This is a genomic window from Kribbella sp. NPDC050470 (genome assembly GCF_044458365.1).
Taxonomy (GTDB): domain Bacteria; phylum Actinomycetota; class Actinomycetes; order Propionibacteriales; family Kribbellaceae; genus Kribbella.
The window spans coordinates 229147-679788 of record NZ_JBITHV010000001.1; the positions used below are offsets into that span (position 1 = coordinate 229147).

Sequence of the window (450642 nt, forward strand, 5' to 3'; positions counted from 1 at the left end):
GGGACCTTGCGCCGTACTGGCGGATCCGGTCCGGCGAGTTGCAGCGTGTGCGGCCGGCCGGCGACCGACCACCGGTGCCCGGAGTGCGGTGACACCCGAATGCGCGCTGCCGTTGTCGGCGCTCGTCGTACGGCGGAGGAGCTCGGCCGGGCGTTCCCCGGATTGGTCGTGCGTACGTCGGGTGGCGACAACATGCTCGACGTCGTGTCGGACAAGCCGGCGCTGATCGTGAGCACGCCGGGAGCCGAGCCGGTCGCGGAAGGCGGGTACAGCGCCGCATTGCTGCTGGATACGTGGCTGATGCTGGCTCGGCCGGATCTGCGGGCGCCGGAGGAGGCTGTGCGGCGATGGTTCAACGCGGCGGCGCTGGTGCGGCACAGCGGCACGGTCATCCTGGTGGGTGAGCCGTCCGCGTTGCCGTTGCAGGCGGTGGTGCGGTGGAGTCCGGAGGGGTTCGCGGCCCGGGAGGTGGAGGAGCGCCGGGCGGCCCGGCTGGCGCCGGCGGCGAAGTTGGCCGAGCTCACGGGGCCGTCCGAGGCGGTGAACGATCTCATCGGCCGGCTACGACAGTTGCTTCCGGCAACCGCTGGGCTCGAGGTGCTGGGGCCGGTGGACGTCGACGACGAGACGGTCCGAGCTGTTGTGCGAACGCCGCGAGCAGCCGGCTCCGCGCTGGCTCGTGCCTTGAAGGAAGCGCAAGCTGCGCGCACCACGAAGAAGAACCCGGGATCAGTGCGCGTTCAGGTCGATCCGCCGAGCTTCGGCTAGGCGGTAGAGGCCAGGGGAGTGGCTGCGGTGAGCAGCTGAGTGCCCAGCGCGGTGCGGTGATAGAGCACGGCGCGGCCGTCGCGGCGGGAGTCGACCAGGCCGGCACTGCGCAGGATGCTGAGGTGCACGCTCAGCGTGGGCGCCGAGACCCCGAGCTGGTGCGCCAGGTGCGTGGTCGACATCGGCAGGTCGAGGTGGCTGACGATCGCCGCGCGGGTCCGGCCGACCAGGTCCGCGAGCGGTGAGTCGGTGGTGTCCTGCCGGTCCTCCCAGAGTCGCCCGAGGCCGCGCGGCGGGTAGGTGATCGTCGGCACGTACGGCGCCGCGGTCACCGACAGGCCGGCCGGCCAGCTGAACACGCTCGGCACCAGCAGCACGCCCTGCCCGGCCATCGGCTCGCCGTCACAGGCGAACGGCCGGTCGATCTCGATCCGGCTGACGCTGAACCGGATCGACGGGTGCAGGTTGCGGAACAGCCGCTCGATCCCGCCGGCCGCCAGCTCGTCCAGCCGGAACGCCAGGTCCTCCTGCAGCAGCGCCCGCATCCGCCGCCAGTCCGGCTCGATCGCCCGCCGCCAGTAGCTCTCCAGCGCGGACGTGATCAGCTCGAGCGCCTTGGCCGGGTGCGCGATCAGGTCGGGCAGCAGCGGGTGCGGGGTCTCGTGGTGCAGCCTGCCGAGCTCGTCGGTGACCAGGTGGTGCGGGGTGGCGGCGATCGCGGCCAGGCCGGACTCCAGGCTGGTGCTCCGGCGCGGCGGCGCCGGCGTGATGAAGTCCGGGATGTAGCCGACCGGCGGAATGAGGGCCTTCAGCAACGTCAGGTCCGGTCCGTCGATGATCGGGCAGACCTTCTGCATCCACGGCGCGTGCACGCTGCGCGCCGGGTTGTTGCTCAGCGCCCGCACGCTGGTGACGGCCTCCCAGACCGGCGACAGCGCGAACCGGATCCGGCCCACGTCCTCGGCGTTCAACCTGATCGTGATCACCTCGCCAGCCTAGCCGATTAGTCCTGGGACTAATCGTCGACAGCTCTCCAGTCGGCCTTCAGAGTTGTCGTCATGAGTGCAACCGCCGCTGTCGACACGCCTGCTCCCGCGCTGCCGCGGGCGTTCTGGGCGCTCTGGGTCTGCCAGCTGGTCAACCGGCTGGGCAGCTTCGTCCAGCCGTTCCTCGTCCTCTACCTGACCCAGGACCGCCTCCTCTCGGCCGGTACGGCGGGCGCCGTGGCGGCCGCGGTCGGCGCCGGCTCGGTCGCGTCGCAGCTCGTCGGCGGCTGGCTGGCCGACCGCGTCGGCCGCCGGGTCACGATGTTGGCGTGCTTCTTCGGGACCGCCGCCGCGCTCATCCTGCTCGGGTCGGCCCGGTCGATGGTGATGATCTGGGCCGCCGCGTTCGTGGTCGGCCTGCTCGGTGACCTGTTCCGCCCGGCCGTCCAGGCGACGGTGGCCGACCTGCTCCAGCCGGGCGAGCGGGTCCGCGCGTACGGTCTGCTGTTCTGGGCGATCAACCTGGGCTTCTCCGTCTCGACCGTCAGCGCCGGCGTGCTGGCGTCGGTCGGCTACGGCCTGCTCTTCTGGCTGAACGCCGGTACGTCGGTGATCGCCGGCCTGGTGATCTGGACGATGGTCCCGGAGACCCGTCCGGCCCTGGACGAGGGCGTGTCGCGCCGCCCGCTGCTGCCGGTGGCGCTCCGGGACACCGTCTTCCTGCTGATGGTCCTGCTCCAGATCGGCTACGCGACCATCTACTTCCAGGGCTACTCGACGCTGCCGCTGGCGATGGCGGACGACGGCCTGCCGTCCTCGACGTACGGGTTGGTGATCGCGCTGAACGGCGTGGTGATCGTGCTGGTCCAGCCGTTCCTCGGCAAGCGGCTGGCGAAGTTCGACCGGCCGAAGCTGCTCGCGGCCTCGATGCTGGTCGTCGGTCTGGGCTTCGGCCTCGGCGCGGTCGTGCACAACTGGTGGGGCTATGGGCTGTCGGTCGTGGTGTGGACGATCGGCGAGATCGGGTTCGCCGCGGTGATCGGCGCGGTGTTCGCGGACCTCGCTCCGGTCGACCTGCGCGGCGGGTACATGGGCATGTCCGGGATGGCGTTCGGTGTCGGCGCGGTGGTCGGGCCGCTGGCCGGGGCCAACGCGCTGGATACCTTCGGCCCGACCGCCACCTGGCTCGGCTGTGCGTTGCTGGGGGTGCTGATCTTCATCGGGCAGTTCGCGCTGGCTCCGGCGCTGCACGCTCGAGCCGCCGCGAACGCGGCGACCGCATGACGTGAGCGGTCGCGACCGTCGCCGCGACGGCCGCGGTCGCGACCCAGAACGACCGATCGAGGGTCGCCGGGTGGTGCAGGAAGATCGTGCCCAGCCCGGCGACACCGAGCGTCCCGCCGAACTGCTGGACCGCGTTCAGCAGCCCTGCCGCCGATCCGGTCTCCTGTGGCTGCACTCGGTGCAGTGCCTCGGTGAAGAACGCGGTCGTGAACAGCCCGACCCCGGCGCCACACAGGGCGAGTGCCGGCAACAACCACAGGTGAGCGCTGAGTACGCCGACGAGCAGCACGCCGAGGCCGACGTACATGAGCCGCGAACCGAACCGCCCGATCAGCCACTGACCGGCTACCCACGCCGAAATCCCGGAGACGGCCGACCACGGCAGCAGCACCAGGCTGGATCGCATGACGCTCTCGTGCAGCGTCAGTTGCTGATGCAGTACGACGACCAGCGTCAGCCCACTCATCACCGCGAAGAACAGCGTCGACGTGATGAGCGCAGCGCCGAAACCACTGTTCCGGAACACGCTCAGTTCGACGAGTCGCGCCTTCGACCGTGACTGCTGGAGGACCGTGAGTCCTAGGACGGCGACGCCGACCGGCAGCAGGAGCCAGTCCCGCGACTGCAGGATCGGGTAGACGACCAGCGCCGTACCGATCGAGAGCAGGACGGTGCCGATCAGGTCGAGGCCGGGGCGCTGTGGTGCGCGCGACTCGGGGAGCAGGTGAGCCAGCGCCAGTACGGCGATGCCGAGCGGCACGTTGACGACGAACACGGCTCGCCATGAGCTGAGATCGGTGATGAAGCCGCCGAGCAACGGTCCGGAGATCCCGGCCAGACCCATCACCGGGCCGATAGTGCCGAGTGCTTTGGACAGTTCCGACTCGTCGAAGCTGCTCCGGATCAGCCCGATCGTCTGCGGGATCACCAGCGCGGCCGCGGCGCCCTGGACCGCTCGGGCGCCGATCAGTACGGCGGACTGGGTCGCCAGAGCGCACAGCGTGGAGGTGGCCACGAAGACGGCGATCCCGACCCGGAAGAGCCGGCGGCGGCCGAAGCGGTCGCCGAGCCGGCCGCCGGTGATCAGCAGCGCGGCGAAGGGGAGGGTGTACGCCGCGCTGAACCACTGGATGTCCGACGCACGACCGCCGAGGTCCGCGTGGATCACCGGTGCGGCGACCTGGACGATCGTGGCGTCCAGGAGATTCATGGCCTCTGCGACCAGGAGGGCGATCAGCCCGATCCAACGTGTCTTCATGACCGCACGATCGCCGGGGCGCGGCGTGATTCTCCATGCAGCGCGACCAGGTTGCGGATATCTTCCATCGACTGGCCGTCTGGGCGATGATCATCACATGCTGGACGAGATCGACCAGGGCCTGATCCATGCGCTGCAGCTGGACGGGCGGGCGCCGTACAGCCGGATCGGATCCGTGCTCGGGGTCTCCACGCAGACGGTGGCGCGGCGCTACAACCGGCTGCGGGCCGAGGCAGGCCTGCGGGTGGTCGGCCTGCCAGATCCGCAGCACGCGGGGCGCGCGCAGTGGCTCGTTCGGCTGACAGCGACGCCTCAGGCGGCGCAGGATCTGGCGGCGGCGCTCGCCCGGCGGCCGGACACGAGCTGGATCAAGCTGGCCTCGGGCGGGACCGAGATCATGGCGATCGTCCACACCACACCGAGCGACGGGAACATGCTCCTGCTGCACGACATCCCGCGGACGACGGGCATCACGTCGGTGTCGGCGCACTACCTCCTGCACGTCTACATCGGCGGCCCAGCCGCGTGGCGCGGCCGCGCCAAGAGCCTGACTCAGGACCAGGAGCTCGCCCTCCTGACGCCGGCGACGGTTCCCGACCCGGCCCGTTCCTCGGCGCGGTCCCTCGGCTTGGGCGACCACGAGCTGCTCGCCGCCCTCGGCCAGGACGGACGTGCGACGCTTGCCGATCTCGCCGTACGCACCGGCTGGACAGCCACGACTGTCGCCCGTCGGCTCGACGAGTTGCAGCACAGCGGTGCGCTCTTCTTCGACGTGGACGTCGACCCGGCGATGCTCGGCGTGACCACGAGCGCGATGCTGTGGCTCTCCGTAGCTCCAGCCCACATCGACGCGGTCGGACGCGCACTGAGCGAGCACGACGAGCTCGCCTTCGTCGCAGCCACCACCGGACGCACCAACCTGGTCGCGCACGCGTTGTGCGCCAGCCCCGATGCCCTGCACACCTACCTGACCGAGCGCCTCGGCGCACTGGAATCGGTCACCGCACTGGAGACCGTGCCGGTCCTGCGGACCGTGAAGGCGGCGGCGCCGTTCGCATAGGGTTGCGGGCATGACGGAGCGGACGATCGACGTGGTGGTGTTCGACATCGGTGGGGTGTTGCTGGACTGGAACCCGGACTATCTGTACGCCGACCTGATCCCGGACGAGCAGCAGCGGAGCTGGTTCTTGACCAAGGTGACGACCCGGGAGTGGAACCAGCAGCAGGACGCCGGCCGGCCGTGGGAGGAGGCGGTCGCCGAGCTGACCGCGCTGCACCCCGAGCACGCCGAGTGGATCGAGGCGTACGACACCGGCTGGCTGCAGATGGTCAAGGGCCTGTTCGAGGACACCGTCGAGCTCGTCACCGAGCTCCGGGAGCTGGGTATCCCGAACTACGCGCTGACCAACTTCTCCGCGGAGAAGTGGGAGATCGCCAAGGAGACGTTCCCGGTCCTGACCGGCTTCGACGGTGAGGTGGTGTCCGGCGTCGAGCAGACCGTGAAGCCGGACGAGAAGATCTACCGGATCCTGCTGGAGCGGTTCGGCCTGGACGCGGCGCGCACCTTCTACACCGACGACGTGCAGTACAACGTCGACGGCGCCCGCGCGGTCGGCCTCGACGCCGAGTTGTTCACCGGCGCCGCACAGCTTCGGGAGCAGTTGTCCGCGCGCGGGCTGCCGCTCAGGTAGCCGGCGCGGAGAAGGCTTCGGTGTACGACGGGGTCGTCGCGAGCTGGGCGGCCTCGACGTACACGACGTCGTCCTGGCAGGTCAGCGGAGTCAGCGCCGTGCCGGGCTCGCCGGTGTAGATGCGCTGCGGCTGGGCCAGGCCGGGTCGCCAGCGGTTGATCTGGTAGGCCTCGTTGCCGTCGGCGACGGTCCTGGTCTCCCAGAAGATCCAGTGGCCGCAGGCAATGATCGTGTCGGTGACGATCGCGCCGAGGGCCCGGGTGGGGGAGTCGGCGGACTCCCGGACGTACGCCTTGCTCTGGTACTGGTCCGGGTCGGAGGCGGCGACCTCGGACCAGACCGTCGCCCCGCCGAGTGAGGCGCCGCTCCACTGCAGGCAATTGGTTGCCGCCGGCACCGGGCGGGCTGCGCCGCCGGTCAGTGAGGCGACCAGGATGCGCTTGCAGCGGCGGCTGGTCTCCGGCGCGGCGATCTCGCTGTACGTGACGCTGTCGGCCGAGACCACTGGATCTGCGATGTAGCCGGGCGCCGCGACGCAGCCGACGGTGCGCGACGCCAGGGTCGCGAGGTCGGCGACGATCAGGCAGGACCGGTTCTTCGCGTCGGTGGAGCTGTAGGCGAAGGTCGCGTCGTTCGCGCCGATCTCCGGTTCGGAGACTCGGGGGAGGCGGCCGAGGCCGGCCGGGCGTCCGGTGGTCAGGTCGTAGCGGACGACCTTGATCTCGGGATTCGGGCCGTCCGAGCGGATGTCCTCGATCAGCGCCCAGCGGTCGTCGATCACGACCGGCGACTGGGCGACGAAACCGGCCGCCGGGACGTGCCGGACGACGACCTTCTTGCTGGCCCGGTCCGTCACGGTGGTGATGCCGGCCTCGTCGCTGCCGCGGGTGACGACGTACTTGCGTTGCTGGGTGACCAGGTGCAGCCCGTCGACCGGTTGCCGCAGCACCTTCGTCCACTTCGGCGGGCTGGTGTCCACCGACGGCGTCTTGCTGGGGCTGGTGGAGGTGCTCGGCGGGGTGCTCGACGGGCTGCTCGTGCTCTCCGGGTTGGACGAGCAGCCGGCGGCGAGCAGGACGACGGCGAGGGCCGCCAGGGGAGTACGGCGCATGGAGTCAGAGGCCGATGTTCTGGAAGGAGTTGGCCAGGGTCGCGTTGAACAGGGCGGTCGCCGGAATGTTCTTCGGGCCGTCGGTGACGTTGCCGCGGCTGGTGAACCGGCGCTCGTTGAACACCTCGAAGATCGCGATCGTGCCCTTCGCCTTGTCGTAGCCGCGGCCGACCTGGTAGTGGCCGCTGTGGTTGAACGCCAGGTACGGGAAGTAGCGCTTCAGCAGTTGGGTGTGCTCGATGATCGGCGCCGGCTGCCCGTCGCCGAGGTGGTTCTGGTGCACGGTGAAGAACTTCTGCGCGTTCCAGTGGCCGACGCTCTGCACGATGTAGGTGCCGGCCGCGAGATCCCAGTTCGTCTTCAGGTTGGTCTGCTTGACCATCGCGGTGATCGCGGTGCCGGACGACGTCGTACCGAGGTCCTTGGCCCAGGACGCCTGGGTGTCGCGCTGGTTGTCGTCGGCCCAGTCGATCGACTGGAACGTCGCCGGACCACACCAGAACCCCTTCTCCTGCGAGGTCTGGAACCCCTTCATGATGTACGACGACCCCGGCAACTTCACCGGCCTCGGACTCGGCACCAGCGTCGGCGTCCCCGTCGAAGGCGCCGTACGGGTCGGTGAAGGCGTCGGTGCCGGGGTTGGAGTCGTGGTCGGAGTCGTGGTCGGGGTCACCGCCTCCGTGCCGGTCCTCGTGTCCGCGTTCTCGTCGAGCAGCCGCAAGGCGCGAGCCTTGTCCCGGCCGTCCCAGGCGGCTTGCATCTCGTCGAGCTCGGTGCTCACCCGGACACTCTTCGTCATCGACGCCCGCTCGGCGACGAACGCCTGTGGGGTCAGATCACCCGTGGGGATGTCCTCCTCGACCCCGACCTCGCCGTCGGCGCGCACGCTCGGCGCCGCCATCAACTCCTGCACCTGAGCCCCGCTCGGCACCTGGTCGACGAAGCCCAGCCCGAGACAGTAGTTCTCCTCCTCGAGCTTGAAGCACCGCAGGATCGACGACGCCTGCGCCGAACTGTCGGCCGACCGCAGCTCCAGGTCGTCGGGCGACGTCTCGGTGACCTGCTTCACCACATCACTCCAGGAGCGCGCGGCGGCAGGCTCCGAGGCCGGCGTGGAGGGCTCCGGGGCGGGCGTGGAAGGCGCGGCGGCGGGCGCTGACGGTTCACGCGGTGCGTACGCGAAGGCTGTGAGGGGTGCCTGGGTCAGTAGTGCACCCAGGATGATCAGAGTTGCCCCCCGTGCTGCTGTGAGCATTGGGTCTCCCGTTGGGCGTGTGACGATTGTGACTGTAGGTACGCCTGAGACCACAGTACGTGCTTGTGGCAACAACGGGGAGAGGGACCTCCCGCCCGAACCACCCCGTGGCGCCAACTAGACTTGCCGGGTCCCGGTCCGTGGAACGCTGTGGAGAGTCTGTTGTCGGTCACACCCATCCGCCTGTTCGGCGACCCCGTCCTGACCACCAAGGCGGCGCCGGTGGTCGACTTCGACGCCGAGCTGCGGCGCCTGGTCCAGGACCTGACCGACACGATGGTGGCCGCGCCCGGCTCGGGTCTGGCGGCGCCCCAGATCGGCGTCGGCCTGCGCGTGTTCACCTGGAACATCGACGGTGAGCTCGGGCACCTGGTCAACCCGCAGCTGACGCTGTCCGACGACGAGCAGTTCGGCCCGGAGGGCTGCCTGTCCATCCCCGGCCTCACCTTCGACTGCCGCCGCGCCCTGTCGGTGATCGCCAAGGGCTTCAACATGTACGGCGACCCGGTGGTGATCGAGGGCTCCGACCTGCTGGCCCGGTGCATCCAGCACGAGACCGACCACCTGGACGGCGTGCTGTTCATCGACCGGCTCGACACCGACACCCGCAAGCAGGCGATGAAGGCGATCCGGGAGGCGGACTGGTCCGGCCTCGGCGGGACGCCGACCGTCAAGGTCTCGCCGCACGGACCGGACGGCTTCGGGGCGAACGGTCTCGGGACGAGCGCTTTCGGAGCGAACGGGTTCGGCCTGTGAGAGTCGTCTTCGCCGGAACCCCGGAACCCGCCGTCACCGCCCTCCAGGCGATCGTTGCCAGCCGCCACGAAGTGGTTGCCGTCGTCACCCGTCCGGACGCGCCGGCCGGCCGCGGCCGCAAACTGGTCGCCTCGCCGGTCGCCCAGCTCGCCGAGGAGCTCGGCATCGAGGTGCTGAAGCCGGTCAAGCCCAGCGACCCGGAGTTCCTGGCCCGGCTGACCGAGCTCGCGCCGGACTGCTGCCCGGTCGTCGCGTACGGCGGCCTGTTGCCGCAGGCGGCGCTGGACATCCCCGAGCACGGCTGGATCAACCTGCACTTCTCGGTGCTGCCGGCCTGGCGGGGCGCCGCGCCGGTGCAGCACTCGATCATCTCCGGCGACGACGTGACCGGGGCGAGCACGTTCCGGATCGTGAAGGCGCTCGATGCCGGTCCGGTGTACGGCGTGCTGACTGAGCCGATCGGGCCCGAGGACACGTCCGGCGACCTGCTCACCCGGCTGGCGGTGTCCGGAGCGAAGCTGCTGGTCGACACGCTGGACGGGGTCGAGGCGGGTGTGCTCGAGGCACGGGAGCAGCCGACCGACGGTGTCACGCTGGCGCCGAAGATCACGGTCGAGGACGCCGCGTTGGACCTGAGTGCGCCGGCGCAGCGGGTGGACCGGCTGGTGCGCGGCTGCAATCCGGCGCCGGGGGCGTGGACGACGTTCCGCGGCGAGCGGTTGAAGGTGCTCGCCGTACATCTCACCGATGAGGAGCTCAAGCCGGGCGAGCTGCAGGCGACCAAGTCGAGTGTGAAGGTCGGCACTGGGAGCAAGGCGGTCGAGCTGGTGACGGTTCAGCCGCAGGGCAAGAAGCCGATGGCCGCGGCCGACTGGGCCCGCGGCGTCCGCCTCACCGACGAGGACCGCTTGGGGTTTTCGGGTGGGTGATCGGTCGCCGCGTAATCGGGCGCCGCAGCGGCGTCCGGATCGGGTACGGCGGGTTGCGTACCAGGTGATCCGGCAGGTCACCGCCGAGGGCGGCTACGCGAACCTCGTCCTCAACAAGGCGCTCCGCGACCAACGCCTCGGCGGCCGGGACGCCGCGTTCTGCACCGAGCTCGTGCACGGCACGCTCCGCTGGCAAGGCACGTACGACGCCTTCCTCGCCCGCAGCGTGTCGCGCCCGCTCGCCGACCTCGACCCCGAGCTCCTCGACCTCCTCCGCCTGGGCACCCACCAACTCCTCCGCATGCGCGTCGACTCCTACGCCGCGGTCAGCGAGATGGTCACCCTCACCCGCGCAGAGATCGGCCAGAAACGCAGCGGCCTCGTCAACGCCGTCCTCCGCAAAATCAGCCAACGCACCCTCAACCAGTGGATCGCAGCCGTAGCCCCGCCCGCAGACGAGGACCCCTTCGGCCACCTCGCAATCGCCAAAGCCCACCCGCGGTGGGTGATCGAGGCGTTCGCCGAGGTGCTGGACCGTGATCTGGAAGCGCTTCTCGACGCCGACAACGAGCCGCCTCGGGTGACGTTGGTGGCTCGGCCGGGGGTTGCTGAGGTGGATGAGTTGGTTGAGGCGGGGGCGAGCCGGGGGCGGTGGTCGCCGTATGCGGCTGTGCTTCACGGTGGGGATCCGGGCCGGATCGAGGCTGTGGCTACCGGGCGAGCCGGTGTTCAGGATGAGGGGTCGCAGCTGGTGGCGACCGCGCTGGCGACGGCGGCGGTCGACGGCTCGGACGACAAGTGGCTCGACCTCTGTGCTGGGCCGGGTGGGAAGTCGGCTCTGCTGGCTGCGTTGGTCAACCAGCGGGATGGTCAGCTGACGGCGGTCGAGCCGCTCAAGCATCGGGCTGACCTGGTTCGGGCCAACCTCCGGGCGATCCCGGGCGATCACAAGGTCCTGGTCGGCGACGGCACCAAGCCGACCTGGCCGGCGGCATCCTACGACCGGGTGCTCGCCGACGTGCCCTGCAGCGGTCTCGGCGCGCTCCGGCGCCGCCCGGAGGCCCGCTGGCGCCGTACGCCGGAAGACGTCATCGCGCTCCGCCCCCTCCAGGAGGACCTCCTCGACTCCGCGATCACCTCGGTCCGACCGGGCGGCGTGGTGGCCTACGTCACCTGCTCCCCCCACCCCGACGAGACCCGCGCGGTCGTCGACGCCGTACTCGAGCGCCGCGCCGACGCCACCCTCGAGGACGCCCGGGACCTGTTCCCCGGCGTGCACGACCTCGGCGACGGGCCGGACGTACAGCTGTGGCCGCACCTGCACGGCACCGATGCGATGTATCTCGCACTGATTCGGCGGACCACCTGACGGACCCGATGTCAGGAGCAAGACGACGAACGGTCATGATAGAGGGGTGACAACGACCGCCACCCGCCCTGCCCGCTCGACCAAGCACCACCAGTTCGTCGGTCTGAGCGCGGCGTTCGGCATCGGGATGCTGGTCGCGGTCCAGTCCCGCCTCAACGGCGAGCTCGGGCACGTGCTCGCCGACGGCGTCGCGGCCGCGCTGGTCTCGTTCGGCTCCGGCCTGCTGATCCTATTGATCGGTACAGCAATCGTCCCGCCGATCCGCCGCGCCCTCGCCAACGTCTGGCGCCAGATCCGCACACCCATGCGCGGGTACGGCGGCCTGCGCTGGTGGCAATGCCTCGGCGGACTCGCAGGCGCCTACCTGGTCGCGACGCAGTCCATCACCGTCTCGGTCATCGGCGTCGCCGTCTTCACCGTCGCGGTCGTCGCCGGCCAAGCGGTCAGCAGCCTGGTCGTCGACCGCCTCGGCTTCGGCCCGGCCGGCCCGCAGCCCTACACCACCCTCCGCGTCGTCGGTGCGGTCCTCGCGCTCGGGGCCGTCGTACTCGCGGTGTCCTCCCAGCTGAGTCATCCCGACGGCCTGCTGCTCGCCGTACTACCCGCACTCGGCGGCGTCGGTACGGCGGTCCAGCAGGCGATCAACGGCCGAGTCGCCCGCACGGCCGCGCCGAACGCGTACGGCGCTCTCGCGGCCGGCGTGGTCAACTTCCTGGTCGGCTTCGTCGCACTGCTTGTCGTCTTCGTCGCCGACCTCGCTTTGCGCGGCGCGCCGCAGCATCTGCCGAGCGAGCCCTGGCTGTACCTCGGCGGCGCGTGCGGCGTGATCTTCATCAGCGCCGCCGCAGCCGTGGTGCGCGTGGTGGGCGTGTTCGTGCTCGGCCTGGGCACGATCGCGGGTCAGCTGATCGCCAGCCTGTTCATCGACCTGTTCGTCCCGGCCGCCGACAAGGCCGTCACGTTCCCGGTCGTCGCCGGGACCCTGCTCGCCCTCGTCGCCGTCATCGTCGCGGCGGTACCGAACCTACGCCGCTGACGCCTCCGCGGTGAGCGTCGGTCTCCGGCGCAGGTTGCGCAGCAAACCCTGCGACACCGCGACCCCGAGCAGCACGATCAGCGCGCCGACCGGCTGGTACCAGGTGATGTGCTCCTTCAGCACGATCACGCCGACCAGAATCGAGAACACCGGCATCAGGTAGGTCACCATCGACGAGCGGCTCGCGCCGATCAGTCGGATGTTGCGCAGGCTGAGCACGAACGCGAGCCCGCTACCGAGCGCGCCCAGCGCGACCACGCTGGCGACCACCTCGAGCGACAGTGACCACGGCACCGGCGGCGCCTCCCGGGTCACGATCGGCGCGACAATCGCGAGCTGGACCGCCGCGCAGATCAGCAGGCTGGCGGACAGCGCCGTACCGGACAGGGTGGTGCCGGCGATGAACCGCTTCTGGTACGGGACCGCGATCCCGTAGAAGACCGCCGCGAGCATGCACAGCGCCTGACCGGTCAGGTCCGCGCCACCCTGCACGTTCCACGCGCCCAGTACGACGAGCATTCCGCCGAACCCGATGATCAGCCCGAGCACCCGCTGCAGCGAGAACCTCTCGGTCCGGAAGACCAGTACGGCGATCGGCAGCACGACCAGCGGGGTGATGCCGTTCCAGATCCCCGCCAGGAGGGACGGAATCCGCTGCTCGCCGTACCCGAACAACGTCCACGGGATCGCCGACCCGATCGCACCGACGACGAACGAGTGCAGCCACAGCCGCGGCTCGCGCGGCAGCGACTCGCGCTTCACGGCCAGGATGGTCAGCAGCACCAGCGACCCGGCGACGACCCGCCCGAGCGCCAGGTACAGCGGATGCAGCTCGCGGACGCCGACGGAGATGAACAGGAAGCTGCAACCCCAGATGGCCGCCAGGGCCAGCATCGTCGGAAGCCAGGCCTGCAGGGGGACTCCGGACTCGGCCCGGTCAGTAGTCGAAACGGTGCTCACTCCTGACATCCTGCACTACCGGGGGGACAACTTGTACAGATTTGCCCGCCATCGGGCAGCCCCCGGCGGAAATGGACAACCGCTGGTCGTCGGGGTGGCGCGGGGGAGAGGATGACCGTCATGGGTGTCTTCGATGTCGTTGCTGTCCGGAAGCAGTTCCCCGCCCTCGACGAAGGGGCCGCGCACTTCGACGGTCCCGGCGGCTCGCAGACCCCGCAGGTGGTCGCAGACGCGGTCGCCACCACGATGACCTCCGCGGTCGCCAACCGCGGCACGCTGACCGCCGCCGAGCGCCGCGCCGACGAGATCGTCGTCGGTGCGCGGGAGGCGGTCGCCGACCTGCTCGGCACCGACCCACGCGGCATCGTGTTCGGCCGCAGCATGACTCAGCTGACCTACGACTTCTCCCGGACGCTCGCCAAGACCTGGCAGCCCGGTGACGAGGTCGTCGTCACGAAGCTCGACCACGACGCGAACGTCCGCCCCTGGGTCCAGGCCGCGGAGGCGGTCGGCGCGACGGTCCGCTGGCTCGGCTTCGACACCGTGACGTCCGAGCTCGACGACATCACGCCGCTGCTCAACGACCGCACGCGCTTGGTCGCGGTCACCGGCGCGTCCAACCTGCTCGGCACCCGCCCGGACACCGTCCGGATCGCCGACCTCGTCCATCAGGCCGGGGCGCTGCTGTACGTCGACGGCGTTCACCTGACCGCGCACGTGCCGGTCGACGCGTCGTACGCCGACTTCTACGTCTGCTCGCCGTACAAGTTCTTCGGGCCGCATCTCGGGGCGCTGACCGCGTCGACGGAGCTGCTCGAGACGCTGCATCCGGACAAGCTGGCGCCGTCGACGGACGTCGTACCGGAGCGCTTCGAGCTGGGCACGCTGCCGTACGAACTGCTCGCCGGGACCACCGCGGCCGTGGACTTCCTGGCCGGGCTCGGCGGTGCCGGCGCGACGCGGCGCGAGCGTCTGCAGAGCTCGCTGGCGCTCGTCGAGGAGTACGAAGACAACCTTCGGGACGAGCTGGAGGCCCGGCTGGCGGCGATCCCTGGCATCAAGCTCTACGGCCACGCGGCACGCCGTACGCCGACTCTGTTGTTCACTGTGGACGGCTGGACGCCCGCGGCCGTGGCCGAGCGGTTGGCGGCGGCGAAGGTGAACGCGCCGGCCGGTTCGTTTTACGCGTACGAGCCCGCTCGTCACCTCGGTCTGGGCGCCGCCGGAGCGGTCCGCGTCGGCCTCGCGCCGTACACGGACCACTCGGACGTGGACCGTCTCGTCGCCGCCCTGGAGAGGCTTGACGGTTCTTCTGACCACTAACTAAAGTCCGTGGGGAAATTCCGTCCGCGAGGGAGTCAGGTGAGCGAACCGAGTGCGGTCTTCGTCCAGGTCGGCCCCTCGGACACCCTGACCACAGCTGTCCGCAACGGCGCCACCTGGTCGGTCGCAGGCGTTGAGGTGACCTGGTCCGACGGCGCCGTCGAGGTCAGCGCGCAGACGATCTCGCGGATCGCGATCCGCTGGTCCGACGCGTTGCCCGCCGGGTCGCTGATCCTCGGCGACGCCTGGGAACGCTCGTACGGCGACCTGCAGTGGCGTCACCAGCAACCAGAGCGCCAGCTGCCGTGGTACTTCCTCAGCCACGACGCGACCACCGGCCGGACCACCGGCGCCGGCGTGGTCGTGCAGCCGAACGCGTTCTGCTCGTGGACCGTCGACGCCGCCGGCTTCACGCTCTGGCTCGACCTCCGCAACGGCAGCGGCCCGACCGACCTGAACGGCCGGACCCTCACTGCAGCCACCGTCCGTCGGTTCGAGGACGCCGGCACCCCCTGGCTGACCCTGCACGCAGCGGTCGCCGCCATGAGTTCCCGACTACCGGCGCGACCTGAGCCCGCGCCGGTGGTCGGGGCGAACAACTGGTACTACGCGTACGGCGAGAACTTCGACGAGAAGGCCGTCCTCCAGGACGCGGCCACTGTCGTCGAGCTCGCGGACGGTCACCCGGTCAAGCCCTTCAGCGTCATCGACGACGGCTGGTATCCGGGCGGCATCGGAACCGGTGGACCGTGGGACATGGGCACGCCCGGAGTGTTCGACGACATTGCCGGCACAGCAGCGGCCATCAAGGCGATCGGCGCCCGTCCCGGCGTGTGGTTTCGTCCGCTGCTCGCCCAATCGCGCGCATTGGATCCGTCCGACCCGGCGGTGCTCGACCTCGTCCGCACAGACCTGCAGCGGTTCAAGGACTGGGGTTTCGAGCTGGTGAAGCACGACTTCAGCACGTTCGACACCTTCGGCCGCTGGGGACCGACGATGGTCTCCGGGATGACCGACGCCCGACCGTTCCACGACACAACCCGGACGTCGGCCGAGATCGTGCTGGCGCTCTACCGCGAGATCCGGTCGGCCGCGGACGACGTCGTACTGATCGGGTGCAACACGATCGGCCACCTCGCGGCCGGGCTGGTCGACGTACAGCGGACCGGTGACGACACGTCGGGTCGCGACTGGGAACGGACGCGGAAGATGGGTGTGAACACGCTCGCGTTCCGGCTGCCGCAGCACAACCGGTTCTTCAGCGTCGACGCCGACTGTGTGCCGTGCACTCCGCAGACCCCGTGGGAGCTGAACCAGCGGTTCCTCGACCTGGTCGCCCGCTCGGGTACGGCGCTGTTCGTCTCGGTCGATCCGGCTGCGCGGACGGAGCAGTCGGACCGGGCGCTGAGCGAAGGTATACGGTTGGCGCTCAGTGGTGGTGACCCGTCCGGGATCGAGCCGGTGGACTGGCTGGTGAGCACGACGCCGGGCTCGTGGCGAAGCGGTGCGGAGACGATCCACTACGACTGGGTTCGTCCGTGGGGCGCGGATCCGGTTTCACCGTGACAGCTGGGGGTTTGGTGGCCGTACGCCGGGGGACCAATCTGGATCGGGTCGGCGGGTTCAACGACGCCGTGGTGCTGGACGCGATTCGCCGTACCGAGCAGCTGAGCCGGGTGGAGCTGGCCGAGGTGACCGGCCTGTCCGGGCAGGCGATCTCCAACATCATCCGCCGGTTGCTGGACGCCGGGCTGGTCCGTGAGGCGGGCCGGCAGAAGAGCGCGGGACTCGGCAAACCGCGGACGCTGCTCGAGCTCGAACCGTCCGGTCAGTACGCCGTCGGCGTGCACCTGGATCCGGCGGTCGTCACCGTCGTAGTGCTCGACCTGACCGGTGACGTGGTCGCGCGACGCAGCGTCGGTACGCCGTACGCCGACGATCCCGCCGTGCTGATCGACCGGATCGCGGCGACGATCGAGGACGTGATCGACTCCGCGGGTGCGCCGCGGGATCGGGTGGTCGGCGTCGGGATCGCGGCGCCTGGACCGATCGACGTCGAGCGTGGTGTGGTCGTCGAGCCGCCGAATCTGGCCGCGTGGCATCTCGTGCCGTTGCGGGACGAGCTGCGCGAGCGGACCGGGCTGCCGGTCCTGCTGGACAAGGATGTGACCGCCGCGGCGTCGGCGGAGAAGTGGGCCGGCGGCTCCGGCAGCTTCGTGTTCTTCTACCTCGGCACCGGGATCGGCGCCGGGCTGGTGATCCGCGACGAGGTGGTCCGCGGCTCGTCGAGTAACGTCGGCGAGATCGGCCACGTGATCGTCGACCCGGACGGCCCGCTCTGCTACTGCGGCCGGCGCGGCTGCGTCGGCGAGACCAGCCAGCCGCGGTACCTGGTGCAGCAGGCGGCCCAGGCCGGTGTACTTGCCCAAGGCATCGATCTTGACGACCGGCAGGCGGTCGACGCCGCGTTCGCCGAGCTCTGCGCGGTGGCCGCGGCAGGCCCCGGCGTGGGGCGTGAGATCGTTGCCGCACTCGCCGAGCGGGTCGCGAAAGTGGTCGAGGACATCGCGAACCTGCTCGACCTGGACCGGGTCGTCTTCGGCGGCCCGCACTGGGAACAACTCGCCCCGTTCTTCGGCGACGCCGTCCAGGAGGCCCTGAAGGAACGCTTCCTGGTCCGCTCGGTGCATCCCTTCGAGGTCGCCGGCACCGCCCTCGGCGCCGACGTCGGGGCCATCGGCGCCGCCAGTCTCGTCCTCGACCAGACCTTCTCCCCGAACCCCTCCGTGCTCCCCGGCGAGCTTGTTGCTGAAAGTTGACGTCCTCCCCGTCTTGGGTGGCGGGGATTCCAACCACTACGCGGAGGTAGCGAGTTGAGGTTCACGCTTCGGCGCGACCCGTACTGGCGTCTCTCGGCGTGCGCTCACGGCCCGTCCGGCCGCCATGTTGACTGCCGCGTTCACGTCCGCGTTCGCCTGATGCCCGCAGGCTACGCACCGGAACACCGATTGGCTCTCTCGGTTTCCCGGTGCGCAGTGCCGGCAGACGCTGCAGGTCTGCGACGTGTACGCAGGATTGACTCTCTCGACACGTCCCGGCGCCTTGTGCTCGAGGCGCTGAGCGAGCCGTCCCCAGCCGCTGGTGAGGATGCCCCGGTTGAGTCCGGCCTTGGCACGGCGATGGTTCGGCAGAAACCCACCGGGTCGTTCGGGGTCGGGTTTGGGCCTGGTTCGCCGGGTCATCTTGGCGATGCGCAGGTCCTCGAGGCGGATGAGGTCGAAGCGGCGGGCGAGGTCTGTGCTGGTCTTCTCGATCCAGTTCTTGCGCCGGTCGGCGGCACGAGTCAGGAGCTTGGCGATTGCCGCCTTTACCCGGCGGCGCCGGTTGGAGCCGCGACCCGCGCGGACCAGACGGCGTTGCAGGTGCTTCAGTCGTGCCTGCTCACGTTCGGTCAGTCCTGGGCACGACAGGAGTTCACCAGTGGACAGGGCGGCCGAGACGGTGACGCCACGGTCCACGCCGACGACCGCACCGGTTCCGGGGGCCGGGATGGGCGTCGGGATGACGGCGAACGCGAGGTGCCACCGGCCGGCTCGGTCTTGAGTGACCCGATAGGACTTGGCGTCGGGAGCGGCTCGGGACAGCCGGAACCGGACCCAGCCGACCTTGGGCACGTTGACCTTGGCCCATTTCCGGTTCAGCTTGATGACGCGGGAGGCTTGGCGGCCAACGATGCGGAACCCTTCGTGCCGCCCGGCTTTGCGCCAGGTCGGTCGCCGGTGGGTTCCAGTGAAGAAATTCTTGACGGCCTGGTCGAAGTCCCGCAGCGCTTGCTGTTGTACAGTCTGCGATCCGGTCCGAAGCCAGCCGAACGCGGCTCGTGCCTCGGTCAGTTGCCGACACTGGCCAGCGAAGCTCGGCGTCATGCCTTTGTCTCGAGTCCACATCGACCATTGCTCAAGCGCCAGGTTCCACACGTACCGGGCGTGGCTGCAATGCCGCAACAGCGCTGCTTGCTGCGCGACCGTCGGGTACATCCGGAACCGAGACATGCCACATACCCAATCAGCCGGGACCGACAGTCCCCGATCTCCGAAGGGAGGGAGTCGCGGTTCCTATCCGTCTTGCACGACGGGGATTACTCGCGACCAATCTGATGATCGATGCCGAGGTGCTGGAGCGCGCCACCGCCGAGGTTCGCCGGGCGACCGGGGACGGGGTGATCGCGGAGATGTTCCGGCGGTCGATGGCGGAGAACCTGGCGGCGGTGGCGGAGCGGCTGGCGGACGGGACGACGTTCGTGCTGACCGGTGACATCCCGGCGATGTGGTTGCGTGACTCGGCGGCCCAGCTCCGGCCGTACCTGCTGCTGTGCGCGGACGACCCGGGGCTGCAGGACGTGCTGATCGGTGTCCTGCACCGGCAACTCGAGTACGTCGTCCTGGACCCGTACGCGAACGCCTTCAACAAGGAGGCGAACGGGGCCGGGCACACGACCGACGAGACCGAGATGTCGCCGTGGGTCTGGGAGCGCAAGTACGAGATCGACTCGCTGTGCTTCCCGCTCGAGCTGGCCTACCGGCTCTGGCGGGCCACCGGCCGGGCCGACGTGATCGACCAGCGGTTCACCGCCGCGGCCAAGGCGATCATCGAGCTCTGGACGGTCGAGCAGGACCACGAGAACAGGTCGTCGTACCGGTTCCAGCGGCACGACGACCGGCCGTCCGACACGCTGGTCCGGGAGGGCCGCGGCCGGCTGACCCGGCCGACCGGGATGTCGTGGAGCGCGTTCCGGCCGAGTGACGACGCGACCGAGCTCGGGTTCAACGTGCCCGGCAACATGTTCGCGTCGGTGGTTCTCGGTTACCTGGAGGAGATCGCGACCGAGGTGCTCCGCGACGGGCCGCTGGCGGACCGGGCCAAGGCGCTGAAGGCGGACATCGACGACGGGATCGCGCAGCACGGCACGGTCGACCACCCCGAGCACGGCCGGGTCTACGCCTACGAGGTGGACGGGCTGGGCGAGTCGCTGCTGATGGACGACGCCAACATGCCGAGCCTGCTGTCGATCCCGCTGACCGGGTACGCCGCCGCCGACGACCCGACCTACCTCGCCACACGCAACCTCCTGCTCAGCCCGGAGAACCCGTACTACTACAGCGGCACACACGCGGCCGGCATCGGCAGCCCGCACACACCGCCGAACTACATCTGGCACATCGCCTTGGCCGTGCAGGGAATCTCCAGCACGTCGGCGGAGGAGCGCCAGCGGCTGCTGGAGCTCCTCCGGGACACGACCGGCGGCACCGGCCAGATGCACGAGGGGTTCGACGTCGACGACCCGTCGCAGTACACCCGCGAGTGGTTCTCCTGGGCGAACGCGATGTTCTGCGAGCTCGCGCTGGTGCACGCCGGGATCAGGTGACATCGCGGCGGCGGGTCGTCCAGGCGGCCAGTACGGCGAAGACCGTGCAGTAGGCCAGCAGGGTCACCAGGGCGCGTCCGCCGCCGACCGCATCGCGCACCCCAGGCGGTGCGTCGGCGGCCGCCATTCCCGTCACGCTGAACACGAGTGAGCCGGCGTTGCTGCCGGGCAGCGCGTTGGCGAGCCAGTCCAAGCTCGGAAGCAGGCTGCTCACGACGCCGGCCAGCAACGTCTCGATGCCGAGGATCCAGACCACGCCGAGCCCGATCGGCAGCGCAACGTTGCGGAAGGCAACGGCCAGGACGGCGCCGGCGAGGCACCACATCATCAGCACCAGCCAGCCACCGGCAAGTCCTTCGAGGATTGCCGTCGCAGCAGGCCAGTCCGTCGAGCCGTTCTCCGCGGCCGCGATCCCGATGCTGCACAGTGCGCAGCCGGCGAAGATGCCCAGCACCCAGATCGCGATCATGGTCGCGAGCGCGAGGAACTGCGAGACCAGTACGGCGCCGCGGCCCGGGCGCTGGGTGAGGATCGTCTTCAGCGTGCCCCAGGCGTACTCGCCGCCGACCACGATCGCGCCGAGCACCAGCGCGAGCGCGCCGGCGAAGATCGGGTAGCCGCCGATGGTGTTGTCCATGATCCGTTCCGGCAGCATCCCGCGCAGGATCTCGCTGCGCGGCACCCCGTCGGTCTGCGGATTCTCGTCTCCGGTCGCGTAGCCCAGGTAGGGCAGTAGGTAGCCGAAGATCAGGCTCAGTACGAGTCCGGCGCCGAACAGCACCCAGACCGCCGAACGCTTGCGGAGCTTCAGCAGTTCCGCGCGGTAGCTACCCAACATCGGCCTTCTCCTCCGTCGTGAGCTCGAAGAACACGTCCTCGAGAGCGCGTTCGGTGCTGCGCAGCTCGGACACCTCGATGCCGGCCTCCACGAGCACCCGGTTCACCTCGGCCGCGCGCTGCGGATCCACCTGCACCCGGAGCGTGTCGTCGTACTGGTGCACGGCGCCGAAGCCGGCCAGGACCGACTGCGCCTGGTCTCGTGGGCTGGCGCGGATGACGAGTTCCTGCTCGCCGCGCAGCTCCTCGACGTTGTGCTCGGCAACCATCCGGCCGGAGTTGATGATCCCGACCCGGTCGCAGATCTGCTGCACCTCGCCGAGCAGGTGGCTCGACAGCAGCACGGTCCGGCCGCCGGAGCCGAGCTCGCGGATCAGCCGGCGCATGTCCCGCATCCCGGCGGGGTCGAGCCCGTTGGTCGGCTCGTCCAGGATCACCAGCTCGGGATCCTTCAACAGCGCCGCGGCGACGCCGAGGCGTTGCTTCATCCCCAGGGAGTACGTCGAGAAGCGATCCCGGGCCCGGTCGGTCAGGTCGACGAGCTCCAGCACCTCGTCGATCTTCCGGCGTGGCACCGCGGCGTACTCGGCCAGCAGCCGCAGGTTGTCCAGTCCGGACAGGTACGGGTAGAACGCCGGCGACTCGATCATCGATCCGGTCCGTCCGAGGACGTCGGGCTGCCCCGGTGCACCGCCGAGCACCCGCACGTCACCACTCGTCGGCGCGATCAGCCCGGTGAGAATCCGTAACGTGGTCGTCTTCCCGGCGCCGTTCGGCCCGAGGAACCCGTAGACCTCGCCAGGAAGAACAGTCAGATCGACCCCATCGACAGCCAGGGTGTCGCCGTACCGTTTCGTCAGCCCACTGACCTCAACTAGTGCATCCATACCCTCGAGACTGCCGGTCCGAGGTGGTCCGCCGCGTCGGCTGACGGGAGTGACCGCAGCTACCCCCGGTGGAGTACTCAGCTGCTCGGATTGGTCTCCAGCCGACCTGTGCTCCCCGCGGCAAGCGCAGCCGCCACATGGTCCACACCACCGCGGATCACGTCGCCGTACGCATCATCACCCAACAGCCCCAGCCGGTCCCGAGCCGCACTCAAGTGCTCTCCAGCCCTGCTGGTGTCACCCAACCGGCGGTAGTCGTCCGCGAGGCTCAGATGCAGCGAAGGCAACCAGTGCTCGTCCTCCGCAAGCTCCAGCGCACGGAGGTCCCAGGCCAGTTCATCCGCCGTTTCGTCCTGCACATCGGCCAGGAAATGTGCGATCACGCAGCGGGACTGCGAATCGTCGGCCGCTTGCTCCCACAGCGCGCTGAGCTGCGTCCGGGTGGTCTCACGGTCGCCGGCCGCGACGGCTGCGGTGATCTGCTCCAGGAACTTCATGGGCTCAGGCTCGGGCTTCAGGTGGGTCGAAGGTCAAGCCTTGACGGTCAGCCGAGCCAGCCGGGGCGGACGAGGCCGGTTTGGTAGGCGACTACTACCAGTTGGGCGCGGTCGCGGACGCCGAGCTTGATCATGGCCCGGCTGACGTGGGTCTTGGCGGTGGCTGGGCTGAGGACCAGGCGTTCGGCGATCTCGTCGTTCGAGAGACCCTCGCCGACCAGCGCGACGATCTCCTTCTCGCGGTCGGTGAGGACGTCGAGCTCCTTGCTGGCGTGCGGCTGCCGGCTCCGGGTGGCGAACTCCGCGACCAGCCGCCGGGTGACCCCAGGGGACAGGAGCGCGTCACCACGCGCGACCACCCGCACAGCCTGGAGCAGCTCGACCGGCTCGGTGTCCTTCACCAGGAACCCACTGGCCCCGACCCGCAGCGCCTCGAACACGTACTCGTCCAGGTCGAACGTCGTCAGGATCACCACGTGGACGTCGGCCAGCGCCTCGTCGGCGCCGATCTGCCGGGTCGCCTCCAGGCCGTCGGTGCCGGGCATCCGGATGTCCATCAGCACGACGTCCGGCTTCTCCGCCCGCGCCACCGCGACCGCCTCGGCCCCGTCCGACACCTCGCCGATCACGGTGATGTCGTCCTCGGCGTTCAGCAGCGACCGGAACCCGGCCCGCACCAACGCCTGGTCATCCGCCAGCAACACCCGAATCATGCCGCCCAACCTAAGCCATTCTCAGGCCAAACCCGCATCGTGAGCGAGCAACGCGATCTGGGTCCGGTTCCCGAGCTCCAGCTTGGTGAGGATGTGGGAGATGTGCGCCTTCACCGTCGCCACGCTCATGTACAGCTCGGAGCTGATCTGCGCGTTCGACTTGCCCTGAGCGACCGCCAGCACCACGTCGTACTCGCGCGGTGACAGGCGCTCGAGCGCGTCCTGCGCGATCGTGTGCGCGTCCGCCTGGGTCGCGGCGCGGTCCATCAGCCGCCGGGTGATCCCCGGCGACAGGATCGGGTCCCCGGCGGCGACCCGCCGTACGGCGTCGACGATCTGAGCCGGCGGCGTGTCCTTCAGCAGGAACCCACTCGCCCCGGCACGCAGCGCGTGCAGCACGTTCTCATCGGTGTCGAAGGTGGTCAGTACGACGACCTCCGGCGGATTCGTGCGCGCCCGCACCCGCCGGGTCGCGACGATCCCGTCGACCCGCGGCATCCGCAGATCCATCAGCACGACGTCCGGAAAGTGGGCGTCCACCGCGGCCGGGACCTCGTCACCGTCCGCGGCCTGGGCGACGACCGCGATCCCGTGCGCCCCGTCGAGCATCATCTCCAGGCTCGCGCGGACCAGCGCATCGTCGTCCACCACCAAGACACGAATGCTCATAGCGGCCACGGTAGCGAGGCCTCGAGCCGGAAGCCGCCATCGGGGAGTCGGCTGTGGTCCAGCGTGCCGCCCGCGAGCTGGACGCGCTCGGTCAGCCCGACCAGGCCGGTGCCACTACCAGGCGTGAGTGCGACGCCGTTCGACCCGGGGTTGCTCAGCGCGATCTGCAACCCGTCACCCGGCTGACCGGTCACAGTGAGCGTCACCGGGTGCCCGGCCGCGTGCTTGCGGGCGTTCGTGAGTCCTTCCTGCACGATCCGGTAAGCAGTCCGTCCGGTTGCCGGGGGCAACGTCGTGGCGTCGGCGACGTGCTCGTCGTACGCGATCGTCGTACCCGCTTCCCGAGACTCCGCGACCAGTGCCGTGAGGTCCTGGAACGTCGGCTGCGGCCGCCCTTCGTACACCTCCTCGTCCCGCAGCACGTTGATCACCTCGCGCAACTCGTCGAGCGCCTGGTGCACCCCGGTCCGAATCACCCCGGCCGCCTTGGCCAGCTTCTCCGGTGACGAATCCGGCCGGTACTCGAGCGCACCGGCGTACGTCGCGAGCAGTGAGAGCCGATGCGCGAGTACGTCGTGCATCTCACGCGCCATCCTGGTCCGTTCGAGGGCCCGCGCCTCGGCGACCCGGCGACCCTGCTCGGCCTCGGCCTTGCGTGCCCGCTCCCGGAGCGACTGGAGCACCTGATGCCGGGCCTGGTTCCACTGTCCCCAGCCGAGCAGCGCGGCGTGGACGGCGACGTCGAGGACGGCGAACCAGCCGAAGGGGAGGTTGCCGATCGGCCGCCAGAGTCCTTGAATCAGGTGCCCCACGATGCCGGCGACGGCGACGAGGACGGCCGTGCGCAACGGACGGCGCTGCGCCACGGTCAACGTGCCGACGGTCGAAGGTGGCGTCGCCGCAGGGGAGAGGGCGGCCAGCGCGGCCAGCACGTACGCACCCCCGAGCGGGCGGCGTTTCAAGGCGAGGATCAGCCCGGTCGCGACGATCCCGACGACCAGGTCGAGCACGAGCCACTTGCGCTCGGCCGGGTCCGACATCCGCCCGACGATCGTCATCCCGACCAGGATCCCGATGACGCTCACCGCACTGACGTCTGCCCACACACTGCGCCGCGGCCGCGGACAGCTGTCCTCGATGGTTTCCTCCACGCCGCTGAGACTAGGCGGCGGCCGCGGCCGGCAACCACCGACCAAAGTCGATGCCTGGATCACTTCGGGTGGAGGTGGTCCAGCCTCGCGACCGATGCCGCCGGACGCGGCCCTCGACCACCTTGGTGCCCACAACAACCGCATCTGGGAGGTAACCACCATGTCGACCACCTCGACAATCGCCCCCGTCCGGGTCGAAGGCCGCAGCCGGCTGGCCGTCGTCGGCAGCACCGTCGTCGCCGCCCTCACCGTGTGGGCGCTGCTGGCGCCGGTCGCCGGGATCGAGCTCGAGGCTCAGCAGGGCTCTCGGATCCAGGTCGGCGCCGGCTCGGTCTTCTTCGCCTCGGCCGCGATGGCCTTCGCCGGCTGGGGTCTGCTGGCGATCCTGGAACGCCGTACGCTCAACGCCCGCAAGGTCTGGACCGTCGTTGCGGTGATCGCCTGCCTCACCTCGCTCGGCAGCCCGCTGTCCAGCGGCATCGGCGTCGGCGCGAAGCTCGGCCTCGCCTCACTGCACCTCGTCGTCGGCGCCACCGTCATCGCCGGCCTGCGCCGTACGGCTCTCTCCGCCGCCGAACGGTGCTAGGGCGGCGGCTTCGTAGAAGTTCTTGATGTGGGCCGTGACCAGGTCGGCGGCGGCGCCCTGCTCACCGGCCCGGATTGCCTTCAGGATCGCCCGGTGCTCGGCCCGCAGCCCGACCGCGGTCGCCTCCCAGTCCGGCAGATTGGGTACGGCGGCCAGCACGTACCCGTGGATCGCCGACCGCAACGAGGCCATCACGGCCGCGATCAGCACGTTCCCCGCCAGCCCTGACAACGCCACGTGGAACTCGGCGTCGAGCAGGTGAAACTCCTCCGGCGACAGGCCCTCGGTGTCCATCTGATCGAGCAAATCCTCGGCGAGCTTGAGCTCTCCGGCCGCGGCCTGCCGCCCAGCGGCCTCCCGGGCGGCCCACGACTCCAGCAGGATGCGGGTCTGGACCACGTCGGCCATCGGCAGGTGATTGGTTGCCAGGTGCAACCGCAGTACGGCGGTCAGCGGCGACACCGGCTCCGCCACGATCACCGCACCGGCCTCCGGCCCGGACCCGGTCGCCGTCCGGACCACCCCCATCGCCTCCAGCACCCGGACCGCCTCGCGCACCGACGGCCGGCTGATCCCCAGCTGCTCGGCCAGCACCCGCTCACCGGGCAGCCGCTCGCCGATCCGCAGCCGTCCCGCCGCCAGCTCGGCCTCGACCCGATGCAGCACCAACTCGTAGTTCTTCACCCGGCGTTCCCCATGTGGACGACTCTACCTGTGTGGTCGGACCACAGGCTATGCTGTGGTCCGACCACAGGATTCCCCCTCCGCCGGAGTAGTGATGACCGACCGACAGCTCCCCAAATGGTCCGAGCTCAAGCCGCTGCTGCGGCCGAAGCCGGTCACGGTGAACCCGACCGACCGCCGGCTGGAGAAGGCGCTCACGATCCACGACCTGCGGGCGATCGCCAAGCGCCGGACGCCGCGGTCGGTGTTCGACTACACCGACGGCGCGGCCGAGGCGGAGATCAGCCTGCAGCGCGCCCGACGGCTGTTCAGCGAGATGGAGCTGCAGCCGTCGATCCTGCGCGACGTGTCCGACCTCGACCTGGGCACGTCGATCCTCGGCGGCCGCTCGGAGCTGCCGTTCGCGTTCGCGCCGACCGGCTTCACCCGGATGATGAACCACGAGGGCGAGAGCGCGGTCGTCAAGGTCGCCGAGCAGATCGGCATCCCGTACGCGTTGTCCACGATGGGTACGACGTCGATCGAGGACGTCGCCGCAGCCGCTCCGGACGCGCGCAAATGGTTCCAGTTGTACGTGTGGAAGGACCGCGACGCCGGCGAGGACCTGCTGAAGCGGTCGGCCGCCGCCGGGTACGAGGCGCTGATGCTGACGGTCGATGTACCGGTGGCGGGCGCCCGGCTGCGCGACGTACGCAACGGCTTCACCATCCCGCCGTCGCTGACCGCGAAGACCGTGCTGGACGCTTCGCTGCACCCGGCCTGGTGGGCCAACCTGCTGACCACACGGCCGCTGACCTTCGCGTCACTGTCCACCTGGGACGGCACGGTCGCCGAGCTGCTGGACAAGCTGTTCGACCCGACGATGACCATCGACGACCTGAACTGGCTGCGTTCGATCTGGTCGGGTCCGCTGATCGTCAAGGGCATCCAGACCGTCGACGACGCCCGTCGGGTGGTCGACGCGGGCGCGGACGCGATCGTGCTGTCCAACCACGGGGGCCGCCAGCTCGACCGGGCGCCGACACCGTTGCGCATCCTCCCGGACGTCCGCAAGGCGGTCGGCAGCGACGCCGAGATCTACCTCGACACCGGCATCATGTCGGGCGCGGACATCGTCGCGTCGATCGCCTTGGGCGCGGACGCCTGCCTGGTCGGCCGCGCGTACCTGTACGGCCTGATGGCCGGCGGCCAGCGCGGCGTGGCCCGGGCCGCCGAGATCCTCACCAAGGAGGTCCGCCGCACGATGGCGCTGCTCGGCGTCTCCCGGGTCGCCGACCTCAACCCGTCGCACGTCCGCCTTCCAGCAACGGGAGTGTGAGCCGGAAGCGGGAGCCTTCGCCCACAGCGGTTCGCAGTACGACGTCGCCGTTGTGGACGACCTACAGCGGTAGGTGGGCGGTGATGCGCATGCCGCCGGTGGAGGTGCGGGCGGCGGTGAGGGTGCCGCCCAGGGCAGTGGCGCGTTCCCGCATTCCGATGATGCCGTTGCCCTCCTTGGGCGGGCCGACCAGGGACTGGCCATCGTCGTCGACCTGGAGTACGAGCGCTTCGTCGCCGTACTGGATGCGGACGGTCGCGGAGTTCGCCTTCGCGTGCCGCACGATGTTAGTGAGCGACTCCTGGATGATCCGGAACGCCGCGCGGTCCAGGCCGGTCGGCAACGGCTGTGGGTCGCCGTGGACGATGGTGTGGACCTCCAGGCCGGCGCGGGACGTGCGGCTGACCAGGTGATCGAGCCGCTCGAGCCCGGCAACCGGCTGCCTGGGCGCAGACTCGTCCGACTGCCGCAGGATGCCGACGATCGACCGCAGCTCCACCAGAGCTTCCTTGCTGGCGTCCTTGATCGCAGCGAGCGCGGGACCGGCCTGCTCGGGCTGCCGGTCGACCAGGTGCAGGGCCGTCGACGCCTGCACGTTGATCAGTGAGATGTGGTGCGCGACCACGTCGTGCAGCTCCTGCGCGATCCGCAGCCGCTCCTCACCGGCCTTCCGCAGCTCGGCCTCGCGGCGCGTGCGGTCTGCCGCGATCGCCCGGTCCCGCTGGGCCCGGGCCAGCTCGGCGACGATCCCGAGCACGACGAAACACGTGCCGACGAGGAGGACCTGGTAGATGCCGTCCTGGTTGATGCCGAGGATGAGCCGGCCGCCGACGTGGCCGACGTACAGGGCGGCGAGGCCGACCCAGCCGGCCAGGCGGTGACCGCGGCGGATCACCGAGAACACGGCAATCACGAACGCGAAGATCACCGGGCCCCACGGGTACTGCATCAGCATGTAGACCAGGGTCGAGACGACCGTTGCCCACAGCACCGGGATGGGACGGGGCCGGAGCCAGTACAGCGACACCGATCCGATCAGCAGCAGGACCGCCATGAACCAGTCGCCGGGCCGGCGGTCCGGCTGGCCGTTGGCCGCGCCGAACGAACCGACCACGGTGAACACGCTGAGCACGGCAGGCAGCGCGATCCGCCGTACCTGGGCTGCCCAGGTCGGCGCGGTCGTCGGCTCAGTCGTGGTCACACTACGAAACCGTAGAGGTCGGCCCGGTCGGTGTCATCGTCGCCACGGAGTATCCGGGCCTGCTCCGGCCGGAGTAGTTCAGTACTTGACCTTGTAGATCTTCTCTTCGTACGCCTTGCCGTAGTACTCCTCGAGCTCGGCCAGGTCGTCGTTCTGCCGCTCCAGGGCCTTCGCGATCCGCGGGCGGCTCGGCATGGCGTCGGGGTTCCAGGTCTCGGGCTTCCACAGCTGCGAGCGCAGGAACGACTTCGAGCAGTGGTGGAAGACCTCCTCGATCTCCACCAGCAGCGCCAGCTGCGGACGGTTGCCGCGGACGATCATCTCGTCGAAGAACGGCGCCTCCCGGACGATCCGGGCCCGCCCGTTGATCCGCAGCGTGTCACCGCGGCCGGGGATGAAGTAGATCAGGCCGACGTGCGGGTTGCTGAGGATGTTGGTGAAGCCGTCGACCCGGCGGTTGCCCGCGCGCTCCGGAACGGCGATCGTGCTGTCGTCGAAGATCTTGGTGAACCCGGCCGGGTCGCCCTTGGGGGAGACATCGCAGCTGCCGTCGGCCGCCGAGGTGGCGATCAGGCAGAACGGCGACGCGGCCAGCCACTGCCGGTCCAGCTCGTGCAGCGCCTTGCGGGTCTTGCCGGCCGCGGCTGCCAACGGGGTGGGGACGATCTCGCGCAGCTCGTCGTACGTCGTGATCTCTTCCAGTCCGGGGATCTCCATCAGGCGGCGGTCTCCTCTGCCAGCGACGGCGTGGCGTCCTCGTTGACGGCCCTCGTCCGTGCGGCCCATCGTACGGCGGGACCAGTTGCGCAACTGGTCCCCAGGAACAGTGCGCCCACAGCGATCCAGCCGATCGGGCCCCACCCCAGCACGACGGTCGTGAGCATCGCCGGACCGAGCATCCGGGCGACCGCGGGACCGGTGCCGAAGAAGCCCTGGTACTGGCCCTGCTTGTCGGCCGGGGCCAGTCCGAAGCTGATCTCCCACGCTCCGGAGGCCAGCTTCATCTCGCCGAGCGTCAGCAGCGCGGCACCGGCGATTAGTACGGCGGCCGCCGTCCAGGTGCTCATCTCCGCGGCAGAGATGGCGAACACCGCGCACGCGGCCAGCATGGCGACACCGGCGTACCGGACGGACTTCGTTGCTGTGCGGAGGTCCTTGACGCTCTTGGCGGCTTTCACCTGGAAGAGCGTGACCAGGAGCGTGTTGACGATCAGGAGGGAGGCGACGACCCAGTCCGGTGCGTCGGTGCGGGTGACGATCCACAGCGGGACGACCAGGCTGAGCAGCGGCATGAAGAGCAGCATGATCGCGTTCAGCAGCGCGAGGACGGCGTACGGGCGGTCGTGCAGGACGGCGAGGCGCGGCTCGCCTTTGACGCGTGTGCTGACGTTGACCTTGGGGACGCGGTGGACGAGGCGTGCGGCGATCAGGAAGCTGAGGGCGTCGAGGGCGAATACGGTCAGGTACGCCGCTGCAGTGTCGTAGTGGAGCGCGATGCCGCCGAGCAGGGCGCCTACTGCGAGGCCGGCGTTGACCGTGGACTGGAGGAAGGCGCGGATGCGGGTGCGCTCCTGTGGTTGGACCAGGCCCGCCAGTAGTGCCTGGCGCGCTGCGGTCAGTCCGGTTTGGCTGCTGGCGTAAGCGATCGCGGCGACCAGGAAGAGCGGGAAGCTTCGTACGACGAGGAACGCCGCGACCGAGGCTGCTGTGGTGAGCGCGAGCACGACGGCGACGCCGCGAGGGCCTTTGCGGTCGGCGAGGTTGCCGAGCGGCACACCCATCAGGAAGCCGACCAGCCAGGCCACCGTCAGCCCAAGCCCGACCTGCGCCGTCGACAGCCCGACCACCCGCGTGAAGAACAACGCGGACGTGACGATGAACGCCCCGTCGCCGACCGAGTTCGCCAACTGCGCCATCGCCAGGTCCCGTGCGACCCCCGCCGGCGGCAAGACCCGCCCGACGTGAGCCGGCGGGCGCACCCGCCCTACACCCTTGCCGCCGCTCCGCCTGCTGCGCTCCATCGTGATGCTCATCTCGGTCTCCCTCAGCTCGTTACACCCGAGCCTAGGAGCGCAGCGGCCCAGCAGGCAGATCCAATTTGATGGTCATCAGATGGGCCACTTTGGTCTGTGGATAACTCAGGTCAGCGCGTGAAACGACGGCATCTTGTAGGCATGAGCTTCCAAGACCTCCCCCAGACCTGGACGGACCATCCACTCTCCGACCCCGCCCGCGCCGCCGACGTCGTCGACCTCCTGGTCAGCCTCGGCGACCGCCACCGCGGCACCTTCACCGTCATCCTCTGCGACGAGAACACCCGCTACCGAGCCGCCATCGCCGTCGACCTCCCCTCGGAGTTCGGCCAACCTCCCGCGGCTCCCTCACCCCTGGCCGCCCGCACCACGTCCACCTCACCCCTGGCCGCCGGCGCCATGTGTACGTCAGCCCTGACCCCGATCATCCCCGCCGTCCGCACCGCCCCCGGCACGTCGTTGCTCCTGGCCCTGGGCCGCCCCGGCCCCGACACCTGGCCCGACCTCGACACCGAATGGGCCCACGCCGCCACCCACCTCTGCCGAACAACCGCCGTCCCCCTCCTCGGCTTCTACATAGCCACCCCCCACCACATCTACCAACCCCAACTCCCCATCCCCACAGCCGCCTGACCACCACGCGACCCCCTCCACCCACCCGCAGCGCCACGCACGCGCAGCTCCACGCACGCGCAGCTCTACGCACCCGCAGCACCACCCACCCGCAGTCCCACGGATTCAGGGGTTGGCGGGGTCAGCGGACGTTGTGGGGGCGGTACTGGATGCTGATGCGGGGGCCTTTGTGGCCGGTGGCTTTGGGGATGGCGTGTTCCCAGGTGCGTTGGCAGGAGCCGCCCATGACGATCAGGTCACCGTGGCCGAGCGGGTAGCGGACGGTCGAGCCGACCGGGCCGGCGGAGTTGCCCGGGCGGGGGCGGAGGGCGAGGACGCGGGGTTCGCCGACGGAGAGGATGGCGACCATGGTGTCCTCGTGGTTACCGCGGCCGATCCGGTCGCCGTGCCAGGCGACGCTGTCCCGGCCATCGCGGTAGAAGCACAACCCCGCCGTACGGAAGGACTCGCCGAGCTCCTCCGCGTAGTGCGCGCTGAGCCGATCGCGGGCTTCGTCGAGGATCGGCAACGGGAGCTCTTCGTTCTCGCCGTAGAAGCACAGCAGGCGCGGTACGTCGACCACCCGGTCGTACATCTGCCGTCGCTCCGCCTGCCACGGCACGTCGCGGGCCAACCGCTCGTACACCTGATCCGCCCCGGTCAGCCACCGCGGCAGCACGTCGATCCACGCGCCGCGCCCCAGCTCCGTCCGCTGGATCCCGTCGAGCGAACCCAGCGCAGGATCCTCGAACGCATCCAGCAACGAGCCCTGCAGATCAGCACCCATGACACCCACCATACCGGAAACTCGAACATCTGTTCCCCTAGCTTTCCCAGGCCCAGTCGGGCGCGCATCATGACGGTATGACCGGGGATCCACCTGGACCGGCGGTGCGGGCGCAGCTGCTCGCCACCGAGCACTGGAGCCTGCTCGCGACCAGGAGCCAGACCTGGTCGGAGGTGATGGGCCGGATCAGCGCCCAGTTCACGTTCGCCTCGGCCTCGCTGGTGGTGCTCGCCCTCACCCTGCAGGTCTCCGGGCTGAACTCATCGTTCAGGCTCCTCGCGGCCTGGCTCGGGGTGTCGGTGCTGGTGACCGGGAGCCTCACTGCACTGCGCGTGCGCAACGCCAGCCAGCAGGACCTCATGCTCGTCATCGGCATGAATCGGCTGCGGGCGGCGTACCTCGAGCTCGACCCCGGCATCCAGGAGCACCTGGTGACGGGCTGGACGGACGATCCGGCGGGCATCGACCGGACCTACGACATGGGGGTGCGGCGCAGCGGTGTGTCCCACTTCCTCGCCAGCGCCTTCGTGTTCGCCGGCGCCGTGAACATCATCGTCGCGGCCGGTCTCGGCGCGGTGCTGGCGGATACCGCTGGGACCAACGGTGCAGTCACGGCCGTCGTCGGTGCGCTGTCGGCGTTGGCGTATGCCGTCCTCGTCTTCGTGCCCGCACACCGCGCCTATCGCCGCGTGGTCGCCGAGCTCCCCGCTGCTGCTGAGTGAACTCCGGCGGTTGGCCCGGCGGATGCACGAGACTGCGGTACGACGAACCACCGGCTGGAGGATGGATGTCGTACCTGCTGATCCGCAACGTCTCGGTCCTGATCGTCCCCGAACACGGCGACTGCCGAGTCGACGAAGCACAAGACATCCACATCCACGACGACAAGATCACCGCCATCACCCCCACCGGCACTCCCCTACAGCTCCCTCCACTGAGAGTGGAGGAGACCGGGAGCCCGGAGGCCGACCGGGAGAGGACCGGGGCCCCGGAGGTCGACCGGGTGGGGACGGGCAGCCGGGAGACCGACCGGGACGGGGCGGGCAGCCGGCAGACCGACCGGGTGGGGGCGGGGAGCCGGGAGACCGAGCGGGACGGGGCGGGGAGCCGCCAGGCCGACCGGGACACGGCTGGAGGGCCGGGCGGTGTGCCGGGGCGGGGTGTGGAGCCGGAGGTGGTTGAGGGGCGGGGGCTGGTGGCGGTGCCGGGGTTGGTGAACTCGCACACGCACAGTCCGATGGTGATGATGCGGGGTGCAGCTGAGGATCTGGCGATCGAGGACTGGTTCAACCAGCGGATCTGGCCGATGGAGGTGAATCTGACGGCCGAGCGGGTCCGGGTCGGTGCGCGACTCGCGTGCGCCGAGATGTTGCTCGCCGGGGTGACCACGTTCGTGGACCACTACTTCCACGCCGACCAGATCGCCGAAGCCGCGATCGAGTCCGGCATCCGCGCCGACCTCGCGCCGACGTACTTCTCCTCGACCGGACCCGAAGCCATCGAAGCCGCCATCACCACCGCCCGCGACCTCCGCAACCGCAGCCCCCGGATCACGGCCAGCCTCGGCCCGCACGCGACGTACACGGTCTCCGACGACGACCTGCGCCGTACGGCGGACATCGCACGAGCAGAAGGCTTCCGCATCCACCTGCATGCCGCGGAAACCGACGACCAAACCCAATCGTCCATCGACCGCCTGGGCGTCACGCCGATCCAAGTCCTCGAGCGAACCGGCGTGCTCGACGCCGGCGCCCTCATCGCCCATGGCTGCGGCATCCGCGAGGCCGACCTCCCGATCCTCGAGCAGTACGGCGACCGCACCACAGTGGCCTGCTGTCCGAAGGTCTACCTCAAACTCGCCATGGGCACGGTCACCCCAATCAAAAGCCTGCAGTCCAAGGGCGTGAAGGTCGGCATCGGCACCGACGGAGCCGCCGTCCACAACACCCTCGACGTCTGGGAGTCGCTGCGGATGGTCGCGCTGACCCAGAAGCAACGCGAGCAGGACGCCGAGTGGATGAACGTCTCCGACACCCTCCGCCTGGCCACCAGGGGCGGAGCCGCGGCAGCCGGCCTCGCGGACCGGATCGGCGTACTCGAACCAGGCCGCCAAGCCGACCTCGCCTTGGTCGACCTCTCCGGCCCGCACTGCCAGCCGGTCCACGACCCCAGGGCAGCCCTCGTCTACTCTGTGCGCTCGTCGGACGTCGTCTCCGTCCTGGTCGCCGGCCGCATTGTCGTCCGCGACCGCCAACTCACCACCATGAACCTCGACGAGGTCCTTGCCGACGCCAAGGACCTCGCCCACACTCTGGTCGACCTGTCCAAGGGCGGCGCCGTCCAGCACTACGCACCCTGACAGCACGAACACCCTGACAACACGAACACCCTGACAGCACGAACACCCCGACCCAAGCGGGCCGGGGCGTTCGAGCGGGTTCAGCTGATGGTGACGATCTTGTTCACCGTGTGGGCCTGCGTGTGGTCCGGTCCCTCCAGTCAAGAGCTGCAACCGGCCGCGCACCCTAAGCTATGAGCCTCCACCTGCGAGGAGGCGTGCGATGACCGCACCGAGCTCGGATCTGACCGGCTGGCGACGGACGCCGTTCACCGGCGCGGGGTTGACCTACGACTGCTTCGAGAAGGGCGAAGGCCCGGGCGTCGTGCTGATCCCGGAGATACCGGGGTTGACGCCGGAGGTGCTGGGGCTGGGGGACCACCTGGTGGGTGCGGGGTTCACGGTGGTGATCCCGTCGCCGTTCGGTACGCCGGGGCGCCCGGAGACCACGGGGTACGCGCTGGGGGTGATCGCGCGGATGTGTGTGGCGAAGGAGTTCCGGGCGTTCGCGGCCGATGCGGAGCGGCCGATCACGAAGTACCTGCGGGCGGTCGCCGCCGACCTCGCGACGCGGACGCCGGGGCGCGGGGTCGGGGTCATCGGGATGTGCTTCACCGGAGGGCTCGCGTTGGCCACAGCGGTCGAGGAGGCGGTTCTGGCCCCGGTCCTCAGTCAGCCGTCCACGCCGTTCGCCGTCAGTGGCCGTCTGCGGCGTGATCCGGGGCTGTCCCGGCAGGAGCTCGAGGTCGTCAGGGAACGGACGCAGACGGACGGTCTGTGCGTCCTGGGCCTGCGCTTCAGCCATGACCGGATGTCACCGGCCGAGCGGTTCACGACCCTGCGCAAGCAGCTCGGCGACGCGTTCGAGGTGATCGAGCTCGACAGCCGGCCGGGGAACCCGGACGGCTACCGCCGGATGGCGCACTCGGTGCTCACCCGCGACCTGCGCGAGGACGCGCCGAACTCGGCGCTGCAGGCACGCACCCGGACCGTCGAGTTCCTCCGGCAGCACCTGACTGCTACCGCGCGGTGACCCACAGTGCCGAAATGTTAAAGCAACGTTGAGGAATGCTCTGCGTGTGACTATGCGGACGCAGAGTGGGGAACCTGGCGGAAGTCTGGGGTGGAATGTTGCAGTGCGCAAGGGAGGGGGAGCGGTGGGTGACGCTGGGTGATTTCCTCTGGTCGTGGGCACTGGAGACATGGCACGATCGGCCACCGGAGGCACATCAGGGGGCGCGCATGGCGATGGCCAGGCACTTGACGAGTGAGGCTGTATGAACGGGCGGACAGCGCAGGAGAGCCGGCTCCCGAGGAACGGGACCACGGCCGCGAACGGGACCAATGGTCACGGTCCGCAATCAGGCCCTCACGCAGGCCGGACCACGCCGGCCGGCCAGGGCGATCAAGAGGCTGAGCAAGAGCCGACCGGCCAGGCCTCCGAGGGCCCGGCACCGGAGGGCCAGGAGACGGTCGTCAAGACGCCTGCCTGGGTCGAGGAGTACGCCGCCCGCAGGGCCGGCCGGGTCGCCAACGGAACGGCGCGCGCCGAGTTCGAGACGCCCGTCCGGGTCGACGAGATCGCGCTGGCCGCCAAGACGCTGTCGGAGAACCTGCAGGCAGCCACCCGGGGGATGCCCGAGTCGCCCGAGCTGCGGGCGTTGCGCCGCGACCTCGACCACGCTGCCAGCACGCTGGGCTCGGTGGCCGGCGCGCTCGAGGCGACCGCCGGCAACCTGATCCGACTCGCCGCCAGCGAAGGCCAGGCGTGTGGCGTCGGCTGGGGTGTCTGCCCCGAGCACGGCCTCACGCTGATGAACGTCGGCGAGACGGTCACCTGTCACGTCCTCGGCTGCCACCGCGAGAACGAGGGCGCCGTCGAGCGCTGCGGGCACCCGGTCGCCTACCGCGTCGTCGACGCGGCCGGCCCGGCCCTGCACACCTGCGCAGGCCACGCGATCGCCTGCCGGCTCTACCTCGACGACGCCGTCATCACCCTCGCCTCGGACAGCCTGGAGCTGTTCTAGGAGATCCGGCAGGACGTCAACTGGTCGTTCGCGTTCGGAGCCCGGCCGCACCGCCGTAGTCGACGTGCTCGAGGAACCACGCCGCCCGGCCCTTGGACCGGCATCGGCACGGTTGGGCGCACGGACGTGAGTGGTGCCTGGCCCTTGAACATTCGGCCGCCGTCGTTGGTCAGGCGCAGGTAGTAGTCCGCGGAGCACGCCGTACCGTCCTCGTCGAGGGCGCGGATGCCTGAACCCGAGGGTACCCAGGCCGCGGACTCGGCGGTCTTCGCGATCTGGTTGCCCTCGTTGTACTCGTCGAACATCGAGATGTAGATGCCTTGTACATCCGCGCCCGCGATGTCGCTGATCCGGCCAACCATCCACGGCGACAGCATGTCGAACGCGTGGCACACGTCCAGGTAGCCGGCGCGCGAGTCCTCCACCCCGCGCCGCCAGTGCGTCGGCACTCCACCGATCACGTAGCACCCCTGGCCCTTGAACCAGTTCACGACGTCCAGGCACACCGACGCCGGCCAGGCCTTGTTGGCCTCGTCGAACCCGAACCCCCAGATGCACACCACCGGGCTTCCCGTTCTGCCGCGCGTACGCCGGTGAGGCCGTGTAGGCGCTCATCTTCGACGTCCAGTCCGCCTTCATCTCCGACTGCATCGAGGTCCAGCCGGTGGCGTCGTACATGATGTAGAACTTGCGCCCGTACTGCTCCGCCGCCTGCCGGACCTTGACGGCCATCGCGTCCCGCGTCGGTCCCTCGCCGCCGGTCGGGTTGAACCGCTGCAGTGCCGCGGTGTCGCAGCCGTTCTGCTGCACGGCGGCTGGCCCCAGTTGTGGCTCCAGTGCCACCAGCCGTTGATCGGGGCGCCGTCGCCGATGCAGGCGAACCGGCCCTGGTACCCGACGGTGACCTTGCCGACGACGTCACCGGGCGGGCTGGCGGCGAAAGCGGACGTGAGTTGGGTGCCGCCGACAGCGGTGGCGGCGGTGGCGGCAAGGAAGGCACGGCGCGACAGAGTCATGTGGGGCTCCTGGTGGGGGCGGACAGGAGAAGTGCCGCGAGAGTACAAACGCCGAAGAACGCCCGCAAGAGTTGAACGGACTTCACGCAAGTTCCGGAACCAACCCGACCTCTGGTCAAAGAGAGCGTTTGCCCGCTAGCGTCGGCGAAAACTTGTCGACAACGTCTTGACGCGGCTTCAGCGGCGTACTTAGTTTGTTGGTTCAACAGACAAAGTCTGTGACTGGGCTCACAACGACCAAGGGTGGGGTCGCATGACGTTGACGGGGGGCAGCCGTCCGGGCAGTCGCGTGGTCGCCGCCGACCACGTCTCGCTCCGGCGCAACAACCTCTCGGTCGTGCTGCGTCACGTCCGCGACAACGGTCCCCGGTCCCGGGCCCGGATCGCCGCCGACACCGGCCTCAACAAGGCGACCGTGAGCAGCCTGGTCGCCGAGCTGGTCGAGCGCGGCCTGCTTCGCGAAGGCCCGGCCGACTCGACTCGTGCCCTCGGCCGCCCCGGGCAGCTGGTCGAGCTCGACGGCACCGGAGTCTGCGGCGTCGGCGCCGAGATCAACGTCGACTACCTCGCCGTCACCGCGCTCGACCTGGCCGGTGACACGGTCAGCGAACGCCGCGTCCCGCTGGACGTCGCCCACATGGACCCCAGTACGACGCTCAGCCGCCTGGCCGACCTGATCCGCGAGGCAGTGGCAGCCGTGGACGCGCGCGACGGCCAGGTCGCCGGCGTGACCCTCGCCGTGCCGGGCCTGGTGCAGGGCGACACCGGTGAGCTCAAGCTGGCGCCGAACCTGGGGTGGGGCGAGGTCCCCGTCGTTCGCGAGATGCGCGAGCGGCTGGGTGGGCCGTCGTACCCGCTGCACGTGGACAACGAGGCGAACCTGGCGGCGCTGGCGGCGTACTCGGAGCTGCAGAAGACCGAGCCGGTGCAGGATCTCGTGCTGCTGACCGGCGCTGTCGGTGTCGGCGGTGGCGTGGTGTCGAACGGGCACCTGCTGCGCGGCGGCCACGGGTACAGCGGAGAGGTCGGGCACATGCCGGTCGCACCGGCCGGACGGATCTGCGGCTGCGGCCGGACCGGTTGCTGGGAGACCGTCGTCGGCCTGACCGCGCTGTTGCACAAGGCAACGGATGCGGACGACCCGGTCCGCGACCCGGCGCTGGACGTGGACCGGCGGCTGGCCGAGATCATCGCGCGGGCCGAGGCGGGGGAGCCGCGGACGCTGTCCGCGTTGAAGGACGTCGGAACCTGGCTGGGGATTGGGGGAGCGATCCTGGTGAACATCCTGAATCCGGACGTGCTCGTGCTCGGCGGCTACTTCGCCGTGCTCGGGCCATGGCTGAAACAACCACTGGAGACGGCGATCCGCGACCGCGTGATCGCCCCGGACGGCGGCGGCTGCCGGGTGGTCCGCTCGGAGCTCGGCTTTACCGCCGCGGTGCGCGGCGGCGCCCAGATCTCGCTCGACCAGGTCTTCGTCGACCCGACCGTGATCGGCCGATCCGAGACGGGAGTAGCGCAGTGACTCTGTTGAATGCCGCGCTGCCGCGCGGCGGGTCATGGGGCTGGAACTCCCGGCCTTCCCTCGTCACTCCAGTCGCTTCGCTCCCTCCGCTCCTCAGTCCAGGCCGGGAGGCCCCATGAGCGACCTTCTCACGATGACCGGCATCGTCAAGGAGTTCCCCGGGGTGCGGGCGCTCGACGGTGTCGACCTGGATGTCCGCGAGGGTGAGGTGCACTGCCTGCTCGGTCAGAACGGCGCAGGCAAGTCCACGCTGATCCGCGTGCTGACCGGCGCGCACCAGCCCGACGCCGGCACGATCCTCCTGCACGACGAACAGGTCCAGCTGAACACCCCGACCGCCGCGATCCAACGCGGGATCGCCGCGATCTACCAGGAGCTCGACCTGGTGCCCGAGCTGACCGTTGCCGAGAACATCTTCCTCGGCCACGAGCCGGCCCGCTTCGGCTTCAGCCGGCGGCACGAGGCGACCACCCGGGCGCGCGAGATCCTGCGCGGACTCGGCCACGGCGAGATCCCGACGCACCGCACGGTCGGCTCACTCCCGGCGGCCGGGCAGCAGGTGGTCAGCATGGCGCGCGCCTTGTCGCGGGACGCCCGGTTGATCGTGATGGACGAGCCGTCCGCCGTCCTCGACCCCGAAGAGGTCGCGAACCTGTTCCGGGTGATCCGCGGGCTCACCGCGCGCGGTGTCGCGGTCGTCTACATCTCGCACCGGCTCGAGGAGATCCGCCAGATCGGTGACCGGGTCACCGTGCTGAAGGACGGCGCCACCGTCGCGACCGGCCTGGACGCGCGCGCGACGCCGACCAAGGAACTGATCCGGCTGATGACCGGCCGCTCGATCGAGTACGTCTTCCCGCCCCGCCGCGAGATCCTCAGCACGGCGCCCGTCGTCCTGGAAGTGACAGACCTGACCCGGCCGGCCGAGTTCGCCGGGATCACCTTCGAGGTCAGGGCCGGCGAGATCTTCGGCCTGGCCGGACTCGTCGGCTCCGGGCGCTCCGAAGTACTGGAGACCGTGTACGGCGCTCGGCGCGCGGCCGCCGGGTCGGTCCGGGTCGACGGCATGCCGCTGCGGCCGGGCCGGGTGCAGTCCGCGGTGAAGGCAGGTGTCGGGCTGGCGCCGGAGGAGCGGAAGAGCCAGGCGTTGCTGCTGGACGAGGCCGTCTACAAGAACATCACGGTGTCGACCATGCAGCGGTTCGCCAGCGGGGGATTCCTGAACGGCCGCGCCGAGCGGGAGGCTGCCACCGAGCTGTCCAAGGCACTGGACGTCCGCCCGGCCGGCGTGGACCATCCGGTGCGCAACCTGTCCGGCGGCAACCAGCAGAAGGTCGTGCTGGCCCGCTGGCTGCTCCGGGACTGCCGCGTGCTGCTGCTGGACGAGCCGACGCGCGGTGTCGACGTGGGCGCGCGGTCCGAGATCTACGCGCTGATCCACAAGCTGGCCGCCAACGGGGTCGCGATCGTGCTGGTCTCCAGCGAGGTCGAGGAAGTGCTCGGTCTCGCCGACCGGGTCGTCGTACTGCGGGAGGGACGGGCCGTCTACAACGGGCCCGCGCAAGACATCGACGAGCACCAGGTTCTCGACCTGGTGATGGAAGGAAGTGCTGTCTCGTGAGTGATGACCTCGCACGGCCCTCTGACCAGACCGCGTCGACCCAGGCGACGGTCACGCCGCCCGCGGCGCCGCGGGCCGGCAGCAATGTGCTGATGACAGGCATGGGGCGCAACGTCGGCCTGGTGGTGGCGCTCGTCCTGCTCTGCCTGGTCGGCATCATCACCGCCGGCGACACGTTCGCGACCGGCGCCAACGTGCTGACCATCCTGCGGCTCGCGGCCGTCATCGGTGTGGTCAGCATCGGCATGACGTTCGTCATCACGGGTGGCGGCATCGACCTGTCCGTCGGGGCGATGGTCGCGCTGGCCTCGGTCTGGGCGACCACGCTGGCGACCCAGCAGCTGGCCGAGGACTTCCACTGGATCCTCATGGTCTCCACGGCGCTGCTGGTCGGCGCCGCGTGCGGCCTGGTCAACGGCCTGCTCGTTGCCTACGGCAAGATCGTGCCGTTCATCGCGACGCTGGCGATGCTGGCCGCCGCGCGCGGCCTGGCCGAGATCATCTCCGACCGGAAGACCCAGATCATCTCGGTGAACGGTTTCGTCGACTTCTTCGGCGGCTCGCTGATCGGGGTGCCGGTGCTGGTCTGGATCTTCCTGCTGGTCGCCGCGGCCGGCTGGGTGCTGCTGAACCGGACCACGTTCGGCCGCCGCACCTTCGCGGTCGGCGGCAACGCCGAGGCGGCCCGGCTGGCCGGCATCAAGGTGCAGCGGCACACCGTCGCCCTCTACGTGCTGGCCGGCCTGTGCTGCGGGATCGCCGCAGTCATGCTGATGGCCCGTACGACGACCGGCAGCTCGACCCATGGTCAGTTGTACGAGCTGGATGCGATCGCGGCCGTGGTCATCGGCGGCACGCTGCTGTCCGGTGGCCGCGGGACGATCGTCGGCACGGTGATCGGCGTACTGATCTTCACCACCCTGAACAACGTCTTCACCCTGAACAACCTCAGCATCTCCGCCCAGTCGGTGGCGAAGGGCCTGATCATCGTGATCGCGGTCCTTCTCCAGCAGCGCCTGGCGCGCACGACCCGCCAATAGAAGGAGGACAAAGATGTCCGCACGTTCCGTCCGCACTCTCATCGTCGCCGGCCTGAGCGTGATCGCGCTGGCCGCCTGTACCAGCAACACCCCGGAGGCCGAGGAGAACGACAACGCGCCGGCGAACTCGGGTGTCGCCGCCGGGAAGAACGACGAGCCGGGCCAGAAGGTCCGGATCGGTTTCTCCGCGCCGGCCGCCGACCACGGCTGGATGGGCGCGATCACCAAGGCCACGCAGGCGGAGGCGAAGAAGTACTCCGACGTCGAGCTGATCGTTGCCGAGGGCACCAACGATGTGAACCTGCAGATCAGCCAGGTGGAGACGTTCATCAACCAGAAGGTGGACGCGATCGTGCTGCTGCCGTTCGACGGCGCCGCGCTCACCCCGGTGGCGGTCAAGGCGATGGAGGCCGGGATCACCGTGGTGAACGTGGACCGCGAGTTCGACAGCCCGTTCGCGGCCCGGACCACCATCCTCGGCGACAACTACGGGATGGGCCGCTCGGCCGGCACCTACGTGTGCCAGCAGCTGAAGGACAAGAAGGACTCGGTGGTCGCCGAGATCGCCGGGATCGACTCGCTGCCGCTGACCCAGGACCGCAGCCGCGGCTTCAAGGAGGCGCTGACCGACTGCGGCCTGAAGGTGAGCAACCGGGTCGCCGCCGAGTTCACCGTCGAGTCCGGTGAGAAGGCCGCCGCCAACCTGCTGCAGGCGGCGCCGAAGATCGACGCGATCTGGAACCACGACGACGACCAGGGCGTCGGCGTGATGGCGGCGATCAAGAACTCCGGCCGCAAGGAGTTCTTCGTGGTCGGCGGGGCCGGCTCGGCGAACGTGATGCGCGACATCAAGTCCGGCAACAGCCTGCTGAAGGCGACCGTCATCTACCCGTCCACCCAGGGCGCGGACGGCGTCCGGCTGGCCCGGCTGCTGGTGCAGAAGAAGGCCCTCACCGACCTGGTGGAGGTCGAGGTGCCGCGCACCATCCAGCTGTACGCGCCGGTGGTGACCAAGGACAACGTGGACCAGTACCTGCCGACGGCATTCGAAAGCTGACAGAGGAGAGTCATGACGAACCTGGGCATCGGCCTGATCGGCTACGCGTTCATGGGCGCGGCCCACTCGCAGGCCTGGCGGAGCGCGCCGCGCTTCTTCGACCTGCCGCTGAACCCCGAGATGAACGTGCTCTGCGGGCGTAACCCGGACGCGGTCGCGGCCGCGGCGACGAAGCTCGGCTGGAAGGAGACCGAGACCGACTGGCGCAAGCTGCTCGGCCGCGACGACATCCAGCTGGTCGACGTCTGCACGCCGGGAGACAGCCACGCCGAGATCGCGATCGCCGCACTGGAGGCCGGCAAGCACGTGCTGTGCGAGAAGCCGCTGGCCAACACGGTCGAGGAGGCCGAGGCGATGACCGCCGCGGCCGAGGCGGCGGCGGCCAAGGGGATCAGGTCGATGGTCGGGTTCACCTACCGCCGGGTGCCGGCGATCGGGCTGGCCCGCCAGCTCGTCGCCGAGGGCAAGCTCGGGACGATCCGTCACGTCCGGGCGCAGTACCTGCAGGACTGGATCGCCGACCCGGAGGCGCCGTTGTCGTGGCGGCTGGACAAGGAGAAGGCGGGGTCCGGCGCGCTCGGTGACATCGGCGCGCACATCATCGACCTGACGCAGTACATCACCGGTGACAACATCGCCGAGGTGAGCGGTCAGCTCGAGACGTTCGTCAAGGAGCGCCCGGTCGCCGCCGAGCACGCCGGTCTCGCCGGTACGGCGGGCACCGAACGCGGACCGGTGACGGTCGACGACGCGGCCGTGTTCCTGGCCCGGTTCGGCTCCGGCGCGCTCGGCGTCTTCGAGGCGACCCGGTTCGCGACCGGCCGGAAGAACGCGATCCGGATCGAGGTCAACGGCAGCCTGGGCAGCCTCGCGTTCGACTTCGAGGACATGAACCTCCTGCACTTCTACGACGCGACCGAGGACGCGCGTACCGCCGGCTTCCGGCGGATCCTCGCCACCGAGTCCGCCCACCCGTACGTCGCAGCGTGGTGGCCGCCCGGCCACCTGCTCGGTTACGAGCACGGGTTCACCCATCAAGTCGTCGACCTGGTCACCGCGATCGCCGATGGAGCCGATCCGACACCGTCGTTCGCCGACGGGCTGCGGATCCAGCGTGTGCTGGCCGCGGTCGAGGCCAGCTCGACCTCCCGACAATGGCAGGAGATTTCGGAATGAACAGCTACACCCCGACGAAGGACGACAAGTTCTCGTTCGGTCTCTGGACGGTCGGCTGGCGGGGGGTCGACGTCTTCGGCACCGCGGTCCGCCCGGCGATGGATCCGATTCACGCGGTGGAGAAGCTGGCCGAGCTCGGCGCGGCCGCGATCTCGTTCCACGACGACGACCTGGTGCCCGACGACGGCACCCGGCAGCAGGTGCTCGACCGCTTCGGCAAGGCGCTGGCCGACACCGGCATCGTGGTCGAGATGGCCACCACCAACCTGTTCGCCCACCCGGTGTTCAAGGACGGCGGCCTGACCGCCAACGACCGCTCGGTCCGCCGGTACGCGTTGTCGAAGTTGCTGCGCAACCTCGACCTCGCGGCTGAGCTGGGCGCGTCGACGTACGTGCTCTGGGGCGGTCGCGAAGGTGCGGAGTCGGGCGGCTCGAAGGATGTCCGCGCGGCCCTGGACCGGTACAAGGAGTCGATGGACCTGCTCTGCGCGTACGTCCGGGAGCAGGGCTACGACATCAGGTTCGCCCTCGAGCCGAAGCCGAACGAGCCACGCGGTGACATCCTGCTGCCGTCGATCGGCCACGCCCTTGCCTTCATCAACGATCTCGAGGATCCCGAGCTGGTCGGGCTGAACCCGGAGGTCGGGCACGAGGAGATGGCCGGGCTGAACTACGCGCACGGCATCGCGCAGGCACTGTGGCACGGCAAGCTGTACCACATCGACCTCAACGGGCAGCACGGCCCGCGGTTCGACCAGGACCTGCGGTTCGGCGCCGGGAACCTGCGCGGCGCGTTCTGGACCGTCGACGTCCTGCAGGGCTCGGAGGGCCGGCCCGGGTACGACGGCTACGTCCACTTCGACTACAAGCCGCCGCGGACCGAGGACGAGGACGGCGTGTGGGAGACCGCGCGGGCGTCGATGCGGAACTACCTGATCCTGCGCGAGAAGGTGAAGGCGTTCCGGGCCGACCCCGAGGTGGCCGAGGCGCTGGCCGCGGCCAAGGTCGCGGAGTTGTCCGAGCCCACCCTGGCCGAGGGTGAGAGCCTGGCCGACCTCCGCGGCGAGAAGCACGACCCGGACGCGCTGGCCGAGCGCGGTCTCGGGTTCGAGAAGCTGGATCAGTTGGCGATGGAGCACCTGCTCGGCGTCCGCTGACCGGTAGCAGTACCTCCCGCGCAGGGCAGAGCACGGGACTTGTGGTAGCTGGGGTTCAACCGCCCCGGACCGATGGAGCGCGCGCCTTATCCGACCCATGAGGAGCTCCGCATGATCCAGCTACGCAGGCATGGCACGGTGATCCGTGCGCTCGTGCTCGCCCTGATCGCGGCAGTGTTGGTCCCCACCATGTCACTGCCGGCCAGGGCCCACCCGGGCCACGGTGACGAGACCTTCAACGCCCTGATCTTCAGCAAGACCGCCGGGTTCCGGCACGACTCGATCCCGGCCGGGATCCAGGCGATCAACGAGCTCGCGGCGGCGAACGGCTTCACCGTCACCGCGACCGAGGACGCGTCGATGTTCAACGACACCGAGCTGGCCAAGTACGAGGTGGTCGTCTGGCTGTCGACGACCGGTGACGTCCTGAATGCCGACCAGCAGGCCGCCTTCGAGCGGTACATCCGGGCCGGCGGCGGGTACGCCGGCATCCACGCCGCCTCGGACACCGAGTACGACTGGCCCTGGTACGGCGAGCTCGTCGGCAGCTACTTCGACAGCCACCCACCGGGTACGCCCGCCGGCACGGTGAAGGTCGAGGACCACGCGCACCCGTCGACCGCCGAGGCGCCGACGATCTGGCAGCGCACCGACGAGTGGTACAACTACCGCACCAACCCGCGCGACAAGGTCCACGTGCTCGCCTCGCTCGACGAGTCGTCGTACACGGGCGGGAACATGGGGCCGGAGCACCCGATCACCTGGTGCCAGGACTACGACGGCGGCCGGGCCTGGTACACGGGCATGGGGCACACGATCGCGTCGTACGCCGAACCTGCCTTCCGGCAGCTGCTGCTCGGCGGTCTCAAGACGGCGGCCGGTGTCGTGCCCGCGGACTGTGGCGCTTCGCTGAGCGACAGCTACCAGACGGTGACGCTGGACGACGACACGTCGAACCCGATGGAGCTCGCGGTCGCCGGCGACGGCCGGGTGTTCTACATCGACCGGAACGGCGCGGTGAAGATCGTCAAGCCGGACGGCTCGGTCGTCACCGCCGGGACGCTGAACGTCTACACCGGCCAGGAGTTCGGCCTGCTCGGGATCGCGCTGGATCCCGCCTTCGCGTCGAACGGCTATGTGTACTTGTACTACTCGCCCGCCGGGACCGAACCCTTCGACCGGGTCTCGCGGTTCACGATGACCGGCGACACCCTCGACCTGGCGAGTGAGAAGCAGGTGCTGCGGATCGACACCCAGCGGGACCAGTGCTGTCACGCGGGTGGCGCACTCGAGTTCGATGGTCAGGGCAACCTCTTCATCGCCACCGGCGACAACAGCAACCCGTTCGACTCCGACGGCTACACGCCGATCGACGAGCGGTCCGGGCGGTCCGCGTGGGACGCGCAGCGCAGTGCCGCCAACAGCAACAACCTGAACGGCAAGATCCTCCGCGTCCACCCGTCGCCGGACGGCACGTACACGATCCCCAGCGGCAACATGTTCCCGCCTGGTACGGCGAAGACGCGGCCGGAGATCTACGCGATGGGCTTCCGGAACCCGTTCCGGATCGGCATCGACCCGACCACCAACCACCTCTTCGTGGCCGACTACGGCCCGGACGCGGGCGCGGTGTCGCCCACACGCGGTCCGGACGGACGGGTCGAGTGGGACATTCTCGACAAGCCCGGGTTCTACGGATGGCCGTACTGCGTCGGCAACAACACGCCGTACAACGATCATGACTTCGCGACCGGCACGTCGGGTGCGGTGTTCAACTGCAACGCGCCGGTGAACGAGTCGCCGAACAACACCGGCATCACGCAACTCCCGGCGGCGATCCCCGCGACGTTGTGGATGGGGAAGTCGACGACCGGCGTACCGGAGATCGGTGGCAGTGGCGCGCCGATGACGAGTGGCGCCTACCAGTACGACGCCGACAGCACGTCGGACCGCAAGTGGCCGGCGTACTTCGACGGCAAGGCGGTCTGGGCGGACTGGAACGACAGCCGGCTGTTCTCGGTGCAGCTGAACGACGACCGCAACGGCGTGGTCGACGTGTCCCGGATGCTGCAGAAGCTGAGCTTCATCCGGCCGCACGCGTTGCAGTTCGGGCCGGACGGCGCGTTGTACGTGATCGAGTGGGGGAGCGGGTTCGGCGGCAACAACGCCGACTCCGGGATCTACCGGATCGACTACGTGCAAGGGAATCGGGCGCCGATCGCGCAGTTCAGCACGGACAAGACATCCGGGCCGGCGCCGTTGACGGTCGCCTTCGACTCGACCGGGTCGCGCGATCCGGACGGGCAGCCGATCACGCTGGCCTGGGACTTCGATGGCAACGGTACGACGGACAGCACCGAGGCCAAGCCGTCGTACACCTATGCCACGGCCGGCGTCTTCACAGCCCGGCTGACGGTGTCCGACCCGGACGGCCGTACAGCGGTCTCGAACCGGACGATCACGTCCGGCAACACGGCGCCGACGATCACCGTGCAGGCTCCGGTCGATGGTGGATTCTTCGACTTCGGGGACACGATCCGCTACCGGGTGACCGTCACCGATCCCGAGGACGGTTTGGTCGACTGCAACGACGTGATCACCCAGCCGGCGCTCGGGCACGACGAGCACGCGCACGGGTACGAGCAGTACCGCGGGTGCGAGGGCACGTTCCCGTTGCCGGGCGACCAGGGGCATGTCGGGGCGAACATCTTCGGCATCGTCACCGTGACGTACACGGACAAGGGCGCGCCGGGGACGGGCACGATCACCACGCAGAAGGTCGTGCAGTTGCAGCCGAAGACGCGTGAGGCGGAGTACTTCGACGAGACCGGGGGACCGGGGTCCGCGCCCGGTGTGCAGGTCGAGGACACCGGTGACGTGGCCGGTGGCGGGAAGAACATCGGCTGGATCGAGGACGGCGACTGGTGGGGCTGGAAGCCAACGAACCTCACGCAGATCGACCAGATCCAGTTGCGGGCGGCCTCGCCCGAAGCGGGCGCGACTGTGCAGGTTCGGCAGGGGTCGCCGACCGACGGGCCGGTGGTGGCGACGATCCAGGTCTCGCCGACCGGCGGTTGGCAGACGTACGGCGACTTCACCGGCTCCGTGTCCGGGGCGTCGTTGGACAGCGGGCCGCTGTACTTCGTGAAGACGACCGGTCAGCTCAACGTCAACTGGGTGCGCTTCATCGGGAAGGGCGTCACGGAGAACCAGCGGCCGGCGGTCACTGCGTCGGCGTCGGTGACCCAGGGCAAGGCTCCGCTAACGGTGGACTTCACCGCGGCGGCGACCGATCCCGAGGGTGATCTGCCGCTGTCCTACGCGTGGAGCTTCGGAGACGGTTCCACTGCGTCGGGCGCGTCGGTGAGCCACACCTTCACGACACCGGGGACGTTCTCGGCCACCGTGACGGTGACGGACTCTCGCGGCGCGGCCGGGGTGGCCAAGGTTCCGATCACCGTGGACTCCCCGTCGTTGCCGGCCTGCCTGACCGGCCGGTCCGACGGCTTCGACGGTACGGCGCTGGACACCGAGCGCTGGTCCGCGGTCGTCCGGGGCAACCAGGAGCTCGTGGTTGCCGATGGCAAGTTGTCGATCCCGTTGACGGCGACCGACATCTACGGGACCGGCAACTCGGGCACGCCGAACGTCGTACTGCAGCCGTTGCCGTCCGGCGCGTGGCAGGCGACCACGAAGGTCACGCTGCCGGCCCGGCTGGCGTACCAGCAGGCCGGGTTGATCGTGTACGGCGACGACGACAACTACGCCAAGATGGTGATCCAGGGCCGGTCGACCGGAGCGCCGTCCGCGGCCGACCGGATCTTCCAGTTCATTCGCGAGGAAGGCGGCGTGCCGAACGAGGTCGCCGCGTCGAACACGGCCAACCTGGGCGCGTCGTACCCGGACACCGTCTGGGTGCGGTTCACCTCGGACGGGTCGTCGTTGCGGGCGGCGTACAGCGCGGACGGGGCGACGTTCACCGAGATGCCGGAGACCAAGCAGCTGGCCGGGATCTCGAACCCGCGGATCGGGGTCTTCGGGCTGACGAACCGGACCGAGGCGTTGCCGATCACGGCCGCGTTCGACTACTTCACCATCACACCGGACGACACTGCCGAGCAGGCGGCGCCGGACGACGAGTTCGCGGGTACGACGCTGGACGCCTGCCGGTGGTCGGCCGTCGTACGGCCTGATCCTGCGGCCTACCGGGTCGCCGGTGACCTGCTGGAGATCGACACCGGGAAGGGCGACATCTACCAGGGTGGCAACACGAACCCGGCCAACCTGATGCTGCAGCCGGCGCCGGACAGCGACTGGACGATCGAGACGAAGGTGGACGCGTCGGCGTTCGACGAGCGTTACCAGCAGGCCGGGCTGCTGGTGTACGCCGACGACGCGAACTACGTGAAACTCGACTACCTCACGACCAATGCGCCTGGGTCGCCGGTGACACGTGGTTTGGAGTTGCGCTCGGAGATCAACGACGTCGTGCAGTCACCGCAACCCAACGCGCCGACACCGACTCACGGCATCTGGCACCTGCGGATAGCCAAAACGGGCACGACCTATACCGCCTCCTACAGCGGGGACGGCCTGACGTGGGCGGCTCTGCCGGCTGTCACCAACGCTGCGCTGACCAACGCGAAGTTCGGCGTCTACGCCTTCGGGGCGGATCAGGTCGCGTCAAAGACAGCCCGGTTCGAGTACTTCCGGCTGGTCCGGGACACGGTCGCTCCGGCCGTCACCTTGTCGTTGAACCCGTCCACGCCTTCGGGTCTCGCCGGCTGGTGGACCGCGCCGGTCGTCGCCACCGCGAAGGCGACGGACGACCAGGGCGGTCAGGTGTACGTGGAGCAGAAGGTCGGGGACAGCAACTGGTCCGAGTACACCGCGCCTGTCACGTTGTCGGCTGACGGCACCCACACGCTGACCGTGCGTGCCAGCGACACAGCCGGCAATGTGTCCGAACCGGCGTCCGCCACGGTCAAGATCGACAGCACGGCGCCGACCGTCGCGGTGACCGGTCTGTCACCTGGGGGCTCCCTTGGCGTCGCCTCCGTCCTCGCGGTCACGGCTGCGGCGACGGACGCGCTGTCTGGTCCAGGGCCCGTGACGCTCGCGGTCGACGGTCGTCCGCTGACCGGCTCACTCGACGGCGTGCTGCTCGGTCTCGGGACGCACACGCTGACGGCATCCGCGGCTGATGTCGCCGGCAACAAGTCGGTGACCACGGTGCCGTTCACGGTCGTCGCGTCGTACGCCGAGGCCGTGAAGCTGGTCGACCGACTCCGGGCGGCCGGGACGGTGCCGGCGGCCACAGCGACGGTGCTGAAAGTCCAACTGGGGTTGGCGTCCGAGGCCGATCGGCGAGGCCGTGACAACGTCGCCCGGGTCGCGCTCGACCTCTACCTGGCCAAGGCCAGTACGGTGTCCGACACCGCCGCCCGCACCCTGCTCATTGCGGTGGGCAACGACCTGAAGTCCGGGCTGGGCTGATGACGTCCGCCGTGGGAGATCGCGCACCCTGGTGCTCGTCCGGCTGGTTCGGCCCCAGCCGAACGGCGGCAGCGCCTTCTCCCACGGCAGGCGGGGGACCACGGTCCCCGGTCCCCGGCGTCGCCCCCGCGCTCCAGGCGCCGCCGGGGACACCCCAGCCCCACCCAACAGACCCAGCTCGCCCCGGCTGGACCGCAGCACCGAAGGAAGCTCGACTAAGGAGTAGTGATGGCTCGACCGATTACCTTGTTCACCGGGCAGTGGGCTGATCTGCCGTTCGAGGAGGTGGCGCGGCTGGCGTCCGAGTGGGGGTACGACGGGCTGGAGATCGCCTGCTGGGGCGACCACCTCGACGTACGGCGGGCCGCGGAGGACGACTCGTACGTGCGCGACCGGCTCGACATCCTGGACAAGCACAACCTCAAGCTCTGGACGATTTCCAACCACCTGCTCGGCCAGGCGGTCTGCGACGACCCGATCGACCAGCGCCACCAGGCGATCCTGCCGGCGCACATCTGGGGCGACGGCGACCCCGAGGGCGTCCGGCAGCGGGCCGCTGAGGAGATGAAGACGACCGCCCGCGCCGCCCGCGCGCTGGGCGTCGACGTGGTCGTCGGTTTCACCGGCTCGTCGATCTGGAAGACGGTCGCGATGTTCCCGCCGGTCCCGCCGGCGATGATCGAGGCCGGCTACCGCGACTTCGCGGACCGCTGGAACCCGATCCTGGACGTGTTCGACGAGGTCGGCGTGCGGTTCGCGCACGAGGTGCACCCGTCCGAGATCGCGTACGACTACTGGTCGACCACCGCGACCCTGGAGGCGATCGGCCACCGCGAGGCGTTCGGCCTGAACTGGGACCCGTCGCACTTCGTCTGGCAGGACCTCGACCCGGTCGGCTTCCTGTGGGACTTCAAGGACCGGATCTACCACGTCGACTGCAAGGACGCGAAGCGCCAGGTCGGCAACGGCCGCAACGGCCGGATGGGCTCGCACCTGGCCTGGGGCGACCCGCGCCGCGGCTGGGACTTCGTGTCCACCGGGCACGGCGACGTACCGTGGGAGGCCTGCTTCCGGATGCTGAACACGATCGGGTACGACGGCCCGATCTCGGTCGAGTGGGAAGACGCCGGCATGGACCGCCTGGTCGGCGCCGCCGAAGCCCTCCAGTTCGTCCGCTCGCTGGCCTTCGACCCGCCCACCGCGTCCTTCGACGCCGCCTTCTCCTCCTGATCGGCCGGACGGCTGGGTGGGCCGCCTCGCCCACCCAGCCGGCTTTCGGAGCTACCCTCGATGGCATGACTGCAGGCAGGTACGTCGCCCGGATCGTCGAGGTGCCGGATCAGGGGATCAAGCTCGCGCCGGAGGCCGGGACGGTGGTTCCCGACCAGCCGACGCAGGTGAATCTGCTCGGGATGGCGATCGCGCTCGCGCTCGGCTCCGCCGGGTACCGGCATCACGCGATGCAGCGCGATCCGGAGATGCAGACCCTGGACGCGCTGCTGAGTGGTGACGCGGTGATGCCGTGGCAGGCCACGTCCGGCAGCGGTACGGCGTACGTCGTCTGCGACCTGAACGACGGCCGCCCGACCTGCGAGGTCCGGCCGAGCGCCGACTGACCTGGTGGACGCGACCTGGCCCGAGGCGCCCGCGCTCCGGCGGCCACGGATCCTGCGCCAGTGGTGGCGAGACCTGACGTTCCTGCACTGGGCCGTGGAACCGGCGGCGGTCGCGCACTTCTTCCCGCCGGGTGTCCGGCCGGACGTCTTCGAGGGACGCACGTACGTCGGCCTCGTGCCGTTCCGGATGACTGACACCGGGTTGGCTCGAGGTCCCGCCGTACCGTATGTGGGGAGCTTCCTGGAGACGAACATCCGGCTGTACTCCGTCGACACCTCGGGCCGGCGCGGCGTGGTCTTCCTCAGCCTGGACGCCGACCGCCTGGCCGTCGTCGCGGCCGCCCGGGCCGCCTTCGGCCTCCCGTACCGCTGGGCCCGGATGACGCATGTTGCTGACGGCAACCACCATGTCTATACCTCGACACTGCGCCGGGCACGCGCCTCCGCCACAGTCGAAGTCCGGCTCGGCCGGCCGGTCGAACCAGGTCCCTTCGAACACTTCCTGACCGCCCGCTGGGGACTCCACATTCAGCGAGCCGGCCACACCTGGTACCTCCCCAACCACCACCCCGCCTGGTCCCTGCGCACAGCCGACCTCCTCCGCTTCGAGGACCGCGGTCTGTTCGCCTCAGTCGGTCTCACCGACCTGAACCGCGCACCGGACCACGTGCTCCACAGCCCCGGCGTCCCCGCCGAGTTCGGCCGACCCTTCCGCGCCTGACCGCTCAGGAGAGGCGACGCCGTACGCGGTAGACAGCCAGGACGATCAGGATCACGGTCAGGCCGAGGAAGATGCCGGTCTCGATCGTCTGGAACAACCAGAACCGGTCGGCGGGCTGGAAGACCTGCAGGTTGTAGAGACCTTCCTCGCAGCCCTCGGGCGTCGGTCCGGCCGGCGTCCCGGTCGGTGGTGGCGAATCGATCCGGCACGATCGTTGCTGGTTCGCCGCGACCTGGACGCCGCTCGCGTCGTAGATGCCGGTGCGGATGATCCAGTCGCCGCTGAGCGGGTTCGGCTCGACGGTGCTGGTGACCGGGAACGTGCGCTCCTCCTGGGCCTGGAAGTGCGGCCGGGCCAAGCCGGCCACCACGAGCCGTACGGCGAGGAAGCCGACCAGCGTGGTCGCCATCGCCGTCATCACCCGCGGCGTCACCGTGCCGGCGAAGACGCCGAGCGCGACCGCGAACAGCGTGTACCCGATCGGGACGGTTCCCTGCTGGTCGAAGATCAGCACCGTGAAGCGGCTGCCGTTCGCGCCGTTCAGCGGCCGGATCCACCAACTCAGCAGCAGGGTGTACCCGATGGCGAGGGCGAGGCAGCCGGTTCCGACCAGTCCGAACTTCACCAGCGCCCAGCGCAGCCTGCTGATGCCCTGCGTCCAGACCAGCCGGTGGGTGCCGTGCTCGACCTCGCGGGCGACGAGTGGCGCGCCGAGGAACAGCCCGACCAGCAGCGGCAGCACGGCGAACAGGACCGCGAGCGGCTGCAGGTAGCCGAAGCGCGCCAGGAACTGGTTCGCGATCTCACCGCAGTCCCGCTGCGAATCATCGTCGACAGCAACGAACTCGGCGCCGGCGGTACGGCGCAGGCAGTCGGCCAGCCCGCTGTCGGTGAAGACGTCGTGCATCTTCAGCCCGGTCGGCAGGATCAGCGCCGCGACCGCGGCCATGCCGAGCACGACGAACAGGACCTGCTGCCGGTGCTGTCGCCAGGTCATCCAGATCATGACGTCACGTCCATTCCGAGCGGCGACGGTCCGGGCAGGACGCCCGCGCTCGGCTCGGCGAGGTAGGCGAGCACCAGATCCTCGAGACTGAGGTCGCGGATCGTCCAGGCCGGGTCGAGGACCGGTCCGTTGATGCGCGCCAGCAGGGTGGACTGCTTGTCGGTGTGGCTGTCGCGGATGACGGTCGCGACGCCCACCGGTGGGGCCGAGCGACGCGGACCGATCAGCACCTTGTGGTCGGCCAGTAGGTCGTCGACGGCGCCGATCACCTGCACGCGCGACTCCTGCAGCACGATCAGGTAGTCGCAGACCCGCTCCAGGTCGGCCACCAGGTGCGACGACAGCAGGACGGTCGTGCCGTCGTCGGCGACGGCTCCCATCAGCGCTTGGAGGAACTCGCGCCGGGCCAGCGGGTCGAGGCTCGCCACCGGCTCGTCCAGGATCAGGATCTCCGGGCGCTTCGCCAGCGCGAGCGCGAGCGCCACCTGGGCCCGCTGACCGCCGGACAGCTTGCCGACCTTGCGGTCGAACGGGATCCGCAGCCGTTCGAGCCGGCCGGCGGCGAGCGCGGAGTCCCACTGCCGGTTGAGCTTCTGGCCCATCTTGAGCAGGTCCAGGACGGTGAAGTCCGGATACATCGGGGCGTCCTGGGCGACGAACCCGACCTGGGTGAGCAGGTCGGCGTCGGCAGCCGGCGTACGGCCCAGAACCCGCACCGATCCGGCATCCGGCCGGAGCAACCCGACCGCGAGATGCAGCAGCGTGGTCTTGCCCGCGCCGTTCGGGCCGACCAGGGCCGCGACCCGGCCGGCCGGAAGCCGCAGCGAGCAGTCCCGCAAGGCCCAGGTCCGGCCGTACCGCTTGCCCAGGCCAGTGGTCTCGAGCGCCGTACTCATGCCTGCGCTATCCCCTCCTGAAACGTGGCCCGCAGCGTGGTCTCGACCAGGGCGACGATGTCATCCTGGTCCAGCCCCGCCGCGGTGGCCCGGCTGAGCCAGCCGACCAGGTCGTGCCGGAGCGCAGCCTGGTTCGCCAGTGACGGACCGGCCAGCGACCGCGTCACGAACGTGCCGACGCCCGGGCGCGCGCTGACCAGCCCTTCGAGCTCCAGTTGCCGGTACGCCTTCAGCACCGTGTTCGGGTTGATCGCCAGCGACTCGGCGACCTCCCGAACCCGCGGCAGCTGGTCACCGGGGTCGATCAGGCCGAGCCGCAGCGACTGCCTGACCTGCTGCACCAGCTGCATGTAGGTCGCGACCTTCGAGTGCCCGTCGAGGTGGAACTCGATCACGCCAGCCTCCCTATTGTCTTACTCAAGTAAGACAATAAGACAACCGGGATGTCAAGAATCCGCGGCCGGTTCCGACGTACCTGTGAAGGCGCCCGGACGGCGGGTGCCCGGATCCGGAGGACGGACCGATGGAACCCCTGAACCTGATGGTCTCGCTGAGCCACTTCGGCAACGCCAAGTCGACTCTCCCGCCGAAGCAGAAGCGCCGCACGACCAGCAAGCCGCGCGGTACGACGACCCGTCGCGCCACTCGCCGCGCCATCCGCTGGTTCCGTACGGCGACTGCCCGCTAGCGCGGTGGCCGGTACATCGCGTAGTGGATCGGGCCGCGGTGCGGAAGCTCCAGCTCGGCGATGACGGTGAAACCGAGGGACTCGTAGAAGGCGAGGTTGCCGGGCTCCTGGGTTTCCAGGAAGGCGGCCGAGTGGTCGGCGTCGGCGGTGGCCAGCCCGGGCCCGATCACGGCCCGGCCGAGCCCCTGGCTGCGCCGTTCGGGATCGACACCGACCAGCGCGAGGAACCACACGGGTTCGCGCGGGCGGAAGACGCCCATCGCCTGCTCGTACTCCGCCGCCAGCTCCGCCCGGGAGCCGGCCAGTTCCCGGAACGCGTCCGCGTGCGGAGCGAAGGCGTTCGGGGGAGTGGCCGGCGTCGTCCAGACGGCGACCGCGCTCACGTCCGACGTCACCCAGACCCGCCCGTGCGGCAGGCCGATCCGGGTCAGGAAGAGCCGCTGGTACTGCGTGAGCCGGTCGAGGTAGTGGTCCGGATCGAGGCCCATCCGCGTCATCGGGTAGTCCTCGAACGCGCGGGCCAGGGTGCGGACCGCCGCGTCCACATCCGTCGCACTCGCCCGCCGTACCTCCATGGTCCGAGCCTACGTTTTCAGCGTCTGCAGGATCAGGTCGGCGACGGCTCGCATGCCGGCCGCGTTCGGGTGGTACGGCGCGCCGCCGAGCAGCTTGAACCCGGTCGTCCAGGGATCGGGCGATCCGATCGCGTGGTCCCGGCTCGCCGCCGAGGCCGTGACCAGGTCGGCGCCCGTGGTCGCGGCCGCCTTCGCGAACGCGGCAGCGAGCCCGTCGGCCATCATCGCGACACTCGGAAGCTGCTCTTCGTTCAGTGGTACGTCGAGCCGCGGCCGAGTGCTCGGGCCGACCAAGGTGAGGTAGTCGACCAGCAGGATGCGCGCCGAGGGAGCCCGGTCGCGGACGCTTCCGACGACGGTGACGAGTGAGTCGGTGACGGCCTGGTAGGCGGCGTCGTCCTTGAGGTAGCTGACCCGGGCGCGGATCCGGTTCGCGACCCGGCGGCCGAGCAGGGTCGCCGGCTTGGCCAGGGTGTTGAGCATGCTGCCCCGGATGAACGTCCCGACGTACTCGAGATCGTTGCCTCCGGCAGTGATCGTCACCAGCGCGGTGTCGGGCGTGACCGCTTCGAGCTGCGGGGGCGCCGCGTCCTGCGGGGTGTCGAGCAGGTTCGCGGTGGTCGCGCCGGAGTAGCTGACGTCGACCAGGTCGAGGCCGAGCTCGGCGGCGACCAGGTGCGCGTAGTTGTTGGCCGAGCGTCCCGCCGGCTTGTGCACGATCGGGTTGATTCCTGGCCCCGCGGCGAACGAGCTGCCAAGGGCGACGTACCGGCTGCCGGGTCGGATCACCGGACCACGATAGCTGCGACCTACCAGGACGGGAGACCTGGCTGCCCGCGCAGGGACGCTTGACATACTGCACGGCGTGACTGACGACGTGTTCGGGGTGGGCGGGATTCGGGAGCGGGTGCTGGCCGGGTGGCTGGCGGCGCCGGTGCGGTTTCGGGAGGATGCGAACGCCGAGGAGGAGCTCGCGCTCGGCGGGTACGTCGACCGGGTCGTCATCGAGCTCGCGCAGAACGCGGCGGACGCCGCGGCGCGGGCGGGGGTGCCGGGGCAGGTGCTGTTCGAGTTCCGGGACAACACGCTGGTCGTCGCCAACACGGGCGCGCCGTTGTCCGCGGCCGGGGTCGAGTCGCTGGCCACGCTGCGGGCATCGGCGAAGCGGGACGAGGCTGCGGTCGGGCGGTTCGGCGTCGGGTTCTCCGCGGTACTCGCGGTGACGGACGAGCCGGTGGTGCTGTCGCGGACCGGGGGAGTGCGGTTCTCGAAGGCGGACACGGCGGCGACGATCGCCGCGCTCGGGTCCGCTGGGCTGGACACCGAGGTACGGCGACGTGGCGGCCAAGTGCCCGTACTGCGTCTGCCGTTCGAAGCAGCCGGCGAGCCGCCGGACGGCTACGACACCGCGGTCATCCTGCCCCTTCGCGACGAGGCCGCCGCCGCCCTCGTCCGCCGCCTCCTCGACGAGGCCGGCGATGCGCTCCTGCTCGCCCTCCCCGGCCTGGAGCGCATCGAGATCGAAACCGCGCACGGCCGGCGCGTCCTGGAAGACGTCGAGTCCCGCTGGCATATCCACCGCGTAGCCGGCGTCTTCACCGAACCCCAACGCGAGCAGTTGCTCGCCGACCGCCCCACCGAAGAACGCACCCGCCCCCAGTGGTCAGTCCTCTGGGCACTCCCATCCGCCGGCGCACTGCCGGGGGTCGTGCATGCTCCTACGCCTACTGACGAGCCACTGAGCCTGCCTGTGTTGCTGTTGGCAACTTTCCCGCTCGACTCCACCCGGCGGCATGTGGCGCAGGGGCCATTGACCGACTGGCTGGTGCGGGAGTCGGCAACCGCCTATGCAGAGCTGTTGCGGCGACGGGTCGAGGACGGCGACGACGTGCTTCACCTGGTGCCCACCGGGCTTGCCGCGGGGGCGCTGGATCACGCGCTCCGGGATGCGATTGTCGCCGTGCTGCCAGACACCCCGGTGCTCCGGGTGGTGGAGGACGGGGCGACCATCCGGCCGCGGGATGCGGTGGTGGTCGAGGGGGCGGATGAGGCGTTCACCGGGCGACTCGGGGCGATCGTGCCGGGGTTGGTCCGGTCGAGCTTGCAGTTTCGGAGTGCGCTGGATGCGTTGGGCGTGCGCCGGCTCGAGCTGGCGGAGGTGGTTGACCAACTCGGGGCGCAGCACGAGCCGGAGTGGTGGCGGGACTTGTACGCGTCGCTCGCCGGCATGGTGACGGACGCGCTCCTGCGCGAGTCGCTCGGCACGCTCCCGGTCCCGCTCGCCGACGGTCGGCTCATGCGCGGCGTGCGCGGCCTGCTCCTGCCCGGTCCCGAGCTACCGGTCGACGCGCTCAAGGAGTTCGGCGAGTACGGCGTCCGCATCGTCCACCCCGACGCCGTCGCGCCAGCGCTCGAACGCCTCGGCGCGCTCCCGGCGACCCCGCGGACGTTGCTCGAGGACAGCGCCGTACGCACCGCCGTCGAGCACTCGCTGGAAGCCGACGACCCGGACGCGATCGCGCACGCCGTCCTGAGCCTGGTCGCCGCCGACCCGGCGCAGGCGGACGGCCTGTGGTGGCTCGCCGACCTCGCGCTCCGCGACGCCGACGGTGACCTCGTGCCCGCGAACGCGCTCGTCATCCCAGGATCCGAGGCCGAGTCGATCCTCGACGCCGACGAGGTCGCCCCGATCGACCGCGCGCTCCTCGACCGCCACGGACTGCCCGCGTTGGAGGCAGTCGGCGTGCTCGCGACGCTCGGTGTCGTCACCGCCTCGGACATCGCGCTCGACGAGCTGCCCGAGTCCTTCACCGACCTCGACGGTATCGAGGACTGGGCGTACGACGTGGCGCCCGACGGCTCCCGCTACGGCGCGACGATCGGCGAACTGAGCGCGATCCGGGACCTCGACTGGATCACCGACGACGCCTGGCCACGAGTCCTCGAACTGTTCGGCTCCTCACCCGATCTCCGCCGTGCCCTGGTGACCCAGGTGCGCGTGGTCGGACCCGACGACCGTACGCTCGGCGTCCCGTCGTACGCCGCCTGGTGGATCCGCGAACGCGTGCTGCTCGAGGACGGCGAACCGCTCGCCGGCCGGGCCGATCCGGACGCCGACCCCGTGCTCGCGAGCTTCCTCGACGAGGCCCCGGCGTGGACGGCCCAGCTCGACCCCGAGGTGCGTACGGCGGTCGGCCTCGTCCGCGACGTCGGTGATCTCGACGCGGACGGCATCAGCCTGCTGCTCGAACGGCTCGCGGATCCGGACCGCGATGTCGAGGAGAGCGAGCTGCTGCGGTTGTGGAGCCGGCTCGGCACGTTGGCCGTCTTCCCGGGCGACGCCCCCGAGCAGGTCCGGGTCCTCGCGGACGACGGCCTGACCCGCGTCACCATGGCCGGCAGCGCGGTGGTCGTCGACGGCCCGATGTGGTTGCAGCGCGAGGATCTGGGCGGTTTCGTCGTCGCCTCCGGTGCCGCGGCGGACGGTTTGAGCGACCTGCTCGACGTACCGATGGCGCAAGAAGTTGCCCAGGGCAAGATCGACGGCGCGGGTACGGCGGCCGACGTGCCGGAGATCGTCCGTGAGCTGGTCCCCGAGGTCCCGGCGACGTGGTGGGAGCACGAGGAGCTCACCGTCGACGGGGTCGAGGTGTCGTGGTGGGTGGACGAGGACGGTGCGCCGCATGCGGCGACGTTCGACGGTCTGGCCAAGGCGCTGGCCTGGGCGAGCGGACGGTGGGACCAGCGGCACGTGATCCGCGCCGTGCTCAACGAGCCGGACCGTAGCTCCGAGCTGCTGGTCGACGCCGCCTACGACTGAGCCAGCAGTTGCAGCGCCGGGTTGTCGATCTCGGCGCTGAGCGATCGCGCTGTGGCGACGGCCCGTTGGTCGCCGAGCCGACCGAGGTGGAGCTGCGCGTGAACGAGCATCTCCCGGAGGTCGCAACGTGCGGCCAGCGAGGACAGGCTGCCGGCCAGGTGCTGCGCACGTTCGCCGTCGGATCGCTCGATCGCCGTCCCGACCGCGGTGTCGAGAACGTGCGCGTGCACCCACTGGTACCGATCGGGTTCACGACTCGCCCGCGTCAGCGCGAGATCGAGCCACTCGGTCGCACCCGGGTAGTCGCCGCGGCTGGCGTGCAGCATCGCCAACCCGCGACCTGCCATGCCCTCCCAGCACGGGTCGTTCAGCTGGCAGCCCATCGCCCACGCCTGCTCGAATCCTTCGGCCGACGTGTCCAGGTTGCCGGCGTACAGCTCGATCTCAGCGGCCAGGGCCTGCGGCCAAGGCAGGAAGGCGATCCAGCGTTCCTGCCGGACGAGGTCGAGCGTCTCGGCGAGCGTCTTGGCGGCCTCGCCGTACTCCGAACGCAGCAGCTGCGCCCGCCCGACCAGGGCCAGGGACCATGCCTGCTGCCGGTGATCGCCACAGCGGGCAGCGAGCTCCACCGACTCGCCCAGCTGCTCGAACGCGGCCGGGTAGTCGGCCCGGTCGGACGAGTTCATCCCGCGGACGCCGAGGATCGCGGCGTTCTCCGCATCGGTCTCGGCGAGCGCATGGGCCTTGGACAGCCACTCGTCCCCGGTCTGCCGCCGCCCGGCCTGGACCTCGATGAACCCGAGCTCGCGCAGCGCCAGCACTGTGGTCGCCCGCTCACCGGCCGCGTCGGCGACCGTCAACGCCTCGTGCAGGACGATCGCACCCTCCTCGTCGTGCCCGCGAATCGCATGCACGAGCGCGCCGCCGAGCGCCGCGAGAGCCCTTGCCTCCAAGGTCTTGTCGTGGCACTCGACCGCGAGCGCCGCGGCCTGGCGCAGGCATTGCAACCCAGCGTCGACCGCACCGGCGACGATCGCCGCGCGGCCGGCCTGCAGCTGACTGACGGCGGCGGCCCGCCCGCGCAGCGGTGGGCCCGTCAGGGACTCGACCCGCGCTGCTTCCCGGAGCGACCCGGAGACCGAGATGCCGAGCTCACGCTGGAACAGGTCCTCGCAGATCGAGATCTGCCGCAGCGCGCGCACCCGATCGCCGGAGGTGGCCAGGCTCCGGATCAGCAGCTCGTGGTTGCCCTGCTCGTGCGGATTGATCTCAACCGCCTTGGCAGCAAAGGGAATCGCCTTGGCCGCCTGCCCGGCCGCGAGCAGGGCGATCGCGTTCTGCCGGAGCCGGGCCTCGATCGTCCCGGCGATCCGGCGCCGCTCCACCAGCAACCAGGACTCGAACTCCGGACAGGACTCCAGGTCGACGCCTTCGAGCAGCTCACCGCCGAGTGTCAGCAGCGACTCCGGATCGGTCGACGGCTCGGCCAGCTCCAGTACGTCGACAATCGTCGTACCGTCGAGTGTCGTCACCACCGGATCGCCGGACAGCAGGTCGGGAACGTCGAGGGCACGACGAAGCTCGGCCAGCGTCCAGCGCAGCGCGCCGAGCGGATCCTCGGCGTCACCGAAGAACAGCTCGGCGAGCCGGCGGCGGCTGGGCGGCCGCTCGGCCAGCAACAGGTAGCCGAGCAGCGCCCAGGCCTTCCGCCCGCGCGGCTGACGACCCGGCTCCCCGCCGTGCTCGACCACCGGCGGCCCGAGCAACCGAATCGTCGCCATACCGCTCCCCTCCACGCCTCGCGTGCTTGCCCATCCGGTTCGGGGGTTGCCCATTGGAAATTCCAGTGGGCAACCCCTCATCCGAGTGGGCAAGCTCCCCCGAGACCAGTGTGACCCCTCAGCGGCGGATTCCCACGGCTTCCAGGTATTCCGCGCGGGCGGCGACGGTGCCGTCGTCGGCGTAGTCGAACGGTCGCGGAACGTCGGCGAGCTCGCGGGCGAACTCGTGCAGGTCCTCGCCGTCCAGCGTCCCGGCCAGCCGCGTGATCGGGCCGTAGAAGTCCCGGAACCACTCCGAGAAGTGCTCCGGCGTGTGGTAGCGGAACACGAACTCGCGCCGGTTCAGCGCGACCCACTCGACCCGGTCGCCGAACAGCTCGAACAGGTGGTCCTCGGTGCCCCACAGCGTCGGCGGCCGCACCCCGGCGGGCGGCGGCGCCCACTTGGACACGGTCTTGAACATCTGCCCGATCATGCCGGACGGCGTCCAGTTGGCCAGCGCGATCTTCCCGCCCGGAGCGGTCACCCGGACCAGCTCGTCGGCCGTCTGCTGGTGGTTCGGCGCGAACATCACGCCGACCGTGCTGCAGACCAGGTCGAACGACGCGTCCGGAACCGGCAGGCTCTCGGCGTCGCCCTCGGTGAAGGTGATCGGCAGGTGCTCGGCGGCGGCCCGCTCCCGGCCCTGCTCGAGCAGGTTCGGCGCGTAGTCGACACCGGTCGCCTCGGCGAACCGCCGGGCGGCCGCCATCGCCGCGTTGCCCTGGCCGCAGGCAACGTCGAGGACCCGTTGCCCGGCCCGTACGTCGGCGGCCTCGACCAGGTTCTCGGCGATGATCTGCAGCGTGTTGCCGACCCGCGGGTAGTCGCCGGTCTGCCAGGACGCTCGCTGCTTGGACTTGATCGCCTCGAAGTCCACGGTCGTGTTGGTCGTCATGTCTCCCCCTGGAGTAACGGTTCTGATACGCGACCGCTTCGGTGCGGCCGCCGTACCGATGGAAGACGGCCGCCGTGTGACGCGGCGTGTGACGAAACCGGCGAGCTCCCGCCTGAGCGCCGTCACGCAGAGCGAACCAACGTTGTCAAAGGTTGGTATATCGACTGACCTGCACGTTCAGCGTCGTTGTTCCAACGTGGCAATGAACTCTTGCCAACGTTGTCAACGCTACTTATAGTCCGTCACACCTCTCGGTGGGTGATCGCCCTGTCCGCGCAACGAAAACGGAGGTGACTTTCGTCATGAACGAAGCACCGCGCCCCCAGTACGAAGACGTCGCAGATGTCGTCCGCTACCAGCTGAGCCGGCGGCACATGCTCGGAGGAGGTGCCGCGGCCGCGATGACGGCCTTCCTCGCGGCCTGCTCCGGCAGCGGCGGTTCATACTCCGACAAACCTGCCGACAACAAGCCGGCCGCCACCAAGTCGATCCAGATCGGCAAAGCGAACATCCCGGTCCCGCGGGACCAGTCGGTGATCGTCGGCCAGGTCGAGTACACGGTCTTCGACAGCTTCAACGGGATGATCCCGAACGGCTCTCCCGGCGGCGCCGGCGTCGAGCTCGCCACCGAGCCGCTGTTCTTCCTCAGCTTCGCCACCGGCAAGCTGACGCCCTGGCTGGCCACCGAGTACAAGTACAACGACGACCACACCGAGCTGACCATCAAGTTCGACCCGAAGGCGCACTGGAACGACGGCAAGCCGCTGGGCGCGAACGACTTCAAGTTCACCGTGATGATGCTGAAGGACCGTCCGGACCTGTTCGGCGGCGGTGGTGAGCTGAAGGAGTTCGTGAAGGACGTCGAGGTCACGGACCCGCACACCGCCGTGGTCAAGCTGCTCAAGCCGACCCCCCGGCTGCACTACAACTTCATCGCCGCGATCGCCGGGGCGCCGAACAACATCATGCCCGAGCACATCTGGAAATCGCAGGACCCGACGAAGTACAAGGACAACCCGCCGGTGCGGTCCGGCCCGTACAAGCTGAAGCAGGCGATCCGGAACCAGAAGATGTTCGTCTGGGAGAAGGACCCGAACTACTGGAACAAGGACAAGCTCGACGTCAAGGCGCAGTACGTCGTCTTCCAGAGCACGTCGAAGCAGGCCGACCAGGCCTCGCTGTCGTTCGAGAAGGCGGAGTTCGACGTCGGCTCGATCGACGAGCAGCACGCCAAGCAGCTGCGCAACACCGGCTACCCGGCGCTGCAGACCACGCAGTTCCACGACCCGAACCCGCGGGTGCTGTGGCTGAACTGTGACCCGGCCCGCGGCGTGATCTCGGAGCCCAAGATGCGCCAGGCGATCAACCACTGCCTGGACCGGGAGAAGATCGGCAAGTCCGTCTGGCAGGTCGAGGTGCCGCCGGCGATCTACCCGTGGGCGGACTACCCGACCAACGACAAGTGGAAGAACGACGAGCTGGCGAACAAGTACAAGTACGACTACAACCTGGACAAGGCGACCCAGCTGCTCGACGAGATCGCCCCGAAGAACGCCGCCGGCAAGCGGACGTACAAGGGCAAGGAGATCAACCTCGAGATCATCACGCCCGCGCCGGTCGACAAGGACGAGTACGCGATCGCCAACGTGCTGAAGGTCGACCTGGCCAAGGTCGGGGTGCCGGCCACGCTGCGCAGCCTGTCCGGCAGCGTGCACGACCAGAAGTTCCAGCGCGGCGAGTACGACATCGATTCCAGTTGGGCCGGGTTCGCCATCGACCCCGAGCAGCTCTACACCGACTGGGAGAGCAGCAAGGCCCAGCCGATCGGCAAGAACGCCGCCGGCCGGAACAAGATGCGGTTCCGGGACCCGCAGTTCGACGAGATCTCCCAGAAGCTGGCCGGGATGGACCCGAACAGCGAGGAGGCCAAACCGCTGCTCGACCAGGCGCTGGAGATCTACTTCCAGAAGCTGCCGCTGCTGCCGGTGATCCAGACCGGGTACCCGCAGTTCTTCAACACCGCGTTCTGGTCCGGCTGGCCGACCGACGACGACCTCTACGAGGTACCGCTGAACTGGTGGCCGCACTTCATCTTCGTGCTCGCCAAGATCAAGGCCACCGGGCAGAAGGGACCGGCGTGACGGCGGAAGCCGCGCCGGTGGTGACTGTCGACGAGAGCCAGGACTCCGCACCCGCCTCGGGGGTGCGGGCCTGGCTGTCGCGGCATCCGCTGGCGGCGTACGCGCTGCGCCGGTTCGGGCTCTACGTGGTGGAGCTGTGGGGCGCGCTCACCATCGCGTTCTTCTTCTTCCGGATGATGCCGGGCGACCCGATCCAGACGCTGATCCAGACCCTGCAGCAGAACTACATCTACAACCAGCAGGCCAGCGCCGAGCTGATCGCGCGGTACCAGCACGAGTTCGGGCTCGACGGCAACATCTTCTCCCAGTACCTCAAGTACATGGAGAAGCTGGTCCTGCACGGCGACATGGGCCCGTCGCTGATCAACTACCCGACGCCGGCGCAGACCGTCATCCTCAGGTCGTTGCCCTGGACCATCGGCCTGCTCGGCATCTCGGCCGTGCTGGCCTGGATCTTCGGCGTGGTGATCGGCGCGATCGCGGGCTGGCGGCGCGGCAAGCTCGGCTCGCGGGTCGCGACCAACCTGTCGATCGCGCTGTCGCACGTGCCGTACTTCTTCGTCGCGCTGATCCTGGTGTACGTCTTCGCGTACACCCTCGGCATGCTGCCGGCCAGATCGGCGTACGACTCGAGCATCAACCCCGGCATCACACCGGAGTTCATCGGCAGCGTACTCAAGTACGGCTTCCTGCCGGCGTTCTCGATCGTGCTGATCGGGACGTTCAGCTGGATTCTGTCCACCCGGATGCTGATGATCCCGATCCTCGGCGAGGACTACCTGGTGTACGCCGAGGCCAAGGGCCTGAAGGGTTCGCGGATCCTGACCCGGTACGCGCTGCGGAACTGCTACCTGCCGCAGATCACCGCGTTCGGCATCTCGCTCGGCTTCATCTTCAACGGCAACGTGCTGGTCGAGCAGCTGTTCAACTACCCGGGGCTCGGGACGACGCTGGTCACCGCGATCCAGCAGCTCGACTTCAACACGATCCTCGGAGTGACCAACATCGCGATCTTCTCGGTGCTCACCGCAGTCCTGATCCTCGACCTCCTGCTCCCGCTGCTGGATCCGCGGGTCAAGTACTGGAAGTGATGGCGATGAGACTTCTGACTGCGGTACTGCGGACGATCCGGGGCAGCCGGCGGCTGGCGACCGGACTGGCGATCCTCGGGGCGATGGTGCTGCTGGCGCTGTGCAGCCCGTTGATCACCAAGGCCATCGGCGGTGGCGAGGATCCGATGGAGGTGGCGGCGTACGAGAAGTGGCTGGTGCCGTCCGCGGACCACTGGCTCGGCACCGACCAGTTCGGCCGGGACGTGTTCGCGATGGTGATCAAGGCGCTCTCGGTGTCGCTGCAGATCGGGGCGATCGCCGGTGTCATCTCGACCGTCGTCGGCGTGATCGTCGCGTTCGTCGCCGGGTACAAGGGCGGCTGGATCGACGGGGTGCTGTCGACGTTCACCGGGATCCTGCTGGTGATCCCGACGTTCCCGCTGCTGATCGCGCTGTCGGCGTACGCGAAGAACGTCACCCTGTTCCAGGTCGGTGTGATGATCTCGATCTTCTCCTGGCCGTTCGCGGCCAAGACGATCCGGTCCCAGGTGCTGAGCCTGCGGACCCGGCCGTACGTCGACCTGGCCCGGGTGAGCAAGGCCCGGGACCTGGAGATCATCGTCACCGAGCTGCTGCCGAACCTGCTGCCGTTCATCGGCGTCGGGTTCGCGTCCTCGGCGCTCGGCGCGATCTTCGGCCTGGTCGGGCTGGAGGTCATCGGGCTCGGGCCCGGCGGGGTGGTCGACCTCGGGCAGATCATCTTCAACGCGATCACCACCGGCGCGCTGACGCTCGGCGCGTGGCCGATGTTCGCGGTGCCGATCATCTTGCTGACGTTGCTGTTCGCGGCGCTGAACATGGTCAACATCGGGTTGGAAGAGGTCTACAACCCGCGGCTAAGGGGAGTGACCGGTGAGTGACTCGGTCTTGGAGATCAGGGGTCTCGAGGTCACGTACCTGTCGACGCGGGGCAACGTGAAAGCGGTCAACGGCGTCGACCTGGACGTCCGTCGCGGTGAGATCCTCGGCATCGCGGGGGAGTCGGGCAGCGGGAAGAGCACCCTCGCGGTCGCGCTGCTCCGGCTGCTGAAACCGCCGGGCAAGGTGACGGGCGGGTCGGTGATGTTCCACCCGGCCAAGCGTTCGCCGGTCGACCTGCTGAAGGTGGACGGCGAGGAGCTGCGGGTGCTGCGCTGGTCGGCGCTGTCGTACCTGCCGCAGGGCTCGATGAGCTCGCTGAACCCGGTGATGCGGGTGCAGGACCAGTTCAAGGACGTGATCCTGGAGCACGCGCCCGGCCGGAAGGACTCGCTCGGGGAGCTGATTCCGCGGCTGCTCGGCCAGGTCGGGCTGGAGCCGCGAGTCGCGCGGATGTACCCGCACGAGCTGTCCGGCGGGATGAAGCAGCGGGTGCTCATGGCGATTGCGGTCGCGCTCGAACCGGACTTGGTGATCGCGGACGAGCCGACCACCGCGCTCGACGTGACCATCCAGCGGGTGATCCTGCAGTCGCTGGCCGACCTGCGCACCGACTTCGGCGTCACGGTGGTGGTGATCTCGCACGACATGGGTGTGCACGCCCAGCTGGCCGACCGGGTCGCGGTGATGTACGAAGGCCGGCTGGTCGAGGTCGGCGACGTACGCCAGGTGTTCAAGGATCCCAGGGATCCGTACACCCGGCAGCTGATCGAGTCGATCCCGCAGGTGGGACGGAGGGCATCGTGAAGTCCGAGCTCGAACTTCGTGGCGTACAGCAACGATTCCACGCGCGTGGGGTGGCCGGCGGTTACCTGACCGCGGTCGACGACGTGAGCTTCACGCTCGCGGCGCAGCCGCCGCAGGTGGTCAGCCTGGTCGGCCAGAGCGGCAGCGGGAAGAGCACGATCGCCCGCAACGTCCTCGGCCTGCAGAAGCCGACCGCCGGATCCGTGCTGTACGGCGGCAAGGACATCTTCAAGCTGAGTCGCGCCGAGTACGACGAGTACCGGCGCGACGTCCAGCCGGTGTTCCAGGACCCGTACGCGATCTTCAACCCCTTCTACCGCGTCGATCGGGCGCTGTGGAAGGCGGTGAAGAAGTTCGGGCTCACGACCAGCCGGTCGAAGGGGCTCGAGCTGATCGAGGAGTCGCTGCGCGCGGTCCGGCTCGAACCGGAGAACGTGCTCGGCCGGTATCCGCACCAGCTGTCCGGCGGCCAGCGCCAGCGCATCATGCTGGCCCGCGTGCACATGCTGCGGCCGTCGTTCATCATCGCGGACGAGCCGGTGTCGATGCTGGACGCCCAGGTGCGCAAGCACTTCCTGGACATCCTGCTCGACTTCCAGCGCGAGCACGGGATGACCACGCTGTTCATCACCCACGACCTGTCCACCGTCTACTACCTGGGCGGCGAGGTCATGGTGATCACCAAGGGCAAGATCGTCGAACGCGGCCCGGTCACCACGGTGATGCACGAGCCGTCCCACCCGTACACCAAGCTCCTGCTCGACTCCATCCCGCAGCCCGACCCCGACCTGCGCTGGACCTCCCGCATCAACGTCGACGAGCTCGACGAGGAGGAGAAGGCCGAAGCCGACGCCACCAGCGGCCCCGAGACCCCAGTGATCTAGGGCCGACGGCCGCTGGTGACGAGGAACTCGTAGAACCAGGCGCGGAAGGCCGGGTTCGTCATCAGCTCGCGGTAGCGGGTGAGCTCGTCGTCGGTGGCGCCGGCGGCGCGGAGCAGCGGTTCGGCCTGCTGGTTGAGGTTGAGGTGCAGCAGGCAGCCGTCGGTGCCGCCGGCCGTGGTCTGGGAGTACTCCATGACGTCGACGTCGACGAGGCCGGCGGCGGTCATCAGGCCGGCGGTCTCCCGGGCGAAGGTCCAGCTGATACCGCGAGCCGGGCTGACCACGTTGTGGGACAGATGCAGCATTTTGTCCCACAGCTCCTGGTCGCCCGGTTCCGGTACGGCGAGGGTCTCGAGCGGACGGTCGGTGATATCGCCGAGCACCAGCCAGCCACCAGGCGCCAGCGCCTCGACGATCCGTTCGAGGAGCTGCTCGCGTTCTGGCAGGTGCATGAGCAGCAGCCGCGCGTGGATGAGGTCGAACGGCCCCTCCACCGGCAGGCCGTCGCGCAGGTCGTGGCGGATCACCTGGACGCCGGGTGCGACGTCGTTCAGCTGGCTCGTGTCGATGTCGACGGCAACGACCTCGCGGGTGCGCGCTGCCAGCCAGTTGGCGATCGAGCCGTTGCCCGCGCCAAGTTCGAGGCAGCGCAGGTCCGGCCGGAGCCCGACCCGCTCCAGGGCCCAGGCGGTCGGCCGGTTCAGGAGCTTGCCGAGGTGATCGAGGTGGTGCGTGCCGAGTTCGCTGCCGGTGTCGAAGAGATAATCCATGCTCCGAGCGTGGGCGGCCCGGCCGACCGAAACATCCGGGTTCACCCGGATCGTGACAGCGCCCAGGCGACGATCTCGTACCGGCTGGCCAGGTCCAGCTTCTGCCGGATGTGCTCCAGGTGCGACTCCACGGTACGGCGGGAGATCACCAGAGCGACCGCGATCTGTTCGTTGCTCAGCCCCTGTCCGGCCAGCTCGGCGACCTCCAGCTCGCGGCCGGTCAGCGGCTTGTCGGTCGGGGTCGGCGGTGCGAGCGCCTCGGCCATCAGTTCGTCCTGAGTGAGCTGCCGGCCGACCGCCATCAGCCGATCCGCGACGCGGGCACCGACCCGCTGCCGGAGTCGCGCGACGGTGGCGTCACAGAACACGGTGGTCACGTCCGACATCCGCCCACCGCGACGGCTGAGCGCGATCGCGGCCCCGGCGAGCCGCAGTGATGCAAGCTCCCGGCCTTCGCTCGCCGCCAGGCTCATGCTGGCCCACAGCCACTCAGGATCCTCGATCAGACCGGACGCCTTGCGCAGCTCGGCGACCACCGCGGTCACCTGCTCGCGATGGGTCCGCACGTCACCGGCCACGGCTGCCGCGAAGGCCGTCCCGAGCCGGCCCGCGACGGTCAACGCGGCGGCGCCGGTCGACCTGCCGATCTCGAGTGCTTCGCGCGCGCAGGGAGCTGCGGCTGCGTAGTCGTCCGCCTCGAAGTGCGCCAGGCCGAGCACGGTCAGCGTCCATCCTCGGCTGTGCTCGTCACCGAGCCGCCGGAAGATCGCCATACTCTGCTCACACAGGTCGATGGCGACCGCAGTCTCGCCGGTGGCCGCAGCGACCAGGGCGAGATTGCGCAGCGCCCGTGCCGTACCGGGCTCGTCGCCGAGTTGCCGATGCAGGTCGAGGCTCTCCTGGTAGGCGAGCCTGGCGGCCGCGTAGTCGCGTTGCCGCCAAGCCAGCCGGCCGAGTCTTGCCAACGCGGTGGCACGCAGAGCCGCGTCGTCGCGGTCGAGGAACTCCTCCAGCCAGCCGCGTGCGTCGTTGACGAAGCCGCGGTTCTCCCAGAAGTAGGCGAGGCCCGTGGCCAGGCGCAGCCCGAGATCGCCGGGCTGCGATCGCGCCCAGCTCAGCGCGGCGAGGAAGTTGCCCTCGTCGCGCTGCAGGTCGATCACCGTGCGGCCTCGATCGCTCTTGTGCAGCTCGGAGTCGCCCCGCTGGGCGACGGTCAGGTAGTGCGCTGCGTGGCGCGACCGGACGGACGGCGCTTCGCCGAGGAGCGAAGCGGCGTACTGGCGAACCGGCTCCAGCAGGCGGAAGCGAATGCGGCCGTCGGGCAGCCGGTCGGTCAGCACCAGGGAGTGGTCGACGAGGCCGGTCAACGCACCGAGCAGGTCGTCGCCGAGATCGGCGACGTACTCCAGCGCGGTCAGGTCGAAGCCGCCGGAGAACACCGCGACCCGCTCGAACAGCAGCTGCTGTGGTTCGGAGAGCAGGTGGTAGCTCCAATCGAGCGCAGCCCGCATCGTTGCGTCGTTCTCCTGCAGCAGGGGAGTGAGGCGCTGCAGGATCTGACGCGGCGACAGCACTCGGCTCCAGGCCGCCGCGAGCTCGATGGCGAGCGGCAAGCCGTCCAGCTTCAGGCAGATCTCGGCGACGGCTTCCGCGTCGACAGGGGTGTCACCGGACACGAGTGCGGCCCGGTCGTCGAAGAGTTCCTTTGCGGACGTGGCGGCCAGCGGCGGTAGCCGGAAGACCTGCTCGCCGGGTGCGCCCAGCGGGACCCGGCTCGTGGTCAGGATGCGCACGTCCGGGTGGGTCTCCAGGATGCGCGTGGCGACCTCGATCGCCTCGTCGACCACGTGCTCGCAGTTGTCGAGGATGAGCAGGTCACCGTCGAGCGGATCCGGGATCGCTGACTCCACCGAGGCCGCCGATGCGAGCTCGGCCAGTACGACGTCGGTCGCTGACCGGGCGGCGAACTCGCGACTCAGCCGGGTCTTTCCGGCTCCCGGCGGTCCGGCGATCGTCACCAGGCGAGTGGTGTTCACGAGGTGGTCGAGGCGATTCAGCTCGGTGTCGCGGCCGAAGAACCTGGTGAGGTCCGGAGGTGGCTGTCGTCGCATCGGCGGTTGTGCGGCTGGTCGTCGTACTTCGAGCAGTTGCTGATGGATCGCCTGCAGGTCGGGCGACGGGTCGGCGCCGAGTTCGTCGGCGAGCTGGGTGCGGAGGGCCTCGTAGCGGTCGAGAGCTTCGGCGGATCGGCCGGCGTCGCGCAGGGCGGTGAGCAGCCGGAGCCAGAGGGTCTCGCGCAGTGGATAGCGGGCGGTGAGCTCGTGGAGCTCGGGGATGCGTTGCAGGTGCGCGCCGGTGGTTGCTTCCTGGTCGATGCGTCGTTCGCAGGCGGTCAGGTAGCGCTCGATCAGGGCCGGCGTCTCGTGATCCTCGAACCACGCCGACAACTGCTCGCCGAACGGGTCACCACGCCAGAGCTGCAGCGCGGCGTCGTACTCGGATCGGTCGAGCAGTTGACGGAAGCGCAGTACGTCGACGCACTCCGGCGGCACGTCGAGGCGGTAGCCGGTCGGCTCGGTGGTCACCGACTCGTCGCCGAGGACGCGGCGCAGCCGGCCGACGTACGTCTGCAGACTGCCGCGGAGCCGCTCCGGCGGATCGTCGGCCCAGAGCGCCCGTCCGAGCGCGTCGAAGGAAACCGTCCGCCCGCAGTCGAGCGCCAGAATCGCCAGCAGAGCACGAACCTTGCGCCCGGGCAGCGTCACCCGCCGCCCGTCACGACAGATCTCGAACGGACCAAGCAGCCGAATCTCGAGACGCGCCATCACACCCCCGGCCCCTCACCCTACCGAGCCGAAGGGTCGCCACTGGACTGACAGCAAACCGACAGCGCTACTCCCTACGTTGTCGAACGGGAGTGCAACTGATCGGGGGATCATGCCGAGTACGACAACTGTCCTGTCCTTTTGCCTTGCAGCGCTGGCGGTACCACTCGTACCGGGACCATCCGTGGCGTTCGTGGTGGCCTCGTCCCACGAGCTGTTCCAGGCAGTCACGTACGCCGGCGCCGCCTACCTGATCGTGATGGGGATCCGCGAGCTCCGGCACCGGCCGGCCGACAGTGGACCGAAGCACCGGGCGGTGTCGTCGGGCTACGGGCGGCTCGTCCGGGACGGGATCCTCGTCGACCTGCTGAATCCGAAGACCGCGCTGTTCTTTCTCGCGTTCCTGCCACATGAGCTCAGGTGGTGCGGATGGCGGGGTCGCTGAGGCCGGGGGTTCCGGTTTCGACGTGGCCGGCCAGGCGGCGGAGGTACGTAATGTCGTTGGTGGTGATGGAGACGTCGTACCAGCGGTTGGTGGTGGTGAAGGTGTGGGTGCGCGTGCCCGGGCGGAGGTCGAGGCGCTTGGGGGAGCCGCCGTACGCGTTGGTGATGGTGATGCGGCGGGCGACGTCGGTGGTGATGGTGAGGTCGAGGTCGCCGGTGCCGGCGTTCTCGCGGGCGGTGACCTCGAGGCCGGTCGCGGGCTTGCCCTTGAAGGTGCGCAGGAAGCCGTTCGGGCCGTGCACGGTCAGGTCGTAGACACCGTTGGAGTAGATGGTGTTCCAGCTGTCCGCGATGCTCTTGCCGGCCTCGGTGGTGTACGTCCACGGACCATCTGTCCGGTTCGCGGACGTGATCAGGAACTGCGCCCCGGCCTTCGGCCCGGACCCGAAGGTCAGCGTGTACTTGCCACCGGCAACCGACCCGTCGACGACCGAGGCGTACGGCAACGGCCTGGTACGGCGGCGGCCGCGCTCCTGAGCCGGGATGCTGCCGACCGCGGGCGGGGTCGGCCGGTAGTCCGGGTGCCGGTCGTTGTCCGGCGGCTCGTACGCCGACGTGTCTGGCAGGTCGGCCATCGTCACCGCGGACTTGGCCGCGATCCACTGGTTGTACTTGCCCTTGTTGATCGCCTGCTGCCCGTCCGGCCAGCTGTGCGGGAGGCCCTGCAGGAACTGCAGTCCGAGGTCGTCAGCCTCCGGGTGGAACGGCAGTGTCTCCTGGCCGGAACTGCCGGTGGAAGATGAACTGTGCTGTTTGAAAGAGCCGACTTCCGAACTATTCTGAGCGGTGTGGACCACGTCTGGTACGTCGCCTACGGGTCCAACCTCGCCCTCGACAGGTTCCGCTGCTACCTGGCCGGCGGGCGCCCGGCCGGCGGCGCGCGTGTCTACCCGGGGTGCCGCGACCCCCGCGACCCGGCGCGGATCGCAGCGGTCGAGGTCCCGGGCGGCCTGGTCTTCGCGGGGGAGTCCCGGGTCTGGGGTGGCGGCTCGGCGTTCTACAACCCGGCCGCGCCGGGCGTGGTGGCCGCGCGGGCCTATCTGGTGACGGCGGATCAACTGGGCGACATTGCCGCGCAAGAGATGCGCCGCGACCCGGGAGGCGAGTTCGCTCGCGACCTGGCCGCCGTACTCCCGGAGGTTGATGCCGTCCACGCGATGGGTTCGGGGCGCTACGAGACTGTGGCCCGCCTGGGTGAGCAGGACGGCGTACCCATGTTCACCGTCACCCACGGCACCGTCGCCGACCTCGAACCGAACGCGCCGACCCTCCCGTACCTGCGCTGGATCGCCGCCGGCCTCGCCGAAGCGCACGGCTGGGCCGCCCGCCGGGTCGCGGAGTATCTCTACTCCGCGACCGGTGTCAGTCGGGCGTGGACAGTGGACGAGCTCGCGTCAGCGCTTGACGGCGAGGCAGGTGGCGGTGGATTGCTTGGTGGGGTCGCTTTCTGAGGTCGCGGTCAGGGTGATCTTGGCCAGCGGCGCGGTGCCGGACTTCGTGTAGACCGGGACCGTCGTGTGCTGGCCCGCGTTCGCGGTGGCGAGGGCGTTGGGCAGCGACATCGACCAGCCGTTGCCCTCGATCTCGGCGCTCACGCGGTAGACGTCGCCCTTGAGGTACGACGTGACGTCCTCGGGGTGCTGTGATCCGGTCCCCGCCGTACCGGTGTTGGTCAGCTGGAAGCTGCACGTCTGCACGCCGTTCTGCTGCGGCTTGGCCACGGTCGGCAGCACCCGGACGCCGCGCTTCTGGGCTCCGGCGCCGTCGAGCGACCGGATGGCGACCGTGTAGGAGAGCACGCCTTGGCGGTCCCGCTTCACGTTGGTGATGTAGAAGTGCAGGCGGTTGGCGGCGTCGGTGTACTCGTACTCGCTGCCCGAGTTCGTGCCGGCGTGGAAGAGGGCGTCGGACAGTTGGCGGTAGTCGCCGATCGTGATCGGTACCTCGGTGCCGTCGGGCAGCACGTAGTCGGTCATGCTGATGTCCTGCGGGTTCGCGTCGATGACCCACTCGAACGGCGCGCGGTCCTCGTTCTTCGTCTTCGCCAGCAGCACGCCGGCGTCGGGGGTGAACGAGTCCGTGCCCATCCGGTCGACTACCTCGACCGTGTAGTTCTGGTACCCGCGGCCGTCGCACATCGGGTCCGTGGTGACGCTACAAGGTGGTGCGAGATCGCCTGCGCCGCCGAGCTGGATGTTCACGCCGGCCAAGCCCTTGGGACCGGGCTGGACCGTCCTCGCGGTGACGTCGGCGATCACGACACCGGACGTCGCGAGGGCCTCGCGGGACAGCCGCAGGACGTTCTTCTCGTCGACCATCTGCAGCTTGATCTTGTTCCGGAGCATGTGCTGCGCGCCCATCGAGCCGCCACCGGTCGCCGGGATCATCCAGCGGCTGTGCGGACCACCCGGGCCGTTGAAGCTGCCGCGGCTCAGCATCTCCCAGATGCCGGTGTACGCGCGCCGTGGCGGAACGCCGTACGGGTTGTTGTAGTTGTCGCCGATGCCCAGGATGTGGCTGAGCTCGTGCGCGTAGACGCCCATGCCGGAGCTCTCGGCCTGCGTCGACGAACCGCCGCCGGCGTTCGGCCAGATCGACGCGCCGGCGGCCCAGGACGTCCAGTCGACGTACCGGGTGTCGGACCAGTTCGGCAGCGCCGGGTCCGGCGGGCCGAACTCGTCGGTGACGTCCTCCTTGGTCGGGAACTTCATCATCCCGAACTCCTGCCAGGTGGACGACTCGTCCTGCCCGGCGCTCAGGAAGAAGACGAAGTCGAACCCGGCCGGCACCTCCGGGCCCTGGTCGGCGACCCAGGCGGCGCGGCCGTCGGTGCGAATGTTCTTGGTGCAGTCGTCACCGGCCGGGCAGGCGGTGCCGCCCTGGAACTCCATCGCGTACTCGTGCGACTTGCCGGGCATCCGGTACGGGCCGAACGCGGTCAGGTCGACGCCGTACCGGCCGCCGGAGTCCTCCATCCAGTACTCGTGGATGGTGTGGCCGCGGTTCAGCGTGCCCGGGGTGTTGAGGAAGTTCTTGTAGAACTCGGCGACCTGGTCGCGCGGCACGCCGTTCGCCTCGGCACTCGGGTTCCCGAACGGCGTCGACCCCTTCGCCTTGGTCACGACGAAGTCCTGGTTCGGGTAGTCCACGAGCACCAGCGCACCCTTGAACGTCCGCGTCGACCCCTTCACGTTCGGGTCGGACCAGTTGGTCCCCGGCGGCTTGCGGTAGTCACCCCACGTCATGTGGTCCGGGTTCACCCAGTTCTGCGGATCAATGGCCCCCGGCAACCCCTCGGCGGTGGTAGCCGCAACACGCTGCGGCGATCCCGACTCCTGCCAAGGCTGCTTCTGCGGCCAATGCGGAAACTGCCAAGCATTAGCGGGATCCGGGGGTGCGGTCGCGCTCGGCGAGGCCAGCGCCATCGAGGGCACCGAGACGGCGGCGAGTACGGCGACCAGCTTCAGGACAAGACGAAACTTCCGTTGCTCAGACACGGGCGGGCATCCGATCGACTAGGGCGGGACAACGGGCTGCCATGAGCTTGCCCTGTGAAGACCCGTGACCACAACAGATGAGACCACTGTATACAGTATGGAATGATGTCGCCAACCTGGGCGCGACGGCTGTGGATGGAGGAACCATGTACGTGGTGACGAACCCGGCGACGGGTGTGGTGGTCGAGGAAGTGGCCAACTCGACGGAGGAAGAGGTTCAGGCCGCGGTCGGGCGGGTGGCCGGGGGATATGCGGGGTGGCGGGCCCGGTCGGTGCGGGAGCGGGCCGCGATCGTGGCGCGGGCGGCGGACCTGTTCGAGCAGCGGGCCGAGGAACTGGCCGCGATCATGACGCTGGAGATGGGGAAGCGGATCAACGAGGGCCGCGGCGAGGTCGGCATCGTGGTCGACATCTTCCGGTACTACGCCGAGCACGGGCCGGCGTTGCTGGCCGACGAGCCGCTGGACATCAAGGGCGGCAAGGCCGTCATCACCAAGGGCCCGATCGGGCCGCTGCTCGGCATCATGCCGTGGAACTTCCCGTGCTACCAGGTGGCCCGGTTCGTCGCGCCGAACCTGGTGCTCGGCAACACCATCCTGCTCAAGCACGCCTCGATCTGCCCGCGCTCGGCCCGCGCGATCGAGGAGATCCTGCACGCCGCCGGCGTGCCGGACGACGTGTACGTCAACACGTTCGCGTCCAGCCGGCAGATCCCGGCGATCCTGGCCGACCCGCGGATCCAGGGCGTCTCGCTGACCGGCAGCGAGCAGGCCGGGGTGTCGGTCGCGGCCGAGGCCGGGCGGCACCTGAAGAAGACCGTGCTCGAGCTCGGCGGCTCGGACCCGCTGATCGTGCTCGACACCGCCGACATGGACGAGACGGTCAACGCCACCGCGACAGCGCGGATGAGGAACTGCGGCCAGTCGTGCAACGCGCCGAAACGGATGATCGTGCTCGCCGACATCTACGACGAGTACGTCGACCGGCTGACTAAGCGGGTCGCGGAGTACTACCAGCCCGGCGATCCGGGCGACCCGGAAACGAAGCTCCCGCCGCTGGCGTCGGTCGCGGCCGCGGACGAGGTCGCGGGCCAGGTGGCGAAGGCCGTCGAGCAGGGCGCGACACTGCGCGCCGGCGGACACCGGATCGAGCCTGGTGCTTTTCTCGAAGCAACCGTGCTCACCGACGTCACCCCGGCGATGGACGCGTACTACGAGGAGATCTTCGGCCCGGTCGTCATCGTGTTCCGTGCCGCGGACGAGGACGACGCGGTCCGGCTCGCCAACGACACCCCGTTCGGTCTCGGCTCCAGCGTCTGGGGGACCGACCCCGACCGCCTGCGCCGCGTCGCCGAGCGGATCGACGCCGGCATGGTCTACCTCAACCGGGCCGGCGGCTCCCAGGCCGACCTCCCGTTCGGCGGCATCAAACGCTCCGGCATCGGCCGCGAGCTCGGCCCGGCCGGGATCGAGGAGTTCATGAACAAGAAGTCGATCAGGCTGTAAAGGGTTTTGAAACGGGCGTTTTGCGCATAAGGTGACGCACCTGATGTAACGGGCCGGTGACTGTGTGAAACCGGTCCGGCCAGATCTGTTCCGTGAGGACGGCCGGTGCGATCCACCGGCCGGGAAAGAGTGGCAGCAGATGATGCGATTCCGCCCCCTTCGTTCCGTCCTGCTCGCAACCACCTGTGCCGTCGGCCTCGTCGTACCGCTCGCCGGTACGGCGTCCGCCGGCCACCCCTCGACGGTCCACGAGGCCGCGACGACCAAGGCCGAGCAGGCCAAGGTCGCCGGCTTCTGGACCCCCGAGCGGATGCGGTCCGCCGTACCGCTCGAACAGCTTCTGAAACCGAAGCAGCGGGTGGCCGCCGCGCCGGCGGCCGGCAAGCCCACCACGGTCGCGCCGACCGCGTTCCCGAACGGCGGCGGTCAGTGGACCGGCGGCGGCAAGATCGTCAGCACCGAGGGCCGGGTGTTCTTCACCTACCAGGGCCGTACGGCGTCCTGCAGCGGGACCGCGGTGACCTCGACGAACAAGAGCACCGTGATCACCGCCGGCCACTGCGTGAAGCTCGACGGCGCGTTCCACACCAACTGGGCCTTCGTCCCGGCGTACAACAACGGCAGCACGCCGTACGGGACGTGGACCGCGAAGAAGACCTATGCGACGCCGCAGTGGGTGGCCAGCGAGGACATCAACTACGACGTCGGCGCCGCGGCGGTGAACCAGCTCAACGGCCAGAACCTCACCGACGTGGTCGGCGGCCAGGGTATCGCGTTCAACCAGGCGCGCGGCCAGAACATGTACGCCTTCGGCTACCCGGCCGCTGCGCCGTACGACGGCTCGAAGCTGATCTACTGCAGCGGTACGACGTTCAACGCGCTCATCTCCAACGGGATCGGGATGACCTGCGACATGACCGGCGGCTCGAGTGGCGGCGGCTGGTTCCTGCAGTTCAGCGAGTCGACCGGCGCCGGCATCGTGAACTCGGTGAACAGCTACAAGATCAACTTCATCCCGACCTGGATGTTCGGCCCGTACTTCGGCACCGACGCCCAGAACGTCTACAACACGGCCCAGGCCGGCTGACCCCGACACGCGGTGGGCCGCACGCACTGCCGTGCGGCCCAACGCAGCGCATACTGCGAGTAACAGGGGGAGCACATCTCTAGGGGGCGGACATGGCTGAGCCTGCGGGTTACTCGATCAAGACCTACCGCTACCTGCGGATGGCGATGGTGGCGATGGTGGTGCTGCTCGCCGCGTCACTGGTGATCGAGTGGTCGAAGACGAATCCGCGCTGTCTGCAGACGTCCATCAGCGCCTACTACTACACGCCGGTGCAGGCGATCTTCGTCGGCGGCCTGATCGCCATCGGCGTGTGCATGGTGGTGCTGAAGGGCAATACCGAGCGGGAGGACATCCTGCTCAACGTCGCCGGGATCCTCGCGCCCGTCGTGGCGCTGGTGCCGACACCAGGTCCGGGCCGGTGCCGGTCGGTGCCGATGGTGCTGGGTGACACCGCCGCGAACGTCGCCAACAACATGCTGGCGCTGTTCGTCGTCGGCGTGCCGTGCCTCGTCGTCACCGCGGTGTTCGTGCTCCGGGCGCGGTGGTCCCGCGAAGACCGGAACCCCATGTACCTGGTTGGTTTCGCCGTCGCGCTCGCGCTGTTCGGCGGTGGCGTCGCGTGGTTCTTCGCCGACCGGGCCGGCTTCATCGCCAACGCGCACTACGCGGCCGCGCTGGTGATGTTCGCCTGCATCATCGCGGTCGTGGTGGTCAACGCCCAGGAGTTCCGCCGCAAGCAGCACCGAGCGGAACACCACCGAGCGCCGGAGACCAAGCCAGTGCCGGCCAACCGGTACTCCGCCATCGCCATCGCGATGGTCGTCGTTCCGCTCGCGTTCTGGGCCTGGAAGGCGATCTTCGGCTGGGAGCACCTGGTGCTGTGGATCGAAGGCGCGCTGATCACGCTGTTCGCGACCTTCTGGATCATCCAGACGCAGGAGCTGTGGGACGAGGGCGTCCGCGACGGCGGTCAGGAGTTGCCGCGCTCGCAGGCGATCCCGTCACCGTTCTTGTCGAGCGCTTCGGAGTAGCCCGGCCGACCGCGGTACAGCGGCGCCTTGCCTGCGGCCCGAGCCTCGGCGCAGGTGCTGAACACGACCGGTTTGGTGCTGGTCGGCGCAGTCGTGGGCGCACTGGTCGAGGGGTTGGCCGGGTCCGGCGTCGACGAAGGCGCCGACGACTCGGGCCCCGTCGGCGTGGAACTCGGTGCCGAAGTAGGCGACGACTCCTCCGACGTTGTCGGCGTGGGTGGCGTGGTCGGCGTGGTTGTCGGAGGAGCGCCGGTCTCGGGAGCGGCCGGCGAGCTCTCCGGCTCCGACGACGTCTCGACCTCAGACGTCGGCGCCGCCGTGGGCTTCGTGTCGTCGCCGCCGGTGAACGGGTTGAACAGCACCAGTCCGATCAACACGAGTACGACGAGCGTCGCCGACCCGAGCTTGATCACACTCGGACCGCCGTACCGTCCGATCGGTCCGCGCACCGGATAGCCTTCTTCGTCGACCCAGAATCTCCAGCCGGCCGGGGCCGGCGGCCACGACGAAGCGGGTCCCCAGCGTTTGGGCGGTCGCCACCTCGCGTTCGGCGGGCCGGGCCAGCCCGGTGGCGCGTTGAACTGCCTCACACAACCTCCTGCTCCCCCAGGTTGTTCATCGCGTCAGGCAGCCTACAGACAATCACGCGGGAAAGTCTGGCCTAGGCCCGAATGTCGTCGTTTTCAATCGTTTGAACGCCGCTTGGCACCCGGTCCCGGTCGCGGTACGGCGTTGCGCGGTGACTCAACGGTGTGGCCGGCCGCACAATGGACCTCGGTGTGGACGACCGCGCCGCAGTCGCGATGGATGATGGTCAGCGGCGAGCCTTCGGGACCGGCCAGGTACTTGTCACCCCAGTCGCGGATCGCGATCAGCAGCGGGTAGAGGTCGAAGCCCTTCTCGGTCAGCCGGTACTCGTCGCGCTGCCGGGCCCCGGGCTCGCGGTACGGCACCCGGCGCAGGATGCCGTGCTCGACGAGTTTGGCCAGCCGGTTGGACAGCACCTGGCGGGGGATGTCAGTGCGGATCCGCAGGTCGTCGAACCGGCGGATGCCGTTGAACACCTCGCGCAGCACCACTACGGTCCACCGCTCGCCGAGGATCTCCATCGCCCGGCCGATCGGGCAGTTGTCCACCGACCAGTCCAGGGCGTCGTACCCCCGCGCCGGAGGCGCGGCATTCAGTGCCGTCATGGGGCTATCGTAGTGAGGGCTAGGTCTCGTTGACAGACCCAGCTGCGTAGTGTGAGGCTCGGTCCATGACAGAGACCCAGCAGGCGACCCGCAGCCGTACCTTCACCTGGTCCGACCCGGCGCTGACGGCCGCGTCGCTCGGCGCGATCTCCGGCCTGGAGATGCTGCAGGCGATGCGGGACGGCAAGGTCCCGCCGCCGCCGATCCTGCAGCTCGTCGGCGGGACCGGGTTCGAGGTCGAGGAGGGCCGGGTCGCGGTGCTGATGCCGGCCGCCGAGTTCCACTACAACCCGCTCGGCACGGTGCACGGCGGCATCATCGCGACGCTGCTCGACACCGCCGCCGGCTGCACGGTCCACTCGACGCTTCCGGCCGGCGTGGGGTACACCTCGCTCGACCTGATGACCCGCTTCATCAAGCCGGTCACGGTCTCCTCCGGTCTGCTCCGGTGCGAAGGCGCGATGATCAGCCGCGGCCGCCGTACCGCTGCTGCCGAGTCCCGGCTGTTCGACGAGCGTGGGACCCTGCTGGCGCACGCGACCTCGACGTGCCTGCTCTTCGACCTCCCGTGACTGTCATTCCGGCGTACGCAGTGCGCCCGGCGCCGAGCCGGTCGCGGCCTTGACCTGGCGGCTGAGGTGGCTGACCGAGTCGTAGCCGGTCAGCTCTGCGATCGCCTGCAGCGTCAGCGTGGAGTTGCGGATGTGGCCGAGCGCGTGCCGCAGGCGCACATGTTGGAGCGCCGCGCGCGGGCTCGTGCCACGCAGTCGTGCGAAGGCGGCCCGTAGCCCGGACGGCGAGATGCCGAGCTCGGCGGCGACCTCGGCGACCCGGATGCCCGAGGCGAAGCGTTCCTCGAAGATCCGCTCGGCCTGCGCGACCAGTTGTTCGGCGGCAGTCACCGGCTCCGCGGCCGCAGCGCGGCGCAGCAGAAGGTCGAGCTCGTCGAGCAGCAGCGAGCACATCCGGTCGCTCTCGTCGCCGGGCTGCGCGCTCTCCCGGACGATGGCGTCGAAGACCCGGCCGAGGCTGCGCTCGCCGTCGTCGAAGCAGACCCGCGGCCACGGGCGCCCGGCCGCGGCGTCGACCTGCAGGAAGCGGTTGGCGTAGCCGGTCCGGCTGAGCTCGGCGTGGAACGTCCGCGGTGGCGTGAGCAGGACGGTGCCGGGCGTGGCGGCGTACGTCTCGTCGCCGATCGGGCACGTGATCCGGCCGCGCACGTAGTAGACCAGCTCCCACGAGGTGTGCGCGTGCGACGGATAGTCCTTGCCCGGACCGGCGGTGTGTACGCCGGCGCCGAGCAGCTGGAGCGATTTGTGCATAGTCGCTGTCGCCTCCTGCATTGTTTCCCAGGCACGTTCGATCGATGCTGACATCGATTCGTGCAACCTGTGAAGGAGTGCTTATGGATATGGCGACCGCACTGCACGACCTCGGCGTGACCGGCGACGTGCTCACCCAAGCCGAGAAGGACCAGCTCGACCGTGACGGGTTCCTTCCGCTCGAGGGAGTCCTCACGGCGGAAGAGGTGTCCGGCCTCAACAAACGCATGGCGGAGCTCACCGCCGCCGAGGGCGACCGAGCGGGTCTCGAGGTGCACCAGGAGAGGGGTACGGACCGGCTTGCCGACCTGGTCAACAAGGACCCGAGGTTCGAAGTCTGCTTCAGCCGCCCGCGGGTGCTGGCCGCGATGAAGCACGTGCTCGGCGAGTTCCGGCTGTCGTCGCTGAACAGCCGCGCAGCCCTGCCGGGGCAGGGGCATCAGGGCCTGCACGCCGACTTCGGCCACCCGGTCGAGCCCGGCGAGTACGAGGTGTGCAACTCGATCTGGCTGCTCGACGACTTCACCCCGGACAACGGCGCGACCCGCGTGGTGCCCGGCTCACACCGGCGCGGCACCATGCCCGGCGACGAGATGGCCAACCCGGGTGACGAGCACCCGGACCAGGTTCTGCTGACCGGCAAGGCCGGCACGGTCGTCGTCTTCAACAGCCACCTCTGGCACGGCGGCACCCAGAACCGGACCGACCAACCGCGGAGGGCGATGCACTCCTACTTCGCCCTACGCCATCTCCCGCAACAGCTGGACCAGCAGGCCTACCTCCGCGTCGAAACCTACAACCGCCTGACGCCGGCCCAGCGCTTCATCCTCGACGTCACCGGCACCAACTAGCCGGCCGGCTGCTGCTCCGCGCCGACGAGGCGGATGCAGGTGGCCAGACCGGAGATGGCTGCCTCGACCTCGGGCAGCTCGGGGTAGGTCGGGGCGATGCGGATCGTCCGGTCGTCCGGGTCGTCGCCGTACGGGTGGCTGGCGCCGGCTGGGGTCAGGGCGATGCCGGCGGCCTTCGCCTTCGCGACGACGGCGCGGGCGCAACCCTTCGGGACCTGGAGCGTGATGAAGTAGCCGCCGGCGGGGCTGGTCCAGGACGCCAGGTCGGTGCCGCCGAGCTCGGCGCTGAGGATCTTGTCCACGGCCTCGAACTTGGGCCGGATCAGCTCCGCCAGGTTCCGCATGTGCGCCCGCAGCCCGTCGGCGTCGCGCAGGAACTGCACGTGCCGCAACTGGTTGATCTTGTCCGGGCCGATGCTGCGCTTCGAGGTGTGGCTCAGCCACCAGGCGACGTTGGCGGGGGAGGACCCGAAGAACGCCACCCCGGACCCGGCGAAGGTGATCTTCGAGCTGGACCCGAACACGAGCGCCCGGTCCGGATGGCCGTGCTCGGCGCACAACGCCAGCACGTCGGCGATCTCGGACTCGGTGTCGGTCAGGTGGTGAACGGCGTACGCGTTGTCCCAGAAGATCCGGAAGTCCGGGGCCGCCGTCTCCATCGCCGCCAGCCGCCGCACCGTCTCGTCCGAGTACACCGTGCCGTCGGGGTTGCTGTACTTGGGCACGCACCAGATGCCCTTCACCTGCGGGTCCGCCGCGACCAGCCGCTCGACGACGTCCATGTCCGGTCCGTCCGGCGTCATCGGCACCGCGACCATCTTGATGCCGAACCGCTCGCAGACCGAGAAGTGCCGGTCATACCCGGGCACCGGGCACAGGAAGGTGATCTCCGGCTCGTCGACCCACCGTCGCTCCGCGCCCGGTACGACGCCCAGCAGCGAGAACACCACCGCGTCGTGCATCAGCTCCAGGCTGGAGTTGCCGGCCGCAAGCAGCTGGTCGACCGGCACCTGCAGAGAGCCGGCGAAGATCGCCCGCAGCTCGGGCAGCCCCTCCAGACCGCCGTAGTTGCGCAGGTCCACCCCGGCGGCCGACACCGGCTCGACGTCTTGGTCGAGCATCCCGTTCGCGAGATCGAGTTGCCGGGGTGACGGCTTTCCGCGCGTCAGGTCGAGCTTCAGCCCCCGCGCGACAAGGTCGTCGTACTCCTGGCGGGCGCGCTGCAGCTCATCGACGGTCACAGGATTTCCCTTTCTGCTCTGGCTTCGAACGGCCACAGCCTAATGACTCACCCCGGCGGCCCGCAGAAGATATCCACAGACCGGTCAGCGACCGCGCCGGCAGTTGGGGTACTTCGGGTCCCACGGCGGGCAGGTCGGGAAGCCCGGCGGCGGCTTGATCGTCGGTGGTGTCATCGGCGGTGTGGGTGGTGTCACCGGCGGTTGCGCCTTGCTGCCGTTGGACAGGTGCAGCGTCACGGTCGCACCGGCCGGAGCACCGTCCTCCTGCCGCGGCGTGGTGTAGGCGACCATCCCCGCCTGCGCGTCGGAGTCCACCGGCTCCGGCGCGACCTGCGCCTTGAAGCCCAGCTGCATCAGCTTCGCGATCGCCTCGGCGGGCGGCATGCCCTTCAGGTACGGCAGATCCTTCACGTTGCCGCGGATCGTCTTGTCGTCCGGCTGCACGAACTTGCTCGACGGCAGGCCCTGCAACGCTGCCTGCATCGCGGCCTGCCAGATCGGTCCCGCCGTACCGGAACCGGAGGCGTCGCGCATCTTCTTGCCGTTGAGCGTGTGACCGATCAGGTTGGTGTACTCCGGATCCGCGTCGGCCACCACTGTGGCGGCGGCCAGTCTGTTCGTGTAGCCCGCGAACCAGACCGCCAGATTGTAGTCGGTCGTTCCGGTCTTGCCGGCCAGATCGCTCTTGCCGAACTTCAGCTTGGCGCCGGTGCCGCCCGGCTCCATGACCTTCTGCAGGACGTAGTTCACGCCGTCGGCGACCGTCGGCGACAAGGCCCGCTTGCAATTCGGTCCCGGGGTCGGGACGCCCTTGCCCCGGCTGCTGGTGATCGCGGTAACCACCTGCGGCTTGCAGTAGATCCCGCGGGCCGCGAAGGTCGCGTACGCGTTGGACAGCATCAACGGGCTGACCAGGCCGGGCCCCAGCGTGTACGAGACGGTCTGCTTCAGCGGTTGCAGCGTCTGGGCGTCGTACATGCCGAGCTTGCCTGCAACGGTCGCGATCGGGCAGAGGCCGATCTGCTGGGACAGCTGCAGAAAGTAGGTGTTGGTCGACGCCCGGGCCGCGTCGATCATCGACGGGTCGGCGACCGTCTTGGTGGAGTTCTTCGGCTTGTAGTCGGGGTCGGACGTGGTGCCGCCGCCACAGGTGCTGAACTTCTTGTTGCTCAGGTCGATGGTCTGCGGCGAGGCGATCCGGTACGTCATCGGGACGCCTCCGCCGATCGCGGCCGCGATCGTGAACGCCTTCATCGTCGAGCCGTTCTGGAAGCCGCCGAAGCCGCCCGGGTACGACTTCTCGACGTTGTAGTTGTACGACGTCTGGCCCTTCTTGCTGCCGTACGTCCGGCTCTGCGCCATCGCCTTCACCAGGCCGGTGCCCGGCTCGACGACGGTGATCGCGGCGACCGCGGTGTCGGTCGGCTTGGAGTGCTTGTCGATCGAGGCCTGGGCCGCCTTCTGGATCTTCGGGTCCAGTGACGTGCGCACGATCAGGCCGGAGGTCTCGATGTAGTTCTCTCGGTCCTCGCTGGTCTTGCCCAACGCCGGGTTGTCCTTCAGCGCGGCGACGATGTAGTCGCAGTAGAACGGGTACTTCGAGTTGGCGCAGCCGCTCGGCACGTTGCGGATCTTGGCCGGGTCCAGCACCGGCGTCTTGAGCGCGTCCCGGGCCTCCTTGGCCGAGATGATGTTCAGCTCCTGCATCCGGCGCAGCACCACGTCGCGGCGCTCCTTGGCCCGCTTCGGGTTGTTGGTCGGGTTGTACCCGGTCGGGTTCTTCACCAGGCCGGCCAGCAGCGCGGCCTGCGGCAGGTTGAGCTTGGCCGCGTGCACCCCGAAGTAGTGCATCGCCGCCGCCTCGACGCCGTACGAGCGGTCGCCGAAGAAGGCGAGGTTCAGGTAGCGGTTGAGGATCTCGTCCTTGGAGTACTGCTTCTCGATCGCGATCGCGTAGCGGAGCTCGGCGACCTTGCGCTCGTAGGTCTCCGCGGTGGCGGCCTGGATCTCCTCCGGCGTGCGCGCCTTCGCGACCAGGCTGAGCTTCACGTACTGCTGGGTGATGCTGGAGCCGCCCTGCTGGACCGAGCCCTGGGACTGGTTGCGCAGCAGCGCGCGCAGCGTCCCCTTCGCGTCCAGCGCACCGTGCTGGTAGAAGCGGTCGTCCTCGATGGCGACGATCGCCTTCAGCATCACCGGGCTGATCTGCTTCAGCGTGACCGGCGTGCGGTTCTCTTGGTACAGCGTGGCGATCAGCGAGCCGTCGGCCGCCAGGATCTGGCTCTTCTGGGCCAGCGGCGCCGTCTGCAGGTCCTGCGGAAGGAACTGGACGGTGTCGTGCGCCTTCTCCGTGGTGACGCCGGCCAGGCCGGCGAACGGAAGCGCAAGTCCGGCGACGAGGGCGCCGCACAGACCGCTGACCAGCAGGAACAGGATCACCGATTGTGCAACGTTGGGCCGGGCGGGCTCGCCTCTGTGCATGGTCCGGCAGATTACGTCAGGACAGGCCTTTCCGGGAGCCTTTTCGTTACGGACTTTACTCAATTACCCAAAGATCTCACCGAGCGTGAGGGCTCGCTCACTTGATGACCTTCATGGTGAAGGCGGAGGTGACCCGCTGGACCCGGGGGATCGGGAGGACGTGGGTGCTGAGGAACGCCTCGTACGCGGTCAGGTCGGCGACTGCGACGCGGACGAAGTAGTCGGGTGTGCCGAACAGGCGCCGGAGCTCGGTGACCTCGTCGAGCGCGACCAGCGTCTGCTCGAACCGATCGACGGCCGCGGCGTCGTTGGCCTCGAGAGTGATGTTGAGCAGCACCTCGAACGACCGCCCCAGTGCAGCCGGGTCGAGCACAGCCCGGTAACCCCGGATCACCCCGTCGGCCTCGAGCCGCTGCACCCGCCGCAGACACGGCCCGGCGGTGAGCCCGACCCGCCCGGCCAGCTCGACGTTGGTCAACCGCCCGTCGCGGGTCAACTCTGCGATTATTGCGCGATCTACGGCATCCATGGCCTGATGATTGCACAGTGCGGCGTCCCGAGGGCAATCTTCGCAACCACCTCTCACTGCATTTCCGGGACCATGAAGAGGTGCCTCAAACTCTGCTGGTCCCTCGTTACGGCGCTGCCGGCGCGGGGATTCGTGATTCGTTCTCCGCCGGGCTCGGGATCTTCCCGCTCGGCATCGCGCTCGGCCTGCTCGTCGTCCAGGCCGGACTGCCGTGGTGGATCGCGCCGGCGCTCTCGCTGGCGGCGTTCGCCGGTTCGCTCGAACTGCTGCTCGTTGGCATGATCGCCACCACCGCGCCCTTGGCCGCGGTGGCGCTGACTGTTGTCGTGGTCAACTTCCGGCATGTCTTCTACGCGTTCTCGTTCCCGCTCGACCTGGTGAAGAACCGCTTCGCCAAGGCGTACGCCGTCTACGCGATGATCGACGAGGCGTACGCCGTACAGGCATCACTCGTGCCGTCCGAACGCTCGGCCAGCCGGCTGATCGCGATGCAGTTGACCTGCCAGACGTACTGGGTCGGCGGCGGATTCGTCGGAGTCGCGCTCGGTGCCGCCTTGCCCGCGCCGATCAAGGGCCTGGAGTTCGCACTCTGCGCGCTCTTCACCGTGCTCACGCTCGACGCGTTCCGCTCCCGGCGCGAGCTCCCATCCCTGCTGCTCGCCTTGGGCAGCGTTGTGGTCGCCCTGGTGCTCACGCCGGGAGCCGCGATGCTCACCGCTCTCGTCCTCTTCGTCGTTCTCCTGCTCGCCCGTCACGCCCTGAAGGTCGTCCATGCCTAGTACGTCGTACGTCGTTGCCGTCCTGGCGATCGTCTTCACCATCACCCTCGCGTTGCGCGCCGTACCCTTCGCGATCCTCCGCACCCTCCGTACGTCGACCGTCGTGCAGGAGTTCGCGCTCTGGATGCCGGTGGGCATCCTCGCCGTCCTCGCCGCCGCAGCCCTGCACACCACTGTCACCGAAGCCCCCGGCGCGATGCCCTACGCGATCCTTGCTGTTGGGGTGACCGCGGCCGCACATCTCCTCTTCGGTCGCCGGACCATCCTCAGCGTCGGGATCGGCACCACCACCTACGTCGTCCTGGTCAACGCAGTACCGCTGGGAGGGGGCCTGGGGTGAGGATGGTGAGGCGCTTGGTCGCTCGGGTGATGGCTACGTAGAGGTCGGAGAGGCCGCGGGGGGAGTCGGTGATGATCGTGGCCGGGTCGGCGATCAGGACGGCGTCGAACTCGAGGCCTTTGGACTGGGCCACGTCGAGCAGGGCGGCGCCGGCGTCGAGGACGGCCGGGTCGTGGCCGTGGGCAACGTCCGGGAGTACGGCGGCCAGCTCGTCGTACCGCGAGGCCGGGACGATGACCGCGAGCCGCCCGTCGTCGATCGCCTGGCGCTCGAACCTGATCGTGGTCACGAGCGCGTCCACGAACGCGTCCGCGGGCACCGAGTCGAGCCACGGCTGGGTGCCGGTCTGGCGGACCGAAGCCGGCGGGCTGAGCGACGGGTCGATCGCGGCCAGCACGTTCCCGGCGACGGCCATGATCTCGGTGGGCGTGCGGTAGTTCACCGTCAGCTCCGCGCTCCGCCACCGCCGCGGCGCGTACTTGTCCAGAACATCGGCCCACGAGGCGATTCCCGCCGCCGAGCCGGTCTGCGCGACGTCTCCGACCAGCGTCATCGAGCGACGCGGGCACCGGCGCATCAGCATCCGCCAGTCCATCGCGGACAGCTCCTGCGCCTCGTCCACGATGACGTGTCCGAACACCCAGGTGCGGTCGGACGCGGCCCGTTCGGCCACGGTGCCGGGGTTCTCGATCAGTTGCGTCCGGTGGTGGACGAGCGCGGCGAACTCCTCGATCTCCCACGGCTCGATGGTGATCCGGTCGGCGGTGAGCTCGATGTCGATGACGCCCCGGGCGTACTCCCAGTGGACCTGCTCGGCCGCCGCGTCGTCCGACTCCTTCCGGTTGCGTGCGGCAACGGTTCCGTCGGTGTCGCCGAGCAGCTCGGCCGCCTCGTCGAGGAGCGCGACGTCGGACTGCGTCCACTCGGCGTCGACCGGCCGCCGTACCGCTGCCAGCTCGTCGTCGGTCAGGTGCGGCGCCGCGGCCTTGAGTCGCTCCGGTGACGACAGCAGCACGGACACCAGGATCTGCGGCGTGAGCTCGGGCCAGAGCCGGACCAGTAGCGCCTGAACCTTGTCGTCCTCGGTCAGCTCCTTGCGGATGTCCTCGAGGTCCTCGGTCCCGAGATACCGCCGCCCGAGCCGATCGGCGATCTGATTGGTCAACGCCGTGAGAATCGCACGCACGAAGACGAGCCGAGCCCGGTTGTGCGGCCGGTCCGTGGCCCGGGCCCGCTCCCGAGCCTTCCGTACGACGCTCGGCCGCAGTACGAGATCATGCTGATCCACCTTCAGCTCGATCGGGGCCGTCGGCACCAGCTGGAAGTCACGCACGGCCCGCGCGAGGACGTCGGCCATCGCCTCGTCGCCCTTGACCCGGGCCGCCGCCTGGGACTCCGCCGCAGTCGCGTCTACGCCCGGGTAGAGCTCGCCGACAGTCGCCAGCACGACATCGGTCTCACCGAGCGAGGGGAGCACCTGATCGATGTAGCGCAGGAAGGTCGCGTTGGGCCCGACGACCAGTACGCCGCTCCGCGACAGCTGCTCGCGATGCGTGTAGAGCAGGTACGCCGCGCGATGCAGCGCGACCACGGTCTTGCCGGTGCCCGGACCGCCCTGGACCACCAGCACGCCGGGCAGCCCGGAGCGGATGATCTCGTCCTGCTCGGTCTGGATCGTCGCGACGATCTCGTTCATCCGGCCGGTGCGGCTCGCGCCGAGTGACGCCATCAGCGCGGCCTCGCCGATCAGCGTCCGGCGTTCGGGGTCGCCGAGTGCCTCCAGATCCAGTACGTCGTCGTCCACGCCGACCACCGTGCGGCCGTACAGCCGGATGTGCCGGCGCCGGGTGACGCCGAGCGGGTCGGCCGGCGTCGCGCGGTAGAACACCTGCGCGACCGGTGTCCGCCAGTCGATCAGGAGCGGGTCGTAGTCCTCGTCGAACAGCCCGATCCGGCCGACGTGGAAGCGCCCGCCGTCGCCGGTGTCGATCCGGCCGAAACACAACCCGCGTTCCACCGACGACAATTGCGAGAACCGTCCGGCGAACAGATCGGTGAAAGACTCGCGTTCGGCCCAGGCCTGCTCGGTCTCGGTGGTCTCCTCGCGCTGAACCCGCGCCAATTCCCCGCGGGCCCGCTCCCGGAGAACGTCGAGCCGGTCGTACATCCTCGTCACATCGCCTTGTTCCACGGCGATCTCGCGCACCAGCACCTCGTCCGTCACACTGCCCCCAATAGGTGTTTGCACAGAGCGGAATTTCCTGCTAATCTGTTATTAGATGCCCCACCGGGCGTCTTTTTTTATGTCTCCGCACAAACACACAACGGTACGCCGAATCGGCGCACCGGGCAACAAACCGTCGGTAGAAGAACAGGCGAGTGAGCAGGTCCGGCGCTGCGTCAGGCCGGGCGGTCGGCGGCTCTGGGCCGCGGGTAGTGGTTGGGCGCGGCCGAGGACCGGATGATCAGGGTCGTTGCCAGCTCCACATGGTGGGAGTCGACCTTTTCGCCGGCAGCCAGCTGCAGGGCTGTGCGTAGTGCTACGGCGCCCATCTCGCGCAGTGGCTGCTTCACCGTGGTGAGCGGGGGAGAGGCGAGCCGGGCGACCTCGGTGTCGTCGAAGCCGACCACGCTGAGGTCCTCGGGGACGCGCAGGCCGCGGGCGCGGGCCGCCTCCAGGATGCCGAGGGCGACCTCGTCGCTGCCGGCGAAGATCGCAGTCGGCCGGTCCGGCAGGTCGAGCATGGCGGCCCCGCCGGCCAGACCGTCGTCGTACAGGAAGTCCCGCAGCCAGATGTACTCCGGCGGCACCGGCGCGCCGACCGCGTCCATCGCGCTGCGGAACCCGCTCATCCGGGCCTGGTTGCAGCCTGAGGTCGGCGGACCGCCGATGTACGCGATCCGGTGGTGGCCGAGGGACAGCAGGTGCTGGGTGGCCGCCATCCCGCCGGCGAAGTTGGTCGAGCCGACGCTCGTCACGTCCGGCTGCGGGATGTCGATCGGATCGACGACCACGAGCGGCAGCCGGGCCCGGGACAGCGCGGCGAGGTCGGCGTCGGCGAGCTCGCTGGTGATGCCGATCGCGGCGCGCCGGCCGTTGCCGATCAGCTCCCGGATCCAGCGCGCGGCCCGGCCGGAGCTCGAGGTCTGCGGGTGCGGAGGATGGGCGTTCAGTACGACGTCCACGCCGGCCACCTGCCCGGCCTCGACGACGCCCTGGATCACCTCGACCGAGTAGGCGTTCAGCACACCCTGGAAGAAGAGCTCGACGCTGTCGCGCTCGACCGGCTCCGGCCGGCGGCCGACGTACCCGTGCTTCTCGAGGATGTCCTGGACCCGGGCCCGGGTGGCCGGCGAGACGTCGCTGCGGCCGTTGAGCACCTTGGAGACCGTGGCGACCGACACCCCGGCCGTGCCGGCCACGGTGGCCAGGGTGACGCGACCCTTCAACCGCGGCATCCCATCATCCTCCTCCTGCTCCCTCGGTCACCACCGGCGTCAACTCGACCGGGGTGGTCAGCACGCGATCGTGTCCCACCACCCTCACATCCCCGGTAACCCGGACAAAAGCCCGACACGGCAGGTCCAGTGACGACGTGCCGATCATCACCTCGACGTCACCCGGCTCGACGATTCGCTGCAGGTCCGGCCCGGTGTACGCGGTGCGATCGGCGTGCACACGGAAGGTGACATCGGCGGCCTCGCCCGGCTCCAGCGACACCCGCGCGAAGCCGGTCAGCTGTTTCAGCGGGCGGGCGATCCGGGCCACCACGTCGTGCAGGTAGAGCTGGACGACCTCGTCGCCGGCCCGGTCGCCGGTGTTGCGGACCCGGACGGTCGCGGTGAACTCACCGTCGTTCCCGATCTCGGTCGCGCTGACGCGCAGGTCGCCGACCTCGAAGCTGGTGTACGACGCTCCGTACCCGAACGGGAACAGCGGCCGCGCCTCCAGCCCGCTGATCCCGGCGCTCTCCACACTGCCGAGCGCGGGCTGCAGGTACGTGCCCGGCTGCCCGCCGACGTGGCGCGGGATCTGCACCGGCAGCTTGCCGCTCGGCACGATCCGCCCACTCAGTACGCCGGCGATCGCGGCCGCACCCTCCTGGCCGGGAAGGAACGCCTGGACCAGCCCGGCGAGTCGGTCCGCGAAGTCGCCGAGCGCGTACGGACGGCCCGAGACGACCACCACGACGACCGGCGTACCGGTGTCGAGCAGTTGGTCGAGCAGCTCGCCCTGTACGCCGGGGAGCCGCAGGTCCTCGGCGTCACAGCCTTCGCCGGAGGTGCCGTGGCCGAACAGTCCGGAGCGATCTCCGACGTACGCGATGCACAGCTCGGCGTCCCGGGCCGCCGCGACCGCGGCCTCGATACCGGACCGGTCGTCGCCGGTGACCTCACAACCCTTGGCGTGCACGAGCTCCGCGTCGCCGATCTCGTTGCGCAGGGCATCGATCTGGCTGGGGACGTCGATCCCGAAACCGCGGTCGGGGTAGCGGGGGAGCACGTGGTTCGGGAACGCGTAGCAGCCCATCAGCGTGCGCGGGTCGGCCGCGCACGGCCCGACCACCGCGATCTTGCGCAGGCCGGTCGCCAGCGGCAACGCCGTACCGGCGTCGAGGAGGATGACCGAGCGCTCGGCGAGCCGCTGGGCGATCTCCCGGTTCTCGGCCGAGTCGAGGTCGACGCCGCCCGCGCGCACCGAGCCCTCCGGGGTCCAGTCGGGATCGAGCAGGCCGAGCTTGACTTTCTGCAGCAGCAACCGCCGGGCCGCGCGATCGACCAGTTCCTCGGAGACGACACCCGACTGCACCTTCTCGAGCAGGCCGGCGAACCCGATGGTGTCCGGCAGTTCGACATCGGTGCCGGCCGTCAGCGCGACCACACCGGCGTCCGCATTGTCGGACGCGACCCGGTGCATCGACGAGAGGAACGGCACCGCCCAGTAGTCCGACACGACCGTGCCGCCGAACCCCCACTCCGTGCGCAGTACGTCGGTGAACAGCCACGGATCCGCACTCGCCGGCAGGCCGTCGATGTCGGAGTACGAGCTCATCACCGAGCCCGCGTCGGCCGTCGCGATCGCGGTCTCGAACGTCGGCAGGATGAAGTCGAGCAGCTCGCGACGCCCCATCGACACCGGCCCGTGGTTGCGCCCGGCCCTGGACGCCGAGTACCCGGCGAAGTGCTTCAGCGTCGCGACCACGCCGGCACTCTGCAGCCCGCGGACGTACGCCGACCCGAGCATGGCCACCAGGTACGGATCCTCGCCGATCGTCTCCTCGACCCGGCCCCAGCGATAGTCACGGACGACGTCGAGCACCGGCGACAACCCCTGGTGCACACCGACCGCGGCCATGTCGCGCCCGATCGCCGCGGCCATCCGCTCGACCAGCGCGGGATCGAACGTGGCGCCCCAGGCGATCGACGCCGGGTAGACGGTCGCGCCGTATGTCGTGAAGCCGGTGAGGCACTCCTCGTGGACCAGGGCCGGGACGCCGAGCCGGGATCCCTCGAGCACTACATGGTGCTGGCGGATCAGCTCCTCGACACCGTGCTCGACCGACTGCGGGACGCTGCCCCAGACCCGGGTGAGGTGGCCGAGTCCGTGCCGGCTCGCCTCCTCGAGCGACAGCGAGCCACCGGCCGCGAACACGTCCTCCATCGGCGCGACGTTGATCGTCTCCTCTTCGGGGAGCTCGTGGTCGGCCATGTCGTTACCGGCCCACCGGCTGCCGAGCTGCGCGACCTTCTCCGCCGGCGTCATCGCCTGCAGGAGCAGCTCGGCGCGCTTGTCGAGCGCGAGCGCGGGGTCGAGCCAGGGACGGTCCGGCACGCTGGAGGAGGTCGGCGTGGACAAGAAATTCTCCCTTAACCTGGGCCCTTTGCCGTGACAAAGTATCGAAAACTTTTCGAAGTTTCGGGGCGGCTCGCCGCCCTCGTCACGGTGCTCGGGAAGTCTATGGATCTCCTGTGACAGCAGGGAATCCGTGACCTCACTGTGACCCCAAACTGACGGTAGTTCAAGTCTTGACAGCGAAACTCTCGAAATCTACGTTACGAAACATAGTCTTAATCGGGGGGCCTTGAGCGCCCCGACAGCCACGCGCCGTGGAGCGGGTCCGCGGCCTGGAGTACGGAGATCACTGTGGATCCCATCACGACATCTCGGCGTTCCTTTCTCGGCCTGGTCGGCGGCGGCGCGCTCGCGGCCGGACTGGCTGCCTGCGGCACTTCCGGCCCACAGAGCTCCGGCGGCTCCACGGGTGGTGCGGCGGCCGGCAGCGGTGCGTCGTACTGGTTCCTGACCGGCCAGCCGCAGCAGGCGATCCGGGAAGCGCAGGTCAAGCGGTTCAACGACGCGAACTCGGGCACCCAGATCAAGTTCACCGAGTTCCAGAACGACGCGTTCAAGCAGAAGATCAAGACCGCGATCGGGGCCGGCCAGGGGCCGACGCTGATCTGGGGCTGGGGCGGCGGTGGCCTGAAGAGCTACGTCGACGCCAACCAGGTCGAGGACCTGACCTCGTGGTTCGGGGAGCAGTCGGCGCTGAAGCAGTCGATCTTCCCGTCCGCCTTCGGCGCCGCGACGGTCGGCGGCAAGATCTACGCGATGCCGGTCGAGACCACGACGCCGATCGTGCTGTTCTACGACAAGCGGTCCTTCCAGAAGGTCGGTGTCGAGCCGCCCAAGTCCTGGGGCGACATCATGGACCTGGTGCCGAAGTTCAACAACGCCGGCATCGCGCCGTTCTCGCTCGGCGGCCAGTCGCGCTGGACCAACATGATGTGGCTGGAGTTCCTGTTCGACCGGATCGGCGGCGCCGAGGTCTTCCAGAACATCTTCGACGGCAAGCCGAACAGCTGGTCGGACCCGTCGGCGCTGAAGGCGCTGGAGGAGATGCAGAACCTGATCAAGGCGAACGGCTTCATCAAGGGCTTCTCCTCGATCACCGCCGACTCCAACGCCGACCAGGCGCTGCTGTTCACCGGCAAGGCCGCGATGATGCTGCACGGCGCCTGGACCTACGGCAACATGAAGGCCTCCGGCGGCGACTTCGTCACCGGCGGCCACCTCGGCTACATGAACTTCCCGCCGGTCGACGGCGGCAAGGGCGACCCGAGCAACACGGTCGGCAACCCGGGGCAGTACCTGTCCATCTCCTCCAAGGCCAGCGCCGGCGAGAAGGAGACCGCGAAGAAGTTCCTGGCCAACAACACCCTCGACGACGCCTCGGTCGAGGCCTGGGTGCAGTCCGGCAACATCCCGGTGGTGACGAGCGCCAAGGACAAGCTGTCCTCGGTGACGGACAAGAACGACTCCGAGTGGCTGAACTTCGTCTACGACACCTCGGCGAACGCGAAGAGCTTCCAGCAGTCCTGGGACCAGGCGCTCAGCCCGACCCAGGCCGAGACGCTGCTCGACAACATCGCCAAGCTGTTCCAGCTGTCGATCTCCCCCCAGCAGTTCGCCGACAGCATGAACGCGGTGATCGGGCAGTGACAGTGCCTTTGGCCTCGCCTCCGGCTCGGCGGGTCATGGGGCCTTCGGCTCCCGGCCTTCCCTCGTCCCTCCGGTCGCTGCGCTCCCTCCACTCCTCAGTCCAGGCCGGGAGGGCCCCGTGACGACGACCGCTCCGCCTGTCCTGCCGGCCACTGGCCAAAAAGCTCCGTCCGGCGGCGCCGGGCGGAGCGGTTCCGTCGCCTGGATGGCGCTGCCCGCGCTGGTCATGTTCATCGCCTTCGGCATCGTGCCGCTGTTCGGTGTCCTGTTCCTCAGCTTCACCCAGTGGGACGGTCTCGGTGCGATCCACCCGGCCGGGTTCGACAGCTGGCGCTCGGTGCTCGACGACCCCGCGCTGCCGCACACGATCTGGGTGACGTTCGAGATCATGATCCTGTCCTGGGCGGTGCAGACGCCGATCAGCATGCTGATCGGCACCTTCCTGGCCGGCCGGCAGCGCTACCGCGGTTTCCTCGCGGTGCTGTTCTTCATCCCGCTGCTGCTCAGCTCGGCCGCGATCGCGATCACCTACAAGGCCCTGCTGGACCCGAATTTCGGGCTCGGCCCCGGGTTGAAGATCGGATTCCTCACCCAGGACTGGCTCGGCAACGAGACGCTCGCCCTCGGCGTGGTCATCTTCGTCGTGTCCTGGCAGTTCATCCCGTTCCACTCCCTGATCTACCAAGGCGGGGTCCGGCAGATCCCGACCTCGATGTACGAGGCAGCCGCGATCGACGGCGCCGGCCGGGTCCGGCAGTTCTTCAGCATCACCGTGCCGCAGCTGAAGTACACGATCATCACGTCGTCGACGCTGATCCTGGTGGGTTCGCTGACCTTCTTCGACCTGATCTTCGTGCTCACCGCCGGCGGTCCCGGTGACGCCACCCGGGTGCTCGCGCTCGACATGTACAAGCGCGGTTTCCAGGCGAACCTGATGGGCCCGGCGAGTGTGATCGCCGTTCTGCTGGTGCTTTTCGGCCTGGCGCTCGCGCTCTTGCTGCGAAGGCTCGGCGGGAGTTTGACGTCCAGCCAGCAGGAAGGTGCGTGACATGGCAGTGGCGACCACCGAGGCGCAGACGGCCGGCCGCCGTCCCTCCCGGGCACGCTTGAACGTCCGCAAGCTCCTGCAGCTCAACTGGTTCGGCGGCGCCGCGGCCTGGTTGTGGCTGGTGATCGTGATGGTCCCGCTGTACTGGATCGTGGTGACCAGCTTCAAGGACCAGACGGCGTACTTCAGCCAGAACCCGTTCGCGCTCCCGGCCGACCCGACGCTGGCGAACTACCGGCTGGTGATCGAGAACGACTTCGGCCAGTACTTCCTGAACAGCGTCATCGTGACGGCCGGCACCGTGATCCCGGCCGTCGCGATCGCGTTCATGGCCGCGTACGCGATCGTCCGGGGCGCCGGCAGCAGGTTCCTGGCCGGGATCAACGGCATGTTCCTGATGGGTCTGGCGATCCCGCTGCAGGCCACGATCATCCCGGTCTACCTGCTGATCATCCGGATGCGCCTGTACGACAGCCTGCTGGCGATCATCCTGCCGTCGGTCGCGTTCGCGATCCCGCTGTCGGTGCTGGTGCTGACGAACTTCATCCGGGACGTGCCGAAGGAGCTGTTCGAGTCGATGCGGGTCGACGGCGCGAGTGAGTGGGACATGCTCCGCAAGCTCGCCCTGCCGCTGACCCGGCCGGCCCTCGTCACGGTCAGCATCTACAACGGCCTGGCCGTGTGGAACGGCTTCCTGCTGCCGCTGATCCTGACCCAGAGCCCCGACAAGCGCACGCTTCCGCTCGGCCTGTGGACCTTCCAGGGGCAGTTCAGCGTCAACATCCCGGCCGTGCTCGCGTCGGTCATGCTGAGCACGCTGCCCATCGTCATCCTCTACGCCATCGGCCGCCGCCAGCTCCTCAGCGGCCTGACCGCCGGCTTCAGCCGCTAGCGATCCGCCAGCGCGCGGGTCGCAAGGACCGCGGCGATCAGGAGGACCGCCGACAACGCCGTCAGCAGAGTGAGTGGTACGGCGTTGTCGGCCGGCGAGTGCTCGTTGGACAGCAGCGTCATCAGCGGCCGGATCGGCGAGATCCAGCGGAGCAGCAGTACGGCGAGGATCGCCGCGGCCGCGGTCAGCATGGCGATCCCGATCCGCGGGATGACGAGGCGCGAGCACAGCAGGCCGATCGCGCTGCCGATCATCGCGGCGGAGAGCTGAGCCGCGGCGCCGACGGCGAGCGCGCCGACGGTCACGACATGCTTGCCGGTGACGATCGGGTAGGCGAGCCCAATCGCCAGCAGCGGGGTGCACCAGGTCAGGACCACGGCGACCGTGATCGCGAGGACGCGCAGCGAGTCGCCGATCATCACCAGGGTGATCTGGTGCTGGGTCGGCTCCTCGTGGTTGACGATGGCAACGGTCAGCCAGGTCGAGCAGACCAGCATCGCGAGCACGCAGAACGCGTAGGACGACTCGAGCGGGCCGGAGTCCGAGCTCGTGCCGACAGCCAGCGCGGCCAGGAAGATCAGGGTGGGTGGCAGATAGCGCTGGGAGAGCAGGACGCTGGTGATCAGGTAGCGGTAGAGAGCGGTCACTCGGACCTCACCTGGCGAACCGTGGTGACCGACCATCCGTGGTTCAACGCGGTCAGCAAGGCGGCGTCGTGGCGGCCGGTCGGTAGTGACAACGTGACGCCGTCGGCGTGCCGCCGTACCTCCAGGACGTTGGGTTGGGTGGTCCAGTCGAGCGGTTGGCCGGCCACCAGGGAGATCTCGGTGACGGAGGTTCGGGCTGAGGTGACCAGCCTGCCGTCGCGGAGCTCGCAGACTCGGGTCGCTGTCGAGCGGACGACGTGGTCGGAGTGCTCGGTGAAGGCGACCGCCGCGCCTGCCGCCGCGGTCTCGGCGAGAAGCTCGCGCAAGGTGCTGTGCGCGGTTGCGTCCAGTCCGGACCACGGCTCGTCGAGCACCAGCAGCTCGGGAGGTTCGAGCAACGCCTGGGCCAGTGCGACCTTCTGCGCGTTGCCTTTCGACAGCTTCCGCATCGGGGTGCCCGCGCCGCCCGCGAGGGCCAGCCTCTCCAGCAGTGCATCGGATCGCGCCTTGGCCGCGTGCGCGCTGAGCCCGCGGATCCGTCCCATGTGGCGCAGGTACGCCGACGCCGAGAGCCGATCGTGGGACGCGAACACGTCCGGCACGTAGCTGACGATCCGGGCACTCCGCCGTACCGTCCCCGACGTCGGCCGCGACAGGCCGACCATGAGCTTCAGGACGGTCGACTTGCCCGAGCCGTTCGCGCCGACCAGAGCGAGCAGCTCGCCGGCAGCGAGCTGCAGGTCGACGTCCGCGAGGACCTCACGCCGGCGGCCGTACCTCTTCGAGACCCTCCGCAGCCGCACTACCTCCATGGCGCGAGCCTATCCGGGCCTCGGGGTTCATCACGCGGGCCAGCGGCCGGGTGAGGACGAGCGAGACCAGCAGCGACACGGCGGCGAGGGCTGTGATCGCCGGGGCGGGGGAGGTGAGGTCGGCGAGCGCGCCGGCCAGGATCGCGACCACCCCGAACGTCGTCATCCGCAGCGCCGACTCCAGCCCGAGCACCTGCCCGCGGAGATCCGTCGGCGTCAGGTCGACGAGCACCTCCTGCTGGGACAGCGATGCCGCGTAGCCACTGCTGCCGAGTGCGACGAGCCCAGCAAGTACGGCGATGTGCAGGTCGAACGCGAAGCCGAGGAACGGCACGGCCAGCATGATGCGCAGCCAGCGCCCGGCCGTGCGGCGACCGGAGCGGCTGAGGAAGCGGCCGACGACCAGGTCGCCGGTCATCATGCCGGCGGCACCCGCGGCCAGCAGCCAGCCGGCGTCCGAACCGGCGTACGGGACGAAGAGGGCCTCGCAACCGACGACGAGTCCGTTGGGGAGAGTCAGGGCCAGCAGCAACGGGCGGGTCCGGGCCTGGCCGAGCAACCGCTGATTGCCGCGCCAGGTCTCCACCAGGCTGGTGCGAGCGAGGCGGCGCGGCTTCCGGTCGAGCAGGCCGAACCAGATCACCGGGATCGCCAGCGCCGAGCAGGCCGCGGCCAGCCAGAGAACGTCCGACGGACTGAGGGCTTGGAGCAACAAACCCGCTGTGCCGAAGCCGGCGATCTGCATCGCGCCGACCGACAGGTTCATCGCCGAACGGCCGAGGACGAACTGGTCCTGGCCGACGACCTCGTTCAGCAGGCCGGAGCGGACCCCGGAACCGATCGACAGTCCGTAGGCCACCAGCAGCGTGATCAGCAGCCGGAGCCCAGCGCCGAGGTCGAAGGCGGCCTGGACGGCGGCGGCGATTGTCGACAATCCGGTGAGCAGCGTCAGCACCCGGCGCGGCCGCGCGGTGTCCGCCGCGGACATCAGCGTGGACGCGCCCAGCACCTGGGCCAGCGACGGCCCGAACATCACCATCGCCGCCAGCAGCGCGGACCCGGTCGCGGCGTCGACCATCAGCGCGAGCGTCAGGCTCGTCATGGTCGCCGACGCGTTGCCGAGCGCGCTCCCGATCCACAGGCTGCGGAACTCCCGATTCGCGAAGATCTGCCGGTACGTCGTCATGCTTGTGAGGATCGACGGATGCACCGGCGCCGCCTACAGTTTCGGGTGGAGGCGAAACGTTGTCCGAGTTCCTGGCCGATGCCGACACCCTGGCGAACGCCCGGTTCGGCACCTCGCAGCTCACCGAGACGGTGTCCGCGCTGAAGATGCTGCGGGCGCCGACCGAGCCGTGGTACCGCGCGTGGAAGGACGCCCACGTGGCCGCGTTCCAGGACCAGTTGCGGCGGAACCCGGTCTGGGCGGCGATTGTCGACAACGCCTTCGGCCGGAGCTGGGTCGCCGACTTCATCACCGTCCCGCCGTTGGAGCCGGACCAGGTGCTGGCCGACGAGCTCGAGCTGATGATCAGCCTGGACGACGACCACATCCGGGCGGACCTGAGCGTCGTACGGACGCCGTTGCCGGACGTCCTGCTCGAGTCGACCGGCCTGGGCGGGCAAGCGGCCGAGCTGCTCACCTGGATCTGGACGGAGACGATCGAGCCCGAGTGGCCGCGGCGGTTGCGACTGCTCCAGGCCGACATCATGTCCCGGACGTCCCGGCTGAGTGAGCACGGCTGGTCCGGGGTGCTGGAAGGGCTCGGGCCGGATGTTCGATGGCTGGGCGACGGGCGGATCCAGATCAACCGTTGGGACTACCCGGTCACGGACATCCGCGGGCAGGACCTGATGTTCATCGCGGCGCACACCAGAGGAGTGAACGTGTCCTGGCGCAAGCCGGACCGGTTCGCGTTGACCTACCCCGTCTCCGGGATTTTCGCCGGCGCCGAACCCCAGACCGAGCCGCTGGTGCAACTGCTCGGCCGCAACCGCGCGCGGATCCTGGTCGAGGCCGCGAACCCGGTCAGCACGACGGTCCTGGTCGCCACGACCGGTCTGTCGCTGGCCACGGTGTCCGACCATCTCCGCGTGCTCACGGACGCAGGCCTCCTCGAACGCCGCCGATCCGGCCGCTCAGTCCTCTACTGGCAGTCCGACACCGGCCGCCGAGTCGCCCGACGACCGACGCCGAACCGCCGAAGACCCTAGGTGCCGCGGCCCGCCGGCGGCGTCAGGCGGGGACGACGTAGGGGAAGTTGGGTTGGCGGAGGCGGGTGGAGATGGAGGGCTTCAGGCCGGAGGGGATGGCGGTGCCGGCGACCAGGGAGAGCATCACCTCGGGGGCGTTGTCGGCGAGGGTGCGGCCGTTGCGGGTTGCGAAGCCGAAGGTGGCCGGGGTGCCGACGCGATAGGGGAGTACGTCGGGGAACAGTTGGCGGGCGACGGTTTCGCCGTACCCGTGCGGATCGTCCGACGGGCCGCCGGCCGCGACGACCGCGGTGACGCGTTCGGCCAGGTTCTTGCCGTCGGCCTCGAAGTCCTGGGAGGGGTGCCGGGTGTTGGCCGGGTAGGTGAACCGGGTGTCGTCGGGCCAGAAGATCGGCCACATCATCGGGTGACCGGCACGGTTGATCTGCCGCCACCCACCGGCGTCGGTGGCCAGCTTCGTGGTGCACCAGACCCCGATCCGGGCGCCGGGCCGCAGCACCGGGTGCTGGTGCGAGATCTCCAGCACGATCGACTCGACGGTGGTGCCGGCGAAGCTGTTCTGCGCCTGCTCGGGCTGCCAGCCGGACAGGTCGACAGCGGTCCCGTCGTGTACGGCGGCATTGACCCGGGCCAGCAGCGCCAGATCGATGTAGAAGGAGTCCGCGATCAGCCCGGCCCACAGCCGGATACCCGGCCCCTCGACCGGCTGACCTGCGTCGCCCTGCAGGACCAGCTCGCCCTCGGCGTCGTCGTTCGAAGCGTCGTCGCCGGTCAGCACGTGCACGGTCAGCGGCTGCCCGCCGTACACGTCGCGCTCGTCGAAGGACACCCGGTAGGTGAGCGTCTCGGTCTCCGCGTCGTCGACGTGCACCTTGAACTCGTAGCGGGCCTCGGAATGGAAGCCGGGCTGGACGTCGGGCTCGGTGATCGTCGAGTTGACGTCCATGACGAACACCGTGCTCTCGTGCCCCGGGAACACGTACAGGTCGTCGATGTAGAGCTGGCCGTTCTGCCGGGCGAGCGGTGTGTCGAGGTGGTGCGACATGCTGGCGGTCTCCCTGTGATCGGTGCCCTTGGGTGGGCTCTGCCGTCGAGCATCGTCGCCCCCGCTCGGGCGGGGTACCCGGCAATCCGGCAACTGCTCATAATCAGTGGTTATGAGCGAACCCCTGCCGGATCTCGACAGCCTGATGCTGCTCACGCTCGTCGCCGAGCTCGGCAGCCTCGGCCAGGCCGCGGACCGGCTGCAGATCAGCCAGCCGGCGGCCAGCAAACGGCTCAGCATGCTGGAGCGCAGGCTCGGGCTGCCGCTCGCCGAACGCGGAACCCATGGCTCGGTGCTCACTAACGAAGGCAAAGCCGTCTGCCAATGGTCCGAGCGCGTGCTCGGCGAAGTCCACACCCTGATGGCCGGCGCGACGGCGCTCCGTACGGCCCGGGACCAGGACCTGCGGCTCGCGGCCAGCATGACGCTCGCCGAGAACTTCCTGCCGGCCTGGCTCGCGGAGCTGCAGCGGCAGTCGCCCGGCGTTCAGCTCAGCCTGCGGGTGACCAACTCCGAGCAGGTGACCGAGCTTGCTGCCCGTCGCGAGATCAGCATCGGGTTCACCGAAGCGCCCACAGTGCCTCGTGGGCTCAGCTCGCGGACCGTTGCCACGGACCGGCTCGCCGTCGTCGTCGCCCGGTCGCACCCGTGGGCACGCCGTCGCCGGCCGGTGCCGCTCACCGAGCTCGCCGAGACGCCGTTGATCGTGCGCGAACACGGGTCGGGCACTCGGGAGACCCTGGACCGCATCTTCGCGACCGCGAAGCTTGAGTCGGTGCCGCCGTTGGTCGTGCTCGAGGTCAACGCCGCCGTACGCAGCGCGGTTGCCGCCGGCATCGGCCCGGCCGTACTCAGCGCTGCGACCGTGCAGAACGATCTCGCCCTGGGACATCTCATCGAGGTGGAGCTCGCCGACGCCGACCTGCACCGACGACTGCGCGCCGTCTGGCCCAAGACCCACGCCCTGCCGGTCGCAGCCGAAGATCTGCTCCGGATCGCTACGGCAGTTCGAGGTCGGTTGCCAGGGGGAGGTCGGTGACGGAGGAGCCGGCGCGCAAGGTGAAGCTGCCGGGTTCGGTGGTCCAGCCGTTGTCCCAGTGGTCGAAGGTGCGCTCGTGGAGTTGGACCGTGATCTCGCGGGCCTGACCAGGCTCGAGGCGTACGACGGTGAACCCGGCCAGCCAGCGGGTCGGGCGATCCACGGTGGACTCGGGCCGTTCGGCGTACACCTGGACGACGTGCTTGCCGGAGCGGTCGCCGGTGTTGTGCACGGTCAGCGCGACCGACGACGGGTCGACGGCGCGGAGGTCGGACAGCTGCCAGGAGGTGTAGCCGAGGCCGTGGCCGAACTCGTACGCAGGCTGCGTGCCGGCCCGGAGCCAGGCCCGGTAGCCGATGTGGATGCCTTCGTCGTAGCGGACGACTCCGTCGCGCGGCGTCACGTCGATGACCGGTACGTCGGACTCCGCGACCGGCCACGTGGTCGGAAGCCGGCCGCCGGGCTCCACCCCGCCGAGGAGCACGTCGGCCAAGGCGTTGCCGTACTCCTGGCCACCGAAGTAGGTGACCAGGAGCGCGGCAACCTCGCCACGCCAGGGCAGCAGCACGGGCGAGCCTGCGTTGACGACCACGACCGTGCGCGGGTTGGCCGCGGCGACGGCCCGGACCAGGTCGTCCTGGAGACCGGGAAGTGCGAGCGTGCTGCGGTCGTAGCCCTCGGACTCGACCTTCGAGTTCGTGCCGACCACCACGACGGCGACATCGGCGGCCCGGGCTGCCGCGACGGCCTCGTCGATCAGCGCCTGCGGGTCCGACGGGTCGGGCTCCACGCCGACGGTGATGCTGAGCGCGTTGCTGAGACCGCCTTCGCGGGTCGGCAGGTCGAGCTCGACGCGGACGTCGACCGACTGGCCGGCGGTCACGTCGAGCGGCGTGGAGATCGACGGCGGTGACAGGATCGCCGCGCCGAGGTCAGTGCCGACCGGGACCGCGGTGGCCTCGTGCAGAAGCTTGCCGTCGGCAAAGATTCGGCCGTGGCCGACCGACGCGAACCCGAGCAGCACCGAACCGGACTCGGCCGGCGTGTACGTCGTCCGGAACTCGAAGACCGCGGCCTCGGTGATCGGCGCGTTCCCGCCGAGGTAGACCAGCGCGCTGGAGAACCGGTCCTCCGCGAACAGCTCGGAGCCGTCCGCGTCGAGGAACCGCGCCCGGGCACCGGGCTCGCCGGTCGCCGTGTTCGTCATGGTGGCCAGCGGCAGCTCCGCAACGCCTTCCTGCACGACCGCGCCGAGCGAGTACGTCACCTCGGCGCCGGGCAGGGCAGCGCGAATCCCGTCCAGCGGCGAGACCACGGACGCCGGGATGACAGTCGCGCTTCCGCCGCCCTGGGTCCGCGCGTCCCGGGCGTTGTGCCCGATCACCGCGACCCGCTGCAGCGCCCGAGAGCTCCACGGCAGCTCGCCGTTGTTCTGCAACAGCACCGAGCCTTCGGCGGCCGCCGTACGCGCGAACGCGACACCGTCCAGCTGCGGAACCTCGGCCGGCTTCTCGGAGCCCTCGAGAGCGCCGACCCGGGCGGCCAGCGCGAGCAACCGCAGCACCTTGCGGTCGATCACGTCTTCCTCGATCTCCCCGGACCGGATTGCCTCGACCAGGGCGTCCCCCCACGCCCCGGTCGGTCCCGGCATCGCCAGGTCCTGCGAGTGCTTGGCACTCTCCAGGCTGCGTACGGCGGTCCAGTCGCTCACCACGACCCCGTCGAAGCCCCACTCGCTGTTCAGTGGGGTCTCGAGCAGCTCGTTCTCCGAGGCGGTGGCGCCGTTGATCGAGTTGTAGGCGCTCATCACCAGCCACGCCTTCGACTCGGTGACCGCCTTCTCGAAGGCCAGCAGGTACAGCTCGCGCAACGCCCGGTCGCTGACGACCACGTCGGCGGTGAAGCGCTCGGTCTCGAAGTCGTTCGCGACGTAGTGCTTCGGGGTCGCGCCGACACCGAGCTCCTGCACACCGGCCACGTAGGCGGCGGCGAGCTCGGCGGTCAGGACGGGATCCTCGCTGAACGCCTCGAAGTGCCGCCCGCCGAGCGGAGACCGGTGCAGGTTGATGGTCGGCCCGAGTACGACGTCCACGCTCTTGCGACGCGCCTCGAGTGCGGACACCACGCCGTAGCGGTGTGCGATCTCGAGGTCCCACGACGACGAGAGCGCGGTCGCCGAGGGCAGGTTGAGCGACGGGTCGCGCTCGTCCCACACTGCGCCGCGGACACCGCTCGGGCCGTCCGACAGCACCATCGACCGCAGCCCGATCCCGGGGAGCGGATGGGTGGACCAGAAGTCCTGGCCGGTCAGGATCCGGACCTTCTCCTCGAGGCTCAGCCGGTCGAGCAGTTCCTTGACGTCGCGCATGCGTGTCACTCTACGCGCCAAAACCGAGTGATGCTAGGTTTTGAAACATGGCAACCACCAGAGGTCCGTACGCGAAAGGGGTCGCCAAGCGCGAGCAGATCCTGACCGCCGCGCTCGAGGTGATCGCCCGGAACGGGTACCGCAAGACGTCCACCCGCGAGCTGGCGGCCGCGGTCGGCCTGAGCGAGGCCGGCCTGCTGCACTACTTCGGCTCGAAGGAGCAGCTGTTCGAGGCGGTGCTGCGCGCCCGCGACGAGGCCGACGCCGCACGACTGGGCGACCAGTACGACGTGGTCGGCAAGCTGACCGCGATCGTCCGGCACAACACCGACGTACCGGGACTGGTCCAGCTGTACTCGACCTTCTCGGCGGAGGCGGGGGATCCGCAGCACGGCGCGCACGAGTTCTTCGTGGAGCGGTACCAGCAGCTGCGGGAAGCACTCGCCGAGGGCGTTCGGGTCCGGCAGGCGGACGGGACGATCAGCGCGGCGGCCGATCCGGAGAAGATCGCCGCCCTGCTGATCGCCCTGTCCGACGGCCTGCAGGTCCAGTCGCAGTTCCGGCTGCCGGACCAGCCGGGGGACCTGCTCGACCACCTGATCGAGCTGCTATGACAAAGACTTCGGCCTACTTCGCGTACATGACCGTGCCGAAGCCGGTCTGGTCGAAGCCGCCGCTGTTCGGTCCGTAGTCGCCGCCGCCTCCCTCCGGCCGGACCAGCGCGGCCATATGGGAGATGTACGGCACCGACAGGAACTTCCGCCGGGTGTAGTGGAAGTGCAGGATCTCCCAGACCGGCCGGAGCTGGCCGCGGCTCGCGCTGGAGATCACGGTGTGCTCCTGGTAGGCGCAGTTCTGGCCCGTGCCCCAGCTGTACTTGGTGAACGGCACGTCCTGGCCGAGGTTGTACTTCGCGACGTACTGCGCCGCCTTCATGAACCGGTTGTTGTCGTAGCCGTACAGGTCCTCGCCCTGGTTCCAGGCCATCTCGCAGAAGGCGCCCATCTGCCCGATGCCCATCACCGTGTGGCCCTGGTCGCGGCCCGCCTCCTGCCACTGGGCCAGGCCCTCGGAGTCGTAGACGAACGGGATCGCGTTCCGGATCGCGCCGTTGCCGGCGCCGTTCTTGAAGTAGTTCACCGCCTGGTCGTACTTCGCCCCGTCGTCGCACAGGATCGCGATCGCCAGGATCGAGTTCATCGTGCACAGGTCCCAGTTGGCCCAGTAGTTGGTGATGCACGCGTCGTTGTGGTTGATCAGGAACGAGTTGTTCAGCGGGTAGAAGACGTTCAGCATCATCGTCTTGAACCGGGCCAGGTCGAAGCCCGGGTAGCCGCGCATCAGCTCGGCCACGTTCGCGAACTGGTAGCCGTAGATGCCGGCCGCCAGGAACCGGTCTGCGTTGCCGGTGACGGTGGTGAGCGTCGCCGACCAGGCGTTCAGGATGTTGCGTGCGCAGTCGCCGTGTGCGGTGGAACCGGTGATCCACCACCGCAGGGCGTTCTGGTAAGCGGCATGGATGTCGTTGTAGAGGATGCCGTAGTTCTGCCCGTCGCCGCCGCGGATGATCGTCGCCTGTGGATTCGGCTGCCAGGTCGACTGCGCGTGCGAGTTGGCGATCAGCTTGTTGTAGCCGGACAGCCACGGGTCGTCGCCTGCGGCAACCCGAACCTTCGCGCGGTTCAGGTCACCCCAGATGTGCAGCGCGCCCGGGTGCGTGAACGTGGCCGGTGCGGCCGCTGCACCTGTCGCGGTGACGCCGACGGTGGCCGCGACCGCGGCACCCCCGGCTCCCTTCAGCAAGGTACGTCGATCGATCTCCTTCAACTGTCCTGCTCCTTCGGGGCGGTGGATCAGAGGACGGTGACGATGAGGCTCTTCGTGGTCGTGCCGGCGACGTTCGTGACGGTCAGCGTCGCGTTGTACGTGCCGGGGCTGGTCGGGGCGCCGGTGATCACACCGGTGGTCGGGTCGACGGTCAGGCCGGTCGGCAGTCCTTGCGCGCCGAAGCCGGTCGGGAAGCCGGTCGCGCTGATCGTGAGCACGACCGGCGCACCGGCGGTGAGCTCAGCGGTGGCCGGTGTCGTGACGGTGGGCGGCGTGGTCGTCGGGGCGGTGGCCGCGTCCAGCCAGCGCAGGTTCGTGACGTGCTCGTTGACGTGCATCGGCACCATGTCGGCGACCGAGAACCAGCCGGGCTTGCGCATCGTCGAGGCGATCACGGTGCCGTTGACGACGAGGTTCTGGAACGTGACGTCCTTGATCCCGCGGGTCTCGTCGTACCCGAGCATCATCGCGGTCTCGGCGTGCTGCCCGGTGTAGGTGAGGTTCTTGACGTAGACGCCTTCGATGCCGCGGCCGGGGGAGGTGTTGTAGGTCTTGTTGTAGGCGATCCGGAAGTGGATGAACTGGCCCCAGCGGAAGTCCTCGACCCGGACGTTCTCGATCCGCACGTTCCGGACCAGGTTGCTGTCGCCGGGGTTGAGCGCGATGCAGCCCTGGTACAGCTTCTGCGGCTCGCGGTGGTCGAGGATGTCGACGTTGCTGACGGTCAGGTTCTCCAGCACCTCGGGCGCGGCCGTGTTGCCGTGGGTGCCGACGTTGATCGCGTGTGCGACGTCCGCCCAGAGGCTGGAGTTCTGCACGGTGACGTTGCGGGTGTCGCCGTAGTAGTCCCAGCGATGCGTGTAGAGCGCGACACAGTCGTCCGAGCAGCGCAGGAACGACCTGTCGATCAGTACGTCGCTACTGGAGAAGACGTCGATGCCGTCACCCCACTGACCCGCGCTGAAGTAGCCGAAGTCGGTGATCGAGACCTGCTCCGACATCCCGGCGGTGATCGCGTACCCGGTGGCCAGGTTGAGCATCGAGATGCCGTCGACCTGGATGTTCTTCGAGCTCACGATGGTGCAGCCGCCGCCGTTGGTGCCGTAGATGACACCGCGTCCGGTCAGGCCCGCGTTCGTGACGTTCCGGAAGATCACCGAGGCCTTCAGTACGGCGCCGCCGGCCAGATAGACGGTCTTCCCGCTGGGCACCTCCAGCTGACCGGTCGCGGTGGTGTGCACGCCGGGGCCGTAGTAGATCACGTCCGGGTCGTCGGGGGAGGGCGCGGCCGTTTCGATCGGACGGGTGAGCAGGTGCAGGCAGTCGAAGATCTCGCCGTTCACCTCGACCACGACCTTGCGCGGCTCGGTCAGGGTGAACTTGACCGTATTCGTCTCGATCGTCGGCGTGACGCCGTACGACAGCGGCCGGACCCGCGCGGTGTTCACCGTGCCCTTGGTGTAGGTGACCATCACCTCGACCGGGCCGGCGAAGTCGAAGTAGGCCAGCGAGGACTTCTGGATCTGGCCGGATCCGGTCTGCGCGTTGATGATCTTGAGGTTGACCGAGTACGTCGGCACCGGCTGCCACGGACCGGGACCGGTCCGGACCTTGACGTCGAACGTGGTCGCCTGGGCGATGCCGTCCGGGATCGGGTACGTCTTCAGCCGCGGCGCCTTCGTCTCGGCGGTTGCTGGTGCGGCCTGGGTTGTGACGTAGCCGGCGGCAACGGTGGCGCCGGTCGCCTGCAGGAGGCGGCGTCGGGTGAGTTCTGCGGTCATCGGCAGGAGCTCCTTAGCTGATCGTCACGTGGTCGAATACGGTCGTGTTGAGCACGAAGGGATTGCGGGACACCACGGCCAGCCCGGCGTGGTACGGCGCGTCGCCGAAGCCCGGGATCGCGGCCGGCTCGCCGAGCGACGTCCAGGTCTCGCCGTCCGCGGACGTCTCGGCCTGGAACGTCTCCCCAGTACGACGCAACCGCAGCCAGACCGCGGTCCCGGTGACCTCGGTGGTGACCAGGCCGGTCGCCACGCGGAGGCGTCGTACGAACTGGAGTTTGTCGCCGGTCCGGATCGCGCCGGCGGACTGGTCGAACGGCGACAGCGACTTGGTCATGAGCAAGCCGATCCGGCCGCCGGTGTCACTGCTGAGGACACGGGCGGTGAGGGTGCGGTCTCCGGTGACCAGTTGGGAGACGTACTGCGCGGTCATGCCCTGGTTGATGATGTTGAGGTCGACGCCGGCGCCGCGGACGGTGAAGCGACCGGCCTCGTAGTTGGTGATCCCGGGGGTGCGGATCGCGACCGCGCTGAAGGTGGCGAGTTGGCGTTCGTCGAGCACGTAGTCGCCGATGTCGCGGTAGGCCCACGGCTGCGGTGGCGGCGCGGTGACGGTCAGGTCGAGGGTGGCCGTCGCCGTGGCTGCCTTCAGCTGGACGGCGAAACGCCCTTGTTCTGTGGGCTTTCCGGAGATGATGCCGGTGCTCTGGTCCACGCCGAGGCCGCGGGGGAGGCCGGTCGCCTCGAAGCTCGACGGATCGTTGGTGGCGGCGATTCGGAATTCGAAGCGGGTGCCGACGTTGGCGTAGGCGGTGGTCGCGCTGGTGATCGTCGGCTGCGGTGGGATGGGCATCCGCGCCGAAGCCGGTGACGAGCAGGGGCCGTCGGTCTTCGCGACGACGTAGCTGTACTTCGTGCCTGGTACGCCGGACGAATCGCGATAGCGCGTCTCCACGCCGAAGCCGGACACCCCGGTCGCGATCACCTTGTACGGACCGCCTGAACTGCGGCGGATCGTGTAGGTGGCATTGACGTCGAGGTCGGTCCAGGCGAGCTCGATCGCGCTGGTCGAGGGTTTTGCCGTCAGCGGTCCCACGGGTGCGCTGGGGCGGGATGCGCTGAGGTTGTCGAAGGCGGCGGTGGTGGTCTCGGCGTCACCGAGGCCGCCGCAGACGGCGATGCCGACGTACAGCCGGCGACCGAGGTGCAGTGTGGACGAGCCGACCTCGGACCAGGTTTCGCCGTCGGGCGAGATCGATCCGGTGAACTTGTTGCCGTTGCGGACGATGCGGACCCAGTACGGGCGGCGCAGGCGGTAGCCGTCGCTGGCTGCTTCGACGTACGGCGCTTGGAGCGGCGTTGCTGAGGTCGGAAGCGTGCCCAGGTCGGAGATCGGGAAGCCGGCGTTGGCGGTGATGGCTGCTTGCTGCGTTGGTGGGACGAGAGTGCTGCCGGTGCCCGTGGTCGGTGCGCCGGTAGTCGGCCGGACGGTCCACACTCCACTCCAGGTGTGGAGGGTGAGTCCCTGGATGAGCATGGACGCGTGAGCAGAGTCGGCGTCCAACGTCTGGCGCATCATCACGCCGAGGGTCGCGTACTGCGAGCTGACCGGGTGGACGACGCGAGCGGTGACCGTGCCGTCGCCGTCCAGTGGGTAGTAGACGAAGCGGAAGCCCGCGCTGAGGTCGGCGCCGGCCGCCTCGATCGTCAGGGTCTGGCCGTCGAAGTCGGTGCGTCCGGGACGGATCGAGCCGATGTCTTTGCTTGCCCAAGGCAATCGCTGGTGATCGATCGGCAGTGACTCCGCACTGGCGCCAAGAGCGTTGGTGGCCTCGACGGTGTAGCGACCGGGGAGCTGCACCGGGTAGCTCGGCGAGGTCACGGTGGCGATCGGTTCGGAGTTGCGCTTCACGGTGTAGCTGGTTGCGTCGACCGACGCGGCCCAGGTGAGTCTGTTGTCGCGAATAGTCAAGCCGGACGGAACGCCGGGGAGCGCGGGTTGAACGGGTGCCGCGCCGGCGTGGGTCAGGGTGCCGAAACCCGGGTGGTCGTCGTTGGTGCCCTCGACGCGACCGCGCACGACTTGCGCCAGGTACGGCGCCGGCAGACCGCGCCGGCCGACGTAGTGGCCGTAGGCAAGCTCGTAGATCGGCTGGAACTGACCACGGTTGCCGGTGGCGATGGCCGTCTTGAGGTACTTGCCGGTGCGGTCGAGGTCCTGGACGAACGGAACGCTGTCGTCGCCGAGGTTGTAGCGAGCGGTGTACTCGAAGCCCGTCAGGATGCGGTTGTCGCTGTGGCCGAACAGGTCGACGCCCTGGTTCCACGCGACCGCGGCGACGTTGGCGAGCAGGCCGAGGGCGAGCTGGGCGTAGGCCTGGCTGCGTCCGCTCTCCTGGCCCTGGCCGCTCGCGTCGACCACGATGTGCTCGATCCGGCCGTTGCCCGCGCCGGCCACGGCGTACCGGAGCGCGTCCTCGAACATCACCCGGTCGTCGCAGAACACCGCGATTCCGATGATCGCCTGCAGCGCGGCGACGTCCCAGTTGCCGTTCGCGAACAACGCCGTACCGGCGAAGGAGCGGTACCAGACCTTGCGGAACGACTCCCGGCACCGCTCCATGTCGGCCGCGGCCCAGCCGTCGTACTCGCGGAGGAGCTCGGCCGCGTTGACGAACTTGAAGCCCTGCAGACCGGATCCGAGCTGCCCGTCGGCGCCGGTGATCGCCTCCAGGCTGTCCGACCAGACGTTCAGGATGTCGCGGGCCTTGGCGGCGTGCCGGGCGTCGCCGGTGACGGCCCACATCAGCGCGTTCTGGTACGCCGCACAGGAGTCGCTGACCGCCTCGGCCATGAAGTTCGCCGGACCGCGGCCCCATGAGGTGACGTGTCCGGTGTTGCGGACCGCATAGTCGTACGACGACCTCGCGTGGGCAGCCAGTGCGAGGAAGCCGTCGTACGCCGGTGACTGTCGCGCTGCGACGGCAGCCCGCATCCGGTCCAGGTCTTCGGCGGTGTGCAGCAGGCCGGGGTGGGTGAAGGTGGCGCTGGTCGGGGCGGGGGTCGGGGTGGCGGCCGCGGGGAGGGCGTGGGCGGCGGCGACCGACCCGCCGGCGGCGATCAGCAGCGTGCGACGGTTCAGCAGCATGGCGTCACCCTGCCGGGCCGCGGTGTATCGATCAACGGACCGTCATCATCCGAAAATTTCGAACAGGTTCGAACATGTCGAGGCGGGCGCGGGTTGCCGGGCGTTGGATAGTTGGGGCATGACGAGTTCCGCTGAGGAGGCCGCCGAGCCGGCGGCTCCGGTCGCCGGCCGGCGGGTGCTGACCCAGGAGGTCTGGCTGGTCCTGGCGCTGTCGCTCGGGGCGTCCGCCCTGTCGGCGATCATCTCGTTCACCGGGGTGCTGACGTCGGCGAAGCCGATCAGCGGCCAGACCGCGGTGATCGTCGGGTCGCGCGCGCCGGGCCGGCCGTGGCTGGACCTGACCTGGCAGCTGTTCGCGGTGGCGACCGCGCTCGTGCCGGTTGCGCTGGTCGCACACTTCCTGGCCCGCGGCGGCGAGTCGATGCGCACGATCGGGTTCGACCTGCGGGACCGCCTGCGCGACCTCGGGCGCGGGACGGCGGTCGCCGCGGCCATCGGCGGCGCCGGGCTGGCCTTCTACCTGGCCGCCTACGCGACCGGGGGCAACCTGACCGTCGACCCGGCCCGGCTGCCGGACACCTGGTGGCGGATCCCGATCCTGGTCGCGGTGGCGGCGCAGAACGCCATCCTCGAGGAAGTCATCGTGCTGGCCTACCTGAACCGGCGGCTGGACCAGCTCGGCTGGTCGGTCGGGCGTGCCACGGCGGCCAGCGCGCTGCTGCGCGGGTCGTACCACCTGTACCAGGGGCTCGGCGGGTTCTTCGGCAACGTCATCATGGGCGTGGTCTTCTGCTACCTGTACCGCCGCTGGGGCCGGGTGATGCCGCTGGTGGTGGCCCACACCCTGATCGACATCGGCGCGCTGGTCGGGGCGACATACCTGATCGGGAAGGTCGGCTGGCTGCCCGGCTGACCCCGGGTTGAACCGACCTGAGGGCCGGTCCGTAACCGATCGGTGTCTCGTCAGGTTGTGATGGCGTGACTGTTCACGGGGAAATCACGAGTCCGCCGGAGATCGATCCGGGGTTGGCGGCCGCGGCGCTGGCGGTGTTCGCGCACCGGCACGAGGTGGTCCATCTGCTGTACGCCGCGGTCGACGAGCCGGACGCCTTGGCCCGGATCGCCGACCTGCTGCACGTCGACGAGGCCGCCATCGGCCGCGTCCTGGACCAGCCGCTGCGCTGGATGCTGCCGCAGTTCCGCACCGAGCTCGAAACCATCGCCGCCGAGCCCGCCACCGTCACCGGTTAGGGCTCGGCGTCGGCGTAGTCGCCACACGGACCGCCGCCGATCGCGAGCGGGATCGAGATCGTGCGGCGGTCCGGGCGGACCAGCGGGTCGTAGAAGGCGGCGATCTCGACGCTCGCCTCCGGGACGTAGTGGAAGATCAGCGACCGGCGGAACCGGTCCGCGGTCGAGTTCGGCCGTGAGCCGTGTACCACGCTGCCGTGGAAGAACAGGGCGTCGCCGGCCATCATCTTGGTCTGCACCTTCGCCAGCCCGTCCGGCACCGGGACCTCGGCGGAGGTGAACGACTCGGTCAGGTCGGCGTCCTGCTCCGGGCAGACGAGCTCGGTCCGGTGCGAGCCGGGGACGACGGCCAGGCCGCCGTTGTCCAAGTCGACGTCGTCGATCGCGATCCAGGCCGCCAGGCAGGTCTCGGGCTCGGCGCGCAAGAACGTGTTGTCCTGGTGCATGGCCTGGCCGCGGGCACCCGGCGGCTTGAAGTAGAACATCGACTGCGCCCCCAGCGCCGGCCCGATCAGGGCGGTGACGACATTGAGGATCCGGTCGTCGAGCAGGTACTCGAGCGCGAGCCGGCCGGCCTCGACATCGGTCCGCCGGTGCGGATGGACGAACCGCGGGTACTGCGCCAGCGGGTCACTGTCCGGTACTCCGTCGTCGATCGCGAGCGAGTGGTCGATCGCGACCTGCTCCATGAACGCAGCGCGGATCCGGTCGATCTCGGTGGGAGTCAGCAACTGCGGGACCTGGACGATCCCGTCCCGCTGGTAGACGTCGGTAACGGTGGTCATGCCTCGAGTCTGAGCCACCGGGCCGGGTCCGGGGGATAGCATGATGGGCTGTGAACCTTCGAGATCCTGCTGTCCCGGAGTCGCCGCACCCGGTCGTGCGGCGACTGAACGCGGGCGAGTTCGACGAAGGGCCGGGCTATGCGACCTTCCGGCGGCGCGGTACGACGGACTGGCTGCTGATCCACACCCTCGGCGGCCGGGGCCGGTTCGGGACCGTGGGGGACGACGTACTCGCGGAACCCGGAACCACCACGTTGGTCCGGCCGGGCACGCTGCACGACTACGGCGTCGAGCCCGAGCTCCAAAGCTGGCACTTCCGGTTCGCCCACTTCCACCCGAAGCCGGAGTGGCTGCCCCTGCTCGACTGGCCGGACGTGGCACCCGGCATCCTCCAGCTCCGGCCCGCCGAGCCGACCGGCACCCGGATCGCGGACTGCCTGCGGGACGTCGTTCGGTACCAGTTCAGCGTGCTGCCGCAGGGTTCGCTGCTGAGCGTGAACAGCCTCGAGGCAGCGTTGCTGTGGTGCGACACCCAGAACCCGAAGGCGGTCCACGTCGACGACCGCCTGCTCCGGGCGACCGAGCTGATCGACCAGGACCTGCGCGCGACCCTGGACGTCCCGCGGCTGGCCCGCGCAGCCAACCTCTCGGTGTCCCGCTTCGCCCACCTGTTCCGGGAACAACTCGGCGTCAGCCCGCAACAGTTCATCGAACGCCGTCGCCTCGACGCGGCCGGCCGCCTGCTCGAGCTCACCACCCGGCCGATTGCCTCCGTCGCCGCCGAAGTCGGGTACCCGGACCCGCTGTACTTCTCCACCCGCTTCCGGCACCACACCGGCCTGAGTCCGACGGCGTACCGGCAGCGGGCGGAGAGTTGAGCCTCAGATCGACGGGCCGGCGGTGACCAGGCCGCCGTCGATGACGAGGTCCTGGGCGTTGATGTAGGAGGCTTCGGCGGAGGCCAGGAAGGCCACGGCGGCGGCTACGTCGTCGGCGGTGCGGAGACGGGCGGCGGGTACGGCGGCCAGGACGGCAGCGTGGGCTTCCGGAGTGACGTTGTCGTGGAACATCGGGGTTTCGATGTAGCCGGGGCTGACCGAGTTGACGCGGATCCGGCGGGGTGCGAGCTCGGCGGCGAGGGTGTGGGTGAGGTTGTGGACGGCTGCCTTCGTGGCGGCGTAGACCGACGCGCCGGGCAGACCGCGCTGGATGGTCCAGGAGGCGTTGATCACGATGGCGGCATCGTCCGAGAGCAGCGGGCTGAGCTTCTGCAGGGTGAAGAAGACACCCTTGAAGTTGATGGCCACGACTCGGTCGAACTCGGCCTCGGTGGTGTCCGCAGCAGGCTCGAAGGCGGCGACGCCGGCGTTGGCGAACAGTACGTCGAGGTGCCCGAAGCGGTCGCGGACAGTCGTGACGAGGGTGTCGAGGTCCGCGAGACTCGCGGTGTCACCGGGGACCGTGAGGACCCGGTCCGGGTTCCCAAGGGTGGAAGCTGCAGTGTCGAGGCGGGTCTTGTCCCGGCCGGTCACGACGACGTGGGCGCCTTCGGTGAGGAGGCGGTGGGCTGTGGCCAGGCCCATGCCGCTGGAGCCGCCGGTGACGAGGGCGACCTTGCCGGTGAATCGATGCGTCATGTCGTCCAGCGTGCCGGTGGTTGCGCGGGGCAACCAGAGTCCACTGAACCTGGGTCCGGCACCACCAGGCTAGGCGGGCCGCGGGACGTACAGCTCCAGGAGCCAGTCCGGGTGGTCGGTCACCGCCAGCGTGGTCAGGTCGAAGAACAGTTCACCCGCTTCCGGGTGGTTCACCGCCTTGACCGCCTGTCCAGGTACGCCGACCTCCTGGCGTGCCCACAGTGCCGCGAACTCCGGACTCGCCGTACTCAGCTCGTCCACCACGCGGTCGAACTCGGGATCGCCCGGAGCACGGGCCGCGTCCGCCCGGAACGCCGCGACCACGGCCGGCGCGACGGCGGCCCAGTGGACGTGCATCCCGCGGTAGCGCTCGTTGGTGAAGAACGAGATCAGGCAGTTGTGGTCGGTGTCGTCGTACCCGAAGACCGTCCGGGTGGCGTCGTTGATCGCCAGCAGATTCCAGTACCGGTCGCGCAGGATGGCCGGCCGCGGCGACCAGGCATCGACCAGGCGGCGCAGCTCGGGAGAGACCTCGCTGTCGGTCGCCTGCGTGAGCGGTGGGTTGAGACCGGCGAGCAGGTACAGGTGCGACCGCTCCGGCTCGGTCTGCAGCAGCGCCTTGCTGATCGCGTCGAGCACCTCGCCCGACACGTTGATGTCACGCCCCTGCTCGAGCCAGGTGTACCAGGACACCCCGACCCCGGCCAGCGCCGCGACCTCCTCGCGCCGCAACCCCGGCGTACGGCGCCTGCCGGCATCCGGAAGCCCCACGTCGGCGGGCGACACCGCCGCCCGCCGAGCGCGCAGGAACTCCCGCAACTGCTCCCTCGTGGCCACACGCCACGCTAACAAAACAGCTGTCCGCGGGACCTGGCAGCAGGACCCGCGGACAGCTCTCGATCAGAACGCGAACTGGTTCAGTACGGCGAACTTGTCCGCCGCGCCACCGTTGCCGGCTGCAACGATGCGGCGCGTGATGGTGTGGTCGCCACCCGCGGGCAGCTCGAGCTTGAACTTGCTCATCGTGAAGTTGCTCTGCGAGTAGCCGGTGAAGGCGCCGCTGTCGGTGGAGTACACCAGGCCGTAGGTCTGGTTGTCCGGACCGGTGCCCGCCTGGCCGATCCACCGCTTGGCGTCCGGCACCTGGCTGAACGGCCCGCCGCTGGTGATCACCGGGTAGCCCGAGACGGCCGACCGCGAGCCGGTTCCGTCGTGGTCCATCGCGTCACCGGCCCACACGGACAGCGCCGCGCCGGACTCGTTCGTGAACGTCGTCGCCGCAGTGACGAACTGCTCGTCCGGCGTCGCCGTGTACGTCGTGACGATCTTCAGACCCGGGTGCTCGGCCGACGTCCCGGTGACCCGGACGACCGCCTTCTCGCCGGTGTTCTCGACGATCTGCACGTCGTTCGACCGGGTCTGCAGCTGCTGCCACGAGTTGCCGCCGAGCGGTTCGGCGGTGCTCACGTAGGGCAGGTTGATCCAGTCGAGCTGGTCCGGCTGGCCGGTGATCGCCATGTCCAGCACCTTGCCGGTGGTCGACTGGGTGAGCTGCGGGTCGTTGAAGACCTTGGCGACCGAGAGCGCGAGCTTCCGGTTCTCGATCACCACGTCGTCCGGCCCGCCTTCGACCAGGCCGCTGGGCAGCCGCTTGCCGGTGCTCGCGTCGACCGCGACCGGCGAGATCTCGAGGTCGATCCCCGAGGCGCCGGTCTCGCCGACCGTGAGCTCGCGCGCGGCGGTGGCGTAGCCGAGCTGGGCGGACTGGACCGTGTAGGTCCCGGCGCCCTTCTCGACGGCGATCCGGTAGTTGCCGGCCGAGTCCGTCGACGTCGCGGCGATCGCCGTACCGTTCTGGACCAGGCTGACCGCGGTCGAGGCGAGCGGCTCGCCGGTGCCCTTCTTGGTCACCTTGCCGGACACCACCGGCCACGGCTTGGCCGCGACACCGCCGGGAGTGAAGGCGTACAGGTTGCCGTCGAGCGCACCGACCACGACCGTGTTGCCACTGACCGCGGGACCGGCCGACACCCAGGTGCCGAGGTCGTGCTGCCACAGCGGCTGACCGGTCCGGGCGTCGAGCGCGTAGAAGCTGCCACCGTTGGAGCCGACGAACAGCGTGTTCCCACTCAGGGCCGGCGACGTGAACGAACCGCCGCGGTACTGCTGGCCCGGCAGCAGGCGCTTCCAGATGACAGCACCGGTGGCTGCGTTGAGTGCGGCGACCTCACCGCTCGGGAAGCCCATGTAGACGACGTCACCCTTGATCGCGGCTGCGGCCGGGGTGGCGTTGCCGTTGACCAGCGACGGCCAGGAACTGCGGTAGCTCCACAGTGTCGCGCCGGTGCTGCCGTCGCGCGCGATGATGCCGTTGCCCGAGCCGATGAAGACCCGGCCGTCGGCCGCGGACGGGATGCCGTCCTGCCAGCCGCCGAGCGCAGCAGCGCCGGTCCACTCCTGCGCACCGGTCTGGAGGTTGTACGAGATGACCCGGTCGGCCGTCTCGTTGCCGACGTACACGTGACCGTCCGAGACGACCGGCGTACCGTCGCTCATCGTCGCGCCGCTCATCGGCGCTGCCCAGATCTGTGTGCCCGTCTTGGCGTCCAGCGCGACGAGCAGACCGCGGCTCGCCTCACCGTGGCGGGTCTGGTACGGGTACAGCACCTTGCCGTCGGCAACCGTCACGCCGTAGTACCCGTAGGTGCGCTGGTTGTTGCCCTCCGGCGCCGGACCCGGGTCATTGCGCCACTTCAGCTCACCCGTCTTGGCGTCGACCGCGAACAGCGTCCCGCGCAGCGTCGGCACGTAGACCAGCCCGTCGGCCACGGCGACACTGCCGTGCACCGACGACGGTACGTCGTAGCTCCACAGCTTCTTGCCCGTCGCCAGCGACACCGCGTGGACGGCGCTGTTGCCGTCACCGTTCTCGTCCCGGGTTCCGGCGTACACGACGCCGCCGACGATCATGGGGGAGCCGGTCAGGAAGGTGCCCTTGGTGCGGTACGACCAGGCGAGCCGCTGGCCGGCGGCGATGGCATCAGGCGAGACGCCGCTGTGGCCGGCGTCGCCGTGGTGCTGGGCCCAGTCGGCGCCCGCGACCGGCTTGATCGCCTTCTCGTTCGTCAGCGTGAAGGTCGACGTCCGCGTCCAGGTAGCGCCGGTCTTGTCGGCGGCCTCCACGGTGACGGTGTGCGTGCCGATCCGGGCGGTGCCGGGCAGGACGCCGTACCAGGTGAAGTCACCGGTGGAGTGCAGCGGCAGCCAGCTGCCGTTATCCAGGCGGTAGCGCACCGTCTTGGGGGCGTCGCTGGTGTCGTAGGCGTTCACCTGGATCCCGGGGAAGCTGTCCAGCGGGACCGACGTGCCGGGGGCCGGGCTGACGATGGTCAGGTCCTTCTCCGCGCCGTACAGCCGGAACGGGTTGTCGAAGGCCTTGTTGTCCATGTTCACGAACCGGAACCCGCGCGGCGAGTTGTCGATCGTGTACGAGCTCGACACCGTCTGCACGTGCTTGGCGGTGCCGGCGAAGTCGCTGCGCGGCTCCACGTCGTTGGAGTGCTCGTGGCCGACCAGCATCAGCTCGGCGCCGTACTGCTCGAGCAGCTTGCCGTACTCGTCGTACACCGACGGCGAGCCGAACGGGACGTTCATCGGCTGGTGGGCGAGCACGACCAGGTGCTTACCCGTCTTCACGTTCTGGGCCAGGTCGGCCTTCGCCCACTCCAGCTGCTCGGCGAACGGCGCGGCGCCGTTGTTCTCCAGCACCAGGAAGTGCCGGTCGCTGTAGTCGAAGGAGTACCACTCCGGGCCGACGTGCTTGCGGTAGTTGTTGATCCGGTCCTTGTACGTCGACCCCGCCGAGTACTCGTGGTTGCCGACGGCCGGCCAGACCGGCACCTCCGAGTGCGCCGTGCCGGCCTTGTAGAACTCGAACTCGGCGTCGGTCGCGTTGTTCGTCAGGTCACCGCTGACCTGGATGAACGCGAGGTGCTGCCGGGTGCTGTTGATCTCGGTGATCTGCTCGGCGAGCTGGGCGTTCACGTGCGGGTCGGCGACGTTGCCGAAGGTGAACCCGCCGTCCTCGGACTTCTTGTCCTTGCGGAGAGCGAAGTTGACCTCCCGGGTGTCGCCGGTGGCGAGCTGACCGAGGTCGCGGTAGAACTTCGCGGTCATGTTGGCGTCGGTACCCACCGAGTACCCCGCCGGCTGGGTGACGAAGACCAGGTCGACGGTGCGGCGCTCGACGTCGGTGTTCAGCGTGTAGCGCCCCTGGGCGTCGGTGACGACGATCTGCTGTCCGTCGGACACGCTGACACCGGGCAGCACCGGCTCACCCTGGTCGATCCGGTCGTCGTTGTTCCGGTCCTCGAAGACCGTGCCGGAGATGGTGGCGCTCGGGCCGTCGACGGCGTCGGCGATGACCCCACTGAGCGGGAAGCCGATCACGAGCGCAGTCAGGCCCGCGGTGACGCCGTACAGGACTCTGTGCGCCGTCGTCGTACGTTTTTCGCGAGACGAGCGGGTCAGGCGAATCATGCGAAGAGGAACCTTTCTACGAACCAGTAAAGGCCGAAGGCGGCGACGACCCCGGTCGCCGTGCGGACGGCCGGAACCGCGATGCGGGTCCGGCGGACGAGCTGGATCAGCGGGAACACGGCGACCAGCAGCATCGCCTGGCCCACCTCGATGCCGACGTTGAAGCTCAGCAGCGAGAGGAGCAGTTCCGGACTGATCGCATCGGTGATCCGCAGCGACCCGGCGAAGCCGAGGCCGTGCAGAAGACCGAATCCGAAGACCACCGGCAGCCGGTGCCGGGTGGAGCCGAGCAGGTTCTCGACCGCGACGAAGGCGATCGACAGCGCGATCAGCGGCTCGACGATCACCGCCGGCACCGAGATCCCGCCCAGCAGGGTGGAGACGAGCGTGACGCTGTGCGCCACGGTGAACATCGACACGACCTGGACCAGGCTGCGGAACGTGGTCGCACCGAGGATGAGCGCGACCACGAACAGCACGTGGTCCAGCCCGAGCAGGATGTGCTCGACGCCCATCTTGGTGAACTGCAGGCTGGACGATGCGAGCGTGTTGTCGCCGACGGTGAAGTCGTGCTTGGACCGGTCGAACACGGTCCGCCCGGACTGGTCGCCGAACGCGTACTCGACCACGTTGGTGTGGTCGTCGGCGACCGCCTCGGCCTCGGCGAAGACGTCGTACCGGAGCTTGAACTGGCCGGAGTCGCCGGGGCAGGAGTAGACCAGGCCGAGGTCGGCGTACGGCTTCTCCGCGCGCTGCCCGACCGAGGTGGTCTTCAGCGCGGGTTCGCACGCTGCGCCGTCGAGCGAGACGACGACGCGATCGTGCAGGTACTCCTCGAGCGCGGGCTTGGCCGTGTCGAGCGCCTGTGCCCGCTGGCCGTCGTCAGTCGCCGGCGCGCCGAGGTCGACGGCGCGGGCGAGTACGGCGTACTCCAGGCTGAGCTGGTACGTCACCTGACTGCCGGTCTGGCGGACCGTGGAGTAGCCGGTCGACGCGATCACGTGGGCGGAGGCGGTGCTCGCTCCGATGGTGAACAGCAGGAGGACGAGTCCGGTCAGGGTCAGCAGGCGCCGCATGAGAATCCATCCCACGCGCCTTCGGCAGCCATTGGGTGACTTGTCTGGAAACGATTTCCCTCCGCCGTACGGCGAAAAATCACAGCTGCGACCGGGTCGCACGCCGGCTAGCTTTGGTCCGTGCAGAGCTATGGGGTGGACGTGCTGGAGATCGCCGACGAACTGACCGAGGCGTACGTCGAGGTGTTCACGGCGCCGCCGTGGACGTTCCGGGTGCCGGACGAGACCCGGGTCGCCTTCCGGTCCCGGCTGGAAGGTGACGCGCGGCGGGACGGGTTCCGGGCGCTGGTGGAGCGGTCACCGGGCGGCTCGATCGCGGGTTTCGTCACCGGCTGGACGACGCCGTCGCCCTTCCGGACGGACCGGGCCTACGGGAAGGTGCTCGAGCGGCTCGGCGCGGAGCAGGTCGAGGAGTTGCTGGTCGGGGCCTTCGAGATCGACGAGTTGGGTGTGCTGAAGAGCGCCCGGGGGACCGGCCTCGGTCGGCGGTTGCTGGAGGCGGCTGTCGCCGAGCATCCGCGCGCCTGGCTCCTGACCTGGGACCAGGCCGACGACACGATCGCCTTCTACCGCCGCGTCGGCTGGGTGGAGCCGCCGGTTCGCGGACCGGAGACCGACATCGTGGTGTTCGTGGCGCCTGGTTAGAGGTTGAAGAGGGCGGTGGCGTTCTGGTGCATGACGGCATCGCGCTCGGTGGGGGTGAGGTTGGCGGCTTCGAAGGCGCCGATGGCCACCGAGGGGTCGATCAGGGTGGCGTCGGTGCCGAACATCAGGCGGGACGGGCCGAGTTGGTCGAGGATCCAGCGGATGCGGTTCGCCTCCGGGGCCGACCAGCAGGGCTCGAACCAGATCCGGTCGCTGCGGCTCGCGGCCTCCGGGACCAGCGGCCAGCCGTTCGCGCCCATGTGACCGGCGATCACCCGGGCGTCCGGCACCCGGTCGGCGACGTCGGCGAGGTCGAGCACGTTGTCGCCCCAGGTGTGCACCAAGGTGGGTAGGCCGTACTCGGTGGTGAGCTCGATCGCGGCCTGCATCCCGGGGGAGTCGATCGGGGTCCGGCTGTACTCGGTGTGGATCTTCGCGCCGACCCAGCGGGTCCGGCCGTCACCGGCCAGGAGCTCGTCGAGGTCTGCGCGCGCCTCGTCCAGCCGGCGCGGGTCGACCACGAGCATCCCGCGCAACCGGGGGTCCTCGGGCAGTTGCGCGGCCAGCGACCGGTTGCCGACCGGGGCGTCGTACACGATCGCCTCGATCGCCGACACCAGTTGGATGTCGATGCCGAACCGATCCATCAGCTCGCTGTTGACGGCCACACTGCCAACGTCCATGGAGAAGAACCACGGCCCCCAGTGGGCGTGCACGTCGATGATCATGCCTGCTCCAGGAGTCTGCTGAGGTTGTGGCTGCCGGCTTGGGCGATCTCCGCTGGGGTGAGCTTGGAGGTGAGGAGGCGGCGGACGACGGACTGGGTTTCATGGAAGGGTGTCCGGCAGCCGAGGATCAGGCGGTCGACGCCTACCTCGGCGGCGACGATCTCCAGCGAGTCCGGGCCGGTCAGCATCCGGGTGGAGGTGTGGAAGCCCTCCTCGCCGCGCGCCAGCACGACGAAGTCGCCGAGGTAGTAGAAGTGCGTGTCGAGGAACACCACCCGCGCCCCCAGCCCCCGCAGCGCCGGACCGACCTTCCGTACGTCGCCCTCGGTGAAGATCGTCACGCCCGCGTCCACCAGCAACCGCACGACATGCTCGAAGGCCGCGAACGTCGGCTCGACCCCTTGCGATGTCGGCGCCAGCCGGAACGCCCGGGGCGGCTCCACGGCGCCCAGCAACCGCTCCAGCTCCCGCTCGGCCCCGAGCGGATCCCGCAGGTCCAGCACCGGGCACGCCGTCCATCCGTTGCCCTCGGCAACTTCAATGGCCTCGTCGTTCCCACTCGGCATGTCGAAGTACGTCGCCCGCAGCGACGACACCACGCCACCGGAGATCCCGGTCGACTTCATCACGTCACGCACCGACTCGGCCCGGCTCCACCGGCCCGTCGTCACGTCATGCCCGACCAGTACGTCGCAGTCCAGCAGCACGGGTACGTCGTTCATCCGGCCACCTTAGCCAGCGCGGCATGGACCTTCCGGATCGCGGTCACGATGTCGTCCACATCTCCTGAGGTGTAGTTCTCGTTCCAGGGCAGGACGAGCAGGCGATGGTTGATGAGCTCCTCCGCGTTCGGGCAGAGGCCGACCGGGTACTCGACGTCCTGCAGCGGGAAGTGCGAGTCGCCGTACGTGATCCGGTCCCGCAGCGCCGGGGCGCCGTACAGCGGGCTGGTCAGGTAGCCGCCGTTCGCCGGGATGCCCTCGGCGGTCAGCGCGGTCGCCCACTCGTGCAGGTCGCCCGCGATCTCGGGGTCGAGGATCAACGGGTACTGCCAGTACACGTGGTCGCCGGTGTCCGGCGGAGCCGTGATGCCGGCGAGGTCGCCGATCCCGGCTGTGGCCTGCGCAGCCGCCGTACGACGATCTGCCACAACGCCGGCCAGTCGCGACAACTGCGCCCGGGTGACGGCTCCGACCAGCTCGGTCATCCGGTAGTTGAGGGCGAGGAAGAGGTAGTTGCGTTCGTTGGTCGCCCGCGGCCAGCCCTTGTCGGCGAACAACCGCATCCGCCTGGCGAGCGCCGCGTCGTCGGTGACGACCAGCCCGCCGTCGCCGGCGCTGATGTGCTTGGTCTGCTGCAGGCTGAAGCAGCCGATGTGCCCTATCCGGCCGGTCAGCGTGTCGCCAACCGGGGCGAGGTAGGCCTGTGCGCAGTCCTCGATCAGTGTGATCCCGTGCTGGTCGCAGAGCTCACGCAGCTCGACGATCGGCGCCGGCTTGCCGAACAGGTGCACCGCCATCACGGCCTTGGTCCGCGGCGTGATCGCGGCGGCGACCGCGGCCGGGGCGACGTTGCCGGTCATCGGGTCGACGTCGGCGAACACCGGCACCGCGTTCTGCATCAGGATCGGGAACACGGTGCCCATGTCGCTGATCGGCGTGGTGATGATCTCGTCGCCCGGCTCCGGGTCGACCGCGGCGACCGCGAGGTGCAGCGCCGCCGTCCCGGAGCTGCAGGCGACCGCGTGCCCGGCCCCCAGCAGCGCGGCGAACTCCTGCTCCAGCGCGGGAACCTCGGTGCCCCAGGTGGCCGACAGCATGCCGGTGCGAAGCACTCGCTCGGCTGCCTTGATCTCCTCGTCGCCGAAGCGCCGGCCGGAGGCGTCCATCACCGTCGGCAGCGGTCCGGAGCGCACCGGGGCGCCGCCGTCGCGGGCGAGTTCGGGCTGGTCCATCGCAAAGGTCCCCACGTGGTCTGAGTTGCTCACGGCAACGGTAGCTGGACGAGATCGCGGTCGGCGAGGCCCCACACGCTGTGCGGCGCCCCGCCGCGGACCGGCGACAGCTGGGGCACCGTGTACCACCCGTCGCCGAGCTTGTTCACCAGGAGTTTCGCCTCGGCGAGCCCCGGACCGAGCTGGTACAGGTTCCCGCCGAAGTTCGTCTCACAATAGACGCCGGTCCGGTCGGTGTAGATCTCTCCGTAGCCGGACAGCTTGTTCGCGCCGCGGACGACGGCCTTGGTCCGCAGGTTGTACGTGAACCAACCACCGCTGGTCCGCTTCAGCACGCCGTACAGGATGCCGTCCTTGACCGCGACGCTCTGGATCGAGCGCTCACCGGCCAGCGGGTCGACCGTCCACAGCAGCTCGCGCCGGCCCAGGTCGAACGCCCCGATAGCGGCCGCCGACCGGGTCGGGGTGATGCCGCCACCGCCGACGACGTCACCGCCGAGGTAGGCGATCCCGTCCACGATCGAGACCGACATGACGCTCTGGTCGGGCAGGACGCCGTAGTACACGTCGAGCGCGCCGGTCCGGGTGTCCACGAGCGTCAGCGCGCCGGTGAGCTTCCCGGTCCCCGGCGCCGAAGCGATCGCGAGCAGCTTCGTCTTCTCGTCGTACGCCGCCTGCCACGGCCGGATCTGCTGATTGCCGATGAGCCCCAGCGAGTGCACCTCCTTGGTCCGCGGGTTGATGTGGACCACCTCGGTGCTCGGGTAGATCGCCGAGTACAGCTCGCCCTTCACCCAGGTGAGTGTCTTGGCCTCGCCGGGAACTCGGATCCGGCGGGTGACGCCGGTGCCGATCGCGTGTTCGGTGACCACCCAGTGGCCGCCGACGTACAGATGCGGGTCGCCGAGCTCGAGCGACTGTGGCTTGTCCGGGGCTGGTGTGAAACCGGCGTCGACCAGATCCAGCAGCTCGAACTCACCCGAGGCCAGATCGAGCCACCAGAGCACTCCGGACCCGGTCGAGCCGAGCAGCGTCGTCGCGTCGACCAGGACAAGTCGGCGATGCTCGTCGGCCGGTGCGGGCGTCGCGACCGCGGTCAGCGCCGTGTCGGTGGGGCCGCACGACCACACTGTCCCGGATCGACGAGTCGTCACGTACGCCGTGCCGTCCGGCGCGACCGCGATCGCGTCGACCCCGGTCTCACCGCTCGGCAGCGGGACGATCCGTGCGTCGCTGCCGTCCGCCGCCAGGCTCACGAGTGCCCCGGAAGCGCCCGCGTAGATCCGGTCCGCGGTCGCGGCGAACGGGCCGAAGTTCTGACCACGCAAGGCGGCCGGCGTGAGGTCGCGGAAGGTCCCGGCCGCCCGGTCATAGCCGACGAGCTGGGACGGCGTGTAGATCCCGGCGAAGACGAAGTTGCCCGCCGCGCCGACGTAGCGCCCGTACTGCGCGCCTGCCACCGGTGCACCGAGTCGGGTCAAGGCGTTCGTCGCGGGATCGATCTGCCACACCGTGGCGTTGGGATAGCTGACCGCGAACACCTGACCGTCCGGCCCGGTCGTCATGTCCCAGACGAACCCACCGGCCCCGGCCAGGCTGCCGACTCGCGTCAACGCTGCGGTCGCCGGGTCGAAGCAGTAGACGTCGGCGACCGGATACAGCCCGACGTACACCTTGCCCGCAGCAACGGTGATGCCCCAGCCGCCTTCACCGATCGGGAGGTCGATGGTCCGGGTGACCTGCCGGGTGGTCAGCGAGATCTCGACCAGCTTGGGCGGCACGATGCCCCGGGTGATCACGTACGCGTGCCCGTCGTGGACGGCCATCGCCACCACCGCGGCCGTCAGGCACGCCGGCCCGAAGGTCGGCAGCGTGGAACCGTCGATCGGATCAGCCTGGGCAGCGGCTCGGGCGCCAGGTATCGGCAGCGTGGTCGCGGCGCCGGTCAGGAGGGCGCCGGTCAGGACAGTGCGGCGAGAGATCATCGGAGGGCCTCAGTTCGCGCGGGGGAGATTGCCGATCCGGACCAGGTCGCGGCCCTTGATCGTGTAGAGGGCGTCGCCGGTGTGCGACGTCGTGATCAGCGGGAAGCCGTAGATCTCGGTGCCCAGCCCGTCGACCACCGTGGTGACGGCCGGCGGACCGGAGCGTTGCGGGACGACCTGGAAGACCCGCTTGCTGTCCGTCCCGAACAGGCCGGCCCGGGCGATCGTCAGCCGGCTCTGCCCGGTGCCGATCGTGGCGGTCGAGAGCACCTTGCCGGTCCGCGGATCCAGTACGGCGAGCCGCCCGTCGTCCGTGGTCGCGTACAACCGGCCGTGATAGACCATCACATCGCTGTACGCCTGCGCATCCGGAAGTGGCGTGACCTCCCAAAGCGTGCGGTTGCGGCGCAGGTCGAACGCGACGACCGTTGCCTCGGGCAAGATCGGTTCGGTGCCGAGGCTGTTCCGGGTCGCGCCGCCGAGGTAGGCGATGCCGTCGGCCGTGGCGACCGAGCGGACGGACTGCTGCGGCACGACGCCGCGGTGCACCTCGAGCTTGCCGGTGTCCAGGTGTCGCTCGGTGAGCGTGCCGTCGTACTTGCCGTAGTCGGGCTCGGTGGAGATCAGCCATGTCTTCGAGCGGGCGTCGTACGCGTCGTCGGTCGGGCGGGTCTGCTCGTTGCCGATCCGGTCGAGCTCCTTCAGACCGGACCCGTCCGGCTTCATCGACCACAGCCGGGCGAGGGTGTAGACGCCGAGATACACCTCGCCTCCGACCGGCGTGAGCGTCTTGGCCTCGCCCGGCAGGAAGGTGCGCGTGCTCGCCCCGGTCGCGAGGTCGTGGACCTGGATCCCGGCCTTCCCGCTGACCAGCACAGAGGTCGCGGTGGCGGCGATCCCCATCGCCTGCTCCGGCGCCGGTGGCAGGCCGGCCGTGCCGAGGTCGGTCCCGGTGAACGTGCCCGTGGCCGCGTCGAACTCGACCACCTGGGAGGTCAGCTCGGCCCGGACGGTCGAGCCGTCGACGAAGATCCGGTTGAAGTAGGCCCCGTCGTACGGCGACCCCAGCCGTGTCAGCGTGGAACCGTCGTACCGGTAGAGGGTGCCGGACGGGCGGGTGCCGAGGTAGACGTCACCGGTGGGCGCGTCGATCGTGATGGCAGTGACGTACTGATCGCCGCCCGGGGTTTGCACCTCGACCGGGTTGCTCAGGTCGGTGGTGTCGAACACGAGCATCGTCCCGGTGGGGGAGAGGCCGGCCGCGAGCTTCGTCCCGGACAGGCTGAGGGTGGCGACGAAGGTGCGGTCGGCGTACTGCGTGGGGAGCACGTTGCGGCGCTCGCTGGTGGCCCGGTCGATGGCGATCAGGTACGCCTTGGTGCCGACGCCGGCGTAGATGGTGGTCGCGTCGGCGGCGATGCTCCGGACGTACTGCTGGCCGGCGACGGCGGCGCCGTACGTCTTGGTGGCTCCGGTGGCCGGGTCGTACTCGTGGACGCCGCCGTCCGGGTAGGTGCCGACGACGATCTTGCCGTCCGGGGTGGCGGCGATCGACCAGATGAACGATCCGAACCGGGCGACCTTGGTGGCCGCGCCCGACACCGTGTCGATCCGGTACAGATCGCCTGGGGTGTAGAGACCGACATACAGGTCTGTGCCGATATGCGTCATCGCCCAGGCGCCGGCGCCGGTCGGCAGCGAGAGCTTGCGGTCGACCGTGCGGGTCACCGGGTCGAACGCGCCGACCTGGATGGGGGAGACGCCGGACGTCACCGTCCAGATCCGGTCGCCGACCTGCTCGGCGACGCTGGTCGAGGTGACGGCCGACGCCGGGCCGAGATTGTCGACGGTCACCGCGCTCGGGCCGGCCGCGGCCGGACCGACCGAATTGCTCACGAGCGCTGCGCATATGACGAGCACGGCGAGCAGCTTCCGCGCAAATCGCTTGTCCACAAGGCCTCCCGGGACACCCCGACCGGTTTTACGGTCATGGCTGAAATTACCCGGCAGCGTACGCGCGGCCGAATCGGGACGTCAACAGGCCACGAACCGACCTGTGGAAAAGCCGCGGGCGACTCAGAGGTGCACGCGGTAGACGACCAGCGGCCGGCCGCTGCCGGTGCCGATCTGGGTGCCGGTGGCGTCGGCCAGGCCGGCCCGCTCCAGCCGGTTCAGGACGCGGCGCGCGGTCCGTGGCTGGATGCCGAGGTGATCGGCGACGGTGCGCGTCGTCAGCCCCTCCGGGGTGGCGTGCACGAGCTCCTGCAGCCGCTCGAGCGTTGCCTTCGACAACCCGGCGCGCTGCGCGAGCAGCTGCAATTTCGTGCGCTGCTGTGCGCGTGGCGCGGCGCCGCCGACCAGGACCAGGTCGATGTCGTTGCGCAGCGAGACCACCGCCGCCGTCCGCCCGGCCGTCTTCGCGCGGCCGAGTGCCCGCCGGGCCAGCGCCTCGGTCTCGGTCCCGGAGCCGCCGATGCCGAACCCGATCCGGACTGGACCGAACTCCTCCTTGAGCCTGGTCAGCATGCCGAGCTCGGTGAACGACGCGGTCGCCTGCTCGAGCGGTCCGCGGGTGGCCACGACCAGATAGCGCTTGTCGTCGTACCTGATCACGCTGCCGCCGAGCGAGCCGGCCTCGCGCCGCAGCGCCTGCTCACCTTCCGGGGCGATCTCGACCAGGCCGAGGGCGATCCGCGCATCGTCACTGCGCAAAGCGTCATGAACGAGCAGCAGGCTGTTCACCGCGGCCCGCACCGAGTGCACCGACGGGGCCAGCCGGACCGTGACCTGCTCGGTCCGGAGTTTCTCGTACGCCGACCGCAGACAGGTGATCGCGATCGTCGCACCGGCGTCCCGGTGGAACGCGATCACCTCGTCCGCGCTCAGCCCGCGCCGGTACGGCAGCACCTTGACCCCGGCGGTCGGCAGGCCGACCTCGTCCAGCGTCTCGTGGACCTGCGCCTCGGCCAGCACGTCGATGCTCATCGAGGTGACGTCACGGCCTTCGCGCAGCAACTGGACCAGCGCCCGCATCAGCGTCGCGCCGGTGTACTCGACGTGCGCGGCCGGCCGGTCGAGCAGCTCGTGCGCCGCAGCGATCTGGTAGGGCACGACGCCGGTGAACAGCCAGGCGTCGACACTCGCCGGCGCCTCGGCCATCACCCGCGGAGTGTCGGTCTCGCGCCGGTAGCGCAGCGGGACGACCTCGACACCGCGGAGCGCCGCGACGATCCGGCTGGTGGAGGTGACCAGGTCCGACGGCCCGACGACACCGATCGTCGTCACCATGCCGGGATCCCCTCCTTCATCGGGCCAGTCTCACCACAAGACCAGGCTGCTGCAAGAACCCTCGCCGTAGAAGACTGGCGGCCATGGCCCGACGCGTAGCACTCGTGGAACTCGACACCTCGCACCCTGCTGCCTTCGTGCCGTTGCTGCGAGAGCTCGGTCTGGAGATCAGCGCCGTACTCGACTCCGGGGCCGTGCGGCCGCCGTCGTACGCCGACGAGTTCGCTGACCGGCACGGGATCCCAGCAGTGGCGACGACGCTGGACGGACTACCCGCGGACGTCACCATGCTGCTGGGTTGCGACTGGGACCAGCGCTACCAGCAGGCCTGCACGCTGCTTGACGCTGGTACGGCGGTGGTGCTGGACAAACCGCTCGCCGGCCGAGTCGGCGACCTACGCGACCTGGCTGCTCGAGCGGCCGCCGGTCAGCCGGTCAGTGGTGGGTCGTCGTTCCGCAGTCTGCCCGAGGCGCTCGCCTGGCGGGAGCGTGGTGAGACCGCCTCGCTGGTGCTTGTTGGTTGCGCGGGGCATCCGTTCTACTACGGCGTGCATGCGGTGTCCTTTGCAGAAGCGCTGCTCGGTCCGGGGTTCATGGCGGCCCGCGCCCTGGACGAGTCGAGTCGGCGTGGGTTGCTCCGGCATGCGAGCGGAGCCGAGGTGCTGGTCGACGTCCAGGACGGCTACCCGTACTTCGCCACCGTGGCCACGGCGTCGTCGGTGGAGCACCTCCGGCCGGACCCGGTCGGCGTCTATCGGCCGTTCCTGGCCGCTCACCTCCAGCAGGACAGGGCGCCGTACCTCAGTGTCGAGCCTGAGCTGATGCTGCTGGCGTTGGCCCGCTCTGCGGCGACCGGTGGCGACTGGGTGGAGCCGGCGGACCTGCCCGACGACTACTCGCCTTGGGACGCTGCTGCCTACACCGCTGCGTACACGCCACCGGCATAAACCGCGGTCACGGTGGGTACCGGACCACCCTGCTAGCTAAGGGAGGACCGATGAACGAGTTCACGCACACTCTGGTCCGACTCCAGGACGCCGGACTGACACTGTCCGACCCGGCCGACGACCTGCGCGGCCGCAAGGTCGTGGACCGCAACGACGACGAGGTCGGCAAGGTCGACGGCCTGCTGATCGACGAGGACGAGCGCCGGGTGCGCTTCCTGGAGGTCGGCGAGGGCGGCTTCCTCGGACTCGGCGAGAAGAAGCGCCTCATCCCGGTCGACGCGATCACCCGCGTCGACGACGACAGCGTGCACATCTCCACCGACCGCGACCGCGTCGTCGGCGGACCCGTGTACGACCCGGACGTCGTCCCCGAACGCCACTACCTCGAGGACGTCTACGGCTACTATGACGTGCCGCCGTACTGGGGGCCGGGCTACTTCTATCCAGGCTGGCCGCGTTAGTCGTACGTTTCTCGTGTGACATCAGGGGGAGCTGAGCCGCGCTTCGGGATCCTCGGTGATCTCGTGGTGACGGTGGATCACCGGCGGCTCGAGGTGGGCGGGCCGAAGCAGCGTGGGCTGCTGGCGATGCTGCTGATCCACCTGAATCAGCCGGTGTCGGCCGGGCGGCTGGCCGAGGCGCTCTGGGGGAGTGCGCCGCCGGCCGGCGCCGAGGTCACCCTGCGCACGCACGTCTCGCACGTACGTCGCCGTCTGGCTTCGGCCGGCGCGGACGGCGTACTGGTCACCCGGCCGTCCGGGTACAGCCTGGTGGTCGATCCGGAGCAGGTCGACGCCTATCACTTCGAGCAGCTGGCCGGACTGGGGCAGGAGGCGTTCGGGCTGGGTGACCCGGAGCGGGCCGCCGAGTTGTTGCGCGAGGCACTCGACTGGTGGCGTGGACCGGTTCTCCAGGACCTCGGTCATCCGCTGTTCGCGGAGGCCGAGACCGCCCGGCTGGAAGGCCTGCGCCTGGACGCGCTGGAGGCCCGGATGAGCGCGGACCTCGCCCTCGGCCGGTACGACGTCATCCCCGAACTCGAGCGGTTGGTGGTGGAGCACCCGTTTCGGGAGCGCTTCCACGGTCAGTTGATGCTCGCGCTCTACCGGGCCGGGCGGCAGGCCGACGCGCTGGCGGCGTACGCCTCGGCACGCGAGCGCCTGGCCGACGAGCTCGGCCTCGATCCCGGTCCGGCGCTCGCGGCGCTCGAAACGTCCATTCTGCAAGGGGATCCGGCTCTGCTCCTGGAGCAACCGGTAAGCCAGGTGAGGGCGCCGCCGGATGCGCTGTTCAGCAGTGTGCGCAGGGGCCGGATGATCGGGCGGTCGGGAGAGCTGGAACGCCTGCGCGGGCTCTGGGCTGAGGCGGCGGACGGCGCTGGGCGAGTCGCTCTGATCTCGGGGGAGGCGGGTGTCGGCAAGACGCGGCTGGTCGCGGAGTTCGCCGACGGTGTCGCCGCGCAGGTGCTGGTCGGGCGCTGCGACCAGACCGAGCTCCCGTACCAGCCGATCACCTCGGCCTTCGACGACGCAGGCGAGATCGGGTCACCCGAAGCGATGCGGACTCGGGTCACGAGTGCGCTGGCGCGGCTGGCCCCCGCCGTACTCGTCGTGGAGGACGCAGAGCGCATCGACCATGCCAGCGCGGCGTTGCTGCGGCACGTCCTGCGCGGGCTGCCTGAGCGGGTGCTCGCGATCATCTGCTTCCGCGACCCACCGGGGACGCGGCACCCCGCTTTGCTCGAGCTGGTCGGTGACCTCTCCGGTGCGGACCGACTGTCACTGCAGCCCTTGAGTGAGAGCGATCTGGGTGTGCTGGCTGGTGACAAGCCGGCCGGGTTCGTACACGAGTTGTGGCGCAGCACGGGCGGCAACCCGTTCTACGCGACCGAGGTGCTGCGCGACGGGCAGTCCGTGGTCCCGTCCGGCGTACGTGACGTCCTGCGGCATCGCCTGCAAGCGTTGCCGGCCGAGGCTCAGCAGGTGGTGCGGTGCGCGGCGGTCCTCGGCCGGGAGGTCGAGTACGGCGTGCTCGCGCAGCTGGTCGACCTGGCCGAGGATCCGTTGATCGATGCGTTGGAAGAGGCGGTCAGCGGCGGGTTCCTGGTCGAGGCGGGCAGCTCGTGGAAGGCGACGTACAGCTTCCCGCACGACCTGATGCGAGAGGCCGTGTACGGCGACCTGCCGCAGACCCGGCGTCAGCGGCTGCACGTCCGCGCGGCCGAGGCGTTGCTAGGAGCAACTGTCGGCGCGGCGGCCGTACACCTCCGGGCCGCAGGTCCGGCGGCCGACCCCGAGCGGGCCGCGGACCTGAGCTTGCGGGCAGCGGACGAGGCGGCCGCGCTCTACGCCTGGCACGAGGCCGTCGATCATGCCGAGGCGGCGATCGAGGTCCTCGACCAAGCCGGAGCGGCACCGACCCGGCGCGCCGAAGCCGCTGTGCAGACAGCGGTCCTGCGGCTCAAGTCGAGCATCGGCGACCGGCGGGCGGTCGAGCTCCTGGAGTCCGCGCTGGACCTCTACCGCGGCGACGACGATGCCGTGGCGACCGTCCACAGCCGGCTTGGCGGGGCGTTGTGCACGAACCACTCGGTGATGGACATCCCGCGCGCTATCGAGCACCTCGCAGCCGCGGAGCGACTGACCGGCGACCGGTTCCACCTGCACCGCGGGATGGCTCAGGCCGCGATGTACGGCGTACGCACCGAGGTGCTCGGTGATGCCGTGGGCCGGGCGGAAGCGTTGGCGAGTGAGCTGGGTCGCCGCGACCTCGCCGTCGTGGCGTCCTGGGGCCGGGCCTGGTACGAGTTCAACCGCGGCCGGTTGCGCACCATGATGCAGACCCGCGAGACGATGTGGGAGACCGCGCATGAGCTGGCCGACCCGTACCTCGGCTGGACCTCGGTGAGCGGCGCCGCGCTGTCCTCGACGGAGTACCTGCTGGACCCGGTCGCGGGCCGGGCCTGGTGCCGGCGAGGCCTTGCGCAGGCGCGGTTCGAGACCTTCGGGTACCCGCACGGAACGATCGTCGATCAGCTCGCGCTGGCACTGGCCGCGATGGGCGACCTGGAGAATGCGCGCCGCGTGGCCGAACCACTACCCGCCGACGCCGTGAGCCGGCGCGTCCTCACATTTCTGGGCGGCGACTGGGTGCGGGCCGAGCACGATTGGGCTGCGGCTTTCCACCGGGACGAGGAGGCGGGCGACTTCCACGATGCGGCCTTGAACGCGCGCTGGCTGGCCGGGGTTCGCAGGTTGCTCGGCGACCAGGACGGCGCGGTCGTTGCCTTGCGACGTGCGGTGGCGATCGGGGTCGAAGGTCCCCAGCTGCCGACCGAGCTGGCGGCGCGGGCCGAGCTTGCCCCGCTGCTGGTGGAGATCGGCACCGCCGACGAGGCGGCGGCTCAGCTGGCGCGTTGTGACGAGATCATCGCGCAGGGCGAGGACTGGCGTGGGCTCGCCGGGGTGGTCGAGATGGCGCGCGGGGCGGTGACCAGGGCGGACGAGGCGTACCAACGGGCGGTCGAGATCTTCACGACGTACCGGCTGCCCTGGCGGCGGGCGGCCGCGTTGAAGGCCTGGGGCCGCTGACTCAACAAGACTTCAACATCGCCTCGTCATCGTTGCCGGCATGAACCAATCTCCAGCGGCGGACAGTGCGAGGCTGTTCGGTTCGCTCTTCGCGGCGCAGTCCAGCCTCTTGGTGCTGACGCCGATTCTGTCCGAGGTCGCGGCCGACCTCGGGGTCTCAACCGCGACCGCGGGCCAGCTCCGGTCGCTGTCCGGCGTCGCCGCGGCACTCGTGGCGATCGGCCTGGTGATCAGCCGGCGTCGTTGGGAGCTGCGCGGACTGCTCGAGGTCGGACTAGGTCTGCTGACCATCGCAGGCTCGGTCAGTGTGCTCGCACCGTCCTTTGCCTGGCTCGCCACCGCGCAGGTCGTCCTCGGTGGCGGCGTGTCCCTGGTCCTGGCCGGCGGACTCGCCGCAGCCGGGAGCTGGGCGCCGCCCGGGCAGCGATCCACGCTGTTGTCCTGGGCGATGGTCGGCGCACCGAGCGCCTGGATCGTGGGAATGCCGGTGATCGGTTTCCTCGGCGAGCACAGCTGGCGACTCGCCTGGGTGGTGCCGCTCGTCGCGAGCGCCGTCACGCTCTCCGCAGTCTCCCGGCGTCAGAGGGGTACGCCGGAACCTGCGCCGACGCCTGTGCGGTCGCTCTTCCGCGGTGCAGGCGCCACCCGGTGGGCAGTCGGTGAGTTGCTGGCGTACGGCGGTTGGTCCGGCGTGCTCGTCTACGTCGGCACCCTGCTGACGGACGCCCACGGCGCCTCGACCTCGTCGACCGGTATCGCGCTGGGCGGCGGAGCGATCGCCTACGTCGTCGCCACGTTCCTGGCCCGGCGATGGGTGGACCGCGCGGCCCGGCCCATGGTGCTTGCCGCCGGCTCTGCGCTAGTCGTAGCCGCCCTGGCCTTGGGCGCGGTCCGGCCGTCATTCGGCGTCTCCGTGGTGATGTGGGCGGTCACCGCGTTCATCGCCGGAGTCCGGATGATGGCGGGCAGCACGGCCGGGCTCGATCTGGCCGGTGTCGGTCCATTGCAGGCGATGAGTGTCCGGGCCGCGTCCATGCAGGCGGGCTACTTGGCCGGCGCCGTACTGGGTGGGGTTGGGCTCGCGCTGGGTGGCTGGACGGTTGTCGGGGTCGCGCTCGCCGTACCGCTGCTTCTTGCCGTGGTTGTGACCGCAACCGATGATCGGAATGCCGCCCGACCGAAGGTGGGTGCGCGATGACCGAGCGGTACGACGCTGTCGTGGTGGGCGCGCGGTGCGCGGGTTCGACGCTCGCGACGCTGCTCGCCCGGGCCGGTTGGCGGGTCCTGTTGCTGGACCGCGACCAGTTCCCGAGCGACACCGTGTCCACGCATGTGATGTTCCCGGACACGCTGCAGCGGCTGGACGAGTTGGGGGTGCTGGCTGAGCTTCGGGCCGCGCACGAGTTGCGGATGGTGAAGTTCAGTTGGCGGGTGCTCGGTCACGCCGTAGCCGGCGGGTTCACGCCGGTCGGGGGATACGACCGGGCGACCTGCGTACGGCGGATCACGCTGGACGCCGCGATGGTCACCGTCGCGAAGGCGGCCGGGGTCGAGTTCCGCGCCGGCGTCGAGGTGTCGGCGTTGATCGGTGACGATCCGGTTCAGGGCGTCGTACTCGACACCGGTGAGCGGATCGAATCCACCTGGGTGTTCGGCGCGGACGGACGGGTGTCGACGGTTGCACGGCGTCTCGGGGTGCCGGTGACGGACGAGAAGCGCGGCGAGATGGCGTTCCTGCTGGCCTACTGGCGGGGACTGCCACCGTCGGACTGGTGCCACATCGACGTCCACGAGCAAGCGGCGTTGATGTCGGTGCCGTGCGAGGACGGGATTCACCTGCTGTCCGTGACCGGCACACCGGAGATCACGCGGGGCTCGGCCGCGCAACGCGAGGAGCGGTACCTGGCCGCGCTGCACCAGTTCCCGGCGGTGCTGAACGCCCGGCTGCTCGAGAGCGCCGAGCGGATCTCGCCGATCGTCGTGGTCCCGGAGACGATGCTCCGCGGCTACTACCGGAAGGCGACCGGCCCGGGTTGGGCGCTGCTCGGCGACGCCGGCCACTTCAAGCATCCGGTGACTGCGCAGGGCATCGGCGACGCGATCGAGCAGGCCTGGTACATCGGTACGACGCTGGCCGCCGGCGGCGACCTGGACGGGTACCAGGAGTGGCGCGACGGCCGGGCCGCCGAGTTCTACGAGTGGTCCTACGGGCTGGCGATGTTCGCTCGCGGCCGGGCCGCCGGGCACTTCTCGGGTCTCGCCTCGGATCCCGTGGCCGGCCAGGAGTTCCTCGACACCTTCACCAAGCGGGTCCGCCCGTCGCAGGTCAACACCCGGGAGCGCTCGCGCCGCTGGAACGCGGCCTGGTCGTACGACGACGGCCGTCGGCAGATCCTGGCCCTCGATCTCGACGAGGAACGGCTCGCCCGGCAAGTCCCCGCCTGTCCCGACTGGACGGTGCGGGACCTGATCGCCCACCTGACCGGGATCGCCGAGGACTCGCTGCGCGGGACATACTTTGCGGACGCCATCGACGCCTGGCGCGATCCCGGGCTCGCCGAGCAGCGCGAAGCCTGGACCGCGGGCCAGGTGTCGACGCGAGCGGGACGCGCTTTCGAGTCCGTGCTGCGCGAGTTCGACGAGTACAGCGGCCGCCTGGTCACTCTGATGCGTCGCGGCGAGGGCCTGGTCTTCGACGGTCCGTCGTGGTTGCTCTCGGCGCCGGTCGCCGACCTGGCCGTCCATCTCGCGGACCTGCGCGAGGCGCTCGGTCTCGAACCCGATCCGTCCGCACCCATCACGCAGTACGGCTTCGCGGCGTACCGCGACTGGCTGCGGGCCCGGATCACCGACCGCGGTCTACCGGCGCTTCGGCTGTCCGACGGCGACAAGACCTGGGTGCTGGGACCAGGCGAGCCCGCGGTCACCGTGGTTGCCGACCGCAACGAACTGTTCCGCGCGATCACCGGCCGCCGCAGCGAGCCGGACATCCGCGCCTACGAGTGGTACGGCGATCCTGCGCCGTACCTGCCGATCATCGCGCCGTACCCACTTCCGGCCGGCGTGTTCAACTAGGGAGGGAAACCAACACCATGAGCACCACCACCACTTTCGAGGAGATCAAGGCGAAGCAGCGGGCGACCTGGGGGAGCGGTGACTACGCGAAGATCGCGTGGGTGACCGTGCCGGTCGCCGAGACACTCGTCACCACAGTCGATCCACGGCCCGGCGCGACAGTGCTGGACGTGGCGACCGGGACCGGACACGTCGCGCTGGCCGCGGCTAGACGGTTCGCGGTCGTCGCGGGGATCGACTACGTGCCCGAACTGATCGCGCACGCCGAGCGCCGGGCCGAGTCTGAAGGGCTCACGATCGACTTCCGGACCGCGGACGCGGAGGACCTGCCGTTCGCGGACGGCTCGTTCGACTACGTGACGTCGGCGATCGGCGTGATGTTCACGGCCGACCACCAGAAGGCGGCGGACGAGCTCGTCCGGGTCACCAAGCAGGGCGGGCGGATCGGCCTGGCCAGCTGGACGCCGACCGGGTTCATCGGGCAGCTGCTGAAGACGGTCGGCAAGCACGCGGCGCCGCCGCCCGGTGCGCTGCCGCCCACCCGCTGGGGGACCGAGGAGGTGCTGCGGGAGCTGTACGGCGACCGGGTCAGCTCGGTCGAGACCACAGTGGCGACGGTGACCCAGCGGTTCGCGTCGGCGGAGCACTTCGCGGACTTCTTCATCACCTACTACGGCCCGACGTACAAGGCGGCCGAGCGAGTCGGCGAGGACGGCCGGGAGGCCTTCCGCGCCGATCTGATCGAGCTGGCGAACTCGTCGAACCACGCCACCGATGGGACGCTGGCCTGCGACTGGGAGTACCTGATCGCAGTCGCCACCAAGGCCTGAGGCTTCGCGGCCCTGCGGCCGGCTCGCTGCCGGCTACAGGGCCGCGGAGATCTGTTGGGCGGCGGTGCGGAGTGCGGGCGTGATGCTCTCCACCCGGGCCGGGGAGTAGCGGGCGCTCGGCATCGACACCGAGACCGCAGCGACCGTCTCGCCGACGGAGTTGGTGATCGCGCGGCCCAGGGCGATCAGTCCGCGTTCGGTCCGTTCGCGATTGATCGCGACGCCGCTGCGCCGGACTGCTCTCAGCTCGCGCCGTAGCTTCACCAGGTCGACTTCCTCGTCGGCGTACAACGCGTTGAGCTGCTCGTCGGTCAACGCGGCCAGCATGACCAGACCGCCGGTCGAGTGGTGGGCGGGGAGCACCATGCCCTCGCGGCTGCCGACGCGCAGGGCCTGGGTGGACTCAACCGACGCGATGAAGCGGATCGTGCGGCCGGTGCGGATGCTGAGGTTGACGGTCTCGTCGAGCGTGTCGACCAGAGTCCGCATCGGCCCGAGGGCGGCCGCCCGGATGGCGCCGATGCCGGAGTGTGCGGTCGCCGCGACCTCCAGGACCGGCCCGGCGCGGTAGCTGCGGTCGTCGTCCTGTACGGCGAAGTCGCGGTAGACGAGCGTGGACAGCAGCCGGTGCGCGGTCGACCGGGCGACGCCGAGCCGCTCGGCCGCGGCGGCCACGGTGAGCGGCCCCTCGACCTGCAGGATCACCGCCAGCCGGAGCGCGTGGTCGACGCTCGTCACGCCGTACGCCGGTGGGTTCTTCATCTCCCGGGCCATACGGCCATTCTGCAGGACAGAATCTTCTGTTCTGCCAGCGCGGCACCGGCGCAGGGTGAGGACATGACCGACTCACCTGTGAAGCTGACCGCCGAGGACCGGCCCGACCAGCCGCCGGCGACACCTGAGCTGGAGGACCTGTACCGCGGCTTCGAGAAGGAGCTCCTGGTACCGCTGTGGACGCGGATCGGCGACCTGATGCCGCACCAGCCCACGTCGAAAGCCCAGCCGCATCGCTGGGAGTGGAAGCATCTGGTCGAGCTGGCTGCCCGGTCCGGTGACCTGGTGCCGGTCGGTCGCGGTGGTGAGCGCCGGGCCATCGCGCTGGCGAACCCCAGCCTGGGCGGACGCCCGTACGCGACGCCGACCTTGTGGGCCGCGATCCAGTACCTGATGCCGGGCGAGGACGCTCCCGAGCACCGGCACACCCAGAACGCGTTCCGGTTCGTGGTCGAGGGCGAGGGCGTCTGGACGGTCGTCGAGCGCGACCCGGTGCCGATGCGCCGCGGCGACTTCCTCCCGCAGGCCGGGATGAACTGGCACGCGCACCACAACTCCGCTGCCGAGCCGATGGCCTGGATCGACGGGCTGGACATCCCGTTCCAGTACGACGTCGAGTCGCAGTTCTTCGACTTCGGTCGCGAGCACCTGTCGGACGAGGAGCACGCGACGCCGGACCGATCGCGTTCCGAGCGGCTGTGGGGTCACCCGGGCCTGGTGCCGGTGTCGCAGTTCAAGGCCGTCGAGGGCAGCCCGCTGCTGTGCTACCGGTGGGCGGAAACGGATGCAGCGCTGACCGATCAGCTGGAGCTGGAACGCGAGGGCTACCCGAGCACGGTCGAGCACGGGCACGCGCTCGTGCGGTACACGAACCCGACCACGGCCGGCGACGTGCTGCCGACGATCCGGGTGCAGTTCCATCGCATCGCCTCGGGTGTCGAGACCGCGCCGCGCCGGGAGACCGGGTCGTCGGTGTACCAGGTGTTCGACGGGTCCGGCCGGGTGACGGTCGGCGACTTCTCGTGGTCGGTGACACGCGGCGACCTGTTCGTCGTACCGTCCTGGATGCCGTTGTCGGTGTCGTCGCAGGCGTCCGCGTCGGACTCGGACTCGGGGGCGCTCGACCTGTTCCAGTTCAGTGACGCGCCGATCTTCAGCAAGCTCAACCTGTTCCGCGAGGAGGTCGGCCGGTGAAGCTGGCAACGATTCGGGTCGACGGCCGGACCACCGCCGTACGGGTCGAGGGGGAGGTGCTGGTCGATCTCGGGGCGCCGGACGTCGGCGCCGTGCTCGCCGGGGCTGAAGTTGCTGACGGCAAGGAGTATGCGGCGGCCGGCGCGGACTTCGCGCCGCTGGTGCCGCGGTCCAGCAAGGTGGTGTGCGTCGGGCTGAACTACCGCAACCACATCCAGGAGATGGGTCGCGACCTGCCCGAGTACCCGACGCTGTTCTGCAAGTTCGCCGACACCTTGATCGGCGCGTACGACGACATCCGGCGGCCGGCCGAGACCGAGATGTTCGACTGGGAGGCCGAGCTCGCCGTGGTGATCGGCCGCGAGGTACGGCGCGCCGACGAGGCGGCGGCCGTGGACGCGATCGCCGGGTTCACCGTGCTGAACGACATCACCTGCCGGGACTGGCAGTTCCGCACCCGCGAGTGGTTGCAGGGCAAGAACTGGGACTCGACCACCCCGGTCGGTCCGTACCTGGTGACGCCCGACGAGGTCGGCGGACCGCGGCCCGCCCTCGACATCCGCTGCCTGGTGAACGACCAGGTGATGCAGAAGGACACCACCGGCGACCTGCTCTTCGACCCGGTCGACCTGGTCAGGTACGTTTCGACCATGATCCGGCTCAACCCGGGCGACCTGATCGCCACCGGCACTCCCGGCGGCGTCGGTCACGCCCGCAAACCTCCGGTGTTCCTGCGGGGCGGCGAGACCGTCGTCACCGAGATCCAGGGCCTCGGTCGCCTGGAGAACCGCGTGGTGCCCGGGTAATGCGCTGGGTTGCGGAAGGTACGGCGCTGAGCCGCAAGGCCCTCGTGGACCTCGACGGTCCGTCGCTGCTGCCCGGCTGGACCAGGAAGCACGTCGCGGCGCACCTCGCGCTGAACGCCCAGGCCCTCGGCAACCTCGTGCACTGGGCGCGGACCGGCGAGGAGCGGCCGATGTACTCGTCGCCCGAGCAGCGGAACGCGGACATCGAGGCGAACGCATCCCGGTCGGCCGACGACTTGCTCGGCTGGTTCGACAGCTCTGCCCGCGAGTTGGCGGAGGCGATGGCGACGCTGACCGACGAGCAGTGGCAGACGCAGGTGCTGACCGCGCAGGGCCGTGCGGTCCCGGCGACCGCGATCCCGTGGATGCGTAGCCGTGAGGTGATGATCCACGCGGTCGACCTCGGCACCGGTGTGACGTTCGCGGACCTGCCGGCGGACTTCCTCGAGGAGCTGTGTGCCGACATCCGAACGAAGCGTGGCGACGTACTGGAGGTGAACGGTCCGCTGCCGGAGGTGGCGGCGTACCTGGCCGGGCGTCCGTATGAAAGCGTGACCACGGCTGACGGGGCGCCCGCGGAGCCCTTGCCGCCCTGGCTGTAGAGATCGTCAAGGCGGCTCCGACGTAGCAGATGACTACGGAGGAGGTGCCCGATGACCAGGCCGGACCAGGTCCTGCGGATCTACATCACGCTGATGGTGGTCTCGACGGCTGCGTCGTCGATGATCTGGGGCGTCAACACGCTGTTCCTGCTCGATGCGGGGTTGAGCATCGGCGAGGCGTTCGCGGCCAACGCGTTCTTCACCGTCGGGATGGTGCTGTTCGAGGTCCCGACCGGCGTGGTCGCGGACACGGTCGGACGGCGTACGTCGTACCTCCTCGGGACGATCACGTTGCTCGGGTCCACGCTGCTGTATCTGATGATGTGGCAGACGGGTGCGCCGTTCGCCGCCTGGGCGGTCGCGTCGATGCTGCTCGGGCTCGGCTTCACGTTCTTCAGCGGCGCCACCGAGGCGTGGCTGGTCGACGGCCTGAACGCGACCGGATACACCGGCTCGCTCGACGCCGCGTTCGCCAAGGGGCAGATCGCGAACGGGATCGCGATGCTCGGCGGTTCGATCGGCGGCGGCGTGCTGGCGCAGCTGACCAACCTCGGAGTCCCGTACGCCGTTCGCGCGGCACTGCTCGGGGTCACTTTCGTGGTGGCGTGGCGGGCGATGCACGATGTCGGGTTCACGCCTAAGCCGCGGGTGTCGGTCGTCGCGGAGATGCGCGGCATCCTGAGGGCGTCGCTGGACCACGGCTTGCTGAATCCGCCGGTGCGTTGGGTGATGCTGGCCGCGCCGTTCACCGCCGGTGTCGGCATGTACGGGTTCTACGCCGCTCAGCCCTACCTGCTTGAGCTCTACGGCAGCAGTGACTCCTACGCGATCGCCGGGTTGAGTGCCGGACTGGTTGCCGGTGCGCAGATCGTGGGTGGCGCGTCGGCGTCGTACCTGGCGCGTGCTTTCCGTCGCCGTACGTCGGTCATGCTTGCGGCGACCGGGACAGTCGTGGTCGTGCTCTTGCTGATCGGGTTGGCGTCCAGCTTCTGGGGCGCGTTGGTGCTGCTGGCCGTGTGGGCGGTGCTGTTCGCAGCGGTCACGCCGGTGCGGCAGGCGTACCTCAACGAGCTGATCCCGTCGGCGCAGCGCGCAACCGTGCTGTCGTCGGACAGTCTGCTCGCCTCGGGCGGTGGCGTGGTGATCCAGCCGGCGCTCGGTCGGGCCGCGGATGTCTGGGGCTACGGATCGTCGTACGTCGCCGGTGCGGGCATCCAGCTCCTCGCGCTTCCGTTCATCCTTCGGGCCCGAGGGGTACAGGGGTCCGTATGCGTGACGAATACCTTGTCGAAACCATGCGACAGCTCTCCAAGTCGCTGACGCCGCGTGCGCTCGACGAAACGTTGAGCAACATCACGCGGGCGGCGGTCGAGCTGTTGCCGGTGGTCCAGTACGCCAGCATCACCGTGCTGCACGAGGACCAGCGACTGGAAACCGTCGCGCCCACGCACGAACTGCTGCTTCCGCTCGACGCGGCGCAGTACGAGCTGCGCGAGGGGCCGTGCTACCAGGCGGCGCAGGATTCGGTGCACATCATCTCGCCGGACCTGGCGGCCGATCAGCGGTTCCCGAAGTACGGCTCGATCGCGGTGGCGTCCGGTATCCGGGCGCAGGCCGGATTGCGGCTGTTCGACGCACCGAAGGCGAACGGGGCGCTCAACCTGTACGCGCACGATGCCGGCGCCTTCGAGGACTTCGAGTCGCTGGCTGCGTTGTTCGCGCACCACTCCGCGACCGCGATCGAGTACGCCCGCGAGATCGACAACCTCGAGGAGGCGGTGCGGACCCGGACGACGATCGGCCAGGCGATCGGCATCGTGATGGAGCGGTACAAGCTGCCGGAGCAGCGGGCGTTCGCGTTCCTGGCCCGGCTCTCGCAGACCAGCAACACCAAGCTCCGCCGGATCGCGCAGGACATCGTCGACCAGGTGCAGCGGCAGAGCGACCAGCTGTGACGAAAAGCAGAGGCTGACGAGCGGCCGCCCGTCTAGCCTTGGGCGGTGACTGTGCAGCTGGTGGTGCTGAACGGCGGGTCGAGCTCGGGCAAGACGGGCATCGTGCGGTGCCTGCAGGCGGTGCTGCCGGAGCCGTGGCTGGCCTTCGGCGTGGACGACTTCGTCGACGCCCTGCCGGCCGCGATGCGGGATTCCGACGCCGGCATCGAGTTCAAGCCGGACGGTGACGTCTCCGTCGGCCCGGCCTTCCGGAAGCTCGACGCGGCCTGGGTGGCCGGGATCGTCGCGATGTGCCGGGCCGGCGCCCGGGTGATCGTCGACGACGTCTTCCTCGGCGGTGCCGGCTCACAGCAACGCTGGAAAGACGCCGCCGGCGACCTGGACGTCCTCTGGGTCGGCGTCCGCTGCTCAGCCGACGTCGCCACCGGCCGCGAACTGGCCCGCGGCGACCGCGTGGTAGGCATGGCCGCCCTCCAAGCCGAAATCGTCCACGACGGCGTCAAGTACGACCTGGAAGTCGACACCACCCACACCGAGTCCCTCGACTGCGCCCGCACGATCGCCAGCCATCTCTGACGGCTACTCGTAGCGGAGGGCGTCGGCGGCGGGGATTCGGGTGGCCAGGCGGGCGGGCAGGCTGGTGGCGAGGACTACCAGGAGCACGGTTCCGACCGGGACGAGAGCCAGCCACCACCAGGGCGCGATGACTCGGTCGGCCGGGCTGCCGCCGGCGATGGCGTAGACGACGACGTACAGGGCGATGCCGATGGGGATCGACACGATCGCAGCGAGCACGGCCACGGCGGTGTGGGCGCTGATCAGGCTGCCGGCGATCTGGCGGGGTGTGAGGCCGATGGTCTTGAGTACGCCGTAGTCGCGGACGCGCTCGCGCACGGACAGGAGTGCGACCGCGACCAGCGTGGTCGCGGTGATCAGGAGGAGTACGGCGTCCAGCGTGTAGACGAGGACCGGGAGCTCACGCGGGACGTCGCTGACCGTGCCCGGCGTACGGGCCTGAAGGCTCGCCTCCATCGACAGCGCGAAGACGACCGCCGACCCGGTCACCGCGATCGCAACCGCCAAGCGAACGGCCCGATGGCGTCTGGTCAGCAGGTCCTTGAGGCCGAGCGAGAGCGGGACCGGGAGAGCCAGCCGACTGGTCAGCCGGGCGAGGCGAGATCGGCCGGCGGGCACCGGCGCACCGGCCTGGATCGCATGCAGCGTGCTGAATCGCGTGCTCCGCCGGGTCGACGAACTCGCGCTGCCGATCAGCACGATCAGCACCGGGAGAGCCGCGACCAGCAGATGCCAGGGACTCGCCGCGATCGTTGGCGATCCCAACATGGTCGCCCCACTGGACGCGGCCAGCTGAGGCGCGAGTACGACGCCGACCGCAAAGCCGATCGCGACCGCGAGCAGGCCGAGCGCAGCGGACTCCAGGGCGAACACCACCGTCACCTGACGAGGCGTGACACCGATGGCTTTCAGCAGACCGATCTCGCGATGCTGTGCACTCGCCCGGGCCGCGACCAGGATCGCCACGACCGCGAAAACCACAGCCAGCAAGACGATCGTGTAGGTCGTCAGCACGAGCCGGGTCGGCGCTGCGTCCTGAAGCGCACTGTCGCGTTGGTCCTGCCAGGTCTCGAACGAGGTCGTGCCAGGTGGTGCGGTCGCGGCGGCGCGTTCGGCGAAGGCGGCTGCGGCGGCCGGGTCGGTGAGCCGGACGGCCTCGGTCCAGCGCCAGCGCGAGCTGTCTGGCTGGATCAGCTCGAGGGTGGCGGGTGTGATCCAGGCCAGGCCGGGATTGCGGCGCGGGTAGCGCGGTTGGGCGGGGGAGACCGCCGTACCGACGACGCGGAGGTCGATGGAGCCGTCCGGTGTTGCCAGGCTGATCGTCGTACCGACTCCGAGGCCGAGCGCGTCGGCGAAGCTGCGTTCCAGGACGATCCCGTTGCCGGGTTGGGTCGAACCGTCGATCGGGACCGGTTTGCCGACCTGCGGTGGTGAGGCGAGGGCTGCCAGTTGCAACCGGTCTTCTCGGCCGATCAAGGCGGTGTTGGTGTTCGGCACGGGGTCGTCGCGCTCGGCGACGCCGGGGAGGTTCGCGATCCGGCGTGCGTCCTCTGCCGATGCCACGTTCGCGAAGATGTGGGCGCCGTTGGCTGCGTCGAACGTGCGCTGCCACGGATCGCGCGCGGTCGCGCCGACCTCCAGGGCGAGCACGATCGTCGCGGCCGCGGCGCTGCAGAGCAGGACCGTGAGCGCGCTCGCCAGCAGCCGGGACCGAATCCCGGCGAAGGCGAGCCTGATCAAAGTGCCGGTCATCGCGGGCCGTCGAACGGTAGGGTCACGGGTCGCGCCGCCTGCAGTTCGGTGTCGTCGAACACCAGCCCGTCCCGCAAGGTGATCACCCGGTCGGCTGCCGCGGCGACTCGAGCGTCGTGGGTGACGAGCAGCAGGGTCTGGCCGCGGTTGCGGGCGGCGCGCAGCAGGCCGAGCACCTCGCGGGCGGCCGCGGAGTCGAGGTTTCCGGTCGGCTCGTCGCCGAGCAGGATATCCGGGGTGTTCGCCAGCGCGCGGGCGAGCGCGACGCGCTGCTGCTGACCGCCGGACAGCTGCGAGGGCGCGGCGTCGTACTTGTCGGCGAGGCCGAGGTCGGTCAGCAGTTCGGCCGCCGTCTCCCTGGCCTCGCTGCGGCGACGGCCGACCAGCAGCAGCGGCAGCTCGACGTTCTCGATCGCGGACAAGGTCGGCATCAGGTTGAAGAACTGGAACACGAACCCGATCCGGTCCCGGCGCAGCCGCGCCAGCGCGGTCTCGCTCAACTGGTCGATCCGCCGGCCGCCCAGCCACACCTCGCCGGACGTCACCCGGTCGAGTCCCGCGAGCAGGTTGAGCAGCGTCGACTTCCCGCAGCCGCTCGGTCCCATGATCGCGACGAACTCACCGCGGTCGACGGTCAGGTCGACACCGCGGACGGCGAGCACCTTCGTGTCGCCGGTGTCATAGGTCTTGGCGAGGCCGCGCGCCTCGAGCACCTGTGTCACGCTGACCCCTCCCGCATCGGCAGCCGCTCCTCGATCAGGTCGAGCCACTCCAGATCGGCCTTCAGGTGCAGGACCGCACCCTCGGCCAGCAGTTCCGCGGCGGGCCGCGCGCCGTCGGCTGCCAGCATCGCGTCCAGGTCCCGCAACGACTGCAGGTACTCCCGCCGCTGGCCGGCGATCAGCGCCTTCGGATCGGCCAGCCCGGCCGACGCGAGGATCACCAGCTTCATGAAGAACTCGTCCTTCAGCCGGGTGCCCGGCACCGGCGTCTCGATCCAGTCCGCCAGCGCCGCCCGCCCGGCCTCGGTGAGCTCGTAGACCCGCTTGCGCCGGCTGTCGCCCTCGACGCTCTCGCCGACGACCAGGCCGTCGCGCTCCAGCCGCGCCAGGGTCGAGTAGATCTGGCCGGCGTTCAGCGCGGGCAGGGTCTCCCCGAACTCCTGCTCGAGGGCCTGCTTGATCTCGTAGCCGTGCCGGCTCTCGTCGGCAAGCAGCGCAAGGAACAACGACCGCATAGATAGCGAGAATATATACCCGCTATCTATCCGTCAATCGGTCGCCGTTCCGTGCCTTCGGGTTCACGGGGTAGCCGGGGCGGAGTTCACGTCGGCTCCGGTTGACTGTGCGTCACAACAGAACCGCCCTACGTTGTGAGGAGCAGTCATGGACCGTCGTACCTTTCTTCGCGCGGCAGTGATCGGCACGTCGACATCAGTGGCCTTCGGGTTCAGCGTGGCGCCGGAGGCGCTCGCCTTCCCGGCCCAGACCGGCCCCAGCCCGTACGGCGGCCTCCGGGCCGCCGACTCGAACGGCATCATGCTTCCGCAAGGCTTCACCAGCCGGGTGCTCGCGCGGTCGACGCAGACCGTGTCCGGCACCGGCTACACCTGGCACGGCGCTCCCGACGGTGGAGCGTGCTTCCCGAACGGCAGCGGCTGGATCTACGTGTCCAACTCGGAGCTGAGCAGCGGCAGCGGTGGCGCGAGCGCACTGCGGTTCAACAGCAGCGGCTCGATCACCGGCGCCTACCGCATCCTGTCCGGTACGACGCGGAACTGCTCCGGTGGCGCGACGCCGTGGGGCACCTGGCTGTCCGGCGAGGAGAACGACCTCGGCTACATCTGGGAGACCGACCCGACCGGCGCGACGGCCGCCGTACGACGTCCAGCTCTCGGCCGGTTCTCCCACGAAGCAGCCGCGGTGGACACGGACCGGCGCGTGATCTACCTGACCGAGGACGTGTCGGACGGCGGCTTCTACCGGTTCGTCCCGGCGACCTGGGGCAATCTGTCGTCGGGCACCCTGCAGGTGCTGCGGGAGTCCGGTGGTGCCCTGTCCTGGGTGAACATCCCCGACCCGGACGGCAGCCCGACCCGGACCCGCAAGCAGGTCTCCGGGATGAAGGTCTTCAACGGCGGCGAGGGCTGCTACTACCGCAACGGCACCTGCTTCTTCACCACCAAGGGCGACAACCGCGTGTGGGCCTACGACGCGGTCAACAACACGATCGCGATCGCGTACGACGACAGCCTGACCAGCAACCCGCCGCTGACCGGCGTCGACAACATCACCGGCGCGACCGTCGGCGACCTGTACGTCGCCGAGGACGGCGGCAACATGGAGATCTGCATCATCACGCCGAACGACATCGTTGCGCCGTTCCTGCGGGTGACCGGCCAGTCCGGCTCCGAGCTTTGCGGGGTCGCGTTCAACCCGGCCGGCAACCGGCTCTACTTCTCGTCGCAGCGCGGGACCAGCGGATCCAGCAGCGGCGGCATCACCTACGAGGTGACCGGCCCGTTCCGCACCAGTCTCTAGATCAGCTCGGGCAGCACCCGCCGGCCGAAGGCCTCGATGAACGGCTGCTGCTCCTGGCCGACGTGATGGAGGTAGACCTCGTCGAAACCGAGGTCTGCCGCCTCACGGATGCAGCCGATGAATCGCTCGGCCTCCGAGGAGATCACCACGCTGCGGTACATGTCCTCAGGCTCGACGTACTTCGCCGCCAGGTCGAACTCCTCCGCGGTCGCGAGGTTCCAGCACAGCGGCGCCTCGAACACGTTGGACCGCCACTGGTCGAAGGCGATCTCCAGCGCCCGTTCCTCGTCGGGCGCCCAGCTCACGTGCATCTGCACCGCCAGCGGCTTGTCCTCGCCGCCGTTCTCCCGGAACGCGGCCACGATCCGCTTCAGGAGGCCTGGTGGCTGCCAGATCGTCACCAGGCCGTCGGCCCACTCGGCGGCCCATCGTGCGGTCGCCTCGCTGACGGCGAGCGCGAGCATCCGCGGCTGTTGCTCGGGCAGCGTCCACAACCGCGCGCGGTCGACCTCGACCAACCCGTGGTGAGTGACCTCCTCGCCGGTGAGCAGCGCGCGGATCACGTCGACGGACTCTCTGAGCCGGGCGTTGCGGATGTCTTTGTGCGGCCAGGGTTGTCCGGTGATGTGCTCGTTCAGGAACTCGCCGCTGCCGAACCCGGCCGACAGTCGGCCCGGGAACATCTCGGCCAACGTTGCCAGCGCCTGCGCGACGATCGCGGGGTGGTAGCGCTGTCCCGGCGTACTGACGACTCCGACCGGAATCGAGGTCGTCGCCATGGCCGCGCCGAGCCACGACAGTGCGAACCCTGACTCGCCCTGGCGCCGGCTCCACGGGGTGAAGTGGTCGGAGGACCACGCGGCCTGGAAGCCGGCCTGCTCGGCGGACTGGATGTCTCGCAGCAACTGACTGGGCGCGATCTGCTCGTGCGACGCGTGCCATCCGACGACGGGCATGCAGAAACCTCCGGATTCTCGATCCGCCTGCCGGTGCCCTGGTCCCGCTGCACCGAAACGCACTCCGGGCTGATTGGACCACGCAGTACAGTTGGTGTGTGCTGACGGCTAAAGGGATGGCTACACGAGGGCGGATCGTCGAGGCGGCGGCTGCGGAGATTCGGGAGCGGGGGATCTCGGGGGTGACGCTCGATGATGTCGGGCGGCGGAGTGGGACGGGGAAGAGCCAGCTGTTCCATTACTTCCCGGACGGCAAGGAGCAGTTGTTGCTGGCAGTGGCCGAGCGTGAGGCCGAGCGAGTCCTCGAGGATCAGGAGCCGCAGCTTGGGCAGTTGGACTCCTGGGCGGCCTGGGACGACTGGCGGGACGTCGTCGTCGAGAAGTACCGGCGGCAAGGGGTGAACTGCCCGCTCGGGGTGTTGATCACCGAGATCGGGCGGCACACCCCGGCCGCGCAGGCGGTCACCGGCAAGCTGCTCGCGCAGTGGCAGCGGCGGGTCCGGGCGGGCATCGAGGACATGCAGGCAGCCGGCGAGATCCGCGCGGACATCGACCCCGACCGGGCCGCGGCTGCGTTGATCGCCGCGATCCAGGGCGGGGTCGTCATCCTGATGTCGTCCGGCTCGTCCAAGCACCTCGAGTACGCGCTGGACCTCTGCCTCGACTACTTGCGCGTCAGCTCCAGTTGACGACCGGCGGGTGGTAGCCGGCAGGCTTGTCGGCGACCTTCGCGCCCGGGCTGACCAGCCAGCCCTGGTACTCCGGCGTGAACATCCGGTACACCGATTCCCGCGGTACGGCGCTTGCCTCGTCAAGGACCGCCCGCAGTTCCGCCGGGAGTTCGAAGTCGAGAGCGGCCAGGCTGCTGTCGAGTTGCTCCGGACTGCTCGCGCCCACGATCGCCGACGCGACGCCGGGCTGGGTGGCAACCCAGTTGAGCGCGACCTGCGCCATCGTCACCCCGAGCTTGTCCGCAACCGTCTCGACGGTCTTCAGCAGCTGCCAGTGCCGATCCGTCCACGTCCGGCCCGTTGCGCCGTCGCCGGTCAGCCGACCGTCACCCGCGAGGCCCTGGTCGTCGCGGCGGTACTTCCCAGTGAGGAAGCCGCTGCCGAGTGGGCTCCACGCCGTGATCCCGAGCCCGAGCGTCTGGCCGGCTGCGACGTGCTCGGTCTCGATCGTCCGCTCGACCAGCGAGTACGGCAGTTGCAGGCTGACCATCGGGGTCAGTCCGTGCGCATCCGCGAGCGTCTGTGCGCGGGCGGCGTACCAGGCCGGTACGTCGGACAGCCCGGCGTACCGGATCTGGCCGGCGCTGGTGAGGTCGTCGAACGTGCGCAGCATTTCCTCGACCGGAGTGATCCGGTCCCAGGTGTGCAGCAGGAACAGGTCCAGGTAGTCGGTGCGGAGCCGGCGCAGGGAGGCCTCGACCGCGCGGATCATGTGCTTGCGGCCGTTGCCGCCCGCGTTCGGGTCGCCGGGGTCGACGCTGTTGGTGAACTTGCTGGTGAGCACCATCCGGTCCCGGAGCCCCGCCTCCTCGACGAGCGTGCCGAGGATCGTCTCGCTCTCACCCGCGGTGTAGAAGTCGGCCGGGTCGATGAAGTTCCCGCCGGCCTCGACGTACCGGCGGAAGATGGCGCGCGCCTCGGCCTCGGTCTTCCCGTACGGCGCGTGGAACCCGCCGGTGCCGAAGTTCATCGTGCCCAGCGCCAGCCGGCTGACGCGCAGCCCGGACCGGCCGAGTAGGTAGTACTGATCAAGTGCCATGCCTTGCATGGTGGCTCGGCAAAAATGGACCCACAAGTACAAAAGTTCAGGTCGCGGTGTAGCCGCCGTCGACCGGGAGAACGGCACCGGTGACGTAGGCGGCTGCCGGAGACGCGAGGAAGACGTACGGCGCGGCGATCTCGTCGACCGTTGGCCCGGCGCCCCAGCGGGGTGAAGGCGCCGCGGAGGTTGACTGCGAGGATGCGGTCCCACTCGTCCGGGGTGTAGTCGACCGCGGGCTTGATGATGTCGATGCCGGCGTTGCACACCACGTGATCCAGGCGACCGAACGCCCGGATCACTTCGTCAACGAGGCCTTGCGCGAGGTCCGCGTCGCTGACGTCGCCGGCCAGCGCCGCCACCCGGTCCGGGGACTCGGCCCGCAGTAACTCAAGGGCTTCCGCGGTCTCCCCGGGGGCGTAGCCGTTGATCAGTACGGCGGCGCCCTGGCTGTGCAGAGCTTGGGCGATGGCGAGTCCGATGCCGCGGCTCGAACCCGTGACAACCGCGGTGAGACCGGTCAGTTCGAACATGGCCGCCCGCATAGGGTGGAGCGGATGAGTGAGCTCTCGGAGTGGCAGCGGATCGTGCTCGGACAGTTGGCCGAGGTGGCTGTTCCGGCGGACGAGTTCCCCTCGGCGGCCGACGCCGGTGCGGTCGCGTTCGTCGAGCGCGTGCTGGCCGCGGATCGCCCGGACTGGCGGCCGCGGGTCGAGCGTGCGTTGGAGATCGCGGGGGAGGCGCCGGACCTCGACGCGCTGCTGGCCGACGAGGACGCGGCCTGGCTCGTCCGCCTGGTGGCACAGGGGTACTACGCGAGCGATGATGCCTCCGGCAACCAATCGGCCGCCTGGACGATGGTCGGCTGGGAGTCCGCTGCCGTGCCGATCGTCCAGACCGAGCTGACGACCACTCCTTGGAACCAGCTGCAGGACCGGTACGACGCGATCGTCATCGGCTCGGGCGCGGGCGGCGGGGCCGCGGCTCAGGTACTCGCCGAGTCCGGCCGGTCGGTGCTCGTCGTCGAGGCCGGCCGCTACCCGTCGACCGAGTCGCTGACCCACGACCACCTCCGCAACCCACGCTCGTGGTCCGCCCTCCCCGCTCCGACGGACCCCGACCCGGCCGGGCGGCCGCGGATCTCGGTCGTCGACGGCGTACGTCGTACTGTCCTGCCGCCCGATCCTGGGTGGGGGAACAACGCCTTCACCGTCGGCGGTGGGACCCGGGTGTACGGCGCGCAGGCGTGGCGATTCGTCCAGCGCGACTTCACGATGGCCAGCAGTTACGGGGTTCCGGACGGCAGCGGTCTGGCGGACTGGCCGATCACGTACGACGACCTGGAGCCGTACTACAGCCTCGCCGAGCAGCGGTTCGGAGTGAGCGGCGGGGGAGTGGACCCGTGGCACGATCCGCGGTCGATCCCGTTGCCGATGCCGGCGATGCCGCGGACTGCCCCGGCGCAGCGGTTGGCGGCTGCGGCTGATCGGCTCGGTTGGGGGACGCTCGACGTACCGCTGCTGATCAACTCGGTCGACTACCAAGGGCGGGCGGGCTGCGTGCGGTGCGGGCAGTGTGTCGGCTTCGCGTGCCCGGTCGAGGCGAAGAGCGGAACGCACAACACCGCGCTGCCGGCCGCGTTGGCGACTGGCCGGTGCACGTTGGTGACTGAGGCGACGGCCGAGCGGTTGGTCACTTCTGCGGCTGGTCGCGTGGTCGGAGTTGCCTTGGCCGGGTACGACGACGGTCGGGTGTGGCGCCGTACGGTCGAGTGCGCCGAGGTCGTCGTCGCTGCGGGTGCGACTGAGACGCCGCGGTTGCTGCTCAACAGCTCGCACGATCGCGAGCCGAATGGGCTTGGCAACAACCAGGATCAGGTTGGCCGGTATCTGCAGGCGCACGTGTACGCCGGGGCGGTCGGGCTGTTCGACGACGAGGTCGTTGATCTGGTCGGGCCCGGGGTGTCGATCGCGACCTGCGACTTCCGGCATGGCAACGACGGGATCGTGGGTGGCGGGATGCTGGCCAACGAGTTCGTGCCGACGCCGGCGGCGACGTACGACTACCTGACCGCGGCCGGCCTGATCCCGCAGGCCGGGGCGGCCGGCAAGCAGGCGATGCGGCGTGAGGTCCGCCGGATGATGCGGGTGGTCGGGCCGATCCAGGAGGTCACGTCAGCGGGATCCCGGGTGCGGGTGGATCGCAGCGTCGTCGACCGGTTCGGGAATCCGATCGTCGTGCTCAGCGGGTCGATTCATCCGGAGGACATCCGGGCGTACGAGTTCATGAGCGAGAAGGCTCGGCAGTGGCTGGTGGAGGCGGGTGCTGTGCGTACTGCGGTCGGCGGGATCGGGAGCACGCAGCAGGCGAGTGCCGGTCAGCATCAGGCCGGTAGCTGCCGGATGGGTGACGATGCGGCGCGCTCGGTCACCGACCCCCACGGTCGAGTCTGGGGGCACGGCAACGTGTGGATCGCGGACGCATCGACCCATGTGACCAACGGTGGCGTGAATCCCGTGTTGACCGTCCTCGCCAACTCGCTCCGGATCGCTGCGGGGATCGTGACCTGAGTCAGCCGAGGACGCGGGAGATGCCGACGCCGCTGCGGGCGTCGCGGCCGTACTTGGCCACCTCGGCGGCCAGGTCCAGGCGGCCGACGCCGGCCTTCTGCTTGTCCTCGTCGGTGAGCAGGTCCGCCGGGATGATCCAGACGACCTCGAACTCCAGCCCGTTCGGGTCCTTGCCGTACAGCGACTTCGTGGTCCCGTGGTCCGAGGCGCCGACCAGTGCGCCGGCCTCCGACAGCGTGGTCGCCAGGTCCTCGAGGTCGCCGAGCGTGTCCACCTCCCAGGCGAGGTGGTAGAGCCCGACCGTGGTCCGCCCGGCGCCGGACGGTGCCGCCTGGGAGCCGAGCTCGAACAGCCCGAGGTCGTGGTCGTTGGTCGAGCCCGGCGCGCGCAGGAACGCCGCGCCGCGGAACGCGTCCCCGGTCTCGGTGTAGCCGAAGCCGAGGACATCGCGGTAGAAGGCGACGCTCTCGGCCAGGTCGCGCACGTACAGCACCGCGTGGTTCAACCGGAAGATCGCCATCACGCACTCCTTGTCATCATCGGTCATCAACGATGATAGTTGAATGCTCAACCGAATGCTAGCGGCGGGGCCGGCCGCGCCGCCGTGCCGGTTGCTGCGCGGCCTTCTTCGCCGACTTCTTCGTCGACCTCTCGGTGGACTTCCTGGCCGGCTTGTCGGATGACTTCTGGGCGGCTGCCCGGCTGCTGTTGACGGTCCGGCCGCGGACGATGCCGATGAACTGCTCCATCAGCTCGGTCGTCTCGTCCTCCGGCCACGCCAACGCCACCCCGGACTCCGGCACGCCCAGCAGCGGCCGGTACGTGAGGTCCCGCCGATGGTGCAACCGCGCCACCGACTGCGGTACGACGACCAGCCCAGTCCCCGCCGCGACCAGCTCAATCGCCTCCGCGGTCGTCCCCGGCCGTACGTCGATCACCCGACCAGGCGGACCCGCCCAGTCCAGTACGTCGTCCTGCGGGTGCAGCATCAGCTCGTCCGCCAGGTCCTCGACGGTCGCCTCTTCGACCGCCGTGACCACGTGATCCTTCGGGACCACGACGACCGTGGTCTCGACGTACAAGGGGATGGCGTGCAGCCCGGCCCGGTCGATCGGCAGGCGCAGCAACGCGGCGTCGAGCTCGCGGCTGCGGACCAGTGCGACGGCCTCGGCGTTCGCGACCTGGACGAGGTCGAGCGGGATGCCGCGCGAGCGCTCCTGCCAGATCCGCGCCCACTTCGCGGGCGTCACCCCCGGGACATACCCGAGCCTGAACGACGTCTGGGGGCCGGTCACCTGCACAGGTTACCGGTTGTGATCGCTACCCTTGCTGCCATGACGGCGCGTAAGACCTCTCAGACCATGAAGCCCGCGACTGCGGCGAAGAAGCTGGGGGTTTACCTTCAGGCCACTCCGGCGGACTTCCAGGAGGGCGTTGTCTCTCGCGACGAGCTGAACGCGCTGCAGACCGACCCGCCCGAGTGGCTGCGGGACCTCCGCCGCAACGGCCCGCACCCGCGCTCGGTGGTCGCCGCGAAGTTGGGCGTCTCTATCAGCGGCCTGGCACGGGCAGGCATCACCGAGGCGCTCACCACTGACCAGATCGAAGAGCTGAAGGCGGAGAACCCCGACTGGCTCCAGCATGAGCGCGACACTCAGGCCGAGGTGCGCAAGGAAGCCGCCCGGCTCAAGGAACGCGAGCAGTAGCGGGTTCGCGGACCATGTAGACGTCGATCGGGTCCTCGTCCTCGACGGTGAACCCGTGGCGTTCGTACAGGCGCTGCGCCGGGCTGCCCTGCAGGACGTTGAGCCGGACCGGCACGCCGTCGGCGTCGGTCCGCTCGAGCAGGCTGCGGAGCACGGCTGATCCGAGGCCGCGGCCCTGGTGGCCGGGGGCGAGGTAGAAGTGCTCCAGCCAGCGTCCGTCCTCGGCCGGGCGCACGGCGACGCACCCCGCAAAGGTGCCGTCGGCCACGATCACCGAGGTGTGCTCCGGGGCGAACGCGTCCCGCAGCCGCTGCCGGACGCGGTGCTCGTCGTACCGGCCCAGGCGCTCGAGGTCCGGCCGCATCACCTCCGCGCGCAGTTCGGCGATCACGTCGACATCCCCGGCCTCGGCGGCCCGCAGCGTCCACGTCGTCTCCACCGCCGAAGTATCTCAATGCTGCTGAGTGGTTGACGCGCGCGGGGGCCTGGGCTGTATTTTCGGTCCTGACCGTAAAGGAGGCCCGATGAAGGTCAAGCGTCTGGGGTTGCCGCTCGCTGCGGCCGTTGTAGCGGCCGGGCTGAGTGCCTGTGGTGGTGGGTCGGGGGAGGGCGACGCGGCGAAGCCGGTCACCGTCTGGATGTATCCGGTGATCGCCGACGAGAAGGCGGCCGTGGCCTACTGGTCGCAGGTGGAGAAGGACTTCGAGGCGGCGAACACCGACGTCGACCTGACCGTCGAGCACCAGCCATGGGCGAACCGGGACCAGAAGCTGGCCACCGCGTTCTCCGGCGGCAAGGGCCCGGACGTGCTGCTGCTCGGGCCGGACCAGATCCCGCAGTTCGTGAAGACCGGTTCGCTGGAGCCGGTCGACAAGGTGCTCGAGGCGGACAAGGCGAAGTTCCTGCCGGGAGCCCTGGAGGCGCTGACCGTCGACGGCAAGCTGTACGGCGCGCCGATCTACCACACGGTCACCACCACGCTCTACAACAAGACGCTGCTCGACAAGGCCGGGATCGCGAAGCCGCCGGAGACCTGGGACGAGATCAAGGCGGCCGCGCCGAAGCTCAAGCAGGCCGGTGTCGCGACGCTGGACTACTCGGCCTCGCCGGAGACCTCGCTGAACCTGAGCTTCTACCCGCTGCTCTGGCAGGCCGGCGGCTCGGTGTTCGCCGCGGACGGCAAGAAGGTCGCGTTCAACCAGGCGCCCGGTGTCGAGGCGCTCACCTTCCTCAAGGGCCTGTACGACACCGGCGGGATCCCGAAGAGCAGCCTGACCAACGCCAACGTGGTCGCCGACCAGGCGCTCGGCAAGCAGCAGGTGGCGATGGGCTTCACCAACACCCTGATCGACGCCAAGACGGTGAGCTCCAGCTGGGGCGCGGCCAACGTGATCGTCGGTGTACCGCTGCAGAACAAGAAGCGGGTCGGGTTCGGCCTGCCCGGCGGGCTCGCGGTGAACGCCGGCTCGAAGAACATCGAGGGCGCCGAGAATTTCCTGAGCTTCATGACCCAGCCGAAGCAGGTGGTCAGCCTCGGTACGGCGTCCAACTACCTGTCACCGCGGACCGACGCGCCGGTGCCGGCCTCGGACGAGCAGTCGAAGAAGTTCGAGGAGGCCCTGCAGTTCGCCTTCCACGGTGAGGTGAACCCGGCCGCCCGGCAGGTGATGGCGTTGCTCGCGGTCGAGATCCAGGCCGTGCTGACCGGCAAGAAGACACCGCAACAGGCGCTGGACGACGCGGCGAAGCAGGCCGACGACCTGCTGTCCAGACAGCGGTGACATGAGAGTCGTCGACGTCAACCGGATCCTCGGGCCGGTGCCGGTGGGCGACGTGCCGAGCAGGGACGTCGCCGGGCTGGTCGCCGAGCTCGACCGGTTGGCGATCGACGCCGCCTGTGTCGTCCACTCGCACGCACTCCACTACGACCCGGTCGCGGCGGTCGTCGTACCCGGGCATCCACGGTTGACCAGCGTGCCGGTCGTCGTACCCGGGCCGTTGGGGACGGCGGTGCCGGCTGCGCGGATCGTGCGGATGTGTCCGGGCGAGCACCGGTTCGCGCCGGCCGGGCCGCAGGGGCTCGCGATGGCGCGGGAGCTTGCCGAGCGCAACATCACGGTCCTGCTCGGGTGGGAGTCGGCGTCGGCAGCCGAGATCCATCGGCTGGCGACTGCGGCCCCAGCGCTGCGGATCGTGCTGATCAACACGGGGTATCGGGCGCTGCGAGAGCTTGCCGACCTGATGGACGCGCACGCGCAGCTCAGGGTCGACACAGCGAGTCTGTGCGGGCATCTGCAGGTCGAGTGGATGGCCAACCGGTACGGCGCGCACCGCGTGCTGTTCGGCACCGGAGCCCCCGAGACGGACGACGCCGGGCCGCGGTTCCAGCTCGACCACCTCGAGTTGCCGGCCGCGGACGTCGAGCTGATTGCCGGGGGCAACGTCATGGACCTGCTCGGATGACCGGGATCATCGACGCTCACGGGCATCTCGGCGGCTGGTTCGCGTTCGCGATCGCGGACAGCTCGACCGAGAGCCTGCTCCGGGTGATGGACAGCTGCGGGGTCGACACCATGTGCGTGTCGCACCTGCTCGCGATCGGGCCGGACTCCCGGGCCGGCAACGCGCTGCTGCTGGACGAGCTCGCGAAGCATCCCGGCCGCTTCCTCGGGTACGCCGTCTACGACCCGCACGACCCCGAAGCGCCGGAGCGGACGGCCGACCTGCTCGCGCGACCTGGCGTGATCGGGCTGAAGCTGCACCCAGACACCCATCAGCACGAGCTGGACGGACCCGGGTATGCGCCCGCGTTCGAGCTCGCCGCTGAGCACGGTCGCATCGTGCTCTCGCACGGCATGAACGGCTCTCCGTGGTGCAGCCCGGAGCGGTTCGCGAACGTTGCCCCGCGCTATCCATCGGTCCAGCTGCTGATGGGTCATGCCGGCTTGTTCCCGGCCGGCCTGCCCGCGGCCGCTGAGGTCGCGATGCAGCACCCGAACGTCACGCTCGAGATCTGCAGCTCCCGGTTGACCGCGCGGCACGTGGCCTGGCTGGTCGACGCCGTCGGCGCGGATCGGATGGTGTTCGGCTCCGACGCGTTGTTCCTCGACCTGCGCGTCGGTCTGGGCCGGGTGCTGCTCGCGCCGATCACGCCCGCCGATCGCGACCAACTGCTGTCCGGCACCATGACACGGCTCCTGGAGGGATCGCGATGACGCTCGCTCTGCACGGCGGCACGCCGGTACGACGTACGCCCTGGCCGAGCTGGCCGCCTCCGGCGACGAAGGTGCAACGCGAACTGCTCCTTGAGGTCCTCGACAGCGGCGCCTGGGGAGCGACCTCGGGGACGAAGGTCAATGAGTTCACCGAGGCGTTCGCACGGTCGGTCGGTGCCCCGTACGGCGTGAGCGTCGTCAACGGGACCGTGGCACTCTTCCTGGCCCTGCGTGCACTCGGAGTCGGCCGGGACGACGAGGTGATCGTTCCCGCGTACACGTTCGTGGCCAGCGCGACCGCCGTCGTGCTCGCCGGCGCCCGGCCGGTGATCGCCGACATCACGCCGGACACGCTGCACCTGGACCCCGATGCGGTCGGGCCCCTGATCGGCCCGCGGACCAAGGCGATCATGCCCGTCCACCTGGCCGGCGCCCCGGCGGATGTGGAGGCGCTCAGGCAGTACGGCGTACCGATCGTCGAGGATGCCGCGCAGGCGCACGGCGCGAGGTGGCACGGCCGGCCGGTGGGCACGGCGGGCGATGCGGCGTGCTTCAGCTTTCAGTCCAGCAAGGCGATGACGGCCGGCGAGGGTGGGCTGATCGTCACGGCGGACGAGGAGGTGTACCGGCGGCTGTGGGCGTTCCACAACGTCGGACGCCGACTCGATGGTGGCTGGTACGAGCATCCTGACGTCGGATGGAACCTACGGATGACCGAGTTCCAGGCCGCCGTACTCCTGCCGCAGCTCGCCACCCTCGACGAGCAGGTCGCGACCCGGCAGCGCGCGGTCGCGTTTCTCGGGCAGCATCTGGACATCCTTCCGGAACCCGAAGGCACGACCCGGAGCAGTCACCATCTCGCACTGCTGCGGTACGGCGCGAACTGCAGCAAGGCCGACTTCGTCGAGGCGATGACGGCCGAGGGGGTGCCGCTGGACCTGGGGTATCGCTCGCTGTCGCGGGAGGCCGCGCTCAGCGCCTACACCGAGCTGAAGCCGTGTCCGGTCGCCGAGGCGGCCGAGGACTCGATCGTGTGGATCCGGCAGAGCCTGTTGATGGCGGACGAGGAGGCGCTCGCAGACATCGTCACCGCGGCCGCCAAGGTGGAGCGGGCCTTCAAGAGCCGGTGAGTACGCGGTGCACCGCAGTTGGAATGGACTGGGAATCCGTCAGTACGGCGGCGACATGACCATCCGGCCGGATCAGCCAGGACTCACCTGGACGTGCGCCGAGAACGGAAGCATCAAGGCCCAGCTCGGTCAGGCTGAGCACGCGGTGGGGAGCGGACGTCTCCAACCTGCTTGACCCAGTGGTTGTCAGCAGCAACAAGCCGTCGCGGACCAGTTCACGCAGGCGGCCGCCGGGGACGGGCGTGTCGGGGATGATGATGCCGGGACCGGGTGTGGGCAGTTGGCCGCGGGGTGGGCGGCCGGGGAACGGGCGGGTCGGATCCGGGGTGGTCAGCGGCGAGTCGACGTACCAGAAGGGTTCGGCGAAGCGGCCGGAGTCGACATCCGCGACCTTGGCCGGATCGGCGAGCGCGGCGTCGAGGAGGGCGCGCCGCCGGGTCCAGTGCGCCTTGTCCGGCGGCGCGAGGAAGCGCATGGTGGCGCTGGTGATCTCGAGGTTCTCCAAGGCAGCCGCGTGCCGCTCGTCGTGGTAGGTCTCGAGGAGTGTCTCGGGCGCCCAGCCGTGCAGGACGAACGCCAGCTTCCAGGCCGCGTTCTCGGCGTCCGGGACGCCTGAGTTCAGGCCGCGGGCGCCGAACGGCGCGTACAGGTGGGCGCAGTCCCCGGCGAGGAGCACCCGCCCGACCCGCATCCGGTCCGCGCACCGGGACTGGAACCGGTACACCGACTGCCAGACGAGCTCGTACGGGCGGTCGCCGAGGATCATCCGGATCCGCGCGTCCAGCCGCCCGTCGACGCGCTCGGCGTCCGCGTCGAAGTCCTCGGGCACCTGCCAGTCGATCCGGTACGTCGAGTCCGGGCACGGATGGATGAGGACCTGGCGATCGGGGTTCCAGACCGGGTCGAAGTAGAACCGCCGTTCGGTCTCCCAGCCCGGCAGGTCGGCCCGCAGGTCGCAGATCAGGAACCGGTCGTCGAAGCTCTCACCGGCGAACGTCACGCCGAGTTGCCGCCGCAGCGACTCCGCCTTCGCTCCGGCGCACAGGACGGCGTACGCAACCTGGAGCTCGTCGGAGCCGCACGTGAGCGTCACACCTGAGCTGTCCTGGGCGATCCCGGTGACCTCGTGGTTCCACCGGACGTCGATCAGCGGCTGGGCGGCGATGCACTCGTCGAGGATCTCCTCGGTGCGGCTCTGGGAGATGTTCACGCAGGCCGGCAGCGCCGAGCGGCCCGGATCCGCGAAGGACCAGGAGAACAGCTCGCGGTCGCGGTAGAACGTCCGGGCGGTGGTCCAGGCCAGGCCTTCGTGGACGATCCGGTCCGCGCCGACCGAGCACCAGATGTCGAGGACGTCGCGCTGCTGGCAGATCGACTTCGAGCCGACGGCCTCGCGACCGGGCCGCTGGTCGAGCAGGATCACCCGGAGACCCCAGCGGGCCAGCAGCAACGCGGTGGTCTGGCCGACCGGTCCATTGCCGATCACCGCGACCGGCGTGCCGTCATACAAGGCTGTCCCACACCTCGCGGTCGCGTTCCGCGGTCCAGATCCGCGGCCAGTCGATGCCGTCCAGCTCGTCCCACAACCGTTGTACGTCGAACGGCAGGCAGTGCTCGAAGATCGGCCAATGACCGTACTGCGGCGCCAAGGCAGCATGCGCGTCCTGGAACGCCTCGGCCACCGACCCACCCCGCGAATGCACCGCGCCGACCGTCTCCCGCAGCACGACCAGGAAGTGCCGGGTCTGCTCGATCGCGGCATCGACCGCCTCGCGTCCCCGCGGTACGGCGCCCCGTCCGCCGACCAACGCCTCGGCCTCGAACGCCTTCACCCGGTCGAGCGTCCCGGTCGACCAATCGGTGTGGAACGCGTCGCCGGTGTAGAGCGCGGCCTGTGCCTCTACCAGGTCGCCTGCGAACAGCACGCGCTGCTTCGGCAACCACGCGACGATGTCGCCGGCGGTGTGGCCGCGACCGCAGTACTGCAGGACGAGCTCACCACGCTGGCCGCCGAGGTCGATGGTCAGCTGGTCGGAGAACGTCACGTCCGGCCAGGTCAGGCCGGGGATCGAGGACGGCTCCTTGAACAGCCGCGGCATCCGCCCGAACTCGCTGTCCCAGTCCTCCCGGCCGCGTTCGGCGATGAGCTTGCGGGTGTTGTCGTGCGTGATGATCACGTCGGCCTCGAACGCGGACGCGCCGAGCACCCGGACCGCGTGATAGTGGCTGAGCACCAGGTACCGCACCGGCTTCGTGGTGTGCTCCCGCAGCTTGTCCAGCCACTCTCGCGCCGCCACCGGGGTCGCCCGCGCCTCGAACGCGACCACGAAGTCCTCGCCCTCGATCGCACCGACGTTCGGATCACCCTCGGCCGTCAGGGCATACACCCCCTCGGCCAGCACCTCGAGCGTCTCCGTCTTCGCAGCCAGGTCCCCCGAGGACGCAAACGACTTCATCTCGACCTCCACGACCGATTCCTGCCACACACCGTGACACCTACAGCGATCCCGGTAAAGGATCGACGTCATGAGTCCGAATGTCGTTGTCTTTCTGACCGATCAGCAGCGGTGGGACACGAGTGGTCTGCACGGGAATCCGGTGGGCCTGACGCCGAACCTGGATCGGGTGGGGCGGGCGGGGACGCACTTCGCCAACTCGTTCACGAATCAGCCCTTGTGTACTCCGGCGCGGGCGACGTTGCAGACCGGGCTCTACCCGACGACTGCGGGGCCGCACCGCAACGGCATCGCGTTGCCGGAGGACGCCAGGACGCTGGCACACCATTTCGGTGCCGCGGGCTACGAAACGGCGTACGTCGGGAAGTGGCACCTGGGCGACTCGTCGTCGCGTGGACCGGTCCGGCCGGAGCAGCGTGGGGGATACGAGCACTGGTTGGCCGCGAACGCGCTCGAGCACACGTCGGACTCCTACAACACCATCGTGTACGACGGCGCCGGCGCGCAGGTGAAGCTGCCCGGGTACCGCGTCGACGCCCTGACCGATGCCGCCATCCGGTACGTCGCCCAGCCGAAGGACCGCCCCTTCTTCCTGTTCCTGTCGTTGCTCGAACCGCATCACCAGAACCGCCGCGACGACTACCCGGCCCCGGAGGGCTACGAGGAGGCGTACCGCGGGGCGTGGACGCCGCCGGACCTGGCGACGCTCGGCGGGACGTCGTACCGGCAACTTCCCGGGTACTACGGGATGGTCAAGCGGATCGACGACGCGTACGGGCGGTTGCTCGACGCGCTCACCAGCCTCGGCTTGCGGGACGACACGATCGTGCTGTTCACCTCCGACCACGGGAACCACTTCAAGACGCGCAACTCCGAGTACAAGCGCTCGGTGCACGACGCCTCGATCCGGGTGCCGACCGTGGCCACCGGCGGCATCTTCACCGGGGGAGGACAGGTGACTCAGTTGCTCAGCCACGTCGACCTGCCGCCGACGCTGCTCGACGCCGCCGGGCTTCCGGTGCCTAAGGAGATGCAGGGCAGGTCCGCCGTACCGCTGCTGCACGACCGACGGACGGAGTGGGGTGTCGACGTGTTCGTCCAGGTCAGCGAGTCGGAGACGGCCCGCGCGGTGCGCACGCAGCGGTGGAAGTACGGCGTTGTCGCCCCGGACTGTGATCCCGCGGCACCCGGCGCCGACCGCTACGTCGAGACCTACCTGTTCGATCTGATGGCCGACCCGTACGAGCTCGACAACCTGATCGGCTACCGCTCACACGCCCACGTCGCCACGCGCCTGCGGGAACGCCTGGTTCGGCGGATGGTCGACGCCGGCGAACCAGCGCCGACGATCGATCTCAGCCCCGAGCGCGACTCCGGCCAGCTGGACCTCGAACCGGGCGAGGCGGATCTCTAGGACGTCAGGTCCTTGAAGGCGGCCAGCGCCCGCTGGATGTTCTCGATCGAGTTCGCGTACGAGAACCGCAGGTGGCCCTCGCCGTACACGCCGAACGCCGTCCCCGGGAGGCAGGCCACTCCGGCCTCCTCCAGCAACCGGTCGGCGAGCGTCGCCGCGGACTGGCCGAGCTCGGTGATGTTCGGGAAGGCGTAGAACGCGCCACCCGGCTCGACACACGAAACACCCGGTACGGCGTTCAGGCCCGAGACGATCACCTCGCGGCGCTCCCGGAACGCCTCCAGCATGGTGTCGACGTCGTCCCACGGACCTTCGAGGGCGGCGATCGCGGCGTGCTGGCTGAAGGCCGACGTACACGAGACCGAGTTGATCACCAGCCGGGTGATCGGCTCGACCAGCGGCCGCGGGAACACACCGAAGCCGAGCCGCCAGCCGGTCATCGCGAACGTCTTCGACCAGCCGTCGAGCAGGATCGTCCGATCCGCCATGCCCTCGAGGTCGAGGACGCTGTGGTGATCGCCGTCGTACCGCAGCGCCCAGTAGACCTCGTCGCTGAGCACCACCAGGTCGTGCCGGATCGCGATCTCGGCGATCGCCTCGAGCTGCTCGGGCGTCGAGGCGCTGCCGCACGGGTTGTGCGGGGAGTTCAGGATCAGCAGCTTGGTCCGGTCGGTGACCAGCGACGCGAGCTCCTCGGGGTCGATGACGAACCCGTTCTCCTCGCGCAGCGGCACCGGGACCGGCTTCGCGCCGGCGAACGACGCGATGGAGGCGTACATCGGGAAGCCCGGGTCCGGGTAGAGGACCTCGTCGCCCTCCTCGCACAGCGCCAGGATCGCGAAGAACATGATCGGCTTGGCGCCGGGCGTGACCAGCACCCGGTCGGGCGTGGTGGTCAGCCGGCCGGTGCGCTCCAGGAAGTCCGCCACCGCGGTCCGCAGCTCGGGGATCCCGGGGGCGGGCACGTAGTGGGTGTGGCCCTTGTCGATCGCCTGTTGCGCGGCGGCCGCGACGTGGGCCGGAGTGTCGAAGTCCGGCTCGCCGATCTCGAGGTGCACGATCTCCCGGCCGCTCGCCTCGAGCGCCTTGGCCTTGGCCAGCACCTCGAAGGCAGACTCGGTTCCAAGACGTTCCATCCGCCCAGCTAGTTTCACAACCCTGAGCCTAGTCCACCCCTTGGCCTCGCGCTGAAACCGATTGCCGCCGGTGCAATCATCGGGACCAACAGCTCGAGAAGGAGTGCGCATGGCACGGGTAGCGGTCACCGGAAGCAGCGGCAAGCTCGGTCGCGCGGTCGTCGACCACCTGGTGGACAACGGGTGGGACGTGGTCGCCCTGGACCAGGCGCCGCCGGCGCGGTCCGGGGTGACGTCGACGCGGGTCGACCTGACCGATTTCGGCCAGACCTACGAGGCGCTCGCCGGGATCGACGACCGGCACGACGGTGTCGACGCGGTGGTGCACCTGGCCGCGATCCCGGCGCCGGGGCTGCGGCCGAACGCGGCCACGTTCGAGAACAACATGGTCGCCACCTACAACGTGTTCTCGGCGGCGTTACGGGCCGGCGTGCGCAACATCGTGTGGGCGTCGAGTGAGACCGTGCTCGGACTGCCGTTCGACGAGTTCCCGCCGTACGTGCCGGTGGACGAGGAGTACGCGCCGCGGCCGAACAGCACGTACTCGCTCGTGAAGACGCTGGAGGAGGAGCTGGCCCGCCAGCTGGTCCGGTGGCACCCGGACCTCAAGCTGATCGGCCTGCGGTTCTCCAACGTGATGTACCCGGAGGACTACGCCGAGTTCCCCTCGTTCGACGCCGACGCCCGGTCACGCAAGTGGAACCTCTGGGGCTACATCGACGCCCGCGACGGCGCCCAGGCGGTCCGCAAGGCCCTCGAGTACGACGTCACCGGCACGGACGTGTTCATCATCGCAAACGCGGACACGGTGATGACGCGACCGAACGAGGAGCTCCTGGCCGAGGTCTTCCCCGGCGTGCCGGTGAAGCGGCCGTTCGGCCCGAACGAGACCCTGCTGTCCATCGACAAGGCCCGCAAGCTCCTCGGCTACGACCCCCAGCACTCCTGGCGAGACTGACTAGGCCGGTCCGAACGGGAACACCTTGTCCGGGTCGTACGTCGCGCGCACCTCGGCCAGCCGGGCGAACGTGTCCGCCGGCCAGCACGCCTCGTACGACCCGGGGAACGAGAAGGCGGCGTCGAAGTTGACGATCGCCTCGGTCGCGATCCAGTCGCGCAGGCCAGCCAGCACTCCGTCCACGACCCCTGGCAGCACCGTCTCGAACAGGCTCGGGTCGGGCACGCCGATCAGCACCAGGCTGTAGGCGCTGCTCCGCCCGCCGGCCGCGCTGCCTTCCGGCACGTCGCGGCTCATCGCGCCGCCCAGGCACCGGATCTCGAGCGCGATCAGCGGCAGCTGCTGCTGCGGACCGACCGCGTCGAGGAAGGCCGAGACGAACCCGGGGTCGACGTCGGTCAGCACCAGGCCGCGGTCGAACGCCGGGGTCGGGTCCTTCGGGTCGTTGTGGATGAGCGCGATGTCGGTGGCCGGCATCTCGCCGACGCCGTCGATGATCGCCGTACCGGCAGCCCGGATCGGCTGGAACAGGCGCTCGCCCTCGGCCGGGTCGCCGACGAAGGCGAACCGGACGCTGAGGACCGTCTTGCCGCGCAGCGGTTCCGGGATGACCTCGAGCGGCGGCAGCCGGAGGACCACGACCGAGGTGTTCGCGGTCGCGGGCAGCGTCTTGGTCCACGCGGCCCAGGCGCCGAACACGGCGGCGATGTCGTCGGCGTCGAAGAAGACCGAACCGCCGTACAGGGTGCTGAGCTCGACCAGCGCGAAGTCCATCGCGGTGACCAGGCCCAGACCGCCCTTGCCGCCGCGCAGCGCCCAGAACAGGTCAGGGTGCTCGGTCGCGCTCGCCGTCACGGCCTCGCTGTCGGCGGTGACCACCCGGAAGCTGCGCGCCCAGTCGGACGAGAAGCCGTACGTGCGCGACAGCGGTCCGACGCCACCGCCGAGCGTGTAGCCGATGCAGCCGACGGCGTCGGACGCGCCGATGACCGGCGCCAGCCCGTGCTCACCCGCGGCCGCGATCACGTCGGCCCACCGGCTGCCGGCCGCAATGTGCGCCAACTTGGCGTCTGCATCGACCGTGACACCGGTCAGGCGTGACGTGTTGATCAGGACCCCGTCGGTGATCGGCACCGGCGACCCGTGACCGGTCGCGAGCACGCGCACCGGCTTGCCGGCCTCGGCCGCGGCGCGCACCGCCGCCACCGCATCGGCCTCCGACGTGACTCCTACGGCAACCTCAGGACTGTGCTGCGCAGCCAGGTTGAACCCGGTGACCTCTTGCGCGTACCCGTCATCCTCCGGCGCCAGCACAGGCCCTTCGACCACACCCCGGAGTCTCTCCACCATGTCGGTCATGCGTTCTCCCCTCTCCGGTTCGCAGTCTTGTCCCCGAGGGGGTCAGACGATGCGGACGCGGAGACGGCGGAAGCCGCGGCCCTTGCTCTCCATCTTGACGACCTCCATCCGGCCGATCATCGCGGTGGAGGCGACGTGCGTGCCGCCGTCGGCCTGGGTGTCGAGCCCTTCGATGTCGACGATCCGGACCACCTCGATGTCCGGCGGCAGCAGGTTGGTGGCGGTCCGGATGATGTCCGGGATCGCGAACGCCTCGTCCCGCGGCAGGTTCGCCACGGTGATCCGGCGGTCGGTGCGGAACTCGGCGTTGACCGCCTCCGCCACCCGGTCCTTGAAGTCCGGCGGCACCTCGGCCAGGTCGAAGTCCATCCGGGCCGTCAGCGGCTCCATGTTCCCGCCGGTGACGAGCGCGCCGAAGTCGCGGAAGACCACCCCGGTCAGCACGTGCAGGCCGGAGTGCGTCCGCATCAGGTCGGTACGGCGTTCGTCGTCGAGCGCACCGCGGACGGCGGTGCCGACCGGCGGCGCCGGATCCTCCTCGTGCAGCACCAGGTACTGGTCGTCACCCTTCACCGTGCCGAGCACGCGGGTCCGCACCCCGCCCCACAGCAGCACACCGTGGTCCGGCGGCTGGCCACCGCCTCCGGGGTAGAACGCGGACCGGTCGAGCACGATGCCGCGGTCCGGGTCGACGCCGACGACGACCGCGTCCCACTCCCGCAGCGTCGCGTCGTCCAGGTCAAGCCGATGGGTGCCCATCCGCCGAATGTAGCAACGCAGTGCGAGCGGTTGACCCCAGCCGTGGCGGCCGCGATTCTCTTCTGAGAGGTGGGGGAGATGGGACAACGCAGTCCGCTGGTCACGCTCGCGGCCGCAGCCGTCGGGCTGGTCGCGCTGCTCGTCGTGAACAGCACCCAGACCGGCACCCTCGCGTCGCCGCCCGCCACCGCGCCTGCCACCGCCACTCCATCACCCGACGCGACCCAGACAACCCCGCCGCCCACTCCGACAGCCACACCGACCCAGCAGCAGGTCGTGGCCGTCTTCACCGGTCGTACGACGGGACGCGAAGCCACGCTCGCGATCGCGGTGAAGGGCGGTAAAGCAGTCGCGTACGTCTGCGACGGCCGCAGCGTCGAGGCCTGGCTGACCGGAACCCACGACGCCGGCCGTCTCGTGCTGCGCTCCAAGTCCGGTGATCGTCTGACCGCCATCCTGTCGGCCGAAGCCGTGACCGGCACAGTCACCGTCCGCGGCCGCCAACTCGCCTTCACCATCGACAAGGCCGACCCGCCGGCGGGCCTGTACCGCGCGCGGACCTCCAGCAACACCATCGGCTGGATCGTCCTGCCCGACGGCAGCCAGGTCGGTGTCGACAACGACGGCACCCCGGCCCCCGCGCCGCCACTCGACGCCGCCGGCGGTACGGCGACGGTCGGCGGCAGCCCGGTCACGGCCACGTCGATCACCGGCGACGAGACGTTCTGAGGAGAGCCATGACGACGACGGCGCCGGTCCGAGTCGCGAGCAGGGCCGTGATCCCGCTGTCCGTCGGCGCCGCAGTCGCCATCGTCCTCGGTGTCTACGGGCGGCTGCACGACCCGACCGGTGTCGCGATCAACGTGGCCGGCTTCTCCAGTCCACAGTCGGTGAAGGCATGGCTGGCAACGCTGGCCTTGCTGCTGGCCGTCGTACAACTCGTGTCGGCAGGGGCGTTGCTCGGGCACATCAAGGCGTTGTCGGGCCGGCGATGGGTCGGGCCGCTGCATCGATGGTCGGGGCGAGCCGCCATCGCGGTGACGCTGCCGGTGGTCGCGCACTGCCTGTACGCGCTGGGCTTCCGGTACGACGAACCGCGCGTGCTGATCCACTCCCTGCTGGGTTGCTTCTTCTACGGCGCGTTCGCGGCCAAGATGCTGACGCTGACCCGGAACGACCTGCCGCGCTGGCTGCTGCCGGCCCTCGGTGGAGCGGTCTTCACCGGCCTGGCCGGGCTGTGGCTGACCTCGTCGCTGTGGTTCCTCACCACTTTCGGCATCATTCGTTGAGAGGACCCGCCGTGGACGAACCGAGTCGCCGTACCGTCCTCGCCGCCGGTGCGGCCGCCGTCGCCGCGGTCGCCGGCTGCAGCACGTACGGCGAACCGCAGAGCCCGCCCGCCACCTCGGCTCCGGCCGGCGCGGTGCTCGCCAAGACCGCCGACGTACCGGTCGGCGGCGGCATCATCCACGCCGACAGCCAGACCGTCGTCACGCAGCCGACCGCGGGCACGTTCAAGGCGTTCACCTCGATCTGCACGCACCAGCAGTGCCCGGTCGCCAGTGTCGAGGGCGGCACGATCAACTGCGACTGCCACGGGAGCAAGTACGCGATCGCGGACGGGTCGGTGGTGAAGGACCCGGCGCCGGCGCCGCTGGCGGCCAAGCAGATCACCGTCTCCGGTGACTCCATCCAGCTTGCTTGAGCTCAAGTGCTCTTCAACTGACAAGCTTGCGGGCATGGTGGAGTTCGGAGTACAGGTCACGCCGACCGAGCAGGTCGGGCTGCATCGGGAATTGGTCGCGGCGGCCGACGAGGGCGGGGTCGATCTGATCGCGGTCCAGGACCACCCGTACGCGCCCAGCCACCTGGACGCGCTGACGGTGATCGGCGATCTGCTGGCGAGGACCGAGCGGCTGCGGTTCTTCCCGGATGTCGCGCCGCTCCCGCTGCGGCCGCCGGGCCTGCTGGCACAGTCGGCCGTGGCCCTCGACGTACTGTCCGGCGGGCGGTTCGAGCTCGGCCTGGGCGCCGGCGGGATCCCGCGGGGCATCACCGGCATCGGCGGTCCGGAGCGGACTCCGGGCGAAGCGCTCGAAGCACTCGAGGAGGGCATCGGGCTGCTCCGCCGGCTGTGGACCGGGTCCGACCGAGTGGTTGCTGATGGCAAGTACTACTCGCTGAACCTGCGCCCCGGCCCGCTGCCGGCGCACGACATCCAGATCTGGGTCGGCTCGGTCGGCCCGAGGTCGATGCGCCTCACCGGGCGGCTCGCCGACGGCTGGGCCGCGCCGATCCCGCACTACCTCCCGTACGACGCGTGGGCCGGAGCCAACGCGATCATCGACGAGGCGGCCAAGGCGGCCGGCCGGGATCCGTCGGACGTGCTCCGGATCGCACAGGTGGTCGGGACGATCACCGACGTACCCGGTGACACCGACACGACGCGCGGCGATGCGCCGCTGCGCGGCACCCCGGACCAGTGGGCCGAGTTCTTCGCGCGGCTGGCGACCGAGCAGCCGTTCCGGACGTTCGTCTTCTGGCCGGAGGAGCACAACCTGACCCAGATCACCCGGTTCGCGGCGGACGTCGTACCGGCGACGAAGGCGCTCCTGAGCTAGTTACCACGAGTGACGACGCACCGGATCAGGGGGGCGACTCGACGGTAATGCTTCCGGGCTGAAAACCTGTGCGCGCGGACGGCGATCCCTTCCGCACAACGCAAGGTGAGACACGGAGGCGGTCGATGTTCAAGCGTATCGCAGTGGTGAACCGGGGCGAGGCCGCGATGCGGCTGATCAACGCGGTGCGTGAGCTCAACGCCGAGGGCGGTGAGCCGATCGAGACGATCGCGCTGTTCACCGACGGTGAGCGCACCGCGACGTTCGTCCGCGAGGCCGACATCGCCTACCCGCTCGGCCCGGCCTCGGCCCGGCCGTACCTTGACCTGCAAGTGCTCGAGCGCGCCCTGCGCGAGACCGAGGCCGACGCGGCCTGGGTCGGCTGGGGCTTCGTCGCCGAGGACCCCGCCTTCGCGGAGCTCTGCGACCGGATCGGCGTCACCTTCATCGGCCCGCCGGCCGACGCGATGCGCAAGCTCGGCGACAAGATCGGATCCAAGCTGATCGCCGAGGAGGTCGGCGTACCGGTCGCGCCCTGGAGCCGTGGCGCCGTCGAGTCGCTGGACGCCGCCCTGGAGGCCGCCGCCTCGATCGGCTACCCGCTGATGCTGAAGGCCACCGCCGGCGGTGGCGGCCGCGGCATCCGGGTGATCCGGTCCGCGGAGGAACTGGAGGACGCGTACGCGCGGACCAGTGAGGAGGCCGCCCGTGCGTTCGGCAGCGGCGTGGTCTTCCTGGAGCGCCTCGTCACCGGTGCCCGGCACGTCGAGGTGCAGGTCATCGCAGACGGCCAGGGCACGGCGTGGGCGCTCGGCGTCCGCGACTGCTCGGTGCAAAGGCGCAACCAGAAGGTGATCGAGGAGTCCGCCTCCCCGCTGCTGTCCGCCTCGCAGGTCGACGACCTGAAGGCATCCGCCGAGCGGCTGGCCCTCGCGGTCGGCTACCGCGGCGCTGCGACCGTCGAGTTCCTGTATCACCCAGGCGACAAGACGTTCGCGTTCCTGGAGGTCAACACCCGGCTGCAGGTCGAGCACCCGATCACCGAGCTGACCACCGACTTCGACCTGGTGAAGGCCCAGGTGCACGTCGCCTCGGGCAGCCGGCTGGACGGCGGCAAGCCGGCCGAGACCGGCCACGCCGTCGAGGCGCGGCTGAACGCCGAGGACCCGGACCGCGACTTCGCGCCGTCGCCGGGCCGGATCGCCGTACTGGATCTGCCCGCCGGACCTGGGGTGCGGGTCGACACCGGAGTGAGCGCGGGGGACAGCATCCCGGCCGACTTCGACTCGATGATCGCGAAGATCATCGCCTACGGCCGGACCCGGGACGAGGCGCTCGCGCGGCTGCGCCGGGCGGTGGCCGCGACCACCGTGCTGATCGAGGGCGGCACCACCAACAAGAGCTTCATCCTCGAGCTGCTGGACCAGCCCGAGGTGATCGACGGCAGCGCCGACACCGGCTGGATCGACCGGGTCCGCGGTGAGGGCCGACTGGTCTCGCACCGGCACTCCGGGGTCGCGCTGGTCGCGGCGGCGATCGAGGGCTACGAGGAGGCCGAGCAGGTCGAGCGGGCGCGATTGCTGGAGACCGCCCACGGCGGCCGGCCGCAGGTGCAGCACGAGGTGGGTCGCGCGATCGACCTGAAGCTGCGCGGCGTCGGGTACCGGGTGACGGTCGCGCGGATCGGCCCGGACCGGTTCCGGGTCGGCGTCGGCAGCGGTGACACGTTCAAGGTCGTGGACGCCGAGCTGGAGCGGCTGGACTCCTACACCGGACGGCTGGTCGTCGGCGGGCAGCGGTTCCGGCTGGTCACCGCCACGCACGGGCCGGTGCACCTCGTCGAGGTGGACGGTGTCACGCACCGGGTGAGCCGCGACGAGGGCGGCGTACTGCGTTCGCCCGCACCGGCGCTCGTGGTCGCGACGCCGATCCAGAGTGGCAATGTGGTCGAGGCCGGCGCGCCGGTGCTCGTGCTCGAGAGCATGAAGATGGAGACGGTGCTGAACGCGCCGTTCAAGGCCACCGTCAAGGAGTTGCTCGTCGCCACCGGCAGCCAGGTCGAGACCGGCGCGCCGCTGGTCCGGCTGGAGCCGGTCGCGGACGACGGCGCGGCGGAGGAGGCTGCGCCGGTCGAGAACGGCGTGAAGCTGGACCTGCCGAACGGGTCGGGGGAGAAGTCGGCGGCCGAGCGCGCCGAGCGCGGGTTGGACGACCTGCGCAGCATGCTGCTCGGGTTCGACATCGACCCGCGGGACGAAGGCGGCATGCTGGCCGACTACCTGACCGCGCGATCCGAGCTGACCGAGCCGCCGGTGAACGCCGAGATCGACCTGCTGCAGGTGTTCGCGGACTTCGCCGAGCTGAGCCGCAACCGGCCCGCCGGTGAGGAGATCAGCACCGAGAACCGGGTGCACAGCCCGCGCGAGCACTTCCACGCCTACCTGCAGAGCCTGGACCCGGAGCGGGGTGGCCTGCCGGCCGAGTTCCAGTCCCGCCTCAGCCGGGTGCTCAGCCATTACGGGGTGACCGAGTTCGAGCGCAGTACCGAGCTGGAAGAAGCGGTCTTCCGGATCTTCCTTGCCCAGCAGCGGTCCACGCCGGACGTGCTGCTCGTGACGTCGGTGCTGCAGCGCTGGATCGCCGAGCCGCGCCCGGCGGCGCCAGTGGACGAGGGCGCGCACGAGCTGCTGGACCGGTTGGTGCTGGCCACGCAGCTGCGCTTCCCGGTGATCGGCGACCTGGCCCGAAGCGTGCGCTTCCGCTGGTTCGACCAACCGCTGGTGGACGCGGACCGCATCTCGGTGCTGGCGGGTGTCAGCGACGAGGTCGCGGCGCTGGCCGCGGACCCGGCGGCGCCGAACCGCAAGGAGCGGGTCGACGCGCTGGCGGCGATTCCCGAGCCGATCGTCCGCTTCCTGGCCGAGCGCGTGGAGCACGGCTGGGGCGAACGGGAGCCGATGCTCGAGGTGCTGATCCGCCGGCACTACCGCGAGTACGAGCTGCACGACCTGCGGGAGTTCGCCGTCGACGGCCGGCCGTTCGCGACCGCGGACTACTCGATCGACGACCGCCTCAGCCACCTGGTCACCACGGTCGGCACCGTGGCCGAGCTGGCCGACCCGAACAGCGCGCTGGTCCAGGCGCTGACTGCGCAGGTCGACGCCCGCCCGGCCGGACACGAGGCAGTCGCCGAGCTGTACCTGCACGGCCCGGACGTGCCCGAAGGCCAGCAGGAGGCGTCGGATCACCTCCGCGACTTGGTCGACGCCCTCCCGGTCTCCCAGCACGTACGGCGTTTCACCGTCGCAGTCGCACCGGGTCAGGGCGGACCGGTCTCGTACTTCACCTACCGCCCGGCCGCCGGCACGGTGACCGAGGACGACAACGTCCGCGGCGTGCACCCGATGGTCGGCCGCCGGCTGACCCTGTGGCGGCTGCACGACTTCCGGATCACCCGGCTGGACGCGCCCGAGGACGTCCTGCTCTACCACTGCGTCGCCCGCGACAACGAGGCCGACCAGCGGCTCGTCGCGCTCGCCCAGGTCCGCCAGTTCGCGGTGGTCCGGGACGAGGACGGCCAGGTGACCTCGTTGCCGCACGCCGAGCGGGCGATCGCGAACTGCCTGGAGGCGATCCGCCGGGCCCGCACCGAGCGCGGCGCGGCCGGGGCGAAGCTCGACATGAACCACGTCTGGGTGCACATCTGGCCCGAGATCAAGGCCCAGGTCGACGAGCTGACCGCTCTGCGCCGCAACATCGCCCCGCTGACTGCCGGCGCCGGGATCGAGGAGGTCCTGGTCCAGGGCCGGGTGCTGACCCCGGACGACTCGGTCAACCTGCTCGCCGCGCGGTTCTACTACCAGCCCGGCGCAGGTGTCGTGACGTCGGTCGAGCAGCCGCCGACCGAGCGCCTGATGCCGCTCGACGACTACGCGCAGAAGGTCCAGCGCTCCCGCCGCCGCAACACGGTCTACCCGTATGAGGTGGCCGGGATGGTGTCCGGTCCGGGCGGCAGCTGGACGGAGTACGACTTGGACGACACCGGCGCCCTGGTGCCGGTGGAGCGTCCGCGGGGTCTGAACAAGGCCGGCCTGATCGCCGGTGTGGTCACCACGCCGACAGCGCGCCACCCGGAGGGCGTGACTCGCGTCGTACTCAGCGGTGACCCCACCAAGGCGCTCGGTGCGGTGGCCGAGGGGGAGTGCTCGCGGATCATCGCGGCCCTCGACCTGGCCGAGCGGATGCGGGTGCCGGTCGAGTGGTACTCGCTGTCCGCCGGGGCCCGGATCTCGATGGACTCCGGCACCGAGAACATGGACTGGGTCGCGAAGGCGCTGAAGCGGATCGTCGAGTTCACCCAGGACGGCGGCGAGATCAACATCGTCGTGGCCGGCATCAACGTCGGCGCGCAGCCGTACTGGAACGCCGAGGCGACCATGCTGATGCACACCAAGGGCATCCTGGTGATGACGCCGGACAGCGCGATGGTGCTGACCGGCAAGCAGTCGCTGGACTTCTCCGGCGGCGTGTCCGCCGAGGACAACTTCGGCATCGGCGGCTACGACCGGGTGATGGGCCCGAACGGCCAGGCGCAGTACTGGGCTCCCGACCTCAAGGGCGCGCGGGACGTGCTGATGGCGCACTACGACCACACGTACGTCGTCGCCGGCGAGGACGGGCCGCGACGGGCCGAGACGTCGGACCCGGTGAACCGCGACGTGACGACGTACCCCCACAACGTGGTCGGCAGCGACTTCCGCACCGTCGGCGAGATCTTCTCCGCCGTGACCAACCCGGAGCGCAAGAAGGCGTTCGATATCCGCACGCTGATGCGGTCCGTCACCGACCAGGACCACCCGGTGCTCGAGCGCTGGGCCGGGATGGCCGACGCGGACACCGCGGTGGTGCAGGACGCCCGCCTCGGCGGGTACCCGGTCTGCCTGCTCGGGATCGAGTCCCGGTCGGTCCCGCGCCGGGGCTTCCCGCCCGCGGACGGCCCGGACACCTACACCGCGGGCACGCTGTTCCCGCGGTCGTCGAAGAAGGCGGCCCGCGCGATCAACGCGGCCAGCGGGAACCGGCCGCTGGTGGTGCTGGCCAACCTGTCCGGCTTCGACGGCTCACCCGACTCGATGCGCAACCTGCAACTGGAGTACGGCGCCGAGATCGGCCGGGCGATCGTGAACTTCCGGGGCCCGATCGTGTTCTGCGTGGTGTCGCGCTACCACGGCGGCGCGTTCGTGGTGTTCTCGAAGGCGCTGAACCCGTCGATGACGGTGCTCGCGGTCGAGGGCTCGTTCGCGTCGGTGATCGGCGGCGCGCCGGCGGCCGCGGTCGTGTTCGCCGCTGAGGTCAACTCCCGGACCGCTGCCGACCCGCGGGTCGCGGCACTGGCCGAGCGGGTCCGGGAGGCCAGCGGCGCCGAGCGGGCCGCCTTGGCGACCGAGCTGGAAGAAGTGCGGACCGCCGTACGGGCCGAGAAGCTCGGTGAGGTGGCGACCGGGTTCGACCGGGTGCACAGCATCCAGCGGGCCGTCGAGGTCGGCTCCGTCGACGCGGTGATCAGCGCGGCCGAGCTGCGACCGCGGCTGATCGAGGCAATCGCCGCTGGCCTGGCACGAGGTGAGCAGCCCACTTAACCTGGAGGTATGCACGCCGACAGGGGCGGTGGCAGCAAGCTCCGCGCACTGGTGACCTTCCTCATCGTGAGCGTGATGTCGGGTGCGCTGGCGGCGGGGCTGGCGATCCCGTTCGCCGGGCTGGCCGGGGTCGGCAGCGAGAAGGCCGTCGAGACCGTGCAGACGCTGCCGCGGGAGCTGGAGATCGAGCCGGTCGCCGTCCGCAGCCGGATCCTGGCCGCGGACGGCACCCTGATCGCCACGCTGTACGAGCAGAACCGGGTGCCGGTGTCGCTGAGCTACATCAGCCCGATCATGCGCAAGGCGATCGTCGCGATCGAGGACTCGCGGTTCTACGAGCACGGCGCGTTGGATCTGAAGGGCACGCTGCGCGCGATGCTGCGCAACCAGACCGAGGGCGAGGTGCAGCAGGGCGGATCGAGCATCACCCAGCAGTACGTGAAGCTCAGCCTGGTCGAGAAGGCCAGGACCGCGGAGGAGCGGCACCGCGCCACCGCGGTGACCTACGAGCGCAAGCTGACCGAGCTGCGCTACGCGATCGCGGTCGAGAGCCAGTACTCCAAGGACGAGATCCTCGAGCGGTACCTGAACGTGGTCAACTTCGGCGACGGCGCATACGGCGTCCAGGCCGCCGCGCAGCACTACTTCCGGACCTCGGCCAAGAACCTCACCCTCGCCCAGGCCGCGATGCTGGCCGGCCTGGTGAAGAACCCGACCGGCTACGACCCGACCAACAACATGGCCCGGGCCAAGGCCCGCCGCGACCTGGTGATCCGGCGGATGCTCGAGCTGCGCGTCATCTCGGTGCACCAGGCGAACCAGGCGCTGAAGACCCCGGTGATCGACCCGGCGCGGATCCTCAAGGTGCCGAACGGCTGCGCGAGCTCGAAGTACCCGTTCTACTGCGAGTACGTCGTCTCCAAGCTGCTGCAGAACCCGGCCCTCGGCCGGACCCCCAAGGACCGCGAGCATTACCTGAAGACCGGCGGCCTGACCGTGACCACGTCGCTGGACCGGCGGATGCAGAAGGCCGCGCAGGCGTCGATCGAGGAGCACACCAGGCGCACCGACAGCGCGATCGCGGCGATCACCATCGTCGAGCCCGGCACCGGCCTGGTGAAGGCGATGGTGCAGAGCCGGGAGTACGGGCGCGGCGCCTACCAGACCGCGTACAACTACAACGTCGAGAAGTCCTACGCGGGCGGGTTCGGCGGCTTCCAGAACGGCTCGACGATGAAGGCGTTCACCCTCGCGGCCGCGATCTCCCGGGGCATCCCGCTGGACTACCGGATCAACTCACCGCAGCAGATCAACCTGAGCGGCAAGCGGTTCCAGACCTGCTCGGGCTGGACCAGGGACCCGGACTACAACCCGCAGAACTCGACCCGCGGCGGCAACCTGACGCTGGTCGAGGCGACCCGCTACTCGACGAACACCTACTTCCTGCAACTGTCACAGCGCGTCGGCCTCTGCGCGATCGGCAAGACCGCGCAGGCGCTGGGCATGTACAACGGGCAGACCCTGGAGCCGCTGGACCAGGTCATCTCGATGACGCTCGGCGTCGGCTACGTGACGCCGTTGATGCTGTCCAACGCCTACGCGACGTTCGCCGCGCGCGGCAAGTACTGCAAGCCGCTGCTGGTCGTCTCGGTCGAGGACAAGTCCCGCCGCCCGGTCGACACCCCGGGCATCGAGTGCAAGCAGGCGCTGCGGCCGGAAGTCGCCGACGGCGTGAACCGGGTGCTCAGCGCGGTGATGGAGCCGGGCGGCACCGGCGGCCGGCTGAACTTCGGCAACTGGGACCTGGCCGGCAAGACCGGCACCATCCAGGAGAACAAGGCCGTCTGGTACGCCGGTTACGCGCCCAACCTGGCTGCGGCAGCAGTCGTGGCCGACGCGAACCTGCCGTACACGAACCTGATGTACCGCCACACCCTGGACGGCCAGGACATCTCCGACCCGACCGGCTCCGGCACCGCCGGCCCGCTCTGGCAGACCGCGATGCAGAACGCGCTCGACGGCATGCCGCTGAAGCGGTTCGTCGCGCCCCGGGCCACCGCCGTCGCGGGCGACCGCAAGGAGATCCCGCCGGTCAACGGGATGAACCCCGACGACGCCGAGGATCGCCTGCGCCAGGCCGGCTTCGACGTCGCGATCGCCGAGGACCTGGTCGACTCGCCCGAGAACGAAGGCACCGTCGCCTACACCGACCCGAGATCGCGCGAAGGCGCGCCCGAGGGCTCGCTGATCACCATCCACCTGTCCAACGGCGACGGTTAGCTCGCGTGCCCGTGGTCCGGGGCCACGTCCAGCGACGGGTTCCGGTCGAAGAAGCCGAACGGCTTGAGCCAGAAGGCGATCGTGTCGGCCGGCATCACCGGCCAGTCCTCGACCCGGGTGACGTGGTGGATGCCGAACACGTACCAGAGCACCACGTCGGTGTTCTCCAGCGACTCGTCGTCGGCGATCCACTGCGTCATCCCGTCGTCGGTCGTCGACTGCGTCGGGTAGGCGCCGCACGGCCAGCGTTCCTCGTCGTGGTGCCGGGTCACCCACACCGTGTGCCCGATCACCGGCGCCCGCCGGAACTGGGGAGTCGCCGGATCCATCAGCGGCGGGATCGAGGCGCTCGGCACCAGCTTGTACGCCGGATGGGTGCCCAAGGCGTTCACCCGGTTCGGGTTGACCACTTTCCAGGACCGTTGGCCGGCCCAGTTGAAGTCGCGGGCAGCCTCGGACTCGGACCGGATCGGGGTGGACTCGGTGACCACGGCCAAGCCGTACGGGTTGTCGTCGGACACAGGGAGCGCGCGCGAGTCGACCTCGTGCACGGTGTTCCCGTCGCCGTCCACGTCGAGGTCGAGCCGCGCGACCAGGAAGTGCTGGTGGAACGGCGCATACGTTTGCTTGTCCACCACCGTGCCCGTCGCCGGTGCGGAGCCGTCGGCGGCGAACGGAGTGGTCACCATCAGCCCGGTCGCGCGCACCTCGCACTCGATGTTGCCGTCCTGGTAGAAGCGCCAGTAGACCAAGTACTCGTAGTTCGCGACGGTGACGTGACACGACACGACCAGCCGGCGCATTCGCCGTACCTCGGCGCCGGTGGTGTGGTCGACGTGCTTCCACAGCACGCCGCTGTCCTCCTCGTGCAGGCAGATCGCGTTCGGGATCGGATAGGGCTCACCGTGGCTGTCGTGCAGTACGGCGTCCAGGTAGACGATCTCGCCGAGACAGTCGCAGCCGAGCTCGAGCGAGGTGGTCATGAAGCCGAGACCCCACTCGCCGATGTCGAACGCGGTCCGGCGGTAGTGGTCGAAGGACGCGTCCCGGTAGGGGACCATCAGCTCCGCGAACGACATCCGGTAGGCGATGTCGCGGCCGCCGTACTGCACCTGGTAGATGACCGGGCCCTCGCGGTAGTTGAAGCCGAGCCGCAGCGTCCAGTTCTGCCAGCTGAGCCCGTTGCCGTCGAGGGCGAACGAGACGCCTTCGGGCTGGGTGATGTGCAGCGGTTTCAGGTCGGCGCGGAACGGGCCGGCGGCGTACTCCGCGGTGACCTCGGGCTGGCCGTGGTTGTGGTCGTTCTCGAGCTCGAGCAGCTCGAGGGTGTTCATGTCGACGACGACCTTGAGCCCGGACACCGGATGCGCGTACGGGTTGCCCTCGGGAGTCTCGCGGTACCAGATGTCGCACCAGCCGAGCCGGCGGTCGCGGTACTTCGCCGGCATCAGGGCCTTGCCGTAGGTCCACACCTCGATCAGCACCAGCGACAGGTCGGTGACTCCGCGTTCGGCCAGCGCGGCGATCACGTCCGGGTGCGCCCGCATCGCCTCGTCGACCTCGTGGTACTCGTCGACGGTGAAGTTCGGGGTCGCACCGGGCACGTGGGTCCAGGACTCCACCCGGTCGTCGATCAGGTCGACGACGCCTTCCCAGGCCTGGTTGTCGGCCCGGTTCCACAGTACGGCGAACGCCGTCCGCGGAATCGGATCACCCGGACGCCAGGTGCGGACCACCGGCTTGGCCGGCTCGAGCAGCTCGATCGCGGCGAACCGCCAGGACCCGCCGAGCTCCTTGTCCCGGCGCAGGATCGCCGCGGTCCGGCGGAACTCGTCCGCGTCCAGCGGGTCCAGCGGATGCGTCGCCATGGGCTTCTCCTCGTCAGTGCGGCGGGCCTAGATTGAAGGAACCTGGGGGCGAATCGGTGCCGGGGAGGGCTCGACATGCCGGAGAAGAAGGTCTTTCACAACATCGTCGACGGCACGGTCCAGGCGGCCGCGTCCGGGGCGATGATGGACATCGTCAACCCGTCCACCGGCGAGGTGTACGCGTCGGCGCCGAACTCCGACGACCACGACGTCGACCTGGCCTGCCGGGCCGCGGCCGGCGCGTTCGAGAAGTGGCGCTGGTCGACGCCGTCGGAGCGGCAGAAGGCGCTGCTGAAGCTGGCCGACGTGATCGAGGAGAACGCCGAGGAACTGATCGCGGTCGAGAGCGAGAACACCGGCAAGCCGGTCGGCCTGACCCGGTCGGAGGAGATCCCGCCGATGGTCGACCAGATCCGGTTCTTCGCCGGCGCCGCGCGGGTGCTGGAGGGCAAGTCGGCCGGTGAGTACATGCGCGGCTTCACCTCGTCGGTCCGGCGCGAGCCGATCGGTCCGGTGGCCCAGGTGGCGCCGTGGAACTACCCGATGATGATGGCGGTCTGGAAGTTCGCCCCGGCGCTGGCGGCCGGCAACACGGTCGTGCTCAAGCCGTCCGACACGACGCCGGCCTCGTCGTACTGGATGGTCGAGAAGATGCAGGAGATCTTCCCGCCCGGGGTCTGCAACCTGGTCTGCGGCGACCGCGACACCGGCGCCGCGCTGACCAGGCACAAGGTGCCGCAGCTGGTGTCGATCACCGGCTCGACCCGGGCCGGGATGGCGGTCGCGACGGCGGCCGCGGCCGACGTGAAGCGGGCGCACCTCGAGCTCGGCGGCAAGGCGCCGGTGGTGGTGTTCGACGACGTGGACATCCCGGCCGCGATCGAGGGCATCTCGGTCGGCGGCCTGTTCAACGGCGGCCAGGACTGTACGGCGGCCACCCGGGTGCTCGTGCAGCAAGGGATCTACGACGAGTTCGTCGAGGCGCTCACCGACGCGGCCCGCAACACCCGGACCGGCTACGACCCGGCCGACGACGACATCCTGTACGGGCCGATCAACAACGCCAACCAACTCGGCCACGTCTCCGGGCTCGTCGAGCGCGCGCCCGGGCACGCCCGGGTGACGACCGGCGGCAGCCGGGTCGGCGAGCGCGGGTACTTCTACGAGCCGACGATCGTCGCGGACCTGCGGCAGGACGACGAGCTGATCCGGACCGAGATCTTCGGCCCGGTGCTGACCGTGCAGAAGTTCGCCGACGAGGACGAGGCGCTGCGGCTGGCCAACGACACCGAGTACGGCCTGGCGTCCTCGGTGTGGACGACGAACGTCACCACCGCGGCCCGGATGTCGGCCCGGCTCGACTTCGGCTGCGTCTGGGTGAACACCCACATCCCGTTGATCGCGGAGATGCCGCACGGCGGTTTCAAGCACTCCGGCTACGGCAAGGACCTGTCGATGTACGGCCTCGAGGACTACACGCGGATCAAGCACGTCATGCTCCATCACGGCTTCGAGGGCTAGTCGACGTCCCGGGCCGTCAGGTCGTTCCAGGTCTCCCGTCGGACGACGAGTCGCGCGCGGCCTTCGTGCGCGAAGACGACCGGGATCCGGCGGTTGCCGTTGTAGTTGTTCGCCATCGTGTAGCAGTACGCCCCGGTCGCGGGGACGGCGAGCAGGTCGCCCACGCGCGGGTTCGCCAGCGGCACACCGTCCACGAGAACGTCACCGCTCTCGCAGTGCCTTCCGACGACGGTCGCGGTCTCCAGGCCGGGACCGTCGAACCGCCCGACGATGCCGGCCTCGAAGCGCTGCCCGAACAACGCGACCTCGAGGTTGTCGCCCATCCCGCCGTCCACCGCGACGAACGTGATCGCGCCGCGCTTCACCGTCGTCACCCGGTAGATCGTGGTCGCCGCCGTGCACACCATGCTGCGGCCGGGCTCGATGATGACGTGCGCCGACGAGGGCAGGTGCTGCTTCGCCGCGCCGATCAGGGCATCGAGGTACGACGACACCGTCGGCGGCTTGTCCGACCAGGTGTAGCGCGCACCGAGTCCGCCGCCCAGGTCGTACACCTCGAACTCGCCCAACCGTGCGATCGGCGCGACCGACTCGGCGAACGGCTCGACGTCGAGGATCTGTGATCCGACATGGACGTGCAGCCCACGCATCCGGAGCCGCGGACTGTGCTCGATCCGCTGGATCAACTGGGCGGCGTCGGCCGGCATGAGCCCGAACTTGGAGCCCTCGTGACCGGTCAGCACATGGCTGTGGGTGTCCGCGGTGACGCCGGGAATCACGCGGACCAGCACGTCCTGGTCGCGGCCGGTCGCCTCCAGCCGGTCGACGTCGTCGGCGTTGTCGACCACGACCAGGCCGATCCCGTGCTCGACCGCGAGCGCGATCTCCTCGTCGCTCTTCGCGTTGCCGTGCAGCACGATCAGGCCCGGATCGACTCCGGCCTTCAACCCGGTCAGGATCTCGCCGCCGCCCGCGACGTCCAGGCCGATGCCTTCCTCCACCATCACCCGCTGGATCGCCGTACAGGGGAAGGCTTTGGAGGCGAAGACGACGCGGGAGTCCGGCCAGCGCGCGGTCAACTCGTCGCGGTACTCGCGGGCCCTTGCGCGGAGCGCGTCCTCGGCGACGACCAGCACCGGCGTACCGAAAGCGACCGCCAGGTCGTCGGCGCGGCAACCGCCGACGACCAGGGTGCCGTCGGCGTCGAGGCTGCTCCCGGGCGGAAACAGCGAGAGCAGATCGCTCATGGCAGGCTCAGCCTTCGGTGGCGCGTTCGGCCAGCACCTCGGCCCGGTGCCGCGGCACGACGATGACCGGGACGGGGGAGTGCCGCAGGATCTTCGACGCCCGCGAGCCGAGGAAGACGCGCGCGACCGGCCCCAGCTCACTCGACCCGACCACGAGGACGTCGCCGGGGTCCCAGCCGACGTCGTCGATCGCCTCGTCCCAGGTCGCCCCGGCGCCGATCACCGTCTCGACCGACCGGGGTCCGGCGGGCAGATGCTTGACCTGGGCAAGTGTGGCGCTCACGGTCTTGTCCAGTTCCGCCCGCCACTCCTGCATGACCAGGTCCTCGGGCTCGGTGCCGAGCCGGGTGGTGAAGGCCGGCCGGGACCACACCGCGAACGTTGCTATCCGCAACGATGCGCCCACGTCGCCACCGACCGTGGCCGCGGCCAGGACCAGGCTTTCGGCGCTCGCCGTACCACCGAAGGCCGCCGTGACCCGGCTGACCCGGGCGTCCGGCGGACAGCGGAATCCCCGTGTGGCAAGGGCGAGCGAGACGTGTGAGCTGTGCAGCAGCCGGTCGGTCACGCTGCCCAGCGCGATGTGACCGAACACCCCGGCCGATGACGACCCCAACACGATCAGCCGCGCGTCATGATGGTCGGCCAGCTCTAGCAGACCGACTGGCGCCGATCGCGCACTGTGCCTGACGTAAGCCGCCGGCACGTCGGACGGCATGAAGCCACGAGCGCGTTCGAGCGCCTGGTCGGCGGTCTGCGCGAGGTACTCGTGGTACTCCGCGTCCACCCGCGCCATCCCTGGCGTCCACGGCGCCGGTACGACGCTGCAGACGATCAGATCGTCGTTCGCGGACCGGGCCAGCATCGCCGCCAGGTGCAGGGCCGCCTTCCCGCGTTCGTCGGAGGCGTAGCCGACGATCAGCGTCATGAGGCGGGCCCGTCGTCGTCGTGGATCAGGCCGACGTGCTCGTGCCGGCCGAGGTGGGAGTGCCTGAAGCCGTAGAAGAAGTACCAGGCCAGCGCCACCGCGACCCAGATCAGGAACACCCAGATCGTCGCCGCGCGCAGGTCCTGGATGATCCACAGACAGCCCAGGATCGACAGGATCGGCGTGACCGGGTACAGCGGCACCTTGAAGCCGCGCGGCAGCTCCGGGTGCGTACGGCGCAGCACCATCACGCCGATCGACACCACCAGGAACGCGACCAGGGTCCCGATGCTGGTCATCTCGGCCAGGAAGTTGATCGGGATCAGCCCGGCCAGCAAGGCGATCACGGTCGCCACGATGATGGTGTTCGGGACCGGCGTGTGGGTGCGCGGGTTCACCTTGTGGAACAGCTCCGGGATCATTCCGTCGCGAGCCATCGCGAACAGGATCCGGGTCTGGCCGTAGATCACGATCAGCGTGACGCTGAAGATCGAGATCACCGCGCCGGCCGCCAGCACGGTGGCCGGCCAGGTCGAGCCGGTGACGTCCTCCAGGATCGCCGACAGCCCGGCCTCCTGCCCCTCGAAGTCGTCGGCCGGCTGGGCCGCGACCGCGACCAGCGTGACCAGGATGTAGAGGGTGGTGACGGTGACCAGGGCGATCAGGATCGCCAGCGGCATCGTCCGCCGCGGGTTCTTGACCTCTTCACCCGCGGTCGAGACGGCGTCCAGGCCGATGTAGGAGAAGAAGATGATGCCGGCCGCCGAGGTGATGCCGGTGATCCCGAACGGGGCGAAGTCGGACAGGTTGTCGGAGTTCCAGCCCTGCAGGCCGATCACGATGAACAGCACCAGGACGCCGATCTTGATCAGCACCATCACGGCGTTCGTCTTCGCCGACTCGCTGGCGCCGCGGATCAGCAGCAGCGTGACGAGCAGCACCAGGATCACCGCGGGCAGGTTGAACAGCCCGCCCTGCTCCGGCGCCTGCGACAGGCTGTCCGGGATGGTGACGCCGAAGATGTTGTCGAACAGCTCGTTGAGGTACTGCGACCAGCCGACGGCCACGGCTGCCGCGGAAACGCCGTACTCCAGGAGCAGGCACGCGGCCACCCCGACCGCGGGCAGCTCACCGAGCGTCGCGTAGGCGTACGAGTACGACGAACCCGACACCGGCACCGCACTCGCGAGCTCGGCGTAACAGATCGCGGTCAGCCCGGCGACCACACCGGCGATCACGAACGACCAGATCACCGCCGGGCCGGCGACCGGCACCGCCTCCGCCAGGACGAAGAAGATACCGGTGCCGATGGTGGCGCCGATGCCGAACATCGACAGCTGGAACAGGCCGATCGACCGGACAAGCTCGCTCTGGCCGGTGTCGGTGCCGGTCTCCTGCGCCATCTCCGGGACCGGCTTGCGGCGGAACAGTTGCTGCGGCGTCATCGCCATGGAAGCCCCCCATCCTCGATGGAGGTGCCCGCCCGTCCCCGCCACCTCCACCTTCTTCGGAGTGTGGCACTCGCTCACCGCGCTGTGAACAGGTGAGCGACGGTGGTCAGCTGGGCCGGTCGTCCAGCAGCGGCTGGGACGGGTCCCAGTGCGTGCCGTCGCGTTCGTCCCTGCGCTTGCGGGCAATCGCCGACAAAGCTTCCAGCACGACCCGGTTCGCGAGCGCCGCGGTGATGTCCGCGTGGTCGTACGGCGGGCTCACCTCGACCACATCCATCCCGACCACGGGCAGCTCGAGGCCGATCCGCCGTACCGCGTCCAGCAGCTGGCGGGCGGTCAGGCCGCCCGGCTCCGGAGTGCCGGTGCCCGGGGCGTGGCCGGGGTCGCAGACATCGATGTCGACGGACAGGAACACGCCGTCGCACTCGTCGGTGGCGATCGCGAAAGCCTCGCTCAGGCAGGCGTTCAGTCCGCGGTGCCCGATCTCGGTCATCTCGTAGGAGCGCATCCGTTGCTGGGCCATCCAGTCCAGCGTGTCCGGCGGCGGCCAGTAGCCGCGCAGCCCGATCTGCAGGAACCGGTCGCCGCGCAGCGCGCCGGACTCGATCAGCCGGCGCATCGGTTGCCCATGGCCCCACAACGACCCGAACTCGATGTCGCCGGTGTCGGCATGCGCGTCGAAGTGGATCATCGACACCCGGCCGTGGCCGAGCACGTTCGCGACCCCCTTCGCGTCCGGGAACGCGATCGAGTGGTCACCGCCGAGCACCACCGGGATCGCGCCCGACCGGGTCACCTTCTCGACCGCGGCCTCCAGCGTGGGCAGGGCGGTCTCGATGTCGCCGGAGTACATCTCCACGTCACCGGCGTCGACGACGTTCAGGTCGACCAGGCCGTCGGTGCGCAGCGCGAGACTCGGCCGGGACCCGTCGTGCCCGAGGTAGTCGCGCATCCGGATCGCCATCGGCCCGAACCGGGCGCCCGGCCGGTGCGACGTGCCGCCGTCGAACGGCGCCCCGAGGATCACCACCTGGGCGTCCGCGTACGACGCCGGGTCGTCCAGGTCGCAGGCCGGGACCCCGAGAAAGGTGAAGTCCGGGCCGAACTGCTGGCCGTAGCGGGTCATGCTCGGAGTGTCGCACCCCGCAACCGCCTGTCAACCGCTCGCCTGTCAACCGCTCGGCCTGTCAACCGCTCGGGCTCGCCGGCTACAGCGGGCGGAGGTCGGTGCCCGGGATCCAGGTGACCCGGCCGGACTTGTCGCGGACGCGGCCGAGCCACTCGCCGTTGTCGCGGATCCAGATGTCGAGCTCGCCGTTGGCCCACTGGGCGCGCTGGACCGGCTGCGGCGGGTCCACCTTCCGGACGGCGTCGGCCGGTCGCGGCCCGTGCGCGTCGTACTGGACGTCGAGGTCGCTGGCTATCCGGTGTGCCTCCGTCTCGTCGTCGATGTCTGTTGCCCGCCACCCGTTGACCGCGCCGTCCCAGACGCCGAATCTGTTCGATCCGTCGTCGGAAGGTCGCACCGTGAACCGCCCAAGCATGGCTTCAGATTAGCGCTACTTCGAACACATGTTCTAGTCTTGTGGTGGACGGAAGGTGTGTGCGATGGGCTACAACAATCCCCCGATCAAATGGTCGGAGCTGGAGCGCAAACTGTCGAACCGCTCGCGCCCGGGCAGCCACGGCAACCGCCCGGTGACGGCCGACGGCGGCGACAGCCCGGCGTGGTCACAGCACCGCGGTCCGTACGTGCCGGCCCCCGCCCGCCGCCCGGACAACGCGGTGCCCTACGCAGAGCTCCACGTCCACTCGAACTTCTCCTTCCTGGACGGCGCGTCCCAGCCGGAGGACCTGGTCGAGGCGGCGGTCCGGCAGGGCCTGCACGCGCTGGCGCTGACCGATCACGACGGGTTCTACGGCGCGGCCCGGTTCGCCGAGGCCGCGGCGGCGTACGAGCTGCCCACCGTGTTCGGGGCGGAGCTGTCCCTCGGCCTGACCGGCCCGCAGAACGGGGTGGCCGATCCCGAGGGTAGCCACCTGCTGGTGCTGGCGGAGGGGCAGGAGGGGTACCACAAGCTGGCCGGCGCGATCACCGAGGCGCAGTTGGCCGGCGGTGAGAAGGGCCGCCCGGTCTACGACCTGGAGGAGCTCGCCGAGCATGGCCGCGATCGCTGGCTGATCCTGACCGGCTGCCGGAAGGGGCTGGTCCGGCAGGCGCTGGAGCTGGGCGGGCACGCCGACGGCCCGGCCGCCGCGGGCCGGGAGCTCGACCGGTTGGTGAGCCTGTTCGGCCAGGACCGCGTGGTGGTCGAGCTGGTCGACCACCACCTCCCGGCCGACTCCACCCGCAACCAGGTGCTGGCCGGCCTGGCCGCCGACCGCGGGCTCCCGGTGGTTGCCACCAACAACGTTCACTACGCCACCCCGGCGCAGCACAAGCTGGCCGCCGCGCTGGCCGCGGTCCGGGCCCGCCGGGACCTGGACTCGATGGACGGCTGGCTGCCGCCGGCCGGGATGGCATTCGTGCGGTCGGGTGCCGAGATGACCACCCGGTTCCAGCGGTTCCCCGGGGCGGTGGCGCGGTCGGTGACGATCGCGGACCAGCTGTCGTTCGACCTGGCCCGGGCGAAGCCGAAGCTGCCGTTGCGGGACGTGCCGGACGGGCACGACCCGATGTCCTGGCTGCGGCACCTCACCTTCGAGGGCGCCGCCCTGCGGTACGGGACCCGCGAGGAGCGCCCGGATGCGTACGAGCGGCTGCAGCGGGAGCTGGACGTGATCGCCGAGAAGGGCTTCCCGGGGTACTTCCTGATCGTCCACGACATCGTCAAGTTCGCGCACGACCACGGGATCCTGTGCCAGGGCCGCGGCTCGGCGGCGAACTCGGCGGTCTGCTACGCGCTCGGGATCACCGCGGTCGACAGCATCCTCTACAACCTGCCGTTCGAGCGGTTCCTGGCCTCGACCCGGACCGAGGAGCCGGACATCGACGTCGACTTCGACTCCGACCGCCGCGAAGAGGTGATCCAGCACGTCTACGAGAAGTACGGCCGGCGGAACGCGGCCCAGGTCGCGAACGTGATCAGCTACCGGCCGAAGTCCGCCGTCCGGGACATGGCCAAAGCCCTGGGGTACTCGGTCGGCCAGCAGGACGCGTGGTCGAAGCAGGTGGACGGCTGGAGCCCGGAGATCACCTCGACCGAGCACGACATCCCGCCACGGGTGGTGGAGATGGCCACCGGGTTGCTGAAGTTCCCGCGGCACCTGGGGATCCACTCGGGCGGGATGGTGCTGACCGAGCGGCCGGTCGGGGAGGTGGTGCCGATCGAGCACGCCCGGATGGAGAACCGCACGGTCCTGCAGTGGGACAAGGACGACTGCGCGTGGATGGGGCTGGTGAAGTTCGACCTGCTCGGGCTCGGGATGCTGGCCGCGCTGCAGTACTGCATGGAGCTGGTCCGCGAGCACGTGGGGGAGTCGTGGCTGCTGCACACGATCCCGAAGGAGGAGGCCGGCGTCTACGACCAGCTGTGCCGGGCGGACTCGGTCGGGGTGTTCCAGGTGGAGTCGCGGGCCCAGATGGCGACGCTGCCGCGGTTGAAGCCGCGCCGGTTCTACGACCTGGTCACCGAGATCGCGCTGATCCGGCCCGGCCCGATCCAAGGTGGCGCGGTCCATCCGTACATCCGGCGCCGGACCGGGGAGGAGCCGGTCACCTACCTGCACCCGAAGCTGCGGCCGGTGTTGGAGCGCACCATGGGGGTGCCGCTGTTCCAGGAGCAGCTGATGCAGATGGCGATGGCGGTCGGCGAGATCGACGGCGACGAGGCCGACCTGCTCCGCCGCGCGATGGGGTCGAAACGCGGGATCGAGAAGATCTCGTCGCTGAAGGAGAAGCTGTACGCCGGGATGGCGCGCAACGGGATCACCGGGGACCTGGCCGACGAGATCTACGACAAGATCGAAGCCTTTGCGAACTTCGGGTTCGCCGAGTCGCACTCGATCAGCTTCGCCCTGCTCGTCTACTCCAGCACGTGGCTGCGGCTGCACTACCCGGCCGCGTTCCTGGCCGCGTTGCTGCGGGCCCAGCCGATGGGGTTCTACTCACCCCAGTCCCTGGTCGCCGACGCGCGTCGGCACGGTGTCGAGGTGCGGCGTCCGGACCTGCACCTGTCCGGGGTCGACGCGGGCCTCGAGCAACTGGTCGACGGGCAGGAGCTGACCGGGCCGACCGGCTCGGCGGAGTGCCTGGTGGATCCGCAGCCGCTGGTCGGCCCGTTCGACCCGAAGGCGCCGTTCGACACCACCGTCCATCGCCGGGACGGCGCGTTCTCGGTCCGGCTCGGGTTGTCGGAGGTGCGCACGATCGGCGAGAAGGGCGCGAAGCTGATCGTCGAGGAGCGCGACCGGGGTGGGCCGTTCACCGAGATGGCCGACCTGGTCCGCCGGACCGGGATCACCGCCGCCCAGGTGGAGGCGCTGGCCACCGCGGGCGCCTTCGACTGCTTCGGGCTGGATCGCCGGCAGGCGTTGTGGGAAGCCGGCCGGGCCGCCGAGGAGCGTCCGGGCCAGCTGGCCGGGATCACCGCCGCGGGGCCGCCGCCCACCCTGCCCGGGATGACCGACATCGAGTCCGACATGGCCGACCTGTGGTCGACCTCGATCACCACCACCAGTCACCCGATGCAGCGCATCCGGGCCGAGCTCCGGGCCGAGGGCATCCTGTCCGCCGCCCAGCTCCGCGAGGCGCCCGACGGCAGCCGGGTCCGGGTCGCCGGCGTTGTCACCCACCGCCAGCGCCCAGCCACCGCCTCCGGCGTCACCTTCATGAACCTCGAGGACGAGACCGGTATGGCCAACATCGTCATCACCGTCGGCTGCTGGCACCGCCACGCCACCGTCGCCCGCACCGCCGGCGCCCTCATCATCCGCGGCCGGGTAGAACGCGCCGGCGAAGTCACCAACCTCTCCGCCGACCACCTCCAACGCCTCCCTCTCGCCGCCAAAACCACCTCCCGCGACTTCCGCTGAGCCACGCGCTGCCGCCGGCGTCGGGGGGCCAGTGCCAAGTGCCAGTGCCAGTGCCGGTGGTCGGGTTGGGCGGCGTGTTCGTCACGGTTTCCGGCGGCGAAGCGCCGGCCACCGGCTCTTCCAGGATCCGACGACGCGATCGAGGTTCGTGCGGACCACGGGGTCGGTCTCCGTGGCCTGCAGCTTCCGAAGGTCCCGCAGCAGCGACCGTTCCTTGCGTTGTTCGGCCGCTTGGACGGCTTGGCGCCGTACGTCGGCATCGGGGTCCACGAGTGCACGGCGCAGTAGGCCGGTCGCGTCGCCGTGTGCCGTGATCGCGCGGTATACGGCCGTCACGCGGTCACCGGCGGCGGGCCGTTCCAGCAGCGGCCGAGGCGGCGCTCGGCATCGGGTGGGCTGCCCGCTGCCGCCGGTCCGGATCCGGGTCACCGGCAAGAATCGCGAGCAGTGCGGTCTCGTCGCCAGGCAGCAGCTTCAGGCCGAAGTCGGTGACCGAGTACCCGGCCAGGAGCTCGTCGAGCCACCGCTCGTACCAGGTGAGGAAGTCGGGATCCTCGCTCACGTACGGCGGGTCGCACCAGTCCGCGTTGATACTGACGAGCTGGCCTCGACCCGGGCCGGTCACCACGAGCTGGGTGTAGTAGGCGCAGCCGTGGTGGACGATCGCGAGGCTGCCCTGCCGTGGCTCAGGCAACTCGCCGTACTCCTCGTCCTGGTAGGCGACGCCGTCCGCCAGGTAGCTCGGGGCGGCGAGGAAGCCGACCGGGTCGTCGTCCCAGTCGACCGCTTCCCGCAAGGGCACCAGCCCGTAGCTCGGGCCTGCGCCGCCGTCCCCGGCCTCGAGCAGGAACAGCCGGTACTCCGCCGGCAGCGCGACCTCATGCTCGGCCTCGAACGCCGCGACCTCCGCCTCGGACAGCGTCGGCTTCAGCCGGTACGCGTGGGCCTTGGCGCCGAAAGACTCCAGCAGGGCAGGGGATTCGGCCGCCTGGGCGAGTTTCGCGCGGATACGGCTGATCCGGTCGTCCACCAGGACAGACTAGGGGACCCGCTATGGCTGGGGGAGTTTGGTGTTCCAGTGGTGGAGTTGGTCGGTCAGCCAGGGCAGGAGGGGGTCGCCGACCGCGGTGTCGATGCCCAGGTAGCGGAGCCCGACGGTGGCGAGGGCGAGCAGGCCCAGCAGGAGCCCCAGGACGTTGAGGGCCGAGCCGGCCATGTCGGGACGGTGGGTGCTGACCAGGCCGACCAGGCCGGTGAGTACGGCGACGGCGCCGAAGATCAGCGAGACGCCGAACAGGATCGAGAACGTTGCCGTAAGCACCGCTCCGAGGCCGCAGACCAGCGCGATCTCGGCCGCGGCGGACATCCGCGCCCGTGGCGCCGGCGACGCGTCGATCAGTTCCTGCAGCCCCACATCGCCTCGAGGGCTGTGCCCGTACGTGGCCATATCCCAAGGTTAAGCCGCAAACCTCGCGCAGACAGTCAACCGATGGTCACGAAATAGGGGTTGCTTCGGGCTCAGAGGTGTGGGGCGACCAGGTCGAGCAGCCGCTGGTGGGTGGTGGGGTCGGCGGTGGCGATCAGGCCGGGACCGGTGTGCACGGGGTTGCCGCGGAAATCGGTGACGGTGCAGCCGGCGGCTTGGCACACGGCGATGCCGGCGGCGAAGTGGACGCTGTCGAGGAGATCGCCGTCGGCGATGTACGCGGCCCGGCGGCCGATGGCGACCCAGGCGAGGGCGAGGGTCGTCGAGGACACCCGGCCGCCGAACGCCGCCAGGAACTTCTCGTCGGCCAGCAGTTGCGCGCCGAGAAAGTCGGTCCCCTGCGGAGCGTCGATGTCCACGTCGACCAGACGCGATGCGGCAGAGGGCGTCGCCGGCAGGTCGGTCGGCGAAAGGCCGCGGAGGTGGGTGGTGGTGCCGTCGGTCCAGAGGAGTTCGTTGGTGAGCGGGTCGGCGACGGCGGCGACGCCGGTGCTGGGGAGGGCTACGTTGACGGAGAAGAGTGGGGTCTGGGCGGCGAAGTTGAGGGTGCCGCAGAGCGGGTCCACGAGCCAGGTGCGGGCTGCGGTGCCGCTGGCGCCGTACTCCTCGCCGATCACCGCGTCGTCCGGGCGCGCCGCGCGGATGACCTCGAGGATCGCCCGCTCCGACTCCAGGTCGGCCTCGGTGGCAAAGTCTGTCGGCGACTTGTCGAAGTGGCTGAGGGCGCCGCCGTACATCCGCCGCACGACGTCCGCCCCCGCCGCAGCCGCATCGATCGCTACCTCAGCATCAGTCAGTCGGTCCATGGCGGCATCCAACCCCAGGTCGGACCTGCTGTCACCCGTCAGGGATGAGTACGGCGGCCGCGCGCTTGGCTAGCGTCGAAGTGATGAAGCAGCGGTGGGTGGAGCACCCGCGGGTGCAGCAGGGCTGGACGTGGGTGCAGGGCAGCATCGTCTGGCGCATCGTGATCGCGGCGCTGCAGATCCGGCTGTACGACCGGGCCCTGTCGATCGCTGGGAAGGCCTTCATTGCGCTGGTCCCGCTGCTGATCGTCGTCGCGACCCTGCTGAGCACGTCCGATGCCGAAGCGGTCGCCAACTGGATGATCACCCGGTTCGGCCTGACCGGTACGACGGCCGACACGGTCCGCTCGCTGTTCTCCCGGCCGCCGTCCAGCTCGGGCGGTCTGACCATCCTCAGCGTCCTGACGGTGCTGATCTCCGCGAGCAGTTTCGCCCGGTCGATCCAGCGGACCTACGAGGTGGCGTGGGACCTGCCCGCGCGCGGACTACGCCGTACCGTCGACGGCATCCAGGGCGCCTTCCTGCTGCTCCTGGCCCTGGTCGTGCTGGCCTCGATCGCGAGCCTGGCCGACGACCTGCCGGGCGGCGTGCTCGTCACGCTGGCCCTGCAGACCTGCGCTGCGGTACCGGGGTGGTGGCTCGGTGCGTGGCTGTTGCTGAGCCGCCGTGTCGCCTGGCGGTTGCTGTTGCCGGGAGCAGTGGTGAGCGCGCTGGCGCAGACGACCGTCAGCGCGGTGGGTGCGAGGTACGTCCCGTACCTGATCGAGCAGAACACCGAACGGTACGGCGTCATCGGCGTGGCGATCGCGATCATCTCGTGGCTCGTCATCCTGGCCCTGGTGATCGTCGGCTCGGCCGTGGTCGGCGCCCAACTGGGCGCCGCGCTGGCCAGGCACGACGAGCAGCGGGAGCGCGCTAGCTGATGCAGGCCTCGACCCCGCGGTTGACGCCGAGACTGAACGCCGAGGTCCGCTCCTGGATGTTCCCGTGGTCGCTCACCCTGGTCCACGGGTACTCGTCCGCGACCGCCGCGAGCGTCTGCGCGAGCTCCTGGGCGTCACCGGGCTCGATGGCGATCCTGCCCGTCTCCGCGGCGCCTTGGAGGGAGGCGCCGGCCAGGCAGTCGGCCTGCAGTTCGGCCGCGACGGAGACCTGGTCGGTGTCGAGCCGGGCCTGGATCGCATGTGCCCACTCGTGGGCGATGATCAGGTAGACCCACGCGTCGCCGATCTGGCTGTAGCCGGCGGCCATCAGGTCCTCGTCCCACGCGATGTAGTCACCAGTCGGGCAGTAGTACGCGTTGAACGGCACGGACCGTTCGCCGGCACACTGTGGCCCGTCGACGCCGGTGTAGCCGCCGGCCACCCGCGGGCTCTCGTACGGCTCGCCGAAGGCCTCTGGGAAGGTCTGCCGCCAGAAGTCGTCCACGACCTCGACGGCGCTCTGGATGTCCTTGTCCATCGTGTCCTGGTTGACCGCGGTCGTCTCGGTGCAACCGGCGACCAGGACGGCGAGCAGCAACCAGGCGATCCTCCTCATCGACCCTCCACGTTGGCGCGCCGGAGGAAGTCGGACAGCGGCCCGGGCAGCTCGGCCGGCCGCTCACCCCAGTCGTAGACGACCGCGGTCCCGGCGATCAGGTCGTGCAGCGCACGATGCTCGCGCTGGAAGATGATCAGCACGAACCCCAGGCCGAACAGCAGCAAGCTCAGCGGGAGCACGCACACCCGCAGCAACGCCCGCCCGGTCCGCAGTGTGCTGCCGTCCTTACGCACCACCCGCAGGCCGACGATGCCCTTCCCGGGCGTCCGCCCGGCGATCGCCAGGCACCCGAAGGTGTAGCAGAAGGCCCAGCTCAGCAAGGCGATCGTCGCCACCGGCGCGTTCGGATCACCCCGCAACGACACATCGAAGAACGCGGTGGTCAGCAGGTCGAGCCCGGCGAGCCCGAGCGTGTACGACACGAACACGAAGACCACGTCGAGTACGGCGGCCACCGCCCGGCTGATGGCCCCCGCGTAGTGACCGGTGACGGTCAGCCGCGCGTTCATGCCTGCTCCGGCCCGGCCAGCAGCCGTGGCGCCGACGGCTGCGACGGGGTGTGCCGGCGCAGGATCCGGCCGATCACCCGGTCGAGTACGGCGTCCAGGCCGGCCAGTTGCCGCCGGACCAGGTCAAGGGCCGAGCCGGCCATCTGACTGGTGCTCTCGGCAACGATATCCGGGATGCCGGAGCGCCGGACCACCTCCTCCAGATCCACGTCCCGGAGCAGCGCGTCCATGTCGACCCGCGCCAGCAGCCGGTTGAGATCGATCCGGTCCGTGAGCCGGTCCAGGTCGACCCGGTCCAGCAGTTGGTCCATGTCGATGCGCACGACCAGCTGGTCGATGTCGATCCGGGTCAGCAGCCGGTCGATGTCGATCCGGGTCAGCAGCCGGTTCAGGTCGATCCGGTCGACCAGGGCTTCGACGTCCACGTGCTCGAGGATGATGTCCGGCTGGACGGTCTCGACCACCCGGCCGGTGACCTTGCCGGCGATCCGGCCGATCAGCCGGCCGGGAGTGTTCGCGAGCTCGGGATGGGTCATCGCACGCACCGGAAGCCGAGGTGGCTCATCCCGGTGTCGACCATCTGTGGACGCCGGGCCGCGGGCCGGTAGCGCAGGCAGTAGCTGTCGGCGCAGAGGAACGAGCCGCCTTTGATCACCTTCCGCGGGATCCGGAACTGCGGCTGCGCCGGGTCCAGGCTCGCCTCCTCCGGGACGCAGCAGCCGTGGCCCGGTTCCGGCTCCGAGCTGTACCAGTCGCTGGTCCACTCCCACACGTTCCCGGCCATGTCGTACAGCCCGTAGCCGTTCGGCGGGAACGACCCCACCGGCGCCGTCGTCCCGTACCCGGTTTCCGGCCGCCACGGGAAGTCGCCGTGCCAGTAGTTCGCCAGCCGGTGCCCGGGCTGCTCGGGCTCGTCACCCCAGACGTACGTCGCCGACTCGAGCCCCCCGCGTGCCGCGACCTCCCACTGTGCCTCCGTCGGCAGCGCCCCGCCGGCCCAGTCGCAGTACGCCAGCGCATCGTCGTACGCCACGTGGACGACGGGATGCTCGCCACGACCACTGAGATCCGAGCCGGGTCCCTGCGGACGCCGCCAACTGGCGCCCGGCGTCCAGGTCCACCACTGGCTCAGATGCCGCAGGTCGACCGGTCCGGGCGTTCGCGTGAACACCATCGAGCCCGGGGCGAGGTTCTCCGCGGGAGCGCCCGGGAAGTCGGCCGGGTTCAGCGGTCGCTCGGCCACCGTGACGTAGCGGGTGTCGCCGACGAACTCGGCGTACTGCCGGTTCGTCACCTGGTACGGATCGATGGTGAACTCAGCGACCTCGACCCGGCGGACCGGGCGCTCCTCGGCGTAATGCCGGTCCGAGCCCAGCGTGAAGACCCCGCCGGGCACGCGGACTGCCGGCGGCGCCGAAACACGGTACGGCGTCATCACGGGACTACTGGCCCGCTGTCAGGGCGGCCTGGAGCTTCTCCAGCGCCTGATCGATGGTGAACGAGGCCGCGCGCTGCCGGGGCGGGAACTCCTCGAAGGTGGCCAGGAACTCGCCGATCAGCTGGCTCGCGGAGAAGACGAGGTAGGCGTTGTCCAGCAGGAAGTCGGCGGTGTGCCCGGTCTTCAGCTTGTCGACGATGTCCGGGTCGCCGGCCGCGGCGACGAGGGTCGGCAGCCAGTCGTGGTGCTGGACGATCTCGTTCGAGACCACGCCGGCCGGGATCTTGCCGGGCCAGCGGATCAGCTCCGGGACCCGGAAGGCGCCCTCCCAGTTGGTGTTCTTCTCGCTCCGGAACGGTGTCATCCCGCCGTCCGGCCAGGTGTTCATGTGCGGGCCGTTGTCGGTGCTGTAGATGACGATCGTGTCGTCCGCGATGCCGAGCTCGTCGAGTTGGTCGAGCAACAGCCCGACGTGCTTGTCGTGGTCGATCATCGTGTCGTGGTAGGTCGACTGCCACCGGCCGGCCTGGCCGACGCTCTCCGGCTTCGGATGCGTGCGCAGGTGCATGTGGGTGGTGTTCATCCAGACGAAGAACGGGGTCTGCTCGGCGGTCTTCCGCCGGATGAAGTCCATCGCGGCGGCGACCGTGTCGTCGTCGATCGTCTCCATCCGCTTCTTTGTCAGCGGGCCGGTGTCCTCGATGCGCTGCTTGCCGACCCGTCCGAACCGCTCGTCGACGTTCTCGTCCTCCTTGTCGGTCGCCCAGGTCCGCAGCACACCCCGCGGACCGTAGCGGGCCCGGTAGTGCGGGAAGTCCTCCGGGGACGGGTAGTTCGGCTGCTCCGGCTCCTCCTCGGCGTTCAGGTGGTAGAGGCTGCCGTAGAACTCGTCGAACCCGTGCACGGTCGGCAGGAACTCGTTCTTGTCGCCGAGGTGGTTCTTGCCGAACTGCCCGGTCGCGTAGCCGAGCGGCTTCAGCAGCTCGGCGATCGTCGGGTGCTCCGCGCGCAGGCCGATGTCCGCACCGGGGACGCCGACCTTGCTGAGCCCGGTGCGGTACACGCTCTGCCCGGTGATGAACGACGCCCGGCCCGCCGTGCACGACTGCTCGCCGTACGAGTCGGTGAACCGCATCCCCTCCTCGGCCAGCCGGTCGATATTCGGAGTCCGGTAGCCCATCAGCCCGCCGGTGTAGCAGCTCAGGTTGGCGATACCGATGTCGTCGCCCCAGATCACCAGGATGTTCGGCTTGCTCCCGTCGGGCATGCTCGGCTCCTCCCCAGCGTCGGCTTCTCGTGCGACCACCCTGGAGGCGCGGAGACGGCACCGGATCCCCCGCCACGGATGATCCGCGCACCCGCCGGCGGCGCCGCAGGTCATCCGCAGGAGATGAGGCGGGACGGGCGGGCGGCGGTCGAGACTGCTCGCAGAGGGTGCGTGCTGCGTGCCCGAAGGAGGAATCTGACCATGTCGTTCTGGGATGTTGTGTGGTTCATCATCATCAGCTTCGCGTTCGTCGCGTACCTGATGATGCTGTTCTGGATCTTCGCCGATCTGTTCCGCGACCGGGACCTCTCCGGGTGGGTGAAGGCGATCTGGGTGATAGCGATGTTCATCGCGCCGCTGCTCACCGCGCTCGTCTACCTGATCGCCCGCGGCAAGGGGATGTCGGAGCGTACGGCGCGCGAAGCGGTGGAGCACCAGCAGCGGCAGGACGAGTACATCCGGCAGGTCGCCGGTCAGAGCTCGGGCCCGACACCTGCCGAGCAGATCAGCCAGGCCCGGTCGCTGCTCGACTCCGGCGCCATCACCCAAGCCGAGTACGACACGCTGAAGGCGCAGGCGCTCGGCAGCGCGACGACGGTTGGCAATGGCCAGCGAGTCGGCTGAGCCGCGGACCGAGTCGGCTGAGCCGCGGACCGGCGCGAGCTCACCGGGTGCCACCGCGACCGCGCTGGCCGGGACCGTTGCGGACGTGCTGACGCAACGGACCCGGTCGGTGCTGCGGCTCGTGTTCAGCCCGCTGCTCGACGTTGTGCTGCCGATGGTCGTGGCCGAAGGGGTCCGGCGGACGGACCTCGCCGGTGCGATCGCCAAGGACGTCGAGGCCGCGCTGGCCAACGTCGACCTGACCGCGCTCGTCCTCGAGCGGGTGGACCTGGACGCCGTGGTGAAGGCCGCGCTGGCCACGGTCGACCCGAAGGTCCTCGCCGAGCAGATCGCCGACGCGCAGAAGGCAGACGGACCGGAGGCCGCCGGCGACGAGCCCCGGCGACCTCCGGACGACGACACTCTCTGAGCGTCGCCCGCGCCGGGAGCACCCGGCGCGGGCCGTTCGGTTCAGGTGCGGATCGCGCCCGGGCGGGTCAGCGACCAGATCACCCACACGTTCAGGCCGATCAGCAGCAGCGACCAGAACGGGTAGTACGGGATGAAGAAGAAGTTGTCGACCGCGCTCAGCACGGACAGGAACAGCGCGCTGATCCCGGCCCAGGTCGACCGCCGGAACAGCGCGATCCCGACCACGATCAGCAGCACGCCGAGGACCAGGTGGATCCAGCCCCAGACGGTGGTGTCGAAATCGAAGGTGTACGAGCGGACCACCACGAAGAACTCGTCGTCGATGATCGCCACCAGGCCGGTGATCGACTGGAACAGCCCGATCAGCACCAGCATCGTCGCCGCGAACGTGATCCCACCGACCGCCCAGCCGGACACCTGCTCCGGACTCCTCTGCGTATTCCCGACCATGTCCCCTCCTGTCTCCTGCGGTGAATCGACGGTAGAGCCCCCATAACGGCAACGACCTCATCCCGGACGGGTGAGGCCGGGGAAGGGCAACTCATGCCGCTGAAGTCGTACGGCGTGCTCGCCGGCCGGGCCGTCGACGCGCGTCGCGAGGGTGGGACGGACACGCCGCACTACCAGGTGCAGCTGCGGGACGCGGACGGGGTGGACTACCGGATCGCGGTGAACGTGCGGTCGAAGGAGTACCCGTCGGAGCTGCTGTTCCGGGTCGACGAGGACTTCCGGCACCCGGTCACGGCGCAGTTGAGCGTGCTCGCCCCGGGGTGGCACCGGCTCGACACCGGGCCGCGGGGCGTGAACCTCGACTACGTCCGGCAGACGCTCTTCGACCGCGCGCTGCTCCGGCCACTGCCGCATGATCTCGAAGGGCCGGGCAACGACCTGTCCGACCTGCTCGACGACCAGGTACGGCGGGCGATCCGCGAGCCGGCCGCGATCGTTTACGCGTTCGGGGAGCGGTGGGGCCCGGAGAGCGCCGTACCGGACAAGATCTTCGGCTTCCGGCCGGGGAACGGGGTGCACGACATCCACATGAACCAGGGCAACGTCGGCGCCTTCCGCAAGGACGACGGGGTCTGGCAGGACGGCGCGCTGATCATCGCGCTGCCGGACCAGCAACGGTGGGTGGGGATCTTCCTCGCGTTCCAGAGCCAGTCGTGGCATACCGACGACGTGACCGGGCACGCGCTCGTCGACGCGCCGGTCGAGGAGTTCGGCGCCGAGCCGGTCCGGATCGTGGCCGCGCTGGTCAACCCGGTCGGTCCCGCCCCCGAGGCGGAGACCGTCACCTTGCTGAACGCGTCACCCGACGCCGTCGATCTCACCGGCTGGCACCTCGTCGATCGCGCCTTGCACGTCGGCCCGGTCCCCGGCGGTGTCCTCGCGGCCGGCGCGACCCTCGCCGTACCGCTGCCGCCGAACGTCCAGCTGGGCAACAAGGGCGGTGAGATCACCCTGCTGGACCCGCAGGGCCTGAAGGTCCACGGCGTCTCCTACACCGCCGCGCAGGCCGAACTCTCAGGGTGGACCGTCGTCTTCTGAGGTTGCCTCTCGCGCTTTCGTACTAAGTACGTTACCTTTGCCGTACTTAGTACGAAACCATGGGAGGGTACGCCGTGCGGGCTTGGAGCATCACCGGGGGAGTAGGCCTGCTGCTGATGGCAGCCTTGGCCGGGTTCGGCAACCTCACCACGTCGGACAGCAGTGACGACCTCTTCCGGGCCGGGGTCGCGAGCCTGTTCCTGGTCGTCGTCCTCGACGTCGTCGTCGCCTGCGCCCTTTACCGCGTCTTCGAGCCGATCGACCGGACAGTCTCGTTCATGGCCGCAGCTTTCAGGCTCGTCTACGCAACTGTCTTCATGGTCGCGATCGGCCAACTTCTGCAAGCCTCGACCGACGCCTTCTCGGACCTCTGGCGCGCCGGCCTGGGCCTCTTCGGCGTCCACCTGATCCTGCTCGGCTACCTGACCGCCCGCACCACCAGATGGCTGGCCGCCCTACTGGTCATCGCCGGCCTCGGCTACCTCACCGACGCCTTCGCCACCTTCTTCGCCCAAGACCTCACCAACTCCACCTACACCTTCATCGGCGAGCTCCTCCTCGCGATCTGGCTGCTGGTCAGGCCGAGGACTCGGTCTTGGGCTGGGGTAGCTCGTGGTGAGGGCGTGACTGGTACAGCGCCCATTCGGCGCTGACGTCGCCGGCGGTGCGCAGGAGCAGCGGGAGGTGGTCGTGGAGGAGTTTGTCGGTGCTGGTCTCCGCGGCGTGGACGGTGACGTTCATGGCGGCGCGGACGATTCCGGCGCCGTCGCGGACCGGGGCCGCGACCGAGCGGACGCCGGGGGCGAGCTCCTCGTCGGCCAGTGCCCAGCCGCGGGCGCGGATCTCGGTCAGCTCGTCGCGAAGCTGCTCGGCGCTCCGGCCGATGTACGGCGGCAGGCCGGCCCGGCTCGGCAAAGCGAGGGTGTCGGCGAGCTCAGCGGGGGAGAGGGCGGCGAGCAGGACCTTGCCCTGGGAGGTCTGGGCGGCCGGGAAGCGGGTGCCGATGTCGACCCGCAGCGCGATGATCTTCGGCACCGACACCCGGGCGACGTAGACGATGTCGGAGCCGTCGAGCTGCGCCATCGACGACGACTCGCCGGTGCGCGCCACCAGCGCCTCGAGGTGCGGTTTCGCGATGTCCCACAGCCCGAGGGCGCCGACGTACGCCATGCCGAGCGTCAGCACCTTCGGGGTCAGCTGGAACGAGCCGTCGGTCGACCGGACGAAGCCCAGCTCCTCCAGCGTCAGCAGCAGCCGGCGTGCCGTCGGCCGGGCCAGCCCGGCCGCGGCCGCCACCTCGGACAGCGACATCGCGCGGTGGTTCGCGTCGAAGCAGGCGAGCACGTCCAGCCCGCGAGCCAGCGACTCGACGAAATCCGGGCCCGCGCCCCGTCCTGCCATCAGTTCCTGCCTCCAGGTCGTACGACGTACCGCAGCCTACTGAGTTCACTCGCCGAAGATCGTGCCGCGGGCCTCGCGCGTCGACTCGGACTTGTACTCGGTGTACTGGTACGGGTTGTCGAACACCTCGTCCTTGGGCAGGTCCGGGTTCATCCCGGCGGCCCACGCCTCGTCGCCGAGCGCGCCGCGCAGGAAGTCCACCGTCGCCTCGACACTCCGCCGTACGGCGGGAAGGTCGACGCCGACCAGCTTGTTCGCGTACTTCACGACCCGGCCGTCGACCAGCACGGTGTGCACATCGCCGCGCTGCGCCTGGAACGCCACGTGCCCGTAAGGGTTGACCAGCGGGAACGACACCGGTGAGTCATCGTTCTTGATCAGCACGACGTCCGCCTTCTTGCCGGGCTCGAGGCTGCCGAGGTCGTCCCGGCCGATCGCCTTAGCGCCGCCGCGGGTGGCCCAGTCGACGACGTGCTCCGCGCGCAGGTGGCTGTGCGTCACGGTGTCGCCCTTCATGTGGGCCTCGAGGTGCTCGCGGGCCCGGTCGGCGCCGAGCGTCGTACGCATCGCGCTGAACAGGTCGCCGCTCCACCACACGCTGGTGTCCTGCGACAGCGACACCGGGATGGCGTACTTGCGGACCTGCCAGGTGGGCGGGTAGCCCTGTCCCGCGCTCTGCTCGGACTCCGTCGACACCGACACCGAGCCGCCGGTCGCGGCGATCCGCTGGTAGGAGTCCTCGGTCAGCGTCGCCGCGTGCACGTAGATGTTCTGCGGCGTCATGAAGCCGTTCTCGTGCATCAGCCGGATGCCGTCGTCGTTCGTCGCACCCCAGACACCGGCGTGCGTGGTCACGCCGACGCCCAGCTCCCGCGCCACCTCGAAGGCTGCCCGCTCGGGGAACGACGGATCGCCGGTGACGTCGAAGGCCAGCTGGAGACCCAGTTGGCCGTCGTCGCGCAGGCGTTCCAGGAAGGCGCGGACGGACGGCTCCGCGGTCCACTCCCACGGCCCGGCCTGAATGTTGCCGTAGGCAAGAACAAACCGGCCCGGCACGGAGCGCAGCGCGTCGACGGCCGCTTCGGCGTGGTCGACGGACTGCAGCCCGTGCGACCAGTCGACGGTGGTGGTGATACCGGCCTCGAGCGACTCCCACGCGGACGTGAGGTTGCCGGCGTGGATGTCCTCGGGCCGGAAGGTCTTGCCGTGCTCGAGGTAGTACCAGACGAAGTACTGCGTCAGCGTCCAGTCGGCGCCGTACGCGCGCATCGCGGTCTGCCACATGTGCCGGTGCGTGTCGATCATGCCCGGCATCACGATGCCGCCGCGGGCGTCGATCTCCTGCGTCCCGTCGGGGGCGTCGACCGACCCGCCGACGGCCTCGATCCGATCGTCCACGACCAGTACGTCGCTCTCGGTCAGCACGGTGTGGTTGTCGTCCATGGTCAGCACGGTCCCGCCGCGCAGCAGTACCGGCCGGCCCGCCACCGGCGTCTCGGCAGTCGTCATGATCCCCTCCAGGCTCTGGCCGGACATACGTCCGTATGCCGGTCACCACGGCTCCATCCTCACTATCCGAGCGATGTCCGCGCGGTGTCAAGGCCTCGGAGCCCGTGCCTTGACAGCCTGGAGTGGCGCTCGCAGACTGAGGCGACGAAGCAGGTGCGGACAAGTGTCCGGAAGGAGTGAGGTCGTGCCCGATGCTGCGCCGGACTCGCGGGGACCGCTGGCCGGGTTGCTGGTCGCCGACTTCTCCCGGATCCTGGCCGGCCCGTACGCGACCATGCTGCTGGCCGACCTCGGCGCCGAGGTGGTCAAGGTCGAGGCGCCCGGCGGTGACGACACCCGCTCGTGGCAGCCACCGGTCCGGGACGGCATCTCGACGTACTACCTCGCGGTGAACCGGAACAAGCGATCGATCGCGCTCGACCTGAAGGAGCCGAAGGACCTGGCCGCGGCACAGGAGCTGGCCCGGCGGGCCGACGTCGTGCTGGAGAACTTCAAGCCCGGCGGGCTGGCCCGGTTCGGGCTGGACTACGACACGGTCGCGGCCTCGAACCCACGGGTCGTCTACGCGTCGATCAGCGGCTTCGGCAGTGGGCCGAAGGGGGCCGTGCTGCCGGGGTACGACCTGATCGTGCAGGCCATCTCCGGACTGATGAGCCTCACCGGAGACCCGGACGGTGAGCCGTTCCGGGCCGGGATCTCGGTGTTCGACGTGATGGCCGGGCTGCACGCGACGATCGGCGTGCTGTCCGCGCTGAACGCCCGGCACGAGACCGGTCGCGGCCAACACGTCGAGGTCAACCTGCTGTCGTCCGCGCTTTCCGGCCTGGTGAACCAGTCGAGCGCGTACGTCGCGGGCGGCGTCGTGCCGCTGCGGATGGGGAACAGCCATCCCAGCCTGTTCCCGTACGAGCCGTTGCCGTGCTCCGACGGCGAGTTGATCATCACGGCCGGGAACAACGGCCAGTTCCGGCGGCTGACCGAGGTGCTCGGCGTCCCCGAGCTCGCTGACGACGACAGGTTCGACCAGAACGAGAAGCGCACCGCGAACCGGGAGGAGCTGCGGCCGTTGCTGGTCGAGCGGCTGCGGACCAGGACCCGGATGGAGTGGTTCCGCGACATCATTGCCGCCGGCGTCCCGTGCGGGCCGATCAACACGATCGACAGCGGGGTCGCCTTCGCCGAGGACATCGGGCTCGACCCGGTGGTGACGGTCGGCGACATCCCGACCGTGCGGAACCCGATCACGTTCTCCGAGACGCAGCCGTCGTACCGGCTGCCACCGCCGGAGCTGGACGAGCACGGCGCCGAGCTGCGCCGCTGGCTGACCGACGAGGAGCGTTCGGCATGACGACCTTTCCGACGTCCCTCGGTACGTCGACCGCCGACGAGATCCACCTGCTCGGTCAGGATCTGACGGCCGACCTGATGGGCAAGGTCGGCTTCGGCGAGCTCGCCTTCTGGCTGGTCGCCCTGCGCCGGCCGACGCCGTCGGAGACCCGGCTCTTCGAGGCCGTGCTGGTCGCGCTGGCCGATCACGGCTTCACGCCGACGGCGATTGCCGCGCGGCTCACCTATCTGTCGGCGCCCGACTCGTTGCAGGGTGCGCTCGCCGCCGGCCTGCTGGGTGGCGGCTCCCGCTTCCTTGGCGTCACCGAGGACTGCGGGATGTTCCTGCACCGGGCGATCGAAGGGCGCGAGTTGCCGACCGATGACGCCGGCTGGGACGCACTGGCGCTCGAGGTTGTGCAGCAGGCGAAGGCCGACAGCAAGTTCGTTCCCGGGCTCGGGCATCCCGTGCACAAGGTTCAGGATCCGCGCACACCGGTGCTGATCCGCATCGCAACCGAAGAGGGTCTGCTCGGACCGCACCTGGAGTTGTTCCAGGCGATCGGGCGGGTGCACGAGCAGGTGCTCGGCCGCAAGCTTCCGTTGAACGGCGCCGGGGTCTGCGGCGCCGCGCTCGCCGACCTCGGGCTGCCGGTCGAGCTGCTGCGCGGCTTCGCCTTGCTGGCCCGGGCCGCCGGCCTGCTCGGGCAGCTCGCCGAGGAACGCCGCCGCCCGATCGGCATGGACGCCTACCTCACCGTCGACCGCAACGCGGTCTACGTCGACCCGACCGAGTAACGAGGAGCAGGACAAGGAGCAGGACATGGCCACTGTCGTCGCGGTCATCGCCTCCACCCACCACCCGTTCTACTACCGCGCCAGTACGTCGACCGGCGACGACCGGCCGCCGTTTGCGGACGAGTGGGTGGCCAAGATCGAGGCGTTCCGGGAGACCCTCACCAAGGCCCGGCCGGACATCCTGGTGATGGTCGGCAGCGACCACTTCCACCAGCTGTGGCTGGACAACATGCCACAGTTCCTGGTCGGCAAGGCGCCGTACTTCGACGCGAACTGGTACAACGAGGAGCGCGAGTTCGGGCTGCCGCGGATGACGCTGCCGGGGGACGAGCGGCTGGCCGCGCACATCCTGCGGAACGGCCTGGACGCCGGCTTCGACCTTGCCTTCAGCAACGAGCTGCGGATCGACCACAGCATCACCTGCCCGATCATCACGCTGCGGCCGCAGGCGGACCTGCCGATCGTGCCGATCTACACCAACATCTTCGCGCCGCCGCTGCCGCAGCCGAAGCGTTTCGTCGAGCTGGGCCGGACGATCCGGCAGCTGGTCGAGTCCTGGCCGGACGACCGGCGGGTCGCGATCATCGGCACCGGCCACCTGTCCCTCGAGCTCGGCGGCCCGCGGCAGTTCGGCGCCCACGGCCCCGATCCGGAGTTCGACCGGAAGGCGGTCGACTGGATCGCGAGCGGCGACATCGAGGGCTGCCTGGCCGAGGTGACGCTGGACAGCCTGCACCTGCCCGGCAACGCGACGCACGGGTTCATGGACTTCATGCTGATGATGGGGGTGGCCGGCGCCGGCGCAAAGGCCGACCACGTCGACTCGCTCGACCTGTTCCACACCATGGAGGCGTACTTCACCTGGTACCCGAACGGAGTGCCGACATGAGCAGGTACCTGCTGGACAAGTTCCTTTTCACCGTCGATCGCGACCCGGAGCTGGTCGAGCGGTACCGCGAGGATGCCGCCGGGACGGTCGCCTGGTGGGAGGCGGAGATGGCCAACCGGATCCTCAACTGCACCTCCGGTGAGCGGTCGACCTGGCTCGCGTTCACCGACGAGGAGCGCCAGGCGCTGATCGCGCAGGACCACGTCGAGCTCTTCCGGATGGGCGCGCATCCGTTCCTCACGTTGACGCTGTTCATCGCAATGTTCGAGCGCGACCACGGACCGCTGGAGTACCAGAAGGCCTACGGCAGGGCGATGGAAGACTTGCACCTGCCCTACCCGGACATCGCCACCTAGGAGAGCGCCGTGCGAGCTGGAGTCCTGCGTGGTCACGGTGAGGCACCGGTCCACGGTGAGCACCCGGACCCCGTTCCGTCGGAAGGGCAGTCGATCGTCCGCGTCACCGCGGCGCCCGTCGTACCCCTGGATCTGTTGTGTGCTTCGGGTACGTCGTACTTCGGGCCGCCGGACATCCCTTACGTGCCGGGGGTTCAGGGCGTCGGTGTGGTCGAGGGAACGGGCGATCGGGTGTTCTTCGCGACGTCGGCCGGGATGTCGCCGGGGGACGGGAGCTTCGCGGAGTACTGCGCGGTGCCGGACGAGGATCTGGTGGTGCTCGACACGGCGGTGCCGGATGCGGCGGTGGCGGCGATCGGTCTGTCCGGGGTCGCCGCGTGGATGGTGCTGACCTGGCGGGCGCAGCTGCAACCGGGGGAGCGGGTGCTGGCCCTCGGTGGCGGCGGCGCCGTCGGGCAGTCCGCGATCGGGGCGGCGAAGGTGCTTGGGGCCGGCGGCGTCGTTGCCGTGTGCCGGTCGGCGGAGGCCCGGGATCGTGCGCTGGCGGCCGGTGCTGACAACGTGGTCGGTGTCGACGAGCTCGACGGCAACTTCGATGTCGTGGTGGACCCGGTGTTCGGCGCGGTGGCGACGGCGGCCGGGCGGTTGCTGGCGCCGGGTGGCCGGTTGGTCAACCTGGGTGGTGCTTCGGGGGACGAAGCGACGTTCTCGTCGGCCGTCCTGCGCAGCCGGTCGGCGAGCATCCTCGGCTACACCAACAACGCGCTCACCCCCGAGCAACGCCGTGATGCGCTGACCAACGTCCTCCAGCACGCCGCCACCGGCGCCATCAAAGTCGCGCACGAGACAGTGCCGCTCCCGGACATCTCGGCGGCCTGGCACCGCCAGTCCGCGGGTTCGACCGTAGGCCGGCTCGTCCTGACGATCTGACCCTCAGCGGAAGTGCTCGGGGAGGCGGTGCACGGCCGCCGACGCGAGCGCGACCGACAGCAGGATGCGCGCCTTCGACGACGGCAGCGGGCCAGCCATCAGCGCGCCTGCAGCCTTCAGATCAGCGCCACCCCCGGAGCCATAGACGGCTGCTGTCGGTCCGCTCGCGCACCGGCTGGTCACGACGACCGGCAGGCCTGCGTCGAGGCAAGCGCGGACCTCGGCGAGCATGCCGGGAGTCGGGTTCCCGGCCCCCAGCGCTTCGAGTACGACGCCGACGGCACCCGCGGTCCGGCAGGCCGCGAGTTGCTCGCCACCGGCGTCGACGTACGACGCGACGATGTCGACGCGAGGTAGTTCGGCAGGCAAGGGGAAGCCGCGTGGTCGCTGCGGCGTCGACCAGATCCGCACCTCTCCTCGCCGTACTTCGCCGATCGGCCCGCCGAAGGACTGGAAGGCGTCCGGCGCCTGGGTGTGCGCCTTGACCGCTTGCCGGGCTGCGTGGATCCGCCCGTCCATCACGACCAGCGGACCCAGCCCGCGAGCCGCCGCAGACCCGGCGACCAGGATGGCGTCGGCGATGTTGCGCGGCCCGTCGGAGTCCGGCTCGCCTGCGTGCCGTTGTGCTCCGGTCAGCACGACCGGCGCGGGCGGATCGACGAGGTCGAGCAGGTACGCCGTTTCCTCCAGAGTGTCCGTGCCATGCGTCACGACAACCCCGTCGCCGGCGGAGGTCTCCGTCAACACCTCCCGTGCGATGGTCACCAGATCCGAACCGCTGAACGCGAAGCTGTGCTTGCGCATGACCTCGCGAACCGACACGGACTCGACCAGCTCCGCGCCGCCGAGCGCCACGCTGACCGACCCGTCCGGAGCGGGACGGGAGGCGATGGTGCCTCCCGTCGTCAGGACCCGAACCGTCACCGGCCCTCCAGACTCAGCTCCGCCGTGCGTACGACGACCCGCCGGCTCGCCAGGTAGTACACGCCGCCCGCGACCAGCGATCCGGACAGCCAGGAGAAGTCGGTGTTGTTCAACGCGATCGCGATCGGGCCGCGCATCTCCGGCACCAGGCCGTACTGCCAGCTCCAGCCGGCGATGATCCCGAGGACCAGGCTGACCAGTGCCCGCGGGTTCCAGGATCCGTACGGCGACGGGTCGGCGTACAGCCCCGGGATGTTCAGACGCCCGCGCCGCAGGACCAGGTAGTCGACCACGACGATCGCGCTCCACGGGCTGATCCAGACCAGGATCGACACCATCCAGCTGTCGAAGGCATGACCGAAGCTGTCCGCGCGGACGAACGCTACGAGGACCGCCGACGCGACCAGCCCGGCGAGCAGTGTGAGCTTCCAGCGCGCGACGGTGATGCCGATCGACAGCGCGGCGAGTGAGCAGGAGTACAGGTTCAGGATGTTGGTCGCGACCGGGCCGTGCATGATCAGCAGCAGGACCGGGACCGCCATCACGCCGAACGAGTTGATCACCAGCGCCGACGGGTCGCTGTCGGTGCCCGCGCCGGCCAGGCAGGCGCCGAGGGCCGCGAGCCAGACGGTCGGGATGTACATGCCGAGAGAGGTTGCCCAGAACACCGATCGCGACGACGCCTGCGGACGGACGAAGCGGCTGTAGTCGGCCGAGTACGGTAACCAGCTGATACCCCAGCCGACACCGATCGCAGTCGTCAGCTGGGTGATCGCGGTCAGCTTCTCGGCCGGGGTGATCGCGGCGCCGGCAGTCATCCGCAGGTCGGCCTGGCTCAACGCCAGCACCGTCATGACCGCCATCACGAGGACGGTCAACGGCACGGTGTACTTCTCGAACGTGCGGATCGCGTAGAAGCCGTAGAGCGCCAGGCCCAGCTGCACGAGCATGATCACCGCGGCGACCAGGTACTCCAGCCAGAGACCACCGTGGATCCCGAGCTTGCCCAGCACCGCCAGCGCGAGATCGAGCACGACCCAGGTGTTCACGCCGACCCAGGCCATCGTCAGCAGCCCCTGCACAACGCCCGGTACGACGGCGCCGCGCCGGCCGAACGCGGCCCGGCCGAGCACCATCTGGTTGACCGCGGTGCGGTGCCCGATCACGTTCAGCAGCCCGAACACCGCACAGCCGACCAGGTTGCCGAGAGCAACGACCAGGATGGTCTCCAGGACGCTGAGCCCGAGGGTGATGCCGAGGGCGCCGAGCACCCAGTTGATCGGCGCCAGGTTGGCGCCGGCCCAGATCCAGAACTGCTCCCGCGGCGTGGAGTCGCGGTGCTCCGGCGGGATCGGCGCCACCCCGTGCGAGTCGAACGGGACAGCTTCGGTTGGTGCGGATGTGGTGGTCACGACGGCCTCCAGGGGAACGAGTTGGCTCAGATAACCAAGAGCCACCTCCTCGAGGCAGTGGGTAGATGTCTAGTGAAATGCGGGTCCGACTGGATATGTTCACACCATGCTCAGCCTGGCAGCCCTGATCGGCAACGCCCCGCTCCGGCTTCGGTTGCTGGTGCCCGGGCCGGACGGTGCGCTCGAGCGCGAGGCGTTGTGGGTGCACAACACCGAGTTGCCCGATCCGTCGCCGTACGTGCGGGCGGGCGAGATCGTGCTGACCAACGGGCTGTGGTTGACCGAGACGAGCCCGGCGGAGTTCGCGGCGAGTGTGCGGCGGGCGGGGGCCGCGGGCATCGTGTTCGGCCTGCGCACCGAGACGCCGTCGACGCCGCCTGAGCTGATCGAGGCGTGCCGGCAGGAGGACCTGCCGCTGGCGGAGATCGCGATCGAGGTCCCGTTCACGGCGGTGACCGAGGCCGCGTCGGCGATTCACACCGACCAGCGGCGTGATGCGCTGGTCGGGATGGTTCGCCGGGGCGATGCGCTGGCCTCGGCGATCTCCCGCGGCGCCGGGGCGTCCGGCGTGCTCGCCGTACTGCGCCGGGAGCACGACCTGCCGCTGGCTGTCGTCGACCGGATGGCGAGGCCGCTCGCATCGACCGGGCTGGAGTTGACCGCGGAGCAGCGGCGGATCGTCGCCGACGGACTGGCTCGGCACCCACCGCCGCTCGAGGTGGATCTCGGCGGCGACGAAGGGCGGGCGACGGTGTTCCTGGTCGGGGCCGTGGGGGACACGGATGCGGCGCTGCTGTGCTTGCGGCCGGTGAGCCGGTTGAGCAAGCCGGAGCAGGACGCGCTCGATCAGGCGGCGCGGTTCCTCAGCCTGGAAGTGGCCAAGCAGCAGGCGATCCAGGCGATCGAGCTGCGGTTCGCCTCCGAGTTGCTCGACATGATCCTGTCGGGTGCGCAGCGGGCGGCGGAGGTGCCGGACCGGCTCCGCGCGTTCGGGGTGGATCCGTCGGGGGAGTTGGTGGTGCTCACGATCGCCTTTGCCGACGGCAACGAGTCGGCGCCGCCGGGGTTGTCGGAGACGGTCGGGGACTTCTTCCTGGCCGAGAGCCTGGCGGTCGTCGTGGCCGGTGGCAGTCAGGACGTGGTCGCCGTACTGCAGCGTCCGCGGCAGGAGCTGAAGTCGCTGGCCGAGGCACTCTGCGCGGCGGTGCGGAAGCGGTTTGCGGACCGACGTCCGGTGGTCGGGCTCGGCGAGGTGGCTGCGTCGGCGGCGGAGTTGCGGCGGCCGTTGGTGCAGTCGCGGGAGGCCTGTCAGGTGCTCCGGCGGCGCCGCGGTGGTCAGGCGGTGGCGTCGTTCCAGGAGCTGGGTACCCACCGGTTGCTGCTCGGCCTGCAGGACTCGGGCACGCTGCAAGGCTTCGCAGACGGCGTGCTCGGACCGCTGCGCGAGTACGACGGTCAGCGGGCCGGCGAACTCGAGTCGACGCTCCGGGTGTTCCTCGCGCACGACGGTCAGTACGGCGCGACCGCGGCCGCCCTCTACGTGCATGTCAACACGCTGCGGAACCGGCTGGCGAAGATCACCGAGCTGACCGGCCGCGACGTCGCCCGCACCGAGGACCGGGTCGACCTCTACCTGGCCCTCGAAGCGGACGAGCTGTCGCGCTAGTCCAGCACGTCGATGGCGAGATCGGTGGGCTGCGATCCGTTGATGACGGTCAGGTCCTGCGGGCAGGCCGAGACCACGACGACGCAGTCGAGCTCCGCCCGGAACGTGATCGAGTCACCGGGAGCAGTTGCTGCGGGCAACCAGTCGAGGGCGCCGCCGGCCCGGACCGGGATGTGCATGAACACGTTCACCGGCTGAGGCACGACGTCGACGCCGAGCGCCGTGCGCAGATTCCGCGCGCACGACGGATGGTCCGGTACGCCGAGACCGGCGTACCGGGCGTCGTCGCAGGCGGCGATCAGGAGGTCGTGGTGGCCGGGTGAGGTGTCCTCGACCAGGGTCAGGATCGGCCGGCGCTGATCGGTCACGAAGCTCTCGCCGACGGCCGGGAAGAGCCGGCTGGTCGCGGCCCTGGTGGGGGAGGCGCTGAGGTGCTCCCCGGTGACGCCGGAGGGTGTGGCGACGTACGCGAAGAGGTCGCCGACCTGTTGGCCGGCGAGATCGACGACCCGGACGGATTGGCCGCGACGGACCCGGACGGCGCGTCCGGAGCGGGCGGGGACGTGAGTGCGCGCGACAGTCTGCATACCTCAACCGAAGCAGCCTCGCGAGAGCGGTTCAGTGGAGGATCCTCCACCGTTCTCCGGGTAGTGCTGTGGATCGGTCCATCGCTTGGGGGCGGTCGCGCCTGGTGGAGTGGGGGCCATGGATCTCACAACGACTCGTGTTCACCCGGCCCTGGAGCCGGTAGACCTCGGCGGCCTGGCGCTGGCGAACCGTTTCGCGGTCGCGCCGATGTCCCGGGTCTCCGCCACCCCCGACGGGGTGCCGACGGCCGAGATGGCCGACTACTACGCGGAGTTCGCGGCCGGCGGGTTCGGCCTGGTCATCACCGAGGGCACCTACCCCGACTCGGCGTACAGCCAGGGCTATCTGAACCAGCCCGGGCTCGCCACGGCGGCGCACGTCGAGGGCTGGCGGCAGGTGACGGACCGCGTCCACGCCGCGGGCCGGCCGATCGTCGCCCAGTTGATGCACGCCGGTGCGATCTCGCAGGGCAACCCGCGCACCACCGAGCGGGTCGGGCCGTCCGCCGTCCAGCCGCTCAACGAGATGCTCACCGAGTACGGCGGCTCCGGGCCGTGGCCGGTCCCGTCCGAGCTCTCGGTCTCCCAGCTCGACGAGATCGTCGACGGGTTCGCCGTCGCCGCCGTCCGGGCGGCCGAGGCGGGTTTCGACGGTGTCGAGATCCACGGCGCGAACGGCTACCTGCTCGATCAGTTCCTCACCGTCTACACCAACCAGCGGACCGACTCGTACGGCGGACCCGTCGCGAACCGGATCCGCCTGACCGCCGAGGTCGCGCGGGCTATCGTCGACGCGACGCCGTCCGGTTTCGTGGTCGGCGTGCGGCTGTCGCAGACGAAGGTGAACGACCTTGAGTACCGGTGGCCCGGGGGCGCGTACGAGGCCGAGGCGATCTACGAGGCGCTTGCCGCGACGGGCATCGGCTACCTGCACATCGCGAGCGAGGGCCGGAACTGGCTGGAGACCGCGAGGCTGCACGGCGGGCAGACGCTCACCGGGCTGGCCCGGCGGGTCACCGGGCTGCCGGTCATCGCGAACGGCGGAATGCACGACCCGGCGCAGGCGGATCAGGTGCTGACCGACGGGCATGCGGACCTGCTGTCGCTGGCTCGCGGTGCGCTGGCCAACCCGGACCTGCCGCGGCGACTGGCCGAGAACCAGGAGCTGCAGCGGTTCGACCGCAGGCTGATCGAGCCCGCGGCAACGCTGGCGAACGCAAGGCAGTGGCAAACTGGTCGGTCATGACGGTATCGGATGCCGCGCTGCCGCGCGGCGGTTCATGGGGCTGTGAGGCCCCATGACCGGGCTCACGTGGCATGGCGGTGCGGCGGCCGTTGTCACGCTGACGTTCGACGTCGACGTCGAGACGCCGATCCTCGCGGCCGGGCGGCAGTACGCGGATCACCTGATGGTGATGTCGCACCAGGCTTACGGACCGGACGTCGGCGTACCGCGGATCCTGGAGCTGCTGGCGGAGCTCGCCGTACCGGCGACGTTCTTCGTGCCGGGGTGGGTGGCCGAGCAGCGGCCGGGGCTGGCGGCAACGATCGTCGAGCACGGGCACGAGGTCGCGCACCACTCCTACAGCCACCGGGCGCCGACCTCGCTGACCCCGGCGCAGGAGCGGGCCGACTTCGAACGGGCGCTGGCGGTTTTCGATGCCCAGGGCATCGAGATCGCCGGCCACCGGGCGGCCTTGTGGGAGGCCACCCGGACCACGCTCGAGCTGGTCGCCGAGCACGGCCTGTCCTACGACTCCTCGTTGATGGGCGACGACCGGCCGTACCTGCTCGACGTCGAGGGCGGGCCGGTCACCGAGCTGCCGGTGCACTGGTCGCTGGACGACTGGGAGCAGTACGCCTACCTGCCCGAGCCGCAGATCGGGTCGGTGATCGAGTCGCCCAGGAAGGTGCTCGAGTTGTGGCGCGCGGAGTTGGACGGCATGCGGCACTACCGATGTCTGTTCAACCTGTGCCTGCATCCGTTCCTGTCCGGTCGGCCCAGCCGGCTGCTCGCCGTCCGGGAGCTGATCGAGTACGCGCAGTCCTGTGGCGACGTCAGCTTCGCCCGCTGCCGCGATCTCGCCGCTGCGGCTCGATCGGACAGCACGCTACGACCGCGGAAGCCGCCGTCGGTGGTCGCCGATCCGACGGTCTACCCGGACTGACGCCGGACGAGATAAGAACGATCGGTATTATCTAGCCCATGACGGTCCCGGTCCGGCGGTTGTGGGCGGCAGTCCTGTGTGGGTATCTCGCGTTCGGCGCCGCGTTGCAGGCGTTGCCGACGTACGTGCCGGAGCGGTACGGCGGGGGCGCGCTGGCCAGCGGGACCGCGGTCGGGATCGCCTTCCTGGCAACGGCTTTGGGGCGGCCGTTCGCCGGCTGGCTCGCGGACGGTGGGTGGTCGCGTCCCGTCGTACTGCTCGGTGGAGCGCTGACTGCGGCCGGCGGGGTCGGGCAGTTGGTGGCGCCGAATCTCGCCGTGCTGCTGATCGCGCGGCTGGTGATGGGGGCGGGGGAGGCGGCGCTGTTCTCGGCGGCCTTGCCGTGGGTGCTGGCCGGCACGCGGGTCGCGCAGCGTGGGCGGGTCGCGGGCTGGTTCGGGTTGTCGATGTGGGGCGGGCTGGCGGGCGGGCCGGTGATCGCGTCGCTGGTGGGGGACTGGGTCTGGTGGACGATCGTCGGACTCGCGGGGTTGTCGATGGTGCTGGTGCTGTCGACGCGTGCGGATCCGGCGCGGGCCGAGCCGTTGGTCCGGATTCGCCGGATCCGGGACCTGGTGCCGGTCGGCGTACCGTTGCCAGGCGCAACCATCGGCCTGGCGGCGTACTGCTACGGCACGATCGCCGCGCTGCTCGTGCTGCGGTTGCGCGACGACGGGATCGGCGCGGACGGCTACGCGCTCGCGGTCTTCGCCGCGGTGTTCCTGGTCGTGCGCTTCGCAGGCAGTCCCTTGGTCGATCGGTACGGCGGGCGCGCGGTGGCGGCCTGGACAGTCACGATCGAGGTCGTGGCGCTCACCGGGCTTGCGCTGGCTGATGCGGCGGTGACTGCACTGGTGTTCACCGGGCTGGCCGGGTTGGGTCTGGCCTTGATCTACCCGTCGTGTGTGTCGATGACGCTCGACCGGGTGCGCGGGCTGCGGCCGGGGGTGTCGATGGGCGTGATGACGTCGTTCTGGGATCTCGGGGTGATGGCGGCCGGCCCGCTCGGTGGGCTCGTGGCCGAGCAGCTCGGGTTCCCGGCCGCGTTCTTCGTTGCCGCGGGCACCGGTACGGCGTGTGTGCTGGTCTGCCTCGTGTTCCTCAGGCCGCGTCCAGCAACGTCTCCACGATGACCCGCGCCTCGGCTCCAAGCGCCGGGTTCCGGTCGATCGCGCTGACGATCGTCGCCCCTTCGAGGACGATGACCAGCTGGCGCGCCGTGGTCGCGGGGTCACGCACACCGGCCTCGGTGAGGAGCCGGCCGAACAGGTCGCGGTAGAAGGTCAGGTGCTCCTGCGCGAGCCGCCGGGGTGCGCCGTCGTGCGCGCGGTCCTCGGTCGCGGCGTTCATCATCGCGCACCCGCGGAAGCCGGCCTCCGCGTACCAGGCCGCGACCAGGTCGAAGACGGCGAGAATCCGGTCCCGCCCGGCGTCGGCCCGGTCGACCGCCTGCTGGTACCAGGCCCGCACCCGCTGGGTCCGGTCGGTGAGCACGGCCTCGACCAGGCCCTCCTTGGAGCCGAAGTTCCGGTAGATGGTCAGCTTCGACGCGCCGGCCGCCTCGGCGACCTCGTTGATGCCGACGGCATGGATCCCGCGCCGCCGGAACACCTCGGACGCCGCCGCCAGGATCCGCGCCCTGGTCGCCTCCGGGTCGAGCCGTTCACCCGCCTTGACCGGCATCGTGCACCACCTCCGCCGCTCATAGTACCGATCGTTCTCATGTACTGGCGTCAGATAAGAACGATCGGTACTATCTCGGCCATGATCGATGGCTGGACGGCAGCGGGATTCGAGGGCGTGGCCGAGGCGTTCACGCGGAACTTCACCGAGCGAGGCGAGTTGGGGGCAGCGTTCGCGGCGTACCGAAACGGCGAGCTCGTGGTCGATCTGTGGGGCGGGACCGCGGATCGCGACACCGGGCGGGCCTGGGATCGGGACGCGGTCCAGCTGATGTTCTCCGGGACCAAGGGGCTCGTGGCCGCTTGTGTTCTGCTGCTCGTGCAGCGCGGGGGGTTGTCGCTGGACGATCCGCTCGGCCGCTACTGGCCGGCGTTCCGCGCGGGCGAGACGACGATCGCCGAGGTGCTGTCCCATCAGGCCCGACTGCCCTGGGTCGAGGCCGGGTACGCCGACCTGCTCGACCATGACGTGATGGCTGCCCATCTGGCGGCTCAGGCTCCGGCGGCGGACCCGCGGGCCGCGTTCATGTACCACGCGATCACGTGGGGCTGGCTGGTCGACGAGCTGATCCGCCGCGTCGACGGGCGCACGGCTGGGCAGTTCTTCGCCGACGAGTTCGCCGCGCCGCTGGACCTGGAGGTGTGGATCGGGCTCCCGGACGAGCTGCACTGGCGGGCGACGACGATGGTCGCGCCGGACGGCGTACTCATGGATGAATCACAGACCGACCCGCTGCTGCGGCTCAACCGCAACCCGCTGTGGGTCCCGGGCGCGGAGAAGATCTGGAACAGTCCTGAATACCGCAGTGCCGGCCTCGCCGCCGTCGGAGGATTCGCCACCGCCCGCGGCATGGCCCGCTTCTACGCGTCCCTCCTGGCCGACGGTGTCCTGACCCCGCAGACGGTCGCGCTGGGCCGGCGCGAGCTCCGGCGCGGCATCGAACCGACCTGGGGAAGCGAGATCGCGTACGGCGCCGGCTTCGAGCTCCACACCCCGTCCGCCAACCTCGGACGCCCCGCCGACGCCTTCGGCCACCCGGGCGCTGGCGGCTCCCGCCACGGAGCCTGGCCGACCCGCGCAATCTCCTTCTCCTACCTGATGAACGAGGTCCGCCCCGCCCCGGACAACCGCCCTCTCGACCTGCTCGCCGCGCTGGAAAACGCCGGGTGAGGTCGTGTTGGTAAGCGCTTGCTGGCAGACTGGGGGCCTATGGGCGAGCCTGCGGTGATCAATGACAACGGTGCGTGGTGCTGGTTTCAGGACGAGCGGGCGGTGGTGGACCCGGACAGCCAGACGCTGGTGGTCGGGTCGATCGCGGCGCCGGAAGGGCCTGGGGCTGACCAGCGGTCCGGGAACGTCGAGCTGACGGTGGTCGACCTGCGGTCCGGCTCGAGCGAGGTCGTCGTACTGCATGAGAACTTCGAGGCGGACGATCACGATGTGCCGGCGCTGTGGCGGCGGGCGGACGGGCGGTGGCTGGCCGTCTACACCAAGCACAAGACCGACGACCTGACCCGGTGGCGGATCAGCGAGCCGGGTGATCCGCGCACGTGGGGTCCGGAGCAGACGTTCGACTGGAGCGAGTTCACCGGCAGGCGCGGGGTCACGTACTCGAACCTGCACGTGCTCGACGGGCGGCTCTACTGCTTCGCGCGGGCGGTGAACGACGACCCATGTGCGCTGGTGTCGGACGACGACGGTGACTCCTGGACGTACGCCGGCAAGCTGTTCACCCGGCCGAAGGTCGGCTACGTCAACGGCTACACGCGGTACGTCTCGACGCCGACGCGGATCGACCTGGTGACGACCGACCACCATCCGCGCGACTACAACAACTCGATCTACCACGGCTACCTGGAAGCCGGAGCGCTGCACCGCAGCGACGGGACCGTGGTGGATCCGGTCGCTTTGAAAGGCGAAGCACCGTCGCAGGTGGAGCTCACCACGGTCCTGCAGGCCGGGTCGTTGTGGGACGGCGAGGAGATGACGCACTGCTGGACGCTCGACATCCGGCGTGGGGCCGACGGCACGATCGCCGCCGTACTGCTCGCCCGGCAGGAAGCGCCGTCGAAGGACTCCGACCGGCACCGGGTGGTGCGTGATCACCGCTACTTCTACGCACGGCTCGCCCCGGGTGCGGAGTGGGACGTCCAGCAGTTGGCCAAGGCCGGACCGGGCCTGCTGCCGCACGAGCAGGACTACACCGGCCTGGTCGCGATCGACCCCTACGACCTGGACTCGCTGTACGTCTCGACACCGATCGACCCGCGCGACGGCACGGAGCTGGCGCACCACGAGATCTTCCACGCGCGCCTGAGCGACAGCGGTACGACGTGGACGCCGGTCACCGAGGACTCCGACGTCGACAACCTGCGGCCGATCGTCGCCCCCGGCGACCCGAACCGCGTCCCGCTGCTCTGGTTCCGCGGCCCGATGACCGCCTCCCAGCACTACGACTGCGAGGTGGTCCTGCTCGACCGGCCGCGCGGGTGAACCTCAGACCTTGCTCAGAGCGTGCTCATTCCGTGCTCACACCTTGCGCCGTAGCGCGAGCACCGAGATCGGCGCGAAGACGAGCATGATCCCGCACGCCCATAGCAGGGACCAGGCGACCGGCTCCGCCACCGGGCCGCCGATGAGCAGGCCGCGGGCGGCGTCGGACAGGATCGTCACCGGGTTCGCCTCGACGATCGGCTGCATCCAGCCCGGCATCGTCTCGGTGGGAACGAAGACGTTGCTGACGAAGGTGATCGGGAACAGCACCGTGAAGCCGAAGATCTGCACCTGTTCCGGATCACGTGCGAGCACCCCGACCAGGACCGAGATCCAGGAGAAGGCCAGCGCGAAGAACAGCACCAGGCCGACCATGGCGAGCAGGCTCAGCACCGAGGTCTCGACCCGGAAGCCCATCAGGTAGCCGACGGCGAGCAGCAGGAACACCGACCACGCGTGCTTGACCAGGTCCGCGGTGATGCGCCCGGCCAGCGGCGCCCAGCGGGCGATCGGCAGCGACCGCAGCCGGTCGAAGACGCCTTTGGTCAGGTCGGTGTTCAGTCCGGTGCCGACGTACATCGTCACGAAGAACATGTTCATCACGATGATGCCGGGCAGGGTGATCTGGAGGTAGTCGGCGGTGCTGCCGGCGATGGCGCCGCCGAAGATGTAGGTGAACAGGACCAGGAACAGGATCGGCTGGAAGCTGAAGTCACCGAGCTCCCACGGGTTGTGCCGGATCTGAACGATCGTCCGCCACGCCAGCGTGGCCGACTGCCGCAGGCCTTGCACGGGAGTGACTCCGACGCTCATGCCCGGACCTCCTCTTCGGACGATTCCTCGGCCGTGTGGCCGGTGAGGGAAAAGAACACCTCGTTCAGGCTCGCGCTGCGCAACGTCAGCGTGCTGATCACGACACCGGCGTCGTCCAGCCGCCGTACGACGGCCGGCAGCACAGCGGGGTCCGTGACCGGTGCGGTCACCTCCTCGCGGTCGACCTCCGGCTCGGCCTGCGCCAGCTCGCCGACGACCGCGATGACTGTGGGCAGGTCCGACGGATCGGCCGGGCGCACGGCGAGGGACTGCGCGCCCGCCTTCGCCTTCAGCTCGTCCGGCGTGCCGGTCGCGATCAGCTTGCCGTGGTCGATGACGGCGATGTTGTCGGCCAGCGCGTCGGCCTCGTCCAGGTACTGCGTGGTGAGCAGGACCGTGGATCCGCCGCGCACCAGGTCGCGGACGAGGTTCCACAGCTCCAGTCGTGCGCGCGGGTCGAGGCCCGTGGTCGGCTCGTCGAGGAAGAGGATCTTGGGCCGGCCGACCAGGCTCGCGGCCAGGTCGAGCCGCCGCCGCATGCCGCCCGAGTACGTCTTGGTCGCGCGGTCCGCGGCGTCGGACAGACCGAAGTCCTCGAGCAGCTCGGCGGCCCGCTGGCGCGCGGCGCGCCGGGACTGGCCGAGCAGGCGCCCGATCAGCAGCAGGTTCTCGGTGCCGGTCAGGTTCTCGTCGACCGCGGCGTACTGGCCGGTCAGGCCGATCATCTTCCGGACCTGGTGAGCTTCGCGCAGTACGTCGTACCCGCCGACGGTGGCGCGGCCCTCGTCGGGACGCAGCAGTGTCGCGAGTGCGCGGACCGCGGTCGTCTTCCCGGCGCCGTTCGGGCCGAGCAGCCCGAGGACGCTGCCGGTCGGCACCGCCAGGTCGACCCCGGCCAGCGCGACGGTCTCGCCGAACCGCTTGGTCAACCCTTCCGCCCAGATCGAGTGGTCCATGCCGTGCCCCTCCCAGCTCGGTATGACCTCCCAGTCGACTACTCGATCATCCGTGCGTCAACCGGATTGGTTCAGCGCCGTGCGGGCCGCCTCCCGACCGGTGGCGGGATCTTCGGCGGCGAGGGCTGCGGTTGCGGCGGCTCGGCACTGGTCGAGGGTCGCCGTGGCCAGGCGAGCGCCGACGGCGGGGAGGGCGGCGGTTGCTGCCGACAACGAGGTGATGCCGAGGCCGACGAGAACGCAGGCCAGCAAGGGATCCGCGGCCGCCTCGCCGCAGACGCCGACGGGCTTGCCCGCGGTCTGGCCCGCGCGGGCGACCTGTGCGACCAGCGCGAGGTGTGCGGGCTGCCACGGGTCGGTGAGGTTGGCGAGCTCAGGCGACAGACGGTCCGCGGCCATCGTGTACTGGGTCAGGTCGTTCGTGCCGATCGACAGGAAGTCGACGTGGTCGAGGACGCGGTCGGCGAGCAGGGCGACTGCAGGGACCTCGACCATCACGCCGGCGACGAGGCCGCGGCTGCGGGCGCGTTCGGCGAAGAACCGTGCGTCCGCGACAGTGGCGACCATCGGAGCCATCACCCACGGCTGCTCACCGGTTCTTTCCGCGGCCTGGGCGATAGCATCCAGCTGGCGGTCCAGGATGCCCGGATCGGCGAAGGCGAGTCGCAGGCCGCGGACGCCGAGCGCGGGGTTCGGCTCGTCGGTCGCGCCGGTGAACGCCAACGGCTTGTCGGATCCGGCGTCCAAGGTCCGTACGACGACCTTCCGGCGGGCGAAGGCACGCAGTACCTCGGAGTAGAGGTCGGCCTGCTCGGCGACGGCCGGTTCGGTCTCGCGGTTGAGGAACGCGAGCTCGGTCCGGAACAGGCCGACGCCTTCGGCCTGGCTCTTGGCGGCCTGCTGGGCGGAGGCCCCGTCCTGCACGTTGGCGAGGATGCCGACCGGGTGACCGTCGGCGGTGCGGCCGGGCCCTTGCCAGGACTCGGTCGCGGCGCGCTGCGCGGCGGCATCCCGGACGGCTGCGCGGGCGGTTGTCTCGTCTGGCTCGACCAGGATCTCGCCGGTGTCGCCGTTCACCAGAACCGGCGTACCTGCTGGGATTTCGGGCAGGTCGGTGACTGCGACCACGCAGGGGATGCCGAGCTGCCGGGCGATGATCGCGGTGTGGCTGGTCGGCCCGCCGAGCCGGGTCGCGAGGGCGACGGTCAGCTCGTCGAGGCCGGCGGTGTCGGCGGGGGAGAGGTCGTCAGCGATCAGCACGGACGGCTCGGACGGATGCGGTACGCCGGGCTCCGGTTGGCCGGTGAGCTCGGCGACGATCCGGTCCCGGATGTCGTGCAGATCGGTGACCCGCTCGGCCATCAGGCCGCCGAGCTGGGTGAAGAGGGCGGCGAACTGGTCGGTCGCACCGGCGCAGGCGTGGACGGCGTCGGTTCCGGACTGGATCCGCTGGGCCGCCGCAGCGGCGAGTCCCCGGTCGCGCGCCAGGTCGGCAGTCGCGCTGAGCACCTCGGCCGCCGCGCCTGAAGCGAGTCCGGCGCGGGCGGCCAGCCGTTCGGCGACGGTCGCCGCGGCGGCGTCGTACCTGGCGACCTCGGCGGCCCGGTCCGGCTCGGCGACGGCGGTCGGGGCCGGGATCGCCGGACGCGGCTCCGGGCGGATGGCCGGCCCGTAGCCGACACCCGGTACGACGGGGACGCCCTTCGAAATGTGGTTCATGACGGGTCCTCTAGCTCGGCTGGATTGCCAGGACGTTACGAACAGAGGTCTTGACATGTCAATAGATCGGGCGTAAAACCAACTGAAACAACACAAAATCCCAACGAAACGCAGATCTGGAGCCGATATGTACGCGGAGGAGCGGCAGGCGGCGATCGTCGCCAAGGTCCGTGAGCAGGGCCGGGTCACGGTCAGCGGCATCGCGACCGACCTCGGCGTGACCACCGAGACGGTGCGCCGCGACCTCGCTCAGCTCGAGCGGGCCGGCCTGCTCCGCCGGGTCCACGGCGGTGCGGTGTCGACCACCGCGCTGACCGTGATCGAGCCGGGCGTCGCCGAGCGCGACGCCACCCAGGCGGACCAGAAGGACCGGATCGCGAAGGCCGCGATCGAGCTGTTGCCGGGCAGCGGCGGCAGCGTCCTGCTCGACGCCGGTACGACGACCGCCCGGATCGCCTCGCTGCTGCCGGTGGACCGCCAGCTCGTGGTCGTGACGAACGCGGTGCCGATCGCGGCCCGGCTCGGTGCGTCGGACAGCGTCCGCCTGCACCTGCTCGGCGGCCGCGTCCGCGGCGAGACCCAGGCCGCTGTCGGCGATCAGACTGTCCGATTGTTGACAGACCTGCGGGTCGACCTGGCTTTCATCGGCACCAACGCGCTGACGGTCGACCACGGTCTCACCACCCCGGACACCGACGAGGCTGCCGTGAAGCGGGCGATGATCGCGGCCGCGCACCAGGTCGTCGTGGTCGCCGACTCGTCGAAGATCGGCCGCGAGCACCTGGTCCGCTTCGCTTCCCTCGACGACGTCGACGTACTGGTCACCGACGACGCGATCGACCCAGCCGTGGTCCGAGAGCTCGAGACCCGCGAGGTCGAGGTGGTGATCGCATGATCGTCACGCTGACTGCGAATCCGAGTGTTGATCGGACGATCGAGCTTGCGGGGGAGTTGCGCCGTGGCGAGGTGCAGCGGGCGGTGTCTGCGCGGAGTGAGCCGGGTGGCAAGGGTGTGAACGTCGCCCGGGCGCTCACGGCTGCGGGAGCGCCTGCGATTGCGGTGCTGCCTGCTGGTGCCGACGACCGGATGCTGGCCGCGCTGCGCGATCAGACGGTTGCCTACCGGGCGGTCGACGTACCGCATCCGGTGCGGGTGAACGTGACCGTCGTCGAGCCGGACGGTACGACGACCAAGCTCAACGAGGCCGGGATGCCGCTCACTGCTTCGGTTCTCGAAGCACTGGTTGGTGCCGTACTTAAGGAAGCAGCCGATGCTCGGTGGGCGGTGCTGTCGGGGTCACTGCCACCGGCTGTGCCTGCGGACTTCTACGTCGAGCTGGTCGCGGCGCTGCACGAGCAGGGATGTGCGGTCGCCGTCGACACGTCCGGTGAACCGCTGCGCGCAGTGGCCGCTGCGGCCCTCCAACCGGATCTGCTGAAGCCGAACGCGGAGGAGCTCGCCGAGCTCACCGGGTACGACATCGCGCGGCTCGAGGCTGATCCGTCGTTCGTCGCCGAAGCGGCCCGGGCGCTGATCGCTCGTGGCGCCGGGGCTGTGCTCGCGACGCTCGGCCGGCACGGGGCCGTGCTGGTCGACGGCTCCGGTACGGCGTGGCTCGGGAAGGCCGAGGCCGTCGTGCCGATCAACACCGTCGGCGCGGGTGACGCCACCCTGGCCGGCTACTTGCTTGCCGACCTGGCCGGAGCGGGGCCGGCCGATCGGTTGCGTCAGGCGGTGGCGTTCGGCGCCGCCGCAGTCCAGCTCGCCGGATCCGCGATGCCGCGGCCCGGTGATCTCCGTCCTGCGGGCGTCAGCGTCGTCGCCCTGGCCCCCCGTTCCGTCGCGTCGCCGCGTGGCTGACGACGGCTGAGAGGAACTGTCATGTCCCAGATCATCCAGGCCGACCTCGTCGTCCTCGACGAGAACCTCGGCAGCACGTCGCCGGACGTGATCCGCCACCTCGCGACCCGGGTCGTCGAGGCCGGGCGGGCCACCGACGTCGAGGGGCTGTACGGCGACGCCCTGGCCCGCGAGGGTCAGGCCGCGACCGGGCTGCCCGGCGGGATCGGGATCCCGCACTGCCGGTCGTCGTACGTCACGGAGGCGACGCTGGCGTTCGCGCGGTTGCAGCCCGGGGTGGACTTCGGCGCGCCGGACGGGCCGGCCGACCTCGTCTTCCTGATCGCGGCACCCGCCGAAGGGGACGCCGACCACCTGACCCTGCTGACCGCACTGGCCCGCTCCCTGGTGAAGCCGGAGTTCGTCGCTTCGTTGCGCGAGGCAACCACCCCCGACGAGGTGGTCGCCCTGGTGCAAGCAGCCGTTGCTCCAGCAGCACCCGCGGCGGCTCCTGCCACCGAGTCCGCGGCATCCTCGGCGGCTCCCGCCGCCGAGCCCGCGGCATCCGCGCCTGCTGCCCCGGCCTCCGCGCCTGCTGCCCCGGCCTCCGCGCCTGGTGCGGCGGCTCCTTCCGAGCCGGCTTCGGCCGCGCAGCGGCAGGTTGTGGCGGTGACGGCTTGTCCGACGGGTATCGCCCACACCTACATGGCGGCGGACTCGTTGGTGGCGGCCGGCAAGCGGGCGGGCGTGAAGGTTCTGGTCGAGACCCAGGGGTCCGGGGCCTCGACGCCGCTCGGGCCGGACGAGATCGACGCGGCGGACGCGGTGATCTTCGCGACCGACGTCGGGGTGAAGGACCGCGGCCGGTTCGCCGGCAAGCCGGTTGTCGCCTCCGGCGTGAAGCGGGCGATCAACGAGCCGGACGCGATGATCGCGGACGCCCTCGCCGCCGGGGCCGACCCGGATGCTCCCCGGGTCGAGGCCTCCGCGTCGACGGCCGCGCCGCGCAAGGACAAGCGCTCCGGTGACGTGTCGTGGGCCGTGCGGCTGCGGCAGATCCTGCTGACCGGCGTCAGTTACATGATCCCGTTCGTCGCGGCCGGCGGGCTGCTGATCGCGCTCGGCTTCCTATTCGGCGGCTACCAGATCAACGCCTCCGCGACCGACATCGTCGCGAACAACTCGCTCGCCAACCTTCCGTCCGGCGGACTCGCGCAGTACCTCGGCGCCGTGCTGTTCAGCCTCGGCGCACTCGCCTTCGGCTTCCTCGTGCCCGCGCTGTCCGGCTACATCGCCTTCGCGATCGCCGACCGTCCCGGCATCGCGCCCGGCTTCACGGTCGGGGTGGTCGCGACGACCGTCGGCGCCGGCTTCATCGGCGGTATCGTCGGCGGCCTGCTGGCCGGCTTCGCCGCGCTGTGGATCAGCCGGCTGAAGGTGCCCGCCTGGGGCCGCGGCCTGATGCCGGTCGTGGTGATTCCGCTCGGCGCGACGCTGATCGCCGGCGGGTTGATGTTCCTGGTCCTCGGCCGGCCGCTGGCCGCGATCACCTCAGGCCTGGAGAGCTGGCTGAACGGCCTGTCCGGCTCGTCCGCGATCGTGCTCGGCATCGTCCTCGGCCTGATGATGGCCTTCGACATGGGCGGCCCGGTGAACAAGGCGGCGTACGCGTTCGCCACCGCCGGCCTGGCGGTCGACAACCCCGCCTCGCTCAAGGTGATGGCCGCGGTGATGGCGGCCGGCATGGTGCCGCCGCTGGCGATGGCGCTGGCGACCGCGGTCCGGCCGAAGCTGTTCAGCACCGCGGAGCGGGAGAACGGCAAGGCCGCTTGGTTGCTCGGGGCATCGTTCATCACCGAGGGCGCGATCCCGTTCGCGGCCGCCGACCCGCTGCGGGTGATCCCGTCGATCATGTTCGGCTCCGCGATCACCGGCGCCCTGGTGATGGCCGGCGGCGTGACGCTGTCCGCACCGCACGGCGGCATCTTCGTCTTCTTCGCGATCGGCCACATCGCCTGGTTCGTGCTCGCCCTCCTCGCCGGTGCGGTGGTCGGCGCGGCCGCGGTGACGGTCGCCAAACAGCTCGGCCGCAAACCCGCCACCACCCAAACTCGCACTGCTGTCACGGTCTGAAAGGAACTCCCATGTCCAGCACCACTGTCACCGTCGGCTCCTCCGTCGGCCTGCACGCCCGTCCCGCTGCCCTGATCGCGGCCGCCGCCACCGAGGCCGGCGTACCGGTCACGCTCGCCACGAACGGCGGCCTACCGGTCGACGCCGGGTCGGCCCTGCTGATCATGACGCTCGGCGCCAAGTGCGGCGACGACGTCACCGTCTCCTGCGACGACGACGCGGTCCTGCGCAAGGTGGCCGACCTGGTCGCCACCGACCTGGACGCCTAGCGACCCTCGGCCTGGACGCTCAGGCGTTCGAGGTCAGCTGCTCTCGGACGGCCGTGAGGTCGGCGGCGATCGCCGCCTCACGGTCCCGGGCGCCCGCCTTGTACGACGCCAGTTCGCCGGCGGTCTCGGTCGCCTTCTCCTTCAGCCGGGCGATCTGGTCCGCCGCATCGGTCTTCGCCTCCGCGACCTGGGTACGCGCCCGCCAGTACCGGTGCGCCGCGACGCCCAGGATCGCCACGCCGATCACGATCCAGAACGAGTGCACAATGCCCAGACCGATTCCCACCACGAGCCCGGTCACCGCGATCGCGATCGCCCCGGCCGCGGACTTCACGGTCAGCGGCGGCGCCTCGGAGTTGATCTTCGCCACCGCAGCGGCCATCGACTGCTGGTCCGGACCATCCGGAAGCACGGTGATGTCCCGGCGGCCGACCTTGCAGACGATCTCGGTCGGGATCAGCCCGCCCGCGGTCTTCGCCAGTTCCTCCGCCTCGGTCAGTACGCCGTCCGCCACCACCCGCAACGCGGTCGCCGACAGGTGCGGCTCGTCCTCGCGTCGCAGGTCGGCCCGCAGCAGGTTCTCGATCGTGTCGACCGGGTCGGTGATCGCGCCGGCCGCGGCCGAGGTGTTGGTGATCCGGGCTCGCAGCTCGGCGACCCGGGACAGCGGCTCGCGTTCGTGCTCGCTGCCCTCGGAGATCAGCATCCGCAGCACGGACGACGCGCTGTCGGGGTCGGGTTCGCCGTACGCGAGATCCCGGTCGGGTTCGCGGACGGTGGTGTCGCCCGCGATCGTGTCGACGGCGGCCCGGAGCTGGCTGAGCCGGTCCCGCGCGTTGGCCGCGGTGGCGATCTCGGTGAAGCCCGGATGCGGATGCCGCACGGCCTTGCCCCGGCTCAGGACTGTCTCCAGCCAGCTCAAGCCTTTGACGTGCTCCCGCAGCCGCTCGATGACCAGCGTCTGCCCCTCCGCGCCGAGTCCACCGCGCGCGCCGGTGGACCACAACGCGCGTTGCAATCGGGTGACCTTGCCGTCGGCCGGCGTACCGAAGGCTGTCTCGAGCCAGGTGTTCTGGACGAGGTCACGCCGTCCCAGCGCGGCCAGGGCCAGGCAGAGGAAGATCGACGTACGGTCCTTGTCGAGAGCCATTGCCTCGGACAACGGTCCGTCCGGCAGGGCGGTCGCTTCGGCCGACAGGCCGTGGATCGTCGCGACTGCGGGCTGCAACCAGTAGCCGGGCACCGCGGCTCCCGCGGCCGGCGGCTGCTGCCCCGACGCCAGCGCTGTCAGGACCTGAGTCGCGTGCCGGCGTACCTCGGCCGCGTCGGCGAACCCGATCAGCTCGTACCGGATGTCGGACAGCTCCACGAACGCGTCGAACGCGTCACTCAACTGCCGCAGCCGCGAGTCCAGGCTGCCCTGCAACTGCGACACCTTCGACCGCAGGCTCGACGCCTCGGAGAACGCCTGCGACATCTCACTCCGGAGCGCATCGAGCTCCCGATCCTGCCGCCGCTCCACATACCAGTCCGACATCCACGACTCCCGTCCCGCTGACCTCTGCGGCACTAGCATCCCGCCTCACGGGGTCGCCAGAAGCCATCGGAACGGTATGTCGGTCGGCGCACTGCTGGTCGGTCCCCCTGTGCTGACCGGCAGTGCGCCACCCCCCGCAACCTGGGCGAAGAATTCAGCCCATGCCTGGAACGGTAGGTGGCGCGCGAGCAGGAGTGGGTCCGGGAAATCCCGGGCATTTAAGTCGTGTCTGGTGGAACCACCAGACACGACCTACTCGGTCGCGAGGTCCTCGACGGTGACCACGTGGTCTTCGAGGGCGCGGCGGATCAGGGCAGCGATGCTGCCGGCCGGGCGGCCGAGGTTGGCGTACTTGATGCGCGCACGGTCGATGTAGGTCTCGACGGTGCGGGCGCTGACGCCGAGGCGCTGGGCGGCGAGTTGCTTGGAGCCGGTCTGGAACCAGGCGCGCAAGGCGTCCCGCTCCTGCGTGCTGAGCCGGACCCGCTTGTCGGCCTGGATGGTGCCGGCCAGCGTGGGTGCGGTGTGCGGCAGATGGGCGGCGGCCTTCACGATCGCGGGGACCAGGTGCTCCGGTCCTTCGTGCTTGGTCAGGTAGGTGTCGACGCCGAGGCTCATGCAGCGCGTGATCGTGTCCGGGTTGGAGCTCGACGAGTACACGATGACCGAGCGACCGGCGTCCACCAGCTCGGTCAGAGCGCCGTACTCGGGGACCGGGATGCGGCCGTCGCGGTCGTCCAGGTGCAGGTCGAAGATGACCACGTCGGCCATGGTGGCGGGCTCCGTCCACAGCTCGGCGAGGCGGTCGCCGACGTCGATCAGCTCGATCGGCGGGTCGGCCTGCGCGCACCACACCCGCACTCCCGCCGTGGTCGCCGGATGGTCCTCCACGATCACTGCGATGATCGGCTTGCCCACTGCGCCTCCACCCAGAGCAGCCCGTCGTGCCGCGTCGTACTCAGATGCACATTGTGACCGACTGGTAGCGGTACGTCGATATCGGGCGCGTCGGCCACCACGCTTACCGCCAGCGATCCGTCGGTGGACGACACCGTGATGCGTGCCTGGCTGGCCGCCGTTGCCAGCAGCATCAGCGGTCCTTCGGTCAACCCACGCCGTACCGGCAGCGGGGGAGCGGCCCACGTTCCGGCGGTTGCCAGCGTGACGAGCACGCCGCGGCGGTCCGCGAGATCGGCGCAGGCCCGGAGTTCGTGCAGCAGCGGATCGGGTGTCTCGTCGTGCTCGGCGAAGATCCGGCGCATCCGCGCTGCCTCGATCGCGCAGCGGCGCCGTACCGATTCGTCTTGTGGATCGAGCGTTCCATCGGCCAGGCCGGCCAGCAGCGGGCCTGCCGTCGCGGACAGTTCGGCGTAGCGGCGCTGGCGCCTCTCGTGGGTCTGTGCCGCGAGCTGGTCGGCGATGCGGACCTCCTCCGCCTCCCGGCGCTGCTGTGCGGCCTGCTGGGCAAGGGAAGCGAGCAGCGAGGTGGCGACTGCGACCGCGAGCGGGTAGCCGGCGCTGGTGATCATTCCGGCCAGGTAGCCCGTCTCGACGCCGTCGACCGGCAGCGTCAGCATCCGGCCGATCGCGATCAGGTGGTTGATCGCGAGGACGGTTACGACCTCTTTGAGCCGTTCACCGAGTACGACGAGGGCGAGCCAAGGCGCCGTACCGACGAACCAGTTGCTCGCCAGCGCGTGGGCGGTGTGCTCGACACCGGACGCGCTCAGCAGCCCGGCCGCGGCGATCACGGCGATCGCGGCCCACCGCCAGCGGCCCCAGCTGAGGTCGCGTTCGAACAGGATCGCGCCGGTGACGAACACCAGCGACAACAGGCCGAATGCGATCAGTTGGACAGCTATCGAGTCGTACTCCGCGCGGTTGCTGAACAGGGTTGCGGGGGCGAGCAGGTAGAGCACGGCCGCGGTGATGATCAAGGTCGCGAGACGCAGTTGGCGGTGCAGCCCGCTGGTGGTGGAACCGGCCAGATTCGCTTGCCAGACGGCTGCCTCATCGGTCGGCTCGGAACGGTGTTTCGCTTGCCACAGCAGGCGAACGGTGGTCCCGCGCCCAAGCTGCGACTCGAACTGCGCCGAGCCGCCGACCGCCTGCAGGGTTTCGACGATCGAGTGGGTGATCCCGCGTCGCGCATCTGCCGCACCGTGGAAGCCGACGCCGTCGTCGATCACCTCGATCTGTACGGCGCCTAGCGGCTGGCTGACCCGGCAAGTCGCCGTACGACGGCCGGAGTGACGCAGGACGTTGGACAGCGCCTCATGGACCGCGTCGGCCAGTGCGGCGACCACATCGCCGGGGAGCGAGATGTGGCTGTCTCCCTCGAGTCTGATGGTCAACGGACTGCTCTCGGTCACTTCGCGGAGCGCCTGGCCGAGGTCGCGATCTGCCTTGGAGGGAAGGACTTCCGGGACTCGGGACAGGGCGGCGAGGTCCCGGGCAGCCTGGTCCGGAAGCCAGTCGTCGGTCGGGCGAACGTATCCGGCGCCGATCATCAGCAGGGTGGTCGACGAGGTGTCGTGCAGCATCCGGACGGCCCGTTGCTCGTCCGCGCGTACTGCGGTGGCGACTTCGCGCTCACGCCGTACTCGCGAGGTCTCCTCGGCCGCCTGGTCGGCCAGCGTGCCGCCTCGCCGTACGAGCACCCAGAGCCAGCGGGACAACCCGGCCGAGACGAGCAACCAGATGAGCCCGACCACCCAGCCCGTCCAGTACTGCGGCGCCGCCCGCCACGCACCGACTGCGATCGCGAGATCGACGACCACTGTCGCGCCGAACCCCAACCGGACCGACGTGTGCAGCTGGTACGACACGCACACGAAGCTCGCCCAGCTGATCACCCACCCCGCGCCGACCGCCAGCACTTCCAGCCGCTCGGTCACCCCGAGATTCACGGCGACGAACGCCACCACTGCGACATCGGCGACAACCAACCAGGTCGCGGAGCCCCGAAGCAGCCGCCAACTGTAGAAACCGCCCCACCCGATCACGAGCGCAACCAGCCCGGCCGCCCGCCACCGCATCGCCGGCTCCGCACTCACCAGCCCGACCAGCCCGCACGAGACCCCCACGGCCCCATGCACCACCGCCGCATAACGCAACGCCAACCGCTCCAGCAATCGCGTCGCATCGCCAGCAACGGAAGGCATCGACACCTGCCCATTCAAACGAACGGATACCCGCACGAAGGACCCCAGGACCCGAAATGATAGGGCAATCATTACCTGGCCCCCGGATTGTGCGTTGTCCGACGATGGTCACCGGAGCGCTCACAGACCCGGCGCGTACGTCTGCCTGAGCTAGCTCCTGAAGACGCTCGACTAGGTCTGCGCGGGCTGGGCAGGATGGGCGAGGACCAGCACGCGGAGTCTGACGCACGGAGGACGGATGAGTCTGTCGGGGCATGTGGTGAGTGGGATCAGTACGGCGGAAGTGGGGTCGGAGTACATCCGGGAGGTTGGGCGGAACTCGTTTCGGGGGCATCACGGGCGGGGTGGGCGCGAGACGGCGTACGTGGTGGAGACGGACCGGGGAGCGGTTGGGTGGGGGCTCCCCCTGTCGGCGGGGGATCCGGCTGGGTTGATCGGGCGGAACGTGGCGGAGCTGATCGATCCGGAGCGTGGGGTGATGGATCCGCAGGCGGAGTTCCTGGACTACGCGTTGCATGATCTGGCGGCGCGGATTCTCGACGTACCGGTGTACGCGATGCTCGGCGGTGCCGGGCCGGCCAGGGTGCGGTGCTACAGCGGTGGGATCTACCTGGACGACCTCGACCCGGAGGACGCGCCGGCCGGGCTGACCGCGATCAAGCAGAACCTGGCGCAGGACCACGAGTTCGGATTCCGGGACTTCAAGCTGAAGCTCGGCCGCGGGTACCGCTGGATGCCGTACCAGGCCGGCCTCGACCGGGACATCGAGGTGACCCGGCTCGCCCGCGAGCTCTACCCGGACGCGGAGATCCTGGTCGACCCGAACGACGGCTTCAGCGTCAACGCGCTCACGTCGTACCTGGAGGCCGTGTCCGACTGCCGCCTGTACTGGATCGAGGAGGTGTTCGCCGAACGCCGTGAGGACCTCGAGTTCCTGCGCGACCACCTGGCCACGCTGCCGTGGCAGCCGCGGATCGCCGACGGCGAGTTCGACCCGGATGCCGGCTACATCCTGCGGCTCGCCCAGGCCGGTCTGGTCGACGTCGCGCTGATGGATGCCGTCGGCTACGGCCTGACCGCGTGGCGGCGGTTCATGCCGGAGCTGAAGGCAGCCTCCGCCGAGGGCTCACCGCACGCGTGGGGCGCGCCGCTCAAGACCCTGTACGCCGCCCACATCGCAGCCGGACTCGGGAACGTCCCCATCATCGAGGGCGTCCCCGGTCACATCCTCGGCACCGATGGCGACGGCTACGAGTTGGCCGACGGCCACCTCAACCTCTCCGACCGCCCGGGCTTCGGCATCACTTTGGCTGGTAGTTCCAGATGAAGCTGCGACGGCAGGTGCTCGGGTCCGGATGCGGGTTGTCGCTCATCCAGCCGACGAGCTTGCCGTTCGGGTCGATGTAGCAGGTTCGCCCCTGGGCCCGCCACTCGCCGTCGTTCTTCGGGCTGCTGTACACCAGCGTGCCGGTGGCGTCGTACCCGTGGATCGTGTACGGCAGGGGAGTGGCGTCGGTGTGCGGGCCGCGGACCCGGACGTACGGGACCGCGGTGAAGAAGAACCCGTGCCGAAGCACCGCGTCGACCGGGGACTGGTTGCCGACGGCCACGGTGATCCGGGTGACGTGCGCCGCGTAGGTGCCGGCGCCGATCATCCGGGTCTCCACGGCGCGGTACTGCGGCTGGTCCGTGCCGCTCGTCGTGAACTGGATCACCATGTCCTGGGCGTTCAGCCCGCAGGCCGTCCACATGCCGAGTGAGGTGTTCTTGATGACCACCCAGGAGGTGGTGAAGGTGTTGGCGGGCGCGCTCGCGAACCTGAACCCGTCGACCACCTGGTAGCCCTCGCGCTGCTTGATCATGGGCAACCGGCTGCGCGAGAAGCAGATCTTGCCGTACTTGGACTTGTCACCGGCAGTCAACGGCTCGGTGGTGAGGGGCTGGGGGTCGCCGCTGACCGCGGGCTCGCTGTTGTCGCGCCGCAGCGCGGGCAGACCGATCGCCAGGCCGGCGATGATCGCGACCACGGCCGCGGCGGCGACCAAAGGGACGAACCTGCGCCGCGGGGTGGTGGCCGAATCCCGCTCGACGATGGCGATCAGCTCGGCGCGCTGGCGGAGGCGGGTCTCGGGACGGAGGTCGTGCTCCGGAGGAGGCGTGGTCATGACTGCGGCTCCACGGGGGACAGGAGGTTCAGCTCGCGCAGGTGCTTGCGGGCCCGGGAGAGCCGGGACTTCACCGTGCCGATCGGGACGTTCAGCGCGACGGCGGCGGCCTGCTGGTCGAGGCCGGCCCAGATGCAGAGCTCGACGATCTCGCGCTCCTGCGCCGGCAGGTGCTTCAGCGACGCGCGGGCCTGCTGGATCCGGCGATCGTCGTCGAGGCGCCCGGCCACGTCGTCGGCGTGGTCACGGACGTGCTCGACCAGCTGGTGCGCGGCCGACAGCGCCCGGCGGTAGCGCAGCTTGGCGCGCCACGCGTTCCGGACCGTGTAGTCCGCGGTCCGCAGCAGCCACGGCAGCGCGGAGTCCCGGTCGAGGACGACGTCGGTACGGCGTCGCCACGCGTGCAGGAACACGGTCGACGTGAGGTCCTCGGCCTCGCTCCAGGAGCCGGTCCGCCGGTACAGGAAGTTGTAGATCGCCTTGGCATGCCGGTCGTACAGCTGCCCGAACGCCTCGGAGTCGCCGCTGGTGGCCCGATCCCACAGGCTCCGGTCCGAGATCGTCGACATGATGAGGCCATCCTGCACGGCCTGGAGCCCGCTCACGAGTCATTTCCACAGGTGCTGCCGCGCATCCGCGCTCCGATCGCCTCGTCAAGACTGCCTTGCACCTGTCTTGTGTCGAGCGGGCACGGAAGGTTCCCACCGATTTCACCGGGGGCTCACCGAGGGTGCGGACACTCGCGGCATGAGACTCGGGCGGCTGGCGAGCGGGCGGTGGCGGTTGGCGGCGTACTGGGGCGCGACCGTGGTGCAGGTGGTCGCCGTCGCGTGTGACGTGAAGGTGCTGAAGCAGGCGAGCAAGGTGTCGCTGATGCCGCTGCTGCTGTCCTGGGCGCGGACCGAGAAGGCGTCACCGTTGATCCAGGCCGCGCTGCTGGCGTCGGCCGCCGGTGACATCCTGCTGGAGACGGATCTGCAGCTGGCCGGGATCGCCGCCTTCGCCGCGGCCCACGCCTGCTACCTGGCCTTCTTCCTCGGGCAGCCAGGACAGCGGTCGTGGCGGGTGATAGCGGCGTACGGCGCTCTCTGGGCAGCCCTGATCGCGGTCCTGGCTCCCGGGTTGGGCGGCCAGCGTGTCCCGGTTGCGGCGTACGCACTGTTGCTGACCGCAACCGCGATCGCCTCGCGCTGGCACAACCCCCGCAGCGGCCTCGGCGGCACCCTGTTCCTGATCTCCGACGCCCTGATCGCGATGCGCCTGGCCGGCCGCGACTTCCCCGGCCGCGGCGCCCTCGTCATGTCGTCCTACGCCGTCGGCCAGTACCTCCTCACCTCCGGCGCAGGACAGGAGGGCCGCCCAGCGGACGGCCCTCGGATGTCAGTCGGGCTCAGCCCAGGTAGTCGCGCCAGGGGCCGGTGATGGCGAAGGTGATGCCGGGGGACTGCAGGTTGACGAAGAGGACCTTGCCGTCGTTCGAGAACGCGGGGCCGGTGAACTCGGAGTCGTTCAGCATGTTGCGGGCGATCGCGTACGTCGGGCCGCCCGGCGTCGAGCTCAGCACGTGGCTCGAGGCGTTGCCGTCCTCGGCCAGGACCAGCGAGCCCCAGGGGGTGACGGTGACGTTGTCCGGGCTGTCGAAGTTGAAGTCGTCGTACCGCGCCTCGGCGCCCTTGTCGGCGGCCGCGTTCTCCGGGAAGTACGTGACCAGCTGGATGGTCCGGGCCTGGTAGTTGTAGAACCACACCATGCCGTCGTGCGGGACGGCGTCGGCCGGCAGGTCGGCGGTGCCGGACTCGGCGTACGAGTTCACGACGTACACACCCTGGTCGGTGCCGAAGACGCCCTCGAACTTCTTGCCGCGGGTGACCGTGCCGTCGGCGAGCTGCCGGCGGCAGGAGACCGAGACCGCGTCCCGGTCCGGCACCGGCACCCAGGCGACCCGGAACGGTCGGAGCAGCTGGGCCGACGTCAGGTAGGCGACATCCGGGATCGGCTTGCCGTCGTCACCGAGGATCGCCATCGCCTCGAGGGTGCCGAAGTCGACGTCGGCGAGCTCCTGCCAGCTGTCCGGGCCGAGCTCGTACCCGCGCGGTCCGCTCCAGCGGTAGAACAGGCCGTTCGGGCCGGAGGCGTCCTCGGACAGGTAGATGTGGGTCCGGTCCTCGTCGACGGCCAGGGCCTCGTGGGCGTACCGGCCGAGCGCCTTCAGCGGGACCGGGTGCGCGGTCTTGCCGTCGCCCCAGACCTCGAACACGTAACCGTGGTCCTTGAGCCGGGTGGTGCCGTTCGCCTTGGACTCGGTCTCCTCGCAGGTCAGCCAGGTGCCCCACGGGGTGTGGCCGCCGGCGCAGTTCGTGAGGGTGCCGGAGATGCCGACCCACTCGCCGAGGTTGGTGCCGTCGCGGTCGACCGAGATGACCGTGCAACCGCCGGCCGCGCCGACGCCCGCGTCGTACACGGTGCCGGCGAGCGGCGGTACGCCGAGGGCGTTGGCGCTGCCGATCTCGTGGTTCTGGATCAGCAGGTGCCGGCCGCGGTCGTCGCGGAAAACCGCGGTGCCGTCGTGCGCGCCAGGGGTCGGCTGGCCGGTCTTGAGCTTGGTCTCGCCGGCCTTGGTGACGATCTTGTACCGGAAGCCGGGCGGCAGCGCGAGGACGCCGGCCGGGTCGTCCAGCAGCGGCGGGAACGGGCGGTGCGTCGGGTACGGCGAGTGCTTCGGTCCGGGCGTGGCCTCGGCGAGCGACGGTACGGTTCCGACGGTGGCGAAACCGACCCCGGCGGCGCCGGCGGCGGCTCCCCGGAGGACGGAACGGCGGTCAACGGACATGACTGGTTGCTCCTCGGTGCGTAGGCGGGCGGGCGGCCCCAGGCGATCCTGCCCGCGCCCGGCTGCCGCGGGGCAAACAACAAAAGAACAAACACCCGCTCCGCTCGCCGGGCGGTGGAGGCGTGGCTGCAACGATCTGCCCCCGTCGGTCGTCCATAGTGGGAGGTGATGTCGATGCGAAGGTTCAGTGTGCTGGCGGCCGCGGTCGCGGTGACGGTGCTACTGGTTGCGTGTGGCAACGAATCTGGGACGGAAGGACAACCGATGCCCTCGACGGGGAGCAGCAGCACACCGGCGCCCGACCCGAGCACGCCGCCGCCGCCGGCGGGCGGACCGGCCGAGCTGGCCAAGGCGGATCTGGTCAAGCGGCTCGGCGTCGAGCCCGGCCAGGTGACCGTGGTCAGCACCGAAGAGGTCACCTGGCAGGACGGCAGCCTCGGCTGCCCGGAGCCCGGGATGCGCTACACCCAGGCCCTCGTCAACGGGTCCCGCGTCGTCCTCGAGGCCGGCGGGAAGCAGTACCACTACCACTCCGGCGGCGCGCGCCCGCCGTTCCTCTGCGAGAACCCGTCACGCTGAGCGCGACTCCAGCACCGGTACGTCGGACTCGTTGACGAACGCGTCGCGGGGCCGCTGGACCGAGGCCAGCGAGACGATGTCCCGGCCGTAGAACAGGGCAGCCACCCAGACGGCCAGCACGCGCACCTTCCGGTCCCAGGTCGGCACCGCCAGCACGTGGTACCCGCGGTGCATCAGCCAGGCGAGCAGACCCTTGACGACGATCCGCTTGTACTGGAAAATCCCGCTGCCCAGGCCCAGTGTCGCCACCGCGCCGAGGGTGTGGTGGAGGTACTTCTTCGGCTCGCGCCCGCGCAGCGACCGGAGTAGGTTCTTCGCCAGCAGCTTCCCCTGCCGTACGGCGTTCTGCGCGTTCGGCACCGTGAACATCCCGGGCGCCGCCGCGAGGTCGGGGATCGCCGCGTCGTCACCGGCCGCCCAGGCGTCCGGCACGAACTCGTCCTCGGTGCCGATCCGGAGGTCGGCGCGGGTCTGGATCAGGCCGCGCTCGGTGACCGGGAGGTCGGTGTGACTGCGGATCAGCCGGGTCGCGGCGTTGCCGGTCGTCCAGACGATCAGGTCCGAGTCGAACGCCGTACCGTCGGACAGCAGGACGCGGCCGTTCAGCGCGGACACCAGCGTGGTCTCCAGGTGGACCCGCGCGCCCTGGCGCTCGAGCCGGTCCCGGACCCACTGCGCCTGGCGGTCGCCGACCTCCGGCAGGATCCGCCTCGTCGCCTCGACGAGGTGGAAGTGCAGGTCGTCGCGGGTGAGCTCGGGGTAGGACTTGAGCAGCCCGTTGGCCAGCGACACCAGCTCGGCGAAGCCTTCGACACCGGCGAAGCCGCCGCCGACGAAGGTGACGGTCAGCAGCCGCTCGCGGTCCGGGCCGGGCGGCAGCACCGAGGCCTCGTCGAAGGCGGTGAGCAGGCGGTCGCGGATCGCCACGGCCTCCTCGACGTGCTTCATCCCGATCGCGTGCTCGGCCACACCGGGCAGCGCGAACGTCCGGGTCACCGCGCCGGCGGTCACCGCGATGATGTCGTACGGCATCTCGAAGTCGGCGCCCTGGACCGGGTGGATGGTGACCGTCCGCCGGGCGTGCTCGATCCTCGTGACCGAGCCGGCCACGACCCTGCTGCGGCGCAGGTTCCGCCGCAGCGAGATCGCCGCGTGCCGCGCCTCGATCGACCCGGCCAGCACCTCCGGGAGGAACGGCTGGTAGGTCATGTACGGCCGTGGATCGACGACGACGATCTCGGCCTCACCCTTGCGAAGTTTCTTCTCCAGCCTCCACGCCGTGTAGAAACCGGCGTACCCACCGCCGACCACAAGGATCCTGCGCACTGTCGGACCTCCGATTGTTCTGTCTCTCTACAGGTAAGACAGTTGAGCACCCCGATTTGTGACTTACCCAAGGATCGGGCCGAGCTGGCGACGGGAGGTGATGCCGAGCTTGGTGAAGACCTTGCGCAGGTGCCACTCGATGGTGTGCTGGCTGAGGAACATCTGGGCGCCGATCTGCGCGTTCGTCAGTCCGGAACCGGCCAGCTCGGCGATGTGCGCCTCCTGCACGGTGAGCACGTCCACCGCACGGCCGGCTCGCTCGTCGACGGCCTCGCCGGCCGCCGCGAGCTCGTGGCGGGCGCGCTCAGCGAAGGCCGCCGCACCGGCCGCGGTGAGCATCTCGTACGCCGTGCGTAGCCGAGCACGCGCGTCCTGTCGCCGACCGGCCCGCCGCAGCCATTCGCCGTACAGCAGGTGGGACCGGGCCAGGTCCATCCGGACCCGCGTGCGGCCGATTCGCTCAATGGCAGCTTGGTAGCCGGCCTCAGCTTCCGGGCCGGGCGTCAGCAGGGCGACCGAACGGTCGAGGAGGCCGAGCGCCCAGTCCGTCCCGGTGGCCTGCGCCAGCTCGGTCATCCGGTCGAGCGCCTCGGTCGCCAGCTCCCGCTGCCCGGCGCGGACGGCGGCCTCCACGAGCTCCGGCAGCGCCCAGCTGGCGACTCCGAGATCCTTCGGGTCCGAGGCCGCCGCCTGCGCCGAGGCGAGCGCTTCCGGATACCGGCCGACGCTGTTCATCAGTACGGCGTTCGCCCACCGGGTGTACGACATCCCGGCGCCTTCGCCCCTGGTCGTGACCTCCTCCAGGGTGGATGCGATGAGCGGAGTCGCCTCGTCCACCCGGCCGCGCATGACCGACAGCCCGATGGCGCCGTACGGAGCAAGGCCGATACCTGTGGCGTCGGCGATCGTCCGGATCTCTGCGAGGAGGGCAGCGGCGGCTGGGATCTCGCCGGCGAACAGATGCAGGTGCAGCCGGGAGTTGAGGACGAGCGGCAGCTCGGTGAGGTCGCCCACCTCGCGGGCCAGCTGGACGTGGCGCGCGGTGAGGACGTCCCAGTGCTCGAAGTCCCAGAGGTCGACGGAGGTGCGCGACGCCAGCCAGAGCCAGCGCATGTCGCCCGGGTCTGCCCGGCTCTCGTCGGCGAAGGCGGCGATGGCCTCCCGGGCCATCGGCACCGCCGCCGGGTAGCCGTCGGTGAACGAGACGGCCAGGGTGTCGAGCACGAGATCCTGCTTGCGCGGGTTCTTCGGCTGCGGGGCGGCACGGGCGGCCTGGGCGACCTCGGTCTGCGGCGAGCCGTCGGCGAGGACCCCGGCGAACATCGCCGCCATCATCGCGTCGAGGTAGGTGTCGCGGGCGAGCGCGAGGTCGAGTGGTTCGAGGCGGCGGGCCGACTCCAGGAGGAGCTGCGCGGCCGCGGCGCCGTGACCGGAGGCGAAGGCGATCTGGGCCCGGAGCAGGTTCACCGTGGCCTGGTGCAGTTCGCCGGGCGACCACTCGTCGGCGGTGACGAGCAGCTTCAGCGCCGGCTCGAAGGCGCCCGCCCGCATCGTGGCCTGGGCCGCGGCCACCGCCCGGTTCGCGCGGGTGGTCGGGTCCGGGGTCAGCTCGGTGGCCCGCTGCAGGAACGCAGCGGTGGCCGCAAGACCGCCGCGGCGTTGGGCCCGGTCGGCGGAGGCGATCAGCTCGGCGGCGACCGCCTCGTCGGGCTGGTCGGCCGCCTGGGCGCGGTGCCAGGCCCGGCGATCGGGATCGGTCGTGGGGTCGATCGCGTCGGCGAGCGCTTGATGCACAGCGCGCCGGTCGGCCGAGACGGCGGCCCGGTACGTCGCCGACCGGACCAGCGGATGCCGGAAGCGGACCCGTGCGCCCAACTCGATCAGACCGGCTGCCTCGGCAGGCCCGGCCGCACTGGCCGGGATGTTCAGCGACTGAATTGCCCGGAGCAGCAGCGGTACGTCGCCGACCGGCTCAGCGGCCGCGGTCAGCAACAACCGCTGAGTCTCAGGTGGCAGCAACTGCACCCGTTGCGCGAAGTTCTGCTCGATCTGGCTCGCCAGCGGCCGCGCATCCGGCCGCTCGAACCCACCGGCGAGCTCGGCCGCCGTCAGCCCGCGCGGCAGCTCCAGCAGGGCCAGCGGGTTGCCCCGGGTCTCGGACACGATCCGGTCCCGGATGTGCTCGTCCAGCCGCCCGGGTACGACGGAGTCGAGCAGTGCCCGCGCATCGTTGTCCGCGAGTCCGCCGACCACGAGCTCGGGAAAGCCCCGCCACTCCGGCGCGGTCGCCGGATCCCGCACCCCGAACACGACGCCGATGCGGTCGGCGAACAACCGCCGGCCGACGAAGGTCAGCGCCTGGGCCGAGGCCTGGTCGAGCCACTGTGCATCGTCGATCACGCAGAGCAGCGGCTCCCGGTCGGCCACCTCCGCGAGCAGGCTCAGCACCGCCGCACCGACCAGGAACCGGTCCGGCGGCCCGCCGAACTCCAGGCCGAAGGCAACGGCCAGGGCAGCGCGCTGCGGCGGCGGCAGGTGCTCGGCGAGGTCGAGCATCGGAGCGCACAACTGGTGCAGGCCGGCGAACGGGAGCTCCATCTCGGACTCGACCCCGGACGCGTGCGCGACCCGGCATCCGCCGGCGTTGCCGGCCACGTACTCGAGCAGTGCCGACTTCCCGATCCCGGCCTCACCGCGGACGACGAGGACCTGGCCCTGGCCGGCCCGGACGTTCGCCACCAGGCGATCGAGGGACTCACCCTCCGAGCGCCGACCGCGAAGCACCGTCATGGCTCCCTATTCTCTCACTGAGAGGCTGGAGCCAGGAGTGGATCAGGCGAGCTGTCTCACGCAGCCTGTTCGGTCAGGCCGGCGGTCAGGAACTCCTCCAGGTCGGCCAGGTCGCCGGCCCGGGACGCGGAGACCAGCGCCCGGACGAGCTGGCTGTGGGCATCCGGGGTGAACGGCCGGCGGCGGTCCGAGGCGAGCCGGTCGCGGGCCCGCTTCACCAGCTGCCGGGCGTTCGGCGCACCGATCCGCAGCTTCTCCGCGATCCGCTGGTACGGGTACTGGAAGCCCTCCCGCAGGACGTAGGAGGCCCGCTCGGCCGGCGAGAGCCGCTCGAGCAGCACGCGGGCGGCGAGGTCGATGGACTCGTTGCGCTCGGCCTGGGTGTGCGGGTCGGCGCCGTCGGCGGAGGCGTTCTCCTCCGGCAGCCAGGTCGCGACGTACGTCTCGTGCCGGCGCCGCGCGCACTTGACCAGGTTGATCGCGAGCCGGGTCGTGGTGGTGGCGAGGAAGGCGGCCGGGTCGATCACGGCCGACCGGTCGGTGCGCTGCCAGCGCAGCCAGACCTCCTGCACGACGTCCTCCGCCTCGGGCGCGTTCCCGACGATCCGGTAGGCGATGCCGAACAGCCGGGGACGGACCACGACGAAGACCGATGCCGCCTGGTCCAGGGTGGTTGCACTCATGTTCCGGCTCCTCTCATCGGTCCCCGAGGTGACGGATCCACCGTCACCCCTGGACCGTGGTGGCCGCGCCCTGGAAGTCCGTGGTCGGGTCCGTGGTCACCCCGGGGACCGCGTGTCACAGGTGCCAGGGCTACGTGGTCAAAGGTGCGTGAGTCCGGGACACAGCTGCGGAGGGAAGAGATGAAGCCGAGTATCGAGACCGAGCGACTGGTGATCCGGCCGTGGCGCGACACCGACGCGTCGGACGCGCTGGGCATCTACGGCGACGAGCACGTGACCCGCTGGCTCACCCCGGCGATGACCTGGGTGCCGAGCGTGCTGGCGATGCGCGACGTCCTGCACCGCTGGATGGCCGAGGACGTGCCGCCGGTGCGGCACTGGGCCATCGAGCTCCGTGACACCGGCCGGGTGGTCGGCGGGGCGGCGGTGCTCCGGCTAGCGCCCTGGGAGGACCTGGAGATCGGCTGGCAGCTCGCCCGGACGGCGTGGGGCAACGGGTACGCCGCGGAGGCCGGAGCCGCGGTCGCGGACTGGACGATGCACCACACCGACGTGGACGAGCTGTTCGCCCTGGTCGGCCCGACGAACGCCCGCGCGGCCGGGACCGCGAAGCGGATCGGGATGGAGCTGATCGGCGAGACGGACCAGTACCACGGCCAGCAGCTCAATCTCTACCGGCTCCGGCACTACGACCTCGCGTACCACGCCGACGCCGGCGAGCAGGCGAGTGAGACGTGACAGACAGCCGGGCTGTGACCGGAGTGACAGTCACAGACCGCCTTACTGGGCTGTCCTAGTTGTGACACCCGAAACCGAGTCAAAGGAGATTCGATGAAGACCACCGAACAGCAGATCGCCACCTCAGTCCTGGTGATCGGAACCGGTGGTGGGGGGTTGCGCGCCGCGATCGAGCTGGCCGAGCAGGGTGTCGAGGTGCTTGCCCTGGGCAAACGCCCGCGCTCGGACGCGCACACGTCACTCGCCGCCGGCGGGATCAACGCGGCCCTGGCCACGATGGACCCGGAGGACAGCTGGCAGCAGCACGCGGCCGACACGCTCCAGGAGAGCTACCTGCTGGCGAACCCGCAGACCGTGCAGATCGTCACCGAGGGCGCGGCCCGGGGGATCGAGGACCTGGAGCGCTACGGCATGCCGTTCGCCCGGGAGGCCGACGGCCGGATCTCGCAGCGGTTCTTCGGCGCCCACACATACCGGCGGACCGCGTTCGCGGGGGACTACACCGGACTGGAGATCCAGCGCACGCTGATCAACCGGGCCGTCCAGCTGGGCGTGCCGATCCTGGACACCGTGTACGTGACCCGGATCCTGGTGCGCGACAACAAGGTGTTCGGCGCGTACGGGTTCGACCTGACCACCGGCCGGCGGTACGTCATCCACGCCGACGCGGTGATCCTGGCCGCGGGCGGTCACACCCGCATCTGGCGCCGTACGTCGTCCCGTCGTGACGAGAACACCGGTGATTCGTTCCGGCTGGCGGTGCTGGCCGGCGGCAAGATCCGGGACCCCGAGCTGGTCCAGTTCCACCCGTCCGGCCTGATCGAGCCCGAGAACGCAGCCGGGACCCTGGTGTCCGAGGCGGCCCGCGGCGAGGGCGGCCAGCTGCGGAACGCACTCGGCGAGCGGTTCATGGCCCGGTACGACGCGGAGCGGATGGAGCTCTCGACCCGGGACCGGGTCGCGCTGGCGGCGTACACGGAGATCATGGAAGGCCGCGGCACGCCGAACGGCGGGGTCTGGCTGGACGTGTCGCACCTCCCGCGGGAGACGATCATGCGCCGGCTGCCGCGGGTCTACCAGACGCTGCTCGAGCTGCAGATGCTCGACATCACCAAGCAGCCGATCGAGATCGCCCCGACCGCGCACTACTCGATGGGCGGCGTCTGGGTGCGACCCGAGGACCACGGCACCGGGGTCGACGGGCTGTACGCGATCGGCGAGGCGGCCAGTGGGCTGCACGGCGCGAACCGGCTCGGCGGCAACTCGCTGATCGAGCTGCTCGTGTTCGGCCGGATCGTCGCCGAGGAGGCGGCCAAGTACTCGATCGGACGGCAGTCGCAGGAGCGGTCCGCGGACGCGGTCGCCGAGGCCCGTGCCGAGGTCGACAAGCTGCTGGCGAGCGACGGCGAGGAGAACGTCCGGGCGCTGCAGCGAGCGCTGCGCGACACGATGACGAACCGGGCCGGCGTCGTCCGCGACGAGGCCGGGCTGCTGGCCGGCGTGTCCGAGCTGGTCGAGATCGAGGAGCGGATGACGAAGATGGGCGTCCACCCCGACATCGCCGGCTTCCAGGACCTGGCCCACGCGTTCGACCTGAAGTCGTCCGCGCTGGCCGCCCGCGCCACCCTCGACGCGGCGCTGGAACGCCGCGAGACCCGGGGCTGCCACAACCGCTCCGACTACCCGGAGATGGACGAGTCCCTGCAGGTGAACATGGTCTGGTCCGGGCCGGGCGCGGTGGAGCGCGAGGCAATCCCGCCGATCCCCGACGAGCTCCGCGCGCTGATGCGCGACGACATCACCACCGAGGGAAAGCTGGTCGAGTGATCTGACCGGTACTGGTCACCGGCGTTGACTCTCCGCAAGGTCCCGGGTTGGGGTGGTTGAACCGAGACTTGCGGAGGTCGGGACCTGTGCCGACGGTGGACGACGTACGACGGCAGTTCGCGGAACCGCCGCCCGACGGGCGGCCGATGATGCGCTGGTGGTGGTTCGGTCCGGCCGTCGACCAGCGCGAGCTGCGCCGCCAGCTGGAGGCGATGGCGGCGGCCGGGCTCGGTGGTGTCGAGGTCGCGTTCGTCTACCCGATGAGCTCGGTGGACGCGCCGTTCGGGTCTGACAAGTTCCTGCAGGACGTGGGGTTCGCGGCGCGGACCGCGCGCGAGCTGGGGCTGCGGTTCGACCTCACCCTGGGCAGCGGCTGGTCCTTCGGCGGCGGCCACATCGGCCCGGCGCTGGCCGCGCGCCGGCTGACCTGGGACCGCCGCGAGATCGGCGGCGAGGCGTACGACGTCCCGGTGGTCGCGGGCTGGCCCGGTGACGAGGTGGTCGCGGCGTTCGTCGGGGCCGGGTCGGCCGGGCTGCCCACGTCGTACGACGAAGTTGCTGTGAGCAACGGGATGCTCCGGGTGCCGGCCGGGAACGGACCGCGGGAGGTGCTGATCGCGACCTCGCGGCTGACCGGGCAGAACGTCAAGCGGGCCGCGGCCGGCGCCGAAGGCCCGGTGCTCGACCACTACTCGCGGGCCGCGGCCGAGGAGCACATCAGGTCGGTGGCCGAGCCGCTGCTGGCGGCAGCCACGCCGGAGCTGGTCGGGTCGGTCTTCTGCGACAGCCTGGAGGTCTACCAGGCCGACTGGACGCCGTCGATCTTCGAGGAGTTCGCCCGTCGGCGCGGGTACGAGTTGCGGCCGCGGCTGTGGGAGCTGCGGACGGAGTCCCAGGTCCGCATCGACTTCTATCGCACGTTGTCGGAGCTGTACGAGGACAACTTCGTCACCGTCTTCCAGCGCTGGGCGGCGGCGCACGACGTGCCGTTCCGGATCCAGTCGTACGGCGAACCGCCCGCGACGATGAGCAGCTACCGCCATGCCGACCTGTTCGAGGGCGAGGGCTGGGGATGGACCGGGCTGCCCGAGACGCGGTGGGCCTCGTCGGCGGCAAGTATCTACGGCCGTTCGGTCGTCTCGGCCGAGGCGTGGACGTGGGTGCACTCACCGTCGTTCCGGGCGACTCCGCTCGACCTCAAGGGCGAGGCGCACGAGCACTTCCTGTCCGGCGTCAACCAGCTGATCGGCCACGGCTGGCCGTACTCGCCGTCCGGTGAGCCCGGCCTCGGCTGGATCTTCTACGCCGCGGGCGCCCTCGACGACCGCAACCCCTGGTGGCCGGTCGCTTCGGACCTCTTCGGCTATCTGCACCGGCTGTCCTGGCTCCTGCAGCAAGGCACGCCGGTCCGGCCGGTCAAGGTGTACGTCCCGGCCGCCGACGCCTACGCCACCGGGTCCTTGAACCTCTATCGCACCGTACGGCGATTGATCGGCGCCGAGATCCCGCGGACGATCCGCGAGTCCGGGCTGGACTTCGACCTGATCGACGACGACGCGATCGGCGTGGTCGACCCGGCCGGCGTTTCGCTGGTCGTCGTACCTCCGTCGGCGACCGTGACGGCGGACACCGCGCGGTGGCTGGATGCGGTGGTCGCGGCCGGGGGAGTGGTGGTCGATGACGTCGCCGAGCTTCCGGATCAGCTGCCCGAGCGGTTGCCGGACGACGTCGGTGTGGTGCATCGGCGGCTCGACGACGGGGATGTCTACTTCGTCGCGAACACGGGCAACCAGATGCGGACCTTCAGTTGTGATGCCGTGGTTGTGGAACTGTGGGACGCCGCGACCGGCGCGACCAGGGTGTCGTCGGGCTCGGTGACGTTGCATCCGTATCAGGCAGTTGTCCTCGTGCCGGTCGGCGATGGTGAGGAGCGCTTGGTGGTCGACGTGCCGTTGCGGACAGTCGAGGGTTCGTGGCAGGTCGATCCAGCTCGGTTGGCCGCGACAGGCTCGGCGTCGTACGAGGTCGAGGTCGAGCTTCCGGCCGTCGACGACCGGATCGTGCTGGACTTCGGTGACGGGTCGTCGGCCGAGCGGGACAGCTATCTGCCGGAGCACTCCTACCAGGCGTTGATCTCGTCGCCGGTCGGTGTCGCGGCCGAGGTCTGGGTCAATGGGACCCGGTGCGGGACGCTCTGGGCGCCGCCGTACCGGATCGACATCACCGCTGCCGCGAGGGCGGGATCCAACTCGCTGCTGATCGTGGTCTACAGCACTGCCACGAGCGCCTTGGCTGCGGACCAGCACCTGCCGGAGCTGGTCGAGTCCGTCACCGCTCGCTTCGGCCGGCGGTTCGATCTGCAGGACGTCGAGCACGCGGCCGACTTCGAGGACTCCGGACGGATCGAGCCACCGGCCATCGTGCTGCGTCAGCTCGGGAAGCGCGGCTCGTAGCTCCGCGAGACCTCGTGCACCTTGCGGAGGCCGACGTACGCGAGGAGGGCCACGACCACGACGGCCGTGCCGGCGGCGACCAGGGTACGCACGGTGTGTCCGGCGCCGGCCGCCTCGCAGATCACCGCCGCCAGCACACCGGTGACCACCGAGTTGATGACGCCGACGACCACCGGTGACCCGGACAGCCAGTGCGTCACCCCGATCCGGCGGCGGAAGCTGTAGGTCGTCCAGATCCCCGGTGGGTCGTCGTGGTGGCTCGCGATGAAGTACGGCTCGAGCTCCGGTGCGAGCTCGACGTACGCGTGCCGCAACCGGTTCATGCCGATGATCAGCCAGGTGTCCTCGATGTCCGCCTCGATCAGCCGGAAGTACGTCCCGAACCCGACCAGCAGCACCACCGGCAGCACCAGCAGCGCGAACGTCGTGAACCCGGAGCCGAACCCGGTCGCGTTCGCCACCAGCGACAACGCCACCACGGCCGCCGACAGCACGGTCAGGTACGTCCCGGTCCGGCTGAAGATCTCCTGCCACGTCATCCCACGCGTCGCCAGCAAACTCCAGTGCTCGGTCGCCAAAAACTGCGCATGCGTCTTCCCGGCATCAACATCCCTGAGCTCTCCCATTCCCCGAGTGTGACTGCCGCCACAGCGTTCCGGCCACGGCGTGAGCGGGGCACGCGATCGAGAGTCGTTGGTTGGGTGTTGACAGTCGATAGGTGAACATCGATTATCGATAGGTGATCAGTATCCGGGGATTGACCAAGCGGTACGGCGACGTGCTGGCGGTGGACGAGTTGAGCTTCGAGGTGCCGGCCGGGCAGGTGACCGGGTTCCTCGGGCCGAACGGGGCGGGGAAGTCGACCACGATGCGGATCGTGATGGGCCTCGACCGGCCGACGGCGGGGACGGCGCTGGTGAACGGGCAGCGGTTCGTCGAGCTCACCGAGCCGCTCAACCAGGTGGGGGCGCTGCTCGACGCGGGCGCGATGCATCCGGGCCGGACCGGGCGCGGGCATCTGCGGATCGGTGCCCGGAGCAACGGGATTCCGCTGCGGCGGGTCGAGGAGGTCATCGAGCAGGTCGGGCTCGGGTCCGCGGCGCGGCGGCGGATCAAGGGGTACTCGCTGGGAATGCGGCAACGGCTGGGGATCGCGGCCGCGTTGCTGGGCGACCCGCAGGTGCTGCTGTTCGACGAGCCGGTGAACGGGCTCGACCTCGACGGGGTCCGGTGGATCCGGGCGCTGCTGCGCGGGTTCGCCGACGAGGGCCGGACCGTGCTGGTGTCCAGCCACCTGATGAGCGAGATGCAGCTGATCGCCGACCGCATCGTCATCATCGGCCGCGGCCGGCTGATCGCCGAGGCGCCGGTCGACGAGATCCTGCGCGGCCTGGGTGGTCAGCGGGTCCGCATCCGCACACCGCAGATCGACGTACTGCAAGAGGCCTTGGCCGATCGGGCCGCCGTGGAGCGGACCGCGGCGGACGAGCTGGAGGTGACCGGTCTGACCGCCAAGGAGCTCGGCGATCTCGCCTACTCGCTGGGCCTGCCCGTGCATCACCTGGCCGGGCTCGAGCAGTCGCTCGAACACGCCTACCTCGCGTTGACCGAGGAGAGCGTCGACTACCACGGCAGTGCGCCGGCGTACGCGGACGGAGCGAACAAATGAGCACCCCGACTGTCCTCGCCCGTACCGGCACCGCCGAGTGGAGCCGGCTGTGGAGCGTCCGCTCGACCTGGATCTTCGCGATCGCGACCGCCATCGTCGTCCTCGGCTTCGCCACGATCATGGGGTACGACGTCTCCGACGACCCGACCGGTCCCGGTCCGGACGCGACTGCGTGGGACGGCGGCCGCTTCACGGCGATGTTCGCGCTGTTCGGCGTACTCGCGTTGTCCGTCGTCACCAGCACCGCCGACCACGGCACCGGCGGCATCGTGCCGACCTTGCAGTGGACGCCACGCAGAGGCGTGCTGCTCGCCGCCCGGACCACAGTCATCGCGGCCACGATGACGTTGCTGGGTGTCGTGCTCGTGGCTGCGGCCAGCGTTGTCGTCTGGTCGTTCCGGCCGTCGCTCGGGCTGCCGCTCGGCGAAGGAATCAAGTCACTCGCCGAACTCGCCTTCGTGTGGGCCGCCGGTGCGCTGCTCGGGATCGGGTTGGGCTTGCTGACGCGCAGTACGGCGGCCGCGCTGGTCAGCGTGATCGCGCTCATGTTCGTGCTACCGCTGATCCTGGCGCAGCTCCCGTACGACTGGACCGTCACGATGTCCGCCCGCATGCCCGGCTCCAGCGCGCTCTTCCTGATCTTCGGCGAGGGGCCGCGCGACGACATGACGACGATCTCGGCCAGGCTCACGCTCGGGCTGTGGGCCATCGCGCTCGTCGTTGCCGGCGGGTTGCGGCTGATCCGGACCGACGCCGACCGATGAGCACCAGCGACGTACTGGTGGTGGGAGCCGGGCTGGCCGGGCTTCACACGGCCACGTTGCTGGCTCAGCACGGGCATGACGTCCTGCTGGTGGAACGCCGTACCAGCTTGACCACTGCGATTCGGACCACGGGCATCTTCGTGCGGAAGACGCTCGATGATTTTGCGTTGCCTGCCGAGTGCCTCGGGCCGCCGATCCGTCGGGTGGTGCTCTACCCGCCGGATCTGCGGCGGCCGGTGGCGTTGGTCAGCAAGCGCGACGAGTACCGGGTGGGCGACATGGGGCCTCTCTACCTGGCGGCGGCCGAGCGAGCGGTGGCGGCAGGCGTACGGATCGCGCTGGGCACGCGGTATGCGGGCTGGCGCAGTGGCGCCTTTCATCTGGTCGATCGTGACGGGCCGACTCAGGTGCGGGCCCGGTACGTCGTCGGAGCGGACGGAGCGCGGTCCCGGGTGGCGCGGGATCTCGGCCTGGATCGCAACAGCCACCTGCTCGTCGGGGCCGAGGAGGTCTTCTCGATCCCGTCGAGCGCGGAGCCGCCGACGTTCCACTGTGTGCTCGACCCGTCGATTGCTCCTGGCTATCTCGCGTGGGTGGTCAACGACGGGCAGCATGCGCATGTCGGTGTCGCGGGCTACTCCGATCGCTATCCGGACGGCATGCGCAAAGCCCTGCAACGGTTCAGCAAGGAGGCGCCGGGATTGGCCGGCGTCAACCGGCCGGTCGACGTGGAGCGGCGTGGCGGGCCGATCCCGGTCGGCGGTCTGTTGCGGCGAATCGGCTGTGCCGACGGCTTGCTCGTCGGCGACGCGGCCGGGGCAGTCTCACCGCTCACCGCAGGCGGTCTCGATCCCTGTCTACGCTTGTCCTCGCTTGCGGCCGAGGTCCTCGACAGCGCGCTCCGAGGCGGCGCGGCTGCATTGCCCGCGTACGACGGTGCCGCCTTGCGTGCGCACTTCCGCGGGCGGCTGATGTTGCGCCGAGGCTTGGCCCAGGTGCGCACACCGGCTGCGGCATCCCTCGCGTTCACCTTGCTCCGCACCCGTCCGGGACAGCTGGCCGCTCGCCGCATCTTGTTCGGCGACAGGTCCTTCCCCACCCGGACGGAGGCATGGTCGCGGTGATTTAGGGTGGGACGGTGGAGAGTGAGCCGAGTTGGCGCGAGAAGCGACGTGAGGCGTCTGCCGCCCACGCGGCCGCGCTCGAGCAGCGCAAGGCGGCTGAGACCGCTCAGGCCCGTGCCCTGCTGACAGACTTCGTCCAGCAACTGCGGGCCAGAGGTGTCGAGCCCCAGGCGCTCCGTGCACCCGTGACGGGCTCGAGCGCCAGCTACCGGACCGACATCACCGGCTGGTACCTCCGCCGCAACCACTCACTCGCCGTCGACACCGACGCCAACTTCTACATCCTCGGCACCGCCGCCAGCGTGAAGTCCCGCGTCCTGGGCGTCCGGATCCTGCCCTCCGACCCACCTCTCACCGTCGGCCTCGGCGCCCGCGACGGCGAATCCATGCCGTTGCAGCAGTTGCTGGCCCTCCGCCTCGAAGAGGTCGACAGCCGGCCGTCAGATACCGGTACGAGTTGAGACAGCGATCAGTTCGCGGACAGCAGGTCGCCGCACCTCCTCGAGAGTGGTGAGTTTGAGGCTCCGCATGCTGAGCGTGCCGCCGACCTGACGGCCGCCTGCGGTAGGCAGGAGGCCGTCAGGGTCGGGGAGCTCACCGCCGCGGTAGAAGCCGAGGGTGACGTGGTTCTTGAACGGCATCAGGTAGGCAAACTGCTCGGTGTACTTCTTCGGCCCGACACCCCAACCGACCGAGCCCTGCTTCTTCCAGACCACCTCGACGGTCCCGGGCAGGACGTCGTACACCAGGTCGCGTACGGCGCGGGCGAGCGACTGGACGTGGTCGCTCGACTCGGCGATGACCGACTCGAAGTCCGCGTCGTTGTCGCGGCCCTCCTGGTTCACGACGCCTGCTGCTTCCGCCATGGCTGCAGTTTGTCAGAGCGGCACGCCCCAGGCGGCGAAGGCGGTTGGGGCGGAGTCGTAGTACTGGCCGGGGTTCTCGAAGAGCCAGCGGATGTTGGTGGCGCTGATCGGGGTGTCGAACAGGCGGAGGTCGTCGACGTCGGCCACGGACGAGTCGGGATCGTCGCCGCCGACGTGGAGCTCGGTCGGTTGGAGGAGCGCGCCGACCGAGTAGGACTCGACCGAGAAGACCTTGCCGTCGAGGTAGAAGTGGATCGTCTTCTGGTCGCACGACGCGGCCACGTGGGTCCACGTCTCGGCGGCGATCGGCCCTCGGGACGAGCTGATGATGCCGGTGGTGCCGCCCGTGCCGAACAGCCGGACCCAGAACAGCCCGTCGAGCCGGCCCGCGTGCGCCACCTCGTCCTCGGCGTTCCGCAGCACCAGGAAGCGAGCGCCGCTGCTGCTCGAGCGGCACTTCACCCACGCCGAGAACGCCCACCCGGGCGGCGAGGCCGGCCAGGTGAGGGAGGTCCGCGACGCGCCCGGACCGGTGCCGCTGGCTCCGAGCGCCGTACCTTCGATGCCGGTCACCCACGACCCGGCCGCCGTGAGCGTGAGGTCGTTGGCGGACGGCGACTTGTCGTCGACCACGCTCCCGGTGCTCTCGTTGAAGTGATAGACACCCCGGGCGACATTCGCCGGCCGGTACGGCGTGACGACGGGAGCGCCGGCCCAGTAGCCCGACGACACCTCGGCGAGGAAGTTCTTGGTGAACGTCAGGTAGTCGTACGCCACCTGACCACCGGCCGTCGCGTCGCCACCGACGTACAACTGGTCCAGGCCGTCGATGGTCGGGGACACGTGCGGGACGCCGTCGCCGATGTTCACCGTCGCCTGGTCGGTGTCGAGCCGGACCTGCACGTACGTCGGGTTGATCGCGAACTGGAACCGGGTCCACTGGCCGACGGTCAGGGCCGCCGTACTGGTCACCGGCACGGTCCCGTCGTCGATGGTCGTCCAGGTGGCGGTGACGGTCCGGTTGGTGTTCACCACGACGCGGACCCGCGCGTTGCCCAGCGCGTCGTTGATCGCGAGGATCGGCGCGGCCGAGCCAACCGGCGCGGCGTCAAGTCGGAGCCAGCCGCAGATGGCGAGCCGGTCGCAGTCGGGGAAGCCGATCGCCCCGGATGCACCGGCCGCGGCCGTCCCGGAGACCAGCGCACCGCCGTAGAGGCCGGTCGTGAAACTGGCCGACCCGGCGACCGTCAGGTCGTGACCGTAGCTGCCGAAGTCCTCGGCGGTCTCGTGGTCGAACGGGTAGATCGCCAGCTGATGGTCGATCTGCTCCGCCGCGACCAGGGTCGGCCAGTACGCCGCCTCGACCGGGTCGTTCCACCAGCGCAGGTCGTCGATGATCCCGTCGAGCGCCTCGGAGCTGGTCAACGCGTTCCGCCCGGCCTCGACGGTCGCCTCGGTGCCGGAGTAGGCGATCGTCGCGGTCGCGTTGACGGACAACACCTGGACGCCGTCCACGGCGATCTTCACGGTGTCGGTGGCCGGCGTCGCGTCGTACGTGACGAGCACGTGGTGCTCCTGACCGTCACGGATGCTCGTGGTCGTGCTGTACGTCGCTCCGGCGATCTTCGCCTCCACATTGCCGGAGGCGTTGGAGGCGTACACGGCCCAGTTGAGCGTCCCGCCGCTGGTCGCGGACGCGATGCACCGCGCCGCGGCCGTCGAGTTGTTCAACTGCACCCAGGCCGCGACCGACAGTCCACCGTCGGTGTTGAGCGGATAGAAGTCGTCCCCGGGCTTCGGCGGCCGGACGACGACCCGCATCGCACCCCCGGTGCAGTTCAGCCCATTGCCGTACCGCCCCGCCACCACCGCGGCCGACCCAACAATCGTGCCGTGCAGGAAGTACCCCGCCACATCCCGAACCGTCGTCCCGTTCACCGTCTCCGCATTGAACGTATACCCCGCTGACTGCGCCACGGCCGGGCCTCAGCTAGTGCGCCGTACGCGGACGGTCACGGTCAGGTCGGCGCCTGCGGTCGTGGAGCCGACCTGGTCTACGTCGACGGTCAGGTAGTCGCCGGCGGCGAGGGTGGTGACGGCTGGGTCGTTGCCGGTGGCGGTGTTGGTGCCGGCGGCGATGGTCGGGCGCTTCGACTGGTCGGTGTAGATCGTCGTGCCGTTCCTGTTCAGGTCGATGATCAGGGCGGCGCCGGTCGGGGCCGTGTTGACGGCGGCTCGGACGGTCTCGACGGCGTACGCCTCCTCGAGGTAGATCCGTGACTTGCCGGTGGCTACCGCGACGGTCCCGGTGACGGCGAACGTGTGGGCTTCGATCGGGACGACGAGTACGCCGTCGATGGTCAAGGTCCCCTGGATCTGCATCTGTGTGTTCCCCCCTGTGCCCTTCTACTTGATCCGGGTCAGGCGGCCGTTGGCGGTGACCCGGATGGTGGTCTTGCGTTTCCCGACGGTCAGGTCGACGAAGAACATATCGCCGGTGGTTCTGGTGCTGAAGGCAACGGTCTCGCCGCGGTTCGCCGGCACCAGCGCGGACAGGATGGTGGCGGTCGGGCCGCTGCGGTTGAACTTCACCACCGGCGCCGGCTGCCGGTCGAAGATGGTCGGGAAGTACCAGCCCTGCACAGGGTCCGCGGAGCCTTGCACGACCGTGATCGCGTTGGCCGGCAGCGCCTGCTGGTAAGGGATCTGCAGCAGGTGGGTCTTGACCTTGTCGCCGGGCTTGGCCGCGACCGCGGTGGTGGGGGAGGTGACCGTGACCTTCTGGTCGGCCGGCAGGTGCCATAACGTCTCGTAGTGCTGCTCGGTGCCCGACCGCCCGCGGTCCAGCGTGATGACGAGGTCGGGATCCTTCAGCACCAGGACGTCGCGGGTCCGCTCCACTCCTTCGGCCGGGGTGTCGGCGAGCGCGTAGTACTCCGAGGTGTCCGCGATCGCCGCGCTGACCAGCCGCGTCTCGGCCCCGGTGCCCTTGGCCGTCGGGACGTACATCACGTTGTGCGCCGAGTGGTGCTTCGTCCAGGCCTGCCACTTGTCGTCCTCGTAACCGGAGTGGCCCGGGTCGATCAGGATGTCCCGCCCGTGCGAGGTGTAGGTGATCGACGTGTGGTCGTTGTGACCGTGGTACCGGCGTCCCGGCCCGAACCTGATCGTGTACGTCGACTCCTCGGTGAACGCCCGCGTCTCACCCCACCCGGTCCGCCCGAAGATGTAGCCGGCGTCGAACACACCCGTTCGCTGGCTCGGCCGGTTCCCCTTCTTGCCGAGCGTGGCGGCGTACTCCAGGGAGGTCCCGGGTACGGCGTCCGGCTTCTGGCGGATCGCGTCGCCGACCTGGGGGAGTTGCCCGGTCGAGGTGGTCGCGAGCGCGAGCCACTCCGCGAGAGCACGGCGCCTCTGGTCGATGACGGGACTCGGATCCGCGCCGCACCGGTGCAGCACGGTGCTCGCCCGGCCCCACAGGTTGTAGTTGAACATGGCATACCCGATCGACTGCTCGTTCGTCGATCCCTGCACGTCGATCGCGGTCGTGATCGCCTCGGTCAGCCGTTCGACGGCGAGCGTCTTCAGCTCGGGCCGGCCGAGCGTGCAGCCGACGCCGAACATCGCGATGCTCTCGTCCGTGCCGTGGTTCGACGGCCCGCTCCAGACCTCCGTCATGAACCTGGCGTGGTCGAGCAGCGCCTGATCGAGCCAGGCGTACTGCGGCGGGAGTTGCCGGACCTTCAGACCCGACAGCACCGCCTGGCGCGCACAGATCAGCACGTTGGTCCGATGCATGGTCGACTCCCACGCGCCGACGTCGCCCTTCCACGAGTACGGGTTGTCCCGCACCCAGTCCTGGATGATCGCCATGACGTGCGTCAGTGCCTGTCGGTCACCTTTCCCGCCGGCGGTGATGCCCTGCCCGAGCCACCGCAGCGAGTGCAACCACATGTACCAGCTCGGCTTGCTGTACGGATCCGACCGCCACCGGATGTCGCCGTTCCCGTCACCCACCTGGTAAGGCGGATCGTCGCCCCAGGCAAACGTGTCCCGCAGCAGCATCGGCAGGGGCACCTTCGCTTCGATCCCGCTGAAACCGGCGCACTGATAGGTCCCGGTCCGCGCAACGGGCGTCGACCCGGAGGAGGACGGCGACTTGGACGGCGACGGCGCTGGGCTGCTGACTGGTGGCTCACTGGGGCTGGGCGACCCCGGAGCCGTGGCCGCCACACTCCGCTCTCGCTGCTTCGGCATCAGCACCGTCACCGCGCCCGCAAACGCGACAGCACACACGACCAGGCACACCACAGCCAGCCCGACCGTGCTCCCCGCCCGCCGCGACGACACCCCAGTCACCCCCACCCGCCCCACCGGTCTAACGGTGTATACCAGAACCGTCCCAGCCGATCCAGTACCAGTAAAGACGCAGTGGACCCCACCAAAGGCTGCACCGCCGCCCGAACTCAGTCGTACTGCGCTTGCACGATGTCGAGAAGGAGCTCGTCGTAGCCCCGGTAGCCGGCCCCGAGCAGCCACTCACTGCGGACCCGACCAGCCCGATCACGGTACTGGCCGGGGATCCACCGACGTGGCCGATCAGCTCCTGAACCCGTTCGACGAACACCAGCCGGTCCAGCCGGTCCGAGCCCAACGACTCGATCGGCTCGTCGACCCACCAGTTCCCCTCCCCACCCCACATGCCAGAGCATGCCCCACCACGAGCACTTCGTCAGTCCCGGTCCTCATTGATCTTCACGGCGAGGACCGGGATGGGGGATTCGAGCAGGAGGCGTTGGCTGATGCTGCCGAGGAGAGCCTTGCCGACCGGGGACCGGCGCTTGACCCCGATCACCAGCCGGCGCGCGCCGTACTCCTGGATGTCGGCAAGCACCGCGTCGGCCGGGTCCCGGTCGGACCTGCCGTGCCGCTCCAGGACGGTGACCTTGGTGGTCGAGGGGATGGACGACGTGTCCAGGGGTTTGAGCGCGAGGTTGACGGCGACCAGATCGGTGCCGAGCAGGTCGGCTTCGGCGGCCGCGGCGGCAAGGGCGGCGACGCCTTCGGGGCTGTCGGGTACGGCGACCATCACAGTCATCGGGGTACGACCTTTCTACGTGTGCGCGGCCTTGAACGAGTCCTCGAACTGTTCGAGGGTGACGCCCCGGGTTTCGGGGACTGAGGTGGCGATGAAGATCAGGGCGAAGACGCCGAGACCGGCGAAGATGAAGAAGGTGGGGGCGATGCCGACCGAGGACACCACCGGGGGGAAGCCGAAGGCGACGCCGGCGTTGGCGATCCAGAGGCAGAAGACGCAGACGCCCATCGCGAAGCTGCGGATCTTCAACGGGAACATCTCGGCCAGCAGCAGCCACACCAGGGGGCCGATGGTGCCCTGCATCGAGAACACGAACAGGACCGCGAACACCAGCAGCACGTACGGTTTTGCCGCGTTGTCCGGCATCAGCAGCGCGGTCAGCCCGACCAGCAGGTGGAAGCTCGTGGTGAGAGCGAAGCCACCGAGCAGCATCGTCCGGCGGTTGATCTTGTTCATCACCAGGATGCCGACCGAGATACCGAGCACGCTGGCCAGACCGAACAGGGTGTTCCCGAGGATCGCGGCCTCCGCCGAGAAGCCGGCATCCTCGAGCAGTTGACTGCCGTAGTACATGATCGAGTTGATCCCGGTGAATTGCTGGAACACCCCGAGCCCGATCCCGATCAGCAGCAACCGCCGGATCCACGGCACCGCCAGGTCCGCCCAGCCGCCGGTCTGCGCCGCCTTCTCCTCCTCAGCGAGCGCCCGTACTTCGGCCAGCTCAGCCTCGGCCCGCTCGGGCGAGCGCACCTGCTTCAGCACGGCCAGCGCCTGCGGGTCCCGGTCCTGTGACGACAACCACCGCGGGCTCTCCGGCATCCGCAGCATGCCGAGGAACAGCAGGATGGCCGGCAGTACAGCGACCAGCAGCATGAACCGCCAGACCGAGTCGTGCTCACCCCAGAGCTGGAAGATGATCGCGTTGACCACGAAGGCCGCGAACTGACCGGACACGATCATCACCTCGTTGCGGGTGACCAGGCTGCCGCGTCGTTCGTACGGCGACACTTCGGCCAGGTACACCGGGACGGTCGCGGAGGCGCCGCCGACCGCCAGCCCGAGGATGAACCGGAAGATCGCCAGCACCTGCCAGGTCGGCGCGAGCACGCAGCCGAGCGTGCCGAGGGCGAAGATCGTGGCCAGCATGAGGATGTTGTGCCGGCGGCCGTACCGGTCGGACAGCCGGCCGCCGATCAGCGCGCCGAACGCGGCGCCGAAGATCAGGATGCTGACCACGAAGCCCTCGGTGAACGCGGTCAGGCCGAGGTCTTCCTTCATCGGGGCCAGCGCGCCGTTGATGACCCCGGTGTCGTACCCGAACAGCAGGCCACCGAAGGTGGCGACCACGGCGATCAGTCCCAGCCGGCCTGAGTGCGGGCCTGGGACGTCGGCGGGCAAGGTTGGATGGTGCTCCCCGGAAGTGCTGGTGGACTGTGTCATGGCGTACCTTCCGCTCCGCTACTAGCACGTGCTAGGCGTGATGTGGTCCGAGACACTAGGGCGGGGTCCGGAGTGCGTCAATAGCTCGTGCTGCCGTGGATTAGCACGTGCTAGTAGCTGAGGTCTTGACAGGACTAGCACGTGCTAGTTCTGATGAGGTGTGACCAAACTTTCCAAGCTCCGGCTCGGTACGGCGCCCGACTCCTGGGGTGTGTGGTTCGCCGACGATCCACACCAGGTGACCTGGGACGTCTACCTCGACGAGATCGCCGCGGTCGGCTACGTCCACACCGAGCTCGGTCCGCAGGGCTTCCTGCCGCAGGACCCCGAACAGTTGAAGGACGAGCTGGCCAGGCGCGGCCTGTCGGTCTGCGGCGGCACGGTCTTCGCCGCGCTGCACCAGGGCGCCGACGCGTTGCAGAAGGCGAAGGCCGACTTCGGCCGGGAGGCCAAGTTGCTCGCGGCCCTCGGCGCCGAGTACCTCGTGCATCTCCCGGAGCAGTACACCGACATGCACACCGGCGCGGCAACCCAGGATGCCGAGATCGACCCGGACCAATGGAAGAACCTGGTCACCGGCACCGACGAGTTGGCCCGCTACCTCTACGAGTCGTACGGCGTGAAGCTCGTCTTCCACCCGCACGTCGACACGCACGTCGACACCCAGCAGCGCATCGAACGCTTCTTGGCCGACACCGACCCCGAGTTGGTGAACCTCTGCCTGGACACCGGCCACATCGCGTACTGCGAGGGCGACAACCTCGAGATCGTCGAGCGCTTCCCGGAGCGGATCACCTACGTCCACCTCAAGTCGGTTGACCCGGCGGTCCGGGCCCGCGCCCTGGCCGAGAACCTGCCGCTGTCCGAGGCAGTCAAGCTCGGCGTGATGTGCGAGCCGCCGTACGGCGAACCCGACATGCCACCGCTGCTGGAGGCACTCGGCGGCCTGGACCGCGAGATCTTCTGCGTCATCGAGCAGGACCTCTACCCGGTCGAGCCGCACATCCCACTCCCGATCGGGGCACGCACCGCCGGGTACTACGCCGGCTGCGGCCTCGGTCCAATCCGCCGCTGGCCCTACGCGCCGGAGCAGTCATGACAGTCGCCATCGGAGTCATCGGCACCGGCATGATCGGTACGTCGCACATCCGTCGGATCACCGGCTCACTCTCGGGAGCCCGGATCAGCGCCGTCACCGACGCGGATCTCGCAGTGGCGAAGCAGGTGGCCGAGGATCTGCCGGGCGCCGAGGTGTTCGACACCGGCCAGGCGCTGATCGGGTCCGGCCGCGTCGACGCCGTACTCGTCACCTCGTGGGGACCGACGCACGAGGAGTTCGTGCTCGCGGCGATCGCGGCCGGCAAGCCGGTGTTCTGCGAGAAGCCGCTCGCCACCACCGCCGACGCGTGCCGGCGCATCATCGCCGCCGAGGTCGCGGCCGATCGTCGGCTCGTCCAGGTCGGATTCATGCGCCGCTACGACGCGGCGTACCGGCGGCTCAAGGCCGAGATCGAGTCGGGCGCACTCGGTGCACCGCTCATCTACTACTCGGCACACCGCAACCCGGCCGTGCCGAGCACCTACACCCGTGAGATGGCGATCGTCGACACCGCCGTGCACGACTTCGACATCGCTCGCTGGCTGCTCGGCGAGGAGCTTGTCGCGATCCGCGTCGTACCGGCGAAGCCGAACAGTCTCGGCAACGGTCTCCAGGATCCGCTGCTGATGATCGTGGAGACCGAGAGCGGCGCCCTGGTGAACGTCGAGACGAGCGTCAACATCCGCTACGGCTACGACATCCGCGGCGAGGCCGTGGGGGAGAAGGGGACCGCCACGCTCGCGGGTCCGGCCCGGGTGCCGGCCGACTGGCGGGAGCGGTTCACTCCCGCCTTCGACACCGAACTGCAGGAGTGGATCGACGCGATCGCCTCCGGCGCGGAGCCGGCCGGGCCGTCGTCCTGGGACGGTTACGCGGCCACGGTGGTCTGCGACGCAGGCGTGAAGTCCCTGGACACCCTCGACCGGGTGCCCGTCGTCCTCGGCGCCAAGCCGGCGCTCTACGAAAGGTCCGTGCGATGAAGATTGCCCTCGACCCGTACATGTTCCGTGCGACGCCGTTGCTCGAGCTGCCCGGTCTCGTCGCCGACCTGGGCTACGAGTACATCGAGCTGTCCCCGCGGGAGGACTTCACCCCGTTCTTCCTGCACCCACGCGCCAACGACGCAACCGTCAGCGCGTTCAAGAAGGCACTCGACGCGGCCGGCGTCCAGGTCGCCTGCCACCTGCCGCTCTACAGGTGGTCCGGCCCGGACGAGGACGAGCGCCAGGCCGCGGTCCGGTACTGGAAGCGGGCGATCCAGCTGACCGTCGAGTTGGACTGCCGGGTGATGAACTCGGAGTTCAACGGCCGCCCCGAACAGGCGAGTCGCAGCGAAGGCATGTTCTGGAAGTCACTCGAGGAACTCCTCCCGGTCTTCGAACGCGAGGGAGTGGAGCTCAGGCTGGAGCCGCACCCGGACGACTTCGTCGAGGACGGCCTGGTCGCCATCGACATGATCCGCGGCATCAACTCCCCGCTGGTCAGCTTCCTGTACTGCGCCCCGCACACCTTCCACATGGGCGGCAACATGGTCGAGATCCTGACCTACGCCGGCCCACTGCTGACGCACCTGCATCTGGCGGACTCGTTCGACCACACCGCGTCGTCCGGACTGCGCTACATCGTCAACCCACCCGGCTCGACCGCCCGCGTCCACCAGCACCTCGACATCGGCCAGGGCGAGGTCGACTGGGACACCTTCTTCACCACCCTCGGCCGGCTCGGCTTCGGCGACCGCGACGACACGATCATGACCTCGTGCGTGTTCGCCTGGGAGGACCGCGCCCGCGACTCGGCGACGTTCATGCGCGAGACCATCGCGAAATACGTCAGCGCCTGGTGATCGCAGGTTAGCCTTCCCCGATGAGCGAAGGAGATCCGATGGAGGCGCGCCGCCCGCCTACCATGGCCGACATCGCGGCCCACGTCGGCGTCTCCCGGCAGCTCGTCTCGCTGGTGCTGCGCGATGCGCCAGGTGCGAGTGACGAGACGCGGCGACGGGTTCGCGATGCGGCGAAGGAGCTCGGGTTCAGTCCGCACGTGGGCGCGCGGTCGCTCCGGCGCGCCCGCAGCAAGGACCTCGGCGTTGTCTTCGCGCCCGCTCACTCGACCGAGCCGGAGATCGTCGAGGCGATCTACCCGGCGGCCGCCGCGCGCGGGTACGACGTGATCCTCAGCGCGCAGACCTCGACGCACAGCACGGACCAAGCCGTCGACGAGCTGCTCGGCCACCGCTGCGCCGCGCTGATCGTGATCGGCTCGGACCTCGACCACTCCGGCCTCCGGTCACTCGCCGAGCGGAGCCTCGTGCCCGTGGTCGACGTCGGCCAGGGCAAGCGCAACCAGTACTACGACATCGTCCGATCCTCGGGAGACAAGGGAATCGAGGAACTGGTCGACCACCTGGCCGAGCTGGGCCACCGCGTTGTCACCTACGTGGACCCATCCGCCATGCCGGCGGGCGCGCTGCGCCGCCGCGGGTACGAGCGCGCGATGAAACGCCACGGCCTGCCCACCGACATCCTGTCCATGCCGGGCGACTACACAGCAGGCAACTACTTCGAGGAAGCCGGCTCGACCGCCGCACACCAACTCCTGCGGCGACGCAAGCTTCCGACGGCCGTGGTCGCTCCGAACGACGACACCGCCGTCGGCCTTCTCCACACCCTCGTCCGCAACGGCGTCCGCGTCCCCGACGACGTGTCCGTGGCCGGCTTCGACGACGCCCCCATCGCCCGCCTCACCTCGGTGGACCTGACCAGCGTGCGCCAGGACCCTGGCCTGATGGGCGTGTCCGCAGTCGAGGCCGCCGTACGGCGAGTCGAGCAGGGCGGCGTACGGCCGCGGGAGACCGTCGTCGAGACATCGCTCGTCATCCGGAGCAGCACCGCGGCACCCCGCTGCCGATGACCTCTAGAGCACGTACGACAGCAGCGTGATGCTGTGCGGCGGGAAGTCGTAACCGTCGACCGGGACCTTGACCGTTCCGCGGTCGCGGAGTGCGACCCGATCGGGGGCGCTCAGGCTGTTCGAGGCCAGTACGTCGTCGACGTCCACGCCGAGGTCCTTGATCGACACCTCCGGCGGAAGCGCGTTGGCCCGGCCGTCCAACGCGATTGTGGCCCGCACCGTTGAGCTCCGATGCCGGTTGATCACCGCCAGCCGGACCGACCTGCCGTCGGCGGTCTCCGTAGCGGTCACGTCGAGGTCGGGGATGGTCGCCGTACGGGTCTGGAAGCCGCCGGTGTGGTCCCGCTCATCACCCTGCCGTACGGCGGCCAGCCGGCTGGGCGACCGTACGTCGGCAGCGAGCGCAACCGGACCGAGGTGGTTCTGGTACAGGTCCCACACGTGGTACGTCGCCGCGCGGACAGCCCCACCTGGTCGAGCCACGACGACGCCGTTCGCGTTGAGCAGGTTGACCGTGTTGGCCATCGTCACCGGCACTTCCAGCCCGCTGGCCCGGTGCAACGCGTGGAACACGCCGGCGTAGAACAGCGCATCCGCCAGCGTCCGCGGGCTCCAGCGGTTGACGCGGTGCGGGCCGTCCGTCGCCAGGCCATGCAGGTCGCGGTCGGCGGTCCCGCCGTCGTCCGACGGCTGTGGCGCGGGCCAGGCCGAGGGCTCGACGTGCCGGATGTTCCACTCGTCCAGCGCCAGGCCGAGCGGTCGTTGCGTCCCGTTGCGGGCGGCCAGGTCGGTGACGAGTGCCGAGTAGTTCTGGATCTCCTGCTCGAAGTACTGCGACTGGGCAACGATCGCGTCGTACTCGTCCGCGCCGTCGATCAGTTGCGTGGTGGCGCCGTAGAGGTGGAACGAGAGGTAGTCCACCTGGTCGCCGACCGCCTCGAGCACAGCGCTCGTCCAGCCCTGCCGGTCGTCGGTCAGCCCGACCGCGATGAACTTCAGCGACGGGTCGACCGCACGCATGAATCGAGCGTGCTCCCGAGCATCCGCGGCGTACCGGCTCGCGGTCCGGTGACCCATCTGCCAGCGCCCGTAGACCTCGTTGCCCAGGCCCCAGTACTTCACGCCGTACGGCGAGGGATGGCCGTTCGCGGCGCGTTGCCGGGTGAACGACGTGTCGCCGGCATAGGTGGTGTACTCGACCCAGCGGACTGCCTCGTCGACATCCCGGCAGCTGTGTGCGAGGTACGGCTCGGTGCCCACCTCAGCGCACCAGGCGAGGAACTCGTCGGTCCCGAAGTGGTTCGACTCCTCCTCACCCCACGCCAGCTCCAGCCGGCGCGGCCGGGAGTCCCGCGGACCGATGCCGTCCTGCCAGTGGTAGGCCGACGTGAAGTTCCCGCCCGGCCAGCGGACGACCGGCAGTCCGAGCTCACGGCACAGCTCCACCACGTCACGGCGCAGCCCGTTGCGTACGTCGGGGTCGTCGTACGACAGCGGCGAGCCCTCGTCGAAGACGCCGCCCTCGATGTTGCCGAAGAACGCCGACTCGAGGAAATGCCCGTAGATGAAGGGATCGATGCGGCTACGGCTGCCGCGGCGGATGTCGATGGTGGCGTCTGCGTTCACTGGTCACCCCGGTTCGTGTACGTCGCTTCGTCGAGCCCGCTCAGCGTCGGGTCGTAGGCCACCTCGCCGACGTCGTACATCGACGTCATCCAGTGGTAGAAGTTGTCTCCCCGGTCACGCAGGACGGCGTACAGGCGATGCATCATCTGAGTGCGGATCTCCTGCTGCTCCGGGTGCTCGTAGACGTTCAGCAGCTCGTCCGGGTCGACCTCGAGGTCGTACAGCTCGTTGACCGAGTCCGGGTTGACGACGAGCTTGTAGCGGTCGGTCCGCAGCATCCGCTGCGGGTACGGGAAGTGGTGCCCGTGGAACTCGCAGACAATGTCCTGGTCCCACTCGACCTCCGCGTCGCCGGCCAGCGGCAGCAGGCTGCGCGAGTCGACGGCGAGCTTCGGGTCGAGGCCGGCCAGGTCGAGGATGGTCGCCGTACAGTCCAGCAGGCTGACGAACTCGTCGCGGACCACGCCCGGCTGCTGACCCGGCACGCGGAGCAGACCGGGTGTCCGGTAGATGTCCTCGTACATCGCCGGGCCCTTGTCATGCAGCCGGTGCGAGCCGGTGAACTCGCCGTGGTCGCAGGTGAAGAACACCGCGGTGTCGTCGACCAGGCCGAGCCGCTCCAGCGCGTCCATCACCCGGCCCAGCTGCTGGTCGATCAGCGCGACGTACCCCTGGTAGACCGCGATCAGCTTGCGGGTGGTCTCGATCGGCATCGTGTCGAAGGTCCAGTGCGCGCTGTAGTTGCGCTGCACGGGCGGCTTGCCCTCGAAGGTCTCGGCCACCGACCGCGGCAGCTCGACGTCGGTCGGGTCGAACAGGTCGAAGTACTCGTCGGGCAGGATGTAGGGCAGGTGCGGGCCGAAGAAGTGCAGGGCCAGGAAGAACGGCTGCCCCTGGTTCTCGACGTCGGCGGCGTACCGCTCCAGGGTTTCGATCGTCCGGGTGGCGAGGTAGTACTCGAACGTCGCCTCGACCGGCTGGTGCAGGCGCGCGGCGAGCAGGTTGCCGGGCCCGCCGTTCGGCAGCGTCCCGCGGACCCGGTCCGAGATCCGGTACGGCGGCAGGTCGTGCTCGGCGAGGTAGTCCAGGTAGTCGGGGTGGTCGACCGGGTTGTGCCAGCCGGGCAGGTCGGGTCCGTCGAAGCCGAAGTCGCCTGCAGTCTTGTTGGTGCCGACGTGCCACTTGCCGATCAGGCCGCAGTTGTAGCCCTTCTCGCGCAGCGCGTGCGAGAAGGCGAACTGGCCGTCGGCGAGGTCCTCGATGTAGCCGACGTTGCGCTCGTGGTTGGCGAGCAGCTTGTGCCGAAACGGGGCCTGCCCAGTGAGCAGGCTGGCCCGCGCCGGTGTGCAGATCGCGGTCGGCGTGTACCACCGGTCGAAGCGGGTGCCGGTCCGGGCCAGCTCGTCGAGCACCGGCGTCATCGCCCGCTGGTTGCCGTAGGCCCCAAGCGTGTCGACCCGGTGCTGATCGGTCATCAGAAACAGGATGTTCGTCACTTGGCGGCCGCCCGGAAGTCGTCGAGCAGGGAGTAGCCCTGCCCGGTGAGACCGTTGCGGCCGGGCTGCACGGTGTACGGCGCGAACACGCTGTTCAGCAGCCATGGGGTGGACGCCGCGGTGAAGTCCCGCACCATGAGCGTGTCCTGCCGGAAGCCGTACGACGCGAACGCGAGCCGGCCGGTGTCGCGGAACCGCTGCACCTGCTCCTGCACGAAGTCCTTGTGGCTCTCGTACCACGGGCTGGCCGACAGGAAGTCGTTCCACTGCTCCTGCGAGAACGGCTGCTGGGTCGCCGCCCGGATGACCTCCCAGACCTGGGTCTCGGGCGCGTACCCGTAGCGCTGCGCGAAGCCCGCCGGGATCGTGTCGGTCAGATGCGCCTTCCACAGCCAGACCAGGGAGAACTCGGTGACGAGGAACTTCTGGTCCGGTCGCATCCGGGGCAGGATGTAGTCGAGGAACGGCTCGATGGCCGCCACGCTGGGCACGTGCGGGTGGATGTCCACCCCTTCCAGCTCGGGCGTCTCCCGCACGAACGTCATCCAGCGCTCCGCGGCCGGCGTCTGCCGGTCCGGCAGGTCGAGCCGGTTGAGAGCGCCCATGTAGAGCCTGGTCCGGCACCGCTCGCCGCAGTGCGTACGACGGTAGTCGATCACGTAGTCGGCGACCGCCTCGTAGAAGGCGTTCAGTCGGTCGTCGCGCTCGTCCGGCCGGCTCTCGATGAACGGCTCGTTGCCGATAGCAAGAATATCGACGCGGCCGACGACCAGCGGCAGGATCTTGTCCAGCCGGGCCAGCTCGGTGGCCAGCTCCGGGCTGCCGGCGGCGGGGAACGCGCGGTCCGCGAACGGGAACTTCAGGCTCAGTACCGTGCCGTAGCCGCGTTGGCCGGCGTCGTGGACGGCCCGGATCGCGAAGTGGTTCGCCGGATCCGGCTCGTCGGCCCACGGCATCGCGAAGAAGCCGCGGATCCAGCCGGCGTCCGCGGCCCGGAGCTCGCGGTAGTCCACGCTGTCGAGGTTCTGGTTGTAGTTCGCCCCGAGGGCGCCGTCGGCGGCGCGCGGACCGGGGCTCGTCTCGGGGGTCGTCTGGGGGGCCGCGGTGGGGGCCGACGCGACGGCCGGGGACACGGCGGTGAGTGCGAGCGTGGCGCCGAGCGCCGTGAGCGTCATCAGACGAAGCATCGCCACTCCTTTGATCGGCTGACGGGAGTGCCCGGGGCGGAGCTGCGTCGCCTCGGCGGGCTCGGTCAAGTTAGCGCTAACATGGATGTCGGTCAAGGTTTCGGGCAATCCGGGGCCTACGATCAGGCGGTGGCCGCGCCGGCAGGTGCGGCCGAGACGACAGGAGGGGGTTGCCGATGCCGCGTCGAGCCGGCGAGCGCCGTCGCCTGGTCCAGCAGCCCTCGATGGCCGATGTCGCCGCGCAGGCCGGCGTGTCCGCGGTGACGGTGTCCCGTGTGGTCAACGGCCACGCGTCGGTCACCCCCGAGACCCGCGAACGCGTCGAGCAGGCGATGCGAGCCCTGGGCTACCGGGCGAACACGGCAGCGCAGGCCTTGGCCACCGGGCGGTTCGGCACCATCGGCGTGGTCTCCTTCGACCTCACCGCGACCGGCAACCTGTACATCGTCGACGCGGTGATCCGCGAGGCCCAGCAAGCCGGGTACGGCGTCAACCTGGCGACTCTGGACGCCGCCATCGACGCCCGGCTCCAGGCCGCCGTACGACGGCTCACCAGCCTGGCCATCGACGGCCTGGTCGTGGTGGAGGCGCGGATCCTGGACGCGCCGAGCCTGCGACTGCCGGACAACGTGCCCGTCGTCGTCGCCGAAGGCGCCTCCGACGTGGGGTATCCGGCGGTAGGCGCGGACCATGGCGCCGGTGCGACCGCGGCGGTCGAGCATCTGCTGAACCTGGGGCACCAAACCGTGCACCACGTGACCGGGCTGGCGGACTCCTACCCGGCCGTCCGCCGGAAGGAGGCGTGGCAACGGGCGTTGCGGCGCCGCGGGTGTGGCATCCCGGAGCCGGTGACGGGCGACTGGACCGCCGCGTCCGGGTACGCGGCCGGGCTCGAGCTGCTCCGCGATCCCGGGGTGACCGCGATCTTCGCCGCCAACGACCAGATGGCGGCGGGTGTGCTGCGCGCAGCCGCGGAGCTCGGCCGGCGCGTGCCGGACGACCTCAGCGTGGTCGGGTACGACGACGCCGAGGTGGCCGGCTTCCTGAATCCACCGCTGACCACGGTGCGCCAGGACCTGGCCGGCGTCGGCAAGCACTGCGTGAACGTGCTGCTCACGGCCATGCGTGGCGAGAAGCTCGACTGGTCGACCCGGTTGCTCGCACCCGAGCTGGTGATCCGCTCCAGCACGGCGCCGCCGGCCTGACTTCGCCGTTCCCACCCTCTTGACGGGCTCTGGGGTGCTGCCTATGTTAGCGCTACCAAGAGCCCAAGGGAGTCGGCATGACAGACCAGAGAATCTCCCGCCGCCGGTTGCTCGGCCTGTCGGGCGCACTCGGAGCCTCCGCGCTCCTTCCCGCCTGCACCGGCGGTGGGCAGTCGAGTGAGGCCTCGCAGGCCGCGACTGCCGCAGCCTCCGGACCGGTCTCCGGCGCGGTCACCTGGTGGGACCAGTACCGGCCGCTGACGAAGCTGTTCACCGAGGACGTCTTCGCCGGCTACATGAAGCAGCACACCGCCGTGAAGGTGACCCGGCGGGAGATGCCCGCCCCCGATCTCGCCCAGGCCCTGCAGATCGGGCGACGCAGCAAGCAACTTCCGGACGTGCACTCGATCGCCGGACTGGAAGCCGCCCCGGCCGCGCTGGTGAGCGAGGGCTGGTTCAGTCCGATCGGCGACCTCGTCGACGTCGAGAACAGCCCGGTCGGCCCCTACCTGTACGACGGCATCCACCGCTTCGACGGGAAGGTCTACACGTTCCCGGTCTTCACTGGCCGCTGGCACGACGCGATCCCGTGGACGAACACCGCGCTGCTGAAGGCGGCCGGCGTCGACCCCGCGACGTCACCCGCCACCTGGGACGAGTTCCGGGCAACCGCGCGCACCTTGACCGAGAAGACGCCTGACGACGTCTTCGGACTCGTTGTGCCGGGCAAGGAAGCGCCGTACCTGGACGCCCTGGTGAACCGGTTGGCGATGACCGCCGGGGGATCGGGTGGCGTCGACTGGAAGACCGGTGAGTACGCCTACGGGTCCCAGCCGTACCTGGATGCCTTCGAGTACCTGGTGTCCCTGAAGACGGACAAGGTGGTTCACCCCGCCTCGCCCTCGATGGGACCGCGGGACGCGCGGGCCAGGTGGGCGGCGGGCCAGGCAGTCGTCTACATGTGGGGCCCGTGGTTCATCGGCGGGCTGAACGTCGAGGAGCCCGAGGCGGTCCAGCGAGGTGTCGGCGTTTGGCATGTGCCGACGCCGGAGACGACGCGCAACCTCGTCTACAGCTCGCCGGCCTCGGGACCGTTCTGGGTCTCCAGCGCGTCGAAGAACCCCAAGACCGCGGCGGACCTGATGCTCCGGCTGGCCACCGAGGAGGTGCAGTCCAAGCTCGCTTCGACGATGGACGTGCCGCCGGTGCTGCTGGACCGGGTCAAGGGGTCGAAGGCGCATCCGACGTACCAGCAGAACGTCGCGTTCATGGAGCAGGACGTCCGGATCGCGCCGGTCCCCGAGGTCGGCACCCCGGGCGTGGCGAAGGTGCTGGCGACCATGCGCGACATCCACCCGAACGTCGGCGAGATCGCGCAGTCCGTGCTCAGCGGGTCCGACGTCGACTACAAGAGTGCCTTGAGCAACTACGCCGGCAAGGTGACCGCCGAGCGGGAGCGGGCCCTGAAGGCGGCGAGCAAGGGCGGCGCCGAGGTGGACGTGAACGCCTGGGTGTTCGCCAACTGGGACCCGAAGCAGGACTACACACAGAAGTCGTACGACGGCCGATGACGACCCTGCTCGATCGGAAGACCGCCCCGCCGCGCGATGTCCCGGCGCGCGGCGGGCGGGCCGCGCGGCGGCGCCGTACCTGGTGGATGTATCTGTTCCTGTTGCCGACCGTGCTCGGCTACGGCGCCTACACCGTGTACCCGCTGGTCGCCTCGTGGTGGTACGCCCTGCTCGACTGGCCCGGGTTCGCCGAGACCGGCACCTTCATCGGGCTGGAGAACTTCCGGCGGCTGTTCGAGGACGACCTGTTCTGGAACGCCTTCGGCAACTCGCTGGTCTTCCTCGTCGTCGCGGTTCCGCTGCGCGTGGGGCTGGCGCTGGCGCTCGCGCTGGTGCTCAACTCCCGGCGGACGCCGTTCCGCGGCTTCTTCCGCACGCTGTTCTTCCTGCCGGTGGTGACGACCGGCGCGATCGTCGGGATCGTGTTCACGCTGCTGCTCGACGCGAGCGGGCCGATCAGCCTCGCCATGGTGAAGTCCGGCCTGCTCGACAACCCGGCCAACTTCGCCGCCAACGCCGGCACCTCCCTGTACGCCGGCATCGCCGTCTGGGTGTGGAAGTGGCTGGGCATCACGCTGATCTACTGGCTGGCGGCGCTGCAGACGATCCCGCAGGACATCCACGAGGCGGCGCTGGTCGACGGGGCCGGCGCGTGGCGGGAGTTCCGGCACGTGACCCTGCCGTTGATGGTGCCGTTCCTGGTCATCATCACGCTCATCGACACCGTTGCCGCACTCAACGTCTTCGACCTGATGCAGACGCTGACCGCGGGCGGCCCGTCCTTCTCCTCCGAGGTGATCGAGATCTACATCTTCCGGACCGCGTTCCAGGCGACCGTGCCCGAGCTCGGCTACGCGTCCGCGGCCGCGGTGCTCTTCGGTGTGCTGACGATCGCACTGGCCATCGGGCAAGCGGTGGGCGTGCGGTGGGCCCGGCGGCGGATGGGGACGTCGTGACGAGCAAGCGACGCAGCTGGCTGACCGGTGTCGGCCTCGCTGTGGTGGCCGTGGTGTGGATCTACCCGTTCGTGTGGCTGGTCTCGGCCTCGCTCAAGTCGTCCAGCGAGGTGTTCGGCAAAGGACTCGATCTGGTCCCCAGCGAGGTGCGGTGGGAGAACTACGCCCGCGCATGGACCGACGTCGGGTTCGCGTCGTACATGATCAACACCGTCCTCATCACGCTCGGTACGGTGTTCCTGGTGATCGTGCGCAGTGCGCTCGCCGGGTACGTGCTGGGGCGTCACGACTTCGCGGGGAAGAAGGTGCTGATCGGGGTCTTCCTGCTGACGTTCTTCATCCCCGAGGGGTACACGATCATCCCGATCACCCAGCTGACCGACCAGCTGCACCTGCTCAACACCCACGTCGGCGTCATCCTCGGCCTGGGCGCCGGCGGGCACGTCGCGGCCACGCTGCTGTACGCCGGGTACTTCCGCAAGCTCCCGAAGGAGCTCGAGGAGTGCGCCGAGCTGGACGGCGCCGGACCGATCACGATCTTCTTCCGGGTGATGCTCCCACTCGCCTGGCCGATCACCGCGACCGTCTTCATCCTGACCTTCCTGTTCGCCTGGAACGTCTACCTGCTCCCGCTGGTGTTCACGTTGAGCGATCCGGACCTGCGCACCCTCGCGGTCGGCATGACCGTCTTCGTCGGCGAGCAAAGCACCGACTGGTCGGGCCTCGCCGCGGCCGCGGTCATCTCGCTGATTCCGGCGATCGCCGTCTCCGCCGTCCTCCAGCGCCGCTTCGTCGACAGCATCGCCGGCGCGGTGAAGCAGTGAGCGAGGAGTACCCGCGTCCGCTGCTGAAGCGTGACCACTGGCAGGACCTCTGTGGGCCGTGGGACTTCGCGACCGGCGACGGATCGCCGTACATGCGAACCATCCAGGTCCCTTATCCGCCGGAGAGCACGCTGTCCGGGATCGACGACCAGTCCCCACATCCGGTGGTGCGGTACCGCCGGACGGTGCGCCTCGACCGACAACCGTTGCCGGGCGAACGCGTCCTGCTGCACGCCGGCGCCGTGGACTACCGAGCGGACGTGTGGGTCAACGACGTCCACGTCGGCGGTCACGAGGGTGGGCACACCCCGTTCACTCTCGACGTCACTGCAGCACTGGCCGGCCACGACGATCACGTGATCGTGGTCCGCGCCGAGGATCCACTCGACGACGGCACCCAGCCGCGTGGCAAGCAGGACTGGCGCGAGCGCCCGCACGGGGTGTGGTACCACCGCACCACCGGCATCTGGCAGCCCGTCTGGCTGGAGATCGTTCCCGCACTGCACGTACGCCGCCTGCACTGGACGCCCGACGTGGTCCGCGGGTCGGTCACGGCCGAGGTGGAGCTGTCGTACCCACCGGCACCTGGTGCCCGCGTGCGCATTGTGCTGTCCCACCAAGACCGGGTTCTCGCCGACCAGACCGCGCTCGCGCAGGGACAACGCCAGCGCTGGGATGTCGCGATAGAGGCGGCCCGGCACCAGCTCGACCAGCGTCTGCTGCTGTGGAGTCCGGATCAGCCGACGCTGCTCGACGCCCGGGTCGAGGTCATCGAGGGAGACCGGGTCGTCGACAGCGTCACGTCGTACGTCGGCCTGCGCAGCGTCGGCGTGCGGGACGGGCGGTTCCTGCTGAACGGGCAGCCGATGTTCCTGCGGCTGGTGCTCGCGCAGAACTACTGGCCCGAGTCCCGGCTGGCCGCTCCGAGCGCGGCCGCGCTGCGCCGCGAGGTGGAGTTGATCAAGGAGTTGGGGTTCGACGGCGTGCGCGTCCACCAGAAGGTCGAGGATCCACGGTTCCTCGCCTGCTGCGACCGGCTCGGGCTGGTGGTCTGGGACGAGATGCCGAGCGCGTACGAGTACGCGCCGCGTACGGTCGAGCGGCTGACCAAGGAGTGGCTCGAGGTGGTCGAGCGGGACCGGAGCCATCCGTGCGTGGTGACCTGGGTGCCGTTCAACGAGAGTTGGGGCGTTTGGCACGCGACCGAGTCGGCGCAGCAGCGACATGCGACGACCGCCCTCTACCACCTGACCCATGCGCTCGACGGCACCCGGCCGGTGATCTCGAACGACGGTTGGGAGCACACCGAGAGCGACATCTGGGGCTTGCACGACTACGCGCCCACAGCCGAATCGCTGCGAGCCCGCTACGCGGATCGGGCGGCGGTCGAGCGGGTGTTCGGTGACCGGCCGCCGGCGCGTCGTACGGCGTTGCTCGGCGACCCGGTCCGCCGGGGACAGCCGCTGATGCTCACCGAGATCGGCGGGCTGAGCCTGCGTCCGCCGGAGGGGGAGGAGTGGCACGGGTACGCCGCTGTGGATTCGGTCGCCGAGTTCACGAAGACGTTCCAGGACATGGTCGACGCGATGCTCGACAGCCCGGAGATCGCCGGGTTCTGCTGGACGCAGCTGACCGACACCGACCAGGAGACCAACGGACTGCTGACTGCCGGCCGGGAGCCGAAGCTGCCGGTCGAGGTGGTCCGGTCGATCCTCGGGCGGCCCGCCCGTTCCACCCCGGCCGAGGCGATCGACGCCGCCCGCCGGGAGGCCCGTCGTACCGCTCGATGAGAGGAGACCTGTGAACCGGCCGAACATCCTGGTGCTCTGCACCGACCAGCAGCGGTTCGACGCGTTGGGTGCCGCGGGCAACCCGCACATCCGCACCCCGCATCTCGACCGGCTCGCCGCCGAGGGGGCGAGGTTCACGAACTGCTACGTGCAGGCGCCGGTGTGCGGTCCGTCCAGGGCCAGCCTGATGACGAGCCGGTACCTGCACAACCACGGGCTCTGGGCGAACGGCGTCGACATCTCGCCGGCCGAGCGGGTGTTCACCCGAGACCTGGCCGACGCCGGGTACGACTGCGGCCTGGTCGGGAAGTTCCACCTCGGAGCCGCTGCCGGAGGCCGGGTGGAACCGCGGATCGACGACGGCTTCCGAGTCTTCCGGTGGGCGCACGATCCGTACCTGCCCTGCGACGAGAACCACTACCACGGCTGGCTCGACACCAACTTCCCCGGCCTGCTGGAGAAGACCCTTGCCGAAGGCAACGGGGCGTTCGACCGGCTGCCGACCGAGTCGCACTACAGCCACTGGATCGGCGACGAGACCATCGACTTCCTGCGCGCCGCCGGGCGTGCGGACACGCCGTTCTGCTTCGTCGCCAACTTCTTCGACCCGCACCACGGCTTCGGCGCGCCGGCAGAGTACCGCGAGCTCTACGACCCGGACAGCCTGCCCGCGCCGATCGGCGACGAGCAGGAGCTGGCCGGCAAACCGCCGATCTACACCGAGGCGTCGATCAAGTCGTACGCCGGCCACAGCCCCGGGTTCCGCGACTTCACCGCCGCCGAGATCCAGGAGATCAAGGCCCAGTACTACGCGATGGTCACGCTCGTCGACGACGAGGTCGGCCGGATCCTCGCCGCGCTCGACGACGAAGGCCTGTCCGGCAACACGCTGGTGGTCTTCACCAGCGACCACGGCGAGCTCCTCGGCGACCATCAGCTGCTGCTGAAGGGCCCGATGATGTTCGACTGCTCGGTCCGGGTCCCCTTGCTCGTGCGATGGCCAGGGCGGGTGGAGCCAGGACTGGTGCGCGACGAGCTGGTCGAGTGGATCGACCTCGCCCCAACGCTCCTGGCCGCAGCCGGTGTCGACGGGCTGCCAGGCGCGCAGGGCCGCTCGCTACTGCCGCTGGTCACCGCGCAGGAGCAGGACTGGGTACGGCGGGACTGGGTCCTGAGCGAGTACCGGAACAGCGGCTCGCCCTACGATCCGCCGGTCCACACGACAATGCTGCGCCACGACCGCCACAAGATCGTGGTCCACCACGGCGACCCTGCATCGAGCCGGCCCCGTGACGGCGAGCTGTACGACCTCGAGGCCGACCCTCTCGAACTGGTCAACCTGTGGCACGACCCTGCCTGCGCTGCCCTCCGCACGACCCTGCAGGAAATGCTCCTCGACGTGCTGGTCGCAACCGAGGACCGCTCCAGCCCCCGCGTCAGCAACTTCTAGCGGGAGGTCTCGGTTTCGTCGGCGAAGACCGTCGCCCAGTCGTTCTTGATGCTGACCACCGTCCAGTCCTGGCTGCGGGCCCGCTCGAGTGACGTCTCGGCTCCGGCGGTGTAGCTGAACTCGCGTTCCCCGTCGTCGTGCAGGACCAGCAGCCGAAGCCCGGGGCGCGCGGGCAGTCCGGCGTACTGAAGCATCGGGATGTCGCCGTTCGAGTTCCCGCCGGCGACGACCGGCCGCCGGCCGAGCCTGCTCCAGATGCGCACGGGCTTCATGGGGCCGTCGTCGAAGGTGTCCATCTCCGCCTGGTAGACGAGCGACCCTCCGGTGTCGTCGTCCTGGTACCGGAGCGCGGCCGAGCTGCCGATGACCCGCTCGGAAGGAATGCCGTAGATCTCCTCGGTGATCGGCCGCATGAAGTCGCGGTCGCCCCCGGAGGCGATGAAGGTGCTGAACCCGTTGGCCTCCAGGTAGCGCAACAGCTGGACCATCGGGAGGTAGGCGCAGTCTCGCAGCGGCCGGCCGAGGGTCGGGTGGCGCGTGGTCCGGAGGTAGCTGCCGGCCAGCTCGGCGTAGCTGTCGACACTCATCGCTGCGAACGCATGGAGGACGCCGCCGAGGAGCACCTTCACGTCGTGGTCGTCGCCGTGGTAGTGCTTGGTGATCGCGGCCCCGAGCCAGGCATAGTCCCGGTCGTGAGCGGCCTGCCACGGCTGCCGGTCCCGGAGGCTCGGGTCCTGTTCGGCCATCTCGGCGAGCCGCTGCAGGATGAAGCCGAGCTCGACCGGCATGGGCTTTTCGCACCAGAGCGTGCCGTCGTTGTCGAAGACGGCGATGCGCTCGGCCGGTGGAACGTAGTACGGCCCGTCCTCCTCGAGGGCGCGTTCAACGTAGTCCACCAACGCCTGCCGGGTCGCGTTGTCGTTCCAGGCCGACAGCAGGTCACTCGGCCGCAGCGTGCTGTCGTGATCGGTTGTCATCGCAGGACCTCCTCGCGGTAGGCGGCGAAGGCGGCGTCGAGGGTTGGGAAGATGGCGTCTTCGCCGATCGCGTCGAGCGTGCCGTACGTGCGCAGCGTCGACAGCAGTTGGGTGTCCGGCCGGACGAGAACGAAGCGGGCGCCGTGCGCCCGGGCGTAGTTGACCAGGTTGGACAGCGTCACCCCGGCCGAGTAGTCGATGTCGTCGATCGAGCCGCAGTCCAGCGCCACCCAGCGGACAGGGTCGGGCGCGGCGGAGATCACCGACTCGAGATGGTCGGCGAAGCGGTTGGCATTGGCGTAGAACAGGTCCGCGTCGTACCGGAAGACCACGAGCCCTGGCAGGCTCTGCGCGCCCGGCACCGCCGGCAGGTACGTCGGCTCGCCGGCCTGGTCCTGGCCGATGACGTAGTCGCCCGGCCGGTACTGCCGCCGGACGAGGTCGAGCAGCGACAGCACGACGGCCAGGATGATGCCCTGCTCGACGCCTATGGCGAAGACCGTCACGGTGGTGATCAGAGCCACGACGAACTCGTCCCGGCGTCGCCGCCACAGCCGCTGCAGGCCGGGCACGTCGATCAGGCTGACACCGATGAGGAAGACGATCCCGGCGAGCACCGCCTTCGGCATGTCTGCGAGTAGCCCGGTGAAGAACAACGTGAACAGCAGCACGACTGCCGCCATCGTCAGGTTGGCGAGCTGGGTGCGCCCTTTCTGCTCGTCGAGGATCTGCGTCTTGGTCGGGCTGCCGTTGACCACGAATGCGCCGCTGAGCCCGGCGGCGATGCTGGCGCCGCTGAGCCCCACGATGTCGCGGTTGATGTCGACCGAGTCTCCGTGCTTGAACGCGAAGCTCCGGGAGGTGGCGGCACTCTGGGCGACGATGAGCACGAAGCACGACAAGGCGGTCGGCAGCACCTTGCCCACGTCCGACCAGGAGATGCCCGGGGGCAGGCCGATCGGTGGGAATCCGCCCTGGACGGCGCCCACCACGTCGACACCGTGTGCCTGCGCGTCGGCCAGGGCGGAGATCGCGGTCAGCAGCACGACCGCGACGATGGCGCCCGGGACGACCGGGAGGAAACGCTTGAAGAGCTGGATGATCACGATCGTGCTCAGCCCGAACGCGAACGTGCCGAGGCTGATCGAGGACAGCGAGCTGATCCAGTGCCACTGCTGCTCGAACCATCCGCCGTCGCCTTTGGGGATCCCCAGCAGGTCCGGGATCTGCCCGGACAGGACCTGGATGCCGACACCGGTGAGGAAGCCGATCAGCACCGACGCGCTCAGGAAGTCCCCGATGAAGCCCAGCCGCAGCAGTCGCGCCACGATCAGCAGCCCACCGCAGACCAGCGCGGTCAGGCCGGCCATGGCCAGCCAGTCGGGCGACCCGGGCGTGACTCCCGCGATGCCGAGACCGGTCAGCCCCGCGGCGAGGACCGCGGCGGTGGCCGAGTCTGCGCCCACGACCAGCAGCCGCGACGAGCCGAGCAGGGCGAAGACGAGGGTGGGGAAGATGACGGTGTAGAGCCCGGTCACGATCGGCGTGCCGGCGATGGAGGTGTAGCCCATCACCTCGGGGATCGCGACCGCCGACAGGGTCAGACCGGCGATGATGTCGCGCGCCAGCCAGGCTCGTTGGTAGCCGCGCAGCGGCTCGGGGACCAGGTTCATGTCGCCCCGTGCGACTTGACTGCTGGGGCGGGGTCGTGGGCGGCCGGTTGCGGACCTGGCGTCGGCAGCATGTTGGTGACGACGAACGACACTGCTACGGCGACCACGACCTGCGGCGTCACCACCACACCGTCCGTACCGAGCAGCAAGGTGGCCAGCAGCGTCGAGGTCAGGGGCAGTCGCAGCATCGCGGCGCACATGGCTCCGATGCCCATGCCGATGGCCGGCGCGAGACTCATGCCGGGCAACTCGTTCGCGGCGATGCCCAGCACCGCGCCGATGAACATCGCGGGAAAGACCGGTCCGCCCCGGAACGCGCTCAGCGACAGCCCGTAGGCGAGCGTCTTGCAGGCTGCGAGCAGTATCAGTACGCCGAGCGAGTAGTCCGCGGCGTGTTCGACCAGCTCGGGCAGGGCGTCCTGGCCGGAGTACAGGACCTGGTTGAAGCTGTTGCCGGAGATCAGCTGGTAGGCCATCGCGGTCAGGCCGATGACCAGGCCGAGCCCCGCTGTGACCAGTAGTCGGGACGCATGCACGACTGGACGTAGCGACAGCCCGATCCAGCGGATCAGCCAGCCCAGCAGCGCCCCGGCAGCACCCATCGCCAGGGCCCAGGACATCGTCGCCACTGTCGGCTCCACCGCCGGCGGCACCGAGGGGAGGGCCAGCGAGAAGGTGCCGAGTCCCGTCCAGTTGTCCAGGCCGATGAAGACCAGAGCGCCGACGCCGGAGGCCAGCAGCCCGGGCAGCGCCACCAGGCTCAGCGTCGCACCCCCGATACCGGCGGCCTCCATGATCAGGAACGCGCCGAGGACGGGAGAGCCGAGCAGCGTGCTGATCGCCGCGAAGCTGCCGGCCGACGCCATGATCGTCAGCGCCATCGGGGGCGCGTCCTTCCGGATCAGATGCACGGTCAGCGCGGCGAGGCCACCACCGATGGCGATCAGGGGAGCTTCGGGCCCGAGGACCGCGCCGAGACTGAGCGTGGCCAAGGCGGCCAGGATGATGCCGGGGAGCTCGCGGTCAGGCGTCGGACCCCCGCCGGCCTTGAACCCGAAGGCCGGTGAGTGACCGCAGTTGCCGGGCAGGTACCGGATGGTCGCCCCGGTCAGCAGCCCACAGAGCACCAACCAGGGCACCGGCCACCACGCCGGGACACCCCCGGTGAAGATCGCCTGCGGAAGATCGTCGAACAAGGCCTCCTGGATCGCGCTGACCAGCGCCAGGAAGCCGTACGCGACAGCCGATATCGGAATACCGAGGATCGCGGCGAGCACCAACGCCATCAGGTACGGCTTCGAACGGATGACTGCGGCCGGGTCCCGCACCGCGGGCGCAGCAGCACGTTGCGAGTCGCTCATCGGACGCGGGCACTGATCGGCACGACTGTCTCCTCTCGGACGCCCCCACCATCATGGTCCGGGCCGCCCGCCCACATCGTCCGGGCCGGATGATCGACCGGCTGCACCCGGGAATGATCCCGGCGGAGTTCGTGTTGACATGTCAACCTAGACTAGTGCGGGTGACAGGACAGGAGATGGGTTCATGACGGACGTCGTGTTCGGCCTCGACACCTTCGGTGACATTCCGGAGGACGACGCCGGCGTGCCGGTGTCGGATGCGGCCGCGATCCGGCAGGTGGTCGAGGAGACCGTGCTGGCCGACGAGCTCGGCGTGGACGCGATCGCGCTCGGCGAGCACCACCGCCCGGAGTACTCGATCTCCACACCGGAGACCGTGCTGGCCGGGATCGCGTCCCGGACCTCGCGGATCAAGCTCGGGTCGGGCGTGACCGTGCTCAGCTCGGACGACCCGGTGCGGGTGTACCAGCGGTTCGCGACCGTGGACGCGCTGTCGAACGGGCGCGCCGAGGTCATCCTGGGCCGCGGTTCGTTCACCGAGTCCTTCCCGTTGTTCGGCTACGACCTCAAGGACTACGACGTCCTGTTCGAGGAGAAGCTGCAGCTGTTCGTCGAGCTGCTCGACGAGAAGCCGGTGACCTGGAGCGGGACCACCCGGGCCGCCCTGGACAACGCGGACGTCTACCCCAAGACCGAGTCCGGCCGGCTGACCACGTGGGTCGGCGTCGGCGGGTCACCGCAGTCCGTCGTGCGTACGGCGTACTACGGTCTGCCGCTCATGCTGGCGATCATCGGGGGAGCTCCGGACCGCTTCGCGCCGTACCTGGACCTGTACCGGCGGGCTGCCGAGCAGTACGGCACGGTCGCGCACCCGGTCGGGATGCACTCGCCCGGCTTCATCGCCGACACCGACGAGGAGGCCAAGGAGCTGTTCTGGCCCCGGTACAAGGTGATGCGGGACCGGATCGGCGCGCTGCGCGGCTGGCCGCCGGTCAAGCGGCAGGAGTTCGACTACGAGGTCGCGCACGGCTCGATGTACGTCGGTTCGCCGCAGACCGTGGCCCGCCGGATCGCCGGCGCCATCCAGCGGCTCGGCGTCGGGCGCTTCGACCTGATCTACACCGCCGGCCAGCTGCCGGTCAGCGCACGGCTGAAGGCAGTCGAGCTGTACGGCGAGAAGGTCGTCCCACTGGTTCGCGACATCCTGGCCGGGTGACCCGATGCCGACCATTGCCATCCTCGGCGCCGGGAAGCTCGGCACCGTGCTCGCCCGGCTCGCGGTCGCGGCCGGGTACCGGGTGCTGATCGCCGGCTCCGGTGACGTCTCGAAGATCGCGCTGATCGTCGAGATCGTCACGCCCGGCGCGGTCGCCACCACCTCCGCCGAGGCGGTCGCGCAGGCCGATGTCGTCGTTCTGGCTCTGCCGCTGGGCAAGTACCGCACGATCCCGGCCGAAGCGTTGCGCGGCAAGCTCGTGATCGACGCGATGAACTACTGGTGGGAGATCGACGGGGTCCGTGACGACCTGACCGATCCGCGGACCTCGTCGAGCGAGACCGTGCAGGAGTTCCTGCCCGAGTCACGCGTGGTGAAGGCGTTCAACCACATGGGTTACCACGATCTCGAGGACGGCGCCCGGCCGGCCGGATCCGCGGACCGCAAGGCGATCGCGATCGCCGGGGAACCCGCCGACGCCGCTGCGGTGGCAGAGATCGTCGACGCGCTCGGCTTCGACCCGGTGCTGGCCGGACCGCTGGCCGAGGGCATGCGCCTCGAACCCGGCACCGAGCTGTTCGGTGCGAACGTCGACGCGGCCGAGGTCCGGGCGATGCTCGATCGGTTCCCGGGTACGGCGCGTGGTCGGCTGGTCGCCGAGGCCCGCACGGACGCCGCCTAGGTGCCCAGCACGGACCAGGATTTCCGTGCGCTGCACGGATGTGGGGCGGGCGGCGAGACCGGACGCTGAAGGCAAGAGTCCTTCAGGGAGATGGTCGAAATGATGATGTCGGGCGATATCGCCGCCGCCGTGGCCGCCGAGCGCCGTACCGCACTGCTGGCCGAGGCCGAACAACACCGCCGGGCGCGGGAAGCGCGCCCACCGCGCCGGAGGGTCGCCGCCGCGGTCATCCGGCAACTTGCACGAGTCGCAGTACCTGCAGCGCGCCCACGCGTGAGCCCTCGGAGTGCGCGGTGACGAACGCCGCCTCGCCGAGGGCGTCGAGCAGGGAGGTCCGCAGCTCTTCGTCGGGTGGCTCGTCGTGGAGCATCGGGCCACCGGCCGACTGCCGGGCGTCGGCCGCCGTACCGAGAACCATCGCCGCCTGCCGTGCGTGACCTTGGGCTGCGAGTACGGCGGCCAGCGCGTCGAGCGCCCGCACGAGGATGACCGACTGACCCGCCTGCGCGACCGCCTCGACACTGCCGGCCAACTGCTTCGCGGCCGTTGCGAGATCGTGTTGCTCGAAAGACCACTCGCCGAGCAGGAACAACGCCCGGCCGGCACATCGCCGGTCGCCTAGTCGGCGGAGGGTCGGGAGGCATCCGTCCATCAGCTCGGCCCCACCTTCGTGGTCACCGCGCAGCCACGCGAGCTGGCCGAACGCGACGCTTGCGTGCGCCCGGTCCTCGTCACTGTCGACAGTCTCCGCGAGCTGTCGGCTCTCGGTCAGCCACTCGTCCACCTCGCTGGTCGTGACGCCGGCGAACATCGCGCGCTGCGCCATCAGGTACAGCCCGTTCGCGGCGAAGCTCAGGTCACCGACCTCGCGGAACAGCGCCACGCTCCGGTGGCCCCAGCGCACCGTTTCGGACAGCTCGGTGTGAGCCTGTCCGATCCCCTGCATGACGAGGGCCTGCTCCCACGGATGATCGTCGTCCAGGAGTTCGAGTGCTTTCTCGAGGCTGGGCAGCATCAGCTCGGGCCGGACCCACATCGCGCCGAGACCCAGCTCGCGCGCGGCGACCGCCCGGGTCAGGTTGTCGAGTCCGGCGGCCAGCTGGACCGCCTGCTGGGCCAGGGCGAACGAGCCTTGCGCGTCCGCCGAGTGCTGCAGTGCGCTCGCGGCCGCGAGTCCGGCAACGGCCCTCGGCGTGGCGGGCGGATCGCCCAGCCCCTGTGCTTTGCGAATCCAGTTCTGAGCTTCGACGTGCTGTCCGGTGATGTCCCAGAAGCGTTGCAACGTCGCCACCCAGTGCCACGCGGTCTCGACGTCGTCGCAGGTCGCCATCGCGGTGCGCAGGTTGGCTTGCTCGGCCGTCAGGCGGTCGGCCCAGGCGCGCTGGTCGGTTGTCCGCAGCTTCGGCGCGGCCTGCTCGGCAAGGGAAAGGTAGTGGGATGCGTGCTTCGCTTTGGCATCGTCATCGGCTGCCAGGCGCTCGACGGCGTACGCACGAATGGTCTCGAGCAGCCGGTAGCGGCCACGGCCGACCGTCGACACGAGTGACTTGTCGACGAGCCGGGGGAGCAAGGTGATGGCATCCGCGCCGCACACCGCCCGGACGGCGTCGAAGTCGAAGTCGGCCGGGAACACCCCGAGCCGGTCGAACATCCGGCGCTCGTCTTCGTCCAGGAGTTGGTAGCTCCAGTCGATCGCACCACGCAGGGTCTGCTGACGCGCCGGGGCGGTCCGGGCACCTGCGGAGAGAAGCTCGAACCGTTCGTCCACATGAATCAGCAGCTCGGCCGGCTCGAAACTGCGGATCCGCGACGCCGCCAACTCGATCGCCAACGGCAGCCCGTCGAGCCGACGGCAGAGCGCCGCGACTGCAGGCGCAGTGTCAGCGGTGAGCGTGAAGCCCGGGGCGGCCGCGGCCGCGCGATCCACGAACAGCCGTACGGCGGCGTACGTCCCGGCCTCGGCATCCGCCGGCGGGACGGGCAACGTCGGCACCTGATAGCTGACTTCGCCCGGTACGCCGAGCGGCTCGCGACTCGTGGCGAGCACCCGCAGACCGCTCCCCGCGGCGAGCAGGTCATCGACCAGCCCCGCAGTCTCCGCGATCACGTGCTCGCAGTTGTCCACCACCAGCAGGCCTTGCATGTCTCCGACGACGTCACGCAGCACCCAACCCGGCTGCGGTACGACGCCCAGCGCGCGAGCCAACGTGTCGCCGACGAGGTCCGCGCCGACCGGAGCCAGGTCGGCGAACCGCGCGTGGTCGGCGACCAGCAAAGCCAGCCTGGTCTTGCCAACCCCGCCGGGCCCGGTCAGCGTGACCAGGCGATGTGCGTCGAGCAGTTGCCGGAGTTCACCGGCCTCGTGGTCCCGGCCGACCAGGCTGGTCAGTGGTGTCGGAAGGGGAGAGCCTGGGTCTCGCCGTACCTGGTTCCCCAGCTCGACCAGTGCGGCGCGGCCGGTGACGCCGAGCTTGCGCATGAGGGCCGCAATGTGGCTCTCGACGGTCCGCACCGAGACGTGCAGGTGCTCGGCGATCTCGCGGTTGCGAAGCCGATCGGCGATCGCCGAAAGAACCTCCGCCTCCCGCTCGGTGACGCCGTACCGGCCCAGCCCACCCTGCAGGCCCCCCATTCCTGCATTGTGACCTACGCGGCTGGGACGAACCTCAGTTGGTTGCCGTCCGGGTCCTGCACGTCTCCGCCTGGCTCAGTCACTTCGAGGCCGAGGTGGCTGACCGGAGTGCCGGCGGTCGGCAGCAGCTTCACGGCGTCGGCGCCGAGCCGGAAGTAGACCGCTCCGTCCGGCTGATTGGGCGTCCAGCGCTCCATGCCGAGGTGGTCGCCGTAGAACTCGATCGCCGCGTCGAGATCGGGTGCGGACAGGGCGACGTACGACAACCGCCGTACCGGACCGGAGGTGATCGGCGGCACCCGGAACTCCTCCGAACGCTGGAGAAGCTCGATGCGGACGCCGTTCGGGTCGGAGAGGAACGCGAGCCGGCCCTGCCCGCTGCCTGCGACTCGCGGCGCGGACAACTCGCCGTGCCCGGCGTCGATCAGCCGCGCGTAGTCGCTGTCCAGGTCGTCGGTCATGAAGCCGACGTGGTTCAGCCCGTACGTCGCGCCTGGGTCGTCGTCCCGGTTGTGCAGGAGCTCCACCAGGCCGGTCGCGATCTGGATGTGCACCCGGTCGACGTTCGCGCTCGCCATGAACAGCCGGTCCACCACCTCCGCCCCGACCGTCTCGCCGTAGAACGCCAGACTCGCGTCCAGGTTCCGGATCCGCCCACCGACATGGTTCAGCTCGTAGATCACCCGCCGATCATGGCAAACGCTTGCCGGGAGCTGTCAAGGATTGGCCGGGGGTACTGGGAGAGTGTTCGTCCAGCAGCGGGCGGTTCAACGACCGGCATCCCGGAGGCGACCGTGATCACGGTTGGCGGCGTAGACACCTATTACGACTACAACGAACAGTGCTGGAAGTACCGCCGCCTGGGCGGCGGCCCGATTCGTCCACAGCCCACCTCAGCCGGTACCAAGCACCGTCCGGAGGACGCTCACGGCGCCGAGCAGCAAGCCAGCGGCTCCGATGAGGTCAGCGACCGCAAGCGCAGAAACCACCGCTGAACCCGCGGCCGCGACTGGTGCCAGAACGCTCGCCACAACCGCACGTGATTCCTGAGACGAGGTGGCCGCTCGCGTTGACGTCGTGCTCCTACGCCCATGAGCCAGGACGAAGGCCGTTGCCATGACGAGCAGCCCCACGGCGGCAGCACGCCGAGTCCCGGCCAATGGTGGTGCGGCGAGCCCTGGCCTGCGTCACGGTGGGGAGTGGCCGGCGTCGTGGTGGGCGTGGTCGGGGTGGTGGTCGGGTTGGGGTGGTCGTGTGGTGGCGTTGGCCGGGGTGGCCGTGTGGCCGTGTGGTGGCGTTGACCGGGGTGGGGGTGGCCCGGGGCGTGGTGCGGCGAGGGCGGGTGAGGTGTCGATGCGGCGAGCGGCGATACGGCCGACGCACGTGGACGGCGCCCACGGAACGGAGGCGAACGAGGTCCCGACGCGAGAGCACCCGAGAGTTTCGACGCGAGAGCACCCGAGGAACCGGCGGCGCGGACGTGCTGGCCCGGAGGTGCTGCAGGTAAAGCGTCGCCGGAGCTCAGCCCGCTGACGTCGCCCCGCGTTGGCGACGATCGCGAGGCCGCCCGGATAGGCCGGAGGCGGGGATCGCGGCAGCATCCAGGACGATGTGCAGCAGATCCCGGCGCGGCGCTCCTGTCGATAGGTGGCCGTCAGCCAACGTCGACGGCCCGGGGGCGGCGAGCGCGCAGTACCCGGCGATCGGTACGGCGCGAGCAGCCAGGCAGCGCTGTGGTATGCCGGGCGACCCCCGCCGCACTGGAGCAAGCCCCGCGACGATTGCCCGGCGACATTCCTGGACCGCCCGTGCCCAAGATCGCGTGACTGCTTGGGCCCAGGATTGCGAACCTGCTCAGCTCAGGATCGCGAAGGTGGCGGCCTCGTTGCGTGCCTGTTCGTCCGCGACCCAGCGACTTGGCCGTGAGGATGGATCGCCGGTCGCGGGTTCGGGGCGCGGCGGGTCGGGATCGGTAGGTGCTGGTGGGCGCGATCGCTCGCCGGGTGGCTGGTGGGTTGGGCGCGGTGGTGGCGGGTCTGCCCAGGTTGGGCGGATGACGTGGACGGTGCCGTTGGTGATGGTGATGTGCCAGTGGCCGTCGTGGAGGTCGCGGTGGTCGCGGCGGCAGAGCAGGGCGAGATTGTTGATGGCGGTGGGGCCGCCGTCGATCCAGCTCCGCACATGGTGGGCGTCGCACTGGATCGGTGGGGCGCCACAGACGACGCAGCCTCGATCGCGGGCGTTGAGGGCGCGGCGCATCGCTCGGGTGACAAGGCGTTCGGCGCGGCCGACGTCGAGTGGTTCGGAGTTCGAGCCAAGCACCAGCGGGATGATCTTCGCGTCGCAGGCGAGGCGGCGGATCGCGGTCGCGGACAGGTCGTCGCCGTACACGAGTTTGCCGGTCGCGTCGGCGGTGGCGGCCTTCAGGTCGGCCAGGTCGATGGTGACGGTGATGTTCGCCTTGGCCCCGAACCCGGGCACCAAGCCGTCGGCCGGGCGGGTCGTGGTGTGGGGCGTGCGGCCCGTGTCGGTGGCTGCGGCGGCGGTCGTCAGGGCACTGGTGAGGGCGTCGGCCTGGCGCTTGTCACGGGGGCGCGGATCTGCTTGGCCGTCGAGGGTCTTGTGTGGCCGCGCACCGGCGTGGATCAGTGCGCGGAACAGTTCGGCGTTCTCGTTGGCCAGGTAGCCGCGGAACGTGACGCCGTGGTCGGCGGTGCTCAGGGTGAGGGATTCACGGGCGTAGGCCTTGCGTTCGTCGGGTTCTGGGCCGTCGGTGTCCAGGAGATCGCGGATCTGCTGGGCTGCGTGGCGAAGCTCGGCCGGGGACAGGTGGCGGGCGAGGTTGACCAGTTGCTGCTCGGCGACCTCGAGGTCCTCGGAGGGCACGGTCGACGGGACGCGCTCGAGGGCCGACACGATCGCCTCGGCCTGCGCCGGCCGCAGCAGCCACCGGCCCTCACCGCCGCCACACTCAGACCCACCCACGCCATCGGCAGCTCCGTCGGCGGTGGGGCTCGTTGCCTCGGTGGCCTGCTCGGCGGAACCGGAGTACTGGACGGTCGGGTCGGGGAGCGCCGCGGCTACGTCTTGGTATTTCGGGAGAGCGAGTGCGAGTCGTAGGTCACGGCGGGCGTCGGTGCTGTTGATGCGGTATCGGAAGGCGAGCAGTCGGGCCGTGTCGTGGGCGCCGAGTTCCTCGGCGTAGCCGACGTTCTCCAGGCCGGCGATGAGCTGGAGGCGGTAGGTCTGGAGCCGGGCCAGCTCGGCGTCGAGCGTGTCGAGAGTCGACAGCATCTCGCTGCCACTCATCGACCACACCGGCCGCTCGCCCAGATCTTCCATGCATCAACCCTAGACACTCCCACCGACAGTATTCAAACCGGAATCCCCTTGTTTTCAAGGGATTCCGGCGATGTCCGGTTGTCCACAAGCTGCCGTCCCTGTGGACAACCGGAGGTCTCCTCGCGGGCGAAGACCACGATGGCAGCGATATGGTTGCCGGGTGCAACGTTCGTCAGGTCGCAGCTGCAGGTGGAGCGAGCCCGACCGAGGTCCAGGGTGCCCGGCGCCGGACAGGTCCAGGTAGTCCCAGGCGCTGTCGTCGCCGGTCGGCGCGAATGACGCGACCGGCGAGGCGCTGAGATCTCGATCTGCGGCAAGACGTCGGCCCAAGGGTTCCGGTTTGGCTACTTCCGGGTAAGACTGGTGGGTAGTGTGCGCGCCCCAGCCAGGAGGGATGTGGCATGACCACCCACGTCAGTGAGCGCGAGGCCCGGAAGGTCGCGGAGGCTGCCCGCGAGACCGAGTGGACCCGGCCGAGTTTCGCGAAGAAGTTGTACCTCGGCGACTTCGACCTGTCGCTCGTCCACCCGCACCCACGGCCCGCCGCGGACGACGTCACCCGGGGCGAGGAATTCCTCGGCAAGCTCCGCGCCTACTGCGAGACCCTCGACGGCCTGCTGATCGAACGCGAGGCCAAGGTCCCCGACGAGTACCTGCAGGGGTTCGCCGAGCTCGGCGTGTTCGGCATCAAGATCCCGGCCGAGTACGGCGGCCTCGGCCTGTCGGCGTCGTACTACGGCGAGGCCCTGATGCTGGTCGCGTCCGTGCATCCCAGCCTCGGCGCACTGGTCTCCGCGCACCAGTCGATCGGTGTGCCCGAGCCGGTGAAGATGTTCGGCACCGACGAGCAGAAGCAACGGTTCCTGCCGCGGTGCGCGGCCGGAGCGGTGACGGCGTTCCTGCTCACCGAGCCCGACGTCGGCTCGGACCCGGCGCGGCTGGGCTCGACCGCGACGCTGACCGAGGACGGCGACGCCTATGTGCTGGACGGCGTGAAGCTCTGGACCACGAACGGCGTGATCGCCGAGCTCGTCGTGGTGATGGCGCGCGTGCCGGCGCACGACGGTGGCAAGGGCGGGATCAGCGCGTTCGTGGTCGAGACCGACTCACCGGGGATCACGGTCGAGAACCGCAACGCGTTCATGGGACTGCGCGGGATCGAGAACGGCGTCACCCGCTTCCACCAGGTCCGGGTACCGGTGGAGAACCGGCTGGGCCGCGAAGGCGCCGGCCTGAAGATCGCCCTCACCACGCTGAACACCGGCCGGCTGTCGATCCCGGCGACCTGTACGGCGGCCGGCAAGTGGTGCCTGAAGATCGCCCGGGAGTGGTCGGCCGAGCGTGTGCAGTGGGGCCGGCCGATCGGCGAGCACGCTGCCGTGGCGGAGAAGATCTCGTTCATCGCCGCGACCACGTTCGCGCTCGAGGCGGTGCTCGACCTGTCGGCGCAGCTGGCCGACGCGGGCAGCAAGGACATCCGGATCGAGGCCGCGCTGGCGAAGCTGTGGTCCAGTGAGATGGCGTGGAAGATCGCCGACGAGCTGGTGCAGATTCGTGGCGGGCGCGGGTACGAGAGCGCTGACTCGCTGGCTGCCCGGGGCGAACGCGCCGTACCGGCGGAGCAGATCCTGCGTGACCTGCGGATCAACCGGATCTTCGAGGGTTCGACCGAGATCATGCACCTGCTGATCGCCCGGGAGGCGGTCGACGCGCACCTGGCCGCGGCCGGCGACCTCGCGTCGGCCGATGCCGATCTGCAGGCCAAGGCGCGCGCTGCGGCGAGTGCGAGCCGGTTCTACGCGAAGTGGCTGCCGCAGCTGGCGGTCGGGAAGGGCGCCGTACCCACGTCGTACGCGGAGTTCGGTCCGCTCGCCAAGCACTTGCGGTTCGTCGAACGATCGTCGCGGAAGCTTGCGCGGCAGACGTTCTACGGGATGGGGCGGTGGCAGGCGAAGCTCGAGTACCACCAGGGCTTCCTGGCCAGGATCGTGGACATCGGGGCCGAGCTGTTCGCGATGGCCGCGTCCTGCTCGCGGGCCGAGATGCTCCGCACGGACGACCCGTCCCGCGGCGAGGCGGCGTACGAGCTGGCCGAAGCGTTCTGCGAGCAGGCCCGCCTCCGCGTCGACCACCTCTTCGACCAGCTGTGGAGCAACACCGACAGCGCCGACCGCCGCCTGGCCCAACGCGTCCTCGCCGGCGCCCACACCTGGCTAGAAGAAGGCATCCTCGACCAGTCCGAAGGCACCGGCCCCTGGATCGCCCAATGGCAAGCAGGCGAGTCCAAAGCCAACAACACCGCCCGCCGCTACCGCTGACGCACTTCTCTCCGCGCAGCGCCGGGTGCAGGGCGCTGCGCGGATAATCGGTGGCAGGGGTGGTGGGGGTGGTGGTAACTTGCTGGGCTTCTCGGTGGCTTGTGTTGTGAAGGATCGCAACGAACCGGATGGATCCGGGGCGGGACCCTGTTGATCGCCGCCAGTCCGTCGTTCGTCGACCTGCACCCACGAGACGAGGCTTCCCGATGGTCGAATCCGCACTGATCCCGCCCGCTGAGCTCGAGGCCGAGCGCGCCTTCCTGGCCGAGGCGCGGTCCGCGCTGGCCCGCATGCACCGTGACGTGGCCACCCGCGACGTCCCGATGATCGGGGGTGAGGACAACGACGAGCGCTTCACCAACGAGGCCAACACCCGCGCGCACGAGCAGCGCACCCTGGCCCTGGTCGACATGCCGGACGTGCCGCTGTTCTTCGGCCGGCTCGACTACGAGCACGGTGCGATCGAGGAACTGGACCAGTTCTACATCGGCCGCCGGCACGTGCACGACGGCACCGGCGCCCCGCTGGTGATCGACTGGCGAGCGCCGGTCTCGGTGCCGTTCTATCGGGCCACCCGCAGCGACCGCCAGCGCGTCCTGATGCGCCGCCGGTACGGCTTCTCCGACACCGCCGAGCTGACCGGGTTCGAGGACGAGCCGCTGATCGGAGCCGACGAGTCCGATCAGGCCGACGCCTTCCTGCGGGCCGAGATCGAGCGCCCGCGTACCGGGCCGATGCGCGACATCGTGGCCACGATCCAGCCGGAGCAGGACGACCTCGTCCGCGCCCCGCTGCACCCGAGCGTCTGCGTCCAAGGCGCGCCCGGCACCGGCAAGACCGCCGTCGGCCTGCACCGCGTCGCCTACCTGCTCTACACCGAGCGGGAGCGGCTGAGCCGCGGTGGCGTGGTGATCGTCGGACCGAACCGGTCGTTCCTGTCCTACATCCGCAAGGTCCTGCCCGCGCTCGGCGAGGTCGACGTACGCCAGATCACCATCGACGAGCTGATCAACCTGCCGGCCGCCGCGTCCGACGAGCCGGAGGCCGCGCGCGTCAAGGGCGACGCCCGGATGGCCCGCGTGCTGCACCGCGCCCTGTGGTCGTACGTCGGCAAGCCGACCGCCGGAATCCTGTTCAGCAAGGGATCCCAGCGCTACCGCGTGCACGACTACGAGGCCGAGGAGATCGTCGCCGCCCTCCGGGAGTCGACCCGCTACGCACCCGGCCGGGCTGCCCTCGCGCAGCGGATCGCCCACGCCGTGCTGGTGCTGATGGAGCGCCGCGGGGAGTCGCCGGACGACCGGGTGCAGAACGCCGTGGCGCGTTCGAAGCCGGTGAAGGAATTGGTCGACGCAGTGTGGCCCCGCGTCGCGCCCGAGCAGGTGCTACACCGCCTGCTCTCCGACGCCGACGTCCTGGCTGCAGCGGCTGGTGACGAGCTGACGGAGGAGGAGCGCGCGGCTTTGCTGTGGCGTAAGGCTCCGCGGTCCTGGAAGTCGGCGAAGTGGTCGGCAGCCGACACGATCCTGCTCGACGAGCTCGACGACCTGATCGAGCGCCGTACTGGTTCACTCGGTCACCTTGTGCTGGACGAGGCGCAGGATCTCTCGGCGATGCAGTTGCGCGCGCTGGGCCGCCGTTGCCGCACCGGCTCGGCGACCGTGCTCGGCGATCTGGCCCAGGCGACGACTCCGTGGGCCGCGGGTTCCTGGGACCGGGTTCTCGGTCACCTCGAGAAGTCGGACGGCGTCGTGGCCGAGCTCGACCGCGGGTTCCGGGTGCCGGACCAGATCATCGACTTCGCCGCGAAGCTGCTGCCGCAGATCGCGCCCACGCTGGGCATTCCGAGCGGCGTCCGGGCGGTCACCGATGCGCTGAGCATCGTCGAGACCGACGAGGACTCGTTGCCGGAGGCACTGATCGCGTCCTGCCGGCGCGCGCTGGCCGGCGAGGGCTCGGTGGCAGTCATCGCCGCCGACGACCAGGTCGCGGCTCTGCGTGACGCACTGGCCGCCGCCGGTCTCGAGCCGGGGCTGCTCGGCGAGGCCGAGGACACGATGGACACCGCGCGACTGGTCTGCGTCCCGGCCACGCTCGCGAAGGGCCTGGAGTTCGACGCGGTCGTGGTGGCCGAGCCCGCCCGGATCGTCGCCGCCGAACCACGCGGGCTGCACCGCCTGTACGTCGTCCTGACCCGAGCCGTCAGCCGCCTCCAGATCGTCCACGCCGCACCGCTGCCGACCGCCTTGGCGCCGTCCTGAGGACCTCCGCGCGGCTATCCTCCGAACCGGAGTCACCAAGGAGGTGGGCGTGAGCTCAGGGTCGATCGTCGTACTGTTCCTGCTACTGCTTGTCGGGGCAGGAATCGCGGTGGGCATTGTCGCGCTCGTGCGCCGGCAGCAGTACATCAAGTCGCTGCGGGAGCGAGGCTGGACGTTCGTAAACAGCCCCGCGTTCGACTCCATCGCCCGCCTCGGCAATCCGCCGTTCGGGATCGGCTTCAACCGGCGGCCGGACGACCAGATCACCGGCCGGACGAGCTCGGGCCGGCTGTTCCAGGTGATCGAGTACAAGTCCGACCACTGGTCGGGCTGGGTCGGCATGGTCACGCTGTCCAGGCGGCTGCCGGAGCTCTGGATCACCGGGGGCGCGACGCAACCGCGGTTCGGCGTCGAGGCGACCGCGGTCCAGACCCCGCCGCAGCTGGGTCCGGGGTGGCAGGTCGGCGTACTCGATCCGGCGTTTGCCTCGGAAGCGCTGACTCCGCAGGTGTGTGAGCGGCTGACCGGGTTGGCCGCCGGTCAGCCCGGCGTGAACCTCAGCATCGACGCCGACCAGCTGGTTGTCCTGGACCCGCCGCGCAAGGACCCTGAGCTCCTCGCGCCGTGGCTGGACCAGCTCGCCACAGTCGCCGACGCGATCGACGCCGCGCCGCTCGACCGCTGGATCATCCCGGAGCCACCCCAGCGGCTGACCTTCTACCATCACCCGGACTGGCACTGGGTTGGTGAGGACGACAGCCTGCTGCACCTCCCGTCGGTCACTCAGTCCGGTCACGGCCACAGCACCAGTGAGGTGATCCGCGGCCGCGACGGGAACGGGCCGCCGTTCGTCGCCTTCACGCACCACTGGAAGACCACGCGCACCGAGACCTACACGGACTCCGAGGGCCGGTCCCAGACCCGGACCGTGACCGAGAACCACAGCGAGGCGATCCTCGGGTTCCAGCTGCCGCTCGTGATGCCCCCGCTGGAGGTCAGCCGCAAGGGCTGGGGCCGCGGGATCAGCTTCGAGTCCGAGGCGTTCAACGAGAAGTTCGCGGTCAGCGCGCAGGACCTGAAATACGCGTACGACGTGATCCACCCGCGCCAGATGGAGTACCTGATGGCGAACCCGCCGACCCCGTTCCGGATGGCCGACGGCTGGGTCTGGTTCTCACCCGGTCAGCACAGCCACCTGGTGATCGCCCACTGCTCCGCCTTCCTGAACGGCTTCCTCACCCGCATCCCGCGCTTCGTCTACCGCAACCTCGGCCTCCCGGAACACCCCTACCCGGCCCTCGACCCGGTCTCCGCGCCGGGTGCGTAGTCGCAGCTGGCAACTACGCACCCATGGTCTGCCCTAGCGACCGGTCTTCTTGGCCGTCTTGCGGACTGTCGCCTTCTTGGCCGGGGCGCGGCGGGTCCGCTTCGCGGTTGAGTCACCGGTCTCGGCGCCGCGGTCGGGCAGCAGGCCGGCAAAGGCTTCTGCGACTCGTGAGGGCGGGGCGGCATCGGCAGCCCGGGATTCCGGGCCGGCTCCGCCACCGGCCAGGGCGGTCAGCCGGTCGACCGCCTCGGTGAGGTGATAGGCGCCGCCGCCGAGGGCGACCCACTTGCCGACCTCCGGGTTCATCGCCAGCGCGGCGTCCCGGTTCTCGGCGTCGTTGGTGGGGTGGTCCACCCACAGCTCGACCTGGCCGGTGGCGCCGACCGGGACGCCCGCAGTCGACCAGGTCACTGCCACGCCGACGAGGTGCCGGCCGGGCCGGTCGAGGGCGAACCCGGCGGTGCTCCAGAACAGCCGGTAGCTCGCTGTCAGTTGGCCACCAGGAGCGAGCGGCGCGAGCCGAACGGCCTCGCATTCGATCACGAACGGCCGGACGGGGCGCTCGCCGCCGCGGTCGTCGGTGACGGTCATGGTGGCGAACAGCCCTTCCAGCCGGACGTCGTTGGGCACGACGAGCTCGGTGTCCGAGGTGTTCGTCAGCGTCCAGGTCACCGTGACCGGTGCACCGAAGGCGGCTCGGGCGGTGTCGACGGTGACCTCGAGCGACAGCTCGGACGCGTCGAACAGTTCACGGTCACCTGCTTGCGGCGCGCCGGAGGGGAACCAGCTGGCGAACGGCCAGCCGCCCGGCCTGATCACCGGGTCCGGCATGTGCGCCAGGTGGTTGCGGACAGTGGTGTTGAACCCGAGGTTGATCTGGTCCGGGAACACGCCGGGCGCACCGGTGGCGGGTCCGCCGAGCACGTCGGCCACGCTCGGCGTCGTGGTCATGATCGAGTTGTCCGCCGAGGTCTCGCTCTCCTGGTGGATCTGGTTGAACGCGTGGGTGACCTCGTGGCTTGCCGACCGCAGGTACGCGCGCGGCACCTCGCGCTGCATCTCGTCCTCGGCGGTCCCGAAGTTGCTGGAATGCGAGGCCGGGTAGCCGTCGTCGGAGAAGCTCGCCGACCCTTCCCGGGGTACGTCGATCTGGTCGTACATCACGCCCCGGGAACACCCCATCGCGGCCGGCACCACGATCAGATGGGTCCGCCACTCGGCGTCCAGGTTCGTCGACGCCCTGCGAACCGTCGCCATCAGGTTGTGCAGGTCGGCACTCGACCAGCAGACGTTCGGGTCGACGCCGCCCGGCACCGGCACATTGACCTGGTCCTCCTCGACGGTGAGCTCCCAGCGGGCGCCGGCGAAGACGGTGTCGAAGTACTCGCTGCCAGTCCCTGACGGGTGCGGGACCGGAGCCGGCGCGACGGCTCCGGTGAGTACGTCGATCTCCAGGACGGCCCGGCGCAGGTACGACGAGACCCACGTCAGCGTGATCGACCCGCGGTCCACGCCGCCCTGGAACACGCGGCCCTGGAAGCTGGGACCGCCGAAGACCGGGTGCGGGAAGCTCGGGCTGCTTCGATGCAGGACGAAGCGCAGACTGCGGCTGGGGGACGCGGGGAAGGAACCCTCGAAGGATCCGGCGGCCGGATGGGTGTAGTCGAACTGGTCGACGTCGATGGTGACCTGGCATGGACGGTTCCCGAGCGTGAACGCAGGCACCGAGAGCCGGGTGCCGCTCAGGTAGGAGTCATAGCGATGCCTGGGATGGATGGGAATCCTGCGGACCGGCAGTAGCTCGAACGGCAGGCCGCCGCGACTCAGCGATGCGGCGACGGATCCACTCTGCCCGGCCGCGGGGCTCGCTTCGGGCTGGACGACCCACGGCGGTGTCCCCGTGTAGAGGTCGCCGCTCACGATGACGCCGTCCGGCCCGGCGTCGGGGGCGCCGCGGTCCACCCGGAGCGTGCCCACCAGCGGCCGGACCACGCCCTTGGGCTTGAACGTCACGGCGTAGCAGCCGTCCTTGAACCCGAGGTTGCACGGCTTGACCGGTGGCAGCTCCGGCGGACCGGACGGCGGGAACGGACCAGGATCCGGCCCCGGAACCGGCGGTGCGTCCGAGCCGGGTTGCTCGGACTCGAACGCGATCGGCACAGCGAGCGGGACGCCCGGCAGCTCGACAGCGGCGGTGCCGGACAGTTCGTGACCAGTGGACATCTTGCTCCCCCTTGGAAATGGACCCGTGCCTACGGAGGGGGAGATGTCACGCGCTCGTACACGACCTCACACCCATCCGGGTCGGTGAATGTGAAGCGCTGCGGCGTGAGCTCGACGGCGTACTCGACCAGTTCGTCGGTCGCCGTGCTCAGGACCAGGGTCCGGTCATCGGCGAGGCGATAAGTCCCCGCATCCCACCAGATCATTCCCTGATCGGGACCACGGACGCCGCGATACGTCGCGGCGACGAAGGTGAGCTCGGCCGGATACCGCCCGGCGCACTCAGCAGTGGACAGCCGTCGCCACTGGCCTTGTAAATAAGGCAGTCCAGACGCCCCCGGCATGATTCCCCCTCGGCATTCTCATGCTCCCCCAACGATCGACGTCCAGCGTGACCTCGTCAAGGCGGTGCGTCGGGTCAATCGAGCCAGCTGAGGCTCGAGGTGGTGTCGGTGGTGGGTTTGTACTCGCAGGCGACCAGGCCCTGGTAGCCGGCGGACTTGAGGGCGTCGAGGGTCTGGGTGAGCGGGAGGGCGCCGGAGCCGGGTTCGCCGCGGCCGGGGGCGTCGGCCAGTTGGACGTGCGCGAGGCCGGCGCCCAGGACGGTGGCGGTTTCGACGAGGTCCACGCCGTTGCTGCCGAGGTGGAAGGTGTCGAAGAGCAGCGAGAGGTTGCCGACGTCCTTCAGCGGTCCGTCGAGGATCGCGAGTACGTCGTCGGCGGTCAGCAGGGGATAGCTGCCGTTCAAGCCTTTCGTGAGCGGCTCGATCAGGATGGTTCCGCCGAAGTGGCTGACGGCTGCCGCGGCTGAGCGGATGGCCTCGACCGCCGTGTCGGCCTGCAGCGCCGGTGACCAGCGGTCGTCGAGCTGGCCGTAGAGCAGGTTGAAGAGCCGGCACCCGGTGCGCTCGGCGATGGCGACCACGGCCTGCGTGTTGGCGGCCAACTGGTCCTGCCGGTCGGGATGGGAGGCCACGCCGCGCTCGCCGGCCGGGATGTCGCCGCCGTAGAAGTTCAACGCGCTCAGCGACACCCCCGCCGCCTCGACCGACTGCACGAACGCATCGATCTCGGCCGCCGACGGATCCGGTACGGCGAACGGCCACCACGACTCGACCGTCGTGAAACCGGCCTGCGCGGCCGCCGCGAACCGCTCCGGATAGGGCAGCTCGGTGAACAGCATCGAGACGTTCGCACTCAGCCGATGTCCGCGGTACTCCACGTGAGAAGCCTAACACCGGCTCTTGCCAGGCGTGCAATCTTGTCTGACAATCGACGAACCCGGCGATGGAGGTGCAATGCACACAGAGTCCGACCGTCAGGCGACCAGGACGACGGGGGAGCGCAGTCCGGACTGGCCGTCGGAGGCGACCCGATGGGCGCAGATCACGCTGGCCGAGGACGATCCGCTGCACTTCGACGCCGACTTCTGGCTGGACCTGATGCGCAGCAGCCGGTCCAACGCGACCTGCATCAGCGCGGGCGGCTACATCGCCTACTACCCGACGCAGCTCGAGCACCATTACCGCAGCAAGTACCTCGCCGACACCGACCCGTTCGGGACCCTGGTCGAAGGCGCCCGCAGTCTCGGGATGAGCGTGATGGCCCGCGTCGACCCGCACGCGGTCCATGCGGACGCGGCGGCCGCCCATCCCGAGTGGCTGGCCCGCGACCTGGACGGCAACCCGCTCGAGCACTGGGCGCATCCGGACATCTGGCTGACGTGCGCGTTCACGTCGTACCACCGGGAGTTCGTCACCGAGGTGGCGCGCGAGATCGTCCGCGAGTACGACGTGGACGCGATCTTCGCGAACCGCTGGGAGGGGTACTACGGCATCTCCTACAGCGAGGCCGCCCGCCGGTCGTTCCGGGACGACACCGGTCTGGACCTTCCGGTCGCCGAGCAGGCCGAGGGCTGGCACGAGTACGTCGGCTGGCGGCGCCGCCGGCTGAGTGAGCTGGTCGGGATCTGGGACCAGGCGGTCCGCGACATCCGCCCGCACGCGCGGTTCATCCCGAACCTCGGCGCGCTGGCCGCCCGCGATCTCGACCGCGGGCTGGCCGAACGGCTCTACCCGATCTTCATCATCGACAAGCAGGGCCGGTCCGGGATCGAGGCGCCGTGGGGCGCCGGCCGCAACGGCAAGCGCAACCGCGGCGTCTTCCCCGACCGCCCGGTCCGCCTGATCACCTCGGTCGGTCCGGAACACCACCAGTACCGCTGGAAGGACTCGGTCGCACCGGGCGAGGAGGTGAAGACGTGGATCGTCGACGGCTTCGCCCAGGGTGCGTTGCCGTGGTTCACCAAGTTCAACGCCAGCGTGCCGGACCGGCGCTGGGTCGAGCCGATCGTCGAGGCGTTCAACCTGCACGCGACAGTCGAGCCGGTGCTGAAGGATCTGCGGATCACGGCCGAGGTCGCGCTGCTCGACCCGACCCGCGCCGGCCAGCTCCGCAACGACCACCGCGGTGACCACGAGGACGGCTTCTACCAGGCGCTCGTCGAGGCCCGGGTCCCGTTCGAGTTCATCTCCGACCAGGTGCTGTCCGCCGAGCGGCTCCGCCCGTTCAAGGTCGTCGTCCTGGCGAACGCCGAAGAACTCAGCGACGACCAGTGCGCCGTACTCCAGGAGTACGGCGGCGCCGGCGGCTCACTCGTGGCGGCGTACGAGACCTCCTTGTACGACGAGCGCGGCCGGGCGCGCGACGACTTCGGCCTCGGTGCGGCGCTCGGGATCCGGCTGACCGAGTCGAGCCGGGCGGTGAAGAACAACTACATCGCGCTGATGGACGCGCACCCGCTGAACGAGGGGTTCGAGGGCGCGAGCCGGATCATCGGCGGCACCCGCATCCTCGGCGTCGAGGCTGATGAGCGCGCGGTCGTGCCGTTCCGATTCATCCCCGACTTCCCGGATCTGCCGATGGAGGAGGTCTACCAGCGCGAGGCGCCCGACCGGCCGGCGGTGATCTGCACCGAGAACGCGAACGGCGGCCGGACCGTCTACTTCCCGTTCAACCTCGGCGCGATCTTCTGGGAGGCGCTGCAGGCCGATCACGGCCAGTTGATCGCGAACGCGGTCGGCTGGGCGCTCGGCAAGAAGCCCGAGGTGACCGTCGACGGCGCCGGCCTGCTCGATGTCGCCGTACACCGAGGTGAGACGAGCGTGGCCGTTGCCTTGGTCAACCTCACGAACCCGATGGCGATGCGCGGCCCGATCCGCGAGACGCTCCCGCTGCCTCCGCAGACGGTGTCGATCGCCGTACCCATGGACAAGGTGAAGGCGCGGCTGCTGGTCGCCGGTGTGGATGTCGAGCCGGCGGTCGTGGACGGCCGGGCCGAGGTGGTCATTCCGACCGCGGGGCTGCTGGAGATCGTGTACGTCGATTGGAGCGCCTGATGAAGATCGGTTTCGTCGGACTCGGTGTGATGGGCCGGCCGATGGCCGAGCACTTGCTTGCCGCCGGCCACGAGCTCTCCGTCTACCGCGGCCGGACCGACCTCGAGGCGCACGTGTGCGGGTCGGCCGAAGAGGCGGCGGAGCGGTCCGAGGTCGTGATCCTGATGGTCCCGGACACTCCGGATGTCGAGGACGCATTGTTCGGATCCCAGGGTGTCGCCGAAGGTTTGCAACCCGGGTCGCTGGTGATCGACATGAGCTCGATCTCGCCGACCGCGACCCAGGGGTTCGCGCTGCGAATCGAGAAGCAGGGGTGCGACTACCTGGACGCGCCGGTGTCCGGCGGCGAGGTCGGCGCCCGGGACGCAACGCTGACGATCATGGTCGGCGGGCGGCCGGAGGTCTTCGAGCGGGCCCGGCCGCTCTTCGAGACGCTCGGCAGGAACATCACGCTGATCGGCGGGACGGGCGCCGGCCAGACCGCCAAGGTCGCGAACCAGATCGTCGTCGGGCTCACGATCGAGGCCGTCGCCGAGGCGCTGCTGTTCGCGAAGACGGCCGGCGCGGATCCGGCCGTCGTCCGCGAAGCCCTGATGGGTGGGTTCGCGAGCTCGCGCATCCTCGAGCTGCACGGCGAGCGGATGGTCCGGGAGACGTTCGATCCCGGCTTCCGGATTCGCCTGCACCGCAAGGATCTCGGCCTCGCCGTCCAGGCCGCGGCCGACCTCGACCTCGCCCTGCCGAACACCGCCGCGACCCAGCAGCTGATGAACGCGGCGATCGCCGACGGCGACGGCGACCTCGACCACTCGGCGCTCTACAAGACGCTGCGGAGGGGACGCCCATGAGGCTGTGGTGGCACGAGCCGTTCCGGATGTTCCAGACCAACCTGCGCGAGATCGACGCCGGCCTGGACGTCGAGAAGGTGCTGGACTACCTGGTGGAGTTCGGCGCCGACACCTGGCTGCTGAGCGTCGGCGGGATCCTGTCGAACTACCCGACCGACCTCGACTTCCAGACCCGCAACCCGTACCTCGCCGAGCGTCCGTCCGGCGACCTGGTCGGCGACGCGGTGAAGGCGGCGGCCCGGCGCGGGATCCGGGTGATGGGCCGGATGGACTTCTCCAAGATCGACCGTCGCCGCGCCGAGGCCCATCCCGACTGGTGCTTCGTCGCGCGCCCACCGGGGAACACCAAGTCTACAACGGGCTGACGAGTGTGTGCCCGAGTGGTGACTACTACCAGGTGAAGTTGTTCGAGGTGCTCGACGAGGTGCTGGATCGGTATCCGCTGGACGGCTTCTTCTGCAACTGGATGTCGTTCAACGAGGTCGACTACAGCCGCCGGTACTGGGGTGTCTGCCATTGCGTCGCGTGTGCTGAGGCGTACGGGAAGCCGTTGCCGGAGAGCCGAGATGGCGACTGGCAGCGTTTCTCGAAGGGTGTGCTGGCCGACCTGACCCAGCGGATCCGGGACCATCTCGCCGCCCGGCGACCCGAGGCGCCCCTCGTGCTCGGCGACCAGGCCGACATCGTCTTCCACGAGGCGAACAACGCGGTCGGCCGGCCGCTGTGGCACCACCTCACGAGCGAGAGCGTGAGCGCCGCGAAGACCTACCGCCCGAGTGTGCCGGTGCTGACCAACTTGGTCGGGTTCGTCGACATGCCGTACCGGATGGCGAGCGAGGACCCGAACCACTTCGCGCAGTACTTGCTCCAGGCAATCGCCCGCGGGGCGAACCCGTCGACGTACATCATGGGCACGCCGTCGGACAATCCGTACGCGTGCCTGCGGGTCGCCGGGGAGCTGACCCGGTTCCACCGGGACCACGCCGAGGTCTACACCGACCTCGTCCCGGCGGCCGAGACCCTGCTGGTCCGGGACGACTCCGCGGAGTTCCAGGGGTTGTACCTGTCGTTGCTGCAACGGCACGTGCCGTTCGACGTACTGCCGCGGGATCGGCTGCTCGAAGCCGACCTCGGTCGCTACCGGGTGGTCGTGCTGCCGGATCTCGGGGCGGTCGATCTCGGTGGCTACGGTGGCGGAATCGTTGCCACCGGCGGCACGGAGGTGGCGGGGGTACGACGGATCGCCAGCTACGACGACGAGGAGTCGACGCGGTCGCTGCACCTGGAGGGCGGGATCCCGGTGTTCGGCGCCTTCCACGTGGTCGAGACGTCGGGTGAGGTCGGCCTGCGGGCCTTGTCGAGAGCGCCGTACGGGCCGCCGGAGAAGTGTCACGGGCACGTACAGCTGGAGCATCCCGGGGTCGTGCGGCAGGGCAACGTGGTACTGCTGCCGTGGACCGTCGGGCGGTCGTACCGCGAGGTCGGGCTGAGTGTGCACCGCGACCTCTTCGTCGACGAGGTGGTGAGAGCCGGTGGTCCGCAGGTGGAGACGGACCTGCCGGAGCAGGTGGAGATCGTGCTCGGCCGGTCCGCGGCCGGGTTCGTCGTACACCTGCTGAACAGATCGGGGGACACCGACCAGCGATTCGCACCGCCCGTGCGGATCGGTCCGGCCGAGCTCCGGCTCCCGGACGCCGTACACGAAGTACAAGCCCTGCGGTCGGGTGCGCGGCTGCCGATAGCCGACGGGCGAGTCCGCCTGCCGGAACTCGACTTGTTCGAACTACTGATCTGTGTGTGAGGAGAGCGTCATGGATCGACGAGGGTTTCTCAAGCTTGTGGTGGTGTCGGGCGCCGCGGGTGGGCTGGTCGGCTGTAGTGGGAGCGGCGGTGGGCCGGCGGGTGGTGGGGACAGCGTCACGCTGCGGTATGCGTGGTGGGGGAACAGCATTCGGCAGCAGAACTACACCAAGGCGCTGAAGCAGTTCAGCACCGCGAACCCGTCGATCACGATCGAGCCGGAGTTCGCCGACTACACCGCCTTCCAGGAGCGGATGACGACGCAGATCGCGGCTCGCGACGTGCCGGACATCTTCTGGATCGCGTCACCGCAGGTGATGACGTACCACAAGAGCAAGGTGTACCGGAAGCTGGACGACCTCCCGACGTTCAAGTGGGACGACTACAGCAAGGAAGACCTCGAGACGTTCAAACTCGCCGGTGAGCTGAACACGTTGCCGTTCGGCATCTTCACACCAGTGATCCGCTACAACGAGACGATCGCGCAGGCCGACGGCGTGACGATTCCGGCCGAGGGTCCCGGCTGGACCTGGGACAGCCTCGCCGACCTGCTGGTTGCCTACAGCAAGAACAACCCGGGCAAGCGGAAGGGTGTGCCCTACGCACCCGACCACGACCTGACCTTCGAGGCGTGGCTTCGGCAGCGGGGTGAGCAGTTGTGGACCGAGGACGGGCAGGTCGGGTTCACCGTGGACGGACTGGGCAGCTGGCTCGACTGGTGGGAGAAGCTGCGCAAGGCCGGCGCCGCGTTGTCGCTCAGCGAGCAGGAGGGGATGGGGCCGGACTGGGCCCAGGTCGGCAAGAAGGTGCTGGTCAACTTCGGCAACTCCAACCACATCATCGACGACGCGAAGATGTTCCCGAAGGAGCGGTTCCGGCTGCGCCCCGCCCCGGTCGCGCCGACCGCGGTGGACGGGCACAAGTACCTGTACTTCCCGCGGATGGCGATCTACCAGCGGATCGACGACGCCAACCTCGAGGCGGCCGGCAAGGTGCTCGACTACAGCGTCAACAACCCGGAGATGCTGAAGACGGTCCGGCTGACGATGGGCGCGCCGACCAACCCGAAGGTCGCCGAGCAGGCCCAGGAATTCGCCAGCCAGGACGAGAAGGAGATGCTCGCCCTGGTCGCGAAGGAGCGCGCCGCGCAGCGCAAGCCGCGCTACGAGGCGCCGCCCGGGTCGAGCACCTGGCGTACGGCGACCAGCCGCATCTGCGAGGAGATCGCGCTGAGCAAGACCACTGTGCCGGACGGCGCGAAGAAGCTCGTGGACGAGATCGCGGCCGGTATCAAGCGAGCTCAGTGATGAGCCGGAGGCCAACCTTCCACCTGAATCGGCAGGGCCGGGCTGCGCACGTGTTCCTGATCCCGTGGCAGCTCGGTTTCCTGCTGATCACCGCCGTACCCCTGTTCGCGTCGTTGTACCTGGCGTTCACCGACTACGACATCCTGAACCCGCCGGAGTGGTCCGGGCTGGAGAACTTCCAGCGGATGGTGCACGACGAGCAGTTCTGGGCGTCGGTCCGGGTGACGCTGGTCTACGTCGTGGTGTCCGTCCCGCTGCAACTCGGGTTCGCGCTGCTGCTGGCGTTGATCCTCGACCGCGGGCTGCGCGGCCTGGCGTTCTACCGCAGCGCGTTCTACCTGCCGTCGCTGCTCGGGTCGAGTGTCGCGATCGCGATCCTGTGGCGGGAGATCTTCGGTGACGACGGCCTGATCAACAAGGGCCTGGCGCTGATCGGGATCGAGGGCGAGAGCTGGCTGCAGAACCCGAGTACGGCGCTGGCGACGCTGATCGTGCTGAACGTGTGGACGTTCGGTTCGCCGATGGTGATCTTCCTGGCCGGCCTGCGGCAGATCCCGGACGAGCTGTACGAGGCGGCCCGGGTGGACGGGGCCGGGGTGGTCAAGCAGTTCCGCCACCTCACCGTGCCGCTGCTGACGCCGATCATCTTCTTCAACCTGATCCTGCAGACGATCGGCGCGTTCCAGACCTTCACCCAGGCGCACATCATCAGCGGCGGCACCGGTGGGCCGGCGAACTCGACGCTGTTCTACACGCTGTACGTCTACCAGCAGGGGTTCGTCGCGTTCGACATGGGCTACGCGTCCGCGCTGGCCTGGGTGCTGATGGTCGCGATCGCCGCGGTCACCGCGCTGCACTTCCTGATCTCGAAGTACTGGGTCTTCTACGGTGACAATTAGGGGACAGCTGATGGAGACACGCCCTCTTCTGAAGCACACCGGGTTGCTGCTGTTCGTGGCGCTGATGATCTACCCGCTGGTGTGGATGGTGGTGAGCGCCTTCAAGCCACCGGAGCAGATCCTGACCGAGCCGGGCCTGATTCCGCGTGAGCTCACGTTCGAGAACTTCAAGGAGGGCTGGCACGCGCTGAACCGGCCGTTCTCGGTGTTCTTCGTGAACTCGCTGCTGGTCACCGTCGGGTCGATCGTGGGCAACCTGTTCTCCTGCTCGCTGACCGCCTACGCACTGGCCCGGCTGCAGTTCCGGATGCGGAACGTGTACTTCGCGATCACGCTGGCCTCGGTGATGCTGCCGTTCCACGTGCTGGTGATCCCGCAGTACATCTTCTTCTCCCAGTTCGGCCTGGTGAACACCTACTGGCCGCTGCTGATCCCGAAGTTCCTGGCCACCGACGCGTTCTTCGTCTTCCTGATGGTGCAGTTCATCCGGACGCTGCCGCGCGAGCTCGACCGGGCCGCCTGGATCGACGGCGCCGGCCCGTTCCTGACCTTCTGGTACGTCGTCCTGCCGCTGATGCGGCCCGCCCTGGTGACGACCACGATCTTCACGTTCATCTGGACCTGGAACGACTTCTTCGTACCGTTGATCTACCTGACCAGGACGCAGGTGTTCACCGTCCCGGTGGCGCTGAACTCCATGGTCGACTCCGAGACCCAGAGTGGGGTGGGCATGCTGTTCGCCATGTCGTTGCTGTCACTGATCCCGATCCTGATCTTCTTCGCGCTGGCCCAGAAGCACCTGATCCGCGGTATCGCCACCACGGGGCTGAAATGATCGTCGTCGTGGTCGGCAGGCCGCCGGCCCGGTTCCAGGAGACCGCACCGGACGTGGACTTCCGGTTCGTCGACACACTCGACGACGCCGCGGACGTCTTCGGCGAGATGGAAGCCGTCATCGGCCGGGTGCGCCCGGACGTCCTGGCGAAGGCGCCGCGGCTGCGCTGGGTGCACAGCCCGTCGGCAGGTGTCGACGCCGACCTGACGCCCGAGATGAAGGCGTCGCCGGTTGTGCTCACCTCGTCGGCGGGCAACGGCGGGATCTCGCTCGCCGAGCACTCGATCCTGCTGATGCTCATGCTCGACCGCGACGTGCCGCGCTGGATGCGGGCCCAGGCCGACCGCCGTTGGGACCACTACCGGCACGGCGAGCTGGCCGGGAAGACCGTCGGGATCTACGGCCTGGGCAACTCAGGTCTCGACCTGGCCCGCAAGGCGAAGGCCTTCCACATGCGGGTGCTCGGCGTACGGCGCCGGCCCGAGCTGCCCTCGCCCGATGTCGACGAGCTGTGTGATTTCGACCTGCTTCTCGCCGAGTCGGACTTCGTCGTAGTCACGGCCCCGCGGACGCCGGCGACGGCCGGCGTCTTCGACCGGGGCGCGTTCGCCCGGATGAAGGAGACGGCGTACTTCATCTGCATCTCGCGTGGCGGGATCGCGGACGACGACGCGCTGCTGGAGGCCTTGCAGAGCGGGCAGATCGCGGGCGCGGGACTGGACGCGCACGGCGTGGAGCCGTTGCCGGCCGACAGCCCGTTCTGGTCGTTGCCGAACGTCATCGTGACCCCGCACAACGGCGCGACCAGCCATGGTACGGCGCGCCGCGGAGAGGAGATCGTGCTGGAGAACCTGCGCCGGTTCGTCGCCGGTGAGCCGCTGCACAACGTGGTCGACAAGGCTGCCGGGTACTGAGTGAGTTGACCAGTACACTTGCCAGACATTTCGTGGTAGAGGGGGTGCCATGGGTACCGAAGCCGGCCTGGAGCTCGGTCCGTCCTCGCTGACCGATGCGATGTACGAGTCCGTCCGCAAGCGCATCGTGAACGGCGACATCCCGCAGGGGGAGAAGCTCACCGAGGTCCGCCTCGCCACCGAGTACAAGGTGGCGAGGCCGACCGCGAAGGCGGTGCTCGAGCGGCTGACCGCGCTCGGCCTGCTGCGTCGTACGGCGCACAAGACCGCCGTCGTCCCGGTGCTGGACCAGGACGAGATCCGCGACCTGTTCTTCAGCCGGGTGACCATCGAGCGGGCCGCGGTGTCGACACTCGCCGAGACCGGCGAGGTCCCGCCCGCCGCGGCGCGGGCACAGGTCGCAATCGAGTACGCGGCCCGTGACCACGTGTTCGAGAACCAGGTCGAAGCCGACATCGCGTTCCACACCGCGCTGGTCGCGGCCGTCGGCAGCCGGCGGCTGTCTCGGATGCACGAGCTCATCATCGGCGAGGTCCACCTCACGATGGGCCAGTACCAGGCGCATCGCACCGCGGAACCTTCCACGGTCGCCTCCGAGCATGCGGCCATCCTCAAGGCGATCCAGGACGGCGATCCGGCTGGGGCTGCCGAGCACCTCGCCTACCACTTGGAGCAGGCTCAGGGCCGCCTGCTCGACTCGCTGCCCAAGGACTAGCGCGCCTGGAGCTCGTCTGCGACCAGGGCGACGTGCAGAGACACCCGGATGTCCGGGTCGTCCAGGTCGACGCCGAGCACCTGCCCGGCCTTGGCCAGGCGGTCGTAGAACACCGGCCGGGAGATGTGCAGGCTCGCGGCGGCGTCGGACTTGCTCGTCGGGTGGTTGACGAGGGCGCGAACCGCATCGACCAGGCCGTGCTGCTTGAGCGGGCCGAGCTCGCGCGCGACGAAGAGGCGGAGCCGCTCGTCGTCCCCGAGCAGGGTGATCAGGCCGCGCAGATGGACGTCTTCGAGGCGATGCACCACGCGGTCCGACGCGTCCGCCCGGACCGACTCGACCACCTGCTGAGCCTCTTTGAGCGTGCGGTCCAGCTCGGCTGTCCTGGCGGTTGGACGGCCGGCGCCGATCGCGACCGAGTGACGCCGGGCGACGTTCGCCGCCAGGCTGTCGGCCACGCGGTCGGCGTTCGCGGACGCCGTACAGGAGAGCAGCACGCGGACGTCGCGGTCGATCTCGCAGACGAGGGCCGGGACCTTCAGCTCGTAGGCCGCATGCACCACGGCGGCGAGCACGTCTTGCCCGTCAGCTCGAGGGCGTACCGCCAGCCCGATGAACTGACGCCTTGTAAGCGGGACACCGGACAGCTCACACCGGCGCAGTACCTCTGGGTCAGTGGGATCCGCGAGCAAGCCGAGCAGTAGTTCGTGGTGGACGCGCCGGACCAGACTGTCGCGATGCCGGTCGTGCAGCCGATGCATGGCCAGTGCCGCGGCCGCGCGTTCGGTCAGCGCGATCAGGCGCTGCGACGGCCGAGTCGGCGCTTGGACGACGAGGCGACCCCAGCCCCGGTCGCGCTTCCCCAGCCGGGTCACCAGCCACCCGGCGCGCTCGTCCCACCCGGTCCGGCCGTCGACCTGCACACCCCGCGACCGGGCGGCCCAGTCGGCAAGGAACTCCTCGACGTCTCCCGGCCCTGACCGATAGTCAAGGATCTGATGCTGCTCGCTCTCCAGTACGACGGCCGACCCGGCGAGCCGCTGGACGGCCTCGAGGATCTCCTGCGGACCGGCCTCCGCGATGCTCAGCTCGGTGAACGTCTCGTGCACCCGATGCGTCTCGCGCAGCTCCTGCAGCTGCTCGTCCACGATCCGTTCGCCGACCGCCTGGATGATCGCGGCGAACCGCACCTCGCTATGTAGCGCGACCAGCGGCAGCCCGACCGCCTCACAGGCGTCGACCAGCCCGGCGGGGACCTGCTGCCAGCGACGGCCCAGCTCGATCACGAGCCCGGCCGCCTCGCTCTCGCGGAGACTGGCCGCGAAGTCCCGCAGCTCATCGGCGGTGTCGGGTAGTGCGATGCCGGTGCTCAGGAGGAGGTCGCCGCCGCGCAGCAGTGGCGCGATGTCCGCGATCTCACCCGCGTGGACCCAGCGGACCTCGCGGTCGAGCCCGGCCGCGCCGGCGAGGACCTCGGGCCGGGCGCCACGCAGTACAGGCATGTCCAGCACCTGCGTGACGGTCAGGACCACCATTCGTCCACCTCCGACACATCGTCGGGTATTGAGGAAGAATCCTACATTCTGCAGTGCCTGGCGCAGGTCGGTGGCGGTGACCATGAGGGCTCACCCCGAAGGAGCTGCCTCATGACCTCAACCATCACGCACTGGGCCGACGGCGCCGGGTACGACGGCACGTCGCACCTGTGGGCCGATGTCACCAACCCGGCCACCGGCCGTGTCTCCGGTCGCGTCGCCCTCGCGAGCGACCGCGACGCCCGCTTCGTCATCGACTCCGCCAAGAAGGCGGCCGAGTCCTGGGCGTCCACCTCGCTGGCTCGCCGTACCCAGATCCTGTTCGCGTTCCGCGAGCTGCTGAACAGCCGCAAGGACGAGCTGGCGACGCTGATCACGGCGGAGCACGGCAAGGTGCACTCGGATGCGCTGGGTGAGGTCTCGCGTGGTCAGGAGGTCGTGGAGTTCGCCTGCGGGATCGCGCACCTGCTGAAGGGCGCCCAGTCCGGCAACGCGTCGACCGGTGTCGACGTGCACTCCCGGCGCGATCCGCTCGGCGTGGTGGGCATCATCAGCCCGTTCAACTTCCCGGCCATGGTGCCGATGTGGTTCTTCCCGATCGCGATCGCCGCGGGCAACACCGTCGTACTGAAGCCGAGTGAGAAGGACCCGTCGGCCGCGCTGTGGATCGCGAAGCTGTGGAAGGAAGCCGGGCTGCCGGACGGCGTGTTCAACGTGCTGCAGGGTGACAAGGTCGCGGTCGACGCGCTGCTGCAGAGCCCGGACGTCGCGGCGATCAGCTTCGTCGGCTCGACGCCGATCGCGGAGTACGTCTACGAGGAGGCGAGCCGGCACGGCAAGCGGGTGCAGGCGCTCGGTGGCGCCAAGAACCACATGGTCGTCCTGCCGGACGCCGACCTGGACCTGGCCGCGGACGCCGCGGTCAACGCCGGGTACGGGAGCGCGGGGGAGCGGTGCATGGCGATCAGCGTGCTGGTCGCGGTCGAGCCGATCGCCGACGACCTGGTCGCCCGGATCGCCGAGCGGACCCGGACCCTGCGCACCGGCGACGGTACGGGCGACGTCGACATGGGCCCGCTGGTCACCAAGGCGCACCGCGACCGGGTGGCCGGGTTCGTCGAATCCGGTGAGCAGGCCGGCGCCAAGCTCGTGATCGACGGCCGCGAGGTCGAGGCCGAGGGTGAGCGGGACGGTTTCTGGCTCGGCCCGACGCTGTTCGACCACGTGACGCCGGAGATGGACATCTACCGCGAGGAGATCTTCGGCCCGGTGCTGTCGGTCGTCCGGGTCTCGTCGTACGACGAAGCCGTTGCCCTCATCAACGGCAACCAGTACGGCAACGGGACCGCGGTGTTCACCAACGACGGCGGCGCGGCCCGCCGGTTCGAGAACGACGTCCAGGTCGGGATGATCGGCGTGAACGTGCCGATCCCGGTGCCGGTCGCCTACTACTCCTTCGGCGGCTGGAAGCGCTCGCTGTTCGGCGACACCCACGCGCACGGCGCCGAGGGCGTGCACTTCTTCACCCGCGCGAAGGTCGTCACCTCGCGCTGGATCAACCCGGCCGCCCGTCCGGCGGGTGGCCTCGAGCTGGGGTTCCCGCAGAATGTCTGACCGCACCTACGACCTCGACCGCAAGCACGTCTTCCACTCCTGGTCCGCGCAGGCGAACCTCGACCCGATGGTGATCACCAAGGCGGCCGGCTCCTACGTCTGGGACGGGCAGGGCAACCGGCTGCTGGACTTCACCTCGCAGCTCGTCTACACCAACCTCGGCCACCAGCACCCGCGGATCGTCAAGGCGATCCAGGAGCAGGCGGCCACCTTGTGCACGGTGGCTCCGGCGTACGCGAACAGTGCCCGGTCCGAGACCGCCCGGCTGATCGCCTCGCACACCCCGGGCGATCTCGACCGGATCTTCTTCACCAACGGCGGCGCGGACGCCAACGAGCACGCGATCCGGATGGCCCGGCTGCACACCGGCCGGCACAAGGTGCTGTCGACGTACCGGTCGTACCACGGCGGCACCCAGTTGGCCGTCAACGTCACCGGCGACCCACGCCGATGGCCGAACGACAACGGCTCGACCGGCACCGTGCACTTCTTCGGGCCGTTCCTCTACCGCAGTGCGTTCTCGGCCACCACCGAGCAGGAGGAATGCGACCGGGCGCTGGCGCACCTCGAGCAGGTCATCACGCTCGAAGGACCGGCGACGATCGCGGCGATCATGCTCGAGTCGATCCCCGGTACGGCGGGCATCATGATCCCGCCACCTGGTTACCTCCGGGGCGTGCGGGAGCTGTGCGACCGGCACGGCATCATGCTCATCGCCGACGAGGTGATGGCCGGGTTCGGCCGGGCCGGCAAGTGGTTCGCGATCGAGCACGCCGACGTCGTCCCGGACCTGCTGACGTTCGCCAAGGGAGTCAACTCCGGCTACGTGCCGTTGGGCGGTGTCGCGATCAGCGAGCCGATCTACCGGACCTTCGCCGATCGGCCGTATCCGGGCGGTCTGACGTACTCCGGTCATCCGCTCGCGTGTGCGGCCGCGGTCGCCACGATCGAGACGATGGAGGACGACCGGATCGTCGAGCACGCTGCGGCTCTCGGCGACGACGTACTCGGGCCGGGCCTGCGGGAGCTCGCGGCCAAGCACGAGTGGATCGGTGAGGTCCGGGGGACAGGTGTGTTCTGGGCCCTGGAGCTCGTGTCCGACCGCGCGACGCGTGAGCCGTTGGCGCCGTACGGCGGGAGCAGTCCGCAGCTGGCCGCCATCGTCGCCGGCTGTCAGCGGCGAGGCCTGCTGCCGTTCGCGAACTTCAACCGGGTGCACGTCGTCCCGCCGCTGACGATTACGGCTGCGGAGGCCCGGGAGGGACTGGAGATTCTCGACCAGGCTCTCACCGAAGCGCGCGAGAAAGTGCCGGCGGCTGCCTTGGACGACGAAGGCTAGGCGTGGTCGCCGTCCAGGAGTTTGTGGAGATCCGCGACCGCCTTGGCGATGTCCGTGTAGTCGTTCTGGGCGGCGCGTGACTCGGCGCTGATGACACCGCAGCGGTGAACTCGGCGGAAGTCGCCGTACGGGAACTTGTAGTGGCCCTTGGTGTCCTCGTCCATGTCGGTGTCGACGCCGAGGTACCACTGCCCGTACTCCGACCAGCCGTGCTTGTCGACGTACGCGTTCTCCTCATCGGCGCTCGGCGCGTGCTCGCTCCAGTCGTCCCGCTCGTCCATGACTGTCTGCCCCTTCCGGGCCAGCGTCTTCGCATGGTCGAACGCAGCCTTGTTCAGCTTCACAGTCATCGCCACCCGGTGCCCGGACCCCGCGGCCGAAAACCGTGAGGATTAGGGCGGGGGTACCGACAGGCGGTGAGGCGTGTTGGTGAGGGTGGTCGGTACCGGTTGGGGGAGTTGCTCGGGCGCGGTGGGATGGGGGAGGTGTACCGCGCGACCGACGAGGTGATGGGCCGTGAGGTCGCGGTCAAGTTGATGGTTTCCCAGCCGCGGACGCTGGCGGTGTCGGCGCGATTTCTTCGCGAGGCGCGGGCATCGGCTCGGATTCGCAGCCCGCACGTGGTGACGGCCTACGATTTCGGCGCGTACGGCGACGACGGCTTCTACCTCGCGATGGAGTTGGTGAGCGGCCGTTCGGTGGCCGACGAGCTCAAGCGCAACGGGCTGTTCCCGGCGGGGCGGGCGCGGCACGTCGTCCGGCAGGCGGCGGCCGGTTTGGCGGCCGCGCACGCGCAGGGGGTCGTACATCGCGACATCAAGGCGAGCAACCTGCTGCTGGCCGACGACGGGACGGTGAAGATCGCCGACTTCGGCATCGTCAGGTTCCTGCACGAGACCACGACGCTGACGGCGACCGGGCAGATCGTCGGCACGAGCCACTTCCTGGCGCCCGAACGCGCGATGGGCACTCCCGCGGAGCCGCCCTCGGACGTGTACGCGCTCGGCTGTGTTCTCTATCAGCTCGTCACCGGCTATCCGCCGTTCACGGGCGAGTCCCCGGCGGCGATCATGTACCAGCACGTGCAGAACGAGCCGACCCCGCCGAGCGAGCTGCTTCCCGGCCTGGACGATGAGCTCGAGGCGCTGATCCTGTGGATGCTCGCGAAGGACCCGGCATGGCGGCCGACTGCTGCACAGGTGGCCCGCGGCGAGCGGGCGCCGGACCGCCAGACGACCAGCTTGCTCCCGGTACGGCGAACGAGGGCGAAGCCCGTGATCGCCGGGATCGCCGCGGGCATCGCCTTGGTGGCGTCGGCAACCATCGGCATCATCCTCGAGACCAGAGGCGTCGAGCTGCCGGCCACGAACGATCTGCAGCCCGTGACAACACCGGATACGCCGACAGCACCGCAGCCGACCCGCCCAACTCCAACCGCACCAAGCACCCGGCCGACGACAGTGCAGGAGCACGCCGGCCCTGCCAAGGCGAAGGCCGGCCCGAAGCCGAAGACCGGACCGAAGGCGGACGCCAAAGCCGAGCCGAAGGGTGCGCAGAAGGCGAAGCCGGGCGCGCCGAAGACCCGGAAATCAGGGGCCGCAGGCAATTGAATGCGGTGCTGAATTCAAGTGAGCGTTTACTTGAACCGCTGCGTATTGCGTCGGTTTCTTCGCGGAAAGTAGGCGGCTTGATCGTCGTTTTGCGGAATTACGGGTGGGTACCGCGTTCTTATCGCAATTTCGGAACGGGGCGGGTCGTTAGGAGGATTCCATGGGGATCGGTGTATCCGTTTTCCTGCTCGCCGTGGGTGGCGTGCTGGCTTTTGCCGTGTCCGACCGTCTGAGCGGCGTCGACCTGACCGCGGTCGGGTGGGTGCTGATGGGCGCCGGCGCGATCGGTCTCGCGGTCGCGTTGATCTTCGCCAACCAGCGCAGCCGGACGACGCACACGTCCGTCCATGAACGCCGCGACCTGCGCGACTGAGCCGGGACGGAGCGATCATGGCTGACACCCGCAAGCCGCCGGAAGCCCGCGAGCTGCTGCTCGACGCACTGCTCGACAAGGTGTCCGAGGACAGGTTCCCGTCGGTGTCGATGCTCGACCTGATCGAGTCGCTGCTCAGACCGGACGAGGTCCAGATCTACGTCCGCCTGCTGCTGCGCAAGGTCCGTCGTGAGACGTACCCCAGCATTCCGATGCTCCGGCGGATCGCCGCACTGGCGGAGTGATCCGCAGCCACCGTCCAACATTCGTTGCCTAGAGCCACTTGGAGAACCTCCGAGGCGGCACCACCACTGTTGTAGGGAGAATCCATGAATACCAGCGCCAAGGTGGCGGCTGCCGTCGCGAGCGGTTACCTGCTCGGCCGCACCAAGAAGCTGAAGCTGGCGATCACCGTCGGTGGACTGCTGGCCGGCAAGCGCATCGCAACGGATCCACGCGCCATCGTGCAGCAACTGGCGACGGTGGTGGAGCAGAACCCCGAGCTGTCGAAGCTTTCGGACCAGGTCCGCGGCCGGCTCGTGACAGCAGGCCGGGAGGCCGCGGTCGCAGCGGCCAGCAACCGGTTGAACCGGGTCAGCGACTCGATCCGGGACCGGACCGATCGGATGCTGTCCCTCGGCAGTGGCCAGGACAAGCAGGACGAACAGGACGAGGCCGAGGAAGAGGAGCGTCCGCGGCGCCGCAGAAGGCCCAGCGGCAGCAGGCCGAGCGGTAGGCCGAGCAGCGGCACAAGGCCGAGTGGCCGTGGCCCCAGCAGGCGCCGGAGCGAGAGCAGTTCCGAGTCGGACGACAGCGAGTCCGCCGAGCGGTCGTCGGCTGACGAACGCAGTGGCTCGTCGAACGGGAGCTCCGGACGCTCGCGTCGTGCCGCCAAGAAGACCGCCGCCAAGGCGGCGAGCAGCAACTCGACCTCGAGCTCGAACGACAGCTCGAGTTCGGGCGGCGCGCGGAAGGCCACGGCCAAGAAGACGGCGGCCAAGAAGACGGCGGCCAAGAAGACCGCGCCGGCCAAGAAGTCGGCACCGCCGCGGAAGGCCGCGGCGAAGAAGACGGCCGCGAAGAAGACCGCGGCCAAGAAGACCGCGCCGGCCAAGAAGGCCGCCGCGAAGAAGACCGCTGCCAAGAAGACCGCGGCGAGGAAGCGCGGGTGACCGAGATGGCGGAACGATCGCGGACCGAGGAGCACAACGGCTTCAAGTCCATCCTCGACGAGCTTCCGGTCGACCGGTTGAAGGGTGAGCTGCAGGACGCGCTGTCGGTGTACGCCGAGCGCGCGACCGACGCCGCCTCGGACAAGATCTCCGACCTGACCGAGCGGCTGGTCGACGTCGCGGCGCACGGCGGCGTGACCGGCAAGGCGCTCGCCGAGGGCGGCAAGGCCGCGGCCACCGGCGGGTCACCGTTGATGGGCGTACTGAAGGGTGGGGTCATGGGAGCCAAGGACAAGGCGGTCGAAGCCCTGAGCGGCGGTTCCGGTGGTTCGGGTGGCAAGAAGAACGCCACCAAGGCGACCACCATCATCGAGTCCGTCGACGTCGGCGTGCCGATCGAGGTCGCCTACAACCAGTGGACGCAGTTCCAGGACTTCTCCGGCTTCATGAAGAAGGTCGAGCGGGTCGAGCAGAAGTCCGAGGAGAAGCTGGACTTCAAGGCGAAGATCCTGTGGTCGCACCGGACCTGGCAGGCGAGCATCCTCGAGCAGGTGCCGGACGACAAGATCGTCTGGCGCTCGAAGGGCGAGAAGGGGCACGTCGACGGCAGCGTCACGTTCCACAAGCTCGCGGACAACCTGACTCGGGTGATCGTGGTGCTCGAGTACTACCCGCAGGGGCTGTTCGAGAAGGTCGGCAACATCTGGCGGGCCCAGGGCCGCCGTACCCGGGTGGAGCTGAAGCACTACCAGCGGCACGTGATGACGCGGGTCATCCTCAAGCCGGACGAGGTCGAAGGCTGGCGCGGCGAGATCCACAACGGCCGGGTCGAGCGCGGCCCGGACGAGGAAGAGCCGGCCGACGAGTACGAGGACGAGGAGTACGAGGACGAGGGCGAGGAGGAGCAGCCCGAGGACGAGTACGAAGAGGACGAGGAAGAGCCCGCGGACGAGTACGAGGACGAGGAGTACGAGGACGAGGGCGAGGAGGAGCAGCCCGAGGACGAGTACGAAGAGGACGAGGAAGAGCCGGCCGAGGAGTACGAGGACGAGGGCGAGGAGGAGCAGCCCGAGGACGAGTACGAAGAGGACGAGGAAGAGCCCGCGGACGAGTACGAGGACGAGGACGAGGAAGAGCCGGCCGACGACGAGCCCGCCGACGAGTACGAGGACGACGAGTACGAGGACGACGAGTACGAGGACGAAGAGTACGACGAGGGCGACGAGGACCAGCCCGAGGACGAGTACGACGAGGACGAGTACGAGGACGAGGACGAAGAGTACGAGGAAGAGCCCGACGAGCGGCCGCGGCGCCGCGCCAGCTGAGTCAGTCGACTGGAAGGTAGACCCATGACCATCGCGGCCACAGGCCCACGCCGATCCGGCGGCTATCTGGAGCGGCCCGCACCGAGCAGTCTCGCGGACGTCATCGACAGCATCCTCGACAAGGGGCTCGTGATCGATGCCTACGTCCGGGTCTCGCTGGTCGGCATCGAACTGCTGACCATCGACGCGCGGATCGTGGTGGCGAGTGTCGACACCTACCTGCGCTTCGCCGAGGCCACGAACCGGCTCGACCTGTACGAGAAGGGCAAGGACCTCCCGGACGTCATCGAGGAGATGACCGAGAGCGGTGCTGCGGGGAAGTCCCGGGGCCTGCTGACCGGGGCCAAGGAGGCCCTGCTCGGCCGGGACGAGGACCGCGGTGACGAGGACGAGGAAGAGCCCGAGTACGAGGAAGCCCGTCCGCGCCGCCGGCCGGCCAAGAAGGCCGCGGCTCGCCGCCGGAGGAATGAGGAGTGACGGTGACCACGCCGACCACGCCGGGCGACGTCGGCCTCGGGTGCTACCTGTACGGCATCGTGGCCGCGGACCTGGTCGTGCCGGCGGACCTGAAGGGTGTCGGCGACCAGGCCGTCACCCTGATTCCGTACGGCGAGGTCGCCGCGGTGACCAGTCCGCTGGACACCGAGTACACGCTGGCCGGACGGGCGGACCTGCTGGCCCACAGCCGCGTGCTGGACACGGTCGCGGTCTTGGGGCCGGTGATCCCGGTCCGGTTCGGTTCGCTGCTGCAGAACCAGGACGCGATCCGGGCCGATCTGCTCGAACCCGACCACGATAGGTTCCGGTCGATGCTCGGCGATCTCGCCGGGCACGCGCAGTTCACGATCCGGGCCCGGTACGACGAGCAGCAGATCCTCACCGAGGTCGTCGCGGAGAACCCCGAGATCGCCCGGCTCCGGGCCGCGACCCGCGACCAGCCGGGCGATGCGGCGTACGGCGAACGGGTCCGGCTCGGTGAGTTGGTCGCCCGGGCGCTGGAGGCCAAGAGCGCCGAGGACGGCCGGGCGCTGCTGACCGAGCTCGAGCGACTTGTTGCCGCAATCAACGTTCGGGAGAGCGCCGGGCTGGACCGGCTGCTCGACGCCGCGCTGCTGGTCGCGGACGACCGGCGCGACGAGTTCGAGCAGGCGGTGGAGAAGCTCGCCGAGGCGTACGCCGGGCGCGCCCAGCTCCGGCTGGTCGGGCCGACTGCGCCGTACGACTTCGTCGACGCGGAGGACGGATGGGCCTGATGATGAGCCTTCTGACGCTGCCGCTGGCCCCCGTGCGCGCGACGGTGGCTTTGGCCGAGCAGATCCGGCGGCAGGCCGAGAGCGAGTACTACGATCCGGCGCGGATTCGCCGGCAGCTCGAGCAGATCGACGCACTCCGGGAGAGCGGTGACCTCGATCCGGACGACGCCGCCGCGATGGAGGACGAACTGCTCGCCCGGCTGCTGGCCGCCGACGACCGCCGGCGAGGGGAGGCCTGATCACGATGGCCACACCACGGAAATCCACCCCGGCAAAGAAGACAGCGGCGAAGAAGGCACCGGCGAAGAAGGCGGCGCCGGCCAAGCAGGCTGCGCCGGCGAAGAAGACTGCGGCCAAGCGCAGCACACCGGCCAAGCGCAGTACGACGGCGAAGCGCAGCAGCACCCGCGCCGCGCAGGACGGACAGCACAAGCCGGAGCCGAAGCCGCTGCGCACGATCGCCGTGTCCGCCGCCCGCGAACTGTCCCAGCTGATCGGCCAGGTCCCGGAAGGGATCGTCGGTGTCGAGAAGAGCGAGCACGGCTGGCGCGTCCTGGTCGAGGTGGTCGAGTCGCACCGGATCCCGGAGACGACCGACATCCTCGCCGTCTACGAGGTCGAGGTGGACAACGACGGCGCCGTGACCGGATACCGCCGGATGGACCGCTACGTCCGCGGGCGGATCCAGGAGTGAGGGAGACCCGATGACCGAGCCGACGATCTCGCCGCGCCGGCCACCGATGGACCGGTACGGCTTCGCCTCCAGCCAGCCGCGGCCGGAAGGCCTCGCCGACATCCTCGAACGCGTGCTGGACAAGGGCATCATCATCGCCGGCGACATCCGGGTGAACCTGCTCGACATCGAGCTGCTGACGGTCAAGATCCGGCTGCTCGTGGTGTCGGTGGACAAGGCGATGGAGATGGGCATCGACTGGTGGACCCGCGACCCGATGCTGTCCGGCGACGCGCAGGAGCTGGCCGACGAGAACCGCAGGCTCCGGGAGCGGGTCGAGGAGCTGGAGAGCGGACGTGACTGACACCGGCACGTACGTCTACGCGGTCGGCCGGCACCTGGACGAGGAGGTGCTCGCCGGGCTCGAGGGCGTTGCCGGCGCACCGGTCCGGACGATTGCGCATCGCGATCTGATCGCCGTCGTGAGCACTGTCGAGCTCGACGAGTTCGGCGAGTCCGCGCTGCGGCAGAACCTCGAGAGCCTCGCCTGGGTGGAGCAGACGGCGCGGCGGCACGACGAGATCGTCCGCCGGGCGGCCGCGATCACGAGCGCGCTAGCGCCGTTCCGGCTGGTCACCATCTACCGGTCCGACGACGCGGCGCGGGACCGGATCGAGGAGTTGTACGACGATCTCGTGCTGGCGCTGGACCGGATCGACCGGCGCAGCGAATGGAGCGTGAAGGTCTTCGCCCGGCCCCGGTCGATGCCCACGGCACCCGTCGAGGCGCCGGCCTCGGGAGTCGCCTACCTGGAGCGCCGCCGCGCGGAGATCCGTGGCCGGCAGGAGGCCGCAGTGGATCAGCAGGCGCTGGCCGACCAGCTGTTCTGGGATCTGGTGCCGGCTGCTGCGGCGACCCGGCGGCTCCCGTTGCAGGACCCACGGCTCACCGGCCGCAGCGACACCATGGCGCTCAACGCGACATTCCTGGTCGACGACGACCGCAGTACCGACTTCTTCGAGCTGGTCAACGCGCTGCGGTCCAAGTACCCGTCCTTCGACCTCGAGGTGAACGGACCCTGGCCGCCGTACTCGTTCGCCGTGCTGGAGAAGCCATGACGGTCGAGACGGCGGTACGGACCGAGCCCAGCCTGGTGGACCTGCTGGACCGGCTGCTGGGAAAGGGCGTCGTCATCTCCGGCAACGTCGTGATCTCGCTTGCCGAGGTCGATTTGGTGCGGATCCAGCTGTCCGCCGTCATCCAGTCAGTGCGCGAGGAGTTGAGCCCGGATGACTGAGCCGATACTGCCGTTGACCGAGCGGATCGAGGCCAATGCCGACACCGTCGAGCGCGAGCTGCTGAAGCTGGTGCTGACGATCGTCGAGTTGGTCCGGCAGCTGATGGAGCGCCAGGCGATCCGCCGGATGGACCAGGGCGACCTCAGCCCGATTCAGGTCGAGGAGCTGGGGCTGGGCCTGATGCGACTCGACGAGGCGATGACCGCGCTGCGCGAGCAGTTCGGTCTGAGCGCGGCCGACCTGAACATCGATCTCGGCCCGCTCGGTGCGCTCCTCCCGGAATAGGTGGTGGTGATGATGAGAGTTCTTCGAGGGCTGGGCGCCGCGGTCGTGTGGCTGCTCGCGACGGTCGTGATGATCCTGGCCGCGGTGCTGTGCGTGACGCTGGTGCTGCTGCCGCTGGGGATCCCGCTGATGGCACTCGGGCTCCGGCTGTACGGGTACGGCGTACAGCTGATGGTCCCGCGGGCGCCGGAGGTCAAGCGCGGGGTGCGCAAGCGCCTCGGCCTGCGCACCCACGGCTCGGTGGCCGGCGACGTCAAGCGGGCCCGCAAGCGCGGCAAGAAGTCCGGCCGCAAGATGAAGAAGAAGCTGGCCGGCGCGTTCCACAGCTGAACGGAGGGCGATCATGAAGCTGGTGATGAGACTGGTCGTGAACGCGGTCGCTCTCGCCGTCGCCGCCTGGCTGCTCGCCGACATCACGATCAGCGGGGCGAGCACGACCCGCAGGGTCATCACGCTGATCGTGGTGGCGGCGCTCTTCGGCCTGGTCAACGCGTTCGTCAAGCCGCTGGCGACCCTGCTGTCGCTGCCGTTCATCGTGCTGACGCTCGGCCTGCTGATCTTCGTCATCAACGCGCTGATGCTGCTGCTGACGTCCTGGATCAGCGGCCTCCTCGACATCCCGTTCGAGGTGGACGGCTTCGGCACCGCGCTGATCGGCGCGCTGATCATCACGGTGGTCAGCTGGCTGATGAACGTCCTGCTCCCGGACAAGCTCGAAACCAACTGACGCGGGGCTCTTTCGAAGGAGTGACCAAGGATGAGCATGGACAGCCGAACGCTGGGTGAGAAGGCCGGCGACAAGCTCGAGGAAGGCCTCGGACAGGTGAAGGAGCGCGCCACCAAGGCGGGGATCCACGCCCGGAACGCGGCCCGCGCCCGGACCGGCCACGGCCCGACCAAGGACCAGCTCTACGCCGACGCCAAGCGGCTCGGCATCAAGGGCCGTTCCAAGATGACCAAGTCCGAGCTCGAAAAGGCAGTCCGCCAGGCCTGACGACTTCGCGTCACCTGGCGAGCTCGACCGCGACTCGGGCGGCGAGGTCGGCGTTGTTGCGGGCCAGGGCGAGGTTGGCGGGGACGCTCTGGCCGTCGGTCTCCTTCTCGATCCGCCCGAGCACGTACGGCGTGACAGCGGGGCCGGTGATGCCGGCCTCGCTGCTCGCGTCGAGGGCAGCGGTGAGTACGGCGTCGATCCGGGCTGCCGGGATCTCGTCGGCGACCGGTATCGGGACGGTCAGCAGCACCCCGGTGTTCGGCCGGGTGCGGAAGCGCAGCACGTCGCAGACGACCTGCTCGTCCTCGACGCGGTGTGGAACCGGCAGTCCGCTCGACCGCGTGTAGAAGGCCGGGAACCAGTCGTGCTGCCAGCCCAGCACCGGCACACCGATGGTCTCCAGGTACTCCAGGGTGCGCGGCAGGTCGAGGAAGGCCTTCGCACCGGCGCAGACCGTGATCACCGGGTGGTTGCCGATGGCATCGAGATCGGCGGAGACGTCGCCGGTGATCTCGGACCCGCGGTGCACGCCGCCGATCCCGCCGGTGGCGAACACCGAGATGCCGGCCGCGTGGGCAAGCGCGACCGTCGCCGAGACCGTGGTGACGCCGACGTCCCAGCCCTGCGCCTGGGCCACGGCCAGATCGCGCTCGGCGACCTTGCGGGTGCCCTGCAGGACGCGCTTCTCCTCGTCCGCGGTGAGGCCGGCATGGGGACGGCCGTCGAGGATCGCGGTCACAGCCGGGGTCGCGCCGTGGGCGAGGATCGCCTGCTTGCAGATCTCGAGCGCCTCGGCGTTGAACGGGACCGGCAGCCCGAGGGTCGAGAAGATGGTCGACTCCAGCGCGACGACGGCACGGCCCTCGGCCAGCGCCCGGGCCACGTCGTCGGACAGGATGATGTCGGTCAAGACTGCTCCTCATGCATCGGTGGGGTCAGGGTGGCGCCAGGTTCGGTGAGTACCCGGCTGGCGAGTCGGTGGCCGGCCTCGACTGCTTCGACGACGTCGGCGTGCTCGAGAACAGCTGACAGGAAACCCGCCGCGAAGGCGTCGCCGGCTCCGGTGGTGTCGCGGACGTCGTCGACCGGTGGCACCTGGACGGTCGTGAAACTGTTGCCATCGGCATGGATCTCGGTCGGGTGCGTGCCGTTCTTGACGACGACCGTCGTACCGGGGAGGTCGCGCAGGCAGCCGGCGTCGGCCTCGACGCCGTTCGCGAACACGTACGTCGGCCGGAGGCTGCCGAGCAGGTCGCGGAAGGCTCGCGGGCCGACCGCGTCGATGAGAGCGACCGAGGCGGCGTCGACGGTGAGGATCGCGCCCTCGCGGTGCGCGATGTCCGCTGCCTGCCGGAGGACCGGCCAGGACGGGCCGACGACGGAGTAGGCCGAGAGGTGGACCGCTGCCGCGCCGGAGATCCACCCGTCCGGTACGTCGCTCAACTCGGCGGCAGCCGCCCGGTCCGGGAACAACGTGCGCTCGCCGCGGTCGTCGACGAGGATGACGATGGTCCCGGTGCGGCCGTGCCGCTGCACCTTGGCGTCGACGCCGGCCTGGGTGAGCTCGCGCACCAGCGCCTCGCCGGCGGCGTCGTCCCCGACCCGTCCGACGAACCGAACCGCCGTACCGAGGCTGCTCGCGAAGACCGCGACGTTCGACGCCGCCCCGCCGCGCGTCCGCCGGACCCGCGCCGGGTTGTCCGTGCCGAACCGGAGTCCGCCGTCGGACCAGACGACGACGTCTTCGACCAGGTCGCCGATGCACACGAGAGTCACGGCAGCACTCTACGAGTCATCCGACCGGCGCCACGCCCTTGTCAGCGGAATCACAGTGATCAATACTGCTCGCTACAACAAGCAACGAGACAAGTTCAGTCACGCCTACCGTCCAAGGAAGTGATCGTTGTGTCGTCTCCGAGCCGTTACACCCCTTCGCGCCGGGATCTGCTGAGATCCGGCGCCGCAGTCGGCGCCGGCGCCGGAATCAGCGCCGCCGTCGGCGAGACCGCGCACGCCGGTGCAGTCGCGGAACCGGCGCGCGACCAGTACGAGAAGCCGATGGTCGACGTACCGTTCGAAGGCTTCGAGAACGTCCGGGTCGGGCTGATCGGCCTGGGCAACCGCGGCGGCGGCCAGGACGTGCGCTTCGGCGCCGTGTCCACCGTCACCGCCGTCTGCGACATCCGCCCCGCCCAGGTCGAGCGCACCATCGGCCGGATCATGGCCCAGGGTTTCCAGGACACCCCGCCGGCCGGCTACTCGAACGGCGACGAGGACTACCTCAACCTGGTCAAGCGCGACGACATCGACCTGGTGTACATCGCGACCCCGTGGGAGTGGCACTACCCGCAGGCCAAGGCCGCGATGGAGCACGGCAAACACGTCGCCATCGAGCTGCCGATCTCGCCGCATCTGCACGAGATCTGGGACCTGGTGCGGACGTCCGAACGCACCCGGAAGCACTGCATGCTGCTGGAAAACGTGAACTACTTCCGGCCCGAGCTGCAGCTGTTCAACATGGTGAAGGCCGGCCTGTTCGGCGACGTGCAGCACGGGTCCGGCGGTTACATCCACGACCTGCGCTGGCCGTACCTGTTCGGGGGTGCGTACTACCCGGAGTACTGGCGCCGCCGCTGGCAGACCCGGATGAACGCGCTGCACTACCCGATGCACGGCCTCGGACCGGTCTCGGCCGCGATGGGGATCAACCGCGGCGACCGCTTCGACGAGCTGGTCGCGGTGGCCACACCGCCGAAGGCGCTGGCGCTGTTCCGATCCGAGGACTCGCGGGTCGGGCCGGACCACTCGTCCTGGGACGACGCGCCGTACATCTCTGGTGACCGGCACACCGCGTTCGTCACCACGACGTCCGGGCGGTTCATCCGGGTCGAGCACGACGTCAACTCGCCGCATCCGTACACGCGGGAGACGACGCTGACCGGGACCCGCGGGTCCATCGAGCTCGACAACGCCCGGGTGTACCTGGAGTCGCTCGGCCACAACAACCACAGCTGGCGGACCGGGAGCGCGTACAGCAGCATCCTGACCCAGCACGACCACTGGCTGTGGCCCGCGCTGGAACGACTGGCCGAGCAGTACGGCGGCCACGGCGGCGGCGACTTCGTGTCGATCTTCCGCCTGGTCCAGCTGATGCGGCTCGGGATGACGCCGGACATCGACGTCTACGACTCGGCGGCGTGGTGCTCGGTGATCCCGCTCAGCCACGAGTCGATGAAGACCAAGCACCTGCGGCCGGTGAAGGTCCCGGACTTCACCCGCGGCTACTGGAAACAGGCCCGTCCGACCTTCGACCGGGCCCGGCCCGACGACCCGTGGCTCGAGGAGCGCTGACCTGAACGATCAGTGAGTACGGCGCTACGCCCTGCTGGCCGGCCGTCGGGAAATGTGAGTTGTTTCCTGACGGCCGGTAACATTGCCTGCTTCCGAGACGGGGACAGGTTGGTGTGCGGTTGCGGTGGGTACGGGTGTCTGAATGCTGGTAGCGAAGCGGTACCGACTAGGCCCGTCCATCGGCCGAGGCGGGATGGGCGAGGTGTTCCGCGCCACCGACGAACAGCTCGGACGTCCGGTCGCGGTGAAGTTGCTGCTGCCCACCGACCGTGACCCGCGCTCGGCGGAGCGGTTCCATCGCGAGGCCCGCGCCGCCGCGCGGCTGAACGACCCGCACGTGGTGTCCGTGTACGACTTCGGCAACCACGACGACGGGTTCTTCCTGGTGATGGAGCTGGTCGAGGGCGGGACCGTCGGCGACGAGCTCACCGAGCACGGGCCGCTGGCGAAGGACCGGGCGATCGACCTGATCGAGCAGGCCGCCGCCGGTCTGGCCGCCGCGCATCGCGAAGACGTCGTGCACCGGGACGTGAAGCCGGGCAACCTGCTGCTCACGGCCGACGGCATCGTCAAGGTCGCCGACTTCGGGATCGCGCACCTGCCGGGGGAGGGAACCACCACCCTGACCGAGGTCGGCGCGATCATCGGCAGCACGCTCTACCTCGCGCCGGAGCGCGCGATGGGTCGTCAGGCCGGGATGGCGGCGGACGTCTACGCGCTGGGGTGTGTGCTCTACCAGCTGGTCACCGGCCAGCCGCCGTTTACCGCGGAACACCCGACCGCGATCCTCTACCAGCACGTCGACGCGACCCCGGAGCCGCCGAGCCGGACCCGCCCCGAGCTCGCCGGGCCGTTCGAGGCTCTGCTCCTCCGGATGCTCGCCAAGGATCCCGCCGTGCGTCCGACCGCCGCCGAGATCGCGGGCGGCGCCTTGCGTGCCGAGCCGGTCGCAGTCACGCAACCACTGACGCCGCTGTCACAGCGGAAGACACTGCTGGCCGGCGCCATCGCCGTACTCGCGACGACTGCCGCGGTCATGGCCGCTGTGCTGATGAACGGCGACGAGCCCAGCACTCCTCCCACGACGGACGTCGGCCCCCAACCCAGCGTCACCTCCAACCCGCCGACCACAGCGCCGACCGGAACCAGCTCCGAGACCACCACCGAACGGACCGAGCCCGGCACCACAACACGCACCACCCCGACGACCTCGCCCTCGCCGTCGCAGACCCCGTCTCAGCAGCCGAGCCCAACCCCGTCACCCACACCGACCCCGTCGGCCTCGCCAACTCCCACCCGAACCACCACCACGTCACCCACACCCACCGAGGAGCCGTCCTCGACCGCTCCCTCGAGCACCCCACCACCTGAGTCCCCGTCGGGCACCCCGGCGACCAGCTCCCCGTCACCCGGCGCCCAAGGCAACGACTAGCTCCGCGGTCAGGCGTCGAGGAGTCGGAGGGCTTCCTGGATGGAGGCGGTGACCGGGGCTCCGGTCGCTTCGAGTGCTGGGCGGGTCATTGCGCCGGTGGTGACCAGGATGCAGTGGGTGCCGGCGGTCTGGGCGGCGGTGGCGTCGTCGACGACATCGCCGATCAGTACGACGTTCGCCGGGTCGAGGGACTGTGCTTCGAGGTGCAGGCGCAGACTGTCGGCCTTGGAGCCGCCGCCGACGTCGCCGGGCAGTCCGTCGACGCGGGTGAAGTACTCGGTGAGTCCGTAGCCCTCGATGGTCGGCACGAGCCGGGCGTGGAACCACATCGACAGCAGGGACTGGGTCCGCCCGGTCTCGGCCCAGCGACGCAGCTCGGTCGGGACGCCGGACGCGAGCGCGCACGTGTGCAACAGAGCGTCGTACCGGTCGTGGTAGAGCTTGTCGACGCGTGCCCACTCCTCCTCGTCGAGCAGCCGCTGCAGGACCTGCTCGTAGGAGACCCGCATCGGCCGCGCGTACACCGACTGCCAGTCCGCCCAGGTCAAGCCGGCCGCTCCGAAGTCGGCGCACACCGCATTCACCGAGGCCAGTACGGCGTCGTTGTCGTTCAGCAGCGTCCCGTTCCAGTCCCACACGACATGTGAAATCACCGGCCAAGCTTAAGTCACATGAGATTTACAGCGCTGTAGACAGCAGCTTTACAGCGCTGTAAAGTCGCCCGCATGCCACGCCGCCCCAACATCTTGTTGTTGATGACCGACCAGCATCGGGCCGGGTTCACCGCCGGGTCCGGGTTCGGGCTGGACACCATGCCGTGCCTGGACGGGATCGCTGCCGCGGGTGCGACCTTCGACCGTGGGTACACGAGCTACCCGGCCTGCGTGCCCGCGAGGACCAGCCTGTTGACCGGCCGATTCCCCACCGCGCACCGGGTGCGGCAGAACAGTACGGCGCAGCACGCGTACTACTCCGACGATCTACTCGACGTGCTCCGCGGCGCCGGCTACTCACTCCATTTCGCCGGGAAGCCGCACATGCATCGCGGACCCGCTGACTTCGACACCTTCCACGGCCCGTTCATGCACGACCGCGGTCCGGCTGCCTTGGCCACCGAGACCGCGTTCGACGAGTGGCTCCATGGTCTCGACCACGGGGTGTCTGCCGACCCGACGCCGTACCCGCTCGAGGCGCAGTTGCCGCACCGGATCGTGTCGGGCGCGCTCGACGCGATCGGCACGACGTCCGAACAGGATCCGTTCTTCCTGTGGGTGTCGTTTCCCGAGCCGCACAACCCGTACCAGGTGCCGGAGCCGTACTTCAGTCTGTTCGCCGAAGCCGACGTACCCGATCGGCTGGCCGGACCGGAGGCGATCCCCGACCTCGGTTGGCGCTACCGCTGGCTGCACGAGCTCACCACCGCGAAGAGACCTGGGTACGACGATGCCTGGCGAAGGTACCGGGCCAACTACCTCGGTATGTTGCGGCTGATCGACGACCAGATCGCCCGGCTGCTCGTTGGTCTCGGTGATCGCCTCGACGACACCCTCGTGGTGTTCGTCAGTGACCACGGCGACTACGTGGGCGAGTACGGCCTGCAGCGCAAGGGTGCCGGGATGTCCGACGCGCTGATGCGGATCCCGTTCGTGATCAGCGGACCGGGCGTCGAGGCGGGGCATCGCCAGGAGCTGGTGTCGCTGGTGGACCTGCTGCCGACGGTGTGCGAGGTGATCGGCGCCGACCTGCCGGACGGTGTGCAGGGCCGGAGCCTCGCGCCGTTGCTCGCCGGCGAGACCGGACCCGAGGCCGAGTTCGGCAGCCTGTACGCCGAGCTCGGGTACGGCGGTGTGTCGTACGACGAGGACGACCGCCCGGACCTGCATTTCCCGTACGACGGCTCGACGTACGACGAGCTGAACAGCGTCACCCAGAGCGGTGGCGAACGCATGCTGGTCAGCGGCCACAACAAGCTGATCGTGGACGACCGCGGCCACCGAAGGCTGTTCGACCTGCGCGCCGATCCGGCCGAGCTGGTCGACCTGTCCGACGACCCCGCCCACCATGACGTGCTGCACGCGCTCGAAGCCACCTTGCTGCGCTGGCTCATCCGCGTCGCCGACGACCTGCCGGCCGGGGTCTACACACCAAAGACCACCAAGCACAACTGGCCCTGGGCCTGACCCGCGCGGCGCAACGTACCCCGGGAGGCGCACGATGGCAGGAATCACTCGACGGAGCTTGCTCGGGCTCGGGGCGGCGGCTGCGACCGCCGTCGCGCTCGCTGTACTACTCGCTCACCGACTACAGCCTGCTCGCGCCGCCGGTCTGGGAGGGTCTGGCGAACTACCAACGGATGCTGTCCGACGACCGGTACCAGCAGTCGCTGGTGGTGACCTTCGCCTACGTGTTGCTGTCGGTGCCGCTGGAGATGGTGTTCGCTCTCGCGGTCGCCGTCGTACTCAACCAAGGACTGAAGGCGGTCGCGTTCTACCGGGCCGTGTACTACGTGCCGAGCCTGCTCGGTGGGAGTGCCGCGATCGCGAAGGCCGCCGAGGTGGACGGAGCCGGCCGGGTCCGGCGGTTCCTGCACGTCACGCTGCCGCTGCTGTCGCCGATCGTGTTCTTCAACCTGGTACTGCAGATCATCGGCGCGTTCCAGGCGTTCACGCCGGCGTTCATCGTGTCCGGCGGCAGCGGCGGTCAGCAGCTCGCTGGAGCCGAACGACCAGATCTTCGGCTCGGGGTCGTTGCTGCCGCACTCGCCGAGCCTGGCGAACTACCGCGACGGCTGGACCGGGCCGGGGTCGCCGTTCAGCGTGTACCTGCTGAACTCGCTGCTGATCTGCGGTCTCACCATCGTCGGCAACGTGCTGTCCTGCTCGCTGGCGGCGTACGCGTTCGCCCGGATGTCGTTCGTCGGCCGGCGGGTGCTGTTCGGGTGATGCTGGGCACGATCATGCTGCCGCAGCACGTGACGCTGGTCGCGCAGTACTCGATCTTCCGTGACCTCGACTGGGTGGACACCTACCTGCCGCTGGTGGTGCCGAAGTTCCTCGGCACCGAGGCGTTCTTCATCTTCTTGATGGTGCAGTTCCAGATCTACCTGCGGATCGTGCTGCCGCTGCTGCGGCCGGCCCTGGTGACCACGGCGATCTTCTCGTTCATCTGGAGCTACAACGACTTCTTCACCGCGCTGATCTACGTGTCCGACCCGCCCAAACTGACGGTGCCGTTGGCGTTGCGGACGTTCCTGGACGCGTCCGGTCAGTCGGAGTGGAGGCAGATGTTCGCGATGAGCATCGTCACGATGGTGCCGGTGCTGGCGGCGTTCGTGTTCTTCCAGCGCCGGATCGTCGAAGGGCTCGCCACCTCGGGGCTGAAGTAGTCTGGCGACCGTGACCAGCAGACCGCGGTTGGCCGACGTGGCCGCTCGGGCCGGTGTCTCGATGAAGACCGTCTCGAACGTGATCAACGACTTCCAGCACGTGTCACCGCAGATGCGGGCCCGGGTCCAGGCCGCGATCGAGGAGATCGGCTACCGGCCGAACCTGTCCGCGCGCAACCTCGCCCTCGGCCGGGCCGGGATGATCGCGCTGGTCGTTCCACAACTGGACATGCCGTACTTCGCCGCGCTGGCCGGCCAGGTGCTGGAAGCTGCAGCGCGCAGCAACTGGGTGGTGCTGATCCAGCAGAGCGGCGGTGATCCGGCCGTCGAGCGGGACGCCCTGGCCGGGCACTTCCCGCAGCGGATGGACGGGCTGATCCTCAGCTCCCAGCGGATCGGCCCGGCCGAACTGCGCGACCGCACCGACCAGACGCCACTCGTGATGCTGGGGGAGCGGAACTACCAGGGCATGGTCCAGCACGTCGCGATCGACAACGTGGCGGCTGCGCGGACCGCCGTACAGCACCTGATCGACCTCGGGCGGGAGCGGATCGCGCTGATCGGCTCGAGTCCCACCGACCGGCGGCATCCACGGCTCCGCGGCTACCGGCAGGCGTTGCGGGCGGCCGGGCTGCCCGAGCGGGACGACTGGATCAAGCCGATCCGGAGCAACCTCGGTGAGGAGGGTGAGCGGCAGATGGCCGAGCTCCTCGCCGAGAACCCCGAGAACCCACCGGACGCCGTCTTCTGCGTGACCGACTGGGTCGCGCTCGGCGTTATCCGCGCCCTTCAGACCCACGGCCTGCGCGTGCCCGACGACGTCGCCGTCGTCGGTTTCGACGACATTCCGTACGGCCGCGCCGCCACCCCGACCCTGACCACGATCTCTCCGGACCGCACTGCCATAGCCACGATGGCGGTCGCTTCTCTCGAAGACCAGATGGCGGCCTTGGCAGCCGGCACGCCGTACCAGTTCTCCGAGCAGCAAGCGGCCTACCAGTTGATCGTCCGGGAAAGCACAGCCGGTCTCAGTCGATGAGGTCCTTGAAGCTGATGCGGCGGTGCACTACCTGGGCGGCCACCGCGGCCAGGGGTTGGTCGGCGGCGTAGGCGCGGGCGCGGAGGATGGCCAGGGCGTCGGCGTGGCTGAGGTCGGCCTGGACGATGACCATGCCGGTCGCCTGGTTCACGGTGGTGCGGTCGTCGCCCAGGTCGCCTGCTGCAACGAGTGCCTCGGCCGGTGCGCGGAGCAGTACGGCGCCGATGGCGTCGACGAGGACCTGTGCGGTAGCGGGGGACTCGGTCGGCTCGCGGTCGGCTGCAACGTACATGCTGATCGCGCCCCAGGGCGGTCCATCGGGGCGCATCGGGAACGAGAGCGTGGTGAGGCGGCCGACCGCTTCGAAAGCAGCAGCGCTGAAGACGGGCCAGCGGCGATCGTCCGCGAGGGTGAGCCTGATCGGCTCGTTGAGCCGGTAGGCGTCGCGGCAGGGGCCCTCGCCGGTGACTTCCTGAAGGTCCTCGAGACGCGCGGCCACAGCGTCGGTTGCGCAGAGCACGGTACGGCGGGGAGAGGTGTTCTCGATGGTGATCGCGACACCGTCGACGCCGAGGAACTCCTGACAGGCCTGGGCCATCCGCAGTGCAAGACCTTCCGGCTCCGAGTTGGCCGCCGCGAGCGCGGTCAGCCGCGCTACGAGCACCACATCGTCTGTCACGCCAGACCGGTGCCCCTGGCCAAACCGTTGCTCTCGGCGACGACGGTTTGACGGGGGACACCGGAGTTGGGGAAGGGCCTCCGTCGCGCGCGAGATCGAGGTCCCCAGGTCCCGGTCGTTCAGATCAGCAGCGGCCGGGACCGCTCATGAGCAGCGCTGTCAGCCGGCCGCGTGCAGGTCGGTGGGCGCAGACGGCTTGGGTCTGGTGAAACGACGGCCGGCGACGACTTGTTCGGCGACCTGCTGGAGCTTGAGGTCGTTCTCCTCGGCGTAGCGGCGCAGTACGGCGAACGCGCGATCGCTGTCCAGGTCGTGACGCTCCATCAGGATGCCCATCGCCTGACCGACCAGCTTGCGGGCGTCGACCTTGGTGGTCATCACCTCGCGCCGCTGGGCGGTGGCCACGGCGATCGCGGCATGCCGGGCGAGCACGTGCGCGATGGCCAGGTCGTCGTCGCTGAATCCGTTGCACGCCTGCTTGAACAGGCTGAGTGCGCCGAGCGTGGTCGTTCCGGTCGTGAGGGCCAGGTGTACGACGCTGCCGACACCGGCAGCGACCGCAGCCCGGCTCCACGCCGGCCACCGGGTCTCCTCGGCCGCATTGGGGATGTAGAGCACGACGCCGTACTGGATCGCGGCGATCATCGGGCCGTCGCCGTGCCCGATCTGCAGGGCGTAGAGGTCGCGCGGTACGTCGCTACTCACCGTGCCGATCGTGATCACGCCGCCGGCGTCCTGGAGTGCGATCCCGGCGTGGTCGCAGTCGACCGCGGGAATCGCGTAGCGGACCACTGCGTCAGCGGTCTCCGTCGTGGTTGTTGAGTCGTGCAGCTGCATCGCCAGCTCGGCGAAGGCGTAAGCCTGCCGGTGGACGCGCGCAGTGCCGATGGACTGTGTCATCGGGGCCTCGGTTCAGATCGCGTGTACCGGCCAGCCGATGCCCGCGTCGAGCTACCCCGCCGCGTCTTGACAGGATCAACCCACCCTACCCCGCCCCACCCCGAAACACACGAGGTAGCCGCCGAGGTCGACGACGACCCCGCTCATACCGCCCGTGGTACCCGGGGAGTCAGTGGGGTAAGCGGCGGTTGTCGATGAGTTGCTGGGCGACGTCGCGGAGCTTGGTGTTGGTGTCTTGGGAGTAGCGCTTGAGGATGGCGAACGCGCGGTCGCCGTCGACGCCGTACCGCTCCATCAGGATGCCCATCGCCTGGCCGACCAGCTTGCGGGCGTCGACTGCCTTGGCGAGGGTCGCCTCGCTGCGGGCGGTCGCGAGGGCGACCGAGGCGTGCCGGGCCAGGATGTGGGCGATCGCTTCGTCGTCGGGGGTGAACGCGGCGGGCTCGGTGCTGTAGAGGCCGAGGACGCCGACGACACCGGCCCCGGTGGTCAGCGGTACGTCGAGGACGCTGCGGACACCGAGTGACAGCACCTTGGTCGCCCAGTCCGGCCAGCGCGGGTCGGTCGCCACGTCCTGGATCAGCAGCGTGCTGTGGTCGCGCATCGACTCCACCAACGGTCCGTAGCCGCCGGCCATCTGCCAGTCGAAGATCTGCGCGACCATCGGGTCGGTGGCCGCCGGAACCTCGGGTTTGCCGTGCACCGCGAGGGCGACACCGGCGTGCGAGCAGTTCAGCGCCTGCAACGCGAACGTCACCACCGCGTCGACGGTCTCCTCGACGCCTTCGGAGTCGTGCAACTCCACCGCCAGGCGCGCGAAGACGTCCGCCGCACTGCTCTCGACCGGATCCAGTGCACGCACAACGGGCTCGTCGGCGCCTCCCGCGCCGTTCACAGCCGGCTGCTCCCCAGCAGGTTCCATGGCACCCATCATGCCCCAGAGACGGTGACGGCCCCGGGTGCGACTGACGGTACTTCGTCAACTACTGGTTCTGCGGGCCGGTAGCTCACGAGTGTCGACAAGCTCGCGGATCAGCAGGGGCTGGGCCTTCCGGATGACGGTGATGAGCGGTCCGGCGGCGGCGTCGATCTGCAGCTGGTACAGCTCGGCCAGCCTCGGATCGGTCAGCGCCATGATCTCCGGGCGCTGCTTGGCGGCGACCAGCACGACCGACGCGTAGTCACAGCCGACCGCCTGCAGCGCGAACTGCACCACCGCATCGGCGGTCTCCTCCAGACCCTCGATGTCGTACAACTCGACAGCCAGCCGGCCGAACGCCTCCGCTGTCCAACGATTCTCGACCACACGCGCCACCTCAGCGGGAGCCTGAGATCATCATCCACTCGGAACTGAAAGCGGACGCGGCGGCCGGAAGCCGGCCGCCGCGTTGTGGGGTTGGTGGGGGTCAGTCGCCGAGCAGGGTGTCGTACTTGGGCGCCCAGCGGAAGTACTGCGGGTCGGAGAAGGTCATGGGGACCTTGCCGAGACCCTTGATGACGGTGTTGCGGCCGTTGGCGTGGCCGACGGCGTACAGGTAGCCGGACTTGGTGTCGCGGTCGATGCCGAGCAGCAGGGTGCCGTTCACGCCGCACTTGGTGGCGATCAGCTGCTCGAAGCCCTGCCAGGTGGCGTCGCGGACCGCGGTGCCCTTCGGGACGCCCAGGTAGCGGGTGGGCCACCGGACCGTCAGCAGCCCGCCGGCGCGGGTGTTGGCGAGGAAGGTCTCGTAGGTGTCGGTGCGGCTGATCAGCGTCATCGACTTCACCGTGCTGAGTCCACCGGCACCGCCGCTGAGGCGCCAACGGGTGCCGTCGGCGATCCACCGCAGCACGGTTCCGTCGGTCTTCTGGCCGTAGAGCGTCGTACGGCTCGGCGAGCCGGCGTCGGCCGGGCGGTGGACGGACTGCTCGACCCAACGGTAGTTGGACCAGCCGCCCCCGATCCGGAGGTTGTTCTTCGGGTAGTGCGGGTCGATCTGGCTCTGGCCGTCGACGACGTACGAGCTGGAGTGCAGGGCGCCGCCGAGCACGGTCAGCCCGGACCGCGACTCGCCGCTCAGCAGCGGCGTGCCGACGAACGTGGTGGTGTGCTGGACCTGGCCCGGCGTGAACACGTTCGCCGTGCCCCGGACCCCGCCGATGGTGATCGGCGCGGTCGCGTTGATCATCCGGCTGGTGTGCGCCCCGTTCGCGGTCACCGAGCCGAGCCGCAGCGCGCAGGCCGCGGAGGTTGCCGACGTGTCCGCCGGCTGGGCCTGGGCCTGGGCCCCGGCCGCGAGGCCCAGCCCGAGCGCGAGCACGCCGGCCGATGCCAGACCCACAGTCTTACGAACCATCTGAGTACTTCCTCCCCTTGGTCGAAGGCTCCCCGGCCTCCGTCACGGGATTGGATTACGGAATCCTCCGAAAAGTTCGGCGGCGGTTTGCGGCGTGCCTCATCCGGAGGGGATGAGGCGGGTGATGCGGCGCCGGACCGACGATCTGGGTGCGGCGGGGGCGGCGGCCGGCGCCGTCCGCGGATGGGGGGAGCGAGCCGTGTATCGATCTGATCGGGGCCGGTTCCTCTGGTGGTGGTGTCTGTGCCTGGCCACCCTGACCGGACTGCTCTGCATGATTGCCAAGTGGGGCCCGGCGGGAGCGTTCGTCTGCGTGCTGCTGGCTGCACTGTCGGCGGTCGTCGTCGCCTCGGCCGTCTGGTCGGGGAACGACAGCCGGCAGGGGGTGAAGGGGATCGGCCGCGCGATGCTCGCGTCGATGGTGCTCGGACCAGCTGCGATCGGTCTGATCGGGGCGTTCGGCTTCGGCGGCGTGCTGATCGTGCTGACGCTCACGGTGACGGCGCCCGCTCTCGTCGAGCTCGTGCGGGCACGATGGTTCACCGCGAAGGATCCGGCTCCGCAGGACCTGCCGGAGGTCGGGTTCCTCAGCGACGAGGAGCTGTGTCTCGCCTGGCGCCGGAGCTTCCTGCTGCTGGAAGCGGCGCGGTCGGCTCAGGCGCGCCTCACCGTCGTCGAGGAACGGCAGCGGTACCTCGACGAGCTGTACCGGCGATCGCCGGACGGTGTCGCGGCCTGGCTCGCCGCCGGTGCGCTCGCCTCCGGCAATCCGCTGCCCTACGTCGGCGACGACGACGACCGCCGTACCGACTGAGTTCCGACTGAGTGCAGCCTCAGACGACCGGCGGCACCTGCCGCTCCTCGGCGGCCGTGAGCTGGGCCCCTTCGACGCCTTCCATGCCGCTCCACGGCGCGTCGCCGACACCACCCAGACGGTCTCGTACGTCGGACCAGCGCGCGGTCAGCGAGTACAGCACGATGACGTCGAGCGTGATCATCATGACGGCCCAGACGGGATAGGCGTCGAACCACGCGATCTGGATCACCGCATGCAGGCTGACGAGCACGATCGCGGCGATCCTGCCCCACGTCGTCGCGGTCAGCACGCCGCCGCCCGCGACCGCGAGCAGGATGCCGGAGATGATCAGCGTCCAGCCCCAGGCGGTCACGTCCAGGACGATGAGCTTCTCCGGGGTCAGCACCAGTTCCTCGTCGGCGACCAGGGCGACGAATCCCTGGAAGACATTGACCAGACCGATCACCATGAGCATCGCGCCGGCGAACGCGACGAATCCGGCGAGCACGATCCCACGCCTTTCAGCAGCCATCTCAGCCATCCCCTCTCCGGGCCGCGACAGATCCGCAGCGAGTCGCACCTGGATGCTGCGCTGGTCACCCGCCCGGCGCCTCACCCTGCGTGGATGAGCCGTCGGATCGGTCGGATGGACCTTGGGCTTACCGGGCGTGTCCGGTTGCTGAGTGTGAGGTTTCCGATACGTAGGTGAACCCCTGAGCGGATAACATTCCGGTCAAGGACGCGTCGATGCCGGGAGTGGTCGGGGGAGTCGGGGGGAGAACCTGTGCGGTTCTTTGTGCCAGAACGCGACGTACCGGCTCTTTCTCGAGCCTGGTGAGCTCGACGCGGAGACGTTCGAGTCGATGCTCGACGAGGCCGGCGCGTTGACACGAGCCGGGCACCACGATCGCGCCGCCGCGACCATCCGGGAAGCGCCGGGGTTGTGGGAGGGACCGGCGTACGTCGGTCTCGACCACATCCCGGTGTTGCGAGCCGAGGCGGAACGGCTGACCGAACGCCGGCTGGTCGCCTTCGAGGACCTGTGCGCCGCGGAAGTCGCGGCCGATGGCTGCGCCGCCGCGCGAGTTGTTCGGCTGGCTCGCCGAGAAGCCCGTGAAGCCGCGCACGGTCGCCGAGGCGCGCAAGAACGGCTTCGGTACGGCGATCCCCGCGCAACCGGAACAGATCCTACGCACCGACCAGGCGTACTACGCCGCCGTCGACCGCTGCGAGACCGCTGCGCGCGAGGAGCTCGGTGACCCGGCCGAGGTCGGCCACGTCCGGGACCGCTACATGGAACTCGGCAACCGCCTCGGTTACGAGTACGTCGTACGCGTGAAAGCCATCCTGCAAGAGGAAAGCGACAGCCTGGTCTCCTGCCTCGGCACCAAAGCCACCCGCTCCCCAACGGCGCCCGGTACGACGCCACCAAGAACGTCACCCAGTTCGGCATTCGCCTCGGCACCAACACCGAACCGGCCGCCAAGCCCCTCCAAACCCTCCCCGGCGGCGCCAAACTCCGCCCGGCGATCCCCGCCCGCCCCTACCGACCAACCCCGCAAGAGTCAGCCTTCGCAGCCGCCTTTGCCGAGTGCGGCACTACGACAGGCCTCTTCGCCCACCTCGACGCCCGCCTCCCAACCCTCCAACGCGAAACCATCGCCCCCACACCACCGAACTGACCGACCTCAACCCCAAACTCACCGCCATGGCCGCCCGCGCCGACGCCGTACTCAAGTCACGCTGACTTTCGTCAGGTGGTGCGGGGCTCCCAGCGGAAGGTGGTGGTGGCGACGATGGTTGCCGCGACACCCCAAGCCGCGACGACGGCGAGGTCGGCCGGCTCGAACCCGGCGCCGGTGGTGGACGGGTCGAAGACGGTCAGGAAGGCGTCGTACAGCCGCTGCACCGGGAAGACCTCCGCGACGTCGCGGACGCCCTCGGGGATGAGCTCCTGGGGGATGAAGATCCCGGAGATGAAGTACAGCGGGAGCGTGATCGCGTTCGTGATCGGCACCGCCGCGTCCTGCGACGGGATGGCTGACGAGACGGCGAAGGCCAGGGCGGAGAACGTGAAGGTGCCGACCAGGAGCGCGACCAGGCCGGCCGCGATGGTGGTCGTCGGTACGGCGACGCCGTACACGAACCGTCCGATCGCCACGAGGACGACGACGAGCAGGGTCGCGGCGGCCGCGGACGTGACGATGCGACCGGCCATGAACGTCCACGTCGGCAGGGGAGTGGTGCGCAGGCGCTTGAGCAGGCCGCGTTCCCGGGAGGCGGTGAGCGAGACGGCCAGGTTCGTGAAGGTCGCCTGGATCAGGCCCAGCGTGACGATTCCCGGCAGGTAGTAGGTGGAGCCGCGGACCAGCTGTCCGTCGGCGAGCTCCATCCGCTGGTTGCCGAACACGCTGACGAAGATGACCAGGAACATGATCGGCAGCACGAACGCGAAGAAGATCGTGGTCGGGCTGCGCCAGAACGCCTTCCAGTCATAGCGGAACTGGTGTGCCACCACCGTCATGATGCGGCCGTCAGCTCGAGGTAGACGTCTTCGAGGCTGGGGCGCCGGACCTGCAGTTCGGCGAGGTCCACACTGCTCTCGATCGCCCACTCGGTCAGTGCGTGGACGAGGTGCAGCGGTTCGTGCGAGTGGATCTCGACACGGCCGTCGGTCACCGCGACCGGCTCGAACCGGGCCGGCAGCGCGATGCTGTCGGCGAGCCGGAAGGTGATCCGGGTGGCCTGCCCGGCGACGAGTTCCACCGGTGAGCCCTCGGCCTTGATCCGGCCGTCGACGAGGATCGCGACCCGGTCCGCGAGCGCCTGCGCCTCGTCGAGGTAGTGCGTCGTGAGCAGCACCGTCTTGCCGGCGTCCCGCAGTGCGGCGATGATCTGCCACGCCGACCGCCGCGCCGCTGGATCGAACCCCGTCGTGGGCTCGTCGAGGAACAGCAGCTCAGGATCACCGACCAGCGCAATACCCAGATCGAGCCGCCGCTGCTGGCCGCCGGACAACTGTCCGGCACGTACGTCGCCCTGCGCTTCCAGACCGACAAGCCGTACGACGTCCTCGACCGGAAGCGACCGCGGGTAGTACCCCGCGAACTGCCGGAGTGACTCGCGAACGGTCAACGCTGGCTCGACCTGCCAGGTCTGCAGCATCACCCCGATCCGCGCACGCCATTCGCGATCCGCCCGCGCCGGATCGGCCCCGAGGACCTCGACCCGGCCCGCGGTCGGATCCCGGTAGCCCTCGAGAATCTCGACCGTCGTCGTCTTACCCGCGCCGTTCGGGCCGAGGAACGCGAAGATCTCCCCGGCCCGAACCTCCAGGTCGACACCCCGCACGGCTTCGTGGCGCCCGTAGGACTTCCGAAGCCCCTCGACGGTGATCACGGCCGCGGGCGGTTACTCGCGCCAGCCGCTGAGCTCGACCGACTTGCCGGTCTCGACCCGGAAGCCGAGCTTGACCTTGAGCTCGGCGTCGGTGGCCAGCTCGAGCTTCCAGGTGACGACACCGAGGTCGGTGGTCTCGGCCGGCTCCGGTTCCGCGACGATCGGTTTGACGGTGATCTCGTGGTCCCGCGCCACCGGCAGCTGGTCGAGGACCGTGACCCGGGCCGGGCGCGGGGTGTGGTTCTCGATCTTGGTCTCGTACTCGACCTCACGCCGGCGCGTCGACCCCAGGGTCGCCTTGGTCGCGGTCCGTCGTACCAGCTTGCGCTCGACGCGGATCCGGTCGTCCAGGCCGAGCGCGAGCTCGACGTCCTCACCGGGCGCCCACAGCGGCAGCGCGGCCGAGCCGACGAAGTCCGCGTCGTGGAAGACGGCGGCCTTCCCGGCCGGCAGCGTGTGCGTGGACGAGTTCAGGACCGTGGCCCGCAGGTGGACGTCAGTCGACTGAACCGGCGCGGTGACGTAGTCCAGTTGGGCGTCGAGGTCGATCGCGGCGATCGTCGCGCGGTGCGAGGCGCCGTCCGCAGGTACGGCGACCGGCCGCGGCGGAGTGTAGGTCGCTGCCGTGACGCCCTGCTCGACGGTCGCGGCGAGGTCCGCGACGGCCGGTGCTGCGGCCGCCTGCTCCACGAAATCGGTGCTGAGCGAGGCCGCGACGGCCCGGTGAACCATCGGGGCGCCGGTCGGCCCGGCCGGCATCGGCGGGTGGAAGCGGTCCAGGTACCAGGGGCCGAGCTCGGGCACCTTCGCAGTCACCGTGGGCCGGGCCGTCGACAGCCTGAGATCGCACTCGGGCCAGTCCTCGCCGGTCTGCTGGGTGATCAGGCCGTACCAGCTCAGCGTGAGCTGGTCAGCGTTGAGACGGACGTCGTACGAGCTGGTCCAGCCCGCTCTGCCCACAACGTAGGAGAGCTCGATCTCCACCTCCGCTTCGGACTCCAACGCCAGCGTGACGGCGGCCGATCGGCGGTCGGGCGCGCGTTGCGTTGCGACCTCGGCCAGCCGGCGGTCCGCGGCGGCCAGGCGCTCCTCGGCTTCCCGTCGTTGCGTGGCCAGCTCGCGCCGCTTCGCCCGTACGGCGTCCAGCCGGGACGTCAGCGAATCAGTGAAGCCGCCGAGGTCGGCGCCATCGTCGCCGGACGCCAACGTCCGGGCGAAGGTCCCGCCGGCCCGCCGGGCCAGCTGGCCAAGGAACGTGTCGAGCTGGATCTGGACGTCGTCGGCGTCGGACAGCTCCGTAACCTCGGCCACGGCCTCGCGGCGTTGCCGCTCGAGCTCCGCGACGGTCTCGTCCGGCGCCTGTGGATGGTGCCGCATCGCCAGGTCCACGCCGAGCACCGTGGCCGGTCCGTGGCCGGAGACCCGGACCGAATCCTCCTGCAGCAGGAGCGGCAGCGGCTCGACGTACACGGTCTGGTCACCGGCAGGCACGGTGAGCTTGCCGCGCCGCGTGATCCGCGCGCGGTCCGGGTAGACGGTGACGGCGGCGATCGGAGCGTCCACCACGAGTAGGGTCATGCCCCGACAGTAGCTGTATCAACGGCCATCCTTCCCGGTTCTTTTGGGGCAAGCTGGCCGGTACAGGGAGAGGTCGATGGGATCTGCGGTTGTGGTGGGTGGCGGCATCGTGGGTCTGGCCGTGGCACGGAGTCTGCAGCGGCTCGATCCGGCGACGCCTGTCGTCGTACTGGACAAGGAACAGTCGGTCGCCGCGCACCAGACCGGGCACAACTCCGGCGTCATCCACTCCGGGCTGTACTACAAGCCCGGCTCGCTGAAAGCCCGGCTGGCTGTGGCCGGAGGAGCGGCGCTGAAGGAGTACTGCGAGGAGAAGGGCATCCCGATCGACATCCCCGGGAAGCTCGTCGTCGCGACGACCGAAGCCGAGTTCCCACAGCTCGACCGCCTGCTCGGCATCGGCCGTGAGAACGGCGTCCCGGTCCGTCGACTCACCCTCGACGAGGTCGCGGAGCGCGAGCCCCACTTGCGCGTGAAAGGTGCCCTGGCGGTCGACTCCACCGGCCGCGTGGACTTCAAGCTGGTCGCTCGCGCGCTGGCCGACGACGTTCGCGCGGCCGGTGGACAGATCCGCACCGGCGTGACCGTGACCTCGATCCAGAACGCGGGCTCGGTCGTCCGGGTGCACACTACGGACGAGGTGATCGAGGCGGACCGCGTCGCCGCCTGCGCCGGGCTGCACAGCGACCGGCTGGCCCGGGCCTCCGGTCTCGAGCCCGGCGTCCGCATCCTTCCGTTCCGCGGCGAGTTCAGCGAGCTCGTGCCCGAGCGGGAGTTCCTGGTGAAGGGTCTGGTCTATCCGGTGCCCGACCCGGACCTGCCGTTCCTCGGCGTCCACCTGACCCGCGGAATCGACGGCACCGTGCACATCGGGCCGAACGCCGTACCGGCGCTGGCCCGGGAGGGCTACTCCTGGCGGAAGATCGTCGCCCGGGACCTGTGGGAGTCGATTGCGTACCGCGGCTCGTGGCGGCTCGCCCGCCGCTACGCCAGGACCGGCGCCAAGGAGATCGCACGCTCGCTGACCGGCCGGGCCCTGGTCCGCGAGGCTCAGCACATGCTTCCCGAGCTGCAGGTCTCCGACGTACGGCGCTCCGGCGCCGGCGTCCGCGCCCAGGCCGTCACCCGCGAGGGCAAGCTCGTCGACGACTTCTTCTTCCTCCGCGACGGCCGCACCCTGCACGTGCTGAACGCCCCCTCGCCGGCAGCCACCGCCTGCCTGCTGATCGGCGACCACATCGCCCAGGAGCTCTCCGCCGAGCGCGCCTGATTCGTGCCCTAACGATTAGGGTACTATTGCAGGCGTGACTGACCTCGACGAGATCGCCGACCCGCTGGACCTGGAGAACCAGGTGTGCTTCGCGCTCGCGGTCGCGTCCCGCAGCGTCATCGCGCTGTACCGGCCGCTGCTCGAGCCGATGGGGCTGACTCATCCGCAGTACCTGGTGATGCTCGCGCTGTGGCAGCACGCGCCGCTGTCCGTGAAGGAGCTGAGCGGGATGCTCCAGCTGGAGCCGGCCACGCTGTCGCCTCTGCTCAAACGCCTCGAGGCCAACGGGTACGTCGAGCGTCCGCGGGCGCGGGCGGACGAGCGGGCGCTCGCTGTCACGCTCACACCGACCGGCTGGCGGTTGCGGAACGAGGCGTTGAAGATCCCACCGGCGATCGTGAGCCGGCTGGGCATGGAGGTCTCCGAGCTCCAGCACCTCCATCAGGTGCTGACCCAGGTGATCGGCGCCGCCACAGGTGTCCAGGATCACCCCGGCAGAATTAGTTAGTGCACGAATCATTCGCCTACGATGGTGGTGTCGGAAAGGACACACCATGAACCGTCGTCGTCGCAGCAAGCCGATGAACATCGAGACCGTCCAGCGGTGGGTCGCTTCCGCCGTCCTCATCCATGTGGGCAGCGTCCCGGCCGTCACCCTGGCCGTCTACAGCATCGGCGTGGCCGCCGACGACTACGGCAAGGGCGTCGGCCTCTGGATCATGTCCGGGGTGATCGGCCTGCTCACGGTCTGCGGCGTCCTCGCGATCTTCCGGCGCTCGGTGCTGTCCTACTGGCTCATCCCGGGCATCCTTCCCACCGCGATCACCGGCTTCTACGTCCTCTGACGCCGCCGGCGGGGACAATGGTGCGATGACTGTCCTCGACAAGTTCTCGCTGGCTGGACGCACGGCATTGGTGACTGGTGGGTATCGGGGGCTCGGCCTCGCCTTCGCTACCGGATTGGCCGAAGCCGGGGCTGATGTGGTGATCGGTGCGCGCGATGCCTCGGCATCCCAGCGGATGGCCAAGCAGGTGGCGGACTCGACCGGGCGAAAGGTGATCGGTGTCGGTCTCGACGTCAACGATCGGGAGTCCGGGCAGGCAGCCGTGGCGGCGGCTTTGGAGGCCACTGGCCGGTTCGACATCTTGGTGAACAACGCCGGGGCCTGCTTTCACCGGCCGGCGCTCGACGTGCCGGATGAGGAGTGGGACGAGGTCTTTGCGACCAACGTGTCCGGTCTGTGGAAGCTGAGCCAGTCCGCGGCCCGGCACTTCCGGACGGTCGGTGGTGGCACGATCGTGAACGTCGGGTCGATCTCGGCGCAGATCGTGAACCGGCCGCAGTGGCAGCCGGCGTACAACGCGTCGAAAGCGGCGGTGCATCAGTTGACGAAGTCGTTGGCGGCGGAGTGGGCGCCGTTGAACATTCGGGTCAACGCGGTGGCGCCAGGATACGTGAAGACGGAGATGGCGCCGGTCGACGAGCCGCAGTTCAAGGCGCGCTGGATCGACGACACTCCGATGCAGCGGTACGCCGTACCGGAGGAGATTGCGCCGACCGTCGTCTTCCTCGCCTCGGACGCGTCCAGTTTCATGACCGGATCGATCATCACCATCGACGGCGGCTACACCCTGCACTGATGGACCTCCATCTTCAGCTGGGGGAGGGCGGGCTGGCCGAGCAGATCTACGCGCAGCTGCACGAGCGGATCAGCACCGGCGTGCTGCCCGCGGGTACGGCGCTCCCGTCCTCGCGGGAGCTCGCGGTTCGGCTATCGGTGTCGAGGGCAACGGTCGTCGCGGCCTACGACCTGCTCGCCGCGCACGGGCTGATCCGGTCGCGGGCTGGCGCTGGGACCTTCGTCACCGGTCGGTCTGTCTCAGCGGCGTCCGCGCCGGCTTCGTCGCCCTTGCGGCCGCGAGCGATCTGGGATGCTTTCGCAGTTCCGGAGCTGTCGGTGCCGGCAGCCGAGTTCAACTTCGCGCCCGGTGTGCCTGCACGGACCAAGTTTCCGTTTGTGCGGTGGCGGGCGCTGGTCAACGATCAGTTGCGCAGCCGGACCGACGTTCACTACGCCGACCCGGCGGGTTTGGAGCAGTTGCGTACGGCGCTTGCGCGGCACCTGGTTGTGAGTCGCGGCGTCCGGCTCGCGCCGGAGCAGTTGGTGATCACCACGGGAGCGCAGCAGGCGTTCGACATCGCCGCGCGCGTTCTGCTCGAGCCGGGCGACCTGGTGGCTGTCGAGGACCCCGGGTACCTGCCGGCCTACCGTGGATTCCTTGCGCATGGAGCCCGCGTCGTGGGGGTTCCTGTCGACGGCGAGGGACTGGTTGTGGACCGGATTCCGGTCGGAACGCGGCTTGTGTACGTGACGCCGTCGCATCAGTTCCCGCTCGGCATGCCGATGTCGGAGGAGCGCCGTACTGCGTTGCTTGCTTGGGCTTCCCGGCACGACGCGGCGATCGTGGAGGACGACCACGACTCGGAGTTCCGGTTCACGGGGCGTCCGTTGATGCCGTTGCAGGCTGCCGACGAGGAGGGGCGGGTTCTGTACGTGGGGTCGTTCTCGAAGACGCTGCTGCCGACGCTGCGGGTCGGGTTTCTCGGCGTTCCTTCGGTGCTGGCCGAGGCTGCGCGACGGGCGAAGTTCGTCGCCGACTACGGGACCGCGGGCCACGTGCAGGCGAGGTCTGCCGGTCGAGGAGTTAGGGCGGTGGCGGGATGGTGAGCTCGGCCCAGACGATTTTGCCTTCGCGGGTCGGGCGGCTGCCCCAGCGGTCGGTGAGGGCGTTCACGAGGTAGAGGCCGCGGTGATGCTCTTCGCCGGACGCCGGCTGGTACAGCAGGGGAGTGTCCGGGCCGCGATCGGCGACCTCGACGATCAGCCTGGAGCCGTCGTGGTGCAGGCGCAGGTCCTTGGGCTCGCCGGTGTGCAGTACGGCGTTGGCGACCAGCTCGCTCGTGACCGTCACCGCGGCGTCGACGACGTCGCCGAGCCGCCACTCGTCCAGGTGCTCACCGACGAACGTCCGGGCCTCCGCGGCGTCCGAAGGGGTGCCGGTCAGGGACAAGGTCGCGATCTGCCGTCGGTGGCCGACATGGCGGACGTGCAGGAGCGCGATGTCGTCGTTGTGCCGGCCGTCCGTCAATCGGTCGATCATTGCGTCGCAGGCATTCTCGAGTCCGGCTTCGCGGGGGAGCTGTCCCAGGGCGTCGAGCAGTGCGTCGATGCCGTGGTCGAGATCGCGTTCCCGGTTCTCCACCAGGCCGTCGGTGTACAGGGTCAGTTGCGAGCCGCGCGGGAAGTCGGCCACACCCTGCCCGAAGTCCTCGCCGACGCCGAGTGGCGCGCCGAGCCCTTGCCCGATCAGCAGTGGGGGTTGGCCGGGCAGTGCCAGAACTGCCGGCAGGTGCCCGGCGTTGGCGAAGGCCAACGTTTGGTCGACCGGGTCGTGCACGGCATAGAAGCAGGTGATGAAAGTAGCGCCCGGCGTACTGTTCGCCAGCTGTGAGGTGTGCCGCAGGACGTCGGCGGGCGGCAGGTCCAGCAGGGCGTAGGCCCGGACAGCGGTACGGATCTGTCCCATCACCGCCGCTGCCGTGACGCCGCGGCCGACGACGTCGCCGATGACGAACGCCGTCCGCCCGGCCGGCAGCTCGACGACGTCGAACCAGTCGCCACCGACCTCCGAGCCGCCGGCCGCGGGCCGGTAGCGGGAGACGACGTCCAGGTCCGTCACCTGTGGCACAACGGGCAGCATGCTGCGAGCCAACTCCACGGCCAGGCTGCGGTGGGCAGCGAACAGGCGCGCGTTGTCCAGCGCGATCGCAGTGTATCCGGCGATTCCCTCGGCCAGCTGCTCGTGGCGCAAGCTGAACCGGCCCGGCGCGGAATGGCCGAAGAAGAAGCCGCCCAGCACCTCGAGCGAGGTCGGCGAGATCACCGGTACGGCGAGGTAGCTGCAGACCGGTAGATGTCCCTGCGGCATTCCGTTGTACGGCGCGTTCCGGCCGTACCTCGGATCCCGGGTGATGTCGTCGGAGCGAACCGTGCCGGCTCCGTTGAAGGTCGGTGCGAACACCGCCGTGTTGCGCGGCATCGGGAACTTGTCGAACGTGTGCCTCGGCACTCCGGACAGGGTGTACAGCGTGTACGACTCGCCGTACTCGTCGATCAGGTTGTAGAAGAAGGCCCCGAACTCGGCCCGGGTCGCTCTGGTCGCGGCGTCGGTGGCTTCCTGCACCAGCGTGTCCAGGTCCAGCTGTGCGGTGAGTCGCCGGCCGATCACTTGCAGCGTGTCGACGAGCTCGGCCTCGGCCCGCAGTACCCGTAGCTCGGCCTCCAGCCCGGCCGAGCCGGAGTCGCGGACCGCTCGTTGCTCACCCAAAGGCTCACTCGTCATGGTGATCCCCTCAGACACCGCGACGCCGGCGTCCGCATCAGGCTAACCGCAATCCGCCCGCACGTCCCGCCCTCGGCGCCGATCCGGCAGGCTGGTCAGGGCGTGCACCTCGTCAGGGTCTCCGGGTACTGTCGTGAGCTGGGGGGACCGGATGAGCTCAACGGTGGATACTGCTGCGTTCTCGGTGGAATCGCGGGCGCGGACACGCCCGGTCGGGGTTCTCAAACCGCTCGACGACCGCTGGCCGGACCACTTCGCGGCCGCCATGTTCGCCGCCGCCGCGCTGGTGGTCGTGGTCGCGGTGGTGCCGCCGTGGCAGGACTACTTCGCGCGCGAGCAGGACATCGTTTCGATGCTCACGATTCCGATCGTGCCGAGCCTTGTGTACGCCGCCCTGCTGGTGGCGATGGGGGTGGCGCTGAGACGCCGGTTGCGCGCCGCGTGGTGGCTCCTCGTGCTGTGGTGGCTGATCGTGCCGGAACTCGCGAGGATCGTGTGGTTCATGTGCTTCGAGTACACCTCGGACCTGCCCCGGGTCGGGACCGCAGCGGGCAGTGCGGAAGGGTTCCTCACGCGTCCTCGCCTCGCGACGCTGCACCGCAAGTCGGCACAGACGGCGCTGGACACCGCGGGAGCAGGCCACGCGGCCGCCGTCGCGGCGCTGATCCCGGCGCCGCCGGATCCACTGGCCGAGGCGATGTCGGTCGAGGGGCTGCCCGAGCAAGTGCGGGTACGGCGGGCCAAGCTCGACCGGATCCGTGCCCAAGGCATCGATCCCTACCCGGCGACGTACCCGCGCACGCACACGATGGCCCAGGTCAAGGCCCATGCCGGCGCGATGCCGGACGGAACGTCGACCGGGCGCCGGGTGTCGGTGGCCGGGAGGGTCATCCTCAAGCGCGACCACGGACGACTGGGATTCGCGAAGCTCCGCGACGGCAGTGGCGACCTGCAACTCATGGTCGATGTGGCCGACGTCGGCCGGGAGCAGTACGACTTCTGGCGTCATGACATCGACCTGGGCGATCAGGTGGGCGTCACGGGCGAGGTGATCACCACCCGGCGCGGGGAGCTCTCGGTCCGCGCGGAGTCGCTGCAGCTGACGAGCAAGTCGATCCGGCCGCTGCCCGACAAGGTCAAGGGCATGGTCGATCCGGAGGCACGGATCCGGGCCCGGTACGTCGACCTGATCGTTCGGCCGGCCGCTCGCGACATCGCGTACACCCGGGCGACCGTCGTACGCAGTGTGCGCGATTCCCTGCAGGCGCGGGGATTCGTCGAGGTCGAGACCCCCGTCCTGCAACTGGTGCACGGCGGCGCGAACGCGCGCCCGTTCGAGACCCACATCAATGCCTACGACCTCGACCTGTACCTGCGGATCGCCACCGAGCTGCACCTGAAGCGGCTGCTGGTCGGTGGTATGGAGAAGGTGTTCGAGCTCGGCCGGCAGTTCCGCAACGAAGGCGTGGACTTCAAGCACAACCCTGAGTTCACGTCGCTCGAGGTCTACGAGACGTACGGCGACTACGACACGATGCGACTGCTGACCCAGGACATCATCCAGGAGGCCGCCACCGCCGTGTACGGCTCGCCACTGGCACGCCGTACCGACGCGGACGGCAAGACTGTCGAGTACGACCTGTCCGGGACCTGGCCGGTCAAGACCATCTGCGGCGCGGTGTCGGAGGCGCTCGGCGAAGAGGTCACCGCGGACACACCGGTCGAGACGCTGCGCGGACATGCGTCGAAGATCGGGCTGGAGCCCGGCGACACCGCTTCCTGGGGAGTCGTGCTCGAGGAGATCTACGAAGAACTGTGCGAGCGCACGACGACGATGCCGGTCTTCTACACCGACTTCCCGAAGGAGAACGCGCCACTGACCCGGCCGCACCGCTCGGATCCACGGCTCGCGGAGAAGTGGGACCTGGTCATCTTCGCGGCGGAGCAGGGTACGGCGTACTCCGAGCTGGTCGACCCCGTGGACCAGCGGGCGCGGCTGCACGCCCAGTCCCAGCTTGCGGCCGCGGGCGACCCGGAAGCCATGCAGGTCGACGAGGATTTTCTCGAGGCCCTCGAGTACGGCATGCCGTCGACCGGCGGAATGGGGATGGGCATCGACCGGCTGGTGATGAACCTGACCGGTCTCTCGATCCGCGACACCATCTTGTTCCCGTTGGTGCGGCCCACCGGCTGAGGAAGTGTCGTGAGCGCGCGCCGGCCGACCGCCGTCCAGAAGGTCTCGGGCCTCACCCTGACCGGCATGGTCGTCGGCTCGATGGTCGGCGGCGGAGTCTTCACCCTGCCCAGGGAGTTCGGCGAGGCCGTCGTCGTGGCGTCCGCGGTGGTGTGGGCGTTCCACGTCCTGATCGCGCGCGGGGTGCGGCAGGCGGCCGTCGTCAACCGGATCGTCACGATCGCGAAGCTGCTGCCGATCCTGACCTTCATCGTGATCGTGGCGCCGGCCTTCGAGGCGGGCACGTTCGCGGACAACTTCTGGGGCGGCGACGAGAGATTCCTTGCCCGCGACAACGTCCACGGGACGCCGATCGCCGCCTTGCTCAGCACGACCGCCGCCGTCCAGCTGTTCCTGTTCCTGGTGCTGCTCGTCGACGACGCGCTGGACTTCATGCTCAAGCTCGACACCGTCGCGGTCGTCTACTCGATCTTCATGCTGCACGCCGCGGGTCCGAAGTACCTTCTGCTGGCCGCGATCGTGTACGCGCCGGGGACGCTGCTGTACCTCGTTGCTCGTCGCGAACAAAGCCTGCGGGTGTTCAACCGGGCCGAGGTCGTGGCGTGCGCGGTGCTGATGATCGCCGCGGCGCTGGGCGTCGTACTGATTGCTACGGACTCTCTCGATGTCTGAGCGGTGCGGGTGATCCGGGTGGGTTGGTATCGAGAACTCGTCGACACCGGCCGGGCGCAGGCAGCCTGGATGCTGCTGGCCTTCTTCGTCACCTTCACCGTCACGCGAGCAGTCACCCGGCGCATCCGCGCCAAGCAACGGCGCTCGGCCCAGACCGCGGCCGAGGGCGGCCTGTCGGACCTGTACATCGGTGGCATCCACATCCACCACCAGGTGTGGGGAATTCTGATGGTGATGCTCGCCGGGCTCCTGCAGTTCCGCTACGCGCCGGACACGCCCTGGGCCGAGGTGTTCGCCGTGATCTTCGGCGCGGGGGCGGCGCTGACCCTGGACGAGTTCGCGCTGTGGCTGCATCTCGACGATGTCTACTGGGGACCGGAAGGACGCAAGTCCATCGACGCGATCCTGCTCGGCGGGGCGCTGGGCGTCGTACTCCTGACGCAGACCAGCCCGATCGGCGCCGAGCCGCACCAAGCCGGCGGCGCGCTCTCGCGGTGGACCTACTTCGGCGGGATCGGGTTCCACCTCGTGATGGCGGTCGTGTGCTTCCTCAAGGGCAAACTGGCCACCGGCCTGATCGGCATCGTCGTACCGGTGGTGGCGCCGGTCGGGGCGGTCCGGCTGGCCAAGCCCAGCTCCGTCTGGGCACTCCATCGGTACGGCGACCGGAAGCGCGATCGCTCCCGGAACCGCTTCGGCCCGACTTACCACAAACGCTGGAACCGCGTCCGCGACCTCCTCGGCGGCCACCTCTCGTGAACCCGCCGGATCACCGCGCCGACTCGGCGATCGCCGGCGAGGCTCAGGGGGTGTCGACACGCCAGGGATCTGGGCCGGGATCGCCGCCGGACGCCCGGATCTCCAGGCGGTCGAGGTAGTGATTCCACCCTTCCGCGTGGATGTCGCGGCTCTCCGGCGGGAGGTCGCGGTGGGTGAGACGGACGAGAGTCGCGTCGCCTTGCTCGATCAGGTCGACCTCGATGACGCTGGATCCGGGCGGGACAGGGTTGCCGGGCATCTCCCAGCCCCAGGTGAACACGATGCGCCGCGGTGGGTCGACGACCGTGAAGGTTCCGGAGGCATAGCCGTCGCCCCGGACGTTCATCCGCAAGCGGCCGCCCGGAATCGCCTCGACCTCCGCGTCGACGCCCTGCCAGAGCAGCCAGCGAGATGGGTCGGTGAAGTAGCTGAAGACCAGATCCCGCCGGGCCTTGATACGACGCTCCACGATGACAGGTCCGGTCATTCCCGCTCCTCGGTCTCGGCGAGCTCTGCGAGCCGGTCGAGCTGCTCGGCCCACAACAGCCGCAGCATCGGCGTGTACGGGCCGAGCGCCTGCCGGTCGGCGCGGTAGAAGCGGCGAGTGCCGTCGCGACGTACGACGACCAGTCCGGCCTCCCGCAACACACCGAGATGTTGCGAGACCGCGCCGAAGGTGACCTCGAAGTGCTCGGCGATCTCCGACGCCGGGCGTTCGACGTCCCAGACCAGCCGGAGGATCTCCCGGCGCCGGGGATCGGCGATCACGCGGACGACATCCACGCGGCAACTTTAGCGAACGCTAAAGCTTGTCGGAACCTGCTCTCTATTTTAGTGTGATCTAAAATGCTGACCGAGGAGGGCGGTCCGATGGCGGATATCGCGATGCAGGCCGAGATCGCCGCGCCGCCGGCGGACGTGTACCGGGCGCTGACGAGCACCGAGGGCGTCGCCGGGTGGTGGACGACGCGCAACGAGACCAGCGGTGTCGTAGGAACGGTGCAGCGGTTCTGGTTCCCGGATGCGCCGATGTCGTGGGACCTGGAGGTGACCTCGGCGACACCGGACGAATCCTTGATCTGGCACTGCGTCGGCGGTCCGCCCGAGTGGATCGGGACCCAGGTGCGATGGACACTGCAACCAGGCGAGACCGGCACTGTCGTCCTGCTGGATCACACCGGCTTCGAAGAGGTGGGGACGATGTACCGGATCGTCACGTTCGGCTGGGCGCAGATGCTGGAGCGGATGCAGCGCTACCTGTCCGGCGGGACGCCGGTGCCGTACTTCGACCAGGAGGTCTGATGGCTGTCGATGTCTTGACTGAGGTTGTCATCGAGCGGCCGGTGCAAGAGGTGGCCGAGTACGTCGGGGACCCGTCGAACGCACCCGAGTGGTACGCCAACATCGAGTCGATCGAGTGGCGCACCGATCCACCGGTGGCGGTCGGGTCCCGGATGGACTTCGTGGCGCACTTCCTCGGCCGGCGGCTGGCCTACACCTATGAGGTCGTCGAACTGGTTCCGCTGGAGCTGTTGGTGATGCGGACCGCTCAGGGGCCGTTCCCGATGGAGACGAGTTATCGCTGGTCGCCGGCCGGTGAACGCAGTACCCACATGTCGTTGCGGAACCGCGGCGAGCCGTCGGGGTTCGCGGGCGTTGCCGCGCCGTTGATGTCCGCCGCGATGCGCCGCGCGAACCAGAAGGATCTCAGCCGCCTGAAGTCCTTGCTCGAGTCCCGTTGACCTACTGCTCGCCGAGGGAGCTGCGGGCGAAGGCGACGGCTTCGGCGAGCAGCGACTGCCAGCGCTCGGGGCCCGGGATCGCGACCCATTCGCGGAACACCTTGCCGGCCGGGGCGAACTCCTGACCGGTGCCTTCGGCAACGAGCTCGGCCACCCGCCCGGCCGGCAGTTTCACGACCAGTTGGCCGGACCCGGCGTCGTACGACGCCAGGAAGCGGCCGGCCAGCCGGATGCACGGGTAGCCCATCATCGTGGACCGCCCGATGGCCGGGTCGTAGAGCAGGTCGTCGGTGAGCTCGTCGTACACGACGCGCGGGTCCTCCCCGCCGGACGGGTCCGGCGGGGAGTTGCGCGTTGCGTTTCGCGCCATCATCCGGCCGGTGGGGTGAAGACGCCGAACTGGTTGCCGGACGGGTCGCGCAGGTAGGCGAACGCCGGGGCTCCGGGTCCGGGGTCGAGGTGCTTGCTCAGGACCGATCCGCCGAGCTGCTCGGCGTCGGCGCAGGTGGCTTCGACGTCGGCGACGAGGATGTAGAACACCGCGTGGTCGGGGACCTGCCCGCCGGTGCCGAAGATGCCGCCCATTGGGGCGTCGGCGCCGGAGGCTTTGATGTTGCGGTAGTCCATGCCGCCGGCGGCGGCCGGGCCGTCGGCGTCGAAGGTCCAGTCGAACAGGCTGCCGTAGAACTTCTGGGCGCCGTCGGGGTCGCTGGTGGCGACCTCGAACCAGGCCAGGGTGCCGGGCGCGGGGGTGGTCATGGGGGACTCCTTCATCCTGCGATTCACCCGCCGGACTGGCGGGTCGAACCCACCGTCGCAGGCGGTGGCGACAGCCCTATGTCGGTGTTCGTCGCCTGAAGTGCGGCCTCGGGCAGCTTCGTGACGTGGCCGTCGACCTGTGGGTCGGCGGCGGCTCGCGGCGAGCGGGGGAGGGTCGGAGTGCGCTCGGCCGAGGTGATGCGGTCCATACGGAACACTCGCTCCTCCTGCCGCAGATGACACCAGGCGGTGAGGTACGAGCCGTTGGGACCGACGACGACGTGCTGCGGCTCGACCTCCCGCTCGGTATCGACACCGCCGACGTCGATGTAGGCGATGCGCAGCACGTGGTTGCCGTGCACGGCCCGCCAGATCGTCTCGGCGACGCCCGCGTCCGGATCCGGGACCGGCTGGACGAGCAGGCGGACCTTCGCGGCCGCCGTACGCGCTTCCTCGAGGGCGCGCTCGGGCATCGCGGCGACGATCTTCTGCAACGCGCTGCGGGCGTCGCGGGAGAACAGCACATGGTCGCTGCGGCTCAGCGCGACCGCGATCGCGGTCGCCTCGCGGGAGGTGAAGTTCAGCGGCGGCAGGCTCATCGACCGGTCGACCGAGTAGCCGCCGGCCCGTCCCTGCTTGGTCGCCAGCGGTACGCCGGCCTGACCGAGCGCACTGAGATCGCGCTCGATGGTCCTGACGCTGACCTCGAAATGCCCGGCCAGCTGGCGTGCAGTCCGGCCCCTCGGCCCTGCGGCGCGAAGCTCCTCGACCACGGCGTACAGACGGTCGATCCGGTTCATGTCTGCAGGCTAGCCGCGACCAGGGACAGAATTCGGCCCCGGAGAACGCCGCGCTGAGCAGCGCGACGTCCCCCGCGGTCCGGCGGTCAGTGGGCGGTGGTGGCGAGTTCTGGGGTACGGCGGAGCATCTGGAGGGCTCGCATCCGCATCGGGCCGATGCTGCCGATCGGGAGGTTCAGTTTCTCGGCGATCTCGGTGTAGGACGGGCAGCTGTCGGACATCAGCAGGCGGATCAGCTTCTGGTAGCGGCTGGGCAGGCGGGACAGCGCCCGCTCCGTGGAGGGCTCGTACTCGCCGTCGGCCGGGTAGACGTCGACTATCGCCGTACTGTGGCCGTCGCTGTGCTCGGCTGTCGGGTCGGCGTAGAGGAGGTAGCGCTTCCGGCTGATCGCCACCCGCAGACCCTCGCGCCGGGCCGTCGCGGCCAGCCAGGCCGGGAGGCACTCGGGGTCGCGGACCTGGCGACCGTGTTGCCACAACCGCAGCCAGGTCAGCTGTGCGACGTCAGCGGCGTCGCTGTGGCTCAGACCGACGCCACGGGCAGTGTGCAGGAGCAGGGGGCCGAAGCGCCGCTCCAGCTCCTTCCATGCCGACCAGTCAGAGGTGAGGGCGCGGCCGAGCAGGACCTCGAGCGAGAGTCCTGATTCGGTGTGATGGCGATGTGCCCCGGCCGGCCGTGCGGTTGTGCGTAGCGAGATCGTCGACACGCTCCACGTCCTTTCGCTGTTCCCCGCAGGTGGCGACGATGCGCGAGCAAGGCACAGGACGGTCCAGCCGGTGGCGGCGGACCACCGGCTGAAGCCATAGCGTCAGCGGGCTCTGTAGAGCCCTACTCCGGCAAAACCCTGGACGGCCTGTGCCTCACCACGTCCCCCGTGGTCGTCGTCAGTGCTGCCTTCGCCGCCTATTCGATCACCGCCGCCGTCACGCAGACGTAGCCGATCCGTCACGAAATCGCACGTGTGGCGTCACCGCTCGCATACGCACCCGTCGGTAACCGGTCGGTCGCTGCGGGATCACGCAGGGACGGGCCGAGCAGGCGCAGCAACGGCGCCGCCATCATGGTGGTGACCAGTGCCATCATCACCATCACCGTGAAGGCGCTGTGGTTGATGATGCCGACACTGAGGCCGGCGGACAGTACGACGATCTCGGTGATCCCACGGGCGTTCATCAAGACACCGAGGCCGGCCGCGGACCGCCCAGGCAGGCCGCCGGCCTTGGCCACCGGGACGGCCCCGGCGAACTTCCCGATGATCGCGACGGCCAGCAGCAGGCCGCCGGCGGCGAGCACCGCCGGCTGGGACACCGCCGCGATGACGTCGGTCTGCAGGCCGATCGAGGCGAAGAAGACCGGGACCAGCAGCGCGCGGTTCAGCCCGCCGATCTGCTCGGACACCTGCGCCACCGGCACGCTGCCCCTCGGCAGCACCAGGCCGGCGAGGAAGCCGCCGAAGATCGCGTGCACGCCGATCAGGTCGGTCGCCGCGGCGAGCCCGAGGATCAGCCCGAGCACCAGCAGCACGAGGATCGGCGTGGGCAACGCGGCGGCGTACCGGTCGGCGAGCCATCGAAGCAAGGGTTTGAGTATCAGCAGGCAGCTGCCGCCGACCAGGATGGTCAGCGCGAGCGACAGCAAGGCGTCGCTCGGGCCGGCGGACCGGATCATCGCCATCACGATCGCGAGCGCGCACCACGCGAGCACATCGGCCGCGGCAGCGCACAGCATTGCCAGCGATCCGAGCCGGGTGCCCTGCAGACCACAGTCCTGCACGATCCGGGCCAGCACGGGGAAGGCGGTGATGCTGAGCGCCGTACCGATGAAGATGGCGTACGGCAGCCGGTCCACGGACGGGCCGGCCAGCGCCGAGTAGAGGGGGAGTGCCGCGATCACGCCGAGCGCGAACGGGACAGCCATGATCGCAAGGCTGGCCGCGGCGATCGCGCCACGGTCGCGTCCGAGCCGGTCATGGCCGAAGTCGGCGCCGACGGTGAACATGAAGACCGCCAGCCCGGCTTGCGCCAGCAGACCGAGGTTGGGCATGACCTCCTTCGGGAGGACGGCCTCGAACAGCCAGGGCGCCAGCGATCCGACCACCGATGGGCCGAGCAGCAAGCCGGCTACGATCTCGCCGACGACCGGCGGTTGACCTATCAACCGCGCGAGCCGGCCGCACAGGGTCGCCAACGCGCAGACCACCGCGATCGCGAGCAACAGTCGCCACATCACTTGCGCCGCTGATGGCCCGGCGGCCGATGGCGCCATACCGGCCGTTGCGTCGCCGTTCGGCGTCAGCCAGCCGGCAGCGAAGGCAAGGCCGAGCAGGGCGGCCGCGCCGGCGACCAGACCGGCGGCGACCACCACACTTCGGCCGGGCGCGGGCAGTAAAGTCCTCTCCGTCCCAGGCATGTTCGCGCTGCTTCAGGTCTGCAGTGCGCCGTCAGCCGATAGCGGCACAGCAGTCAGCTGCTCGGCCGGCGCTCGGTGCACTCCGTTGACTCGCTTTCCCGACCGGCGGGCGAGGATGTCCTGCGTGACCTCGGCGGCCCGGTTGCCGAGCACGCTGAGCAGCGAGTCGGCGATGCCGTGGGTCGCCTCGTTCACGCCTTGCAGGTAGCAGGCCGCGTCGGACGGTTCGCCGAGCATCAGGCGGTACTGCCGGCTGACCTCGATCCGATCCAGCCCGATCGCCGCGCCGAGGCCGCGGACCAGCCGTGGCATCTCGCGGACGAATCCGGTGCCGAGGAAGACCAGGTCGCGGCGCAGCTCGTTCACGGTGCCGGTCTTGCGGTCGGTGAGCTCCAGGACGATGTCGTCGCCGTCCATGCGGGCGCCGGTGATGTCGGTCATCGGCACGAGGCGCCGCTGCTCGACACCGGCGAGCTTCTCGAGGTACATGCCGGTGTAGAGCTCCTGCAACAGGTCGCTCTCGACGCCGGAGTAGTTCGTCAGGTGCATCTCCCGCAGGATCTGCTCCTTGCCTTCCGGCCGGGCCTCGAAGAACTTGTCGATGTACGACGGGTAGTAGAGCTCGTTGGTGAACTTGTTCGTGTCGTACGCGCGCAGCCCGATCGACCGCATCACCCAGCTGACATCGCTGTTGGGCAGGTCGATCTGCACTGCACGGAACATCTCGGCCGCGCTCTGCGCCGCGCCGACCACGGCGACCCGGTACGGCCGATCCTTGTCCAGCTCCGCCACCTGGCTGCGGTACCGGGTGCTGTGGATCAACCGGTCGGCGGGCAGCCCGGCCAGCTCCGGCGGCACGTACACGTCGCGCCCGGCGCCGATCACCAGGTACCGGCTGGAGATCGTGCTGCCGTCGGCGAGCCGGGTCAGCCACCCGGTCAGGGTGCCGGCCGAGTTCCGGACCGGCTCGACCGACGTGCTTTCACAGCCGAGCTCGATCCGCACCTTGCGCAGCGACTCCGAGACCCAGCGCAGGTAGCCGGAGACCTCGACCCGGTACGGCGTGAAGCTGCCCATGTTGATGAAGTCGTCGAGGCGGCCGACGCTGCGCAGGTAGTTCAGGAAGGTGAACTCGCTGCGTGGGTTCCGCAACGTCACCAGGTCCTTGGCGAAGGCCACCTGGCTCTTGGTCCACGGCAGCAGCAGGCCGCGCTGCCACTCGACCGAGTGACCGCGTTCGATCACCAGCGAGTTCTCGGCGAGGCCGTCGACGCCGAGCTCTTCGAGCGCGACCGCGAGGGCCAGGTTCGCCGGACCGGCGCCGACAGCGAGCAGTTCGACCTCACGGTTGATCATGCGGGCTCCAATTGGGTCGTGGCTCACCAGGGCCGTCCGGAGAACTCGGGCTCGTTCACTGCCTCGTACGTCAGCTCGACCAGGTCGGCCGCGGCCGTCAGCCGGTCGGCACAGGTGGCGGGATCGTCCGCGGTGCAGACGACGTACGCGTGCCGGCCGATGTGTGCCCGCGGGGGCAGCCGGACCGTCGCGCCCGGGGACACCATCGGGTGCGCCTCCACGAGGCCGGGCACCGACCCCGGCTCCGGTACGACGATCTTCTCGACGCGGCAGTCCTCGGGTGGGTAGCAGAACCGGATGCCGACGCAGGTCCGGTGGTCCGGCTCCAGGTCGGGACGGATGCCCTGCGCCACGTCGACCAGGACCGCGCCGGGATCGATTCCCGTGGCCAGCTTGCCCACGTACGGGATCAGGTCGCCGCCGAGCCGGCCGTTGACCTCGATCACCACCGGACCCTTGGAGCTGAACCGGATCTCGGTGTGCGTGATGCCGTACGGCGCACCGATCGCCGCGTGCGCCGCCCGGAGCAGCTCGCGCAGCTCGGCGTCGGCCAGCAACGGGTCGGCGCCGTCGACGATGTGGCCGACCTCCTCGAAGTACGGCGGTGGGCCCAGCTGCTTGTGGGCGATGCAGAACGGCAGGTACTTGCCCGCCACCACCGCACCGTCGATGCTGATCTCCGGACCTTCGACCAGTTCCTCGATCAGCGCGCCACCGTGGTACTCGGCCGGACCGCTTCGGCTGGACCGGTCGGCTCGTTCAAACGCATCAATGATGCCGGCCTTGTCGTCCACCACGGCGACGCCGATGCTGGCTGCCATCCCTCGCGGCTTGACCACGACCGGGTAGCCGATGTCCGCGGCCGCCGTGGCGGCCTCGTCGGCTGTCGTGACGACAGCGAACCGCGGCTGCGGCAATCCGGCAGCGGTCAGCGCCTGTCTGGTCCTGGCCTTGTCGCGACATCCCTGTGCACCTTGGGCAGTCAGGCCCGGCAGGCCGAGGTGGTCCGCGACCAAAGCGGTGGCGATCACCGACGGTTCGTCGTACGTGAAAACGCCGCGGACGGGCCGGGTGCGGGCAACCGCCTCGGCGGCTGCGATCAGGCCGTCGTGGTCGAGCACCAGGCCGGCGCCTTCGAGCGGCACGACCACGGAGCTGCCGTCGACGTACGGCTGCTGCCACGTCGCCGGCTCGTCGTCGATCAGCCAGAGCCGCCGGCGTTTCGCCGCACCCTGCATCAGGTACTCCCGGTAGGGCTGGAAGCCGCTACCGAACTGCAGCACGACGCCATCGGTGTTGTCGTCCACGCATTCCTCCCGGGTCGGCACTACCCAACGAGAGGGGGTGACCCACTGCGGGTGATACACCGGACCGCGCTGGCACCATCGGGACACGACGCGCCAACGACTTGTCTCCGGGTAGTTGACGGCTCAGACTCACGGGAGGTAGCTCGGTAGTTACTCACTGAGGAGTCGTCGATGCCTGTACCGGGAGATCCGTCCGCCCGACGTTCTCGCGGTCGCGGAATGCCGCCGTACGCCCGCCGCGGCAGTGAGGTTTTCGTTCACTATGGGGGAGATCGACAGATGCGCGCTGTGGTACCAGCGGAGGATCCGGATCCACCGTTCGATGGGGCTCACCGACCGGTGAAGCTCCGGATGCTCGACGGCTTCCGGGTCGTCGAGGACCACCAGACCTTGTCCATCCCGCTCAGCGCGCGCCGTGTGGTGGCGTTCGTCGCGCTGCGCGGACGCTCCAGCCGTGCCGAGGTGGCCGGCACGCTCTGGCCGGAAGTGTCGGACTCGAAGGCGCAGGCCTGCCTGCGAACGGCTTTGTGGCGGCTGCGCCAGCTGACTCCGCACCCGCTCATCACCGGTGACGAGACGCTGCGCATCGCCGAGACCGTCGACGTCGATGTGAACACCCTCGTCACCGCGATCCGCCGGGTGATCAACGACGGCGAGTGCGGCGCCGATCAAGGGCTGTTGCCGACGCTGGCGGCGATGGGGGAGCTGCTGCCCGGCTGGTACGACGACTGGGTGTTGCTGGGGCGGGAACGGCTCCGGCAGCTTCAGTTGCACGCGCTCGAGCTGACCGCCCAGCAGCTGACCTGCTCAGGCCGGTACGCCGAGGCGATCGAGGCAGCCATGGCGGCGGTGCGGCTGGAACCCCTGCGGGAGAGCGCGACCAGGGTCCTGATCGAGGTGCATCTGGCCGAGGACAACGTGGTCGAGGCGATCCGCCGGCTCGAGTTCTTCCAGCGGAGCCTGGCCGGTGAGCTCGGGGTCGAGCCGTCGGAGGAGTTGGTGGACATGGTTCGCCGGCGGCAGACGGCACGGGATCCCCGGAGGTCCGTGGCCGATCTGCTGCGGCTGGACCGAGGCAGAAGCATGGCGCCCAGGACGACCCTGGCGTAGCTAAACCGGGCTCCACAGGTCCTCGGCGCCGAGTGCCTCCACGTGGTACTTGCCGAGGGCGCTGACGAGTAGTTGCAACTCGAGTGCCAGGCACTCGACCAGATTGGTCAGGCCGTGGTCCGGGTCGGTGTCCACCGCGATGAGCGCCGCCCGGCCCAGGCCGGCCGCGTTCGCGCCAAGGGCAAGGCTCTTGGCGACCCGTGCGCCTTCCCACATCCGTCCGGAGACCAGCAGGCAGGACGGATGCTGGGGAGTGCGGTGCTCGCCGATGCGTAGCAGGCACTCGCCGAGCGGAAGCCCGACGTGGCGAAGGAAAGCCTTCGGCGCCCAGCCGGTGCCGGCCTCGGCGCCGTCGACCGACACTGCGTCGGCGCCGGCCGCCCACGCCACCTGCGCTGCGGCTGAAACGTCCCGCGCGGGCGGCAGCTTCACCCAGATCCGGGCGCGCGGATAGTTGTTGCGCATCAGGCGGATCTGCTGCCGAAGGATTTCCTCCGTGAACGTGCCGGGGCTGCTGCTGCGCAGGACCCGGTCGCCGCCGAGCACCGGGTCGATCAGGTACGCACCCGCCAGCCGCTCGGCCGCGCCGGCGCCGACCAGCGTCATCCCGCCCAGTCCGGGTTTGGCGCCCTGCCCGACCTTGAGCTCGAACGCCAACCGGCCGGACTCCAGCAGTGGCAGGACATTCGGGTCGCTGTAGACCAGGTTCCACACCTCGGCGTCGGCGTCCTCGGTGCTCTGCTGCACGACCACTCCGCCGTACCCGTCCAGTGCTTCCTTCTGGTACGCGCTGATCCGGCCGAGCAGCGAGCGTTCCGCATTCTCCTCCAGCCGGCCGTAGCTGTTGACCGGCATGACGTTCTCGCCGACGACCATCGGGATGCCGAGCCGACCGGCCTGGCGAGCGGCCGCGATGCCGAGCGCGATACTCGCCGCCTCGGTCGAGCCGAACGCCGAGACGTACACCGGCAACGCGGACCGGAACCCGCCGACCGTCGTCTCCAGGACCACGTCGCGGTACACCGGCTCGCGGGCAAGCTCGATGAGCCGTTCCATCCGCTGTGGCACGAAGACCGGTGGCACCAGTCGCAGCCGGTCGATCGGGTCGGCCGACGCAGGCGCTTCCACGCAGTCGGCGCCGAACAACGCATGCCCGTAATCGTCGGCCGGCGGGAACGCGTCGGCAGCGCCGACGCTGGCGCGCATCCGGATCGCTGTCTCGGGAAAACCTTCGGCGTGCAAGGCTGCGCTCCTTCGGTCGGCCTTTGCACGGAAGAGCCGCCGACGGTCCGGCGAAAATACGTCCGGGCTCAGCGACGACGACGGGCGAACCTCAAGTAGAGCAGGGCGGCCACGGTCACGACCAACGGCCAGACCAGGTAAGGCCCGGCCATCAGCAGCAGAATCACGACGGCTCCCTGCGCCACGAGAGCGGCGAGACGAGCCTTGCTGCGGCGCGGCAGCAACTTGACCGCGGCTGCGACACCGACGGCGTACACCGTCACGAACAGTCCGGTCGTGAGCAAGACCAGGGACTGCGGCCCTACTCCCGCCGCCACCACAACCACGGCCGTGACCATCGACAGCACACTCAGTACGGCGAGACTGCGCCGCGGCACCACTCCGGCCGAGCTTCCGCGGGCCAGCCACGCAGGGAGCGCGCCGTCCCGCGCCAGCGCCGCACCGAGCTTCGAAGCTCCCGCATAGTAGGCGTTCATCGCGCCGAAGGTGAGCAGCAGCGCAGCGACTGCAGCCAGGACCCGGGCGTTGCCGCCGAGCCCGATCGCCAGCAGGTCGCCCAGCGGTGCGTCGGTCTCGGCGGCCTGCGGACCAAGAACGGTGATGGTAGCGAACGCGACACTGAGGTAGAGCACGCCGACGACGATGACCGCGAACGCGGTGGCTCGCGGCACGTCGCGGTCCGGCCGTCGAAACTCCGCGGTGAGATATGTGACCGTTTCCCAGCCGACGAAGCTCCACACCAGCAGTGCGGCGGCCGGGCCGATCGCCTGCCAGCCGTGCGGCGCGAACGGCTGCAGGTTGCCGAGATCGGCGTGTGGCAGCGAGAGCACGACCGCCAAGACGAGGAACAGCGTCAGCACGCCCGCCAGGATGATCTGGACCCGGCCGGTCACCTGGATGCCGAACGCGTTGGTGGCCGGCACGATCACGAGCAGCGCCACCATGGTCGCGAGGACAGTGCTCTCACCGCCACCCAACCCCGCCTCGACGTAACCACCGGCCCACAACGCGGCAGCCGGACCGCCGACCGGAACCGACAGGAAGAAGCACCAGCCGACGACCGCTGCGGCCCGTTCACCGAACGCCAGTCGTGCGTACGTCGCGACCCCGCCGGAGTCGGGGTAGCGGGCACCGAGCGCCGCGAAGGTCGCCGCGAGGGGAGCGGACACGACCGCGAGACCCAGCCAGGCCAGCAACGACGCAGGGCCGGCGACGTCTGCGGCCAGCGCCGGCAACGCGATGACGCCAGTCGCCAGCACGGCTCCGACGTACAAGGCTGTGCCCTGTCCGAGACTGAGCCGGCCAGCCGGTGCGGACGCTGTTTCCACCATGCGCGACATCTTCGCCTGAACCGGCGGTCACGGCGAGGCGATGCCAGGAACCTTCGGGAACGCGCTGGCCTGCCAGACCGAGTCGAGCCCAGCGACGTAGCGCGTGAACCGCTCGAGGCCGAGCCCGAACCCCGCACTCGGCGGCACGCCGTCCCGCAGCATCTGCAGGTACCACGCGTACTTGGCCGGGTTCTCGGCCGTCTCCCGCATCCGCGCGACGATGGTCGCGTAGTCCTGCTCGCGTTCGCTGCCGCTGCAGAGCTCGCCGTACCCCTCGGCGGCGATCAGGTCGAAGTTCCGCAGCATGCCGGGCTGGTCCTTGTTCTCCCGGTCGTAGAAGCCACGGGACCCCTTGGGGTAGTCGGTGACGAAGAACGGCTTGCTGGCCTTCTGCGACAACTTCGCCTCGCCGACCCAGTCGAGCTCGGCGTCCGGACTCTGGTCGTGCCCCATCGCCTGCAGATCGGCGACCGTGTCGGCATGCGTACGGCGCCCGAACGGCGCGGTCAGCAGTTCGGTGAACTCACCGGTGTCCCGGCCGAGGCTTTCCAACTCGCCGGGCAGGTCTTCCATCACCCGTCGGATGACATGGCGGACCAGGTCCTCCGCGACCGCCATCGCCTCGTCCCGGGACGCGTTCGCCATCTCGATGTCGATCTGGTGGAACTCCGCGAGGTGCCGGCTGGTCGACGCGGTCTCGAGCGGCTCCAGCCGGATGTTCGGCGCGATGAAGAAGATCTTGTCGAACGACGTCAGCGCCGCCTGCTTGTAGAGGATCGCGCTGGTCATCAGCTTGTACCGGTGCCCGTAGTAGTCCACGTCGACCTGCTTGGCTCCGCGCGCACCCGGGTCGGTGACCGGGCCGATGACCGGCGGCAGCAACTCCATGAACCCACGACCGCTGAGGAGCTCGCGGGCAGCCGCCAGCATCCGGTTCTGGATCAGCAGCACCGACCGAGTGACCGGTGCGGTCAGGTGCTCACGCGGACTGGCGGGCAGCCGGGCTTCGGTGGCCGGGATCCGGGTCTCCGTCATCTGGTGTGCTCCCTAGTGAGTCGGCTCGGTATTCGTCCTCGAGGCTGGCGTTGTCGAAGGTCCGCTCGACGTACGACAGCGAGGCGAGCAGCCCGGCTGCCGTCAGCTTGGTGGAGCCGGTCGGCCCGACCACGCCGCGGATCGGCATCGAGCCGATGGTCGCCCACTGCAGCCGCCCGGCGCTGTCGAGGTAGCTGCGGGCCTTGCCGGCGTTGTCCGGGTGCAGGCAGTACGGCACGTCCAGGTAGCCCCGGCGGAACGCGGTGGCCAGCGCCGAGCCGAGATCCGGACCGAGCTCGAGCACCGCCTCGATCAAGGCCTTCGCCTCCGCGTGGATGCCGGTGTCGACGACGTCGCCGGCGATCGTGATGCAGCGCTCCGCGGCCAGTGCGGCCGTCTCGAGGGCGGCGACGTTCTCGGCGAAGGTCGGAATTCGGTAGCCCTCGGCAACTGTCTTCACGATCAGCCGGGCCGCGCCGGTCCGGACAGCCAGCCGGGCTGCCTCTTCGAGGAGCCGGTTGGCGCCGTCGGCCGTCCGCGGGTAGACGCCCATGTAGGTGTAGACGACGATGTGCCAGTCGACGTCCGGCAACCACTCGGCGGCCAGCCGGCGCAATGCCAGCAGGGCCTCGGTGTCCTGGTCCGGGTTGGTCTGCTGGGCGTAGCTCAGGGAGACGCTGCGAATGCCGTGCTGGCGGAAGAACAGGCACTCCAGCACGCTCAGCGCGACCAGCAGGCCGGGCGGGCAGAGCTGGCCCATCATGCAGCCGCCGAAGCTCTCGACGTGCGGTTCGACCCCGGTCTCCCTGACCTCGGCCAGGAGGTCGCAGCTGCGGGCCCAGTGCGGGATCGAGTCCGCCAGCGGCATCCGGCTGTACGGCAGGCAGTAGGAGACCGGCCCGCCCTCGGTGGCGTGCAGCCCGGCCTGGATCAGCGCCTTGACGATCGGCTCGGGGCAGGGCGAGCCGTGCCGGATCTGCACGGGGAAGTCGGGGGCGACCACTCCGTCCAGCACCGCCCGGGTGGTGGCCAGCTCGTGCGCGACGATGGGGTAGCCGTTCAGCTCGACCCCGGACGCGAGGGCCGCGGCGGCGTTCGCGTTGTCGCCCATCCGGGTGTAGCTGTCGAGCGTGATCGTCCCGACCGTGGTCGCCGCCGCGGTCTTGGTGGCCAGGAGCCCGGTGCGCATGGCGCCGGGATCGCTGACCCCCATCCGCGGTTGCACCACGAGTCGGCCGGCCGCATGTCCGCGGGCCACGAAGTCACTGAACGAGCCGGTGCCCGGGACGTTCACGAAGCCTCGCCGGTGGTCAGCTGGCCGACGTACGACCGGAACGCGGCCAGTCCGGTGCCGTCCTCGAAGACCGCGCTGTACCCCGCGGCCGTCAGCTGGGCCCGGCTGCGGTCGCAGCCGGGGCCGGCGATCCCGAGCTTGCCGCCGATCACCATCGGAGTGCCGGCCAGCTGGGCATGGCTCCGAACCTGGCGGATCAGCCGCATCCCGTCGTGGAAGCCGTGACCGTTGACACTGCTGACCACGATCAGGTCGGGCTGCAGTCGCAGGCACTCGGAGACCATCAGCTCGTCCGGCACACAGGCGCCGAGGTTGTGCACCTGGTGACCGAGTTCTTCGAGGAGCAGCTGCAGTACGACGAGGTTCCAGGTGTGCGAGTCGGACGACACACTGGTCACCACAACGGTCAGGTCGCCGGCGCTGACGTCCGTGTCCGCGGCGACGGCGGCGGCGTGATCCATGACAAGCAGAGTGCCGAGCCGTCGTCCCGTGATACACGCGGCCGATCAACCGGGGGCGATCTCGTCCAGCTGCGAGACGCCGGTGGCGGCCTGCGGTCGGTACCGCTCCCAGCGTTCGTGCAGCCGGATCCGGCCGTCGGGCAGCAGCTCGGGCGTGCTCTCGCAGTGCCCCACGATGATGCTCCCGTCGGCCAGCACCATCGTGTAGCTGAACTCCAGTGTGTCGTCCGGACGGCAGATGCCGGTGAGCGACCCACGCCGTACCCGGCCGCCGCTGAAGTCCGCCCAGAGCAAGTCGCCGCGTTGCCGGTACGACGCGACCGGAGCTTCACCGTCGTCCGGATCATGCCCGGCGGGGGAGAACCTCCGGCCGTCGTAGTCGATCATCAGCCACCTGCCGGACCGTGCAGCTCCAGCACGCAGCACTTGACCCCACCGCCGGCCCGAAGCAGCTCCGAGACGTCGAGACCGATCGGCTCGAAGCCCGCGTCCCGCAGCTTCGCCTCCAGTTGCGTCGCGCCGGTCGGCATCAGCACGTTGCGACCGTCGGACACGGCGTTGAGGCCGAACGCGCCGGCGTCGTCTGCCGTGGCGATGATCGCCGTGGGGAAGAGCTCACGCAGGATCGCCTGACTGCCTGGTGTGAACGCGTCCGGGTAGTACATCACCGTCTGCTCGTCCAGCACGGCCAGCGCGGTGTCGAGGTGGTAGTACCGGGCGTCGACCAGGGTCAAGCCGATCACCGGGCGGCCGAAGTACTGCTCGCTCTCGACATGGGCACGGCGGTCGGTGCGGAACCCGTTGCCGGCCAGCAGCCAGGACCCGGCGGACAGGTAGTCGCCCTCGCCCTCGTTGGCCGACTCCGCCTGCTCGACCTTCAGGCCGCGGCCGCGGAACCAGGCCAGGTAGGCCGCCGACTCCGCGTCCCGCTCGGCGTGCCGGAACCGCGCCACCAGCGCGCGGTCGCCCCAGACGGTGGCGCCGTTCGCGGCGAACACCATGTCCGGCAGCCCGGGCACCGGTGGGATCAGGTCCACGGTGTGACCGAGCTCGACCAGCTGGTCGTGGACCGCCTGCCACTGCGCCGCCGCAAGCGGCTGGGCGGTCGGCGTGCGCGGATTCATCCACGGGTTGATCGAGTAGGTGACGTCGAAGTGCGTCGGTGGGCACATCAGGTACCGGCGCGTGGTGCTGCGCCGGATCGCGGCGTCGTGCGGTGCTTCGGCGGTGGCCGTCGAGGTGCCGGCCTCGGAGATGGTTTCCATGCCGACAAGAGCGCGCCGGGGCCACGATCAGATACCTGCGCCGGGGAGTGTATTTCCGGCGTCCGCTCGGCGGCTCTGTCCGAGCAGGAGCGCTCTGACTCCGTCTTCCCACCGGAGGGTCCCGAACATGGTTACCGGCCTGAGCCGAACTGAACTCACTGCGCAGTACCTGGACGAGATCAAGCGACGCGGGATCTCCGCCGGCGAGCTCGTCAGCACCCAGCCCGAGTCCGTCGGGTTGCAGTCCTTCTACGGCGGCCGGTACCTGTCCCGGCCGCTGTTCCTCGGCACCGACGAATGCGATCAGCTGGCGAACGACATCCTGACCATGCACGCCGCGCTGATCAGCCTGCCCGACAAACTGTACGGCGGTGATCTGGCCGCGTTCGCCCGCTCCGTCGGGATGACCGACGTACAGGTGTCCGCCGTACTGCGCAGCCGTGGTGCGACCGTGACCAAGCAGAGTCGCGCCGACCTGTACATGGACGAGACCGGCTTCAAGCTGCTCGAGTTCAACATGGGCAGCGCGCTCGGCGGCATCGACCAGTCCGACATGGCCCGCGCGCTGCTGGACCAGCCCGTGCTCGCGGACTTCGCGAAGACGCATCGCCTCGGCTACGTCGACACGATGCGCGAGCAGGTCAACAACATGTTCGTCGAGTGCGGCTTCGAGTACGGCTCCCGGCCGGTGCTGGCGACCGTCGACTGGCCGAGCAGCTACGAGACCCTCGAGCCGTACATGCGGCACTTCGCGACCCGCCTGCACCAGATGGGGATCGACGCCCACGTCGGCCACATCGGGCAGCTCGAGGTGCGCGACGGCGGCGTCTGGCTGGGCGAGCGGAAGGTCGACATCATCCAGCGGCTGTTCATGCTGGAGGACCTGCTCGAGTACCCGGACGCGCCGGCACTGATGGACCCGATCCTGGACGCCGCGGCCCGCGGGGAGGTGAAGATCTTCACGCCGCTGGACTCGGAGATGTTCGCCAGCAAGGGCGCGCTGGCCGTGCTGTCCGACGAGGCGAACCGCGAGTACTTCGACCAGCAGACACTGGCCAGCCTGGACCGGATCCTGCCGTGGACGCGGATGGTGCGCTCCGGCCCGGTGACGATGGAGGACGGCAGCCAGGTCGAGCTGATCGACTACGTGCTCAGCCACCAGGACGACCTGGTCCTCAAGCCGACCTCACGGCACAGCGGGGAAGGCGTGCTGCTGGGCTGGCGCGCCGACACCGGCGCAGAGCTGTGGGAGGAGCGGGTCCGGGAAGCCCTCGACGGCCCGTGGGTCGTCCAGCGCCGGATCCGGCCGGTGCCCGAGCTCTTCCCGATGCCCGACGGCGACCCGGCGCCGTGGATCGTGAACTGGGGCGTCTTCACCGTCGTCAACGGCTTCGGCGGTGTCTACGCCCGGGCCGCCACGGTCGAGTCCGACCTCGAGGTGGTCCGGCTGTTCGCCGGCGCCTCGGTCGGCTGCTGCCTGCAGGTCCTGCCGGAAGACTCCGACGTCGAGCCGGGAACCGCCCTGCCGGTACGGAAGCACTAAGCCCACAAGGGAAAGGGCCGGTACGGCGAATGAACGCCGTACCGGCCCTTCTTTATGGTTTGCTCAGGTCGCGGCTTCGGGGGTGGGACCAGGAGTGGCGTCGGTAGCCGCGTCGGCCTCGGACTTGGCTTCGGCCGGCTGCTCGTCGGGGCGGCGCATGCCGATCCGGGCGCAGACCGCGGAGAGGATCGCGACGCCGGCCGCCCAGAGCCAGAACGTCTGGCCGACCTTGTCCCACAGCCAGACGCCGACGGCCGGACCGACCGCGTTGCCGAGACCGAAGACGCTCAGCATGGCGCCGGAGTACCGGCCGCGCAGGTGCGGCGGTGCGACCATGCCCGGGTAGGCGAACGTGGTCGGCGCCCCGATGATCTCCGACATCGTCCAGATCAGCGTGCCGATGATCAGCAGCACCGGGATCAGCGCGATCGCGTAGACGCCGTACCCGACCGCGACCAGGCCGAAGCCGGCGATGGCGGTCAGCCGCAGCGGCCAGGTCTGCACGTACTTGGTCGCCGGTACTTCGCACACCGCGACGACGACGGCGTTCGCCGAGACGACCAGGCTGTACCACCACAGGCTCAGGCCGTCGTCCACGATCGCCAGCGGGAGCACCGCGATGTACTGGCAGTAGACGATCGTCACCAGGAACACGGCGGCCAGGTAGAAGTCGTAGCGCCAGTCGGCCAGCACCGCGCGGTAGCCCTGCTTCGGTTCTGCGGCCTTGGCCGCATCGGCTGCCGGGTCCCTGTCGGCCTTGCCCGGCAGGAACTTCCAGGCGATCGCGCTGTACAGGACGGCCGCGAACGCCTCGGCCCAGAACAGCAGGTTGTACGAGACCGACACCAGCGCGACGCCGACGATCGGGGTCACCGCGGTGCCCAGGTTGATCGCCAGCCGGTACATCGCCATCGTCATCACGAGCTGGCCCGGCTTGGTCAGCTCGGCCAGCATCGCCTGCGCGGCCGGGCGGTTCAGCTGGCTCACGGTGCTGACCGTGAGGATCGCCAGCAGGATCACCCAGTAGACGTCGATGTACAGGATCGAGACGATCAGCGCGGCGGAGCCGAGCATGCTGATCAACGTCGCCGCCCGGGCACTCAGCCGGTCGGTGAGCCAGCCGCCGACGAACGACCCCAGCACATGGCCGGCGCCGTACACGCCGAGGGCGAAGCCGGCCTGGCCGGCGGTGAACCCGCGGTGCGTCATGAACAGCACCAGGAAGATCTGCAGGAAGGCGCCCAGCCGGTTGACGAAGACACCGAACAGCAGCGCCTTCGACGTGACCGACGTCTGGCGCCAGGTGGCGATGGCGCCGAGCCCTTCGCCTGGCTGCTTGGTCGTGCCCGGTTCGCGTTCTTCGCTCATCAGATGTTTCCCCTCGATGCCGGCGAGCGCCATGCTCCGGCAGGTCATTGCCGGAAGGCATTTGGTCCCGCAGGCTACCGCTCCGAGCGGCTCACGCACAGGGGTCGAAGCCAACAAAACAAGGCGTATCAGAGCCGGGCCGACCACGCCTCTGATGAGGTGACGGCGACGCGTAGCCGAGCGCACGTGCGCTCTTGTCGACATGCCTGCAGCCAGGAGGATCGGACCTTATGACCACAGAAACGACGGAGGCCCTCCAGCGGATCCCGGACGACTTCATGCAGAGGCCGTACGAGATTCTCGAGCCGTACCGGAAGGCCGGCCGGGTGCACCACGTGATCTTCCCGCACGGCGCCGACGTCTGGCTCGTGACCCGGTACGCCGACGTGCGCGCGCTGCTCCAGGACCCGCGGGTGAGCAAGGACGGCCGGCGGATGAACGAGATGTTCGCCCGCCACACCGGCACCTACGTCGAGGACGAGAAGCCCGACGTCGGCTTCGACGACGAGCTGTCCCAGCACATGCTGAACAGCGACCCGCCCCGGCACACCCGGCTGCGCTCGCTGGTCAGCAAGGCCTTCACGCTGCGCCGGATGGAGGCCTTCCGGCCGCGCATCGAGCAGCTCGTCGACGACTACCTGTCCAAGCTCGAGGGCCGCGACGACGTCGACCTGGTCGGCGAGTACGCCCAGCCGCTGCCGATCGTGATCATCTGCGACGTGCTCGGCATCCCGTTCGAGGACCGCGAGCGGTTCCAGCAGTGGGCGGTCGAGCTGGTCGGCGCCGGCCACCCGGCCGAGGTGGTCGAGAACGCCTCGAAGAACGTGATCGAGTACGGCCACCGGATCATCGAGATGAAGCGCAGCAACCCGGCCGACGACATGGTCAGCGCGATGATCGAGGGCTCCCCGAACGGCGACCGGCTGTCCGACGACGAGCTCGTCGCGATGATCTTCCTGTACACGGTGGCCGGGCACATCACCTCCCAGCACACGCTGTCGAACGCCATCCTGAGCCTGCTCACCAACCCCGACGCGATGGCCCGGCTGCGCGGCGACCTGGAGATCATGCCGCAGGCGATCGACGAGCTGATGCGGTACGACGGCGGGGTCGGCGTGGCCACCTTCCGGTTCACCGCCGAGGACATCGAGATCGGCGACGTCGTGGTGCCGAAGAACAACATCCTGGCGCTGTCGATCCTGTCCGCGCACCGCGACGACGAGCAGTTCCCGAACGCGAACACGCTCGACCTGGACCGCCGTCCCAACGGCGTTCTCGGGTTCGGCCACGGTCCGCACTTCTGCATCGGCCAGCCGCTGGCCAAGCTGCAGACGAACATCGCGCTGACCCGGTTGCTGGAACGCTTCCCGGACCTGCGGATGACGGCGGACCCGAGCTTCCTGGAGTGGGAGCCGAGCACGCTGCTGCGCGGCATGCACCACCTGCCGGCCGCCACCATCCCGCCCAAGTCCTGAGATCCGAAGCAGGCAACGAGAACACCGCCCCGGCCGACTCGGCCGGGGCGGTGTCTCTTCGTTGCTCGGAAGCGGGAATCACTCCTCGACGTAGAACCAGTCCTCGGGGGTGATCAGGCCGTACGGGTTGACCGGTTCGACGCCGCGCAGGTTCTTCGCGACCTCGAACATCCGGTTCGGGAAGCCCGGCGACCAGATCGTCGGCACCTGCTCGGCGATGTAGTCCTGGTACTCGTACATCGCCTCCGGGTCGTCGCTGTGCACGGTCCGGTCGATCAGCTCGTCGGCCTTCGGGTCGCTGTAGTCGCCGAAGTTGCTGCCGCCACCGGTCGCGAACAACATCTCGCCGGTGAGGTGACCGTAGTACGACCAGCCGCCGTTCCAGGTGTTGATCTCCCACAGCCGCTTGCTCGGGACGTTCGGGCTGTGGTCCTCGGCCACCATCACCGAGCCGTACACCGGCTCCAGCTTCAGCTCGATGCCCGCCTTGGCCGCGTCCTCCTTGAACATCTCGAGCATCCGGGTCAGCGCGACCTTGCCCTCGACGTACCGGACCGTGAACGACAGCCGGTCGCCGATGTCGACGCCCTCGCCGGCGCAACCGGCCACCTCACCCGGCTGGACGCAGCCGGCCGGCAACGTGCTGGTGTCCCAGCCGTGCGCCTCGAGCAGCTCGCGGGCGGCGTCGACGTCGAACGGCATCGGCTCCTTGCGCTGCTTCGGCGACACGTGCGGGTTGGCCGGCGACGGCGGCACCGGCCCGTCCATCCGGTACGCGTTGCCGTGGTAGATCTCCCGGATCGCCCGGTCCTGGTCCAGGCACATCTGCAGCGCCTGCCGGACGTAGGTGTGCTTGTAGATCCGCGCCGCCGTCGAGTCGTTGTCGAAGTTGAACGGCATGTAGCGCACCACGAACAGGTCCTGCGGCACCAGCCGGTACTTGTCCGCGAGCGGGTCCGCGCCGTCGTCGGTGAGCCCCATCCCGAACGGCAGGTACCCGATCTGGATCCCGTCCGGCGCGTCCGGCCCGGCCTGCAGCCGCTCGTACATCAGCTCGTCGGTGTCGTTCTGCACCTGCCGGAACTCGTCCAGGTGCGGCTTGTTCGGGCCGGAGTACTTGTCGTTCGGGACGAAGGTGACCACGCCGTCGAGGGTGTAGCTCTTCAGCCGCCACGGACCGTTGACGACGCTCCAGACCGGGCTCTCGGCCCAGCCGCCCCGGAAGTGGTTCGCCTCGACCGTCCAGTCGCCGTTCTGCGAGACCAGGTAGTCGTAGACGGCCGGGATGTCGGCGACGTCGTACGACGCCCGGGCCGGTCCGTCCTCGGTCCGGTCCCAGGCCTTCGGCATCGGCGTGATCAGCGACAGCTGGTTCATCTCCACCCAGGTCTTGGAGTACACCTCCTGGAAGGTGAACCGGACCTTGTCCTCGGCAACCTTCTCGTACGACGTCAGGTTGTCCGGGAAGTAGCCGGGGACGTAGTAGCCGAGCCGGTCGCCCTTGACCGCCATCATGTTCACCCAGAACATCACGTTGTCGGCGCAGATCGGCTCACCGTTGGACCACTGCCACGGCTTCAGCGTGACGGTGACGCTGAGCCCGTCCTCGCTCCACTCCGGCGGGTAGGCCAGGCTCAGGTCGGGGTTCACCTCCGGCCGGCCCTGGTAGCCGAGCCAGTACAGCGGGCGGAACATCAGCACCTGGAACTCGTACAGGTTGCGGATGCCGATCCGCTCCCGCGGCGTGAACGGGAAGATGGCGGCCGGCGGGAAGCCGGGGTTGCAGGCCCAGGTGACCGTGCCACCCTTGATCGGCCGGCCGTCCTCGGACGGCTGGTCGGACTGCTGCTCGCTCAGCACAGTGGACATCCAGGTCACCTCTCGTCAGTTGAATCAGGCCGTCAGGCGGGGAGCCGTGGCCGCTAGGCGTACGTCGATCTGCGCGGCGAACTCGAACGCCGTCCGGATCGCCTCGTCGAAGGTCGGTCCGCTGGTGCAGAGGAAGCCGAGGATGTTGTTGCCGTCCGGCGGGCGCCGGACCACGTCACCCGGCTTCGCCGTGATCTTCAGGAAGAACACCCGGTCGGACTCCGACACCGCGGGCGGCACGGTGATCTCCTCGATCAGGCCGGGTCCGCCGATCAGGCAGGTGCCGGCCAGGTGCACACCGGTCGGGCGGTAATGGTGCACGTCGGGCTTGATCCCGGCAGCGACCGCCATCGTCGCGCGGATCGGGCAATACCCGGCACTCAGTCGGGCGAAGTAGTCCAGCCCGCCACCACCAGGTCGTACGGCGATCTCCAGCAGGTGCGGCTTGCCCTGGTGGAAACGGACCTCGGCGTGCATCACGCTGCGCCGTAGGCCCTGCGCATGCGCCGCCTTGGTGACGACCTCGTGCACAGCGGCCAGCTGGTCGGCATCGAGCGCGGTCGGCGCCCGGTGCGCGTCGTCGTCGAACGTGTTGCCCTCGATCGTGATCCGGTCGACGATCGAGCCCAGGTACACCTCGTCGTCCCAGGCGAGCGCCTCGATCTGCATCTCGTGCCCGTCCAGGAACGACTCGACCAGCAACCCGGCCGGCCCGAGGTCGATGCCGTCGGCCTCCATCCGGAGCCACGACATCTGCGCCATCCCGGCCAGCGCCTGCGGGAACGTGGTCCGCAGCTCGTCCGGGCCGTCGATCCGGAAGACGAAGTTGCTCGCGGCACCCAACGTCGGCTTGAGGATGACCGGGTAGCCGAACTCGCCGGCGGCCGCGAGCGCGGCGTCGACGTCCGGCGCCAACCGGAACCGGGGCACCGGAGCGCCACCGCGCTGCTGGGCCTCCCGCATCAGGAGCTTGTTCCGGCTGACCCTCGCCGCGTCCAGGCCGACTCCGGGCAGGCCGAGCGCCTCGGCCACCGCGGCGACCGTGAGCACTCCCGACTCGGAGAACGTGAGTACGCCGTGGAACTGCTCGGTGGCATGCCAGTCGCGAGCGACCGCGATGATGTCGTCGATGTGCTTCGAGCCGGCGATCCGGTAGCGCGGGGCCGGCCAGTAGTCCGGTTCGCCGAGGCCGTTGAGCACGAACAGGGTGCCGCCGAACTCCTCGACCTGGCGGTAGCGGGACTGGTAGTAGCCGGCGTTCTGCACGGCTTCGAGTGCGAGCAGCTTCATGGTCCTCTACTCCTCACCGACCGCGGCGAGGTGCCGCGGCCTGTCGACCGAGTCCAGGCCGGTCGGGCGGGGCGGCGCTCCGACGGCACGATCGGCGATCGCCCGCGCGATCTGCGGCGCGAACTTGAACGACATCCCGCCGCAGGCGGCGTACGCGAGGACCGTGCCGGCGCCGTACGTCGCGAGCATCGGCCCACCGCGCGTCCGCTCGGCGAGGTAGAAGCCGTCAGTCGAGTCGACCACCGCGGCGGGATCGAAGTCCGGGAACAACTCGGAGAAGACGTCGACGAGGTGTGCGCGCCACTGGTCGGGCGTGACCCGATCGGTCATCTCGTCGACCGGCCGACAGGCGCTCGCGGCACTCAACCGCAGCGGCGCATCCGACTGTGGCACGGTCGGCATCAGCCAGGCGTCGCGAGCGGGGCCGAGCCCGAGTACGGCGGGCATGCCGGTCGAGTCCCGGAACCACTTCGGCGCCCGGTACGACAGCATGGTCTGCCGGTACAGCGTGAGGTCCGAGGAGATCGCGGCAGGAACGAGTTCGCGGGACCACGGCCCGGCCGCCATCACCACCCGGTCGGCCGTATGGGTCCCGCCGTCGGCGCAGCGGATCAAAGCGCCCTGGTCGTTCTGACTGATCTCGACGACCCGCTTGTGCGGGTGCAGCCGGACCTCCGGCCGACGGCTCAGCCAGCGTGCCAGGGCGACCAGCGCGTGATCGGCCAGGACGACGCCGGCCGTGGCCTCCAGTACGGCGCCGGTCCCGTCTGGGAACCGGATCCGCGGATACCGGCCCGCCAACTCGTCCGGGGACAGCGTCCAAGCCTTCGCGCCGGCCGCAGTGAGTACGGCGAGCTCGGCCGCAGCGTCCTGTACCGGCATCGCGGTGAGTGCGCCGGCCGGGTGGTAGAAGCGTGAGCCGACCTGGTCCTCGACGTCCATCCACCCGGCATGTGCTTGTGCGGCCGCCTGCGTCAGTGCCGGTTCACCGCGATGCAGCGCGCGGACCACGCGGAGCCGGTCGTTCGAGGTGGCCGACGGCGAAGGGATCGGGCCCGCGTCGACGAGATCGACCGCGTCCACGCCGGCCGCGCGGACGCACTCGATCGCCGTCAGCAGTCCGATCACGCCGCCGCCGACCACGGTGATGCGCATCCGGGATCACCGGCCTCCGGCGAGCTCGCCGCCGGCCGGGCCGGCCGCGAGCAGCGGTGGCGCGAACGGCGTGACCTCGGCGACGTCGAAGGCTCCGGCGACCAGGGGCCCGGCGTCCGGCGAGTCGTCGAAGGCGCCGGCTCCACGTGCCGCGTCCGAGAGGTCGATCAGGATCGGTGACGCCAGCGCCAGCAGTGCCTTGACCTCGCAGAACAGGTCGCCCCAGCTCTCGGGCTGCTCGTCCAGCCCGACACCGTCGAGTGCCGCCGCGCGCCGCCGCAACCGGTCGATCTGGATCAGCACGGTGTCGGCCGAACGGTTCAGGTTGAACGTCGGCATCTCGTAGCCGAGGTCGAACCGCTCGAGCATGATGGTGATCCGGCTCCGGGCAGCGTCCGACACCGGCAGCCGGCTGCTGTCGTCGCCGGCGTTGGCGATCGCCTTGGCGAGCGTCCCGGCCAGCTGGTTCCAGGGGCCGACCAGCCGCTCCTCGGCCATCTTGTCCAGGCCGGCCCGGCTGAACGTGGACCGCTGGTACTCCGGTGCGGTCAGCGCAAGGTAGAGCCGGGCGACATCGCGCGGCACCTCCTCGAGCAGCTCCTGCGGCGTCAGCACGTGTCCCTTGCTGGTGGAGAACTTCGAGCTCTCCAGCTCGTAGAACTCGTTGTTGATGATCGACTCCGGCCAGACGTACTTGTCGCCGTGCGCCATCAGCATCGCGATGTGCGGCAGGCAGAAGTAGTAGGCGTTGTCGAAGCCGAGGAAGTGCACGATCCGCAGGTTCTCCGCCTTCCGCCACAACTCACCCGGCACGGTGTCCCGGCCGAGTTTGTTCGCGGCGTACGACGTGGTGAACATGCCGGCCGGGATCAGCTCGAGCCAGGCGTTCAGCACCTGCCCCGGAACCTCCGGGAACGGCGCCTGGATGCCCCAGGACAGCGGGAACGTGATCGGCACGTCCTGCAGCGGCCGGGCCAGCAGTTCGGCGATCATCTGCCGGACGTGCGGCCGCCGGTGCGCGGCGAGCTTCTCGTGGTACGCCGTCAGTTGCTCGCGGTACTCCTCCAGCGGCAGCACCATGATGGTGGCCTCGCGATAGGTCAGCTTGTCGCTGGGGTCGATCGTCGAGTGCGGGTCGATCAGCTGGTCGTAGTTGTTCGGGTGGCAGCAGGTCTCGCACAGTCCGCCGCGGCTGGTCGTCAGGCAGACCGGGCAGTCGCCCTCGATCAGGCCCTCGACCATGAACTCGCCGGTCCGCTCCAGGTAGGGCAGCCGGACGGTCTTCAGCCGGAACACGCCGGCCGCGTGCAGCGCGCTGAAGTACTGCAGCACGGTGGCACGGTAGGTCTGGTCGAACGGGCCGAACCCGTCGATCGAGATGCCGATCGCGCTCAGCGCCTCCTGGATCCTCGCCGTCGAGCGCTTGCACAGCTCCTCCGGCGTGATGCCCTCCCGGCCCGCCGAGGCGACCACGTAGGTCTGGCTGTCGTCGGTCTCGGAGGTGAAGATGACGTTCCGGCCGCGGGCCCGCTGGTACCGCGCGTACACGTCGCCGGCCAGGTACGGCCCGGCGATGTGGCCGAGGTGCATCCCGCCGTTCGGGGTCGGGTTCGGACCGAGGACGAGGACGGGACGGTCGTCCTCGGACGGCAGCACACGGGTCATTCGCTGGCTCCTACTCGCTCGGCGGTCTCGATGGCCTCGGCGGCCTGGGCGTTCTCGGCGACGTTCGCGGCGGCCTTGGCGGCGAGCGCCTCGGTGTCCGAGCCGGCGTACTCGGCGAGGAACCGGTGGGACATCTCCGGGTCCCACCAGATGCTGCAGAAGACGAAGTCCTCGTCGTTGTGGTTGTGCACGCGGTGCAGCTGGCCGGGCGTGAAGTAGGTGACGTCGCCGGCCCGGAACGGCTGCCGGTCGCCGCCGCACTCGACGATGCACTCGCCGGAGACCGCGACGAAGATCTCCTGCTCGTGGTGGGTGTGCAGCTTGGACACCGTCCCCGCACGGCAGACGGCGTAGGAGACCTCGAACGGCGCGTTCAGCACCGGCCACGGCTGCAGTCGCTGCGTGTCCACGCCGTACTCGTGAAGCAGGTTGTCGCGGTCAAGCCGGGAGATGTGTACGACCATGGTTACCGTCCAGAAATCTGCTCGAAGGTGTTCGGACCGTCCTGGGTGTGCCGGGTCTCGATGACGGCCTTGTGCGGGTCGCCGGCCAGGATCAGGTCGATCACCGGCGCGCCACCGCCGCCGGGTGTCTGCACCGACCGGCTGTACAGCACTCGCAACTGGCTCGGCTCGAGGCCGCTGATCCGCTCCAGCTCGGCGGCCAGCTCCGGATCGTTGGACGCGCCGCCCAGCAGGCGGTGGATCTCGCCGAGGCGGGCGGCCAGGCTCGGGTGTTCGCGGTTCAGGAACCGCTCGAGCCCTTCGCCTTGTCCGGCGAACGGGGAGTACGTCATGCAGACCAGGTGCTCCTCGGTGAGCCCGAAGGTGTCCAGCGCGTACTCCTGGGCGGCGAGCCGCATCCGCTTCAGCGCGTCCGGGCTGTCGTAGCGGGCGCGCATCATCTCCACCAGCCCGTCCGGGATGTCCTTCTTGCGCATCAGGCCGAGCGCGAACTCGACGTACTCGGCCAGGCCCTCGTCGTACGAGCGCTGGAACAGGTGCTCGGCCTTCAGCCCTCGCAGGTGCGCCATCAGCGCCGGGTTCGCGCAGTCGGACTCGGTGAAGCTGAAGGCGAGGTCGTCGAACTGGAAGCCGAGGAAACCGGTCAGCAGGTCGAAGTGGTCGCCGGCCGCGTACGCGGTCTCGCCGTAGATGGTGAAGAACTTCAGCCGCTCCGGCACCTCGGTGCTGACCCGGCGGTCGGCGATCGCGTCGATCGCCTCCGGGCCGTGGATGTCGGCGAAGTACGACTGCGCGATGCCGTCGAGCTGGCCGAGCACCCGGCCGAAGCCGTTCTGGCCCTCGCGCCGGGCCGGCGCGGTCTTCAGCCGGCGCGACAGCCGGCCGACCCAGAAGGTGTACTGGCGCTGCTCCTGCGGCGAGTCGCCGGTGATCAGCACGTCGGCGCCGTCGCCGTACGCCGCCGCCAGGCCGAACGCGTTGAAGACGCTGAGGTTGCACGAGTTGCAGAACGTCGGCCGCCCGTCGGCGAACGTGCGGTGGCCGGTCATCAGGATGTCGAGCCGGTTCCGCCGTACGACGTGGTCGCGCTGCGGGGAGTCGACGTCGAACTCGCTGATCTCGTCGCCGTCCACGAGCAGCAGCTCGCAGTCCGGGTCGTCGTTGAGCCGCAGGGCGCGGTACTCGCGGTCGATGTTCTCCATCACGGCGCGCGGCATGCCGGCGTGCCGGTTGGTCGCCACCCGCATCCGGAACGTCCGGCCGTGCACCTTGTACAGGATCAGCTGCATCGCCCGGACGAAGGCCAGCATGTACGAGCTGTCCTTGCCGCCGCCGAACGCCACCAGGACGAGGTTCTTCTCCAGCTCCGGCCGGTGCGGCAGCTCGGCCTCGAGCCGGCCGCTGCAGCGCAACGCCTCGGCCATGATGTCGGGTGGCATCGCTGCTCGCAGACCTGCGAACGCCTGGTCCCGTGCCCGCGTCACGTCGTCGGCCGGGGCACGATCCAGTTCGAGTGTTGTCATCCGGCTCTCCCTCGAGGGCTGGGTGGTTCTCCCACGCGTTAGAGCCCGGACGGCCGCTCCGCTGATACAGCCGCGGGGACCCGGTCGCGGTGGGCGAGGATGTCGCGGCAGATCTCCTCGGCCCGCTGGGCCAGCACACTCAGCAGGGAGTCGGAGATGCCGTGGGTCTCCTCGTTGACGCCTTGGAGGTAGCAGGCCGCGGTGCTGTCGGCGCCGAGCTCCAGCCGGTACTGCCGGGAGACGTCGATCCGGTCCAGCTCGAGGCTGCTCGCCAGCTCGCGGACCATCCGCGGCATCCGGGTGTCGAAGCCGGTGCCCAGGAAGACCAGGTCGCGGTGCAACTCGGTGACGGCGCCGGTACGGCGGTCGGTCAGCTCCAGCACCACCTCGTCTCCGGCCTCGCGGGCGGCGGTGATGTCGACCATCGTGACGAGCCGCCGGTCGGTGCGCTCGTTGAACTGGTCCAGGTACAGGTCGGCGTACAGGTGCTCGAGCATCGGGGGAGTGACGACGGAGTAGTTGGTCCGGTACATCTCCCGCAGGATCTGCTCGCGCGCCGCGGGCGGGGCGTCGTAGAACTCGTCGACGTACGACGGGTAGTACAGCTCGTTGGTGAACTTGCTGGACTGGTCCGAGCTCAGCCCGATCGACCGCATCAGCCAGCTGATGTCGCTGTCCGGCAGGTCGTCGCGCAGGGCGCGGAACATCTCCGCGGCGCTCTGCGAGCTGCCCACCAGGGCGACCCGGTAGGGCAGCTCGCCGGACAGCTCGGCCACGCGGCGGCGGTAGTCGGTGCTGTGCACGATTCGGTTCGGCGGCAGGTCGGCGAGGACGGGCGGGATGTTCGGCTCACGGCTGCCGCCGTACACGAGGAAGCGGCTGCTGATCGCCTTACCGTCGGCCAGCGTCGTGAGCCAGCCCGTGACCGCTCCGGTCTCGTCCCGTCGCGGCGCCACCGCCACGCACTCGCGGCCGAGCTCGATCCGGACCCGGGTGAGCGACTCCGCCACCCAGCGCAGGTACTCGGCGAACTCGACCCGGTACGGCGTGAACGTGCTCATGTTGACGAACGAGTCCAGCCGCCCGGTCTCGTACAAGTGGTTCAGAAACGAGAACCGGCTCCGCGGGTCCCGCTGCGTCACCAGGTCCTTCAGGAACGACACCTGACTGGTGGCCCACGGCATCAACATCCCCGGCTGCCACTCGATCGCCAGGTTCCGGTCGATCAGCAGCGACCGCTCGGCCAGCTCCGGCGCCAACTCCTCGAGCGCCACCGCCAGCCCCAAGTTGGACGGCCCGGCCCCGATGGCCAGCAGTTCGACTTCCACCTCGGACAAAGACCCCTGCTCAACCATCAGCCCGCCTCGTCTCTCGCCATCACCTCCTTTCGAGAGCGCCCCGCCGGTCCCCGGTGATACACCGGTGGTTGCATCTTGTTGCGGTCCCGTGCGAGTGCTTTGCTGATGAGTGGGGGTGCGGTGCGGACGGGCTGGGTGCCCGCGATCACCGCAGCGGACGATGACCGATGGATCGAGTACGCCGTACCTCGTGGTGGAGACCGGATCGCACGAAGGGCAGCGGATCAACCTGACCGGCAGCCGCCTGACGGTCGGCCGGTCGACGGGCTGCGACGTACGGTTCGAGGACCCGTACCTGAGCCGCACGCACGCGGCGCTGTGGCAGCAGGGCGGTGTGGACTACGTCGAGGATCTGGGCTCGGCCGGCGGCACCTTCGTGAACGGGGAGGCGATCAAGGCGCCGCGGCGGCTGAACCCGGGCGACCACGTGACGTTCGCGGACCTGCGGCTGCGCTACCGCACCGACGGCGGCCCGCCGACCGCGGTCCGCTACGACGTCGGCGCTCAGCAGGCGCACACGATCAACAACGTGGCGCGGGACCAGTACGTCATCCAGCAGCGGGAGAACTTCTTCCGCGAGATCGCCGCCACGAAGACGAAGGCGCGGGGACTGATCTGGACCGGTGTCGTGGTGTTCCTGATCGGGCTCGGCATCGCCGCCGTCGGCTGGTACACCTACTTCGGCCAGATCCTGGACTTCTCGTCCGCCTCCGGCATGCCCACGCAGGACGACTTCAGCGGCTTCCTGGTGTTCGCGCTCGGCGGCCTGGTCAATCTCATCGGCATGCTGCTGATCGTCGCCGGGATCGTGCTGCACATCGTCGCCACCGCGCGCCGCCGCCGGGTCGACCGGGAACTACCGCCACCCCGCGGATGAGATGAGTCGCGATGACCTTCAACATCGGCAACCAGAACGCCGCCAACATCAACAACGTCGGCCGCGATCAGCACATCACCGGCGGCCAGACCGGCATCGTGGTGACACCGGAGCAGGCCCGGCAGGCCTTTGCCGACCTGCGCGCGGGCGTCCAGGCCACGCCGCTCGACCCGGCAACCTCCGCCGCTGCGCAGACCGAGCTCCACGAGGTCGAGACCGGCCTCAGCCGGCCCGAGCCCGATCGGCAACGGATCGCCGGGAGGCTCGAGCGCCTGACCCGCATCCTGATCGCCGCAGGCTCCCTGACCTCAGCCGCATCGGCCCTGTTCACCCCCCTCCGCACCCTGGCCCAGTGGCTGGGAGCAGCCGGGGCGCCGATTCTCGGCCTGCTCGCAGCACTGGTCTGACCGCTATCCGTTGAGTTTGGCCTTGAGGGCGGGAGACACGCTCTTGGCCAGGAGGTCGTCGCGGATGGTGTCGGCATTGCTGTTGGCGGTTGCCGCGAGGCCTCGGTCCGTGGCGGTCAGCATCGCTTCGAACCGGCGGTAGAGGGCGGGGTCGGTGGCGAGGTGGAAGGCGAGCTCCTGGCCGACCTGGCCGAGGTCGACCGGGACCTTGTCGGTGGTGGTGTTGAGGACGGTGGCCAAACCGGCGTTGAGTCCGTCGAGCGTCGTGACGGTGTCGCCGGCGTCGTAGAGGTGGCCGAAGGTTCTGCTTCCACCGCGGTCGACGGCCGCGTGCTCGTCCGCGGTCGGCGCGAGTGTGGGCACCGTGCGGCCGTTGGGGAGGGGCGCGGACAGGAGTGCGTCCGCGTCGACCAGGCCACCGCCGAACTGGCCGGTGGGCCAGCCGGGCATGGGCGCCGCGGTGGACCGGAGCAGTTGCAGGAAGGTCGGGGCGATCTTCTCCCGGCCGCCGCAGGCCTGGATGACGGTGTTGCGGCCGTGCTTCGACAGCCACAGTGCCGCGATTCCGGCGACGGTCGCGACGGCGTACGAAGTACCGGAGCCTTGAGTCACGTCGGCGCGATTGTCGTTCTTGTGCGCCTTCGCATGCCAGACCCGGTCGCCCGGCGCGGTGATGTCGACCGCGTGACCCCTCGACGAGCCGCTCCACGGGTTGCCCGCGGCGTCGCAGGCGGCGACGGCGACCACTTCGTCGTACGCGGCGGGGAAGACGACGAAGCGGACGCAGTTCCCGGCGGCCGCGAGCACGATGACGCCCTTGTTCCGGGCGTAGACGACGGCGTCGTGCAGGCGGTCGCTGCCGAGGCCGCCCATGCTCATGGAGATGACGTGGGCGCCGCGGTCGGCGGCCATCTCGATCGCGCGCGCCAGATTGAGGGTGTCGAGGACGACAACGCTGTCCGAGACGCGGTAGGGGATCAGCTTGGCGAACGGCGCGGTGCCTGACACACCGTTGTGCGCGTTGGCCTGGGGACTGACGATGACGCTCGCGGTCGCGGTCCCGTGGCCTGGCGTTCGCCAGGGCAGGCCACCTCTGAGCTCGTCCAGCGCGTCGCTGTCGTTGCGGAACAGGTCGAAGCCCTGGTCGGCCAGCAGGCTCGAGGCGATCTCCGGGTGCTTGCGGTAGCCGGTGTCCGGGTGACCGACGACCACGTCGAGGCCGGGTGGCTTGCTCGGGTCCGTGAAGTGATGGGACCAGGCCTGGACGACCTTGGTCATCGCCAGGCTCCACTCGTGCGGCTTCGCCTTGGCGAGGTCGTCCCCACTCCCGCAGAACCAGTCGGCCGCGCCGAACGCCGCGGCTTCCAGGCTTCCGTCGCCGGTGATCCCCCAGTCCGGGCGATCCGTGACCCAGGCTTTGAAGACCGGCTCGGCGCTGGCGATCCCGCGGTACGCCCGGAGCCGGTAGGTCCGGTCCCACGCGTCCGCGGCCTTCAGTGCGCCCTCCTCGGCGAACACCTCGAAGTAGTTGGTCCGGCCACCGTAGTTCCGCACCTGCCAGTGATCGCCGAGCTCGTCGGCGATCGCCTTGTCGAGCTTCGCCCGCGCGGCACCGCTCGTCGTCTTCACGGCGAAAGCCTGGAAGACCGGTTCGGCGTACTTCGTCCTTCGCCTCGCGACTCGTCCGTTCATCCGCTGCTGCGCCCCCCAACGCGACGTCGCCCTGGAAGAGGGCGTCCGGCACTTACCACAAACACCCAGGCGATTCGCCCTGTCAAGCTCAGCCGACGGAGGGGCCCAGGCCTAGGGATTGGGGAGTGCTGGAGTCGGGGGAGGGTTGGTGGAGGCCTTCGTCGAGGGCGCCGTACTCGGTCATCAGGGCGGGGCTGCCACCCCAGGGGGTTTGCTCCTCCGCGATCAGGGTGTTGGTGGTGAGCAGCAGGCCGGCGACCGAAGCGCCGTTCTGCAGGGCTGATCTGGCCACTCGGAGCGGGTCGACCACACCCATCTCGAGCATGTTGCCGTAGCGGCCTTCGAGGGCGTCGAAGCCGTCGTCCGGTCCGAGTTGCTCGATCCGCTCCAGCACCTCCTCGCCGGAGTAGCCCGCGTTCGCCGCGATCAGGTACGCCGGCTCGCGCAACGCCCGCCGTACGATCTCCACGCCGATCGCGTAGTCGTCCTTCACCTCGAGGTCGTCGAGGGCCGACGCCGCGTGCAGGATCGCCACCCCACCGCCCGCGACGATACCCTCGGCCATCGCCGCCCGGGTCGCCGACAGCGCGTCCTCGACGCGGTGCTGGAGCTCCTTCAGCTCCGCGGGGGTCGGTGCGCCGACCTGGATCACCGCGACCTTGCCGGACAGCGCGCCGATCCGCTCGGTCAGCACGTCCTCGTCGACCCCGAACGTGGCCCGCTCCAGCTCGGCCCGCAGCTGGGTGAGCCGGAAGGCGACATCCTGCTCGTGGCCGGCGGAGGCGATGATCGCCGTCCGGTCGGCGGTCACCCGCACCTGGTCGGCCCGGCCGAGCTGCTCGAGCGTCATCGTCTCCAGCGTGAAGCCCGAGTGCCGGCTGAGCACCGCGCCACCGGTGATCGCCGCGATGTCCTCCAGCTTGTGCAGCCGCCGGTCGCCGAAGCCCGGCGCCTTGACGCCGACGCACTGGATGTGGCCGTTGACGTGGTTGTGCACGAGCATGCTGAGCGCGGTGCCCTCGAGGTTCTCGGCGATGATCACCAGCGGCTTCGGCTCCCGCATCATCTTGTCCAGCAGCGGCATCAGCTCCTGCACCTTGGTGATCTTCTCGCTGCACAGCAGGATGTACGGGTCGTCGAGCACCGCCTGCAGACTGCCCGGATCGGTCACCATGTACGGCGACAGGTAGCCGTTGTCGAACTCGAAGCCCTCGACGAAGTCCACCCGCATCCCGTGCGCGGTCGACTCCTCGACGGTCACGATGCCGCCGGCGCCGACCGAGTGCAGGGCCTTCGCGATCACCGCGCCGACCAGGTCGTCGTCGTTGGCCGAGATCGCCGCCACCCGGGCGAAGTCGTGCTCGGTGACGACCGGGTGGGCGACCTCGCGCAGCCGGTCGACCAGCCGCGCGACCGCGAGGTCGATACCGCGCTTGACCAGGACCGGGTTGCCGCCGGAGCCGATCGCCCGCATGCCCTCGCGGACGATCGCGTGCGCTAGCACCGTCGCAGTAGTGGTGCCGTCGCCCACGATGTCGTTGGTCTTGATCGCGGCTTCCTTGACCAGCTGGGCGCCCATGTTCTCGAACTGGTCCTTGAGGTGGATCTCCCGGGCGATCGTGACGCCGTCGTTGGTGACCACCGGCGAGCCGGTGATCTTCTCCAGGATGACGTTGCGGCCCTTCGGGCCGAGGGTCGATCTGACCGCCTCCGCCAACTGGTCCACGCCGGCCAGCATCAGCTCGCGCGCCTGCTCACCGAATCGCAGTTCCTTGGCCATGGCCCCTCCTCCTTGACTGCCCGGTCCGGGCGAACGGTGTGTCGGTTCGGTGCCGGTTCGGGTGCCGGCTGAGCGCGCTAGGGAACGAGGATCGCGCGGCCCCGCACCCGGCCGGCGTCGAGATCGGCGACGGCCTCGACGGCCGCCTCCAGCGGGTAGGTCCTGGTGTGCAGCGTGACCTTGCCGGCCTGGGCCAGCGCCATCAGCTCGGCCAGGTCGTTGTAGGTGCCGACGATGTTGCCGATGATGTTGCGCTCGGTGGAGATGATGTCCAGGGTCGGGATCTGCAGCTGGCCGCCGTACCCGATGACGAAGTACGAACCGCCCGGCGCGGTCATCGCGAAGCCGTCCGCCTCGGCGCCCTGCTCGGCGACGAAGTCGAGTACGACGTTCGCGCCCGGGCCACCGGTGAGCTCCTGCACCGCCGCCACGTGTTTGCCGTCAGCAACGATCGTGTGGTCGGCGCCGAGCTGCTCGGCGAGCTTGAGCGCGTCCGGGTTGCGGTCGACCACGACGATCGTGGTCGCGGTCAGCGCGGCCAGGCACTGGATGCCGATGTGACCGAGCCCGCCGGCGCCGATCAGCACGCAGGTCGTGCCGGGGGACAGCAGCGGGATCGCCTTGCGGACCGCGTGGTAGGCGGTGATGCCGGCGTCGGCCAGCGCCGCGACGTCCTTCGGCTGCGTCGACGGGTCGAGCTTCACGCAGGCCCGCGCGGACGTCAGCAGGTACTCGGCCATCCCGCCGTCGCTGTCCAGGCCGGGGAACGTGCTGAACGCACAGTGCATGTCGTTGCCGGCCCGGCAGGCCTGGCAGAGCCCGCAGGTCGGGGTTGGGTGCAGGATCACCGTGTCGCCGACCTGCACGTTGGAGACGGCCGAGCCGACCTCGTGCACCCACCCGGCGTTCTCGTGGCCGATCGTGTAGGGCAGTGCCGGAGCCATGGCCTCGGCCCACTGGCCTTCGATGATGTGCAGGTCGGTGCGGCACACGCCGGCGCCGCCGATCTTGACGACCACGTCCAGCGGGCCCTTGACGCTCGGCTCCGGGACGTCCTCGACCACCGGTTGCTGGTGGTATCCGTGCAGTCGAACGGCCTTCATTCCTGGTCCTCCTCCTCACCCGCACCGGTCGTTCCGTATCGGTGTCGCAGCATGCCCCGGCAGATGCCGGTGTTGGCCTCGATACCGACTCTGGTGATCCGTGCCTTGCCCAGGTGCAGCGACACCGCGGCACCGGTGACCGGGTCACCGGTGCCAGGGTCGACGAGCAGCGGAGCGGCCGGATCGGTCCGCAGGCCCAGCTCGGCCCGCCGCCGGCACAGCCGGTCCAGCTGTGCCGACGGGGGCAGGTCGCCGAGCGTCATCGTCGCCAGTGCCGCCGGGTCGAGGCCGGCGGCGAGCAACGGCCGGCACACCTGGTCGGTGCCGGCCAGCACCGCCTTCGCGACGAAGGTACGGCGCAACTCGTCCAGCTCCTCGACGGCCTCGCCCTCGAACGAGGCCACGAAGCCGGCCCGGGCCGCCACCCCGGCGTTGATCGCCGGCGCGGCGAAGTGGTCCTCCAGCGCCACGTCGGCACTGCGGACCTCGGGCAGCGCCGAGACCACGTCGTACGCGTCGGCGACCATCAGGAACGCGAAGTTGGGCGCGCAGAAGTACGTCGGCAGCCGGAGCCTGACGACGACGTCACCGGCTGCCGACACGACGCACGACGAGACGAACCCCAGCGTCGTGATGGGCTCGTCGAGCTCCGGGTCCCGCACCGCGTCGAGCGCGGTGAGGACCCGGGACCGCTCCGCGACCGCGGCCGTCATTACTGGGTGACCAGCTTCGCGTCGTCCTGGGCGGCGGGCTCGGCGTGCTTGAGCTGCAGCTCGTCCGGCACCTTGATGTCGTAGAGCTTCGCCGCGTTCAGGCCGAGGATCTTCTTCTTGCCCTCGACGCCGAGCCGCGGGTAGTCCGAGAACTCCTCGCTGTCCGGGAAGTCCCAGTCGACGAAGCCCTCGACCTGCCACTTCGGCTCCCAGATGGCGTAGTCGCTGCCGAAGGTCATCTTGTCCTCGCCGACCCAGAACAGCAGCTCGCCCATCACCTTGGCGAAGAACCGCGGCCGGGCGTGCATCAGGCCGCCGATGACGACGGCCAGGCCGGCGTACACGTTCGGCTCCTGGGTCGCCATGAAGCAGAAGTCCTCGATCCGCGGCAGCCCGACGTGCTCGACGATGAAGTTGAGCTCCGGGAAGTCCGTCGCCGCGTGGTCGATGTCCGCCACGTCGAACGCGTCCTTGTCCAGCGGCCAGATCGTCGGGCCCTTGTGGACGTGGATATTCTTGATGCCGAGCTCCTGCGCCTTCGCCAGGTAGGTGTAGGCCGCCGGGTCGGTCAGCTTGTAGCCGCGCGAGCCGGCGTTCCACTCGGCGGTGTACAGCTTCACGCCGCGGGACCCGTACCGGTCGACGTTGCGCTTCAGCTCCTCCAGCCCGGCGTCGCCGTCACGCGGGTCGAACCGGGTGTTGTGCACGAACATGCCCGGGTGCTTCTCACCCAGCGCGGCGTTGCGTTCGGTGGTGTTGAACCCGTCGCGGTACCACTCCTTCAGGTACGTCGGCTGGAAGATCGCGACGTCCACGTAGCCGTCCTCGAAGACGTCCTTCATCAGGTCGTCCTCGGAGTACTTCATGAACTTCTCGATCGGCCAGTGGGTCTCGCTGGGCGCCAGACCCATGTACGCGTGGAAGCACTCGATCCAGCCCTTCGCGTACTGCTCCTGGCCCGGCACCCAGTTGTCGGGTGAGGCGTCCCAGAAGTGCATGTGGCTGTCGACCACGAAGTACTTCTCGCCATCCTTCTCGTACACGGTCGCCTCCAGGTGTTGTCAGACGGCCCTGAGGTCGAAGCCGAGGTATTCGGCCGCGTCCTCGGGATTCGCGACCAGGATCGTCCGGTCGTCGGTGTGGATCATCCGGCCGTAGTGCGTCGACATGTTCTCCTCGAACTCGGCCTGGTCGAAGTAGCCCGGCTCCTCGCCCAGCGCCTCGGAGATCTCGTCGTAGACGACCTCCATCTTGCCGACCGCGTCGACCCTGATCATCGACGGCAGCGGCGTCAGGGTGACGTTGTCCAGTTTGCCCATGACCTCGGCGACGACCTCCCCGACCTGGTTGTTCATCAGCGTGAAACCGCACTTGTTGGACGCGGTGCTGTCGGACTTGAACGGGCTCTCTGCGGTGGTGAAGGTGGTGCTCACTGTGCCAGCTCCTTCGGCTCCTCGAGGCCGAGTCCGACGACGATGCCGCTGAAGCGGCTCTTCGCCCGGTCCAGCCCGTCTTCGAATCGGGGTGGCTTGGTGTCCGGTTGCGACCACAGCGGCTGCAGCGTCCGGGCCGCCTCGATCGCCCGTGACGTCCACTCGGACAGCCAGTCCTGCAGGATCGCCTTGTTGTGGTCGGCGAACTCCCGGTCCGCGGTCAGCAGCTCGAACATCGCCTTGGTGTAGCGCAGGTCGCGCTCGGCGAAGTCGTACTCCGCCGCGCCGATCACCGTCGGTGTCACGAAGTCGCCGTTGCCGGGGGCGGCCTGCTGGACCAGCTGGCTGCGGAACAGCTCGCCGACGAGCGGTTCGAACACGACGTTCGCGGCGAAGATCGCCTCGCACCAGTCGTCGATCGCGGTCAGCCGCTCGGCCAGGTCCCGCACTCCCTGCCAGGCCGGGTCGGAGTTCCAGGTCTCCAGGTGCGCGCTGCCGTCGAAGTCGTCGAGCTCCTCGGACAGGGTCAGGTTGTACAGCGCCAGGTCCTGCGCCGCGCGGATCCGGTGCATGCTGTTCACCGAGATCGCGTTGTTGTGCATGTTGGTCGGCGCCCGCCGGTTCGCGTTCGCGAACAGGTACAGGCCCAGGCCGTGGTCCACGTGCATCCAGGCACCGACATGCTGCTCGATGAACCGGACCCAGTTGCGGTTCCACTGGTCGAAGGCCTTGGTCGCCTTGGCCGCCTCGACGTTCTGGGTGACCTGGCGGACGACGTTGGAGTTGTACCGGTAGAGCGTCATCTCCCATTCTTCGTTCGGGTCCCGGAACTCGTGCCAGCCGAGCGCCGGCCACTCGTAGCCCGTGCCGCCCGTGCCTGGTCCGCGTTCCGGCTCCGGCCGGTCCGATCCCCACGCCTTCAGCACGGTCCAGTCCAGCGGGTAGCCGCCGCGGCCGTCGGAGAACCCGTACAGCCAGCCTTGGCTGAGGTAGTGCCGCGGATCCGGCTGCACCTCGACCGTGACGTCCTCGTAGTGGCTCTGCTTGCGCTTCTGCGGGGTGTAGTAGTTGTACCGGCGGGCCGTCGAGTCCGGGAACACCTTGGCGCCGGCCTCGGCATCGGTGAAGACCGGCTTCGGCACACTCCGTTCCTGAGTGGTGTCCTGTGTGGTCGTCATCTGTTCTCTGCCCCCATCGCCTCGGGATCACCGGCCTCGCCGGTGGTGGTGAACTTGTCGTAGAAGATGCGCTTCTGCGCGACGCCCAGCCGTTCCAGCAGGGGTAGCGCGGCCTCGACCATGGGCGGCGGGCCGCACACGTACGCGTCGGCGCCGGCCAGGTCGTCTTCGTGCCGGGCGACGACGTCGGTGATCAGACCGACCTCGCCGTCCCATTCGTCGTCGCCGGCCGGCTCGGACAGCGCCGGAACGTAGCGGAAGTTCGGCAGCGTGGTGGACAGCGCCCTGAGCTCCTCGTCGAAGCACAGGTCACGCCGGGTGCGCGCGCCGTAGTAGTAGATCGTCGGCCGGTCGATGGCACGCTCGGCCATCGACCGCAGCAGCGCCAGCACCGGCGCCATCCCGGCGCCGCCGCCGAGGAACACCAGCCGTGCGCCGGGGTTGTCGCGCAGCGTGAAGACCCCGAACGGACCCGTCAGGTCGAGCCGGTCGCCGACGGCCAGCCGCTGGTCCAGGTACGACGAGAACAGCCCGCCCGGATAGATCTTGATCACGAACTCGAGCAGGCCCCCGTCCCGGCTGGACGTGTTCGCCATCGAGAACGACCGGGTGGCCGCGGACCCGGGCACCGCGATGTCGACGTACTGGCCGGGGAAGTACTTCAGCTCGCCCGGCTCCAGCAGCCGCAGCACCAGGTGCCGCATGTCGTGCGTGACCGCGGTGTTCGCGACCACCTCGGCGACGCCGGTCTGGATCGGCAGCCCCGAGCGGATCATGTCCTCGTCGTAGTTGAGCAGCTCGATGGTCAGGTCCTCGTACGGGTGCGCCCGGCAGAGCAGCGTGTAGCCCTCGTCCAGCTCGTACTCGGGCAGCGCGAACGTCGAGTAGCGGTCCAGCTCGATGTCGTCGCCGTCGAGCACGAACGACTTGCAGGACGAGCACTGGCCCTCCTTGCAGCCGTGCATCAGCATGACGCCCTGCTCGGCCGCGGCGCGCAGGATCGTCTGCTCCTCGTCGACCTCGATCTCGATGCCGACGGGTTCGAACCGTACGACGTGCTTGTCGCCCATGGGCTCCTCACAGCTGCGTTGACAGGGAGGGGACAGGGGAGAGGACCGGGAGGGCAGACTGGCCCTGCCCTCCCGCGTGGCGGTACGCCGGTCAGGCGTCGACCGGAGCTCTTCCGGCCGGCCCGCCGCGGACGTAGCGGGCTGCGAAGGCCGTCCGCTCGTCGTCGGTCATCTCGTTCAGCAGCACGTTCGGGCTCTGCAGGGGCGGGCAGCGCCGCAGGTGGTCGAGCGTCCACATCTTGTCCGGGTTCAGGTCGAGATGCGGTTGCGCGGTCATCGTCTTGCCGTCGTCACGGACGAAGCCCATGTCCTTGACCACGTCGGCCCAGTTCCAGCCGTGGTACAGCGTCTCCCACTCGCGGTGGCCGATCAGCTGGCCCATGTTCGGCGTCTGCCGGCCCTGGTACGTCGGCCGGAACGCCGTCTCGTCGGTCCACTTGCACATCTCGTGGCAGTAGGTCCGCCACTGGCCGTCGACCTTCGCCATCACCATGTCCTCACGGACCAGGCACGGCACCATGCACGTCCAGCAGCGGTGCGGGTACTCGTAGTCCACGTCCTCGAACACGATCGGGTGGTGACCGTTCGGCACCGAGAGCCGGTTGTAGTTCTCCCACCACTTGCCGTACTTGTCGTACCAGCCGGGGTACTTGTACTCGAACCACTCGAAGTCCTTGTCGGTCATCGGGTCGATCCGCCAGTAGTTCGCCAGCCAGCCGGTGGCGAAGAACTGCGCCACCTCGTGCACGTACCCCTTGTTCCAGATCTGGTTCCAGGCCTCCTCGATCAGGTCGTGCGGGATCTCGAGTCCGTACTTCTCCAGCGGCACCAGGTAGCTGCGGTAGTAGTCGTCGTAGATCCAGCGGCGCCACATCTCGGCGTAGCTCTCGCGGTCCTTGCGGCGGTCCTTGGTGCCGTACTCGATGAAGGTGCCGATCGCCGCGTCGACGACCCGGTGGTTGTTCCACCACGCGTACCGCAGGTCGCGGGCCAGCAGCTGGTGGTTGCCCTCGTCGGCCAGCGCCATCAGCAGGGTCGCGTACCCGTTGCTGATGTGCCGTGACTCGTCGGACTGCACCGAGTGGAACACCGTCGGCAGCAGGTAGTCGCCGTTCGCGGCCGCCTCGGCGGGCATCGCGACGAACAGCGTGTTGGTGAAGGCGGTCTCGGCCACGATGGTGAGGTAGATGCTCGCCGCCGTGATCGCGTCACCGGTGATGAAGCCTTCCGCGAACTGCCGGCCGATGGTCCCGCAGTAGTCGTTCTGGAAGTTGCGCAGGCTGGAGTTGAAGCCTGCCGGGTCGATGTAGTTGTTCATGTACAGGCGCTTGAGGTTCTGCTGGATCGTCGAGTGCCTGACCTCGTCGATCATCTGGATCGCCTGGCCGTTGTGCAACTCGGGGTTCGGCACGGTCCGGAACAGCAGCGGCATCGCCCGGGCCGCCGAGATCTCCGGCAGCGGGATGATGCTCAGGAACAGCTTCTGCCATTCCAGCCAGCGTTCCTGGACCTGGCGGAACATGTTGCCCCGGATCGCTCCGTCCGAGGCGCCGTACACGCGGTGGTCCTTCTCTTCCTGCATCGGGAAGTAGGACCGCAGGACCTGCTTCAGCGGGTCCTTCTTCTGAGCCTTCTGGAACGTGTAGTCGGTCCCGTACTGGGAGACGGGCTCGTGGTACGCAGGCTCCCAGGACAGCTCCTGGATCTTCTGGTGGGCCTTGGCCACACTCTGGCGACTCATGGCTCTCCCTCCCGTGGCTGTGGCCGCCGGATCGGCCCCCGCCGCGTCGGGCACGCGCTGCCGGACGCGGCCGCGGGGCCGCGGGCGTGGGCCCTCGGAGGCGAGCCCACGTCTTGCTCGTAGTTGCAGTACATCGCCACCGCCTTCGCCGGGAGGTCTCAAATTGAGACCCTCGCGGTCAGGGGTCGCCGAGCGCGGCCTTCCGGAGCTCGGCGAGCTCGGCCTTGGTGTCCTGCAGGGGCCGGGAGTCCGCCTGGACGGACGGCCGGATACCGAGCGCGACGAGCAGGTCGGCGGCGGCCGCGCCCGGATCGCCGGTCGTCCCGAGCACGGGATGCAGGCCGGCGTCGACGAGCTGGTGGAAGACCGCGTTCACGATCGTCCACGGGTTGTAGGTCTCGACGGCCGGAATGTCGTCGTCCATCCGGCACCACCTCCGCACTTCGCATCAGACGCCATCGCGGCCGCCGTGGCTGTCTCAATATGAGACAGTCACATTCCCGCCAGAGACTAGGCTCTAGATGGCGATGCCATCTGTCGGGAGGCCTCGTGGACGAAGTGGCACCTGAGTCAGGCGACAGCCGGCTTGCCCAGGCCCGGCTGCGGTTCCTGACGTACGACGCGTTTCCGCTCGGCGACGTGCGCCGACCGGTCCTGGCCTCCTGGGTGCGTTCCCAGCGGTGGAACCTCCCGGCCGACCGGATCGACCTGCCGTACGTCGCGGACCCCGATCTCGAGCTGCCGCTGGCGCGCAGCGCGACCCCGGTGCTGAGCCGGCTCTACGAGCATCTGGCCGGGCAGCCGATCAGCGTGATCCTCACCGAACGCAACGGGCTGGTACTGCGCCGGCTCACCGCCGACGCCCAGCTGAAGCGGCACCTGGACCGGGTCCACCTCGCGCCGGGCTTCAGCTACTCCGAGCAGTTCGCGGGCACCAACGGCATCGGTACGGCGCTCGAGCGCGGCGGGCCGATGCACGTGTTCGGGCACGAGCACTACGCCGAGGACCTGGAGGACCTCGCCTGTGCCGGCGTCCCCATCAAGCACCCGATCAGCGGCAAGATCGTCGGCGCCATCGATCTCACCTGCTGGCGCAAGGACGCCGGATCGCTGCTGATCACGCTGGCCAAGACCACCGCGGACCAGATTCGCGCGGCGCTGCTGCAGGACAGCTCGGCCCGGGAGCAGGAGCTGCTCCAGGAGTACCTGCTGGCCGGCCGCCGCTCCAATGACATGGTGCTCGCGGTCAACGACGACTTGCTGCTGATGAACGCCTACGCACAGCAGAACCTCGACGGCAGCGATCAAGCGGCCGTCCTCGCGCACGCCGCCGACCTGCTGGCCCAGGCCGCGACCAACTCCCTGTCGATCGAGCTTCCGAGCGGGCGACGAGTGCGCCTCACCTGCCGGCGGGTGCCTGAGGACGGACGGGAGACCGGCGCCGTCATCCAGCTCACCGAGCAGACTGCCGGCCGCGGTCTGACGAGTGTGACGGCGCACCGGCCGCCACCACGCCCGGAGCTGCCCGGGATCGCCGGCCGGAGCGCGCCCTGGCTTGCGACCAGCCGGGCCGTGGACAACGCCTACCGCGCCGGGCACTGGATCGTGCTCACCGGCGAGGCGGGGGCCGGAAAGGTGGCGCTGGCCCGGGCGGCCCACCAGCAGAACAACCCGGGTGGGTTGTTCCACCTGGCCGATGCCGCCGAGGCGTCGGACAGCTTCGCGGACGATCTCGAGGCCGAGCTCGCCGACGACACAGTCCAGGCGTTGGTCATCCGGCACGCCGAACGGCTGGGGCCGGCCCAGCTCGACGAGCTGGCCGGCGCCTTGCAGAGCGGAGTCGAGCAGCGCGGGTTGAACCCGCCGTGGGTCGCGTTGACAGTGACGACAGGAGCCTCGAACGGGACCGATCTGGGCGAACTGTTGACGTTGTTCCCCATCACCGTCGATGTGCCACCGCTGCGGCACCACATCGGCGATGTCCGTCAACTGGTTCCGTTCTTCCTGAGCCAGTTGAGCCACGGAGACCTGAGCTGCTCGCCGGACGCGCTGCACCAGCTGCTGCGGTCGGCCTGGCCGGGCAACACCGCGGAACTGCATCAGGTCCTGAAGCAGGTCGTCCAGCACCGGCGCCGTACCGGTGTCATCGTGCCGGCCGACCTGCCCGCCGAGCTGCAGGCGACCAGCCGCCGCAGCCTCAGCCAGCTGGAGGCCCTGGAGCGCGACGCGATCATCCGCAGCCTCCTCGACAACAACGGCAACCGACGCGAGGCCGCCCGGTCACTCGGGATGTCCCGAGCCACCATCTACCGCAAGATCCACGACTACGGGATCCGCTGACCCGCCATTGCCTGTGCCTCGAGGAGGCGGAATCCGCAGGACCTGGCGATGGAGGCTGCCTGCTGAGCCGAGGTGGGGTCGTTGCGCGCGGTGGCCAGGGCGATGAGTGCCTCGGCCTCGAGGTACGGGTACGTGCCGCGGGCGATCGTGAGGCAATCCTCGATCCACTCGATGGCAGACGGCGCGTCGCCGAGCGTCAGGTAGGCCTCTGCCACGGTCGACGCGGTCTGCGCCTGGGCCTTCCGGTCGCGGACGACGATCGCGAGGTGGTGCGCTCGGAGTGCCGCCTGTAGTGCCGCGGCGCCGTCTCCGCGCTGGGAGTAGAGCCTCGCCCACTCGTCCAGCGTGGACAGTTCACCCCTGAGGTACGAGCGGTGCCGGTAAGCCTCCTGTACGTCGGTGAGCAGGTCAGCCGCCTGGTCCGCGGCGCCCAGCATTCGCAGGGTGGTCGCCAGGTTGCCGCGGATGGTGAGCGCCGACATCTCGCGACCGGTCTCGTCGATCCGGAGCGCGGCGGTGAACAGGTCGGCTGCCTCCTGCGGTTCGCCCTGGTAGAGGCGTGTCATGCCGAGACCGTTGAGCGCGATGGCGCGGACGTGGCCGTCCTTCTCGTCGTCGGTCAACGCCAGGGCGCGGCGCATCCACCGCTCGGCCTCGACGAGGTTGCCGCGTTCCTGCTGAAGCCACGCGACCTGGTGCGCCAGGTAGGCGGCGCCTGTGGTCCAGCCGACGGCTACGGCGAGGGCGTGACCGGCGAGGCAGTCGGACAGGGCTTCCTGTTCGCGTCCGATCGCACCGAACGCCTGACCCCGGTTCATGAGCATGGCGGCATGCGCCTGGTGGTCATCGGAGGTCGAGGCGGCGGCCATCCCGGCTTGTGCTGCGCGTAGCCAGCCGTCGGCGTCCCGGCGCATCAGGAAGTATCCCCTGAGTTGGTCGACGATTCGCCACGACAGCTCCTGGTCCTCCGAGCGAGTCGTCACGGTTTCCAGTAGCGCCGGGAGCTCGTCTTCAAGCCATTCGAGTGCCTTGCTCTCCGAGCTGAAGAACCTGGTCGGCTCAGGGTGGGTGGCGAGCCGCACGAGGTGGGGATTGGCCCAATCGATGGCGGCGGTCACCGCTTCGGCGTACCAGGCATGCAGTCTCCCTTGTGCAGCTTCCGCGTCGGGGTCGTCGGCGAGCAGCTGCCGGGAGTAGAGGCCGAGCAGGTCGTGGAACCGGTAGCGGTTCTTCGTCTGCTGCAGCAACATGTTGGCGTCGAGGAGCTCTTCCAGGACGCGTTCGGCCGCGGCCGCCGGACTCGCGAGCAGGATGCCGGTGCTGTCGGCACTGAAGTCGTCGCCGGGGTGCAGACTGCACAGCCGGAAGGCGCGCTGGGCCTCTGAGCTCAGGTCTGCGTAGCTGAGCTGGAAGCTGTTGAGCACGCTGGATTCGCCGAGGCTGAGCTCGGTCAGCCGCCGGTTGCCGTCGTCCAGGCGGCGGGCCAGGTCGGCGACGGTCCACCCTCCTCGGGCGGCGAGTCGGGAGCCTGCGATCCGAAGGGCGAGCGGGAGGCGGCCGCACGCTTCGGCGAGTGCGGTCACACCGTCGGACTCGGCCTCGACGAGCCCATGCGTCGCCGCGATGGCGGTGATCAGCCGGATCGCGTCGTTCTGGGGGAGCGGCTCGAGGTTCACCACGCCCGCCGCGGCCAGGTCCGGCAGTCGCCGGCGGCTGGTGACGATCACGTCGCTGCGGCCGGCCCCCGGTAGCAGCGGCCGGACCTGGGCCGCGTCCTGCGCGTTGTCGAGCAGCACCAGGATCCGGCGGTCGGCGAGCTCGCTGCGGAGCAGTGCGGCGGCTTCGGCTTCGTCGGTTCCGACCCGGCGGGCGGGCACGCCGAGGGCACGGAGGAAGCGGCCGAGTACCTGGATCGGGGCAGGCGTGGCGGTCGTGGCGCTGCCGTGCAGGTCGGCGTACAACTGACCGTCCGGGTATTCCGCACGGAGGCTGTGCGCGGCGGTCAGGGCCAAGGCCGTCTTGCCGACGCCCGCGATTCCGTTGATCAGGACGACCAGGGAGGACAGGGCAGCAGCGCCGGCGAGCGCCGTACGGATCGTCTCGAGCTCGGGCGCGCGGCCGACGAAGTCCGGCGGTGCGGACGGAACCTGCTGGACGACCGATCGCGGTGCTGGTTGTGCCGGAGTCCCATTCTGCTGCCGGAGTACGTCGAGATGGACCGCGCGGAGCCGCTCACCCGGATCGATGCCGAGCTGTTCGGCGAGCGCGGACCGGATCCGGTCATAGGCCGCGAGGGCCTCGGCCTGGCGGTCCGCTGCCGCCAGCGTCTGGATCAGCTCGACGTGCAGCGGCTCGTCCAGCTCGTGGTGCGCGGCGAGGTTTCGCAGTGGCTCCAGCGCCCGTTCGGGATCGCCGAGCTCGCGGGCCAGCTCGGCGAGAGCCCTGGCGGCGGCGGTGCACTCGTTGGAGAGGGCGACGTAGAGCGGGCTGGTGACCATGGACTCCACGTCCGTCGCGCCACGCCACAGCGCCAGGGCGTCCGCAAGCATCGTGAATGCCTCGTCCGGCCCGGCGAGTGCGGCCTGGGCGGTCAAACTGCGGAAGGTCAGCAGGTCGAGCTCGCTGTCGCCGAGTGCCAGCCGGTAGCCGGTGGGGCCGCCGGCGACCACGGTCTGCTCGTCGCCCTCCAGCAGCCTTCGCAACCGCGCGATCCGGGTGTGCAGCAGATTCGCCGCGTTCTCCGGTACGGCGCGCGGCCAGAGGAGATCGATGAGCTCGTCCTGACCGACTGTCGTACCTGCCGCGAGAGCGAGCTTAGCCAGCAAGGTGCGTTGTGGACCGGAGTTGACGGTGACCGGGACGTCGCCCTGCCAGACTTCGAGCGGCCCGAGGATCGCGATCCGCACCGGCCCGGCGACGCCTGCGGTCGCACCGGTGCCCGATCGGCTCGCCTTCGCGGCGGCGTGCAGTTTCACGGCATCCCGTCGATTGAGCGCGAGGGCGGTGGTGATGGCCTCGATCGACTCTCGCTTCGGGCTTCGGGTCCGGCCCTGTTCCAGGTCGCGGATCGCGCCCGCGCTGAGCCCGGCCTGCTCAGCGAGCTCCCGCTGCGTCATCCCGCCGTCCTGCCGAAGCACCCGCAACAACGCCCCGAACCGCTCCGCAGATCTCCCGGACACGAAGAGCATCCTACGGACCCCGAGGAGCTCAGCCCGGCCTGATGCCGTACCGCTCACGTACCTGACCGACAGTTGGAACGCCGTTGAAACCCAGCGCATTCGCCCCGACGACGATCGCTCTGTCCTCGGTTGCGTACTCCTGCGGGGTCGCCCACCCATCCTCGAGCCCAGGTGCTGCGGCGAACGCCCGCAGCACCGCCTCCATCACCCCCGCGGCCTCGTCCTTGGTGGCAGCCTCGACCACCAGTTGCCCGCGCTGCCAGCCGCCGCCGAAACCGAAGTTGCAGTCCCACTCCGCCGAGGTCACGCCGGGGACCGACGTCGCCGCCGCGCGGAACGCCTCCTCGCAGTCGGTGGCCTTTCCGGGCGAGCACGCCGTGACGGCCAGCATCCCGAGCGTCGACGCAAGAACAGCGGGTAACCACCGCATCTGCTGGATCACTCCTCGATCGTGTCTTGGCGGCAACAAGGGTAGTTGTTGTCTTCGGCATCGGTCTGCCCGTAGTCGGCCCGTACTTCGGCGGGCGGGTTTCAGGCTGCGGGGGGCTGTTGCGACCGGATTGGTCGGCCTGCGGGATCGTACGGTCGCCGTCGTGAATCGTCATGTGGACCCGGCGAGCGTCCTGGGTGAGCAGGTCGCCAAGCGAGTCGAGCCGTTCGGGAACGGGGATCGGTACGTGCGCGCGGGGGAGTGGGCGCGGGCCCTGGCCTGGCTGGTGGACTTCCTGGTGGTTGCCCTGGGCATGGGCATTGGCGTGGTTGCCGTCGCGTTGGTGGACCTCCAGTTCGACCTCGGCAATGGAGCGTTGACGCTCGCCCTGTTCGGGCTCGTGGTCGGGTCTCCGCTCGGGTACGGATTGTTCTTCGGCAACGGCCGGGCCTTGGGCGGTGTCCTGGCCGGGACCCAGGTCGTCCGGCTGAAGGACGGCGGCCGGCTGGGCTTCCGGGCGCCGTGGGCGATGGTGGTCCGGATCTTGCTGCTCCCGCTCCTGATCGTCGGCGTGCTGCTCGGCACGCTCGGCGGCGGCGGAGGATCCCCGCCCGGCTCCTTCGTCAGGGGCAGCCTGGACGTCGACGCCACCCGTCGGCTCCGGGCATCACTTCACGCAGTTCCCAACTCGAACTAAGGATCTCTTCTGATGCGTAAATCGATCGTGGCCGCCGCAACGGCGCTGGCCGTCTCCGCGGCCGGAATCGTCGTCGCGGCCCGGCCCACGACCGCGGCGGTCGGCGACGTGCCGGCGGACTGCAGCGTGTTCACCGCGGCGTACCGCTCCGACGGACAACGTCTCACCTATGTGTACGACGGTGGGACGACCAGCACCTCGGAGTACGCCAACGACAATCTCGGCTGGGTGCCGACGTCGTACCAGCAGATCGGCGCCTCCGGTGACGACACCGTCTTCCGCACCACCGGGTACGCCGCTCGCGCGGGCTCGGATCGGCTGTTCAAGGTGACCCGCGAGGGCCACCTGATCGACGGATCCTGGCGCATCATGGCGATGAGTGCCAGCCACATCGGGGTCGGATTCGCCGGAGCCCGCATCCTCGCCTCGGCGTCGCCGTACCTCTATCACGTGGCGGGCACCTCGCTGTACCGCTCCACGGAGAGCTACGTGAATGGTGTGCTGACGCTGTCGACACCGGTGAAGCTGGCCGGCAAAGGCTGGGACACGGTCAACACGCTGGTCTACGAGCGCAGCGGCGGCACCGGTACGGCGGCCGTCGACGTGCTGATCGGCACGAAGGCCAACGGCGAACTCAAGGAGTGGCGGATCAACCGGGCCACCCCGACGACGATCAGCTCGAAGGTCCTGCGGTCGACCGGCTGGGGAGCCTTCACCACCCTCAGCACCGGCTCCTGCGACGCACACCCCGACGGCAGGCCGCTGCTCGGCATCACCGCCACCGGCCGGGTTTCGGTCCACTTCGACGCCAAGAAGACGGACGGCGTCGGCACCGACATCAAGGGTGGCTCGCTCGGCTCCCTCGGCTGGACCGCGAAGGCCTACGGGCAGTAGCCCGGTTCGGTCTGGGTGCACCCGGACGCCTCGGCTCCGAACGGTTCGGCATACTGGGATCGGTATACCAATGAGCCTGGGAGCGTGATGGCGCACAGCGGTGGGTTCGAGTCCGAGGCGGACCGGGTGACCCGGCGGTTGCGTGACGAGATCCTGGATGGCGTGCGCGGTCCCGGCGATCGACTGGTGGAGCGTGACCTGGCCGACGACCTGGGCGTGAGCCGGGTCCCGGTCAGGGAGGCCCTCAAGACGCTCGTCACGGAGGGGCTGGTCACGCTGCGGCCGCGGTCGTGGGCGGTGGTCCGGGAGTTCACCGATACCGACATCGCCGACCTGAGCGAGGTGCGGGCCGCGTTCGAGCCGTTGGCGTTCCGGTTGGCGGCGGAACGCCGTACCCGTGAGGGTTTGGAGCGGCTCAAGCGCGCTCTGGATCAGCAACTCGAAGCGGCGCGAGCGAACGACGCCGTGCGGGCCCGGCGGGCCGCGGGCGACTTCCACGAGATCGTGACCGAGCTGGCCTCGAACGACCTGCTGGTCGAGATCGAGCGCCCGCTGCGCAGCCGGATGCGCTGGCTGCTGGCCCAGCACGACGACCTCGCCGCGGTCGCGGAGCAGCACCGAGGCCTGTACGCCGCCATCGCAGGTCGCGATGTGGTCGAGGTCGAGCGTCTGGTCACGGAACACCTGGCCACCTCGCACGAACTCCAGCGAAGTCGGCTCCGGTAGTTTGGTATACCATTTGCGGCATGACTTCGTTGCTGCTTGCCAACGTCCGCCCATGGGGTGGCGACCCGGTCGATCTACACATCGCCGACGGCGTGATCACGGCGGTGCTGCCGACCGGCGGTGACGGCCCGGCGGGGGAGCGCGTTGACGGTCGCGGTCTGCTCGCGCTGCCCGGCTTCGTCAACGCGCACGCACATGTGGACAAAAGCTGGTGGGGTCAGCCCTGGGTCTCGTACGGCGGCGAGCCCACGACCCAGGGGCGGATCGCACACGAACGGGCCGAGCGGGCGAAGTACGGCATCCCCAGTGCAGCCGGCGCCACCGCGGTGCTGCGGGAGTTCCTCAGGCACGGTACGACGACGACCCGCACCCACGTGGACGTCGACCTCGGGGTCGGTCTCCGTGGCATCGAATGCGTCCGCGAGGCCGCTGCCACCCTCGACCACGCCGTCGCCATGGAGATCGTGGCGTTCCCGCAGGACGGCGTACTGCGGCGACCCGGAGTCATCGACCTGCTCGACCAAGCGGCTTCCGAGGGCGCGACCAGCATCGGCGGTCTCGACCCCGCGTCGATCGACCGCGACCCGGTCGGCCAGCTTGATGCCTTGTTCGCGATCGCCGAGCGGCGCGGGGTCGGGATCGACATCCACCTGCACGACGGCGGCGAGCTCGGCGCCTTCCAGTACGAGCTGATCATCGAACGCACTCGCTCCACCGGGCTGGCCGGCAAGGTGAACGTGTCGCACGGGTTCGCCCTCGGCGAGCTGTCGCCGACCCGCCAGGATCAGCTGGTCGAACAACTCGGCGAAGCCGGCATCTCCTGGACGACGGTCGCCCCGGTCCGGTCCGCGCCGCTGCCGTGGCGCGCGATGCAGGAGGCGGGAGTCGCGATCGGTCTGGGTACGGACGGCATCCGCGATCTGTGGTCGCCGTACGGTGATGGTGACCTGCTTCGGGTCGCCCTCGGGTTCGCTCGGCTGCACGGTCTTCGCACGGACGAGGAGCTCGAGTACGCCGTCCGACTTGCAACCAGGTTCGTCGACCACGATGGAGGCACGTTGGCGCCCGGCGCGCGGGCGGACGTCGTACTGATCGATGCTCAACATGCGCCCGACGCGTTGGTCCGGGCTCCGCGGCGTGAGCTTGTGGTGGCCGGCGGGCGGATCGTCGTCCGCGACGGCGAGCTTGTCGGCTGAGCCACCGTTGCTCAAAACCAGTCGCGCGCCTGCCGTGGTCGGCCAGGCGCTGGGATCGTTGCGCGAGAACCGGCCGTTCCGGCTGCTGTGGTTCTCGAACCTCTTCTTCTTCGGCGGTGTCTGGACCCAGACCTTGGTGCTCGGCTGGCTCGCCTACGAGACCACTCGGTCCGATCTGCTCGTCGCGGTGTTCGCTGCTGCGCGACTCGCGCCGTTGCTGCTGGGGCCGTTCGCCGGTGCGGTCGCCGATCGCCACAACCGGGTACGACTGCTGGTCATCGCGTGCTCGTGGGCGCTCGTCACGGGCAGCGGGGTTGCTGCGCTGACGTCGCTGGACAAGGCGCCGTACTGGGTCCTGCTGGTCGGTGGGCTGGCGGTCGGTCTTGCGCAGTCGCCGTCCCAACCGGCTCGTGCCTCGCTGGTTCTCGACCTGGTCGGGCGGCGCAACCTCAGCAACGCGAACGCCCTGAACTCGATGGCGCTGAACATGACCCAGGTCATCGGCCCGGCGATCGGCGGCCTGATGATCAGCGGGCTGGGTGCGGCGGCGGCGCTGTGGATCTCCACCGTCTGGTACGCGATCTCGCTCGCCATGCTGCTGCCGTTGCGCGGTCTTGGGCACGTTACTCACGAGCACGCCGAATCGGCGGTCCGGATGGTCGTCGGCGGGCTCCGCGCGATCGTTCGGAACCGCCTCGCCAGATCGGTCCTGCTGGTCACGCTGGCGGCGAACATCTTCCTGTGGCCGATCTATCAGGCGTTCATGCCGGTCTTCGCGCACGAGTCGCTCGGCCTCGACGCCGCCGGGCTCGGCTGGTTGCTGACCTGCGGAGGTGTCGGCGGGCTGCTCGGATCGGTAGTGATCGCGGCGCTGGGCGACTTCCGCTGGAAGGGAGCGATGTTCCTCGTCGGCACCGCCTGCTGGGGAACCCTGTGGTCACTGTTCGCCCTGTCGACGAACCCGGCGACGTCGTTCCTCCTGATGGGCGGAATCGGCGTGATGAGCGCAGCCTTCGGCGTACTACAGACGACCCTGCTCTTGATGACCACCGACCCACACCTCCACGGGCGCGCCCTAGGCGTCCAGGAACTGGCCATCGGCATCATGCCCCTGGCATCCCTGGTCCTGGGTGCCCTTGCCAACCACTACGGCGTCGCCCTCACCACCTTCGCCAGCGCCCTCCTCCTCGTCGCCTCGACCCTCACCCTCACCGTTCGAACCCCCAAACTCCTGCGCTACGGCGTGTAGCGGGCGACGAGGGTGTCCATCGCTTCGTCGATGCTTGAGTCGATGCGGCGGCGGGTGGCGTCTTCGTCGTACCAGGTGATGATTTCGCGGGCGCCGGTTTCGAAGGGGATGGTGGCGACGTAGTCGGGGACCACTTGGCGGAGCTTGGTGTTGTCGAAGACTGCGGAGTGGGTCTTGTCGCCCAGGAGGCCGGCTCCCCAGTCAGGGTGTACGGCGGCGATCGCGTCCGAGGGGACGTGGACGATCTGGGCCTGTGTGCCGGCGGCGGTGGCTAGAGCGTTGGCGATCTGGTCCCAGGTGAGGACGTCGTCGGAGGTGATCTGGAAGGCCTCGCCGAGGGTGCGTGGGTGGCCGAGCAGGGGGACCAGTCCGCGGGCGAAGTCGCGGTGGTGGGTCAGTGTCCAGAGCGAGGTCCCGTCGCCGTGCACCACGACGGGCTGGCCGCGGCGCATCCGTTCGACGATCGTCCAGCCGCCGTCGAACGGGACCAGGGTGCGGTCGTAGGTGTGCGAGGGCCGCACGATCGTGACCGGGTAACCCTCCTCGCGGTACAGCGTGGTCAGCAGGTCCTCGCAGGCGATCTTGTTGCGCGAGTACTGCCAGAACGGGTTGCGCAACGGCGTCGACTCGGTGATCGGCAGCCGGTTCGGAGGCGTCTGGTATGCCGAAGCCGAGCTGATGAACACGTACTGGCCGACGTGTCCCCGAAAAGCGTCGGTGCGAGCCCGCACGTGATCGGGAGTGAACGCGACCCAGTCGACCACGACGTCGAAGTCCTGGCCGGCGAGAGCGGCCAAGGACGGCGGATCGTCGACATCGGCGGTGAGCTGCTTCGCCTCCGGCGGGAGTTGGCGGACCGAGGTCTGGCCCCGGTTGGCGACCGTGAGGTCCAGCCCGAGCTCGACGGCTCGCCAGGAGCAGGCCGAGCTGATGATTCCGGTTCCACCGAGAAAGAGAACGCGCATTCGAGCCACTCCAGGCGGGAGATGTGTAAGGTCGGCGTAGTTCAGAACTTGGAGAATGATAACAGTTGAGCCATCCTGGCCTTACAGATGGAGGTGTGATGTGAGCAGTCTCGAGGGCCGCGTCGTCCTGATCACCGGCGCCGGTGGTGGTATCGGTTCGGCGACCGCTCGTACTGTCGTGGCCCAAGGCGGGCATGCGCTGATCCACGACCTCGCGGGACCCGCGCTCGACGCCCTCGCCAAAGAGCTCGGTGACAGCGCCACGCCGCTGGTCGCCGACCTCACCGACCTGGCAGCGGCCAAGCAGCTCTGGTACGACGCTTGGTCCGTCAAGGGCCACGTCGACGTCCTGGTCAACAACGCCGGCGCCTATCCGCCCGCTCCGCTGGACGCCCCGCTCGAGGAATGGCTGAAGGTCTGGGACTTCTCGCTCGACCTGCATCTCAAGGCGCCCGCGGTCCTGTGCCGCGAGGCGGTGACGGCGTACGCCGGACGCGACCGGGGCGGCATCATCATCAACCTGGCGTCGCGCGCAGCGTTTCGCGGCGAGGACCCGGAGTACTGGCACTACGCGGCAGCCAAGGCCGGGGTCGTTGCGATGACGCGCACGATCGCTCGGCAGTACGGCCGCCAAGGTGTGACCGCCTTCGCAGTCGCCCCTGGGTATGTGGACACCGACCTGAACGAGCACTTCCGTGACACGGTCGGCGTCGAGGTCGCCGCGGAGCAGACCGGCCTGGGGGAGGTCGCGCAGCCGCAGGACGTCGCCAACATCATCGCGTTCCTGGCGAGCGGTCTGGCGAAGCATGCGACCGGCACCACGATCGATGTCAACGGAGCGTCGTATGTCCGTTGACACCAGCAGGGCGCGGATGAGTGCGGAGCTGTTCGTCAACGGGACCTGGACCGCAGGCAAGGCCGGCCGCCTGGACAATGTTGACCCAGGCAACGGCCGAACCGTCGGCGCAGTGTCGTTGGCGAGCACCGAGCAGGTGGCGGAGGCGATCGCGGCAGCCGAGGCTGCTTTCGCAGCGCGGTCCGCCACGCCGGCCGCGGCCCGGGGCGACATCCTGCGGCGAGCGGCAGGCCTGCTGGCGGATCGTGTCGAGGAGGCCACCGCGACGATCCTGCTGGAGACCGGGAAGACGGAGGCTGACGCCCGCGGTGAGATCGGCCGGGCCGTGGAGACGCTGCGCTGGAACGGTGAGCAGGCCGGCCGGGTGCAGGCCACGATGTTCCCGGGCGTCGTTGCCGGCTCACGCCGTACGTCGATCCCGACACCGCTCGGCCCGGTCGCGGTGATCACGGCCTGGAACTTCCCGGCGGTGCTGGCCACCCGCAAGCTCGGCGCTGCTCTCGCGGCCGGCTGCACGGTGGTGTTCAAGGCGTCGGAGTTCGCTCCGGCCACCGCGCGACTCGTCGTCGAGGTGCTGGCCGACGCGGGCCTTCCGGCCGGCGTGGTGAACCTGGTCTTCGGTGATCCGCAGGAGGTGTCGGAACAGTTGACCTCGTCCTCGTCGATCAAGGCATTGTCGTTCACCGGGTCGACGGCCGTCGGGAAGGCGTTGGCCGCGCAGGCGGCGCCGAACCTGATCCGCACCGTGCTGGAGCTGGGCGGGCATGCTCCCGTGCTGGTACTGGACGACGCCGACGTAGATCACGCGATCGCCACGACTGCAGCCGCCAAGTTCGGTTCGGCCGGGCAGTCCTGCGTTGCGCCCTCGAGGTACTTCGTTCACGAGTCCCGCTACCGGGAGTTCGTCGACAAGCTCACGGCCAAGGTGAAGTCCTACGTGCTCGGGCACGGCACCGAGGAGGGAGTCACGCTCGGCGCGGTCGCGCATCAAGGGCGTGTGGACGCTTTGGTCCGCCTCACCCGCGACGCCGTCGATCATGGGGCCGTCATCACCACTGGCGGCAGCCAAGCGGCCCGTGACGGGTTCTACTTCGAGCCGACGATCCTCGCCGGACTTCCACTCGACTCCAAGGCCACGATCCTCTCGGAAGAGCCGTTCGGCCCGATCGCGACCGTCTCCTCGTTCAGCACGGTGGACGAGGCGATCGATGCAGCCAACGCGGCGCCGTACTCGTTTGCGGCGTACCTGTTCACGGACAGCATGGCCGTGCGCGACGACGTCGTACGGCGACTGAACGCGTCGAACATCGGTGTCAACCAGTTGGCTCCCTCGCTGCCCGACGTACCGCTGGGTGGCCTGGGCAACTCCGGCTACGGCTACGAAGGCGGGATCGAAGGCATCCTCGCCTTCACCCAGCTTCGCCTCGTCTCCGAAACGCATGTCACCAGGGGAGAATCCCATGCTCGCCGATAACCACTCCTCCCTGGCGCACGTCCGCGACGTCGCCGCGACGACGCGTGAGCCCTATGCACTCGACGCGATCGACCTGGCCCTGTTGAAGATCCTGCTGGCCGACTGCCGTGCGTCGCAGCGCCAGATCGCCACCCTGCTCGGCGTGTCCGCCCCCACCGTCGGTGAGCGGATGGCGCGACTGGAACGCAACGGCGTGATCACCGGGTACCGCGCCCAGGTCGACTGGTCGGTCGTCGGCTACGGGCAGGTCGTGTTCCTCTCCATCGAAGCAGGCCCGGGGTACGACGTCGCCGCGATCATGGCCGCCCTCTGGGAACTGGCCGAAGTCGAAGACGTCACCCTGGTCACCGGAGACCTCGACCTCCTGATCCGCATGCGAGTCCGCGACTACGGCGAACTACGCACCATCCTGATGGACCAGATCTGGCGAATTCCAGGCATCCAACGCACGGCCACCCTCCTGTCCGTAGCCGACATGCCCCCCAAGGACTTCGGCCCCGCCCTCCTCACCAAACTCGACCAGGCAATCGCAGACTGACCGCGACCGGGGGATCGGCCAGGGCGTTCCACGGGCGCGACCGGGCTCGCCGGGGCGCGACGGTTGATGCCTACCCAAGTTCGGGAAGGGCGTGCTGCCATGGCTACGGACGACGGTGTGTGGGACGACTGGGTGCGTACCTACTTCGAGCGGGTCTACCGTCGCGCCTACCGCCTCACGGGCAACAGGCAGGATGCGGAAGACCTGGCGCAGGACGTCTTCGTCCGGGTGTTCCGGTACGTCTCGGCGCCCACTCCGGCGCTGCTGCATGTGATCACCACGAACCTGTTCATCGACCGGGCCCGGGCCAAGCGACGGATCAGGTGGGACCGGCTGGCCGACAACGACCAGCTGCCGGCGAGTGGCGAGGCCCCACCGCCGCAGATCGTCGAGGACCGCATCCTGGCGAGCGACGTGGTCGCGGCGCTGCAGGGGCTGTGCCCCGAGTACCGGGCCGTCGTGGTGCTCCGCGACATCGAGGGTCTGACCTACCGGGAGATTGCGTCAACGCTCGGCCTCAAGATCGGGACCGTGCAAAGTCGCATCCACCGCGGCCGCGCCGGGCTGCGGCACGCGCTCCCGCACCGGGCACCTCGCCAAGCTGCCTGATCAGGCTGCCTCAGCGGGCGGCGTTGAGTCCGTTGTCGCCGAGGAAGTCGGCGGCGACGGCCGCGGAGGATTCCTTGTCGACCTCGACGCGCTTGACCAACGTCTTGAGGATGTCCGTGGTCAGCTGAGCGCTGACCGCATCGAGCGTCTGCGTCACCTGCGGCGTCGCACTGGCCTCGGTGATCAGCGGGACGACCGCCTCGGACTGGATCAGGCCGCGCGGGTCGGTCAACGACACGAAACCGTTGGTTGTGATCGCGGATGCGGTGCTGAACAGGTTCGCGCAGTCGACCTTGCCGTCCCGGAGTGCCGCGACTGTCAACGGGCCCGACACGTCCAGCGGCTGGAACTTGGCGAACACGACGCCGTACACGTCCTTGAGGCCCTTGAAGCCGAAGCCCTCCCGCTGCGGCAACTCGGGCGGCCCGCCGAAGACCAGCTCGCCACTGACCGGGGCCAGGTCCTCCAGGCTGGTCAGGCCATGCTTCTCGGCGACAGCACGGGTGCAAGTGACCGTCTCCTGGTCCTGTGCCTTCGATGGCTTCAGCAACCGCAAACCCTTCGGCAGCGTCGCGTCGAGCTTGGAGACCTGTTCGCTGGTACCGGTGGCGCTCGCCTCGCCCTTGGACAGGTAGTTGAGCAAGGCGCCGGTGTACTCCGGCACGACGTTGATCTCGCTCCTCTCCATCGCCGGGAACAGCACCTCGCGGGACCCGATGTTCAGCTTGGTGCTCACCTCGAAGCCGGCTGCGCTCAGCGCACCGGCGTAGATCTCGGCGAGCAGCTCGTTCTCGGGGAAGTTGGCCGACCCGACGGTCAACCGGGGCCGCTGACCTGCCTCGCCGCTCGAGGAGTCGTCCGGTCCGATGACGCCGACCACTGCGTCGAGGACAAGCAGCACACCGACCAGAGCCACCACGAGCAGGACCAGCAACTTCTTCTTCATGGTTTCTCCTTGAGGCTGACGGAGCCGAGCAGGTATCCCGGCATCCGGCGACGCGGGCCGGCGGTGGGATCGAGGCGCCGTTGCAGGACGGCGAGGAGTCCGTCGAGCCCGAGTGCCAGGCCGGTGATGAGAAGCGCCCCGCCGGTGATCTGTGCGAAGTCGCGGTTGGCGTAGCCGTCGATGATGTAGCGGCCGAGCCCGCCGAGTCCGACGAAGGCAGCGACGGTCGCGGTCGCGACGACCTGAGCGGTCGCTGAACGCAGCCCGGTGAGGATCAGCGGTACGGCGAGTGGCAGCTCGACCCGGCGGAGGACCTGGGGACCGGTCATGCCCATGCCGACCGCCGCCTCCCGCGAGCCAGGGTCCACCGAGCGCAGCGCTGCATCGGTGTTCAACAGGATCGGCGGCAGTGCCACGAGCACCAGTGCCACGAGAACGGGCCAGACCGACAGCGGTTCGAGCTGGAACACCAGGACCACCACGCCCAACGTGGGGACGGCCCGCCAGTACGTGGCGACCGTGGTGGTGGGAAGACTGCCGCGACCGAGATGCCCGGTCAGCAGCCCCAGCGGTACGGCGATCGCGGCGGCGATCAGCACCGAGACGGCGGAGTAGATCACGTGCTCCAGCAGGCGGACCGGGATGCCGTTCGGTCCCGACCACATCGCGGGATCGGTGAGCCAGTCCAGGCAGGCTTCCATGTCACGACCGTGCCTTCAGCCATGGTGTGAACGTCCGCCCGGCCAGGACCAGAGACAGGTCCGCGATCACGGCGAGTACGACGGTCCCGGCCAATCCCGTCCAGATCTCCACCGGGTTGGCGACCTGGAAACCGTGGATGAGCAGCTGGCCAAGGCCGCCGCTCCCGACGAGGGCGCCCAGGCTGACCAGCGAGATCGTGGAGGCGGCCGCGGCCCGCAGCCCGGCGATCAGGGTCGGCACCGCCAGCGGCAGCTCGACGGCAAACAGCCGAGTCGCCGGCCGGTATCCCACCGCGGCGGCGGCATCGACGATGTCCCGCGGGACGGCGCGCAGTCCCTCGACCAGGTTGGCGACCAGGATGACCAGTGCGTAGAGGGCCAGGGCGATCACGACCGGGGCGGCGCCGAGACCGACCACGGTGACGAGGACCGCGAACAGCGCAAGCCCAGGGATCGTGTACAGGGCGCCGATGACGACTCGGAGCCAGGGATAGACACTCGGCCACCGATAGGCGGCGACCCCCAACGGGAGGGCCACGACAACACTCAGCGCCAGCGCGGCGACGGTGATCTGGACATGCACCCGCATCTGCTCGAGCACGATGTCGAGGTTGTCGGCCAGCCACGACCAGTTCATCCCGCGACCGCCGTCTCGAGCAGGTGCGTGCTGAGGACCGGCCATGGCACCACACCCAAGAACGCGCCGCGACGGTCGAGGCGAACGGCGGCGCGGGCCGGGGAGGTGAGGGCCGAGTCGAGCAGGTCTCGCAACGACCCCGACGGTCCGACGCCCTGCACCGGCACGGGCAGGTGCGCGCCGGCGGTCACTGCCCGCCAGACCTTGGGCTGTCCGTCGGGGGTGAGCTCGAGCTGCCAACCCATCAGGCCCTCCGCTGGAACCGAAGCTGCAGGGACCTGGCCCGCCGAGCGCAGGGACAGCAGTTGCTGCCCGCGGCTGCTGCCGAGGAACGTGGCGACGAAGGCGTCGGACGGATTGGCCAGCAGGGTCTGCGGTGTCCCGGCCTGGACGAGTTGGCCGCCGGGTCGAAAGATCGCGATCTGGTCGCCCAGGAGCACTGCCTCGTCGACGTCGTGCGTGACGAGGATGACGGTCTTGCGAAGCTCGCGCTGCAACTGGCGAAACCCTTGCTGCAGGCCGCCGCGCCGTACCGGGTCGACCGCGCCGAAGGGCTCGTCCATGAGCAGCACGGGAGGATCGGCCGCCAAGGCCCTGGCCACGCCGACCCGTTGCTGCTGCCCGCCGGACAGTTGGCGCGGGTAGCGGTCGGCGACCTCGGCGCCCAGTCCGACGAGGTCCAGAAGCTCGCGGGCCCGGTCCTGCTGCCGTTTCTTCTCCCAGCCCAGGAGGCCGGGGACCGTCACGACGTTTTCGAGCACAGTGCGGTGCGGGAAGAGTCCTGCCTGCTGGATGACATAGCCGATGCCGCGGCGTAGCTCGTGCACCGGCAGGCCGGCCACGTTTCGGCCGTCCAGCGTGATCGTTCCGGCACTCGGTTCGACCAGCCGGTTGACCATCCGGAGCGTCGTGGTCTTGCCGCAGCCGGACGGCCCCAGCAACACGGTGATCTGCCCGTGCGGAACGCGCAGACTCAGCGCATCGACAGCGACGGTGCCATCGGCGAACCGCTTGGACACCTTGTCGAAGGTGATCATCGCAACCTCCCGCTCGCCCGGTACGGCGCTCGGCTGCCGGTGGGAACGGTGGCCTGGCTGATCGCCCAGGCGGCGTTGATCAGGCCGATGTGGCTGAACGCCTGGGGGAAGTTGCCGAGGAGCTCCCCGGTCCGGGCGTCGACCTCCTCGGCGAGCAGCCCGACGTCGTTCAGGTAGGCGACAGCTCGACGGAACACGGTCAGCGCCCGCTCGACCTGCCCGGACAGCGCCAGGGCCTGCGCCAGCCAGAACGTGCACAGCAAGAACGTGCCTTCGTCGCCGGCGAGGCCGTCCGTCGCCCGGTACCGGTACACCAAGCCGCGTGAATCGGTGAGGTCGCGCTCGACCGCGTCGATGGTGGCCAGCATGCGGGGGTCGTCGGCGGGCAGGAACCCGACGATCGCGAGCATCAGCGCCGACGCGTCCAGATCGGTGGAGTCGAGCGCGCCGGCGAAGGCGCCCAGCTCGTCGCTCCATCCGTCGCGCAGGACGAGCCGACGGATCGCCGCTCGGCTTCGGGCCCAGTCCTCGACGCGGTGTCCCGCCTCGAGCAGGTCCGCCAGCGCGATGGCCCGGTCCAGCGCGACCCAGCACATCACCTTGGAGTACAGGAAGTGCTGCCTCGGACCGCGCATCTCCCAGATCCCGTGGTCGCGCTCCGGCCACCGACGGGCGGCCGTGTCGGCGCACGCGACCAGAAACCCGGCGATGCCGGGGGTCAGCACGAGGCGGTCTCGCAGCCGGTGGGCGGCGGCGAGCAGTTCGCCGTAGATGTCGAGCTGACTCTGGTTCCAGGCCCCGTTGCCGACCCGTACCGGCCGGCTGCCGCACCATCCGTGCAGATGGGCCAGTTCCCGCTCGACCAGCTCGCGTTCACCGCCGACCCCGAACATCACCTGAAGATCGAGGAACTCACCGGCCGAGTGGGCCGCTGCTCCGGAGATGAACGTGAAGAAGTCGAGCGCCTCGTCGGGGCAGGCCGCCACCCAGAGCGCATCCAGCGTCAGGCTGGCGTCGCGCACCCAGCAGTAGCGGTAGTCCCAGTTGCGACGGCCGCCGATCTCCTCGGGCAGCGACGTCGTCGGGGCCGCGACGATCGCACCACTTGGCTGGTACGACAGCCCTTGGAGAACGCGGCCGCTGTGGTGAACCAGGTCGGCCCACGGGCCGTCGTACGTCTGGTGTAGCTCGGACCACGACCGCCACGCGGCGACCGTCCGACGCATGCCGTCGGCCAGCTCGGCCTGCGACCAGACGCGCGCCTCGGGATCATGCGCGAAGCGGTGTTGTACGCCGAACAGCATCGACTCGCCGGCGAACAGTCGCGTCCGGCCGCGCGCCACATCGGCGACTACCTCGAGAGGCAGCGGACAGGACAGGAACACCTCCTCGTCGCCGCGGCGAGCCGACACGCCGCCTGCAACCATCCTCAGCGTTGCCGGAGCCAGGGCGTAGCCAGGTCGAGGCCGGTACTCGAGCTCGATGTCCACCGACCCGGCCGTGCAGCTCACCCGGCGCACGAGCAGGTGCGGTACGTCGGTGCCGAGCCGATGACCGCCGTTGTCCTGGCCCAGGCACAGCAGGTCGGTCAACGTCACCGTCCCGGCCGCGGTGACGACCGTCGTCTCCAGGACCAGACTGGTGGCCAGATAGCGCCGGGACACGCTGAAGGCCGCGGTGGGTTTGATCGACCAGTGCCCAGCGTCCGCATCTAGCAGGCGTCCGAACACCGACGGGCTGTCGTACCGCGGCAGGCACAGCCACTCGACCGAGCCGGCACTGTCCACGACAGCGGCGGTGTGTCGGTCGGACAGCATCGCATGGTGCGCGATCGGCGTACTCGACATGGCACAAGACGATGCCGCGCTGCGGCTGCGGCTCGCGCCCAGGGGACACCCCGGTCCTTCCCCGGTAGGAAGAGGTCAGGATGCTTCCTCGGCCAGGGTGCGGACGATGCCGGCCGGTTGCGCGTCGAGACGTAGCGCGGTGGTGACCAGGGCGGCGTGACTGAATGCCTGCGGGGTGTTCCCGAGATGGTGACCGGCGACGGGGTCGTACTCCTCGCTCAGCAGGCCGACGTCGTTGCGCAGGCCGAGGAGCCGCTCGAAGAGCTCGATCGCGTCGTCGGTGCGGTCCAGCTCGTAGAGTGCATCCGCCAACCAGAACGAGGTGGCCACGAACGCGCCTTCGGACCCGTGCAGGCCGTCCAGGTTCGGCTCACTCGCTGGTGGTGTAGCGAAGTACCAGTCCGTTGTGGGTGAGGTCGCGCTGGATCGTCTCGACGGTCGCCACGACGCGAGGATCGGACCAGGGCAGGAAGCCCTAACGGGAGATCAGGAGTACTGAGGCGTCCAGGCGCGCGGAGCCGTAGGACTGTGCGAACGCCCGCAGCTGCGAGGAGAAGCCGCGGTCGAGGATCTCCGCGCGCAGATGCGCCCTGAGCCTGCGGTGCCGGTCGAGCTCGTACGCCGACGCCGTCGCATCACCCGACTCGGCGAAGGCGATGGCCCGATCGAGCCCTACCCACGCCATCAGCTTCGAGTGCAGGAAGTGCCGGCGTGGTCCGCGGATCTCCCACAGGCCGTGGTCGGGTTGGTGCCAGGTGCTGAGCAGACGATCCAGCATCCTGGCTACCAGCCGACGCTCCTCCGGCAGGACCGGTACGCCGGCATCGTGCGTTGCCAGCAGTACGTCGAGAGCCTCACCCCACACGTCGTTCTGTTGCTGGACTGCGGCGGCGTTGCCGATCCGGACCGGCGCCGAACCGGCGTGGCCGGGGAGCCAGTCCAGCGTCTGCTCGGGCAGGGAGGTCGTTGCGGCGGCCAGGATCCCGCCGGTCGGGGCGTACGTGAGCGCCTTCAGGAAGACCAGGGACTGGGTCACCTCGCCGGCCCACCGCCCCGTGTAGGTGCTGCGGCCGGACCAGTCCGTCCAGAACGCGTCTGTGGACGCCAGTTGCCCCGTCGGATCCGGGAGTGGCGCGTCCCCGCCGGTCGTGTGCGTGAGAGTGAAGGACACCCGTGGCCTCAGGGTGGTGGCCATCGCCACCTCTCCCATGAGGCCCTCGACCAGCCGGATCACCTGGGACGCCGGTGAGGTGGGGTCCATGAAGTCCGTGACTCGGACCGCGCCGGCCTCGGTGATCCAGTCGGTCTCCAGGATCAACGTTCCGGATCGGTAGGAACGGCGGGCGCAGTGTCGGCCTGCCACGGGCGCCAACGCCCAGTGGCCGTGCTCGGCTGTGCCCAGCAGCGCGGCATGGATGGCCGGCGAGTCGAAGCGAGGCAGTGCCAGCCAGTCGATGGATCCGTCGACGCCGATCAGGGCGGCGGTGCGCAGGTCGCCGATCAATGCATAGTCCTCGATGTGAGCTGTCATTGTCGGTGCCTCTCGCTCGGCCGGCCTTCGGTGGACGTGCCGTGGTTCTCCACGGTCGTCCCGGACGGCGTCCGGCCGCGCCGGTGACACTCCCGGGTGGAGCGACGGGCGCTGTCCGCACGTTCAGCACTTTCGGCGACCTCCGCCGAATGCCGAGCGAGTACGAGATCGTCACCCAGGGACAGAACTCGACGCTCCGGCAGAACCGAGCCTCCACCCGGTCGGCCTGCATTCGGCTGCGCAACCCGTCACGCCGTACTCCGCAGACCTGCTGACTGACCGAGAGCGGCCGGGATCAACTCCGTGCGATCGGATCCACCTTCTGATCCGGTCCGGCCGGATGCGGACCCGGCAGCTCGACGACCCGGGTGTCCCACGGGCGTTCCCATCCCGCGAGGGCGAGGAGCCGGTCGACGATCTCGGCGGTCAGTCCCCAAATCAGCCTGTCCCTGACCTGGAACGCCGGCAGGACGATCCCGCTCGGCCTGTGCAGCATCAGCCGGCCGGCCGGATCAGCCAGCTCTTCGACACTGATCCGCTCGACCGCGTCGACCTCGCCTGGGTCGACCGGTGTCACCGCGCGCGGCCGGAGCCACCAGGCAAGCACGGGAACGACCCGGAACCGGGTGGGTGGGATGAAGAGCTCGGGCAGCGTAGCGACGACTTCGACGTCGGCGGGCTGCACGCCGACTTCCTCCGCCGCTTCGCGGAGCGCGGCCGCCACCGGCCCTGCATCCGGGGCATCGATGACCCCGCCGGGAAAGGCGGTTTGCCCCGAATGAAGCCGCAGGCGCTCGCTTCGGCGGATGAACAGCAGGTCCGGTCCATCCGGTCCTTCGGCGAACAACACGAGTACGGCGGACCGCCTTCCGCCACTCGCCGGCGGCATCAGCGCCGGTGACGGACGCATCGTCGCGGCTGCGTCGGCCAGGTCGCGCAGCCACGACGGGACAGGCCTGGCTTCCACGGTTACGCGGACTGCCCTTGCCGCTCGCCAACGCGGGTCATGACTTCACCTTTGCATCGCGTCGGCAGGCCGTCGAGTCGCCGTCGGCCGGCAGTTCCCGCGGGATTGCCAGTACGCAAGGGACCTGACAGCACCGCGATACTGTGGTTCGATCCCGACAGGCCGCTCGGAAGGCGCCGCTGAATGGTTACGGGCTCAGGCGGTTCCCGCCGACACAGAGGCCCCGCGACGTTGCGGGGCCGGACCAGTGAGTTGCGCGTCCTCGCAGAGCTGGTCGAGGCCGTCCGGGCCGGCGACAGCCGGGTGCTCGTAGTCCGTGGTGAGCCGGGCGTCGGCAAGACCGCCCTGCTCGAGTCCCTGGCCACGCAAGCGCCGGGCTGCCAGGTGGCGCGCGCGGCCGGCGTGCAATCCGAGATGGAGCTGGCCTTCGCCGGCCTGCATCAGCTGTGCGCGCCCATGCTCAGCCGACTGGTTCGGCTGCCCACGCCGCAGCGAGTCGCGTTGCAGACCGCGTTCGGGATCAGCACGGGCCCACCTCCGGACCGGTTCCTGGTGGGCCTGGCCGTCCTGAGCTTGCTGTCGGAAGCGGCCGGGGACCAACCGCTGGTGTGTCTGGTCGATGACCACCAGTGGCTGGACAGCGCCTCGGCGCAGGCGTTGGAGTTCGTGGCCCGCCGGCTCGCGGCCGATCCGGTCGGCCTGGTGTTCGCGACCCGTGACTCCGGCGACGAACTGGCGGCGTTCCCCAGCCTGGCCGTCGAGGGGCTGCCGGTTAGTGACGCGCGGGCCTTGCTGGACTCGGTCCTGGCCGGGCCGCTCGACGCGCGGGTCCGGGACGGCATCCTCGCCGAGACCCGGGGGAACCCGCTGGCTTTGCTCGAACTGCCCCGGGGACTGACTCCCGCGGAGCTGGCGGGCGGCTTCGGCCTGCTGGGCGCACGGCGGCTGTCGGGCCGGATCGAGGAGAGCTTCCGCCGCCAGATCGAGGCGCTGCCGGAGCAGACCCAGCGCCTGCTGCGCTTGGCGGCGACCGATTCGTCCGGCGACCCTCTGCTCCTGTGGCGTGCCGCCGAGCAACTCGGGATTCCGATCCATGCGGGGGTGCCGGCGGTCGAGGCGGAGTTGATCGACTTCGGCGCCCAGGTTCGGTTCTGGCATCCGCTGGTGCGATCAGCGGCGTACCGATCCGCCTCGAGCCAGGAGCGGCAAGAGGCGCACCGCACGCTGGCCGCGGTGACGGATCCGCAGGTCGATCCGGACCGTCGCGCCTGGCACCTGGCGCAGGCGGCGACCAGCCCGGACGCGGCGGTGGCCGACGAACTGGAGCGCTCGGCGGACCGGGCACAGGCCCGCGGTGGCCTGGCCGCGGCGGCCGCTTTCCTGGAGCGCGCGGCGATGCTCACGCCCGACGCGGTCCGCCGCACAGAGCGGTTGCTTGCCGCCGCGCGGGCCAAGTCGGACGCCGGGGCCCTGGATGCTGCCCTGGGGTTGCTGCTCGCGGTCGAGGCCGGCACGATCGACGGGCGTCACGCAGCCGAGGTGGAACTGCTGCGCGGTCAGATCGCCTTGGACCAGCGGCGTGGCGGCGACGCCCATCGGCTGCTCCTGAGCGCGGCCAGGCGCATCCAGACGGTGAGCGTCGACCGGGCCCGCGCGGCGTACCTGGACGCTCTCGTGGCAGCGATCTGGGCCAGTGACCTCAGCAGCCCGAAGGTGCGGGAAGCGGCGGAGGCTGCCCGCAGCGCGCCACCTGGGCCTGCGCCGCCGCGAGTGCTGGACGTCTTGCTCGACGCCGTCGCGCTGCGTGTGACCGACGGCTACGCGGCCAGCGCTCCGGCTCTGACGCAGGCGCTGGACATGGCCCTGACGCTCGACGCCGGCCGTGGCGAGTTCGAGCGCTGGCTCCGGCTGGCCGGTGGCCGGATCAGCCAGATCATCGCGATGGAGGTCTGGGACCACGAGTCCTGGCACGCCTTGGCTGCGGCCCAGGTCCAGTTCTCCCGGAGCACCGGCGCGCTCATGCACTTGGCGTTTGCCCTCAACTACCTGGCCCGGTCCCACATCGTCGCCGGCAATCTGCTCACGGCCGAGCGTCTGATCGGAGAGGATCGCCTGCTCGCCGAGGCGACCGGGAACCCGCCGATCGCCGACACCGCGATGATGCTCGCGGCGTGGCGGGGTCAGGAGCAGGAGGCATCCGCCCTGATCGAGGCGACCGCGCGCGAGGCGACGGCGAAGGGTGCGGATCGGCTGGTCAGCCTCGCGGGCTACGCGAGTGCGGTGCTGCACAACGGCTACGGGCGGAGCGCCGAGGCGTATGCAGCCGCCCGCGAGGCGTTCGACCGCGAGCCGATGGGCTACGGATGTCACATCGTGCCCGAACTTGCCGAGGCCGCGGCCAGGACCGGCAACCCGCAGGTGCTCGAAGCCGCTCTGGCGTGGCTGTCCGAACGCACCCGCGTCACGCCGACCGACTGGGTGCACGGCGTCGAAGCCCGGGTCCGCGCGTTCCTGAGCGACGGCGACGCGGCAGAACAGTGCCACCGCGAGTCGATCGAGCTCTTGAGCCGGACGCGTGTCAGGACCCAGTTGGCCCGCGCGCATCTGCTGTACGGCGAGTGGTTGCGCCGGGAGAACCGGCGAGGCGATGCACGCGAGCAGCTGCGAATCGCACACGAGATGCTGCAGTCGATGGGCGCCGACGCCTTCGCGGAGCGAGCCCGGGTCGAGTTGCTCGCGACCGGTCAGACCGTTCGCAAACGAGTCGACGAGACGAATCTTGCACTGACCGCCCAGGAGTTCCAGGTGGCGCGGCTGGCCAGCGACGGCCTGTCCAACCCGGAGATCGGCGCTCGGCTGTTCATCAGCTCGCGGACGGTCCAGTACCACCTGCGCAAGGTGTTCACCAAGCTCGACATCAGCTCCCGGACCCAGCTCCACCGAGCCCTTCCGAGCGATCCCGACCCGGTCCTGCCGCGCTAGCCGGCAGACCGGCCGGTCGACACTGGCCAGTCAGACTGTGCAGCTGGCGGACTCGATCGAGGCCCCCGCTTCCTGACGATGGCAGCGACGGAGCCACTCAGGCTCTCTGCGTCGAGGTGGGGAGTGAGCTCAGGTGCTGACCATTCCTTCGGGTGGACATTCCGGACACCGGCCACGCGGCCGGCACCGGGAGTGCGAGACGCTGGACAGGCTGGTCGCCGACGTGTGGACGGGCGCGGGCCAGATGCTCGTGGTGCGCGGCGAGCAGGGAGTGGGGAAGAGCACGCTTCTCGCCTACCTCGCGGAGCGGGCGTCCGGCTGCCTGGTCCTGCGGGCAGCAGGGCTCGAGTCGGAGCGGGAGCTCGAATTCGCCGGGTTGCACCAACTGTGTGCGCCGATCCTCGGCGGCCTGGCAGAGCTCCCCGACCCGCAGCGGGACGCGCTCGTCACGGTGTTCGGTTTGTGCGCCGGTGAGGTTCCCGATCGTCTGGTGGTCGGCATGGCCGTGATCGGCCTGCTGTCCGCTGCGGCCGCGGAACGCCCGCTGGTCTGCGTTCTGGACGATGCGCAGTGGCTCGATGCCGCGTCGGCGCAGGTCCTGGGCTTCGTGGGTCGTCGGCTGGTGGGGGAGTCGGTCGTGCTCGCCATCGCCGTAGGCGAGTGCAGCGAGGGGCCGGGCGACGACAGGCCACACCTGGCAGGAATTCCCGAGCTCGTCGTCGGCGGGCTGGCCGCCAGAGACGTGCACCACCTGCTGGACTCGACCGCCGTCGGTCCGCTGGACGAGCGCGTGCGGGAACGGATCGTCGACGAAGCTCGTGGGAACCCGCTCGCCTTGCAGCAGGCGATCGATGGGCAGGAACCTGACCACTTGGCCGGCGGTTACGGGCTGCCGCGGATCACCCTGCCTGATCGGATGGTGGACAGCTTCCGGCGACAGTACTTACTGCTGCCTGCCGCGACGCGGCAGCTGTTGCTGCTGGCCGCGGCCGATCCGACCGGAGATGCGGTCCTGCTGTGGCGGACGGCCGGCGAGCTCGGGATCACCGCCGCGGCGGTGTCGTTGACCGTGACGACGAGGCTCGTCGCCTTCGACGGGTACGTACGGTTCTGCCATCCGCTCGCCCGGTCGGTAGTCTACGAGGCGGCATCGTCGCAGGAACGCCAGGCCGCTCACCGAGCTCTCGCGGCTGCCACCGATCCGGGCACCGACGCTGACCGCCGCGCGTGGCATCGCGCGTACGCCGTCTCTGACCTTGACGAGGAGGCTGCCGCCGATCTGGAACGGACCGCCGACCATGCGATGGAGCGAGGAGGCTTGCCGGCCGTGGCCGCCTTCCGAGCGCGTGCCGCCGAGCTGACCGCCGATCGCGCCGGCCGTGCACGACGTGCGCTGGCGGCGGCGGAGGCGAAGTACCAGGCCGGCGCGCTGCGAGCGGCGCGCCGCCTGCTCGCCGTGGCGCGGGCAGGACCACTCGACGACCTGGCCAGGACTCAGATGCTGTTCCTGGACGCACAACTGACGGCCCACAGCGAGCCCGGACCGGACACGTCCGCAGAGCTTCTCGAAGCCGCCCAGCTCCTGGAGTCCGTTGAGCCCGATCAGGCGCGCGAAGCGTACTGCGAGGCATTCGACAACGCTCTGACCTTCGGCGGAACCGGGGGCGGTGTACTGGAAATCGCGGAGGCTGTGCAGGCAGCGCCGCAACCGACAGACGGACCTGGTCTGCTGCTGGAAGGTCTCGCCGTACTCACGAGCAAAGGACTCGTGGAGGGCGCGCCCGTGGTCAAGCGAGCACTCCGCGTCGTTCAGGATCAGGAGGCCGGTGCCGATGAAGGGATCCGTTGGTTGCTGCTCGCCTGCCGCGCGGCCCAGGAGGTCTGGGACGACAGGAGCTGGCATGCGCTGACAACGCGGCTGATTCAGCTCGCGCGCTCGGTGGGTGCACTGACAGTGCTGCGGCCGGCGCTCTTGTCGGGCTCGATGATCCAGCTGCTTGCCGCAGGATGTGACGCGGCCATGTCGATGACGCTGCAGGCCGAGGCGGTCGGGATCGCAACCGGTTGCCCGCTGGGACCGTACGGCCGGTTGCCGCTTGCTGCCTGGCGGGGCCACGACCTCGAGACCTCCAGGCTGATCGCCGAGACGACGATCGGGGTGCCGGCGGGCGGCGACGGGCATTGGCGCACAGCGCCGTACTGGGCCGAGGCAGTCCTCAACAACGGACTGGGACGGTACGACGACGCCCTGTCCGCAGCCACCCGTGGATGCGAGCGACAAGAGGAGCTAGGCCTCGCCACGTGGTCCTTGGTCGAACTCGTCGAGGCGGCTGCCCGGACCGGCGAAATGCAGCAGGCTACCGATGCTCTCAAGCGACTGCAGGCAAGGACCGAGGCCTGCTCCACCGACTGGGCACTCGGGATCGAAGCACGGTCACGCGCCCTGGTGAGCGAGGGGCAAGCAGCAGAAACTCTGTACCTGAAGGCGATCGACAGTCTGGGCCGCACTCTGGTCAGAGCGGACCTGGGCCGCGCCCATCTCCTGTACGGCGAATGGCTTCGGCGGCAGAGTCGACGCATCGACGCCCGGGTCCACCTACGAGCGGCCCATGAGCTGTTCGTCGAGCTCGGGATCGACGGCTTCGCCGGACGGGCACGCCGTGAGTTGGAGGCGACGGGCCTCACGGTGCGCAAGCGGGCGTCTGTGGCGGACGACCTGCTGACCGCGCAGGAGGCGCAGATCGCCGGGATGGCGCGGGCAGGACGGACGAACGCGGAGATCAGCGTCGAGCTGTTCATCAGTCCACGCACTGTGGAGTGGCACATGCACAAGGTGTTCACCAAGCTCGGCATCACCTCTCGCAAACAACTGGGCGAGGCGTTGGCGCCGGCCGTCGTACGCGCGGCACACCTGGCGCCGGCCCGACCAGGGGCCGGACCGGGGGGTGACCCGGGCGCGACCGATGCCTCCCGGCGCTGAGACTTCTGGCTACCGACAACCGGCCACTGGAGGGCCTTCATGAACAGCACACAAGTGAGTAGCCAGAGCGAGACGACAGCGACTCCGTCCACCGGCGTCCAGTTCAGGCTCGAGGTCGTCGTCATCCCGGTCGCCGACTACGAACGCGCCAAGGCCTTCTACGTCGGCCTGGGCTGGCGCGTCGACGTCGATCTGGATCTCGACAACGGCTACCGGATGATGCACCTGACCCCGCCCGGATCCCACGTCTCGATCGTGTTCGGTACGGCGGTCACCGCCGCCCAGCCCGGGTCGCACGACGGGCTGCTGCTGGCGGTGGACGACATCGACGCCGCCCGCGACGAGTTCGTCTCGCGTGGTGTCGACGTCAGCGAGGTGTTCCACGACGCCGGCGGCAGCCTCGGCGGCGGCTTCCAGATCGGCAACTCGGGACGTGCGCCGGGGCACGACCCGGAGGGCCGCTCGTACGCGTCGTACGCCTCCTTCCACGACACCGAGGGCAACCGCTGGCTGCTGCAGGAGATCACCGAGCGGCTCCCGGGCCGAGTCTGACGACGGCAAGCTCTGAAAGGACACCACCGTGAATTCGTCTCCCGAAGAACCTCCTGACAACGACGACGCGGGCATTCGCCCCGGCGTCTCCCGCCGTGGCCTCGTCACCGGCGCCGCGGCAGCGACCGGCCTCTCGTTGATCGGTGGCTGGGGTTCGGCCGCCGCGGCTCCCGGGAAGGTGGCAGACGACATCGGCTCGGTCGGCACGGCGCCACGACTCCCGGACGGTTTCACCAAGACGTTCAAGAGCCGGTTCGTGCTGGCGAACGGGATCCGCCAGCACGTTGTCATCGGCGGCAGCGGGCCGCCCTTGCTGCTCCTCCACGGCTGGCCGGAGAACTGGTACGCCTGGCGGTTCATGATGCCCACCCTGGCCCGGAAGTTCACCGTCATCGCACCCGACCAGCGCGGCATCGGGCTGACCGAGCGGACCCGGACCGGCTACGACGCGGCGACCCTCGCCAACGACGTGTCCGCGCTGATGACCAAGCTCGGCTACCCGCGGTACGCCGTGGTCGGCCACGACACCGGCTACATCGTCGGCTACGCGCTGGCCGCCGACCACCGCGACCAGGTGACCCGCGTGGCCCTCGCCGAGATCCCCGGCCCGCCCGGCGTTCCGGACGACCCGAGCCTGTTCCTTCCCGACCCGGTCAACGACAAGGTCTGGCACATCCCGTTCAACCGCGTCAACGACGAACTGATCATCGACATGGTCCGCAGCAACGCGGACGGCTTCTACCGCTACGAGTACACGATTCAGAGCGGCGGGGTGCCGCTGCCCGAGTACGCGATCAAGTACTACATCAGTCTCTACAACCGCGACCGCGACGCGTTGCGGGCGACCTTCGGGCTCTACCGCGCCTGGTACGCCACCGTCGAGCAGAACAGGAACCGGAAGGCGACCCCATTGACCATCCCGGTCCTCGGCATCGGCGGAGAGAACAGCTGGGGCCCGCTCGCCGGCCAAGGAATGTTGCCCGCGGCGACCAACGTGCAGACCCTGGTCATCCCCGGCGTAGGCCACTGGCTGGCCGAACAAGCCCCCACCCAGATGCTGACCGCCCTCAACACCTTCCTCTCCACCTGACCGGCAACCCCCACTCCTCGGCCCAGCCTCCCTCCCGGGCTGCGCCGAGGCCGCCGAACCGCCCGCACGTGTTTGTCAGGAGGGGGTGATGACTACTTTGCCGAGGGCTTGACCTTTGCCGACGGTAGTGAGGGCGGCGGGGACGTCGTCGAGGGGGTAGGTCTGGTGGATGTGGATCTTGACGTCTCCGGTTGTGCAGAGGTCCGCGAGTGGGGTGAAGTGGGTCGGGCCTTCCTTGACTGGCAGGACGCCGATGGAGCGTCCGCTGAGGCGGCCGACCAGCCAGCCGGCTGTGAGTACGCGGAGGAGCGTCGGGACCGAGCCGCCCACGCAGCGGTACTTTCCGCCGGGTGCCAATGCACGTCGGTAGGCGAACACCGACCGGTGGGCGACCAGGTCCAGGATCAGGTCGTAGGGAGGGGAGGTTTTGGTGAAGTCGTCGCGGCGGTAGTCGATCACCTCGTCCGCGCCGACCGACTGCATGAAGTCGAGTTTGGTGCTGTTGTCGACCGCGGTGACGTGAGCACCGAGCCGCTTGGCGAGCTGGATCGCGAACGACCCCGATCCTCCGCCGGCGCCGTTGATCAGGAGGCGGCGGCCCGCGGCGGCGGACTTCGTGCCCTGCAAGGCGATCGCCCCCGCCTGCGGGATGGTCGACGCCTCCGCGAAGCTGAGCTGAGCGGGCTTGGGAGCGAGTGCGGATTCGGGAGCGATCGCGTACTCGGCGAATCCACCTTTGAGCAGGAGGTTGTCGCCGTACACCTCGTCGCCCGGGCGGAATCGGGTCACTCCCTCACCGACCTCGTCGACCACGCCGGCGATGTCCGAGCCGAGCGTACGGCGCGCCGGCGTACGTAGGCCGCCGATCCGTGCGTAGGCGGGCGATCCGCGCAGGCACTCCCAATCGCTGAGGTTGATCGAGGTTGCGACGATCCTGACCCGCACTTGACCTGCGGCGGGGGAGGGCATCGGAACGTCCTCGACCCGGAGCACCTCGGGCCCGCCGTACCGCTCGTAGACGACCGCCTTCACGCCTGCCTCGCAACCCTTGCCGCAGCCGCCACCCGGTGCCGCGCGACTCCTCGACCGAGCCACCTCGCCAGCGCGGGACCCAACCCACCAACCCCACCCCAACCCCACCCCCGGCCAGGTTCGGATTCAACACCCACCTGCGAGTCGGCCCCCATGGTCATCCCCTCCCACCCTCGGTGACTGCGACGACGATACGCCCACGAACACCGTCAGGTCGTAGACGACGCCACCTGTTCGGCGAGGGTTGTTGTTACTTCGGTGGTGATTTGGATGGCTTGGGTTGCGAGGGGGGACTGGGTGACGCGGGACGGCCAGTGGAGGTGCATTTCGCGGGTGGGGGATGGGGTCAGCTGGTGGATGGTGAGGCGGTCGTCGGACCAGGCGTCGGATGCGTGCAGGGCCAGCCAGGGCAGTACTGCGGAGCCGATGCCTGCTCGCACCATCGACATGATGGTTTCGTGGCCGGGCGTTCGGAACACGATCCGTGGTCGTGCGCCCGTGGCGGCGAGCGTTCGTTCCAGCCAGGTTTGGTGGTAGGTGGACGGCCAGGCGACCATCGGGGCGTCGTCGAGCAGTTTCACCCGCACGGGACCAGCGGGGAAGCTGCCGGCCCTGGCGACCAGGAGGTACGGCTCGTCGAGCAGCTTCACCCGGTCGACGTCGCCGCCGACGGGTCCGTCGTGGAACAACAGATCGAGATCGCCGATCTGCGCGTCCTCCGGTTGTACGTCGTACAGCCTGATGTCGCAGCCGGGGTGCTCGTCGAGCAGCCGGCGGATGACGGCCGGGAGGATCAGGTTGGTGACGCTTTGGAAGGTGCCGATGTCGATGCGGCCGCTGCCGGCCTTGAAGCGGTCGACGGCGTCGGTCAGGGCTTCCGACTGCTTCAGCAGGCTGCGGCCGTGGGTCAGGACGACCTCGCCGAGTGGAGTGATCCGCACCGGCCTGGGACCACCGGGCCGGTCGAAGACGGCGCCACCGACGGCCCGCTCGAGCAGGGCGATCTGCTGGCTCACCGACGATTGGGTGTAGCCCAGCCGGGCCGCCGCTCGCCCGAACGTTCCCTCCTCGGCGATCGCGGCCATCGTCCTCAGGTGACGCAGTTCGAGGTCAGCCACAGCCAATAGCATAGCCGATGGCGATCGACTTGATCGATAACTATCGCTTTTCACGATGCACCGCAGAACCTAGCGTCATTGGCATGAGGACGCAGAATCTGGTCTGGGCGTTGGCCGCGACCCATTTCGTGGGTCGGGCCGGTGGAGTGGCGCGGCCGTTCCTGGTGCTCTACCTGACCCAAGAACGGCACCTCTCGCCGACGACAGCCGGCGCGGTAGTCGCGGCGATCGGTGTCGGCGACATCGGGTCGCAGCTACTGGGCGGCTGGCTGGGCGACCGCATCGGTCGCCGTCACACGATGCTGGTGGGGTTCCTGGGTGCAGCCGGCGCGCTGATCGCGCTCGGCTCTGCGGACACGACACCGGCGATCTGTGCGGCGGCCGCCGCTGTCGGGCTGACCTCAGAACTGTTCCGCCCGGCCGGATCGGCTGCCGTGGCCGACCTGCCGGCACGCGAGCGAGTCCGTGCCTTCGGCCTCCTCTTCTGGGCAGCCAACGTCGGCTTCACGGTCTCGACGGTGGCCGCTGGAGTCTTGGTCAGACACGGGTACGGCGTCCTGTTCTGGATCAACGCGGTGTCCGCAGTCCTCGCGGCGCTGATCGTATGGCGCCACGTCCCCGAGACCCACGCGCCGACGCCGCCGGCGACGAGACGCGCGCTGCTACCGGTCCTCATGCGCGATCCGGTGATGCTCGCCATGGCCGGCATCCACATCGTCTACTTCGCGACCTTCCTGCAGACGTTCTCGACGCTCCCGTTGATCATGGCCGGCGACGGTCACGGTCCGGAGCTGTACGGCGCGGCGCTCGCCCTGAACGGGATCCTGATCATCACCGTCCAACCGATCGCCGTACGGCTGCTCGAAGGTCGCGACAAAGCCGCCGTACTGGCGGTCTCGATGCTGCTGGGCGGCGTCGGCGCCGGACTCGACGCTGTCGTGCACAGTGGCACCGGCTACGCGATGTCGGTCCTTGTGTGGACGCTCGGCCAGATCGGCATTGCCGTCATGTTCGGCGCCACGTTCGCCGATCTCGCGCCGGCCGACCTCCGCGGCACCTATATGGGCGTCGCCTCCACCACGTGGAGCCTCGGCGCCGTACTGGGACCACTGCTCGGCACCGCGCTGCTCGAGAACGCCGGGCGAACCGTCCTGTGGGCAGCCTGCTCGGCGACCGGGCTCGCGCTGTTCGCCGCGCAGCATGCGATCGCCCCAGCACTACGCCGCCGGGCCTCCGTCCCAGCTGCGCATCGCAACCTCGCAACGAAGGGAACACACTGATGACAACCATGACCGACCACGAATGGCGATCCTTCGTCACCGCAGGAACAAGACTCGCCCACGTCGCCCTGACCCGACCAGACGGCCGTCCTCACGTCACCCCGGTCTGCTTCATCCTCGACGGCGACGAACTCGCCTTCGCCCTGTCCCCGGGGAGCGTCAAAGGCAAGAGCCTGGACCATGACCGGCGCATCGCGCTCTGCGTCAGCGACGAGCGGCAGCCCTACAGCTTCGTCACCGTCGAAGGACAAGCGCAGCTCTCCGCCGAGCCAGACCAGGTCAGACACATCGGCGAAGGCATCGCCAAGCGCTACTACCCCTCCCAACCTGCAGACGGCGTCGCGGCAGCATTCGTCCAGGAAGGCTTCACCGCCGTCCGGATCAGCATCACCAACGTCATCGCCCGAACTGGCCTCGGCTGACCCGCGAGGGCCCGGTGCGTGCTCCGCTAGGACAGATTGCGGCGGATCCAGTTCTCGATGCCGGCGACGTGCGCGAGCGAGAGCGCGGCGGCGACGCTGGGCTGGCGTTCGCCGATGGCGAGGGCGATCGCGCGGTGCTCGCGCTGCGTCTGCGCGAACGAGTCCTCCTGGGTGACGCCGCGCCAGATCCGGGCCTGCTGGGTCCGGCCGGCGACGCTGTCGACGAAGGAGCACAGCACCGGGTTGCCCGCCGCCGCGGCGATCCGGTGGTGGAACTCCAGGTCGTTCGCCACCACGTCGCCGACCGGGCTGTCCACGTCGACAGCCTCGGTCAGCGCGAGGAGCTGGGCCGCGTCGTCGTCGCTCATCAGAAGCGCCGCCTTCTCCGCCGCCATCGGTTCGAGGGCACGGCGCAGCTCGAACAGGTCGAGGATGCTGGAGTCCTGGTGGAAGTCGATGATGAAGCCGATCGTCTCCAGCAGCAGGTCGGGCGACAGGCTGGTCACGTAGGTGCCGTCGCCCCGGCGGACGTCGAGGATGCGCAGCATCGACAGCACGCTGACCGCCTCCCGCAGCGGGCTGCGGGAGATGCCGAGTTGCTCGGCGAGGTCCGCCTCGCGCGGCAGCCGGTCGCCGGGCTTCAGGCGGCCGTCGAGGATCATCGCCTTGATCTTCTCGATCGCGACGTCGGTCAGTGCCATACGACTCCTCTGCCTCGACTCCCTCTGCGTGGACTCAGCTGCGCGGCCTCAGTTGCGCGGGCGCAGTCGCAGCGTAGCCATGCCGCCGTCGACGGCGAGCGCCGTACCCGCGGTCGAACCGGACGACGGGCCGGCCAGGTAGACGACGGCCAGTGCCACTTCCTCGGCGCTGACGAGCCGGCCGTGTGGCTGCCGGGCGTCGAGGGCCGCCCGCTCGGCTTGGGGATCCGGAGCGGCGTCGAGCAGGCGCTGGACCCACGGGGTGTCGGCCGTGCCCGGGTTGACGCAGTTCACCCGGATGCCTTCGCGGAGATGGTCGGCAGCCATTGCCATGGTCAACGACTGCACCGCGCCCTTCGTGGTCGAGTACAGCGCCCGCTGCGGGATGCCGGTGGTCGCGGCGACCGAGGCGACGTTCACGATCGCCGCGGCCGGCGACTGCCGCAGGTAGGGGAGAGCGGCCCGGCTGACCCGGACCGCGCCCATCACGTTGACGTCGAAGACCTGGTGCCACTGATCGTCGGGGTTGTCCTCGACCGTGCCCTGCGCGCCGACGCCCGCGTTGTTCACGACCACGTCGATCCGGCCGTAGGCGTCGACGGCCTGCTGGACCGCCGTACGCACGCTCTCGTCGTCGGTCACGTCGGCTTTGACCCCGAGCACGTCCGCGGGCACGTTCGACGGATCGAGATCGATCGCCACCACCCGCGCCCCGCGGGCGATGAGCTCCCGGACGACCGCCGCGCCGATGCCCGAGCCGCCGCCGGTGACGATCGCCACCAGTCCGTCGTACTCCGGTACGGCGGTCACCGGCCGGCCTCGTACGCGACGTACTCCTGGCGCTGGCGACCCAGCCCGTCGATCTCCACCTCGACCACGTCACCGGGCTGCAGGTACGGGAACCGGCCGGACAGCGCGACTCCCTCCGGCGTCCCGGTCATGATCAGGTCGCCGGGGTCGAGCACCATGTACTGGCTCAGGTGATGGATGACGGTGGCGACGTCGAAGATCTGATCGGCGCTGTTCGAGTCCTGGCGCGGCTCGCCGTTGACGAAGCTGCGCAGGCCGAGCTTCTGGTGCTCGACCTCGTCGGGCGTGACGAGCCAGGGGCCGACCGGGCTGAAGCCGGCGGCGATCTTGCCCTTGCTCCACTGGCCGCCGGAGACCTCGAGCTGGAACGCGCGCTCGGACAGGTCGTTGGCGACCACGAACCCGGCGACATGGTCCAGGCTGTCGGCGGGGGAGTCGAGGTACGACGCCCGCTTGCCGATCACCACCCCGAGCTCGACCTCCCAGTCGGTCTTCGTGCTGCCGCGCGGGATCGTCACCGGGTCGTTCGGGCCGGCGAGCGTGTTCGGCGCCTTGAAGAAGATGACCGGGGTCGACGGCGGCTGCGCGCCCGACTCGGCGGCGTGCGCGGCGTAGTTCATCCCGATGCAGACGATCGCGCCCGGCTTGGCGATCGGAGCTCCGATCCGCAGGTCGCCGGTGTCTTCGACGAGCGGCAGCTCGCCCGCCGCGAGCGCCGCTGCCACGCGGGCCGGACCGTCCGACTCCCAGAACCCGGCGTCGAGGTCCTTGGTCAGCGCGGCGAGGCTGCGTACGCCGTCCTCGCCGACGACGACGGGCACTTCTGCGCCGACAGGTCCCAGGCGGGCGAACTTCATCGACTACCTCCAGAGATACGATCTTTCGATGGTTTTGCGGGCAGTTTGTGCCTCTGGCGGTAGATTGACACGGCAAACATGTGATGTCTAGCCTCGTGTCCATCCTTCAGATCCCTGGGAGCGGCCGATGCGACTGAGTGACCTGCCCCGCTTCGGTCTCGGCTGCGCGCCGCTCGGCAACCTGTTCCGCGAGTTCTCCGACGACGAGGCCGAGGCGATCCTCGAAGCAGCCTGGGACGCCGGCGTCCGGCACTTCGACACGGCGCCGCACTACGGGCTGGGCCTGTCCGAGCGGCGCCTGGGTCGGTTCCTCGCGACCAAGCCACGCGACGAGTACGTCGTGTCCACGAAGGTCGGCCGGCTACTGCGGGAGAACCCCGACTGGGACGGATCGGCGCTGGACGACACTGGTTTCGCCGTACCCGCGCGGTTGCGTCGAGAGCTGGACTACTCGGTGTCCGGAGTCCGCGCGAGCGCCGAGGAATCGCTTGCTCGGATGGGTTTGGATCGGGTCGACATTCTCTATGTGCATGACCCTGAAATGTCCGGCATCCCCGGTGCCAAGGAGACCGCGTTGTCGGGCTTGGCGGCGTTGCGTGACGAGGGAGTCGTCGCGGCCATCGGCACTGGGTCGCTTGGCGTGGACGCCCTGATCGCCTCGGTGCGGACCGGGCTCGCCGACGTACTGATGGTGGCGAATCGCTACACGCTGCTCGACGAGAGCGCCGTACCGGAGCTGCTCGGCGAGTGTGACCGTCACGGCACCCGCATCGTCGCGGCGGCTGTCTTCAACAGCGGTCTCCTCGCGGGCAAGCCAACCCGAGCACGCCCATCCCACCCTCCCTCTGGCAAGGCCTGAGCGACCACCACCTGATCGCCACCAAGTAGCGACGGTCCACCATCCGGTCGTTCAGGGAAAGGGCCTAGTGCGGTACGGCAGGCCGATGGCAGACTGCGGAGCGCCGGTCTGTTGAACAGTCAGCAGCCTTGGGGTGGTTCGGACTGGCTGGGAGGGCCGATGAGGATCGGTGGAGTCGACACGTATTACGACTACGACGAAAAGCAGTGGAAGAGCCGAAGGCTCGGGGGAGGACCGATCCGTCGTGGACCGGTGTGCCCCGCGCCGAAGACGGCGCCTCGGGATGAGCCCCGGTCGACCGCGGCGAAGGACAGCCGAACGCGGACGTCCGCGGGAAGCCGCACCGCATAAGGCTCGGGCGACGCCCGTGGCGGAGTCGCGCCACTCGGGTGGTGCGATGGCTCCGACTCTTGCCCTGCGCAACTGTGTTGCGCCTTGTGTCACCTGAAGGAACGGCTCGCAGAGCAGGTCGGGGTCTGGTTTCGGGACTTCAGGGGAGGATGCCGGCGGTGAGGAGCCAACGGGCCGCCTCCACCACCGGGATGCCGGCACCTTGAGCGTGATCGTCGAGCAGCAGCAGGGCGCTGTCTGCAGTCAGTTCGTAGCGCTCGATCAGCACACCTTGGGCCATCGCGATCGACAGCGTCGCCGCTTCGTCGATCTGTGCCGCCTCCGAGATGCCGGGATCTTCGTAGTCGAAGCCCATGGCGCGACCTTCCACGACCAGCCGGCGTGCACTGGCCCACTAGGGTCGAGAATCGCCGACGAACCGCCTTGGGCGACGGATGCGAAGTGCCGACAACACCTCCACCGTACGCCCTCGCCGCTACTGCGTTCGGGCGACCGTGTCGGCGATGATCCCGGCGGCCACGTCCCGGAGCTTGACGTTGCTGGTCTGTGATGTCCGGACCAGGAACGAGAACGCGCGGTCGGCGTCGAGCTTGTAGCGCTCCATCAGAATTCCCACCGCCTGACCGACGATCTCCCGGGTGCTGACGGCCTCGTGCAGGGTCTCGTCCTGGCGTGACCAGCCAAGCGCGACCGCGGCGAGGTGGGCGAACATCGCGCCCAGTTGCCGGGTCTCGACGGTCAGCTCGTGCGCCTCCACGGCGTACAGGTTGAGTGCTCCGCGGGCATGCGGCGCGGCACTGAACTGGAACGCCACCTGCGCTCGCAGCCCCAGGCATGCCGCGACCCTTGGGCCGTACGCCGGCCAGCGACCGTCGCCGGCCAGGTCGTCGACCTGAACGACCGGTGCGCCGACCACCGCTTCGAAACACGGCCCCTGGTGCAGCTGGTACTGCAACTCATCGGCCTGAACCGCCACCTGATGCGTCGGCGCGAGGGTACGGATGTCACCGCCCTTGGTCGTCACCGACAGGCTTGCGTACGTGATTCCGGGAATCGTGTCCACCGCACTGCGGGTGATCCGGTCCAGGGCCTCGTCGAGGTCGATCGGCGCCCGCAAGGTCGCAGCGACCTCTGTCACCACCGCGATGAGCTCTCGCTGCTCCATGTCGACTCCCCTGGACCAGGACCGGCACACCCCGGTCGACGTACTCAGTCTGCACCCTTGTGGGCTCCGCGAGACCCGTCGCCGCACCACTGTGATCCGAGTGGGTCGATGCAGCACGTAACGCCAGCTGTGAGTACGCTCGACAAGTACGGCGAGCGGCCAGGAGATCGCCGGTGGAGGTGTTCCGGATGACGGATCGGACGGAGATCCTGGCCAGACTGGCGCGGTTGACCGCCGCTGACGCCCACAGCCGCCACCTGGCCGACCGGCTCTGCGACGCCGCCCGGCTGATCCTTGCCGCGGCAGGTGCCTGGATCACTGTCGAGGAAGGTGCTACCCGGCTGACTCTGAGCGCCACCGACGACCGGTCCAGAGCCATCGGAGACCTTCAGGACGTGCTCGGGCAGGGGCCGTGCGTGGACGCCTACGGAGCCACGGCACCGGTTGCCATGACGGTGGGTGAGCAACCCGATGCCCGGTGGCCCGAGTTCAGCCGCGCGGCCTGGCAGCGGGTCGGGCCGATGGCGGTTCAAGCCATTCCGATGCGACTGGGCGGCCGGCCGTTCGGAGTCCTGGCCGTCAGCTTCACCGACGGCGGCCCCACCGAGACCGACGACGCCGCGCTGTTCCTTGCGACCGCCATCGGCGCGGCGCTGCTCCGCGATCCGGAGCTGACCGCCGACGCCGTGATCGACGGCAGATGGTCGGCCCGGGCAGAAGTCCATCAAGCCACCGGAATGGTCGTGGTCCAGTTGCACATCCGGCCCGACGACGCGCTGGCGATCCTGCGCGCCCACGCGTACGCCCACGACACCAGCCTGGCCGACATCGCCCACCAGGTCGTCACCCGCAGACTCGACTTCCGAGGAGAAGCATGACCAGCGACGGCACTTCCCAGGCTTCCATGCCGGAACGGGCGGTGCGCGAGCTGGCCGCTGCCACTGCCGCCCTCGTCACCGAGCACGACGTCATCGGCTCGATCACCAACCTGCTGCACAGCTGCGCCGAGTGCGTCGACGCTGTCGCAGCCGGCCTCCTGCTGGCGGGTCCACACCCGGGCCAGCTGGAGTTCCTCACCGCCACCGACCACCGCGCCGAGCACCTCGAGGTGTACCAGCTGCAGGTCGACGAAGGTCCTGGTCTCGACTGCGTCGCCGGCGGGCGAACGGTCACCACGCTCGGACTCGAGGCGATCGGAGCCCGGTGGCCGACGCTGCGGGACGCCTTCGCCGCGGCCGGCTTCGACGGCGTCCACGCCGTACCACTCAACTGGCAGGGCCAGACGCTCGGCGCCGTCAATCTCTTCCTCGCGGATGTGGAGATCACCGATGAGAAGGAGACGGTGGCGCAGGCCTTCGCGGACATCGCGTGCCTCGTCGTCATCCACACCGCCCCGGCGTCACCGGCCCTGGTCGCCGCCCAGACCCAGGCCGCACTCGACGAGCGCGCCACGATCGAACGTGCCAAGGGTGTCATCGCCTACACCGAGAATCTCTCGATGGACGCCGCCTTCGACCATCTCCGCGGCCTGGCCCGACGCCAGGAAGAACCGCTCACGACCACCGCCGCCACCGTCATCGCCCGCGCCACCGAATCCTGAGCCGCGGCTGGGGCACGCTGGGGGTCGTCTCAGGCGTGCGGCCAGCGCTTTGGTTCAGCTCTTCGATGCCGCCTTGCCGCCTTTGCGGCCGGCCTTCTTCTTCTGCGCCGTGGTGCCGCCTTGGTTGCTGTTGCCGCCCTTGCCGCTCTGTTTGCCGCCGCGCTCGCTCGACTTCGAGGAGTTGGCGATCTTCGCCGCACGCTCCTTGGACATGCCTTTGTCCTTCAGAGCTTCGTACTGCTTCTCGTTCTTCACGTTCGACGACTTGCCAGGCATCAGTACCTCCCCGGTCTGTCCTGCCATCGCCTCAGCCGGTACCCAGCTCGTGAACCCCCACCTGGGTCAGGGGCGTTGCTCAGCTCCGGTCTGACCGGGGTCCGCCCCAAGGGCCCGTTAGGCGTTGAGGTTGGTCAGGCGTTGCTGGTTTGCTTCGTGGCGGCGTTGCGCGATGGTCGTGTTTCGAGTGGTGCGGGCGAGCTCGACCTGCAGTCGCCTGGTACGGCGGTTGGCCTCGCGCAGATCGTGTCGCGCCTGCTCGAGGGCGCCGCTGAGCCGTTCGATGGTCGCCTCCAGGTCCGCGAGATGGTGTTCGTGCGCGTCCAGCTGTGCCTCGGCCTCGACTCGTTCGGCCTCGGCGGCTTGGTAGTCGGACTCCGCCTCCCGGGCCCGCGACTCGAGGTCGGCGCGGCGCCTCTGCAGCTTGTCATCCACCTTCGCGGCGGGCGGCTGGGCCTTCTTCCTCGGCGCGGGTTTCGGGCGGCTGGTGCGGACGACCCTGGGCTTGATCGGGACGAGATCGGCGAAGCCACCGGATTCGTCGACGACACCGAACCCGACGTGGCGAAGGGCGCTGGTGAGCCGCCCGGACCGCAGCAGCTGAGCAGCGCCAGGGTCGACCACAGCGGCATCCAGGGTCTCGGTCAACCGCTGTGCGATCTGCTGGCTCACCGGGTGTCCCTGCTCGCGGGCCAGCGTCCGGGCCGTCCTGACCAGCTCTTGGACCAAGGAGTGCCGCCGCGGAGTGAGCTGGCGCAGGCGCGCCCCGTCGCCGGCCAACTGCGCTTCGCGAAGTCCTTCGCCGAGTTCGGTGAGGTCATGGATCTGGTCGGGCGCGGCACGGATCAGCTGGTTCGCCAGCCAAGCCGCGAGCGTAGGCTTCCGCAGTGCTTTGATGGCGTCGGTGGCTCGTGGATCGCCGGCGAGCCTGGCCAGCTCGTTCCGAGCCGCGGTGAACTGCTCGGGCGCCAGCCCATACAGCTCGACCACCGCCGCGTCGACGTCCACGTAGTCCACCATGCGGGTGTCGTGCCGGTGGCGCAACGCCAATCGCGGTGGGCGTCTGACCACTCACGCTCGGGAACCGGGCCGTGGGCAACCATCGATGAAGGGGCCGGCGCGTGCTCGGAAATGCGTTGTCACAGGGCTCGGAGTTCCGGGGCGAGTTCCTTCGTGAAGAAGTCGAAGAAGCCGTTCATGTCAGGCGGCGATCTGCACCGCCGATGTTCCTCCCACAGCGACGGCGATCTCCGGTGGATCGTCCGGGAGGTCGAACACCCGGGTGTCCTCGAGTCGCAGGTGCTTGCCGTCGTACGAGTGGTACTCGCCGCTCCACAGCAACCGGATGATCCCCAGCGCCTCGCGCAGCATCTCGTGCCGCGTCGCAACAGCCGGCCACCCGGCCCCGACGACATGCGCGGTGAGGTCAGCTCGAGGGCGCAGCGAGGCGTTGGGCGATGCGATCGAACAGCCGATCTGGCAGCAGTCGGCGCACCTTGGGTACGACGGCGCCCGTGACGCCCGCGGTGTAACGGGTTCGCGGCCGGCCTGCGGTCATCGCCTCGAGGATGAGCTCGACTGCCACGCCCGGGCCGTCGCTTTGCTTGCCCATCCGGGTCAGCCGCTCTCGCAGCGCATCGACGCGTCCGTTGTAGCGGTCGTTCGGCGGGAGCGCGTCGAGTGACTTTGCCGCCTTGGACCAGATGGGAGTGGACAGCGGGCCGGGTTCGACGAGGATCACCTCGATGCCGTCCGGTGCCAACTCCTGCCGCCAGGTGTCGCCGATAGCCTCCAGCGCGTACTTCGAGGCGTGGTAGGCGCCAGCGAAGCCGACCGCCACCAGCCCGCCGACAGATCCGACGAGGACCACGCGCGGCCCTGCGGCGCGCCGCAGCAACGGCAGGAATCGCTGCGTGATCGCGACCTGGCCGACCACGTTCACCTCCAGCTGCTCGCGGAGGCTTTCGATCGGCAGCGTCTCCAATGGTCCTGCGACGCCCTTGCCCGCGTTGTTCACGAGGGCGTCGAGTCCGTCGGCGCCCAACTCCAGGTCGACGTACCCGGCGAACTCTCTGATCGAGTCCGTCTTGGTCACGTCCAGCTGGGCCACGCTCACGCGTTCGGAGGTCTGCCGGTCCAGCACCTCGGCGTCGCGTGGGTCATGGACGCCGGCGAACACCCGCCATCCTTCATCGTCTAGCCGTACGGCGGTGGCGGCGCCGATCCCGCTTCCGGCGCCAGTGATCACTGCGCTGCGCATCCGCGTTCCTCTCGTCGGTTCAGGACGGCCTGTGCCCGATGCGTCGCAGATCCATTCAGCGGCGTCGTCGCCTGGATTCGGGCATGGGTTTTGCCGGTGGCAACAGGGGTCGTGCAGGACTGAGCTGAGCGGAGGAGGGCATCATGACCGAGCCGATCGCCGGTACTGGCGACGATGCGATCGCGAAGGTTCGCGATGACATGCGGGTCATCGACCAGGCGGGAAGCGAGCTGGGACGCGTCGAGTTCGTCAAGATGGGTGACGCCGATGCCGTCACGACAGCGGGCCAGCAGGGTGAGCACCAGGAAGGCGGACTGGTCGGCGTACTCGGCCGGCTGATCGGCGGGCGTGAGCCCGACGTACCCGAACCGCTCGCCGCACGGCTTCTGCGGACGGGCTTCGTCAAGGTCGACGGCAAGGGCCTGATGGGCCGTGACCTCTACGTCACCGCCGACCAAATCGACCGAGTCGACGGTGAAGCCGTCCACCTCAACGTCACCCAGCAAGCGCTGATCGACGATCACGCGGGATCCTGAACCGAGCAGACCCACCCCGCCGCGTCGTTGCCAGGCACAACCAGCTTCTGTCGCGGGCGGTGCGTCCGATTGGGCTCAGGTGGAACCCAGCCGGTGACTAGTCCGTAGGCGAGCTGGGGAACGAGGTCGGACATACAGTCAACCGCTGACCAGCGGTCCACGCCGTAGGCTGGCTGCACGGACGCCGGCGAGGGCTATGCCCAGCGCGGTTCCGGTGGCCAGCCCGGTCAGGGCAGCAACCCTGTCATGCGGTTCGCACGTTCCTTCGCCTGACCGGGAATCTCGACTCCCATGCGGCCCGATACATGCTCGCGTTCAAAGGCTGTCGTACCGGCCGCCGCGTGATGAGCATGGTCGACAGAACAGTGCTGGTGCGTCTCAGTGTGTGTCTCCCGTGTGGGTCGTCAGGGTTGGGAGATGTCCTGTACGACGTCGCCGACGTCGGACTTGCCGAGGCTGCGTGCTACGTCAGCCATCGCGAGCATGCCGACGAGGTCGTGGCCGTCGATCACCGGGAGTCGCCGTACCTGGTGGTCGCTCATCGTCTTGAGGGCTTCCTCGGCGCTGTCGTCGGCGCCGATCGTCACCGGCTTGCCCTGCCCGAACTGCCCCGCCATCGCCGACGCCGGGTCGCCACCGTCCGCGATGCACTTCACCACGATGTCGCGATCGGTCAGCATCCCCTTCAGCCGATTGTCCTCACCACAGATCGGCAACGCGCCCACGTCCAACTCCCGCATCTTCCGGGCAGCCTCTACCAATGTCTCCTTCTCACCAACACACTCGGCCCCGGCCGTCATCAACTCACGCGCGGTCGTCATCGTCGAACCCCTCGAATCTCGTCGGCAGCACTGGCTTGGAGTAGCCCGGTGCCCCCACGCTCCGGCCGCATTCGTGAATGACTTCGGAGAAACAGGTGGGGTCAGCGGCCCAGCAGCCTGTCGAGCCAGCTGCCGTTCTGGCGCTCCGATTTCGGGTGCCCGGGGCACCACTGCTCGGCGGGGACCATCGACTTGACCTGCGCGACGTGCCGGCCGCAGCCGGCCCAGGTGGTCTTGGCGCAGGTCTTGCAGGTGACGGGTCGGCACATGGTGGGGCTCCTTTGTCGGGCTGGGACGGTCAGGCCTGTGGTCCGACCACCGGAAGGCCGGCTGTGGCCGCGTTCTGGAACTGGTCGTCGATCGCGACGAGCGCGTGCCCGGCGGCGTCGAGGAACGAAGCCGCGATCGAAGCCCGGTAGCCGGCCGCGCAGTGCACCCAGACCTCGCCGGCCGGGACTTCGGCGAGCCGCCGCGGCAGTTCGTGGATCGGGATGTTGACCGCGCCCGCGATCCGGGCGGAATCGTGTTCCTCGGTACGACGCACGTCCAGGACAGCGACCTCGCGATGGTGCCGGACCTGCTCGAGGTCGGCGAAGGTGGCGGTCGGGAACGACGCCGGCAGGTCGAGGCTCCAGTTCTCCGGTCCTCCGGTGGCGTGCGCCGCCGGCCGGTCGATCCCGATCCGGACGAGCTCGCGCTGCGCCTGAGCGATCTGTTCGGCCGTCTCGCCCAGGAGGGTCAGCGGCGTGCCCCAGGCGATCAACCAGCCGAGGTAGGTCGCGAGTGCGCCGTCGAGGCCGAAGTTCAGCGTGCCTGGGGCGTGACCGGCGGCGAATGCCGTGCGGGTGCGCAGGTCGACGACCCATTCGCCTGCCTCGATCCGGCGGCGCAGTTCCTGGGCGTCGGCGGGCTTGGGCAGGGACAGGTCGGGCGCGGCAGGACCCGCGCTGTTGGCCGGGGCCATGTGCACGTAGTACGCCGGCCAGGCGCCCAGGCCATCGAGCAGTTCGCGAACGTAGTCCTCCTCGTCCTGGGTCAGGACCGGATTGGTGCGCTTCTCCCGGCCGATGGTCGAGTCGGTCGTGTCGGACTGGGTGGCAGAGCAGAACGAGCCGAAGCCGTGCGTGGGGTACACCTGTGTCTCGTCGGGTAGTGTCCGGGCGAGCTTGTGCGCGGAGGCGTGCTGATGGCGCACCAAGGCGTCGGTGTGGTCAGCGCCCAGTAGGTCGGGCCGGCCGGTTGCGCCGTACAGCAATGAACCGCCGGTGAAGACCGCGATCGGCTCGTCGTTGTCCGTGAGCGCGTAGGACAAGTGGGTGAACGTGTGGCCGGGCGTGTGAATGGCGCGCAGCCGCATCCGGTCACCGATCCGCACGATCTCGCCGTCCTGGATCGGCGTGCGCTCGAACGACACCGCGTCGTCGGCATTGATCAGGTACGACGCTCCCGTGGCCCGCGCCAGCGCGAGTCCGCCGGTGACGTAGTCGTTGTGGATATGTGTCTCGAAGACATGGGTCAGGCGCACGCCGTCGGTCCGGAGGATCTCCAGGATGCGGTCGACGTCGCGTTGCGGATCGATGACGAAGCCCACCTCGCCGTCGTGGACGAGATAGCTGCGGTCACCGAGCGACGCAGTCTCGACGGTCCGGATCGTCAGGCTGAGGTCATTCATCGTGGCTCTCACTTCTGCATCCCCCTGCGGGGTTCGCCATCGACTGTAGCAGATCCCCCCGGGGGGATATAGAATCGGTCCCGACGCCGATGCGGTGCGTCCTGAACCCGAACGGAAGAGCTCGATGGACTTCGAACCCGATGAGATCAAACCGATCATCACCCGGATGAAGCGCGCGCACGGGCACCTCGGCAGCGTGATCCGGATGATGGAGGAGGGCGCGGACTGCGAGTCGGTCCTCACCCAGTTGGCGGCTGTGAACAAAGCCCTTTCGCGCGCCGGTTACGCGGTCGTGAGCACGGGTCTGCAGCGCTGCCTCACCGACGAGAACAGCGACGTCGACGCCGCGAAGATGGAGAAGCTCTTCCTCGCCCTTGCCTAACGGTCCTTGGTGCCCATTGTGTCCACCGCACCGTCGCCGGTGAAGACCCGATCGGCGACCTTGGTGTAGCCGGCGAGGACCTCGGCTGGGTTGCCTTGGCGGTAGTGGGTTCGGTAGACGACGTCCGGGTATTTGTCGGGCCAGCCGTTGAGGGCATTGGTGACGAGTTGGCGGGCGGCGGCGTACCAGGGGGCGTCGGCGAGGGTGTCCCAGTGGCGGCTGTCGGCGCTCGGTGGGATGTGCAGGAGGATGAGCTCGGCGCCGAGGCGGTGGGCGGCGTCGAAGCCTTGGCCGATGGCGGCGTCGGATTCGGGCGTGGCGTCGACGCGGACCACGACCAGGCCGCGGGTGGAGGTGACCTGCATAGTCCCAGTCGAGCGAATTCGGCCCAGTCGCGCCAGGGCCAGAGGTCCGGACGTGGTACGACGAAAGGCCCGACTAGGACCATTGGCCCAGGTGTTCATGGGGCGCGGCGGTGCGAGCCCGAGGAGCTGGTAGTCGCAGTGGCAGCAGGTCGTCAATCGGCCCGTCCGTCGGTCGTCTTCTTGGCCTTGGACTGGACTGCGGTCTCCTCGCGCCGGCGGTCCTGGTAGAGCTCGACGGCCAGGTGCCGAAGGAGGGCCTGCTCTGGAGCCGCTCCACTCGTCCGCCGGGCGGCTGCGGCGCGCCGTGCGTCCCGCTGGAGGCGGGCCTTGTCGATGTCGCTCATGACCGACTCCCTTCTTGCCTTTCCAGCACACGTCGTCGGGCGAGCCGCCGGACAGGGCTGAAGGACCCGGCGGTGGGGACCTGAGGGCCCTGTCGGCGCTCGTTCCAGACTCCGACGATGGCCGTGAAGAGGCCGATCGAGACAAGGAGCAGGCCATGATCGCCGCCAAGCGCTGGAACGTCGAGATCTTCATCGACGAGAACGACACCGAGCGGACCACCCATGCGGAGGCCCGGCTGCACACGAACGACGACACCCACCTGATCGGCCGGGGATCGGCGCGACGGAACCCACAGGACGTCGACATCGCCGAGATCGGCGACGAGCTCGCGGTCGCGCGGGCGCTGTCCAACCTGGCGCACGAACTGATCCACGCCGCCGCGGCCGACATCGAGCAGCTCACGCACGAGCACGTCCGGCTGCATCGCTGACGGTTGCCGGCGTCGATGCGGAGAGGAGGCAGCTGTCGTGCTGGACAAGGTGACCACGGCGCAGGTGCTGTCGGCATCGCACCTGGGCAAGCGGTTCGGCGACCGGGTCGCCGTCGACGACGTCAGCTTCGAGGTGGCGCCGGGTGAGACCTATGGCCTGCTCGGGCCGAACGGCGCCGGCAAGACAACCACGATCCGCTTGGTCTGCGGCCTGCTGCGCGCAGACCGGGGCGAGATCCGGGTCGCCGGCCGTCCGCTCGGTACGACGTCGACCTCGGCCAAGCGGTACATCGGGTACGTCCCGCAGGACATCGCGCTCTACCCGGACCTGACCGCCCGCGAGAACCTCAGCTTCTTCGGCCGCCTCTACGGGCTGCGCGGTCGCGCGCTCAGCCATCGCGTGGACAAGGTGCTCGACCTGATCGGCCTCTCGGACCGCGGTCGCGACCGCGTCGAGTCGTTCTCCGGCGGGATGAAGCGGCGCCTGAACATCGGCGCCGGTCTGTTGCACGAGCCGACCCTGCTGGTGCTCGACGAACCCACCGTGGGTGTGGATCCGCAGAGTCGTCACGCCGTGATGGAAAGCGTGCGGTCGTTCGGCGCCGCGGGCATGGCCGTGCTCTACACCACGCACTACATGGAGGAGGCCGAGCGGCTGTGCGATCGGGTCGGCATCATCGACCACGGCCGGTTGATTGCCGAAGGCACCCGTCGGGAACTGGTCGCCCAGCTCGGCGAGCGCGATCGGATCACGCTGTCCGCGGCTGGTGACCTGGCGGCGCTGGCCGATCGGCTCCAGAGGCTGGCCGGCGTGGACCACGCCGACGTCAAGGACGGCCAGGTCCAGGTGCTCGCCGGTGCGGCTCGCCGGCTGCTGCCCGACGTACTGGAGACGGCCGAACGGTCCGGTCTGTCGGTCCGCTCGGTGGAGGTCGACGAGCCTGATCTCGAGGCGGTGTTCCTCCATCTGACCGGTACGGCGTTGCGGGAGTGATCATGTTCGCCGCCGTCGTGATCGCCGCGAAAGACCTTCGCCAGCGCTTCCGGGACCGGTCCGCCCTGATCCTGGGGTTCGTGGCCCCGGTGCTGGTGGCGGCCCTGATGAGCTTCGCCTTCTCCTCCGTGGAGTCCTTTCACGCCGACGTCGCGCTGGCTGACAACGACCGGGGCCCGATTGCCACGGCTCTGCGCTCGGCGCTGACCAGTCCCGAGCTCTCCGACATCCTGACGATCCGGGAAGCACCCGATGAGGGGACGGCCCGCAGGATGGTGGACAACGGTGACGTCGGCGCCGGCCTGGTCGTGCCGGCGGGCTTCAGTGCCGCGGCTGTCGGGGACGAGCCGATCGGCCTGCTTGTGCTGGCGAATCCGGACGAGCCGCTGCAGGCGCAGGTAGCCCAGGCAATCGCCGATGCGTACGTCGCGCAGCTCAACGCCGACCGGCTTGCAGTGCACACCGCGCTCGCGGCCGGCGTACCTCGCAGCCGCGCGCCGGAGCTGGCAGCTGCAGTCGCGGGTCTCCAGCTGCCCGAGTCGGTCCAGGAGCAGCCGACGGGATACCGGCAGCTGACGACCGCGAGTTACTACGCGCCCGCAATGGGGATCATGTTCGTCCTGTTCGCGGTCGGGTTCACCGCGCGAAGCTACTTCACCGAGCAACGGACGGGAACCCTGGAACGGATCGGCGCCGCGCCGCTGGGCCGGGGCGTCGTACTGCTGGGCAAGTCCCTCGCCGCCTTCGTCTACTGCGTGGTGAGTCTGGGAACCCTCGCAGTGGTGACATCGCTGGCGTTCGACGCCCAATGGGGACCGCCGATCCCGGCCGCGACGCTGATCCTTGCGATGTCAGCGGTTCTGGTGGCGCTGACGGCGCTGGTCGTGGCCGCCGCGCGGACCGAGCGTCAGGCCGACGGGCTGGCGACGATCGTCACTTTCGTCCTGCTCCTGCTCGGCGGCAACTTCGTACTGCTCAGCCGGGCGCCCGAGGAATTGCGCAGGCTTGCCCTGCTGACGCCCAACGGCTGGGCGCTGCGCGGATTCACCGACCTCGCCACCGGCGCCCCGGCGACCAGCGCCGTACTGCCGGTGCTCGTCATCCTCGGCATGGCGGCGGTGCTCGCCGCGCTGGCCGCTCTCGTCGGACGTTGGAGGACACCATGACCGCAGCCCTGGCCGTGGCCGGCGCGTCCCTTCGCCGGATGCTCCGTGACCGCACCGCGCTGTTCTTCATCGTGGTGCTTCCGGTTCTGATCATCACGGTGATCGGGACGGTGGTGCAGAATCCAGGCGGGTTCCGGCTCGCCGTGCCGACCGGGCACCTGTCGGGTGAGCCGCTCAGCACGAGTCTGGTCGAGGAGCTGAAGTCGGTCGGCCCACTCGACACGATGACCGACGAGCCAACCGCTCGTACGGCGCTGCGCCGCGCCGAGCTCGATGCGATCGTGCTGATCCCGGCCGACCTCGATGCCCGCCTGCTGAGCGGGGAGGAGGTGGCGATCCCGGTGCTGGCCGGCGGCGCCGAGTCGACGCAGGCCGCAGTACGGTCGGCAGTCGCCGCGGCGGTGGCCCGGCACGCCGAGCGGATCCAGGCAGCGGCCTTCGCCGCCCGCGAGACGGGTACGACGACCGCCCAGCAGTTGCCTCAGGCAACGTCAGTGCAGGCCGTCACGCCGCGGATCGTGATCACGAGTGAGAACGTCGCGACCGGGAGCGACTACCTGCCGCTCGGCTTCAGCTACAGCGCGCCGACGATGCTGGTCCTGTTCGTCTTCATCAACGCGCTGGCCGGCGGTGCCTCGATCGTGCAGACGCGACAGCTCGGGATCTACCACCGGGCGCAGGCTGCGCCGATCCGGACCCGGAGCCTCGTGCTGGGGGAGACCTTGTGCTACCTGGTGTTCTCGCTGCTGCAGTCGATCCTGATCGTCGCGGTCGGTGCGTTGCTGTTCGGGGTGAGCTGGGGCGACCCGCTGGCGGCCGTCGTACTGATCGGGATGTGGGCGCTGGTCGGGACGGGAGCGGGCATGCTCAGCGGAGCGCTCTTCAAGACCCCGGAGCAGGCGGGCGCGATCGGGCCCGTCATCGGGATCGCGTTCGCCATGCTGGGCGGATGCATGTGGCCGCTCGAGATCGTCCCGAACGCGGTCCGGGCGCTCGGCCACGTGACCCCGCACGCCTGGGCGGTGGACGCCTGGATCACCGTCCTGTCCCGGGACGGCGGCATCAGGGAGATCGCCACCGAGCTCGTCGTCCTCGCCGGCTTCGCCTTCGCCATGCTCGCCCTGGCGTCGGTCGTCCACCAACGCCGCCTGACGAGTTGAGCGTGAGCTGCTCGACGACGTCTGCGGGCCTTTCAGCGATTGCGGGCTTGGGCGATGGTTGCGCCGATCGAGGTCACGAGGTCCGCACGGACCGACGCCTTGGTCAGCCGCAGCAGGTCGTCGTGGTCGTAGCCCTGCAGCCGTAGCCTCCGGGCGGTGGACAAGACGAGGCGCATCACGTCGTGGGGTGCGACCGCACCCGCGTACTCCACTGCCAGTTGCTCGGCGAGGTGGCGCAGTCGTGCTCGGGTCATCGAAACCTCGAGCGGACTCACAACTGTATTCACGCATCGATGGAACATCCGGCCTTCGGACCCGGGTAGGGCCTAAAGTCCCGGTGACACGTCACGCGTCGCACTTCCCATTCTGCTTGGCGCGCTTGGGGCGCGGGATGGAGATGATCGTCCAGACGACGGTGAAGAGCACGACGAGCGTGACTCGGACGGTCTCGGACAGGTCGCTCGTCCACACCGCGGTGGCCAGCACCCAGGGGAAGCCGACCAGCCAGACCCCGAGCTCCAAGACGAGTGGCAGGTCGCGGATCCAGGTCTCGACGTCGTCCAGCCGGTCCGCCCCGAGGAACAGGTAGAACGCCATCCACAGACCGACCATCAAGAGCAGCCAGAGCTTCGAGCCGGTCATGGTGGTCCGGTGTTCGGCAGTGTCGGGCGATGCCGTCACTTGGTTGGACATGATGCCTCCCAGCAGCTGGCGAGAAGCGGCAGATGCCGCCACGGTCGCCTTCAGCGTCGGTCGGCCGGGATCAGCGCACACGGGCCGTACGTCCCGAAGTGGGCGGGTCCCGTCAGGCGGAGAGGACCCGGAGGTCCTTTCCGATCACGCCGTCGACGCCGAGGCGGCGGGCGTCGGCGAGGTCGTCGGCGGTGTCCACCGGCCAGGTGAAGACCACTTCGGCGTGCCGTCGTAGCTCGGTGACCAGGTCCGGCGTCAGGAGGCGCCGGTGGACACAGACGCCGTACGCCGGCCTGACACGCAACCGGGATCGCAACCGGCGCAGGCCGCGACGGCTCCCGGCCGACAGGACCGCTCGCACGTTGGCGAGGTCGCGGAAGGCGGCAAGCATCCACCAGTGCTGTGTGCACACGGTGACCGGAACGTCCGCCGCGACCTCGGCGAGGACGGTCGCGAGACGGGCGGCGAGACGGGGATGAATGCCCTTGAGGTCCAGCATCAGCCGGGGATCGCCGTCGGCCGCGGCCAGCACCTCGCGGATCTCCAGCAGCGGCGCCTTCCGTCGTACGAACTCACCGTGGTCCCACAGCCACCATGGACCGAAGGTCTTGTGGTGCCGCACCTCCAGGCGGCCGCGGTACGCGTGGATGTCCGCCTCGACCAGATCGGCGCCGAGGTCGAGGGCGGAGCGGAGGGTGTCCAGGTCGTTGCCCGCGCGGTGCGCGATCGCAAGTGTCACGACGTACCCGGCCGGGGTTCGGTGAACCAGCCGCGCCAGCGCAGGAAGAGGCAGCTTCCGCCCACGAGGAGCGCGGGAACCCAGTACAGCAAGGCGGTCAGCGCGACTGCGCCGAACGCCGCGGTCCACGAGACTCCGATCGACGCCAGGCCGGCGACCAGGGCGCCCTCGCGTGGGCTCGCCCCGTGCACGCCCGGCAGCACCCCGGCGAGCTGGCTGGCTCCGAAGATCGCGACCAGCTGGACTGCTGACACCGTCCCGCCCACGGCGTGGATGGCTCCGACCAGGAGGCCGAGGATCGTGGCCTGGTAACCGATCGACAGCAGGACACCGACCGCGAACACCCTCGGCGACGGCCACGGCCAGCGACCGGCCAGGCCGGGGCGCCGGCGGCGCACGATGATCGCGGCGACGAGCACGAGGGCCGCGGCGCCGAGGGCGATCGCCAGGACCAGCGGGGGGAGCGTCACCCCGGTGACGACCACGGCGGCGACCAGCCCGACCGCTCCGACGAACCTGTCCAGGGCGACCTCGGCAACGGCCGAGGTCCGCCGGAGGCCGATCTTCTCCAGGCGGTGGACACGCCAGAGGTCGGCGCCCGCGTGCCAGGGCGAGATCAGGCCGAGAACCTCACTCTCCGCGTACGCGCGCAGATGCCAGCGCCGCGATTGCCCGCCCGTCGACAGGGCGTGCCAGCGCAACGGGCACAGCACGTACTTGCCGATCGCGAACGGCAGCAGGCCGGCGATCGCGGGCAGCACCGACGTGTGCGGAACGCGATCGACGTTCCACAGCGAGAAACCGACCGCGGCCACAAGGGCAGTGATCCGAAATGCACGATGTTTGACGATTGTGTGCGCGACGCGCGCGATGTGCCCTGGGAGTGGGTGCACGTGGGGTCCTTCCAACACAGCGAACGGCGCCGGCACCGGGGGCTGCGCCGATCCACCGCTCGCCTCGACGGTAGCCGCCGTACGCAATTCGCGCATCTCGGCGTTCGTCCTACGGACCTTGGTCCCGGTCGTCAGGGGACATCGACCGCTGGCCAAATCCGGCTCTCCGGGCCCACGCTGGACGAACGAGGGGGTACCGGGATGGCCGTCGAAAGCCGAGCGTCATACGTCCGCGTCGCCCGCCGGACACAGCAGCTCGCCGCCGAGGTGGCGTTGATCACGACCGCGATCGTGCTGTACTTCGTCGTCCGTGGGCTGATCCACACCCGGATCGATGCCGCCTTCCGGAACGCCGAGTACGTCGTGGAGCTGGAGCGTCTCGGGGGGTTCTTCGTCGAGCCCGAGCTGCAGGCTGCCATCGCCGGGCACGGCTGGCTGGTCGACGCGGTGAGCTACTTCTACATCTACGGGCACTGGCCGGTGGTGGTGGTCACGGTGCTGTGGCTGCTGATTCGGCATCGCGACGCGTACCGGACGTTCCGCAACGCGATCCTGATCTCCGGGGGGATCGGGCTGGTGATCTTCGCCACCTTCCCGGTCGCGCCGCCGCGGTTCCTGCCGTCGTACGGCTTCGTCGACACGGTCACCGAGCAGACTTCGGCTTACCGGGTGCTGCAGCCGCCGGCCTTCGTGAACCAGTACGCCGCCGTGCCGAGCCTGCACTTCGGGTGGAATCTGCTGATGGGGATCGCGATCGCCGCTCTGGCCGGCAGCTGGGTCATGCGCTTGTTCGGCTGGCTGATGCCGCTGGCCATGCTCGCCTCGATCGTTCTGACTGCGAACCACTACGTCTTCGACGGCCTCGCCGGCGGTGTCATCGCCCTACTGGGCCTGTTGATCGCATCCCGCCGTAGCAAGGGCTTGAGGGCCACTGCGGAAGGTCGAAGGTCCACTCGTTCCGATGCGTAGGCCCCTGCTGCGCCGACAGGCGTTGCGGTGTTGTGGAGATGGAGAAGGAACGGCGCCTCCGCAGCGCCGCCCGACTCCCGGAGACCGGTCCGGCCGGGCGCGCCCGGCCGAGCCGGTTCGCAACGAGGGAGAGGAAGCACCGTGATGAGGCGTGTGGTGATCCTGGGAGCCGGCACCGCCGGTACGACGATCGCCAACAGGCTCCGGCGGCGGTTGGCATTCGACGAGTGGCAGATCACAGTGATCGACCGCGACGGCGAGCACCTGTACCAGCCGGGCCTGTTGTTCATCCCGTTCGGCCGGGACACGGCCGCCGAGGTGCTGCGACCGCGCCGGAGCCTGTTGCCGAAGGGCGTCCAGCTGCTGACCGCGGAGATCGCGGCAGTGGATCCGGAGCGCAAGGTTGTCCAGCTGGGTGACGGGGGAGCGGTGGCGTACGACTATCTGGTCATCGCGACCGGAACCAGTCCCCGCCCGGATCAGACACCCGGGATGCTCGGGCCCGAGTGGCGCAAGAGCATCCACGACTTCTACACCTACGAGGGTGCGCTCGCACTCCGTGAGGCCCTGGACGCCTTCCCGGGCGGGCGCCTGGTGGTTCACGTCGTCGATCAGCCGATCAAGTGCCCGGTCGCGCCCCTGGAGTTCACCTTCCTGGCCGAGTCCTACTTCCGTGCCAATGCCATGCGCGATCAGGTCGAGCTCGTCTACGTCACGCCGCTCGACGCGGCGTTCACCAAGCCGATCGCGGCGCAGTACCTCGGTCGGCTGCTGACCGAGCGGAAGATCGGCGTCGAGACCGACTTCCTGGTCGAGCGCATCGACGCCGAACGCAAGACGCTGGTCAGCTACGACGAGCGCGAGATCGGCTACGACCTGCTGGTCACCGTGCCGCTGAACATGGGCGCCGCCTTCGTCGGCGCTTCCGGGCTGGGTGACGAGCTGAACTACGTGCCGGTCGACAAGCACACCCTCCAGTCGCTCGCCCATCCGGACATCTTCGCCGTTGGCGACGCCAACGACCTGCCGACCTCCAAGGCCGGCTCGGTGGCGCACTTCTCGAGCGAGATCTTCGTGGCGAACTTCTGCCAGTACGTCGAGGGGTGTGCGATGACCCACCATTTCGACGGCCACGCGAACTGCTTCGTCGAGACCGGCGACGGCAAGGGACTGCTGATCGACTTCAACTACGACACCGAGCCGCTGCCCGGCCGCTTCCCGCTCGGCCGCGTCGGCCCGTTGGCGCTGCTGCGGGAGACACGGGCGAACCACTGGGCCAAGGTCGCGTTCCGCTCGATCTACTGGCACCTGCTCGTGCGCGGCCGCCCGCTGCCGGTGCCGGCCCGGATGTCCATGAGCGGCAAACACCGACCGGACGAGGAGGTCCGACCATGACCGTCGTCAGCGTTGGCGACACCCGCATCCACGTCGACTCGGAGGGTTTCCTCACCGAGTACGGCGAGTGGACCGAGGAGCTCGCCGGGCAACTGGCAGCCAACATCGGCATCGAGCTCACCGACGAGCACTGGCAGGCGATCCGCTTCCTGCGCGCGGACTACCCGGCCCACGGGGAGACCGCGACCCTGCGGCGGGTCTCGACCCTGGCCGGCATCCCGATCAAACGGCTCTTCGCCCTGTTCCCCAGCAAGCCGGCCAAGAAGATGGCCTACATCGCCGGCCTGCCGAAGCCTCGTGGCTGCGTGTGAGAGGAGCACCGTCATGACCACTGCCGAGACCGCGCCGCTGTTCGTCCCGGACTTCGGTGACGAGCTGACCGAAGGGCGCAAGCTGGCGATCATCTGCTCGAAGGGCAACCTGGACATGGCCTACCCGGGCCTGATCCTGGCGAACGCCGCCCTCGGGGAGGGGGTGGAGACGCACCTGTTCTTCACCTTCTGGGGGTTCGACATGATCACCAAGTCGCGGATGCACGACCTCAAGTTCACGATGCTCGGCAACACCGCGACGCACCTGCCGCAGGGCCTCGGAGGCCTGCCGGGGATGACCGCGATGGCCACCCACCAGATGAAGAAGCAGATCCACGAGGCCGGCGTCCCCGACGTACCGGAGTTCCTCGAGCAGATCGTCGCCTCCGGCGGTCACCTGTGGGCCTGCCGGATGTCCGCCGACATGATGCACCTGGACGAGTCCGACCTGTACGACGACGTCGAAGGCATCATCAGCGCCGCCGACTTCATCGAGAAGACCGAGGGAGCCCAACTCCTGTTCATCTGAGGCCGGGCATGTCAGCGGGCCAGGTAGCCGCCGTCGATGTACAGCTCGAGGCCGGTGACGAACGAGGCGTCGTCGCCGGCGAGGTACGCCACCCCGGCCGCGACCTCGTCCGTGCGGCCGAGCCGGCCCATCGGCGTGAGCTGGGTCATCACGTCCCAGAACGGCGTGTCCCGCGCCGCGTCCAGGATCGGGGTGTCGATGAAGCCGGGATGGATGGAGTTCACCCGGACACCTTCGGTCGCCCAGTGCAGCGCGGCGTTCTTGGTCAGCGTGCGCACCGCGCCCTTCGCCGCGTGGTACGCCGGTGAGGTGCCGAAGCCGCCGCTGGTGCCGAAGATCGAGCTGATGTTGATCACCGACCCGTGCCCGGAGGCTTTCAGGTACGGCGCAGCCGTGCGCATGCCGAGGAAGACGCCGGTCTGGTCGACGTCGATCGTGTGCTGCCAGTCCTTGAGCGTGGTCTCCTCGATGGTCGCCAGATCGCCCATGCCGGCGTTGTTCACCAGAATGTCGATACCGCCGAGCTCCTCGGCGGCCAGACTGCACACCGACTCCCAGTCCACTTCGCTCGCGACGTCGTGCCTGGCGAAGAGCGCACGCGCGCCGGAGTCCCGAAGCGCCTCGGCCACTGCTTCACCGGCGTCCACCGCGATGTCCGTCAGCAGTACTGCGGCGCCTTCGGCGGCGAGCCGCCAAGCGGTCGCCTTGCCGATTCCACTGGCCGCGCCGGTGATCAGCGCAACCCGACCGTCAAGCCTGCCCATGATGTGCTCCTTCGGATGCGTGCCGGATGGTCGTCATGAAACTCTCTTGGAGGCCGCGGTCACCGGCAGCCCGGCCGCGGAGGACAGGAGGGTGCGGAGGCGGCTGACGAAGCGGGCGGTGGGGGCGCCGTCGACGATGTCGTGGTCGACGCTGACGGTGAGCTGCAACCACTCGCGGTCGACCAGGTGGCCCTGGCACAGGACGGGGCGGCGGGTGATGCCGCCGATGACGATGCTGAGCGTGTGCAGCTGGAAGGCGATGCCCCAGCCGCCGCCCGCGCCGAACATACCGACGGCCGTGACGCCCACCGTCCCGGCGAGCGCCCGTTGCCGATGCGGGAAGCGATGCAGTGATCCCAGCAGGCCGGTCCGGACGAAACCGGGCAGCAGCAGGTAGGCGCGCACCCAGGGTGCCTTGCCCACGGACGGGCTGAGGTGTGGATCCGCTTTGACCGCGTGAATCTCGTTCTGCAGGTCCCGTACGTCGCGCGCACCGGCGTCGCGGAGGACGTGGGTGAACGCGAACGGGCTGCCGTCCACGTCGACCTCGATCGGCAGGCCGATGTCGACCTGGTCGAAGATCACCTCGCGACCACGCAGATCGCGATACGCCTGGACAGTCGGGTCAGCGGCGACCGCGCGAGCGACACACGAGATGACGAACGCCGTGAACGACAGGTCCTCACCGGTCACGGCCTCGTGCGACCGCAGGGCTGACCGGGCCGTGGTGACGTCGACCTCGAACAGGCCGTGTACGGCGTGGCGTCGTCGAGCCGCGCGTCCGGCGTCGATCACGAGATGCCGAACCCAGGGCCTGCGGACGACCTTCGAGTCCTGGTGCCGCATGTCCACCTCCACTGCCGATCTGATTCGAGCATCGGCACCGAGGACGCTCGCTGCACCGGCCGACCGGTCCATGTCCGCCGGGACTTTCGGCTCTACGAGCCGCCGCCTGAGCGGGGTTTGCTCGACGGACAACCAGAACCGAGAAAGGCATGCCATGAAAGCAGCAGTCGTGACCGACTTCGAGGCACCGCTGGAGATCCAGGAGCTTCCCGTCCCCGAGCCCGGCGCCGGCGAGGTGCTGGTGCGGATGGAGACCAGCGGGCTCTGCCACACCGACATCCACGCGGCCCACGGTGACTGGCCAGTGAAGCCGACTCCGCCGTTCGTCCCGGGCCACGAAGGCATCGGCGTGGTGACCAAGCTGGGCGCCGGGGTGACCGAGCGCGCGGTCGGAGAGCGGGTCGCGATCGCGTGGCTCGGCTACGCCTGCGGGAAGTGCCGGTACTGCATCGGCGGCTGGGAGACGTTGTGCCTGGAGCAGCACAACTCCGGCTACTCGGTCAACGGGAGCTTCGCCGAGTACGCCGTCGTGTCGGCAGCGTTCGCGACACCCGTGCCCGACGGGGTGTCCTCGCGGGACGCTGCGCCGCTGACGTGTGCCGGTGTGACGACGTACAAGGCGATCCGGGTCGCCGGTGTCGCACCGGCCGAGACGGTCGCGATCTTCGGGGTCGGCGGCCTCGGGCACCTGGCGCTGCAGTACGCGCGGATCGCGGGCGGGATCACCATCGGCGTCGACATCGAGGACTCGAAGCTGGAGATGGCGACCGAACTCGGCGCCGACCACGTCGTGAACGCGGCGACGACCGATCCGGTCGAGGCGATACAGGCACTCGGTGGGGCCGACGTCGCGGTCGCGCTGGCGGCGAATCCGCAGTCGTTCGACCAGGCGTTTCGTTCGCTGCGCCGCGGGGGCCGCCTGGTCTGCGTGGCGCTGCCCGCCGACGACGGCGCCCTGAACCTGCCGATCTTCGACACGGTCCTGAGTGGCAAGAGCGTGATCGGCTCGATCGTCGGCACCCGCAACGACCTCGCCGACGTCTTCGCGCTGCACGCCGCCGGGCGGACCCGGGTCATCGCGGTCGACCGCAAGCTCGACGAGGTCAACCAGTCGATGACCGACGTCCTGTCCGGCGCGGTTCCGGCCCGAGTCGTCTTCCAGTTCTGACCAGAGTCGTGGTGTGGTGGTAAGAGGCGGTGAGTCCGATGATCGAGCTGTCGGCGGGGGATCGGGGTGCGATGCTGCGGGCGGCGGTGGCTGCTCCTTCGATGCACAACACGCAGCCCTGGCGGTTCCGGTTCCACGGCGGGGAGGTCGAGGTGTACCGGGACCGGTCGCGGGAGCTGCCGGCCGAGGACCCGGACCGGCGGATGTTGTTCCTGTCGCTGGGTGCGGCGATCTTCAACCTGCGCGTCGAGGCGGCGGCCCGGGGGTACGGTTCCCGGGTCCGTCACCTGATGGACCAGCGGCGGCCGGATCTGGTCGCGGTCGTGGAACTCAGTGCCGAGCACAGCGACCGGCTCGAGCTGCTGGCGCCGTACGTGGTCCATCGGCGGTCCAACCGGGAGCCGTTCAGCGCCGAGCGGCTGCCGGGCCAGCTGCGGGCCGAGCTCGGCCTGAGCGCCCGGATCGAGGGCGCCGAGCTGCAGTGGATCGACAAGCCGGGCCGCCGGTGGTGGTTGCGCCTGGCAATCAATGACGCGGCCGCCGCCGACGACGAGGACGAAGCGCGGACGGCAGAGCGGCGCCTGTGGGTCGGTGGTGAGCGGGATGCCGACGGGGTTCCGTCGAGTGCGCTCGGTCCACGGGTCGCCGGCGGGAACGCGGTGGTGCGCGAGCTGGGCGCGACGGAGGCGGACTTGGCCCGCCCGGTGGCCGACTTCGAGCCTGAGCCGCAGCTTGCGGTGCTGGTGACCCGGCGCGACGGACCGATCGAATGGTTGCGCGCCGGACAGGCACTGGAGCGAGTGCTCCTCGAGGCGACCGCTCGGGGAGTGGCGACATCGCTGCTGAACCAGGCGATCGAGCACGAGGAGCTGCGCACGCAGGTCACCGATCCACTCGGGCCCTGGCTGCGCCCGCAGGCGGTCATTCGCTTCGGGTACGGGCCGAGAGTGCCGCCGACGCCGCGGCGTCCGCTCGCCGACATCGTCGTACCGGACGACCCGGCCGCTGGAGACGGGACGGGTGGGCCCGAGCAGTAGGACCTTCGACCCTGACCTGCACCGGCGCGTCGCGGGAGTCTGGAGCTACAGGGGATGAGACCGGCTCGCCGGAATCGGACCGAGAACAGGTGACCACAGCGTCACAAGATTCGCCGTCATCAAGACGGTTCCGGCCCGGCGAGCCGGTCCCTGCATCGTCGAGCCGGAAGCCAGGGGGATTCCATGAGCACCGTGAAGAGGCGTTCGGGGGAGCGGTGGGTGCTCATGCAGGCACGCCGGCTGGGGTTCGGCCGGAACCCGCTGCGACGCCCCGCGGACAGGATCGAAACGGCTGTGCTGTGGTGCGCGCTGATTGCCGCGCTGCTGATGGTGCCGGTCGGAGCGGCCGTCGGTACGGCGTACCGGAACTCCAGCAATGCCGCCGCAGACGCGCAGCGGGCGCTGCTGCACGAGGTCAAGGCACGGACTCTGGAGGGCACCGAACGCTACGCGCCGTCCGCACCCGGCGACACGCTCTCGATGGTGCGGATCGGGTACGTCGACCAGCAGGGCGTCGAGCGCGAGGCGGTCACGACCGTCGTGATCGGGACGAAGGCCGGTGACGAGGTGCCGGTGTGGCTCGACCGGAACGGCAACGTCGTCCGCGCGCCGCGTACCGGTGTGGACACTGCCGCGGTCGGCAGCGTGATCGGCATGCTCACCATCGCCGGCTCCTGGCTGGCGCTGTGGGCGCTGGTTCGGCTGGCCCGGATCCCACTGGACCGCCGCCGGGCGCGCGACTGGGCGAGCGAGTGGAAGTCGGTCGCTCCGCGCTGGATGCGCTAGCCGACCGAAGCCGGCCCGAGGCCGGACCGGCTCCTGGTGTGCGTTTTCACCGGTGGCGGGCGATGCGGTCCATCGCGGCTCGTACGTCGGTCTCGGTCGGTTGCGGCGAGAACACGTCCCAGGCGTGGAAGGCCACGCCGATGCCCCAGCCGAAGATCGGGAAAGCCGGCCAGAAGAACTCCGCGCCGGTCAGGAACCAGATGACCACCAGGAAGGTGTTCACCGTCAGGTAGGCGAGGACATGGCCGGTGAACTCCCGGCGCTTGCGAAGATCCTCCACTGCCTGCTCGCGCAACGACTCCTCGGTCTGGATCGGACCCAGTGGTTGCTCGTCCATGACTGCCTCCTTCTTCGTCACTTCCACCGTCGTACGGCGGTCTGCGGTGCCCCAGAGCCGTCGGTCCCGTCCTTCACCTGCCCAGAGCGGGACCTTCGGCTCTCCTGGCCCCGCTGTCCCGGACAGACGCTGGCGGTGACAGAGGAGGTCTGTGATGACCATGACGACGTACCCCGTCAGAGTGGACGGGGCCCTCGACGACCGGCTGAATCGCTGGTTGTGGCTGGTGAAATGGGTGCTGGTGATCCCGCACCTGTTCGTTCTCGCGTTTCTGTGGATCGCGTTCGCGGTGCTCAGCTTCGTGGCGTTCTTCGCGATCCTGTTCACCGGGCGCTACCCGCGCTCGATCTTCGACTTCAACGTCGGGGTACTGCGATGGACGTGGCGGGTGCAGTTCTACGCGTACGGCGCACTCGGCACCGACAAGTATCCGCCGTTCACGCTGGACGACGTGCCGTCGTACCCGGCGCACCTGGAGGTGGAGTACCCGCAGCACCTGTCGCGCGGCCTGGTGCTGGTGAAGTGGTGGCTGCTCGCGATCCCGCACTACATCGTGCTCGCCTTCTTCATCGGCGGCGGCGCGTGGTTCGCGACCCAGGACAACTCCTGGGAGTGGGGCTCCGGCCTGGTCGGACTGCTGGTGCTGATCGCAGCGGTGGTACTGCTGTTCACCGGACGCTACCCGCGGTCGATCTTCGACCTGGTGCTCGGCATGGACCGGTGGGCCCTGCGGGTCGCGGCGTACGCCGGGCTGATGGTCGACAAGTACCCGCCGTTCCGGCTCGACATGGGCGGTGACGACCCTGGGACGACCAGGCTCGAGCAGCGGTCGCTGCAGCCCTCGCCTTCAGCGGCCCTGCCACCGCCGCCGTCGCGCGAGCCCACGCTGCGGATGTCAGCTGGACGGACGATCACCCTGGTGCTGGGCATCGTCGCGACGCTGGCGTCGGTCGTCGGCCTGGCCGTCGGCGGCGGGCTCGCTTGGCTCGATCTCGGCATGCGCGAC

General features: G+C 69.6%; 422 protein-coding genes and 2 pseudogenes (2 of these 424 cut by a window edge). 214 read left to right on the forward strand and 210 right to left on the reverse strand.

All coding sequences use genetic code 11. The features are described from left to right. Nucleotides 1-768 carry the 3' end of a primosomal protein N' gene (locus tag ACIBGM_RS01035; protein WP_396384063.1) on the forward strand. Its footprint begins 1257 nt before the window's first position, so only the last 768 of its 2025 coding nucleotides appear in the window; its start codon lies beyond the left edge, outside the window; it ends in the stop codon at nucleotides 766-768. Here the strand turns inward: ACIBGM_RS01035 and ACIBGM_RS01040 are convergent. Then, nucleotides 765-1754, reverse strand: a complete 990-nt coding sequence (locus tag ACIBGM_RS01040; RefSeq protein WP_396384064.1) for a helix-turn-helix domain-containing protein — start codon at nucleotides 1752-1754, stop codon at nucleotides 765-767. The two genes, ACIBGM_RS01035 and ACIBGM_RS01040, sit on opposite strands and share 4 nt — an antisense overlap. A gap of 72 nt (nucleotides 1755-1826) precedes the next feature. Here ACIBGM_RS01040 and ACIBGM_RS01045 point away from each other — a divergent pair, with 72 nt between their 5' ends. Further along, nucleotides 1827-3038, forward strand: a complete 1212-nt coding sequence (locus ACIBGM_RS01045) for an MDR family MFS transporter (RefSeq protein WP_396384065.1) — start codon at nucleotides 1827-1829, stop codon at nucleotides 3036-3038. Here the strand turns inward: ACIBGM_RS01045 and ACIBGM_RS01050 are convergent. Next, nucleotides 2971-4296, reverse strand: a complete 1326-nt coding sequence (locus ACIBGM_RS01050) for an MFS transporter (RefSeq protein ID WP_360530491.1) — start codon at nucleotides 4294-4296, stop codon at nucleotides 2971-2973. The genes ACIBGM_RS01045 and ACIBGM_RS01050 overlap by 68 nt on opposite strands. Nucleotides 4297-4393: 97 nt before the next feature. Between ACIBGM_RS01050 and ACIBGM_RS01055 the strand changes: the two genes are divergently transcribed. Further along, entirely contained in the window at nucleotides 4394-5356 is a 963-nt protein-coding gene (locus ACIBGM_RS01055; RefSeq protein ID WP_396384066.1) for an Lrp/AsnC family transcriptional regulator, read from the forward strand. A gap of 10 nt (nucleotides 5357-5366) precedes the next feature. Next, nucleotides 5367-5987: an HAD family phosphatase gene (locus tag ACIBGM_RS01060; protein WP_360530497.1), complete on the forward strand. Its 621-nt coding sequence runs from the start codon at nucleotides 5367-5369 to the stop codon at nucleotides 5985-5987. On the opposite strand, the gene ACIBGM_RS01065 is transcribed toward ACIBGM_RS01060, so the two are convergent. Both ACIBGM_RS01065 and ACIBGM_RS01070 read right to left on the reverse strand, forming a co-directional pair. Further along, nucleotides 5980-7098, reverse strand: coding sequence for a hypothetical protein (locus tag ACIBGM_RS01065; RefSeq protein ID WP_360530500.1), 1119 nt, complete (start codon nucleotides 7096-7098; stop codon nucleotides 5980-5982). The genes ACIBGM_RS01060 and ACIBGM_RS01065 overlap by 8 nt on opposite strands. Nucleotides 7099-7102: 4 nt before the next feature. Then, nucleotides 7103-8167 carry a C39 family peptidase gene (locus tag ACIBGM_RS01070; protein ID WP_396384067.1) on the reverse strand — a complete coding sequence of 355 codons (1065 nt, stop codon included), beginning with the start codon at nucleotides 8165-8167 and terminating at the stop codon, nucleotides 7103-7105. Nucleotides 8168-8515: 348 nt separating this feature from the next. On the opposite strand from ACIBGM_RS01070, the gene def reads away from it, so the two are divergent. From def to ACIBGM_RS01090, 4 genes are read left to right on the forward strand one after another with little or no spacing between them, the layout of a single operon-like run. Beyond that, nucleotides 8516-9109, forward strand: coding sequence for a peptide deformylase (gene def / locus ACIBGM_RS01075; RefSeq protein WP_396384068.1), 594 nt, complete (start codon nucleotides 8516-8518; stop codon nucleotides 9107-9109). Continuing rightward, the gene (gene fmt, locus ACIBGM_RS01080) at nucleotides 9106-10038 is read left to right on the forward strand and encodes a methionyl-tRNA formyltransferase (RefSeq protein ID WP_396384069.1); all 933 of its coding nucleotides are present in this window, start codon (nucleotides 9106-9108) and stop codon (nucleotides 10036-10038) included. Before def ends, fmt begins: the two co-directional genes overlap by 4 nt. Further along, complete coding sequence (locus tag ACIBGM_RS01085) at nucleotides 10031-11407, forward strand: transcription antitermination factor NusB (protein WP_360530512.1); 1377 nt, start codon at nucleotides 10031-10033, stop codon at nucleotides 11405-11407. The genes fmt and ACIBGM_RS01085 overlap by 8 nt, the downstream gene beginning before the upstream one ends. 46 nt (nucleotides 11408-11453) lie before the next feature. After that, nucleotides 11454-12443, forward strand: coding sequence for a DMT family transporter (locus ACIBGM_RS01090; RefSeq protein WP_396384070.1), 990 nt, complete (start codon nucleotides 11454-11456; stop codon nucleotides 12441-12443). Here the strand turns inward: ACIBGM_RS01090 and ACIBGM_RS01095 are convergent. Beyond that, a complete protein-coding gene (locus ACIBGM_RS01095) occupies nucleotides 12432-13412 on the reverse strand; it encodes a DMT family transporter (RefSeq protein ID WP_396384071.1) in 981 nt (326 codons plus the stop codon). The genes ACIBGM_RS01090 and ACIBGM_RS01095 overlap by 12 nt on opposite strands. Nucleotides 13413-13523: 111 nt before the next feature. On the opposite strand from ACIBGM_RS01095, the gene ACIBGM_RS01100 reads away from it, so the two are divergent. Genes ACIBGM_RS01100 through ACIBGM_RS01110 form a run of 3 tightly spaced genes read left to right on the forward strand, consistent with a single transcriptional unit; the run spans nucleotide 13524 to nucleotide 17545 of the window. Beyond that, entirely contained in the window at nucleotides 13524-14726 is a 1203-nt protein-coding gene (locus ACIBGM_RS01100) for a cysteine desulfurase-like protein (protein WP_396384072.1), read from the forward strand. Between the two features lie 39 nt (nucleotides 14727-14765). Beyond that, on the forward strand, nucleotides 14766-16292 hold the full coding sequence (locus ACIBGM_RS01105; protein ID WP_360530524.1) for a hypothetical protein: 1527 nt from the start codon (nucleotides 14766-14768) through the stop codon (nucleotides 16290-16292). Next, nucleotides 16289-17545 carry an ROK family protein gene (locus tag ACIBGM_RS01110; RefSeq protein WP_396384073.1) on the forward strand — a complete coding sequence of 419 codons (1257 nt, stop codon included), beginning with the start codon at nucleotides 16289-16291 and terminating at the stop codon, nucleotides 17543-17545. Before ACIBGM_RS01105 ends, ACIBGM_RS01110 begins: the two co-directional genes overlap by 4 nt. Nucleotides 17546-17581: 36 nt before the next feature. Here the strand turns inward: ACIBGM_RS01110 and ACIBGM_RS01115 are convergent, their stop codons facing one another. Then, nucleotides 17582-18778 carry a transposase gene (locus ACIBGM_RS01115; protein WP_360530530.1) on the reverse strand — a complete coding sequence of 399 codons (1197 nt, stop codon included), beginning with the start codon at nucleotides 18776-18778 and terminating at the stop codon, nucleotides 17582-17584. 104 nt (nucleotides 18779-18882) lie between these two features. Between ACIBGM_RS01115 and ACIBGM_RS01120 the strand changes: the two genes are divergently transcribed. Beyond that, nucleotides 18883-20151 (forward strand): glycoside hydrolase family 125 protein, encoded by a 1269-nt coding sequence (locus ACIBGM_RS01120; protein ID WP_396384074.1) that lies wholly within the window; start codon nucleotides 18883-18885, stop codon nucleotides 20149-20151. On the opposite strand, the gene ACIBGM_RS01125 is transcribed toward ACIBGM_RS01120, so the two are convergent. The 6 genes from ACIBGM_RS01125 to ACIBGM_RS01150 form a co-directional block, all read right to left on the reverse strand. Then, nucleotides 20144-20989 (reverse strand): ABC transporter permease subunit, encoded by an 846-nt coding sequence (locus ACIBGM_RS01125; protein WP_396384075.1) that lies wholly within the window; start codon nucleotides 20987-20989, stop codon nucleotides 20144-20146. The genes ACIBGM_RS01120 and ACIBGM_RS01125 overlap by 8 nt on opposite strands. Then, the gene (locus ACIBGM_RS01130) at nucleotides 20979-21875 is read right to left on the reverse strand and encodes an ABC transporter ATP-binding protein (protein WP_396384076.1); all 897 of its coding nucleotides are present in this window, start codon (nucleotides 21873-21875) and stop codon (nucleotides 20979-20981) included. The genes ACIBGM_RS01125 and ACIBGM_RS01130 overlap by 11 nt, the downstream gene beginning before the upstream one ends. A 77-nt stretch (nucleotides 21876-21952) precedes the next feature. Next, nucleotides 21953-22372 carry a hypothetical protein gene (locus ACIBGM_RS01135; RefSeq protein ID WP_360530542.1) on the reverse strand — a complete coding sequence of 140 codons (420 nt, stop codon included), beginning with the start codon at nucleotides 22370-22372 and terminating at the stop codon, nucleotides 21953-21955. 47 nt (nucleotides 22373-22419) lie between these two features. Continuing rightward, nucleotides 22420-23085: a response regulator transcription factor gene (locus ACIBGM_RS01140; RefSeq protein WP_360530545.1), complete on the reverse strand. Its 666-nt coding sequence runs from the start codon at nucleotides 23083-23085 to the stop codon at nucleotides 22420-22422. Between the two features lie 21 nt (nucleotides 23086-23106). Beyond that, nucleotides 23107-23754, reverse strand: coding sequence for a response regulator transcription factor (locus ACIBGM_RS01145; protein WP_360530548.1), 648 nt, complete (start codon nucleotides 23752-23754; stop codon nucleotides 23107-23109). Next, a complete protein-coding gene (locus ACIBGM_RS01150) occupies nucleotides 23751-24905 on the reverse strand; it encodes a histidine kinase (RefSeq protein WP_360530554.1) in 1155 nt (384 codons plus the stop codon). Before ACIBGM_RS01150 ends, ACIBGM_RS01145 begins: the two co-directional genes overlap by 4 nt. Nucleotides 24906-24999: 94 nt before the next feature. Between ACIBGM_RS01150 and ACIBGM_RS01155 the strand changes: the two genes are divergently transcribed. After that, nucleotides 25000-25491: a DUF6069 family protein gene (locus tag ACIBGM_RS01155; RefSeq protein ID WP_360530557.1), complete on the forward strand. Its 492-nt coding sequence runs from the start codon at nucleotides 25000-25002 to the stop codon at nucleotides 25489-25491. Here the strand turns inward: ACIBGM_RS01155 and ACIBGM_RS01160 are convergent. Further along, nucleotides 25414-26175, reverse strand: coding sequence for an FCD domain-containing protein (locus ACIBGM_RS01160; RefSeq protein WP_360530560.1), 762 nt, complete (start codon nucleotides 26173-26175; stop codon nucleotides 25414-25416). The genes ACIBGM_RS01155 and ACIBGM_RS01160 overlap by 78 nt on opposite strands. Nucleotides 26176-26269: 94 nt before the next feature. On the opposite strand from ACIBGM_RS01160, the gene ACIBGM_RS01165 reads away from it, so the two are divergent. Next, on the forward strand, nucleotides 26270-27493 hold the full coding sequence (locus ACIBGM_RS01165; protein WP_360515143.1) for an alpha-hydroxy acid oxidase: 1224 nt from the start codon (nucleotides 26270-26272) through the stop codon (nucleotides 27491-27493). A gap of 61 nt (nucleotides 27494-27554) precedes the next feature. Here the strand turns inward: ACIBGM_RS01165 and ACIBGM_RS01170 are convergent, their stop codons facing one another. From ACIBGM_RS01170 to ACIBGM_RS01180, 3 genes are all read right to left on the reverse strand, one after another. Further along, nucleotides 27555-28694 (reverse strand): sensor histidine kinase, encoded by a 1140-nt coding sequence (locus ACIBGM_RS01170; protein ID WP_360515146.1) that lies wholly within the window; start codon nucleotides 28692-28694, stop codon nucleotides 27555-27557. Between the two features lie 78 nt (nucleotides 28695-28772). Then, nucleotides 28773-29411: a pyridoxamine 5'-phosphate oxidase family protein gene (locus ACIBGM_RS01175; protein ID WP_360515149.1), complete on the reverse strand. Its 639-nt coding sequence runs from the start codon at nucleotides 29409-29411 to the stop codon at nucleotides 28773-28775. After that, nucleotides 29411-30727: an MFS transporter gene (locus tag ACIBGM_RS01180; RefSeq protein ID WP_396384077.1), complete on the reverse strand. Its 1317-nt coding sequence runs from the start codon at nucleotides 30725-30727 to the stop codon at nucleotides 29411-29413. The genes ACIBGM_RS01175 and ACIBGM_RS01180 overlap by 1 nt, the downstream gene beginning before the upstream one ends. 141 nt (nucleotides 30728-30868) lie before the next feature. Here ACIBGM_RS01180 and ACIBGM_RS01185 point away from each other — a divergent pair, with 141 nt between their 5' ends. Beyond that, nucleotides 30869-31360 carry a hypothetical protein gene (locus tag ACIBGM_RS01185; RefSeq protein ID WP_396384078.1) on the forward strand — a complete coding sequence of 164 codons (492 nt, stop codon included), beginning with the start codon at nucleotides 30869-30871 and terminating at the stop codon, nucleotides 31358-31360. Between the two features lie 121 nt (nucleotides 31361-31481). Here ACIBGM_RS01185 and ACIBGM_RS01190 read toward each other — a convergent pair whose 3' ends face one another. Further along, nucleotides 31482-32126 carry an alpha-ketoglutarate-dependent dioxygenase AlkB gene (locus tag ACIBGM_RS01190; RefSeq protein ID WP_360515158.1) on the reverse strand — a complete coding sequence of 215 codons (645 nt, stop codon included), beginning with the start codon at nucleotides 32124-32126 and terminating at the stop codon, nucleotides 31482-31484. A gap of 77 nt (nucleotides 32127-32203) precedes the next feature. Between ACIBGM_RS01190 and ACIBGM_RS01195 the strand changes: the two genes are divergently transcribed. From ACIBGM_RS01195 to ACIBGM_RS01210, 4 genes are all read left to right on the forward strand, one after another. After that, nucleotides 32204-32848 (forward strand): hypothetical protein, encoded by a 645-nt coding sequence (locus ACIBGM_RS01195; RefSeq protein WP_360515161.1) that lies wholly within the window; start codon nucleotides 32204-32206, stop codon nucleotides 32846-32848. A 65-nt stretch (nucleotides 32849-32913) separates the two neighbouring features. Further along, nucleotides 32914-34485, forward strand: a complete 1572-nt coding sequence (locus tag ACIBGM_RS01200; protein ID WP_396384079.1) for an amidohydrolase family protein — start codon at nucleotides 32914-32916, stop codon at nucleotides 34483-34485. Nucleotides 34486-34687: 202 nt separating this feature from the next. After that, on the forward strand, nucleotides 34688-35497 hold the full coding sequence (locus ACIBGM_RS01205; protein WP_396384080.1) for a dienelactone hydrolase family protein: 810 nt from the start codon (nucleotides 34688-34690) through the stop codon (nucleotides 35495-35497). 244 nt (nucleotides 35498-35741) lie between these two features. Further along, nucleotides 35742-36491: a hypothetical protein gene (locus tag ACIBGM_RS01210; RefSeq protein WP_360515170.1), complete on the forward strand. Its 750-nt coding sequence runs from the start codon at nucleotides 35742-35744 to the stop codon at nucleotides 36489-36491. Here the strand turns inward: ACIBGM_RS01210 and ACIBGM_RS01215 are convergent. Then, nucleotides 36488-37051, reverse strand: a complete 564-nt coding sequence (locus ACIBGM_RS01215) for a hypothetical protein (protein ID WP_396384081.1) — start codon at nucleotides 37049-37051, stop codon at nucleotides 36488-36490. The two genes, ACIBGM_RS01210 and ACIBGM_RS01215, sit on opposite strands and share 4 nt — an antisense overlap. A gap of 709 nt (nucleotides 37052-37760) precedes the next feature. On the opposite strand from ACIBGM_RS01215, the gene ACIBGM_RS01220 reads away from it, so the two are divergent. The 10 genes from ACIBGM_RS01220 to ACIBGM_RS01265 all read left to right on the forward strand — a co-directional run bounded on the left by ACIBGM_RS01220 (nucleotide 37761) and on the right by ACIBGM_RS01265 (nucleotide 52916). Further along, nucleotides 37761-39032, forward strand: coding sequence for an ROK family protein (locus ACIBGM_RS01220; protein ID WP_396384082.1), 1272 nt, complete (start codon nucleotides 37761-37763; stop codon nucleotides 39030-39032). Nucleotides 39033-39147: 115 nt separating this feature from the next. Further along, nucleotides 39148-40653, forward strand: coding sequence for a sugar ABC transporter ATP-binding protein (locus ACIBGM_RS01225; protein WP_396384083.1), 1506 nt, complete (start codon nucleotides 39148-39150; stop codon nucleotides 40651-40653). Continuing rightward, the gene (locus tag ACIBGM_RS01230) at nucleotides 40650-41693 is read left to right on the forward strand and encodes an ABC transporter permease (RefSeq protein ID WP_360515181.1); all 1044 of its coding nucleotides are present in this window, start codon (nucleotides 40650-40652) and stop codon (nucleotides 41691-41693) included. Before ACIBGM_RS01225 ends, ACIBGM_RS01230 begins: the two co-directional genes overlap by 4 nt. Nucleotides 41694-41706: 13 nt before the next feature. Beyond that, complete coding sequence (locus ACIBGM_RS01235) at nucleotides 41707-42750, forward strand: substrate-binding domain-containing protein (protein WP_360515184.1); 1044 nt, start codon at nucleotides 41707-41709, stop codon at nucleotides 42748-42750. A gap of 12 nt (nucleotides 42751-42762) precedes the next feature. Continuing rightward, the gene (locus ACIBGM_RS01240; protein WP_360515187.1) at nucleotides 42763-43926 is read left to right on the forward strand and encodes a Gfo/Idh/MocA family oxidoreductase; all 1164 of its coding nucleotides are present in this window, start codon (nucleotides 42763-42765) and stop codon (nucleotides 43924-43926) included. Continuing rightward, nucleotides 43923-45083, forward strand: coding sequence for a xylose isomerase (xylA, locus tag ACIBGM_RS01245; RefSeq protein ID WP_360515190.1), 1161 nt, complete (start codon nucleotides 43923-43925; stop codon nucleotides 45081-45083). Before ACIBGM_RS01240 ends, xylA begins: the two co-directional genes overlap by 4 nt. Before the next feature lie 111 nt (nucleotides 45084-45194). Continuing rightward, on the forward strand, nucleotides 45195-50579 hold the full coding sequence (locus tag ACIBGM_RS01250; RefSeq protein ID WP_396384084.1) for a ThuA domain-containing protein: 5385 nt from the start codon (nucleotides 45195-45197) through the stop codon (nucleotides 50577-50579). A 228-nt stretch (nucleotides 50580-50807) separates the two neighbouring features. Next, entirely contained in the window at nucleotides 50808-51809 is a 1002-nt protein-coding gene (locus tag ACIBGM_RS01255) for a sugar phosphate isomerase/epimerase family protein (RefSeq protein WP_360515196.1), read from the forward strand. Nucleotides 51810-51874: 65 nt separating this feature from the next. Next, nucleotides 51875-52195, forward strand: coding sequence for a hypothetical protein (locus ACIBGM_RS01260; protein ID WP_360515199.1), 321 nt, complete (start codon nucleotides 51875-51877; stop codon nucleotides 52193-52195). Nucleotides 52196-52199: 4 nt separating this feature from the next. Beyond that, nucleotides 52200-52916 carry a DUF2071 domain-containing protein gene (locus tag ACIBGM_RS01265; protein ID WP_360515202.1) on the forward strand — a complete coding sequence of 239 codons (717 nt, stop codon included), beginning with the start codon at nucleotides 52200-52202 and terminating at the stop codon, nucleotides 52914-52916. 4 nt (nucleotides 52917-52920) lie between these two features. Here ACIBGM_RS01265 and ACIBGM_RS01270 read toward each other — a convergent pair whose 3' ends face one another. Genes ACIBGM_RS01270 through ACIBGM_RS01280 form a run of 3 tightly spaced genes read right to left on the reverse strand, consistent with a single transcriptional unit; the run spans nucleotide 52921 to nucleotide 55213 of the window. Beyond that, a complete protein-coding gene (locus ACIBGM_RS01270; protein ID WP_360515205.1) occupies nucleotides 52921-53922 on the reverse strand; it encodes an ABC transporter permease subunit in 1002 nt (333 codons plus the stop codon). After that, a complete protein-coding gene (locus ACIBGM_RS01275) occupies nucleotides 53919-54818 on the reverse strand; it encodes an ABC transporter ATP-binding protein (protein WP_360515208.1) in 900 nt (299 codons plus the stop codon). Before ACIBGM_RS01275 ends, ACIBGM_RS01270 begins: the two co-directional genes overlap by 4 nt. Further along, entirely contained in the window at nucleotides 54815-55213 is a 399-nt protein-coding gene (locus tag ACIBGM_RS01280; RefSeq protein ID WP_396384085.1) for a GntR family transcriptional regulator, read from the reverse strand. Before ACIBGM_RS01280 ends, ACIBGM_RS01275 begins: the two co-directional genes overlap by 4 nt. Before the next feature lie 128 nt (nucleotides 55214-55341). Here ACIBGM_RS01280 and ACIBGM_RS01285 point away from each other — a divergent pair, with 128 nt between their 5' ends. Then, nucleotides 55342-55506 carry a hypothetical protein gene (locus ACIBGM_RS01285; protein ID WP_360515214.1) on the forward strand — a complete coding sequence of 55 codons (165 nt, stop codon included), beginning with the start codon at nucleotides 55342-55344 and terminating at the stop codon, nucleotides 55504-55506. Here ACIBGM_RS01285 and ACIBGM_RS01290 read toward each other — a convergent pair. Both ACIBGM_RS01290 and ACIBGM_RS01295 read right to left on the reverse strand, forming a co-directional pair. Then, entirely contained in the window at nucleotides 55503-56081 is a 579-nt protein-coding gene (locus ACIBGM_RS01290; RefSeq protein ID WP_360515217.1) for a GNAT family N-acetyltransferase, read from the reverse strand. The two genes, ACIBGM_RS01285 and ACIBGM_RS01290, sit on opposite strands and share 4 nt — an antisense overlap. A 9-nt stretch (nucleotides 56082-56090) precedes the next feature. Next, complete coding sequence (locus tag ACIBGM_RS01295; protein ID WP_396384086.1) at nucleotides 56091-56870, reverse strand: SGNH/GDSL hydrolase family protein; 780 nt, start codon at nucleotides 56868-56870, stop codon at nucleotides 56091-56093. A 76-nt stretch (nucleotides 56871-56946) separates the two neighbouring features. On the opposite strand from ACIBGM_RS01295, the gene ACIBGM_RS01300 reads away from it, so the two are divergent. Then, nucleotides 56947-59901 carry a sacsin N-terminal ATP-binding-like domain-containing protein gene (locus tag ACIBGM_RS01300; protein ID WP_396384087.1) on the forward strand — a complete coding sequence of 985 codons (2955 nt, stop codon included), beginning with the start codon at nucleotides 56947-56949 and terminating at the stop codon, nucleotides 59899-59901. On the opposite strand, the gene ACIBGM_RS01305 is transcribed toward ACIBGM_RS01300, so the two are convergent. Further along, nucleotides 59892-61682 (reverse strand): BTAD domain-containing putative transcriptional regulator, encoded by a 1791-nt coding sequence (locus ACIBGM_RS01305; protein ID WP_396384088.1) that lies wholly within the window; start codon nucleotides 61680-61682, stop codon nucleotides 59892-59894. The two genes, ACIBGM_RS01300 and ACIBGM_RS01305, sit on opposite strands and share 10 nt — an antisense overlap. Nucleotides 61683-61800: 118 nt before the next feature. Then, nucleotides 61801-62619, reverse strand: a complete 819-nt coding sequence (locus tag ACIBGM_RS01310) for a class I SAM-dependent methyltransferase (protein WP_360515229.1) — start codon at nucleotides 62617-62619, stop codon at nucleotides 61801-61803. 302 nt (nucleotides 62620-62921) lie between these two features. Between ACIBGM_RS01310 and ACIBGM_RS01315 the strand changes: the two genes are divergently transcribed. Genes ACIBGM_RS01315 through ACIBGM_RS01335 form a run of 5 tightly spaced genes read left to right on the forward strand, consistent with a single transcriptional unit; the run spans nucleotide 62922 to nucleotide 68421 of the window. After that, nucleotides 62922-64760 carry an ABC transporter substrate-binding protein gene (locus tag ACIBGM_RS01315; RefSeq protein ID WP_396384089.1) on the forward strand — a complete coding sequence of 613 codons (1839 nt, stop codon included), beginning with the start codon at nucleotides 62922-62924 and terminating at the stop codon, nucleotides 64758-64760. Then, on the forward strand, nucleotides 64757-65851 hold the full coding sequence (locus ACIBGM_RS01320; RefSeq protein ID WP_396384090.1) for an ABC transporter permease: 1095 nt from the start codon (nucleotides 64757-64759) through the stop codon (nucleotides 65849-65851). Before ACIBGM_RS01315 ends, ACIBGM_RS01320 begins: the two co-directional genes overlap by 4 nt. Nucleotides 65852-65856: 5 nt before the next feature. Next, nucleotides 65857-66732, forward strand: coding sequence for an ABC transporter permease (locus tag ACIBGM_RS01325; protein WP_360515238.1), 876 nt, complete (start codon nucleotides 65857-65859; stop codon nucleotides 66730-66732). After that, a complete protein-coding gene (locus ACIBGM_RS01330; protein ID WP_396384091.1) occupies nucleotides 66725-67537 on the forward strand; it encodes an ABC transporter ATP-binding protein in 813 nt (270 codons plus the stop codon). The genes ACIBGM_RS01325 and ACIBGM_RS01330 overlap by 8 nt, the downstream gene beginning before the upstream one ends. Beyond that, on the forward strand, nucleotides 67534-68421 hold the full coding sequence (locus ACIBGM_RS01335) for an ABC transporter ATP-binding protein (protein WP_360515244.1): 888 nt from the start codon (nucleotides 67534-67536) through the stop codon (nucleotides 68419-68421). The genes ACIBGM_RS01330 and ACIBGM_RS01335 overlap by 4 nt, the downstream gene beginning before the upstream one ends. On the opposite strand, the gene ACIBGM_RS01340 is transcribed toward ACIBGM_RS01335, so the two are convergent. Together ACIBGM_RS01340 and ACIBGM_RS01345 are read right to left on the reverse strand one after the other, a co-directional pair. Then, complete coding sequence (locus tag ACIBGM_RS01340; RefSeq protein WP_396384092.1) at nucleotides 68418-69191, reverse strand: class I SAM-dependent methyltransferase; 774 nt, start codon at nucleotides 69189-69191, stop codon at nucleotides 68418-68420. The genes ACIBGM_RS01335 and ACIBGM_RS01340 overlap by 4 nt on opposite strands. 41 nt (nucleotides 69192-69232) lie before the next feature. Then, entirely contained in the window at nucleotides 69233-72016 is a 2784-nt protein-coding gene (locus ACIBGM_RS01345) for a BTAD domain-containing putative transcriptional regulator (RefSeq protein ID WP_396384093.1), read from the reverse strand. 184 nt (nucleotides 72017-72200) lie between these two features. Between ACIBGM_RS01345 and ACIBGM_RS01350 the strand changes: the two genes are divergently transcribed. Then, complete coding sequence (locus ACIBGM_RS01350; protein WP_396384094.1) at nucleotides 72201-72461, forward strand: LysE family translocator; 261 nt, start codon at nucleotides 72201-72203, stop codon at nucleotides 72459-72461. Here ACIBGM_RS01350 and ACIBGM_RS01355 read toward each other — a convergent pair. After that, nucleotides 72433-73317, reverse strand: coding sequence for a phospholipase domain-containing protein (locus tag ACIBGM_RS01355; RefSeq protein WP_396384095.1), 885 nt, complete (start codon nucleotides 73315-73317; stop codon nucleotides 72433-72435). The two genes, ACIBGM_RS01350 and ACIBGM_RS01355, sit on opposite strands and share 29 nt — an antisense overlap. Here ACIBGM_RS01355 and ACIBGM_RS01360 point away from each other — a divergent pair. Then, nucleotides 73309-73971, forward strand: coding sequence for a histone deacetylase (locus ACIBGM_RS01360; protein ID WP_396384096.1), 663 nt, complete (start codon nucleotides 73309-73311; stop codon nucleotides 73969-73971). The two genes, ACIBGM_RS01355 and ACIBGM_RS01360, sit on opposite strands and share 9 nt — an antisense overlap. Here ACIBGM_RS01360 and ACIBGM_RS01365 read toward each other — a convergent pair. Beyond that, nucleotides 73915-76017 carry a M6 family metalloprotease domain-containing protein gene (locus ACIBGM_RS01365; protein ID WP_396384097.1) on the reverse strand — a complete coding sequence of 701 codons (2103 nt, stop codon included), beginning with the start codon at nucleotides 76015-76017 and terminating at the stop codon, nucleotides 73915-73917. The two genes, ACIBGM_RS01360 and ACIBGM_RS01365, sit on opposite strands and share 57 nt — an antisense overlap. 146 nt (nucleotides 76018-76163) lie before the next feature. Here ACIBGM_RS01365 and ACIBGM_RS01370 point away from each other — a divergent pair, with 146 nt between their 5' ends. From ACIBGM_RS01370 to ACIBGM_RS01380, 3 genes are all read left to right on the forward strand, one after another. Next, a complete protein-coding gene (locus tag ACIBGM_RS01370; protein ID WP_396384098.1) occupies nucleotides 76164-77522 on the forward strand; it encodes an NAD-dependent succinate-semialdehyde dehydrogenase in 1359 nt (452 codons plus the stop codon). A gap of 139 nt (nucleotides 77523-77661) precedes the next feature. Next, complete coding sequence (locus tag ACIBGM_RS01375; RefSeq protein ID WP_360515267.1) at nucleotides 77662-78609, forward strand: hypothetical protein; 948 nt, start codon at nucleotides 77662-77664, stop codon at nucleotides 78607-78609. Nucleotides 78610-78701: 92 nt separating this feature from the next. Further along, on the forward strand, nucleotides 78702-79622 hold the full coding sequence (locus ACIBGM_RS01380; RefSeq protein WP_396384099.1) for a hypothetical protein: 921 nt from the start codon (nucleotides 78702-78704) through the stop codon (nucleotides 79620-79622). On the opposite strand, the gene ACIBGM_RS01385 is transcribed toward ACIBGM_RS01380, so the two are convergent. Both ACIBGM_RS01385 and ACIBGM_RS01390 read right to left on the reverse strand, forming a co-directional pair. Continuing rightward, on the reverse strand, nucleotides 79562-80071 hold the full coding sequence (locus tag ACIBGM_RS01385) for an excalibur calcium-binding domain-containing protein (RefSeq protein ID WP_396384100.1): 510 nt from the start codon (nucleotides 80069-80071) through the stop codon (nucleotides 79562-79564). The two genes, ACIBGM_RS01380 and ACIBGM_RS01385, sit on opposite strands and share 61 nt — an antisense overlap. 234 nt (nucleotides 80072-80305) lie before the next feature. Further along, nucleotides 80306-80815, reverse strand: coding sequence for a winged helix-turn-helix transcriptional regulator (locus ACIBGM_RS01390; protein WP_396384101.1), 510 nt, complete (start codon nucleotides 80813-80815; stop codon nucleotides 80306-80308). 65 nt (nucleotides 80816-80880) lie between these two features. On the opposite strand from ACIBGM_RS01390, the gene ACIBGM_RS01395 reads away from it, so the two are divergent. Beyond that, nucleotides 80881-81387: a PaaI family thioesterase gene (locus ACIBGM_RS01395; protein WP_396384102.1), complete on the forward strand. Its 507-nt coding sequence runs from the start codon at nucleotides 80881-80883 to the stop codon at nucleotides 81385-81387. 3 nt (nucleotides 81388-81390) lie between these two features. Here the strand turns inward: ACIBGM_RS01395 and ACIBGM_RS01400 are convergent, their stop codons facing one another. After that, nucleotides 81391-82137, reverse strand: coding sequence for an AraC family transcriptional regulator (locus ACIBGM_RS01400; protein ID WP_360515282.1), 747 nt, complete (start codon nucleotides 82135-82137; stop codon nucleotides 81391-81393). Between the two features lie 83 nt (nucleotides 82138-82220). Here ACIBGM_RS01400 and ACIBGM_RS01405 point away from each other — a divergent pair, with 83 nt between their 5' ends. Further along, the gene (locus ACIBGM_RS01405; RefSeq protein ID WP_396384103.1) at nucleotides 82221-82988 is read left to right on the forward strand and encodes a phytanoyl-CoA dioxygenase family protein; all 768 of its coding nucleotides are present in this window, start codon (nucleotides 82221-82223) and stop codon (nucleotides 82986-82988) included. On the opposite strand, the gene ACIBGM_RS01410 is transcribed toward ACIBGM_RS01405, so the two are convergent. From ACIBGM_RS01410 to ACIBGM_RS01420, 3 genes are all read right to left on the reverse strand, one after another. Beyond that, nucleotides 82985-84229, reverse strand: coding sequence for an aminotransferase class I/II-fold pyridoxal phosphate-dependent enzyme (locus ACIBGM_RS01410; protein ID WP_396384104.1), 1245 nt, complete (start codon nucleotides 84227-84229; stop codon nucleotides 82985-82987). The two genes, ACIBGM_RS01405 and ACIBGM_RS01410, sit on opposite strands and share 4 nt — an antisense overlap. An 84-nt stretch (nucleotides 84230-84313) precedes the next feature. Further along, nucleotides 84314-86710: a penicillin-binding protein gene (locus ACIBGM_RS01415; protein ID WP_396384105.1), complete on the reverse strand. Its 2397-nt coding sequence runs from the start codon at nucleotides 86708-86710 to the stop codon at nucleotides 84314-84316. 97 nt (nucleotides 86711-86807) lie between these two features. After that, entirely contained in the window at nucleotides 86808-87239 is a 432-nt protein-coding gene (locus tag ACIBGM_RS01420) for an Lrp/AsnC family transcriptional regulator (protein ID WP_396384106.1), read from the reverse strand. Nucleotides 87240-87319: 80 nt separating this feature from the next. Here ACIBGM_RS01420 and ACIBGM_RS01425 point away from each other — a divergent pair, with 80 nt between their 5' ends. Both ACIBGM_RS01425 and ACIBGM_RS01430 read left to right on the forward strand, forming a co-directional pair. Then, nucleotides 87320-88018 (forward strand): AzlC family ABC transporter permease, encoded by a 699-nt coding sequence (locus tag ACIBGM_RS01425; RefSeq protein ID WP_396384107.1) that lies wholly within the window; start codon nucleotides 87320-87322, stop codon nucleotides 88016-88018. Continuing rightward, a complete protein-coding gene (locus ACIBGM_RS01430; RefSeq protein ID WP_396384108.1) occupies nucleotides 88011-88358 on the forward strand; it encodes an AzlD domain-containing protein in 348 nt (115 codons plus the stop codon). Before ACIBGM_RS01425 ends, ACIBGM_RS01430 begins: the two co-directional genes overlap by 8 nt. On the opposite strand, the gene ACIBGM_RS01435 is transcribed toward ACIBGM_RS01430, so the two are convergent. From ACIBGM_RS01435 to ACIBGM_RS01445, 3 genes are all read right to left on the reverse strand, one after another. Then, nucleotides 88324-90582, reverse strand: coding sequence for a HelD family protein (locus ACIBGM_RS01435; protein ID WP_396384109.1), 2259 nt, complete (start codon nucleotides 90580-90582; stop codon nucleotides 88324-88326). The two genes, ACIBGM_RS01430 and ACIBGM_RS01435, sit on opposite strands and share 35 nt — an antisense overlap. Nucleotides 90583-90758: 176 nt before the next feature. Beyond that, complete coding sequence (locus ACIBGM_RS01440; protein ID WP_360515306.1) at nucleotides 90759-91817, reverse strand: LacI family DNA-binding transcriptional regulator; 1059 nt, start codon at nucleotides 91815-91817, stop codon at nucleotides 90759-90761. A 4-nt stretch (nucleotides 91818-91821) separates the two neighbouring features. Further along, a complete protein-coding gene (locus ACIBGM_RS01445; protein WP_396384110.1) occupies nucleotides 91822-94215 on the reverse strand; it encodes a glycoside hydrolase family 3 N-terminal domain-containing protein in 2394 nt (797 codons plus the stop codon). A 288-nt stretch (nucleotides 94216-94503) separates the two neighbouring features. Between ACIBGM_RS01445 and ACIBGM_RS01450 the strand changes: the two genes are divergently transcribed. From ACIBGM_RS01450 to ACIBGM_RS01460, 3 genes are all read left to right on the forward strand, one after another. Then, the gene (locus ACIBGM_RS01450) at nucleotides 94504-95859 is read left to right on the forward strand and encodes an extracellular solute-binding protein (protein WP_360515312.1); all 1356 of its coding nucleotides are present in this window, start codon (nucleotides 94504-94506) and stop codon (nucleotides 95857-95859) included. A 118-nt stretch (nucleotides 95860-95977) separates the two neighbouring features. Next, on the forward strand, nucleotides 95978-96907 hold the full coding sequence (locus tag ACIBGM_RS01455) for a carbohydrate ABC transporter permease (RefSeq protein WP_396384111.1): 930 nt from the start codon (nucleotides 95978-95980) through the stop codon (nucleotides 96905-96907). A 1-nt stretch (nucleotide 96908) separates the two neighbouring features. Then, the gene (locus tag ACIBGM_RS01460) at nucleotides 96909-97799 is read left to right on the forward strand and encodes a carbohydrate ABC transporter permease (protein WP_360515318.1); all 891 of its coding nucleotides are present in this window, start codon (nucleotides 96909-96911) and stop codon (nucleotides 97797-97799) included. On the opposite strand, the gene ACIBGM_RS01465 is transcribed toward ACIBGM_RS01460, so the two are convergent. The 3 genes from ACIBGM_RS01465 to ACIBGM_RS01475 are packed head-to-tail and all read right to left on the reverse strand — an operon-like array spanning nucleotide 97796 to nucleotide 100444. Then, nucleotides 97796-98446: a hypothetical protein gene (locus ACIBGM_RS01465; protein ID WP_396384112.1), complete on the reverse strand. Its 651-nt coding sequence runs from the start codon at nucleotides 98444-98446 to the stop codon at nucleotides 97796-97798. The genes ACIBGM_RS01460 and ACIBGM_RS01465 overlap by 4 nt on opposite strands. Beyond that, nucleotides 98443-99258 carry an ABC transporter ATP-binding protein gene (locus ACIBGM_RS01470; protein WP_360515324.1) on the reverse strand — a complete coding sequence of 272 codons (816 nt, stop codon included), beginning with the start codon at nucleotides 99256-99258 and terminating at the stop codon, nucleotides 98443-98445. The genes ACIBGM_RS01465 and ACIBGM_RS01470 overlap by 4 nt, the downstream gene beginning before the upstream one ends. Further along, complete coding sequence (locus tag ACIBGM_RS01475) at nucleotides 99206-100444, reverse strand: hypothetical protein (RefSeq protein ID WP_396384113.1); 1239 nt, start codon at nucleotides 100442-100444, stop codon at nucleotides 99206-99208. The genes ACIBGM_RS01470 and ACIBGM_RS01475 overlap by 53 nt, the downstream gene beginning before the upstream one ends. A gap of 59 nt (nucleotides 100445-100503) precedes the next feature. On the opposite strand from ACIBGM_RS01475, the gene ACIBGM_RS01480 reads away from it, so the two are divergent. Further along, nucleotides 100504-101472 (forward strand): ArsR/SmtB family transcription factor, encoded by a 969-nt coding sequence (locus ACIBGM_RS01480; RefSeq protein ID WP_396384114.1) that lies wholly within the window; start codon nucleotides 100504-100506, stop codon nucleotides 101470-101472. A 22-nt stretch (nucleotides 101473-101494) separates the two neighbouring features. Here the strand turns inward: ACIBGM_RS01480 and ACIBGM_RS01485 are convergent, their stop codons facing one another. Further along, a complete protein-coding gene (locus tag ACIBGM_RS01485; RefSeq protein ID WP_396384115.1) occupies nucleotides 101495-102517 on the reverse strand; it encodes a DUF4331 family protein in 1023 nt (340 codons plus the stop codon). 112 nt (nucleotides 102518-102629) lie between these two features. Between ACIBGM_RS01485 and ACIBGM_RS01490 the strand changes: the two genes are divergently transcribed. Then, on the forward strand, nucleotides 102630-103556 hold the full coding sequence (locus ACIBGM_RS01490; protein WP_396384116.1) for a LysR family transcriptional regulator: 927 nt from the start codon (nucleotides 102630-102632) through the stop codon (nucleotides 103554-103556). Here ACIBGM_RS01490 and ACIBGM_RS01495 read toward each other — a convergent pair. Beyond that, nucleotides 103516-105924 carry a beta-glucosidase gene (locus tag ACIBGM_RS01495; RefSeq protein ID WP_396384117.1) on the reverse strand — a complete coding sequence of 803 codons (2409 nt, stop codon included), beginning with the start codon at nucleotides 105922-105924 and terminating at the stop codon, nucleotides 103516-103518. The genes ACIBGM_RS01490 and ACIBGM_RS01495 overlap by 41 nt on opposite strands. Nucleotides 105925-105971: 47 nt before the next feature. On the opposite strand from ACIBGM_RS01495, the gene ACIBGM_RS01500 reads away from it, so the two are divergent. Then, nucleotides 105972-106538, forward strand: a complete 567-nt coding sequence (locus ACIBGM_RS01500; protein WP_360515341.1) for a helix-turn-helix domain-containing protein — start codon at nucleotides 105972-105974, stop codon at nucleotides 106536-106538. Between the two features lie 13 nt (nucleotides 106539-106551). On the opposite strand, the gene ACIBGM_RS01505 is transcribed toward ACIBGM_RS01500, so the two are convergent. From ACIBGM_RS01505 to ACIBGM_RS01515, 3 genes are read right to left on the reverse strand one after another with little or no spacing between them, the layout of a single operon-like run. Further along, nucleotides 106552-107751 carry an alginate lyase family protein gene (locus tag ACIBGM_RS01505; protein ID WP_396384118.1) on the reverse strand — a complete coding sequence of 400 codons (1200 nt, stop codon included), beginning with the start codon at nucleotides 107749-107751 and terminating at the stop codon, nucleotides 106552-106554. Between the two features lie 26 nt (nucleotides 107752-107777). Further along, a complete protein-coding gene (locus ACIBGM_RS01510) occupies nucleotides 107778-109532 on the reverse strand; it encodes a putative Ig domain-containing protein (protein ID WP_396384119.1) in 1755 nt (584 codons plus the stop codon). A gap of 13 nt (nucleotides 109533-109545) precedes the next feature. After that, complete coding sequence (locus ACIBGM_RS01515) at nucleotides 109546-112680, reverse strand: alginate lyase family protein (protein ID WP_396384120.1); 3135 nt, start codon at nucleotides 112678-112680, stop codon at nucleotides 109546-109548. A 118-nt stretch (nucleotides 112681-112798) separates the two neighbouring features. Here ACIBGM_RS01515 and ACIBGM_RS01520 point away from each other — a divergent pair, with 118 nt between their 5' ends. Both ACIBGM_RS01520 and ACIBGM_RS01525 read left to right on the forward strand, forming a co-directional pair. Continuing rightward, nucleotides 112799-113593, forward strand: coding sequence for a CPBP family intramembrane glutamic endopeptidase (locus ACIBGM_RS01520; protein ID WP_360515353.1), 795 nt, complete (start codon nucleotides 112799-112801; stop codon nucleotides 113591-113593). A gap of 65 nt (nucleotides 113594-113658) precedes the next feature. Continuing rightward, complete coding sequence (locus ACIBGM_RS01525; protein WP_396384121.1) at nucleotides 113659-113931, forward strand: hypothetical protein; 273 nt, start codon at nucleotides 113659-113661, stop codon at nucleotides 113929-113931. Here ACIBGM_RS01525 and ACIBGM_RS01530 read toward each other — a convergent pair. Then, the gene (locus ACIBGM_RS01530) at nucleotides 113928-114716 is read right to left on the reverse strand and encodes a phytanoyl-CoA dioxygenase family protein (protein ID WP_396384122.1); all 789 of its coding nucleotides are present in this window, start codon (nucleotides 114714-114716) and stop codon (nucleotides 113928-113930) included. The genes ACIBGM_RS01525 and ACIBGM_RS01530 overlap by 4 nt on opposite strands. Before the next feature lie 50 nt (nucleotides 114717-114766). Here ACIBGM_RS01530 and ACIBGM_RS01535 point away from each other — a divergent pair, with 50 nt between their 5' ends. Beyond that, nucleotides 114767-115594, forward strand: a complete 828-nt coding sequence (locus ACIBGM_RS01535) for a helix-turn-helix domain-containing protein (RefSeq protein WP_396384123.1) — start codon at nucleotides 114767-114769, stop codon at nucleotides 115592-115594. A 3-nt stretch (nucleotides 115595-115597) separates the two neighbouring features. Here ACIBGM_RS01535 and ACIBGM_RS01540 read toward each other — a convergent pair whose 3' ends face one another. From ACIBGM_RS01540 to ACIBGM_RS01555, 4 genes are all read right to left on the reverse strand, one after another. Beyond that, entirely contained in the window at nucleotides 115598-116353 is a 756-nt protein-coding gene (locus ACIBGM_RS01540; protein ID WP_396384124.1) for a glucose 1-dehydrogenase, read from the reverse strand. A gap of 69 nt (nucleotides 116354-116422) precedes the next feature. Next, nucleotides 116423-117190: a helix-turn-helix transcriptional regulator gene (locus tag ACIBGM_RS01545; protein ID WP_396384125.1), complete on the reverse strand. Its 768-nt coding sequence runs from the start codon at nucleotides 117188-117190 to the stop codon at nucleotides 116423-116425. A 63-nt stretch (nucleotides 117191-117253) separates the two neighbouring features. Continuing rightward, nucleotides 117254-120892 carry a PQQ-binding-like beta-propeller repeat protein gene (locus ACIBGM_RS01550; RefSeq protein ID WP_396384126.1) on the reverse strand — a complete coding sequence of 1213 codons (3639 nt, stop codon included), beginning with the start codon at nucleotides 120890-120892 and terminating at the stop codon, nucleotides 117254-117256. Further along, nucleotides 120889-121968 (reverse strand): HupE/UreJ family protein, encoded by a 1080-nt coding sequence (locus tag ACIBGM_RS01555; RefSeq protein ID WP_396384127.1) that lies wholly within the window; start codon nucleotides 121966-121968, stop codon nucleotides 120889-120891. The genes ACIBGM_RS01550 and ACIBGM_RS01555 overlap by 4 nt, the downstream gene beginning before the upstream one ends. A 120-nt stretch (nucleotides 121969-122088) precedes the next feature. Between ACIBGM_RS01555 and ACIBGM_RS01560 the strand changes: the two genes are divergently transcribed. Then, nucleotides 122089-122613, forward strand: coding sequence for a GNAT family N-acetyltransferase (locus tag ACIBGM_RS01560; RefSeq protein ID WP_396384128.1), 525 nt, complete (start codon nucleotides 122089-122091; stop codon nucleotides 122611-122613). Here the strand turns inward: ACIBGM_RS01560 and ACIBGM_RS01565 are convergent. The 6 genes from ACIBGM_RS01565 to ACIBGM_RS01590 all read right to left on the reverse strand — a co-directional run bounded on the left by ACIBGM_RS01565 (nucleotide 122610) and on the right by ACIBGM_RS01590 (nucleotide 130568). After that, nucleotides 122610-123341 (reverse strand): amidohydrolase family protein, encoded by a 732-nt coding sequence (locus ACIBGM_RS01565; protein WP_360515380.1) that lies wholly within the window; start codon nucleotides 123339-123341, stop codon nucleotides 122610-122612. The two genes, ACIBGM_RS01560 and ACIBGM_RS01565, sit on opposite strands and share 4 nt — an antisense overlap. Beyond that, a complete protein-coding gene (locus ACIBGM_RS01570) occupies nucleotides 123338-124063 on the reverse strand; it encodes a hypothetical protein (protein WP_396384129.1) in 726 nt (241 codons plus the stop codon). The genes ACIBGM_RS01565 and ACIBGM_RS01570 overlap by 4 nt, the downstream gene beginning before the upstream one ends. After that, nucleotides 124060-125295, reverse strand: a complete 1236-nt coding sequence (locus ACIBGM_RS01575) for a DegT/DnrJ/EryC1/StrS family aminotransferase (RefSeq protein ID WP_396384130.1) — start codon at nucleotides 125293-125295, stop codon at nucleotides 124060-124062. Before ACIBGM_RS01575 ends, ACIBGM_RS01570 begins: the two co-directional genes overlap by 4 nt. Before the next feature lie 29 nt (nucleotides 125296-125324). Further along, nucleotides 125325-127280 (reverse strand): hypothetical protein, encoded by a 1956-nt coding sequence (locus ACIBGM_RS01580; protein WP_396384131.1) that lies wholly within the window; start codon nucleotides 127278-127280, stop codon nucleotides 125325-125327. 9 nt (nucleotides 127281-127289) lie between these two features. Then, the gene (locus ACIBGM_RS01585; RefSeq protein WP_396384132.1) at nucleotides 127290-129233 is read right to left on the reverse strand and encodes a PQQ-binding-like beta-propeller repeat protein; all 1944 of its coding nucleotides are present in this window, start codon (nucleotides 129231-129233) and stop codon (nucleotides 127290-127292) included. 123 nt (nucleotides 129234-129356) lie between these two features. Beyond that, nucleotides 129357-130568 (reverse strand): helix-turn-helix domain-containing protein, encoded by a 1212-nt coding sequence (locus tag ACIBGM_RS01590; protein WP_360515395.1) that lies wholly within the window; start codon nucleotides 130566-130568, stop codon nucleotides 129357-129359. Nucleotides 130569-130651: 83 nt separating this feature from the next. Between ACIBGM_RS01590 and ACIBGM_RS01595 the strand changes: the two genes are divergently transcribed. Genes ACIBGM_RS01595 through ACIBGM_RS01620 form a run of 6 tightly spaced genes read left to right on the forward strand, consistent with a single transcriptional unit; the run spans nucleotide 130652 to nucleotide 139010 of the window. Then, on the forward strand, nucleotides 130652-131515 hold the full coding sequence (locus ACIBGM_RS01595; protein ID WP_396384133.1) for a hypothetical protein: 864 nt from the start codon (nucleotides 130652-130654) through the stop codon (nucleotides 131513-131515). Between the two features lie 50 nt (nucleotides 131516-131565). After that, entirely contained in the window at nucleotides 131566-131976 is a 411-nt protein-coding gene (locus ACIBGM_RS01600) for a PRC-barrel domain-containing protein (protein ID WP_396384134.1), read from the forward strand. A 15-nt stretch (nucleotides 131977-131991) separates the two neighbouring features. Next, nucleotides 131992-135105, forward strand: coding sequence for a BTAD domain-containing putative transcriptional regulator (locus ACIBGM_RS01605; protein ID WP_396384135.1), 3114 nt, complete (start codon nucleotides 131992-131994; stop codon nucleotides 135103-135105). A 40-nt stretch (nucleotides 135106-135145) separates the two neighbouring features. Next, the gene (locus tag ACIBGM_RS01610; protein WP_360515406.1) at nucleotides 135146-136303 is read left to right on the forward strand and encodes an MFS transporter; all 1158 of its coding nucleotides are present in this window, start codon (nucleotides 135146-135148) and stop codon (nucleotides 136301-136303) included. After that, complete coding sequence (locus tag ACIBGM_RS01615) at nucleotides 136300-138180, forward strand: FAD-dependent monooxygenase (protein ID WP_360515409.1); 1881 nt, start codon at nucleotides 136300-136302, stop codon at nucleotides 138178-138180. Before ACIBGM_RS01610 ends, ACIBGM_RS01615 begins: the two co-directional genes overlap by 4 nt. Nucleotides 138181-138197: 17 nt before the next feature. Then, on the forward strand, nucleotides 138198-139010 hold the full coding sequence (locus ACIBGM_RS01620; protein ID WP_396384136.1) for a class I SAM-dependent methyltransferase: 813 nt from the start codon (nucleotides 138198-138200) through the stop codon (nucleotides 139008-139010). 33 nt (nucleotides 139011-139043) lie between these two features. Here the strand turns inward: ACIBGM_RS01620 and ACIBGM_RS01625 are convergent, their stop codons facing one another. Then, the gene (locus tag ACIBGM_RS01625) at nucleotides 139044-139784 is read right to left on the reverse strand and encodes an IclR family transcriptional regulator (protein ID WP_396384137.1); all 741 of its coding nucleotides are present in this window, start codon (nucleotides 139782-139784) and stop codon (nucleotides 139044-139046) included. Between the two features lie 63 nt (nucleotides 139785-139847). Here ACIBGM_RS01625 and ACIBGM_RS01630 point away from each other — a divergent pair, with 63 nt between their 5' ends. From ACIBGM_RS01630 to cpt, 6 genes are read left to right on the forward strand one after another with little or no spacing between them, the layout of a single operon-like run. Then, on the forward strand, nucleotides 139848-140978 hold the full coding sequence (locus tag ACIBGM_RS01630) for a cupin domain-containing protein (protein WP_396384138.1): 1131 nt from the start codon (nucleotides 139848-139850) through the stop codon (nucleotides 140976-140978). Then, the gene (locus ACIBGM_RS01635; RefSeq protein ID WP_396384139.1) at nucleotides 140975-141784 is read left to right on the forward strand and encodes a fumarylacetoacetate hydrolase family protein; all 810 of its coding nucleotides are present in this window, start codon (nucleotides 140975-140977) and stop codon (nucleotides 141782-141784) included. The genes ACIBGM_RS01630 and ACIBGM_RS01635 overlap by 4 nt, the downstream gene beginning before the upstream one ends. Continuing rightward, complete coding sequence (locus ACIBGM_RS01640) at nucleotides 141784-142386, forward strand: maleylpyruvate isomerase family mycothiol-dependent enzyme (RefSeq protein ID WP_396384140.1); 603 nt, start codon at nucleotides 141784-141786, stop codon at nucleotides 142384-142386. Before ACIBGM_RS01635 ends, ACIBGM_RS01640 begins: the two co-directional genes overlap by 1 nt. Nucleotides 142387-142437: 51 nt before the next feature. Continuing rightward, nucleotides 142438-143706, forward strand: coding sequence for an MFS transporter (locus tag ACIBGM_RS01645; protein ID WP_396384141.1), 1269 nt, complete (start codon nucleotides 142438-142440; stop codon nucleotides 143704-143706). Beyond that, nucleotides 143682-144341 carry a GAF and ANTAR domain-containing protein gene (locus ACIBGM_RS01650; RefSeq protein ID WP_360515430.1) on the forward strand — a complete coding sequence of 220 codons (660 nt, stop codon included), beginning with the start codon at nucleotides 143682-143684 and terminating at the stop codon, nucleotides 144339-144341. Before ACIBGM_RS01645 ends, ACIBGM_RS01650 begins: the two co-directional genes overlap by 25 nt. A 45-nt stretch (nucleotides 144342-144386) precedes the next feature. Beyond that, nucleotides 144387-144917, forward strand: coding sequence for a chloramphenicol phosphotransferase CPT (gene cpt, locus ACIBGM_RS01655; RefSeq protein WP_396384142.1), 531 nt, complete (start codon nucleotides 144387-144389; stop codon nucleotides 144915-144917). Between the two features lie 3 nt (nucleotides 144918-144920). Here cpt and ACIBGM_RS01660 read toward each other — a convergent pair whose 3' ends face one another. From ACIBGM_RS01660 to ACIBGM_RS01670, 3 genes are read right to left on the reverse strand one after another with little or no spacing between them, the layout of a single operon-like run. After that, nucleotides 144921-146669 carry an ABC transporter permease gene (locus ACIBGM_RS01660; protein ID WP_396384143.1) on the reverse strand — a complete coding sequence of 583 codons (1749 nt, stop codon included), beginning with the start codon at nucleotides 146667-146669 and terminating at the stop codon, nucleotides 144921-144923. Then, entirely contained in the window at nucleotides 146666-147391 is a 726-nt protein-coding gene (locus tag ACIBGM_RS01665; protein WP_396384144.1) for an ABC transporter ATP-binding protein, read from the reverse strand. The genes ACIBGM_RS01660 and ACIBGM_RS01665 overlap by 4 nt, the downstream gene beginning before the upstream one ends. Then, nucleotides 147388-147906: a PadR family transcriptional regulator gene (locus ACIBGM_RS01670; RefSeq protein ID WP_360515442.1), complete on the reverse strand. Its 519-nt coding sequence runs from the start codon at nucleotides 147904-147906 to the stop codon at nucleotides 147388-147390. The genes ACIBGM_RS01665 and ACIBGM_RS01670 overlap by 4 nt, the downstream gene beginning before the upstream one ends. 148 nt (nucleotides 147907-148054) lie before the next feature. Here ACIBGM_RS01670 and ACIBGM_RS01675 point away from each other — a divergent pair, with 148 nt between their 5' ends. Further along, nucleotides 148055-149209 carry an alkaline phosphatase PhoX gene (locus ACIBGM_RS01675; RefSeq protein ID WP_396384145.1) on the forward strand — a complete coding sequence of 385 codons (1155 nt, stop codon included), beginning with the start codon at nucleotides 148055-148057 and terminating at the stop codon, nucleotides 149207-149209. Here the strand turns inward: ACIBGM_RS01675 and ACIBGM_RS01680 are convergent. Continuing rightward, on the reverse strand, nucleotides 149206-150165 hold the full coding sequence (locus tag ACIBGM_RS01680; RefSeq protein ID WP_396384146.1) for a TIGR03885 family FMN-dependent LLM class oxidoreductase: 960 nt from the start codon (nucleotides 150163-150165) through the stop codon (nucleotides 149206-149208). The two genes, ACIBGM_RS01675 and ACIBGM_RS01680, sit on opposite strands and share 4 nt — an antisense overlap. Nucleotides 150166-150281: 116 nt before the next feature. Here ACIBGM_RS01680 and ACIBGM_RS01685 point away from each other — a divergent pair, with 116 nt between their 5' ends. Further along, entirely contained in the window at nucleotides 150282-150854 is a 573-nt protein-coding gene (locus ACIBGM_RS01685) for a TetR/AcrR family transcriptional regulator (RefSeq protein ID WP_396384147.1), read from the forward strand. On the opposite strand, the gene ACIBGM_RS01690 is transcribed toward ACIBGM_RS01685, so the two are convergent. The 3 genes and pseudogenes from ACIBGM_RS01690 to ACIBGM_RS01700 form a co-directional block, all read right to left on the reverse strand. Then, nucleotides 150841-151935, reverse strand: a complete 1095-nt coding sequence (locus tag ACIBGM_RS01690) for an aldo/keto reductase (protein ID WP_396384148.1) — start codon at nucleotides 151933-151935, stop codon at nucleotides 150841-150843. The two genes, ACIBGM_RS01685 and ACIBGM_RS01690, sit on opposite strands and share 14 nt — an antisense overlap. 46 nt (nucleotides 151936-151981) lie before the next feature. Continuing rightward, entirely contained in the window at nucleotides 151982-152212 is a 231-nt protein-coding gene (locus ACIBGM_RS01695) for an SDR family oxidoreductase (protein ID WP_360516042.1), read from the reverse strand. Further along, nucleotides 152118-152480 (reverse strand): annotated as a pseudogene (locus ACIBGM_RS01700) (SDR family NAD(P)-dependent oxidoreductase); the annotation flags it as partial. The pseudogene ACIBGM_RS01700 and the gene ACIBGM_RS01695, both read right to left, overlap by 95 nt. Nucleotides 152481-152492: 12 nt before the next feature. On the opposite strand from ACIBGM_RS01700, the gene ACIBGM_RS01705 reads away from it, so the two are divergent. Continuing rightward, the gene (locus tag ACIBGM_RS01705; protein ID WP_396384149.1) at nucleotides 152493-154505 is read left to right on the forward strand and encodes a GMC oxidoreductase; all 2013 of its coding nucleotides are present in this window, start codon (nucleotides 152493-152495) and stop codon (nucleotides 154503-154505) included. A gap of 1 nt (nucleotide 154506) precedes the next feature. Here the strand turns inward: ACIBGM_RS01705 and ACIBGM_RS01710 are convergent, their stop codons facing one another. Both ACIBGM_RS01710 and ACIBGM_RS01715 read right to left on the reverse strand, forming a co-directional pair. Further along, a complete protein-coding gene (locus tag ACIBGM_RS01710; RefSeq protein WP_396384150.1) occupies nucleotides 154507-155052 on the reverse strand; it encodes a VOC family protein in 546 nt (181 codons plus the stop codon). A gap of 31 nt (nucleotides 155053-155083) precedes the next feature. Continuing rightward, on the reverse strand, nucleotides 155084-155800 hold the full coding sequence (locus ACIBGM_RS01715) for a LysR substrate-binding domain-containing protein (RefSeq protein ID WP_360515463.1): 717 nt from the start codon (nucleotides 155798-155800) through the stop codon (nucleotides 155084-155086). Between the two features lie 39 nt (nucleotides 155801-155839). Here ACIBGM_RS01715 and ACIBGM_RS01720 point away from each other — a divergent pair, with 39 nt between their 5' ends. Further along, a complete protein-coding gene (locus ACIBGM_RS01720) occupies nucleotides 155840-156211 on the forward strand; it encodes a DUF5997 family protein (RefSeq protein ID WP_360515466.1) in 372 nt (123 codons plus the stop codon). On the opposite strand, the gene ACIBGM_RS01725 is transcribed toward ACIBGM_RS01720, so the two are convergent. Continuing rightward, nucleotides 156192-156650 (reverse strand): GNAT family N-acetyltransferase, encoded by a 459-nt coding sequence (locus ACIBGM_RS01725; RefSeq protein WP_360515469.1) that lies wholly within the window; start codon nucleotides 156648-156650, stop codon nucleotides 156192-156194. The genes ACIBGM_RS01720 and ACIBGM_RS01725 overlap by 20 nt on opposite strands. Before the next feature lie 85 nt (nucleotides 156651-156735). Between ACIBGM_RS01725 and ACIBGM_RS01730 the strand changes: the two genes are divergently transcribed. From ACIBGM_RS01730 to ACIBGM_RS01745, 4 genes are read left to right on the forward strand one after another with little or no spacing between them, the layout of a single operon-like run. Beyond that, complete coding sequence (locus tag ACIBGM_RS01730; protein WP_396384151.1) at nucleotides 156736-157992, forward strand: ABC transporter substrate-binding protein; 1257 nt, start codon at nucleotides 156736-156738, stop codon at nucleotides 157990-157992. Nucleotide 157993: 1 nt separating this feature from the next. Further along, nucleotides 157994-158674 carry an amidohydrolase family protein gene (locus ACIBGM_RS01735; protein ID WP_396384152.1) on the forward strand — a complete coding sequence of 227 codons (681 nt, stop codon included), beginning with the start codon at nucleotides 157994-157996 and terminating at the stop codon, nucleotides 158672-158674. After that, nucleotides 158671-159426, forward strand: a complete 756-nt coding sequence (locus ACIBGM_RS01740; protein WP_396384153.1) for an amidohydrolase family protein — start codon at nucleotides 158671-158673, stop codon at nucleotides 159424-159426. The genes ACIBGM_RS01735 and ACIBGM_RS01740 overlap by 4 nt, the downstream gene beginning before the upstream one ends. Then, nucleotides 159423-160556: a DegT/DnrJ/EryC1/StrS family aminotransferase gene (locus ACIBGM_RS01745; protein WP_396384154.1), complete on the forward strand. Its 1134-nt coding sequence runs from the start codon at nucleotides 159423-159425 to the stop codon at nucleotides 160554-160556. The genes ACIBGM_RS01740 and ACIBGM_RS01745 overlap by 4 nt, the downstream gene beginning before the upstream one ends. On the opposite strand, the gene ACIBGM_RS01750 is transcribed toward ACIBGM_RS01745, so the two are convergent. Together ACIBGM_RS01750 and ACIBGM_RS01755 are read right to left on the reverse strand one after the other, a co-directional pair. Then, nucleotides 160543-162066 carry an FAD-dependent monooxygenase gene (locus ACIBGM_RS01750; RefSeq protein ID WP_396384155.1) on the reverse strand — a complete coding sequence of 508 codons (1524 nt, stop codon included), beginning with the start codon at nucleotides 162064-162066 and terminating at the stop codon, nucleotides 160543-160545. The genes ACIBGM_RS01745 and ACIBGM_RS01750 overlap by 14 nt on opposite strands. Further along, nucleotides 162059-163012, reverse strand: coding sequence for an MBL fold metallo-hydrolase (locus tag ACIBGM_RS01755; protein WP_360515487.1), 954 nt, complete (start codon nucleotides 163010-163012; stop codon nucleotides 162059-162061). Before ACIBGM_RS01755 ends, ACIBGM_RS01750 begins: the two co-directional genes overlap by 8 nt. Before the next feature lie 70 nt (nucleotides 163013-163082). Between ACIBGM_RS01755 and ACIBGM_RS01760 the strand changes: the two genes are divergently transcribed. Next, entirely contained in the window at nucleotides 163083-164426 is a 1344-nt protein-coding gene (locus ACIBGM_RS01760) for a sulfatase-like hydrolase/transferase (protein WP_396384156.1), read from the forward strand. Here ACIBGM_RS01760 and ACIBGM_RS01765 read toward each other — a convergent pair. Further along, nucleotides 164423-165562: a pyridoxal phosphate-dependent aminotransferase gene (locus ACIBGM_RS01765; RefSeq protein WP_360515493.1), complete on the reverse strand. Its 1140-nt coding sequence runs from the start codon at nucleotides 165560-165562 to the stop codon at nucleotides 164423-164425. The two genes, ACIBGM_RS01760 and ACIBGM_RS01765, sit on opposite strands and share 4 nt — an antisense overlap. Nucleotides 165563-165671: 109 nt before the next feature. Between ACIBGM_RS01765 and ACIBGM_RS01770 the strand changes: the two genes are divergently transcribed. Next, the gene (locus ACIBGM_RS01770) at nucleotides 165672-166520 is read left to right on the forward strand and encodes an NAD-dependent epimerase/dehydratase family protein (RefSeq protein ID WP_396384157.1); all 849 of its coding nucleotides are present in this window, start codon (nucleotides 165672-165674) and stop codon (nucleotides 166518-166520) included. Here ACIBGM_RS01770 and ACIBGM_RS01775 read toward each other — a convergent pair whose 3' ends face one another. Continuing rightward, a complete protein-coding gene (locus ACIBGM_RS01775; protein ID WP_396384158.1) occupies nucleotides 166521-167879 on the reverse strand; it encodes an FAD-binding oxidoreductase in 1359 nt (452 codons plus the stop codon). 42 nt (nucleotides 167880-167921) lie between these two features. Further along, nucleotides 167922-168638: an alanyl-tRNA editing protein gene (locus ACIBGM_RS01780; protein WP_396384159.1), complete on the reverse strand. Its 717-nt coding sequence runs from the start codon at nucleotides 168636-168638 to the stop codon at nucleotides 167922-167924. Nucleotides 168639-168716: 78 nt separating this feature from the next. Here ACIBGM_RS01780 and ACIBGM_RS01785 point away from each other — a divergent pair, with 78 nt between their 5' ends. The 6 genes from ACIBGM_RS01785 (at nucleotide 168717) to ACIBGM_RS01810 (ending at nucleotide 179178) form a co-directional block, all read left to right on the forward strand. Continuing rightward, nucleotides 168717-169367, forward strand: coding sequence for a hypothetical protein (locus ACIBGM_RS01785; RefSeq protein ID WP_360515505.1), 651 nt, complete (start codon nucleotides 168717-168719; stop codon nucleotides 169365-169367). A gap of 8 nt (nucleotides 169368-169375) precedes the next feature. Continuing rightward, nucleotides 169376-169927 carry a DUF6529 family protein gene (locus ACIBGM_RS01790; protein ID WP_396384160.1) on the forward strand — a complete coding sequence of 184 codons (552 nt, stop codon included), beginning with the start codon at nucleotides 169376-169378 and terminating at the stop codon, nucleotides 169925-169927. An 11-nt stretch (nucleotides 169928-169938) separates the two neighbouring features. Beyond that, nucleotides 169939-170343 (forward strand): Rieske (2Fe-2S) protein, encoded by a 405-nt coding sequence (locus ACIBGM_RS01795; RefSeq protein WP_396384161.1) that lies wholly within the window; start codon nucleotides 169939-169941, stop codon nucleotides 170341-170343. Nucleotides 170344-170377: 34 nt separating this feature from the next. Then, nucleotides 170378-171259 carry an LLM class flavin-dependent oxidoreductase gene (locus tag ACIBGM_RS01800; RefSeq protein WP_396384162.1) on the forward strand — a complete coding sequence of 294 codons (882 nt, stop codon included), beginning with the start codon at nucleotides 170378-170380 and terminating at the stop codon, nucleotides 171257-171259. A 125-nt stretch (nucleotides 171260-171384) separates the two neighbouring features. Further along, a complete protein-coding gene (locus tag ACIBGM_RS01805; RefSeq protein ID WP_396384163.1) occupies nucleotides 171385-176898 on the forward strand; it encodes a carboxyl transferase domain-containing protein in 5514 nt (1837 codons plus the stop codon). Between the two features lie 9 nt (nucleotides 176899-176907). Beyond that, entirely contained in the window at nucleotides 176908-179178 is a 2271-nt protein-coding gene (locus ACIBGM_RS01810; RefSeq protein WP_396384164.1) for a penicillin-binding protein, read from the forward strand. Here the strand turns inward: ACIBGM_RS01810 and ACIBGM_RS01815 are convergent. Continuing rightward, nucleotides 179175-181049, reverse strand: a pseudogene (locus ACIBGM_RS01815) (primary-amine oxidase); the annotation flags it as partial. The gene ACIBGM_RS01810 and the pseudogene ACIBGM_RS01815 overlap by 4 nt on opposite strands. A 72-nt stretch (nucleotides 181050-181121) precedes the next feature. On the opposite strand from ACIBGM_RS01815, the gene ACIBGM_RS01820 reads away from it, so the two are divergent. Further along, nucleotides 181122-182567, forward strand: coding sequence for a gamma-aminobutyraldehyde dehydrogenase (locus tag ACIBGM_RS01820; protein ID WP_360515523.1), 1446 nt, complete (start codon nucleotides 181122-181124; stop codon nucleotides 182565-182567). Here the strand turns inward: ACIBGM_RS01820 and lysA are convergent. The 5 genes from lysA to ACIBGM_RS01845 form a co-directional block, all read right to left on the reverse strand. After that, entirely contained in the window at nucleotides 182564-183814 is a 1251-nt protein-coding gene (gene lysA, locus ACIBGM_RS01825) for a diaminopimelate decarboxylase (protein WP_360515526.1), read from the reverse strand. The two genes, ACIBGM_RS01820 and lysA, sit on opposite strands and share 4 nt — an antisense overlap. A 7-nt stretch (nucleotides 183815-183821) precedes the next feature. After that, nucleotides 183822-184742 carry a universal stress protein gene (locus ACIBGM_RS01830; protein WP_360515529.1) on the reverse strand — a complete coding sequence of 307 codons (921 nt, stop codon included), beginning with the start codon at nucleotides 184740-184742 and terminating at the stop codon, nucleotides 183822-183824. Beyond that, complete coding sequence (locus ACIBGM_RS01835; RefSeq protein WP_396384165.1) at nucleotides 184739-186193, reverse strand: amino acid permease; 1455 nt, start codon at nucleotides 186191-186193, stop codon at nucleotides 184739-184741. The genes ACIBGM_RS01830 and ACIBGM_RS01835 overlap by 4 nt, the downstream gene beginning before the upstream one ends. Nucleotides 186194-186299: 106 nt before the next feature. Next, nucleotides 186300-187319, reverse strand: coding sequence for an agmatinase (gene speB / locus ACIBGM_RS01840; protein ID WP_396384166.1), 1020 nt, complete (start codon nucleotides 187317-187319; stop codon nucleotides 186300-186302). An 82-nt stretch (nucleotides 187320-187401) separates the two neighbouring features. Next, a complete protein-coding gene (locus ACIBGM_RS01845; protein WP_360515537.1) occupies nucleotides 187402-187737 on the reverse strand; it encodes a hypothetical protein in 336 nt (111 codons plus the stop codon). A 64-nt stretch (nucleotides 187738-187801) separates the two neighbouring features. Between ACIBGM_RS01845 and ACIBGM_RS01850 the strand changes: the two genes are divergently transcribed. Then, the gene (locus tag ACIBGM_RS01850) at nucleotides 187802-191227 is read left to right on the forward strand and encodes an error-prone DNA polymerase (protein WP_360515540.1); all 3426 of its coding nucleotides are present in this window, start codon (nucleotides 187802-187804) and stop codon (nucleotides 191225-191227) included. Between the two features lie 81 nt (nucleotides 191228-191308). Here ACIBGM_RS01850 and ACIBGM_RS01855 read toward each other — a convergent pair whose 3' ends face one another. The 4 genes from ACIBGM_RS01855 to ACIBGM_RS01870 form a co-directional block, all read right to left on the reverse strand. Then, nucleotides 191309-191563: a HEAT repeat domain-containing protein gene (locus ACIBGM_RS01855; RefSeq protein ID WP_360515543.1), complete on the reverse strand. Its 255-nt coding sequence runs from the start codon at nucleotides 191561-191563 to the stop codon at nucleotides 191309-191311. A 4-nt stretch (nucleotides 191564-191567) separates the two neighbouring features. Further along, nucleotides 191568-192257 (reverse strand): SMI1/KNR4 family protein, encoded by a 690-nt coding sequence (locus tag ACIBGM_RS01860; protein ID WP_396384167.1) that lies wholly within the window; start codon nucleotides 192255-192257, stop codon nucleotides 191568-191570. A 21-nt stretch (nucleotides 192258-192278) separates the two neighbouring features. Continuing rightward, nucleotides 192279-192674: a hypothetical protein gene (locus tag ACIBGM_RS01865; RefSeq protein ID WP_396384168.1), complete on the reverse strand. Its 396-nt coding sequence runs from the start codon at nucleotides 192672-192674 to the stop codon at nucleotides 192279-192281. 71 nt (nucleotides 192675-192745) lie between these two features. Further along, nucleotides 192746-193519 (reverse strand): inositol monophosphatase family protein, encoded by a 774-nt coding sequence (locus ACIBGM_RS01870; RefSeq protein WP_396384169.1) that lies wholly within the window; start codon nucleotides 193517-193519, stop codon nucleotides 192746-192748. An 83-nt stretch (nucleotides 193520-193602) separates the two neighbouring features. Between ACIBGM_RS01870 and ACIBGM_RS01875 the strand changes: the two genes are divergently transcribed. After that, nucleotides 193603-194442, forward strand: coding sequence for a YhjD/YihY/BrkB family envelope integrity protein (locus ACIBGM_RS01875; protein ID WP_360515555.1), 840 nt, complete (start codon nucleotides 193603-193605; stop codon nucleotides 194440-194442). Here the strand turns inward: ACIBGM_RS01875 and ACIBGM_RS01880 are convergent. Genes ACIBGM_RS01880 through ACIBGM_RS01900 form a run of 5 tightly spaced genes read right to left on the reverse strand, consistent with a single transcriptional unit; the run spans nucleotide 194435 to nucleotide 198275 of the window. Then, nucleotides 194435-195058, reverse strand: coding sequence for a neutral zinc metallopeptidase (locus tag ACIBGM_RS01880; RefSeq protein WP_396384170.1), 624 nt, complete (start codon nucleotides 195056-195058; stop codon nucleotides 194435-194437). The genes ACIBGM_RS01875 and ACIBGM_RS01880 overlap by 8 nt on opposite strands. Further along, nucleotides 195055-195570 (reverse strand): RDD family protein, encoded by a 516-nt coding sequence (locus ACIBGM_RS01885; RefSeq protein WP_360515561.1) that lies wholly within the window; start codon nucleotides 195568-195570, stop codon nucleotides 195055-195057. The genes ACIBGM_RS01880 and ACIBGM_RS01885 overlap by 4 nt, the downstream gene beginning before the upstream one ends. Continuing rightward, entirely contained in the window at nucleotides 195567-196106 is a 540-nt protein-coding gene (locus tag ACIBGM_RS01890; protein ID WP_360515564.1) for a hypothetical protein, read from the reverse strand. Before ACIBGM_RS01890 ends, ACIBGM_RS01885 begins: the two co-directional genes overlap by 4 nt. Then, on the reverse strand, nucleotides 196103-197005 hold the full coding sequence (locus tag ACIBGM_RS01895) for a formylglycine-generating enzyme family protein (RefSeq protein ID WP_396384171.1): 903 nt from the start codon (nucleotides 197003-197005) through the stop codon (nucleotides 196103-196105). Before ACIBGM_RS01895 ends, ACIBGM_RS01890 begins: the two co-directional genes overlap by 4 nt. A 7-nt stretch (nucleotides 197006-197012) precedes the next feature. Beyond that, nucleotides 197013-198275, reverse strand: a complete 1263-nt coding sequence (locus ACIBGM_RS01900) for an arylsulfatase (protein WP_396384172.1) — start codon at nucleotides 198273-198275, stop codon at nucleotides 197013-197015. 201 nt (nucleotides 198276-198476) lie between these two features. Between ACIBGM_RS01900 and ACIBGM_RS01905 the strand changes: the two genes are divergently transcribed. After that, on the forward strand, nucleotides 198477-198899 hold the full coding sequence (locus tag ACIBGM_RS01905; protein ID WP_396384173.1) for an SHOCT domain-containing protein: 423 nt from the start codon (nucleotides 198477-198479) through the stop codon (nucleotides 198897-198899). Then, nucleotides 198880-199308 carry a hypothetical protein gene (locus ACIBGM_RS01910; protein WP_360515576.1) on the forward strand — a complete coding sequence of 143 codons (429 nt, stop codon included), beginning with the start codon at nucleotides 198880-198882 and terminating at the stop codon, nucleotides 199306-199308. The genes ACIBGM_RS01905 and ACIBGM_RS01910 overlap by 20 nt, the downstream gene beginning before the upstream one ends. Before the next feature lie 41 nt (nucleotides 199309-199349). Here ACIBGM_RS01910 and ACIBGM_RS01915 read toward each other — a convergent pair whose 3' ends face one another. Next, entirely contained in the window at nucleotides 199350-199760 is a 411-nt protein-coding gene (locus ACIBGM_RS01915) for a hypothetical protein (RefSeq protein ID WP_360515579.1), read from the reverse strand. Nucleotides 199761-199853: 93 nt separating this feature from the next. Between ACIBGM_RS01915 and ACIBGM_RS01920 the strand changes: the two genes are divergently transcribed. Then, complete coding sequence (locus ACIBGM_RS01920) at nucleotides 199854-200858, forward strand: DUF2278 family protein (RefSeq protein ID WP_396384174.1); 1005 nt, start codon at nucleotides 199854-199856, stop codon at nucleotides 200856-200858. A gap of 59 nt (nucleotides 200859-200917) precedes the next feature. Continuing rightward, the gene (locus tag ACIBGM_RS01925) at nucleotides 200918-201511 is read left to right on the forward strand and encodes a DUF4386 domain-containing protein (protein WP_396384175.1); all 594 of its coding nucleotides are present in this window, start codon (nucleotides 200918-200920) and stop codon (nucleotides 201509-201511) included. Here ACIBGM_RS01925 and ACIBGM_RS01930 read toward each other — a convergent pair. Both ACIBGM_RS01930 and ACIBGM_RS01935 read right to left on the reverse strand, forming a co-directional pair. Beyond that, nucleotides 201435-202259 carry an IclR family transcriptional regulator C-terminal domain-containing protein gene (locus ACIBGM_RS01930; RefSeq protein ID WP_396384176.1) on the reverse strand — a complete coding sequence of 275 codons (825 nt, stop codon included), beginning with the start codon at nucleotides 202257-202259 and terminating at the stop codon, nucleotides 201435-201437. The genes ACIBGM_RS01925 and ACIBGM_RS01930 overlap by 77 nt on opposite strands. Before the next feature lie 45 nt (nucleotides 202260-202304). Next, nucleotides 202305-203768 carry an amidohydrolase family protein gene (locus ACIBGM_RS01935; protein ID WP_396384177.1) on the reverse strand — a complete coding sequence of 488 codons (1464 nt, stop codon included), beginning with the start codon at nucleotides 203766-203768 and terminating at the stop codon, nucleotides 202305-202307. 184 nt (nucleotides 203769-203952) lie between these two features. Here ACIBGM_RS01935 and ACIBGM_RS01940 point away from each other — a divergent pair, with 184 nt between their 5' ends. The 5 genes from ACIBGM_RS01940 to ACIBGM_RS01960 are packed head-to-tail and all read left to right on the forward strand — an operon-like array spanning nucleotide 203953 to nucleotide 208067. After that, on the forward strand, nucleotides 203953-205116 hold the full coding sequence (locus tag ACIBGM_RS01940) for a CoA transferase (protein ID WP_360515594.1): 1164 nt from the start codon (nucleotides 203953-203955) through the stop codon (nucleotides 205114-205116). Next, nucleotides 205113-205892 carry a citryl-CoA lyase gene (locus ACIBGM_RS01945; RefSeq protein ID WP_396384178.1) on the forward strand — a complete coding sequence of 260 codons (780 nt, stop codon included), beginning with the start codon at nucleotides 205113-205115 and terminating at the stop codon, nucleotides 205890-205892. Before ACIBGM_RS01940 ends, ACIBGM_RS01945 begins: the two co-directional genes overlap by 4 nt. Before the next feature lie 25 nt (nucleotides 205893-205917). Beyond that, nucleotides 205918-206781, forward strand: coding sequence for a hypothetical protein (locus tag ACIBGM_RS01950; protein WP_396384179.1), 864 nt, complete (start codon nucleotides 205918-205920; stop codon nucleotides 206779-206781). Then, on the forward strand, nucleotides 206778-207137 hold the full coding sequence (locus ACIBGM_RS01955) for a hypothetical protein (protein WP_396384180.1): 360 nt from the start codon (nucleotides 206778-206780) through the stop codon (nucleotides 207135-207137). Before ACIBGM_RS01950 ends, ACIBGM_RS01955 begins: the two co-directional genes overlap by 4 nt. Before the next feature lie 9 nt (nucleotides 207138-207146). Continuing rightward, nucleotides 207147-208067: a zinc-binding alcohol dehydrogenase family protein gene (locus tag ACIBGM_RS01960; protein ID WP_360515606.1), complete on the forward strand. Its 921-nt coding sequence runs from the start codon at nucleotides 207147-207149 to the stop codon at nucleotides 208065-208067. 3 nt (nucleotides 208068-208070) lie between these two features. Here the strand turns inward: ACIBGM_RS01960 and ACIBGM_RS01965 are convergent, their stop codons facing one another. Beyond that, nucleotides 208071-208991, reverse strand: a complete 921-nt coding sequence (locus tag ACIBGM_RS01965) for an asparaginase (protein WP_396384181.1) — start codon at nucleotides 208989-208991, stop codon at nucleotides 208071-208073. After that, nucleotides 208988-210403: a purine-cytosine permease family protein gene (locus tag ACIBGM_RS01970; protein ID WP_396384182.1), complete on the reverse strand. Its 1416-nt coding sequence runs from the start codon at nucleotides 210401-210403 to the stop codon at nucleotides 208988-208990. Before ACIBGM_RS01970 ends, ACIBGM_RS01965 begins: the two co-directional genes overlap by 4 nt. A gap of 106 nt (nucleotides 210404-210509) precedes the next feature. On the opposite strand from ACIBGM_RS01970, the gene ACIBGM_RS01975 reads away from it, so the two are divergent. Further along, nucleotides 210510-212069 (forward strand): PucR family transcriptional regulator, encoded by a 1560-nt coding sequence (locus ACIBGM_RS01975; protein WP_396384183.1) that lies wholly within the window; start codon nucleotides 210510-210512, stop codon nucleotides 212067-212069. Here ACIBGM_RS01975 and ACIBGM_RS01980 read toward each other — a convergent pair. After that, nucleotides 212066-212656, reverse strand: a complete 591-nt coding sequence (locus tag ACIBGM_RS01980; RefSeq protein WP_396384184.1) for a DUF1989 domain-containing protein — start codon at nucleotides 212654-212656, stop codon at nucleotides 212066-212068. The two genes, ACIBGM_RS01975 and ACIBGM_RS01980, sit on opposite strands and share 4 nt — an antisense overlap. A gap of 118 nt (nucleotides 212657-212774) precedes the next feature. Here ACIBGM_RS01980 and ACIBGM_RS01985 point away from each other — a divergent pair, with 118 nt between their 5' ends. The 3 genes from ACIBGM_RS01985 to ACIBGM_RS01995 are packed head-to-tail and all read left to right on the forward strand — an operon-like array spanning nucleotide 212775 to nucleotide 215996. Next, nucleotides 212775-213902: an NADH:flavin oxidoreductase gene (locus ACIBGM_RS01985; RefSeq protein ID WP_360515621.1), complete on the forward strand. Its 1128-nt coding sequence runs from the start codon at nucleotides 212775-212777 to the stop codon at nucleotides 213900-213902. A gap of 52 nt (nucleotides 213903-213954) precedes the next feature. Next, entirely contained in the window at nucleotides 213955-214824 is an 870-nt protein-coding gene (locus tag ACIBGM_RS01990; RefSeq protein ID WP_360515624.1) for a polysaccharide deacetylase, read from the forward strand. Between the two features lie 38 nt (nucleotides 214825-214862). Further along, nucleotides 214863-215996, forward strand: coding sequence for an MFS transporter (locus ACIBGM_RS01995; RefSeq protein ID WP_396384185.1), 1134 nt, complete (start codon nucleotides 214863-214865; stop codon nucleotides 215994-215996). On the opposite strand, the gene ACIBGM_RS02000 is transcribed toward ACIBGM_RS01995, so the two are convergent. Next, nucleotides 215965-216546, reverse strand: a complete 582-nt coding sequence (locus ACIBGM_RS02000) for a TetR/AcrR family transcriptional regulator (RefSeq protein ID WP_396384186.1) — start codon at nucleotides 216544-216546, stop codon at nucleotides 215965-215967. The genes ACIBGM_RS01995 and ACIBGM_RS02000 overlap by 32 nt on opposite strands. 81 nt (nucleotides 216547-216627) lie before the next feature. Here ACIBGM_RS02000 and ACIBGM_RS02005 point away from each other — a divergent pair, with 81 nt between their 5' ends. Then, complete coding sequence (locus ACIBGM_RS02005) at nucleotides 216628-217716, forward strand: serine hydrolase domain-containing protein (RefSeq protein WP_360515633.1); 1089 nt, start codon at nucleotides 216628-216630, stop codon at nucleotides 217714-217716. A gap of 39 nt (nucleotides 217717-217755) precedes the next feature. Beyond that, a complete protein-coding gene (locus tag ACIBGM_RS02010; protein WP_360515636.1) occupies nucleotides 217756-219039 on the forward strand; it encodes a BNR-4 repeat-containing protein in 1284 nt (427 codons plus the stop codon). A gap of 36 nt (nucleotides 219040-219075) precedes the next feature. Here the strand turns inward: ACIBGM_RS02010 and ACIBGM_RS02015 are convergent, their stop codons facing one another. The 3 genes from ACIBGM_RS02015 to ACIBGM_RS02025 are packed head-to-tail and all read right to left on the reverse strand — an operon-like array spanning nucleotide 219076 to nucleotide 222527. After that, nucleotides 219076-219852 carry an ABC transporter permease gene (locus ACIBGM_RS02015; RefSeq protein ID WP_396384187.1) on the reverse strand — a complete coding sequence of 259 codons (777 nt, stop codon included), beginning with the start codon at nucleotides 219850-219852 and terminating at the stop codon, nucleotides 219076-219078. After that, nucleotides 219849-220808, reverse strand: a complete 960-nt coding sequence (locus ACIBGM_RS02020) for an ATP-binding cassette domain-containing protein (protein ID WP_360515642.1) — start codon at nucleotides 220806-220808, stop codon at nucleotides 219849-219851. The genes ACIBGM_RS02015 and ACIBGM_RS02020 overlap by 4 nt, the downstream gene beginning before the upstream one ends. Nucleotides 220809-220865: 57 nt before the next feature. After that, entirely contained in the window at nucleotides 220866-222527 is a 1662-nt protein-coding gene (locus tag ACIBGM_RS02025; protein ID WP_360515645.1) for a putative PEP-binding protein, read from the reverse strand. A 127-nt stretch (nucleotides 222528-222654) separates the two neighbouring features. Here ACIBGM_RS02025 and ACIBGM_RS02030 point away from each other — a divergent pair, with 127 nt between their 5' ends. From ACIBGM_RS02030 to ACIBGM_RS02045, 4 genes are read left to right on the forward strand one after another with little or no spacing between them, the layout of a single operon-like run. Beyond that, nucleotides 222655-223422 (forward strand): DeoR/GlpR family DNA-binding transcription regulator, encoded by a 768-nt coding sequence (locus tag ACIBGM_RS02030; RefSeq protein ID WP_360515648.1) that lies wholly within the window; start codon nucleotides 222655-222657, stop codon nucleotides 223420-223422. Beyond that, entirely contained in the window at nucleotides 223419-224387 is a 969-nt protein-coding gene (locus tag ACIBGM_RS02035) for a 1-phosphofructokinase family hexose kinase (RefSeq protein ID WP_396384188.1), read from the forward strand. Before ACIBGM_RS02030 ends, ACIBGM_RS02035 begins: the two co-directional genes overlap by 4 nt. A 21-nt stretch (nucleotides 224388-224408) precedes the next feature. Beyond that, the gene (locus tag ACIBGM_RS02040; RefSeq protein ID WP_396384189.1) at nucleotides 224409-226499 is read left to right on the forward strand and encodes a fructose-specific PTS transporter subunit EIIC; all 2091 of its coding nucleotides are present in this window, start codon (nucleotides 224409-224411) and stop codon (nucleotides 226497-226499) included. Nucleotides 226500-226510: 11 nt separating this feature from the next. Then, complete coding sequence (locus ACIBGM_RS02045) at nucleotides 226511-226768, forward strand: HPr family phosphocarrier protein (RefSeq protein WP_360515657.1); 258 nt, start codon at nucleotides 226511-226513, stop codon at nucleotides 226766-226768. Between the two features lie 19 nt (nucleotides 226769-226787). Here the strand turns inward: ACIBGM_RS02045 and ACIBGM_RS02050 are convergent, their stop codons facing one another. The 3 genes from ACIBGM_RS02050 to ACIBGM_RS02060 form a co-directional block, all read right to left on the reverse strand. Continuing rightward, the gene (locus tag ACIBGM_RS02050; RefSeq protein ID WP_360515660.1) at nucleotides 226788-228305 is read right to left on the reverse strand and encodes a hypothetical protein; all 1518 of its coding nucleotides are present in this window, start codon (nucleotides 228303-228305) and stop codon (nucleotides 226788-226790) included. A gap of 252 nt (nucleotides 228306-228557) precedes the next feature. Next, nucleotides 228558-229223 carry a response regulator gene (locus tag ACIBGM_RS02055; protein ID WP_360515663.1) on the reverse strand — a complete coding sequence of 222 codons (666 nt, stop codon included), beginning with the start codon at nucleotides 229221-229223 and terminating at the stop codon, nucleotides 228558-228560. Beyond that, the gene (locus ACIBGM_RS02060; RefSeq protein ID WP_396384190.1) at nucleotides 229199-231469 is read right to left on the reverse strand and encodes a sensor histidine kinase; all 2271 of its coding nucleotides are present in this window, start codon (nucleotides 231467-231469) and stop codon (nucleotides 229199-229201) included. Before ACIBGM_RS02060 ends, ACIBGM_RS02055 begins: the two co-directional genes overlap by 25 nt. Nucleotides 231470-231707: 238 nt before the next feature. On the opposite strand from ACIBGM_RS02060, the gene ACIBGM_RS02065 reads away from it, so the two are divergent. After that, nucleotides 231708-232796: a mandelate racemase/muconate lactonizing enzyme family protein gene (locus ACIBGM_RS02065; protein ID WP_396384191.1), complete on the forward strand. Its 1089-nt coding sequence runs from the start codon at nucleotides 231708-231710 to the stop codon at nucleotides 232794-232796. On the opposite strand, the gene ACIBGM_RS02070 is transcribed toward ACIBGM_RS02065, so the two are convergent. Both ACIBGM_RS02070 and ACIBGM_RS02075 read right to left on the reverse strand, forming a co-directional pair. Beyond that, on the reverse strand, nucleotides 232771-233634 hold the full coding sequence (locus ACIBGM_RS02070; protein WP_396384192.1) for a hypothetical protein: 864 nt from the start codon (nucleotides 233632-233634) through the stop codon (nucleotides 232771-232773). The two genes, ACIBGM_RS02065 and ACIBGM_RS02070, sit on opposite strands and share 26 nt — an antisense overlap. Beyond that, nucleotides 233631-234203, reverse strand: coding sequence for an RNA polymerase sigma factor (locus tag ACIBGM_RS02075; protein ID WP_396384193.1), 573 nt, complete (start codon nucleotides 234201-234203; stop codon nucleotides 233631-233633). Before ACIBGM_RS02075 ends, ACIBGM_RS02070 begins: the two co-directional genes overlap by 4 nt. Nucleotides 234204-234381: 178 nt before the next feature. On the opposite strand from ACIBGM_RS02075, the gene ACIBGM_RS02080 reads away from it, so the two are divergent. Further along, on the forward strand, nucleotides 234382-235056 hold the full coding sequence (locus ACIBGM_RS02080) for a lysoplasmalogenase (RefSeq protein WP_360515677.1): 675 nt from the start codon (nucleotides 234382-234384) through the stop codon (nucleotides 235054-235056). Here ACIBGM_RS02080 and ACIBGM_RS02085 read toward each other — a convergent pair. Next, nucleotides 235025-236464, reverse strand: coding sequence for an alkaline phosphatase PhoX (locus tag ACIBGM_RS02085; RefSeq protein ID WP_360515680.1), 1440 nt, complete (start codon nucleotides 236462-236464; stop codon nucleotides 235025-235027). The two genes, ACIBGM_RS02080 and ACIBGM_RS02085, sit on opposite strands and share 32 nt — an antisense overlap. Nucleotides 236465-236728: 264 nt before the next feature. On the opposite strand from ACIBGM_RS02085, the gene ACIBGM_RS02090 reads away from it, so the two are divergent. Further along, nucleotides 236729-237043: a hypothetical protein gene (locus ACIBGM_RS02090; RefSeq protein WP_396384194.1), complete on the forward strand. Its 315-nt coding sequence runs from the start codon at nucleotides 236729-236731 to the stop codon at nucleotides 237041-237043. On the opposite strand, the gene ACIBGM_RS02095 is transcribed toward ACIBGM_RS02090, so the two are convergent. The 3 genes from ACIBGM_RS02095 to ACIBGM_RS02105 all read right to left on the reverse strand — a co-directional run bounded on the left by ACIBGM_RS02095 (nucleotide 237035) and on the right by ACIBGM_RS02105 (nucleotide 241842). Then, nucleotides 237035-238369, reverse strand: a complete 1335-nt coding sequence (locus ACIBGM_RS02095) for an NAD(P)/FAD-dependent oxidoreductase (protein WP_396384195.1) — start codon at nucleotides 238367-238369, stop codon at nucleotides 237035-237037. The genes ACIBGM_RS02090 and ACIBGM_RS02095 overlap by 9 nt on opposite strands. A 63-nt stretch (nucleotides 238370-238432) precedes the next feature. Then, nucleotides 238433-241159 carry an ATP-binding protein gene (locus tag ACIBGM_RS02100; protein ID WP_396384196.1) on the reverse strand — a complete coding sequence of 909 codons (2727 nt, stop codon included), beginning with the start codon at nucleotides 241157-241159 and terminating at the stop codon, nucleotides 238433-238435. A 56-nt stretch (nucleotides 241160-241215) separates the two neighbouring features. Then, a complete protein-coding gene (locus tag ACIBGM_RS02105; protein WP_396384197.1) occupies nucleotides 241216-241842 on the reverse strand; it encodes a sigma-70 family RNA polymerase sigma factor in 627 nt (208 codons plus the stop codon). A 180-nt stretch (nucleotides 241843-242022) separates the two neighbouring features. Between ACIBGM_RS02105 and ACIBGM_RS02110 the strand changes: the two genes are divergently transcribed. The 3 genes from ACIBGM_RS02110 to ACIBGM_RS02120 all read left to right on the forward strand — a co-directional run bounded on the left by ACIBGM_RS02110 (nucleotide 242023) and on the right by ACIBGM_RS02120 (nucleotide 246860). Then, on the forward strand, nucleotides 242023-242580 hold the full coding sequence (locus ACIBGM_RS02110) for a GNAT family N-acetyltransferase (RefSeq protein WP_360515695.1): 558 nt from the start codon (nucleotides 242023-242025) through the stop codon (nucleotides 242578-242580). 93 nt (nucleotides 242581-242673) lie between these two features. Continuing rightward, complete coding sequence (locus ACIBGM_RS02115) at nucleotides 242674-244407, forward strand: L-aspartate oxidase (protein ID WP_396384198.1); 1734 nt, start codon at nucleotides 242674-242676, stop codon at nucleotides 244405-244407. 86 nt (nucleotides 244408-244493) lie between these two features. After that, nucleotides 244494-246860, forward strand: coding sequence for a glycosyl hydrolase (locus ACIBGM_RS02120; RefSeq protein ID WP_396384199.1), 2367 nt, complete (start codon nucleotides 244494-244496; stop codon nucleotides 246858-246860). Here ACIBGM_RS02120 and ACIBGM_RS02125 read toward each other — a convergent pair. Further along, a complete protein-coding gene (locus ACIBGM_RS02125) occupies nucleotides 246836-247486 on the reverse strand; it encodes a hypothetical protein (protein ID WP_360515704.1) in 651 nt (216 codons plus the stop codon). The genes ACIBGM_RS02120 and ACIBGM_RS02125 overlap by 25 nt on opposite strands. A gap of 113 nt (nucleotides 247487-247599) precedes the next feature. On the opposite strand from ACIBGM_RS02125, the gene ACIBGM_RS02130 reads away from it, so the two are divergent. Genes ACIBGM_RS02130 through ACIBGM_RS02145 form a run of 4 tightly spaced genes read left to right on the forward strand, consistent with a single transcriptional unit; the run spans nucleotide 247600 to nucleotide 250878 of the window. Next, complete coding sequence (locus tag ACIBGM_RS02130; protein WP_360515707.1) at nucleotides 247600-248529, forward strand: ABC transporter ATP-binding protein; 930 nt, start codon at nucleotides 247600-247602, stop codon at nucleotides 248527-248529. Further along, nucleotides 248526-249293, forward strand: a complete 768-nt coding sequence (locus tag ACIBGM_RS02135) for a hypothetical protein (protein WP_396384200.1) — start codon at nucleotides 248526-248528, stop codon at nucleotides 249291-249293. Before ACIBGM_RS02130 ends, ACIBGM_RS02135 begins: the two co-directional genes overlap by 4 nt. Further along, nucleotides 249290-250417: an FAD-dependent oxidoreductase gene (locus ACIBGM_RS02140; protein ID WP_396384201.1), complete on the forward strand. Its 1128-nt coding sequence runs from the start codon at nucleotides 249290-249292 to the stop codon at nucleotides 250415-250417. Before ACIBGM_RS02135 ends, ACIBGM_RS02140 begins: the two co-directional genes overlap by 4 nt. Nucleotides 250418-250431: 14 nt before the next feature. Further along, nucleotides 250432-250878 (forward strand): hypothetical protein, encoded by a 447-nt coding sequence (locus ACIBGM_RS02145; protein WP_360515713.1) that lies wholly within the window; start codon nucleotides 250432-250434, stop codon nucleotides 250876-250878. On the opposite strand, the gene ACIBGM_RS02150 is transcribed toward ACIBGM_RS02145, so the two are convergent. From ACIBGM_RS02150 to ACIBGM_RS02175, 6 genes are all read right to left on the reverse strand, one after another. Beyond that, on the reverse strand, nucleotides 250858-251283 hold the full coding sequence (locus ACIBGM_RS02150) for a DUF1801 domain-containing protein (RefSeq protein WP_396384202.1): 426 nt from the start codon (nucleotides 251281-251283) through the stop codon (nucleotides 250858-250860). The genes ACIBGM_RS02145 and ACIBGM_RS02150 overlap by 21 nt on opposite strands. A gap of 12 nt (nucleotides 251284-251295) precedes the next feature. After that, nucleotides 251296-253221 carry a LamG-like jellyroll fold domain-containing protein gene (locus ACIBGM_RS02155; RefSeq protein ID WP_396384203.1) on the reverse strand — a complete coding sequence of 642 codons (1926 nt, stop codon included), beginning with the start codon at nucleotides 253219-253221 and terminating at the stop codon, nucleotides 251296-251298. A 48-nt stretch (nucleotides 253222-253269) separates the two neighbouring features. Further along, the gene (locus tag ACIBGM_RS02160) at nucleotides 253270-253665 is read right to left on the reverse strand and encodes a hypothetical protein (RefSeq protein WP_360515722.1); all 396 of its coding nucleotides are present in this window, start codon (nucleotides 253663-253665) and stop codon (nucleotides 253270-253272) included. A gap of 24 nt (nucleotides 253666-253689) precedes the next feature. Beyond that, a complete protein-coding gene (locus ACIBGM_RS02165) occupies nucleotides 253690-255348 on the reverse strand; it encodes a heparinase II/III family protein (RefSeq protein ID WP_396384204.1) in 1659 nt (552 codons plus the stop codon). Between the two features lie 667 nt (nucleotides 255349-256015). Further along, on the reverse strand, nucleotides 256016-256381 hold the full coding sequence (locus tag ACIBGM_RS02170; RefSeq protein ID WP_360515728.1) for a universal stress protein: 366 nt from the start codon (nucleotides 256379-256381) through the stop codon (nucleotides 256016-256018). A gap of 15 nt (nucleotides 256382-256396) precedes the next feature. Then, the gene (locus ACIBGM_RS02175) at nucleotides 256397-257821 is read right to left on the reverse strand and encodes a sugar porter family MFS transporter (RefSeq protein WP_396384205.1); all 1425 of its coding nucleotides are present in this window, start codon (nucleotides 257819-257821) and stop codon (nucleotides 256397-256399) included. A gap of 160 nt (nucleotides 257822-257981) precedes the next feature. Between ACIBGM_RS02175 and ACIBGM_RS02180 the strand changes: the two genes are divergently transcribed. Genes ACIBGM_RS02180 through ACIBGM_RS02195 form a run of 4 tightly spaced genes read left to right on the forward strand, consistent with a single transcriptional unit; the run spans nucleotide 257982 to nucleotide 261830 of the window. Further along, nucleotides 257982-258920, forward strand: coding sequence for a TIM barrel protein (locus ACIBGM_RS02180; protein ID WP_396384206.1), 939 nt, complete (start codon nucleotides 257982-257984; stop codon nucleotides 258918-258920). Beyond that, entirely contained in the window at nucleotides 258917-259900 is a 984-nt protein-coding gene (locus ACIBGM_RS02185) for a Gfo/Idh/MocA family oxidoreductase (RefSeq protein ID WP_396384207.1), read from the forward strand. Before ACIBGM_RS02180 ends, ACIBGM_RS02185 begins: the two co-directional genes overlap by 4 nt. Continuing rightward, a complete protein-coding gene (locus tag ACIBGM_RS02190) occupies nucleotides 259897-260763 on the forward strand; it encodes a sugar phosphate isomerase/epimerase family protein (RefSeq protein ID WP_396384208.1) in 867 nt (288 codons plus the stop codon). Before ACIBGM_RS02185 ends, ACIBGM_RS02190 begins: the two co-directional genes overlap by 4 nt. 20 nt (nucleotides 260764-260783) lie before the next feature. Beyond that, nucleotides 260784-261830 (forward strand): LacI family DNA-binding transcriptional regulator, encoded by a 1047-nt coding sequence (locus ACIBGM_RS02195; protein ID WP_396384209.1) that lies wholly within the window; start codon nucleotides 260784-260786, stop codon nucleotides 261828-261830. A gap of 3 nt (nucleotides 261831-261833) precedes the next feature. Here the strand turns inward: ACIBGM_RS02195 and ACIBGM_RS02200 are convergent, their stop codons facing one another. The 3 genes from ACIBGM_RS02200 to ACIBGM_RS02210 are packed head-to-tail and all read right to left on the reverse strand — an operon-like array spanning nucleotide 261834 to nucleotide 266139. After that, the gene (locus ACIBGM_RS02200) at nucleotides 261834-263456 is read right to left on the reverse strand and encodes an alpha-L-arabinofuranosidase C-terminal domain-containing protein (protein ID WP_360515746.1); all 1623 of its coding nucleotides are present in this window, start codon (nucleotides 263454-263456) and stop codon (nucleotides 261834-261836) included. Next, entirely contained in the window at nucleotides 263453-264952 is a 1500-nt protein-coding gene (locus tag ACIBGM_RS02205; RefSeq protein ID WP_360515749.1) for a sulfatase-like hydrolase/transferase, read from the reverse strand. The genes ACIBGM_RS02200 and ACIBGM_RS02205 overlap by 4 nt, the downstream gene beginning before the upstream one ends. Then, nucleotides 264949-266139: a hypothetical protein gene (locus tag ACIBGM_RS02210; RefSeq protein WP_360515752.1), complete on the reverse strand. Its 1191-nt coding sequence runs from the start codon at nucleotides 266137-266139 to the stop codon at nucleotides 264949-264951. The genes ACIBGM_RS02205 and ACIBGM_RS02210 overlap by 4 nt, the downstream gene beginning before the upstream one ends. Before the next feature lie 176 nt (nucleotides 266140-266315). Between ACIBGM_RS02210 and ACIBGM_RS02215 the strand changes: the two genes are divergently transcribed. From ACIBGM_RS02215 to ACIBGM_RS02240, 6 genes are all read left to right on the forward strand, one after another. Further along, complete coding sequence (locus tag ACIBGM_RS02215; RefSeq protein ID WP_360515755.1) at nucleotides 266316-267344, forward strand: LacI family DNA-binding transcriptional regulator; 1029 nt, start codon at nucleotides 266316-266318, stop codon at nucleotides 267342-267344. A gap of 77 nt (nucleotides 267345-267421) precedes the next feature. After that, nucleotides 267422-268915 carry an ABC transporter substrate-binding protein gene (locus tag ACIBGM_RS02220; RefSeq protein WP_396384210.1) on the forward strand — a complete coding sequence of 498 codons (1494 nt, stop codon included), beginning with the start codon at nucleotides 267422-267424 and terminating at the stop codon, nucleotides 268913-268915. Then, complete coding sequence (locus ACIBGM_RS02225) at nucleotides 268912-269871, forward strand: sugar ABC transporter permease (protein ID WP_360515761.1); 960 nt, start codon at nucleotides 268912-268914, stop codon at nucleotides 269869-269871. Before ACIBGM_RS02220 ends, ACIBGM_RS02225 begins: the two co-directional genes overlap by 4 nt. After that, nucleotides 269868-270695: a carbohydrate ABC transporter permease gene (locus ACIBGM_RS02230; protein WP_396384211.1), complete on the forward strand. Its 828-nt coding sequence runs from the start codon at nucleotides 269868-269870 to the stop codon at nucleotides 270693-270695. The genes ACIBGM_RS02225 and ACIBGM_RS02230 overlap by 4 nt, the downstream gene beginning before the upstream one ends. Continuing rightward, the gene (locus ACIBGM_RS02235) at nucleotides 270692-272485 is read left to right on the forward strand and encodes a glycoside hydrolase family 2 protein (RefSeq protein ID WP_396384212.1); all 1794 of its coding nucleotides are present in this window, start codon (nucleotides 270692-270694) and stop codon (nucleotides 272483-272485) included. The genes ACIBGM_RS02230 and ACIBGM_RS02235 overlap by 4 nt, the downstream gene beginning before the upstream one ends. A 10-nt stretch (nucleotides 272486-272495) precedes the next feature. Next, nucleotides 272496-273935, forward strand: a complete 1440-nt coding sequence (locus tag ACIBGM_RS02240) for a sulfatase-like hydrolase/transferase (RefSeq protein WP_360515770.1) — start codon at nucleotides 272496-272498, stop codon at nucleotides 273933-273935. Here the strand turns inward: ACIBGM_RS02240 and ACIBGM_RS02245 are convergent. The 3 genes from ACIBGM_RS02245 to ACIBGM_RS02255 are packed head-to-tail and all read right to left on the reverse strand — an operon-like array spanning nucleotide 273932 to nucleotide 277946. Beyond that, a complete protein-coding gene (locus ACIBGM_RS02245; RefSeq protein WP_360515773.1) occupies nucleotides 273932-274912 on the reverse strand; it encodes an HAD family hydrolase in 981 nt (326 codons plus the stop codon). The two genes, ACIBGM_RS02240 and ACIBGM_RS02245, sit on opposite strands and share 4 nt — an antisense overlap. Then, nucleotides 274909-276585, reverse strand: a complete 1677-nt coding sequence (locus tag ACIBGM_RS02250; RefSeq protein WP_360515776.1) for a SulP family inorganic anion transporter — start codon at nucleotides 276583-276585, stop codon at nucleotides 274909-274911. Before ACIBGM_RS02250 ends, ACIBGM_RS02245 begins: the two co-directional genes overlap by 4 nt. Then, nucleotides 276582-277946: a chloride channel protein gene (locus ACIBGM_RS02255; RefSeq protein WP_396384213.1), complete on the reverse strand. Its 1365-nt coding sequence runs from the start codon at nucleotides 277944-277946 to the stop codon at nucleotides 276582-276584. Before ACIBGM_RS02255 ends, ACIBGM_RS02250 begins: the two co-directional genes overlap by 4 nt. 184 nt (nucleotides 277947-278130) lie before the next feature. Between ACIBGM_RS02255 and ACIBGM_RS02260 the strand changes: the two genes are divergently transcribed. After that, nucleotides 278131-279162, forward strand: coding sequence for an LLM class flavin-dependent oxidoreductase (locus ACIBGM_RS02260; protein ID WP_396384214.1), 1032 nt, complete (start codon nucleotides 278131-278133; stop codon nucleotides 279160-279162). Nucleotides 279163-279166: 4 nt separating this feature from the next. After that, nucleotides 279167-279844 carry an NADPH-dependent F420 reductase gene (locus ACIBGM_RS02265; RefSeq protein WP_360515785.1) on the forward strand — a complete coding sequence of 226 codons (678 nt, stop codon included), beginning with the start codon at nucleotides 279167-279169 and terminating at the stop codon, nucleotides 279842-279844. 226 nt (nucleotides 279845-280070) lie between these two features. Here the strand turns inward: ACIBGM_RS02265 and ACIBGM_RS02270 are convergent, their stop codons facing one another. Together ACIBGM_RS02270 and ACIBGM_RS02275 are read right to left on the reverse strand one after the other, a co-directional pair. Beyond that, the gene (locus ACIBGM_RS02270; protein WP_360515788.1) at nucleotides 280071-282476 is read right to left on the reverse strand and encodes a LuxR C-terminal-related transcriptional regulator; all 2406 of its coding nucleotides are present in this window, start codon (nucleotides 282474-282476) and stop codon (nucleotides 280071-280073) included. A gap of 14 nt (nucleotides 282477-282490) precedes the next feature. Further along, complete coding sequence (locus tag ACIBGM_RS02275) at nucleotides 282491-283159, reverse strand: VOC family protein (protein WP_360515791.1); 669 nt, start codon at nucleotides 283157-283159, stop codon at nucleotides 282491-282493. Nucleotides 283160-283270: 111 nt separating this feature from the next. Here ACIBGM_RS02275 and ACIBGM_RS02280 point away from each other — a divergent pair, with 111 nt between their 5' ends. Beyond that, nucleotides 283271-283471 carry a hypothetical protein gene (locus tag ACIBGM_RS02280; protein WP_360515794.1) on the forward strand — a complete coding sequence of 67 codons (201 nt, stop codon included), beginning with the start codon at nucleotides 283271-283273 and terminating at the stop codon, nucleotides 283469-283471. Nucleotides 283472-284330: 859 nt separating this feature from the next. Here the strand turns inward: ACIBGM_RS02280 and ACIBGM_RS02285 are convergent. After that, nucleotides 284331-285818, reverse strand: coding sequence for a DUF222 domain-containing protein (locus tag ACIBGM_RS02285; protein ID WP_360515797.1), 1488 nt, complete (start codon nucleotides 285816-285818; stop codon nucleotides 284331-284333). Between the two features lie 401 nt (nucleotides 285819-286219). Here ACIBGM_RS02285 and ACIBGM_RS02290 point away from each other — a divergent pair, with 401 nt between their 5' ends. The 3 genes from ACIBGM_RS02290 (at nucleotide 286220) to ACIBGM_RS02300 (ending at nucleotide 291724) form a co-directional block, all read left to right on the forward strand. Then, nucleotides 286220-288136 carry an acyl-CoA dehydrogenase family protein gene (locus ACIBGM_RS02290; RefSeq protein ID WP_360515800.1) on the forward strand — a complete coding sequence of 639 codons (1917 nt, stop codon included), beginning with the start codon at nucleotides 286220-286222 and terminating at the stop codon, nucleotides 288134-288136. A 206-nt stretch (nucleotides 288137-288342) separates the two neighbouring features. Next, nucleotides 288343-290397: a HelD family protein gene (locus ACIBGM_RS02295; protein WP_396384215.1), complete on the forward strand. Its 2055-nt coding sequence runs from the start codon at nucleotides 288343-288345 to the stop codon at nucleotides 290395-290397. Nucleotides 290398-290446: 49 nt separating this feature from the next. Next, entirely contained in the window at nucleotides 290447-291724 is a 1278-nt protein-coding gene (locus ACIBGM_RS02300) for a hypothetical protein (RefSeq protein WP_396384216.1), read from the forward strand. A 33-nt stretch (nucleotides 291725-291757) separates the two neighbouring features. Here ACIBGM_RS02300 and ACIBGM_RS02305 read toward each other — a convergent pair whose 3' ends face one another. From ACIBGM_RS02305 to ACIBGM_RS02315, 3 genes are all read right to left on the reverse strand, one after another. Beyond that, the gene (locus ACIBGM_RS02305) at nucleotides 291758-293947 is read right to left on the reverse strand and encodes a hypothetical protein (protein ID WP_396384217.1); all 2190 of its coding nucleotides are present in this window, start codon (nucleotides 293945-293947) and stop codon (nucleotides 291758-291760) included. A gap of 29 nt (nucleotides 293948-293976) precedes the next feature. Continuing rightward, a complete protein-coding gene (locus ACIBGM_RS02310) occupies nucleotides 293977-294291 on the reverse strand; it encodes a hypothetical protein (protein WP_360515812.1) in 315 nt (104 codons plus the stop codon). Nucleotides 294292-294365: 74 nt separating this feature from the next. After that, entirely contained in the window at nucleotides 294366-295169 is an 804-nt protein-coding gene (locus ACIBGM_RS02315; RefSeq protein WP_396384218.1) for a hydroxypyruvate isomerase family protein, read from the reverse strand. Between the two features lie 76 nt (nucleotides 295170-295245). Between ACIBGM_RS02315 and ACIBGM_RS02320 the strand changes: the two genes are divergently transcribed. From ACIBGM_RS02320 to ACIBGM_RS02360, 9 genes are read left to right on the forward strand one after another with little or no spacing between them, the layout of a single operon-like run. Further along, a complete protein-coding gene (locus ACIBGM_RS02320; protein WP_396384219.1) occupies nucleotides 295246-297345 on the forward strand; it encodes an alpha-amylase family protein in 2100 nt (699 codons plus the stop codon). Continuing rightward, entirely contained in the window at nucleotides 297342-298193 is an 852-nt protein-coding gene (locus ACIBGM_RS02325; protein ID WP_396384484.1) for a 2-hydroxy-3-oxopropionate reductase, read from the forward strand. Before ACIBGM_RS02320 ends, ACIBGM_RS02325 begins: the two co-directional genes overlap by 4 nt. After that, nucleotides 298190-298558: a hypothetical protein gene (locus tag ACIBGM_RS02330; protein WP_396384220.1), complete on the forward strand. Its 369-nt coding sequence runs from the start codon at nucleotides 298190-298192 to the stop codon at nucleotides 298556-298558. Before ACIBGM_RS02325 ends, ACIBGM_RS02330 begins: the two co-directional genes overlap by 4 nt. A gap of 32 nt (nucleotides 298559-298590) precedes the next feature. Next, nucleotides 298591-299994 carry a hypothetical protein gene (locus ACIBGM_RS02335; RefSeq protein WP_396384221.1) on the forward strand — a complete coding sequence of 468 codons (1404 nt, stop codon included), beginning with the start codon at nucleotides 298591-298593 and terminating at the stop codon, nucleotides 299992-299994. Nucleotides 299995-300004: 10 nt separating this feature from the next. Further along, complete coding sequence (locus tag ACIBGM_RS02340; RefSeq protein WP_396384222.1) at nucleotides 300005-301300, forward strand: ABC transporter substrate-binding protein; 1296 nt, start codon at nucleotides 300005-300007, stop codon at nucleotides 301298-301300. Beyond that, nucleotides 301300-302199: a sugar ABC transporter permease gene (locus ACIBGM_RS02345; RefSeq protein WP_360515827.1), complete on the forward strand. Its 900-nt coding sequence runs from the start codon at nucleotides 301300-301302 to the stop codon at nucleotides 302197-302199. Before ACIBGM_RS02340 ends, ACIBGM_RS02345 begins: the two co-directional genes overlap by 1 nt. Before the next feature lie 10 nt (nucleotides 302200-302209). Continuing rightward, on the forward strand, nucleotides 302210-303034 hold the full coding sequence (locus ACIBGM_RS02350) for a carbohydrate ABC transporter permease (protein ID WP_396384223.1): 825 nt from the start codon (nucleotides 302210-302212) through the stop codon (nucleotides 303032-303034). Continuing rightward, nucleotides 303031-303948: a D-2-hydroxyacid dehydrogenase gene (locus ACIBGM_RS02355; RefSeq protein WP_396384224.1), complete on the forward strand. Its 918-nt coding sequence runs from the start codon at nucleotides 303031-303033 to the stop codon at nucleotides 303946-303948. Before ACIBGM_RS02350 ends, ACIBGM_RS02355 begins: the two co-directional genes overlap by 4 nt. A gap of 49 nt (nucleotides 303949-303997) precedes the next feature. Beyond that, nucleotides 303998-304663 carry a GntR family transcriptional regulator gene (locus tag ACIBGM_RS02360; protein WP_360515836.1) on the forward strand — a complete coding sequence of 222 codons (666 nt, stop codon included), beginning with the start codon at nucleotides 303998-304000 and terminating at the stop codon, nucleotides 304661-304663. On the opposite strand, the gene ACIBGM_RS02365 is transcribed toward ACIBGM_RS02360, so the two are convergent. Further along, nucleotides 304660-306198: a PucR family transcriptional regulator gene (locus ACIBGM_RS02365; RefSeq protein ID WP_396384225.1), complete on the reverse strand. Its 1539-nt coding sequence runs from the start codon at nucleotides 306196-306198 to the stop codon at nucleotides 304660-304662. The genes ACIBGM_RS02360 and ACIBGM_RS02365 overlap by 4 nt on opposite strands. Nucleotides 306199-306309: 111 nt before the next feature. Here ACIBGM_RS02365 and ACIBGM_RS02370 point away from each other — a divergent pair, with 111 nt between their 5' ends. After that, nucleotides 306310-307812, forward strand: coding sequence for a CoA-acylating methylmalonate-semialdehyde dehydrogenase (locus ACIBGM_RS02370; protein ID WP_360515842.1), 1503 nt, complete (start codon nucleotides 306310-306312; stop codon nucleotides 307810-307812). Beyond that, nucleotides 307805-309151, forward strand: a complete 1347-nt coding sequence (locus ACIBGM_RS02375) for an aspartate aminotransferase family protein (protein WP_360515845.1) — start codon at nucleotides 307805-307807, stop codon at nucleotides 309149-309151. The genes ACIBGM_RS02370 and ACIBGM_RS02375 overlap by 8 nt, the downstream gene beginning before the upstream one ends. Here the strand turns inward: ACIBGM_RS02375 and ACIBGM_RS02380 are convergent. Next, complete coding sequence (locus ACIBGM_RS02380; protein ID WP_360515848.1) at nucleotides 309148-309501, reverse strand: hypothetical protein; 354 nt, start codon at nucleotides 309499-309501, stop codon at nucleotides 309148-309150. The genes ACIBGM_RS02375 and ACIBGM_RS02380 overlap by 4 nt on opposite strands. A gap of 66 nt (nucleotides 309502-309567) precedes the next feature. Here ACIBGM_RS02380 and ACIBGM_RS02385 point away from each other — a divergent pair, with 66 nt between their 5' ends. The 16 genes from ACIBGM_RS02385 (at nucleotide 309568) to ACIBGM_RS02460 (ending at nucleotide 318134) form a co-directional block, all read left to right on the forward strand. After that, the gene (locus ACIBGM_RS02385; protein WP_360515851.1) at nucleotides 309568-310761 is read left to right on the forward strand and encodes a protein kinase; all 1194 of its coding nucleotides are present in this window, start codon (nucleotides 309568-309570) and stop codon (nucleotides 310759-310761) included. A gap of 160 nt (nucleotides 310762-310921) precedes the next feature. Further along, the gene (locus ACIBGM_RS02390) at nucleotides 310922-311134 is read left to right on the forward strand and encodes a DUF6458 family protein (RefSeq protein WP_360515854.1); all 213 of its coding nucleotides are present in this window, start codon (nucleotides 310922-310924) and stop codon (nucleotides 311132-311134) included. 17 nt (nucleotides 311135-311151) lie between these two features. Then, nucleotides 311152-311379 carry a hypothetical protein gene (locus ACIBGM_RS02395; RefSeq protein WP_360515857.1) on the forward strand — a complete coding sequence of 76 codons (228 nt, stop codon included), beginning with the start codon at nucleotides 311152-311154 and terminating at the stop codon, nucleotides 311377-311379. An 84-nt stretch (nucleotides 311380-311463) separates the two neighbouring features. Then, complete coding sequence (locus tag ACIBGM_RS02400; RefSeq protein ID WP_360515860.1) at nucleotides 311464-312306, forward strand: hypothetical protein; 843 nt, start codon at nucleotides 311464-311466, stop codon at nucleotides 312304-312306. Nucleotides 312307-312311: 5 nt separating this feature from the next. After that, entirely contained in the window at nucleotides 312312-313631 is a 1320-nt protein-coding gene (locus ACIBGM_RS02405) for an SRPBCC family protein (protein WP_396384226.1), read from the forward strand. Between the two features lie 24 nt (nucleotides 313632-313655). Beyond that, nucleotides 313656-314108, forward strand: a complete 453-nt coding sequence (gvpJ, locus tag ACIBGM_RS02410; RefSeq protein WP_360515866.1) for a gas vesicle protein GvpJ — start codon at nucleotides 313656-313658, stop codon at nucleotides 314106-314108. A gap of 2 nt (nucleotides 314109-314110) precedes the next feature. Beyond that, on the forward strand, nucleotides 314111-314884 hold the full coding sequence (locus ACIBGM_RS02415) for a GvpL/GvpF family gas vesicle protein (protein WP_396384227.1): 774 nt from the start codon (nucleotides 314111-314113) through the stop codon (nucleotides 314882-314884). Beyond that, nucleotides 314884-315123, forward strand: coding sequence for a gas vesicle protein GvpG (locus ACIBGM_RS02420; RefSeq protein ID WP_360515872.1), 240 nt, complete (start codon nucleotides 314884-314886; stop codon nucleotides 315121-315123). Before ACIBGM_RS02415 ends, ACIBGM_RS02420 begins: the two co-directional genes overlap by 1 nt. A 5-nt stretch (nucleotides 315124-315128) precedes the next feature. Continuing rightward, a complete protein-coding gene (locus ACIBGM_RS02425; protein WP_396384228.1) occupies nucleotides 315129-315578 on the forward strand; it encodes a gas vesicle protein in 450 nt (149 codons plus the stop codon). A gap of 10 nt (nucleotides 315579-315588) precedes the next feature. Further along, nucleotides 315589-315921, forward strand: coding sequence for a gas vesicle protein (locus ACIBGM_RS02430; RefSeq protein ID WP_360515878.1), 333 nt, complete (start codon nucleotides 315589-315591; stop codon nucleotides 315919-315921). Next, on the forward strand, nucleotides 315914-316675 hold the full coding sequence (locus ACIBGM_RS02435; protein ID WP_360515881.1) for a GvpL/GvpF family gas vesicle protein: 762 nt from the start codon (nucleotides 315914-315916) through the stop codon (nucleotides 316673-316675). The genes ACIBGM_RS02430 and ACIBGM_RS02435 overlap by 8 nt, the downstream gene beginning before the upstream one ends. Continuing rightward, nucleotides 316672-316854 (forward strand): gas vesicle protein, encoded by a 183-nt coding sequence (locus tag ACIBGM_RS02440; protein WP_360515884.1) that lies wholly within the window; start codon nucleotides 316672-316674, stop codon nucleotides 316852-316854. Before ACIBGM_RS02435 ends, ACIBGM_RS02440 begins: the two co-directional genes overlap by 4 nt. Continuing rightward, nucleotides 316847-317140 (forward strand): gas vesicle protein K, encoded by a 294-nt coding sequence (locus ACIBGM_RS02445; RefSeq protein ID WP_360515887.1) that lies wholly within the window; start codon nucleotides 316847-316849, stop codon nucleotides 317138-317140. The genes ACIBGM_RS02440 and ACIBGM_RS02445 overlap by 8 nt, the downstream gene beginning before the upstream one ends. Nucleotides 317141-317152: 12 nt before the next feature. Then, entirely contained in the window at nucleotides 317153-317470 is a 318-nt protein-coding gene (locus ACIBGM_RS02450; RefSeq protein ID WP_360515890.1) for a hypothetical protein, read from the forward strand. A gap of 13 nt (nucleotides 317471-317483) precedes the next feature. Continuing rightward, complete coding sequence (locus ACIBGM_RS02455) at nucleotides 317484-317867, forward strand: phage holin family protein (RefSeq protein ID WP_360515893.1); 384 nt, start codon at nucleotides 317484-317486, stop codon at nucleotides 317865-317867. Between the two features lie 30 nt (nucleotides 317868-317897). Beyond that, nucleotides 317898-318134, forward strand: a complete 237-nt coding sequence (locus tag ACIBGM_RS02460) for a hypothetical protein (protein WP_396384229.1) — start codon at nucleotides 317898-317900, stop codon at nucleotides 318132-318134. A 10-nt stretch (nucleotides 318135-318144) separates the two neighbouring features. On the opposite strand, the gene ACIBGM_RS02465 is transcribed toward ACIBGM_RS02460, so the two are convergent. Continuing rightward, a complete protein-coding gene (locus ACIBGM_RS02465; RefSeq protein ID WP_396384230.1) occupies nucleotides 318145-319044 on the reverse strand; it encodes a pseudouridine-5'-phosphate glycosidase in 900 nt (299 codons plus the stop codon). Next, nucleotides 319041-319910, reverse strand: coding sequence for a carbohydrate kinase family protein (locus ACIBGM_RS02470; protein WP_396384231.1), 870 nt, complete (start codon nucleotides 319908-319910; stop codon nucleotides 319041-319043). Before ACIBGM_RS02470 ends, ACIBGM_RS02465 begins: the two co-directional genes overlap by 4 nt. 120 nt (nucleotides 319911-320030) lie before the next feature. Here ACIBGM_RS02470 and ACIBGM_RS02475 point away from each other — a divergent pair, with 120 nt between their 5' ends. Together ACIBGM_RS02475 and ACIBGM_RS02480 are read left to right on the forward strand one after the other, a co-directional pair. Beyond that, the gene (locus ACIBGM_RS02475) at nucleotides 320031-321485 is read left to right on the forward strand and encodes a Gfo/Idh/MocA family oxidoreductase (protein WP_360515906.1); all 1455 of its coding nucleotides are present in this window, start codon (nucleotides 320031-320033) and stop codon (nucleotides 321483-321485) included. A 142-nt stretch (nucleotides 321486-321627) separates the two neighbouring features. After that, a complete protein-coding gene (locus tag ACIBGM_RS02480) occupies nucleotides 321628-322917 on the forward strand; it encodes a serine/threonine-protein kinase (RefSeq protein ID WP_396384232.1) in 1290 nt (429 codons plus the stop codon). Between the two features lie 8 nt (nucleotides 322918-322925). Here the strand turns inward: ACIBGM_RS02480 and ACIBGM_RS02485 are convergent, their stop codons facing one another. Continuing rightward, on the reverse strand, nucleotides 322926-323570 hold the full coding sequence (locus ACIBGM_RS02485) for an HAD family hydrolase (protein WP_396384233.1): 645 nt from the start codon (nucleotides 323568-323570) through the stop codon (nucleotides 322926-322928). Between the two features lie 72 nt (nucleotides 323571-323642). On the opposite strand from ACIBGM_RS02485, the gene ACIBGM_RS02490 reads away from it, so the two are divergent. The 3 genes from ACIBGM_RS02490 to ACIBGM_RS02500 all read left to right on the forward strand — a co-directional run bounded on the left by ACIBGM_RS02490 (nucleotide 323643) and on the right by ACIBGM_RS02500 (nucleotide 327341). Next, on the forward strand, nucleotides 323643-325097 hold the full coding sequence (locus ACIBGM_RS02490; RefSeq protein ID WP_396384234.1) for a sulfatase-like hydrolase/transferase: 1455 nt from the start codon (nucleotides 323643-323645) through the stop codon (nucleotides 325095-325097). Between the two features lie 173 nt (nucleotides 325098-325270). Next, nucleotides 325271-326302: a hypothetical protein gene (locus ACIBGM_RS02495; protein ID WP_396384235.1), complete on the forward strand. Its 1032-nt coding sequence runs from the start codon at nucleotides 325271-325273 to the stop codon at nucleotides 326300-326302. A 10-nt stretch (nucleotides 326303-326312) separates the two neighbouring features. Beyond that, nucleotides 326313-327341 (forward strand): LacI family DNA-binding transcriptional regulator, encoded by a 1029-nt coding sequence (locus ACIBGM_RS02500; RefSeq protein ID WP_396384236.1) that lies wholly within the window; start codon nucleotides 326313-326315, stop codon nucleotides 327339-327341. On the opposite strand, the gene ACIBGM_RS02505 is transcribed toward ACIBGM_RS02500, so the two are convergent. The 5 genes from ACIBGM_RS02505 to ACIBGM_RS02525 form a co-directional block, all read right to left on the reverse strand. Continuing rightward, nucleotides 327331-328020 (reverse strand): GAF and ANTAR domain-containing protein, encoded by a 690-nt coding sequence (locus ACIBGM_RS02505; RefSeq protein WP_396384237.1) that lies wholly within the window; start codon nucleotides 328018-328020, stop codon nucleotides 327331-327333. The two genes, ACIBGM_RS02500 and ACIBGM_RS02505, sit on opposite strands and share 11 nt — an antisense overlap. A gap of 159 nt (nucleotides 328021-328179) precedes the next feature. Next, entirely contained in the window at nucleotides 328180-328920 is a 741-nt protein-coding gene (locus ACIBGM_RS02510) for a GAF and ANTAR domain-containing protein (RefSeq protein ID WP_360515927.1), read from the reverse strand. A 169-nt stretch (nucleotides 328921-329089) separates the two neighbouring features. Continuing rightward, entirely contained in the window at nucleotides 329090-329842 is a 753-nt protein-coding gene (locus tag ACIBGM_RS02515) for a GAF and ANTAR domain-containing protein (protein WP_396384238.1), read from the reverse strand. A gap of 57 nt (nucleotides 329843-329899) precedes the next feature. Continuing rightward, a complete protein-coding gene (locus ACIBGM_RS02520; protein WP_360515933.1) occupies nucleotides 329900-330226 on the reverse strand; it encodes a hypothetical protein in 327 nt (108 codons plus the stop codon). Nucleotides 330227-330326: 100 nt separating this feature from the next. Beyond that, the gene (locus ACIBGM_RS02525; protein WP_396384239.1) at nucleotides 330327-331256 is read right to left on the reverse strand and encodes a hypothetical protein; all 930 of its coding nucleotides are present in this window, start codon (nucleotides 331254-331256) and stop codon (nucleotides 330327-330329) included. Between the two features lie 199 nt (nucleotides 331257-331455). Here ACIBGM_RS02525 and ACIBGM_RS02530 point away from each other — a divergent pair, with 199 nt between their 5' ends. Next, complete coding sequence (locus ACIBGM_RS02530) at nucleotides 331456-332070, forward strand: hypothetical protein (protein ID WP_396384240.1); 615 nt, start codon at nucleotides 331456-331458, stop codon at nucleotides 332068-332070. A gap of 19 nt (nucleotides 332071-332089) precedes the next feature. On the opposite strand, the gene ACIBGM_RS02535 is transcribed toward ACIBGM_RS02530, so the two are convergent. Further along, a complete protein-coding gene (locus tag ACIBGM_RS02535; RefSeq protein ID WP_360515942.1) occupies nucleotides 332090-332584 on the reverse strand; it encodes a hypothetical protein in 495 nt (164 codons plus the stop codon). 331 nt (nucleotides 332585-332915) lie between these two features. Between ACIBGM_RS02535 and ACIBGM_RS02540 the strand changes: the two genes are divergently transcribed. Next, complete coding sequence (locus ACIBGM_RS02540) at nucleotides 332916-333311, forward strand: BTAD domain-containing putative transcriptional regulator (RefSeq protein ID WP_360516048.1); 396 nt, start codon at nucleotides 332916-332918, stop codon at nucleotides 333309-333311. Here the strand turns inward: ACIBGM_RS02540 and ACIBGM_RS02545 are convergent. From ACIBGM_RS02545 to ACIBGM_RS02560, 4 genes are all read right to left on the reverse strand, one after another. Continuing rightward, nucleotides 333241-333405: a hypothetical protein gene (locus ACIBGM_RS02545; RefSeq protein ID WP_360516054.1), complete on the reverse strand. Its 165-nt coding sequence runs from the start codon at nucleotides 333403-333405 to the stop codon at nucleotides 333241-333243. The two genes, ACIBGM_RS02540 and ACIBGM_RS02545, sit on opposite strands and share 71 nt — an antisense overlap. 400 nt (nucleotides 333406-333805) lie before the next feature. Then, entirely contained in the window at nucleotides 333806-334567 is a 762-nt protein-coding gene (locus ACIBGM_RS02550; RefSeq protein ID WP_396384241.1) for an ABC transporter permease, read from the reverse strand. Nucleotides 334568-334572: 5 nt separating this feature from the next. Next, entirely contained in the window at nucleotides 334573-335451 is an 879-nt protein-coding gene (locus tag ACIBGM_RS02555) for an ABC transporter ATP-binding protein (protein ID WP_360515948.1), read from the reverse strand. 12 nt (nucleotides 335452-335463) lie between these two features. Beyond that, nucleotides 335464-337029: a mucoidy inhibitor MuiA family protein gene (locus ACIBGM_RS02560; RefSeq protein ID WP_360515951.1), complete on the reverse strand. Its 1566-nt coding sequence runs from the start codon at nucleotides 337027-337029 to the stop codon at nucleotides 335464-335466. 76 nt (nucleotides 337030-337105) lie between these two features. Here ACIBGM_RS02560 and lhgO point away from each other — a divergent pair, with 76 nt between their 5' ends. From lhgO to ACIBGM_RS02585, 5 genes are read left to right on the forward strand one after another with little or no spacing between them, the layout of a single operon-like run. Further along, the gene (gene lhgO, locus ACIBGM_RS02565; RefSeq protein ID WP_360515954.1) at nucleotides 337106-338299 is read left to right on the forward strand and encodes an L-2-hydroxyglutarate oxidase; all 1194 of its coding nucleotides are present in this window, start codon (nucleotides 337106-337108) and stop codon (nucleotides 338297-338299) included. A gap of 34 nt (nucleotides 338300-338333) precedes the next feature. Further along, nucleotides 338334-338807 carry a MarR family transcriptional regulator gene (locus ACIBGM_RS02570; protein WP_360515957.1) on the forward strand — a complete coding sequence of 158 codons (474 nt, stop codon included), beginning with the start codon at nucleotides 338334-338336 and terminating at the stop codon, nucleotides 338805-338807. A gap of 46 nt (nucleotides 338808-338853) precedes the next feature. Continuing rightward, nucleotides 338854-339144 (forward strand): hypothetical protein, encoded by a 291-nt coding sequence (locus ACIBGM_RS02575; protein WP_360515961.1) that lies wholly within the window; start codon nucleotides 338854-338856, stop codon nucleotides 339142-339144. Nucleotides 339145-339169: 25 nt separating this feature from the next. Then, complete coding sequence (locus ACIBGM_RS02580) at nucleotides 339170-339940, forward strand: glucose 1-dehydrogenase (protein WP_360515964.1); 771 nt, start codon at nucleotides 339170-339172, stop codon at nucleotides 339938-339940. Beyond that, entirely contained in the window at nucleotides 339940-341028 is a 1089-nt protein-coding gene (locus ACIBGM_RS02585; protein WP_360515967.1) for a PLP-dependent aminotransferase family protein, read from the forward strand. The genes ACIBGM_RS02580 and ACIBGM_RS02585 overlap by 1 nt, the downstream gene beginning before the upstream one ends. On the opposite strand, the gene ACIBGM_RS02590 is transcribed toward ACIBGM_RS02585, so the two are convergent. Further along, the gene (locus ACIBGM_RS02590) at nucleotides 341006-342703 is read right to left on the reverse strand and encodes a SpoIIE family protein phosphatase (RefSeq protein WP_360515970.1); all 1698 of its coding nucleotides are present in this window, start codon (nucleotides 342701-342703) and stop codon (nucleotides 341006-341008) included. The two genes, ACIBGM_RS02585 and ACIBGM_RS02590, sit on opposite strands and share 23 nt — an antisense overlap. A gap of 151 nt (nucleotides 342704-342854) precedes the next feature. On the opposite strand from ACIBGM_RS02590, the gene lysX reads away from it, so the two are divergent. Genes lysX through ACIBGM_RS02605 form a run of 3 tightly spaced genes read left to right on the forward strand, consistent with a single transcriptional unit; the run spans nucleotide 342855 to nucleotide 346328 of the window. Next, the gene (gene lysX, locus ACIBGM_RS02595) at nucleotides 342855-344897 is read left to right on the forward strand and encodes a bifunctional lysylphosphatidylglycerol synthetase/lysine--tRNA ligase LysX (protein ID WP_360515973.1); all 2043 of its coding nucleotides are present in this window, start codon (nucleotides 342855-342857) and stop codon (nucleotides 344895-344897) included. 9 nt (nucleotides 344898-344906) lie between these two features. Further along, entirely contained in the window at nucleotides 344907-345569 is a 663-nt protein-coding gene (locus ACIBGM_RS02600) for a hypothetical protein (protein ID WP_360515976.1), read from the forward strand. 18 nt (nucleotides 345570-345587) lie between these two features. Then, on the forward strand, nucleotides 345588-346328 hold the full coding sequence (locus ACIBGM_RS02605) for a hypothetical protein (protein WP_360515979.1): 741 nt from the start codon (nucleotides 345588-345590) through the stop codon (nucleotides 346326-346328). 43 nt (nucleotides 346329-346371) lie between these two features. On the opposite strand, the gene ACIBGM_RS02610 is transcribed toward ACIBGM_RS02605, so the two are convergent. Together ACIBGM_RS02610 and ACIBGM_RS02615 are read right to left on the reverse strand one after the other, a co-directional pair. Next, nucleotides 346372-346815, reverse strand: coding sequence for an SRPBCC family protein (locus ACIBGM_RS02610; protein WP_360515982.1), 444 nt, complete (start codon nucleotides 346813-346815; stop codon nucleotides 346372-346374). Further along, the gene (locus ACIBGM_RS02615) at nucleotides 346812-347111 is read right to left on the reverse strand and encodes a metalloregulator ArsR/SmtB family transcription factor (protein WP_360515985.1); all 300 of its coding nucleotides are present in this window, start codon (nucleotides 347109-347111) and stop codon (nucleotides 346812-346814) included. The genes ACIBGM_RS02610 and ACIBGM_RS02615 overlap by 4 nt, the downstream gene beginning before the upstream one ends. A 63-nt stretch (nucleotides 347112-347174) precedes the next feature. Between ACIBGM_RS02615 and ACIBGM_RS02620 the strand changes: the two genes are divergently transcribed. Further along, the gene (locus tag ACIBGM_RS02620; protein WP_360515988.1) at nucleotides 347175-347630 is read left to right on the forward strand and encodes an SRPBCC domain-containing protein; all 456 of its coding nucleotides are present in this window, start codon (nucleotides 347175-347177) and stop codon (nucleotides 347628-347630) included. After that, nucleotides 347630-348070 carry an SRPBCC family protein gene (locus ACIBGM_RS02625; protein WP_360515991.1) on the forward strand — a complete coding sequence of 147 codons (441 nt, stop codon included), beginning with the start codon at nucleotides 347630-347632 and terminating at the stop codon, nucleotides 348068-348070. Before ACIBGM_RS02620 ends, ACIBGM_RS02625 begins: the two co-directional genes overlap by 1 nt. Nucleotide 348071: 1 nt before the next feature. Here ACIBGM_RS02625 and ACIBGM_RS02630 read toward each other — a convergent pair whose 3' ends face one another. The 7 genes from ACIBGM_RS02630 to ACIBGM_RS02660 all read right to left on the reverse strand — a co-directional run bounded on the left by ACIBGM_RS02630 (nucleotide 348072) and on the right by ACIBGM_RS02660 (nucleotide 354702). Next, nucleotides 348072-348440, reverse strand: a complete 369-nt coding sequence (locus ACIBGM_RS02630; protein ID WP_360515994.1) for a hypothetical protein — start codon at nucleotides 348438-348440, stop codon at nucleotides 348072-348074. Beyond that, complete coding sequence (locus ACIBGM_RS02635; RefSeq protein ID WP_360515997.1) at nucleotides 348440-348829, reverse strand: VOC family protein; 390 nt, start codon at nucleotides 348827-348829, stop codon at nucleotides 348440-348442. The genes ACIBGM_RS02630 and ACIBGM_RS02635 overlap by 1 nt, the downstream gene beginning before the upstream one ends. 23 nt (nucleotides 348830-348852) lie before the next feature. Further along, nucleotides 348853-349629, reverse strand: coding sequence for a YafY family protein (locus ACIBGM_RS02640; protein WP_360516000.1), 777 nt, complete (start codon nucleotides 349627-349629; stop codon nucleotides 348853-348855). Between the two features lie 86 nt (nucleotides 349630-349715). Then, nucleotides 349716-350336: a sigma-70 family RNA polymerase sigma factor gene (locus tag ACIBGM_RS02645; protein WP_360516003.1), complete on the reverse strand. Its 621-nt coding sequence runs from the start codon at nucleotides 350334-350336 to the stop codon at nucleotides 349716-349718. Nucleotides 350337-350575: 239 nt separating this feature from the next. Next, nucleotides 350576-352039 carry a cation:proton antiporter gene (locus ACIBGM_RS02650; protein WP_396384244.1) on the reverse strand — a complete coding sequence of 488 codons (1464 nt, stop codon included), beginning with the start codon at nucleotides 352037-352039 and terminating at the stop codon, nucleotides 350576-350578. A gap of 12 nt (nucleotides 352040-352051) precedes the next feature. Further along, on the reverse strand, nucleotides 352052-353395 hold the full coding sequence (locus ACIBGM_RS02655; protein ID WP_360516009.1) for a SidA/IucD/PvdA family monooxygenase: 1344 nt from the start codon (nucleotides 353393-353395) through the stop codon (nucleotides 352052-352054). Between the two features lie 23 nt (nucleotides 353396-353418). Beyond that, nucleotides 353419-354702: an ATP-grasp domain-containing protein gene (locus tag ACIBGM_RS02660; RefSeq protein ID WP_396384246.1), complete on the reverse strand. Its 1284-nt coding sequence runs from the start codon at nucleotides 354700-354702 to the stop codon at nucleotides 353419-353421. 279 nt (nucleotides 354703-354981) lie between these two features. Here ACIBGM_RS02660 and ACIBGM_RS02665 point away from each other — a divergent pair, with 279 nt between their 5' ends. Continuing rightward, nucleotides 354982-355812 carry a BTAD domain-containing putative transcriptional regulator gene (locus ACIBGM_RS02665; protein ID WP_396384247.1) on the forward strand — a complete coding sequence of 277 codons (831 nt, stop codon included), beginning with the start codon at nucleotides 354982-354984 and terminating at the stop codon, nucleotides 355810-355812. Here ACIBGM_RS02665 and ACIBGM_RS02670 read toward each other — a convergent pair whose 3' ends face one another. The 7 genes from ACIBGM_RS02670 to ddaH all read right to left on the reverse strand — a co-directional run bounded on the left by ACIBGM_RS02670 (nucleotide 355813) and on the right by ddaH (nucleotide 362440). After that, the gene (locus tag ACIBGM_RS02670) at nucleotides 355813-357054 is read right to left on the reverse strand and encodes a glutamate synthase-related protein (protein ID WP_360516018.1); all 1242 of its coding nucleotides are present in this window, start codon (nucleotides 357052-357054) and stop codon (nucleotides 355813-355815) included. Nucleotides 357055-357122: 68 nt separating this feature from the next. After that, nucleotides 357123-358385 carry an amino acid permease gene (locus ACIBGM_RS02675; protein ID WP_360516021.1) on the reverse strand — a complete coding sequence of 421 codons (1263 nt, stop codon included), beginning with the start codon at nucleotides 358383-358385 and terminating at the stop codon, nucleotides 357123-357125. Nucleotides 358386-358412: 27 nt separating this feature from the next. Next, a complete protein-coding gene (locus ACIBGM_RS02680; protein ID WP_396384249.1) occupies nucleotides 358413-359420 on the reverse strand; it encodes an asparagine synthetase A in 1008 nt (335 codons plus the stop codon). Next, nucleotides 359365-360714 carry a methylaspartate mutase gene (locus ACIBGM_RS02685; RefSeq protein WP_360516027.1) on the reverse strand — a complete coding sequence of 450 codons (1350 nt, stop codon included), beginning with the start codon at nucleotides 360712-360714 and terminating at the stop codon, nucleotides 359365-359367. The genes ACIBGM_RS02680 and ACIBGM_RS02685 overlap by 56 nt, the downstream gene beginning before the upstream one ends. Beyond that, nucleotides 360711-361175, reverse strand: a complete 465-nt coding sequence (locus ACIBGM_RS02690) for a cobalamin-dependent protein (RefSeq protein WP_360516030.1) — start codon at nucleotides 361173-361175, stop codon at nucleotides 360711-360713. Before ACIBGM_RS02690 ends, ACIBGM_RS02685 begins: the two co-directional genes overlap by 4 nt. Before the next feature lie 45 nt (nucleotides 361176-361220). Further along, entirely contained in the window at nucleotides 361221-361562 is a 342-nt protein-coding gene (locus ACIBGM_RS02695) for a hypothetical protein (protein WP_360516033.1), read from the reverse strand. Next, nucleotides 361562-362440, reverse strand: coding sequence for a dimethylargininase (gene ddaH / locus ACIBGM_RS02700; protein WP_396384250.1), 879 nt, complete (start codon nucleotides 362438-362440; stop codon nucleotides 361562-361564). Before ddaH ends, ACIBGM_RS02695 begins: the two co-directional genes overlap by 1 nt. 127 nt (nucleotides 362441-362567) lie before the next feature. Here ddaH and ACIBGM_RS02705 point away from each other — a divergent pair, with 127 nt between their 5' ends. Continuing rightward, entirely contained in the window at nucleotides 362568-363983 is a 1416-nt protein-coding gene (locus tag ACIBGM_RS02705) for a hypothetical protein (protein WP_396384251.1), read from the forward strand. A gap of 63 nt (nucleotides 363984-364046) precedes the next feature. Here the strand turns inward: ACIBGM_RS02705 and ACIBGM_RS02710 are convergent, their stop codons facing one another. Then, the gene (locus ACIBGM_RS02710) at nucleotides 364047-365351 is read right to left on the reverse strand and encodes an MFS transporter (protein WP_396384252.1); all 1305 of its coding nucleotides are present in this window, start codon (nucleotides 365349-365351) and stop codon (nucleotides 364047-364049) included. 230 nt (nucleotides 365352-365581) lie between these two features. Here ACIBGM_RS02710 and ACIBGM_RS02715 point away from each other — a divergent pair, with 230 nt between their 5' ends. Next, nucleotides 365582-366826, forward strand: coding sequence for a cytochrome P450 (locus tag ACIBGM_RS02715; RefSeq protein ID WP_360526706.1), 1245 nt, complete (start codon nucleotides 365582-365584; stop codon nucleotides 366824-366826). Nucleotides 366827-366904: 78 nt separating this feature from the next. Here the strand turns inward: ACIBGM_RS02715 and ACIBGM_RS02720 are convergent, their stop codons facing one another. Genes ACIBGM_RS02720 through ACIBGM_RS02750 form a run of 7 tightly spaced genes read right to left on the reverse strand, consistent with a single transcriptional unit; the run spans nucleotide 366905 to nucleotide 376120 of the window. Beyond that, nucleotides 366905-368695 carry an ABC transporter substrate-binding protein gene (locus tag ACIBGM_RS02720; protein ID WP_360526710.1) on the reverse strand — a complete coding sequence of 597 codons (1791 nt, stop codon included), beginning with the start codon at nucleotides 368693-368695 and terminating at the stop codon, nucleotides 366905-366907. 24 nt (nucleotides 368696-368719) lie between these two features. Continuing rightward, the gene (locus ACIBGM_RS02725) at nucleotides 368720-369985 is read right to left on the reverse strand and encodes an ATP-grasp domain-containing protein (RefSeq protein WP_360526713.1); all 1266 of its coding nucleotides are present in this window, start codon (nucleotides 369983-369985) and stop codon (nucleotides 368720-368722) included. Nucleotides 369986-369991: 6 nt separating this feature from the next. Further along, a complete protein-coding gene (locus ACIBGM_RS02730; RefSeq protein WP_396384253.1) occupies nucleotides 369992-371140 on the reverse strand; it encodes an NAD(P)/FAD-dependent oxidoreductase in 1149 nt (382 codons plus the stop codon). A gap of 6 nt (nucleotides 371141-371146) precedes the next feature. Further along, the gene (locus tag ACIBGM_RS02735; RefSeq protein WP_360526719.1) at nucleotides 371147-372805 is read right to left on the reverse strand and encodes a class I tRNA ligase family protein; all 1659 of its coding nucleotides are present in this window, start codon (nucleotides 372803-372805) and stop codon (nucleotides 371147-371149) included. Further along, complete coding sequence (locus tag ACIBGM_RS02740) at nucleotides 372802-373269, reverse strand: cupin domain-containing protein (RefSeq protein ID WP_360526722.1); 468 nt, start codon at nucleotides 373267-373269, stop codon at nucleotides 372802-372804. The genes ACIBGM_RS02735 and ACIBGM_RS02740 overlap by 4 nt, the downstream gene beginning before the upstream one ends. Before the next feature lie 2 nt (nucleotides 373270-373271). Continuing rightward, the gene (locus ACIBGM_RS02745) at nucleotides 373272-374792 is read right to left on the reverse strand and encodes a PqqD family protein (protein WP_360526725.1); all 1521 of its coding nucleotides are present in this window, start codon (nucleotides 374790-374792) and stop codon (nucleotides 373272-373274) included. 38 nt (nucleotides 374793-374830) lie between these two features. Beyond that, the gene (locus ACIBGM_RS02750; RefSeq protein ID WP_360526998.1) at nucleotides 374831-376120 is read right to left on the reverse strand and encodes a SidA/IucD/PvdA family monooxygenase; all 1290 of its coding nucleotides are present in this window, start codon (nucleotides 376118-376120) and stop codon (nucleotides 374831-374833) included. A 190-nt stretch (nucleotides 376121-376310) separates the two neighbouring features. Between ACIBGM_RS02750 and ACIBGM_RS02755 the strand changes: the two genes are divergently transcribed. Together ACIBGM_RS02755 and ACIBGM_RS02760 are read left to right on the forward strand one after the other, a co-directional pair. Beyond that, nucleotides 376311-377027 (forward strand): FHA domain-containing protein, encoded by a 717-nt coding sequence (locus ACIBGM_RS02755; protein WP_360526728.1) that lies wholly within the window; start codon nucleotides 376311-376313, stop codon nucleotides 377025-377027. A gap of 11 nt (nucleotides 377028-377038) precedes the next feature. Continuing rightward, complete coding sequence (locus ACIBGM_RS02760) at nucleotides 377039-377434, forward strand: hypothetical protein (RefSeq protein WP_360526731.1); 396 nt, start codon at nucleotides 377039-377041, stop codon at nucleotides 377432-377434. Nucleotides 377435-377437: 3 nt separating this feature from the next. On the opposite strand, the gene ACIBGM_RS02765 is transcribed toward ACIBGM_RS02760, so the two are convergent. The 10 genes from ACIBGM_RS02765 to ACIBGM_RS02810 all read right to left on the reverse strand — a co-directional run bounded on the left by ACIBGM_RS02765 (nucleotide 377438) and on the right by ACIBGM_RS02810 (nucleotide 388568). Next, nucleotides 377438-379126, reverse strand: a complete 1689-nt coding sequence (locus tag ACIBGM_RS02765) for a S8 family serine peptidase (protein ID WP_360526735.1) — start codon at nucleotides 379124-379126, stop codon at nucleotides 377438-377440. Nucleotides 379127-379214: 88 nt separating this feature from the next. After that, complete coding sequence (gene groL, locus ACIBGM_RS02770) at nucleotides 379215-380906, reverse strand: chaperonin GroEL (protein ID WP_360526738.1); 1692 nt, start codon at nucleotides 380904-380906, stop codon at nucleotides 379215-379217. Between the two features lie 77 nt (nucleotides 380907-380983). Beyond that, entirely contained in the window at nucleotides 380984-382009 is a 1026-nt protein-coding gene (locus tag ACIBGM_RS02775; protein WP_360526741.1) for an NAD(P)-dependent alcohol dehydrogenase, read from the reverse strand. Then, nucleotides 382006-382722 (reverse strand): iron-sulfur cluster assembly protein, encoded by a 717-nt coding sequence (locus tag ACIBGM_RS02780; protein ID WP_360526744.1) that lies wholly within the window; start codon nucleotides 382720-382722, stop codon nucleotides 382006-382008. The genes ACIBGM_RS02775 and ACIBGM_RS02780 overlap by 4 nt, the downstream gene beginning before the upstream one ends. Next, nucleotides 382722-383765, reverse strand: a complete 1044-nt coding sequence (locus ACIBGM_RS02785; protein ID WP_396384255.1) for an amidohydrolase family protein — start codon at nucleotides 383763-383765, stop codon at nucleotides 382722-382724. Before ACIBGM_RS02785 ends, ACIBGM_RS02780 begins: the two co-directional genes overlap by 1 nt. Before the next feature lie 18 nt (nucleotides 383766-383783). Beyond that, a complete protein-coding gene (gene mimD / locus ACIBGM_RS02790) occupies nucleotides 383784-384155 on the reverse strand; it encodes a propane 2-monooxygenase effector subunit MimD (RefSeq protein ID WP_396384256.1) in 372 nt (123 codons plus the stop codon). Next, nucleotides 384152-385333 (reverse strand): hypothetical protein, encoded by a 1182-nt coding sequence (locus ACIBGM_RS02795; protein WP_360526753.1) that lies wholly within the window; start codon nucleotides 385331-385333, stop codon nucleotides 384152-384154. The genes mimD and ACIBGM_RS02795 overlap by 4 nt, the downstream gene beginning before the upstream one ends. Beyond that, nucleotides 385330-386403: an NADH:ubiquinone reductase (Na(+)-transporting) subunit F gene (locus ACIBGM_RS02800; protein WP_396384258.1), complete on the reverse strand. Its 1074-nt coding sequence runs from the start codon at nucleotides 386401-386403 to the stop codon at nucleotides 385330-385332. The genes ACIBGM_RS02795 and ACIBGM_RS02800 overlap by 4 nt, the downstream gene beginning before the upstream one ends. A 91-nt stretch (nucleotides 386404-386494) precedes the next feature. Then, nucleotides 386495-388144 carry a hypothetical protein gene (locus ACIBGM_RS02805; RefSeq protein ID WP_360526759.1) on the reverse strand — a complete coding sequence of 550 codons (1650 nt, stop codon included), beginning with the start codon at nucleotides 388142-388144 and terminating at the stop codon, nucleotides 386495-386497. 178 nt (nucleotides 388145-388322) lie between these two features. Then, the gene (locus ACIBGM_RS02810) at nucleotides 388323-388568 is read right to left on the reverse strand and encodes a hypothetical protein (protein WP_360526762.1); all 246 of its coding nucleotides are present in this window, start codon (nucleotides 388566-388568) and stop codon (nucleotides 388323-388325) included. A 125-nt stretch (nucleotides 388569-388693) separates the two neighbouring features. Between ACIBGM_RS02810 and ACIBGM_RS02815 the strand changes: the two genes are divergently transcribed. Further along, nucleotides 388694-390484: a GAF domain-containing protein gene (locus ACIBGM_RS02815; RefSeq protein WP_360526765.1), complete on the forward strand. Its 1791-nt coding sequence runs from the start codon at nucleotides 388694-388696 to the stop codon at nucleotides 390482-390484. Here the strand turns inward: ACIBGM_RS02815 and ACIBGM_RS02820 are convergent. Next, nucleotides 390469-393663, reverse strand: a complete 3195-nt coding sequence (locus ACIBGM_RS02820) for a BTAD domain-containing putative transcriptional regulator (RefSeq protein WP_396384260.1) — start codon at nucleotides 393661-393663, stop codon at nucleotides 390469-390471. The genes ACIBGM_RS02815 and ACIBGM_RS02820 overlap by 16 nt on opposite strands. Before the next feature lie 28 nt (nucleotides 393664-393691). After that, on the reverse strand, nucleotides 393692-394093 hold the full coding sequence (locus ACIBGM_RS02825) for a hypothetical protein (RefSeq protein ID WP_360526771.1): 402 nt from the start codon (nucleotides 394091-394093) through the stop codon (nucleotides 393692-393694). Between the two features lie 163 nt (nucleotides 394094-394256). Between ACIBGM_RS02825 and ACIBGM_RS02830 the strand changes: the two genes are divergently transcribed. The 5 genes from ACIBGM_RS02830 (at nucleotide 394257) to ACIBGM_RS02850 (ending at nucleotide 398855) form a co-directional block, all read left to right on the forward strand. Next, nucleotides 394257-394790 (forward strand): RDD family protein, encoded by a 534-nt coding sequence (locus tag ACIBGM_RS02830; protein WP_360526774.1) that lies wholly within the window; start codon nucleotides 394257-394259, stop codon nucleotides 394788-394790. A gap of 12 nt (nucleotides 394791-394802) precedes the next feature. Then, nucleotides 394803-395684: a tachylectin-related carbohydrate-binding protein gene (locus ACIBGM_RS02835; protein WP_396384262.1), complete on the forward strand. Its 882-nt coding sequence runs from the start codon at nucleotides 394803-394805 to the stop codon at nucleotides 395682-395684. An 87-nt stretch (nucleotides 395685-395771) separates the two neighbouring features. After that, nucleotides 395772-396410: a GntR family transcriptional regulator gene (locus ACIBGM_RS02840; protein ID WP_396384485.1), complete on the forward strand. Its 639-nt coding sequence runs from the start codon at nucleotides 395772-395774 to the stop codon at nucleotides 396408-396410. A 20-nt stretch (nucleotides 396411-396430) separates the two neighbouring features. Further along, nucleotides 396431-397606 (forward strand): amidohydrolase, encoded by a 1176-nt coding sequence (locus ACIBGM_RS02845; RefSeq protein ID WP_396384263.1) that lies wholly within the window; start codon nucleotides 396431-396433, stop codon nucleotides 397604-397606. A gap of 7 nt (nucleotides 397607-397613) precedes the next feature. After that, on the forward strand, nucleotides 397614-398855 hold the full coding sequence (locus ACIBGM_RS02850) for an MFS transporter (protein WP_396384264.1): 1242 nt from the start codon (nucleotides 397614-397616) through the stop codon (nucleotides 398853-398855). On the opposite strand, the gene ACIBGM_RS02855 is transcribed toward ACIBGM_RS02850, so the two are convergent. Next, complete coding sequence (locus tag ACIBGM_RS02855) at nucleotides 398843-399820, reverse strand: SDR family oxidoreductase (protein WP_396384265.1); 978 nt, start codon at nucleotides 399818-399820, stop codon at nucleotides 398843-398845. The two genes, ACIBGM_RS02850 and ACIBGM_RS02855, sit on opposite strands and share 13 nt — an antisense overlap. Nucleotides 399821-399920: 100 nt before the next feature. Between ACIBGM_RS02855 and ACIBGM_RS02860 the strand changes: the two genes are divergently transcribed. From ACIBGM_RS02860 to ACIBGM_RS02875, 4 genes are all read left to right on the forward strand, one after another. Continuing rightward, entirely contained in the window at nucleotides 399921-400676 is a 756-nt protein-coding gene (locus tag ACIBGM_RS02860) for an SDR family NAD(P)-dependent oxidoreductase (RefSeq protein WP_396384267.1), read from the forward strand. Continuing rightward, entirely contained in the window at nucleotides 400666-402150 is a 1485-nt protein-coding gene (locus ACIBGM_RS02865; protein WP_396384268.1) for an aldehyde dehydrogenase family protein, read from the forward strand. The genes ACIBGM_RS02860 and ACIBGM_RS02865 overlap by 11 nt, the downstream gene beginning before the upstream one ends. Continuing rightward, the gene (locus ACIBGM_RS02870) at nucleotides 402137-402688 is read left to right on the forward strand and encodes an Lrp/AsnC family transcriptional regulator (protein ID WP_396384269.1); all 552 of its coding nucleotides are present in this window, start codon (nucleotides 402137-402139) and stop codon (nucleotides 402686-402688) included. Before ACIBGM_RS02865 ends, ACIBGM_RS02870 begins: the two co-directional genes overlap by 14 nt. 99 nt (nucleotides 402689-402787) lie before the next feature. Continuing rightward, entirely contained in the window at nucleotides 402788-403297 is a 510-nt protein-coding gene (locus tag ACIBGM_RS02875; RefSeq protein WP_360526798.1) for a sigma-70 family RNA polymerase sigma factor, read from the forward strand. A 10-nt stretch (nucleotides 403298-403307) separates the two neighbouring features. Here ACIBGM_RS02875 and ACIBGM_RS02880 read toward each other — a convergent pair whose 3' ends face one another. The 7 genes from ACIBGM_RS02880 to ACIBGM_RS02910 form a co-directional block, all read right to left on the reverse strand. Next, the gene (locus ACIBGM_RS02880; RefSeq protein WP_360526801.1) at nucleotides 403308-404243 is read right to left on the reverse strand and encodes an ABC transporter substrate-binding protein; all 936 of its coding nucleotides are present in this window, start codon (nucleotides 404241-404243) and stop codon (nucleotides 403308-403310) included. Next, nucleotides 404240-404944: an ABC transporter permease gene (locus ACIBGM_RS02885; RefSeq protein ID WP_360526804.1), complete on the reverse strand. Its 705-nt coding sequence runs from the start codon at nucleotides 404942-404944 to the stop codon at nucleotides 404240-404242. The genes ACIBGM_RS02880 and ACIBGM_RS02885 overlap by 4 nt, the downstream gene beginning before the upstream one ends. Nucleotide 404945: 1 nt before the next feature. Then, complete coding sequence (locus ACIBGM_RS02890; protein WP_360526807.1) at nucleotides 404946-405581, reverse strand: ABC transporter permease; 636 nt, start codon at nucleotides 405579-405581, stop codon at nucleotides 404946-404948. Further along, complete coding sequence (locus ACIBGM_RS02895) at nucleotides 405578-406618, reverse strand: ABC transporter ATP-binding protein (RefSeq protein ID WP_396384270.1); 1041 nt, start codon at nucleotides 406616-406618, stop codon at nucleotides 405578-405580. Before ACIBGM_RS02895 ends, ACIBGM_RS02890 begins: the two co-directional genes overlap by 4 nt. Further along, entirely contained in the window at nucleotides 406615-408465 is a 1851-nt protein-coding gene (locus ACIBGM_RS02900) for a glycoside hydrolase family 15 protein (RefSeq protein WP_396384271.1), read from the reverse strand. The genes ACIBGM_RS02895 and ACIBGM_RS02900 overlap by 4 nt, the downstream gene beginning before the upstream one ends. Before the next feature lie 75 nt (nucleotides 408466-408540). Further along, nucleotides 408541-408921 carry a glycoside hydrolase family 15 protein gene (locus ACIBGM_RS02905; RefSeq protein ID WP_396384486.1) on the reverse strand — a complete coding sequence of 127 codons (381 nt, stop codon included), beginning with the start codon at nucleotides 408919-408921 and terminating at the stop codon, nucleotides 408541-408543. Between the two features lie 19 nt (nucleotides 408922-408940). After that, complete coding sequence (locus ACIBGM_RS02910) at nucleotides 408941-409996, reverse strand: glycoside hydrolase family 15 protein (protein ID WP_396384273.1); 1056 nt, start codon at nucleotides 409994-409996, stop codon at nucleotides 408941-408943. Between the two features lie 41 nt (nucleotides 409997-410037). On the opposite strand from ACIBGM_RS02910, the gene ACIBGM_RS02915 reads away from it, so the two are divergent. Further along, on the forward strand, nucleotides 410038-410271 hold the full coding sequence (locus tag ACIBGM_RS02915) for a hypothetical protein (RefSeq protein WP_396384274.1): 234 nt from the start codon (nucleotides 410038-410040) through the stop codon (nucleotides 410269-410271). A 20-nt stretch (nucleotides 410272-410291) separates the two neighbouring features. On the opposite strand, the gene ACIBGM_RS02920 is transcribed toward ACIBGM_RS02915, so the two are convergent. Then, complete coding sequence (locus ACIBGM_RS02920; RefSeq protein WP_396384275.1) at nucleotides 410292-410963, reverse strand: NUDIX hydrolase; 672 nt, start codon at nucleotides 410961-410963, stop codon at nucleotides 410292-410294. Nucleotides 410964-411146: 183 nt separating this feature from the next. Here ACIBGM_RS02920 and ACIBGM_RS02925 point away from each other — a divergent pair, with 183 nt between their 5' ends. From ACIBGM_RS02925 to ACIBGM_RS02940, 4 genes are all read left to right on the forward strand, one after another. Next, nucleotides 411147-413945, forward strand: a complete 2799-nt coding sequence (locus ACIBGM_RS02925; protein ID WP_396384276.1) for an AAA family ATPase — start codon at nucleotides 411147-411149, stop codon at nucleotides 413943-413945. 133 nt (nucleotides 413946-414078) lie between these two features. After that, a complete protein-coding gene (locus tag ACIBGM_RS02930) occupies nucleotides 414079-416925 on the forward strand; it encodes an AAA family ATPase (RefSeq protein ID WP_396384277.1) in 2847 nt (948 codons plus the stop codon). A gap of 39 nt (nucleotides 416926-416964) precedes the next feature. Then, on the forward strand, nucleotides 416965-417477 hold the full coding sequence (locus ACIBGM_RS02935) for a VOC family protein (RefSeq protein ID WP_360526829.1): 513 nt from the start codon (nucleotides 416965-416967) through the stop codon (nucleotides 417475-417477). A gap of 28 nt (nucleotides 417478-417505) precedes the next feature. After that, nucleotides 417506-418567 carry an alpha/beta fold hydrolase gene (locus ACIBGM_RS02940; RefSeq protein WP_396384279.1) on the forward strand — a complete coding sequence of 354 codons (1062 nt, stop codon included), beginning with the start codon at nucleotides 417506-417508 and terminating at the stop codon, nucleotides 418565-418567. 75 nt (nucleotides 418568-418642) lie between these two features. On the opposite strand, the gene ACIBGM_RS02945 is transcribed toward ACIBGM_RS02940, so the two are convergent. Both ACIBGM_RS02945 and ACIBGM_RS02950 read right to left on the reverse strand, forming a co-directional pair. Continuing rightward, on the reverse strand, nucleotides 418643-419599 hold the full coding sequence (locus tag ACIBGM_RS02945; RefSeq protein WP_396384281.1) for an NAD(P)-dependent alcohol dehydrogenase: 957 nt from the start codon (nucleotides 419597-419599) through the stop codon (nucleotides 418643-418645). A 209-nt stretch (nucleotides 419600-419808) separates the two neighbouring features. Continuing rightward, a complete protein-coding gene (locus ACIBGM_RS02950) occupies nucleotides 419809-420717 on the reverse strand; it encodes a LysR family transcriptional regulator (RefSeq protein ID WP_360526838.1) in 909 nt (302 codons plus the stop codon). Nucleotides 420718-420800: 83 nt separating this feature from the next. On the opposite strand from ACIBGM_RS02950, the gene ACIBGM_RS02955 reads away from it, so the two are divergent. Together ACIBGM_RS02955 and ACIBGM_RS02960 are read left to right on the forward strand one after the other, a co-directional pair. After that, nucleotides 420801-421997 (forward strand): MFS transporter, encoded by a 1197-nt coding sequence (locus tag ACIBGM_RS02955; RefSeq protein WP_396384283.1) that lies wholly within the window; start codon nucleotides 420801-420803, stop codon nucleotides 421995-421997. An 8-nt stretch (nucleotides 421998-422005) separates the two neighbouring features. After that, nucleotides 422006-422419: a PPOX class F420-dependent oxidoreductase gene (locus ACIBGM_RS02960; protein WP_396384285.1), complete on the forward strand. Its 414-nt coding sequence runs from the start codon at nucleotides 422006-422008 to the stop codon at nucleotides 422417-422419. A 26-nt stretch (nucleotides 422420-422445) separates the two neighbouring features. Here ACIBGM_RS02960 and ACIBGM_RS02965 read toward each other — a convergent pair whose 3' ends face one another. The 3 genes from ACIBGM_RS02965 to ACIBGM_RS02975 are packed head-to-tail and all read right to left on the reverse strand — an operon-like array spanning nucleotide 422446 to nucleotide 424787. Next, the gene (locus tag ACIBGM_RS02965) at nucleotides 422446-423120 is read right to left on the reverse strand and encodes a FadR/GntR family transcriptional regulator (RefSeq protein WP_360526847.1); all 675 of its coding nucleotides are present in this window, start codon (nucleotides 423118-423120) and stop codon (nucleotides 422446-422448) included. A gap of 48 nt (nucleotides 423121-423168) precedes the next feature. Further along, entirely contained in the window at nucleotides 423169-423930 is a 762-nt protein-coding gene (locus ACIBGM_RS02970; protein WP_396384287.1) for an SDR family NAD(P)-dependent oxidoreductase, read from the reverse strand. Continuing rightward, nucleotides 423927-424787, reverse strand: a complete 861-nt coding sequence (locus ACIBGM_RS02975) for a fumarylacetoacetate hydrolase family protein (protein WP_360526853.1) — start codon at nucleotides 424785-424787, stop codon at nucleotides 423927-423929. Before ACIBGM_RS02975 ends, ACIBGM_RS02970 begins: the two co-directional genes overlap by 4 nt. Before the next feature lie 127 nt (nucleotides 424788-424914). Here ACIBGM_RS02975 and ACIBGM_RS02980 point away from each other — a divergent pair, with 127 nt between their 5' ends. Then, on the forward strand, nucleotides 424915-425646 hold the full coding sequence (locus ACIBGM_RS02980) for an aldo/keto reductase (protein WP_396384288.1): 732 nt from the start codon (nucleotides 424915-424917) through the stop codon (nucleotides 425644-425646). Nucleotides 425647-426136: 490 nt separating this feature from the next. Here the strand turns inward: ACIBGM_RS02980 and ACIBGM_RS02985 are convergent, their stop codons facing one another. Beyond that, entirely contained in the window at nucleotides 426137-426352 is a 216-nt protein-coding gene (locus tag ACIBGM_RS02985; RefSeq protein ID WP_396384290.1) for an ANTAR domain-containing protein, read from the reverse strand. A 120-nt stretch (nucleotides 426353-426472) separates the two neighbouring features. Continuing rightward, nucleotides 426473-427162 carry a GAF and ANTAR domain-containing protein gene (locus ACIBGM_RS02990; protein WP_360526862.1) on the reverse strand — a complete coding sequence of 230 codons (690 nt, stop codon included), beginning with the start codon at nucleotides 427160-427162 and terminating at the stop codon, nucleotides 426473-426475. A gap of 188 nt (nucleotides 427163-427350) precedes the next feature. On the opposite strand from ACIBGM_RS02990, the gene ACIBGM_RS02995 reads away from it, so the two are divergent. Together ACIBGM_RS02995 and ACIBGM_RS03000 are read left to right on the forward strand one after the other, a co-directional pair. Then, on the forward strand, nucleotides 427351-428040 hold the full coding sequence (locus tag ACIBGM_RS02995) for a GAF and ANTAR domain-containing protein (RefSeq protein ID WP_360526865.1): 690 nt from the start codon (nucleotides 427351-427353) through the stop codon (nucleotides 428038-428040). Further along, nucleotides 428037-428762, forward strand: coding sequence for an ANTAR domain-containing protein (locus ACIBGM_RS03000; protein WP_360526868.1), 726 nt, complete (start codon nucleotides 428037-428039; stop codon nucleotides 428760-428762). The genes ACIBGM_RS02995 and ACIBGM_RS03000 overlap by 4 nt, the downstream gene beginning before the upstream one ends. 54 nt (nucleotides 428763-428816) lie before the next feature. On the opposite strand, the gene ACIBGM_RS03005 is transcribed toward ACIBGM_RS03000, so the two are convergent. The 4 genes from ACIBGM_RS03005 to ACIBGM_RS03020 form a co-directional block, all read right to left on the reverse strand. Further along, nucleotides 428817-429038, reverse strand: coding sequence for a hypothetical protein (locus ACIBGM_RS03005; RefSeq protein ID WP_360526871.1), 222 nt, complete (start codon nucleotides 429036-429038; stop codon nucleotides 428817-428819). Between the two features lie 117 nt (nucleotides 429039-429155). After that, nucleotides 429156-430058: a hypothetical protein gene (locus ACIBGM_RS03010; protein WP_360526874.1), complete on the reverse strand. Its 903-nt coding sequence runs from the start codon at nucleotides 430056-430058 to the stop codon at nucleotides 429156-429158. Nucleotides 430059-430238: 180 nt separating this feature from the next. Then, a complete protein-coding gene (locus tag ACIBGM_RS03015) occupies nucleotides 430239-430514 on the reverse strand; it encodes an LLM class flavin-dependent oxidoreductase (protein ID WP_360527008.1) in 276 nt (91 codons plus the stop codon). Continuing rightward, the gene (locus ACIBGM_RS03020) at nucleotides 430465-431298 is read right to left on the reverse strand and encodes an SDR family oxidoreductase (protein WP_360526877.1); all 834 of its coding nucleotides are present in this window, start codon (nucleotides 431296-431298) and stop codon (nucleotides 430465-430467) included. Before ACIBGM_RS03020 ends, ACIBGM_RS03015 begins: the two co-directional genes overlap by 50 nt. Nucleotides 431299-431441: 143 nt before the next feature. On the opposite strand from ACIBGM_RS03020, the gene ACIBGM_RS03025 reads away from it, so the two are divergent. Further along, the gene (locus ACIBGM_RS03025) at nucleotides 431442-431834 is read left to right on the forward strand and encodes a hypothetical protein (protein WP_360526880.1); all 393 of its coding nucleotides are present in this window, start codon (nucleotides 431442-431444) and stop codon (nucleotides 431832-431834) included. A gap of 404 nt (nucleotides 431835-432238) precedes the next feature. Here ACIBGM_RS03025 and ACIBGM_RS03030 read toward each other — a convergent pair whose 3' ends face one another. The 3 genes from ACIBGM_RS03030 to ACIBGM_RS03040 form a co-directional block, all read right to left on the reverse strand. Beyond that, nucleotides 432239-432655 (reverse strand): CBS domain-containing protein, encoded by a 417-nt coding sequence (locus ACIBGM_RS03030; protein WP_360526883.1) that lies wholly within the window; start codon nucleotides 432653-432655, stop codon nucleotides 432239-432241. 101 nt (nucleotides 432656-432756) lie between these two features. Continuing rightward, nucleotides 432757-432924, reverse strand: a complete 168-nt coding sequence (locus ACIBGM_RS03035; protein WP_360526886.1) for a hypothetical protein — start codon at nucleotides 432922-432924, stop codon at nucleotides 432757-432759. A 29-nt stretch (nucleotides 432925-432953) separates the two neighbouring features. Continuing rightward, nucleotides 432954-434327: an MBL fold metallo-hydrolase gene (locus ACIBGM_RS03040; RefSeq protein ID WP_360526889.1), complete on the reverse strand. Its 1374-nt coding sequence runs from the start codon at nucleotides 434325-434327 to the stop codon at nucleotides 432954-432956. Between the two features lie 124 nt (nucleotides 434328-434451). On the opposite strand from ACIBGM_RS03040, the gene ACIBGM_RS03045 reads away from it, so the two are divergent. Next, nucleotides 434452-434709 carry a metal-sensitive transcriptional regulator gene (locus tag ACIBGM_RS03045; protein ID WP_360526892.1) on the forward strand — a complete coding sequence of 86 codons (258 nt, stop codon included), beginning with the start codon at nucleotides 434452-434454 and terminating at the stop codon, nucleotides 434707-434709. Here ACIBGM_RS03045 and ACIBGM_RS03050 read toward each other — a convergent pair. Both ACIBGM_RS03050 and ACIBGM_RS03055 read right to left on the reverse strand, forming a co-directional pair. After that, nucleotides 434706-435074 (reverse strand): universal stress protein, encoded by a 369-nt coding sequence (locus tag ACIBGM_RS03050; RefSeq protein WP_360526895.1) that lies wholly within the window; start codon nucleotides 435072-435074, stop codon nucleotides 434706-434708. The two genes, ACIBGM_RS03045 and ACIBGM_RS03050, sit on opposite strands and share 4 nt — an antisense overlap. 152 nt (nucleotides 435075-435226) lie before the next feature. Further along, nucleotides 435227-435418, reverse strand: coding sequence for a hypothetical protein (locus ACIBGM_RS03055; protein ID WP_360526898.1), 192 nt, complete (start codon nucleotides 435416-435418; stop codon nucleotides 435227-435229). A gap of 155 nt (nucleotides 435419-435573) precedes the next feature. Here ACIBGM_RS03055 and ACIBGM_RS03060 point away from each other — a divergent pair, with 155 nt between their 5' ends. The 4 genes from ACIBGM_RS03060 to ACIBGM_RS03075 are packed head-to-tail and all read left to right on the forward strand — an operon-like array spanning nucleotide 435574 to nucleotide 439169. After that, nucleotides 435574-435849: a DUF1876 domain-containing protein gene (locus tag ACIBGM_RS03060; RefSeq protein ID WP_360526901.1), complete on the forward strand. Its 276-nt coding sequence runs from the start codon at nucleotides 435574-435576 to the stop codon at nucleotides 435847-435849. 37 nt (nucleotides 435850-435886) lie between these two features. After that, complete coding sequence (locus ACIBGM_RS03065; RefSeq protein ID WP_360526904.1) at nucleotides 435887-436843, forward strand: ABC transporter ATP-binding protein; 957 nt, start codon at nucleotides 435887-435889, stop codon at nucleotides 436841-436843. A gap of 2 nt (nucleotides 436844-436845) precedes the next feature. Continuing rightward, the gene (locus ACIBGM_RS03070; RefSeq protein ID WP_396384293.1) at nucleotides 436846-438009 is read left to right on the forward strand and encodes an ABC transporter permease; all 1164 of its coding nucleotides are present in this window, start codon (nucleotides 436846-436848) and stop codon (nucleotides 438007-438009) included. After that, nucleotides 438006-439169 carry an ABC transporter permease gene (locus ACIBGM_RS03075; protein ID WP_360526910.1) on the forward strand — a complete coding sequence of 388 codons (1164 nt, stop codon included), beginning with the start codon at nucleotides 438006-438008 and terminating at the stop codon, nucleotides 439167-439169. The genes ACIBGM_RS03070 and ACIBGM_RS03075 overlap by 4 nt, the downstream gene beginning before the upstream one ends. Before the next feature lie 32 nt (nucleotides 439170-439201). On the opposite strand, the gene ACIBGM_RS03080 is transcribed toward ACIBGM_RS03075, so the two are convergent. The 4 genes from ACIBGM_RS03080 to ACIBGM_RS03095 all read right to left on the reverse strand — a co-directional run bounded on the left by ACIBGM_RS03080 (nucleotide 439202) and on the right by ACIBGM_RS03095 (nucleotide 441416). After that, on the reverse strand, nucleotides 439202-439423 hold the full coding sequence (locus ACIBGM_RS03080; protein ID WP_396384295.1) for a hypothetical protein: 222 nt from the start codon (nucleotides 439421-439423) through the stop codon (nucleotides 439202-439204). Nucleotides 439424-439514: 91 nt separating this feature from the next. Further along, nucleotides 439515-439862 (reverse strand): hypothetical protein, encoded by a 348-nt coding sequence (locus ACIBGM_RS03085; RefSeq protein ID WP_360526916.1) that lies wholly within the window; start codon nucleotides 439860-439862, stop codon nucleotides 439515-439517. A gap of 112 nt (nucleotides 439863-439974) precedes the next feature. Beyond that, a complete protein-coding gene (locus ACIBGM_RS03090; protein WP_360526919.1) occupies nucleotides 439975-440601 on the reverse strand; it encodes a glycerophosphodiester phosphodiesterase in 627 nt (208 codons plus the stop codon). Further along, nucleotides 440598-441416, reverse strand: a complete 819-nt coding sequence (locus tag ACIBGM_RS03095; RefSeq protein WP_360526922.1) for a lysylphosphatidylglycerol synthase domain-containing protein — start codon at nucleotides 441414-441416, stop codon at nucleotides 440598-440600. Before ACIBGM_RS03095 ends, ACIBGM_RS03090 begins: the two co-directional genes overlap by 4 nt. A gap of 279 nt (nucleotides 441417-441695) precedes the next feature. Between ACIBGM_RS03095 and ACIBGM_RS03100 the strand changes: the two genes are divergently transcribed. From ACIBGM_RS03100 to ACIBGM_RS03115, 4 genes are all read left to right on the forward strand, one after another. Further along, nucleotides 441696-442463 carry a phosphatase PAP2 family protein gene (locus tag ACIBGM_RS03100; RefSeq protein ID WP_396384298.1) on the forward strand — a complete coding sequence of 256 codons (768 nt, stop codon included), beginning with the start codon at nucleotides 441696-441698 and terminating at the stop codon, nucleotides 442461-442463. Between the two features lie 144 nt (nucleotides 442464-442607). Continuing rightward, nucleotides 442608-443858: an NAD(P)/FAD-dependent oxidoreductase gene (locus ACIBGM_RS03105; protein WP_396384299.1), complete on the forward strand. Its 1251-nt coding sequence runs from the start codon at nucleotides 442608-442610 to the stop codon at nucleotides 443856-443858. Continuing rightward, entirely contained in the window at nucleotides 443855-444169 is a 315-nt protein-coding gene (locus tag ACIBGM_RS03110) for a TusE/DsrC/DsvC family sulfur relay protein (RefSeq protein WP_360526932.1), read from the forward strand. The genes ACIBGM_RS03105 and ACIBGM_RS03110 overlap by 4 nt, the downstream gene beginning before the upstream one ends. Before the next feature lie 13 nt (nucleotides 444170-444182). Then, the gene (locus tag ACIBGM_RS03115; RefSeq protein WP_360526935.1) at nucleotides 444183-444698 is read left to right on the forward strand and encodes a DsrE/DsrF/DrsH-like family protein; all 516 of its coding nucleotides are present in this window, start codon (nucleotides 444183-444185) and stop codon (nucleotides 444696-444698) included. Nucleotides 444699-444709: 11 nt separating this feature from the next. On the opposite strand, the gene ACIBGM_RS03120 is transcribed toward ACIBGM_RS03115, so the two are convergent. Next, nucleotides 444710-445462: an SDR family NAD(P)-dependent oxidoreductase gene (locus ACIBGM_RS03120; protein WP_396384301.1), complete on the reverse strand. Its 753-nt coding sequence runs from the start codon at nucleotides 445460-445462 to the stop codon at nucleotides 444710-444712. 33 nt (nucleotides 445463-445495) lie between these two features. Continuing rightward, a complete protein-coding gene (locus ACIBGM_RS03125; RefSeq protein ID WP_396384303.1) occupies nucleotides 445496-446308 on the reverse strand; it encodes a 2-oxo acid dehydrogenase subunit E2 in 813 nt (270 codons plus the stop codon). Between the two features lie 169 nt (nucleotides 446309-446477). Here ACIBGM_RS03125 and ACIBGM_RS03130 point away from each other — a divergent pair, with 169 nt between their 5' ends. From ACIBGM_RS03130 to ACIBGM_RS03140, 3 genes are all read left to right on the forward strand, one after another. Continuing rightward, entirely contained in the window at nucleotides 446478-447476 is a 999-nt protein-coding gene (locus tag ACIBGM_RS03130; RefSeq protein ID WP_360526944.1) for a zinc-dependent alcohol dehydrogenase, read from the forward strand. A gap of 38 nt (nucleotides 447477-447514) precedes the next feature. Next, nucleotides 447515-448513: an Acg family FMN-binding oxidoreductase gene (locus ACIBGM_RS03135; RefSeq protein WP_396384305.1), complete on the forward strand. Its 999-nt coding sequence runs from the start codon at nucleotides 447515-447517 to the stop codon at nucleotides 448511-448513. Between the two features lie 183 nt (nucleotides 448514-448696). Further along, the gene (locus tag ACIBGM_RS03140) at nucleotides 448697-449299 is read left to right on the forward strand and encodes a hypothetical protein (protein WP_360526950.1); all 603 of its coding nucleotides are present in this window, start codon (nucleotides 448697-448699) and stop codon (nucleotides 449297-449299) included. Nucleotides 449300-449345: 46 nt separating this feature from the next. Here ACIBGM_RS03140 and ACIBGM_RS03145 read toward each other — a convergent pair whose 3' ends face one another. Beyond that, complete coding sequence (locus ACIBGM_RS03145; RefSeq protein WP_360526953.1) at nucleotides 449346-449636, reverse strand: 2TM domain-containing protein; 291 nt, start codon at nucleotides 449634-449636, stop codon at nucleotides 449346-449348. A 154-nt stretch (nucleotides 449637-449790) separates the two neighbouring features. Here ACIBGM_RS03145 and ACIBGM_RS03150 point away from each other — a divergent pair, with 154 nt between their 5' ends. Then, on the forward strand, nucleotides 449791-450642 hold the 5' portion of the coding sequence (locus tag ACIBGM_RS03150) for a DUF4389 domain-containing protein (RefSeq protein WP_360526956.1). 609 nt of this gene lie beyond the right edge of the window; the window shows 852 of its 1461 coding nt (coding positions 1-852); the start codon lies at nucleotides 449791-449793; the stop codon falls past the right edge of the window.

Bases quoted from the DNA above. Each gene is read 5' to 3' on its own strand.
- ACIBGM_RS01925 (WP_396384175.1), top strand. From the start codon at position 200,918: ATGGGAGGGTACGCCGTGCGGGCTTGGAGCATCACCGGGGGAGTAGGC.
- ACIBGM_RS02865 (WP_396384268.1), top strand. From the start codon at position 400,666: ATGTCCGTTGACACCAGCAGGGCGCGGATGAGTGCGGAGCTGTTCGTC.
- ACIBGM_RS02715 (WP_360526706.1), top strand. From the start codon at position 365,582: ATGACCACAGAAACGACGGAGGCCCTCCAGCGGATCCCGGACGACTTC.
- ACIBGM_RS02840 (WP_396384485.1), top strand. From the start codon at position 395,772: ATGGCGCACAGCGGTGGGTTCGAGTCCGAGGCGGACCGGGTGACCCGG.
- ACIBGM_RS03025 (WP_360526880.1), top strand. From the start codon at position 431,442: ATGACCGAGCCGATCGCCGGTACTGGCGACGATGCGATCGCGAAGGTT.
- ACIBGM_RS01220 (WP_396384082.1), top strand. From the start codon at position 37,761: ATGACGTTGACGGGGGGCAGCCGTCCGGGCAGTCGCGTGGTCGCCGCC.
- ACIBGM_RS02895 (WP_396384270.1), bottom strand. From the start codon at position 406,618: ATGATCACCTTCGACAAGGTGTCCAAGCGGTTCGCCGATGGCACCGTC.
- ACIBGM_RS01740 (WP_396384153.1), top strand. From the start codon at position 158,671: ATGACCGGGATCATCGACGCTCACGGGCATCTCGGCGGCTGGTTCGCG.
- ACIBGM_RS01395 (WP_396384102.1), top strand. From the start codon at position 80,881: ATGACAGAGACCCAGCAGGCGACCCGCAGCCGTACCTTCACCTGGTCC.
- ACIBGM_RS02890 (WP_360526807.1), bottom strand. From the start codon at position 405,581: ATGAACTGGTCGTGGCTGGCCGACAACCTCGACATCGTGCTCGAGCAG.
- ACIBGM_RS02765 (WP_360526735.1), bottom strand. From the start codon at position 379,126: ATGAACGGACGAGTCGCGAGGCGAAGGACGAAGTACGCCGAACCGGTC.
- ACIBGM_RS02655 (WP_360516009.1), bottom strand. From the start codon at position 353,395: ATGATCAACCGTGAGGTCGAACTGCTCGCTGTCGGCGCCGGTCCGGCG.
- ACIBGM_RS01155 (WP_360530557.1), top strand. From the start codon at position 25,000: ATGCCGCCGGACGCGGCCCTCGACCACCTTGGTGCCCACAACAACCGC.
- ACIBGM_RS02400 (WP_360515860.1), top strand. From the start codon at position 311,464: ATGAATACCAGCGCCAAGGTGGCGGCTGCCGTCGCGAGCGGTTACCTG.
- ACIBGM_RS02085 (WP_360515680.1), bottom strand. From the start codon at position 236,464: ATGTCCGTTGACCGCCGTTCCGTCCTCCGGGGAGCCGCCGCCGGCGCC.
- ACIBGM_RS01375 (WP_360515267.1), top strand. From the start codon at position 77,662: ATGATGCGATTCCGCCCCCTTCGTTCCGTCCTGCTCGCAACCACCTGT.
- ACIBGM_RS02305 (WP_396384217.1), bottom strand. From the start codon at position 293,947: ATGTCCACTGGTCACGAACTGTCCGGCACCGCCGCTGTCGAGCTGCCG.
- ACIBGM_RS02075 (WP_396384193.1), bottom strand. From the start codon at position 234,203: ATGTCGACGATCTCGGACCGGAGCCTGTGGGATCGGGCCACCAGCGGC.
- ACIBGM_RS01645 (WP_396384141.1), top strand. From the start codon at position 142,438: ATGACCAGGCCGGACCAGGTCCTGCGGATCTACATCACGCTGATGGTG.
- ACIBGM_RS02160 (WP_360515722.1), bottom strand. From the start codon at position 253,665: ATGCAGATCCAGGGGACCTTGACCATCGACGGCGTACTCGTCGTCCCG.
- ACIBGM_RS01390 (WP_396384101.1), bottom strand. From the start codon at position 80,815: ATGACGGCACTGAATGCCGCGCCTCCGGCGCGGGGGTACGACGCCCTG.
- ACIBGM_RS03055 (WP_360526898.1), bottom strand. From the start codon at position 435,418: ATGAGCGACATCGACAAGGCCCGCCTCCAGCGGGACGCACGGCGCGCC.
- ACIBGM_RS01485 (WP_396384115.1), bottom strand. From the start codon at position 102,517: ATGTCGCACCACCTCGACACACCGCTCGCCCGGCAGAACGGCCAGCTC.
- ACIBGM_RS03135 (WP_396384305.1), top strand. From the start codon at position 447,515: ATGATCGAGCTGTCGGCGGGGGATCGGGGTGCGATGCTGCGGGCGGCG.
- ACIBGM_RS01625 (WP_396384137.1), bottom strand. From the start codon at position 139,784: ATGGCCCGGGAGATGAAGAACCCACCGGCGTACGGCGTGACGAGCGTC.
- ACIBGM_RS02640 (WP_360516000.1), bottom strand. From the start codon at position 349,629: ATGAACCGGATCGACCGTCTGTACGCCGTGGTCGAGGAGCTTCGCGCC.
- ACIBGM_RS02535 (WP_360515942.1), bottom strand. From the start codon at position 332,584: ATGGCTGCTGAAAGGCGTGGGATCGTGCTCGCCGGATTCGTCGCGTTC.
- ACIBGM_RS01590 (WP_360515395.1), bottom strand. From the start codon at position 130,568: ATGGTGACGACGATCGGTGTCGTCGGGCCGTCGGACCTGGTCACCTCC.
- ACIBGM_RS02665 (WP_396384247.1), top strand. From the start codon at position 354,982: ATGCGCGCTGTGGTACCAGCGGAGGATCCGGATCCACCGTTCGATGGG.
- ACIBGM_RS01705 (WP_396384149.1), top strand. From the start codon at position 152,493: ATGAGTGAGCTCTCGGAGTGGCAGCGGATCGTGCTCGGACAGTTGGCC.
- ACIBGM_RS01685 (WP_396384147.1), top strand. From the start codon at position 150,282: ATGGCTACACGAGGGCGGATCGTCGAGGCGGCGGCTGCGGAGATTCGG.
- ACIBGM_RS03020 (WP_360526877.1), bottom strand. From the start codon at position 431,298: ATGCGCAGCGCAGTGATCACTGGCGCCGGAAGCGGGATCGGCGCCGCC.
- ACIBGM_RS01615 (WP_360515409.1), top strand. From the start codon at position 136,300: ATGACCGAGCGGTACGACGCTGTCGTGGTGGGCGCGCGGTGCGCGGGT.
- ACIBGM_RS02635 (WP_360515997.1), bottom strand. From the start codon at position 348,829: ATGACCACCCCCGCGCCCGGCACCCTGGCCTGGTTCGAGGTCGCCACC.
- ACIBGM_RS02375 (WP_360515845.1), top strand. From the start codon at position 307,805: ATGTCTGACCGCACCTACGACCTCGACCGCAAGCACGTCTTCCACTCC.
- ACIBGM_RS02695 (WP_360516033.1), bottom strand. From the start codon at position 361,562: ATGATCGACTACGACGGCCGGAGGTTCTCCCCCGCCGGGCATGATCCG.
- ACIBGM_RS02350 (WP_396384223.1), top strand. From the start codon at position 302,210: ATGGAGACACGCCCTCTTCTGAAGCACACCGGGTTGCTGCTGTTCGTG.
- ACIBGM_RS02050 (WP_360515660.1), bottom strand. From the start codon at position 228,305: ATGTCGGACTGGTATGTGGAGCGGCGGCAGGATCGGGAGCTCGATGCG.
- ACIBGM_RS01780 (WP_396384159.1), bottom strand. From the start codon at position 168,638: ATGGGCACCCATCGGCTTGACCTGGACGACGCGACGCTGCGGGAGTGG.
- ACIBGM_RS01430 (WP_396384108.1), top strand. From the start codon at position 88,011: ATGCCTAGTACGTCGTACGTCGTTGCCGTCCTGGCGATCGTCTTCACC.
- ACIBGM_RS02025 (WP_360515645.1), bottom strand. From the start codon at position 222,527: ATGAACCACATTTCGAAGGGCGTCCCCGTCGTACCGGGTGTCGGCTAC.
- ACIBGM_RS02320 (WP_396384219.1), top strand. From the start codon at position 295,246: ATGCACACAGAGTCCGACCGTCAGGCGACCAGGACGACGGGGGAGCGC.
- ACIBGM_RS02995 (WP_360526865.1), top strand. From the start codon at position 427,351: ATGACGGATCGGACGGAGATCCTGGCCAGACTGGCGCGGTTGACCGCC.
- ACIBGM_RS01975 (WP_396384183.1), top strand. From the start codon at position 210,510: ATGCTCAGCCTGGCAGCCCTGATCGGCAACGCCCCGCTCCGGCTTCGG.
- ACIBGM_RS01135 (WP_360530542.1), bottom strand. From the start codon at position 22,372: ATGAAGTTCCTGGAGCAGATCACCGCAGCCGTCGCGGCCGGCGACCGT.
- ACIBGM_RS01195 (WP_360515161.1), top strand. From the start codon at position 32,204: ATGACCGGGGATCCACCTGGACCGGCGGTGCGGGCGCAGCTGCTCGCC.
- ACIBGM_RS02270 (WP_360515788.1), bottom strand. From the start codon at position 282,476: ATGGGGGGCCTGCAGGGTGGGCTGGGCCGGTACGGCGTCACCGAGCGG.
- ACIBGM_RS01630 (WP_396384138.1), top strand. From the start codon at position 139,848: ATGACCGACTCACCTGTGAAGCTGACCGCCGAGGACCGGCCCGACCAG.
- ACIBGM_RS02255 (WP_396384213.1), bottom strand. From the start codon at position 277,946: ATGAGCGACTCGCAACGTGCTGCTGCGCCCGCGGTGCGGGACCCGGCC.
- ACIBGM_RS01510 (WP_396384119.1), bottom strand. From the start codon at position 109,532: ATGACCGCAGAACTCACCCGACGCCGCCTCCTGCAGGCGACCGGCGCC.
- ACIBGM_RS01835 (WP_396384165.1), bottom strand. From the start codon at position 186,193: ATGGCGATGACGCCGCAGCAACTGTTCCGCCGCAAGCCGGTCCCGGAG.
- ACIBGM_RS02260 (WP_396384214.1), top strand. From the start codon at position 278,131: ATGACGGACGTCGTGTTCGGCCTCGACACCTTCGGTGACATTCCGGAG.
- ACIBGM_RS02515 (WP_396384238.1), bottom strand. From the start codon at position 329,842: ATGGAACCTGCTGGGGAGCAGCCGGCTGTGAACGGCGCGGGAGGCGCC.
- ACIBGM_RS01345 (WP_396384093.1), bottom strand. From the start codon at position 72,016: ATGGCGCGTCTCGAGATTCGGCTGCTTGGTCCGTTCGAGATCTGTCGT.
- ACIBGM_RS01580 (WP_396384131.1), bottom strand. From the start codon at position 127,280: ATGATCTCTCGCCGCACTGTCCTGACCGGCGCCCTCCTGACCGGCGCC.
- ACIBGM_RS02705 (WP_396384251.1), top strand. From the start codon at position 362,568: ATGGTTACCGGCCTGAGCCGAACTGAACTCACTGCGCAGTACCTGGAC.
- ACIBGM_RS02510 (WP_360515927.1), bottom strand. From the start codon at position 328,920: ATGACACAGTCCATCGGCACTGCGCGCGTCCACCGGCAGGCTTACGCC.
- ACIBGM_RS01720 (WP_360515466.1), top strand. From the start codon at position 155,840: ATGACGGCGCGTAAGACCTCTCAGACCATGAAGCCCGCGACTGCGGCG.
- ACIBGM_RS02875 (WP_360526798.1), top strand. From the start codon at position 402,788: ATGGCTACGGACGACGGTGTGTGGGACGACTGGGTGCGTACCTACTTC.
- ACIBGM_RS01565 (WP_360515380.1), bottom strand. From the start codon at position 123,341: ATGATCATCGACGTGCACGCCCACTGGGGGCCGTGGTTCTTCTCCATG.
- ACIBGM_RS02110 (WP_360515695.1), top strand. From the start codon at position 242,023: ATGAAGCCGAGTATCGAGACCGAGCGACTGGTGATCCGGCCGTGGCGC.
- ACIBGM_RS02590 (WP_360515970.1), bottom strand. From the start codon at position 342,703: ATGACGAGTGAGCCTTTGGGTGAGCAACGAGCGGTCCGCGACTCCGGC.
- ACIBGM_RS02975 (WP_360526853.1), bottom strand. From the start codon at position 424,787: ATGAAGTTCGCCCGCCTGGGACCTGTCGGCGCAGAAGTGCCCGTCGTC.
- ACIBGM_RS01775 (WP_396384158.1), bottom strand. From the start codon at position 167,879: ATGACCGACATGGTGGAGAGACTCCGGGGTGTGGTCGAAGGGCCTGTG.
- ACIBGM_RS01370 (WP_396384098.1), top strand. From the start codon at position 76,164: ATGTACGTGGTGACGAACCCGGCGACGGGTGTGGTGGTCGAGGAAGTG.
- ACIBGM_RS01175 (WP_360515149.1), bottom strand. From the start codon at position 29,411: ATGGAGATCCCCGGACTGGAAGAGATCACGACGTACGACGAGCTGCGC.
- ACIBGM_RS01755 (WP_360515487.1), bottom strand. From the start codon at position 163,012: ATGAAGTCGTTTGCGTCCTCGGGGGACCTGGCTGCGAAGACGGAGACG.
- ddaH (WP_396384250.1), bottom strand. From the start codon at position 362,440: ATGGAAACCATCTCCGAGGCCGGCACCTCGACGGCCACCGCCGAAGCA.
- ACIBGM_RS02420 (WP_360515872.1), top strand. From the start codon at position 314,884: ATGATGAGCCTTCTGACGCTGCCGCTGGCCCCCGTGCGCGCGACGGTG.
- ACIBGM_RS01400 (WP_360515282.1), bottom strand. From the start codon at position 82,137: ATGCACAAATCGCTCCAGCTGCTCGGCGCCGGCGTACACACCGCCGGT.
- ACIBGM_RS01765 (WP_360515493.1), bottom strand. From the start codon at position 165,562: ATGGAACGTCTTGGAACCGAGTCTGCCTTCGAGGTGCTGGCCAAGGCC.
- ACIBGM_RS01325 (WP_360515238.1), top strand. From the start codon at position 65,857: ATGAGACTTCTGACTGCGGTACTGCGGACGATCCGGGGCAGCCGGCGG.
- ACIBGM_RS01880 (WP_396384170.1), bottom strand. From the start codon at position 195,058: ATGAGGAGGATCGCCTGGTTGCTGCTCGCCGTCCTGGTCGCCGGTTGC.
- ACIBGM_RS02720 (WP_360526710.1), bottom strand. From the start codon at position 368,695: ATGTCCACTGTGCTGAGCGAGCAGCAGTCCGACCAGCCGTCCGAGGAC.
- ACIBGM_RS01850 (WP_360515540.1), top strand. From the start codon at position 187,802: ATGGGCTACAACAATCCCCCGATCAAATGGTCGGAGCTGGAGCGCAAA.
- ACIBGM_RS02170 (WP_360515728.1), bottom strand. From the start codon at position 256,381: ATGACTGTGATGGTCGCCGTACCCGACAGCCCCGAAGGCGTCGCCGCC.
- ACIBGM_RS02985 (WP_396384290.1), bottom strand. From the start codon at position 426,352: ATGGGCTTCGACTACGAAGATCCCGGCATCTCGGAGGCGGCACAGATC.
- ACIBGM_RS01660 (WP_396384143.1), bottom strand. From the start codon at position 146,669: ATGACCGGCACTTTGATCAGGCTCGCCTTCGCCGGGATTCGGTCCCGG.
- ACIBGM_RS02165 (WP_396384204.1), bottom strand. From the start codon at position 255,348: ATGCTGCTGCGGGACACGTTTGCCTGGGGCGACGATCCGCCTTACCAG.
- ACIBGM_RS01260 (WP_360515199.1), top strand. From the start codon at position 51,875: ATGACTGCAGGCAGGTACGTCGCCCGGATCGTCGAGGTGCCGGATCAG.
- ACIBGM_RS02845 (WP_396384263.1), top strand. From the start codon at position 396,431: ATGACTTCGTTGCTGCTTGCCAACGTCCGCCCATGGGGTGGCGACCCG.
- ACIBGM_RS01930 (WP_396384176.1), bottom strand. From the start codon at position 202,259: ATGGCAGGACGGGGCGCGGGCCCGGATTTCGTCGAGTCGCTGGCTCGC.
- ACIBGM_RS03040 (WP_360526889.1), bottom strand. From the start codon at position 434,327: ATGAATGACCTCAGCCTGACGATCCGGACCGTCGAGACTGCGTCGCTC.
- ACIBGM_RS02965 (WP_360526847.1), bottom strand. From the start codon at position 423,120: ATGGCACTGACCGACGTCGCGATCGAGAAGATCAAGGCGATGATCCTC.
- ACIBGM_RS01240 (WP_360515187.1), top strand. From the start codon at position 42,763: ATGACGAACCTGGGCATCGGCCTGATCGGCTACGCGTTCATGGGCGCG.
- ACIBGM_RS01640 (WP_396384140.1), top strand. From the start codon at position 141,784: ATGCGCTGGGTTGCGGAAGGTACGGCGCTGAGCCGCAAGGCCCTCGTG.
- ACIBGM_RS03080 (WP_396384295.1), bottom strand. From the start codon at position 439,423: ATGACCCGAGCACGACTGCGCCACCTCGCCGAGCAACTGGCAGTGGAG.
- ACIBGM_RS02980 (WP_396384288.1), top strand. From the start codon at position 424,915: ATGCGACTGAGTGACCTGCCCCGCTTCGGTCTCGGCTGCGCGCCGCTC.
- ACIBGM_RS03110 (WP_360526932.1), top strand. From the start codon at position 443,855: ATGACCGTCGTCAGCGTTGGCGACACCCGCATCCACGTCGACTCGGAG.
- ACIBGM_RS01340 (WP_396384092.1), bottom strand. From the start codon at position 69,191: ATGGATTATCTCTTCGACACCGGCAGCGAACTCGGCACGCACCACCTC.
- ACIBGM_RS01995 (WP_396384185.1), top strand. From the start codon at position 214,863: ATGACGGTCCCGGTCCGGCGGTTGTGGGCGGCAGTCCTGTGTGGGTAT.
- ACIBGM_RS02900 (WP_396384271.1), bottom strand. From the start codon at position 408,465: ATGTCGAGTACGCCGATCGCGCACCATGCGATGCTGTCCGACCGACAC.
- ACIBGM_RS02195 (WP_396384209.1), top strand. From the start codon at position 260,784: ATGAGCGAAGGAGATCCGATGGAGGCGCGCCGCCCGCCTACCATGGCC.
- xylA (WP_360515190.1), top strand. From the start codon at position 43,923: ATGAACAGCTACACCCCGACGAAGGACGACAAGTTCTCGTTCGGTCTC.
- ACIBGM_RS02490 (WP_396384234.1), top strand. From the start codon at position 323,643: ATGCCACGCCGCCCCAACATCTTGTTGTTGATGACCGACCAGCATCGG.
- ACIBGM_RS02430 (WP_360515878.1), top strand. From the start codon at position 315,589: ATGACCGAGCCGACGATCTCGCCGCGCCGGCCACCGATGGACCGGTAC.
- ACIBGM_RS02630 (WP_360515994.1), bottom strand. From the start codon at position 348,440: ATGGCGCGAAACGCAACGCGCAACTCCCCGCCGGACCCGTCCGGCGGG.
- ACIBGM_RS02455 (WP_360515893.1), top strand. From the start codon at position 317,484: ATGAAGCTGGTGATGAGACTGGTCGTGAACGCGGTCGCTCTCGCCGTC.
- ACIBGM_RS01180 (WP_396384077.1), bottom strand. From the start codon at position 30,727: ATGAGCATCACGATGGAGCGCAGCAGGCGGAGCGGCGGCAAGGGTGTA.
- ACIBGM_RS02010 (WP_360515636.1), top strand. From the start codon at position 217,756: ATGGGCGAGCCTGCGGTGATCAATGACAACGGTGCGTGGTGCTGGTTT.
- ACIBGM_RS02690 (WP_360516030.1), bottom strand. From the start codon at position 361,175: ATGGATCACGCCGCCGCCGTCGCCGCGGACACGGACGTCAGCGCCGGC.
- ACIBGM_RS01845 (WP_360515537.1), bottom strand. From the start codon at position 187,737: ATGCTTGGGCGGTTCACGGTGCGACCTTCCGACGACGGATCGAACAGA.
- ACIBGM_RS01285 (WP_360515214.1), top strand. From the start codon at position 55,342: ATGGAACCCCTGAACCTGATGGTCTCGCTGAGCCACTTCGGCAACGCC.
- ACIBGM_RS03120 (WP_396384301.1), bottom strand. From the start codon at position 445,462: ATGGGCAGGCTTGACGGTCGGGTTGCGCTGATCACCGGCGCGGCCAGT.
- ACIBGM_RS02730 (WP_396384253.1), bottom strand. From the start codon at position 371,140: ATGCGCATCACCGTGGTCGGCGGCGGCGTGATCGGACTGCTGACGGCG.
- ACIBGM_RS02800 (WP_396384258.1), bottom strand. From the start codon at position 386,403: ATGGGCGACAAGCACGTCGTACGGTTCGAACCCGTCGGCATCGAGATC.
- ACIBGM_RS02045 (WP_360515657.1), top strand. From the start codon at position 226,511: ATGTCCAGCACCACTGTCACCGTCGGCTCCTCCGTCGGCCTGCACGCC.
- ACIBGM_RS02880 (WP_360526801.1), bottom strand. From the start codon at position 404,243: ATGAAGAAGAAGTTGCTGGTCCTGCTCGTGGTGGCTCTGGTCGGTGTG.
- ACIBGM_RS02885 (WP_360526804.1), bottom strand. From the start codon at position 404,944: ATGGAAGCCTGCCTGGACTGGCTCACCGATCCCGCGATGTGGTCGGGA.
- ACIBGM_RS02855 (WP_396384265.1), bottom strand. From the start codon at position 399,820: ATGCGCGTTCTCTTTCTCGGTGGAACCGGAATCATCAGCTCGGCCTGC.
- ACIBGM_RS01205 (WP_396384080.1), top strand. From the start codon at position 34,688: ATGACCGCACCGAGCTCGGATCTGACCGGCTGGCGACGGACGCCGTTC.
- ACIBGM_RS02440 (WP_360515884.1), top strand. From the start codon at position 316,672: ATGACGGTCGAGACGGCGGTACGGACCGAGCCCAGCCTGGTGGACCTG.
- ACIBGM_RS01770 (WP_396384157.1), top strand. From the start codon at position 165,672: ATGGCACGGGTAGCGGTCACCGGAAGCAGCGGCAAGCTCGGTCGCGCG.
- ACIBGM_RS01745 (WP_396384154.1), top strand. From the start codon at position 159,423: ATGACGCTCGCTCTGCACGGCGGCACGCCGGTACGACGTACGCCCTGG.
- ACIBGM_RS02755 (WP_360526728.1), top strand. From the start codon at position 376,311: ATGACCGATGGATCGAGTACGCCGTACCTCGTGGTGGAGACCGGATCG.
- ACIBGM_RS01145 (WP_360530548.1), bottom strand. From the start codon at position 23,754: ATGAGCATTCGTGTCTTGGTGGTGGACGACGATGCGCTGGTCCGCGCG.
- ACIBGM_RS01905 (WP_396384173.1), top strand. From the start codon at position 198,477: ATGTCGTTCTGGGATGTTGTGTGGTTCATCATCATCAGCTTCGCGTTC.
- ACIBGM_RS02925 (WP_396384276.1), top strand. From the start codon at position 411,147: ATGGTTACGGGCTCAGGCGGTTCCCGCCGACACAGAGGCCCCGCGACG.
- ACIBGM_RS02955 (WP_396384283.1), top strand. From the start codon at position 420,801: ATGAGGACGCAGAATCTGGTCTGGGCGTTGGCCGCGACCCATTTCGTG.
- lhgO (WP_360515954.1), top strand. From the start codon at position 337,106: ATGGGATCTGCGGTTGTGGTGGGTGGCGGCATCGTGGGTCTGGCCGTG.
- ACIBGM_RS01600 (WP_396384134.1), top strand. From the start codon at position 131,566: ATGAACGAGTTCACGCACACTCTGGTCCGACTCCAGGACGCCGGACTG.
- ACIBGM_RS02340 (WP_396384222.1), top strand. From the start codon at position 300,005: ATGGATCGACGAGGGTTTCTCAAGCTTGTGGTGGTGTCGGGCGCCGCG.
- ACIBGM_RS02580 (WP_360515964.1), top strand. From the start codon at position 339,170: ATGACTGTCCTCGACAAGTTCTCGCTGGCTGGACGCACGGCATTGGTG.
- ACIBGM_RS02405 (WP_396384226.1), top strand. From the start codon at position 312,312: ATGGCGGAACGATCGCGGACCGAGGAGCACAACGGCTTCAAGTCCATC.
- ACIBGM_RS01895 (WP_396384171.1), bottom strand. From the start codon at position 197,005: ATGACGCCGTACCGTGTTTCGGCGCCGCCGGCAGTCCGCGTGCCCGGC.
- lysA (WP_360515526.1), bottom strand. From the start codon at position 183,814: ATGAGCGATCTGCTCTCGCTGTTTCCGCCCGGGAGCAGCCTCGACGCC.
- ACIBGM_RS02310 (WP_360515812.1), bottom strand. From the start codon at position 294,291: ATGCCGGGGGCGTCTGGACTGCCTTATTTACAAGGCCAGTGGCGACGG.
- ACIBGM_RS01575 (WP_396384130.1), bottom strand. From the start codon at position 125,295: ATGGACCAGCCCGAACTCGCCCGCGACGGCGGCGCCCCGGTGCGCTCC.
- ACIBGM_RS01420 (WP_396384106.1), bottom strand. From the start codon at position 87,239: ATGGATGCCGTAGATCGCGCAATAATCGCAGAGTTGACCCGCGACGGG.
- ACIBGM_RS01250 (WP_396384084.1), top strand. From the start codon at position 45,195: ATGATCCAGCTACGCAGGCATGGCACGGTGATCCGTGCGCTCGTGCTC.
- ACIBGM_RS01050 (WP_360530491.1), bottom strand. From the start codon at position 4,296: ATGAAGACACGTTGGATCGGGCTGATCGCCCTCCTGGTCGCAGAGGCC.
- ACIBGM_RS01760 (WP_396384156.1), top strand. From the start codon at position 163,083: ATGAGTCCGAATGTCGTTGTCTTTCTGACCGATCAGCAGCGGTGGGAC.
- ACIBGM_RS02005 (WP_360515633.1), top strand. From the start codon at position 216,628: ATGATCGATGGCTGGACGGCAGCGGGATTCGAGGGCGTGGCCGAGGCG.
- ACIBGM_RS01060 (WP_360530497.1), top strand. From the start codon at position 5,367: ATGACGGAGCGGACGATCGACGTGGTGGTGTTCGACATCGGTGGGGTG.
- ACIBGM_RS01045 (WP_396384065.1), top strand. From the start codon at position 1,827: ATGAGTGCAACCGCCGCTGTCGACACGCCTGCTCCCGCGCTGCCGCGG.
- ACIBGM_RS02090 (WP_396384194.1), top strand. From the start codon at position 236,729: ATGCCCTCGACGGGGAGCAGCAGCACACCGGCGCCCGACCCGAGCACG.
- ACIBGM_RS01805 (WP_396384163.1), top strand. From the start codon at position 171,385: ATGTTCAAGCGTATCGCAGTGGTGAACCGGGGCGAGGCCGCGATGCGG.
- ACIBGM_RS02390 (WP_360515854.1), top strand. From the start codon at position 310,922: ATGGGGATCGGTGTATCCGTTTTCCTGCTCGCCGTGGGTGGCGTGCTG.
- ACIBGM_RS01945 (WP_396384178.1), top strand. From the start codon at position 205,113: ATGACGACCTTTCCGACGTCCCTCGGTACGTCGACCGCCGACGAGATC.
- ACIBGM_RS01885 (WP_360515561.1), bottom strand. From the start codon at position 195,570: ATGAACGCGCGGCTGACCGTCACCGGTCACTACGCGGGGGCCATCAGC.
- ACIBGM_RS01935 (WP_396384177.1), bottom strand. From the start codon at position 203,768: ATGACGACTGCCGAGACGCCGGTGGCGGGCCGGCCGGTACTGCTGCGC.
- ACIBGM_RS02445 (WP_360515887.1), top strand. From the start codon at position 316,847: ATGACTGAGCCGATACTGCCGTTGACCGAGCGGATCGAGGCCAATGCC.
- ACIBGM_RS02525 (WP_396384239.1), bottom strand. From the start codon at position 331,256: ATGGTTCGTAAGACTGTGGGTCTGGCATCGGCCGGCGTGCTCGCGCTC.
- ACIBGM_RS01730 (WP_396384151.1), top strand. From the start codon at position 156,736: ATGAAGGTCAAGCGTCTGGGGTTGCCGCTCGCTGCGGCCGTTGTAGCG.
- ACIBGM_RS01620 (WP_396384136.1), top strand. From the start codon at position 138,198: ATGAGCACCACCACCACTTTCGAGGAGATCAAGGCGAAGCAGCGGGCG.
- ACIBGM_RS01290 (WP_360515217.1), bottom strand. From the start codon at position 56,081: ATGGAGGTACGGCGGGCGAGTGCGACGGATGTGGACGCGGCGGTCCGC.
- ACIBGM_RS01820 (WP_360515523.1), top strand. From the start codon at position 181,122: ATGCCGGAGAAGAAGGTCTTTCACAACATCGTCGACGGCACGGTCCAG.
- ACIBGM_RS01185 (WP_396384078.1), top strand. From the start codon at position 30,869: ATGAGCTTCCAAGACCTCCCCCAGACCTGGACGGACCATCCACTCTCC.
- ACIBGM_RS01610 (WP_360515406.1), top strand. From the start codon at position 135,146: ATGAACCAATCTCCAGCGGCGGACAGTGCGAGGCTGTTCGGTTCGCTC.
- ACIBGM_RS02210 (WP_360515752.1), bottom strand. From the start codon at position 266,139: ATGCTTCGTCTGATGACGCTCACGGCGCTCGGCGCCACGCTCGCACTC.
- ACIBGM_RS01890 (WP_360515564.1), bottom strand. From the start codon at position 196,106: ATGACCCATCCCGAGCTCGCGAACACTCCCGGCCGGCTGATCGGCCGG.
- ACIBGM_RS02345 (WP_360515827.1), top strand. From the start codon at position 301,300: ATGAGCCGGAGGCCAACCTTCCACCTGAATCGGCAGGGCCGGGCTGCG.
- ACIBGM_RS01865 (WP_396384168.1), bottom strand. From the start codon at position 192,674: ATGGCCACGTACGGGCACAGCCCTCGAGGCGATGTGGGGCTGCAGGAA.
- ACIBGM_RS02295 (WP_396384215.1), top strand. From the start codon at position 288,343: ATGGTCGAATCCGCACTGATCCCGCCCGCTGAGCTCGAGGCCGAGCGC.
- ACIBGM_RS01875 (WP_360515555.1), top strand. From the start codon at position 193,603: ATGAAGCAGCGGTGGGTGGAGCACCCGCGGGTGCAGCAGGGCTGGACG.
- ACIBGM_RS02290 (WP_360515800.1), top strand. From the start codon at position 286,220: ATGACCACCCACGTCAGTGAGCGCGAGGCCCGGAAGGTCGCGGAGGCT.
- ACIBGM_RS01790 (WP_396384160.1), top strand. From the start codon at position 169,376: ATGACGACGACGGCGCCGGTCCGAGTCGCGAGCAGGGCCGTGATCCCG.
- ACIBGM_RS01120 (WP_396384074.1), top strand. From the start codon at position 18,883: ATGATCGATGCCGAGGTGCTGGAGCGCGCCACCGCCGAGGTTCGCCGG.
- ACIBGM_RS02150 (WP_396384202.1), bottom strand. From the start codon at position 251,283: ATGGCGGAAGCAGCAGGCGTCGTGAACCAGGAGGGCCGCGACAACGAC.
- ACIBGM_RS03070 (WP_396384293.1), top strand. From the start codon at position 436,846: ATGTTCGCCGCCGTCGTGATCGCCGCGAAAGACCTTCGCCAGCGCTTC.
- ACIBGM_RS01800 (WP_396384162.1), top strand. From the start codon at position 170,378: ATGGTGGAGTTCGGAGTACAGGTCACGCCGACCGAGCAGGTCGGGCTG.
- ACIBGM_RS03125 (WP_396384303.1), bottom strand. From the start codon at position 446,308: ATGCGGCACCAGGACTCGAAGGTCGTCCGCAGGCCCTGGGTTCGGCAT.
- ACIBGM_RS02125 (WP_360515704.1), bottom strand. From the start codon at position 247,486: ATGGGAGAGCTCAGGGATGTTGATGCCGGGAAGACGCATGCGCAGTTT.
- ACIBGM_RS02990 (WP_360526862.1), bottom strand. From the start codon at position 427,162: ATGGAGCAGCGAGAGCTCATCGCGGTGGTGACAGAGGTCGCTGCGACC.
- ACIBGM_RS01310 (WP_360515229.1), bottom strand. From the start codon at position 62,619: ATGACGACCAACACGACCGTGGACTTCGAGGCGATCAAGTCCAAGCAG.
- ACIBGM_RS01990 (WP_360515624.1), top strand. From the start codon at position 213,955: ATGACCGGGCTCACGTGGCATGGCGGTGCGGCGGCCGTTGTCACGCTG.
- ACIBGM_RS01675 (WP_396384145.1), top strand. From the start codon at position 148,055: ATGGACCGTCGTACCTTTCTTCGCGCGGCAGTGATCGGCACGTCGACA.
- ACIBGM_RS03060 (WP_360526901.1), top strand. From the start codon at position 435,574: ATGATCGCCGCCAAGCGCTGGAACGTCGAGATCTTCATCGACGAGAAC.
- ACIBGM_RS02675 (WP_360516021.1), bottom strand. From the start codon at position 358,385: ATGGTGGAAACAGCGTCCGCACCGGCTGGCCGGCTCAGTCTCGGACAG.
- ACIBGM_RS01515 (WP_396384120.1), bottom strand. From the start codon at position 112,680: ATGCTGCTGAACCGTCGCACGCTGCTGATCGCCGCCGGCGGGTCGGTC.
- ACIBGM_RS02725 (WP_360526713.1), bottom strand. From the start codon at position 369,985: ATGAAGCTGCTCGCACTCGAAGCCGTGCAGAACGCCGGCTACTACCAG.
- ACIBGM_RS01130 (WP_396384076.1), bottom strand. From the start codon at position 21,875: ATGGATGCACTAGTTGAGGTCAGTGGGCTGACGAAACGGTACGGCGAC.
- ACIBGM_RS02805 (WP_360526759.1), bottom strand. From the start codon at position 388,144: ATGAGTCGCCAGAGTGTGGCCAAGGCCCACCAGAAGATCCAGGAGCTG.
- ACIBGM_RS02680 (WP_396384249.1), bottom strand. From the start codon at position 359,420: ATGACGGAGACCCGGATCCCGGCCACCGAAGCCCGGCTGCCCGCCAGT.
- ACIBGM_RS02395 (WP_360515857.1), top strand. From the start codon at position 311,152: ATGGCTGACACCCGCAAGCCGCCGGAAGCCCGCGAGCTGCTGCTCGAC.
- ACIBGM_RS02370 (WP_360515842.1), top strand. From the start codon at position 306,310: ATGACCTCAACCATCACGCACTGGGCCGACGGCGCCGGGTACGACGGC.
- ACIBGM_RS03035 (WP_360526886.1), bottom strand. From the start codon at position 432,924: ATGTGCCGACCCGTCACCTGCAAGACCTGCGCCAAGACCACCTGGGCC.
- groL (WP_360526738.1), bottom strand. From the start codon at position 380,906: ATGGCCAAGGAACTGCGATTCGGTGAGCAGGCGCGCGAGCTGATGCTG.
- ACIBGM_RS01065 (WP_360530500.1), bottom strand. From the start codon at position 7,098: ATGCGCCGTACTCCCCTGGCGGCCCTCGCCGTCGTCCTGCTCGCCGCC.
- gvpJ (WP_360515866.1), top strand. From the start codon at position 313,656: ATGACCATCGCGGCCACAGGCCCACGCCGATCCGGCGGCTATCTGGAG.
- ACIBGM_RS01570 (WP_396384129.1), bottom strand. From the start codon at position 124,063: ATGAACGACGTACCCGTGCTGCTGGACTGCGACGTACTGGTCGGGCAT.
- ACIBGM_RS02365 (WP_396384225.1), bottom strand. From the start codon at position 306,198: ATGGTGGTCCTGACCGTCACGCAGGTGCTGGACATGCCTGTACTGCGT.
- ACIBGM_RS01550 (WP_396384126.1), bottom strand. From the start codon at position 120,892: ATGATTCGCCTGACCCGCTCGTCTCGCGAAAAACGTACGACGACGGCG.
- ACIBGM_RS02140 (WP_396384201.1), top strand. From the start codon at position 249,290: ATGAGCACCAGCGACGTACTGGTGGTGGGAGCCGGGCTGGCCGGGCTT.
- ACIBGM_RS02225 (WP_360515761.1), top strand. From the start codon at position 268,912: ATGACGACCCTGCTCGATCGGAAGACCGCCCCGCCGCGCGATGTCCCG.
- ACIBGM_RS03085 (WP_360526916.1), bottom strand. From the start codon at position 439,862: ATGTCCAACCAAGTGACGGCATCGCCCGACACTGCCGAACACCGGACC.
- ACIBGM_RS01540 (WP_396384124.1), bottom strand. From the start codon at position 116,353: ATGACGCATCGATTCACCGGCAAGGTCGCCCTCGTCACCGGCGGCTCC.
- ACIBGM_RS01275 (WP_360515208.1), bottom strand. From the start codon at position 54,818: ATGAGTACGGCGCTCGAGACCACTGGCCTGGGCAAGCGGTACGGCCGG.
- ACIBGM_RS01470 (WP_360515324.1), bottom strand. From the start codon at position 99,258: ATGGAGGTAGTGCGGCTGCGGAGGGTCTCGAAGAGGTACGGCCGCCGG.
- ACIBGM_RS02070 (WP_396384192.1), bottom strand. From the start codon at position 233,634: ATGACCACGCCTCCTCCGGAGCACGACCTCCGTCCCGAGACCCGCCTC.
- ACIBGM_RS02870 (WP_396384269.1), top strand. From the start codon at position 402,137: ATGCTCGCCGATAACCACTCCTCCCTGGCGCACGTCCGCGACGTCGCC.
- ACIBGM_RS01235 (WP_360515184.1), top strand. From the start codon at position 41,707: ATGTCCGCACGTTCCGTCCGCACTCTCATCGTCGCCGGCCTGAGCGTG.
- ACIBGM_RS01530 (WP_396384122.1), bottom strand. From the start codon at position 114,716: ATGACCACCGTTACCGACGTCTACCAGCGGGACGGGATCGTCCAGGTC.
- ACIBGM_RS02775 (WP_360526741.1), bottom strand. From the start codon at position 382,009: ATGAAGGCCGTTCGACTGCACGGATACCACCAGCAACCGGTGGTCGAG.
- ACIBGM_RS03005 (WP_360526871.1), bottom strand. From the start codon at position 429,038: ATGCCTGGCAAGTCGTCGAACGTGAAGAACGAGAAGCAGTACGAAGCT.
- ACIBGM_RS02175 (WP_396384205.1), bottom strand. From the start codon at position 257,821: ATGACACAGTCCACCAGCACTTCCGGGGAGCACCATCCAACCTTGCCC.
- ACIBGM_RS02480 (WP_396384232.1), top strand. From the start codon at position 321,628: ATGCTGGTAGCGAAGCGGTACCGACTAGGCCCGTCCATCGGCCGAGGC.
- ACIBGM_RS01980 (WP_396384184.1), bottom strand. From the start codon at position 212,656: ATGCAGACTGTCGCGCGCACTCACGTCCCCGCCCGCTCCGGACGCGCC.
- ACIBGM_RS02065 (WP_396384191.1), top strand. From the start codon at position 231,708: ATGAGTCTGTCGGGGCATGTGGTGAGTGGGATCAGTACGGCGGAAGTG.
- ACIBGM_RS02185 (WP_396384207.1), top strand. From the start codon at position 258,917: ATGACAGTCGCCATCGGAGTCATCGGCACCGGCATGATCGGTACGTCG.
- ACIBGM_RS02245 (WP_360515773.1), bottom strand. From the start codon at position 274,912: ATGACAACCGATCACGACAGCACGCTGCGGCCGAGTGACCTGCTGTCG.
- ACIBGM_RS02015 (WP_396384187.1), bottom strand. From the start codon at position 219,852: ATGAGCGTCGGAGTCACTCCCGTGCAAGGCCTGCGGCAGTCGGCCACG.
- ACIBGM_RS02035 (WP_396384188.1), top strand. From the start codon at position 223,419: ATGATCGTCACGCTGACTGCGAATCCGAGTGTTGATCGGACGATCGAG.
- ACIBGM_RS01915 (WP_360515579.1), bottom strand. From the start codon at position 199,760: ATGGTCGGGAATACGCAGAGGAGTCCGGAGCAGGTGTCCGGCTGGGCG.
- ACIBGM_RS02795 (WP_360526753.1), bottom strand. From the start codon at position 385,333: ATGACGACCACACAGGACACCACTCAGGAACGGAGTGTGCCGAAGCCG.
- ACIBGM_RS02780 (WP_360526744.1), bottom strand. From the start codon at position 382,722: ATGACGGCCGCGGTCGCGGAGCGGTCCCGGGTCCTCACCGCGCTCGAC.
- ACIBGM_RS01115 (WP_360530530.1), bottom strand. From the start codon at position 18,778: ATGTCTCGGTTCCGGATGTACCCGACGGTCGCGCAGCAAGCAGCGCTG.
- ACIBGM_RS02745 (WP_360526725.1), bottom strand. From the start codon at position 374,792: ATGACAACACTCGAACTGGATCGTGCCCCGGCCGACGACGTGACGCGG.
- ACIBGM_RS01225 (WP_396384083.1), top strand. From the start codon at position 39,148: ATGAGCGACCTTCTCACGATGACCGGCATCGTCAAGGAGTTCCCCGGG.
- ACIBGM_RS01405 (WP_396384103.1), top strand. From the start codon at position 82,221: ATGGATATGGCGACCGCACTGCACGACCTCGGCGTGACCGGCGACGTG.
- ACIBGM_RS02835 (WP_396384262.1), top strand. From the start codon at position 394,803: ATGCGTAAATCGATCGTGGCCGCCGCAACGGCGCTGGCCGTCTCCGCG.
- ACIBGM_RS01440 (WP_360515306.1), bottom strand. From the start codon at position 91,817: ATGCCGCGGTTGAAGGGTCGCGTCACCCTGGCCACCGTGGCCGGCACG.
- ACIBGM_RS02190 (WP_396384208.1), top strand. From the start codon at position 259,897: ATGAAGATTGCCCTCGACCCGTACATGTTCCGTGCGACGCCGTTGCTC.
- ACIBGM_RS02135 (WP_396384200.1), top strand. From the start codon at position 248,526: ATGAGCACCCCGACTGTCCTCGCCCGTACCGGCACCGCCGAGTGGAGC.
- ACIBGM_RS02265 (WP_360515785.1), top strand. From the start codon at position 279,167: ATGCCGACCATTGCCATCCTCGGCGCCGGGAAGCTCGGCACCGTGCTC.
- ACIBGM_RS02610 (WP_360515982.1), bottom strand. From the start codon at position 346,815: ATGACCGGACCTGTCATCGTGGAGCGTCGTATCAAGGCCCGGCGGGAT.
- ACIBGM_RS02935 (WP_360526829.1), top strand. From the start codon at position 416,965: ATGAACAGCACACAAGTGAGTAGCCAGAGCGAGACGACAGCGACTCCG.
- ACIBGM_RS01190 (WP_360515158.1), bottom strand. From the start codon at position 32,126: ATGGGTGCTGATCTGCAGGGCTCGTTGCTGGATGCGTTCGAGGATCCT.
- ACIBGM_RS01460 (WP_360515318.1), top strand. From the start codon at position 96,909: ATGGCAGTGGCGACCACCGAGGCGCAGACGGCCGGCCGCCGTCCCTCC.
- ACIBGM_RS02105 (WP_396384197.1), bottom strand. From the start codon at position 241,842: ATGAGTGCAACCACCCTGGACCAGGCGGCATCGGTCTTCGTCGTGGTC.
- ACIBGM_RS01415 (WP_396384105.1), bottom strand. From the start codon at position 86,710: ATGCACAGAGGCGAGCCCGCCCGGCCCAACGTTGCACAATCGGTGATC.
- ACIBGM_RS03140 (WP_360526950.1), top strand. From the start codon at position 448,697: ATGAGCACCGTGAAGAGGCGTTCGGGGGAGCGGTGGGTGCTCATGCAG.
- ACIBGM_RS01670 (WP_360515442.1), bottom strand. From the start codon at position 147,906: ATGCGGTCGTTGTTCCTTGCGCTGCTTGCCGACGAGAGCCGGCACGGC.
- ACIBGM_RS01830 (WP_360515529.1), bottom strand. From the start codon at position 184,742: ATGACGCTGATCGTCGGCTACGCCTCCGACGAACGCGGGAAGGCGGCC.
- ACIBGM_RS02330 (WP_396384220.1), top strand. From the start codon at position 298,190: ATGAGGCTGTGGTGGCACGAGCCGTTCCGGATGTTCCAGACCAACCTG.
- lysX (WP_360515973.1), top strand. From the start codon at position 342,855: ATGAGCTCAACGGTGGATACTGCTGCGTTCTCGGTGGAATCGCGGGCG.
- ACIBGM_RS01255 (WP_360515196.1), top strand. From the start codon at position 50,808: ATGGCTCGACCGATTACCTTGTTCACCGGGCAGTGGGCTGATCTGCCG.
- ACIBGM_RS02960 (WP_396384285.1), top strand. From the start codon at position 422,006: ATGACCGACCACGAATGGCGATCCTTCGTCACCGCAGGAACAAGACTC.
- ACIBGM_RS02575 (WP_360515961.1), top strand. From the start codon at position 338,854: ATGAACCGTCGTCGTCGCAGCAAGCCGATGAACATCGAGACCGTCCAG.
- ACIBGM_RS01985 (WP_360515621.1), top strand. From the start codon at position 212,775: ATGGATCTCACAACGACTCGTGTTCACCCGGCCCTGGAGCCGGTAGAC.
- ACIBGM_RS01785 (WP_360515505.1), top strand. From the start codon at position 168,717: ATGGGACAACGCAGTCCGCTGGTCACGCTCGCGGCCGCAGCCGTCGGG.
- ACIBGM_RS03075 (WP_360526910.1), top strand. From the start codon at position 438,006: ATGACCGCAGCCCTGGCCGTGGCCGGCGCGTCCCTTCGCCGGATGCTC.
- ACIBGM_RS03100 (WP_396384298.1), top strand. From the start codon at position 441,696: ATGGCCGTCGAAAGCCGAGCGTCATACGTCCGCGTCGCCCGCCGGACA.
- ACIBGM_RS02910 (WP_396384273.1), bottom strand. From the start codon at position 409,996: ATGACAGCTCACATCGAGGACTATGCATTGATCGGCGACCTGCGCACC.
- ACIBGM_RS01870 (WP_396384169.1), bottom strand. From the start codon at position 193,519: ATGGACCGACTGACTGATGCTGAGGTAGCGATCGATGCGGCTGCGGCG.
- ACIBGM_RS02020 (WP_360515642.1), bottom strand. From the start codon at position 220,808: ATGGACCACTCGATCTGGGCGGAAGGGTTGACCAAGCGGTTCGGCGAG.
- ACIBGM_RS01595 (WP_396384133.1), top strand. From the start codon at position 130,652: ATGGCCCGACGCGTAGCACTCGTGGAACTCGACACCTCGCACCCTGCT.
- speB (WP_396384166.1), bottom strand. From the start codon at position 187,319: ATGACCCGCTACGGCCAGCAGTTCGGCCCGGACTTCACCTTTCTCGGG.
- ACIBGM_RS02100 (WP_396384196.1), bottom strand. From the start codon at position 241,159: ATGACGGTGCTTCGCGGTCGGCGCTCGGAGGGTGAGTCCCTCGATCGC.
- ACIBGM_RS01100 (WP_396384072.1), top strand. From the start codon at position 13,524: ATGGGTGTCTTCGATGTCGTTGCTGTCCGGAAGCAGTTCCCCGCCCTC.
- ACIBGM_RS01475 (WP_396384113.1), bottom strand. From the start codon at position 100,444: ATGACGACGTACCGGCAGATCTTCGCGAATCGGGAGTTCCGCAGCCTG.
- ACIBGM_RS01910 (WP_360515576.1), top strand. From the start codon at position 198,880: ATGGCCAGCGAGTCGGCTGAGCCGCGGACCGAGTCGGCTGAGCCGCGG.
- ACIBGM_RS01920 (WP_396384174.1), top strand. From the start codon at position 199,854: ATGCCGCTGAAGTCGTACGGCGTGCTCGCCGGCCGGGCCGTCGACGCG.
- ACIBGM_RS02450 (WP_360515890.1), top strand. From the start codon at position 317,153: ATGAGAGTTCTTCGAGGGCTGGGCGCCGCGGTCGTGTGGCTGCTCGCG.
- ACIBGM_RS03010 (WP_360526874.1), bottom strand. From the start codon at position 430,058: ATGGTGGACTACGTGGACGTCGACGCGGCGGTGGTCGAGCTGTATGGG.
- ACIBGM_RS01380 (WP_396384099.1), top strand. From the start codon at position 78,702: ATGGCTGAGCCTGCGGGTTACTCGATCAAGACCTACCGCTACCTGCGG.
- ACIBGM_RS02360 (WP_360515836.1), top strand. From the start codon at position 303,998: ATGGGTACCGAAGCCGGCCTGGAGCTCGGTCCGTCCTCGCTGACCGAT.
- ACIBGM_RS02220 (WP_396384210.1), top strand. From the start codon at position 267,422: ATGACAGACCAGAGAATCTCCCGCCGCCGGTTGCTCGGCCTGTCGGGC.
- ACIBGM_RS01200 (WP_396384079.1), top strand. From the start codon at position 32,914: ATGTCGTACCTGCTGATCCGCAACGTCTCGGTCCTGATCGTCCCCGAA.
- ACIBGM_RS01095 (WP_396384071.1), bottom strand. From the start codon at position 13,412: ATGTCAGGAGTGAGCACCGTTTCGACTACTGACCGGGCCGAGTCCGGA.
- ACIBGM_RS01690 (WP_396384148.1), bottom strand. From the start codon at position 151,935: ATGGCACTTGATCAGTACTACCTACTCGGCCGGTCCGGGCTGCGCGTC.
- ACIBGM_RS01165 (WP_360515143.1), top strand. From the start codon at position 26,270: ATGACCGACCGACAGCTCCCCAAATGGTCCGAGCTCAAGCCGCTGCTG.
- ACIBGM_RS03145 (WP_360526953.1), bottom strand. From the start codon at position 449,636: ATGGACGAGCAACCACTGGGTCCGATCCAGACCGAGGAGTCGTTGCGC.
- ACIBGM_RS03115 (WP_360526935.1), top strand. From the start codon at position 444,183: ATGACCACTGCCGAGACCGCGCCGCTGTTCGTCCCGGACTTCGGTGAC.
- ACIBGM_RS02825 (WP_360526771.1), bottom strand. From the start codon at position 394,093: ATGCGGTGGTTACCCGCTGTTCTTGCGTCGACGCTCGGGATGCTGGCC.
- ACIBGM_RS03030 (WP_360526883.1), bottom strand. From the start codon at position 432,655: ATGACGACCGCGCGTGAGTTGATGACGGCCGGGGCCGAGTGTGTTGGT.
- ACIBGM_RS02040 (WP_396384189.1), top strand. From the start codon at position 224,409: ATGTCCCAGATCATCCAGGCCGACCTCGTCGTCCTCGACGAGAACCTC.
- ACIBGM_RS02735 (WP_360526719.1), bottom strand. From the start codon at position 372,805: ATGACCCGTGTGCTGCCGTCCGAGGACGACCGTCCCGTCCTCGTCCTC.
- ACIBGM_RS01900 (WP_396384172.1), bottom strand. From the start codon at position 198,275: ATGCCCGACGGGAGCAAGCCGAACATCCTGGTGATCTGGGGCGACGAC.
- ACIBGM_RS02625 (WP_360515991.1), top strand. From the start codon at position 347,630: ATGGCTGTCGATGTCTTGACTGAGGTTGTCATCGAGCGGCCGGTGCAA.
- ACIBGM_RS02380 (WP_360515848.1), bottom strand. From the start codon at position 309,501: ATGACTGTGAAGCTGAACAAGGCTGCGTTCGACCATGCGAAGACGCTG.
- ACIBGM_RS01210 (WP_360515170.1), top strand. From the start codon at position 35,742: ATGAACGGGCGGACAGCGCAGGAGAGCCGGCTCCCGAGGAACGGGACC.
- ACIBGM_RS02740 (WP_360526722.1), bottom strand. From the start codon at position 373,269: ATGGTCGTACACATCTCCCGGCTTGACCGCGACAACCTGCTTCACGAG.
- ACIBGM_RS02080 (WP_360515677.1), top strand. From the start codon at position 234,382: ATGAGACTCGGGCGGCTGGCGAGCGGGCGGTGGCGGTTGGCGGCGTAC.
- ACIBGM_RS02215 (WP_360515755.1), top strand. From the start codon at position 266,316: ATGCCGCGTCGAGCCGGCGAGCGCCGTCGCCTGGTCCAGCAGCCCTCG.
- ACIBGM_RS02250 (WP_360515776.1), bottom strand. From the start codon at position 276,585: ATGAACCTGGTCCCCGAGCCGCTGCGCGGCTACCAACGAGCCTGGCTG.
- ACIBGM_RS02620 (WP_360515988.1), top strand. From the start codon at position 347,175: ATGCTGACCGAGGAGGGCGGTCCGATGGCGGATATCGCGATGCAGGCC.
- ACIBGM_RS01490 (WP_396384116.1), top strand. From the start codon at position 102,630: ATGAGCGAACCCCTGCCGGATCTCGACAGCCTGATGCTGCTCACGCTC.
- ACIBGM_RS01955 (WP_396384180.1), top strand. From the start codon at position 206,778: ATGAGCAGGTACCTGCTGGACAAGTTCCTTTTCACCGTCGATCGCGAC.
- ACIBGM_RS02425 (WP_396384228.1), top strand. From the start codon at position 315,129: ATGGCCACACCACGGAAATCCACCCCGGCAAAGAAGACAGCGGCGAAG.
- ACIBGM_RS02060 (WP_396384190.1), bottom strand. From the start codon at position 231,469: ATGCCTTCCGTTGCTGGCGATGCGACGCGATTGCTGGAGCGGTTGGCG.
- ACIBGM_RS01680 (WP_396384146.1), bottom strand. From the start codon at position 150,165: ATGCCCGTCGTCGGATGGCACGCGTCGCACGAGCAGATCGCGCCCAGT.
- ACIBGM_RS02000 (WP_396384186.1), bottom strand. From the start codon at position 216,546: ATGCCGGTCAAGGCGGGTGAACGGCTCGACCCGGAGGCGACCAGGGCG.
- ACIBGM_RS01735 (WP_396384152.1), top strand. From the start codon at position 157,994: ATGAGAGTCGTCGACGTCAACCGGATCCTCGGGCCGGTGCCGGTGGGC.
- ACIBGM_RS01500 (WP_360515341.1), top strand. From the start codon at position 105,972: ATGGCAACCACCAGAGGTCCGTACGCGAAAGGGGTCGCCAAGCGCGAG.
- ACIBGM_RS02650 (WP_396384244.1), bottom strand. From the start codon at position 352,039: ATGCCTGGGACGGAGAGGACTTTACTGCCCGCGCCCGGCCGAAGTGTG.
- ACIBGM_RS01520 (WP_360515353.1), top strand. From the start codon at position 112,799: ATGACGAGTTCCGCTGAGGAGGCCGCCGAGCCGGCGGCTCCGGTCGCC.
- ACIBGM_RS02285 (WP_360515797.1), bottom strand. From the start codon at position 285,818: ATGGAAGATCTGGGCGAGCGGCCGGTGTGGTCGATGAGTGGCAGCGAG.
- ACIBGM_RS02810 (WP_360526762.1), bottom strand. From the start codon at position 388,568: ATGGACGACGACATTCCGGCCGTCGAGACCTACAACCCGTGGACGATC.
- ACIBGM_RS01270 (WP_360515205.1), bottom strand. From the start codon at position 53,922: ATGATCTGGATGACCTGGCGACAGCACCGGCAGCAGGTCCTGTTCGTC.
- ACIBGM_RS01950 (WP_396384179.1), top strand. From the start codon at position 205,918: ATGGCCACTGTCGTCGCGGTCATCGCCTCCACCCACCACCCGTTCTAC.
- ACIBGM_RS01650 (WP_360515430.1), top strand. From the start codon at position 143,682: ATGCGACAGCTCTCCAAGTCGCTGACGCCGCGTGCGCTCGACGAAACG.
- ACIBGM_RS01555 (WP_396384127.1), bottom strand. From the start codon at position 121,968: ATGCGGCGCCTGCTGACCCTGACCGGACTCGTCCTCCTGCTGTTCACC.
- ACIBGM_RS01315 (WP_396384089.1), top strand. From the start codon at position 62,922: ATGAACGAAGCACCGCGCCCCCAGTACGAAGACGTCGCAGATGTCGTC.
- ACIBGM_RS02460 (WP_396384229.1), top strand. From the start codon at position 317,898: ATGAGCATGGACAGCCGAACGCTGGGTGAGAAGGCCGGCGACAAGCTC.
- ACIBGM_RS02560 (WP_360515951.1), bottom strand. From the start codon at position 337,029: ATGACCCTACTCGTGGTGGACGCTCCGATCGCCGCCGTCACCGTCTAC.
- ACIBGM_RS01710 (WP_396384150.1), bottom strand. From the start codon at position 155,052: ATGACCGATGATGACAAGGAGTGCGTGATGGCGATCTTCCGGTTGAAC.
- ACIBGM_RS02760 (WP_360526731.1), top strand. From the start codon at position 377,039: ATGACCTTCAACATCGGCAACCAGAACGCCGCCAACATCAACAACGTC.
- ACIBGM_RS02355 (WP_396384224.1), top strand. From the start codon at position 303,031: ATGATCGTCGTCGTGGTCGGCAGGCCGCCGGCCCGGTTCCAGGAGACC.
- ACIBGM_RS03105 (WP_396384299.1), top strand. From the start codon at position 442,608: ATGAGGCGTGTGGTGATCCTGGGAGCCGGCACCGCCGGTACGACGATC.
- ACIBGM_RS03045 (WP_360526892.1), top strand. From the start codon at position 434,452: ATGGACTTCGAACCCGATGAGATCAAACCGATCATCACCCGGATGAAG.
- ACIBGM_RS01055 (WP_396384066.1), top strand. From the start codon at position 4,394: ATGCTGGACGAGATCGACCAGGGCCTGATCCATGCGCTGCAGCTGGAC.
- ACIBGM_RS03050 (WP_360526895.1), bottom strand. From the start codon at position 435,074: ATGCAGGTCACCTCCACCCGCGGCCTGGTCGTGGTCCGCGTCGACGCC.
- ACIBGM_RS02115 (WP_396384198.1), top strand. From the start codon at position 242,674: ATGAAGACCACCGAACAGCAGATCGCCACCTCAGTCCTGGTGATCGGA.
- ACIBGM_RS01810 (WP_396384164.1), top strand. From the start codon at position 176,908: ATGCACGCCGACAGGGGCGGTGGCAGCAAGCTCCGCGCACTGGTGACC.
- ACIBGM_RS02030 (WP_360515648.1), top strand. From the start codon at position 222,655: ATGTACGCGGAGGAGCGGCAGGCGGCGATCGTCGCCAAGGTCCGTGAG.
- ACIBGM_RS02495 (WP_396384235.1), top strand. From the start codon at position 325,271: ATGCTGTCCGACGACCGGTACCAGCAGTCGCTGGTGGTGACCTTCGCC.
- ACIBGM_RS01495 (WP_396384117.1), bottom strand. From the start codon at position 105,924: ATGCGCGACGTCAAGGAACTGCTCGACCGGCTGAGCCTCGAGGAGAAG.
- ACIBGM_RS01125 (WP_396384075.1), bottom strand. From the start codon at position 20,989: ATGTTGGGTAGCTACCGCGCGGAACTGCTGAAGCTCCGCAAGCGTTCG.
- ACIBGM_RS02710 (WP_396384252.1), bottom strand. From the start codon at position 365,351: ATGAGCGAAGAACGCGAACCGGGCACGACCAAGCAGCCAGGCGAAGGG.
- ACIBGM_RS02540 (WP_360516048.1), top strand. From the start codon at position 332,916: ATGCTCGACGAGGCCGGCGCGTTGACACGAGCCGGGCACCACGATCGC.
- ACIBGM_RS01305 (WP_396384088.1), bottom strand. From the start codon at position 61,682: ATGGCGACGATTCGGTTGCTCGGGCCGCCGGTGGTCGAGCACGGCGGG.
- ACIBGM_RS03000 (WP_360526868.1), top strand. From the start codon at position 428,037: ATGACCAGCGACGGCACTTCCCAGGCTTCCATGCCGGAACGGGCGGTG.
- ACIBGM_RS01140 (WP_360530545.1), bottom strand. From the start codon at position 23,085: ATGATTCGGGTGTTGCTGGCGGATGACCAGGCGTTGGTGCGGGCCGGG.
- ACIBGM_RS02585 (WP_360515967.1), top strand. From the start codon at position 339,940: ATGGACCTCCATCTTCAGCTGGGGGAGGGCGGGCTGGCCGAGCAGATC.